This window comes from Nocardia sp. CA-128927, from assembly GCF_050955855.1.
Taxonomy (GTDB): Bacteria; Actinomycetota; Actinomycetes; order Mycobacteriales; family Mycobacteriaceae; genus Nocardia.
Genome location: NZ_CP192087.1, coordinates 3,373,045 through 3,830,117, shown reverse-complemented (window position 1 = coordinate 3,830,117; position 457,073 = coordinate 3,373,045). Strand labels below are relative to the sequence as shown.

At 66.9% G+C, this 457,073-nt stretch carries 422 protein-coding genes, 2 tRNA genes, 3 rRNA genes and 8 pseudogenes (2 of these 435 only partly in view); 164 read left to right on the top strand and 271 right to left on the bottom strand.

Features of this window, described 5'->3' with window-relative positions; translation table 11 throughout:
• From ACQPW1_RS18095 to ACQPW1_RS18070, 6 genes are all read right to left on the bottom strand, one after another.
• A protein-coding gene (locus ACQPW1_RS18095; RefSeq protein ID WP_433663848.1) for a type 1 glutamine amidotransferase domain-containing protein crosses the window boundary here: on the bottom strand, positions 1-552 show its 5' portion. It extends 201 nt beyond the left edge of the window; only the first 552 of its 753 coding nucleotides appear in the window; it begins with the start codon at positions 550-552; the stop codon falls past the left edge of the window.
• Positions 553-581: 29 nt separating this feature from the next.
• The gene (locus ACQPW1_RS18090; RefSeq protein WP_433663847.1) at positions 582-1,127 is read right to left on the bottom strand and encodes a hypothetical protein; all 546 of its coding nucleotides are present in this window, start codon (positions 1,125-1,127) and stop codon (positions 582-584) included.
• Complete coding sequence (locus ACQPW1_RS18085) at positions 1,124-2,278, bottom strand: hypothetical protein (RefSeq protein ID WP_433663846.1); 1,155 nt, start codon at positions 2,276-2,278, stop codon at positions 1,124-1,126. The genes ACQPW1_RS18090 and ACQPW1_RS18085 overlap by 4 nt, the downstream gene beginning before the upstream one ends.
• Positions 2,279-2,340: 62 nt before the next feature.
• On the bottom strand, positions 2,341-2,763 hold the full coding sequence (locus ACQPW1_RS18080; RefSeq protein WP_433663845.1) for a FixH family protein: 423 nt from the start codon (positions 2,761-2,763) through the stop codon (positions 2,341-2,343).
• Positions 2,760-4,370, bottom strand: a complete 1,611-nt coding sequence (locus ACQPW1_RS18075; RefSeq protein WP_433663844.1) for a hypothetical protein — start codon at positions 4,368-4,370, stop codon at positions 2,760-2,762. Before ACQPW1_RS18075 ends, ACQPW1_RS18080 begins: the two co-directional genes overlap by 4 nt.
• A gap of 111 nt (positions 4,371-4,481) precedes the next feature.
• Positions 4,482-5,372 (bottom strand): LysR family transcriptional regulator, encoded by an 891-nt coding sequence (locus ACQPW1_RS18070; protein ID WP_433663843.1) that lies wholly within the window; start codon positions 5,370-5,372, stop codon positions 4,482-4,484.
• Positions 5,373-5,453: 81 nt separating this feature from the next.
• On the opposite strand from ACQPW1_RS18070, the gene ACQPW1_RS18065 reads away from it, so the two are divergent.
• Positions 5,454-6,398: a Gfo/Idh/MocA family protein gene (locus ACQPW1_RS18065; protein WP_433663842.1), complete on the top strand. Its 945-nt coding sequence runs from the start codon at positions 5,454-5,456 to the stop codon at positions 6,396-6,398.
• Here ACQPW1_RS18065 and ACQPW1_RS18060 read toward each other — a convergent pair.
• The 6 genes from ACQPW1_RS18060 to ACQPW1_RS18035 all read right to left on the bottom strand — a co-directional run bounded on the left by ACQPW1_RS18060 (position 6,383) and on the right by ACQPW1_RS18035 (position 10,620).
• Positions 6,383-6,922, bottom strand: coding sequence for a hypothetical protein (locus ACQPW1_RS18060; protein WP_433663841.1), 540 nt, complete (start codon positions 6,920-6,922; stop codon positions 6,383-6,385). The genes ACQPW1_RS18065 and ACQPW1_RS18060 overlap by 16 nt on opposite strands.
• A gap of 37 nt (positions 6,923-6,959) precedes the next feature.
• Positions 6,960-7,625 carry a VC0807 family protein gene (locus ACQPW1_RS18055; protein ID WP_433663840.1) on the bottom strand — a complete coding sequence of 222 codons (666 nt, stop codon included), beginning with the start codon at positions 7,623-7,625 and terminating at the stop codon, positions 6,960-6,962.
• A gap of 13 nt (positions 7,626-7,638) precedes the next feature.
• Complete coding sequence (locus tag ACQPW1_RS18050; protein ID WP_433663839.1) at positions 7,639-8,268, bottom strand: TetR/AcrR family transcriptional regulator; 630 nt, start codon at positions 8,266-8,268, stop codon at positions 7,639-7,641.
• Positions 8,269-8,456: 188 nt separating this feature from the next.
• Entirely contained in the window at positions 8,457-9,224 is a 768-nt protein-coding gene (locus ACQPW1_RS18045) for a class I SAM-dependent methyltransferase (protein ID WP_433663838.1), read from the bottom strand.
• Positions 9,221-10,228 carry an alpha/beta hydrolase gene (locus ACQPW1_RS18040; protein WP_433663837.1) on the bottom strand — a complete coding sequence of 336 codons (1,008 nt, stop codon included), beginning with the start codon at positions 10,226-10,228 and terminating at the stop codon, positions 9,221-9,223. Before ACQPW1_RS18040 ends, ACQPW1_RS18045 begins: the two co-directional genes overlap by 4 nt.
• 152 nt (positions 10,229-10,380) lie before the next feature.
• Positions 10,381-10,620 carry a helix-turn-helix domain-containing protein gene (locus ACQPW1_RS18035; RefSeq protein ID WP_433663836.1) on the bottom strand — a complete coding sequence of 80 codons (240 nt, stop codon included), beginning with the start codon at positions 10,618-10,620 and terminating at the stop codon, positions 10,381-10,383.
• 722 nt (positions 10,621-11,342) lie between these two features.
• Between ACQPW1_RS18035 and ACQPW1_RS18030 the strand changes: the two genes are divergently transcribed.
• Both ACQPW1_RS18030 and ACQPW1_RS18025 read left to right on the top strand, forming a co-directional pair.
• Positions 11,343-12,005 carry a GntR family transcriptional regulator gene (locus tag ACQPW1_RS18030; protein ID WP_433665276.1) on the top strand — a complete coding sequence of 221 codons (663 nt, stop codon included), beginning with the start codon at positions 11,343-11,345 and terminating at the stop codon, positions 12,003-12,005.
• 42 nt (positions 12,006-12,047) lie between these two features.
• Positions 12,048-13,052 carry a 1-aminocyclopropane-1-carboxylate deaminase gene (locus tag ACQPW1_RS18025; RefSeq protein ID WP_433663835.1) on the top strand — a complete coding sequence of 335 codons (1,005 nt, stop codon included), beginning with the start codon at positions 12,048-12,050 and terminating at the stop codon, positions 13,050-13,052.
• A 23-nt stretch (positions 13,053-13,075) separates the two neighbouring features.
• Here ACQPW1_RS18025 and ACQPW1_RS18020 read toward each other — a convergent pair whose 3' ends face one another.
• The 4 genes from ACQPW1_RS18020 to ACQPW1_RS18005 form a co-directional block, all read right to left on the bottom strand.
• Positions 13,076-13,615, bottom strand: coding sequence for a DUF779 domain-containing protein (locus tag ACQPW1_RS18020; RefSeq protein WP_433663834.1), 540 nt, complete (start codon positions 13,613-13,615; stop codon positions 13,076-13,078).
• A 37-nt stretch (positions 13,616-13,652) separates the two neighbouring features.
• On the bottom strand, positions 13,653-15,176 hold the full coding sequence (gene adh, locus ACQPW1_RS18015) for an aldehyde dehydrogenase (protein ID WP_433663833.1): 1,524 nt from the start codon (positions 15,174-15,176) through the stop codon (positions 13,653-13,655).
• Between the two features lie 64 nt (positions 15,177-15,240).
• A complete protein-coding gene (locus tag ACQPW1_RS18010) occupies positions 15,241-16,536 on the bottom strand; it encodes a transcriptional regulator (protein WP_433663832.1) in 1,296 nt (431 codons plus the stop codon).
• 102 nt (positions 16,537-16,638) lie between these two features.
• Complete coding sequence (locus ACQPW1_RS18005; RefSeq protein ID WP_433663831.1) at positions 16,639-16,923, bottom strand: TerD family protein; 285 nt, start codon at positions 16,921-16,923, stop codon at positions 16,639-16,641.
• 66 nt (positions 16,924-16,989) lie between these two features.
• Between ACQPW1_RS18005 and ACQPW1_RS18000 the strand changes: the two genes are divergently transcribed.
• Positions 16,990-18,444 (top strand): NF041680 family putative transposase, encoded by a 1,455-nt coding sequence (locus ACQPW1_RS18000; RefSeq protein WP_433658095.1) that lies wholly within the window; start codon positions 16,990-16,992, stop codon positions 18,442-18,444.
• Here ACQPW1_RS18000 and ACQPW1_RS17995 read toward each other — a convergent pair.
• The 9 genes from ACQPW1_RS17995 to ACQPW1_RS17955 all read right to left on the bottom strand — a co-directional run bounded on the left by ACQPW1_RS17995 (position 18,441) and on the right by ACQPW1_RS17955 (position 27,274).
• On the bottom strand, positions 18,441-19,340 hold the full coding sequence (locus ACQPW1_RS17995; protein WP_433663830.1) for a TerD family protein: 900 nt from the start codon (positions 19,338-19,340) through the stop codon (positions 18,441-18,443). The two genes, ACQPW1_RS18000 and ACQPW1_RS17995, sit on opposite strands and share 4 nt — an antisense overlap.
• Positions 19,341-19,466: 126 nt before the next feature.
• Positions 19,467-20,432, bottom strand: a complete 966-nt coding sequence (locus ACQPW1_RS17990) for a hypothetical protein (RefSeq protein WP_433663829.1) — start codon at positions 20,430-20,432, stop codon at positions 19,467-19,469.
• On the bottom strand, positions 20,432-21,652 hold the full coding sequence (locus ACQPW1_RS17985) for a hypothetical protein (RefSeq protein ID WP_433663828.1): 1,221 nt from the start codon (positions 21,650-21,652) through the stop codon (positions 20,432-20,434). The genes ACQPW1_RS17990 and ACQPW1_RS17985 overlap by 1 nt, the downstream gene beginning before the upstream one ends.
• Positions 21,652-22,338 (bottom strand): hypothetical protein, encoded by a 687-nt coding sequence (locus ACQPW1_RS17980; protein ID WP_433663827.1) that lies wholly within the window; start codon positions 22,336-22,338, stop codon positions 21,652-21,654. Before ACQPW1_RS17980 ends, ACQPW1_RS17985 begins: the two co-directional genes overlap by 1 nt.
• Positions 22,335-23,537, bottom strand: coding sequence for an ATP-grasp domain-containing protein (locus ACQPW1_RS17975; protein ID WP_433663826.1), 1,203 nt, complete (start codon positions 23,535-23,537; stop codon positions 22,335-22,337). The genes ACQPW1_RS17980 and ACQPW1_RS17975 overlap by 4 nt, the downstream gene beginning before the upstream one ends.
• Positions 23,534-24,496 carry a glycosyltransferase family 2 protein gene (locus ACQPW1_RS17970; RefSeq protein ID WP_433663825.1) on the bottom strand — a complete coding sequence of 321 codons (963 nt, stop codon included), beginning with the start codon at positions 24,494-24,496 and terminating at the stop codon, positions 23,534-23,536. Before ACQPW1_RS17970 ends, ACQPW1_RS17975 begins: the two co-directional genes overlap by 4 nt.
• Complete coding sequence (locus ACQPW1_RS17965) at positions 24,493-25,131, bottom strand: NAD-dependent epimerase/dehydratase family protein (RefSeq protein WP_433663824.1); 639 nt, start codon at positions 25,129-25,131, stop codon at positions 24,493-24,495. Before ACQPW1_RS17965 ends, ACQPW1_RS17970 begins: the two co-directional genes overlap by 4 nt.
• A 12-nt stretch (positions 25,132-25,143) precedes the next feature.
• Complete coding sequence (locus tag ACQPW1_RS17960) at positions 25,144-25,446, bottom strand: NAD-dependent epimerase/dehydratase family protein (protein WP_433663823.1); 303 nt, start codon at positions 25,444-25,446, stop codon at positions 25,144-25,146.
• Between the two features lie 205 nt (positions 25,447-25,651).
• Positions 25,652-27,274, bottom strand: coding sequence for an acyl-CoA synthetase (locus ACQPW1_RS17955; protein WP_433663822.1), 1,623 nt, complete (start codon positions 27,272-27,274; stop codon positions 25,652-25,654).
• Between the two features lie 126 nt (positions 27,275-27,400).
• Here ACQPW1_RS17955 and ACQPW1_RS17950 point away from each other — a divergent pair, with 126 nt between their 5' ends.
• Positions 27,401-27,850 (top strand): nitroreductase family deazaflavin-dependent oxidoreductase, encoded by a 450-nt coding sequence (locus ACQPW1_RS17950; protein WP_433663821.1) that lies wholly within the window; start codon positions 27,401-27,403, stop codon positions 27,848-27,850.
• 10 nt (positions 27,851-27,860) lie between these two features.
• Here ACQPW1_RS17950 and ACQPW1_RS17945 read toward each other — a convergent pair whose 3' ends face one another.
• The gene (locus ACQPW1_RS17945) at positions 27,861-28,142 is read right to left on the bottom strand and encodes a hypothetical protein (protein WP_433663820.1); all 282 of its coding nucleotides are present in this window, start codon (positions 28,140-28,142) and stop codon (positions 27,861-27,863) included.
• 235 nt (positions 28,143-28,377) lie between these two features.
• On the opposite strand from ACQPW1_RS17945, the gene ACQPW1_RS17940 reads away from it, so the two are divergent.
• The 4 genes from ACQPW1_RS17940 (at position 28,378) to ACQPW1_RS17925 (ending at position 37,775) form a co-directional block, all read left to right on the top strand.
• A complete protein-coding gene (locus ACQPW1_RS17940) occupies positions 28,378-29,232 on the top strand; it encodes a tryptophan 2,3-dioxygenase (protein WP_433663819.1) in 855 nt (284 codons plus the stop codon).
• Between the two features lie 4 nt (positions 29,233-29,236).
• Positions 29,237-30,472 carry a kynureninase gene (locus ACQPW1_RS17935; RefSeq protein WP_433663818.1) on the top strand — a complete coding sequence of 412 codons (1,236 nt, stop codon included), beginning with the start codon at positions 29,237-29,239 and terminating at the stop codon, positions 30,470-30,472.
• Positions 30,453-31,322, top strand: coding sequence for a PaaX family transcriptional regulator (locus ACQPW1_RS17930; protein WP_433663817.1), 870 nt, complete (start codon positions 30,453-30,455; stop codon positions 31,320-31,322). The genes ACQPW1_RS17935 and ACQPW1_RS17930 overlap by 20 nt, the downstream gene beginning before the upstream one ends.
• A gap of 171 nt (positions 31,323-31,493) precedes the next feature.
• Positions 31,494-37,775 carry an amino acid adenylation domain-containing protein gene (locus tag ACQPW1_RS17925; protein ID WP_433663816.1) on the top strand — a complete coding sequence of 2,094 codons (6,282 nt, stop codon included), beginning with the start codon at positions 31,494-31,496 and terminating at the stop codon, positions 37,773-37,775.
• Here ACQPW1_RS17925 and ACQPW1_RS17920 read toward each other — a convergent pair.
• The 4 genes from ACQPW1_RS17920 to ACQPW1_RS17905 all read right to left on the bottom strand — a co-directional run bounded on the left by ACQPW1_RS17920 (position 37,706) and on the right by ACQPW1_RS17905 (position 42,054).
• Positions 37,706-39,031 carry a lipase family protein gene (locus tag ACQPW1_RS17920; RefSeq protein ID WP_433663815.1) on the bottom strand — a complete coding sequence of 442 codons (1,326 nt, stop codon included), beginning with the start codon at positions 39,029-39,031 and terminating at the stop codon, positions 37,706-37,708. The genes ACQPW1_RS17925 and ACQPW1_RS17920 overlap by 70 nt on opposite strands.
• 191 nt (positions 39,032-39,222) lie before the next feature.
• On the bottom strand, positions 39,223-40,110 hold the full coding sequence (locus tag ACQPW1_RS17915; RefSeq protein WP_433663814.1) for a biotin-dependent carboxyltransferase family protein: 888 nt from the start codon (positions 40,108-40,110) through the stop codon (positions 39,223-39,225).
• Positions 40,107-40,766, bottom strand: a complete 660-nt coding sequence (locus ACQPW1_RS17910) for a 5-oxoprolinase subunit B family protein (protein ID WP_433663813.1) — start codon at positions 40,764-40,766, stop codon at positions 40,107-40,109. Before ACQPW1_RS17910 ends, ACQPW1_RS17915 begins: the two co-directional genes overlap by 4 nt.
• A 10-nt stretch (positions 40,767-40,776) precedes the next feature.
• Complete coding sequence (locus ACQPW1_RS17905) at positions 40,777-42,054, bottom strand: MFS transporter (RefSeq protein ID WP_433663812.1); 1,278 nt, start codon at positions 42,052-42,054, stop codon at positions 40,777-40,779.
• Positions 42,055-42,210: 156 nt separating this feature from the next.
• On the opposite strand from ACQPW1_RS17905, the gene ACQPW1_RS17900 reads away from it, so the two are divergent.
• Complete coding sequence (locus ACQPW1_RS17900; protein ID WP_433663811.1) at positions 42,211-42,918, top strand: GntR family transcriptional regulator; 708 nt, start codon at positions 42,211-42,213, stop codon at positions 42,916-42,918.
• 124 nt (positions 42,919-43,042) lie between these two features.
• Positions 43,043-43,519, top strand: coding sequence for a GAF domain-containing protein (locus tag ACQPW1_RS17895; RefSeq protein WP_433663810.1), 477 nt, complete (start codon positions 43,043-43,045; stop codon positions 43,517-43,519).
• Positions 43,520-43,540: 21 nt separating this feature from the next.
• Here the strand turns inward: ACQPW1_RS17895 and ACQPW1_RS17890 are convergent, their stop codons facing one another.
• Positions 43,541-44,206, bottom strand: coding sequence for a maleylpyruvate isomerase family mycothiol-dependent enzyme (locus ACQPW1_RS17890; RefSeq protein WP_433663809.1), 666 nt, complete (start codon positions 44,204-44,206; stop codon positions 43,541-43,543).
• A gap of 67 nt (positions 44,207-44,273) precedes the next feature.
• On the opposite strand from ACQPW1_RS17890, the gene ACQPW1_RS17885 reads away from it, so the two are divergent.
• Entirely contained in the window at positions 44,274-45,188 is a 915-nt protein-coding gene (locus ACQPW1_RS17885) for a MerR family transcriptional regulator (protein ID WP_433663808.1), read from the top strand.
• A 26-nt stretch (positions 45,189-45,214) separates the two neighbouring features.
• Here the strand turns inward: ACQPW1_RS17885 and ACQPW1_RS17880 are convergent, their stop codons facing one another.
• The 8 genes from ACQPW1_RS17880 to ACQPW1_RS17845 form a co-directional block, all read right to left on the bottom strand.
• The gene (locus ACQPW1_RS17880) at positions 45,215-46,891 is read right to left on the bottom strand and encodes a hypothetical protein (protein ID WP_433663807.1); all 1,677 of its coding nucleotides are present in this window, start codon (positions 46,889-46,891) and stop codon (positions 45,215-45,217) included.
• Between the two features lie 249 nt (positions 46,892-47,140).
• Positions 47,141-48,379: an acetyl-CoA acetyltransferase gene (locus ACQPW1_RS17875; protein WP_433663806.1), complete on the bottom strand. Its 1,239-nt coding sequence runs from the start codon at positions 48,377-48,379 to the stop codon at positions 47,141-47,143.
• Positions 48,380-48,435: 56 nt separating this feature from the next.
• Positions 48,436-50,178, bottom strand: a complete 1,743-nt coding sequence (locus tag ACQPW1_RS17870) for a class I adenylate-forming enzyme family protein (RefSeq protein ID WP_433663805.1) — start codon at positions 50,176-50,178, stop codon at positions 48,436-48,438.
• Between the two features lie 10 nt (positions 50,179-50,188).
• Positions 50,189-51,373, bottom strand: coding sequence for a thiolase family protein (locus tag ACQPW1_RS17865; RefSeq protein ID WP_433663804.1), 1,185 nt, complete (start codon positions 51,371-51,373; stop codon positions 50,189-50,191).
• A complete protein-coding gene (locus ACQPW1_RS17860; RefSeq protein ID WP_433663803.1) occupies positions 51,366-52,355 on the bottom strand; it encodes an LLM class F420-dependent oxidoreductase in 990 nt (329 codons plus the stop codon). The genes ACQPW1_RS17865 and ACQPW1_RS17860 overlap by 8 nt, the downstream gene beginning before the upstream one ends.
• The gene (locus ACQPW1_RS17855; protein ID WP_433663802.1) at positions 52,352-53,812 is read right to left on the bottom strand and encodes a carotenoid oxygenase family protein; all 1,461 of its coding nucleotides are present in this window, start codon (positions 53,810-53,812) and stop codon (positions 52,352-52,354) included. Before ACQPW1_RS17855 ends, ACQPW1_RS17860 begins: the two co-directional genes overlap by 4 nt.
• Before the next feature lie 81 nt (positions 53,813-53,893).
• Entirely contained in the window at positions 53,894-54,841 is a 948-nt protein-coding gene (locus ACQPW1_RS17850) for a winged helix-turn-helix transcriptional regulator (RefSeq protein ID WP_433663801.1), read from the bottom strand.
• A 69-nt stretch (positions 54,842-54,910) separates the two neighbouring features.
• Positions 54,911-55,699: a glutamate racemase gene (locus tag ACQPW1_RS17845; RefSeq protein ID WP_433663800.1), complete on the bottom strand. Its 789-nt coding sequence runs from the start codon at positions 55,697-55,699 to the stop codon at positions 54,911-54,913.
• Positions 55,700-55,758: 59 nt separating this feature from the next.
• Here ACQPW1_RS17845 and ACQPW1_RS17840 point away from each other — a divergent pair, with 59 nt between their 5' ends.
• The 4 genes from ACQPW1_RS17840 (at position 55,759) to ACQPW1_RS17825 (ending at position 57,990) form a co-directional block, all read left to right on the top strand.
• The gene (locus ACQPW1_RS17840) at positions 55,759-56,421 is read left to right on the top strand and encodes a class I SAM-dependent methyltransferase (RefSeq protein WP_433663799.1); all 663 of its coding nucleotides are present in this window, start codon (positions 55,759-55,761) and stop codon (positions 56,419-56,421) included.
• Positions 56,422-56,452: 31 nt separating this feature from the next.
• A complete protein-coding gene (locus tag ACQPW1_RS17835; protein ID WP_433663798.1) occupies positions 56,453-57,085 on the top strand; it encodes a histone deacetylase in 633 nt (210 codons plus the stop codon).
• Between the two features lie 52 nt (positions 57,086-57,137).
• The gene (locus tag ACQPW1_RS17830; RefSeq protein WP_433663797.1) at positions 57,138-57,461 is read left to right on the top strand and encodes a FitA-like ribbon-helix-helix domain-containing protein; all 324 of its coding nucleotides are present in this window, start codon (positions 57,138-57,140) and stop codon (positions 57,459-57,461) included.
• Between the two features lie 193 nt (positions 57,462-57,654).
• Positions 57,655-57,990, top strand: coding sequence for a MazG nucleotide pyrophosphohydrolase domain-containing protein (locus tag ACQPW1_RS17825; protein ID WP_433663796.1), 336 nt, complete (start codon positions 57,655-57,657; stop codon positions 57,988-57,990).
• Between the two features lie 19 nt (positions 57,991-58,009).
• Here the strand turns inward: ACQPW1_RS17825 and ACQPW1_RS17820 are convergent, their stop codons facing one another.
• Positions 58,010-59,101 carry a serine hydrolase domain-containing protein gene (locus tag ACQPW1_RS17820; RefSeq protein WP_433663795.1) on the bottom strand — a complete coding sequence of 364 codons (1,092 nt, stop codon included), beginning with the start codon at positions 59,099-59,101 and terminating at the stop codon, positions 58,010-58,012.
• A gap of 252 nt (positions 59,102-59,353) precedes the next feature.
• Here ACQPW1_RS17820 and ACQPW1_RS17815 point away from each other — a divergent pair, with 252 nt between their 5' ends.
• A complete protein-coding gene (locus ACQPW1_RS17815; RefSeq protein ID WP_433663794.1) occupies positions 59,354-60,484 on the top strand; it encodes an FAD-dependent oxidoreductase in 1,131 nt (376 codons plus the stop codon).
• Positions 60,485-60,495: 11 nt separating this feature from the next.
• Here the strand turns inward: ACQPW1_RS17815 and ACQPW1_RS17810 are convergent, their stop codons facing one another.
• Positions 60,496-61,065 (bottom strand): TetR/AcrR family transcriptional regulator C-terminal domain-containing protein, encoded by a 570-nt coding sequence (locus tag ACQPW1_RS17810; protein ID WP_433663793.1) that lies wholly within the window; start codon positions 61,063-61,065, stop codon positions 60,496-60,498.
• Positions 61,066-61,135: 70 nt separating this feature from the next.
• On the opposite strand from ACQPW1_RS17810, the gene ACQPW1_RS17805 reads away from it, so the two are divergent.
• Complete coding sequence (locus tag ACQPW1_RS17805; protein ID WP_433663792.1) at positions 61,136-62,494, top strand: FAD-dependent monooxygenase; 1,359 nt, start codon at positions 61,136-61,138, stop codon at positions 62,492-62,494.
• Here the strand turns inward: ACQPW1_RS17805 and ACQPW1_RS17800 are convergent.
• A complete protein-coding gene (locus tag ACQPW1_RS17800) occupies positions 62,397-63,038 on the bottom strand; it encodes a TetR/AcrR family transcriptional regulator (protein ID WP_433663791.1) in 642 nt (213 codons plus the stop codon). The genes ACQPW1_RS17805 and ACQPW1_RS17800 overlap by 98 nt on opposite strands.
• An 82-nt stretch (positions 63,039-63,120) precedes the next feature.
• Between ACQPW1_RS17800 and ACQPW1_RS17795 the strand changes: the two genes are divergently transcribed.
• Positions 63,121-64,092 (top strand): zinc-binding dehydrogenase, encoded by a 972-nt coding sequence (locus ACQPW1_RS17795; protein ID WP_433663790.1) that lies wholly within the window; start codon positions 63,121-63,123, stop codon positions 64,090-64,092.
• 118 nt (positions 64,093-64,210) lie between these two features.
• Here ACQPW1_RS17795 and ACQPW1_RS17790 read toward each other — a convergent pair whose 3' ends face one another.
• Positions 64,211-64,963, bottom strand: coding sequence for a hypothetical protein (locus tag ACQPW1_RS17790; protein ID WP_433663789.1), 753 nt, complete (start codon positions 64,961-64,963; stop codon positions 64,211-64,213).
• Between the two features lie 295 nt (positions 64,964-65,258).
• Between ACQPW1_RS17790 and ACQPW1_RS17785 the strand changes: the two genes are divergently transcribed.
• Positions 65,259-69,125 (top strand): tetratricopeptide repeat protein, encoded by a 3,867-nt coding sequence (locus tag ACQPW1_RS17785; protein WP_433663788.1) that lies wholly within the window; start codon positions 65,259-65,261, stop codon positions 69,123-69,125.
• Between the two features lie 92 nt (positions 69,126-69,217).
• Here the strand turns inward: ACQPW1_RS17785 and ACQPW1_RS17780 are convergent, their stop codons facing one another.
• A complete protein-coding gene (locus ACQPW1_RS17780) occupies positions 69,218-71,797 on the bottom strand; it encodes an MFS transporter (protein ID WP_433663787.1) in 2,580 nt (859 codons plus the stop codon).
• Between the two features lie 525 nt (positions 71,798-72,322).
• Here ACQPW1_RS17780 and ACQPW1_RS17775 point away from each other — a divergent pair.
• From ACQPW1_RS17775 to ACQPW1_RS17765, 3 genes are read left to right on the top strand one after another with little or no spacing between them, the layout of a single operon-like run.
• On the top strand, positions 72,323-73,615 hold the full coding sequence (locus ACQPW1_RS17775) for a PP2C family protein-serine/threonine phosphatase (protein ID WP_433663786.1): 1,293 nt from the start codon (positions 72,323-72,325) through the stop codon (positions 73,613-73,615).
• Positions 73,612-75,291 carry a sensor histidine kinase gene (locus ACQPW1_RS17770; protein ID WP_433663785.1) on the top strand — a complete coding sequence of 560 codons (1,680 nt, stop codon included), beginning with the start codon at positions 73,612-73,614 and terminating at the stop codon, positions 75,289-75,291. Before ACQPW1_RS17775 ends, ACQPW1_RS17770 begins: the two co-directional genes overlap by 4 nt.
• Before the next feature lie 33 nt (positions 75,292-75,324).
• A complete protein-coding gene (locus ACQPW1_RS17765; RefSeq protein ID WP_433663784.1) occupies positions 75,325-75,768 on the top strand; it encodes a response regulator in 444 nt (147 codons plus the stop codon).
• A gap of 25 nt (positions 75,769-75,793) precedes the next feature.
• Here the strand turns inward: ACQPW1_RS17765 and ACQPW1_RS17760 are convergent, their stop codons facing one another.
• From ACQPW1_RS17760 to ACQPW1_RS17715, 10 genes are all read right to left on the bottom strand, one after another.
• Positions 75,794-76,162, bottom strand: coding sequence for an STAS domain-containing protein (locus tag ACQPW1_RS17760; RefSeq protein ID WP_433663783.1), 369 nt, complete (start codon positions 76,160-76,162; stop codon positions 75,794-75,796).
• 233 nt (positions 76,163-76,395) lie between these two features.
• The gene (locus tag ACQPW1_RS17755) at positions 76,396-76,971 is read right to left on the bottom strand and encodes an alkaline shock response membrane anchor protein AmaP (RefSeq protein ID WP_433663782.1); all 576 of its coding nucleotides are present in this window, start codon (positions 76,969-76,971) and stop codon (positions 76,396-76,398) included.
• A complete protein-coding gene (locus ACQPW1_RS17750; RefSeq protein ID WP_433663781.1) occupies positions 76,971-77,504 on the bottom strand; it encodes a DUF6286 domain-containing protein in 534 nt (177 codons plus the stop codon). Before ACQPW1_RS17750 ends, ACQPW1_RS17755 begins: the two co-directional genes overlap by 1 nt.
• Complete coding sequence (locus ACQPW1_RS17745) at positions 77,501-77,821, bottom strand: Asp23/Gls24 family envelope stress response protein (RefSeq protein ID WP_433663780.1); 321 nt, start codon at positions 77,819-77,821, stop codon at positions 77,501-77,503. The genes ACQPW1_RS17750 and ACQPW1_RS17745 overlap by 4 nt, the downstream gene beginning before the upstream one ends.
• A complete protein-coding gene (locus tag ACQPW1_RS17740; protein ID WP_433663779.1) occupies positions 77,818-78,006 on the bottom strand; it encodes a hypothetical protein in 189 nt (62 codons plus the stop codon). Before ACQPW1_RS17740 ends, ACQPW1_RS17745 begins: the two co-directional genes overlap by 4 nt.
• Entirely contained in the window at positions 78,007-78,507 is a 501-nt protein-coding gene (locus ACQPW1_RS17735; RefSeq protein ID WP_433663778.1) for an Asp23/Gls24 family envelope stress response protein, read from the bottom strand.
• Positions 78,508-78,602: 95 nt separating this feature from the next.
• Positions 78,603-78,920, bottom strand: coding sequence for a hypothetical protein (locus tag ACQPW1_RS17730; RefSeq protein WP_433663777.1), 318 nt, complete (start codon positions 78,918-78,920; stop codon positions 78,603-78,605).
• Positions 78,917-79,294, bottom strand: a complete 378-nt coding sequence (locus ACQPW1_RS17725) for an Asp23/Gls24 family envelope stress response protein (protein WP_433663776.1) — start codon at positions 79,292-79,294, stop codon at positions 78,917-78,919. The genes ACQPW1_RS17730 and ACQPW1_RS17725 overlap by 4 nt, the downstream gene beginning before the upstream one ends.
• Positions 79,291-79,893, bottom strand: coding sequence for an Asp23/Gls24 family envelope stress response protein (locus tag ACQPW1_RS17720; RefSeq protein WP_433663775.1), 603 nt, complete (start codon positions 79,891-79,893; stop codon positions 79,291-79,293). The genes ACQPW1_RS17725 and ACQPW1_RS17720 overlap by 4 nt, the downstream gene beginning before the upstream one ends.
• Positions 79,884-80,450 carry an RNA polymerase sigma factor gene (locus tag ACQPW1_RS17715; protein ID WP_433663774.1) on the bottom strand — a complete coding sequence of 189 codons (567 nt, stop codon included), beginning with the start codon at positions 80,448-80,450 and terminating at the stop codon, positions 79,884-79,886. The genes ACQPW1_RS17720 and ACQPW1_RS17715 overlap by 10 nt, the downstream gene beginning before the upstream one ends.
• 168 nt (positions 80,451-80,618) lie before the next feature.
• Between ACQPW1_RS17715 and ACQPW1_RS17710 the strand changes: the two genes are divergently transcribed.
• From ACQPW1_RS17710 to ACQPW1_RS17700, 3 genes are all read left to right on the top strand, one after another.
• Entirely contained in the window at positions 80,619-80,825 is a 207-nt protein-coding gene (locus ACQPW1_RS17710; RefSeq protein ID WP_107655425.1) for a CsbD family protein, read from the top strand.
• Positions 80,826-81,054: 229 nt separating this feature from the next.
• The gene (locus tag ACQPW1_RS17705) at positions 81,055-81,969 is read left to right on the top strand and encodes an IS982 family transposase (protein WP_433654482.1); all 915 of its coding nucleotides are present in this window, start codon (positions 81,055-81,057) and stop codon (positions 81,967-81,969) included.
• A gap of 22 nt (positions 81,970-81,991) precedes the next feature.
• Complete coding sequence (locus ACQPW1_RS17700; RefSeq protein WP_433663773.1) at positions 81,992-82,183, top strand: hypothetical protein; 192 nt, start codon at positions 81,992-81,994, stop codon at positions 82,181-82,183.
• Positions 82,184-82,222: 39 nt separating this feature from the next.
• Here ACQPW1_RS17700 and ACQPW1_RS17695 read toward each other — a convergent pair whose 3' ends face one another.
• Positions 82,223-83,044: a hypothetical protein gene (locus tag ACQPW1_RS17695; protein WP_433663772.1), complete on the bottom strand. Its 822-nt coding sequence runs from the start codon at positions 83,042-83,044 to the stop codon at positions 82,223-82,225.
• Positions 83,045-83,344: 300 nt separating this feature from the next.
• On the opposite strand from ACQPW1_RS17695, the gene ACQPW1_RS17690 reads away from it, so the two are divergent.
• Positions 83,345-84,094, top strand: coding sequence for an IclR family transcriptional regulator (locus tag ACQPW1_RS17690; protein WP_433663771.1), 750 nt, complete (start codon positions 83,345-83,347; stop codon positions 84,092-84,094).
• Positions 84,095-84,169: 75 nt separating this feature from the next.
• Here ACQPW1_RS17690 and ACQPW1_RS17685 read toward each other — a convergent pair whose 3' ends face one another.
• The 6 genes from ACQPW1_RS17685 to ACQPW1_RS17660 form a co-directional block, all read right to left on the bottom strand.
• On the bottom strand, positions 84,170-85,249 hold the full coding sequence (locus ACQPW1_RS17685; RefSeq protein WP_433663770.1) for an amidohydrolase family protein: 1,080 nt from the start codon (positions 85,247-85,249) through the stop codon (positions 84,170-84,172).
• A 150-nt stretch (positions 85,250-85,399) separates the two neighbouring features.
• On the bottom strand, positions 85,400-86,512 hold the full coding sequence (locus tag ACQPW1_RS17680; RefSeq protein ID WP_433663769.1) for an ABC transporter ATP-binding protein: 1,113 nt from the start codon (positions 86,510-86,512) through the stop codon (positions 85,400-85,402).
• A 9-nt stretch (positions 86,513-86,521) separates the two neighbouring features.
• Positions 86,522-87,382 (bottom strand): carbohydrate ABC transporter permease, encoded by an 861-nt coding sequence (locus tag ACQPW1_RS17675; RefSeq protein WP_433663768.1) that lies wholly within the window; start codon positions 87,380-87,382, stop codon positions 86,522-86,524.
• Complete coding sequence (locus ACQPW1_RS17670) at positions 87,379-88,347, bottom strand: carbohydrate ABC transporter permease (RefSeq protein ID WP_433663767.1); 969 nt, start codon at positions 88,345-88,347, stop codon at positions 87,379-87,381. The genes ACQPW1_RS17675 and ACQPW1_RS17670 overlap by 4 nt, the downstream gene beginning before the upstream one ends.
• Before the next feature lie 2 nt (positions 88,348-88,349).
• Positions 88,350-89,693, bottom strand: coding sequence for an ABC transporter substrate-binding protein (locus ACQPW1_RS17665; RefSeq protein ID WP_433663766.1), 1,344 nt, complete (start codon positions 89,691-89,693; stop codon positions 88,350-88,352).
• A gap of 4 nt (positions 89,694-89,697) precedes the next feature.
• Positions 89,698-90,705, bottom strand: coding sequence for a sugar-binding transcriptional regulator (locus ACQPW1_RS17660; RefSeq protein ID WP_433663765.1), 1,008 nt, complete (start codon positions 90,703-90,705; stop codon positions 89,698-89,700).
• A gap of 101 nt (positions 90,706-90,806) precedes the next feature.
• Here ACQPW1_RS17660 and ACQPW1_RS17655 point away from each other — a divergent pair, with 101 nt between their 5' ends.
• Positions 90,807-92,294 carry a mannitol dehydrogenase family protein gene (locus ACQPW1_RS17655; protein WP_433663764.1) on the top strand — a complete coding sequence of 496 codons (1,488 nt, stop codon included), beginning with the start codon at positions 90,807-90,809 and terminating at the stop codon, positions 92,292-92,294.
• Between the two features lie 37 nt (positions 92,295-92,331).
• Here ACQPW1_RS17655 and ACQPW1_RS17650 read toward each other — a convergent pair whose 3' ends face one another.
• The 13 genes from ACQPW1_RS17650 to steA all read right to left on the bottom strand — a co-directional run bounded on the left by ACQPW1_RS17650 (position 92,332) and on the right by steA (position 107,320).
• A complete protein-coding gene (locus ACQPW1_RS17650) occupies positions 92,332-93,090 on the bottom strand; it encodes an acyl-[acyl-carrier-protein] thioesterase (protein WP_433663763.1) in 759 nt (252 codons plus the stop codon).
• A 147-nt stretch (positions 93,091-93,237) separates the two neighbouring features.
• Positions 93,238-94,647 (bottom strand): ribosome biogenesis GTPase Der, encoded by a 1,410-nt coding sequence (der, locus tag ACQPW1_RS17645; RefSeq protein WP_433665275.1) that lies wholly within the window; start codon positions 94,645-94,647, stop codon positions 93,238-93,240.
• Between the two features lie 11 nt (positions 94,648-94,658).
• Positions 94,659-95,402, bottom strand: coding sequence for a (d)CMP kinase (cmk, locus tag ACQPW1_RS17640; protein WP_357389924.1), 744 nt, complete (start codon positions 95,400-95,402; stop codon positions 94,659-94,661).
• Positions 95,402-97,354: a pseudouridine synthase gene (locus tag ACQPW1_RS17635; protein WP_433663762.1), complete on the bottom strand. Its 1,953-nt coding sequence runs from the start codon at positions 97,352-97,354 to the stop codon at positions 95,402-95,404. The genes cmk and ACQPW1_RS17635 overlap by 1 nt, the downstream gene beginning before the upstream one ends.
• Positions 97,355-97,363: 9 nt before the next feature.
• On the bottom strand, positions 97,364-98,008 hold the full coding sequence (scpB, locus tag ACQPW1_RS17630) for an SMC-Scp complex subunit ScpB (protein WP_433665274.1): 645 nt from the start codon (positions 98,006-98,008) through the stop codon (positions 97,364-97,366).
• 544 nt (positions 98,009-98,552) lie between these two features.
• The gene (locus tag ACQPW1_RS17625; RefSeq protein ID WP_433665273.1) at positions 98,553-99,545 is read right to left on the bottom strand and encodes a segregation and condensation protein A; all 993 of its coding nucleotides are present in this window, start codon (positions 99,543-99,545) and stop codon (positions 98,553-98,555) included.
• Between the two features lie 188 nt (positions 99,546-99,733).
• Positions 99,734-100,678, bottom strand: a complete 945-nt coding sequence (locus tag ACQPW1_RS17620; RefSeq protein WP_379292109.1) for a ParA family protein — start codon at positions 100,676-100,678, stop codon at positions 99,734-99,736.
• Between the two features lie 224 nt (positions 100,679-100,902).
• A complete protein-coding gene (locus tag ACQPW1_RS17615) occupies positions 100,903-101,367 on the bottom strand; it encodes a cupin domain-containing protein (RefSeq protein WP_433663761.1) in 465 nt (154 codons plus the stop codon).
• Positions 101,368-101,549: 182 nt separating this feature from the next.
• Positions 101,550-102,503, bottom strand: coding sequence for a site-specific tyrosine recombinase XerD (gene xerD, locus ACQPW1_RS17610; RefSeq protein ID WP_433663760.1), 954 nt, complete (start codon positions 102,501-102,503; stop codon positions 101,550-101,552).
• Positions 102,504-102,515: 12 nt separating this feature from the next.
• The gene (locus ACQPW1_RS17605) at positions 102,516-103,178 is read right to left on the bottom strand and encodes an NUDIX domain-containing protein (RefSeq protein ID WP_433663759.1); all 663 of its coding nucleotides are present in this window, start codon (positions 103,176-103,178) and stop codon (positions 102,516-102,518) included.
• 4 nt (positions 103,179-103,182) lie between these two features.
• On the bottom strand, positions 103,183-104,904 hold the full coding sequence (locus tag ACQPW1_RS17600; protein ID WP_433663758.1) for a CTP synthase: 1,722 nt from the start codon (positions 104,902-104,904) through the stop codon (positions 103,183-103,185).
• A gap of 243 nt (positions 104,905-105,147) precedes the next feature.
• On the bottom strand, positions 105,148-106,092 hold the full coding sequence (locus ACQPW1_RS17595) for a copper transporter (RefSeq protein ID WP_433663757.1): 945 nt from the start codon (positions 106,090-106,092) through the stop codon (positions 105,148-105,150).
• Between the two features lie 13 nt (positions 106,093-106,105).
• Positions 106,106-107,320 carry a putative cytokinetic ring protein SteA gene (gene steA / locus ACQPW1_RS17590; protein ID WP_433663756.1) on the bottom strand — a complete coding sequence of 405 codons (1,215 nt, stop codon included), beginning with the start codon at positions 107,318-107,320 and terminating at the stop codon, positions 106,106-106,108.
• A gap of 814 nt (positions 107,321-108,134) precedes the next feature.
• On the opposite strand from steA, the gene ACQPW1_RS17585 reads away from it, so the two are divergent.
• Positions 108,135-108,941: a M23 family metallopeptidase gene (locus tag ACQPW1_RS17585; protein ID WP_433665272.1), complete on the top strand. Its 807-nt coding sequence runs from the start codon at positions 108,135-108,137 to the stop codon at positions 108,939-108,941.
• A gap of 443 nt (positions 108,942-109,384) precedes the next feature.
• Positions 109,385-109,804 (top strand): SRPBCC family protein, encoded by a 420-nt coding sequence (locus ACQPW1_RS17580; RefSeq protein WP_357389908.1) that lies wholly within the window; start codon positions 109,385-109,387, stop codon positions 109,802-109,804.
• Between the two features lie 436 nt (positions 109,805-110,240).
• On the opposite strand, the gene recN is transcribed toward ACQPW1_RS17580, so the two are convergent.
• The 12 genes and pseudogenes from recN to ACQPW1_RS17520 form a co-directional block, all read right to left on the bottom strand.
• Positions 110,241-112,016, bottom strand: a complete 1,776-nt coding sequence (gene recN / locus ACQPW1_RS17575; protein WP_433663755.1) for a DNA repair protein RecN — start codon at positions 112,014-112,016, stop codon at positions 110,241-110,243.
• The gene (locus ACQPW1_RS17570) at positions 111,994-112,953 is read right to left on the bottom strand and encodes an NAD kinase (protein ID WP_433663754.1); all 960 of its coding nucleotides are present in this window, start codon (positions 112,951-112,953) and stop codon (positions 111,994-111,996) included. Before ACQPW1_RS17570 ends, recN begins: the two co-directional genes overlap by 23 nt.
• Positions 112,950-113,771 (bottom strand): TlyA family RNA methyltransferase, encoded by an 822-nt coding sequence (locus ACQPW1_RS17565; RefSeq protein ID WP_433663753.1) that lies wholly within the window; start codon positions 113,769-113,771, stop codon positions 112,950-112,952. Before ACQPW1_RS17565 ends, ACQPW1_RS17570 begins: the two co-directional genes overlap by 4 nt.
• A 1-nt stretch (position 113,772) precedes the next feature.
• Complete coding sequence (locus ACQPW1_RS17560) at positions 113,773-114,081, bottom strand: hypothetical protein (RefSeq protein WP_433663752.1); 309 nt, start codon at positions 114,079-114,081, stop codon at positions 113,773-113,775.
• 13 nt (positions 114,082-114,094) lie between these two features.
• A complete protein-coding gene (locus ACQPW1_RS17555) occupies positions 114,095-115,003 on the bottom strand; it encodes an HAD-IIA family hydrolase (RefSeq protein ID WP_433665271.1) in 909 nt (302 codons plus the stop codon).
• A 451-nt stretch (positions 115,004-115,454) separates the two neighbouring features.
• Entirely contained in the window at positions 115,455-115,769 is a 315-nt protein-coding gene (locus ACQPW1_RS17550; protein WP_433663751.1) for a hypothetical protein, read from the bottom strand.
• Positions 115,770-116,709: 940 nt separating this feature from the next.
• A pseudogene (locus tag ACQPW1_RS17545) lies at positions 116,710-117,705 on the bottom strand (hypothetical protein); the annotation flags it as partial.
• A 1,228-nt stretch (positions 117,706-118,933) separates the two neighbouring features.
• Positions 118,934-119,050: ribosomal RNA gene (gene rrf, locus ACQPW1_RS17540) — 5S ribosomal RNA — on the bottom strand.
• 231 nt (positions 119,051-119,281) lie between these two features.
• A 23S ribosomal RNA gene (locus tag ACQPW1_RS17535) occupies positions 119,282-122,417 on the bottom strand.
• Positions 122,418-122,765: 348 nt separating this feature from the next.
• A 16S ribosomal RNA gene (locus tag ACQPW1_RS17530) occupies positions 122,766-124,282 on the bottom strand.
• Together the 16S, 23S and 5S rRNA genes form the textbook arrangement of a ribosomal RNA operon.
• A gap of 538 nt (positions 124,283-124,820) precedes the next feature.
• Positions 124,821-126,098, bottom strand: coding sequence for a tyrosine--tRNA ligase (gene tyrS, locus ACQPW1_RS17525; protein WP_433663750.1), 1,278 nt, complete (start codon positions 126,096-126,098; stop codon positions 124,821-124,823).
• A gap of 82 nt (positions 126,099-126,180) precedes the next feature.
• Positions 126,181-126,816 carry a TetR/AcrR family transcriptional regulator C-terminal domain-containing protein gene (locus ACQPW1_RS17520; RefSeq protein WP_433663749.1) on the bottom strand — a complete coding sequence of 212 codons (636 nt, stop codon included), beginning with the start codon at positions 126,814-126,816 and terminating at the stop codon, positions 126,181-126,183.
• 57 nt (positions 126,817-126,873) lie between these two features.
• Between ACQPW1_RS17520 and ACQPW1_RS17515 the strand changes: the two genes are divergently transcribed.
• On the top strand, positions 126,874-127,200 hold the full coding sequence (locus ACQPW1_RS17515; protein WP_433663748.1) for a hypothetical protein: 327 nt from the start codon (positions 126,874-126,876) through the stop codon (positions 127,198-127,200).
• A 63-nt stretch (positions 127,201-127,263) separates the two neighbouring features.
• Here ACQPW1_RS17515 and ACQPW1_RS17510 read toward each other — a convergent pair whose 3' ends face one another.
• From ACQPW1_RS17510 to ACQPW1_RS17485, 6 genes are all read right to left on the bottom strand, one after another.
• A complete protein-coding gene (locus ACQPW1_RS17510) occupies positions 127,264-127,683 on the bottom strand; it encodes a DoxX family protein (protein ID WP_433663747.1) in 420 nt (139 codons plus the stop codon).
• A 96-nt stretch (positions 127,684-127,779) separates the two neighbouring features.
• The gene (locus ACQPW1_RS17505; protein ID WP_433663746.1) at positions 127,780-128,406 is read right to left on the bottom strand and encodes a DNA-3-methyladenine glycosylase; all 627 of its coding nucleotides are present in this window, start codon (positions 128,404-128,406) and stop codon (positions 127,780-127,782) included.
• Between the two features lie 15 nt (positions 128,407-128,421).
• Positions 128,422-128,703: a DUF3761 domain-containing protein gene (locus ACQPW1_RS17500; RefSeq protein ID WP_433663745.1), complete on the bottom strand. Its 282-nt coding sequence runs from the start codon at positions 128,701-128,703 to the stop codon at positions 128,422-128,424.
• Between the two features lie 107 nt (positions 128,704-128,810).
• Positions 128,811-129,959: a low temperature requirement protein A gene (locus ACQPW1_RS17495; protein WP_433663744.1), complete on the bottom strand. Its 1,149-nt coding sequence runs from the start codon at positions 129,957-129,959 to the stop codon at positions 128,811-128,813.
• A 63-nt stretch (positions 129,960-130,022) separates the two neighbouring features.
• A complete protein-coding gene (locus tag ACQPW1_RS17490; RefSeq protein ID WP_433663743.1) occupies positions 130,023-130,907 on the bottom strand; it encodes an RNA polymerase sigma-70 factor in 885 nt (294 codons plus the stop codon).
• Between the two features lie 32 nt (positions 130,908-130,939).
• Positions 130,940-132,115, bottom strand: a complete 1,176-nt coding sequence (locus ACQPW1_RS17485; protein WP_433663742.1) for an NAD(P)/FAD-dependent oxidoreductase — start codon at positions 132,113-132,115, stop codon at positions 130,940-130,942.
• A 224-nt stretch (positions 132,116-132,339) separates the two neighbouring features.
• Here ACQPW1_RS17485 and ACQPW1_RS17480 point away from each other — a divergent pair, with 224 nt between their 5' ends.
• From ACQPW1_RS17480 to ACQPW1_RS17460, 5 genes are all read left to right on the top strand, one after another.
• Positions 132,340-132,756, top strand: a complete 417-nt coding sequence (locus ACQPW1_RS17480) for a MarR family winged helix-turn-helix transcriptional regulator (RefSeq protein ID WP_433663741.1) — start codon at positions 132,340-132,342, stop codon at positions 132,754-132,756.
• 86 nt (positions 132,757-132,842) lie between these two features.
• Positions 132,843-134,366: a multicopper oxidase family protein gene (locus tag ACQPW1_RS17475; RefSeq protein ID WP_433663740.1), complete on the top strand. Its 1,524-nt coding sequence runs from the start codon at positions 132,843-132,845 to the stop codon at positions 134,364-134,366.
• 262 nt (positions 134,367-134,628) lie between these two features.
• Positions 134,629-135,360, top strand: a complete 732-nt coding sequence (locus tag ACQPW1_RS17470; protein WP_433663739.1) for an ABC transporter ATP-binding protein — start codon at positions 134,629-134,631, stop codon at positions 135,358-135,360.
• 49 nt (positions 135,361-135,409) lie between these two features.
• Positions 135,410-136,204, top strand: a complete 795-nt coding sequence (locus ACQPW1_RS17465) for an ABC transporter permease (protein WP_433663738.1) — start codon at positions 135,410-135,412, stop codon at positions 136,202-136,204.
• Positions 136,201-136,842, top strand: coding sequence for a TetR family transcriptional regulator (locus tag ACQPW1_RS17460; RefSeq protein ID WP_433663737.1), 642 nt, complete (start codon positions 136,201-136,203; stop codon positions 136,840-136,842). The genes ACQPW1_RS17465 and ACQPW1_RS17460 overlap by 4 nt, the downstream gene beginning before the upstream one ends.
• 108 nt (positions 136,843-136,950) lie before the next feature.
• On the opposite strand, the gene ACQPW1_RS17455 is transcribed toward ACQPW1_RS17460, so the two are convergent.
• The 4 genes from ACQPW1_RS17455 to ACQPW1_RS17440 all read right to left on the bottom strand — a co-directional run bounded on the left by ACQPW1_RS17455 (position 136,951) and on the right by ACQPW1_RS17440 (position 142,476).
• Entirely contained in the window at positions 136,951-137,178 is a 228-nt protein-coding gene (locus ACQPW1_RS17455) for a Trm112 family protein (protein WP_433663736.1), read from the bottom strand.
• 9 nt (positions 137,179-137,187) lie between these two features.
• Positions 137,188-137,844: a GtrA family protein gene (locus ACQPW1_RS17450; protein WP_433663735.1), complete on the bottom strand. Its 657-nt coding sequence runs from the start codon at positions 137,842-137,844 to the stop codon at positions 137,188-137,190.
• 243 nt (positions 137,845-138,087) lie between these two features.
• Positions 138,088-140,334 (bottom strand): hypothetical protein, encoded by a 2,247-nt coding sequence (locus tag ACQPW1_RS17445; protein WP_433665270.1) that lies wholly within the window; start codon positions 140,332-140,334, stop codon positions 138,088-138,090.
• A 15-nt stretch (positions 140,335-140,349) separates the two neighbouring features.
• On the bottom strand, positions 140,350-142,476 hold the full coding sequence (locus tag ACQPW1_RS17440) for a hypothetical protein (RefSeq protein WP_433665269.1): 2,127 nt from the start codon (positions 142,474-142,476) through the stop codon (positions 140,350-140,352).
• A gap of 439 nt (positions 142,477-142,915) precedes the next feature.
• Between ACQPW1_RS17440 and ACQPW1_RS17435 the strand changes: the two genes are divergently transcribed.
• Together ACQPW1_RS17435 and rffA are read left to right on the top strand one after the other, a co-directional pair.
• Complete coding sequence (locus ACQPW1_RS17435) at positions 142,916-144,034, top strand: glycosyltransferase (protein ID WP_433663734.1); 1,119 nt, start codon at positions 142,916-142,918, stop codon at positions 144,032-144,034.
• Positions 144,024-145,163: a dTDP-4-amino-4,6-dideoxygalactose transaminase gene (rffA, locus tag ACQPW1_RS17430; protein ID WP_433663733.1), complete on the top strand. Its 1,140-nt coding sequence runs from the start codon at positions 144,024-144,026 to the stop codon at positions 145,161-145,163. The genes ACQPW1_RS17435 and rffA overlap by 11 nt, the downstream gene beginning before the upstream one ends.
• Before the next feature lie 432 nt (positions 145,164-145,595).
• Here rffA and ACQPW1_RS17425 read toward each other — a convergent pair whose 3' ends face one another.
• Positions 145,596-146,195, bottom strand: coding sequence for a methionine biosynthesis protein MetW (locus tag ACQPW1_RS17425; protein WP_433663732.1), 600 nt, complete (start codon positions 146,193-146,195; stop codon positions 145,596-145,598).
• Positions 146,196-146,319: 124 nt separating this feature from the next.
• On the bottom strand, positions 146,320-149,313 hold the full coding sequence (locus ACQPW1_RS17420) for an AMP-binding protein (protein ID WP_433663731.1): 2,994 nt from the start codon (positions 149,311-149,313) through the stop codon (positions 146,320-146,322).
• A gap of 615 nt (positions 149,314-149,928) precedes the next feature.
• On the opposite strand from ACQPW1_RS17420, the gene ACQPW1_RS17415 reads away from it, so the two are divergent.
• From ACQPW1_RS17415 to idi, 4 genes are all read left to right on the top strand, one after another.
• Positions 149,929-151,335 carry a family 2B encapsulin nanocompartment shell protein gene (locus tag ACQPW1_RS17415; RefSeq protein ID WP_433663730.1) on the top strand — a complete coding sequence of 469 codons (1,407 nt, stop codon included), beginning with the start codon at positions 149,929-149,931 and terminating at the stop codon, positions 151,333-151,335.
• A gap of 20 nt (positions 151,336-151,355) precedes the next feature.
• Positions 151,356-152,828 carry a family 2 encapsulin nanocompartment cargo protein terpene cyclase gene (locus ACQPW1_RS17410; protein ID WP_433665268.1) on the top strand — a complete coding sequence of 491 codons (1,473 nt, stop codon included), beginning with the start codon at positions 151,356-151,358 and terminating at the stop codon, positions 152,826-152,828.
• A 67-nt stretch (positions 152,829-152,895) separates the two neighbouring features.
• Entirely contained in the window at positions 152,896-153,768 is an 873-nt protein-coding gene (locus tag ACQPW1_RS17405) for a geranyl diphosphate 2-C-methyltransferase (protein WP_433663729.1), read from the top strand.
• Entirely contained in the window at positions 153,765-154,337 is a 573-nt protein-coding gene (gene idi, locus ACQPW1_RS17400; protein ID WP_433663728.1) for an isopentenyl-diphosphate Delta-isomerase, read from the top strand. The genes ACQPW1_RS17405 and idi overlap by 4 nt, the downstream gene beginning before the upstream one ends.
• On the opposite strand, the gene ACQPW1_RS17395 is transcribed toward idi, so the two are convergent.
• The gene (locus ACQPW1_RS17395; RefSeq protein WP_433663727.1) at positions 154,315-154,833 is read right to left on the bottom strand and encodes a hypothetical protein; all 519 of its coding nucleotides are present in this window, start codon (positions 154,831-154,833) and stop codon (positions 154,315-154,317) included. The genes idi and ACQPW1_RS17395 overlap by 23 nt on opposite strands.
• 301 nt (positions 154,834-155,134) lie before the next feature.
• Between ACQPW1_RS17395 and ACQPW1_RS17390 the strand changes: the two genes are divergently transcribed.
• Positions 155,135-155,485, top strand: a complete 351-nt coding sequence (locus tag ACQPW1_RS17390) for a hypothetical protein (RefSeq protein ID WP_433663726.1) — start codon at positions 155,135-155,137, stop codon at positions 155,483-155,485.
• Between the two features lie 26 nt (positions 155,486-155,511).
• On the opposite strand, the gene ACQPW1_RS17385 is transcribed toward ACQPW1_RS17390, so the two are convergent.
• The 3 genes from ACQPW1_RS17385 to ACQPW1_RS17375 all read right to left on the bottom strand — a co-directional run bounded on the left by ACQPW1_RS17385 (position 155,512) and on the right by ACQPW1_RS17375 (position 158,578).
• A complete protein-coding gene (locus ACQPW1_RS17385; protein WP_433663725.1) occupies positions 155,512-156,252 on the bottom strand; it encodes an aspartate/glutamate racemase family protein in 741 nt (246 codons plus the stop codon).
• Positions 156,252-157,766 carry an NCS1 family nucleobase:cation symporter-1 gene (locus ACQPW1_RS17380; RefSeq protein ID WP_433663724.1) on the bottom strand — a complete coding sequence of 505 codons (1,515 nt, stop codon included), beginning with the start codon at positions 157,764-157,766 and terminating at the stop codon, positions 156,252-156,254. The genes ACQPW1_RS17385 and ACQPW1_RS17380 overlap by 1 nt, the downstream gene beginning before the upstream one ends.
• 86 nt (positions 157,767-157,852) lie before the next feature.
• Positions 157,853-158,578 carry a GntR family transcriptional regulator gene (locus ACQPW1_RS17375; RefSeq protein ID WP_433663723.1) on the bottom strand — a complete coding sequence of 242 codons (726 nt, stop codon included), beginning with the start codon at positions 158,576-158,578 and terminating at the stop codon, positions 157,853-157,855.
• A gap of 159 nt (positions 158,579-158,737) precedes the next feature.
• Between ACQPW1_RS17375 and ACQPW1_RS17370 the strand changes: the two genes are divergently transcribed.
• Both ACQPW1_RS17370 and ilvA (ACQPW1_RS17365) read left to right on the top strand, forming a co-directional pair.
• Positions 158,738-159,907, top strand: coding sequence for a serine hydrolase domain-containing protein (locus ACQPW1_RS17370; protein WP_433663722.1), 1,170 nt, complete (start codon positions 158,738-158,740; stop codon positions 159,905-159,907).
• Between the two features lie 204 nt (positions 159,908-160,111).
• Positions 160,112-161,341 (top strand): threonine ammonia-lyase, encoded by a 1,230-nt coding sequence (gene ilvA / locus ACQPW1_RS17365; protein WP_433665267.1) that lies wholly within the window; start codon positions 160,112-160,114, stop codon positions 161,339-161,341.
• A 21-nt stretch (positions 161,342-161,362) separates the two neighbouring features.
• Here ilvA (ACQPW1_RS17365) and ACQPW1_RS17360 read toward each other — a convergent pair whose 3' ends face one another.
• The 4 genes from ACQPW1_RS17360 to ACQPW1_RS17345 form a co-directional block, all read right to left on the bottom strand.
• The gene (locus ACQPW1_RS17360) at positions 161,363-161,509 is read right to left on the bottom strand and encodes a hypothetical protein (RefSeq protein WP_433663721.1); all 147 of its coding nucleotides are present in this window, start codon (positions 161,507-161,509) and stop codon (positions 161,363-161,365) included.
• Between the two features lie 269 nt (positions 161,510-161,778).
• Positions 161,779-162,753, bottom strand: a complete 975-nt coding sequence (locus ACQPW1_RS17355; RefSeq protein ID WP_433663720.1) for an ABC transporter substrate-binding protein — start codon at positions 162,751-162,753, stop codon at positions 161,779-161,781.
• Positions 162,754-162,796: 43 nt separating this feature from the next.
• Positions 162,797-163,852 carry an ABC transporter permease gene (locus ACQPW1_RS17350; protein WP_433663719.1) on the bottom strand — a complete coding sequence of 352 codons (1,056 nt, stop codon included), beginning with the start codon at positions 163,850-163,852 and terminating at the stop codon, positions 162,797-162,799.
• Positions 163,853-163,901: 49 nt separating this feature from the next.
• Complete coding sequence (locus ACQPW1_RS17345; RefSeq protein ID WP_433663718.1) at positions 163,902-164,708, bottom strand: ATP-binding cassette domain-containing protein; 807 nt, start codon at positions 164,706-164,708, stop codon at positions 163,902-163,904.
• A gap of 414 nt (positions 164,709-165,122) precedes the next feature.
• On the opposite strand from ACQPW1_RS17345, the gene ACQPW1_RS17340 reads away from it, so the two are divergent.
• On the top strand, positions 165,123-165,680 hold the full coding sequence (locus ACQPW1_RS17340) for a Uma2 family endonuclease (RefSeq protein WP_433663717.1): 558 nt from the start codon (positions 165,123-165,125) through the stop codon (positions 165,678-165,680).
• Between the two features lie 58 nt (positions 165,681-165,738).
• Here ACQPW1_RS17340 and ACQPW1_RS17335 read toward each other — a convergent pair whose 3' ends face one another.
• The 4 genes from ACQPW1_RS17335 to ACQPW1_RS17320 all read right to left on the bottom strand — a co-directional run bounded on the left by ACQPW1_RS17335 (position 165,739) and on the right by ACQPW1_RS17320 (position 170,314).
• On the bottom strand, positions 165,739-166,062 hold the full coding sequence (locus ACQPW1_RS17335) for a DMT family transporter (RefSeq protein WP_433663716.1): 324 nt from the start codon (positions 166,060-166,062) through the stop codon (positions 165,739-165,741).
• Between the two features lie 544 nt (positions 166,063-166,606).
• Positions 166,607-168,028: an argininosuccinate lyase gene (gene argH / locus ACQPW1_RS17330; RefSeq protein ID WP_433663715.1), complete on the bottom strand. Its 1,422-nt coding sequence runs from the start codon at positions 168,026-168,028 to the stop codon at positions 166,607-166,609.
• A complete protein-coding gene (locus tag ACQPW1_RS17325) occupies positions 168,025-168,945 on the bottom strand; it encodes an SAM-dependent methyltransferase (RefSeq protein ID WP_433663714.1) in 921 nt (306 codons plus the stop codon). The genes argH and ACQPW1_RS17325 overlap by 4 nt, the downstream gene beginning before the upstream one ends.
• 166 nt (positions 168,946-169,111) lie before the next feature.
• Positions 169,112-170,314, bottom strand: coding sequence for an argininosuccinate synthase (locus ACQPW1_RS17320; protein ID WP_433663713.1), 1,203 nt, complete (start codon positions 170,312-170,314; stop codon positions 169,112-169,114).
• Between the two features lie 256 nt (positions 170,315-170,570).
• Between ACQPW1_RS17320 and ACQPW1_RS17315 the strand changes: the two genes are divergently transcribed.
• Entirely contained in the window at positions 170,571-170,726 is a 156-nt protein-coding gene (locus ACQPW1_RS17315; protein WP_433663712.1) for a hypothetical protein, read from the top strand.
• 7 nt (positions 170,727-170,733) lie between these two features.
• Here ACQPW1_RS17315 and ACQPW1_RS17310 read toward each other — a convergent pair whose 3' ends face one another.
• The 6 genes from ACQPW1_RS17310 to argC are packed head-to-tail and all read right to left on the bottom strand — an operon-like array spanning position 170,734 to position 176,670.
• The gene (locus tag ACQPW1_RS17310) at positions 170,734-171,249 is read right to left on the bottom strand and encodes an arginine repressor (protein WP_357391471.1); all 516 of its coding nucleotides are present in this window, start codon (positions 171,247-171,249) and stop codon (positions 170,734-170,736) included.
• 28 nt (positions 171,250-171,277) lie between these two features.
• Complete coding sequence (argF, locus tag ACQPW1_RS17305) at positions 171,278-172,234, bottom strand: ornithine carbamoyltransferase (RefSeq protein WP_433663711.1); 957 nt, start codon at positions 172,232-172,234, stop codon at positions 171,278-171,280.
• On the bottom strand, positions 172,231-173,454 hold the full coding sequence (locus ACQPW1_RS17300; protein WP_433663710.1) for an acetylornithine transaminase: 1,224 nt from the start codon (positions 173,452-173,454) through the stop codon (positions 172,231-172,233). Before ACQPW1_RS17300 ends, argF begins: the two co-directional genes overlap by 4 nt.
• Positions 173,451-174,383 (bottom strand): acetylglutamate kinase, encoded by a 933-nt coding sequence (gene argB, locus ACQPW1_RS17295; protein ID WP_433663709.1) that lies wholly within the window; start codon positions 174,381-174,383, stop codon positions 173,451-173,453. The genes ACQPW1_RS17300 and argB overlap by 4 nt, the downstream gene beginning before the upstream one ends.
• A complete protein-coding gene (gene argJ, locus ACQPW1_RS17290; protein WP_433663708.1) occupies positions 174,380-175,600 on the bottom strand; it encodes a bifunctional glutamate N-acetyltransferase/amino-acid acetyltransferase ArgJ in 1,221 nt (406 codons plus the stop codon). The genes argB and argJ overlap by 4 nt, the downstream gene beginning before the upstream one ends.
• On the bottom strand, positions 175,597-176,670 hold the full coding sequence (gene argC / locus ACQPW1_RS17285) for an N-acetyl-gamma-glutamyl-phosphate reductase (RefSeq protein WP_433663707.1): 1,074 nt from the start codon (positions 176,668-176,670) through the stop codon (positions 175,597-175,599). Before argC ends, argJ begins: the two co-directional genes overlap by 4 nt.
• Positions 176,671-177,402: 732 nt before the next feature.
• Between argC and ACQPW1_RS17280 the strand changes: the two genes are divergently transcribed.
• Positions 177,403-177,735 carry a hypothetical protein gene (locus ACQPW1_RS17280; protein WP_433663706.1) on the top strand — a complete coding sequence of 111 codons (333 nt, stop codon included), beginning with the start codon at positions 177,403-177,405 and terminating at the stop codon, positions 177,733-177,735.
• A 60-nt stretch (positions 177,736-177,795) separates the two neighbouring features.
• Here ACQPW1_RS17280 and ACQPW1_RS17275 read toward each other — a convergent pair whose 3' ends face one another.
• Together ACQPW1_RS17275 and ACQPW1_RS17270 are read right to left on the bottom strand one after the other, a co-directional pair.
• The gene (locus ACQPW1_RS17275) at positions 177,796-178,437 is read right to left on the bottom strand and encodes a hypothetical protein (RefSeq protein ID WP_433663705.1); all 642 of its coding nucleotides are present in this window, start codon (positions 178,435-178,437) and stop codon (positions 177,796-177,798) included.
• A 46-nt stretch (positions 178,438-178,483) separates the two neighbouring features.
• The gene (locus ACQPW1_RS17270) at positions 178,484-179,602 is read right to left on the bottom strand and encodes a serine hydrolase domain-containing protein (protein ID WP_433663704.1); all 1,119 of its coding nucleotides are present in this window, start codon (positions 179,600-179,602) and stop codon (positions 178,484-178,486) included.
• Between the two features lie 147 nt (positions 179,603-179,749).
• Between ACQPW1_RS17270 and ACQPW1_RS17265 the strand changes: the two genes are divergently transcribed.
• Positions 179,750-180,676: an ATP-binding cassette domain-containing protein gene (locus ACQPW1_RS17265; RefSeq protein WP_433663703.1), complete on the top strand. Its 927-nt coding sequence runs from the start codon at positions 179,750-179,752 to the stop codon at positions 180,674-180,676.
• Positions 180,677-180,718: 42 nt separating this feature from the next.
• Here ACQPW1_RS17265 and ACQPW1_RS17260 read toward each other — a convergent pair whose 3' ends face one another.
• Positions 180,719-183,886: a BTAD domain-containing putative transcriptional regulator gene (locus ACQPW1_RS17260; RefSeq protein ID WP_433663702.1), complete on the bottom strand. Its 3,168-nt coding sequence runs from the start codon at positions 183,884-183,886 to the stop codon at positions 180,719-180,721.
• Between the two features lie 137 nt (positions 183,887-184,023).
• Here ACQPW1_RS17260 and ACQPW1_RS17255 point away from each other — a divergent pair.
• From ACQPW1_RS17255 to ACQPW1_RS17225, 7 genes and pseudogenes are all read left to right on the top strand, one after another.
• Positions 184,024-185,235 (top strand): annotated as a pseudogene (locus tag ACQPW1_RS17255) (cytochrome P450).
• A 23-nt stretch (positions 185,236-185,258) separates the two neighbouring features.
• Positions 185,259-185,456: a ferredoxin gene (locus ACQPW1_RS17250; protein ID WP_433663701.1), complete on the top strand. Its 198-nt coding sequence runs from the start codon at positions 185,259-185,261 to the stop codon at positions 185,454-185,456.
• Between the two features lie 68 nt (positions 185,457-185,524).
• On the top strand, positions 185,525-185,854 hold the full coding sequence (locus ACQPW1_RS17245) for a PadR family transcriptional regulator (RefSeq protein WP_433663700.1): 330 nt from the start codon (positions 185,525-185,527) through the stop codon (positions 185,852-185,854).
• A pseudogene (locus ACQPW1_RS17240) lies at positions 185,851-186,126 on the top strand (DUF1048 domain-containing protein); the annotation flags it as partial. The gene ACQPW1_RS17245 and the pseudogene ACQPW1_RS17240, both read left to right, overlap by 4 nt.
• Positions 186,127-186,221: 95 nt before the next feature.
• On the top strand, positions 186,222-186,545 hold the full coding sequence (locus ACQPW1_RS17235) for a MerR family transcriptional regulator (protein ID WP_433663699.1): 324 nt from the start codon (positions 186,222-186,224) through the stop codon (positions 186,543-186,545).
• Positions 186,546-186,658: 113 nt separating this feature from the next.
• On the top strand, positions 186,659-187,921 hold the full coding sequence (locus tag ACQPW1_RS17230; RefSeq protein ID WP_433663698.1) for a serine hydrolase domain-containing protein: 1,263 nt from the start codon (positions 186,659-186,661) through the stop codon (positions 187,919-187,921).
• A gap of 51 nt (positions 187,922-187,972) precedes the next feature.
• A complete protein-coding gene (locus ACQPW1_RS17225; RefSeq protein ID WP_433663697.1) occupies positions 187,973-188,173 on the top strand; it encodes a hypothetical protein in 201 nt (66 codons plus the stop codon).
• On the opposite strand, the gene ACQPW1_RS17220 is transcribed toward ACQPW1_RS17225, so the two are convergent.
• Complete coding sequence (locus ACQPW1_RS17220; protein WP_433663696.1) at positions 188,124-188,885, bottom strand: ArsR/SmtB family transcription factor; 762 nt, start codon at positions 188,883-188,885, stop codon at positions 188,124-188,126. The two genes, ACQPW1_RS17225 and ACQPW1_RS17220, sit on opposite strands and share 50 nt — an antisense overlap.
• Before the next feature lie 64 nt (positions 188,886-188,949).
• Here ACQPW1_RS17220 and ACQPW1_RS17215 point away from each other — a divergent pair, with 64 nt between their 5' ends.
• The 6 genes from ACQPW1_RS17215 to ACQPW1_RS17190 all read left to right on the top strand — a co-directional run bounded on the left by ACQPW1_RS17215 (position 188,950) and on the right by ACQPW1_RS17190 (position 193,514).
• A complete protein-coding gene (locus ACQPW1_RS17215) occupies positions 188,950-189,639 on the top strand; it encodes a hypothetical protein (RefSeq protein ID WP_433663695.1) in 690 nt (229 codons plus the stop codon).
• On the top strand, positions 189,636-190,412 hold the full coding sequence (locus ACQPW1_RS17210; protein ID WP_433663694.1) for an isocitrate lyase/PEP mutase family protein: 777 nt from the start codon (positions 189,636-189,638) through the stop codon (positions 190,410-190,412). The genes ACQPW1_RS17215 and ACQPW1_RS17210 overlap by 4 nt, the downstream gene beginning before the upstream one ends.
• A 129-nt stretch (positions 190,413-190,541) precedes the next feature.
• The gene (locus tag ACQPW1_RS17205; RefSeq protein ID WP_433663693.1) at positions 190,542-191,117 is read left to right on the top strand and encodes a dihydrofolate reductase family protein; all 576 of its coding nucleotides are present in this window, start codon (positions 190,542-190,544) and stop codon (positions 191,115-191,117) included.
• Between the two features lie 13 nt (positions 191,118-191,130).
• Positions 191,131-191,472 carry a YciI family protein gene (locus tag ACQPW1_RS17200; protein ID WP_433663692.1) on the top strand — a complete coding sequence of 114 codons (342 nt, stop codon included), beginning with the start codon at positions 191,131-191,133 and terminating at the stop codon, positions 191,470-191,472.
• Positions 191,473-192,705: an RNA polymerase sigma factor gene (locus tag ACQPW1_RS17195; RefSeq protein ID WP_433663691.1), complete on the top strand. Its 1,233-nt coding sequence runs from the start codon at positions 191,473-191,475 to the stop codon at positions 192,703-192,705.
• Positions 192,706-192,827: 122 nt separating this feature from the next.
• The gene (locus tag ACQPW1_RS17190) at positions 192,828-193,514 is read left to right on the top strand and encodes a Clp protease N-terminal domain-containing protein (RefSeq protein ID WP_433663690.1); all 687 of its coding nucleotides are present in this window, start codon (positions 192,828-192,830) and stop codon (positions 193,512-193,514) included.
• A 121-nt stretch (positions 193,515-193,635) separates the two neighbouring features.
• Here ACQPW1_RS17190 and ACQPW1_RS17185 read toward each other — a convergent pair whose 3' ends face one another.
• The gene (locus ACQPW1_RS17185; protein ID WP_433663689.1) at positions 193,636-194,127 is read right to left on the bottom strand and encodes a pyridoxamine 5'-phosphate oxidase family protein; all 492 of its coding nucleotides are present in this window, start codon (positions 194,125-194,127) and stop codon (positions 193,636-193,638) included.
• Positions 194,128-194,189: 62 nt separating this feature from the next.
• Between ACQPW1_RS17185 and ACQPW1_RS17180 the strand changes: the two genes are divergently transcribed.
• Positions 194,190-195,158, top strand: coding sequence for a helix-turn-helix transcriptional regulator (locus ACQPW1_RS17180; RefSeq protein WP_433663688.1), 969 nt, complete (start codon positions 194,190-194,192; stop codon positions 195,156-195,158).
• A gap of 60 nt (positions 195,159-195,218) precedes the next feature.
• Here the strand turns inward: ACQPW1_RS17180 and ACQPW1_RS17175 are convergent, their stop codons facing one another.
• Both ACQPW1_RS17175 and ACQPW1_RS17170 read right to left on the bottom strand, forming a co-directional pair.
• Positions 195,219-196,319: an FAD-dependent monooxygenase gene (locus ACQPW1_RS17175; RefSeq protein WP_433663687.1), complete on the bottom strand. Its 1,101-nt coding sequence runs from the start codon at positions 196,317-196,319 to the stop codon at positions 195,219-195,221.
• Positions 196,320-196,460: 141 nt separating this feature from the next.
• A complete protein-coding gene (locus tag ACQPW1_RS17170) occupies positions 196,461-196,637 on the bottom strand; it encodes a hypothetical protein (protein WP_433663686.1) in 177 nt (58 codons plus the stop codon).
• 336 nt (positions 196,638-196,973) lie between these two features.
• On the opposite strand from ACQPW1_RS17170, the gene ACQPW1_RS17165 reads away from it, so the two are divergent.
• The 5 genes and pseudogenes from ACQPW1_RS17165 (at position 196,974) to ACQPW1_RS17145 (ending at position 200,300) form a co-directional block, all read left to right on the top strand.
• Positions 196,974-197,516 carry a DUF6879 family protein gene (locus ACQPW1_RS17165; protein WP_433663685.1) on the top strand — a complete coding sequence of 181 codons (543 nt, stop codon included), beginning with the start codon at positions 196,974-196,976 and terminating at the stop codon, positions 197,514-197,516.
• Positions 197,513-198,190: a helix-turn-helix domain-containing protein gene (locus ACQPW1_RS17160; protein WP_433663684.1), complete on the top strand. Its 678-nt coding sequence runs from the start codon at positions 197,513-197,515 to the stop codon at positions 198,188-198,190. The genes ACQPW1_RS17165 and ACQPW1_RS17160 overlap by 4 nt, the downstream gene beginning before the upstream one ends.
• A gap of 55 nt (positions 198,191-198,245) precedes the next feature.
• A pseudogene (locus ACQPW1_RS17155) lies at positions 198,246-198,497 on the top strand (transposase); the annotation flags it as partial.
• Positions 198,389-199,477 carry an IS3 family transposase gene (locus tag ACQPW1_RS17150; protein ID WP_433653973.1) on the top strand — a complete coding sequence of 363 codons (1,089 nt, stop codon included), beginning with the start codon at positions 198,389-198,391 and terminating at the stop codon, positions 199,475-199,477. The pseudogene ACQPW1_RS17155 and the gene ACQPW1_RS17150, both read left to right, overlap by 109 nt.
• Positions 199,478-199,736: 259 nt before the next feature.
• Complete coding sequence (locus ACQPW1_RS17145) at positions 199,737-200,300, top strand: DUF6879 family protein (protein ID WP_433663683.1); 564 nt, start codon at positions 199,737-199,739, stop codon at positions 200,298-200,300.
• Between the two features lie 119 nt (positions 200,301-200,419).
• Here the strand turns inward: ACQPW1_RS17145 and ACQPW1_RS17140 are convergent, their stop codons facing one another.
• From ACQPW1_RS17140 to ACQPW1_RS17125, 4 genes are read right to left on the bottom strand one after another with little or no spacing between them, the layout of a single operon-like run.
• Positions 200,420-201,886: a GntP family permease gene (locus tag ACQPW1_RS17140; RefSeq protein WP_433663682.1), complete on the bottom strand. Its 1,467-nt coding sequence runs from the start codon at positions 201,884-201,886 to the stop codon at positions 200,420-200,422.
• A gap of 10 nt (positions 201,887-201,896) precedes the next feature.
• Positions 201,897-202,505 (bottom strand): bifunctional 4-hydroxy-2-oxoglutarate aldolase/2-dehydro-3-deoxy-phosphogluconate aldolase, encoded by a 609-nt coding sequence (locus ACQPW1_RS17135; RefSeq protein ID WP_433665266.1) that lies wholly within the window; start codon positions 202,503-202,505, stop codon positions 201,897-201,899.
• A gap of 11 nt (positions 202,506-202,516) precedes the next feature.
• Complete coding sequence (locus ACQPW1_RS17130; protein ID WP_433663681.1) at positions 202,517-204,130, bottom strand: N-acyl-D-amino-acid deacylase family protein; 1,614 nt, start codon at positions 204,128-204,130, stop codon at positions 202,517-202,519.
• A gap of 13 nt (positions 204,131-204,143) precedes the next feature.
• On the bottom strand, positions 204,144-205,478 hold the full coding sequence (locus tag ACQPW1_RS17125) for an amino acid deaminase (protein ID WP_433663680.1): 1,335 nt from the start codon (positions 205,476-205,478) through the stop codon (positions 204,144-204,146).
• 105 nt (positions 205,479-205,583) lie between these two features.
• On the opposite strand from ACQPW1_RS17125, the gene ACQPW1_RS17120 reads away from it, so the two are divergent.
• From ACQPW1_RS17120 to ACQPW1_RS17110, 3 genes are all read left to right on the top strand, one after another.
• Positions 205,584-206,627: a sugar kinase gene (locus ACQPW1_RS17120; protein ID WP_433663679.1), complete on the top strand. Its 1,044-nt coding sequence runs from the start codon at positions 205,584-205,586 to the stop codon at positions 206,625-206,627.
• A 108-nt stretch (positions 206,628-206,735) separates the two neighbouring features.
• Positions 206,736-207,506 carry an IclR family transcriptional regulator gene (locus tag ACQPW1_RS17115; protein WP_433663678.1) on the top strand — a complete coding sequence of 257 codons (771 nt, stop codon included), beginning with the start codon at positions 206,736-206,738 and terminating at the stop codon, positions 207,504-207,506.
• 2 nt (positions 207,507-207,508) lie between these two features.
• Complete coding sequence (locus ACQPW1_RS17110) at positions 207,509-207,916, top strand: RidA family protein (RefSeq protein ID WP_396990069.1); 408 nt, start codon at positions 207,509-207,511, stop codon at positions 207,914-207,916.
• Positions 207,917-208,202: 286 nt separating this feature from the next.
• Here the strand turns inward: ACQPW1_RS17110 and ACQPW1_RS17105 are convergent.
• From ACQPW1_RS17105 to ACQPW1_RS17080, 6 genes and pseudogenes are all read right to left on the bottom strand, one after another.
• Positions 208,203-210,530, bottom strand: a pseudogene (locus tag ACQPW1_RS17105) (dipeptide ABC transporter ATP-binding protein); the annotation flags it as partial.
• 11 nt (positions 210,531-210,541) lie between these two features.
• The gene (locus ACQPW1_RS17100; RefSeq protein WP_433663677.1) at positions 210,542-211,456 is read right to left on the bottom strand and encodes an ABC transporter permease; all 915 of its coding nucleotides are present in this window, start codon (positions 211,454-211,456) and stop codon (positions 210,542-210,544) included.
• On the bottom strand, positions 211,453-212,409 hold the full coding sequence (locus tag ACQPW1_RS17095) for an ABC transporter permease (RefSeq protein ID WP_433663676.1): 957 nt from the start codon (positions 212,407-212,409) through the stop codon (positions 211,453-211,455). Before ACQPW1_RS17095 ends, ACQPW1_RS17100 begins: the two co-directional genes overlap by 4 nt.
• Before the next feature lie 6 nt (positions 212,410-212,415).
• The gene (locus ACQPW1_RS17090) at positions 212,416-214,047 is read right to left on the bottom strand and encodes an ABC transporter substrate-binding protein (protein ID WP_433663675.1); all 1,632 of its coding nucleotides are present in this window, start codon (positions 214,045-214,047) and stop codon (positions 212,416-212,418) included.
• A 183-nt stretch (positions 214,048-214,230) separates the two neighbouring features.
• Entirely contained in the window at positions 214,231-215,862 is a 1,632-nt protein-coding gene (locus tag ACQPW1_RS17085) for an ABC transporter substrate-binding protein (RefSeq protein WP_433663674.1), read from the bottom strand.
• Between the two features lie 162 nt (positions 215,863-216,024).
• On the bottom strand, positions 216,025-217,806 hold the full coding sequence (locus ACQPW1_RS17080) for a gamma-glutamyltransferase family protein (protein ID WP_433663673.1): 1,782 nt from the start codon (positions 217,804-217,806) through the stop codon (positions 216,025-216,027).
• Between the two features lie 71 nt (positions 217,807-217,877).
• On the opposite strand from ACQPW1_RS17080, the gene ACQPW1_RS17075 reads away from it, so the two are divergent.
• Positions 217,878-218,777: a LysR family transcriptional regulator gene (locus ACQPW1_RS17075; RefSeq protein WP_433663672.1), complete on the top strand. Its 900-nt coding sequence runs from the start codon at positions 217,878-217,880 to the stop codon at positions 218,775-218,777.
• Between the two features lie 241 nt (positions 218,778-219,018).
• Here the strand turns inward: ACQPW1_RS17075 and ppc are convergent, their stop codons facing one another.
• Positions 219,019-221,790 (bottom strand): phosphoenolpyruvate carboxylase, encoded by a 2,772-nt coding sequence (gene ppc / locus ACQPW1_RS17070; RefSeq protein WP_433663671.1) that lies wholly within the window; start codon positions 221,788-221,790, stop codon positions 219,019-219,021.
• A gap of 102 nt (positions 221,791-221,892) precedes the next feature.
• Between ppc and ACQPW1_RS17065 the strand changes: the two genes are divergently transcribed.
• Positions 221,893-222,390, top strand: a complete 498-nt coding sequence (locus tag ACQPW1_RS17065; RefSeq protein ID WP_433663670.1) for a nitroreductase/quinone reductase family protein — start codon at positions 221,893-221,895, stop codon at positions 222,388-222,390.
• Positions 222,391-222,450: 60 nt separating this feature from the next.
• On the opposite strand, the gene ACQPW1_RS17060 is transcribed toward ACQPW1_RS17065, so the two are convergent.
• The 10 genes from ACQPW1_RS17060 to ACQPW1_RS17015 all read right to left on the bottom strand — a co-directional run bounded on the left by ACQPW1_RS17060 (position 222,451) and on the right by ACQPW1_RS17015 (position 231,781).
• Entirely contained in the window at positions 222,451-223,590 is a 1,140-nt protein-coding gene (locus tag ACQPW1_RS17060; RefSeq protein ID WP_433663669.1) for an AAA family ATPase, read from the bottom strand.
• A 31-nt stretch (positions 223,591-223,621) separates the two neighbouring features.
• Complete coding sequence (locus ACQPW1_RS17055) at positions 223,622-224,179, bottom strand: sugar O-acetyltransferase (RefSeq protein WP_364737694.1); 558 nt, start codon at positions 224,177-224,179, stop codon at positions 223,622-223,624.
• 85 nt (positions 224,180-224,264) lie between these two features.
• A complete protein-coding gene (locus ACQPW1_RS17050) occupies positions 224,265-224,828 on the bottom strand; it encodes a GTP-binding protein (protein WP_433665265.1) in 564 nt (187 codons plus the stop codon).
• A 25-nt stretch (positions 224,829-224,853) separates the two neighbouring features.
• Positions 224,854-225,300 carry a DUF742 domain-containing protein gene (locus tag ACQPW1_RS17045; protein ID WP_150407629.1) on the bottom strand — a complete coding sequence of 149 codons (447 nt, stop codon included), beginning with the start codon at positions 225,298-225,300 and terminating at the stop codon, positions 224,854-224,856.
• Positions 225,297-225,725, bottom strand: a complete 429-nt coding sequence (locus ACQPW1_RS17040; protein WP_223885746.1) for a roadblock/LC7 domain-containing protein — start codon at positions 225,723-225,725, stop codon at positions 225,297-225,299. The genes ACQPW1_RS17045 and ACQPW1_RS17040 overlap by 4 nt, the downstream gene beginning before the upstream one ends.
• Positions 225,722-228,427: a nitrate- and nitrite sensing domain-containing protein gene (locus ACQPW1_RS17035; protein WP_433663668.1), complete on the bottom strand. Its 2,706-nt coding sequence runs from the start codon at positions 228,425-228,427 to the stop codon at positions 225,722-225,724. The genes ACQPW1_RS17040 and ACQPW1_RS17035 overlap by 4 nt, the downstream gene beginning before the upstream one ends.
• Positions 228,428-228,903: 476 nt before the next feature.
• Positions 228,904-229,926 (bottom strand): hypothetical protein, encoded by a 1,023-nt coding sequence (locus ACQPW1_RS17030; RefSeq protein WP_433663667.1) that lies wholly within the window; start codon positions 229,924-229,926, stop codon positions 228,904-228,906.
• 45 nt (positions 229,927-229,971) lie between these two features.
• Positions 229,972-230,490 (bottom strand): hypothetical protein, encoded by a 519-nt coding sequence (locus ACQPW1_RS17025; protein ID WP_433663666.1) that lies wholly within the window; start codon positions 230,488-230,490, stop codon positions 229,972-229,974.
• Positions 230,491-230,499: 9 nt separating this feature from the next.
• Positions 230,500-231,270, bottom strand: a complete 771-nt coding sequence (locus ACQPW1_RS17020) for an alpha/beta hydrolase (protein ID WP_433663665.1) — start codon at positions 231,268-231,270, stop codon at positions 230,500-230,502.
• A gap of 34 nt (positions 231,271-231,304) precedes the next feature.
• Positions 231,305-231,781, bottom strand: coding sequence for a MarR family winged helix-turn-helix transcriptional regulator (locus tag ACQPW1_RS17015; RefSeq protein ID WP_433663664.1), 477 nt, complete (start codon positions 231,779-231,781; stop codon positions 231,305-231,307).
• A 14-nt stretch (positions 231,782-231,795) separates the two neighbouring features.
• Here ACQPW1_RS17015 and ACQPW1_RS17010 point away from each other — a divergent pair, with 14 nt between their 5' ends.
• Positions 231,796-232,371, top strand: coding sequence for a hypothetical protein (locus ACQPW1_RS17010; RefSeq protein WP_433663663.1), 576 nt, complete (start codon positions 231,796-231,798; stop codon positions 232,369-232,371).
• A 138-nt stretch (positions 232,372-232,509) separates the two neighbouring features.
• The gene (locus tag ACQPW1_RS17005; RefSeq protein WP_433663662.1) at positions 232,510-232,881 is read left to right on the top strand and encodes a hypothetical protein; all 372 of its coding nucleotides are present in this window, start codon (positions 232,510-232,512) and stop codon (positions 232,879-232,881) included.
• 156 nt (positions 232,882-233,037) lie between these two features.
• Here ACQPW1_RS17005 and pheT read toward each other — a convergent pair whose 3' ends face one another.
• The 6 genes from pheT to infC all read right to left on the bottom strand — a co-directional run bounded on the left by pheT (position 233,038) and on the right by infC (position 239,155).
• A complete protein-coding gene (pheT, locus tag ACQPW1_RS17000; protein ID WP_433663661.1) occupies positions 233,038-235,542 on the bottom strand; it encodes a phenylalanine--tRNA ligase subunit beta in 2,505 nt (834 codons plus the stop codon).
• Between the two features lie 33 nt (positions 235,543-235,575).
• Complete coding sequence (gene pheS, locus ACQPW1_RS16995) at positions 235,576-236,637, bottom strand: phenylalanine--tRNA ligase subunit alpha (RefSeq protein WP_433663660.1); 1,062 nt, start codon at positions 236,635-236,637, stop codon at positions 235,576-235,578.
• A gap of 169 nt (positions 236,638-236,806) precedes the next feature.
• Positions 236,807-237,601: a TrmH family RNA methyltransferase gene (locus ACQPW1_RS16990; protein ID WP_433663659.1), complete on the bottom strand. Its 795-nt coding sequence runs from the start codon at positions 237,599-237,601 to the stop codon at positions 236,807-236,809.
• A 38-nt stretch (positions 237,602-237,639) separates the two neighbouring features.
• On the bottom strand, positions 237,640-238,020 hold the full coding sequence (rplT, locus tag ACQPW1_RS16985) for a 50S ribosomal protein L20 (protein WP_396990048.1): 381 nt from the start codon (positions 238,018-238,020) through the stop codon (positions 237,640-237,642).
• A gap of 168 nt (positions 238,021-238,188) precedes the next feature.
• Positions 238,189-238,383, bottom strand: a complete 195-nt coding sequence (gene rpmI / locus ACQPW1_RS16980; protein WP_135236040.1) for a 50S ribosomal protein L35 — start codon at positions 238,381-238,383, stop codon at positions 238,189-238,191.
• Between the two features lie 58 nt (positions 238,384-238,441).
• Entirely contained in the window at positions 238,442-239,155 is a 714-nt protein-coding gene (gene infC, locus ACQPW1_RS16975; protein WP_433663658.1) for a translation initiation factor IF-3, read from the bottom strand.
• Between the two features lie 368 nt (positions 239,156-239,523).
• Between infC and ACQPW1_RS16970 the strand changes: the two genes are divergently transcribed.
• The 3 genes from ACQPW1_RS16970 to ACQPW1_RS16960 all read left to right on the top strand — a co-directional run bounded on the left by ACQPW1_RS16970 (position 239,524) and on the right by ACQPW1_RS16960 (position 242,176).
• A complete protein-coding gene (locus ACQPW1_RS16970; RefSeq protein ID WP_433663657.1) occupies positions 239,524-239,865 on the top strand; it encodes a DUF1844 domain-containing protein in 342 nt (113 codons plus the stop codon).
• A gap of 95 nt (positions 239,866-239,960) precedes the next feature.
• Positions 239,961-240,575, top strand: a complete 615-nt coding sequence (locus ACQPW1_RS16965) for a TetR/AcrR family transcriptional regulator (protein WP_433663656.1) — start codon at positions 239,961-239,963, stop codon at positions 240,573-240,575.
• 56 nt (positions 240,576-240,631) lie between these two features.
• On the top strand, positions 240,632-242,176 hold the full coding sequence (locus ACQPW1_RS16960) for an FAD-dependent monooxygenase (RefSeq protein WP_433663655.1): 1,545 nt from the start codon (positions 240,632-240,634) through the stop codon (positions 242,174-242,176).
• Positions 242,177-243,080: 904 nt separating this feature from the next.
• Here the strand turns inward: ACQPW1_RS16960 and ACQPW1_RS16955 are convergent.
• Both ACQPW1_RS16955 and ACQPW1_RS16950 read right to left on the bottom strand, forming a co-directional pair.
• Positions 243,081-243,974 carry an alpha/beta fold hydrolase gene (locus tag ACQPW1_RS16955; RefSeq protein ID WP_433663654.1) on the bottom strand — a complete coding sequence of 298 codons (894 nt, stop codon included), beginning with the start codon at positions 243,972-243,974 and terminating at the stop codon, positions 243,081-243,083.
• The gene (locus ACQPW1_RS16950) at positions 243,971-244,381 is read right to left on the bottom strand and encodes a helix-turn-helix domain-containing protein (RefSeq protein WP_433663653.1); all 411 of its coding nucleotides are present in this window, start codon (positions 244,379-244,381) and stop codon (positions 243,971-243,973) included. The genes ACQPW1_RS16955 and ACQPW1_RS16950 overlap by 4 nt, the downstream gene beginning before the upstream one ends.
• Before the next feature lie 214 nt (positions 244,382-244,595).
• On the opposite strand from ACQPW1_RS16950, the gene ACQPW1_RS16945 reads away from it, so the two are divergent.
• A complete protein-coding gene (locus tag ACQPW1_RS16945) occupies positions 244,596-245,129 on the top strand; it encodes a ferredoxin (protein WP_433663652.1) in 534 nt (177 codons plus the stop codon).
• A 21-nt stretch (positions 245,130-245,150) separates the two neighbouring features.
• Here the strand turns inward: ACQPW1_RS16945 and ACQPW1_RS16940 are convergent, their stop codons facing one another.
• The 5 genes from ACQPW1_RS16940 to ACQPW1_RS16920 form a co-directional block, all read right to left on the bottom strand.
• Positions 245,151-245,552 carry a hypothetical protein gene (locus ACQPW1_RS16940; RefSeq protein WP_433663651.1) on the bottom strand — a complete coding sequence of 134 codons (402 nt, stop codon included), beginning with the start codon at positions 245,550-245,552 and terminating at the stop codon, positions 245,151-245,153.
• Between the two features lie 326 nt (positions 245,553-245,878).
• A complete protein-coding gene (locus tag ACQPW1_RS16935; RefSeq protein WP_433663650.1) occupies positions 245,879-246,448 on the bottom strand; it encodes a hypothetical protein in 570 nt (189 codons plus the stop codon).
• A 1,008-nt stretch (positions 246,449-247,456) separates the two neighbouring features.
• A complete protein-coding gene (uvrA, locus tag ACQPW1_RS16930; protein WP_433663649.1) occupies positions 247,457-250,495 on the bottom strand; it encodes an excinuclease ABC subunit UvrA in 3,039 nt (1,012 codons plus the stop codon).
• Positions 250,496-250,663: 168 nt separating this feature from the next.
• Positions 250,664-252,766 (bottom strand): amylo-alpha-1,6-glucosidase, encoded by a 2,103-nt coding sequence (locus ACQPW1_RS16925; protein WP_433663648.1) that lies wholly within the window; start codon positions 252,764-252,766, stop codon positions 250,664-250,666.
• Positions 252,767-252,794: 28 nt separating this feature from the next.
• Complete coding sequence (locus tag ACQPW1_RS16920; RefSeq protein ID WP_433663647.1) at positions 252,795-253,844, bottom strand: glycosyltransferase; 1,050 nt, start codon at positions 253,842-253,844, stop codon at positions 252,795-252,797.
• A 327-nt stretch (positions 253,845-254,171) separates the two neighbouring features.
• Here ACQPW1_RS16920 and ACQPW1_RS16915 point away from each other — a divergent pair, with 327 nt between their 5' ends.
• Both ACQPW1_RS16915 and ACQPW1_RS16910 read left to right on the top strand, forming a co-directional pair.
• On the top strand, positions 254,172-254,807 hold the full coding sequence (locus ACQPW1_RS16915; protein WP_040733746.1) for a response regulator: 636 nt from the start codon (positions 254,172-254,174) through the stop codon (positions 254,805-254,807).
• 8 nt (positions 254,808-254,815) lie between these two features.
• Entirely contained in the window at positions 254,816-256,015 is a 1,200-nt protein-coding gene (locus ACQPW1_RS16910) for a sensor histidine kinase (protein WP_433663646.1), read from the top strand.
• A gap of 9 nt (positions 256,016-256,024) precedes the next feature.
• Here the strand turns inward: ACQPW1_RS16910 and ACQPW1_RS16905 are convergent, their stop codons facing one another.
• Positions 256,025-256,798, bottom strand: a complete 774-nt coding sequence (locus tag ACQPW1_RS16905; RefSeq protein WP_433663645.1) for a sigma 54 modulation/S30EA ribosomal C-terminal domain-containing protein — start codon at positions 256,796-256,798, stop codon at positions 256,025-256,027.
• A 144-nt stretch (positions 256,799-256,942) separates the two neighbouring features.
• Here ACQPW1_RS16905 and ACQPW1_RS16900 point away from each other — a divergent pair, with 144 nt between their 5' ends.
• Positions 256,943-258,664, top strand: a complete 1,722-nt coding sequence (locus ACQPW1_RS16900; RefSeq protein WP_433663644.1) for a sensor histidine kinase — start codon at positions 256,943-256,945, stop codon at positions 258,662-258,664.
• 8 nt (positions 258,665-258,672) lie between these two features.
• Here ACQPW1_RS16900 and ACQPW1_RS16895 read toward each other — a convergent pair whose 3' ends face one another.
• The gene (locus tag ACQPW1_RS16895) at positions 258,673-259,863 is read right to left on the bottom strand and encodes a beta-ketoacyl synthase N-terminal-like domain-containing protein (RefSeq protein WP_433663643.1); all 1,191 of its coding nucleotides are present in this window, start codon (positions 259,861-259,863) and stop codon (positions 258,673-258,675) included.
• Between the two features lie 211 nt (positions 259,864-260,074).
• On the opposite strand from ACQPW1_RS16895, the gene ACQPW1_RS16890 reads away from it, so the two are divergent.
• Together ACQPW1_RS16890 and ACQPW1_RS16885 are read left to right on the top strand one after the other, a co-directional pair.
• Positions 260,075-261,421, top strand: coding sequence for a diguanylate cyclase domain-containing protein (locus ACQPW1_RS16890; RefSeq protein WP_433663642.1), 1,347 nt, complete (start codon positions 260,075-260,077; stop codon positions 261,419-261,421).
• Positions 261,422-261,836: 415 nt separating this feature from the next.
• On the top strand, positions 261,837-264,077 hold the full coding sequence (locus ACQPW1_RS16885) for a HelD family protein (protein WP_433665264.1): 2,241 nt from the start codon (positions 261,837-261,839) through the stop codon (positions 264,075-264,077).
• Positions 264,078-264,213: 136 nt separating this feature from the next.
• On the opposite strand, the gene ACQPW1_RS16880 is transcribed toward ACQPW1_RS16885, so the two are convergent.
• From ACQPW1_RS16880 to ACQPW1_RS16870, 3 genes are all read right to left on the bottom strand, one after another.
• Entirely contained in the window at positions 264,214-264,666 is a 453-nt protein-coding gene (locus ACQPW1_RS16880) for a universal stress protein (RefSeq protein WP_433663641.1), read from the bottom strand.
• A 483-nt stretch (positions 264,667-265,149) separates the two neighbouring features.
• Positions 265,150-265,563, bottom strand: a complete 414-nt coding sequence (locus tag ACQPW1_RS16875) for a DoxX family protein (RefSeq protein ID WP_433663640.1) — start codon at positions 265,561-265,563, stop codon at positions 265,150-265,152.
• Positions 265,564-265,671: 108 nt separating this feature from the next.
• Positions 265,672-266,562, bottom strand: coding sequence for a helix-turn-helix domain-containing protein (locus ACQPW1_RS16870; protein ID WP_433663639.1), 891 nt, complete (start codon positions 266,560-266,562; stop codon positions 265,672-265,674).
• Positions 266,563-266,623: 61 nt separating this feature from the next.
• Here ACQPW1_RS16870 and ACQPW1_RS16865 point away from each other — a divergent pair, with 61 nt between their 5' ends.
• The gene (locus tag ACQPW1_RS16865; protein ID WP_433665263.1) at positions 266,624-267,094 is read left to right on the top strand and encodes a VOC family protein; all 471 of its coding nucleotides are present in this window, start codon (positions 266,624-266,626) and stop codon (positions 267,092-267,094) included.
• Between the two features lie 164 nt (positions 267,095-267,258).
• On the opposite strand, the gene uvrB is transcribed toward ACQPW1_RS16865, so the two are convergent.
• Entirely contained in the window at positions 267,259-269,451 is a 2,193-nt protein-coding gene (gene uvrB, locus ACQPW1_RS16860; protein WP_433663638.1) for an excinuclease ABC subunit UvrB, read from the bottom strand.
• A 371-nt stretch (positions 269,452-269,822) separates the two neighbouring features.
• Here uvrB and ACQPW1_RS16855 point away from each other — a divergent pair, with 371 nt between their 5' ends.
• From ACQPW1_RS16855 to ACQPW1_RS16835, 5 genes are all read left to right on the top strand, one after another.
• Positions 269,823-270,467, top strand: coding sequence for a DUF402 domain-containing protein (locus ACQPW1_RS16855; protein WP_433663637.1), 645 nt, complete (start codon positions 269,823-269,825; stop codon positions 270,465-270,467).
• A gap of 47 nt (positions 270,468-270,514) precedes the next feature.
• Positions 270,515-271,039 carry a DUF402 domain-containing protein gene (locus ACQPW1_RS16850; protein ID WP_433663636.1) on the top strand — a complete coding sequence of 175 codons (525 nt, stop codon included), beginning with the start codon at positions 270,515-270,517 and terminating at the stop codon, positions 271,037-271,039.
• Between the two features lie 82 nt (positions 271,040-271,121).
• The gene (locus tag ACQPW1_RS16845) at positions 271,122-271,460 is read left to right on the top strand and encodes an ArsR/SmtB family transcription factor (RefSeq protein WP_433663635.1); all 339 of its coding nucleotides are present in this window, start codon (positions 271,122-271,124) and stop codon (positions 271,458-271,460) included.
• Complete coding sequence (locus ACQPW1_RS16840; protein ID WP_433663634.1) at positions 271,457-271,984, top strand: pyridoxamine 5'-phosphate oxidase family protein; 528 nt, start codon at positions 271,457-271,459, stop codon at positions 271,982-271,984. Before ACQPW1_RS16845 ends, ACQPW1_RS16840 begins: the two co-directional genes overlap by 4 nt.
• Positions 271,981-272,424, top strand: coding sequence for an SRPBCC family protein (locus ACQPW1_RS16835; RefSeq protein ID WP_433663633.1), 444 nt, complete (start codon positions 271,981-271,983; stop codon positions 272,422-272,424). The genes ACQPW1_RS16840 and ACQPW1_RS16835 overlap by 4 nt, the downstream gene beginning before the upstream one ends.
• On the opposite strand, the gene coaE is transcribed toward ACQPW1_RS16835, so the two are convergent.
• From coaE to ACQPW1_RS16815, 4 genes and pseudogenes are all read right to left on the bottom strand, one after another.
• Positions 272,421-273,623, bottom strand: coding sequence for a dephospho-CoA kinase (gene coaE, locus ACQPW1_RS16830; RefSeq protein WP_433663632.1), 1,203 nt, complete (start codon positions 273,621-273,623; stop codon positions 272,421-272,423). The genes ACQPW1_RS16835 and coaE overlap by 4 nt on opposite strands.
• A gap of 598 nt (positions 273,624-274,221) precedes the next feature.
• On the bottom strand, positions 274,222-275,766 hold the full coding sequence (locus tag ACQPW1_RS16825; protein WP_433663631.1) for a phospholipase C: 1,545 nt from the start codon (positions 275,764-275,766) through the stop codon (positions 274,222-274,224).
• A 213-nt stretch (positions 275,767-275,979) separates the two neighbouring features.
• Positions 275,980-277,083, bottom strand: coding sequence for an ABC transporter substrate-binding protein (locus ACQPW1_RS16820; RefSeq protein WP_433665262.1), 1,104 nt, complete (start codon positions 277,081-277,083; stop codon positions 275,980-275,982).
• Between the two features lie 101 nt (positions 277,084-277,184).
• Positions 277,185-277,691, bottom strand: a pseudogene (locus tag ACQPW1_RS16815) (ABC transporter substrate-binding protein); the annotation flags it as partial.
• A 105-nt stretch (positions 277,692-277,796) separates the two neighbouring features.
• Here ACQPW1_RS16815 and ACQPW1_RS16810 point away from each other — a divergent pair.
• Positions 277,797-278,921, top strand: a complete 1,125-nt coding sequence (locus ACQPW1_RS16810; protein ID WP_433663630.1) for a hypothetical protein — start codon at positions 277,797-277,799, stop codon at positions 278,919-278,921.
• A gap of 9 nt (positions 278,922-278,930) precedes the next feature.
• Here the strand turns inward: ACQPW1_RS16810 and ACQPW1_RS16805 are convergent, their stop codons facing one another.
• Together ACQPW1_RS16805 and ACQPW1_RS16800 are read right to left on the bottom strand one after the other, a co-directional pair.
• Entirely contained in the window at positions 278,931-279,881 is a 951-nt protein-coding gene (locus ACQPW1_RS16805; RefSeq protein WP_433663629.1) for an AEC family transporter, read from the bottom strand.
• 3 nt (positions 279,882-279,884) lie between these two features.
• Entirely contained in the window at positions 279,885-280,574 is a 690-nt protein-coding gene (locus ACQPW1_RS16800; RefSeq protein WP_433663628.1) for a TetR/AcrR family transcriptional regulator, read from the bottom strand.
• 99 nt (positions 280,575-280,673) lie between these two features.
• Here ACQPW1_RS16800 and ACQPW1_RS16795 point away from each other — a divergent pair, with 99 nt between their 5' ends.
• The 3 genes from ACQPW1_RS16795 (at position 280,674) to ACQPW1_RS16785 (ending at position 284,449) form a co-directional block, all read left to right on the top strand.
• A complete protein-coding gene (locus ACQPW1_RS16795) occupies positions 280,674-281,357 on the top strand; it encodes an NAD(P)-dependent oxidoreductase (protein ID WP_433663627.1) in 684 nt (227 codons plus the stop codon).
• A gap of 96 nt (positions 281,358-281,453) precedes the next feature.
• Positions 281,454-282,023 carry a hypothetical protein gene (locus ACQPW1_RS16790; protein WP_433663626.1) on the top strand — a complete coding sequence of 190 codons (570 nt, stop codon included), beginning with the start codon at positions 281,454-281,456 and terminating at the stop codon, positions 282,021-282,023.
• Between the two features lie 203 nt (positions 282,024-282,226).
• Entirely contained in the window at positions 282,227-284,449 is a 2,223-nt protein-coding gene (locus ACQPW1_RS16785; RefSeq protein ID WP_433663625.1) for an MMPL family transporter, read from the top strand.
• On the opposite strand, the gene ACQPW1_RS16780 is transcribed toward ACQPW1_RS16785, so the two are convergent.
• Both ACQPW1_RS16780 and rpsA read right to left on the bottom strand, forming a co-directional pair.
• Positions 284,436-285,068 carry a TetR/AcrR family transcriptional regulator gene (locus ACQPW1_RS16780; RefSeq protein ID WP_433663624.1) on the bottom strand — a complete coding sequence of 211 codons (633 nt, stop codon included), beginning with the start codon at positions 285,066-285,068 and terminating at the stop codon, positions 284,436-284,438. The genes ACQPW1_RS16785 and ACQPW1_RS16780 overlap by 14 nt on opposite strands.
• A gap of 105 nt (positions 285,069-285,173) precedes the next feature.
• On the bottom strand, positions 285,174-286,655 hold the full coding sequence (rpsA, locus tag ACQPW1_RS16775; RefSeq protein WP_379289446.1) for a 30S ribosomal protein S1: 1,482 nt from the start codon (positions 286,653-286,655) through the stop codon (positions 285,174-285,176).
• A 244-nt stretch (positions 286,656-286,899) separates the two neighbouring features.
• On the opposite strand from rpsA, the gene ACQPW1_RS16770 reads away from it, so the two are divergent.
• Positions 286,900-287,748 (top strand): class I SAM-dependent methyltransferase, encoded by an 849-nt coding sequence (locus ACQPW1_RS16770; protein ID WP_433663623.1) that lies wholly within the window; start codon positions 286,900-286,902, stop codon positions 287,746-287,748.
• Between the two features lie 89 nt (positions 287,749-287,837).
• Here the strand turns inward: ACQPW1_RS16770 and ACQPW1_RS16765 are convergent, their stop codons facing one another.
• The 4 genes from ACQPW1_RS16765 to ACQPW1_RS16750 form a co-directional block, all read right to left on the bottom strand.
• Positions 287,838-288,437 carry a hypothetical protein gene (locus ACQPW1_RS16765; RefSeq protein WP_433663622.1) on the bottom strand — a complete coding sequence of 200 codons (600 nt, stop codon included), beginning with the start codon at positions 288,435-288,437 and terminating at the stop codon, positions 287,838-287,840.
• An 86-nt stretch (positions 288,438-288,523) separates the two neighbouring features.
• A complete protein-coding gene (locus ACQPW1_RS16760; RefSeq protein ID WP_167769009.1) occupies positions 288,524-288,676 on the bottom strand; it encodes a hypothetical protein in 153 nt (50 codons plus the stop codon).
• 12 nt (positions 288,677-288,688) lie between these two features.
• Positions 288,689-289,573, bottom strand: coding sequence for an SPFH domain-containing protein (locus ACQPW1_RS16755; protein WP_433663621.1), 885 nt, complete (start codon positions 289,571-289,573; stop codon positions 288,689-288,691).
• 115 nt (positions 289,574-289,688) lie between these two features.
• Positions 289,689-291,050 carry an FAD-binding oxidoreductase gene (locus tag ACQPW1_RS16750; RefSeq protein ID WP_433663620.1) on the bottom strand — a complete coding sequence of 454 codons (1,362 nt, stop codon included), beginning with the start codon at positions 291,048-291,050 and terminating at the stop codon, positions 289,689-289,691.
• Between the two features lie 71 nt (positions 291,051-291,121).
• On the opposite strand from ACQPW1_RS16750, the gene ACQPW1_RS16745 reads away from it, so the two are divergent.
• Positions 291,122-292,036, top strand: coding sequence for a LysR family transcriptional regulator (locus ACQPW1_RS16745; protein ID WP_433663619.1), 915 nt, complete (start codon positions 291,122-291,124; stop codon positions 292,034-292,036).
• Between the two features lie 94 nt (positions 292,037-292,130).
• Here the strand turns inward: ACQPW1_RS16745 and ACQPW1_RS16740 are convergent, their stop codons facing one another.
• From ACQPW1_RS16740 to ACQPW1_RS16725, 4 genes are all read right to left on the bottom strand, one after another.
• Complete coding sequence (locus ACQPW1_RS16740; RefSeq protein WP_433665261.1) at positions 292,131-292,883, bottom strand: amino acid ABC transporter ATP-binding protein; 753 nt, start codon at positions 292,881-292,883, stop codon at positions 292,131-292,133.
• Between the two features lie 29 nt (positions 292,884-292,912).
• On the bottom strand, positions 292,913-293,854 hold the full coding sequence (locus ACQPW1_RS16735) for an amino acid ABC transporter permease (RefSeq protein ID WP_433665260.1): 942 nt from the start codon (positions 293,852-293,854) through the stop codon (positions 292,913-292,915).
• Between the two features lie 21 nt (positions 293,855-293,875).
• Positions 293,876-294,739, bottom strand: coding sequence for an ABC transporter substrate-binding protein (locus ACQPW1_RS16730; RefSeq protein WP_433665259.1), 864 nt, complete (start codon positions 294,737-294,739; stop codon positions 293,876-293,878).
• 182 nt (positions 294,740-294,921) lie between these two features.
• Positions 294,922-296,010, bottom strand: a complete 1,089-nt coding sequence (locus tag ACQPW1_RS16725) for an isocitrate/isopropylmalate dehydrogenase family protein (protein ID WP_433663618.1) — start codon at positions 296,008-296,010, stop codon at positions 294,922-294,924.
• 327 nt (positions 296,011-296,337) lie between these two features.
• Between ACQPW1_RS16725 and trxA the strand changes: the two genes are divergently transcribed.
• The gene (trxA, locus tag ACQPW1_RS16720) at positions 296,338-296,712 is read left to right on the top strand and encodes a thioredoxin (protein ID WP_433663617.1); all 375 of its coding nucleotides are present in this window, start codon (positions 296,338-296,340) and stop codon (positions 296,710-296,712) included.
• Positions 296,713-296,773: 61 nt separating this feature from the next.
• On the opposite strand, the gene ACQPW1_RS16715 is transcribed toward trxA, so the two are convergent.
• Together ACQPW1_RS16715 and ACQPW1_RS16710 are read right to left on the bottom strand one after the other, a co-directional pair.
• Entirely contained in the window at positions 296,774-297,208 is a 435-nt protein-coding gene (locus tag ACQPW1_RS16715) for a 2-keto-3-deoxygluconate kinase (protein ID WP_433663616.1), read from the bottom strand.
• A gap of 496 nt (positions 297,209-297,704) precedes the next feature.
• A complete protein-coding gene (locus ACQPW1_RS16710; protein WP_433663615.1) occupies positions 297,705-298,199 on the bottom strand; it encodes a beta-class carbonic anhydrase in 495 nt (164 codons plus the stop codon).
• A gap of 311 nt (positions 298,200-298,510) precedes the next feature.
• Between ACQPW1_RS16710 and ACQPW1_RS16705 the strand changes: the two genes are divergently transcribed.
• The 3 genes and pseudogenes from ACQPW1_RS16705 to ACQPW1_RS16695 all read left to right on the top strand — a co-directional run.
• Positions 298,511-298,930: a nuclear transport factor 2 family protein gene (locus ACQPW1_RS16705; RefSeq protein WP_433663614.1), complete on the top strand. Its 420-nt coding sequence runs from the start codon at positions 298,511-298,513 to the stop codon at positions 298,928-298,930.
• A gap of 492 nt (positions 298,931-299,422) precedes the next feature.
• Positions 299,423-300,037 carry a hypothetical protein gene (locus ACQPW1_RS16700; protein ID WP_433663613.1) on the top strand — a complete coding sequence of 205 codons (615 nt, stop codon included), beginning with the start codon at positions 299,423-299,425 and terminating at the stop codon, positions 300,035-300,037.
• A 384-nt stretch (positions 300,038-300,421) separates the two neighbouring features.
• Positions 300,422-300,841, top strand: a pseudogene (locus tag ACQPW1_RS16695) (M23 family metallopeptidase); the annotation flags it as partial.
• Between the two features lie 183 nt (positions 300,842-301,024).
• Here ACQPW1_RS16695 and ACQPW1_RS16690 read toward each other — a convergent pair.
• The 3 genes from ACQPW1_RS16690 to ACQPW1_RS16680 all read right to left on the bottom strand — a co-directional run bounded on the left by ACQPW1_RS16690 (position 301,025) and on the right by ACQPW1_RS16680 (position 304,484).
• Positions 301,025-301,444: a Dabb family protein gene (locus ACQPW1_RS16690; protein WP_433663612.1), complete on the bottom strand. Its 420-nt coding sequence runs from the start codon at positions 301,442-301,444 to the stop codon at positions 301,025-301,027.
• 69 nt (positions 301,445-301,513) lie between these two features.
• Positions 301,514-302,713 carry an MFS transporter gene (locus ACQPW1_RS16685; protein ID WP_433663611.1) on the bottom strand — a complete coding sequence of 400 codons (1,200 nt, stop codon included), beginning with the start codon at positions 302,711-302,713 and terminating at the stop codon, positions 301,514-301,516.
• 211 nt (positions 302,714-302,924) lie between these two features.
• Positions 302,925-304,484, bottom strand: a complete 1,560-nt coding sequence (locus ACQPW1_RS16680; RefSeq protein WP_433663610.1) for a nitrilase-related carbon-nitrogen hydrolase — start codon at positions 304,482-304,484, stop codon at positions 302,925-302,927.
• Positions 304,485-304,588: 104 nt separating this feature from the next.
• On the opposite strand from ACQPW1_RS16680, the gene ACQPW1_RS16675 reads away from it, so the two are divergent.
• The gene (locus ACQPW1_RS16675; RefSeq protein ID WP_433663609.1) at positions 304,589-305,059 is read left to right on the top strand and encodes a MarR family winged helix-turn-helix transcriptional regulator; all 471 of its coding nucleotides are present in this window, start codon (positions 304,589-304,591) and stop codon (positions 305,057-305,059) included.
• Positions 305,060-305,258: 199 nt separating this feature from the next.
• On the opposite strand, the gene ACQPW1_RS16670 is transcribed toward ACQPW1_RS16675, so the two are convergent.
• Positions 305,259-305,744: an alpha/beta fold hydrolase gene (locus ACQPW1_RS16670; RefSeq protein WP_433663608.1), complete on the bottom strand. Its 486-nt coding sequence runs from the start codon at positions 305,742-305,744 to the stop codon at positions 305,259-305,261.
• Between the two features lie 73 nt (positions 305,745-305,817).
• Complete coding sequence (gene polA / locus ACQPW1_RS16665) at positions 305,818-308,562, bottom strand: DNA polymerase I (protein ID WP_433663607.1); 2,745 nt, start codon at positions 308,560-308,562, stop codon at positions 305,818-305,820.
• Positions 308,563-308,728: 166 nt separating this feature from the next.
• Between polA and ACQPW1_RS16660 the strand changes: the two genes are divergently transcribed.
• Positions 308,729-309,373 (top strand): hypothetical protein, encoded by a 645-nt coding sequence (locus ACQPW1_RS16660; RefSeq protein WP_433663606.1) that lies wholly within the window; start codon positions 308,729-308,731, stop codon positions 309,371-309,373.
• A gap of 18 nt (positions 309,374-309,391) precedes the next feature.
• Here ACQPW1_RS16660 and ACQPW1_RS16655 read toward each other — a convergent pair whose 3' ends face one another.
• The 7 genes from ACQPW1_RS16655 to ACQPW1_RS16625 form a co-directional block, all read right to left on the bottom strand.
• The gene (locus ACQPW1_RS16655) at positions 309,392-311,071 is read right to left on the bottom strand and encodes a DUF885 domain-containing protein (RefSeq protein WP_433663605.1); all 1,680 of its coding nucleotides are present in this window, start codon (positions 311,069-311,071) and stop codon (positions 309,392-309,394) included.
• 54 nt (positions 311,072-311,125) lie between these two features.
• A complete protein-coding gene (locus tag ACQPW1_RS16650) occupies positions 311,126-311,902 on the bottom strand; it encodes an ABC transporter ATP-binding protein (protein ID WP_433663604.1) in 777 nt (258 codons plus the stop codon).
• Positions 311,903-311,910: 8 nt separating this feature from the next.
• On the bottom strand, positions 311,911-312,906 hold the full coding sequence (locus ACQPW1_RS16645) for an ABC transporter ATP-binding protein (protein ID WP_433663603.1): 996 nt from the start codon (positions 312,904-312,906) through the stop codon (positions 311,911-311,913).
• Positions 312,903-314,327 carry a branched-chain amino acid ABC transporter permease gene (locus ACQPW1_RS16640; protein ID WP_433663602.1) on the bottom strand — a complete coding sequence of 475 codons (1,425 nt, stop codon included), beginning with the start codon at positions 314,325-314,327 and terminating at the stop codon, positions 312,903-312,905. Before ACQPW1_RS16640 ends, ACQPW1_RS16645 begins: the two co-directional genes overlap by 4 nt.
• The gene (locus ACQPW1_RS16635) at positions 314,324-315,361 is read right to left on the bottom strand and encodes a branched-chain amino acid ABC transporter permease (RefSeq protein ID WP_150406674.1); all 1,038 of its coding nucleotides are present in this window, start codon (positions 315,359-315,361) and stop codon (positions 314,324-314,326) included. The genes ACQPW1_RS16640 and ACQPW1_RS16635 overlap by 4 nt, the downstream gene beginning before the upstream one ends.
• A gap of 113 nt (positions 315,362-315,474) precedes the next feature.
• Entirely contained in the window at positions 315,475-316,674 is a 1,200-nt protein-coding gene (locus tag ACQPW1_RS16630) for a branched-chain amino acid ABC transporter substrate-binding protein (protein ID WP_433663601.1), read from the bottom strand.
• Positions 316,675-316,971: 297 nt separating this feature from the next.
• On the bottom strand, positions 316,972-317,589 hold the full coding sequence (locus tag ACQPW1_RS16625) for an ANTAR domain-containing response regulator (RefSeq protein WP_150406672.1): 618 nt from the start codon (positions 317,587-317,589) through the stop codon (positions 316,972-316,974).
• A gap of 301 nt (positions 317,590-317,890) precedes the next feature.
• Between ACQPW1_RS16625 and ACQPW1_RS16620 the strand changes: the two genes are divergently transcribed.
• A tRNA-Leu gene (locus ACQPW1_RS16620) sits at positions 317,891-317,974 on the top strand.
• 825 nt (positions 317,975-318,799) lie between these two features.
• Here the strand turns inward: ACQPW1_RS16620 and ACQPW1_RS16615 are convergent.
• Positions 318,800-319,123: a hypothetical protein gene (locus ACQPW1_RS16615; protein ID WP_433663600.1), complete on the bottom strand. Its 324-nt coding sequence runs from the start codon at positions 319,121-319,123 to the stop codon at positions 318,800-318,802.
• Positions 319,124-319,566: 443 nt separating this feature from the next.
• On the opposite strand from ACQPW1_RS16615, the gene ACQPW1_RS16610 reads away from it, so the two are divergent.
• The 3 genes from ACQPW1_RS16610 (at position 319,567) to ACQPW1_RS16600 (ending at position 321,675) form a co-directional block, all read left to right on the top strand.
• Positions 319,567-319,884 (top strand): hypothetical protein, encoded by a 318-nt coding sequence (locus tag ACQPW1_RS16610; protein WP_433663599.1) that lies wholly within the window; start codon positions 319,567-319,569, stop codon positions 319,882-319,884.
• Positions 319,885-320,556: 672 nt separating this feature from the next.
• Positions 320,557-320,883 carry a hypothetical protein gene (locus ACQPW1_RS16605; protein ID WP_433663598.1) on the top strand — a complete coding sequence of 109 codons (327 nt, stop codon included), beginning with the start codon at positions 320,557-320,559 and terminating at the stop codon, positions 320,881-320,883.
• A 345-nt stretch (positions 320,884-321,228) separates the two neighbouring features.
• Complete coding sequence (locus tag ACQPW1_RS16600) at positions 321,229-321,675, top strand: hypothetical protein (protein WP_433663597.1); 447 nt, start codon at positions 321,229-321,231, stop codon at positions 321,673-321,675.
• 98 nt (positions 321,676-321,773) lie between these two features.
• On the opposite strand, the gene ACQPW1_RS16595 is transcribed toward ACQPW1_RS16600, so the two are convergent.
• Positions 321,774-322,244 carry a GNAT family N-acetyltransferase gene (locus ACQPW1_RS16595; RefSeq protein ID WP_433663596.1) on the bottom strand — a complete coding sequence of 157 codons (471 nt, stop codon included), beginning with the start codon at positions 322,242-322,244 and terminating at the stop codon, positions 321,774-321,776.
• Positions 322,245-322,436: 192 nt separating this feature from the next.
• On the opposite strand from ACQPW1_RS16595, the gene ACQPW1_RS16590 reads away from it, so the two are divergent.
• The 4 genes from ACQPW1_RS16590 to ACQPW1_RS16575 all read left to right on the top strand — a co-directional run bounded on the left by ACQPW1_RS16590 (position 322,437) and on the right by ACQPW1_RS16575 (position 325,329).
• Positions 322,437-323,234, top strand: a complete 798-nt coding sequence (locus ACQPW1_RS16590) for an SAM-dependent methyltransferase (RefSeq protein ID WP_433663595.1) — start codon at positions 322,437-322,439, stop codon at positions 323,232-323,234.
• 155 nt (positions 323,235-323,389) lie between these two features.
• Complete coding sequence (locus ACQPW1_RS16585; RefSeq protein WP_433663594.1) at positions 323,390-323,902, top strand: monooxygenase family protein; 513 nt, start codon at positions 323,390-323,392, stop codon at positions 323,900-323,902.
• A gap of 252 nt (positions 323,903-324,154) precedes the next feature.
• Complete coding sequence (locus ACQPW1_RS16580; RefSeq protein ID WP_433663593.1) at positions 324,155-324,775, top strand: low molecular weight phosphatase family protein; 621 nt, start codon at positions 324,155-324,157, stop codon at positions 324,773-324,775.
• Positions 324,776-324,909: 134 nt separating this feature from the next.
• Positions 324,910-325,329 (top strand): hypothetical protein, encoded by a 420-nt coding sequence (locus ACQPW1_RS16575; protein WP_433663592.1) that lies wholly within the window; start codon positions 324,910-324,912, stop codon positions 325,327-325,329.
• Between the two features lie 75 nt (positions 325,330-325,404).
• Here the strand turns inward: ACQPW1_RS16575 and ACQPW1_RS16570 are convergent, their stop codons facing one another.
• The 11 genes from ACQPW1_RS16570 to ACQPW1_RS16520 form a co-directional block, all read right to left on the bottom strand.
• Positions 325,405-326,238 (bottom strand): acyl-CoA thioesterase, encoded by an 834-nt coding sequence (locus ACQPW1_RS16570; RefSeq protein ID WP_433665258.1) that lies wholly within the window; start codon positions 326,236-326,238, stop codon positions 325,405-325,407.
• 95 nt (positions 326,239-326,333) lie between these two features.
• Positions 326,334-327,752: a pyruvate kinase gene (gene pyk / locus ACQPW1_RS16565; RefSeq protein WP_433663591.1), complete on the bottom strand. Its 1,419-nt coding sequence runs from the start codon at positions 327,750-327,752 to the stop codon at positions 326,334-326,336.
• 214 nt (positions 327,753-327,966) lie between these two features.
• Positions 327,967-328,635: an amino acid ABC transporter permease gene (locus ACQPW1_RS16560; RefSeq protein WP_433663590.1), complete on the bottom strand. Its 669-nt coding sequence runs from the start codon at positions 328,633-328,635 to the stop codon at positions 327,967-327,969.
• A 12-nt stretch (positions 328,636-328,647) separates the two neighbouring features.
• A complete protein-coding gene (locus ACQPW1_RS16555) occupies positions 328,648-329,376 on the bottom strand; it encodes an amino acid ABC transporter substrate-binding protein (protein ID WP_433665257.1) in 729 nt (242 codons plus the stop codon).
• Positions 329,377-329,651: 275 nt separating this feature from the next.
• Positions 329,652-330,164: an NINE protein gene (locus ACQPW1_RS16550; RefSeq protein WP_433663589.1), complete on the bottom strand. Its 513-nt coding sequence runs from the start codon at positions 330,162-330,164 to the stop codon at positions 329,652-329,654.
• 248 nt (positions 330,165-330,412) lie between these two features.
• Positions 330,413-331,579 carry a prolipoprotein diacylglyceryl transferase gene (gene lgt, locus ACQPW1_RS16545; protein ID WP_433663588.1) on the bottom strand — a complete coding sequence of 389 codons (1,167 nt, stop codon included), beginning with the start codon at positions 331,577-331,579 and terminating at the stop codon, positions 330,413-330,415.
• Between the two features lie 85 nt (positions 331,580-331,664).
• Positions 331,665-332,465 carry a tryptophan synthase subunit alpha gene (trpA, locus tag ACQPW1_RS16540; protein ID WP_433663587.1) on the bottom strand — a complete coding sequence of 267 codons (801 nt, stop codon included), beginning with the start codon at positions 332,463-332,465 and terminating at the stop codon, positions 331,665-331,667.
• Between the two features lie 73 nt (positions 332,466-332,538).
• Positions 332,539-333,801 (bottom strand): tryptophan synthase subunit beta, encoded by a 1,263-nt coding sequence (gene trpB, locus ACQPW1_RS16535; RefSeq protein WP_433663586.1) that lies wholly within the window; start codon positions 333,799-333,801, stop codon positions 332,539-332,541.
• Complete coding sequence (gene trpC / locus ACQPW1_RS16530; RefSeq protein WP_357391335.1) at positions 333,798-334,616, bottom strand: indole-3-glycerol phosphate synthase TrpC; 819 nt, start codon at positions 334,614-334,616, stop codon at positions 333,798-333,800. Before trpC ends, trpB begins: the two co-directional genes overlap by 4 nt.
• Positions 334,617-334,800: 184 nt before the next feature.
• On the bottom strand, positions 334,801-335,640 hold the full coding sequence (locus ACQPW1_RS16525; RefSeq protein WP_433663585.1) for a TIGR02234 family membrane protein: 840 nt from the start codon (positions 335,638-335,640) through the stop codon (positions 334,801-334,803).
• Positions 335,637-337,184: an anthranilate synthase component I gene (locus ACQPW1_RS16520; protein WP_433663584.1), complete on the bottom strand. Its 1,548-nt coding sequence runs from the start codon at positions 337,182-337,184 to the stop codon at positions 335,637-335,639. Before ACQPW1_RS16520 ends, ACQPW1_RS16525 begins: the two co-directional genes overlap by 4 nt.
• A gap of 238 nt (positions 337,185-337,422) precedes the next feature.
• Here ACQPW1_RS16520 and ACQPW1_RS16515 point away from each other — a divergent pair, with 238 nt between their 5' ends.
• From ACQPW1_RS16515 to ACQPW1_RS16500, 4 genes are all read left to right on the top strand, one after another.
• Positions 337,423-337,716 carry a hypothetical protein gene (locus ACQPW1_RS16515; RefSeq protein ID WP_433663583.1) on the top strand — a complete coding sequence of 98 codons (294 nt, stop codon included), beginning with the start codon at positions 337,423-337,425 and terminating at the stop codon, positions 337,714-337,716.
• Between the two features lie 110 nt (positions 337,717-337,826).
• Positions 337,827-338,288: a peroxiredoxin gene (locus tag ACQPW1_RS16510; protein WP_433663582.1), complete on the top strand. Its 462-nt coding sequence runs from the start codon at positions 337,827-337,829 to the stop codon at positions 338,286-338,288.
• Positions 338,289-338,373: 85 nt separating this feature from the next.
• Positions 338,374-338,955 carry a permease gene (locus ACQPW1_RS16505; RefSeq protein WP_433663581.1) on the top strand — a complete coding sequence of 194 codons (582 nt, stop codon included), beginning with the start codon at positions 338,374-338,376 and terminating at the stop codon, positions 338,953-338,955.
• Between the two features lie 201 nt (positions 338,956-339,156).
• Positions 339,157-339,600, top strand: coding sequence for a MarR family winged helix-turn-helix transcriptional regulator (locus tag ACQPW1_RS16500; protein ID WP_433663580.1), 444 nt, complete (start codon positions 339,157-339,159; stop codon positions 339,598-339,600).
• Here the strand turns inward: ACQPW1_RS16500 and hisI are convergent.
• Together hisI and ACQPW1_RS16490 are read right to left on the bottom strand one after the other, a co-directional pair.
• Positions 339,597-339,974, bottom strand: coding sequence for a phosphoribosyl-AMP cyclohydrolase (hisI, locus tag ACQPW1_RS16495; RefSeq protein WP_433663579.1), 378 nt, complete (start codon positions 339,972-339,974; stop codon positions 339,597-339,599). The genes ACQPW1_RS16500 and hisI overlap by 4 nt on opposite strands.
• 16 nt (positions 339,975-339,990) lie before the next feature.
• Entirely contained in the window at positions 339,991-340,407 is a 417-nt protein-coding gene (locus ACQPW1_RS16490; protein ID WP_433663578.1) for a MarR family winged helix-turn-helix transcriptional regulator, read from the bottom strand.
• Positions 340,408-340,481: 74 nt separating this feature from the next.
• Between ACQPW1_RS16490 and ACQPW1_RS16485 the strand changes: the two genes are divergently transcribed.
• Both ACQPW1_RS16485 and ACQPW1_RS16480 read left to right on the top strand, forming a co-directional pair.
• Entirely contained in the window at positions 340,482-340,832 is a 351-nt protein-coding gene (locus ACQPW1_RS16485) for a DMT family transporter (protein WP_433663577.1), read from the top strand.
• A gap of 35 nt (positions 340,833-340,867) precedes the next feature.
• Positions 340,868-341,188, top strand: a complete 321-nt coding sequence (locus tag ACQPW1_RS16480) for a DMT family transporter (RefSeq protein ID WP_433663576.1) — start codon at positions 340,868-340,870, stop codon at positions 341,186-341,188.
• Positions 341,189-341,264: 76 nt separating this feature from the next.
• Here the strand turns inward: ACQPW1_RS16480 and ACQPW1_RS16475 are convergent, their stop codons facing one another.
• The 6 genes from ACQPW1_RS16475 to ACQPW1_RS16450 form a co-directional block, all read right to left on the bottom strand.
• Positions 341,265-342,203 (bottom strand): TIGR03564 family F420-dependent LLM class oxidoreductase, encoded by a 939-nt coding sequence (locus tag ACQPW1_RS16475; RefSeq protein WP_433663575.1) that lies wholly within the window; start codon positions 342,201-342,203, stop codon positions 341,265-341,267.
• Positions 342,204-342,481: 278 nt separating this feature from the next.
• Positions 342,482-343,255, bottom strand: a complete 774-nt coding sequence (gene hisF / locus ACQPW1_RS16470) for an imidazole glycerol phosphate synthase subunit HisF (RefSeq protein ID WP_433663574.1) — start codon at positions 343,253-343,255, stop codon at positions 342,482-342,484.
• A 4-nt stretch (positions 343,256-343,259) separates the two neighbouring features.
• Positions 343,260-344,075: an inositol monophosphatase family protein gene (locus tag ACQPW1_RS16465; protein WP_433663573.1), complete on the bottom strand. Its 816-nt coding sequence runs from the start codon at positions 344,073-344,075 to the stop codon at positions 343,260-343,262.
• Positions 344,072-344,803 carry a bifunctional 1-(5-phosphoribosyl)-5-((5-phosphoribosylamino)methylideneamino)imidazole-4-carboxamide isomerase/phosphoribosylanthranilate isomerase PriA gene (gene priA / locus ACQPW1_RS16460; RefSeq protein ID WP_433663572.1) on the bottom strand — a complete coding sequence of 244 codons (732 nt, stop codon included), beginning with the start codon at positions 344,801-344,803 and terminating at the stop codon, positions 344,072-344,074. Before priA ends, ACQPW1_RS16465 begins: the two co-directional genes overlap by 4 nt.
• A gap of 139 nt (positions 344,804-344,942) precedes the next feature.
• Positions 344,943-345,383: a MarR family winged helix-turn-helix transcriptional regulator gene (locus tag ACQPW1_RS16455; RefSeq protein ID WP_433663571.1), complete on the bottom strand. Its 441-nt coding sequence runs from the start codon at positions 345,381-345,383 to the stop codon at positions 344,943-344,945.
• 153 nt (positions 345,384-345,536) lie between these two features.
• Positions 345,537-346,043 carry a hypothetical protein gene (locus tag ACQPW1_RS16450; RefSeq protein ID WP_433663570.1) on the bottom strand — a complete coding sequence of 169 codons (507 nt, stop codon included), beginning with the start codon at positions 346,041-346,043 and terminating at the stop codon, positions 345,537-345,539.
• A gap of 200 nt (positions 346,044-346,243) precedes the next feature.
• Here ACQPW1_RS16450 and ACQPW1_RS16445 point away from each other — a divergent pair, with 200 nt between their 5' ends.
• On the top strand, positions 346,244-346,705 hold the full coding sequence (locus ACQPW1_RS16445) for a hypothetical protein (protein ID WP_433663569.1): 462 nt from the start codon (positions 346,244-346,246) through the stop codon (positions 346,703-346,705).
• Positions 346,706-346,716: 11 nt separating this feature from the next.
• Here ACQPW1_RS16445 and hisH read toward each other — a convergent pair whose 3' ends face one another.
• From hisH to ACQPW1_RS16395, 10 genes are all read right to left on the bottom strand, one after another.
• Complete coding sequence (gene hisH, locus ACQPW1_RS16440; RefSeq protein WP_433663568.1) at positions 346,717-347,352, bottom strand: imidazole glycerol phosphate synthase subunit HisH; 636 nt, start codon at positions 347,350-347,352, stop codon at positions 346,717-346,719.
• The gene (gene hisB / locus ACQPW1_RS16435; RefSeq protein WP_433663567.1) at positions 347,349-347,963 is read right to left on the bottom strand and encodes an imidazoleglycerol-phosphate dehydratase HisB; all 615 of its coding nucleotides are present in this window, start codon (positions 347,961-347,963) and stop codon (positions 347,349-347,351) included. The genes hisH and hisB overlap by 4 nt, the downstream gene beginning before the upstream one ends.
• A 23-nt stretch (positions 347,964-347,986) precedes the next feature.
• Positions 347,987-349,120, bottom strand: coding sequence for a histidinol-phosphate transaminase (locus ACQPW1_RS16430; protein ID WP_433663566.1), 1,134 nt, complete (start codon positions 349,118-349,120; stop codon positions 347,987-347,989).
• The gene (hisD, locus tag ACQPW1_RS16425) at positions 349,117-350,454 is read right to left on the bottom strand and encodes a histidinol dehydrogenase (protein ID WP_433663565.1); all 1,338 of its coding nucleotides are present in this window, start codon (positions 350,452-350,454) and stop codon (positions 349,117-349,119) included. The genes ACQPW1_RS16430 and hisD overlap by 4 nt, the downstream gene beginning before the upstream one ends.
• A gap of 209 nt (positions 350,455-350,663) precedes the next feature.
• On the bottom strand, positions 350,664-352,244 hold the full coding sequence (locus ACQPW1_RS16420; protein WP_433663564.1) for a protein kinase domain-containing protein: 1,581 nt from the start codon (positions 352,242-352,244) through the stop codon (positions 350,664-350,666).
• Between the two features lie 156 nt (positions 352,245-352,400).
• Positions 352,401-354,149, bottom strand: a complete 1,749-nt coding sequence (locus ACQPW1_RS16415) for a penicillin-binding transpeptidase domain-containing protein (RefSeq protein ID WP_433663563.1) — start codon at positions 354,147-354,149, stop codon at positions 352,401-352,403.
• A gap of 61 nt (positions 354,150-354,210) precedes the next feature.
• Positions 354,211-355,077 (bottom strand): arylamine N-acetyltransferase family protein, encoded by an 867-nt coding sequence (locus ACQPW1_RS16410; RefSeq protein ID WP_433663562.1) that lies wholly within the window; start codon positions 355,075-355,077, stop codon positions 354,211-354,213.
• A gap of 541 nt (positions 355,078-355,618) precedes the next feature.
• The gene (locus tag ACQPW1_RS16405; RefSeq protein WP_433663561.1) at positions 355,619-356,518 is read right to left on the bottom strand and encodes an alpha/beta hydrolase family protein; all 900 of its coding nucleotides are present in this window, start codon (positions 356,516-356,518) and stop codon (positions 355,619-355,621) included.
• 722 nt (positions 356,519-357,240) lie between these two features.
• Positions 357,241-358,464 (bottom strand): IS110 family transposase, encoded by a 1,224-nt coding sequence (locus ACQPW1_RS16400; RefSeq protein WP_433653875.1) that lies wholly within the window; start codon positions 358,462-358,464, stop codon positions 357,241-357,243.
• A 396-nt stretch (positions 358,465-358,860) separates the two neighbouring features.
• Positions 358,861-359,157 (bottom strand): hypothetical protein, encoded by a 297-nt coding sequence (locus ACQPW1_RS16395; protein WP_433663560.1) that lies wholly within the window; start codon positions 359,155-359,157, stop codon positions 358,861-358,863.
• Positions 359,158-359,278: 121 nt separating this feature from the next.
• Between ACQPW1_RS16395 and ACQPW1_RS16390 the strand changes: the two genes are divergently transcribed.
• The gene (locus ACQPW1_RS16390) at positions 359,279-360,193 is read left to right on the top strand and encodes an IS982 family transposase (RefSeq protein WP_433654482.1); all 915 of its coding nucleotides are present in this window, start codon (positions 359,279-359,281) and stop codon (positions 360,191-360,193) included.
• Between the two features lie 199 nt (positions 360,194-360,392).
• Here ACQPW1_RS16390 and ACQPW1_RS16385 read toward each other — a convergent pair whose 3' ends face one another.
• Entirely contained in the window at positions 360,393-361,172 is a 780-nt protein-coding gene (locus ACQPW1_RS16385) for an MFS transporter (RefSeq protein ID WP_433663559.1), read from the bottom strand.
• 109 nt (positions 361,173-361,281) lie between these two features.
• Between ACQPW1_RS16385 and ACQPW1_RS16380 the strand changes: the two genes are divergently transcribed.
• The 3 genes from ACQPW1_RS16380 to ACQPW1_RS16370 all read left to right on the top strand — a co-directional run bounded on the left by ACQPW1_RS16380 (position 361,282) and on the right by ACQPW1_RS16370 (position 363,437).
• Positions 361,282-361,623 carry an ArsR/SmtB family transcription factor gene (locus ACQPW1_RS16380; protein WP_433663558.1) on the top strand — a complete coding sequence of 114 codons (342 nt, stop codon included), beginning with the start codon at positions 361,282-361,284 and terminating at the stop codon, positions 361,621-361,623.
• A 120-nt stretch (positions 361,624-361,743) separates the two neighbouring features.
• The gene (locus ACQPW1_RS16375) at positions 361,744-362,229 is read left to right on the top strand and encodes a tellurite resistance TerB family protein (protein WP_433663557.1); all 486 of its coding nucleotides are present in this window, start codon (positions 361,744-361,746) and stop codon (positions 362,227-362,229) included.
• A 29-nt stretch (positions 362,230-362,258) separates the two neighbouring features.
• A complete protein-coding gene (locus ACQPW1_RS16370; protein ID WP_433663556.1) occupies positions 362,259-363,437 on the top strand; it encodes a winged helix DNA-binding domain-containing protein in 1,179 nt (392 codons plus the stop codon).
• Here the strand turns inward: ACQPW1_RS16370 and ACQPW1_RS16365 are convergent, their stop codons facing one another.
• The 5 genes from ACQPW1_RS16365 to nadA all read right to left on the bottom strand — a co-directional run bounded on the left by ACQPW1_RS16365 (position 363,438) and on the right by nadA (position 369,684).
• Positions 363,438-364,439 carry an alpha/beta hydrolase family protein gene (locus ACQPW1_RS16365; RefSeq protein WP_433663555.1) on the bottom strand — a complete coding sequence of 334 codons (1,002 nt, stop codon included), beginning with the start codon at positions 364,437-364,439 and terminating at the stop codon, positions 363,438-363,440.
• A 394-nt stretch (positions 364,440-364,833) separates the two neighbouring features.
• Entirely contained in the window at positions 364,834-365,835 is a 1,002-nt protein-coding gene (locus ACQPW1_RS16360) for an alpha/beta hydrolase family protein (protein WP_433663554.1), read from the bottom strand.
• Between the two features lie 103 nt (positions 365,836-365,938).
• A complete protein-coding gene (gene nadC / locus ACQPW1_RS16355) occupies positions 365,939-366,799 on the bottom strand; it encodes a carboxylating nicotinate-nucleotide diphosphorylase (protein WP_433663553.1) in 861 nt (286 codons plus the stop codon).
• A gap of 118 nt (positions 366,800-366,917) precedes the next feature.
• Positions 366,918-368,555 carry an L-aspartate oxidase gene (locus ACQPW1_RS16350; RefSeq protein ID WP_433663552.1) on the bottom strand — a complete coding sequence of 546 codons (1,638 nt, stop codon included), beginning with the start codon at positions 368,553-368,555 and terminating at the stop codon, positions 366,918-366,920.
• 70 nt (positions 368,556-368,625) lie between these two features.
• On the bottom strand, positions 368,626-369,684 hold the full coding sequence (gene nadA, locus ACQPW1_RS16345) for a quinolinate synthase NadA (RefSeq protein ID WP_433663551.1): 1,059 nt from the start codon (positions 369,682-369,684) through the stop codon (positions 368,626-368,628).
• 76 nt (positions 369,685-369,760) lie between these two features.
• Here nadA and ACQPW1_RS16340 point away from each other — a divergent pair, with 76 nt between their 5' ends.
• On the top strand, positions 369,761-370,519 hold the full coding sequence (locus ACQPW1_RS16340) for an NUDIX hydrolase (protein ID WP_433663550.1): 759 nt from the start codon (positions 369,761-369,763) through the stop codon (positions 370,517-370,519).
• 9 nt (positions 370,520-370,528) lie between these two features.
• Here ACQPW1_RS16340 and ACQPW1_RS16335 read toward each other — a convergent pair whose 3' ends face one another.
• The 5 genes from ACQPW1_RS16335 to bioB form a co-directional block, all read right to left on the bottom strand.
• Positions 370,529-370,711, bottom strand: coding sequence for a hypothetical protein (locus ACQPW1_RS16335; protein ID WP_433663549.1), 183 nt, complete (start codon positions 370,709-370,711; stop codon positions 370,529-370,531).
• A gap of 99 nt (positions 370,712-370,810) precedes the next feature.
• Positions 370,811-371,344, bottom strand: coding sequence for a DUF1353 domain-containing protein (locus tag ACQPW1_RS16330; RefSeq protein WP_433663548.1), 534 nt, complete (start codon positions 371,342-371,344; stop codon positions 370,811-370,813).
• A gap of 94 nt (positions 371,345-371,438) precedes the next feature.
• Positions 371,439-372,107, bottom strand: a complete 669-nt coding sequence (locus ACQPW1_RS16325) for a DUF2567 domain-containing protein (protein WP_433663547.1) — start codon at positions 372,105-372,107, stop codon at positions 371,439-371,441.
• A complete protein-coding gene (locus tag ACQPW1_RS16320) occupies positions 372,107-372,334 on the bottom strand; it encodes a hypothetical protein (RefSeq protein ID WP_433663546.1) in 228 nt (75 codons plus the stop codon). The genes ACQPW1_RS16325 and ACQPW1_RS16320 overlap by 1 nt, the downstream gene beginning before the upstream one ends.
• Positions 372,335-372,342: 8 nt before the next feature.
• Positions 372,343-373,356, bottom strand: a complete 1,014-nt coding sequence (bioB, locus tag ACQPW1_RS16315) for a biotin synthase BioB (protein WP_433663545.1) — start codon at positions 373,354-373,356, stop codon at positions 372,343-372,345.
• Between the two features lie 195 nt (positions 373,357-373,551).
• On the opposite strand from bioB, the gene ACQPW1_RS16310 reads away from it, so the two are divergent.
• From ACQPW1_RS16310 to ACQPW1_RS16300, 3 genes and pseudogenes are all read left to right on the top strand, one after another.
• Positions 373,552-374,136, top strand: coding sequence for a TetR/AcrR family transcriptional regulator C-terminal domain-containing protein (locus ACQPW1_RS16310; protein ID WP_433663544.1), 585 nt, complete (start codon positions 373,552-373,554; stop codon positions 374,134-374,136).
• A gap of 273 nt (positions 374,137-374,409) precedes the next feature.
• A complete protein-coding gene (locus tag ACQPW1_RS16305) occupies positions 374,410-376,206 on the top strand; it encodes a transposase (RefSeq protein ID WP_433665256.1) in 1,797 nt (598 codons plus the stop codon).
• Between the two features lie 240 nt (positions 376,207-376,446).
• Positions 376,447-377,565: pseudogene (locus ACQPW1_RS16300) on the top strand (IS701 family transposase); the annotation flags it as partial.
• Positions 377,566-377,608: 43 nt separating this feature from the next.
• Here ACQPW1_RS16300 and ACQPW1_RS16295 read toward each other — a convergent pair.
• From ACQPW1_RS16295 to ACQPW1_RS16270, 6 genes are all read right to left on the bottom strand, one after another.
• Positions 377,609-378,934: an MFS transporter gene (locus ACQPW1_RS16295; protein WP_433663543.1), complete on the bottom strand. Its 1,326-nt coding sequence runs from the start codon at positions 378,932-378,934 to the stop codon at positions 377,609-377,611.
• A 46-nt stretch (positions 378,935-378,980) separates the two neighbouring features.
• On the bottom strand, positions 378,981-380,330 hold the full coding sequence (locus ACQPW1_RS16290; protein ID WP_433663542.1) for an LLM class flavin-dependent oxidoreductase: 1,350 nt from the start codon (positions 380,328-380,330) through the stop codon (positions 378,981-378,983).
• Positions 380,327-381,088 (bottom strand): ABC transporter ATP-binding protein, encoded by a 762-nt coding sequence (locus ACQPW1_RS16285; protein ID WP_433663541.1) that lies wholly within the window; start codon positions 381,086-381,088, stop codon positions 380,327-380,329. The genes ACQPW1_RS16290 and ACQPW1_RS16285 overlap by 4 nt, the downstream gene beginning before the upstream one ends.
• Positions 381,064-381,924 (bottom strand): ABC transporter permease, encoded by an 861-nt coding sequence (locus tag ACQPW1_RS16280; protein WP_433663540.1) that lies wholly within the window; start codon positions 381,922-381,924, stop codon positions 381,064-381,066. The genes ACQPW1_RS16285 and ACQPW1_RS16280 overlap by 25 nt, the downstream gene beginning before the upstream one ends.
• Positions 381,924-383,018 (bottom strand): ABC transporter substrate-binding protein, encoded by a 1,095-nt coding sequence (locus ACQPW1_RS16275; protein WP_433663539.1) that lies wholly within the window; start codon positions 383,016-383,018, stop codon positions 381,924-381,926. The genes ACQPW1_RS16280 and ACQPW1_RS16275 overlap by 1 nt, the downstream gene beginning before the upstream one ends.
• Positions 383,019-383,105: 87 nt before the next feature.
• Positions 383,106-384,275, bottom strand: a complete 1,170-nt coding sequence (locus ACQPW1_RS16270; protein ID WP_433663538.1) for an alpha/beta fold hydrolase — start codon at positions 384,273-384,275, stop codon at positions 383,106-383,108.
• Between the two features lie 228 nt (positions 384,276-384,503).
• Here ACQPW1_RS16270 and ACQPW1_RS16265 point away from each other — a divergent pair, with 228 nt between their 5' ends.
• From ACQPW1_RS16265 to ACQPW1_RS16255, 3 genes are read left to right on the top strand one after another with little or no spacing between them, the layout of a single operon-like run.
• A complete protein-coding gene (locus ACQPW1_RS16265) occupies positions 384,504-385,535 on the top strand; it encodes a FecCD family ABC transporter permease (RefSeq protein ID WP_433663537.1) in 1,032 nt (343 codons plus the stop codon).
• Positions 385,532-386,362, top strand: coding sequence for an ABC transporter ATP-binding protein (locus ACQPW1_RS16260; protein WP_433663536.1), 831 nt, complete (start codon positions 385,532-385,534; stop codon positions 386,360-386,362). The genes ACQPW1_RS16265 and ACQPW1_RS16260 overlap by 4 nt, the downstream gene beginning before the upstream one ends.
• Before the next feature lie 46 nt (positions 386,363-386,408).
• On the top strand, positions 386,409-387,434 hold the full coding sequence (locus tag ACQPW1_RS16255) for an ABC transporter substrate-binding protein (RefSeq protein WP_433663535.1): 1,026 nt from the start codon (positions 386,409-386,411) through the stop codon (positions 387,432-387,434).
• Positions 387,435-387,631: 197 nt separating this feature from the next.
• Here ACQPW1_RS16255 and bioD read toward each other — a convergent pair whose 3' ends face one another.
• From bioD to ACQPW1_RS16240, 3 genes are all read right to left on the bottom strand, one after another.
• Positions 387,632-388,306: a dethiobiotin synthase gene (gene bioD, locus ACQPW1_RS16250; protein WP_433663534.1), complete on the bottom strand. Its 675-nt coding sequence runs from the start codon at positions 388,304-388,306 to the stop codon at positions 387,632-387,634.
• A gap of 106 nt (positions 388,307-388,412) precedes the next feature.
• Entirely contained in the window at positions 388,413-389,567 is a 1,155-nt protein-coding gene (locus ACQPW1_RS16245) for an 8-amino-7-oxononanoate synthase (protein WP_433663533.1), read from the bottom strand.
• 54 nt (positions 389,568-389,621) lie between these two features.
• Positions 389,622-390,101: a MarR family winged helix-turn-helix transcriptional regulator gene (locus ACQPW1_RS16240; RefSeq protein WP_433663532.1), complete on the bottom strand. Its 480-nt coding sequence runs from the start codon at positions 390,099-390,101 to the stop codon at positions 389,622-389,624.
• 51 nt (positions 390,102-390,152) lie between these two features.
• On the opposite strand from ACQPW1_RS16240, the gene ACQPW1_RS16235 reads away from it, so the two are divergent.
• On the top strand, positions 390,153-390,536 hold the full coding sequence (locus tag ACQPW1_RS16235; protein ID WP_433663531.1) for a cupin domain-containing protein: 384 nt from the start codon (positions 390,153-390,155) through the stop codon (positions 390,534-390,536).
• Between the two features lies 1 nt (position 390,537).
• Here the strand turns inward: ACQPW1_RS16235 and ACQPW1_RS16230 are convergent, their stop codons facing one another.
• A complete protein-coding gene (locus ACQPW1_RS16230) occupies positions 390,538-391,824 on the bottom strand; it encodes an adenosylmethionine--8-amino-7-oxononanoate transaminase (protein WP_433663530.1) in 1,287 nt (428 codons plus the stop codon).
• A 172-nt stretch (positions 391,825-391,996) separates the two neighbouring features.
• On the opposite strand from ACQPW1_RS16230, the gene ACQPW1_RS16225 reads away from it, so the two are divergent.
• The 4 genes from ACQPW1_RS16225 to treY all read left to right on the top strand — a co-directional run bounded on the left by ACQPW1_RS16225 (position 391,997) and on the right by treY (position 397,795).
• Positions 391,997-392,944, top strand: a complete 948-nt coding sequence (locus ACQPW1_RS16225) for a bifunctional helix-turn-helix transcriptional regulator/GNAT family N-acetyltransferase (RefSeq protein ID WP_433663529.1) — start codon at positions 391,997-391,999, stop codon at positions 392,942-392,944.
• Between the two features lie 87 nt (positions 392,945-393,031).
• A complete protein-coding gene (locus ACQPW1_RS16220; RefSeq protein WP_433663528.1) occupies positions 393,032-393,157 on the top strand; it encodes a hypothetical protein in 126 nt (41 codons plus the stop codon).
• Positions 393,158-393,230: 73 nt separating this feature from the next.
• Positions 393,231-395,351: a glycogen debranching protein GlgX gene (gene glgX, locus ACQPW1_RS16215; RefSeq protein WP_433663527.1), complete on the top strand. Its 2,121-nt coding sequence runs from the start codon at positions 393,231-393,233 to the stop codon at positions 395,349-395,351.
• A gap of 11 nt (positions 395,352-395,362) precedes the next feature.
• Positions 395,363-397,795, top strand: a complete 2,433-nt coding sequence (treY, locus tag ACQPW1_RS16210) for a malto-oligosyltrehalose synthase (RefSeq protein WP_433663526.1) — start codon at positions 395,363-395,365, stop codon at positions 397,793-397,795.
• Here treY and ACQPW1_RS16205 read toward each other — a convergent pair.
• Entirely contained in the window at positions 397,715-398,926 is a 1,212-nt protein-coding gene (locus tag ACQPW1_RS16205; RefSeq protein WP_433663525.1) for a DUF2235 domain-containing protein, read from the bottom strand. The two genes, treY and ACQPW1_RS16205, sit on opposite strands and share 81 nt — an antisense overlap.
• A 139-nt stretch (positions 398,927-399,065) precedes the next feature.
• Entirely contained in the window at positions 399,066-399,677 is a 612-nt protein-coding gene (locus tag ACQPW1_RS16200; protein ID WP_433663524.1) for an MspA family porin, read from the bottom strand.
• A 21-nt stretch (positions 399,678-399,698) separates the two neighbouring features.
• Here ACQPW1_RS16200 and ACQPW1_RS16195 point away from each other — a divergent pair, with 21 nt between their 5' ends.
• Positions 399,699-402,485 carry an ATP-binding protein gene (locus ACQPW1_RS16195; protein WP_433663523.1) on the top strand — a complete coding sequence of 929 codons (2,787 nt, stop codon included), beginning with the start codon at positions 399,699-399,701 and terminating at the stop codon, positions 402,483-402,485.
• Here ACQPW1_RS16195 and ACQPW1_RS16190 read toward each other — a convergent pair.
• The gene (locus ACQPW1_RS16190) at positions 402,482-402,700 is read right to left on the bottom strand and encodes a hypothetical protein (RefSeq protein WP_433663522.1); all 219 of its coding nucleotides are present in this window, start codon (positions 402,698-402,700) and stop codon (positions 402,482-402,484) included. The two genes, ACQPW1_RS16195 and ACQPW1_RS16190, sit on opposite strands and share 4 nt — an antisense overlap.
• 88 nt (positions 402,701-402,788) lie before the next feature.
• Here ACQPW1_RS16190 and ACQPW1_RS16185 point away from each other — a divergent pair, with 88 nt between their 5' ends.
• Both ACQPW1_RS16185 and ilvA (ACQPW1_RS16180) read left to right on the top strand, forming a co-directional pair.
• Complete coding sequence (locus ACQPW1_RS16185; RefSeq protein WP_433663521.1) at positions 402,789-403,226, top strand: nitroreductase family deazaflavin-dependent oxidoreductase; 438 nt, start codon at positions 402,789-402,791, stop codon at positions 403,224-403,226.
• Between the two features lie 129 nt (positions 403,227-403,355).
• Entirely contained in the window at positions 403,356-404,711 is a 1,356-nt protein-coding gene (gene ilvA / locus ACQPW1_RS16180) for a threonine ammonia-lyase IlvA (RefSeq protein ID WP_433663520.1), read from the top strand.
• A gap of 1 nt (position 404,712) precedes the next feature.
• Here the strand turns inward: ilvA (ACQPW1_RS16180) and ACQPW1_RS16175 are convergent, their stop codons facing one another.
• The gene (locus ACQPW1_RS16175; RefSeq protein ID WP_433663519.1) at positions 404,713-405,960 is read right to left on the bottom strand and encodes a serine hydrolase domain-containing protein; all 1,248 of its coding nucleotides are present in this window, start codon (positions 405,958-405,960) and stop codon (positions 404,713-404,715) included.
• Positions 405,961-406,087: 127 nt separating this feature from the next.
• A complete protein-coding gene (gene treZ / locus ACQPW1_RS16170; RefSeq protein WP_433663518.1) occupies positions 406,088-407,812 on the bottom strand; it encodes a malto-oligosyltrehalose trehalohydrolase in 1,725 nt (574 codons plus the stop codon).
• A 202-nt stretch (positions 407,813-408,014) separates the two neighbouring features.
• Here treZ and ACQPW1_RS16165 point away from each other — a divergent pair, with 202 nt between their 5' ends.
• A complete protein-coding gene (locus tag ACQPW1_RS16165; RefSeq protein ID WP_433663517.1) occupies positions 408,015-408,878 on the top strand; it encodes a hypothetical protein in 864 nt (287 codons plus the stop codon).
• A 220-nt stretch (positions 408,879-409,098) separates the two neighbouring features.
• Complete coding sequence (locus ACQPW1_RS16160; protein ID WP_433663516.1) at positions 409,099-409,716, top strand: class I SAM-dependent methyltransferase; 618 nt, start codon at positions 409,099-409,101, stop codon at positions 409,714-409,716.
• A 164-nt stretch (positions 409,717-409,880) separates the two neighbouring features.
• Here the strand turns inward: ACQPW1_RS16160 and ACQPW1_RS16155 are convergent, their stop codons facing one another.
• Together ACQPW1_RS16155 and ACQPW1_RS16150 are read right to left on the bottom strand one after the other, a co-directional pair.
• Positions 409,881-410,204 carry a type II toxin-antitoxin system PemK/MazF family toxin gene (locus ACQPW1_RS16155; protein ID WP_433663515.1) on the bottom strand — a complete coding sequence of 108 codons (324 nt, stop codon included), beginning with the start codon at positions 410,202-410,204 and terminating at the stop codon, positions 409,881-409,883.
• Positions 410,204-410,518 (bottom strand): hypothetical protein, encoded by a 315-nt coding sequence (locus ACQPW1_RS16150; protein ID WP_433663514.1) that lies wholly within the window; start codon positions 410,516-410,518, stop codon positions 410,204-410,206. Before ACQPW1_RS16150 ends, ACQPW1_RS16155 begins: the two co-directional genes overlap by 1 nt.
• A gap of 113 nt (positions 410,519-410,631) precedes the next feature.
• Between ACQPW1_RS16150 and ACQPW1_RS16145 the strand changes: the two genes are divergently transcribed.
• The 3 genes from ACQPW1_RS16145 to ACQPW1_RS16135 all read left to right on the top strand — a co-directional run bounded on the left by ACQPW1_RS16145 (position 410,632) and on the right by ACQPW1_RS16135 (position 413,382).
• Positions 410,632-411,204, top strand: coding sequence for a TetR/AcrR family transcriptional regulator (locus ACQPW1_RS16145; protein WP_433663513.1), 573 nt, complete (start codon positions 410,632-410,634; stop codon positions 411,202-411,204).
• A gap of 86 nt (positions 411,205-411,290) precedes the next feature.
• Positions 411,291-412,481, top strand: coding sequence for a Cmx/CmrA family chloramphenicol efflux MFS transporter (locus tag ACQPW1_RS16140; RefSeq protein ID WP_433663512.1), 1,191 nt, complete (start codon positions 411,291-411,293; stop codon positions 412,479-412,481).
• A gap of 819 nt (positions 412,482-413,300) precedes the next feature.
• Positions 413,301-413,382: transfer RNA gene (locus ACQPW1_RS16135), tRNA-Ser, on the top strand.
• Positions 413,383-413,420: 38 nt separating this feature from the next.
• On the opposite strand, the gene dnaE is transcribed toward ACQPW1_RS16135, so the two are convergent.
• Positions 413,421-416,969, bottom strand: a complete 3,549-nt coding sequence (dnaE, locus tag ACQPW1_RS16130) for a DNA polymerase III subunit alpha (protein ID WP_433663511.1) — start codon at positions 416,967-416,969, stop codon at positions 413,421-413,423.
• A gap of 258 nt (positions 416,970-417,227) precedes the next feature.
• The gene (locus tag ACQPW1_RS16125) at positions 417,228-417,620 is read right to left on the bottom strand and encodes a DUF3052 domain-containing protein (RefSeq protein WP_433663510.1); all 393 of its coding nucleotides are present in this window, start codon (positions 417,618-417,620) and stop codon (positions 417,228-417,230) included.
• 89 nt (positions 417,621-417,709) lie between these two features.
• Here ACQPW1_RS16125 and ACQPW1_RS16120 point away from each other — a divergent pair, with 89 nt between their 5' ends.
• The 9 genes from ACQPW1_RS16120 (at position 417,710) to ACQPW1_RS16080 (ending at position 428,091) form a co-directional block, all read left to right on the top strand.
• On the top strand, positions 417,710-418,204 hold the full coding sequence (locus ACQPW1_RS16120; protein WP_433663509.1) for a hypothetical protein: 495 nt from the start codon (positions 417,710-417,712) through the stop codon (positions 418,202-418,204).
• A 161-nt stretch (positions 418,205-418,365) separates the two neighbouring features.
• A complete protein-coding gene (locus tag ACQPW1_RS16115) occupies positions 418,366-419,565 on the top strand; it encodes a sensor histidine kinase (RefSeq protein ID WP_433663508.1) in 1,200 nt (399 codons plus the stop codon).
• A 407-nt stretch (positions 419,566-419,972) separates the two neighbouring features.
• Positions 419,973-420,770 carry a LytR/AlgR family response regulator transcription factor gene (locus tag ACQPW1_RS16110; RefSeq protein ID WP_433663507.1) on the top strand — a complete coding sequence of 266 codons (798 nt, stop codon included), beginning with the start codon at positions 419,973-419,975 and terminating at the stop codon, positions 420,768-420,770.
• Positions 420,767-421,135 carry a hypothetical protein gene (locus ACQPW1_RS16105; protein ID WP_433663506.1) on the top strand — a complete coding sequence of 123 codons (369 nt, stop codon included), beginning with the start codon at positions 420,767-420,769 and terminating at the stop codon, positions 421,133-421,135. Before ACQPW1_RS16110 ends, ACQPW1_RS16105 begins: the two co-directional genes overlap by 4 nt.
• A gap of 1 nt (position 421,136) precedes the next feature.
• Entirely contained in the window at positions 421,137-422,891 is a 1,755-nt protein-coding gene (locus ACQPW1_RS16100; protein ID WP_433663505.1) for a cation acetate symporter, read from the top strand.
• A gap of 156 nt (positions 422,892-423,047) precedes the next feature.
• Positions 423,048-423,404 carry a DUF485 domain-containing protein gene (locus ACQPW1_RS16095; protein ID WP_433663504.1) on the top strand — a complete coding sequence of 119 codons (357 nt, stop codon included), beginning with the start codon at positions 423,048-423,050 and terminating at the stop codon, positions 423,402-423,404.
• Entirely contained in the window at positions 423,401-425,038 is a 1,638-nt protein-coding gene (locus ACQPW1_RS16090) for a solute symporter family protein (RefSeq protein WP_433663503.1), read from the top strand. The genes ACQPW1_RS16095 and ACQPW1_RS16090 overlap by 4 nt, the downstream gene beginning before the upstream one ends.
• 51 nt (positions 425,039-425,089) lie before the next feature.
• Positions 425,090-427,036 carry an acetate--CoA ligase gene (gene acs, locus ACQPW1_RS16085; RefSeq protein WP_433663502.1) on the top strand — a complete coding sequence of 649 codons (1,947 nt, stop codon included), beginning with the start codon at positions 425,090-425,092 and terminating at the stop codon, positions 427,034-427,036.
• Positions 427,037-427,146: 110 nt separating this feature from the next.
• Positions 427,147-428,091 (top strand): extracellular catalytic domain type 1 short-chain-length polyhydroxyalkanoate depolymerase, encoded by a 945-nt coding sequence (locus tag ACQPW1_RS16080; RefSeq protein ID WP_433663501.1) that lies wholly within the window; start codon positions 427,147-427,149, stop codon positions 428,089-428,091.
• A 132-nt stretch (positions 428,092-428,223) separates the two neighbouring features.
• On the opposite strand, the gene ACQPW1_RS16075 is transcribed toward ACQPW1_RS16080, so the two are convergent.
• From ACQPW1_RS16075 to ACQPW1_RS16060, 4 genes are read right to left on the bottom strand one after another with little or no spacing between them, the layout of a single operon-like run.
• Positions 428,224-428,616, bottom strand: a complete 393-nt coding sequence (locus ACQPW1_RS16075; protein WP_433663500.1) for a type II toxin-antitoxin system VapC family toxin — start codon at positions 428,614-428,616, stop codon at positions 428,224-428,226.
• Complete coding sequence (locus ACQPW1_RS16070) at positions 428,613-428,867, bottom strand: type II toxin-antitoxin system Phd/YefM family antitoxin (RefSeq protein WP_433663499.1); 255 nt, start codon at positions 428,865-428,867, stop codon at positions 428,613-428,615. Before ACQPW1_RS16070 ends, ACQPW1_RS16075 begins: the two co-directional genes overlap by 4 nt.
• Before the next feature lie 42 nt (positions 428,868-428,909).
• Entirely contained in the window at positions 428,910-429,494 is a 585-nt protein-coding gene (locus ACQPW1_RS16065) for an NADPH-dependent FMN reductase (RefSeq protein ID WP_433663498.1), read from the bottom strand.
• Positions 429,491-430,384 (bottom strand): alpha/beta fold hydrolase, encoded by an 894-nt coding sequence (locus tag ACQPW1_RS16060; RefSeq protein WP_433663497.1) that lies wholly within the window; start codon positions 430,382-430,384, stop codon positions 429,491-429,493. The genes ACQPW1_RS16065 and ACQPW1_RS16060 overlap by 4 nt, the downstream gene beginning before the upstream one ends.
• A 112-nt stretch (positions 430,385-430,496) precedes the next feature.
• On the opposite strand from ACQPW1_RS16060, the gene ACQPW1_RS16055 reads away from it, so the two are divergent.
• On the top strand, positions 430,497-433,502 hold the full coding sequence (locus ACQPW1_RS16055) for a BTAD domain-containing putative transcriptional regulator (RefSeq protein WP_433663496.1): 3,006 nt from the start codon (positions 430,497-430,499) through the stop codon (positions 433,500-433,502).
• Positions 433,503-433,772: 270 nt separating this feature from the next.
• On the opposite strand, the gene ACQPW1_RS16050 is transcribed toward ACQPW1_RS16055, so the two are convergent.
• Positions 433,773-434,462, bottom strand: coding sequence for a pyridoxine/pyridoxamine 5'-phosphate oxidase (locus ACQPW1_RS16050; protein WP_433663495.1), 690 nt, complete (start codon positions 434,460-434,462; stop codon positions 433,773-433,775).
• A gap of 195 nt (positions 434,463-434,657) precedes the next feature.
• Here ACQPW1_RS16050 and ACQPW1_RS16045 point away from each other — a divergent pair, with 195 nt between their 5' ends.
• The 4 genes from ACQPW1_RS16045 to ACQPW1_RS16030 all read left to right on the top strand — a co-directional run bounded on the left by ACQPW1_RS16045 (position 434,658) and on the right by ACQPW1_RS16030 (position 436,899).
• On the top strand, positions 434,658-435,014 hold the full coding sequence (locus ACQPW1_RS16045; RefSeq protein WP_433665255.1) for a methyltransferase: 357 nt from the start codon (positions 434,658-434,660) through the stop codon (positions 435,012-435,014).
• A 168-nt stretch (positions 435,015-435,182) separates the two neighbouring features.
• Positions 435,183-435,854: a hypothetical protein gene (locus ACQPW1_RS16040; RefSeq protein ID WP_433663494.1), complete on the top strand. Its 672-nt coding sequence runs from the start codon at positions 435,183-435,185 to the stop codon at positions 435,852-435,854.
• A gap of 16 nt (positions 435,855-435,870) precedes the next feature.
• Positions 435,871-436,422 (top strand): DUF6529 family protein, encoded by a 552-nt coding sequence (locus ACQPW1_RS16035; RefSeq protein ID WP_433665254.1) that lies wholly within the window; start codon positions 435,871-435,873, stop codon positions 436,420-436,422.
• A gap of 15 nt (positions 436,423-436,437) precedes the next feature.
• Entirely contained in the window at positions 436,438-436,899 is a 462-nt protein-coding gene (locus tag ACQPW1_RS16030; protein WP_433663493.1) for a ubiquinol-cytochrome c reductase iron-sulfur subunit, read from the top strand.
• Here ACQPW1_RS16030 and ACQPW1_RS16025 read toward each other — a convergent pair.
• The 3 genes from ACQPW1_RS16025 to ACQPW1_RS16015 form a co-directional block, all read right to left on the bottom strand.
• The gene (locus ACQPW1_RS16025; RefSeq protein WP_433663492.1) at positions 436,896-437,357 is read right to left on the bottom strand and encodes a VOC family protein; all 462 of its coding nucleotides are present in this window, start codon (positions 437,355-437,357) and stop codon (positions 436,896-436,898) included. The genes ACQPW1_RS16030 and ACQPW1_RS16025 overlap by 4 nt on opposite strands.
• Before the next feature lie 81 nt (positions 437,358-437,438).
• Positions 437,439-438,155 (bottom strand): hypothetical protein, encoded by a 717-nt coding sequence (locus tag ACQPW1_RS16020; protein ID WP_433663491.1) that lies wholly within the window; start codon positions 438,153-438,155, stop codon positions 437,439-437,441.
• The gene (locus ACQPW1_RS16015; protein WP_433663490.1) at positions 438,152-439,105 is read right to left on the bottom strand and encodes a hypothetical protein; all 954 of its coding nucleotides are present in this window, start codon (positions 439,103-439,105) and stop codon (positions 438,152-438,154) included. The genes ACQPW1_RS16020 and ACQPW1_RS16015 overlap by 4 nt, the downstream gene beginning before the upstream one ends.
• 76 nt (positions 439,106-439,181) lie before the next feature.
• Between ACQPW1_RS16015 and lspA the strand changes: the two genes are divergently transcribed.
• From lspA to ACQPW1_RS15990, 5 genes are all read left to right on the top strand, one after another.
• Entirely contained in the window at positions 439,182-439,820 is a 639-nt protein-coding gene (gene lspA / locus ACQPW1_RS16010) for a signal peptidase II (RefSeq protein WP_433663489.1), read from the top strand.
• On the top strand, positions 439,817-440,743 hold the full coding sequence (locus tag ACQPW1_RS16005; protein ID WP_433663488.1) for an RluA family pseudouridine synthase: 927 nt from the start codon (positions 439,817-439,819) through the stop codon (positions 440,741-440,743). Before lspA ends, ACQPW1_RS16005 begins: the two co-directional genes overlap by 4 nt.
• Positions 440,736-441,404, top strand: coding sequence for a hypothetical protein (locus ACQPW1_RS16000; RefSeq protein WP_433663487.1), 669 nt, complete (start codon positions 440,736-440,738; stop codon positions 441,402-441,404). The genes ACQPW1_RS16005 and ACQPW1_RS16000 overlap by 8 nt, the downstream gene beginning before the upstream one ends.
• A gap of 349 nt (positions 441,405-441,753) precedes the next feature.
• A complete protein-coding gene (locus ACQPW1_RS15995) occupies positions 441,754-441,876 on the top strand; it encodes a hypothetical protein (protein ID WP_433663486.1) in 123 nt (40 codons plus the stop codon).
• An 89-nt stretch (positions 441,877-441,965) separates the two neighbouring features.
• Positions 441,966-443,036, top strand: coding sequence for an MMPL family transporter (locus tag ACQPW1_RS15990; RefSeq protein WP_433663485.1), 1,071 nt, complete (start codon positions 441,966-441,968; stop codon positions 443,034-443,036).
• A gap of 197 nt (positions 443,037-443,233) precedes the next feature.
• Here the strand turns inward: ACQPW1_RS15990 and ACQPW1_RS15985 are convergent, their stop codons facing one another.
• Both ACQPW1_RS15985 and ACQPW1_RS15980 read right to left on the bottom strand, forming a co-directional pair.
• Complete coding sequence (locus ACQPW1_RS15985; RefSeq protein WP_433663484.1) at positions 443,234-444,052, bottom strand: PhzF family phenazine biosynthesis protein; 819 nt, start codon at positions 444,050-444,052, stop codon at positions 443,234-443,236.
• A gap of 93 nt (positions 444,053-444,145) precedes the next feature.
• Positions 444,146-446,557, bottom strand: coding sequence for an HAD-IC family P-type ATPase (locus ACQPW1_RS15980; RefSeq protein WP_433663483.1), 2,412 nt, complete (start codon positions 446,555-446,557; stop codon positions 444,146-444,148).
• 35 nt (positions 446,558-446,592) lie between these two features.
• Here ACQPW1_RS15980 and rarD point away from each other — a divergent pair, with 35 nt between their 5' ends.
• Positions 446,593-447,516: an EamA family transporter RarD gene (gene rarD / locus ACQPW1_RS15975; protein WP_433663482.1), complete on the top strand. Its 924-nt coding sequence runs from the start codon at positions 446,593-446,595 to the stop codon at positions 447,514-447,516.
• A gap of 33 nt (positions 447,517-447,549) precedes the next feature.
• Here rarD and ACQPW1_RS15970 read toward each other — a convergent pair whose 3' ends face one another.
• From ACQPW1_RS15970 to ACQPW1_RS15955, 4 genes are all read right to left on the bottom strand, one after another.
• The gene (locus ACQPW1_RS15970; RefSeq protein WP_433665253.1) at positions 447,550-450,765 is read right to left on the bottom strand and encodes an arabinosyltransferase domain-containing protein; all 3,216 of its coding nucleotides are present in this window, start codon (positions 450,763-450,765) and stop codon (positions 447,550-447,552) included.
• Between the two features lie 256 nt (positions 450,766-451,021).
• A complete protein-coding gene (locus ACQPW1_RS15965; RefSeq protein WP_433663481.1) occupies positions 451,022-451,561 on the bottom strand; it encodes a hypothetical protein in 540 nt (179 codons plus the stop codon).
• Positions 451,562-451,720: 159 nt separating this feature from the next.
• A complete protein-coding gene (locus ACQPW1_RS15960; RefSeq protein WP_433663480.1) occupies positions 451,721-453,115 on the bottom strand; it encodes a DNA polymerase IV in 1,395 nt (464 codons plus the stop codon).
• Complete coding sequence (locus tag ACQPW1_RS15955; RefSeq protein WP_433663479.1) at positions 453,112-453,453, bottom strand: TfoX/Sxy family protein; 342 nt, start codon at positions 453,451-453,453, stop codon at positions 453,112-453,114. Before ACQPW1_RS15955 ends, ACQPW1_RS15960 begins: the two co-directional genes overlap by 4 nt.
• 256 nt (positions 453,454-453,709) lie before the next feature.
• Between ACQPW1_RS15955 and ACQPW1_RS15950 the strand changes: the two genes are divergently transcribed.
• On the top strand, positions 453,710-454,594 hold the full coding sequence (locus ACQPW1_RS15950) for a UTP--glucose-1-phosphate uridylyltransferase (RefSeq protein ID WP_433663478.1): 885 nt from the start codon (positions 453,710-453,712) through the stop codon (positions 454,592-454,594).
• Positions 454,595-454,667: 73 nt separating this feature from the next.
• Here ACQPW1_RS15950 and ACQPW1_RS15945 read toward each other — a convergent pair whose 3' ends face one another.
• On the bottom strand, positions 454,668-455,171 hold the full coding sequence (locus ACQPW1_RS15945; RefSeq protein WP_433663477.1) for an NlpC/P60 family protein: 504 nt from the start codon (positions 455,169-455,171) through the stop codon (positions 454,668-454,670).
• Positions 455,172-455,571: 400 nt separating this feature from the next.
• Between ACQPW1_RS15945 and ACQPW1_RS15940 the strand changes: the two genes are divergently transcribed.
• Positions 455,572-455,937 carry a nuclear transport factor 2 family protein gene (locus ACQPW1_RS15940; RefSeq protein ID WP_433663476.1) on the top strand — a complete coding sequence of 122 codons (366 nt, stop codon included), beginning with the start codon at positions 455,572-455,574 and terminating at the stop codon, positions 455,935-455,937.
• A gap of 30 nt (positions 455,938-455,967) precedes the next feature.
• Here ACQPW1_RS15940 and ACQPW1_RS15935 read toward each other — a convergent pair whose 3' ends face one another.
• Complete coding sequence (locus tag ACQPW1_RS15935; protein ID WP_433663475.1) at positions 455,968-456,195, bottom strand: hypothetical protein; 228 nt, start codon at positions 456,193-456,195, stop codon at positions 455,968-455,970.
• A 47-nt stretch (positions 456,196-456,242) separates the two neighbouring features.
• Between ACQPW1_RS15935 and ACQPW1_RS15930 the strand changes: the two genes are divergently transcribed.
• Positions 456,243-456,659: an ester cyclase gene (locus ACQPW1_RS15930; protein ID WP_433663474.1), complete on the top strand. Its 417-nt coding sequence runs from the start codon at positions 456,243-456,245 to the stop codon at positions 456,657-456,659.
• A 229-nt stretch (positions 456,660-456,888) separates the two neighbouring features.
• Here ACQPW1_RS15930 and ileS read toward each other — a convergent pair whose 3' ends face one another.
• Positions 456,889-457,073: the end of an isoleucine--tRNA ligase gene (gene ileS / locus ACQPW1_RS15925; RefSeq protein WP_433663473.1), read on the bottom strand. Its footprint extends 2,986 nt past the window's final position; only the last 185 of its 3,171 coding nucleotides appear in the window; its start codon lies off the right edge, out of view; the stop codon is at positions 456,889-456,891.

Here is a 457,073-nt window from a genome sequence, read left to right as displayed (position 1 = left end):
GGTTTGTGGGTAGGTTCGGTAGTAGTTGCCGAGGCGCATTCGGGTCAGGTTCCAGGCCGAGAGTTCCAAAGTGGCTGTGACGGCGGTGGTTCGGCGGTCGTACAGTACCGAGCGCCCGGTCTCCGGATCCTTGGCGCGGGCGGCGAGTAGGACTCCGTGGCAGACGGCGGCGACCGGCTTCTCGGCTAGGAGCGCGCGGCCGAAAACATCTTGGGCGGTGGTTGATTCGAGCATCGACTTCATGCCGGGGGCGTGGCCGCCGGGCACGACGACGCCGGAGACTTCCGCGTCGATCACGTCGGAATAGGCCAGGGGTGACTGGAAGTCGGGGTCTTCGCGCATACGGTCGTAGTCGCGTAGCGCGTCCGAGCGGGTCATCAGGAGTGGGGAAAGGAACGAGAAGCCCTGTTCGACGAGACGGTCGTCGGCGAGGGCGACTCGACCTTCCGGTGTCGCGAAGCGGACGGGGATCCCGGCATCCCGCAGCGCGGCCCACGGCACCGCCGATTCGGTGGGGTCGTAGTCGTGGTCTGGCAGGAGGAACAGGATCATGTACGAAGAGTAGCCGTGAAGTTGCCCGTTTAGAGCGGCAATGGTTGGCGGGCGGGGCGGGTGCGGCGCCAGGAGACCGCGAGGAAGGCGATGAGGCCGAGCAGGGGCAGGGAGGCGATTGTCCAGCTCAGGGGCAGGGGTGGGCCCGGCTGGTCGAGCACATGGACGCCGTCCAGGGTGCCTTCGCCGTGTCCGAGCGGGCCGTCGAGGGTGAAGATGATGCTGTAGTTGCCTGGGTCGTTGATGGCGAGAATGTCCAGTCCCCAGGAGTCGCGTTTGCGTGGGTGACGCACGAGGGGTGCGCCGCGGCGCCAGTTGTCGAAGGCGGGCCCGGCCATCCGCAACGTCCCGGACTTGTCGGCGATCCCGCCGTCCGGCATGAAGGTGAAATCGAGTGACTTCATCGCGCGGATGGGCCAGGTGGAGAAGCCGACGGTCATGGCGTAGGGGCCGACCTGAACTCGCTCGGTGTGCACAACATCGACGGGGGCGTACGCGGAGGCGGGCGCGATCGCGACCAACGACAGCGTGATCGCGGCCAGCACGGTGAGGGCGAGCTTGCGCAGTGCGGTCATCGGACGGCCTCCGTCGCGGGCGCGGGCAGCATGCGGGCGAAGCGGCCGGCGAGGAAACCGGCCAGCAGGCCGAACGGTATCGCGACGAGCGTGGACAGCATGACCTGGTTGAAGCTGATCCGGGACAAGAAATGGACGAACTGCAACTGCAGCGGAAAGCTCACGCCGACAACGAGTCCGGTCACCAGCCCGGCCGCCACCACGATCTTGTTCGGATCGTAGCCGCGGCTGCGGGCCAGCCAGAACAACCCCTCCACGGCGACGGCCGCGATGATCAGGAACATCGGCATGATGGCGGGCAGTGACGGCGGCCGGGATCCGAGACCGTCGCGCAGCGGCAGTCCGATCGCCGTGGCGTAGGTCTCCGCGGCCCACGGCGAGAACCACCACAGGATCGCCTGCATGGCGCCCAGCGCGAGGGCGATGGCGATGGCGGCACCAGGACGGGCCAGCGCCGCGGCGCCGAGCACGAGCAGCAGCGGACCGAACAGCACGACGCCGAGGATGGTCGGATCAACGGGCGGTTCGAAGTTGTCCAGCACCTGGCTGAGGATCGGCGAGAAGGTGATCATGATGGGGATTGCCAGGACGATGCCGAACTGACCCCAGCGGTGGTCGCGGTGCGACGCGAAGACCATGATGCTGCCGATCATGGTGAGCGTGATGGACAGGAACAGCGCCACATGCGAGGGAGTGTTCAGCACCGCGTCGAAGCCGTAGATCGAATGCCACTGCAAATCGAGCAGGCCGTAGAGCAGGAACAGCGCGGCGCCCGCCCCGGCGACCATGTAACCGAGCGGAGCCGTGAGGTTGCTGCCGAACACCCGGATCGGAGTGCCGCCCATCGCGGGCACCGGCCGTCCGGCGCGTTGAGCGAAGGTGGCCACGAGCACCATGGCGAGGCTGGCGAATCCGGATATCGCGCTGCCGGAGTACAGGAACAGGTGCGGCAGCGTGAAGAAGGTGTCGGGGCCGACTTCGTTGTGCCACTGGATATCCCAGCTGAGGCCGATCAGGGTGATGGCGGTGCCGAGCAGCACGCCCCATGCCCCGGTGCGGGCCGCGGTGCTGTTGTCGGACGCCCCTTCGACGGTGTTCGCCGTCGGCGCGCCACCGCCTTCGATCGTGTCGGACGGTGCTGAGATGTTCATGACGAGCGGTCCCTCCTGTGTCGTGCTCCTGTGGTTCGAGCTGATGCGTGCATGCGGCTGACTCAGCCGCCGACCCAAAGTGGCAGGGTCACTTGGTCGATGCCGTTGTGCGCGTCGATGGACAAGCGCAGTTCCCATGGGCCGGTCATCATCAGCGACACCGCCGTGGCGTGAAAGCGACCGGAACCGTTGGCGGCGGCCGGAATTGCCGCTCCGGCATGGCCCATCAGCGGCTGGATCGCTTGAACCTGTACTGCCGCATGGTCGATCGGGGTACCGGCGCGGTCGGTGACGGTTACGTCGACGGCGGTGTCGCCGAGACGGAGACTGTCGATGGTGACGGTGACGAGGTGTTGGGGCGTGCCGGTTTTCAGCACGACCGGGGCGGTAGGACTCGGCCACACCAGCCATCCGATGACGGCAATCACGACCACAACGGCTAGAGCGGCGACAATACGGAACGGCCTACCGACGGATGCGCTCATCGATGCTCCCCCTGCGCGACTTCGAGCACTAGCGGAACTGTGAGCACGGTGTAGTTCCGCTCGACCTGAATCCACAGCCGGTACCGGCCCGAGACAGGGAACGTGAAGGTGAACGGAACGTCGGGTCCGTACGCGGCCACCGTTTCGTCGGGCGGACTCTCGCCATTGACGGGCGGCATGAGCATCACTCCGCGCCCAACGGCGGCACCCATCCCCTGCATATCATGCATACCGCTCATCCCCGCCATGTCATGCGCACCACTCATCCCCGGCATGGCTGTCGGCCCCATCGAGTGCGAGTGCCCCCAGACAGGCGAGTTCTGCACGGCCGCAGCGATATCCACGCCACCGTCCGGCACCGGCCCCGCCATGATCAGATGCCCGACCATGCCGAGCCACGGTTGCAGATCGGAGGTATCACCGACTTCTGCGGTGATGGTCGTCGGCTTGCCAACCACCGCTTCGGTTGTCCGGACGGTGATGGAATTGCCGTCGAGCACCGTCGACGCGGACTTGTCGCTGCCGCCGAGATGTAGTGGAGCACTGGATGCTTGGGGCGCAACACTCGCATCATTCGGCGCAGCATTGAACCCCGTTGCGGCACGCACCATTTGGACACCACCGCCGCGACGAGCCAACTCCGCCGACAGCGCATAGCGGCCAGGCTCCGGAGTCGTCAGATGAACCTGATACCGGCCGGGCCCGGTCCGGATCGGATGCAGGTGCGACAGTCCACCACTCGGGCCGACCACCAGCAGATGCACGAGCGCACTGTCGTGCACGAGCAGATCGTCCACGGACGCTCCGGTGGCCGCGTCGATCAGCACGAGGTCGAAATCGCCTGGCCGCCCGGCAGTTACCGAACCTTCGACGGTGAGCAGAACAGGCGGGCGGGAGAAGTCCGAAATCAACGGCTGGTTCAGCGAATACGGATCGGTGACGTTGTCCACGGTCGGATCCAGCTGACTGCCGGGTTGCGGCGGCAAGGGCAATGATGCCGAGAGCAGCGCGGCGGTTACCGAGACCGCAATCCCGGCCACCATCCCGCCCGCGGGAACCAACGCCCACGCACTGTGCCGGGCCCGCATCGCGATCAACACCGAAACAGGCAGCAGCACACCGGCTACCAAGAAACCCACGTAAACCAGCCGCTCCGGCGGCGAGGTGACCTGCTCGGGCACTACGAACGGGATCCGCGCCACCCGCGTCCCGTCACCGACCGCGAGTTCCCACGGCCCGGGTCGATCCATGTCGAGCGTGGCCGAGTACATCCCGGGTGTACCACCGAGTTCGACGACGGCCTCGGCGGTCGGCGCTCCCGGAGCGGGCAGGTCCGAATCGGCGCCCATCGGTATCACCGCAAGCGCGAGCTGCCCAGCGGCCGTACCCGTGTGCGTGACAATGTCCACCCGCAACGGCCCGGGCACACTGGTCACCCGGCGGAGCACGATCGTGAGTTCCCGGTCCCCCAGCGACTGCGCGACCGAAACGTCCGCGCCCGCAGAAGCAGAGTCGGCCGATGCGGGTGCCATCCCGACGGCGGCAAGCAGGATCCACAGCCCGGCGACGAGCAGGACGCGACAGCGAGCAGCGCGGGCAACAGACACGACCACCATACTAAGGAGATTGGTCCCATGAGTTCATCACCTCCAGAGGGGATCTCCGCTCCCCCATTGGAGTGATGCCACAGTGGGGGAAGTCCCGGAGAATGCCCGGCCTTACCCGCGCTCCTCGGCCGCTTGCCGGAGCAGATCCAGCAGAGTGGACAGCGGCGCCTGCGACTCGGTGCCTGCCTTGACGACCACAACGATCGTCCGTGTCGGAACGGGACCGACGACCGGGCGGCACACCACCGACGCGGTAGGAATCGCCCCGAGCGCAAGGCGTGGAACCAGTGTCACACCGAGTCCCGCGGCGACAAAGCCGACAGCGGCGGCATAGTCGTGCGCCTCCACCGCGAAGTCCGGGCTGAATCCGGCTGCGCCGCAAGCCTTCAACATCGTTTCTCGACAGAGCGTGCTCGGCCATTCGTTATCGATCCAGGGTTCCGACCGCAGCTGCCCCAACTCGATGACCTCCTGGGCGGCGAGTGGGTGGGCAGGCGGCAGCACCGCGAGGAAGGGATCGTCGAGCAGGTGCAAGACGCGTAGCCCGGCGGACACGCGCACGGTTTCATCGATCACCATGATCTCCGCGTCGGCGGTTTCGTTCTCGGACAAGCCCTTTCCCAACCGAAGGACAACCCGCACCTCGGGATGCAGGAGACCGAGCTCCGAGACGACGGGCGGGATGAGCACCGCCCCGGCGGTGGCGAAGTAGCGGATCGTCAGGCGCTGCGACTTCCCGGCCCGCAGATCGGCGAGCGCGGTCTCCGCGCGGGCGATCTCGTCCTGAATCCGGCGCGTGTGCGCGGCGAGCAGCAGCCCCGCCTCGGTGGGACGGATGCCGCGACCGTGCCGCTCCAGCAACGGCATTCCGGTTTCCCGTTGCAGTGCGGCGATGTGCTGGCTGATCGCGGAGGCCGTGTAGCCGAGCCGCGCGGCGGCTCCTTGGATCGAGCCGTTCTCCACGACTGAGCGCAGCACTGTCAATCGATGCACGTCGAGCATCACCGAATTCTACAGTGACACTTAATCGTCCTTAAGAAAACATCGCTTGTGCTGTCGAATGACGGAGGTCAGGCTGACGATATGAAGATTCAACTGGGCATCATCGGGCTCGGCGCGATGGGCACCGAGATGCTCGAAGTCGCCTACCGGCACCCGGAATTCGAGGTCGTTGCGGCGGCCGATCCGGATCCTGCTGCCGTCGAACGGATTCGCGCCCAGTATCCGGACATCTCCCTCGGACCAGTCCCCTCGGTGCTAGTCGAGGACGAACGGCTGGACGCCATCTACATCGCCTCGCCACCGGACACTCATGCGAGTTACGCGATACCGGCGATGCGGGCGGGCAAGGCGGTGCTCTCGGAAAAGCCACTCGGGGTGCGACTTACGGACGGCGTCGAGATGGTTCGCGTTGCCGCCGAGACCGGCGCGGTGAACGCGCTCAACTTCACGCTGTCCGATCGCGCGGCCGCAGTCGAGGTCGGACGAGCCGTGCGTGACGGCGAGGCCGGAGACGTTATCGGCGTCGACATGCGGTTCACGTTTCCGACTTGGCCGCGTATCTTCCAGCGCGATGCCCGCTGGGTCGCCGGTCGCGAACAAGGCGGCCTGCTCCGTGAAGTCGGTTCGCACTACCTGTTTCTCACCGACCGCCTGCTCGGTCCCCTCACCCCGTTGTCCACGCGGATCAGCTACGGCGCCGCGTCCGAAACCTCGGCCGTCGGCATCTTCACGGCAGGCGGTACTCCAATCACCGTCACCGGCAGAGTCGCTGCGGCACCCGAGACCTACGAGTGGACCCTCTACGGCACCAAGCGTTCGTATCGAATCACCGACTGGTCGCGACTCGACATCAGCGACGGAAGCCCTTGGGAGGCAGTCACTCTGAGCGGAAAAAGCGGCACCGAGCACACCCGGTTGAGCTCATTCGCTGACGCCATTCGCGGCCAACACTCGACACTCGCCGACTTCGCCGCAGGCTTACGCGTCCAGCAGGCGGTCGAGCACGTCCATCACGCGTCATCCTGAGCTCGGGAGTCCTGTCTCGAATCGCCTGTCGGCGAACCGAGTTCGTCCGGTGTCCATTCGAGTGTGCGATCGTGACGAGGGCGGTGCACGCGATCGACGAGCAGATACAAGCCGGTCACACAGACGATGAGATACATCGCCACGGTCAGCGTGACACTCAGCGGCCCGAAGATCACGGCGCCGACGCCTTCGCCGCGCACCCAGTAGCCGATGTCCTGTCCGATGTACACGATCGGCAACGCCGTCACACAGAGCAGGCCCAAAGCGCGTCGGTAGCCGGGGTACGTTTGTGGCCCGATGAGCACCCGGGCCCGGTCCACGTAACGAGTGCTCAGGACCTCGGGGGCGCCCAGTTCGGTGAGTGCGGCGTATTCGGCTCGATCGGGGGCCGCGCCACGGGTGACGCGAGTGTCGATGTTGTCGGCGATCGTCGCGCGCAGTTCTCGCTCGACATCATGACGATGCTTCTCGGACGCGTGCCGTGCGACGGCCGCAACGTATTGGTCGGTCAACGTGCTGGTCACGATTCTCATCCCCTCTTGTCGGCAGTTCGCCGGTGGCTCAGACCTTCAGCCCATTTCTCGTGACGTAGATGTTGTGGATGACGATGACGACAGCGAGGACGACCAGCCATTGCAAAGTGCTCACCAGCGGTATCGCATCGATCGGCAGGGTGTAGGCGAGCACTACTCGCACCAGGGCGTCGAGCACGAAGGCGATGCCCCACACTGCAGTCAATACCCGTAGCTGGCTGCGGAATCGAGAGTCGTTGTCCCAGCGGGCATCCCACTCGCGGTAGCCTTCCTCGCCGATCTTCGCCGTGACGATCGCGCGAGACGTTGTGCGGATGAACGGTCGCTGAGTGAGCAGGCTGGCCAGCACCCACAATCCGAGCACCCCGAAGATCCAGCTGTCGCGCACCATCAGCGTGCGCAGATCTCCAGTCACCAGCGTCATCACCGTGCCGACGACGATCATGCTGAGGGTGAACAGCGCGAACGCATCCACGCGACGCTCCCGAATCGCATGGTAGGCAACGAGTCCCACGATGAGCAGCGCGGGCGCGATCAGCGCCACCCACGGGTTCACCCCGGCCGCACGCAGGGCGTAGTAGCCGCCGAGCGGAAGTATCAACTCCGCGATCAGCTGACGCAAGAGGTGGCGGCGGACGGCGGCGCGTTTCTGTTCCGGCGTTCGTTCGGCGGTGAGTGTCTGCGGTGCGTTCATCTCGGCTCCGGTATCACGATTGCTTACGGGTGGCGCGTTCGAAGAGATCGGCCAATTCGCGGGCGCAGGCCGCAGCGTCGAAGTCGGGCTCGTCCCCCGCGCGGGCGACAGCCGCGTCGCGGGCGGCCCGAATGGCGAGCGACATGATCGCGGGGTCGAAGGCGCGAAACTCCCCCGCCTGCTGCCCTTTTCGGAGCCAGTCCTCCTGACCGCTGGCGATCTCGGCGACCTGCGCGATCAGACCCAACGTCTGCGGGTCGCCGGGCCGGGCATTGGCGACGATGCTGGCGAGCGCCCGCTGATGCATGGGGTATTCATCGAGCAAGGCCAGGTTGGTGGCGAAGAAGGCGCGCAACGTTGCCGCATAGCCGGCCTCGCGCTCGAGCTTGGACACGACGAAGTCGATGTTCACGCGAAAGATCTCGTCGGCTACGGCGCGAATCAGATCGTCCTTGCCGCGAAAGTGGTACGAGATCATGCCGGTGCTGCTCAGCCCCGCAGCCTGCGCGATCTTCGCGAACGAGGTGTTCGGCAAGCCATGCTCGGCGATGACGTCGATCGCGGCGTTCACGATCTGCGCCCGCCGCGCCTCCTCGGTGAACGTACGCCCCGATTGCTTATCCGAGCCAATCTTTGCTTGCATGAGCAAAACTGTAGCCTGTCTTGCTTACCTGAGCAAGAATTGATTCGGGTGAGCAACGGAGTGGTACGGACTCAGCCGCCACCATGTCCCGCTCGACGCGGAGCCGACCGGCGAGCGGACATGGTGGCGGGGTTACTCGAGCTTTCGCGCCACCACGTCCCGTTGGGTGCGAAGTGGATGGGTGTGGGTCAGGTCTTCTTGGTTGCCGTGACGAGTCTGGTGGGGAACCAGGGTGCACCCCACCACATGCGCCAACCGAGGTTGCGTCGCCCTACATCAGTCAACCCGAGTTCGCGCAGGTGGGCGCGATATCGATTGGTGGACAACAGGTCCGCGATCGCAAGGCGACCGCCGGGGCGCAGCACACGGACGGCTTCGTCGAGAGCGGCGCGTCGATCGGCGGCGGACGGAAGGTTGTGCAGCACCAGGTTGCTGATGATCAGGTCGAAGGTGTTGTCGGCGAACGGCAATCGGGTGATGTCGCCGGTTTGCACTTCAACCCGATCAGCCACACCTTCGCGTTCGGCGTTGCGCCGGGTGGCATCCGGGTTGTTGCCGGTCTGGTCGGCCTGCCACAGATCGATGCCGACCGCTCGCCCGCGGGGCAGCAGTTCGGCGGCCATCAGCAGCAGCGCGCCGCGACCACAGCCCAGGTCGAGGACCTGTTCGTCACCGCGCAGCCGGAGATCACCGAGAATCCGTGACCACACCTCGAACTTGCCGACTCGTGTCGTGCGCAGGTACGAGCCGACGAACAACACCAGCGCGATCGCGATCAAGCCGGTCAGCACAGCGCCGACGAGGGCGCCGACTACGAGGTTGCGCACTGTGAAAGCGATCAACCCGGCGACGATCGCAACAACGATCAAAGCCAGCCAGCGCGCTGAGATCACGCCGAAATCGCCGTCCACGCCGTAGTCACCCTGTCGGCGCAGGGCCGGTGAATGTGTGGTCATTGTGCTTGCGCTTTCGTCGACGCAGCTGAGTTCGCTCCAGCGAGGCGACCACGGAGGAAGTCGGCGATCTCGGCACGCGCGGCCTTGGCCTGCGACACCAACCCGGGCAGCGTGATGAATGCGTGCGGCGCTCCTGGATGTTCGGAAAGCTTTGCAGGCGTGCCGGATTCGCGCAGTCGCTCGGCGTAGCGGCGGCCGTGGTCGGCCACCGGGTCGAGGGTCGGCACTACCACGAGTGCCGGGGCCAGCCCACTGAGGTCGGCATACAGGGGCGACACCGCGCGGGGATCCGTTCCCGACGGCACGGCCAACCGCTGGAACAGCCGCAACTTCGGCACCGACGCCGTCGGCGTGTGCGCGTACCGGGACATCGAGGGGTAGTCGTACATCGTCTCGGTCAGATCGCAGGCGGGATTGATCAACACCTGCGCCCGCAGCTGCAGGCCAACGGCTTTGGCGCGGATCGCGGCCACCGCGACGATCAGCGCGCCGGTGCTCTCACCCGCGACCGCGGTCCGTGCCGGGTCGATTCCCCATTCCGCGGCGTGCTCGACTATGTGCCGCAGTACATCCCAGCCGTCGTCGACGGCGTCCGACAGCGGCGACCCAGGAGCGAGGAGACGGTGCTCGACCGAGACGACGACCGCGGGCAGCCGCGCGGCGAGATGACTGTTCGCCCAGTCGCACTGGGCGGCCGTGCCGACGAAACCGCCGCCGTGCACGTGCAGTACTAACGGTAGATCGGTGCCACCTACCGACGGTCTGTACACCCGTACCCGGAACACCCGATCAGGCAATGTCACCTCCTGCCAACGGATCTCGGCGCCGCGATCAGGAAACCCGGTGATCGGCCGGGTAAGACGGGAAGCCGCCACACGATTCGCCTTGTCGCGGTAGGCGATCAACTCCTCGGCCGTCATCGTCGACCAGTCCGGCTCCTTTTGCAGGCCGTACAGCAGTCGGATACCGAGCGACGGCCGTTCGATGCTTGTTGCGTCGGTCATGTCATTCCTCCTCGAGCACAACGCGGCTCATCCCGGCGCGTGTTGTCAGACCTGACTGCCAGCATCGCCAGCACGCCGCCGGATGTATTGGAAGAATCTTCCCGTTGCGGCGATCGGCACCACGAGAATGAGCACCTGCCGAGCACGTCGGGTCAGGCCCTGGACGCGTACTCCGGGGCGGCCCACGCGACGGGATCGACCGCGAGCCAGGGCGCAACCGCAACGGCCGTTGGCGTCACCCCGGCGAAGGCCATCGCTTCCCGATTGAGGTGGGACTGGTCGACGTAACCACTCTCCGCTGCCACCAGAGCAGCGCTGTGGCCCGCCGCGAGACGATGTGCTGCATAGTCGAATCGGACCAGCTGCGCGGCCCGCTTGGGCGTGATACCCACCTGGGACCGGAATCGCGACCACAGGCGCTTGTAACTCCAGCCAATTCGGCCGCCAGTCGATCGACTCGAATTCGCCCCCGGCTCAGCACGATTCGCCGCCAGGCGAAGGCGATCTCCGGATCGACCGCCCGGCCCGACTCCTGACGTCGAGCGAGCACGGCGTTCGCGATCGCGAATCTGTCGTCCCACGACTCGGCGGCGTGCAGTTTCTCCTGGATTCGCGCGGCGTCGCGTCCCCAGAGATCCTCGAGGCCAACCACCGTGCCGCCCAACTCCGCCGAGGCACCCAGCACCGCGTGCGCGACCACCGGCGACAGCCGTATCTGCAGCAGATCGACAACTCGCCCACACCCCCGCACGTGGACCGGGGCGAGGCCGACAACCCCGCTGCCGTGCTTGCGCTCACCATCGGCGTCATCGACGAACCACACATCGCCGTAATCGATGAACACCGTGAACGCCGGATACGGGACCATCTGCAACTCGATCGGCTCGTCCGCTCGACCGTGAAACCCGGCCATGCGCACCCCCGCCACACAGCTCGACCGGGCCGGGACCGCGATATCCATCACGGCCTCGGCGATCCGAACCGGCTCGACAGGCATACCGCCATGCTACGAGCCACTCGAGCAGTGAACAGTCCCGAATTTGGCGGCCTCACAACCGAGTTGAGCCGGGCTCGAGCCTTGACAACCACCCCACTGTGGCATGCAATATATTGCATGCCGGTACCGCAGAACGAAGGTCTCGTCGCCAGATCACTGCTTCGAGAGAACGCCTATCTCGCGATCCGGGACGCCATCGTCGACGGCACGCTCGCGCCCGGCGAACGCCTCAACGACAACGACCTGGTGAAATGGCTCGGCGTCAGCCGCACACCGGTTCGGGAGGCGCTGATGCGTCTGGAACAGGCGGGTCTGGTGCAGACCAAACCCGGCCGCTACACGATCGTCAGCCCGCTCGACGTCCGCGCGGTCCGAGCCGCCCAGTCCGTCACCACCGCCATGCACGAACTCGCCGTCCGCGAGGCGCTCCCCAACCTTTCTGCCGACGAACTAGCGGCCATGCGCGAGGCGAACACCCGATTCGCGGAGGCCTTGCGCCGCAACGATGTCGACGCCGCAATCGCCGCCGACGATGACTTCCACCGCATCCCGGTCACCGCCAGCGCCAACGACGCCATCCGCAGCGTCCTCGAACAGTTCACCCCGGTACTGCGCCGGGTGGAGCGTTTGCGGTTCTCTTCGCTGAGCGGTCGCAGCTCGGTGGCCCAGCACGACCGCATCATCGCGCTGTGCGAAGCCGGAGACGTCGAAGGAGCGGTGGCAGGAACCAGGGCGAACTGGCAGACGCTGGTGCCGCTGCTCGAAAACCTCACGCCCTGAACGCAATAACGTCACCCACCGGCTCCACCCCAAGGAATCACCATGTCTCTCGACACCTTCGAGCGCTATCCCCTACTGTTCGGACCGAGCCCGATCCACCCGCTGGACCGGCTCACTGACCACCTCGGCGGCGCCCGCCTCTGGGCCAAGCGCGAAGACTGCAACAGCGGTTTGGCCTTCGGCGGCAACAAGACTCGAAAGCTGGGGTACCTGGTGCACGACGCGCTGAGCAAAGGCGCGGACACTCTCGTCACCATCGGTGGCGTGCAGTCCAACCACACTCGGCAGGTGGCTGCGGTCGCCGCGAAGGCAGGGTTGAAAGCCGTTCTTGTCCAAGAGAGTTGGGTCGACTGGCCGGACCCCGTCAACGACAAGGTCGGCAACATCCTGCTGTCCCGCATCATGGGTGCGGATGTGCGCCTGGTCCAGGCCGGTTTCGGCATCGGATTCAAGGACAGCTGGCATCAGGCACTCGACGACGTCCACGCGGCTGGCGGCACCCCGTACGCGATCCCGGCAGGAGCCTCCGACCACCCGCTCGGCGGCCTCGGCTTCGCCAACTGGGCCTACGAGGTACAGCAGCAAGAACGCGAGCTCGGCGTCTTCTTCGACACCATCATCGTCTGCAGCGTCACCGGCAGCACCCAGGCGGGCATGATCGCGGGCTTCGCCGGACAGGATCGCCCTCGCCGCATACTCGGCATCGATGCCTCAGCGAAACTCGCCGAGACCCACGCGCAAGTGGCAAAGATCGCCCGCGGCACAGCCGAACTCATCGACCTAGGCCGCGACCTACGCGACGACGAGATCACCGTCCTGGACGGCTGGGCCGGTGACCGCTACGGCATCCCCGTCCAATCCACCATCGACGCCATCCGCCTCACCGGCACCCTCGAAGGCATGATCATCGACCCCGTCTACGAGGGCAAGTCCATGGCCGCCCTCATCGACCTCGTCCAAAACGGCGACATCCCAAGGGATTCCACCGTCCTCTACGCCCACCTCGGCGGCCAGCCCGCCCTCAACGCCTACAGCGGCGTCTTCTAGGACGGGCTGCCGCAGCAGTCAACTCACCGTGCGGTGGGTGGCGCGGGGACCGGGCACGCGTCCACTGCCTCCGCGACCACTTGCGCAGAATCGGGAACCGGTGGGCGGGTGCCGTCGGCGTACTCGGTGCCGACCAGAGGTGGTGTGGATTCGAGGGCTTCGTTCTCGACGGTGGTGAATGCTCTTGCCCTGCTGAGGAATCGCCATCCTTCGGGGGCTTCGAGGCTGAAGCCGCCGCCGCGCCCGGGGACCACGTCGATGACGAGTTGGGTGTGTTTCCAGGCTTGGAACTGGGATCCGGAGATCCACACCGGTACGGCGTCCAGGTCGGCGGACGGCAGGCTCGCCGGTACCTCGCCTACCGCGAGGCGGAGATCGAGGATGCCGAGCAGGATGTCACGATCGCCGACGATGAACTCCCCCAATGGATAACACATCGGGGACGACCCGTCGCAGCACCCGCCGGACTGGTGCATCATCAGCGCACCGTGCACGTCGCGGAGGCGGCGCAACAGCGCCGCCGCCCCCACGGTCGCGACCAAACGGGGCGGGGCGACACTCACCGTGCCGCCCGTTCCCGCTTCGCCATGTGGCTCGGCATCAGAAGAATCCCATGGCCTTCGGTGCGTAGCTGACCAACAGGTTCTTGGTCTGCTGGTAGTGGTCGAGCATCATCTTGTGGTTCTCCCGGCCGATACCGGACTGCTTGTATCCGCCGAACGCCGCGTGCGCCGGGTACTGGTGGTAGGTGTTGGTCCACACCCGCCCGGCCTGGATGTCACGGCCCGCGCGATACGCCGTGCCGCCGTCACGCGACCACACGCCGGCGCCGAGGCCGTAGAGGGTGTCGTTGGCGATCGAGATGGCGTCGTCGTAATCGGTGAACGAGGTCACCGAGACCACCGGACCGAAGATCTCCTCCTGGAAGATCCGCATCGCATTGCGGCCGGTGAAGATGGTCGGCTGCACGTAGTAGCCGCCGTTCAGGTCGCCGCCGAGCATCGCGCGCTCGCCGCCGGTCACCAGCTGTGCGCCCTCGCCCTTGCCGATCTCGATGTAGGACAACACCTTTTCGAGCTGATCGTTGGACGCCTGCGCGCCGATCATCGTCTCGGAATCGAGCGGATCACCTTGCCGCACCGCCTTTGTCCGCAATGCGGCCAGGTCGAGGAAGCGGTCGAAGATGTCGGCCTGGATCAGCGAGCGCGACGGGCAGGTGCACACCTCGCCCTGGTTGAGCGCGAACATGGTGAAGCCTTCGAGGGCCTTGTCCAGGAAGTCGTCGTCGGCGCTCATCACGTCGGAGAAGAAGACGTTCGGGCTCTTGCCGCCCAGTTCCAGGGTCACCGGGATCAGGTTCTGCGACGCGTACTGCATGATCAGCCGGCCGGTGGTCGTCTCACCGGTGAACGCGATCTTCGCGATGCGGTTGCTCGACGCCAGCGGCTTGCCCGCCTCGACCCCGAAACCGTTGACGATGTTGACCACACCGGGCGGCAGCAGGTCGCCGATGATGCTCCACAGGAACAGGATCGAGGCGGGTGTCTGCTCGGCGGGCTTCAGTATCACCGCGTTGCCCGCGGCCAGCGCGGGCGCCAGCTTCCAGGTCGCCATCAGGATCGGGAAGTTCCACGGAATGATCTGTCCGACAACGCCGAGCGGCTCGTGGAAGTGGTAGGCCACGGTGTCGTTGTCGATCTCCGACAGCGAACCCTCCTGCGCGCGAATGGCTCCGGCGAAGTAGCGGAAGTGGTCGATGGCGAGCGGAATGTCGGCGGCCAGCGCCTCTCGGATCGGCTTGCCGTTGTCCCACACCTCGGCGATGGCGATCGCCTCGAGGTTCTCCTCGATCCGGTCGGCGATCTTGTTCAGGATCACCGCGCGCTCGGCGGGTGAGGTCTTGCCCCAGGCCGGTGCCGCGGCGTGGGCGGCGTCGAGCGCGAGCTCGATGTCCTCGGCGGTGGAACGCGCTATCTCACAGAAGGTTTCACCGGTGATCGGGGTCGGGTTCTCGAAGTACTGGCCCTTGACCGGCGCAACCCACTGGCCGCCGATCCAGTTGTCGTAGCGTGGCTGGAAGCTCGTCGGGGACTCCGGCGAACCAGGACGTGCGTATACGGTCATCGAATCTCCTAGCGTTCACGGCGGTTTGCACTGTGACCTACGACACTAGGACGCCAACGTTGCATCAACGTTGGGAATGATCCAACCGGCCGCCGAGTTCCTGATCCAGCATGGCAATCTGCGCCGCCACTTGGGCATACAGCGACGAATCCCGGTCGAGCGAGGCCAGATAGGCCGACCACGCGCCACGGTCCTCACGCCCGTCGACGGACGAGATCCACCAGCCGAGGATCGCCGGCTCCCTGGAGGCGAGGACGGCCGCCCGCATCCGCGCCCGCAACGACTCCCGGATCCGGCCGACGCCGGGTGCCCGTGAGGCAGGCAGCAATTGGCCGCGGTAGCGCGCAACGGCCGCACCGATATCGCCGCGGCGCAGGCTGCGCCGCAACTCCCCCACATCCGAATCGAGTTCCGTCAGTAGCCGATAGGGACGCGAGCCCAGCGCGGTGCCGCCGAGAATCCTCCGCAGGCGCGAGATTTCGGCACGCACGGTGACCGCGTCGAGATCGCGCTCGTCCAGCAGCACCGCGATGTGCTCGGTCGCGAGTCCCTCCGGATGTTCCATCAGCAGCAGCAAGATCTCCGAGTGCCTGCGCGACAAGGTGATTCGTTCATTGCCGAACAGGAGCGCGGGCTGGGACCCCAGCAGCTCCACCCGCGGTGCGGTGCGGACAGACACCGGATGCGCGCGGAGTTCGGACTCCGCGACGGCCACGGTCGCCCGGATCAGCGAAAGCACTTCCGGCGCAGCGACGCGCGGACCGCCGGTGATGTCGATCGCGCCGATGATCCGGCCGGTCGCCGGATCGTGCACCGGCCCCGCCGCGCAACTCCAGGGATGGACCAGCCTGCTGTAATGCTCGGCACCGAAGATCTGCACGCAATGATCAAGTGCCAGCGCCGTTCCCGGCGCATTGGTGCCGACCGCGGCCTCACTCCAGTCCGCGCCGTCGACGAAGTTCATCCCCGCGGCGCGATCCTTGGCCGCCGAATCGCCCTCCACCCACAGCAATCGGCCGTGCGCATCGCTCAACGCGATCAACAGTCCGGTGTCCCTGGCGTCTTCGACCAGCAGGGTCTGCACGACCGGGCGAACCGACGACATCGGATGCGTGCGCCGATACCGATCCAATTCGATGCCGCTCAACGAGGTCCGGCCGATCTGCCGATCCGGATCGATGCCATTGCCACGACTGCGCACCCAGGAAGCCTCGACCACCCGCCGCACCGAGGTCGGCGCCTCACCCCGCTCGACAAACGATTCGTGCGCGGCCGACACATCCGTGCCCACCTGCTCCGCATCCTCGTCCGGACGCAGCGCTACCCAGGGATTCGCCCGAATATCCGCACCGCCGGCCACGTCTTCCATCCTCCTCGGCAAATCCGTCCCGATCAACGTGCCGACCGGTCCGGCCTTGACGTTACCGACCGACGGGCCCGCGCCTGCCGACTCGACGGATGTTCAGAGGTAGGGGGCGACCTGTTCGGCGGCTTCGACCGGGTGACCGGCTTGGATGGGGGCGCCGACGGCGTGGAACTTCCAGACGTCGGCTTCGCGCTGCACTTTCGCGACCACCATGCCGGTGTGCCTGCCGCCGACGCGGAGATTGCCGCCGGTGAGTTCGACGTCGGTGGTGCCGTCGACCAGGCGCCAGAATGCGTTTCGTACGCGTTCGAAGGTGTGTCCGGCATAAGCTTGTGATTTAACCAGTGCGAGCCGGTGGTGTGACCCCGGTTGATCATGCAAGCAGCCCTTGGCTGATGATTCCTGTTGCGACACAAGGAACTTCAGACAAGGGCTGCATTGATCAGTATGACCGATGGCGGGCGCGGCAGCGCGCTCGGGGAACTTGTAGCGTTCCGGCAGGGCTTTTATGACTGCCTGACCGCGCGGGCGGATGCGTTGTTCGAGCTGTGCGAGGCGGTGCTGTGCACCGACGGGCCGGTCCGGTCGCTGGTCGGGTTGTCCCTCGCGCCCGAACACCGCCGCGGACACGGTGCCCTCTACGACGCGGTGAACCACGGCAAGGTCGAAATCGAACGTCTCCGAACGGCTTTGGCCGGTGTGCGGTTGCCGAGGGCGGCCGGTGGGCGCCTGGTGATGGCCGTCGACGTCTCACCATGGTTGCGTCCGGATGGCGCGACGTGCCCGGATCGGTCTTTCTGCCACACCTACGGACGTGGCCGCAACGAGCATCAGATGATCCCCGGCTGGCCGTACTCGATCATCGCTGCCCTCGAAACCGGCCGCACCTCATGGACCGCGCCGCTGGATGCGCAGCGATTGGCACCCGGCGCCGACCTCGCCGCGGTGACCACCGCCCAGATCCGCGACCTCGCGCAGCGGCTTATCGCCGCCGGTCAGTGGCGCGAGGAGGACCCGCGCATGCTGTTCGTGCTCGACGCCGGCTACGACGCCCCGCGCATCGCCTACCTGCTGCGTGATCTGCCGGTGCAGATCCTGGCCCGCATGCGCTCAGACCGGGTGCTGCGCCGCGCGGCCGGAGAACACCGACACAACCCGGCCGGCGGACGCCCGCCCAAACACGGGGCTGAGTTCGTGTTCAAAGATCCCAGCACCTGGGGCGGTGAGGACGTCGTGACCAGCACCGACACCCGCCTCTACGGAACCGCGGCCGTCCAGGCGTGGGATCGTGTTCATCCGATGCTGACCCGCCGCTCGGCCTGGAGTACTCACGAGGGCGAACTGCCGATCATCGAAGGCACCGTGATCCGGCTACGGGTCGAGCATCTGCCCAGCGGCGGGGTGAACAAACCGGTGTGGCTGTGGTGGTCCGGGGTCGAGGCCACCGCCGACGATGTGGACCGATGCTGGCGAATGTTCTTGCGCCGCTTCGATATCGAGCACACATTCCGCATGTGGAAACAAACCCTCGGATGGACCCGCCCGCAGTTGCGCGACCCGCAAGCAGCCGACCGATGGACCTGGTTGACCTTGGTGGCCTACACCCAGCTACGGCTGACCCGGCCACTCGCCGAAGACCTACGACGCCCGTGGGAGAAACCCGCTGAGCCACAAAGACTTACACCAGCAAGAGTGCGGCGCGGGTTTCGCTACATCCGCACGAAGACCGGATCTCCCACGGCTGCACCGAAACTCACCCAGCCGGGTCCAGGACGCCCCACGGGCTCGAAAAACCGCCAGCGCGCCACCCGTCACGACGTCGGACTCATCCTGGCTACCGGCCAGGCGCACACCCGCCCCACCCACCACAAGAAGGGCACCAAGCCGAGGCGGGCAGGTTAAATCACAAGATAAGAGGTTACGACGAAAACCACCGTCGAGGCTTCGGCGGACAAGAGGGTGAGGTCGACGTCGATCATCTCGTTGTCGCCTTTGCCCGCGCCGGTGAGATTGTCGCCTTGATGCCGGACCGAGCCATCTTTGGACGACAGTTGTCCGTAAAAGGCGGCGTCCAGAAGTTCGCGGCCGGAAAATACCAATGCTGACGCGTCGAGGTCTATATCGGCTTCGCGTAGGCCGAATCGGCCTGGTTCACGGACCGGGTCCCAACCCAATGCCATTTTCACATGCGACAATTCGGCACCGCCGGGTTTACGCAGTGCCAATTCTTTGTTGGCGCCGAGTGGGCCCGCGGCATCCGGCTCGGACAGTGGTTGCCGCACCGGCGGTTTCGGGGTGCGCCCCACCGCGACGCCGTGCGCGGTGACCAGGGCGGCGAAACCGCTGTGGTAGCCGTGACTGAGGGGGCGGAGTTGCCAGTCGGGGCCGCGATCCAGGTCCATTGCGACGACTGTCGACTCCTCGGCCAGCTCGTCGATGACGTATTCGCACAATCGGTTTCCCGCGGCGTCATCGATCCGCAGCTCGGGGCCGGGGTATCCGCCCAGGCTGTCCTGCTGGTCGTCGAGTGCGACGACGACTCGGACGTGTTCGATGTCGGCGGGAATCGCGCGCAGATCTATCGCCAATGCACTCGGCCGACCGGCCTCCCCCGGCATCAATCGGACGCCCTCGCCGAGCGGCTGATTGTAGAAGACGAGATCGGCGTCCACCCGCACCATGCCGTCCGCGGTGAGCAGCAATGCGGAAAGGTCGACGGCCGCACTGTGTCGGACCGAAACAATGATGTGCTCGGCTTCGAGCACATTTACTTGCCCCCGAGCCAGTTGCACGGTCATTCACCACACCCTACAAAACCATTCCCGAAATGTCCGGAACGGCGCGCGTCAATTATGGCAGGCCGATATTGGCCGAGTTACCGGCGGGAATGGCCATTCGGCGCGGCAACGTCGAATTCAAGGTGTTTACCAGGCCACGGCGACGGCGTAGCGCGGCACCAATCGACAGCCGAGTCGTTCTTTGACGTCGGGTAACCCTTTGCCCCAGATGAGGCCGTGCTTCCCCTCGGACACCGCCCATCCGACGGTCCGCCGGAACGCGTCGAAGTACAGGTGCTTCCGGCCGCCCTCTTCTACCGGCAGTGCACCCCAGCGGTGCACCAGCGGCCAGGTCGGGTGATCGAGAATGGTAAACGCCGCCAACAGATTTCGATCGGCATCGTGGTAATGCATCGTCAGCACCTCGGGTCGAGACAGCAGCCGGTACAGCCATTCGTCGGGCATGCGCGGCGCCCGCCCCAGCCCGTCGTACTTCTCCTCGGTGCGGCGGAACAGGCCGATGAGTTGATCGGCATCGAGGGCGCTGACCGGTCCGCTACCTGCGATCAAGTCTTGGTCGCGAGACAACCACCGGGCCTCCGCGCGCAGGCTCCTGCGGCGATTCGACGACAGCGTGCTCAGCCACCCTGCCTCGTCCGGCCATTCGATCGGCAGCACGGCGGTCGGATTCACCTCCCTGGTGATCCGGATGCCGCCGAGGCCGTCGGCTTGGTCGCGGTCGAGTTCGCGCCACAGCGTGCCGAGCACCGCGTGCCGGAATCGGGCCCGCAGTCCGCGGGCGAGCACGCCGAACAGCTCGGTCTGCCGGGCCGGATCCGCCACCCACCAGCCTGGTTGTCCGGTGCTGCCCGGCGCGGCGACGTTCGCGACACCGAGGGACCAGCGCGCCGCCGCCAGCGCGACGATGGCATCCCCCTCGTGCACGACGGCTATGCCGAGTGGGCCTGCGACCGCCAGCACCTCCCAGGCCCACGTCGCGCGCAGTCCGGCCAACCGGCGCAACGCCTCCCACCACGGCGGTTCAGGGTCGCGGTGGGGGTCGAGGAGGTCGATGCGCCTGCGCATCGATGTGACCGCGCGAATGTCCGTCATCACGCCTTCTGTGTTGTACGAGAGTTGATCCCGAGCCGCGGCAACGTCGACGCCGCGAGCACGGCGTAGGACGCGACCAGCACCCAGAGCGCCGCGGGTGGTCCGTGCGCGGGCACCAGCAGCGCGGCGAGCACCACGACCGCACCGAATTGCGTTACGGCACTGACGGCCGCGACGTTCAGCTCACGGCGCCCCGAGTTCTCCAGGATGAACAACGCGAGACTGACCACCGCGTGGATGGGGATCTCGAAGCAAAGCAGCAGCACCACAAGCACACTCGCGGACAGCTGCCCGGCCACCGCGACAACGAGGCCGCAGCCGAGTGCCCCGGCGAGCAACGCCACGACCAACAGCCGACGGGCGATATCGATCCCGGCCTGTCCGCCCGCACCGCGCAGCCGCAACGAGGACACCGGCTGGTAGATCCGCAGCAGGTACAGCGTGCACGATCCGACGACACTCGAAACCAGCAGCGCCAGATAGAGAGTGGTGCTGCTGTCTCGCTGATCACTGAGGGCGAGCACCGCGTACAGCACGCCGACTGCCGCGCTGCCCAGCGGCTCGTACAGCCCGAGCTTCAGTTCGGAACGCACGATCGCGGCGGTGACTCCACGCCGCGGGCGAGTCCTTAGCGACGCGATGGGCGCCGCGCCCCTGGCCGACCAAGCGGCCATGGCAAGGGTGATAACAGCCAGAAATGCCAACTGTCCTTCAGGCGAAAGTCCGCCGACCGCAGCAACGACCACCGACGCCGCGAGCAGAACGGCGAGTAGCAGGAAACCTCGACTGTCCCGCGCGGGCCGCCCTGCGGCGCGGTGGACCGAGACGATGACCGTCATCAGACCGACTCCCGCGCTCCAGGCCGCCGCCAGCGGGTAGACCACTGCCGCCGATCCGACCGTCGCGACCACCATGAGCACGGCGATCACCAGCGGAACAGCCGACGTGAGCAACGCGGTTCGCACCACCGCCCCGGCCGTATGCGGTAGCCGCGGTACCAGTTTCAGCACCGCCTTCTCCGGCCCCGAGCTGAGCAGCGCGATCCAGGCCGTCGCGCCGACCGCGCTCGCATACACCGCGAAGACGTCGGCACCCCAAATCGCCAGCAGCGCAAGCGCTATGCCGTGATAGGCAATACGGAACCCGCCGCGACCGACGACGAGCGACACCACGCTTCGGACCGCGGGCAAGGTCGGCATCGCGGCGGGAGTCGACACCATCAGCGCGTCCGAGCAGCCGCCCGCTGCCGGACACTGACCGTTCGTTGCCGCACGGTCCCGGAACGTCGCCGGATACCACCACCGATCCGGTGCCAGAAACGATCCGGCAGGAACAGGATCAGCGCGGCCAACAGCAGATGCACGACGATGAACGCCAACGCCTCGTTCCGGCTGGCGACGTGACCTAGCCGCACCGTCATGTGATCGGCCCAATCCCAGCGGTCGGCGAGCGGCTTACCGCGCAACAACTGGAACGCGAGATCCTCGATACCCGAGAGCATTACGAGGATGCCCGCGTAACTGACCCGGCGCGTGGCGGCGGGTATCGCGCCGCCGAGCCGGAGCATCAGCGCCAGGCACAGGATCAGCAGCGGGACCAGTATCCGCATCCAGGAGTACAGCCGGTTGAAATCGTCGTCGAGGGCGGCGGCGAAGATCTTCGGCACCAGGAAGCAGAACACGACGAGAAACGCACCGAGCGCACAGATTTCGACGAGACGGCCACGCCGGAACCAGTACGGTTGCAGGCTCGCGATGGTCTCGGCGGCCAGGATGAACGGGATCAGCGAGGCCAGCAGCGTCCAGACATTCTCGATGCTGTGCTGGCGGCCGGAGACCCACCACACGATGCCCGCCGCGACGACCGCCAGGGTCGCCAGCACCGCGGTGCGGACCGCGGGCCTCATGCCGCACCACTCAGGTCGAAGCGCAGCGTGGCGCGTATTGCGTCGGCGGCAGCGGCGGCCTGGTCGGGCCGGTCGGCGACAACAACGAAGTGCCCCAGCTTGTTTGCCGCATTGTGGTACGGAAGTACTTCTTGTCCGGCGCTCGCGAACAGGATCAGCTCCACCAGTTCCGGGACCGTCGCGGCAACGTCGGCGCCGACCACCTCGGTGACCACGCCGGGCTGCTCGGTGTAGAGAACCTCGGATATCGCTGCCCGCAATCGAGTCGGGGTGACGTCGGCCGGGTCGCCGGTCGCTGCGGCGATCGATGCCGCGACCGTATCGACGCCGTACGCATACCGGACCAGTTCGCCGAGGCCGTTGCCGCCCACCCGAGCTCCCATCTCTATCAGGTGCATTCGGCCTGCGGGATCGATCAACAGGTCGATCGTCAGCGGGCCGCGTAGATAGCCCAGCTCGGCGACCACGCCATTCAGCAATTCGGTCAGCTCCAGTTCCTGTTCGGGGGCAAGGTCGGCGGGCACTCGATGCGCGGTGGTCACGAAGTAGGGCGCTGGGGTCATCGTCCGCGCGCTCACCCCGACGAAGGCGATCTGGCCGTGTTCGACGAACGCCTCTGCGCTGTAATGCTTTCCGACGAGCTGCTCTTCCACTATCACGCCTCCGTCGCTGGCGAATCGCGCCGCCTCCCGCGCCGCCACCGCGACCTCGGACGCATCGGCGCATACCTGGATTCCGCGGCTGCTCTGCGCATCCAGGGGTTTCACCAACACCGGAAACCGCAGTGCCACAGCGCGAAGTGCGAGTTCGCGGTCGGCGGAACCGGCGACATAGCCGTAGCCCGCGAAACCCAACCGGTGACACACCGCACGGAAGAACGACTTGTCCTGGGAAGCACGGACCGCCGACGCGGCGGGCGGATCGGGCAGCAGCCACCGCTGAGCCAGCCATCGTTGGGCAGGGAGCCCGGTGTCACTGGCAGGTGAAAGCACACCGGCGATATCGGTGCGCCCGTCGAGTTCCTTCGCGATGAGCTGCGGATCGCGAATGCTGGCGAGCACGAACTCGTCGACCAGCGGTCGCGCCACGGCATCACCACGCCGGTCGACACAGATTGTGCGATAGCCGAGTTCGCGGGCGCGGAGGTAGGTGGACGCCGAACCGTCCGCGCCGCCGAGGATCACCAAGGTGCCCGTCATCGCGCGCCTCCACCGACCGTGACCCGCTCCAGCTGAAGCCGGTCGGCATCATCGATCGTCAGATCGGATTCGCGCACGTAGTACAGCGCGCGACCGTCTCGGCTCGAAGCCATCACCGAATAGCGCAGCAGCAGCGCCATTGTCGGCAGCACCGCCAACTGCGTGAACAGCAGCGCCGTCACGCCCGCCGCAGTCCCGATCACGCCTAACAGCGCCACCGCCAGAATCGATACAATCACGCCTGCGCACAACAACAGCGCGGCTCCAGTCGCCAGCGCGGTCGAATGCCCGACGTACAGATCGAGTGCGTGCCGAGCCAGCCGGACAACCGTAAACTTGGACGATCCCGCCCGCCGCGCCTGATGCGCGGTCCGAACGGTGACGTATCGATCGGTCACCGCAGGCAGCGAGGCCATGAAATACGGTGCTGGACGGCGCAATTCGACGATCCGACGAGCAACTCCGGTACGCACCAGCCGGAACGTGGTAGCACCGGGCGGCAACTCGATACCGAGCGCCCGCCGCGCGATCAGGTCCGACATCGTCGATCCCCAACGCCGCAGCAGCGGGTCGTCGCGCTGATCACGCACCCCGAAGACCGCGTCCACTCGATCCGACGCCGCCGCGATCAACTTGTGCGCCTCGCTCGGATGGCCTTGCAGGTCCGCGTCCACATGCAGCACCCACGGTTTCGTCGCGTACTTGTAGCCCGCCGAGAAGGCCGCTTCGAAGCCGAAGTTCCGCGCGAACGAGATGTAGTGCACCCGTTCGTCCTTCGCGGCGATTCCGGTCACCAGCGACAGCGTCGAGTCGGTGCTTCCGTCATCGACGAACAGGACCTCGACGTCGTGCTCGCCGAGTTCACCGACGATCGCCTGATGCGCCGCAACAACATTGACTTCCTCGTCCCGACACGGGACGACAACGGTAACGCTGAACATCGCGAGCGATGCCGTCACGCCGTGGCCGTCTCGCACGGCTCCGGCGCGACCCAGTGGGTGCCGCGCGTTTCGATGAACCATTCGATCGTGCGGCGCATGCCGTCGTCGAGCGGCAGCAGCGATTCGGGGTCGATGCCGATGGCGGGCAACGTCATCGGATCGGCCCGCACCGTGGCTCCGGGGATCTCGCCGGGCCGCATCGGCAGGTCGACGATCGGCACCCGCTCGTAGCCGCGCGCGACGCACTGGTCGATGATCAGTTCGGCGACCGATCGGATCGATTGCGACTCGGCCGGACCCACCTCCATCACCGCATCCGGCACGACGCCCCCCTCGGCCGATTCCAAGGCCGAAACCAGCACGCGCGCAACGTCACCCACCCACACCATGTCGGAGAGCTGAACGCCGCCACCATAGCGTTCCACCGGAAGTCCGGACAGCGCGCGGCAGATCACCGCCGGAGTGAACTTGCGGACCTTGCCCTCGCCGAACGGCGCCGCCGCGGTCTGCCGAGGCCCATAGGCATTGACCACCCGGACATTGGTGACGCGCGTGCCGCGGTAGGCGTTGAACATGTGCACGAACCGCTCGACCGCGGTCTTCGAGATCGAGTAGCTGTTGTTCATCCAGTGATTGCCGACGCAGATGTACACGCCGGGCAGCTCCTACTGCGCCACCGCCTCCAAAAAGTTCAGTCCGCCAACGAGATTCGTCTCCGCTGCGGGGCGGGGCTGCCTGATCGTCTCCTGCGTGCCGAGTACGGCGGCGAGGTGGATTATCCCGTCGCAGTGCGCGGCGAGTTCGGTCATCGAGGTCGAGTCACGGATGTCGCCCAGCATGACCTCGTACGGCTGCGGGCGCGCGTGACGTCGATGGTCGAAGATCACCGGCTCGTGGTTGCGGCGCACCAGTTCCTCACAAACATAGGAGCCGATGAACCCGGACCCGCCCGTGACGCCAACCTTCATTCTGTTGTACCACCTTGCGCTATCTATCCGGCCAACCGCCGGTGGTGCCGACAGAATGGCCACGTGTGACCACATCGTCCGGATGTTGTCCCGATCCGCGCAGCCGCGGATACCCGCGCGCGGTGATGTGCGACACAGCCTAGAGAGCGCCGAAAGCCGCCGAAAGCCATAGTTTTCGGGGGCCGTCGGCTTCGACGAGAGGCGGTCAGCGCGGCGAGCGCACCTGCTCGGGATGCTCGGCGACGTGCTTCTTGGCCGCCGGATAGTTGGCCTTGCCGCTCGGCTGCCGCATCACTTCGTCGACGATCCAGTAGCCGCGCGGCGCTTTGTAGCCCGCGATCTTGGTGCGCACGTGCGCGTCGAGCTCGGCCAGATCGAGGCGAATTCCCTTGCGCGGCGCGATAATGGCGGCCACCGATGCGCCGAACCGCTCATCCTCGACGCCGATCACCAGCGCGTCGAACACCTCGGGAGACGACTTCAGCGCGCCCTCGACCTCCTCCGGATAGACCTTCTCGCCACCGGTATTGATGCACTCCGAGCCGCGACCGAGCAGCGTGACGGTGCCGTCCGCCTCGTAGCGGGCGTAGTCACCGGGCACCACGTAGCGGGTGCCGTCGATCTCGACGAAGATCGTCTTGGTCTTCTCCGGGTCCTTGTAATAACCGATCGGCACGTGACCGCGCCGCGCGATCCGGCCGACCGCGCCGGGCCTCGGCTCGATCAGTGCGCCGCCCTCATCGATCAGCGCGGCCTGGGCGTTGAACTTCACCCGTGGTCCCTGCGTGTGGTCGGAGTCCTTGGTGACAACCGCCAGGCCGGTGCCGCCGCTCTCCGAGGAGCCGATCACGTCGGTGATGAACAGATTCGGGAGCAGCTCGAGGTACTGCTGCTTGATCGAATGCGAGAACAGCGCCGCATTACTGCTCAACGCCCACATCGACGACACGTCGTACTGCTGCTCTCGGAAGGCGTCCAGCAATGGCCGCGCCATCGCGTCGCCGGCCACGGCGAGCACGTTGACCTTGTGCTTTTCCACCGCCCGCCACACCTCGTGCGCGTCGAACTTCGGCACGAAAACCACTGTGCCGCCGGAGTTCAGCGCGATGAACGCCGCCCACTGCGCCGCACCGTGGATCAGTGGCGACAGCGGTGCCATGACGATGCCGGCCGGCCCGGACTTCGCCCCTTCGGCCAATTCCCACTCGTCGGCGACATACTCGCCGGTGACGTGGTTGATGCCGCCGCCGAGGGTGCGCCACACGTCCTCGTGTCGCCACATCACGCCCTTCGGGAAACCGGTGGTGCCGCCGGTGTACAGCAGGTAGAGGTCGTCGGAGCTGCGCGGCGCGAAGTCGCGCACCGCCGCCTCGCCGGTCAGCGCCGTCTCGTATTCGGTGCCGCCGTAACGGTGAAAGTCCAGGTCGGAGCCGTCCTCTACGACGATGACGTCGGTGAGCAACGGGGTGTGCGGCAGCACCTCGGCGACCACGTCGGCGTAGGCGCGTTCGTGGATCAAGGCCTTCAAGTCCGCGTTGTCGGCGACGTAGCGGACCTCCTCGGCGACGTAGCGATAGTTCACACAGACCACCGCCGCACGCAGTTTGTAGGTCGCGAACATCGCCTCCAGCGCCTCGATGGAGTTACGCGAATACACCCCGACGTGATCGCCCTTCCCGATCCCCCGCGTGGCCAGGTGATGCGCCAGCCGGTTGGCGCGTTCGTCCAGCTCACGGTAGGTGACCTGACGGTCCCCGCAGATGATGGCGATGCGGTCGGGCACCGCGTCCACCGCGTGTTCGAGAAGGTCAGCGACGTTGAAAGCCATGACAGTAAAACTAGAACTGGTTCTAGTCTTGGACAATGGCACCGCCCCCGCACCGGCCGATGTTGGCAGCTTCCTGCCACGAACAGCCCGAATGCCGTACACCGCAACGCGATCTACGCTGGTGACATGTCGATTCAGAGTCAGCTCGAACGAATCTTTTTGGGCCTCAACGCATCCCTGTACCGGGTCAGCGGCGGCAAGCTCGGCGGCAAGATGGGGCAAGCGCCGATCCTGCTGCTCAACACCGTCGGGCGCAAGTCGGGTCAGCGGCGCACCTCGCCGCTGCTGTATCGGCAGGATGGTGACCGCTACCTGGTGGCGGGGTCGCATCGCGGTGCCGAGACGCACCCCGCCTGGGTACTGAACCTGCGCGCCAACCCCGATGCGGACGTCGAGATCGGCAAGACGACCATCGCGGTCACCGCCACCGAGATTCCGGCCGCCGAGCGGGACGCCGCGTGGGACGCCGCGTGGGACGCCGCGTGGGCCGAGCTCGACGCCATGTATGCCGGTTACGCCGATTACCGCACCAAGACCGATCGGACGATCCCCATCTTCGCGCTCACGCCGCGCTGAACCGCGCCTGTCACACGGGGGTCGGCATGATCCTGATCCGCGCCGATTCCGCGCCGGAGAGCATGCCGAGCTCGGCAGAGCGGACGCCGAGTTGGAAACGCGTCGCGACGCCGAGGCTGGCCATCGCCTCGGCGACGTATCTGCGGTAGGTGCGCAACGAGACCGAGAGTTTGCGGGCCGCGGCTTCATCCTTCAATCCCGCGTTCATCGCATTGACGACGGCGACCGTCAAAGCATCGAATTCGTGGTTGTCCCAGCGAACCGGATCCGAGACCTTCTGGCCGTCGAGCATGTCCCCTCCATGGCGTCGCGCTTCCCAAAGTATTGGGATACACCGACAACGTCGACCGTAGGCATGCAAATCCCACTGACCAGACATCTGGGGATCCCCATCCCGCTCGCACCGGGCAGCATCGCCCCAGCTGAGCCCGGTGTGACACTTGCTCATCTATGACACATATCTAGCGTGCGTCACGATATTGACATACCGTGTGGTCAAGGGCAGCACCCAACTGATGGGGACTCACATGACCGTCGAGCACAACACCCGCGCACTCGAAACCGACATCGTCACCGACTTCAGCTCACGTCTGAGCTACGGCGGCTACCTCGACCTGACCACCCTGCTCAGCGCGCAGCATCCGGTCAGCAGGCCCGAGCATCACGATGAGCTGCTGTTCATCATCCAGCACCAGACCACCGAGCTCTGGCTCAAACTGGTCCTGCACGAGACACGGGCGGCACGTGCGGCTTTCGAGGCCGACGACATCGGTGTCGCGCTCAAATGCATTGCGCGCGTGAAGCACATCCAGAAGACGCTCACCGAGCAGTGGTCGGTGCTCGCGACCCTGACGCCCACCGAGTACGCCCAGTTCCGCGAGGTGCTCGGCAACTCGTCGGGCTTCCAGTCGTATCAATACCGTGCCGTCGAATTCATTCTCGGCAACAAGAACGCCTCGATGCTGCGGGTCTTCGAAGCAGATCCGGTCGCGCACAAAGAGTTGGACACGCTGCTGCACGAACCCAGCCTGTACGACGCGTTCTGGCAGCATGCCGCGCGCGCCGGACTCGACGTGCCGCGTTCGACGCTGGATCGGGACGTAACGAAGTCCTACGTCCTCGATCCCGATCTACTTCCCCTCGTGAAGTCCATTTACGAAGCCCCGGAAGAGCATTGGTCGTTCTACGAGACCTTCGAAGAGCTGGTCGACCTCGAGGAGAACTTCCAGCTGTGGCGGTTCCGGCACATGCGCACGGTGCTGCGCACCATCGGCACGAAGCGCGGCACCGGCGGCTCCAGCGGCGTCGGCTTCCTGCAGCGCGCGCTCGACCTCACCTTCTTCCCTGAACTGTTCGCGGTACGCACCGAGATCGGACGCTGACGACATGACCACCGCACCGCTCGACTTCGCCACGCGCGCAAAGGCTCTCGACGAATCCGACCCGCTGCGCGACTATCCGAGCCGTTTCCTCGGCAGCGACGACCCGGAGATCGTCGCCTACCTCGACGGCAATTCGCTCGGCCGACCCACCCGCGCGACCGCCGAACGCCTCGCCGCCTTCGTCACCGACGCGTGGGGCGGCCGGCTCATCCGCGGCTGGGACGAACAGTGGTTCGACCTGCCGCTGACGATCGGCGACCGGATCGGCGCGTCGATCCTCGGCGCCGCCGCCGGGCAGACCACGGTCGGCGACTCGACCACCGTGCTGCTGTACAAGATCGCCCGCGGCGCCCTCGCGCTGCGGCCCGGTCGCACCGAGATCGTGCTGGACCGGGACAACTTCCCCACCGACCGCTACCTGCTGGAGTCGATCGCGCGTGAGCTCGGCCTGACGCTGCGGTGGATCGAGCCGGAGTTCACCGGTGGCGTCACCGCCCAGGACGTGGCCGACGCCGTCTCCGACCGCACCGCGCTGGTGGTGCTCAGCCACGTCGCCTACCGGTCCGGGTACCTGCTCGACGCTCCCGCCATCTGCGCCACCGCCCACGAGGCCGGTGCCATGCTGCTGCTCGACCTGTGCCATTCGGCGGGCGCGGTCGAGATCGAACTCGATTCCTGGGCAGTCGATTTCGCGGTCGGCTGCACCTACAAGTATCTGAACGGCGGCCCCGGTGCGCCCGCGTTCGGCTACGTCCGCGCCGAGCACCTCGGCGACTTCACGCAGCCGATCTGGGGCTGGATGGGTCGTGAGAGCCCGTTCGAGATGGCGCAGGGATACGTTCCGGCGCAGGGGATCCGGCGGGTGATCAGCGGCACGCCCGCGATCATCGGCATGCTGCCGATCCAGGACACCCTCGACCTGATCGAGGAGGTCGGCATGGCGGCCGTACGGGCGAAGTCGGTCGCACTCACCGAGTTCGCGCTCGAACTCGTGCGGACCTGGCTGCTGCCGCTCGGCGTTGCGGTATCGTCGCCCATCGCCCCGGCCCGCCGTGGTGGCCACGTGACGATCGACCACCCCCAGTTCAAGGAGATCACCGCGCGACTCTGGCAACGTGGCGTCATCCCCGATTTCCGCCCGCCCCATGGCATCCGGATCGGACTGAGCCCACTCAGCACCACCTACGCCGAGGTGCTGGCGGGGGTGGCGGCGATCCGCGATGAACTCACCGCGCGCTGACCTCGCGGGGGCCGTCCTCGACGATATCGATTCACGGCCGGGCAGCGCGACCTCGCTCGCCCGGACCGTGCTCGGCGCGTACGTCCGCGACCTGGGTGGCTGGATCGCCATCGCCGACTTCAGCGGATTGCTGGCCGGACTCGGCGTGCCGGAACAGAGCACCCGGACGGCGGTCACCCGACTGAAGAGCAAAGGCGTGCTCGACGCCGAATCCCGCGGCGGGCGCAGCGGATACCGCGTCACCGACGCCGCCGAGGCGATGTACTCGCGCGGCGACCCGCGCATCTTCGGCTTCCGGCAGATGACCGACGGCGATGCCTGGCATCTGATCTCGTTCGGCATTCCCGAATCCCAGCGCGCCGCCCGACATCAGCTGCGCCGCAGGCTGTCCTCGATCGGCTGCGGCACCGTCTCCGCGGGCCTGTGGATCTGCCCGGAGTATCTGGCGGCGGAGGCATCCGCGATCGTGTCGGCGCTGGAACTCGACGAGTACGTGACGTCCTTTCGCGCAACGGAACTCACGGTCCCCGGCTCCTGGCAGGAGGCGGCGGCGCAATGGTGGGATCTGCCCGCCCTCGCCGATCGGCACCGCGCGTTCCTCGATCACCACAGCGACATCCTCACGCTCGAAAACCTCACCGACCAACAGGCATTCGATCGCTTCGCCCCGTTGCTCGACGAGTGGCGCATCATCCCCTATCTCGATCCCGGTCTCCCCGAGGAGATGCTGCCTACCGACTGGCCGGGACTGGATAGTGTGCGTCTCTTCGCCGACGCGCAACGCCGTTGTCTGGAGCCGAGCCGCCGCTGGGCGCGGACCAGCGTCGGCACCGCGATAAACGTAGGATGATAATCCTCTGAATTCGAAATCTCTTGGCACTCAATGCCGTAAAGTGTGGCTCCGCGCCGGGCGACCGGGCTGAGCACGCGCGCGAACGACTGTCTTCGCATCGGTGGTGAACCCAATGGCGGCGTTGTACCATCAGGCCCCTTTGTCACTTCGTATGGGCGGGACCAGAGCTTGACCAGTGGTATTCAGCGGACCCCCTCGGCCGCTCGTCGTGCGCGTTCCCGCCGGACATCGGCGTCGCACTCACCGACCCTCGCCGCTCTGCTCGCCTCGGCGGTCGAACGCAATCCGGATGGGGTGGCGGCGGTTTGTGGCGACAGCTCGATCACCTATCGCGAACTCGACGCGCGCTCCGCACAATTGGCGCGGATCCTGCTCACCATGGGGGTCGGTCCGGAGACCATGGTCGCGGTGGCGCTGCCCCGGTCGATCGAGTCGGTGCTCGCGGTGTGGGCCGTCGCGAAGACGGGTGCGGCGTTCGTGCCGATCGATCCCGGGTTGCCGCGCAAGCGCATCCAGTTCCAGGTGACCGACTGCGCTGCCGAGATCGGGCTGACCAACAACGAATACGCACCTGCCCTGCCTGCCGACGTGCGCTGGCTCGCGATCGATGACCCGGAGTTCGCCGCGCGGACTTCAGCGGAGTCGGCCACTCCCATCTCATATCTCGATCGCCCTGCGCTGCTTCGCATTTCGAACGCGGCGTACCTGATCTACACCTCCGGCTCGACTGGTCGCCCGAAGGGTGTCGCGGTCACCCACGCCGGTATCGCCGCGTTCTGTGCCGAGCAGATCGCCAGGTACACACTCACTCCGGCCGCGCGCACTCTGCATTTCGCGTCGCCGAGCTTCGATGCGTCGGTGCTCGAGCTGCTGCTCGCCGTCGGTGCGTCCGCCACCATGGTGATCGCGCCGCCGACGGTCTACGGCGGCGCGGAGCTGGCGAGCGTGATCGCGCGACACGAGATCAGCCATGCCTTCCTGACGCCGTCGGCCCTGGCCTCGCTCGAGCCGACCGGGCTCGACCTGCTGCGCGTGGTCATCGTCGGCGGCGAAACCTGTCCTGCGCCACTGGTTCGCCGCTGGGCGGCGCCCGGTCGCCGATTCTTCAACGGTTACGGCCCGACCGAGACCACCATCATGGTGGCCATCAGTTCGCCGTTGTCACCGGATCTGCCGGTGACCATCGGCTCGGCGCTGTCGGGGATGAACTGTCGAGTGCTCGACAAGCGACTGCGTCCGGTCGGCGTCGGCACCGCGGGCGAGTTGTACGTCTCCGGTGCGGGACTGGCCCGTGGCTATCAAGCGCGTTCCGTCCTTACGGCACAGCGTTTTCTGGCCGACCCGCACGGTGCGCCGGGCACGCGGATGTATCGCACCGGTGACATCGTCCGGCGCGGCACCGATGGCGATCTCGAATACCTGGGTCGCACCGACGATCAGGTCAAGGTCCGTGGCTTCCGCATCGAGCTCGGTGAGATCGAATCGGTGCTGGCCCGGCAGGCGGGGGTGCGCTCGGCGGTCACCGTCGACCGCAAGACCGCGGCGGGTGAGACGGCACTGGCGGCCTACGTGCAGCCCGAACCGGGTTGGCTAATCGACGCGACCGAGCTGGCGAACGCGCTGGCCCGGCAGCTGCCGCAGTACATGCTGCCCACCTCGATCACCGTGGTCGACCGCATTCCACTGACGCCTACCGGCAAGGCGGATCGGGCGGCGCTGCGCGTCCGCGCGGTCGATCAGCTCGTGTGCCGGTCGCTGTCCGGGCCCGGCGAGGAGCTGGTCGCCGAGGTGTTCGCCCGGGTGCTGGGTCACGATCAGGTGGGGGCGGACTCCGATTTCTTTGCCTCGGGCGGTAATTCACTGCTCGCCACCCAGGTTGCGGCGCGGCTGAGCGAGACGTGGCAGGCGCAGATCCCGACCCGGCTGCTGTTCGATCATCCGACCGTCGCGGCGTTGGCGAAGGCCATTCAGGCGCAACGGTTCGACAAGGGCCGACCGGCGCTGCTGGCCAGGTCGCGGCCGGAACGGGTGCCGCTGTCTCCCGCCCAGCTGCGGTTCTGGCTGCGTAATCAGTTCGACCCGGAATCGTCGGTGGACAATATCGGCTTCGCCTTGAACATGGCCGGTGACCTCGATGTCACCGTGTTGCGCGCGGCCTTCACCGATACCGTTGCGCGCCACGAGATTCTGCGCACGCTGTATCCCGCCGACGCCACCGGTCCGCGACAGCAGGCGCTCGAAACAGCCACTGTCGTCGCCGATTTCGCCGTCGAAGAGATGCTGACGGCGACCTCCGACATGGTGGCCGAACGCATCCGGGCCATTCTCTGGCGCGGTTTCGACGTGTCGACCGAAGTGCCGCTGCGCGTTCGGCTGCTGCGGATGGCCGACCAATACGTGCTGGTGTGCGCGGTGCACCATATCTGTGCCGACGGCTCCTCGCTGGCACCGTTGGCCCGCGATATCGCCATCGCCTACACCGCACGCTCCGCGGGCACGGCCCCGACGTGGCGGCCGCTCGACATCCAGTACGCCGACTACGCGCTGTGGCAGCAGGAGCTGCTCGGCTCCCGCGACGACCCGGATTCGATGCTGGCCCAACAGCTTTCCTACTGGACCACAGAGCTGGCCGGACTGCCGGACGAGCTCGACCTGCCGACCGACCGCCCACGACCGAGCACCGCCTCGTTGCGCGGCGCGGCCACTCAGCGGCCGGTGCCCGCCAGCCTGCACCGCGAATTGCTCGCCGTCGCACGCGAACACAAGGCCACGCTGTTCATGGTGATGCGGTCGGCGTTGGCCGTCCTGCTGTCCCGGCTGTCCGGCAGCACCGACGTCGCCATCGGCGTGCCCATGACCAATCGCGCCGAAGCCGCCCTCGATGACCTCGTCGGCATGTTCGTCAATACGACGGTGTCGCGGACCCGGATCGACCTCGGCGAGAGCTTCGCCGGGCTGCTCGACCGGACCAGGGACCGGGATCTGGTGAACTTCGCCCACTCCGAGGTGCCGTTCGAGCACGTCGTCGACGCGGTCAATCCGGTGCGGTCGCCGGGGCGGCATCCGCTGTACCAGGTCGGTTTCGCGTTCCAGAACTTCGGCAAGGCCAGCCTGGAACTGCCCGGCCTGACCTTCTCCGGGCTCGACATCGACACGCGCACCGCGAAGACCGATCTGCATATCGCGGTGGTGGACGAGCATGCCGCCGACGGGACACCGGGCCAGATCATCATCCGGTTCAGTTATGCCACGGACCTTTTCGACGAGCCGACGGTGCTGCGGTTCCTCGATTCCTATATCCGTGTGCTGCATCAGGTGGCCGCCGATCCGGCCGGCGCCGTCGGTGACATCGATATGGTGCATCCGGACGAGCGGCGGCGGATCGAAGCCTGGTCGGCCGGAGCCGATCACGCGGTTGCGCCCGAAACGCTCGGCGCGGCCTTACAGCGCAATGCCGCGGCCACGCCGGATGCCGTCGCGTTGGTCTTCGGATCGGCCACGCTGACCTACGCGCAGTTGCAGGACAGGTGTAACCGGTTGGCGCGGTGGCTGATCGGGCAAGGCGTCGGCCCGGAGACCGTCGTGGCGGTGGCCATGCGCCGATCCATCGATCAGGTCGTCGCCCTGTGCGCGATCGCCGAGGCGGGCGGCGCGTGGGTGCCCATCGATCCGGACCACCCGGCCGAACGGATCGGCTACGTGCTGGATTCCGCAGTGCCGCAATGCGTGTTGACCACGACCGCCGACGCGTTCACGGTGACCGCGGCGCATGCCGTCGACACCCTGGATCTGACGCAACTGGACCCCGCACCCGTGCACCAGGACGAGCGGCGGATGCCGCTGCGCGGCGACCACCCCGCGTACGTCATCTACACCTCCGGATCGACCGGACGTCCGAAAGGTGTTGTGGTCAGCCACGAGGCGATCGTCAACCAGCTCGATTGGATGCAGCACCAGTACGGGGTCGATGCCGCGGACACCTATCTACAGAAGACTCCGGCGACCTTCGACGTGTCGCTGTGGGGGTACTTCCTGCCGCTGCGTGCGGGTGCGCGGATGGTGCTGGCCGGACCGGACGAGCATCGGGATCCGGCGGCGCTGTGCGGGTTGATCGCCACACACCGGGTCACCCTGACCGATTTCGTGCCCACCATGCTGACGACGTTCGCCGGTCACGCCACGGCTGCCGAAGTGTCCTCACTGCGAGCCGTTTTCGTCATCGGCGAGGCGCTCGCGCCGGAGACCGCACGGGCATTCGACGCGATCAGCCGCGCCGAGGTGCACAACCTGTACGGCCCGACCGAGGCCGCGGTCAGCATCACCGAGCACCGTTTCGACCCGGCCGATCCAGCCGCCACGATGCCGATCGGTGTGCCGGAATGGAATTCGCGAGCCTTCGTGCTCGACGCCCGGCTGCGGTCGGTGCCGGTGGGTGCGGTCGGTGAACTGTATTTGGCCGGAGTCCAACTCGCGCGTGGCTATCACGGCGCGTCCGGGCTCACCGCCGGACGCTTCGTCGCGAATCCGGCCGATCGCGGTGCGCGGATGTATCGGACCGGGGATCTGGTGCGCTGGAGCACGCGCGGGACCTTGGAATACCTCGGGCGCAGCGACTTCCAGGTGAAGGTACGCGGGCACCGCATCGAACTCGGCGATATCGAAACCGCACTGCTCGCCGATCCGGCGGTCGGGCAGGCGGCAGTCGCGGTGAAACCGTCCGATGGCGGCGACCGGCTGGTCGGCTACGTCGTCGCGGCTCCCGGCGCCGCGGTAGATCATAATGCGCTGCGTCAGTTGGTCTCTCATGCGTTGCCTGCGTACATGGTGCCGTCGGCGGTGTTGGTGCTCGATGCGCTGCCGGTCAACACCAGCGGCAAGCTCGACCGAGCGGCACTCCCCCAGCCGGTATTCGCCTCCCGAGGCGGCATCGCGCCGTCGACCGAGCTGGAGCAGGCGATCGCCGACGTATTCGCCGAAGTGCTCGGTGTATCCCCGATCGGGGTGACCGACGACTTCTTCGAGCTCGGCGGATCCTCCCTGATGGCTTTCACGCTGCATCAACGGCTTTCGGCCAAGCTCGAACTCGCCGTGCCGATGTCGGCGCTGCTCACCACGCCCACGGTGCGCGGGCTCGCGGCACACCTCACCGGGACCGCAGAGCAGACGCACGCTCCGACCCCGGCCGAGGATGCCGTGTTGGACCAAGACATCGATGGCCGCGGCTGCCGGCCCGCGTACTACGGGCCACGCCGGGAAGTGCTGCTGACCGGCGCGACCGGCTTCCTCGGCGCCCATCTGCTCCGAGAACTGTTGGACCGCACCGACGCACAGGTGGCGTGCCTGGTCCGCGCCGATACCGCGGCGCAGGGCGCCGATCGGATTCGGCAGGCGCTGCACCGCTACCGACTGTGGGACGACGCTACTGCGGCTCGGATCGTCGCTGTCCCAGGCGATCTCGCCGCACCACGACTAGGACTCTCCGACACCGACTACCACCACCTCGCCGACAACGTCGACGTGATCCTGCACAACGGTGCCCGCGTCAATCACATCGATCCGTACGAACGACTACGCGCGGCCAATGTCGAGGGAACCCGAGATGTGTTGCGGCTCGCGACAACACGGCGGCTCAAGCCGGTGCATTTCGTGTCCACCCTCGGCACCACCGTCTCCACCACGGCAGCACCGGGAGCCATCGAAGAGAACGCCCGTCTGCAAGCCGACGAGCTGACCGACAACGGCTACGTCACCTCCAAGTGGGCCGCCGAGGAACTGGTCCGGCAGGCGGGCGAACGCGGCGTCCCGATCGGCATCTACCGCCCCGGAACCATTTGCGGCGACCCGAAAGTCGGCGTGAACAGTGCCGACGATTCGTTCTGGAACATGATCCGCGCCGCCGCGATCCTCGGCCTGGCACCGGACGTCGGCGACGCCACCGTCTCCCTCGTCCCGGTGACCTACGTGGCCCGCGCCATCGTCGAACTCGCCACCCACCCCCGGCCGGAATCCGTGTACCACCTGGTCAACAAGACCACGGTGACGGTCGGCGACATCTTCACCTGCCTGCGCTATCACAGCCTCCCCGTGACCATCGCCTCGCTGGACACCGTCCGTGCCGCCCTCGCCGAGGAATCCCATCGCCGCAATGCCGCAGGCGACGATTCCCTCGTCCGCGCCGCCCTGCTGAGCACGAACTACCTCGGCATGGCAAACCTCGACTGGGGCGACGCACACACCCGCACCGCACTCGCCGACACCGGCATCGCCTGCCCGCCGATCACCGAAGCCGCACTCGACGCCTACATCCGGGAGTTCATCACCTCCGGCTTCCTGCCGTCCGGCCCCACTCCCGGGGCGGTACTACGCCCGGCGACGTGTGCTCAGCAGGTGGTCGGGCCGGGGTCGGCACCCGCCAAGACGGCGGTCAGCCACAGCAACGACGGTTCGTAGCCGATCAACTCGGCCGAAATATGTTCTGACGCAGGGACTCTGAAGAAGCGGAGGTTCGCACCCGCGGCGCAGTAGCGTTGCACGACAGGCTCGATGGCGGCGATGGGGATGATCGGATCGGTCATCGAGTGCCACATCGCCACCGGGATATCCGGGGTGCCGCCGTAGCCGAGACTGTCTCGGTGCAGGACGTTTTGGATGTCGGGGTCGAGGAACGCCTGCTTGTCCTTCAGGTAGTTCTTCAACGGCCGCCATGCGCCGGTGGCGGCCGCGGTGTAGAGGCATCGGTGTTCGATGTCGCCGACCATGGTCATGCCGTCCGGGGTGAGAAACTTGTCGAGGGGCAGCAGATCCGGGTATTCCCTGGACAATCCGATGAGCCAGATCCAGCCGACGAAATCGGCCTGCCCGGCGATACCGGGGCCGGCGTCCATGGCGAACATCGTCATCGCGTGTTTGTCGCCGGGGACGCCGCCCTGCGCGCTGCCCTTGATCGGCAGTTCCGGGGCGTAGGTCCGATGTAGTTCGGCCGCCCAGCCGGTGGCGCTGCCGCCGCCGGAGTATCCCCACAGCCCGACCGGCGAATCGGCCAAGCCCAGGTCGGCGCGCCGGGCCGCACGGACACCGTCGAGCACCATCCGCCCTTCGCTCGGCGCGAGTGTGGTGTCGGTCTTGCCGTTGAAGTCGGGGACCGAGACCGCCATGCCCTCGCCGAGGAACTGGAGCAGCAGCTGGGTTTCCTTCATCGTGCCCGCGCGCACGGTGTGCGATGGGTTGCACGCCGGGTCCAGACCGTCGATCGCCTCCTGATAGGAGATCACCGGGCGCGAGCTCGGACCGAGCCACGGAATACCCGGAATCATCACGGTGGTCGCGGTGACAGTCGGCCGGTCGCGACTGTCGGTGCTGCGGTACAGGATCTGCTCGGTGTGCACCGGCGGCCACGGCACCGCGAGCAGATAGCTGGTCACCACGCGCTTGCGGATCACGTCACCGTTGGCGTAGCGGTCCAGATCGGCCGGGTCGTCGTACCACCGGTCGTCGGCGGGCATGGGGACGGGGATGACCGAGTAGATATCCGTTTCGCGCGGTAGCGGCGGAAGTTGGTTCTCATCGGGCCGCACCGGCCAGGCGGGTTGGGTGCCGCCCTGGCCGGTGTGCGGCAAGTCCGGCCCGGCGGTCGCCGGTGCGGCGACGGCGAGCGAAACAGCGAGCGTGAAACCTACTGCGAATATGGCACGACAAACACGGATCACTACCGGGGTACCTCTCAGGCGGAGCTGATATCGAAGCCAGAAGTCGCTGGTCACAGCGACCGCCAACCGGGACACCATCGAGCGCCCGACGGACCGAAAGAGGTATCAGTTCACACGACGGCGCGCAGATGTGTCACTACGCAACCAACCAGGGTTCGCCCGCTACCACTGTGCAAACTGCACAAGATCGGTTACGTCGATGCCGGACGAAACCGCAGGTGCTGGCCCGGCCGCAACTGCGCGAGCAGGTCGACGTCGGCCGTGACGACGGTCCCGATCACCGGGTAGCCGCCGGTAATGGGGTGATCGGCGAGGAACACCACCGGTTCACCGCTCGGCTGCACCTGGATCGCACCGAGCGGCATTCCCTCGGTCGGCAGTTCCTTGTCGTTGATCCGGGTCAGCGGTGCCTCGTCGCCGACGCGGGCCAACCGGACGCCGACTCGATCGGCCCGGTCGGTCATCTCCCAGACACCGGCGAACAGCGATCGCGGATTGCTGAACCAGTCGTCCCGCGGACCGAGCAGCACTCGGACGGTGACAGAACCCGAATTCACCGAACGGACCGGCGCCACAGCGACATTCGGCCACGGGTACCCGTCCGCCGCGCCCGCGGTGAGCTCCGCCCCCTCGGTCAGTGGCTCCGGCCCGAGTCCGGCGAGGGTGTCCCTGCTGCGGGAGCCGAGCACCTCGTCGACGGCCAGGCCGCCGCGCACGCCGACGTACGCGCGCAGCCCGGCGGCGGCCATGCCGAGCTTCAATCGCTGCCCGGTGCGCAAGGCGAGAACCGATGCGTTGGCCTCGGCGACACCGTCCACGGTGATCGGCGCGTCGGCACCGGTCACCGCGAGCAGCACCGGCGCCTCGGCGACGAGTTCCAGTCCGCCGAGCAAGGTTTCGATGCCCGCGGCATCCTCGGGGTTACCGACCAATCGATTCGCCAGCTTCAGCGAACTTCGATCGGCCGCACCGGAGACGCCGACGCCGACCGAGAACCAGCCGGGTCTGCCGAGGTCCTGAATGGTGCTCAACGGGCCCGCATTCAGGACCCGCAACACCGCGCGTCGCGTCGCGCTCATCCCATCGCCTCCTCGGTGAATCGGACCCGGGTGCCCGGGCACAGCAGCGACGGCTCGGCGCGGTCGAGATCCCACATCGGCACATCGGTGGTGCCGATGAGCTGCCAGCCGCCGGGCGAACGTCGAGGATAGACGGCGCTGTATCCGTCGGCCAAGGCCACCGAGCCCGCGGGCACCGAGGTCCGTGACTCCGCGCGGCGCGGTACGGCCAACCCGTGCTCGGCGGTCTCGAGATAGCCGAAGCCCGGCGCGAATCCGATGAAGGAACACCGCCAGACCGCCCGGGTGTGCACGGCGATCAGCTCACGGACCGAGATACCCAACTGTGCCGCAACGCTTTCCAGATCCGGCCCGTCGTAACGGACCGGAATGGTGCGCACCGCGTCCGGTTCCGGCTGAGCCGATCCGGCGCCCTGCGTACTCCGAAACAGTTGCCGCAGTTGCTCTTCGACGGCCCGGCTGTCCGCGGCATCGGTCATGGTGACCAGGACTGTCTGCGCGGCGGGCAGCACATCGTGCACGCCTGCGGGCAATTCGCGCCGGAGCAGGTCGATGAACGCGACCAGGTCTTCGTGCTCGTCGGGTGCGACGAGCACCGACCGGTCCCCCGCGGGCAGTATTCGAAGCGGTGCCCTCGGCACGCTGATCGCGGACATCGACCCTCCTTCAGGCTAATTCGCGGCCGCGGGTCTCCGGCAGGCCGAACAGTGCGATCACGGCGAGGACATAGCCGAAGGCGCCGAACATCATGGCACCGGCCAGACCCAGCGTCGTGGAGGCCAGAAACCCGACGACAGTGGGGAATATCGCGCCGACGCCGCGGCCGAAGTTGTAGGTGAAGCCCTGTCCGGTACCGCGGGACGCGGTCGGGTACAGCTCGGAGAGGAAGGAGCCGAAGCTGGAGAAGATTGCCGCGGTACAGAATCCGAGCGGGAAGCCGAGGATCAGCACCGTGGTGTTCGCCCCCTCCGGAACCTGGATGTAGGCGACCATGAAGGCGACCGACAATACGGCGAAGAGTTGGATGGTGCGTTTGCGGCCGATCCGATCGGCGAGGATGCCGCCGGTGACGTACCCGAGGAACGCGCCACCGATCAAGAGGAACAGATATCCGCCGGTACCAACGACATTCAGGTGTCGGCTCTTCTTCAGATAGGTCGGCAGCCAGGTGGCGAGGGTGTAGTAACCGCCCTGCACACCGGTGGCCAGCAGCGAGGCGAACAGCGTCGTCCGAACCAGGTCCCGCCGGAAGATCGACGCGAACGAGCCCGCCCGCTTGCCCGCCGATTCACGCCGCTGGGTGACGGTCTCGGAGTCGGTCAGATTGCGGCGCACCCAGATGATCAGCAATGCGGGCAGCGCACCGGTCCAGAACAACACCCGCCAGGCCAGATCCTCGCTGACGAACTGGAAGACCAAGGTGTAGACCAGAACTGCCAAACCCCAGCCGACCGCCCAGGCGCTCTGCACATAGGCGACCGTTCGGCCTCGATACTTGGTCTGCGCGTACTCGGCGACCAGGATCGCGCCCGCCGCCCATTCACCGCCGAAGCCGAGACCCTGGAAGGCCCGGAAGACAAGCAGCGTCTCGAAATTGGGCGCGAAGCCGCACAGCACCGTGAACAGGGTGTAGGTCGCGACGGTGAGCTGGAGGGTGCGCACCCGGCCGATCTTGTCGGCGAGCACACCCGCCAGCGCGCCGCCGAGCGCGGACACCAGCAGCGTCACCGTGGTGAGCAGACCGGCCTTGCCCGAGCTGATCACGAAGTACGACGAAATGGCGCCCAGCGCCAGCGGTAGCACCTGGAAGTCGTAGGCGTCCAAGCCATATCCGCCGAACGCGCCGAGGAAGGCCTTCTTGCCTTTGGCGCTCAGCGTTCGGAACCAGTCGAACGGTGGTGATTTCTCGGCCGGATCCACCGGGAGGTCTGTGGAAAGGCTCATGGCTGCCTCGCAATGCTCGAGCTCAGGAGAGCGACGTACGTCACAGTAGAGTACGGATCGTTGAACGATTCTGCAATCCTAAAGTCGGATCGTCGGCTGGCAGTTCGATCCCTGAGTTATGCTCGAACGGCAAAGCCACTGGTCCGCGGAGGTTTGATGACAACACCGGTAGATCGGCCCGATCCCGTCTACACGGCACTTTCCGAACACAAGGGTCTGCTGGCCCGCTCCAGTCGCAGCTCGCAGACCGCCGACATCGTGCGCGCGAGCATCCTCGACGGCTCGCTGCTGCCCGGCACGCGGTTGTCCGAACCCGATATCTGTGCGGCGCTGGGTGTTTCGCGCAATACGCTGCGGGAAGCGTTCCGCTCGTTGATCGAGGAACGCCTGGTCACCCACGAGCTCAACCGCGGCGCGTTCGTACGCATCCCCACCTCCGACGATGTCACAGAGCTCTACCAGTGCCGCCGGGTCGTCGAGGGCGCGGCGGTGCACGGATTCGACCGGGCCGCGCAGCAACCGGCCGAGCTCGCCGCCGCCCTGGCGCGCGCCGATGCCTGTGCGGCGGAACAGGATTGGACCGGGGTCGGCACGGCCGACATCGACTTCCACAAGGCCATCGCCGCGCTCAATCGCAGCAGGCGGCTGGATCAGATGATGTCGAGCGTGTGGAACGAGTTGCGACTGGTCTTCCACGTAATGGCCGATCCGCTGACGTTCCACGAGCCCTACCTGACTCGCAACCACGAGATCTACGAGGCAATGGTCGACGGGCGCTCCACCGAGGCGGAGAAGATGCTCGCCGACTATCTGACCGACGCCGAGTCGCACATCCGCGCCGCGTATACCCAGATCGTCGCCTGAGGATTGCCGCGCCCGGCCGACCGCAGTGGTTTGTCGCAGCGTGAACGCAATCCTGGCGAGTAGCCGGTTCGCCGAGGAGAGTGGGACGACTTGTCCCGTGTGTCTCGTGCCGAGAGAGGTCGTCATGTCCGACAGCAGTGCGCAGTTCCGGCCGATCGAATCACTGCTCGCGCAGACGGCGGCCGATCTCGACGTGCGGTCGGTCCTGGTGATGCGGTCGACGCCGACTCATATGGCGGTCGAGGCGACGGCCGGTGCGGCGGAGGTGCACTACACGGTCGGTGCCGAGGGCAAGAAGGGTGCCGCCTTCGCGGACGCGCAGGAGCTGTACTGCGAGCGGGTCGTCGACAACGACGCCGAACTCTTCGTGCGTGACTCGCGCGCGGACCCGGATTTCGCGGGCAACGAGGACGAGGTGGAGTTCGGACTGGTCAACTACCTCGGGCTGGCGCTGCACAATCCGGACGGCAGCGTATACGGCACCGTCTGCGTGCTCGACGACCAGACGCGCGACTACACCCCCGAGGAGCGGGCGCGGCTCGCGGAGCTGCGTACGGCCGCCGAACAAGCTCTCGCCGCGGAGCACACACCGCGTCCCTGAACGATCCGGCATCGCCGCGATTCACGCCTGGTTCGCGATCAGGGTCGCGGCCAGTGTGGCCGCGCCTGGACCGGTCAGCTGCGAGGCCGCCGCGGAACGTCCGGTCGCGAGCAGCAGTAGCGCGCCCGCGGTTCCCTCGACGAGCAGGCCGTCGCCGGCCGACCAGTCGATGTCGGTCGCCACGAGGCGATAGCCCGCCAACCGCTCGTCGATGCCGAACTGTTCGCCCCTCGCCCATACCCGCCCCAGCGCCGATCGGGCAGGCACAGACGGCGTCTCGCGGACGATGCCGAGCGGTATCGCGATGTCCTGGACGTGTACGAGCATGTCCAGCAACCGGTCGGTGGGGACCGTGCCGATCGGGAAGAATCGTGAGGGCACGCTGGCGCGTAGCTCCGTGTGCAGCTGCCGAGTACTGACACGGTCGGCGTGCCGAATTGCGGTGTCCCGCAACGCGCCGTGCACGCTGCCGCCGGCCCGGATCAGGTTGACCAGTATCCAGCCGAGGTTCGCGCGCGTGCACAACACGACATGTGCGACCACATCACGGACTCGCCAATCCGCGCAGAGCGATTGGTGATTCCAGTCGGACTCGGCGTGGTCGGCGAGCAGGTCGGCCATGCTCTGGCGCTCGGCGGCGACCGCGCACCAGATCTCCTCGGTGGTCATGGATTCGATGTGGTTCATAGCTCGACCCTCTCGTTCGAAGTTCCATTACCGTAAGAACTCCACCCGAGTGGAGGTGCAAGCTGTTGTGACCGAGGACACACTTCATGTCGCGGTGAGCATCGGCGAGCTGGCGCGGCGCACCGGCGTGCCCGTCCGGACGATCCGGTTCTACTGCGACAGCGGGATTCTGGAGTATCACCGGACCGGCGGCCGACATCGGGTGTTCGCTGCCGACGCGGTCGAACGGCTGCTGCTGGTGCGCCGGTTGCGGGCCATGGGTTTGCCGCTGCCCGCGATCGTGCGCGTGCTGGACGGTAGCGAGTCGATCAGCGAGGCGGCCGCCGCCGAACGCGCCGCGCTCGATGCCGAACTCGACGCGCTGCACTGGCGGCGCGCGGCACTGTGCGCCATCGAGAGCGCGCCGGCCGAGGAGCGCGCCGGGCTGCTGGAACTGCTTGCCGCGGTGCATGATCGGAGCGCGGTGCTGGACAGTGTTGTCGCGTTCTGGCGGCCCATCCTGCTGCCGTTACCGCGGGAGGAGTTCGATTCGTTCATCGACATGAACGTGCCGCCACTGCCGAGCGAGCCCGCACCCGCGCAGGTCGTCGCCTGCGCCGAGCTCACCACCCTCACCAGCGACCCGCGCGTCAAAACGGCGATGACGCATCAGATTTGGCGATCGGATCGCGACCAGATCAGCGATCGTCTGCAGTTCGTGATGTCGGTCGCCGACGCGTTCGAGGGCGCGGCGCCGCTGGTGGCCGCCCACGAAAACCCCCATCCGGGAGCCGAACTCGACCGATACGTGCATGCCCACGCGGCGGCCAGGCACGAACGGGACACACCCGGTTTCCGGCGCGAGCTACTGACCACCGGCACGACGGATACCGATCCTCGGCTACGGCGCTTCTGGCGCCTCACCGCCGATATCACCGGCACGGAGACCACGGTGGGCGCCGTGCACTACTGGCTGTTGGACGCGCTGCGGCAGACGGTCTAGGTCCGCAGCAGGCTGAACCGGTTCGGTTAGCGGTCGCGTCCGGCGGCGGGGGTGGACGTCTTGCGGCTGGTCCGGGCGCGGCGCCGGGCCGCCTGCAGTTCGGCGAGTTCCTGTTCGAGGATCTCGGCGATGCGGAACTGGCCGGTGTCGTGGATCTCCGGGGTGGCCGGAGTTTCCTTGGCGGCCTTGGGATCGGTTGAGGTGGTCGCCTTTTCGTCGGCCGCGACGGGCTGCCGCTTGATGGCGGCGGTCGTGGCGCTTGCGGCGGCGCTCGCGGACGGCCGGTCTGCGGATGTCGCGGTGACCTTCTCCGAGGCGGGCTTGTTCGGCTTGGCCGGGGCGGGCTGCTGCGCGGCGACCTTGGTCGGCGTGGCCGGCTTCGGGGCCGCCGCGGCGACGACCGGCTTGGTGGCCGCCGGGGTGGCGGGCTTGGCCGGCGCGCTGGAGCCGTTCACCGCGGTGATCGGCTTGCTGTCTACCCCGTTGCGCTTTTCGCCGTTCACCGGAGTGCTCGACGTGCTCTTCGCGACCGGCTCGTCAGCTTGGACCGGCTTGGAAGTGCTGAGGGCGGAGCCGTTTTCGGACTTCGCCACCGGCCGGGTCTCGGCCGTGACGTCCGTGAGGTCGCTGCCGAGGGTCGCGGCGGCCACGACCTTCGCCGACGGCGCCGGGGCCGCCGAACGGAACGCGGACCGGGTCGGCGCCGGAGGCTCGGGGGCCGTGTCGTCCTCGTCCGCGATCAGGACGGTGGGTGCGTCCTCGATCTCGGGATCGACGATGCCGACCGGTGCCGCGTTCAATTCCGCGAGCGGGTCCGGCTCGGCCTCGACGGTTAGTTCGGCGAACGCGTTGGACGCCATCATCTCCGCGGCCGCCGGACGGCGCATCCGGTAGCTGGCGAGTGTGGGCAGGGTGCGCCGGATCTGCTCGGCCGGGTCGGGCAGATCCCGGACCTGGTCGGTGGCGCGGTGGATGGCGAGGCCGTAGCGCGCGCTGGCGGCGTCGTGGATGAGCAGCGAGACGCCGATCATCACCGGCGCGACGGCGTGCACGGCGGCGTCGTACCAATGCTCGGCGCGCAGGTACGGATACGTGTTGAGGGTGACGGTCAGTCCGAGCAGGGCGACCTCGGCGGCCACCACCTGCTTGCGGTTGTCTACGACACCCCACTCGGCCACCTTGTTGGTGCCGATCATGATGATGATCAGGCAGACGCTGATCATGCCTTCCAGCAGATAGCTGAACCAGTACAGCGGGTCACCGGGACCGCCGGGCGCGATGTTGTGCTGGACGTTGACCGCGGACCACAGCATGCCCGCTGCGACGACGCCGGCCAGCGCGCGCAGTGACCAGGCGCGGTGCCGATATAGGGAGGCCAGTTTGGCATGCGGGCTCGACTCACGGCGCTGGGCAGCAATTGCCTTGCGGGCCACCAGTAGATCTCGCATGTCGGCCTTCTCGATCGCTTCGGTGGTCTGCCTGGCGCGGTCGGCCGCTCCCGCGGCGGCTTGAGCCTCTTTCCAGCGCTGACCACGGTCTTGCCCGCGAATCTTCTCGGCAAGCTCACGTTCCGCTAGCAGCTCATCCTCGGAGAGCGCTTCGGTCAGCGCGGGATCGAATTGGTATGCCAGCCGGCCACGGGCCTTCTCGACCCGCCGCGCCAGCTGTGTGACCTCGTCCTCAATGGGATGCTGGATGGTCATTTCGGCTCCAAGAGGAGATTCGATGGCAGACAAGTGATCACGCGTGGGAAGGCTACATCGCATTCGCCGTCGACGCACCGTTGCCAGCGAAAACCGTCGATTTGCCAGGAGAATGCGGCGTGCCGCGACCGCGTTTCCTGGATGATCATAGAACAGGTAGGACGATCCGCAACCGCAAAGTAGCGGGCGGTCGCCGAGTGTCTTTGCACCGTGGGCGAATACGGCAAGATCAGGAACAACCCGACTTCACTATGACCGTTTCGTCTGACTCGCCACGATGAAACTCGCTGCGGTCGTGGCGCTCCCGCCCAGGTTGAGGGTGGCGAACCGGCGTGCGTCCGGCACTTGGTAAGCTCCTGCTTGTCCGGTGACCTGTTTGTAGGCATCGAGTACCATTCGTACACCAGTCGCACCAACAGGATGACCACCACCGATCAATCCGCCGCCGGGGTTGACCGGCAACCGGCCGTCGCGCGCTATATCGCCGCCCGCCACGGCTTTCCAGCTCTCGCCGGGACCGGTGATGCCGAGATGATCTATCGCCATGTACTCGGACATGGAGAAGCAATCGTGCACCTCGATGCCGTCTACCGCGTCGATGTCAGGTAGTCCGGCACGCGCCAGTGCGTCGAGCATCGTTTGGCGCACATGGGGAAACACGTACTGATCGTCGGCGGAGGCGCGCAACTTCTGCGCCATCGACAGGCCTACGGTGCGATGACCCCAGCCGCTGACCACCGCGTGCTCCTCTGGCCGTAAGTCGTTGCGCCGCGCCAAGAATCGATCCGACACCAGGATCACCGCGGCGGCGCCGTCGGTCATCGGACTGCAATCCTGACGGCGCAGGCGGCCGACCATCGGCGGGTTGGCGGTGTCGTCGTCGCCGAAGCTGTCCGGGGTGAACGTCCAATTCCGGGTCTGCGCAAGCGGGTTGGTGCGCGCGTTGGTGATGTTCAGCTCGCTGATCGCGCGCAGGTAGGTGTCGTCGAGCCCGTAGCGGCGGTCGTATTCGTCGGCGAGTTCGGCGAACATGGTGGGCCACACGAACTTCGTGTCCTGGGCCTCGTGGCCGACCCAGGCGGCGGAACCGAGATATCCGGCGGCCTCGTCGCCCGGGACGGTCTTCTCCAGCTCCGCGCCGATCACCAGCGCGCAGTCGTAGCGACCCGATTCCAGATCCGCCATCGCGGCGAGCAGCGCCATACTGCCGGAGGCACAGGCGGCTTCGTGCCTGCCGGACGGGATGCCCCAGAGTTCCGGGATGATCGTGGCGGGCATGCCGCCGAGTTGGGCTTGGCCGGTGAACAACTGGCCGAAGGCGTTGCCGACGTGGATCACGCCGATCTCATCCGACGCGATGTTGGCCGCGGCGAGGGTCGCACCCACTACCGCACCGACCAGTACGTCGAATCCCTTGCCTTCGCGGTGCCAGTTGACGGCGAAATCGGTTTGGCTGCCGCCGAGTAGGTGAATGGTGGTGGTGGACATGGGAACTCCTGTTGTCGTGGGTGGACGGCGTCAGCGCGTCGTGGGCCTGTTGTCGGTCACGATCGGTCGCCGGTCAGCGCCGCTCGAAGTTCGCGGCGGAGCAGCTTGCCGACGGGGTTGCGGGGCAGGGTTTCGACGACCTCCAGCCGCTCTGGCAATTTGAACGACGCCACCTCGCGGGCGCGCAGATGCTCGATGAGGCCGTCCAACGTGACAGTTGCGCCGGGCGCGGGAACAACGAAGGCACAACACTTTTCGCCGAGGACCAGGTCCGGGTAGCCGACCACCGCGACGTCGGCGACGCCGGGAGCGTCGGCGAGCAGTCCCTCGATCTCGGCCGGGGCGATGTTCATGCCGCCGCGGATGATGATCTCCTTGATCCGGTCGACGAAACGCAGATATCGGCCGTCCGCGCCGCACAGCTCGAATACGTCTCCGCTGCACAGGAACCCGTCCTCGTCGAACGGTTCGGCCGTCGCGGTGCCGGGCAGGTAGCCGCCGAACACGGCGGGACCCGCGAGCCGGAGTTCCCCTGCCCCAACGACTTCCGTGACCGTCGCGCCGGTGGTGACGTCGACGAGCTTGACCCGCGTGCTCTCGGCGAGCCTCGTGGCCCAGCGGACACCCGGCGCGCCGTAGCGCGGCAGATGCTGCGCACGGGTGATCGGATCGGGGATGTCGACGGGCGTACCCATCAGGCACACGCCTTCGTTGGAGCCGAAGAAGTTGAGCACTTCGATGCCGAGTTCGTCCTGCCAGCCGCGAACCACGCTGGGCGGCAACGGCGCACCACCGGAACCGACCCGTTGCAGCGAGGACAGGTCGACCGAGGTGCGCAGCTTCTCGTTGTGCAGCAGCATCGTCAGCAGCGCGGGCGGCATGCTGGTGTGTGTTACCCGATGCCGCGCGATCTGGCCGAGGAACACCGGCAGGTCCAGCGGTTGATGTTGCACCAGGTGGCCGCCGGTGAGCAGCCACGGGAGGAACGACGCCGCGAAGCCCGCCATGTTGACCATGGGAAAGGGGTTGAGCAGCACCGACTCCGGGGTGAGGTGCAGGCCGTCCTGCACGCCCCACGCCATGGCGAGCCAGTCGCCGTGGCATCGGGGAATCCCTTTGGGCGCGGCCTCGGTGCCGCTGGTCCAGCAGATGGTGACTCGGTCGTTCACCGAAATCGTCAGTCCGCGAACGTAGAAGCGCAGCCGCTCTCGGTCGGCGGTATCCGCCGGGGCGTCCAGGGCGATGGCATCGTCGGGCACATCGGGGCCGAAGGCGAAGACGGTGCGCGAGTCGCCGGCCACTTCCAGTGCCTCGCAGGCGAGTTCGCGTCCGGACAGTTCACCCGCGGTGATGATCGCGGTCGCGTCGGCGGCGGTGACGATGCCGGACAGCTCATGGCGGCGGTACGAGGCGGGCATGGGTGTGGCGACCGCGCCGAGCCGCCACAGCGCGAAGTAGGTGGCCGTCAACGCGATCGAGTTCGGGAGCAGGATCGCGACGGTGTCGCCTTGCCGGATTCCGTTGCGGTACAGCACTGCCGCAAGATCGGTAGCGCGCTCGTCGAGTTCGCGCCAGGACAGGGTCTGCGGCCCTGCTCCGGTCAGTGTGGCGAGGTTGGCGGGATCGGTGATGGCGGGTGCGTCCGGTGCCGCGTCGACTCGGCCCTGAAAGAGCTCTGGCAGCGTTTCCGGCTGCCACCACCCGCGATCGAGATACTCGCGCACCGTGTCCGCGGGGTGGCAGGTGCGTACGGACGTGTCGGTGGCGACATCGGCTGCGGTGATCGGCGACTCGGCCATGGGTTTTCCTTCAGTTCAGACGTCGCAGCACGACCGCGGCGCCCAGACCGAGGGCCGCGGGAATGGTGATCAGCGCGTGTTCGCCGCCCGTGCGGGTGAGTGCGTCGAGCGCTTGGACGATGAGGTTGCCGCCGGTCGCCCCGAGGGGATGGCCGACCGCGAGGGCGCCGCCGGACGGGTTGACCAGTTCTTGGTCGAGGCCCAGTTCCCTGGTGAGCAGAATCGGAGTGACAGCGAAGGATTCGTTGGCTTCCACCACATCCAGGTCGGCGGCGGTGATGCCCGCTCGGCTCAGTGCCAGCCGTGCCGCCGTGGCCGGGGCGGTCAGCAGCGGCGAGCGCACCGCGGTCTGCGCGGTGCCGACGATCCTGGCGATCGGCTCGCGGCCGAGCACCTTTGCCGCGCGGAGGCTGCCGATCACTACGGCAGAGGCGCCGTCGGCGAGTTGTGGTGCCGTGGCGATCGTGTGCAGGCCGTCTGCCGGGTGCGGTGACCCCGGTAGGCTGCGGGCGACGCGCTCCCATGCGGGATCGTCGCCGAACAGGGCGGGTAGCGCGGCGAAAGCGTCGCTGTTCGCGTCGGCGCGAGCCCCTTCATCGGCTTCGAGGAGCACCGTGCCGCCTTTGCGTACCGGCACCACGGAGTCGGAACTCGGTGCGGCGGTTGCTCTCTGGTGTGACCGCACGGCGTAGGCGTCGAGTTCGGCGCGGGTGATGCTGTAGGAGGCGGCGGTGAGGTCCGCGGATACGCCGATCGTCACGAACCCGGTGCGTTCGCCCAGGTCGGTGTCCGTGGCGATGGCGGGTCGATCCGACAGCATCGGCACCCGGGACATCGACTCCACTCCACCGGCGACGATCACGTCGGCATAGCCCGCGGCTACCCGGGCCGCGGCACCCTCGACCGCGTCGAGCCCGGAGCAGCACAACCGTGAGACCACGGCACCGGGCACCCCGTCCGGCCAGCCCGCCCACAACGCCGCCGCACGGGCCAGGTTTCCGCCCTGCTCCCCCACCGTCGTGCTGATGCCGACCAAGATGTCATCTACCGAATCCGCACTGAGCGACCGGCTTTCCAGCGCGATGAGCAACTGTCCGAACAGCTCGTAGGGTGGAATCTCGGCGAGAGTGCCGCCAGCTTTGCGGACCCGGGCGCGGGGTAGCCGGATCGCGTCGTAGATGTAGGCGTCAGTCATGGTCGATCCTCGCGAGGGTTTCGAGCGTGTGGTGGCCCGCCGGGTCGTCGGCCGAAGTGGCTGGTACGACAACGATCTCGTCGGCGCCCGCGCTGCGATACGCGTCGAGGCGGCGGATCAGGGTGGCGTCGTCACCGAACATGCCTACGGCAGCAGGCAATTCGTCGGGCACGGACGCCAATACGTCGCGTGGATGCGCGCCACTGTGGGCAAGATGCACGACCTCACCGAAGCCCGCCTCCTCGAACATGGCGTCGTAGCCCGGTGCACGCAGGTAGCCCACGACACCTCGGCGGACAGTCGCCAGCATCTCGGCTGTCGGATCCGCAGCGGCGGTAACCCACACCGAGATCGCGGGGCTCTGTACGCCTGCCTCATCGGCCGCCTTTCGAACTAGCTCGGCGCACCGCGAAACCTGTTCCGGAGTTACCAGATTCAGCACCACACGGTCAGCGGTGCGGGCAGCGGCGGCCAAGGCCCGCGTACCGAACGCAGCCACGGTGATGGACGAGTGCGGTGGCTCGAGCCGGAGCCGGTAGCCGCTGGTGTGCTCCACCTCCCCCGCGAAATCGACCTTGTCGCCCGCGAGCAGCCCCCGCAGGATCCGTGCCGAGTCTTCTAGATGCGCTGCGGTGCGACGCCTTTCGCGACCGTGCCAGCCGCTCACGACGACCGTGCTCGAGCTGCCGATGGCGACATCGACGGACCGGCCGGTGAGTGCGGCCACGCTCGCGACACCCATGGCGATGGTGGCGGGACTGCGGACATCGACGGCAAATGGTCCGAGACACAGCGGAATTCGACCAGGCGCCAGTCCGATCGCGGTCGCCACCGCGAAGGCGTCGAAGGTCGCCATCTCGCCGATCCACAGCCGGTGATAGCCCAGCTTCTCGGCGGCTTCGGCGACCGCGAGCGCCTCCAGCGGATCGCGATCCTGCCAATACGGCAGGCTCACGCTCAGCCGACGGTCGGCGCCGCTCACCCGACCGGATGCGCGGCCGCGCGCATCCGCTCACCGCTGACCCAGGTGGCATGGAAACCGAGGGGCACACGGGTCGGCAGGCCGAGGCGGCACGCCGGTCCGGCGGAAAGGTCCGCGGCGTCGTAGATCCACACCTCCGAGAGCTGGGTGTGGCTGTTGAACGCGAACATCGTCAGCCAGGCGTCGTCCTCGTCGCGTGCGTCCGGGCGTGGCACCACGGTGAGCTCGCTGCCGAAGAAGCCGTCGCCGAACGGTTGGGTCTGCTTGGCGCCGGTGCGCAGGTCGTACTTGATCACGGCGTCGAAAAGCATTGTGCTGTCGACGGACAGCCGCATTTGATAGGACCAGCGGCCGCGCTGTCCGGTGACGCCCTGATCGATGGCCGGGAACTCGGTGTTGACGTCGTCCATCGGCTCTTCGATGGTGGCGCCGGTGCGCAGGTTGAAGCGGTACTTGTGCAGTTTCGCCTCGGGGCGCAGGTAGGCCAGCAGCTGGGCGAGCGGATTCGCGCGGTCCGATACCGGGCTCGGCTTGGAGACACGGCAGACCACCATGACGATCTCGTCGCCGTCTTCCCACGAGTTGACCGTGTGATAGATGTAGCCGGGCGCGGCCTCGAACCAGCGCACCTGCGTACCGTCGCCGCGCCGGGGCAGCACCGCGAAACGGCTCGGCAGCGTGCGATCGAAGAACAGCTTGAACCGGCCCGCCACGGCGGCCCTCGGGTCGTTGTACAGCGGCAGATCCATCAGGATCGAGTAGTTCTCGGTGATCGCCATGTCGTGCGGCAACCGCGGGCCGGGCAGCTCGAGGCCGGTGTAATGGGTGACCGTGCCGGACGGGTCGGCGATGCCGTAGCGCAGGTACGGCGCGTGGATGCCGTAGTCGAAGAAGATGAATTCCTCGGTGCGCTCATCGACTTTGGCGTGCGCGGAGATCTCGCCGGGCAGCGTGCCGCCGAAGGTGTCGACGCCGCGGGTCTCCAGGCTGATCGGGTCCAGCGCATAGGGTTTGCCCGCGCGGTACCACAGCGACAGCAGGTTGCCGTGATGGAAGACGACGTCGGTGTTGGCGGAGTTGCGTTCCCGTCGGTCGCCCGCCGGGTTGTCGTCCCACGGCTCGATCACGCCGCGCCACAACGCGGTTCCCGCGGCACGCTCGGCCTCGAACTCGGTGGTGCGGATGTAGCGGTTGCGGTAGGTGGCCTTGCCGTTCTCGAAGTGCACCGCGTGCAGCATGCCGTCGCCGTCGAACCAGTGGTAACGGCCGATCGGCGCGAACTGGGGGTTGGGGCCGTTGCGGACGTAGACGCCGTCGAGGTCGGTGGGGAGCTCGCCGTGCAGGACGGTGAGGTCGGTCGCGGTGATCTCCTCGGCGGTGGGCGCGTACATGCCCTCCAGATACGGGTTGGTCAGCGCTTGCGCGGCCGGCGCGATGAGTTCTTCCTTGAGCGTCATGAGTTGCCTAACCCCTTCACTACAGTTAATGAAGTGATACGCGTCTCAATGAATGGTGTCAAGAGTGCCTGGTCGGCGGACTCAGGCGAGGCGGTCGAGCACGGCCTGTGACACGGGTTCGAACCGGACGTCGGCGCGGTCGAGCCTGGCGTCGCAGCCGCGGCAACGCAGTGCGGGCGCCAGGTCCGCGCCGCATTCGCGATGCCGGATGCGCAGGCCTGGTTCGGGGGCTCCGGGGTGGGCGAGATCCGACCAGGCGAGCAGGAAGGCGTAGATCGCGAACAGGGCCCGCCCACGCGGGGTCAGCCGGTATTCACGTCCGGAGCCCTCGCCGGAGCGGCGCAGGATCTCGGCGTCGCACAGGCGGGACAGTCGTTCGGTCAATGTGGTGGGCGACATGTTCATGGCCGTGCGGAACGCGCTGAAGCGCCGCATACCGGCCAGCGCGAGGCCGGTCACCGTGGCGCTCCACCGGTCGCCGATCGCCTCCATGACCTCGTCGAACTGCATATCGGTTCGAGCGGAGACGGGCGCGCGGGCGCGGCGCCTGCCACTGGAAGTGAAGCGCAACAACGCATCGTCGCCGAGATCGACATCGGTGTCGCGCGGGGTCACCGTGTGGCCGCAGCCTCGGCACATCAGCACCGGCGGGCCGCGGTGGCCGCATGCGTCGTGCACCAGGTCCGGGTGCAGCGCGCCTTCTGCGGTCCACTCGCGCTGCCAGCTCCAGACGGAGACGAGGATTTCCCAGGTCGCCAAGCCCAGATCGGTGAGCAGATAGTCGAAGCGGTCCGGTGCGGCCGCCTGCGGGGTGCGGACGAAGACGCCCGCGTCGACGAGGGCGGTGAGTCTGGCGGTGAGGACGGCGGGTGGGGCGCCGGTGCGTTCGATCCACTGGTTGAACCTGCGGGTGTGGTTGACGAACGCATGCCGCAGGATCGTCAGCGTCAGGCGGTCGCCGAGCAGGTCGAAGGTGGCCGCGACGGGGTGCGGGGCGGGTTGCCCGGGGTCGATCGGCTCATCGGTCATCCGCGCGTTCACCTCCCGATCCATGGCCGCCTAGTTGCACTTCATTAACTGTAGTCGAATCTGGGTTGATCAAGGGATGACGACGGACTCCAGCTCGAGGTCGATCTCGAGCCGGGCGAGCATCTCGCGGAACTCGCTCGCCGGGTAGTGCTCGTTCTCGGTGATCAGGCCGAGGACGGTGCCGCTGCCCGGTGCCGAGAGTGGGCGGAGTTGGTCGACCACGCCTTCGATGGGGTCGAACAGACGTAGCTCGGGGCGTGCGCGCTCGAAATAGCCACGCAGCCAAGGCAAGTGGGTGCTGGACAGGGTTACCGCGTCGATGCCGGAATGCGCCGCGAGCAGGGTGTTCAGGAAGTCGCCGACGACGGTCGCGGTGTGCTCGCGACGGAACAGGAAGTCGCCGCTCTCCACCAGTTCCACCAGCGACGAGGCGTTCACCGCATGCACCCGCGTGCTCGCCGAACCTGCTTCCGCGCGCAGAAAGTCAGTCAGCTCAACGCTTTCCACCAGCGACCGCACACCCAGCACGGCCACCTCATTGGCCACCGCCAGAGCTTCCCGCACCGGCGGCCGCACCCCGAAGATCGGGACCGGGCAGCGCAGATCATCGAGGATGGTCACCGAAGGGGCGTTGGAGGCCAACAGGATCGCGCTCGGTTCGAACTCCGCGAGGAACCGGACCGCGCGATCGACCACCGACAACAACTCGGTCCGATCCTTCGCGCCGTACGGAAAGCTGGCCCGGTCGGCCAGGTAGACGAGGTCCCGGTCGGGCAGGCGCCGATGCAACAGTTCCACCGCCGAGTAGCTGCCGAGGCCCGCGTCGAAGACCGCGATCGGTTGTCGTAGAGAGGTCACCGTCAGATCATGCCCGGTGTCACAGTGCGGTCGCCGAGGGCGCCTGACAGACTCGGCGAGTGACCGATTCTCGTGATGCCGATGCGACCCGGCTGGCTACCGATTCGCTGGCGCAAGGTGACCCGACTGGATGGTTCGAGCGACTGTATGTGGCGGCCGCCGATGGTGCGGCGGTGGTGCCGTGGGATGCGGCCGAGCCGAACGAGCTGCTGGTCGACTGGCTCGAGCGGCACGAGCGGACCGGCGGGATGCGGGCCATCGTGGTCGGCTGCGGGTTGGGGCGCGATACCGAGCACCTGGCCGAGCTCGGCTTCGAGACGACCGGGTTCGATATCGCGGAAACCGCGATATCGACTGCGCGCGAACGCTTTCCGGCCTCCTCGGTGAACTATGTCGTCGCCGATCTGCTCGATCCGCCCGCCGAGTGGGTGGGTGCGTTCGATCTGGTTGTCGAGTCGATCACCGTGCAGTCACTGCCGGTGTCGTTGCGCGCCGTGGCGACCGCGAACGTCGCGCGGATGGTGGCGCCGGGTGGCGATCTGCTCGTCATCGCGGGGATTCGAGAGGAAGGCGAGGAGGTGGACGGGCCGCCATGGCCGCTCACCCGCACCGAGATCGATGCGTTCGCGGTCGAAGATCTCCGGTCGACCCGCGTCGAGCAGGTATCCCCCGCCGGGCGGCCCGGCTTCACGCGCTGGCGTGCGGTGTTCAAGCGGGGCTGACGTCTCGAAACCTGGGCGGCAGGATGGTGGTGTGACCGAGAACGGCGATGCGGGCCTGGTCTGGTACGCGGCATACGGATCCAACATGCACCTCAGCCGCCTGCGCTGCTACCTCAACGGAGGCACGCCGGAGGGTGGGGCGCGAGCGGTGCCCGGCTGCCGCGATCCGGCCGAGCCCGCGCGCTCGGTGCCCATCATGCTGCCGGGCCTGCTGTATTTCGCCACCGAATCGTTGGTGTGGACCGGCGGGCGCGCGTTCTACGACCCGGACGGACCGGGCGAGACCGCCGCCCGCGCCTACCTGCTCACGGCCGCCCAGTTCTCCGATATCGCCGCCCAGGAGATGTACCGAACACCCGGCGCAGACCTGGATCTGACCGAAGCGATCACCAACGGCCGCGCCCCACTCGGCCCCGGACGATACGAAACCCTCTCGTACGCAGGAACATTCGAGAACCACCCCATCCTCACCTGCACCGCCCCCTGGCCGCACAACCACTTCCCCGGCAACCCACCCTCCGCCCCCTACCTACGCCATCTGGCCGCCGGTCTCATCGAATCCCACAGTTGGACAATCGAAACCACCGCCACCTACCTCGCCACCCGCCCCGGCGCTGACCTCGCCTGGACCCCCGAAACCCTCGCCGCCCTCCTCGCAACCTGACCGCAGTATGCGCGACCACCTGCGCGCGGACAAGCAACGAGGGCATAGCGCCATGATTGATGTCGTGGCAACGATCAAGACACCCAAGGTCGGCAAATCGGCGGCCAAGAAACCGGCCTCGAGCAACCTGATCGTGCGCAACCTCGATCCGGCGATCAAGGCAACCATCCAAAAGCGCGCCACCAGCAACGGCCGCTCCATGGAAGCAGAGGTGCGCGCCATTCTCGCGCGGGCCGTGGACGCTGACGAGAACCCGGTACCGGTGGTCAACCCGCTGTCGGGTGCGGCCCTGTTGGGGCGGCTCGCACAGTTGCGCGAAGCACTCGACGGTGACATTCCAGAAATTGTTGTGCGCCATGATGATTCATCGAAGTAATGCTGATCCTCGATACCAACGTCATCGCAGCCGCCATGACACCGGAGAAACATCCCGTTGTCGCTGCGTGGCTCGCCACCGTTCCCGCGTTCTGCTACGCAGATCTGATGCTGAAACGGCCGAAACCTTCCGTCGGTGAAGTGATGGACGCCCAGATAGCCGCGAGCGCCCAGCGCCCCGGTAGACACGTGGTGTGGACATTCACGAACTTCAAGCCCAGGCCATCACCATTCACGATCTCTACGACGAACTGAACCTCGCCGAACGCGGGCGAACGTGGACCCGAGCGGACTTCATGCTCGGATTCGTCGGGGACGTAGGCGATCTCGCGAAACTGGTCATGGCGGCCGAGGGCACCCGATCGATGCCTGGCGGCCGCCCCACGCTGGAACACGAACTCGCCGACTGTCTTTGGTCCGTGCTGATTCTGGCTCACCGGTACGGGGTGGACCTCGAAAGCGCGTTCACCACGACGATGGGCGAACTGGAGCAAACGATCTCGGCCCGACTGGCCGGCCGAGATGGTTGATCGGATTCGACGAGTCGGATCACTCGGCCGGCCCGAAGATCTCATCGACGAGGCGCTTCGACGCCGCCTGGAATGCCGCGGCCAGTGACAGGTCGGCGTCGTCGACGTAGTTCAGTGCGGCGGTCATGCTCTTGCTGCCGTCGGCGGTGCTGTACATCAGCGCCGCGTGGCCACCGTGACCGCCGTTGTGGGTGATCACCTTGCCGCTGCCGGTGTCCTGCACGAACACTCCGAGGCCGTAGCCGACTTTGGTTTCCGGCGTGAACATCTCGGCCAGCAGTTCGGCGGGCAGGAGCTTGCCGCCCACCAGCGCGGTGATGAAGGTCTGCAGGTCCTCGGGGGTCGAGATCATGTCACCGCCGTTGGAGATCCAGGACGGGTTCGAGCTGCTGACGTCGACCGTCTGCTCCTGGCCTGCGTCCTCGTACCGGTAGTAAGCGTGGGCGTGCGGCTCGGGGATTTCCGTCGAGGTGCCCGGCACCACGGTGCCCGACAGCCCGAGCGGGCCCAGGATCAGCCGCTCCGCCTCCTCGGCGAACGTGCGGCCGGTGACCTGCTCGATCACCAGCGTGGCCAGCGCGTAGTTGGTGTTGGCGTAGCTCCAGTCCGTGCCGGGCTCGAACCGCGCGGGCTTGGACAGTGCGAACCGCACCAGCTCCGCCGCCTCGTAGGTCTTGAAGCGGCCGTCCACCCACTCCTTGCCACCCCATGGAATTCCCGGCGCGATGGTCCCGTCCGGGTAGACCTCGCCGGTGAAGTTGAAGATGCCGCTGTTGTGCTGCAACATCATTCGCACCGTGATCCGCTCGTCCAGCCCGAACTCGGGCAGGTAGTCGGCCACCGGGGTGTCCAGCTCGATCTTGCCCTCGGCCACCAGTTGCAGGACGACGGTCGCGGTGAAGGTCTTGGTGTTGCTGCCGATCCGGACATGGCCGTTCGTCGGCGGCTTCGCGGTCTCGCCCAGCTTGCTCACCCCGGAGGTGCCGACCCAGTCGCCCTGTTCGTCGCGCACGCGCAGCGTCATTCCGAGCAAACCGGAATCGACGATCTCCTGGAGCGTCTGCTGGAGTTCCGGACGATCCTGGGCGGCTGTTGCGGATTGGATGTTCATGATTCTGCTTCTCTCTGTCTCGCTAGGTCCGTTGTTGTTCGCTCGACTACTGTCGCGAGCCCGCCTGACACCGACCTGACGTCGGCCTGACACAACCACTGACACGGTGTTCGGCCTGGTCAGGGCGGGTCTTCACGAGGTCCTTCGGTCGAGCAGATGTGCTGAGTCGCAGCGGATCTCCGCGGGCGAGACGCATGACGCTGCAAGACGGACGCAAGGGCGGTGCAATCAGCGGCCAGCAATCTCGTCACCATGACCCCTTCAGTAACGATCATCGGCGCCGGACTAGGCGGCCTGACCCTGGCCCGCGTCCTGCATGTCAACGGCATCCAGTCCACGGTCTATGAGGCGGAACCCTCCTCGACCGCACGCATGCAGGGCGGAATGCTCGACATCCACGACTACAACGGGCAGATCGGCATCAAAGCGGCCGAGCTGATGGACGGGTTCCGTGAACTTGGCCTGGACGGGCGCGAGGCGATCCGGGTCCTCGCCCCGGATGGCACCGTGCTACTCGACAAAGCCGACGACGGCACGGGCGGACGCCCCGAGGTGATGCGCGCCGAGCTGCGACAGCTGCTGCTCGACTCGCTCCCTGCCGACACCGTCCGGTGGGGTCACAAGGCCGACAGCGTTCGCGCCCTCGGCGACGGCCGGCATGAGGTGACGTTCACCAACGGCAGCACGGTAGTCACGAGCCTGCTGGTCGGCGCGGACGGCGCCTGGTCCCGCATTCGGCCGCTATTGTCTTCCGCCACACCGGAATACGCGGGCGAGTCGTTCGTCGAGACCTACCTGTTCGACGCCGATACCCGGCATGTTGCCAGCGCGAAAGCGGTCGGCAGCGGATCGCTGATGGCGCCTTCGAACAACGGGCAGATCCACGCGCACCAGGAAAAGGGCGACACCCTGCATACCTACGTGGTGCTGCCCAGGTCACTGGACTGGTTCGCCGCCATCGATTTTACCGATGCCGCCGCGACCGCCGCACGGGTCGCGCGCGAATTCGACGGCTGGGCGCCGGAACTCACCGCGTTGATCACCGACGCCGACACCGCGCCGGTCTGGCGACCGCACTACGCGCTGCCGCTCGGCCACCGGTGGGATCGGGTACCCGGCGTGACCCTGGTCGGCGACGCCGCCCACCTCTCGGCCCCCAACGGCGAGGGCGCCAATCTGGCAATACTCGACGGTGCCGAACTCGGCAAAGCCCTTGCCGCACACCGCGATGACGTCGACGCCGCGCTCACCGAGTACGAGCAGACCATGTTCGCCCGCAGTACCGCGATGGCCACCGAGGCCGTCACGTTCTTCGAGAACATCACCGGCGAAGACCCGGCCCGAACGCTGATGGACATGCTCACGGGGGACCAGACCTCTTGAGTTGAGGCCGCTTACGCGCGCTCGACGCGTTGTGCCAAGCCGTCCACGATGAGCGCCAGGCCCGCCTCGAATGCCGACTCGGGATCTATCTGCGGTAGGTCGGCCGTCGGGCTGTGCGTGCGGTCGGCGTCTGCTTGTTCTTCGAGCACGGCGCCGACCGTGTAGCGGCCTGCGGCCAGCATGGCCATCTGCGCGTCGTATTCGGGTACACCGGACGCGATCAGGAACGCCATCTTGTGGGCGAGTCGGTCGAGATCCGCGTCTCCGGGGCTGGTTCCGGCGTGCAGCCGGGCACCGTCGCGGCGCATCAATAACGTGCGCCGGAAGCTGCGCATGTTCTCGCGGAACCAGTCGTGCCAGTCGTCGGCGGGGGTCGGCAGCGGGGCCGTCGCGTGGGAAGTCATTGCCGCCTCGGCCATCGCGCTCAGCAGTTCTTCCTTCTTGCGGAAGTGGTAGTAGAGCGACGGTTGCTCGACGTTCAGTCGCTTCGCCAACTGCCTGGTACTGACGGCATCCAGACCGACTTCGTCCAGCAGATCGAGCGCCTCGGCGACGACGGTTTCGCGATTGAGCTTGGCCACATTGACAATCTATCAGTGATAGGTGAGCATGTAAAAGCAGAACCTATCACCGATAGAAAGGGTTGCTGACATGGCACACGAATCAGCAAAACGCTCCATGAAGATCCTCATCTGCGGCGGCGGGATCGCGGGGCAGGCGTTGGCGTATCGGCTCGGGCGAAGCGGTCACCGGGTCGTCGTTGTCGAACGTTTCTCGGCGCTACGGGCGACCGGTGCGCAGGTCGATCTGCGCGGCCAGGGCATCGACGCCGTCGAGCGGATGGGACTGCTCGATGTCGTCAAGAGCAAGCTCGTGGACGAACGCGGCGTCGCGCTGGTGAACGCTCAGGGCAAGGTACGGGCGACGATCATGGCCAACACGTCGGGCCAGGGCCGCCAGTCGCTGACGTCGGAGTACGAGATCATGCGCGGCGACCTGGTGCGCATCCTGCATGATGCGACGAAGGGTGACGTCAAGTACGTCTTCGGCGTCAGCGTGGAGCGCTTCGAGCAGGACGAAAACCGAGTCTTCGCCCACTTCTCCGACGGCTCCACCGGCGAATTCGACCTGCTCGTCGGAGCGGACGGGCAGGGATCACGTATCCGCCGAGCCATCCTGCCGTCCGGTTCGCCCGATCCGTACTGGCCGGTGGGCATCCACATGGCGTACTGGTTCATTCCGCGGATCGCCTCCGACGGCAACATCCGCGACACCTACAACGCGCCGGGCGGCCGAATGATCATGCGCCGCAGCCACAATCCGACCGAGACGCAGGTCTACTTCGTACTGCGGGAGAACTCCGCGGAAGCCTCGGCCGTGCACCGGGAACCCGTCGAACGTCAGAAGCAGTTCTGGACGCAGCGATTCCACGACGCGGGATGGCAGACCGAGCGCTTCCTCGACGGCATGACCACGACCGAGAGCTTCTACTCGCAAGAGGTCTTGCAGGTGCGTACCGATACCTGGTCCAAGGGGCGCGTGGTCTTGGTCGGCGATGCCGCGCACTGCGCCTCCCCCTACAGCGGCATGGGTGTCTCCGGCGCTCTGGTCGGCGCGTACGTCCTGGCGGGCGAGATCAACCGCAATCCGGATGACCTGCCCACGGCCCTGGCGAATTACGACAGCACCTTGCGGCCGTTCGTCGACGAGATTCAAGCCACCGTGAAACCGCGGCTACTCCGATTGGCCATGCCCACAAGCCAACTCGGCATCGACGCCCTGCACACCGCGGCGGCGGTGGCCTGCTCGCTGCACATCCCCGATCTCCTCGCGCGGTTCGCGAAAGAGGACCGCGGCGGTGCTTGGACGCTCCCGGATTACCCGGACCGCGCCGCCGAGACGACGGAACCGCTCACCGAGCCCCCGGCACCACAGGCGTCAATCGCGGCACTGGCGGCAGTGGCGGCAGTGGCGACGAGCCGGGCACGGAATGGAACGCCGCGATCATGAGTGCGGCGAAGCGGCGGGAAGCCGCGAGGCGTGCCGCCGGGGTGCTCGCCTGAATGCCGTTGTTGGCCATGATCAGCAGGATGAAGTCGTCCAGGACGACGTCGGAGCGCAGCTGGCCGGTGTCCTTGGCACGGCGAATCAGTTCGGCGGCGCCGGTCAGCGAGGAGGTGCGGATCGCAGCGAAGTCCATCGCGTGTGGGAAGGCGGACATGAAGGCCGCGGAGAAGCCGTGATCGCGAGCTTGTAGCTCACAGAGCTGCTCGACCGCGCGGCAGAAGCCGTGCCAGGGATCCGGGTCGGCGAGCCCGTCGTCCACGATGGACCGGCAGGCGAGCATCTGGTCGGTGAACGCCTCGGCGACCAGCAGCTCCTTGGTCGGGAAATGGCGGTAGAGGGTGGCGGGGCCGACCCCGGCGCGACGGGCGATCTCCCGCATCGGCACGTCGAGGCCGTCGGCGACGAACACCGCGCGCGCCGCCTCGAGGATGCGTTCGCGATTGTCCCGGGCATCGGAACGCTGGGTGTGAGGCAAACGAGTGGTCACCTCTCTCACTTTAGCTAAACGGACGGGGGCGTCCGTTACGTTCGAATGGTCAGTCTCGATCGAACAGAACACGGAGACACCAGTGAAAGCAGTGATGGTTCAAGAGTTCGGCGCTCCCGAGACCCTTGTAGTCGTCGATCTCCCCGACCCGACTCCGGCCGCCGGACACGTGCTGATCACCACCGAGGCGATCGGCGTCGGCGGTCTCGACGCGCTGATCCGCAGCGGGGCGCTGACCGCCTACGGATCCACACCCGGTGGCATCCTCGGCAGCGAGGTGGTCGGCACGGTGGCCGAAGTCGGTGAAGGTGTCGACGTCGCGTGGGTCGGTCAGCGCGTGTGGGGGTTCACCGGTGTGAGCGGCGGCTACACCGAGCGCGCGCTCGCCGCGGCCGAGACGCTCGTCCCCATCCCGACGGGCCTGTCGGCCGTCGACGCGGTGACGCTCGGCAGCTCCGCGATGGTGGCCCACTTCGCTTTGCGCCATGCGCATTTCGCTCGCGGTGAATCGGTGCTGGTGCGTGGCGCGGCCGGTGGCATCGGCGTCATGGCGGTCCAACTCGCGGCGCGCGGCGGCGCCGGCGCGGTCGCGGTCACCACCTCGTCGGCCGAACGTGGCGAGCGACTGCGCAAGCTCGGCGCGACGCATGTGCTGGACCGCAGCGGCCTAGGCGCGGAAAACGCTCCGGCGGGCTACAACGTCATCATCGACATCGTCGCCGGTGCGGACCTGCCTTCGTTCTTCGACAGGCTCGCGCCGAACGGCCGCATGGTGGCCGTCGGTGCGATGGCAGGCATGCCAAAAGCGGACTTCGCCGAACCAATGATCGCGGCCTTCCAGAAGTCCCTGTCATTCGCCACCTTCAGCGCCGACACCGTGCCCTTCTCCGAACGCCAGGCCGCGACTGCCGAGCTCTTCGCTGCCGCTAGCCGTGGCGAGCTGAAAGCTGTTGTGCACGAGGTACTTCCCCTCGACCAGGTTGTCCTGGCCCACCAGAAGATGGAATCCGGTGAGGTATTCGGCCGAATCGCGCTCACCTCATCGGGGAGTTAGCCGACGCCGTGGCTCGCAGTAGCACCACCACCCGCTCATTCGCCGATCGCGCGTTCTGCCGCGCATTGTCATGGTCCACAGCGGATCTCGCGAAGGCCTGCGGTGTCGCTGGGGCTGGTCAGGGGAGGTCGAAATCGGTGGGTTCGGCACGGAAAACGGTGATTTGGCTGTCCGGTGGCGAGTCGTCCGAGTCGTAGTCCATGAAACCGCCGTTCGACACGTCTGGTTGCCCGCTCCAGAAGTTCCGAGTGACGGACAGGGCTTCGTAGAGCGGTCCGGCGTCCCGCAATTCCCAGGTTGCGGCGTCGCCGCTGGTGATAGATACACCTGAGGCGGCGGCGATGGTGTCGAATCCGCCGGGTATTGCGATGCCGTCCAGGGAGATCCGGGCTGTGGTGCCGCGCTGTCTGGCGATGACGATCGTGCACGTGGTGAATCGTCGGACTGCGGTGACGAGTTGCCACGTGTCACGCCACACACCGGTGCTGGCCAGCATCAACAACGCGGCGCGGGTTTCGGCCAGCTGTCGGTACTCTTCGCTGCTCCCATCTTTCGCGGCGAAGACGAACGACGACTCCGAGGTGAAGGTCAGCTCCGCAGTGAGCCCGGGGACCCCGGCATTTGCCGTGTATTCGATGGTGGCGCCACGCTGGAGCGTCACGGCGTTCGGTCCGGTGCGCGTGACCGTCGCGAGTTTGGTGCCATTGAGCATGGCTTTGAGGGTGGTCTCGACGTTCAGGATGCCGGTTCGCGGTGCTCGGGACACGACGTCGCCGACACGGAGCGGGCGGTCAGGTAGCCAAGTTGCCAGCACACCCTGGTTCTCGAACAGCGTTCTGCCGTAGGTGGAACCGACCGCGGATCGTGCCATCGTCACTCCTGAATCGTCCGGGGTTCATCGGGACGTGCTCAGTTGACGACACTATGCCCCCGGATATCAAGCAGTGTGGGTTGTTCGAATGACTGTGCTGGGGGTTCGCCGTCTCTACGCTTGAGTTCCGGCGCGTTCTGCGTTTGCCGTTGGCGTAGCGAGTCGGTTCGGGCGGCGGACCGAGGTCGGGTGGGACCGTTTTGCTTCAGTAGGAGGTTGCGGTGGCTGGTCATTCGGTTGTTCGGTGGGTCGCGCCGGTGACGGTCGGGCATGCGGGCGGGCGGGGCGCGTGAGCATGTCTGCGGACACGGTGATCGAGCTGGTCGAGCGGGGCGCTGGGCCGGATGGGTCGTTCACGGTCCGAGTGGTCTACCCGGGCGAGGGTGTCGAGCACGACGTGACGGTGACCGATCCGGCGTCCCCGGAGGATGAAGCGTTGCTGGGGTGGTACTTCGAGCAGCATCTGCGATACCCGTTCCTGGATAGCGATCGACGCGCCGCTGCCGTAAAGGTATTACGTGAATACGGGATCGCGTTGTTCGAGCAGGTATTCGGAGGGCCGGCCGGGTCCGGGTATCGAAAGTTGCGATCACACGGATTCGACCGATGCCGCATCGAGATAGTCGGGACCGCTGGACTGCACCAACTGCATTGGGAGGCGTTGTTCGACCCGGAGTTGGATACCCCGTTGGCGGTGCGAGTACCAATCAGTCGACGAGTTCAGTTGCAGCCGAAGAAGTTCGAGATAGCCGGGCCTTGGCCAACGCTGAACATTCTGCTGGTGACCGCCCGCCCCCGCGGCGCCGCCGATGTCGGATACCGAACCATCTCACGCCCCCTGATCGAAGCAGTGCGACAGGCATCCCTGCCGGTACGAGTCGATGTCGTACGCCCAGGAACCTGGAAAGCGCTGAAAGCACATCTGGAGGCCACCCGGGAGGAGCACAAGTCGTCGGGGTGGTACCAGTTGGTGCACTTCGACGTACACGGCGCGTTCATCGAACACTCCGCGCTGACCGCAGGCACACGCGCGGGCCGATACCTGTTCGCTCCAGAAGATCGGACCGAATTCGTTGGCAAGCAAGGGTTTCTGTTCTTCGAGTCCGCCGAGGCGGGCAAGGCCGATCCACGGTCAGCTGGTGAAGTGGCGGGACTACTGGCGGAGCATCGGGTGCCGACGGCGGTCCTGAATGCATGTCAGTCGGCCAAGCAATCCGACAGCGAAGCCGCGCTAGCCCAGCAACTTGTGCAGGGCGGAGTACCGGTAGTCGTGGGGATGGCGTATTCGGTGACGGTGACCGCGGCGGCATTGGCGATGCCGGTCCTGTACGAACGGCTCGCCAAGGGCGCCGAACCCGAGGCCGCATTGCAGGTAATGCGCCGACAGTTGTTCGACGATCCAGATCGGCAAGGCTACTTCGATCAGATGCTGCCCCTTGCTGATTGGGTGTTGCCGGTGGTGTTTCGACAACGCGCGGTGAGCCTGGGGCTACGCCAGATGACGCTGAAGGAGACCGACGCGTTCAATACCCGTCAAGCCGCGGTGGGTGACGAACCGTCGCTGCGTTACGGGTTTGTAGGCCGGGATTTGGATGTCCAGGCGATCGAGCGAATGCTGCTCGTCGACCCTGCACGCAATCAGATCCTGGTGCGCGGTATGGCCGGCGCGGGCAAATCCACCCTGCTCGCACACCTGGCGTGGTGGTGGCAACACACCGGCCTGATCGAGGAAGTGTTCACCTTCAGTTACGAGCATCGAGCGTGGACACTGGATCAGATCGTGCGCACGATAGCGGCCCGCCTGTGGCCGGACAAAATAGAGTTCGCGACCTGGGGCTCACTGTCGGAGCCCGCCAAACGCGAACACGTCGCACGAGCGCTGCGCTCACAGCGGCATCTGTTGATCATCGACAACGCCGAATCGATCACCGCCGCACCTGCCGCCATCCCCCACGCCCTGTCCGACACCGAACAAGAAGCACTGCGAGCCTGGATGTCTCGGCTACGTGCGGGCCGGTCGTTAGTGGCTTGGGGATCACGGGAAGCCGAATCCTGGGTTGCCGCCGATAGTTTCGGAACCAACATCTACGAGCTGGGTGGGTTGGACCCGCAAGCGGCGTCGATGTTGGCCGACCGCATCCTGACTCACCACAACGCTACTGCCTACCTGCAAGACTCCGGCCAACGCGATGCCCTCACCGAACTCCTGAAACTACTCGGCGGGTACCCCCTGCCACTGGAAGTGGTGCTACCGAACCTGGCCACCACGCCTCCCCTCACAGTGCTCACGGAGTTGAATACCGGTGGCGCCACAGCGGATCCGGTCGGGTTGATCAGGTCAGCGATCGACTACAGCTACGGCAAACTCGACCCCACCCTGCAACGCTCGTTAGCACTGATGGCCCCGTTCACGGCCGTCATACCCGACGGGAAGATCCTCGCCATCTATCAACAACTGCTCGGCGCGACCGAACCAGCCGAGGATCCTTGGGGCACTCTAGATCTCCAGGCAGGGGTAGCCGCGGCGGTGGAGATCGGTTTGGCCACCGAGCACGAAACCCTGGCCGGGTGGGTACAGGTGGTACCGGTGCTGCCCTATTTCCTGCGCCAAGCCCTGCACGACCATCCCGCATGGTGGCCGATCGCCCTGCAAGCCCACTACCAACTCCACGCCCGCCTCGGCCCGACGCTTGACGCGATGATCACCAGCAACGACCCCGACCAACGATCACTCGGTCGGATGGTCACCTACGCCGACTATGCCAACCTGAGAACCGCGATCGACACCGCACTCGACCACGGCCACCTTGTCATGCCGGTGCTGTGGCCGATCGACGGACTACTCGACCAAACGCGTCAGCACGCCATCCGTGAACAGCTACTCCGCCGTGTCGTCACAGTCATCCAAACCCGTACCGAGCCGACCAGTCGCCGCGAACTACCCGCCCTGTTGCACCAGACCGGCATGGTGGCGCAGGAGCGACGACGGTTCGACCAAGCCGAGAACTACTACCAGCAATCCCTCGAGCTGAAGCTGGAGTCCGACAACCGGCGCGGTGCCGCGATCACCTACCACCAGTTGGGCAGGGTGGCCGAGGAGCAGCGACGGTTCAACCAAGCCGAGAACTACTACCAGCAATCCCTAGACTTGAAGCTGGAGTTCAACGACCGGCACGGTGCCGCCAGCACCTACCACCAGCTGGGTATGGTGGCGCAGGAACGGCGACTGTTCGACCAAGCCGAGAACTACTACCAGCAATCCCTCGAGCTGGAGCTGGAATTCGACAACCGGCGCGGTGCCGCGATCACCTACCACCAGTTGGGCAGGGTGGCCGAGGAGCAGCAGCGGTTCGACCAAGCCGAGAACTACTACCAGCAAGCCCTAGACTTGAAGTTGGAATTCGACGATCGGCACGGTGCCGCGGTCACCTACCACCAGCTGGGTATGGTGGCGCAGGAACGGCGACTGTTCGACCAAGCCGAGAACTACTACCGGCAAACCCTCGAGCTGCTGCTGGCGCTCGACGACCGGCACGGTGCCGCGCCCACCTACCACCAGCTGGGCATAGCGGCGCAGGAGCAGCAGCGGTTCGACCAAGCCGAGAACTACTACCAGCAAGCCCTAGACTTGGAGTTGGAATTCGACGACCGGCACGGTGCCGCGATCACCTACCACCAGTTGGGCAGGGTGGCCGAGGAGCAGCGACGGTTCAGCCAAGCCGAGAACTACTATCAGCAAGCCCTCGAGCTGTTGCTGGCGCTCGACGACCGGCACGGTGCTGCGGTCACGTACCACCAGCTGGGCATAGCGGCGCAGGAACAGCAGCGGTTTGACCAAGCCGAGAACTACTATCGGCGAGCCCAGCGGGGATTCCACGACACCGGCGATGAACGCAAAGCATCGAACACGGCGACCACGCTGGGCAGTCTCCTGGCTGATTCCGGCCGACACGGCGAAGCCTTTGCCGTGCTAATGGAGGCGGCAGTCAGCTGGTGGCGACTGACCGACAGCTTCGATCCCATTGACATTCGACTCCTGGCCAAGGAACGGCGGCAGCTCGATGAGAACATCGTCCACATAGCTCTGAGCTCGCTCGCCCCCGCGACCGCCACCGAACTCACACGACAGCTCGACGAGCACGACGAGCACGACGAACCATAGGCAGATACACAAAGGCCTGCCATCCATCGCCGGCACTGACCGAAACCTGATTGTCAGGGGTCCGAGCCCATTGGCGGCCGGCACCGGTCCGGTTATGAGCGGCTCGGTGAATCGTCAAGCTGGTAGCCGAGTTTCACGTCGTGGTTGACTTCGCCGCCCGCGACAGTCACTTGGCTGGTTGATGGGGGGTAGCCGCGGGCCACGACGGTGTACTGACCTTGAGGAAGGTCGGTTACCAGATAGCGGCCGTTGTCGTCGGTACGGGCAGTGGCGGTTACGTCGCCGGTGGTGTTCAAGACACTGATCTGGGCGTCGGGGACAGGCCGGCCGCCTTCGGCAACGGCGGAGCCGACGAGTACCGCCATCGGGTACATGTCGATGTCGTGCCGAAGCAGGCCTGCTTCGGGGACGCTGAGAGTGGTGGCGCTGGGGCGCATGTGTTCGGCTACGGCGACCAATGTGTATGTGCCGGAGACGATTCCGTGGCAGGTGTAGCGGCCGTCGGCGGTGGTGGTTGCGGCGCCGACTACCTCGCCGCGCAGGTCGGTCAGGGTGATGGTGGCGCCGTAGAGGGGGGTGCCGCGGGCGGCGGAGCGGACGGTGCCGGACAGCTCACCGGAGCCGAGGAGGGTGAGGTCGAGGTGTTGTGCGCGTTGGCCGACGGAGACCGTCACGGCGGCGGGTTGATGGCCGGTCGCCGAGATGATCAGTACGTAGTTGCCGCTCTCGGGTACGCCGATGACGTAGCTGCCTTCGGAGTCTCCGGTCGCCCGCGAAACCTGATGTCCCCGTTGGTCGATCAGGGTGAGTGCGGCGTCGGGCACCGGATGACCGTTTTCCCGGCGGATGCGCCCACCGATCGCGCCGTCACCGTAACCCGCGAACTCTTCCGACGTATCGAGCACGGTCACCGTGGAACCGGTTGCCGCCATGGCAAATTCGTGCGATCCGTTGCCGCGGTGCTCGGCGGGCGCGTGCCTGCCGACGGCCCCGGCCAGCACCGGTTCGGGTTCGGAGAGCACCTGCGCGGCACCTTCCCAGATCTGATCCTCATCCCAACTCGACGCCGCGACAGTCGGTTTCGCCCGCGCCGCGACGGGCACCGGATCATCCTGCAGCGGAATCTCTTTCATCAACATCAACACCAGGCAGGCGAGCAGCGCCACCCCTGCGGCAACGTAGAACACACCGTGCATGGAGTTGGTGAATCCGATCAGGATCGGAACCTTCAGCTCTTCCGGCAGTGCTTCGATGCCGCTGGTATTGCTCTGCATGTTGCTGAGCTGTTCGGCATCGAAGCCAGGCGGCAACGCGCCGCCGAACGCGTCGATGATCTTGTTCGGCAACAGGTTGAACAGGATCGTCAGGAACACCGCGACACCGAGGGTGCCGCCCATCTGCCGGAAGAAGCTCGCCGCCGCGGTGGAGACCCCCATATCCGAACGGGGACCGGCGTTTTGCGCCGCGATGACCAATGTCTGCATGCAGAAACCGAGGCCGAGCCCGATCACCGCGCTGTAGGCCAGCGGCTGCCACAGCGTGCTGTCGTAGTGCACCTGCGCATACAGCGCTGAGCCGACAGCGGTGATGAAAGTGCCTGCCACGGGCAGGATCTTGTAGCGGCCGGTCCACTTGGTGATCCGGCCGCCGAGCTGTGAGCCGACCGTGATACCGAGCACCAGCGGCACCATCAGCAGTCCGGCATTGGTCGGCGTGTAACCGCGCACCACTTGGAAATACTGCGGCACCATGGTGATCGCGCCGAACATGGCGACACCGACGATGAAGCCACCCACGATGGTGACACTGAACGTCGAACTCTTGAACAGCCGCAACGGAATCAACGCCGCGTCCTTCATGAGGAACTCGACGAGCAGGAACAGCAGCAGCCCGCCCGCGGCGACCCCGTAGCAGAGCAGCGACCGATGCGACTCCCAACCCCAGTGCCTGCCCTGCTCCGCGACAACCAGCAGCGGCACGGTGCATATCGTCAACGCCACCGCGCCGAACCAGTCGATGCGGTGATTCTGCCGCTGGTGCGGCACATTCAGCACCTTGGCGACCACCAGCCAGGCGAGCACGCCGACCGGCACGTTCACCAGAAACACCCAGCGCCACCCCGCGATGCCGCCGAGCGTGTCGAGGTCGGAGAAGAAACCGCCGAGCACCGGGCCGAGCACCGTGGCGCAACCGAAAACCATCATGAAATAGCCTTGGTAGCGCACCCGTTCGCGCGCGGGCACGATGTCGCCGACGATGGTGAACGCCAACGACATCAGGCCGCCGGCACCGAGACCCTGGAACGCGCGGAACCCGGCGAGCTCGTACATCGAGGTGGCGAAGGTGCAGGCCACCGAGCCGACGATGAAGAGCCCGATCGCGGTGAGATAGAACGGCTTACGCCCGTAGATGTCGGCCAGCTTGCCGTACAGCGGCGTGGTGATCGTCGCGGTGATCAGGTAAGCCGTTGTCGCCCAAGCTTGTTCATCGAATCCGTGCAGGCTGTTGGAGATCTTGACGATCGCCACGCTGACGATGTTCTGGTCGAGGGCGGCCAGGAACATACCGAGCAACAGACCGGACAGGATGGTCAAGATCTGCCGGTGTGACAGTGCGGTGCCCGCGCCCGCTTCCAGGCCCGGCGGCGTTGCCTGGGTGGTGGAATTCGTCATGTGCGCCCTAATTCTGGTCGGCTGCGTTGTCAGCGGTTTTCCTCGAACACGCGCATCCCCTCGCCGGTCGCCGCAAATACCCGTGCGCGGCCGTCGAACGGGGTCGGCTCAGCGCTCGGCCAAGCCTTGTGCCACAAGCGATCTGCTCTAACTACTGCTGGTAAAACTCTCAGCGGTGCAACAGCTCGGCGAGCTTACCGGTGCACTGCGGGCCGCCAATCGGCGTGGGCCCACCCCATTTTCACCAGCAGACCTACCAAAACTGCGCAACTAGTTGCTAACGCAAACAATACAGCCGCGGATCGGGCGGTCGCGACCGAGGTGGGGTTCACCCGAACCAGCGCCGCGCCCGGCGCGACACCCGCCGCAGCCGGTAAGGCTCGGCCGCGTCCGCGGAGACGGTAATGTTGGCACGTCGCGTGGTACAAGGCCCGGAGGGTGCGCCGCGCGAATGTGGGTATTCCGCGTTAGTCGTATTTGACGACGGCCGAACAGGTCGGCGCGGATGGAAGGAGACCGGAGTCGATGCTTTCCGGGCAGAGTGGGCAGTTGGGCCTCCTCGGCGACGGCAACGGCGAGGCCCGCACAACAGCACCGATTCCCGAGCGCCGACCAGACCGTGCCACTGTCTGGAGCTGGCCGGAGTTGTCGGTGTTGTTGGTCGAGGACGATCAGGCCGATGCCTTGCTGGTCGAGGAGTTGATCGCCGACGGCGCGCCGGGCCTGCCGATGCGGTGGGTACGGTCCGCGGCCGAGGCGCGTGCGCTGCTGGCCACGCAGCTACCCGACTGTGTGCTGTTGGATCTGCATCTACCCGACGCACAGGGGCTGGAGGCGCTGGCCACGGTGCGCGAGTACACCGACCAGGTCGCGGTCGTCGTGCTCACCGGGCTGGATCAGGAGCAGATCGGGCTGGCCGCGGTCGCCGCGGGCGCCCAGGACTACCTGGTCAAGGGCCGGGTCGAACCCGAATTGTTCGGTCGTGCACTGCGTTACGCCATCCAGCGTAAACAGGCCGAGCGTGCCGCGGCGGCGCTGCGCACCAGCCAGATGCGCGCGCAGGAGAACGCGCGACTCGAACGCGGCCTGCTGCCGACGCCACTGCTGCGCGGCGAACGCTCGGTCGACATCGTCGCGCGCTATCGCCCCGGCCGGGCCAACGCCCTGCTCGGCGGCGACTTCTACGACGTGGTGCAGCAGGCCGACGGCACCGTGCACGCACTGATCGGCGATGTCGCGGGCCACGGCCCCGACGAGGCCGCGACCGGCGTTGCGCTCCGTCTGGCCTGGCGCACCCTGGTGCTCAGCGACATCTTCGGCATCCGGCAGTTGCAACTGCTGGAGGAGGTACTGCTGGCCGAACGCACCGGCAAGCAGACCTTCGCCACCCTGACCAGCCTGGTCCTGCGTCCCTGCGATCATCGCGTCGTGGTCACCAGGGCCGGGCATCCGGGCATGCTGCTGCGCACCGGCTCGAACGTGGACTGGGTCGAGGTGCCCGGCGGTCCCGCCATCGGTTTCCTGCCGGGCCGGGCCGAATGGTCCGCCTACGAGATCACGCTGCCCGTCGGTTCCGGCCTGATGCTGTTCACCGACGGACTGTTCGAGGGACACACCGACGCGAGCCAGGACCGCCTCGGCGAGGAAGGCCTGCTCGAGCTCGCCCGAACGGTCACCGCCGCGGAACCCGCGGTCTTCGTCGACGAGCTGATCCGGCGGGCCGAGGAGCTCGCCGAGGCGCACGGCGGGTTGGAGGACGACGTAGCGGTTATGTACTTGCAGTGGAATCACCGAGACCTGAATCAGGACAATCGATGACGACTTCCCCCAGGGAGCAGTCCGTGGCCGGTCGATTTACCGTGCAGGGCTGGTTCATGCTCGTGCTGGCCCTGATGGTGATCCTGGTGATCATCGGCACGGCGGTCGGCGCCCAGCAACTCGCCAAGACCAACCGGGTCGCCGACCGGATCGTCGAGAGGGTGCAACCCGCCACCGCGGAGACCTACCGGCTGCAAGGCGCGCTGCTCAACCAGGAGACCGGCATCCGCGGCTACGCCATCGGTGCCGACGATCAGTTCCTCGCACCGTATTCCGACGGGGTGCGGGACGAGGAGCGGGCCGCGGCCGCGATCCGCGGGCTGCTGAGCGACCGTCCGCAGCTGCTCGCCGATCTCGACGCGGTGGAACGGGCGGCCGCCGACTGGCGCACCGGTTACGCCGAGCCGCTGATCGCCGCGGTAGCCGCCCGCGGCCCCGCCGCCTCGGATGAAGCGGCGGCCGCGCGCGGCAAGGCGACCTTCGACAACCTCCGCACCCTGTTCGCCACCCAGAACGCCGACCTGACCGCCGAGGTCGACCGGGATCAGGCCGATCTGAAAAACACTCGTGCGGTACGAGATGCCGTGCTGGCGGGCATGGTCGTCGCCTTCCTGTTGGCGGCGGTCGCGCTGACCATCCTGGTGCGCAAGCTGATTACTCGCCCGCTGGACTATCTGGAGGAAGCCTCCCGGCGCGTCGCCGACGGCGACTTCGACCACCACATCAGCGCGCACGGACCCGCCGACCTCGCCACCGTCGCGGAGGCGGTGGAAGGCATGCGCCGCAAGGTCGTCGCCGAGTTGGCGTCCTCCCGTGTCCAGGAGGCCGTGCTGGCCGCACAGACGGCCGAGCTGGATACCCAGACCAACGAGCTGCGCCGCTCCAATGCCGAGCTCGAGCAGTTCGCCTACGTCGCCTCGCACGATCTGCAAGAACCACTACGCAAGGTCGCCGCGTTCTGCCAGCTGCTGGAGAAACGCTACGGCGACCAACTCGACGAGCGCGCAACGCAATACATCGACTACGCGGTGGACGGCGCCAAGCGGATGCAGGTGCTGATCAACGATCTGCTGACCTTCTCCCGGGTCGGCCGCGTCATCGACGGCAATGTGCCGATCGGTCTCGACCAGACCCTGGACAAGGCGATGACCAACCTCTCGGTATCCGTGGAGGACACCGAGATGCGGCTGGAACGCCCGGACGAACTACCGAAGATCACCGGCGACCCGACGCTGCTGACCATGCTGTGGCAGAACCTGATCGGCAACGCGATCAAGTTCCGCGCGCCCGATCGGACACCGGTGGTGCAGTTGGCATGTGTGGCCGACGGTGACACCGACGGCTGGCTGTTCTCGGTGTCGGACAACGGGATCGGCATCCCGCCGGAGTTCGCGGAGAAGGTGTTCGTGATCTTCCAGCGGCTGCACAGCCGGGAGGAGTACACCGGCACCGGCATCGGGCTCGCGCTGTGCAAGAAGATCGTCGAGCACCACGGCGGCCGGATCTGGCTCGATACCGAATACACCGGTGGTACGCGCTTCTGGTTCACGTTGAACTCGCCTGTGTCGCCTGAGGAGACAGGCGAACTCGGTACGCCCGGGGAAACCGGCACACTAAGCGAGACCAGTCCAGCTGACCCGGCAGAACCATCCCCCGATAAGACCCTCTCTCAGTAAGCCTATTCCCCCGATAACTACAGGAGTTTCCTCTTGAGCAATCCCGGCCAGCCCATCGACATCCTCCTGGTGGAGGACGACCCCGGTGACGAATTGATGACTCGGGAAGCCTTCGAGGACAACAAGATAGGCAACACCCTGCACGTCGCGCACGACGGCCAGGAGGCCCTCGACTTCCTGTATCAGCAGGGCGAACACACGGGCGCCCCGCAACCGGATCTGATCCTGCTCGACCTGAATCTGCCGAGATACGACGGACGCCAGGTGCTCGAACGAATCAAGGCCGACCCGGAGCTGGCGCACATCCCGGTGGTCGTGCTGACCACCTCGGCGGCCGAGGAAGACATTCTGCGCAGCTACAAACTGCACGCCAACGCCTACGTGACGAAGCCGGTCGACTTGGACCAATTCGTCACGGCCATCAAGCACATCGACGACTTCTTCGTCCAGGTAGTCCGGCTGCCTCGGCAGCGCTGACGCACAGACGAGCGCTGCCCGGCACCTAGGCCGGGCGGCGCGGCTCCTGCACGGCGAGCGCCTCGGCCACGGTGTTGTGCACGCTGAGCAGCTTGTCCAACCCGGTCACCTCGATCGGCCTGCGCACCGGCGGCGAGGCGACCACCCGCAGCTGGCCGGACGGCAGTGCCTCCGCGGCGACGAGCAGCACGCTCAATCCGGCGGAGCCGAAGAATTCCACCTGAGACAGGTCCACGACCAGTGTGGTCGGCAGATCCCGGAGTACGTCATCCACCGCGGCCTGGAACTGTGGTGCGGATGCCATGTCGATTTCGCCGTTGAGCGACAGGATGCGCGCGGAATCGACCGAGCGCACGTCGAAGTCCAGGCTCTTGGCCTTCCCGTCCGCGCTCATCGAGCACACACCTGGACACCGATGCGGACGGCGCCATCGAGCGCCATTCGACCTCGGCTCGACCGAACTGAGCCCGCTACACCAAACCGGTTGCCTGGCATCGCCACTTCGCTACCTCCGACGCGTCGACCCTCCGCCCGCTCGAGCACGTGCGGAGATGATCCAACTGGCCAAACTACCGTAGGCCGACTCGGATTGCCGCGCCGCCTCGGCCCGCCGGGTTCCGGGAAATCTCAGCGCACCCGAGCGGGTCGCCGGTCCTCGGCGAAGTCGAGCTCGAGCGTCACGGGAATGACCTCGACCTCCAACGCTTCGCGCAGCCGCGTGACCGCGTGGCCCAGAATCTTGCGGCGCAGTTCGGCGATGTCGGCGGTCGGTTCCGCGGTCACCACCAGGTGCAATTCGGGTGCGGCGCGCCCGCCGGACAGCCAGGCCGAGGCGGACCGCACGCCCTCGTAGCTTTCGATGTCGGTGGCCACCGGAGCCGCCGCGATCGAGGACGCCAGCACCGTAGTCCCGGCTACTTCGGTGCCGCCGGTGCGCCAGGTGACCGACTTCGGCATCCGGAACACCTGCGCCACCAGCCAGCGCAGGCACAGCAGACCGAGCAGTACGGCGACGGCCACCGCGGCCCACAGCACCCAGGTGGGCGGCGCCGCGGTGCCGGGGACGAGGGTGTCGTCGGACCGGACCCAGCGCAGCCGCCCGTAGTGCGCGGCGACGGCCAGCAAGCCCGCGGCGAGCAACAGCACGCCGGTCAGCCCGAGCATGGTCCGGTTCAACGCGGCCGGACGGTTGGTGCGCGCCATCACGCCTCTCCTGTCTTCGGTCCGTGCAGCTTGGCTCGAACGCGACGCACCGGCGGTCCGATCTCCTGGACCCGGCGGGTGAGCGTCTCGCAGATCTCTTCGGGCAGCCCGTCGGCGCCGGTCCGATTGGTACGCGCCGACACCTTGACCGCTTTGCGGCGCAGCCGGATTCGTGCCGAGCTGACGCCGTCCACCGAGTCCGCGGTGCTGCGCAGTACCGTGCGCAAGCCGCCGCGGGTCACTCCGGCGGACATCCCGTCGTCGGTGGCGAGCGGCAGCACGGCGGCCCGGCCCGGCCACAGCGCCATCGCGAGCAGCACGAAGCCGAACACCATCGCCGCGACACCCACGGCGAGCACCGGCATGTCGTGCCAGGTCATGCCGTGCAGGTCAGTTGCGACGGTGTCGTAGGACAGATACTCGTGCGCGCCGACCAGACGCTGGATCAGCGACACCGCCACCGCGACACAGACGGCGAGCAGCAGCACCGCGACCACGATCGCCGGAATCACCCGGCGCGGCCTGCGTTTCACCGAACTCTCCTTCCGGCAACGGTTTCGGTGGTCAGCTCGGCCACCACGATGTCGATGCCGCTCACCGCGAGTCCGGTGAGCTCGCGCGTCCGGCGGGCCAGATGCGCGCGGCAGGCCTCGGTCACCCGGCCGATCGGCGACGGATACAGGATCGGTAGCCGGACATCGAGCGCGGTCCGGTTCGCGAAAACCCTTGCCTCGACCCGCACGTCGGCACCGACGCCCGCCACCTCGCGGGCGACCTGCGCGACGATCCGCTGGACCGCGCGCGGCGTCACCGTGGTGACGCCCGGATACTCGTCCGCGACGGCGGTCATCGCCTGCCCTTGCGCTGTGCCGATTGCAGCAGCCCGGTCAGGTCCAGCTCACCGTCGAGCCAGCGGCCGACCACCAGGCCGAGCACGGCGAACAGCAGCACGATGGTGAAGGCGCCGAATCCGCCGAACGCGCCGGCGAAGCCGAGCGCGAGACCGACCGCGAGGCAGATCGCTGTGGCGCTCATCTACTGCACCCGGCTGCTCGGCGCGGGCTCGTCGTCCTCGCCGGGGATGTACACGTCGTTGACGTTGATGTTGACCTCGACCACGTCGAGTCCGGTCATCTGCTCGATCGCGTTGATCACGTTGCGGCGCACCGCACGCGCCAATTCGGCGATGGCGACGCCGTATTCGACGACCAGCTCCAGGTCGACGGCGGCCTGGGTCTCCCCCACCTCGACCGAGACTCCTTGGCCGATACTGGCCGACGCGCCGGGGATGCGATCGCGGATGGCGCCGAACGCGCGGGCCGCGCCGCCGCCTAGGTCGTGCACGCCGCGCACCTCGCGCGCCGCGAGCCCGGCCACCTTCTGCACGACGATGTCGGCGATGGAGGTGGTGCCCTGGTCGCTGGCCAGCTTGCTGTCCTTCTCGGCGGGCGCGGCGGACGAAACCCGGTTCGCCGGCGCCTTGTCCGCGGGTGCCTTGGTGTCCGTGTTCTTGTCAGTCGTCGTGGTGGTGCTCATTGCTCCTCCTGATTTCCCTTGCGGTACAGCGGACATCGGCTTCATCTGGTTCGACACTCGTTCCGGCCGGATCGTCACGGTCCCGGCAGTGTGAGCTAGGTAACCCCCTGACTGCCGAAGGCTCCGGCGTCGAGCTCGGTCACCACCAGGCGCAGGCGCGCGTCGGACCACTCGGTCCCGGCCAACGCGGCGCGCACGGCGGCCGTGGTCTTCTCCAGCAGCGGCGCCAACGGCAGTTCGGCTGCGGCGACCCGCACGTCGATCCGGTCCGGCCCGACATCGACCGCGAATCCTCTTGCATCCCAGGGCCACCAGGCGGGGCCCTCCGCGCCGAGCGGTGTAGCGGGGCGAATACCGTCGATCGTGTCCAGCGCGCCCAGGATCACGGCGATGATGTCGCTGGTGGGGGTCACGGCCGCTCCGGCTCGATATCGAGAATGGCCACCGATACCTCGTCGACCGTCTGGCCCGTCTGTTCGAACACGACCCGCGAAACCTCCTGTTGCACGGCGTGACCGATCACCGCCGCCGCGCGGTCGGCCGAGATCACCACGTCCACTTGCACACTCAGCGCGCCCGAGGCGCTCCGGCGCACCCGCACACCCTGCGACGGCGCGGGGTCGGCACTGGTCAAGCGCTGCTTGCCGACTCGAACCAGCGACGAGACCAGGCCGCGCACACCGGGTTCCAGCCGGATCACGCCGGGCGTCGCGCACGCGGCCTGCGCGGCCACCGCGGCGACGACCGGTGCCTCGATCCGCACCTCGGAAAAAGCATCGGTCGTCATCGCCGCGCGCCCCCCGTTTCGTCTTCTTCGTAGATGTCGGCGACCACCAGATCCAGCGTCTCCAGCAGCAGTCCGACCTGGGCGGCGAGTGCCGCGGTGACCCGTTCGCGCACGAGCGGCAGCGCCTCGCCGACCGTGGTGTGCCCGAACCGGATGGCGACCGAGAGTTCGACGGCCACTCGGGTTTCCCCGTCCATCCCCATCCCGACCCGGCGCACCCGGCACTGCCTGGCGCGCACACCGGGCACCGAGTCGGCGGCGTAGCGCAGCACGGTGGCGACGGCTTGTTCGCTCACCTCGACCGTGCCCGGCGAGGGTGTCGGCAGGACCAGCGTCCGCCCACGCCGGGCCTCGGCGCGGACCGCGGACATGATGCGTCCGGTCAGATCGGGTGGCGCCGGATCCGGTTCGTCGATCAGTTCTTTGGTCGCCGCGCGCAGGGCCAGCAGGCTGTCCCTGGCGGCCCGGCAGTGCGGGCAGGTCGTCTCGTGTTCGTCGCCGAGACCGGCCTCGACCGCGTCGAGCCGATCCCAGACCTGTTCGATCTCGCGGCCGCAGGGCAGCCGGTAGTCCTGTTCTGTCGTTCCGTTCACCGCCATGGTTTCATCACCTCGGACAAGTGGGCTCGTGCTCGGGCTATCCGGCCGCGCACCGCCGTCGTGTTCACTTCGACGATGTCGCCGATCTCCTCGTAGGTCAGCCCGTGCACCTCGCGCAACAGCCAGCAGGCGCGCTGTTCGGGCGTGAGCAGCTGCAGCGCCGCGGTCAGCGCTTCCAGTTGGGTGCTCACCTGCACCGCGTGCTCGGGCTGGGTATCCGAGCGTGGTGATTCGGTGGTCTCGGGGTCCACCTCGACCGTGGGCCTGCGGGCCCGGATCACGTTCAGGCAGCGATTGGTCGTCATGCGATAGAGCCAGCCGACGAAGGCCGCGTCCTCGTTGAGCTGCGGTAGTCGGCGCCAGGCACCGAGAAAGACCTCCTGGACGACATCTTCGGCGTCGGATCGGTCGGCGAGCATCTTGACCGCGAGACGAAACATCTGGGCCTGATAGCGCAGTACTAACTGCTCATAGGCCCGCATATCGCCGTCGCGCGCCCTGCTCACCAGCGTCGCATCGTCGGGCGCGGTCTCGGCAACCGTCTCTGTCGTGGTCACAGCACCTCCTCCACCGCTCATCACTCAGACACCGGGGATTGGAAACCGTCACGGCCAGTATGACGTGATCGTTGTCTCATTGGTTGCTGCGTGCGCTTTGCGAAACGGCCGTGTCCTTACGACGTGTGCATCCAACCCGGATGTGCCGCGACACAGCGGAGGTTTCGAATGTCTCTGAGCGACAAGATCGGCAACAAGGTCGACGAGTTCGGTGGCAAGGCGAAGGAAGCCGCGGGCAACGCGACCGGCGACGACGATCTGCGCGCCGAAGGCAAGGCGGACCAGGTCGAATCCGCGGTCAAGGGCGCGGTCGAGAACGTCAAGGACGCCATCGGTGACGCGGTGGACAAGGCCAAGAACGCGCTGGGCAAGTAGCCCGGCCCGGGCGGTGTGCGGTCGCGAATACGGCCGCACACCGCCTGGCTCGAACAGGGGTATGACTAGATGATTGATTCCAAGGGGTGTGGTGCATGACGAGTCCACACACCTCCTGATGGATGATCACCCAGCCGCAGTGCTTGTTCCTCCGTGCTGAAGTGAAAGATTCTGCCCGACAGCAGCATTCGATGTGACGAAGTAGGCGAGGGCGCCGAAGATCAAGGTTGTGAGCAATGAAATCGACACCCTCGCCACTGCACTTTATGTCACGATCGACGACTTGGTGAAGACCCGCCCCGATCTGGCGCCTGCCCGCCCTCGGATCGGGTTCACCCCGCAGTTGACCGACGCCGAACTGGTGGCCCTGGCCGTGATGCAGGCCCTGCTGGGCTACCCCAACGAGCGCCGCTGGATGCGCTACGCCCGCAAACATCTACGGCATCTCTTCCGGTATCTGCCCCAGCAACCCGGCTACAACAAACGACTCCGCAAAGCCGCCGCCCTGATCACCGCCGCCATCCGGCACCTGGCCACCGACACAAGCCTGTGGACCGACGATGTATGGGTCGCCGATTCCACCCCGGTGGAATGCGGGCGCTCCCGCGAAACGGTGAAGCGCTCCGAACTGGCCGGATACGCCGAATACGGTTACTGCGCTTCGCATTCGCGCTTCTTCTGGGGCATGCGGCTGCACTTGATCGCCACCCTGGGTGGGCTGCCGATCGGTTTCGCTCTGACCGGCGCGAAAGCCGACGAACGCGAAACCCTGATGGGTATCCTGGCCGGTGACCCCGCCCTGGCCGCCCAACGACCGGGACAGACCCTGATCTGCGACAAGAACTATTTCGGTGCCGGGTTCGAGGCCGAGTTGGCCGCCACCGGGATCCAGCTGTTGCGGCCGGCTCGCAAGGGCGAAGCCGAACGACCTGGCGCCGCCCTGTTCAAACCATTACGGCAGGTCGTCGAGTCGATCAACCAGACGTTCAAAGCCCAACTCGATCTCGAACGCCACGGTGGACGCACCCTCAGCGGAGTCATAGTGCGTGTCCTGCAACGAATCCTGGCGATTACCGCCGCGATCTGGCACAACGACACCACCGGCGCACCGGTACACCGATCACTGACCGCCTACGACCACTGATCCCCTTGGAATCAATCATCTAGTGATTGATCAACGACCGACCAGAATCGCCGGTGTCGAACCGGGAACCGCAGTGCTGGCCGCGGCCACCTGCCTGGCGCTGACCATCGGCGTCGCCGCCATGACCGAGTCCGTGGTCGCGACTGTCGCCGCGTGCGTCAGCATCGTCGCCGGACTCGCGCTCGTGCTGATCATCCTGCCGCACAAGGTTTGACGCGACGGCCACGATGCCGGTCGGCATCGCGGCGCAACGTTACTTCCGCGGGCTGTCCAGCGCGTCCTCGACGGCCGCGAGGGCGTCGACCGGGGTGCGGTTCTGGCCCTTCTCGTTCTGGCCGAGCTGCGGCCAGCCGAAGCCCTGCGGGCCGAGCAGCTGGGTCCAGATCTCGCGGGTCTTGTCGAGCAGCTCGCGCTGCTCGAGCTCGTTCAATGCGGACATGAATTCCTCCTCTATTCCGACGCCGCAGGCCGCGGCGAAATCCTGGGGCGACATCTCGTAGGCGGCGTTCATGTCGCAATCGCCGAACGGCGGGCAGCCCTCGGGCAGGCCGCCGCCGAAGCCTTGGCCGTCGGTGTATTGGTGCGCGAGCTGGCCGGGCAGGTGCGGATTACGGCCGTAGCCCGCGCCGACCACACGCAATCCGTCCGGGCGGTCGGACCACATGCCGTAGAAATCGCCCTGGTTGGCATAGCCGATCACCCGCCGCCGGTCGCCGAGCCAGTCGGCGAGATTCCAGTACGCGGCGTTGATGCCGCCGGACTGGTCGCCGCCGGGATTGCCGCCCGCTTCGACGTCGATCATCGAGATCAGCCGCGGATGCGGACCACCCATCCGCGCTACCATCTCGCGGTGGGTTTCGACGGTCTCCAGCCAGTTCGGCCGCCAGTAGAAATACACGATGAAGCAGGCCAGCCGCCCCGAATCGACGGCCCGGCAAGCCCATTCGTAGTTCGCGCCGAAGTTCGGATCGCGGAAGTCGCCGTCGTTGGAGCGGAAGCTCAGGATTGCGTGCGGATAGGAATCGTCGACCGGCGATTGAAAATAGGACACGTCCGCGAAGAGACTGTCGACCATGTGATCTCCCTCGATTTCGTTTGCTCGAAATTCCCCCGAGTGGTCGTCGCACCGCACATCTCACCGATTCGACGCCGTGAGACGTCGATGAAACGTGGGTGAAGGGCGGGAACCGGAGACTCTTCCCTGTAGAGAAAGCGCCTGGTGTCCGTTCAGCGCGACGGACCAATGCTGTAGCTGGCCGGCCGTCCGGGGAAAGTCGTCGGTCTGGTCAGCGAACCAGGCGTTCCATTTGTTGGACCGGGAGCGATAAGCAGCACGTGCTCGGTTCGTTGCAGTATCTGCATGGGAGGACAGAGAGTGAGCGAAGCGACGATGGAGAAGGCGGCCATGGGGGGCCGCGGCGTGCTCGAGGGGGCATTTGCCCTGTTGGAGGCCCTCGCGCACGGCGACGAGCTGGGCTTGACCCAGCTGGCGTCGACTGCCGGACTACCGAAGGCCACGGCCTATCGGTTACTCAATCAATTGGTGGTGGAAGGAGCGGTACAACGCCGCAGCGGCCGGTATCAGATCGGGCCCCGGGTGTTCCGGCTCGGGCAGACCTGGCAACCGGCCCGAATGCTGCGGTCCGCCTCGGCCCGGCCGCTCGGGCAGCTGACGGCGGCGACGGATCGGGGCGGTTTCAGCCTGTCGGTGACCGATCGGGGGCACACGATGCTGATCGGCGGCATCGGGCGCGAGATCGATGAGATCTTTCCGCTGCGTGCCGGGGTGTTGCTGCCATCGGGCACCGCCGCCGAGCAGGTGCTGGCTATCGGGCATCCGAATCACCTACCACCCGAGGGTTTTTCGACCCGCGAGTGGAGTCGTCAGATCACCCTGACGCGGGAACGCGGACTGGCCTACGACACCGACCTGAGCCGGTTCGGGCTGGCCTGTGTCGCGGCGCCGGTGCGCGGGCCCGCCGGTGAGGTCGTCGCCGCGCTGGCGGGGACCGTCGGCGAGCTGAGTCGGCTGCCCGCGATGGCGGAGGCGGTGCTGCGGGCGGCGGGGCTGGTGAGTGCCAATCTCACCAGGCTGCTCCGATCACAGGGAGTCATGTCGCTCTGAAGGTGGAGAGCCGTCAGGGTGTCGCCCAGGCAGTTGGACGACACCCCGACGGCTCGCCTTGTGTCGGGCCACCGATCAAGCGTGTGAAATGCCGCCGCACCAGACTCGGGCGATGGCGCGGGTGGCGTGGATGTCGGCGAGCGGATCACCGTCGATGAGGACGAGATCGGCGCGCAGGCCGGGGGCGATGGTGCCACGGTCGGGCAGGCCGAAGTACTGGGCGGGCAGGGCGGTCGCGGAGCGCAGGGCTTCCGCCGGGGGTAGTCCGGCGGTGACGAGTAGCTCCAGTTCGCGGTGCAGCGAGTCGCCGTGCGGCGGCTGGTATGGGACGCCAGGCTCGCTGTTGGCGTCGCTGCCCGCGAGGATGGGCACACCGGCGGCGTGCAGGGTCGCGACGCTGGCCAGGCTGTCGGCGAAACCGAGGCGGCCCAATGCTTTTGCGATGCCCTGCATCATGACCAGGGTCGGCGCGGCGACTCGGCCTTCCGCCGCCATCCTGCGCACGTCCTCCGCCGGTAGCTGACCGTCCGACGGAATGTGCGTGATGATGTCGGCCCCCGCGTCCAATGCGAGAGTGTAGGCGCCTAACGACGCCGCGTGCGCGACGACTTGCAGATCCTTGGCATGTGCCGCCGCGACAACAGCTTTGGCGGCGGCCTCGTCGGGACCGCCCTCGCCCGGCGCTTCCAGCACGAGCTTGATGTAGTCCGACCCGGCCGCGGCGCGCTCGGCGACCATCGCCTCGGCCTCCTCCGGACCGTGGATGACCGCGTGCTCGGCCAGGCCGGGAATCCGGACGTGGGTGCCGCCCCCGCCGATGATCGGCGTTCCCGCACTGCGAATGTCGGTGGTACCCGGCCGGTTACGCAGGGCCGCGAGGCGCTCGGGCGGCCAGGTGGTCATGTCGAGTGCCGTGGTCACGCCGTGCGCGGCGAGCTGGTCGAGCGACTCCGTCCCGGCCAGATGGACGTGCGCGTCGATCAGGCCGGGCAGCAGGATCGCGCCGTGCCCGTCGACCCGGTCGGCGCCGTCGGCCTCGGTGCCGATCACCGCCCCGTCGATCACCACCGTGGTCGGCTCGGTCAGGCCGTGGCCATCGAAGACGCGAACGTTGTGCAGGGCGGTTTTACCGATCGCTGGGGAGTCGACGGTCACGCAAGCCTCCGGTGCGGGTAGTCCGTGCAGCGGCGGGGTGCGACCGCTCCGCTAGGGAACGTTAGTAGCCGACCGCGAGTTTGTCCGCACACGAAGTGATAACGCATTGTTCTTCTGAAGGCACTGTTCGATATCGGTCATGCGGTTCGGCTATTCGGCAATCCGCGCACCCGTTTCCGGATGGAAAAGGTGCACCGCGGCGGGGTCGGTGACCGTCAGGTTGACGGATTCGGCGAGCTTCGCGGGCGACCTGATTCCCGAGCGGGCCACGAACATGAACGACTCGCCGTCGAGGCCGGTGACCTTGGTGTCGGAAGGCCGGGCGTAGACATAGGATTCGCTGCCGAGCTCCTCGATCAGTTCCACGGTAACGGCGAAACCGCTTCCGTCCCGGTGCAGTTCGAGCTGTTCGGGGCGGATGCCGACGGTGACGGTTTCCAGGCCGTCCGCGCCCAGCCGGGCCATCCGGTCGCGCGGCAATTCCAGTGTGGCGCCCGCGATCTCGACGCCGCCGGGGACGATCGGCGCGGTGCACAGGTTCATCGACGGCGAGCCGATGAAGCCCGCGACGAACGCGGTGGCGGGGCGGTCGTAGAGCTCGGCGGGGGTGCTGAACTGTTGCAGTCGGCCGTCGCGCAGCACCGCGACGCGGTCACCCATGGTCATGGCCTCGACCTGGTCGTGCGTGACGTAGACGGTGGTGGTGCCGAGACGCCGTTGCAGGGCGGCGATTTGGGTGCGCGTCTGCACGCGCAGCTTGGCGTCGAGATTGCTCAGCGGCTCGTCCATGCAGAAGACGCGCGGCTCCCGGACGATCGCGCGGCCCATCGCGACCCGTTGACGTTGGCCGCCGGACAGTTTCGCCGGTTTGCGGTCCAGGTACGGGGTGAGGCCGAGCAGTTCGGCGGCCTCGGCGACGCGGCGTTTGCGTTCGGACAGCGGCACTTTGAGCATCTTGAGTGCGAAACCCATGTTCTCGCCGACGGTCTTGTTCGGGTAGAGCGCGTAGTTCTGGAAGACCATGGCGATGTCGCGGTCCTTGGACGGGACGCCGACCATGTCGGCGCCGTCGATGCGGATCGATCCGGCGTCGATCTCTTCCAGACCGGCGAGCATGCGCAGCGCGGTGGACTTGCCGGAGCCGGAAGGTCCGACCAGGACGATGAATTCGCCGTCGGCGATGTCCAGGTCGAGCGAGTCGACCGCGAGGGTGTCCGCGCCGGGATAGACGCAGGAAGCCGAGTCGTAACGAATGGTGGCCATGAGTTTTCCTTACTTGATGGCGCCGAACGAGAGACCGCGCACCAGCTTGTTCTGCGCGATCCAACCGGCCAGGACAACGGGCAGCGCGGTGAGCACCGCGGCGGCGGACAGCCGGGCCCAGTACAGGCCCTCCCCCGTGATGAAGCCGACCAGGAACACCGGAATCGTCTGGGCCTGAACGGCGGTCAGGTTCACCGCGAAGAAGAATTCGTTCCACGAGAAGATGACGCAGATCAGCGCGGTCGCGGCGATGCCTGGCGAGACCAGCGGCAGGATCACCTCGCGCACACCGGTCCAGGTGCTCGCGCCGTCCATGCTCGCGGCCTCGAGCAGCTCGCTGGGTACCTCGAGGAAGAACGAGCGCATCATCCAGACCGCGATCGGCAAGTTCATCGCGGTGTAGAGGATGACCAGGGCCCAGATGTTGTCCAGCAGACCGATATCGCCGACGATCACGTACAGCGGCACGATCGCCGCGACGACCGGCAGCATCTTGGTGCCGATGAAGAAGAACAGCGCGTCCTGGGTTCGGCGCACCGGGCGCAGCGACAGCGCGAACGCGGCGGGCAGGCCGAGGACGAGCACCAGGATCGTGGACATCGCGGTGGCGAAGGTGGAGTTCAGCAGCGTGGTGCCGATGCCGCTGTCCAGCACCGCGGAGAACTGGTCGAGGGTCGGGGTGAAGAACAGCTTCGGCGGGTCGGTGTAGGCGTCGCCCTCTTGCTTGAAGGCCGTCAGCACCATCCACAGCACCGGGAAGAAGAAGCCGATGCCGACCGCCCAGGCCAGCGCGCTCCAGAACATCCCCGCCTTGCTGCGGCGCCTGCGCACCTTGGTGGCGGGTTTCTCGTCGAGGGTAGGCGCAGTCATGCTGCTTCCTCTTTTCCGGTGAAGGACTTGAACAGCAGCCGCAACGCCAGGGTGGCGACCACGGTGGTGGCGATGACGGTGACGACACCCATCGCGGCCGCCTGGCCGATGTCGAAGCCGAGGAACGCGCGCTGGTAGATGTAGAACGGCAGGTTGGAGCTGGCGATGCCGGGACCGCCCGAGGTCATCATGTAGACCGCGTCGAAGGTGTTGACCAAGTAGATGGCGCCGAGCACCGCGCCCAGTTCGATGAACCGGCGCAGGTGCGGCAGCGTGAGTTCACGGAAGACGGCGAAGGAGTTGGCGCCGTCGACCTTCGCGGCCTCCACGATGTCGCGCGGCATGGACTGCAACCCGGCCAGGATGAGCAGCATCATGAACGGGGTCCACTGCCACACCAGATCCGCCATCACGGCGGGCAGCGGGTACTTGCTCACCCAGTCGACCTGGCCGACGCCGAAGGGTTTCAGTACGAAGTTGATCAGGCCGAAGACCGGGTCGAGCATGGTGGTCTTCCAAATGAGCGCGGCCGCAACGGGAGTCACCAGGAACGGGGTGATCAGCAGGGTGCGCACGACGCCGCGGCCGAAGAACGCGCGGTCGAGCAGCAGCGCGAGCAGCAGGCCGAGGATCACCGAGATGATGACGGTACCGACGATCATGATCACCGTGTTGAGCGCGACCTCCCGGAACTGGCTGTCCCGGAACACATCCGCGTAGTTCTGCAAGCCGTTGAAGTGCCGGGAGCCCGGGCGCACGAGGTTCCACGACTGGGTCGAGTAGTACAGCGTGAAGACGAACGGCACCTGGGTGACGACGAGCATGAAGATCAGCGCGGGCAGCAGCGGGCCGCGGCGGCGCCAACCCTCGGCGCGCGAGATGTGGTCGCGCCGGGAGACGAGCGGGGGTGGCGGGGCGGCGGGCGCCGCGCTGGATGCCGCTGGGGCGGTGGTGGTTTCGGACATGATTACTGGCTCTCTCGATACGACTTGCCGACCACCTCGGCGTACTGCTGAGCTTGGTCGAGGGCGTCGCGGACGCTGATCCGGCCGGCGATCGCGGCGCTGATCTGCTGGCTCACCCGGGTGCCCAGATCCTGGAATTCCGGGATGGTGATGAATTGGATGCCGGTGTAGGGAACCGGTTGCACGCCTGGGTGTTCCGGGTCGACACCTTCCATTGCCGACAAGGTGAGCGGCCCATAGGCTTTCGATGCTTCCCTGTACTCCGGAATCTGGTAGGTCGACAGGCGGCTGCCCGGTGGGACGTGCGACCAGCCGAGCTTCTCGCCGACCATCTTGATGTAGGGCTTGCTGGTCATCCAGGAGACGAATTTCCAGGCGGCGTCGGGCTTTTCGCTGGTCTTCGGAATGCCGAGGGACCAGGTGTAGAGCCACCCGGAGTTGGGCTTCTGCTGGACCGGGGCGAGCGCGTAGCCGATCTTGCCGACCACCTTGCTGGACGCGGGATCTTCCAGCACGCCGACGGCGGAGGTGGCGTCGTACCACATCGCGGTGTTGCCCTGGGAGAGTTGCGTTGCGCATTCGCCGAAGCCGCTGGTGGCCGCGCCCGGCTCACCGTGCTTGCGCACCAGGTCGATGTAGAACTGCACGGCGCGAACAACTTCGGGGCTGTTCAGCTGGGCGTGCCAGTTCTCGTCGAACCAGCGGCCGCCGAAGGTGTTGATCACGGTGTTGAGCGGGGCGAGCGTCTCACCCCAGCCGGGCTTGCCGCGCAGGCAGATACCGGAGCGACCGTGGTCGGGGTCGTCGAGTTTCGCTGCGGCGTCGGCGACCTGGTCCCAGGTCGGTTCGGCGGGCATGGTGAGCCCGGCCTGTTCGAACAGGTCCTTGCGGTACATCAGGAACGAGGACTCGCCGTAGAACGGCACCGAGTACATATCCCCCTGGTACGACAACGACTTCTGCAGCGACGGGATGAAGTCCTGCTCGTCGTAGCCGGGGGTGTTGCGGGCGTAGGTGGACAGGTCGGTCAGCCAGCCGTTGGCGGCCCACTGCGGGGTCTCGTAGTTGCTGATCATCACGACGTCGAATTCGCCGCCGTGCGTGGCGACCGACGCGGTGATCTTGGCGCGCGCCTCGTTCTCCGACAGCGATACGAATTTCAGCTTGATGCCCGGGTTTTCGCGTTCGAACTCGCCGGACAGCGCAATCGCGTCCTGCATCTGCGAGTTCGACACCATGGCGATGGTGACGGTGTCGCCGCCGCCGGAACTGAAGGATCCGGCGCCCGCGCAGCCTGCCGCGGCGAGGACGGCCGAAATGGCCAGTGCCAGTGCGTGTCTTCTCATCGTGCTATGCCTCGACCACGTCATCGGCCAGGGCCTCCTTCTGTTCCAGCAGCCACCGCGCGCATTCGATGTCGGTGACGAGGATCTTGGCCAGCCCGCCGCGCAGCACTGCGAGGGTGGCCTCATGTTTGACTTCCCCGCCCGCGATCAGCAAGGAGGAGTTGCAGGCGCGCACAGCATCGAGACTCACCGAAACTGTGCGTGCGGCAAGCGATCCCGCGACATCGCGGCCGTCGGCGCGGAAGAATCGGCCGCCGATCTCGCCGACGGCGCCGAGACCGCGCAGCTCGTCGAGGATGGCGGTGTCGAGGTAGCTGCCCTCGAACAGGGTGGTCGCGGTGGAGACGGTGCCGACGCCGAACATCATCACGTCGGCGTTGCGGCCGAGCGCCATGGGGTGGCCGAGCAGCGAATCCTGTTCCAGCGCGGTCACGGTCGCCGCGTCGGCATAGAGCGGCGCGTTCAGGCGGACGGGGGTGGCCTGTAGGACGGTGGCGCAGCGGCCGAGGGTGTAGTCGACGCCGGTTTGGTAGTCGACCGAGGTCATCGATCCGTCGAGTTGCACGACCGTGGCGCAGCGGGCGGACTTGGTGCGTAGTTCGCGGGCGACGGCGATTGTCTCTGGGCCCCAGGTGAATCCGAGGGTGGCCTGGGGTTGGAGCCGCCGGGCCAGCACGCTGACGGCGGCGCGGGCCAGTGGCAGCAGACCCGATGGGGAGCCGTCGGGTACGTCGCGGAGGACGACGGCCTCGGTGAGTCCGAATGCTCGCTCGAGATCGGTTTCGAGGTCGGTGTGTACCGAGTCGCGCATGTCGTCGGGGACGCTGATCTCGATGCGGACCAGGCCCTGCGCGCGGGCCCTGGCGATGAGCCTGCCCGCTGTCGGGCGCGAAACACCGAGTTTGGCGGCGATTTCGGCTTGGGTGGCGCCCTCGAGGTGGTAGAGCTGCGCGGCTCGTAGGGCGAGCCGGACGTCGTCGGGCGTACCCGGGCGGGAAGGGGCGGTGGCCACACGCCCTCCTCAATGAGCCTGAGCATATGCTCAGCATGTGAACTACTGCTCACAGAGGGTACCATCCGAAGTGTGACGTACACAACACTGGTGGGGTAGTTATGACTTGGGACACAGGAGTTCCGCTGCGTGCCGCGACCGTGCGGGACCTCGACTCCGGCATTGCGGTACCGACCTACGACCGGTCGGGAATCACCACCGGCATAGTGCATTTCGGTGTCGGTGGGTTTCATCGCGCGCATCAGGCGATGTATATCGATCGGCTGCTCGAACGCGGAGCGGCGCGCGAGTGGGGCATCTGCGGGGTGGGCGTGCTGCCCGCCGATCGGCGGATGCGCGATGCGCTGACCGAGCAGGACGGTCTGTACACGTTGTCGGTGCTGGGACCGGACGGCAGCTGGAATACGCGGGTGATCGGTTCGATCGTCGAGTACCTGTTCGCGCCGGACGATCCCGAGGCGGTGCTGGAGAAGCTGGCCGATCCGGCCACCCGCATCGTCTCGCTCACGGTCACCGAGGGCGGCTACCACTTCTCGGCGACCACCGGCGCGTTCGATGTCGACGATCCGGATATCCGGGCCGACCTCGCGCCGAATGCGTTGCCCGCCACCATCTTCGGGCTGATCACCGAGGGGCTGGCCAGGCGGCGGGCGCGCGGCATCGCGCCGTTCACGGTGATGTCGTGCGACAACATCGAGGGCAACGGGCATGTCGCGCACGACACGTTCAGTACGTTCGCCCGGCTACGCGACCGTGAGCTCGGCGAGTGGGTCGAGCGGGAGGTGCGGTTCCCGAACTCGATGGTGGATCGGATCACGCCGATGACACCGCCCGAGGCCGCGGCTCAGGTCGTGCGGCGATACGGGGTGGTGGATCGGTGGCCGGTGGTGACGGAGCCGTTCACACAGTGGGTGCTGGAGGATTCGTTCACGCTCGGGCGACCGGATTACGACGAGGTCGGCGTGCAACTGGTCGATGATGTCGCGCCGTACGAGTTGATGAAATTGCGGCTGCTGAATGCCAGTCATCAGGCGCTGGCGTACTTCGGGTATCTCAGCGGCTATCGGCTGGTGCACGACGCGGCGCAGGATCCGGTGTTTCGCCGATTCCTGTTGCGGTACATGGACATCGAGGCGACACCGACCTTGCGGCCGGTGCCCGGCGTCGATCTCGACCAGTACAAGCAGACGTTGATCGAGCGGTTCTCCAATCCGGCGATCGGCGACACCGTGGCGCGGCTGTGCGCGGAATCATCCGATCGGATACCGAAGTGGGTGCTGCCGGTGATTCGGCAGCGGCTCGCGGCGAACGGCGAGATCACCTGCGCGGCCGCGATTGTCGCCAGTTGGGCGCGGTACGCGGAGGGGATCGATGAACAGGACGAGCCGATCGACATCGTCGACCGGCTGCGCGATCGGCTGGTCCCGCTGGCTCGTCGGCAACGGGACGATCGCACCGCATTCCTCAGTGAGCGTTCGGTTTTCGGTAATCTGATCGACGAGCCGCGGTTCGTGAGTGCCTATGTCGCGGCGTTGGATTCGTTGTACGCCAAGGGGGCTCGCGCAACGGTCGCGGAGCTGGCGGGTTAGCCGGTTCCGACGTTGTGACAGAGACCGGACGAGCCGGTCAGATGGGCAGGATCCGGGTTACCGCGTGCGTCTCGTCGGCGACGGTGAACCAGATGTCGAGCGCCGAGCCTGCGCGGTGTGCGGCCAGGTCGACGTGGTCGCCGGACTTCAGCGGTTTCACGTATTCGATGATCGCGCGGTGCGGGCCCGACTTCAGGTCGTCGTGATCGGCGAGGACCTCTTCGACGCCGCTGAGGTAGACCGAGTTGTTGACGTGGTCCAGCATGTCGATATCGGTGATGCGCAGCGGGAAGGGGCGCAGCCGCACGCCGGGCGCGTCGGCCGTCGGCGCCGGGTCGGTGAGAGCGGCCTTCCAGCGCAGACGGTGTTCGGTGGTGGCGGCCAGCATCGGCTCCATGAAGCGGTCGCTCATCCGGGCCGGCACGCCGGTTTCGGTGCCGAAGTGGATCAGGAAGGCTTCGGTCTCGACCACGCCGCCGCGGTCGCCGGTGATCTGGACGCGCATGTTGCACCAGCGGGTGGACAGGCCGGAACACCAGCGGCGCAGGGTGACCCGTTCACCGAACTGGATCGGCTTGAGCACATCCATCACCGTCCGGCGCACCACCCAGCCACGATGGGAGTCACCGTCCTCGACGGCGTCGAGATGCTCGAACCCGATGTCCTGCAGATAGCGGGCGATGGCGTCGAGCCGAAGGCGTTGGTTGCCGTCGGTATCGGCAAGACGTACCGGCCACCCCGTTTCGAACGGGGTTCCGGCGGTCGGACGTTCCGGCAGCACGCTGGGAATGACCATGTTCGGATAATGCCAGGTCACCCTCCCCACCCGCGCGTCGGCACGGTCAGCGCGTCACGCATCTCACATAACAGTTCGGCCCGCGATAGCCGCATCCGCCCCTAGAGCCCCGGGACGCGGGCGTCTCGGGGCTCTAGGGGCTCTAGGTCAGCGCTTCTTGGAGGTGCGTTCGCGCTTTTCGCGGACGCGGACCGAGATGCGGACCGGGGAGCCGTCGAAGTTGAACTCTTCACGCAGTCGGCGCTCCAGGAAGCGGCGGTAGCCTGCCTCGAGGAAGCCGGTGGTGAACAGGACGAACGTCGGCGGACGGGTGGTCGCCTGGGTGGCGAACAGGATGCGAGGCAGGCGGCCGCCGCGCATCGGGGGTGGGGTGGCCGCGACGACTTCCTTGAGCCAGGTGTTCAGGCGGCCGGTGGAGATGCGCTTGTCCCACGACTCGAGCGCGGTTTCCATGGCGGGCACCAGCTTCTGCACCGAGCGGCCGGTGTGCGCGGAGATGTTGACCCGCTGGGCCCACGGCACGCGAACCAGGTCGCGGTCGACCTCGCGGTCGAGTTGCAGGCGGCGGTCCTCATCGACCAGGTCCCACTTGTTGAAGGCCAGCACGAGCGCGCGACCGGAGTCGGCGACCATGCTGATCACCCGCAGGTCCTGCTCGGTGATCGGGTCGGAGGCGTCGATCAACATGATCGCGACCTCGGAGGCCTCCAGCGCCGCCTTGGTGCGCAGCGACGCGTAGAACTCGGTGCCGTTGGCATGCGAGACCTTGCGGCGCAGGCCTGCGGTGTCGACGAACTTCCAGATCTTGCCGCCCAGGTCGACCAGCGAGTCGACCGGATCGACGGTGGTGCCCGCGACGTCGTGCACGACCGAGCGCTCGTCGTCGGCCAGCTTGTTCAACAGACTGGACTTGCCGACGTTGGGCTTGCCGACCAGCGCCACGCGACGCGGACCGGTGCCGCCGGTGCCTTCGCGCGGGGTTTCCGGCAGCACGGCGAGCACGTCGTCGAGCAGATCGCCGGTGCCGCGACCGTGCGCGGCGCTGACCATCCGCGGCTCGCCGAGACCGAGCGACCACAGCGCGGCGGCCTCGGATTCGACCTTCTGATCGTCGACCTTGTTGGCGACCAGGATGACCGGAATCTCGGAGCGGCGCAGCATCTTCACCGCGGCCTCGTCGGTGGCGGTGGCGCCCACGACGGCGTCGACCACGAGCAGGATCGCGTCGGCGGTCTTCATGGCGACCTCGGCTTGGCGGGCCACCGACTGCTGCAGGCCCTTGGCGTCGGGCTCCCAGCCACCGGTGTCCTGCACCAGGAAGCGACGCCCGGACCAGTTGGCCTCGTAGGAGATTCGGTCGCGGGTGACGCCGGGGATGTCCTCGACGACAGCTTCGCGGCGGCCGAGGATACGGTTCACCAGGGTCGACTTGCCGACATTCGGGCGGCCCACGACCGCCACCGTCGGCATCGCCAGTACTTCTTCACCGGCGAACTCGCCGTCGAGATCGGTGAGCTCCCAATCGGTTTCGTCACTCCAGATGCCGTCGCCGGCCATTACGTCTTCAGTCACTGCGGACCTCCCGTCCTGGTCGCCGAAATCTGCTGCGCGACAACGCGGTACAGCTCGTCGATGACCTCATCCATGTTCAGGTCGCTGGTGTCGACCAGCACTGCGTCGTCGGCCGGACGCAGTGGGGACACCTTGCGGGTGGAATCGAGGTTGTCGCGTCGCTGCACATCGGCGAGCACGGCCTCGTAGTCGTCGCCGCGGCCTTCGGCGATGTTCTGCTGGTTGCGCCGGTGCGCGCGGGCCTCGGCCGAGGCGGTCAGGTAGATCTTGGCGTCCGCGTCGGTCAGCACGACGGTGCCGATGTCGCGGCCCTCGACCACGATTCGCTGTGCGGCCGTGGCGATTTCGCGTTGCAGCGCGACGAGCAGATCACGGACCTCGGACACCGCCGAGACCGCGGAGACGGCCTTGGTGACCGCGTCGCCGCGGATCTCCGACGACACGTCCTCACCGTCGAGCTGGATCACCTCACGGCTCGGGTCGGTGCCGATGGACAGCGGCAGCTCCTTGACGGCCGCACCGATCGCGGCGGCGTCGGTCAGCTCGATGCCCGCGCGCAGCACGCGCAGCGTCGCGACCCGGTACATCGCGCCGGTGTCCAGGTAGCGGGCGCCGAGCCGGGTGGCGAGGCGACGCGAGACGCTGGATTTGCCGGTGCCGGACGGGCCGTCCATGGCGACGACGAGCGGACTGGTCCCCGACATCTGCCGGGGCGCCTCGACCGGAATCTCCACACCCATCACAACGACACCGCCTCGTAGAGTTTGCCGATTTCACCGCGACCGAGCACACGCAGCGTGCCCGGCCGTTGGTCGCCGAGCGCGACCGGACCGATATTGGTGCGCACCAGCCGGGACACCGGATGGCCGACCGCGTCGAGCAGCCTGCGCACGATGTGCTTGCGCCCTTCGTGCAACACCAGTTTCACGAGGGAACGTCCCTCGTTGATTTCGAGCACCTGGAAGCTGTCGACCTTCGCCGGGCCGTCCTCCAGCTCGATGCCGTCCCTGAGCTTCTTGCCGATCCCCTTGTGCACCTCGCCGTTCACCGTCGCGAGGTAGGTCTTGGAGACCTCGTAGGACGGGTGCATCAGGCGGTGTGCGAGGTCGCCGTCGTTGGTGAGCAGCAGCAGGCCCTCGGTGTCGGCGTCGAGGCGGCCGACGTGGAACAGCCGCTGACCGGCCGCGATGCGCTCGGCGACGATGTCACCGACGCAGGGGCGGCCGAGATCGTCGGACATGGTGGACTGCCAGCCCTTCGGCTTGTTCAGCACGATGTGCACCAGCTCGGAGCGCACCATCACGCGGGTGCCGTCGACCCGGACCACGGCGACTTCGGGGTCGATGCGCAGGCCCTGTTCGACCACGATGGCACCGTCGACCTCGACGCGGCCCTGGGCGATCATCTCCTCGGCGGCGCGACGCGAGGCGACACCGGCCTTGGCGAGGACCTTCTGCAAGCGTTCGCCCTCGCCCCAGGGCATTTTGGCGTGGCCCTCGGCGGCCGCGGGCTCGACGTACTGGCGCTTGGCGGGCTTGGCGTTGTTGAGAACTGGTGCGGAGTGCGTTTGCTTCTGCGGCTTGGGGTTCTTCTTCTTGCCGGTCGGCGCGGACTGGGTGGCGCGGCGCTGTGGGATACCGCCCTGCGTGGAGCCGCCTTGTGCAGCACCCCGGTAAGAGTTGCCGGACTGAGCATTGTCGTTCTGCCCGGAGTTGCCTTCGGTGCGGCCACGGTAGGCGTTGCCACCGGAGCCTGCCTCGCTGCGATCGCGATAGGTGTTGCCGCCCTGCGTGGAGCTGCTGTCGGTGCGGCCACGGTAGGCGTTGCCGCCGGAGCCTGCCTCGCTGCGGGCGCGGTAGGAGCTGCCGCCCTGCGACGAACCGCTGTCCGAGCGGTCGCGGTAGGAGTTGCCACCTTGTGCGTTGCCGTCTCGGGTGCCGCGATATCCGTTGCTGCCCTGCGAAGAGCCACCCTCGGAACGGCCGCGGTACGCGTTGCCACCTTCAGCGCGGTCACGGTAGCCACCCTGCGAAGAACCTTCGGAACGGCCGCGATATGCGTCGCCGCCCTTAGAACGGTCACCGTAGGAGCTGCCACCGTGCGAAGAGTTGCCGCGATAACCGCCGCCCTGAGAGTTGTTGTCCCGCGTACCTCGGTAGCCGCCCTGCGCGGAGCCGCCTTCGCTACGGCCGCGGTATGCGTTGCCGCTGTCGGAGCGGTCGCGGTAGGAACTGCCGCCCTCGGAGCGGTCACGGTAAGAGCTGCCACCGTGCGAAGAGTTGCCGCGATAACCGCCGCCCTGCGAGTTGTTGTCCCGCGTACCTCGGTAGCCGCCCTGCGCGGAGCCGCCTTCACTGCGGCCGCGATATGCGTTGCCGCTGTCGGAACGGTCGCGATGGGAGCTGCTGCCCTGCGCGGAGCCACGATCGGAACGGCCGCGCGAGCTGTTGCCTTCGGCGCGGTCCCGGTAGCCGCTGCCGCTCTGGGCTGCGCCGCCGCGATATGCGTTGCCGCCCTGCGCGTTTCCGCGCGAGCCACTCGTCGGCGCGGCGCCGCGGTAGCCGCCTTCGCCGCGCGATGCGCCGCGTTCGGTCCCCCTTCGAGCAGCGCCTGCGCCTCTTACGGGGCGTTGCTGCTCGTCATTGCGTTTCCTGCGATCCGGTGTGCCATCTCGGCGAGCGGAAGTATTCATTTTGTCCTGTCAATCCTCGCTGCCAAGGTCCAAGTCGGCCTCGGCGGGTTTCTTCAGCCTGGTGTAACGGGGGTCCGTATCCAGGCTCTCGTTGATCTCATCGATCAGGTCGACGCCCGGGAGCAGGGGCGCCAGTGGCGGCAAGTCGGTCAGCGACGCGAGTCCGATCCGCTCCAGGAACAGTTCGGTCGTGCAATACATCGTCCCGTTGGTTTCCGGGTCGACGCCTGCCTCGGCGAGCAGGCCCCTGGCCAGCAGCGTGCGCATCACCCCATCGACGTTCACGCCGCGCACCGCGCTGACCCTGGTCCGGGTCACCGGCTGACGGTATGCCACCACCGCCAGAGTTTCCAAAGCCGCCCGCGTCAGTTTGGTGCGGGCGCCATCGAGCAGCACCCTTTCAACATATGGCGCATACTCGCTGCGAGTATAGAAGCGCCAGCCGTCCCCGACGAAACGCAGATCTATCCCACTCCCCCGTGCGGACAGTTCCGCACGCATCTCACGCAACACCTCGTCCACCCGCTCGGTGGTGTCGTCCAGTGCCGCCGCCAGCTGCTCTACCGGGGCCGGAGCGTCGACAACGAGCAGCATCGCCTCCAACGCCGAGCGGAATTCGGCGTCATCGAGATGCTCGGGGGTGAACTCCGCCACTGTGTCCTTGGCGACGGTGTTGTCGGCGACTGGTGTCGCGTCGTGGGTGACCGGGTTCGAATCGTCAGCGTCCAGAGTCGCGTCATGGGAGTCCGGAATCGCGTCCTCGGTGTTCGACGTCGCGCCGTCAGCATCATCCGATGCCGGGTCGTCCGCGACCGGAGTTTCGGTGTCGGCGACGGACGTACCGGTGGACTCCGTCGCGGTTACAGCCGTCTCTTGCGAGGGTGCCGCGGCCTCGGCAGCCGGAGTCACCTCATCGGCGGCATCGCCCGGAGTCAGCTTGTCGTCCACGACCGGAGCCTCGGTGTCAGCGTCTCCGGCGGACTCCTTCGCAGTTGTAGCGGTCTCGCGCGAGGAGTCACCCGAGGCTGCCGCGTCGGCGTCGATGTTCCCGCTGACGCTCTCTGTCGCGTCGGCGTCCAGGTCCGTCGAGTCCGAAACCTCGGCGTCCACGGTGTCACTCACGACTCCACCTCGCTGACGCTCGGTTCCGTCGTTCGCGAAGGCGCGCTGTGTCCTCGGTTCGCTCGCTGGCGCTCGCTCACCCGTAGTCCTCCTCGAAAGTGATTTCCGGCTCCGCGTCCGGGACGTCGTCGCCGATCCAGCTGACCGAGAGTTGGCCGAGTGGGTCGGGCTGGTCGAACTCGATCGTTTTGCCTCGGTAGAGCTCGAGCAGGGCCAGGAAGCGGGCGACGATCTCGATCGGGACGTTGCAGTCGTCGACGAGTTCGCTGAAGGTGGTCCAGCCGCCTTTGCCGCGCAGTTTGAGCCGTTCGAGCACGAGCGCGGCCTGCTCGGCGACCGAGATGGCGTGCGCGTGCAGGTGGTCGAGGCCGACCCTGGGCACTGGGCGCGGGCGGAAGGCGGCGGCTGCGATCGCGGCGAACTCGTGCGCGTCTACTCCCAGCGTAACCTCGGGCAGCAGGTCGGCGAAGCAGTCCTCCAGGCCGACCGCGCGCGGATATCGCCGCAGCGCAACGGCCTCCAGCTCACCGAACAGCTCGGCCACCTGTTTGAACGCCCGGTATTGCAGCAGCCGCGCGAACAGCAGGTCGCGCGCCTCGAGCAGTTCGAGGTCCTCGGCGTCGGTCATCTCCCCCGACGGCAGCAACCGCGCCGCCTTGAGGTCGAGCAATGTGGCCGCGACAACCAGGAATTCGGTGGTCTGGTCCAGGATCTTGTCGGCCCGCAGTTTCATCGTGGAGTCGTCGGACAGCGCCGCGGTCAACGCCTTGGTGTAGGCGATGAACTCGTCGGTGACCTGGTGCAACGCCACCTCGGTGACATCCAGCTTCCGCGAGCTGATCAACGTCAGCAGCAGATCGAACGGCCCTTGAAAGTTGCTCAGCCGCAGATGGAATCCGGACTTCTTCTCCTCGGGTGCGGCGCCGTCGGCAGAGGTAGCACCGCCGTCCGCCGCAGAATCTGCGGGCACGGCCGCGTTGTCAACGGGTGCACTGCCCACGCGCTCGACAACATCGTCCGCAGCAATCGGCTCCGAATCGGAGTCGGCGGTGGATGGCTCGTCGGGCATGTCGACATCATCGAGCACAGCGGTGTCGGGTGATGCGGCCAGGTCTGGTGGCACATCCGGTTCGTCCGGATCGTCGGCGCGCGCCGAGGCTCGCTCCAAGAGGTCGCCCGACGGGTGGTCGTCGCTGTGCGCGACCCCTTGGCCGGTCGAGTGGGTGGTAGCGGGTCGCTCGGGGTCGGTGCCGCCGATCACCGGCCGGACCGGTGGATGACTTCCCGCGCCATCGCCCGATATGCCTCGGCTCCACCGGATTTCGGTGCCCACGTGGTGATCGGTTCGCCGGCCACGCTGGCGTCCGGGAAACGGACGGTGCGCGAGATCGCCGCGTCGTAGACCAGGTCGCCGAACACCTCGACGACTCGTGCCATCACCTGACGCGAGTGCAGTAGTCGGGCGTCGAACATGGTGACCACTATCCCGTACAGGCTCAGCCTCGGGTTCAGCCGGTCGCGCACCTTCTCCACCGTGTCGTTGAGCAAGGCGAGCCCGCGCAACGAGAAGTACTCGCATTCCATCGGAATGATCACGCCATCCGAACAAGCCAACGCATTGACGGTGAGTAAACCGAGCGAGGGCTGGCAGTCGATGATGATGTAGTCGTACTTGTCGCGAATGGGATGCAGGGCCCGGCCGAGGGAATGCTCGCGGCCGACTTCGTTGACCAGCTGGATTTCGGCCGCCGACAGATCGATATTGCTGGGCAGCAGATCCATGTTCTCGACCCGGGTCGGCATCAGCACATCGTCGATCGAACCCTTGGAGCCGACGAGCAGGTCGTGCACGGTCAGGTCGAGATCATGGTGGGCCACACCCAATCCCGCCGACAGCGCACCCTGCGGGTCCAGGTCGACCAGCAGCACCTTGCGCCCGTATTCGGCCAGCGAGGCGCCGAGGTTGATGGTGGAGGTCGTCTTGCCGACGCCGCCCTTCTGGTTGCACATGGCGACGATGAGGGCGTCGCCGTGCCGTTCCAGCGGTGGCGGGTCCGGCACGAGGCGCAGTGGACGCCCGGTCGGTCCGAGTGCCGCGTCCTCCGGGACTGGTTCGGCCCCGGTGCCCCACAGGGTTTCGGCCGCGGCCTCCGAGTACGGACCGGTGCGCTGACCCGTGCGCGGCTCCGCCCCAGCACCCATCGGCGGCTCTGCCGCTCCGGCTGATGTCACGTCCGCTGCTCCTTATACGTTCCTGCCCGTTGCCTCGCCGAGCGTAGCGAGGCCGATCAGGCCCGACCCTCGCTTTCGTACGGTCCGACTCTCGATAGACGCTACCGCGTACGAGCGGTCAAGTGCCGCGACGCGCGCGGCGTGTTCGCGGCACCACGCCGGGCCGCGAACAGCACGACGCTACCGCGTATCGCTCAGCGCCACTCCGGGTCACCGTCGAAATGCACGTCGAAGCGGTCGTGCAACTCGTCCATGCTGTCCCATTCCGCCTCCCCGCGGGCAATCCGGCCGAGCTGCCGGAAGTACTCGAAGCGGACGATACCCGGTGTCAGCACAGCGAGAAACTCCGCCGGTCCGTCCGCCGCGGCGCCGAAAGCGTGCACGGTGCCGGGCGGGACGACGACCAGTCCGCCCTTACGCACCGAGCTCAATTCGCCGTCGACGAGGAATTCCATGGTGCCGTCGAGGACGTAGAAGATCTCCGTCGATTGCGTGTGGTGATGTGGCCGAGTGCCATTCGCGCCCGCGGCGAGCACGAGGCGGTTCGCGCCGAACAGACCCTCGGAATTCCGACTGTCCTCCAGCAGCAGGAAGGATCCACCACCCGGCAGCGCTACGGCTTCGACATCGGATTCCTGGACGATGAAAGACTTTGGCATTCAACTCACCTCGCGTCGCTCACCGGGCGCACAGCGCGGACCCCGGCACGAGTGACCAACCGGACCACAGTCCAGTTTCTTCCGGGTGGGTAGTTAGCTGTCCTGAACCCGCTACTCGCACAACTGATTCGTACTGCTCGTCCGCTACAGAACGCTGCTAGACGCGGTCCGCGAAGTAGTGTTCAGCGGGCACGGGGGTGGGCGGTGGCCCAGACTTCGCGCAGCGTGTTGACGGTGACCAGGGTGTAGATCTGGGTGGTCGTCACCGACGCGTGGCCCAGAAGTTCTTGGACCACGCGGACATCCGCACCCCCATCGAGCAGGTGGGTGGCGAAGGAGTGACGCAGGGTGTGCGGGGAAACCGTGGCACCGATGCCCGCGCGTTCGGCGGCGGTTTGCAGGACCTGCCAGGCACTCTGTCGCGACAGCCGTCCACCACGTGCGTTGAGAAAAAGCGCCCCCGCGTTGCCTTTTCCGCTGGCAGCAAGCTTGGGTCTCCCCCGCACCAGGTACGCGTCGACCGAGGCCAGCGCGGGCCTCCCGATCGGCACCATGCGCTGCTTGCCGCCCTTGCCGTGCAGCATGACGGCGCGTTCGTCGGTGTCGATGTCGTCGACGTCGAGCCCGACCATCTCGGAAATCCGTGCGCCCGTGGAGTAGAGCAGTTCCAGCAGCGCACGATCGCGCAGACCGCGCGGCCCGCCGTCAGTGCCCGGCGCGGCATCGGAGTCGCTCACCGAACCACCGCCCGCAGCCTCAAGGAGCTTCAGCACTTGGTCGTAGGGCAGCGCCTTGGGCAGCCTGCGACCCGGTGCGGGCGGTTTCACCGCGTGCGCGACATCGGTGGTGGTCAACCCCTCCGCCGCGGCGAACCGGTGCAGCCCGCGCACCGCGATCAGCGCGCGGGCGACCGAACTCGCGGCCAGCGGCGGGAATTCGGTGCCGCCCGCGCGCAGCGCCATGGTGAACTCGGCGACATCGGCCTCGGCGACCTGATCGAGCGCGGCGATACCGCGCCCGGTCAGGAAGTCGAGATACCGGCCGAGGTCACGCCGGTAGGCGCCGAGGGTGTTGCGCGCGGCGCCGCGCTCGACCGCGAGATGGTCGAGGTAGGCGTCCAATTCCCGCGCGAGCACCGGCGGGCCCCGTCAGTCCGCGGACTTCGCGGCGGCCTTGCGGCGCAGGAACGCGGTGGGCTGCCCGGGCCACGGCGCGTCGGCGGGCCGTAGCTCGGTATTGCCCGCGCGGGCCGCGGCCAGCGCGAGGACACCGGCCACGGCGGTCGCGTTGACGATCTCCCCGGCCAGTGCAGCGCGCACGGCCTGATCGACCGGCATCCGCACGACTTTCAGGTCGGCTTCCTCGAATTCCGGCTCGGGCCGGTCGGTTTCGTACAGCCCGCGGGCGTAGTACACCCGCAGCGCCTCGTCGGTGAACCCCGGCGAGAGCGCCACGTCGACCAGCACGTGCCATTCCCGGGCGGCCAGCCCGGTCTCCTCGGCGAGCTCGCGCTGCGCGGCGACGAGCGGGTCCTCGCCGGGCAGGTCGAGCAGACCGGCGGGCAGCTCGAGCAGCCGCCTGCCGATCGGATGCCGGTACTGGTTGATCAGCACCACGTTGTCGTCGTCATCGATCGCCGCGACGGCGACCGCGCCGTGATGCTCGATCACTTCACGTTCGGCGACCTGCCCGCCAGGCATCCGCACCTGGTCGAGCCGCAGCGCCAGGATGGCGCCGCTGTAGATGGTCTTGCTGGATACGGTCTCGAAATCGTGGCTGCCTGGTTCGGCGCTGCCACCGTCCGCGGTCATCGTCTCAGGCCTGGTCCGCCGCGCTCGCGAATTCCTCGTCCGGGATGTCCACCGGAAGACGCTCGGCGAGCTTGTATTTCAGTGCCGCCGCGACGAGCGCCGCAAACAGCGGGTGCGGGCGGGTCGGGCGGCTCTTCAGCTCCGGGTGCGCCTGGGTGGCGACGAAGAACGGGTGCACGTCGGCGGGCAGCTCGACGAACTCCACCAGGTGCCCGTCCGGCGAGGTGCCGCTGAACCGCAGCCCGCTCTTGGCGATCCGGTCGCGGTAGGCGTTGTTCACCTCGTAGCGGTGCCGGTGCCGTTCGGAAACCTGCTCGCTGCCGTACGCCTGCGCGACGACGGAACCCTTCGCCAAGGTGGCCGGGTAGGCGCCGAGCCGCATGGTGCCACCGAGATCGGCCTCACCCGCGACGGCCTGTTCCTGATCGGCCATCGTGGAGATGACGGGATGCGGTGTGTCCGGCTCGAATTCGGCCGAGTTGGCCTCGACCAGACCGACCGAACGCGCCGCCTCGATGACCACGCACTGCAAACCGAGGCACAGCCCGAGCAGCGGAATGCCGCGAGCACGGGCGTAGCGGATGGCGCCGACCTTGCCCTCGATGCCGCGGATACCGAAGCCACCGGGGATCAGCACCGCGTCCACGTCACGCAGCGCGGACTGTGCACCGGCCGGGGTCTCGCATTCGTCCGAGGGCACCCAGCGGATGAGTACCTTGGCCCGCGAAGCGAATCCGCCCGCGCGCAACGCCTCGGTGACCGACAGGTAGGCGTCGGGCAGGTCGACGTACTTGCCGACCAACGCGACCTCGACCGTCTCGCGCGGCGAGTGCACCCGATCGAGCAGGTCGCCCCACACGGTCCAATCCACATCGCGGAACGGCAGCCCGAGCTTGCGCACCACGTAGGCGTCGAGGCCTTCGCGATGCAGCACGCGCGGGATGTCGTAGATCGACGGCGCGTCCGGGGTGGAGATGCAGGCGTCGACGTCGACGTCACACATCAGCGCGATCTTGCTCTTCAGCGCCTGCGGCACGTCACGATCGCAGCGCAGGATCAGCGCGTCCGGCTGAATGCCGATGTTGCGCAGCGCCGCCACCGAATGCTGGGTCGGCTTGGTCTTGAGCTCGCCGGAGGGAGCGAGGTAGGGCACTAACGAGACGTGCAGGAAGAAGACGTTGTCCCGGCCGACATCGTGACGGATCTGACGAGCCGCCTCGAGGAACGGCTGCGACTCGATGTCGCCGACGGTGCCGCCGATCTCGGTGATGACCACGTCGGGGGTCTGATCGTCGGCATCCGGCGCGCTCATGGCGAGCACCCGGCTCTTGATCTCGTCGGTGATGTGCGGGATCACCTGCACCGTGTCACCGAGGTACTCGCCGCGACGTTCCTTGGCGATGACTGTCGAATAGATTTGCCCGGTCGTGACATTCGCGTCCCGGGTCAGGTCCCTGTCGAGGAACCGCTCGTAGTGACCGACATCCAGATCGGTTTCGGCCCCGTCCTCCGTCACGAAAACCTCTCCATGCTGGAAGGGGTTCATGGTGCCGGGATCGACGTTCAAGTAAGGGTCGAGTTTCTGCATCGTGACGCGCAGTCCACGCGCCGTCAACAGCTGACCGAGGCTGGAGGCGGTAAGACCTTTACCCAATGAGGAGGCGACTCCACCGCTGACGAAGATGTGCTTCGTGGCCGTTCGCGCCTGATTCCGTGTATGACCCACGGGTCTTCACGGTAACACGGATCAGTCGTCCAGTTCTAACGCCACGCACGTTTGCTGTTAGTTGGCCGCGCGGGCGCGGCGTGTTCGCGGCCCCCTTAGTCTCGCGTCCGAGCGGCCGAGGCTAGCGCCTGCGGCGCATGCGCTTCGGCCACTCGGACGCGAGACGGGCCGCGAACGGCGCTCGCAGAACTCGCGCGTGGTGGTCGGGTGAGATTCGGGAGGCACTGCTTCGTGCCCATGCGTCTATCGCGGTGCGGATGCGAGTGTGAGGGAGGTCGCCTTCTCGCCGGTGCCGTATCGGCCGGTGCCGCCGTTCAGTTGCTCGCTCAGCGCGAGCACGGTGGTGACGCGGCCGATTTCCCGGTCGAGGTTGTCGACGGTGCTCACAGAGGTGGCCAGGGGTCCGTCGGAGCGGACGATCGCGAGTGGTCCCGGGTTCTCGGTCGCGCCGGAACGCCCCGCAAGCACGACGCCCGCGCAGCGACCGCGCAGCGCACCCGCGAAGCGCGCGATGTTGTTGCCCTGACTGTTCTCGCCGGACTTGGCGCCGTTGCCGGTGATCACGACCGCCGACTGGGCCGGGCGTACCTGGGTGTCGCCGTAGGCGAGGAAGCCGCCGCCGCGCAGTGTTTCCAGGACGAGGCCGAGTTCCTGTGGGGTGCCGCGGGTTTGCCCGTTGGCCGGATCGAGCAGCACGACCGCGCCGAGCAGGTCGCCGGCCATGCTGCCCTGATCTACTGCGCCGGTGCGCAATTGGATGCCGGCGGGGATGATGTTGGTGACCGCGGTGCGCATCCGGTCGCCCTCGGTGGCGTCGACGAACGCGTCGGTGAGCGAGATCCGGCCGGTGATGGTGGCGCCCGAGGTCTCCAGTGACTTGGTCACGCCCTCGATGTCGGCGGGATCGGCGTCGGGAGTGGTGAACACCGCGACGGTGCGGTCGGCCAGGGTGCCGCCGAGGATGCGTCCCGCGGATCCGGCGATGAAACGGTCGGCCGCGTTCAGCTGATCGGTGAGCTGGCGGTTGTGCTCGGACACCGTGTCGACCTGCTGACGCAGATCCGACTTGTCCGCGCGTAATCCCGATAGCAGATCCGCTGCCAGCGTCTGCGAGCCGAGCACCACGCCGATGGCGAGGGCCAGGAAGATCGCCACGATCGAGACGGCGTGCTGGCGTAACGAAATCATCGTTCTCCCTTGGTCATTTGTCGCCCGCGCCGACCAGGCCCTGCGCCCACAGCGCGAACCGGTCCCAGGTGTCGGCGGCCCAGGCGATGGCGTCGGTGCCGGTGTTGGAGGCGAGCAGCACCACGATCACCGCGATCAGGGCGGCGAGCACCACCAGCGCGATGCCGATGCCGGACACCCGGTTTCGGTACAGCGTGGCGACGGCCTTGGCGTCCATCAGCTTGGTGCCGAGCTTGAGGCGGGTGAGGAAGGTCGCCGGGTTGCTCTCGCGGCGGCTGCGGTCGAAGAAGTCGTCGAGGGTGGCGGCGGCGCCCGCGGTGACGATCAGCGACGCGCCGTGATGATGGGCCAGCAGCAGCGCCAGATCGGCGGGTGCGCCGGAGGACGGGAAGGTGGTCGCGCCGATGCCGAGGTCCTGGATGCGTTCCAGGCCCTTGGCGTGGCCGTCGGTGTCGGCGGGCAGGATCACCTCGGCGCCGCATTTCATGGTGCCGCTGGTGATCTCGTCCGGGTCGCCGACGATGAGGTCGGGACGATAGCCCTGCTTCATCAGGGTGTCCGCGCCGCGGCCGACGCCGACCATGATCGGCACGTACTCCTTGATGAACGGCTTGAGCCGCTTGAGGTCCTCGGCGTGATCGGGGCCGTCGGCTACCACGACCACGTGCCGGTGCTTCATCGATAGTTCCAGCTCCGGCACGCCGATGCCGTCGATCAACAACGCGCTCTCGGTGCGGATGAACTCGATGGTGTTGCCCGCGAACGCCTCCAGATGGTCGGCGAGGCCGTTGCGCGCCTCGATCATCCGTTCGGCGATATCGGAATCGGTCAGCTCGATGCCCTTGACCAGGACCTCGGGCTCCTTCTTGATCACCTTGTCGGCATAGACCACACCCTCGTCGATGCGGACCTTGATGCCGTCCTTGATCTTGCTGAACGCGTCCGAGCTCACCGTGTCCAGCAGCAGGATGTTGTTCGCCACCAGCACTTCCGGGCCCAGATTGGGATAGCGGCCGGAGATCGACGGCGAGGTGTTGATCACCGCGACCACCCCCGCCTCGACCAGCCGGTCGGCGGTGAGCCGATCCAGGTCCATCTCGTCGAGCACGACGACATCCCCCGGCCCCACCCGCTTCAGCAGACGCCGGGTGTTGCGATCCACCCGGGCTATCCCGGAGAGGCCGGGCAGCGTTTCGGTGTTCCTCGACAGCAACGCCAGCATCTTCATGGCCCCGATGCTGCCGGTAAACCCTCAACCTTTGGTGGAGGCGCGCCGTACCACCTACCACATACATCACTGTGACAACAGTGACACGACACACGACACGCGGAAGAACTCGTTGCAGCGAATGTCGGTGTGGTGCCCGTCACATGAGGGCGTTTACTTCGCGCGTCTAACGAGCAGGACCGCTATCGTTTCGTTACCGTCGACCAGCCCCGACGACATCTCGACGTGATGCGACAAAGGACGACAGCGTGATGTGCCTCGAAATAGCCACGAAGACCGGGCTTTTGCGCCGAAGACCAGACATTTCTCCGATATCTCCAGGTTCTGGACATTCCCGGCAAATGCGGTCGACGCGATGAGCCGGCACTGGCCGATCGATACCGGTCGACGATTTGCGGACGATCGAGGCGATTCGGACGATCGTCAGCAACGTTACAGCTACTCTCCCGGGCCTGTCGATTCGTGGTCGTCGTTGGATGAGTCGTGGTCGCCTGAGGAACAGTGGGCGGCCGAGGATCAGTGGGCGCCGGACGATCAGTGGGCGCGGCCTGCGGAGCCGTGGCCGGCGGCGGTGGATCAGCGGGCGCGTTCGGACGTTGGGTGGCCGTCCGCGGATCAACGGTCCCGATCAGGCAATTCGTGGCCGTCGGCGGATGAGCGGGCATGGCGGGACGATTCGTGGCCGTCGGCAGATCAGCGAACTCGGTCACGCGATTCGTGGCCGTCCGAGGATCAGCAGCCGCTGTCCGACGATTCGTGGCAGTCCGCGGAGTGGCAGCCCGAGGATCGCTGGGCGCAGTCGAGTGACGACTGGGTGCGGTCGACCGCTCCGCGACCGTTGGCAGATCAGCGACCGTTGGCAGATCCGCAGCCAACGCCGGTCACCGCGCCGCCGGTTCGACACAAGCGGGGCGGCGGCAGGCATCGCATGCCCGCACCGCCTGCCGCGCTGAAGGGCCGCGCCGCCATCGTCGCGGTTGCCGCGGGTGCGCTCGTCGCCGCGGGCCAGAATCTGATGACCAACACTGACAAGCCGCCGGTGGACACCGTGGCACCGATGGCGCTCGGCCAACCGCAGGCCATGCCCGCGGCACCGGCCGATGCCGAGCCGGGACTGCTCGACGAGGGGCCGGTCGACCTCGGCCAATTCAGCGACATCCTGAGCAACGGCAGCAAGGTCGCCGACGAGATGTCCGCCGAGGCGGCCGCGAAGCTGCGCCCGCTGTTCATGAAGTTCACCACCGGCACCTTCACCTCCGGCTACGGAATGCGCTGGGGCGCACTACATCCCGGCGTCGACATCGCCGCACCCATCGGCACCCCGATCGTCGCGGTGGAAGACGGCACCGTCATCAGCTCGGGACCGGCCGCCGGTTTCGGCATGTGGGTACGTCTGCTCGGCGACGACGGCACCATCACCGTGTACGGCCACATCAACACGTCACTGGTCAACGTCGGCCAGCGAGTAATGGCAGGCGACCAGATCGCCACTGTCGGCAACCGCGGCGAAGCCACCGGCCCACACTGCCACTTCGAGGTTTGGCTCAACGGCACCGACCGCATCGACCCCCTCCCCTGGCTCGCCACCCGCGGCATCGGACTCGGTCCGGAACGCGACTAACGCACGCCCAATCCCGGGCACGTCTAACACGCCTCGACCCTGACCGCGACTGACACGACTAACGCGCGCCCCAGTCGCGAGCACGACCAACGCGGCTCAGTCCTGAACGCGACTGACCCACGCCTCCGTCCCGTGCACGACCAATGCGCCTCGGTCTCTAACACATTCAATGCGGCTCAGTCCCGGCGCGACCGACGCGCTTCGGTCCTGAGCGCGACTGACGAGTTCAGAATTACCATTCCGCTGCACGTCGGCTGCGATAGGCGCGTTGAAGGCAGGGTTGTGAGCAGTATCAGGGCTCTATCTGCTCGAAGCCGGGCTCGTCGCTGGACAATCGATGATGCGTTGACCGAACTGTCTGTGACACCCGTTACACGGACGCACGGCTCTCCAAGGTGATACCTATATGCTGCCCGTCACAGATAACTCGAAGAGGAGACCCCATGGCCAGCACGACTGTCGACGCCGTCATCGCCGCCCCGCGTGATGTGGTGTATCGGCTCTTCGCCGACCGCGAGAGCATCAGCCCGTACCTTCCGATCCAGGTCAAGCTGACGAAGCCGGGTCTGACCGAGCGCGAAGGGGTCGGCGCGCAGCATCTGCTCGGCGTCGGTCCGGTGGGCGTCACCGAGGAGATCACCAAGCTGGTGCCCGGTGAGCGGATGGAATACAAGATCGTCAAGGGTGCCCCGGTGAAGCGGCACGTGGGCGTGGTGACCTTCACCGACGCAGACAACGGCACCCTCGTCTCCTACACGATGGAGTCCGAGCCGAGCCTCCCCGTGCCCGCCAAGGTCCTGGAGTTCGGCCTGAAGAACCTGATCACCCAGTTCATCAAGGCCGCCCAGAAGGCTGTGCGCTAGTCGTACGTCCGCTGCACCAACAGCCCGCACACCTTCTGACCTCCCGCACACCGACTCGCCGCACTAACACGCGTGCGGATGTCAAAAGGTGTGCGGCGAACGCAGACCGGTCGCACCGGACATCTCGGCGCGCAAGCTCCAGCAGTTCCGCTCATCGCGGCGGTACCAGAGGGTGCGCGGCAGCACCAGCCGCACACCTTCTGATCTCCCGCACACAGACTCGCCGCACTAACACGCGTGCGGATGTCAAAAGGTGTGCGGCGAACGCAGAACGGCCCCGCCGAACTTCTCGGAGCAAGCTCCAGCGGTTCCACTCATGACGGCGGCACCAGAGGGTGCGCGGCAGCACCAGCCGCACACCCTCTGATCTCCCGCACACAGACTCGCCGCCTTGACACGCATGCGGATGTCAGAAGGTGTGCGGCTGTGGGGCCAGCTAGACGGTCGCTCCCGACTTCTCGGTGCGGGCGAGGTCCAGGAGTTCCTCGGCGTGGGCGCGGCCGGTCTCGGTGTCGTCCAAACCGGCCAGCATGCGGGCCAATTCGATGACGCGCTCGTCCTTGGTCAGTGCGTGCACGCCGCTGTTGACCTTGCCCTTGCCGTCGTCGGACTTGTCGACCACCAGGTGGGTGTCGGCGAAGGCGGCGACCTGCGGCAGGTGGGTGACCACGATGACCTGGTGGGTGCGGGCGAGGCGGGCCAGCCTGCGGCCGATCTCCACCGCCGCCCGGCCGCCGACGCCCGCGTCGACCTCGTCGAACACCATGGTCGCGCCGTGATCGGAGCTGGCGAGCACCACTTCTAGGGCCAGCATCACCCGGGAGAGCTCACCGCCGGATGCGCTCTTGCTCAACGGAAGTGACTGCGCACCGGAGTGCGCGGACAACCGGAATTCCACCTCGTCGATGCCGGATGACCCGGCGTGCACGTCTTTTCCGTCGATGTTCAGCGGCGCGGAATCCTGCAACCCCGCGGGCATCGGACGAACCTCGACCTCGAGCCGCGCCTTACCCATTGCCAGACCGCCCAATTCGGCACTCACCGCCGACGCGAGCTTGCCCGCCGCCTTCTTGCGCGCGGCACTCAGTTTGCGCGCCGCCTCCCGGACCCGCTCGGCCGCGATATCGACCTCGGCCGCCAACGCCGCCAGGGTTTCCTCGGACACGTCGAGCGAGCCGAGCCTGCTGCGGGCATCGTCGGCCCAGGCGATCACGCCGTCGATATCGGGCGCGTACTTGCGGGTCAGCGACTTGAGTTCGGCCTGCCGGGTGAGCAGCGAGTCGAGAGCGCCGGGATCCGAGGGCAGATCCGACAGGTAACCGCTGAGTTCGGTGGTCAGATCCACCACCACCGCGATGGCCTCGCCGAGCCGGGGCCCGAGCGCGGTCAGCGCGGGATCGTCGGCCGAGTCGATGCGGGCGAGCGCGGCACCGAGCAATTCCAGTGCGCCGGAACCCTCTTCGGGCGAATCGACGGGACCGGCGAGCGCGTCGTGCGCGGTGGTCGCGCCCTCGCGCAGCGAATCGAGATCGCTGAGCCTGCGGACCTCGTCGACGATGCGCACGTCCTCGCCGGGTTCCGGTGCGATGGCGTCGATTTCGGACAGCGAGTGCTGCAGCCGGTCCGCCTCCTGCGCCAATTCCCTGCTGCGCGCGGTGCGTTCGAGCAGTTCGGTGCGAGCGTCCAGCCAGGAGCGGCGCTGCACACCGTATTTGCGCAACAGCGGCCCGACCGTCTCGGCCGCGAACTGGTCCAGCGCGGACAGCTGCTGATCGGGGCGCTGCAACCGCAGCTGATCGTTCTGGCCGTGCACCGTCAGCAGCGACGCGGTGAAATCGGCGAGCACCGAGGCGGGTACGCCGCGCCCACCCAGATGCGCGCGGGAGCGGCCGTCGCTGCCGACCGTGCGGATCGCGATGATGCTGCCGTCGTCATCCTGTTCGGCCGCAGCCGATTCCAGCACCTGCGCCACTTCCGCGCGGGCGGCGTCGTTCACATCATCGACAGTGAACCGACCCTCCACCACCGCGCGGGCGGCACCGAGCCGGACCCGGCCGGCGTCGGCCCGGGCACCGCTCAGCAGGTGCAGGCTGGTGACCACCATGGTCTTGCCCGCGCCGGTCTCGCCGGTGAGAACAGTGAGACCCTCGTGGAATTGCGCAGTGGCCGTGGATATAACGCCAAGGCCATCAATCCTGATCTCTGTCAGCACTTGTGCTCTCCGTCCGCCGTCGGCCACGCCAGCCTGTCACGGGCAATTGGAACTTGCGCACCATCCGGTCCGCGAACGGCGCGGAATCCAGCCGAACCCACTGCACCGGTTGGGCGCCGCGGACCGCCTCCAGCCGACCGCCGCGCGGCAGCTCGAGGGTGCGCCTGCCATCCAGGAAAACTATCGCATCGTGGCCGGTAGCCACGCATTCCACCGCGATCCGCGACGCCGGACTGGTCACCAGCGGCCGCGCGAACAGCGCGTGCGCATTGCTCGGAACCACCAGCAGCGCTTCGAGTTCCGGCCACACCACCGGGCCGCCCGCGGAGAACGCGTACGCGGTGGAACCGGTCGGGGTGGAGATCAGGATGCCGTCGCAGCCGAACGACGACACCGGCCGGCCGTCCACCTCGAGCACCAGCTCCAGCACGCCTGTCCGCGAGGCGTTTTCGATGCTGCCCTCGTTGAGTGCCCAGCCGGTCTGCACCACCTCGTCGTCCACCCGGACGGTGACGTCGATGGTCATCCGCTGTTCGATGCGGTAGTCGCCCCGAACCACGTGGGCCAGTGCGTCGTCCAGATTCTCGGCCTCGGCCTCGGTCAGAAAACCGATGCGGCCCAGGTTGATTCCCAGCACCGGCACACCGGCGGGACGGGCGAGTTCGGCGGCACGCAGGAACGTGCCGTCACCACCGAGCACCAGCACCATCTCGCAGCCGACCGCGGCCTCGGGGCCGTGCTCGACCACCCGCACCGGGTAGCCGCCCGGCCCGGCCTCGAACCGGGTGTCGACTGCCTCGTCGGCGAGTACCCGCAGGCAGATGCCCGCGTCCGCGAAGATCTTCGCCACCCGGTGGGCGGTTTCGATGATCTCCGCCCGGCCCGGGTGCGCCACCAGCAGGATCTCCCGGCCACCGGACCTGGTCGGCGCGTTCACTGTGGACCCTCCTCAACCGCACGCTCGACGAGAGCAGCGACTCGCTCACCGTCGTCCTCCGGCTGCCCGTCCTTGCGCAGCCATACGAAGTATTCGACATTGCCCGACGGGCCCGGCAACGGGCTCGCCACAACGGCCTTGGTGCGCAGGCCGAGCACCGCGGCCGCGGTGGCGACATCGCGAACCGCCTCCGCGCGCAACGCGGGATCACGCACCACGCCACCGGTGCCGACGCGGTCCTTGCCGACCTCGAACTGGGGTTTCACCATCGGCAGCAGGTCGCCGCCCGGTGCGGTGCACGCGGCGAGCGCGGGCAGCACCAGGCCGAGCGAGATGAACGACAGGTCGCCGACCACCAATTCGACTGTACCGCCGATGGTTTCGGTGGTGATGCTGCGCACGTTGGTGCGATCGACGACGCGTACCCGGTCGTCGTTCTGTAACCGCCAGATCAGCTGGCCGTAGCCGACGTCCACCGCGATCACCTCGCGGGCTTCGCGCGAGAGCAGCACGTCGGTGAAACCGCCGGTCGACGCGCCCGCGTCGAGGCAGCGTTTGCCCGCGATGGTGAGTCCGGCGGGCTCGAATGCCTCCAGGGCACCGAGCAGCTTGTGTGCGCCACGGGAGGCCCAGGACACCTCGTCGGGTTGCTCACGGACCAGCAGCGGCGTGCCCGCCTCGACGGCGGTCGCCGGTTTCACGGCGACCGTTCCAGCTATCAGGACGCGACCGGCGCCGATCAGCTCGACCGCGTGTTCCCGCGATCTCGCCAATCCGCGGCGAACCAGTTCGGCGTCCACGCGCGCGCGTCTGGCCACCTCAGATCTTGTCCACCGTGGCCAGTGCCTGCACGAGCACGTCGTGCGCCTGTTCCAGGATGCGGGCGCGGCGGGTGATGTCCGTGCCCGATTCGGCGCCCTCGGCCGCGGTGGGTGAGCCAGGCCAGGTGGTGCGCGTGGCGAGTTCGGTGAGCAGGCCGTCGATCTCGCTGCGGATGCGCTCCGGGTCGGCCGGCTCCGGGCGCCCTGGTGCGCCCGGCAGATGCTGGCCGGGCAGCGGGGCCCCCGGACGGGGGCCGTTCGCGCCGGGCATACCGGGGCCGGTGGGGCGGGGCATGGGAGTAGTCATCGTGGCGTCAACGCTATCGGATTTCCGAACCAGACGCGCGTACCGTCACGGCTCGTCCCGGGTTGCGCCGCAACCGGTCGGCCAGGTCCGCGGCGAGGTCACTCGGGTCGATGTCCGTTTCGGCCGGAATCGGCGGGTAGTTCAGTGCGTCCAGCGAGTCGGCGACGTAGGTGGGGATGAACTCGGCGGACGCGTCTTTCAGCTCGTCGAGGGTGCTGACGCCGGTGAGGACCAGCAGCGATTCGAGGCCGACGGTGTTCGCGCCTTCGATGTCGGTGTCGAGTCGGTCGCCCACCACCAGTGCGCTGCGGGTTCCGGCGCGCACGAGGGCGTCTTCCAGCAGGGGTGCGTAGGGTTTTCCCGCGACGATCGGTTCACGGTCCGATGCGGTGCGCAGGGCCGCAACCATCGAGCCGTTGCCCGGGGCGAGGCCGCGTTCGTTCGGCAGGGTCTTGTCGGTGTTGGCGGCGACCCACAGTGCGTCCGCGCGGATGGCGTATGCGGCTTCGGCGAGGTCGGCCCAGCAGGTCTGTGGTGAATGTCCTTGTACGACAGCGGCGGGCGGGGTGTCGTCGAAGCGGCGGATCGGGTGCAAGCCCACCGCGGTCACCTCGGCGGCCAGGTCGTCGGTGCCGACGACCAGTACTTCCGCGCCCGGCTCCAGTCGTTCGGCCAGCAGGCGCGCGGCCGCCTGCGCGCTCGTCACCACCTCATCGGTGGTCGCGCGGAAGCCGAGTTCGGTGAGGTGTGCGGCGACCGTCTCCGGTGACCTGCTGGCGTTGTTGGTGACGTACATGAGCCGCTGCGCGGACCCGTCGTCAGCCAATGCCGCCGGCGCACCCTCGATCACCACGGGCCCGCGATACAGGGTGCCGTCCAGATCCAGCAACAAGGCTTCGTAGCCATCTCGTAGCCGCTTCACACCACTCTCCGTGTCGATCGGCACCGTGCCGAACTTTGCATCCACCGCGCCACTTTGCATTCACCGCGCCGAGGCGTTGCCCTCGGCCGGTCCGAGACATCCGAACACTACGCCAGCAGTCCGACATGAAACGCATGGCACCGACGCCATGCACGGGCTCACATGCGCCGCGGCGGGCGACATCTGGTGGTCCACCACAGTCCAGGGTGGCTCACAACGACGAGCGGGACATGACTGCGGCTCCTCTCACGATTCGCCGTCGTCATGTCCCGCTCGGTGTACCTCATTCGTACCGCTCACGGCCTATATATGCCAACCGCCACAACTGATTTCGCTGACATATGGGTAACTCGCCGGGTACCGGCTAATCCCACCACCACGAAACCGGCAGCCGCCAACGCAAGCCTCCCCGCCCATCAGCCTGGCCTGAATACCCGGAGAGGCGGGACAGCTAGCCCGTTACGCAGTTGCCTTGGCCGTCGGCCTTACCTGCCTTGGGCGACATGATGCCGGGGATGGAGCAGTCCGCGTCCTTCGGCATCGGGACGAACTGCACGACGTCCTCACCGGCCCGGTGGCAGGTCGCCTTGGCGGACACGCCGCCCGGCAGGTTGATGCTCTCGGTGTATTCGAAACCCGCGTCGGCGCAAGCCTGCTTGGCCAGCTCCCCGTAGTTGGACGGCTCGGCATTGGCCGAAACGGCGCCCATCGCGGTCAACGCCGCGGCGGCCAAGCCGACGAATACAGTGGCCCGAAAACTACTCATCCTGCATCTCCTTGAAATCAGACAGTCCCGTGACGTATCGCCGACCCGCATCGCGTCGCCGGGCACACCAACCGAAGTCGGCACACCCGTGGCGATTTCGCGCCACGAGAACACTACGTGGTCACCCCCAGGCTAGTTGCGCATTCCGCAGAAGAGTTCAACGGGCACAACGAATCCCGGTGAGTGGCCGGCAATTCAGAAAACTGGTCAGCATGCTTTTAGGGGCTTGACGGACTTCACACAGGTAGTTGTGGCTGCAAATAGCGGTTGTTCAGCTGACGGGTATGCGTCGAACGGCGCTGATATGCGAAGTCGCCTAGTGGTTATGGCGATGTACGGCGTTAGTGGTACCGCGCGAAGGTGGCGCGTCAAGGCCGGTGGAGATGATGCTCGAGCCCGCGGATCTAGTGTCTTGCAACTCATCCGCAACGGCGGTGGACATCTCATACACGTGCGCAAACTGAATGAAACGTGCCGTGCGAAACGGACGACCGGCCTGCAAGTCACGGCAACCCGGGGGTCGGCAATGCATTTCATGCCGTCTGTTTCGCCCAGGTCATCAGCGGGTTGAACGCGCTAGGAGGTTGGCGCCGCCAGTTAGTTCCTATGGGCCGATTTCGCCATGGAGGACCGCCGAGCAGCATGCTGTCTAACCCCGTCGACACATAGGCGACCCACCAACCAGGCTCGCCCAGGTCATCGGCAGGCTGGGCTGCGCCAGGAGGTCGGTCGCGCCAGTTAGTTCGACGGCGTCGAATTCGCCATCAAGGTCCGCCTAGCAAGCCGATCATCCGTCGACCACATAGGCCGCTCACCAGTCAGGCTCAGCCATGTCCCACTCGACAACCCCACCAGTGCGGTGCAGTCGCCGACAGGGACATGGCGGCGGTGACACGCCGCGGCGGCCGCCGCTATGTCCCGTTCGATGATTCGAGTCGGGTTAGAGCTCGAGGTCGTCGGCGGGTTGAGGGCCGCCGGTTAGTTCTTCGGCGCGCTCTTCTGCGTCGGTTTCGCCGTCGAGGTCGGCGGAGGCCGCGTTGAGGAACCAGGTCAGGCCCTCGTCGGTGCGGCCCGCGGCGACCAGGGCGTCGGCGTAGGCGTAGAAGAGACGGGCGGCGGCGGAGCCGGTGCGGGAGGGGTCCAGCTCGGAGGTTTGCAGGGTTACGACGGCTTGGTCGTATTCGCCGAGGTCCATTCGGGCGCCAGCCACGACGATGCGCAGTTCGGTGGCTTCGTCGCCGGTCAGGGCGCGGGCCTCGTCGCTGCGGCCGAGTTCGATGGCGCGTTCGGGGCGGCCGAGGCCGCGCTCACAGTCGGCCATCACGGCGAGCAGGCCGGAGCCGCCGGACATGCGGCGGGCAGTGCGCAACTCGGAGAGGGCTTCGGCCCATTCACCCGCGTGATAGGCGGTGACGCCTGCGGTTTCGCGGACCACCGCGATGCGGCCCGCACGTTGCCGGGCGGCACGAGCGTGCGCGAGGGCGAGGCGCGGGTCGTCGTCGATCAGTTTGGCTGCCATCACAAGGTGACGGGCCACGGCTTCCGCGTTGGACTTGTCCAGGCTCAGCAGGTCGCGACGGACCGCGGGTTCCAGATCGGAGGGCTGCACGTCATCGGGAAGATCGGGTTCTTCGGGACGCGGCGGACGCCGATCCTGCGACCGATCGCCACCCGCATTGCTGCGGGCGCCTTCGCCACCACGACGCCGATCGTCAGGTCCGTTGCCCCGCGAATCATTGCCGCGATCGAACCCACCACGGCCGCCGGAATCGCCGCCACGCTTGAAGCCGCCGCGATCACCGGATCCACCACTGCGGTTGAAACCGCCACGATCACCCGAGGAACGCTGGCCGCCGGAGTCGCCACCACGATTGAATCCACCGCGGTCGCTCGAACCACCGCTGCGGTTAAAGCCGCCACGATCGCCCGAATCGCTCCCGCGATTGAAACCGCCACGGTCACTGGAACTTCCACGGCTGGAGTCACCACGCCCGGTCGAGTCACCACTGCGATTGAACCCACCGCGATCGCCTGCACCACCGTCACGGCTAGAGCCGCTGCGATCGCCAGAACCGCCGCTACGGTTGAAGCCTCCACGGCCGCCTGAGTCGCCACTGCGGTTGAAACCACCGCGGTCGCCTGAGGCACTGTCGCGGCTAGAACTACCGCGATCGCTGGAACCGCCGCTACGGTTGAACCCACTACGGCTGTCCGAATCGCCACCACGGTTGAACCCGCCACGGTCGCTGGAGCCGCTACTGCGGTTAAAGCCACCGCGATCGCCCGAATCACTGCCGCGGTTGAAACCGCCACGGTCGCTAGAACTTCCACGGCTGGAGTCACTGCGTCCGGTCGAGTCGCCGCTACGTTTGAAACCACCGCGATCGCCGGGGGCGCTGTCACGGCTAGAGCTGCCGCGCTCGCTGGAGTCGCCGCCGCGGCTACCGGAATCACTGCCGCGGTTGAAGCCGCCGCGTTCACCCGAGCCACCAGTGCGATTGAAGCCGCCGCGGTCGCTGGAACCACTGCTGCGGTTGAAGCCGCCGCGGTTGTCCGAGTCGCCGCCACGGTTGGAGTTGCCTGAGGCACCGGCGTCGCCGCGGCGATTGAAGCCGCCGGAATCGCCACGATTGTTGGAGCCGCCGCGGTCGCCTGCGCCGCCGCGCGAGGTCGAATCGCTGCCGCGGTTGAAGCCGCCTCGTTCGCCGGAGCTCTCGCGGCGCTGGTACCCACCGCGGTCGCTCGAGCCGGACCGGTCGTCTGAATTGCCGCGCTGGGCTGAGTCACCGCGCTGGCTGAATCCACTGCGTCCACCGGAATCACCGCGGCGGTCTGATGCGCTGCGGTCGCTGGAGTCGTTGCTTCGTTTGAATCCGCCGCGCTGGCCGCTTTCGCGGTCGGGGCGGTTCTTGGTGGCGTCGCCGTCGGCCCCACCGCTGCCCTGAGCTGGGCGATCGGATCCCTCGCCGCGCGGGGAGGACTTCCGGTCGTCGTTCTGTTCCGACACGGTGATCCCTTTCTGAGGTCCGCAAGAGTGGTAGGGGCCCCACGAATTCAATCACGTGTCTTGGTGGGGGCCTGACACGGCAACGTCGTTTCGGCACCACAAGGTGCTGAAACGACGATAGGGGACCCAGAATCTGGGTCCCCTATCGCGAAGGATGTTCCGGCGGTGTCCTACTCTCCCACACCCTGTCGAGTGCAGTACCATCGGCGCTGGCAGGCTTAGCTTCCGGGTTCGGAATGGGACCGGGCGTTTCCCTGCCGCTATGGCCGCCGTAACTCTATGAAACTGTCACACTCCGTGCCCCAGGTTCACCAGGGAGGAATCTTCAGGGGCCTGCGGCCCCTGAAACCCCACCAGCGAGACAGAACCTCCAGGAAGTAAACCCTGAAATCCTGCCAATCCGGTAAGTGTTCAAAGGCGCAAGCCTCTGAAACTCTCACTCCGAACCCGTGAACACGGATCGTGTGTTGTTTCAGATACTGCACAGTGGACGCGTAGCTTCTTTGTTGGTAAGTCCTCGGCCGATTAGTACCAGTCACCTACACCCGTTACCGAGCTTCCAGTTCTGGCCTATCAACCCCATGGTCTGTGGGGGGCCTTAACCACTCAAAGGTGGTGAGAAACCTCATCTTGGAACAGGCTTCCCGCTTAGATGCTTTCAGCGGTTATCCCTTCCGAACGTAGCTAACCAGCAGTGCTCCTGGCGGAACAACTGGCACACCAGAGGTTCGTCCGTCCCGGTCCTCTCGTACTAGGGACAGCCTTCCTCAAGTTTCTGACGCGCGCGGCGGATAGAGACCGAACTGTCTCACGACGTTCTAAACCCAGCTCGCGTGCCGCTTTAATGGGCGAACAGCCCAACCCTTGGGACCTACTCCAGCCCCAGGATGCGACGAGCCGACATCGAGGTGCCAAACCATCCCGTCGATATGGACTCTTGGGGAAGATCAGCCTGTTATCCCCGGGGTACCTTTTATCCGTTGAGCGACACCGCTTCCACTTGCCGGTGCCGGATCACTAGTCCCGACTTTCGTCCCTGCTCGAGCTGTCGCTCTCACAGTCAAGCTCCCTTGTGCACTTGCACTCAACACCTGATTGCCAACCAGGCTGAGGGAACCTTTGGGCGCCTCCGTTACATTTTAGGAGGCAACCGCCCCAGTTAAACTACCCACCAGGCACTGTCCCTGAACCAGATCATGGTCCGAGGTTAGAAGTCCAATACGATCAGAGTGGTATTTCAACGATGACTCCACAAACACTGGCGTGCCCGCTTCACAGTCTCCCACCTATCCTACACAAACCGTACCGAACACCAATACCAAGCTATAGTGAAGGTCCCGGGGTCTTTTCGTCCTGCCGCGCGTAACGAGCATCTTTACTCGTAATGCAATTTCGCCGAGTCTGTGGTTGAGACAGCTGAGAAGTCGTTACGCCATTCGTGCAGGTCGGAACTTACCCGACAAGGAATTTCGCTACCTTAGGATGGTTATAGTTACCACCGCCGTTTACCGGGGCTTAAATTCTCAGCTTCGCGCCGAAGCGCTAACCGGTCCTCTTAACCTTCCGGCACCGGGCAGGCGTCAGTCCGTATACATCGTCTTACGACTTCGCACGGACCTGTGTTTTTAGTAAACAGTCGCTTCTCACTGGTCTCTGCGACCTCGCCCAGCTCAGGAAGTAAATTCCGTCACCAAACCAGGTCCCCCTTCTCCCGAAGTTACGGGGGCATTTTGCCGAGTTCCTTAACCACAGTTCTCTCGATCGCCTTAGTATTCTCTACCTGACCACCTGTGTCGGTTTGGGGTACGGGCCGTGTACCAACTCACTAGAGGCTTTTCTCGGCAGCATAGGATCACTGAATTCGCCTCAATCGGCTACGCATCACCTCTCAGGCTACATGCGGTGCGGATTTGCCTACACCACGCCCTACAGGCTTACACCAGTACAACCACTGACTGGCCCAGCTACCTTCCTGCGTCACCCCATCGCTTGACTACTACCAGCCAGGGTCATGTGCATCCCTCCACTCGAGACCCGAAGGTCTTCTCGGAAGTTCAGGACACTTAGCACAACTGATTCATCATGGGCGCGGATACACGGGTACGGGAATATCAACCCGTTGTCCATCGACTACGCCTGTCGGCCTCGCCTTAGGTCCCGACTCACCCTGGGCGGATTAACCTGGCCCAGGAACCCTTGGTCATTCGGCGGACGAGTTTCTCACTCGTCTTTCGCTACTCATGCCTGCATTCTCACTCCCATAGCCTCCACAACTAGGTCACCCTGCTGCTTCCATGGCTATAGGACGCTCCCCTACCCATCCACACCGCTGCACACACCCCCGTAAGGATGTGCGGACGTATTGTGTGAATGCCGCGGCTTCGGCGGTGTACTTGAGCCCCGCTACATTGTCGGCGCAAAATCACTTGACCAGTGAGCTATTACGCACTCTTTCAAGGGTGGCTGCTTCTAAGCCAACCTCCTGGTTGTCTTCGCGACTTCACATCCTTTTCCACTTAGTACACGCTTAGGGGCCTTAGCCGGCGATCTGGGCTGTTTCCCTCTCGACTACGAAGCTTATCCCCCGCAGTCTCACTGCCACGCTCTCACACACCGGCATTCGGAGTTTGGCTGATTTCGGTAAGCTTGTAGGCCCCCTAGACCATCCAGTAGCTCTACCTCCGGCGTGAAACACGTGACGCTGCACCTAAATGCATTTCGGGGAGAACCAGCTATCACGGAGTTTGATTGGCCTTTCACCCCTACCCACAGCTCATCCCCTCAGTTTTCAACCTAAGTGGGTTCGGGCCTCCACGACGTCTTACCGTCGCTTCACCCTGGCCATGGGTAGATCACTCCGCTTCGGGTCTAGAACATGCGACTCTGGTCGCCCTATTCGGACTCGCTTTCGCTACGGCTACCCCACACGGGTTAACCTCGCCACATGCCACTAACTCGCAGGCTCATTCTTCAAAAGGCACGCCATCACCCACAGCCGACCAAACGACTCGCAGGCTTTGACGGATTGTAAGCGCACGGTTTCAGGTACTATTTCACTCCCCTCCCGGGGTACTTTTCACCTTTCCCTCACGGTACTAGTCCGCTATCGGTCACCAGGGAGTATTCAGGCTTACCGGGTGGTCCCGGCAGATTCACAGCAGATTTCACGGGCCCGCTGCTACTCGGGTACTCACTACAAGAGCCGCTGAGTTTTCGTCTACGGGATTCTCACCCTCTACGACAGGCCGTTCCAGACCACTTCGACTAACACAACGGTTTCTGACTCTCGCCAGGCTCGGCAGAACCTGGAAAGTGAGCCCCACTACCCCGTCTAGACAACCCCTGCCGGGTATCACATCTAAACGGTTTAGCCTCTTCCGCTTTCGCTCGCCACTACTCACGGAATCACTATTGTTTTCTCTTCCTGTGGGTACTGAGATGTTTCACTTCCCCACGTTCCCTCCACACACCCTATATATTCAGATGCGGGTAACACGACATCACTCGTGCTGGGTTTCCCCATTCGGAAATCCTCGGATCTCAGCTCGGTTGACAGCTCCCCGAGGCTTATCGCAGCCTCCTACGTCCTTCATCGGCTCCTGGTGCCAAGGCATCCACCGTACGCTCTTAAACACTTACTAACAAAGATGCTCGCGTCCACTGTGCAGTTCTCAAACAACACACAAAACCGAGCTTCGATCACCACCATGCCCACCAACCCCTCTCCGAAGAGAGAAGCCGATGCGGTCTGCGTGACCACTCGGTCTTGTCGTTATCTTCGCCTAGAGAGTCACTTGCGTGTTCTCTCAGGACCCAACAGTGTGTCGATATATCCCCCACGGGGCCAGTCACTGAGGACCGGCCACTATGTGAGAAAGCTTGTCAGCGTTCCACCCATGAGCGTCCGCAGTCCCACGAATGGGGACACAAACGGTCTCTGCCACAACCACATTCACCTACGTGAAGCGTCGTGGAGATGTGCTCCTTAGAAAGGAGGTGATCCAGCCGCACCTTCCGGTACGGCTACCTTGTTACGACTTCGTCCCAATCGCCAATCCCACCTTCGACGGCTCCCTCCCACAAGGGGTTAGGCCACCGGCTTCGGGTGTTACCGACTTTCATGACGTGACGGGCGGTGTGTACAAGGCCCGGGAACGTATTCACCGCAGCGTTGCTGATCTGCGATTACTAGCGACTCCAACTTCACGGGGTCGAGTTGCAGACCCCGATCCGAACTGAGACCAGCTTTAAGGGATTCGCTCCACCTCGCGGTCTCGCAGCCCTCTGTACTGGCCATTGTAGCATGTGTGAAGCCCTGGACATAAGGGGCATGATGACTTGACGTCGTCCCCACCTTCCTCCGAGTTGACCCCGGCAGTCTCTCACGAGTCCCCGCCATTACGCGCTGGCAACATAAGATAAGGGTTGCGCTCGTTGCGGGACTTAACCCAACATCTCACGACACGAGCTGACGACAGCCATGCACCACCTGTACACCGACCACAAGGGGGCCTACATCTCTGCAGGTTTCCGGTGTATGTCAAACCCAGGTAAGGTTCTTCGCGTTGCATCGAATTAATCCACATGCTCCGCCGCTTGTGCGGGCCCCCGTCAATTTCTTTGAGTTTTAGCCTTGCGGCCGTACTCCCCAGGCGGGGTACTTAATGCGTTAGCTACGGCACGGATCCCGTGGAAGGAAACCCACACCTAGTACCCACCGTTTACGGCATGGACTACCAGGGTATCTAATCCTGTTTGCTACCCATGCTTTCGCTTCTCAGCGTCAGTTACTTCCCAGAGACCCGCCTTCGCCACCGGTGTTCCTCCTGATATCTGCGCATTTCACCGCTACACCAGGAATTCCAGTCTCCCCTGAAGTACTCTAGTCTGCCCGTATCGCCTGCAAGCTTAAGGTTGAGCCCCAAGTTTTCACAGAAGACGCGACAGACCGCCTACAAGCTCTTTACGCCCAGTAATTCCGGACAACGCTCGCACCCTACGTATTACCGCGGCTGCTGGCACGTAGTTGGCCGGTGCTTCTTCTACAGGTACCGTCACTTGCGCTTCGTCCCTGTCGAAAGGAGTTTACAACCCGAAGGCCGTCATCCTCCACGCGGCGTCGCTGCATCAGGCTTTCGCCCATTGTGCAATATTCCCCACTGCTGCCTCCCGTAGGAGTCTGGGCCGTGTCTCAGTCCCAGTGTGGCCGGTCACCCTCTCAGGTCGGCTACCCGTCGTCGCCTTGGTGAGCCGTTACCTCACCAACAAGCTGATAGGCCGCGGGCCCATCTCGCACCGATAAATCTTTCCACCAACCAGCATGCACTGGAAGGTCATATCCGGTATTAGACCCAGTTTCCCAGGCTTATCCCGAAGTGCGAGGCAGATCACCCACGTGTTACTCACCCGTTCGCCGCTCGTGTACCCGAAGGCCTTACCGCTCGACTTGCATGTGTTAAGCACGCCGCCAGCGTTCGTCCTGAGCCAGAATCAAACTCTCCGTTGAAGACTCTTGACTTACCCCGAAGGGCTAATCAGAAGAATAACTAGAGTCCGAAAACCTAGCAAAACAAAACGCCAGCAAAAAGATTTGCTGACTAAATGTCCGACCTCGTCAACCGGGGGGTATGAGAGGCCGGAACCAATTAAATAATTGGCACTGACATTCATCGACACACTATTGAGTTCTCAAAGAACACACGCACACACTTCATCCCCGGTGTTAACCGGTTCGTCCGTGAGGCAACTGTTCCAGCCTAAACGGCTTCTCCCGCAGAGTCAAGTCCGCGTGATCACCTTAGACGTCTTACTGATGGCCAGGCGCTCTCGTACTACCTCGTTTCCCGGTCCATCCGCTCAGCGTTTCCGCTGAGCTTCTCGGCTCCGGGTCGGCGTCCGTGTCGCTCTGACTTGGAATAAGTTACGCGGCGGATAACGCAGAGTCAAATCCGCTGCTCGGGCCGGTGTTTCGCCAGGTCAGAGCCGTGGATCCGGACCGATCGGGGGCTTGAATCACATGGATGTGACTCAAGCCACCGCGATCTTCATACACCTGCCCGCAGTACCCCTGCGAGGTTCTTCTTTCCGCGCCGCAGGACCAGCCAGCGTCCGTGCAGGTAGTCGCTGTCGGCGGGGGTCCATTCCAGATCCGAGACCCGCTCGTTGTTGACCGAGGCCCCGCCTTCGTTCACCGCACGCCGGGCGGCGCCGCGACTTTCGCTCAACCCGGTGGCGACGAGCAGATCCACGATGGTGCTCGGCTCCCCCGCGGCCAGCTCGGCGACGGCGGCTTCGCGCAGCGCGGCCCCCAGCGTCGGCTCGTCCAATTCGCGCAGCTCGCCGCGACCGAACAACGCCTGACTCGCCAACTGCACCGCGCGGGTGTTCGCCTCACCGTGCACCAGGGTCGTCATCTCGGCCGCCAGCCTGCGCTGCGCCTCTCGCGCATGCGGCCGCTCCGCCGTGGCCACCTCGAGTTCGGCCAGTTCCTCCCGCGAGAGGAAGGTGAACCAGCGCAGGTTTCGGATCACATCGGAATCGGCCGTGTTCACGAAGTACTGGTACCAGGCGTACGGGCTGGTCATCTCCGGATCGAGCCACAGGCTGCCGCCGCCGGTCGACTTGCCGAACTTCTTGCCATCGGCCGAGGTCACCAGCGGAACCGTGAGCGCGTGCACCGAAGCGCCGTCGACGCGACGGTTCAGCTCGACGCCCGCGATGATGTTGCCCCACTGATCCGAGCCGCCGACCTGCAACGTGCAGTCGTAGGTACGACGCAGCTGCACGTAGTCGTTCGCCTGCAACAGCATGTAGCTGAACTCGGTGTAGGAGATGCCCTCACCGTCCAGCCGCCGCTTGATGGTGTCGCGCGTCAGCATGACGTTCACCGAGAAGTGCTTGCCGACATCGCGCAGGAAGTCGACGGTGGACAGCTGCCCGGTCCAGTCCATGTTGTTCGCGATCACCGCGCCGGTCGGCGAATCGTCGAGGTCGACGAACCGTTCCAGCTGTGAACGGATGCGTCCGGCCCACTCCTGCACGGTGTCGGTCGAGTTCATGGTGCGCTCGCCGACGTCGCGCGGGTCGCCGATGAGTCCGGTGGCGCCGCCGGCCAGCACGATCGGCCGATTGCCCGCGCGCTGGAAACGCTTCAGCGCGAGCAGTGGCACCAGGTGTCCGGCGTGCAGGCTGGGCCCGGTGGGATCGAAACCGGCATAGACGGTCAACCGTCCCGCGTCCAGGGCCGCACGCAGCGCGTCCAGGTCGGTGGATTGCGCGATCAGTCCGCGCCAGGTCAATTCGTCGATGATGTCGCCGCTCACGGTGTCCCATCTTTCCGCACGGGTAGTTGGTGGCTCGAGTGCACCTCAGTGTGTCGGCGTTATCCGCCGCAGGTCGAGCGAATTACGCGGCGTCGGCGAAGCCGCGGACGAGGATGTCCACGGTCAGCGCGAAGCGGGACGCGAAGTCGAGGCCCGCCCCCGTAGCTAGTGATTCGGCGAGCAGTGGATAGGCATCCGCGTCCGCCTCGGCCTGGGCCGTGTCGGCTTGCTCATGGCCGGGGGTTGTCCCGGGCTCGGCGAGGGTGTGGCCGATGACGAATGTCATCACGGCATTGACGATGTCCATCGCCCGGTCGAGCGGCACGCCCTGATCGCACATCACCGCCAGGCCCGATTCCAGAATCCGATAGGCGCCGGGCGAGTTGACCGGCCTGGTCGCCAGAATGCCCAGTGTCGCGGGATGGGCGAGCAGTGTCGCCCGCAACCCGTGCGCCATCGTGGTTACCGCTTCGGGCCACGGCAGGTCACCGGCGGGCAGCAACTCCGATTGTTCGAGCAGGCGCTCGACCATGCCGTCCAACAGGGCGGCCTTGCTCGGCACGTAGTGATAGAGACTCATGCCGTCTACCCCCATGGCCGCACCGAGCTTGCGGGTCGACAAGGCGGTGAGCCCGTGTTCGCCGACGAACGCGATCGCCGCGTCCAGGATCTTCTCCCTGGTGAGCCCGGCGCGCGGGCGGGACCTTCGATCAGCCACACGACCATCCTTCCAGGTTTTTCTTGCACTGCAAGATAACTGGAAAGGCCCTCGAAGATGCTGATCGCAGCCATGTCCCGCCGCCTCAACGACGGGGTCGATTACGCAACCTTCCGCAAGGCGTGGATCCCCGACGAAACCGTCCCCGGCGACCCACGCACCCGCGTACTCAGCGCGTTGAACATCGACGACCCTCGTGAGCTGTTCACCCTCGCCCTCATCGAGAACGCCGAGCCCGCGGACATTCCGGTGTGGATGGACCGCATCGCGCCGATCGAGAAACGCCGCTACGAACGCATCAAGCACCTGGTGGGCGAACCGACCTTGAACGCCGTGTACCAGGTGATCACGGAAGACGATCTCTCCCAACCGATTACGGAATGACCCGCAAAGCGGCACGACGATCGGCGGACCGAAGTCCGCCGATCGTCCGCATTGTCGAATTGTTCAGCGGGACAGCATTTCCCGCACCGCGACGATGCTGTCGCGCCGCTCGTAGGCGATCCAGGCGAACACCACGGCCAGCACCAGCGGGAAGGGCGCGAGGGCGGGCGCATCCAGCAGGAACGCCTGGGTGGCGGCGGCCAGCACCATGGTGATCGACAGGCCCGCGGCGGCCAGCCCGCTCAGGCGGGGCACCAGCAGGCCGATGCCGCCGGAGAGCTCGACGACGCCGGTGAGGTAGCGGAACCAGTCGCCCCAGCCGATGTCGTTGAAGGACTGCACGGCATCTTCCTGGCCGAACAGCTTCGGCAGCGCGGAGGCGATGATGAAGAACAGGCCGAGCAGGATCTGCAGGGTCCAGAGCACGCGGTTCAGCGTCTTGCCGGGGCGAGCGGTGGGGGCGGCGGCGGGAACGGCGGTCATGATGTCTTCCTTCAGGTCGGTCGCGCTGGGTGTTAGCGCGTTCACCTGATAGGACGTGGCCCCTGGAGAAAACTCATCGGTGGCCGCGAAGAAACTTCAGGAGGCCTCGGCGCGCGGTGCGCGGGGACTGCGACGGTAGGTAGAAACCGCGGGCGACGACGGTAGCCAGAACCGCCATGGCAGATCCGCCGCAGTGCTCACACCGACCCGCGGACCACTGGCGATCTGCTTCGCGGCAATGGCGTCGCCGAGTTCCAGCCGGATCGTCGAGGACGGCTCGAACAGCGGGGTTCCGTAGTCGCTCAACGTGATTCCCAGCGCACTGCCGAGATTGCCCGGCCCCCTTGCCAAGTCGGCATCGGAACGCGCGGTGCGCCGCCGCGCGCGGGCCTCGTCCAGCCCGGCCACCACCTCACCGGACCTGATCAGCGCGGCGCTGGCGATCCCGTCCGGCCCACTCGTCACATTGATGCAGGTGTGCATGCCGTAACTGAGGTAGACGTACAACACTCCGGCCGGGCCGAACATCACGGTGTTGCGTTTGGTCCGCCCGCGCCCGGAATGCGAGGCGGGATCCGGCCACGGCCCGGCGGGATCGCCCCCGTATGCCTCGACCTCGACGATCCGCACGCCGACCGCGCCGGACCAGAGGGTGGCCCCCAGCAATCGGCGGGCGGCGACGGGCGGTTCGACGGCTAGCTCATCGGCACACACAGCCGCCATTGTCCAAGACGGCGACTACGACAGTTGCACCAGCCACTCCGCGACGCCCTTGTGTCCGGAACAGGTGCCACTGCGGTGCTGACTCCAGCTATAGGTGCCGTCGTTGCAGTGCGCGGTTGCCCCCGATGGCGGGGTGGCGGCCTGTTGTGGCCGCGGCACGCACTTTTTGTCGACGTTCTCGTACTGACTCGCCGGACACGCGGTGTGCAGCGCCGGTGTCGCAGCTGCGGGCGGGGATACCAGGGCCGCGATGCCGACGACGGCGGCGAACAGCCCGAGCAGAGATTTCGTTCTCATTGCGAAAGTCCTTGCGACAGAATGACATTCGATGAGATACGTCAACGATCTCACCGGTCGCAACAACCTACCGCGCGCCGGCGGGGCTCCGGTATCGGTCAGACGATCTACAGATACGAGCTGTGCTGACCGCTCCGCAAGGTGATCAGGTCATCGGTGATGACGGCGGCATAGCCCACCGCGACCAGCGCCGCCAGCTGCCCCCACGACACCCACACCACCCCGATCGGGATGGTCGCGGTGACGGCGGCGGCCGCGATCAGCCGACTCCACGACCGCGGCAAACGCAGTGCCCGACGGAAGAAGAACTGGCCGAGGAAATACAGCGCGACTCCGCCGGACAACGCGGCGGCGGTCGGGACGGACGCGGGTTCGTTGCCGTGCGCGATGCTCATCGAGATGCCCGCCGCCGTCACGATGATGCCGATGAGCAGGACGTACAGCGAATACCCGTACGCCAGAACCGCAGGCCTGGACCGTTCATGATCGGGTACCGCGGCGAGCGCGTGTTCCCCACGCTCGTCATCGATGCCGAAATACGCCCACCACAGCACGTAGGCCAGGCACAGCCCGAGCGCCACGGTCGCGATGAGCGGCACCGTGATCTTCTCCCCCGCCAGCCCCACGCCGATGGCGACGATCGACTCGCCGATCGCGACGATGATCACCAGCCCGTGCCGCTCACAGAAATGACTGGCCCGAATCCGGAAGTCGCCGGTATCGACCAGATACGGGGTCAGCACCTGCACCGCGAGCGCCGCACCCCAGCAGGCGTACTGATGCCAGCCATGCACGAATCCGCCGGCCAGCACCAACCCGGCGGCGAGGGTATTGAGCGGCGCGATCCGCTTGATCGCGAGGACGGCGGACTCACCACCGTTGCTATAGAACAGCGCCGTGTGCACCGCGGTGATCACGAAGTAGCCGACGCCGAAGGCCACTCCGGTGCCGTGGAAGGCGTCCGGAATGGCCAGTGACACCACGAAGAACCCGAACATGCCGATCAGCAGCCAGGTGCGCCGGGCCGAGCTGTTCGGCGCGACCTCGTTGGTGAGGAAGACGAATCCGCTGTACATCCACCAGATCACGCCGAACAGCAGTGCGACCTGACCGAGCGCCTGCCACCCCGGATGGTGGGTGAACACGTGGGTGAGCTGGGTGATGGTGAAGACGAAGACTAGATCGAAGAAGAGCTCCAGCGTCGACGCCCGTAACTGGCCCCCGTCGGCGGACACTGTTGGGTTTTCATTGGTCACCGCAGGAGCCTAAATCGGACACGCCGCCGACGCCCACCGGACCAGCGGGCGCGTCGCCACGAGTTAGCCGAGGGGGTCGATGTACAGGCCCTTGAGTTTGCCCGGGTTCACCTGGAATCGCAGATTCTGGATTCGGCCGTCGACAATGTCGTAGGTGAAGGCGCCGCCCGGGTTTCCGCCCATGCAGGCGAGCGTGCCGAGTTCGCCGTTGATGTACGCGGATTGCAGCTCGAAGCCCGCGGAGACCGGCTTGGCGAACACGCCGAGCAGCCAGCGGGCCACGTGGTCCGGGCCGTAGAGCGGGCGTCGCGCCGCGGTCACCACGCCGCCGCCGTCCGACCACAGGGTGACGTCGGGGGCGAGCAGATCCATCAGTGCGTTGAGGTCGCCGCCGGAGCAGGCGGCCATGAATTGTGCGGTGATGTGGTCGCGTTCGGCCTTGTCGGTGTCGAAGCGCGGGCGCCGGGACTGCACGTGCGCGCGGGCGCGGTGGGCGATCTGGCGGATGGTCGGTTCGGGACGGTCCAGGGTGTCGGCGATCTCGGCGTGCGTGTAGCCGAACACCTCGCGCAGCAGGAAGACGGCGCGTTCGACCGGTGTCAGGGTTTCCAGCACCACCAGCATCGCGGTGGAGACGGTGTCGGCCAATTCGGTCTCCTCGGCGATGTTCGGCGTGGTGAGCAGGGGTTCGGGAAGCCAAGGGCCGACGTAGTTCTCGCGGGTGGCGCGGGCGGAGGTGAGCCGGTTGAGGGAGAGATTGGTGACGGTGCGCACCAGGTACGACTTGGGGTGGCGCACCGTCGCCTGATCGGTCTCGTGCCATTTGAGCCAGGTGTCCTGGAGGATGTCCTCCGCGTCGGTGACGGTGCCCAGCATTCGATACGCGGTGGCGAAGAGTAGCCGCCGGTGTTCGAGGAAGGGATCTTGCCGGGGTGTTGCGTCGACCATCTGGTCATGCTCCCAAATCCGCTCGGTGCAGGTCACGCGGGCTGGGTGGTGGCCGGGCGGCCTGCCTTCAGCTTGACCGGGACGTTCATCCGGCGGCTGAACCGGAAGAGCGGGACGGGGCTGGCGCTGACCGATTCCTTGTAGGCGGCGGCCAGTCGGCCGGTCAGGTAGCACCGTCCCGGTGTGTCGTCGGACCTGGTGAACTGGATGACGCCGTCGCGGCGGCCGAGGCTGACCGGCTGGTGGAAGTAGCCGAAGCGGAACGGCCGCACCGTCTTTCCGCGCAGCTGCCGGGCGATGGTGTCGGCGGTGTAGGCGGCGGTCGGCATGCCGCTCTGGCAGGTGCCGTGGATCTGGCCCCATGGCATGCGGACCGCGGCCGCGTCGCCAACGGCGTGGATGTTCGGGTGCGAGATCGAGCGCAGGGTCTGGTCGACGACGATCAGGCCGCGTGCGTCGGTTTCGATGCCTGCCTGTGTCGCCAACGGGGCTACCCGGGTGCCGGTGGTCCACAGCGTCATGTCGGCGGAAACGATTGTGCCGTTGGACAATTCGACCGCGTCGGGGAGCACCTTGGTGACGGCACTGCCGATTTCGCGGATGATGCCGAGGCGATCGAGGGTGCGGTTGAGGTAGCCGCGGGCCTTGTCGCCCATCATGGTGCCCGGCGCGCCGACGCTGATCAGCGTGACGCGCAATTCCGGGTGGCTGTCGGCGATCTCGGTTGCCGCCTCGATGCCGGTCAGTCCACCGCCACATACCGTCAACGTGCCGCCTTGGGCCGCAACAGCATTCAGCCGGTCGGCGAAATGGCGTGCGGTGCGCGGATTGTCGAGGGTCCAGGCGTGGTCGGCGGCGCCGGGGACGATGCTGGTGTCGGTGCTGCTACCGAGGGCGTACACCAGGTCGTCGTAGGGCAGGGTTCGATTTCGGTCGACCACAACGTGTCCGGCGGCCGGGTCGATGGAAGTGGCCCAGCCCTGGACGAATTGGATGCCGGTGCCGGTGAGGATGTCGTCGATGCGGTAGTCGGCCAGTTCCTGGCCCGCGGCGACCTGGTGCATGCGCAGGCGTTCGGTGAATCGTGGCGACGGGTTGACCAGGGTGATGCGAACGTGTTGTTTCCTGGTTCGCCGGGCCAATCGCACGGCGGCCAGCATGCCGGTGTAGCCGGCGCCGAGGATGACGATTCGATGTTCGGTGTTCATGGCGTTGCTCCGATGGTCAGGTCACCGGGGTTGGTGACGACCATGGGACAAACAGCTCGGGGCTGGCGTGACAAGGTGTGGCTGTGATCCGGGTCATATGATCTGTCAGCTCTTTCCCAGCGCCTCTGTGCGGATCAGCTGGAACAGGCTGGGGTTGTCGGTCGTCGTGACCACGCTGACGATCTTGCGCACGAAGGTGTCATCCTCGACCAAGCGGAGCAGGCTTGCGGCCAGGTCGACGCGGGCGGTGTAGCGCTTGTCCGCGTGGCCCTCGTGTAATCGGTTACGGCGCCGATTGGAACTGCCTCGATCTGGTGAACCGGCACGGTCCGATCAGTGCGGGCGCGCTGGCCAAGCTCGCCGGGTTGCATCCGGCGACGATGACGGGGGTGCTGGATCGGTTGCAGCGGGGCGGCTGGATCACCCGCGAGCGCGATCCGGCGGCCAGTGATCGGCGTGCGGTCACCATCCGGGCTACCCGTGAGCGCAATTCCGAGCTCTACCAAGTGCTTTCCGGGATGAACAATCGGATGGACGAGCTCTGTGATCGGTATACCGAGAGCGAACTCGAGTTGATCGCGGACTTTCTGCGGCGTACCGCCGCGGCTGGGCACGATTCGGCGGTCGAGCTCGGCGAGTGACCCTGGTGTGGCGGTACGGAAGTCAGGGGGCGAAATAGGGACGCTCCCGGATGTGCCGGGGCGGGGCTGATTTCTACCGTCAGCAGATGGTTTCGGTTTCTCGTCCGCGCAGGTGGCGGCGGTTGTTCATGGTTCTCGGCTCGCTCGTCGTGCTGTTGGCGCTTGCGATCGGCGGGGGCGTCACCCTGGTGTTCGTGAATGCGGCCGTATCCACTGTCGGCAGTACGGATTTCAGCAATGAGCTCGCCATTCCGCCGCTCGCGCCGTCGCAGGTGCGTCCGGACGGGACGCGGGAGTTCGAGCTCGATATGCGTTCGGGGCGAACGGAATTCCGGCCTGGGCAGGCGACGGCGACCTGGGGGTTCAACGGCAGTTACCTCGGTCCGACCTTGCGGGCTCGGCGTGGCGAGAAGGTCGCGGTCACCGTTCACAATCAGCTGCCCGAGGCGTCGACGGTGCACTGGCACGGGATGCATGTGCCTGCGGCGATGGATGGTGGGCCGCATCAGATGGTGCAGGCGGGCGCTATGTGGACTCCGCAGTGGACTGTGGATCAACCCGCCGCCACGCTTTGGTATCACCCTCATCCGCACGGTGTGACCGAGCAGCATGTGCGGCGTGGGCTTGCCGGGATGTTCCTGCTCGATGACGAGGTCTCCGAATCACTGCCGTTGCCGAAGAACTACGGTGTCGACGACTTGCCGGTCATCGTTCAGGACATGAAATTCCTTGGCGCCGAGCTCGATTCGTCGCATGGGATCTTCCGTGACGTCGGGTTTCTCGGCGATCAGACGATGGTCAACGGGACGCTGACGCCGTACCGCGACGTCGGCGACGAGCTGATCCGCCTGCGTCTGCTCAATGCCTCGACGGCGCGGATCTACACCTTCGGCTTCGCCGATGAGCGCGAATTCTCGCTCATCGCAACGGATGGCGGACTGACGGAACGCCCCGTCGTCCTTGATCGACTGCAACTATCGCCGGGTGAGCGCGCCGAGATCGTGGTGCGGGTGCGCCCCGGTGAGCGAACCGTGTTGCGCAGCAACAAACTCGACGCCGGACTCGACTTCTGGAACCAGCGCTTCGCCGGTGGTGACGACACCTTCGACATCCTCGAACTCCGTGCCGCCCAAACCCTGCGCCCCGCAACACAATTGCCCGCGGCCCTCGCCCACCCGTCCACCCCCGACGGCTCGGACTCGGTCCAGGAACGCCGCTTCGACATCAATCTCGCAGGCATCAACGGCAAGCCGATGGCAATGGACCGAATCGACCTCACCGTCACCCGCGGCAGCACCGAAACCTGGACCGTGCACAACAACGACGGCATGCCACACAACTTCCACATCCACGACGTGCAGTTCCGTGTGCTCGCCAGAAACGACGGTCCGCCGCCCGCCGAACTCACCGGCCCGAAGGACACCGTCTTCCTCCCTCCGAACGCCACCGTCGAGCTCGCCATGCGCTTCGACGGGCCCGCCGACCCCAACACTCCCTACATGTACCACTGCCACCTGCTCTGGCACGAGGACCAGGGAATGATGGGCCAATTCGTGGTGGTCGAACCGGGCGGATCAGCGGGCCCACCGCCCCAGCACCACGGACACTGAGCCGGGATCAGCCTGCCATCCATCGATCCCGCGCCCCTGCATGGCTACCAGGTCGTACAGACCGATCTAACAGCCCTGGCAACCGCCGTCCCACGATCTGATGCCGTTCGTCGCATGCCACGACTTGGCTGCGCAGCGACCACGCCACTCGGCGCGGATATCGCGGACACGCCGGGTTGAAGGCATCGGCCCTTGCCCTCGAGGCGTGCTCGCGCTAAATTCATCACACAGTGAATTCAACACTCGATGAATTGAGGCGACCATGTCGCAAAACACCTCATCACCTGCTGTCGAGGTGCAGAATCTGACGGTGCGGCGTGGCGGACGTGAGGTTCTGCACGACGTTTCGTTGACGATTCCGCGCGGGTCGATCACCGGATTGCTCGGTCCATCCGGCTGCGGCAAGACCACGTTGATGCGCAGCATTGTCGGTACGCAGATCGTGGAGTCCGGGGAGATTTCGGTGCTGGGGCGGCCCGCGGGGTCGGCGGAACTGCGGCGGCGGATCGGGTATGTCACGCAGGCACCGAGTATCTACTCCGATATCAGCGTGCATGAGAACGTCGCGTATTTCGCCGCGCTCTATGGGCGGGAGCGTGGTGCTACCGATGACGCGATCAATGCGGTCGGGTTGGCGGAGCATGCGTATCAGCGCGGCGATCAGTTGTCCGGTGGGCAGAAGACGCGGGCCTCGCTGGCTTGCGCGCTGGTCGCTCAGCCGGAGCTGTTGGTGCTCGACGAGCCGACCGTTGGGCTGGATCCGATACTGCGCGTGGATCTTTGGCAGCAGTTGCGTGAGTTGGCGTCCAATGGAACGACTTTGGTGGTGTCCAGCCATGTGATGGATGAGGCCGAGCATTGCGATCGGCTGCTGCTGATGCGTGACGGGCATCTGCTGGCGCAGCTGAGCCCGGACGAGTTGCGGGCCGAGACCGGCGAGCAGAACCTCGAACGTGCCTTCCTCACGCTGATTACGACGGGGCAAGCGGCATGAACACAGCACACAATCGCTGCGCGGCAGCGTCGAACACTAGGCAGGAACCATGACCGCCATACTCGAGCCCGCGACACGACGGACTCCCACCCTTCGCCCGTACATCGCGACGACCACCCGCATTCTGCGTCAGCTGCGCAACGATCACCGCACCGTCGCGATGATCGTGGTGGTCCCCGCACTGCTGATGACGTTGCTGTACTTCATCTATCGGGACACACCGACCAACCCGTTCAACCCGGTGTCACTGTTCGATCGGGTCGGCATCAGCATGCTCGGCATCCTGCCGTTCATCGTGATGTTCCTGATCACCGCCATCGCCATGCAGCGCGAACGCACCTCGGGCACGCTGGAGCGGCTGCTCACCACGCCGCTGGCGAAACTCGATCTGCTCGGCGGCTACGGCACCGCGTTCTCGCTGGCCGCGGCGGCGCAGGCGGTGGTGGCCTGTCTGGTGTCGTTCGGTCTGCTCGGTCTGGAATCGGTGGGCAGTCCCGGGTGGGTGGTGTTGATCGCGGTGGTCGACGCGGTCTGCGGGGTCGCGTTGGGTCTGCTGGCAAGTGCGTTCGCGCGCACCGAGTTTCAGGCGGTGCAGTTCATGCCGGTGGTGGTGGCGCCGCAGATCTTCCTGTGCGGCTTGCTCGTTCCGCGCGGGGAACTGCCCGGCTGGCTGGAGGCGATCAGCAATGTGCTGCCGTTGAGTTACGCCGTCGATGCGCTGCAACAGGTTTCGACACACTCGAATGCCACCGGAGCGATGTGGCGCGATCTCGCGGTGGTCGCCGGGTTCGCGGTGGTCGCCCTGTGCCTCGGCGCGGCGACGCTACGGCGGCGCACTCCGTGACGGCGAACGGATCCGATACCGGGGATCGCCCCGCCCGCTCCGGGCGCAGGCCCGGACAGTCCGGCGCGCGCGAGGCGATCCTGGCCGCGGCGCGCGTGCGGTTCTCCGAGGCGGGCTTCGACAAGACGTCCATCCGCGCGGTCGCCTCGGACGCGGGTGTCGATCCCGCGTTGGTGCACCACTACTTCGGCACCAAACAGCAGTTGTTCGGCGCGGTCGTCCAACTGCCGGTGAATCCCGAACTCACCCTCTCGGCCGTCGACGCCGCCCCGATCGATCGGCTCGGCGAAGCGATCCTGCGCGCGGTGCTCGGCGTCTGGGACTCCCCCGCCGGCCCCGGCATCGTCGCGATGGTCCGCAGCATCATCGGCGGCGGTGACAACTCGCTCGCGCGCGCATTCATCCTGGAGGTCGTCATGGAACGCGTCCGCCTCCGCATCGCCACCCCCGACGACGACGGCCGCCTACGAGTAGCCCTACTCGGCTCACAAATGATCGGCCTCCTGATGGCCCGCAAGGTCATCGGCATCGAGCCCATGGCGTCGGCCCCCGCCGAAGACCTCATCACCGCCATAGCCCCCACCCTCCAGCGCTACCTGACCGGCGAAATAGACACACCCCCAACCAAACCCAACTGAGTCGACGCTGGCCATCATGGCCCGTTCGGGGATGCCACAACCTGGCCGAGCGTTCGAGCGGGACTTGGTGGCGAGGGTCGAGTGTGTGCGTGGCCTGGTCCCGTTGGGTCAGGCTTCTACGGGCTGCTCGATGAAGTCGGTGTGTTCGGCGTCGGAGACGTCGCGGGCCTCATCGATCAGCAGCACGGGGATGCCGTTGTCGATGGGGTAGGCGCGGCGCAGGCGGGGGTTGTAGAGGACGGTGCCCTCGGTTGCGCGGACCAGCAGTAGTGGGCCCTTGTCCTGGGGGCAGGCCAGCAGGCTCAACAGCGTGGCGTCCAAGGTGTGCTCCGACATGAGCAAAACCTACCCGACGGGGCTGTCTGCTTCGACCGGCGGTCGGCGCCGGAACGAGATGTGGCGGTGGCCGAAGTAGCTGACGACGGCGACCAGGGCCATCACGACGACCGCTGCGGGTTTGTCGGGGAAGTGCCAGACCGAGACGGCCAGTTCGAGCAGCGCCATATTCAGCAGCAGCCCACCGGAATTCACCGCGACGAAGCGCAGGAAGTCGCGCAGCAGGTGCCCGCGCACCCGGAACACGAGCGTGCGATGCAGCACGAACGCGATGACGATGCTGACGGCGTAGGCGGCGGCCACCGCGACGGACGGCGGCACATTGTCGCCGAGCACCGCCAACCAGACAATGGTCAGCCCGATCCCCAGCGCGGTATTGAATCCGCCGACCGCGGCGAACGCGACCTCCTGCCGCTGCACGAGACGCAGCAGCGGACCGGGTTTCGCCTGCTCGGTACTGAGATCGTCCGATGGGTCGATCGATTCGGCCGCAGAGCTGAGCGCCAGGCCGGACACCGACGAACCGACTGCGCCGCTCATCGCATCGCCCCCACCCACAGCGTGCACATCCTGCCCATCGACCAACGAACCCGAGCCCCGCGTCACCGTCGGCGCGACCCCGTCGGCACCCGCGGACGCCGCACTTCGCTCACCGTTGAAATCCATCAGACGCCCACCTCCAGTCGCGCCAGGCACTCTATCGCCCCGACGCTCCGGCCGGGTCGACGGGCGCACCGATCGGCCCGCCAAGCCACACATCGGCGGCCACCTTCATGATCAAGGGGAACTGGTGCAGTTGGGCTCTCGGGCCGATACCAGCATCAGTTCCACCTGATCATGGTCCAGCTTCGGAAACGCCCAGAAGTACGCCAAAGGACCGGCTACGCCCCGCCGCGATGGGGTCCGACGTCAACGATTCGCGTCGACCAGGTCCGGTTGTGGGGTGGTCGGTTCGTCGGTGTCGGCGGGGTTTGCCGAATCGAGCCCGTCGTCGCGTCGCCGACTGCGCAGGAAGGCCCACTGCAGCACACCGACGCCGAGGAGGCCGAGGAGTGCTGACCCCGCGCCGATCTTCCAGCCGGGTGGGCGCCAGCCCAGGTCCAGGTCGCCGTTCTTGGTGCCTGCTGGGATATCCAGTGCGACAAAGGTTTTCGCGACTACCCGGATCGGGATGTCGTGGCCGTTGAGGGTTGCTCGGTAGCCGGGCCAGCCGAGGCGGGCGAAGATGACCTGGCCGCCGTTGTCCGAGTTCACTCGGACTCGGCTGGTCATGTCGGATTCTTCGACCGAGGTTGCGGTGACGCCGGTGGTGGCTGCGACTCTGCCGTTACGGGTGGAGATCAATCCGCCAACCCGTTCCAGCACGGAGATCTGCTGCTCGTGGCCGGGGTAGTCGACCCACTTCCAGCCGTCGGGTGCGGGTTGGTTGCGGGCGTCAGGGTACATCGAGCGCTGCAGTACGACCCGGTCGACCTTCATCAGGTCGACGATGGTGCGCCCGGTGGTCGGTTCGACCTCGAACGCCCGGCGGAACGCGTCGGGGCACACGCTGGTGTCCCATCGCATGCAGAGCATCTCGCCGAACCAGAAGTGCCCGTTGGGGGTGTAGCCGCTGACGTAGGTCAGCTCGAGATCCTTGGCGTAGTTGCCGAAGACGAGCGACCCGTAGGCGCCCTTCAGGTTCTTCTCCGCGGGCGGGATCGGTCCGCGATCGGCGAGTTGCAGTGTGGTGCCGGTGAAGTCGGGGAACGCGGCCTTCATCTCGGACCGGTTCTCCGGCAGGTTCCAGCTCATCGGCGTCGGCTGCGCGGCACGCACCTGGATGTAGGCGATCGGGAACACGGCAACGAGCGTCAGCACGCAGGCCGCGACCATCCCCCGGGTACGGCCGAGCCACACCACCGCCGCACCGAGCGCGGCCACCGAAAGTGCCGCGACCACATGCCAGCCCAGCTCGTCCGGCGCCGCGGAGAACGAGCGCACGAACAACAGCCCGATCAGCACACCCGCCGCGACACCACGCCGCCGCCAACCATCGAAGGTGGCGAACCGACCGAGCAGCACACACACCAGCACCAGCAGCCCGAGCGCGACCATCGGCAACACCCGCGCAGGCCAACGCAACGGCCCGATGGTGCCCGGCCCCGCCGTCCACATCAACGCCATGATCGCGACCAACGCGATCGCGGTGAACTCCCGCCAGTTCTCCTTCGCCTTACGCCAATCGATGAACGCCAACCCCGGAATCAGGAACCACGCGATGTAAACCACCGGCATCGGCTGCACATAACCCCACCAGGAGCTGTACGCAGGCAACGTGCTCGGCAGGCTCGCATTGAGCGACTCCGACCACGGCACGGTCAGGAACTGATCGTTGTTGATCTGCGCGGTGCCACGCCAAGTCACCTTCGCCGACAACATGCTCGGCAGGTAGGTCGCCAGCCCGGCCAACGCCGCGCACGCCGACGCCGCGAGCAACCGCAGCGACGGCACCCACTTGCGTTGGTAGACAACCTCACCCACCGCCACAGCGCCGATCATCAGGCCGGCCTCGACCGCGGGGAAGATGTACTGCACCGAAATCGCCAGATACAGGAAGACGAAGGTAGGAATCGGCCCACTACGCCCGCGCGCATAGCGAACACCCGACGCCCACGCATGCACCAACCACGCGGTCCCGACAAACGCGGTGTACCAACTGGCCTCGTCGAAGAACAACAGCCACCCGGTGAACGGAATCGAGATCCCCGCGACCGAAGCCCACGGCGCACTGGCCCCGTACTCCAAACACACCCGGTACACACCGAGCCCGAGCACGATCGCGAAGATCAGCTTGACGATCGTGGCGTAGAGCGCGACGTTGTCCACCGAGGGCGCGATCAGATCGATCAGCAGCTGCGGCGGATTCAGCAGCCCCGCCTCTTCGATGGCGTAGTTACCGGCCATCCAGTGCTCGGGGATCATCGCCGGGAACTGCCCGTCCCGCAGGCGATTCCCGAGCATCACCCACAGCGGGGCGTACTGCGACTCGGTGTCGTCGGTGTAGAAATGCCGGACATTGGCCAGCAGAACGGCACCGTATCCGGCCAGCACACCGAGTGCGGTAATCAAGCCCCACTTGTACACGTCCCGCCGGGCGAGGGCGCTGCTTTCCACCACGAGTCCCAGACCCTACATTGCGGCGGGCTGTGCCTTCGCACGCCGCCGCGACCGCACGTACAGCCATTGCAGTACACCGGTGCCGACCACGCCGGCGGCCAGGGCGGCGATGCCGATCTTCCAGCCCGGCGGCCGCCAGGTCAGCACCAGTTCGGCGTTCTGCGTGCCAGCGGGAATGTCAACGGCGACAAACGATTTCGCCACGGTGGTGATCGGAATCTGTTTGCCGTCGATGGTGACGCGATAGCCGGGCCAGCCGAGCCGGGAGAACACCACGCGACCGCCGTTCGGCGAGCTGACCCGCACCCGGCTGGTGGTGTCGGTCTCGGAGATCGACGCCGCTGTCACGTTCTTGTTGGCCGCGACCCGCCCGTTCACCGTCGAGATCGGCCCGTCCACTCGTTCCAGCACCGAGATGAACTTCTCGTGACCGGGATAGTCGACCCACTTCCAGCCGTCCGGCGCGGGCTGGTTGCGGGCGTCCGGGAACAGCGCGCGCTGCAGCACCACCCGATCCAGCTTCATCAGATCGGCGAGGTCGCGTCCGGTAGTCGGCTCCGGGGTGAACATGCGCCGGAACGCGTCCGGGCAGACGCTGCTGTCCCAGCGCATGCACAGCAGCTCACCGAAGTAGAAGTGACCCGTCGGGGTGTAGCCGTTGACGTAGCTCAGCTCCAGCGACTTTGCGTAGTTGCCGAAAACCAAGGAGCCGTAGGCACCGTCGAGCGACTTGTCCTCCGGTTGCACCAGCCCGCGCTCGGCGAGCTGCAACGTGTTGCCCGGGAAATCCGGGAACGCGGCCTTGGCCTCGGAACGATTGGTCGGCAGATTCCACGTCATCGGGGTCGGCTGTGCGGCCTGCACCTGGAAGAACGCGATCGGGAACATCGCGACGATCACCAGCACACACGCCGCGGCAATGCCCTTGATCCGATCCAGCCACAGCACCGCGACACCGAGCGCGACGATCGCCACGGCCGCGAGCACATGCCAGATCACGTCGTGCGGATCGGCGGAGAACGACCGCACCCACAGCAGCAGGATCAGCACCCCCGCGGCGATCCCGCGATTCTTCAGATCCCGTGTGGTGCCATAGCGCGCGAGCAACACACACACCAGCACCAGCAGCCCGATGGCGAGCATCGGCAACACCCGAACCGGCCAGCGCAGCGGACCGATCGAACCCGGCCCCGCCGCCCACATCAGCATCATCACCGCGAAGAACGCGACCCCGAACAGCTCGCGCCAGCTCTCCTTGGCCCGCCGCCAATCGATGAACGCGAGCGCCGGAATCAGGAACCACGCGATGTAGGTGACCGGCATCGGCTGCACGTATCCCCACCAGGACGTGAACGCGGGCATCGAGCTCGGCAGGCTGGCATTCAACGATTCCGACCACGGCACCGTCAGGAACTGATCGTTCTTGATCTCCATGGTGCCGCGCCAGGTCACCTTCGCCGACAGCATGCTCGGCAGGAAGGTCAGCAGCCCCGCCAGCCCGGCGCAGCCACCGACCACCGCCAGCCGCGCCACCGGCCACCATTTGCGTCGGTAGACGATCTCGCCCACCGCGACCGCGAGCAGCATCAGCGCCGCCTCGACCGCCGGGAAGATGTACTGAGTCGAGATGGTCAGATAGAGATAGACGAAGACCGGAATCGGGCCGCCCTGGCCGCGCGTGTAGCGCACCGACGACGCCCACGCATGCACCAGCCACGCGGTGCCGGTGAGCGCCGTCATCCAGCTGGCCTCGTCGAAGAACAGGAAGAACCCGGACAGCGGGAACGCGACACCGGCAACCGCCGACCACGCGGGCCGACCGCCGTACGCGAGGCAGATCCGGTAGACGCCCAGCGCGGCGATGATCGCGAAGATCAGTTTGACGACGGTCGCGTACAGCGCCATGTTGTCGACGGACGGCGCGATCAGATCGATCAGCAGCTGCGGCGGGTTGAACAGGCCCGCATCGTCCATCGTGTTGTTGCCCGACATCCACCGCTCGGGCACCAGCACCGGGAAGGTGCCGTCGCGCAGGGCGTGGCCGAGGCCGACCCACAATCCGGTGTACTGGGATTCGGTGTCGTCGGTGTAGAAGTGCCTGGCGTTGGCGAGCAGGACGGCAACGTAGCCGAGGACCACGCCGACGGCGGTGATCAGTCCCCAGCGGTAGACGTCGCGACGAGAGGCGGGATCGTCCGGGCCCGCGGTGGCGGCAGCACCGGTCGCCCCGGCGGTTCCGGCCGGAACTTCTGCCTCGACCGGGTCACCCCCGTTGACCTCGGCGGACCCTGGGCGCGTCACCCTCGACACTGCACTATCCGTCACGAGTTCCAAACCCTACACAGCAGTGTGGCGCTTGGCATCCGGCTGCCGACGCGTCGATGATGGTGGGCATGCACACGGCGGTAGCGGAAGGCCCGGAGGCGGCAGCTCGCGTAACCACGGAGGGACCCGCGGACGCCGCATGGATTCGGCCCCCGATCCGAAACCCGCACCATGCTAGAGTTCTGGGCGGCTCGGGCCCTGCTGTCCAGCGGGGAACACCGGCACGCACCGTCATCGAAAGTCGATCCAGCTGATGCCGATTCCCTCCCGCACGCCCCGCCCCGCCGCGGTCACCCCGAACGGCAGGCCGTCCCGGCCGCACGCCGTGTCCGTGGTCGTCCCGATCTATCGTGGCGAGGACACCATCGGCGGCTTGGTCGCCGAACTGCACGAGCTCGCTCGTCCCACCCAGACGCCCGGCGGCACCACCTTCCAGGTCGACGAGATCATCCTGGTGCACGATCGCGGTCCGGACCGTTCCGACGTGGTGCTGCAGGAACTCGAGCAGGCCTACCCCGAGGTGCGCACCATCTGGCTGAGCCGCAACTTCGGCCAAGACGCCGCGACCATCGCGGGCATGTCCGCGGCCGGCGGCGACTGGATCGTCACCATGGACGAGGACGGCCAGCACGATCCGCAATTCATCGGCGCCTTCCTCGATGCCGCGCTGAACGAACGCGCCGAGCTGGTCTACTCCAAGCCGAGCAACACGCGCCCGCACGGTTTCCTGCGCAATCTCACCTCGCGCGGCGCGAAGCTGGTGCTCGCGACGCTGTTCGCGTTCCCCGACTCCACCCGGTTCGAGAGTTACCGGCTCATCCGTGGCGCCATCGGGCGTCAGCTGGCCGAGGTCGCGTCCAACGGTGTGTATCTCGACGTCGCGCTGACCTGGGTGGTCGGCACCGTCGCGCAGGTACCGGTGGTGCTGCGCGCCGAGGGCCGCGAAGACTCCGGCTACAACTACCGCCGCTTGTTCTCGCTGTTCTGGAAGATGGTGCTGTGCAGCGGAACTCGCGGCCTGCGCCTGGTCAGCCTGCTCGGCGTGAGCCTCGGGCTCGGCGGCGGCGTGATGGCGGGCATCATCGTGTACGAGGCACTCACCACCGACAACTGGGCGCCCGAAGGCTGGGCATCGATGATCGTGGTGCTGCTGCTGGTTTCGGGTGCGATCTTGTTCTCGCTCGGCCTCATCGCCGAATACCTCGGGGTGGCATTGCATATCCTCGTGGGTAAGCCGCTCTATCTGACCGTCGATTCACCGACGCCGCGCCCGGTAGCAGCGGCGGACCCGGACGCCGCCGACTACCCGGCCGGCGCCAGGGAACTGACCACGACCACCGCGAACAAGGGGAACGACCGGGTTGAGCACTGACCGCATCATCTTCAGCCGCCCGTTTCGAGCGAGCCGCGAACTGGCCAACCTCGGGACCGTGCTCGGCTCCGACCACAGCCACGGCGACGGGCCGTTCACTGCGGCGGCGACCGAGAAGCTGAAGGTCATCACGGGGGCGCCGCACGCGCTGCTGACCACCTCGTGCACCTCCGCGCTGGAGATGGCGGGCCTGCTGCTGGAACTGGGTCCCGAAGATGAAGTGATCGTCCCGAGCTTCGCGTTCACCTCCACCGCGACCGCCATGGCGTTGCGCGGGGCCACCTGTGTGTTCGCGGATATCGATCTCGAGACCGGCAACCTGGACCCGGCGTCGGTGGCGGCCGCGGTCACCGAGCGGACCAAGGCCGTGGTGGTCATCCACTACGGCGGCGTCGGCGCCGACATGGAAGGGCTGCTCGCCCTGGCCAATACGCACGGCTTCGCCATCGTGGAGGACAACGCGCACGGCCTCGGCGGCCGGTGGCGCGGGCGCCCGCTCGGCACCCTCGGCAGCCTGGGCACGCTGAGCTTCCACGACACCAAGAACGTGCACTGCGGCGAGGGCGGCGCGCTGCTGCTCACCGACGAGATCCTGATGGCGCGCGCGGAGATCATCCGGGAGAAGGGCACCGACCGGGCCCGGTTCCTGCGCGGCGCGGTGGACAAGTACTCCTGGCAGGACATCGGCTCCAGCTACCTGCCCAGCGAACTGAACGCCGCGGTACTCGACGCGCAGCTCGACGAATTCGACACCATCCAGGCCGGACGGCACCGGGTGTGGGACGCCTACGCCGCCGCGCTCCCGGAATGGGCCGCCCGCAACGACGTTCGGCTGATGACCGTGCCCGGCGACCGCGAGCACACCGCGCACCTCTACTACCTCCGCACACCCACCGAGGAACGCCGCGACGACCTGATCGCCCACCTCCGTGTGCGCGGCATCGTCGCCCCGTTCCACTACGTGCCGCTGGATTCCAGCCCCGCCGGACTCAAGCTGGGCCGCACCCCGCAGCCCTGCGTGCGCAGCGCCGAGTTCTCCGGAACCGTTGTGCGCCTGCCGCTCTGGCCGGACCTGACCGACGAGCAGGTCGGCCGCGTCATCGAAGCCGTAACCGACTTCACCGTCTGACGCCCGCGCCCGTCCCATCGTTCAGCCGCACGCTTTCTGACAAACGCACGCGTGTCAGCACGGCAAGTCCGTGTGCGGGAAATCAGGAGGCGTGCGGCTATCAGCCACCGGCGGCGAGCACGTACAACTTCTCCGGCCCCGCGACCAACTCCCACCACACCACCCGCGACCGAGTGACGTCGCAGCCGCACACCTTCTGACAAACGCACGCGTTTCAGCGCGGCAAGTCTGGGTGCGGGACATCAGAAAGCGTGCGGCTGTCAGCCATCGGCGGCAAGCACGTACAGCTTCACCGGCCACCCGCAACCAACTCCTCCACACCACCCGCGACCGAGTGGCGACGCAGCCGCACACCCTCTGATAAACGCACGCGTGTCAGCGCGGCAAGTCTGGGTGCGGGAAATCAGGAGGCGTGCGGCTATGGCACCCACGTCAGGCGTTGAGGACGTACAGCTTCTCTCGGCCGCCCGCGATCAGCTCCTGCCGGACCACGCGTGACTCGTACGGATGGAAGAACTCGTCCAACGTGGTCTCGGTGAACCGGTGCGCCTGAACCCCGTCGCCCGCGTTGGTGAACCGCTGACCGACGGCCGCCAGCACGCGATTGTCACTGCTGGCCATGTTGCGCACCGGTTCGGCGATGATCACCTGTTTGTGTGCGGCGGCCAGCATTCGGTCGAGCACGGGCTCGGCGGCGGGCAGGAAGTGGTAGAGGCTGGCCTGCATCAGGACGTAGTCGGCCTCGGGCAGCGGGGCGTCGGAGCTCAGGTTCCAGACCTTGCCCTGTCCGCCGGCTTTGGTGAGCTTGGCGACGAATCGGTCGTTGCGGTCGAGACCGGTGTAGTCGACCGACTTCTGCCGCAGATAGCGGGTGTACAAGGTCGCGGGTCCGCAGCACAGATCGACCACGCTCGCGCCATCCGGCACGAGCCCCTCGACCGCGCGATACCGAGCCGTGTAGTACCGGCCGTACAGCGCACGGATCAGCAGCTCGTAGACGGTGGCGTTGCGGTAGATAAGGCTCGTACTCACCAAGTACTCCTGACAAATCGGGCTGCAACGTCCGCGTGGGATGGTACGGCGCGAGCCACCCGCACGCGCGACCGGGTCGAGCCGCCGAACTGGTGAATCCGGCGGCTCGACAACTCGATTCGGGTCAGCTGTCGCCGAGGATCTTCGGCGCGTCGTCCTCGGTGAGGATCTCGTAGGCGTCGGAAGCCCGGTTGTACCACCAGGTGTCGGGCCCGGGCGTCGGACGTCCCGCCGCCTGCACCGCGCGGGTGGACGGCCGGTACGAGGAACTGCGCGGGATCTCGTCGACCACGTAGACCAGATCCGGACGCTTGTCGGGTTCGAGCGCGCGCAGCGCCTCGGTCACGTCCTTCGGATCCAGCCGTAGGCCATCGCGCACACTGACCGCGGCGACGGCGATGCAGTGCTTACCCACCCCGCCGACTCCGTCGGCTGCCGTCCCCCGGTGATCACCGACCTCCAGGCCGTAGGCGACCTCCATGTCGACCGAGGTGATGTCGTTGAGGACATCGACGATCGGCTGCCCGTACACCGGCCCGCGCGGGGTGTGGATCACCGTGTCCTTGCGGTCGATCAGCCAGTAGTCGCCGTCGCTGTCGCGGCGGAACAGATTCTCCGTCGGCATCCAGGAGTCGCCGGGCGCGAACACGCCGCGCAGCCCGCCCGCGGAGATGTCCACCCCGTCGGAGGCCTTGCCGAGCATCAACCCGACCTCGTTGTCCACGCACCGCCGGGCATAGCCCGAGCCGTCGACGAGGATCTCCTCGGCGATCGGGTCGTAGGCGACCAGTTCCACCTTGGCGGTGCCGGGCACCGGCCTGCCCTTGCAGCCGCGCTTCACGCCCTTCACATTGGCCAGCACCACGTCCCCCTCGATGGAGGCGTAGAACTCCAGCACCCGCGCCGGGTCGAACTGCTCGGTGGTGCGCCGCCACAGACCCGCGGGCATGCCGGAGCCGATGAACAGTCGAATCGGGTGCCGATGCCCGGCCGGGAAGACCTCGGCGTCGAGGATGTCGCGCAGCATCGTCCAGGTGTAGGTGACCACGGTGACGCCGTAGCGGTGCACCTCCTCGGCGAACTGCGCCGGATCCAGCGAACGCGCCAGCGCGATCCGGCTGCCGCCCGCGATCGCGCCGCCGAGGCTGACTAGTAGCCCCGACGAATGATGCAGCGGCGCAAGGCAATACACCGTGTCCCGGCGGTCAAGATCGGCCGTGGTCGCGGTGCCGAAGGCGGACAGCGCCCAGCGGTGGTTGCTGATGAACTTGGTCTCCAGCCGGTCACCGGTGCCGGTGACGAGCACGAACGCCAGCTCGCGTGCCAACCCGGGATCGGCCCGATACCACCCGGGCAACTTTACCTGGGCCGGATCGATCTGTTCGAGATCGATCACCTTGTCGCTCAACGGAATATCGAGCTGACGGGAGTCGCCGCCACCGAGCACCAGCACCCGCCCGCCGGTACTGGCCGCGTGCCGCAGGTTCTCCGGATCCGTGACAACCGTGTCGACGCCGGTGATTTCGAGGGCGCGGGCCAGCTCACTGCCCGGGGCGAGCAGCACCGCCACCGCGCCGAGCCGGGACAACGCCGCGACCGTCGCCAGCGCGCTGGGCCGGGTCTCCATGATCACGCCGACCCGCATCGCCGGGCGAATGCCGACCGAGACCAGGCCACGCACCACATTGTCGATCCGGACGTTCACCGCCGCATTGGTGTGCACCCGATCCTCGAACAGGAACAGATCCTTCAACGGCGCGCGCCTGCCCTGCTCGGCGATCAGCCGCCCGAGCGAGATGCGGGTATGCGGCTGGATCATGCCGAGCCTGGTCAACCGCGGCAACGCCCGTGCGGCCTCACCGGCCAGCTCGACCGACCCGCGAACCGTGTTGCTGGCGATGCCCTCCAGGGCCTTGCCGACGCCCGCACCGGCCTCCGCCAGCGTCGCGGCGGTGTGCACCGCCCGGGTGGCTGCCGAGCGCGGCCGGTTGCTGTCGACGTGCTCGGCCATCCGGTGGATCTCCGGCGGCAGCACCTTGTCGCGTTCGAGCCAGTCGATCCACTGCCGCACCATCGGCCAGGTGTGGTTGGTCGCCGTGCTGCCCGCGACCAGGCCGAAGTGCCCGGCGACCAGGTTGGCCTCGTATACCTCCGCGTTCGGCGCGGCCCGCACGATGCCGCGCACCGCCGCGGGCTGGCCGATGTCGTCGACCTCGCCGACGAACGCCAGGATCGGGCACTTCAGCTCGGCCAGCGAGACCGGCTGATCGCGAATCACGAAGCCGCCCAGCATCAATCGGTTGTGCGCGACGAACTGCTTGAGCAGATCCGCGGCGGCCGGACCGGCGTAACCTACCCAGCCGTCGCTGTTCAAGAACCGGCGCTGACGCTCCTTGGGCAGCAGCGCCTCCCGGTCGTGCAGCTGCCGCAGGAAGTCGAGCCTGGCCTTGGCCGTCTTCATCGGGTCGAGCAACTGGAAGCCGATGCGCACCATGGAATCGGTGATCGGCAGCCGGGTGACCACGTGATCGGCCAGGAAGTCGGCGACGTCGGACACCATCCCGTAGGGCAGGCCGAACGGCATGCCCGCGACCACGTCGACGGGACTGCCGAACGTCACGATGCTCTGCACGCCCTTGCCGTACCGGTAGGCGGCGACCTGGTAGGCGAACATGCCGCCCTGCGAGTAGCCCATCAGGTGCACGGCGCTGCCGGTCGCCTCGGTCACCGCGTCGATCGCGCTGCTGACCGCGAGGACGTGGTCGGCGAGGTCACGCTGCCAGCCGCCCTCTTCACTGGCGGGTGAGCCGAAATCGACCACCCAGCAGTCGATTCCGCCGCGTTGCAGGATGCCGACGGCGCCGTCCTCGACGTTCACGTCCCAGATGTCGGCGTTCACCATGAGCGGCGGTACGAGCAGCGCGACGGGTCGGCCCGGGGTGGTGTCGTCGGGGAAGTAGTGCCGCAGCCGGTACATCCGCCTTCTCTCGACCACCTCGAACGGGGACGACTCGACATCGTGGGTCAACCCGCCGAAGCGGATGACCTCCAGGCCGTTCTGCGCGGTTGCCATCAACCGCTGCACCGATCCGACCAAATCCTTCGCACTGAACTTCAAGATCGCTCCTGGCCCTACCCTAGAACGTAAACCTCATCATCCGCATCCGCGTACACCACCGAAGGGATACCCTTCGGCCCCCGAGAAGTGCGCTGCGATGTGTTCAGACGAGCTTCCCATACCGTGTGTCCATTATGTGTCCGCTGTGACACGATCCATGCACGTTATGCGGGGTCAGTGGCCGATTACTGACAGATCGACGCGCGACGGAAGGCCTCGACCGGTCACCCCGAGAACGAACCCGAACGCCACGTCGGGACGATTCCGGCGTTACCCCCGGCGTCGAGGCCGCATACGGTAGCCATCCGACCGCGATCTGTCCGCGGTTCCCCCATCCCGCCACCGGAAGTTATGCCCCGGCTATCCGATCGGCAGCGTGTCGTAACCATCCGCGACGGCATCCGTCGTTTCGCTGCGTGCCACCCGACGCCCGGCCTACGATCGATGCCGTCTGGAACGCACTGTCGCGTAAGCCATTTCGCTTGAGTAACTGATTTCCCGGGCCGTCTCGCCCGCCTGTTTGCTGTGCCGAAATAGCCGTCTCCGCAACAACCATCGACTCGTTTCGCGCGCCGATCCTGTCGGGGCGATCACCTGTCGAGGTGAGGACAACGCATGACCATCGAGCTGCCGGTCCACACGGAAAACAACGTACGCAAGAGCCTCAGCACCTCCGCCGCGGCCAAGCTGGCGCACACCACCAAATCCGAACCCCAGATGCAGGGCATCAGCTCCCGCTGGCTCACCCGCATGCTGCCGTGGACCCAGGTCAAAGGCGGTGTCTACCGGGTGAACCGACGGCTCACGCACACCGTCGGCAATGGCGAGGTGGAGTTCGACATCGACGGCGGGCAGGCCCGCGTCATTCCGACGGACTTGCGGGAACTGCCCGCGTTGCGCGATTTCGACGACGAGGAAGTGCTGCAGGCCCTCGCCCAGCGGTTCCAGCAGCGGGACCTGGAGCCCGGCAGCGTGGTCGCCGAATTCGGCAATCCGATGCATCAGGTCGTGCTGGTCGTGCACGGCAAGCTGAGCAAGCTCGGCGCCGGTGAATACGACGAACAGACCATGCTCGGCATTCTGGCGGGCGGCAACTACTTCGGCGATCAGGCGCTCACCGACCGGGAAGCCATCTGGCCGGTCACCGTCAAAACCGTCACCAAGACAACCCTTCTCGTACTCCCCCGCCAGGCGCTCGACGAGCTGCTCGGGAACGCCCCGCAGCTGCGCGAGCAACTGTCCAGGCTGGCGGAAGCGCCGACGCAACCGCAGAACACCAAGGGCGAGGCCGCGATCGAGATCGCCTCCGGTCATGCCGGTGAGCCGCTGCTGACCGGCACGTTCGTCGACTATGACGCCGCGCCACGGGAATACGAGCTCAGCCTCGCGCAGAGCGTGCTGCGGGTGCATACGCGTGTCGCCGACCTGTTCAACGACCCGATGGATCAGGTCGAACAGCAGCTGCGCCTCACCGTCGAGGCGCTCTACGAGCGGCGCGAGCACGACCTGGTCAACAGTCCCGACTTCGGGCTGCTGCACAACTGCGACCTGAAGCAGCGCATCTCCACCGAGTCCGGTCCACCGACCCCCGACGACATGGACGAGCTGCTCAGCATGCGGCGCAGCACCAAACTCTTTCTGGCACATCCGAAAGCGATCGCCGCGTTCGGTCGCGAATGCAGCAAACGCGGGCTGTATCCGGATCCGGTCGACGTGGACGGCCACCGGGTGCCCGCCTGGCGCGGCGTGCCGATCTTCCCGTGCGGCAAGCTCGCGGTCAGTCCGACGCAGACCACCACGATCCTCGCCATGCGCACCGGCGAGAAGGATCAGGGTGTGGTCGGCCTGCACCAGACCGGCATACCGGACGAGTACGAGCCGAGTCTCAACGTCCGCTTCAAGGGCATCGATGATCAGTCGATCATCTCCTACCTGGTCAGCTGCTATTACTCGGCCGCCGTGCTGGTGCCGGATGCGCTCGGCGCGCTCGACAATGTCCTGGTCGCTCGGCAAACAGACTGACGAGGTGATGAGCCGTGTCGATGCTGTCTCGCACCCTCGCCCTGCCCGCAACCCACGAGGTCGCCGCCTCCGTCGCCGCACTACTGTCCGACCTCGGCGGCGGCGCCCCATCAGTACTGGTGCACAAGGATTCACACACACCGGACGTACCCGATGCACCTACACCGGACCCACCCGCCAGGCCGCGCTTACTAGGCCCGAGCGGACTCGGCGCGGCGACGCTGCTGATCACACCGCCGGACGGCACCTCCGGATCGGCTGTGCTGCCGGTCATCTCGTCGACGGGGTCGGCACCACCGCGTGTGACGGCCATCGCCCCCGTTCAGCAGAAGGTAGCGCCGACTGAATCGCTCACTGCGGCAACGCTGTCCGGCCCGACCGGACTGACCATGTCGCCCGGCCTCACCGCCGCTCCGTGGGTCGACGAGTCGGCCACGCCGACCAACCGCCGCATCCCCACCGGCCCAACCGGACTGGGCACCGCATCGACTCGGCGCAGCGGCGGCACCGAAACCACGATCCCCCCGCTCTACTGCCCGCCACCGATGCGCGACGACCCGGCGCTGGCCGCCGTCGTCAACGAGCGAATCATCGCCTGGGCCAGCGCAATCGGCCTGTACGAAGGCCGATTGGACGACCTGCGCGACGCGGGCTTCGGCCGGTTGATCATGCTCGCCCACCCGGACTGCAACGACCCGGACCGACTGCTCGCCGCCGCGAAGTGCGCGGTCGCCGAGTGGGCGGTGGACGACTACTACTGCGACCCCGGAGCCGACGACACCGCACCCGACGGCACACCGTCGAGCGCCCAGGCAGAACTGGGACCGAAGCTCGAACTCGCCGCCGCCGCAATAGATCCCGTCCACCTACCCGCGCGCTATGCCGCTCGGGTCGAACAAGCGATGCAGGCCGACCCGATCCTGCGCGCGTTTCGCGGCGGCTTCGTGCACCTGGCCGAGTTCGCCACGCCCACGCAACTGGCCCGGCTGCGCACCGAGATCGCGGGCTGGTTCATCGCGCTCGGCGCCGAAGCGGGATGGCGGCAATCCGGCCGCACACCGCAGGCCTGGGAGTACCTCACCAACCGGCAGCCGCACAGCTTCCTGCCGTGTATGGCACCGATCGACATCGTCGGCGGCTACGAACTCCAGGCCGCCGAGTACACCGATCCCCGGGTACGCCGGGTGATCACCACGGCCGCGCTGGCCAGTCAGCTGGTCAACGACCTGTACTCGATGGCCCGCGAAGACCGTTCCGACGGTACGGAATTCAATCTGCCGACGGTCCTCGTCGCCGAGGAAGGTTGCACCCGGCGCGAGGCCGTGCTGCGCACCGCCGAGCTGCACGACGAACTGATGCACCGCTTCGAACTCGAGGCCGCCCCGTTGGCCGCCCTCGGTTCCGCCGAGCTACGCCGGTACCTCACCGGTGTGTGGGCGTGGCTGGGCGGCAGCCGCGCCTGGCACGCGGACAGCAGGCGCTACTCCGACTGACACCGCCGGGCTGGTGCACACCGCCAGGGGAAATAGACAGTGCTGCAACGAGAGAGGGTGAATTGGCGTGACGATTCTCAATCCGGATACCGATGCCGTGCTCCAAACCAGCTACCAGAAGGCCGTTGCCGCGTACTGGAACAACAACCCCAACGACGACCGGGTCAACACGAAACTCGGTGAGGTGGACGGGCTTTACCACCACCACTACGGCATCGGCGCACCCGATCTCTCGGTACTGAGCGGACCGGAGGACACCCGTCAGGAGCGAATCGTCAGGGAACTGCACCGCTTGGAGACCGCGCAGGCCCAGCTGTTACTGGACCACCTCGGCACGGTGCACCCGGACCAGCGCCTGATGGACGGCGGATCCGGCCGGGGCGGAACGAGTTTCATGGCCAACGAGCGATTCGGCTGCCAGGTCGACGGCGTCACCATCTCCGAATACCAGGTGCGCTTCGCCAACGAGCAGGCCACCCAGCGCGGGTTGAACGACAAGGTGCGGTTCCATTTCCGGAACATGCTGGAGACCGGCTTCGAACCGTGGTCGATGCGCGGCATCTGGACCAACGAGACCACCATGTACGTCGACCTGTTCGAGCTGTTCCACGAGTTCTCCCGGCTGCTCGAGCCCGGCGGCCGCTACGTGTGCATCACCGGCTGCTCCAACGACATCACCGGCGGCCGCTCGTCCTCGGTCAGCTGGATCGACGCGCACTACGGCTGCATGATCCATCCGCGCAGCGAATACTTCCGCGCGATGGCCGAGAACAACCTGGTCCCGATCGACGTGACCGACCTCACCGCGGCCACCATCCCCTACTGGGAGCTGCGCACGAAATCCGAGCTCGCGACGGGTGTCGAGCAGCCGTTCCTGCAGGCGTACCGGGAGGGCAGCTTCCAATACCTGCTGATCGCCGCCGATAAGGTGGGCAGGTGACCGAGACCTTCGCCCAGCCGATCACCGACCGCGAGGCCCTGCCCGTCGAGCTCGTCGACGACGCGGGTCACGCGATCGGGGCGTGCCCGGTGTCGCAGGCTCATCAGGCGCCGGGACAGCTGCATCGGGCGTTCTCGGTGCTGTTGTTCGACGACGAGGGACGGGTGCTGCTGCAACAGCGGGCCGCAGTGAAAACCCGCTTCCCGTCGCAGTGGGCCAACACCTGCTGCGGCCATCCCGCGCCGGGCGAGCCCGTCGCGGCGGCGGCCGCAGTGCGCCTCGCCGAGGAGATGGGCCTGGCCACGTCGTTCACCGAGGTGGGCGTCTACCGCTACCACGCCGAGGACTCGACGACCGGCCGTGTCGAATTCGAGTGGGACCACGTCCTGGTCGGCAGGCTCACCGTCGGTGCCCCGCGCCCCGATCCGGCCGAGGTCGCCGACTACGCCTGGATCGAGCCTGCCGCGCTACGGGACGCGATGGCCGCCGATCCGGCCGCCTACACGCCGTGGCTGGCCGGTGTGCTCGACCTCGCCGAGCGGGCCGTCACTGAAATGTGGCCGCGCTGAGCCGTCCGACACCGGTGCGCACGCCTGGGCCGAGGCAACCGCCGACCATGGCCGGCGTCATCATCTCGTAGTCGGCGGTGATCCGGACCCGGCTGCCCTGGCCGAGCCCGTCGACGACATCCAGGGTGCCGATGGTCGGCTGCTGCATGGTCACCGGCCATGGGCCCCACAGCTTGCTCGTTTCGCCGTTCGACCAGAGCACGTCGACGGTGATCGGGCCGTCCGCCGGGCGCATGCAATCCGAGGTGGCGATGTGCGTGCCGGTGAAGGTGCCGCCGGTGATGCCCTCGGAGCCGCCGGTGCAGTCGCGCAGCACGCCGACCGAGGTGAAGGTGAGCGCGTGCGGGGTCATATCGATCGCGCCGTCCGCCGCCGTCCAGCGGAAGTCGCCGTTCGCGCGGCTGCCCGCGGGCGGTAACGCTGATGCGACGGGGATATCGAACGGGACGAGCAATACCGCGGCAACGGCAGCTGTGGTGGCGAGTTTCCCGAGCATCGACAACCTCTTCTCGCGGGCTGGCTGTTTCGAGCGACCTGCAAGCAGTCGCTAGCGAGGGGACCTGCAGAAACGGGTAAGCACGAGCACGGTGAGAATCCCATACCGTCCATGCTGTTTTGAGTCCGACACACTCGGGATCGACCTTGGATAGGTTCTGGCAACCACATCGATAAATGCGCATATCTAAGTAATGCAATGTCACAAACCCTGAGAGAAATCATAGGAACGGCACAGGCTATGACCAGGTCGGCCCGGCACTGTGGGATGCGTAGGAGTTGTCGGCGAAGTGAGGTGCGTGATGGTCGAAATCGAGGTCACGGGTACGACCGTGACGGTTCAAGTGGTCGGTGGGCATCAGGTGCTCGCCCTGCGTGAGCACATCACCTTCGATTTAGCGAACATCACCGCGGTGGTCAGGGCCGAAGTGGACCTGCGCCCGCCGTGGGTGCGCGCGCCAGGCACCTTCTTCCCCGGCGTGATCGCGGCCGGAACCTTCCGCGGCAAGGGCCGTAAAGAGTTCTGGGACACCAGGTTCGACGGCCGCGCGGTCCGCATCGAACTCGACGGCGCCCCGTTCACCCGCCTCGTCGTCGACGTCGACGACCCGGACCTCACCCTGCACGCCCTCCGGACCGCCGTCGCCGCCTGACCAGCACAGCCGCACGCCTTTCGATTTCAGGAATGGTGCGGCGAACCGAAGGTATGGAGCAGGCCGGTGTACGGCTTAGGTGGCGGCGCGGCGAACTCTCCCCTACCCGACTTGCGCAGTCCGAGGGTGATCAGCGACTGCACGGTCAGCGTCGCCGCCGCCACGCCATCGATCACCGGTACTCCGATCTCGTCGCGGATGTGCGCGCACAGATCCGCCATCCCTGCGCAACCGAGCACGATTGCGTCGGAGCCGTCGGCGTCCACCGCCCCTCGACAGGCCTCGGTGACGATCTTGCGGGCGTCCGGGTCCGTGTCCAGCGCGAGCACCGGTAGCTCGCAGGCGTGGATGCCGAGGCAAAACCGTTGCCGCCCATATCGTTCCACCAGATCGGCGGTGCGTCCGATGGTTCGACCCAATGTCGTGACGACGCTGAACCCGCGGCCGAGATGACTGGCCGTCTGCATCGCCGCCTCGGCAATGCCGATCACCGGTCCGCTCGCCAACTCGCGTGCGGCATCCAATCCCGGATCGCCGAAGCAGGCGATCACGTAGCCGTCGACGCCTTCTTCCTCGCCGCGCCGAATGGCGGCGAGAACCCCTGGGACACTGAGGGCTTCGTCGTAATGACTCTCGATCGACGCGGGCCCCATCTCGGCGGTCACCGCGTCGAGCAGTGTGCCGGGGCCGGCGACGGCCCTGGCACACTGCTCGATCGTGTCGGTCATCGCCCGCGTCGTGTTGGGGTTGACCACACGGATTCGCATCAGGCAGGTACTCCCTTCACCGCCAACCTCGTTCGGGTGGCCAGTACGTAGTAGACGGCGAAGCCGAGGCCGCAGCCGATGAACCAGCTGTACTGCGCCGCGGTGTACATGCCGGTGATGTCCTTGGCCAGCACCGGGATCACCGCGATCAGCGCGCCGATCGCGGTCGCGATGACGGCGGCCGGGTTGTATCCCTTGCTATACCAATAGCTTCCGGTCTTCGACATGGTGAACAGGTCGTCCACCACCACGTGCTGCTTGCGCACCAGGTAGTAGTCGGCGATGAGCACGCCGAACAGCGGGCCGATGAACGCGCCGAGCACCTCGAGGGTGTAGTGGATGACCTCGGGGTTGTTGTACAGGTTCCACGGGGTGATCAGCACCGAGCCGACCGCGGCGATCATCCCGCCCGCGCGCCAGCTGATCCGCTGCGGATTCACATGCGAGAAGTCGAAGGCAGGCGAGATGAAGTTCGCGACGATGTTGATGCCGACGGTGGCGACCGTAAAGGTCAACGCGCCCAACACGATCGCGAAGGTGCTGTCGATGCGGGCGACCGTCGCGACCGGGTCGGTGATCAGTTCGCCGTACACCGGGACCGTCAGCGAGGCCGTGATCACCACCAGCAGCGAGAACAGCAGGAAGTTGACCGGCAGACCGAGCAGGTTGCCGCGACGCACGGCGGCGAAAGTCTTTCCGTAGCGGGAGAAGTCACCGAAGTTCAGCATCGGCCCGGAGAAGTAGGACACCACCAGCGCGATGGCGCCGAGCATCACCGGCAGCGAGTCCCAGCCGGTGTACTTCACGTCGCCGAGGTTCAGATCGATGGCGCTCCAACCGGCTTTGGCGATCAGGTATCCGCAGAGCAGGAACATCACCACGTAGACCGCGGGCCCGCAGAAGTCGATGAACTTGCGGATGGATTCCATGCCGCGCCAGAACACGCACGCCTGCACCACCCACAGCGTCAGGTAACTTCCCCAGCCGAGCAGCGAAAGACCCAGGAAGCCATAGTCATCGGCCACCGCATAGGGTGCCAGGCCCGGAAAGAGTTTCACCAGAACGACATCCAGCGCCGCCGAGGCCAGGAATGTCTGAATGCCGTACCAGGCCACCGCGATGAGGCCGCGAATGATGGCGGGGATGTTGGCGCCGATCACTCCAAAGGCGCTGCGGCACATGACTGGATATGGCACGCCGGTCACCTGGCTCGGCTTCGCGACCAGGTTGCAGAAGAAGTAGACGATGGTGATGCCGATCAACAGCGCCGCGAGCACCTGCCAGCTGGCCAGGCCGAGCGCGAACAGGCTGCCCGCGGTGACGTAGCCGCCGACGCTGTGCACGTCCGACATCCAGAAGGCGAAGATGTTGTAGGAACCCCAGCTCTGCTTTTGCAATGGCGCGAGGTCCGCATTGGTGAGCCGTGGGTGGTACTCGGAACTCGGCGGCGCGGTGTCGGGAATTGCGGCGTGCGTTGGTGCTGCGAGGCTCGGTGCCGCGATGGTTTCGGTCATGATTCTTCCCATCCGGGAGGTGAAACTGTGATCGAAACGACGGTAGGGATTCGCCATTGCCCGCCCGTTGCGCCGTTATTGCCCGGCTATTGCGCGGCAGATATATCTTCTTCCGGCGCGAGCAGTCCCGTATCCGTCGGCAGAGTCGCGATGACCGTCTCTAACCTGCGGTGATGACGTTCGGCGATGAGCAGCAGGCAATCCACGTCGCGGGCGAGGAAGGCGTCCATCATCAACGCATGGTCGGTGTGCAGGCGCACGCGATCGCCACGGCTGATGTGCACCATCGACTGAACCGGCTCGGTGACGTTCCACGCCGATTCGAGCATGTGCAGCAGCCGGAACATGCGCGACGGCTTGGTCAGCGCGACGTGGAAGTTGCGGGATTCGCGGTGATAGGCGGCCGGATCGTCGTCGCGGATCGCCTGTTCCAACAGCGCGTTCACCTCGATCAACTTCGCACGATCGGCGCCGCTCGCGTTCAGCGCGGCCGCGGCCAGCGAGGCGTTCTCCAGGGTCTCCCGCACGATGTACATCTCGCGCAGCTCGGCCGCGGTCAGCTGGGCAACCGCGTAGCCGCCGTGCGGCTCGTGGGTGACCAGGCCCTCCCCGATCAGCGTCTTGAGCGCCTCGCGGACCGGGATGTGACTCACCCCGAACAGCTCCGCCACCTCGCGCAGCGGGATGACGGTGAGCGGCGGCACCGCGCCGTCCAGGATCACCCGGCGGAGTTCGCCGAGAATCACTTGCGGTCGGCCGGGTGCGTCGATGACCAACCTCGCGAGCAGCGCCGAACGTCGTCTCGGGGGCATGCGAAACACGCTAGGCCAGGCGTGTTGCGATTTCGGTCAGCTGTGTGACGCTCAGGAAACGTATTCGGACAGAACCAACCGGTCCCGTGGCAGGGCATTTACGCCGGTTTGTCACGTCCGTGTAATTCTGTTCGGACACGTGACTACAGAGAGTTTCCGATGACGGTTTCGGCAGCACAGTTCGTAGATCGCCGGTTCGCGACCCTGGTCGCCGAGTTCGACCGGCTGTTCCGGCGACCCATCGACGGCGGTGGCGCGCTCGCGGTCTATTTGCACGGCGAGCCGGTGGTGGATGTGTGGGCGGGGTACGCGCGGCCGGAGGTGCCGTGGGCTCGTGACACCGTGGCCATGGCGTATTCGACCGGTAAGGGCGTGGCCAGCACGGTGCTGCATCGGCTCGCCGAGCGCGGTCAGGTCGGATACGACGAGCCCGTCGCGACGTACTGGCCCGAGTTCGGCGCCGCGGGCAAGGAGCGCATCACGGTTCGCGAATTGCTCAGCCACCGGGCGGGTTTGCATCGGCTGCGCGGTCTGCTGCCCGGTTCGTTCGATCGGTTCTTCGATGATGCGGCGGTGACGGCGGCACTGGCCGCGGCGTCGCCGGATCCGCGTCGGCTGGTCACCAGCGGGTATCACGGAATCACGTTCGGGCACTTGGTCGCCGAGCTCGTGCGTCAGGTGACCGGCACGGAGTTCACCGAGGTGGTGCGCACCGAGATTGCCGAACCGCTTGCCGCCGAGGAACTCTGGTTCCGGGTGCCGGAGAACCAGCGCGACCGCATCGCGACCAACTTTCCCCGGCTGACGGTCGCCGGAATGAGTTGGGAGAACAGCTCCCGGCTACTCGGCCGCACCAGGTTCTCGGCCGCCATGGACACCACCCCGAAGGGCTTCGCCGACCTGGTTTCCGATCCGCGCCTACATGATTCGGTGATGCCCGGCCTCAACGGCGTCTTCTCCGCCCGCTCCCTCGCCCGCCTCTACGGCGCGCTGGCCAACGGCGGCGAACTCGACGGATTTCAGCTGCTGCGTCCCGAAACCATCGAGCTCATCACTCAGCGCCAGGTCTTCACTCCCGATTATGTTCTCGCCCTGCGTATCCCGTGGGCCCTCGGCTACCACGCCGTCCCCATGAAGCCCTCCAAGGCCGACCCGATCTCCGCCTTCGGCCACTTCGGACTCGGCGGCTCGGGCGCCTTCGCCGACCCCGCCACCGGCATGTCCCTCGGCTTCGTGACCAACCGCCTCGGCGGCCGCCTCACTCCCCTGGGCGACGCCCGCCTGGCCCGCCTCGGCACCCTCGCCCACAACCTCGCAAAAACGGCCTAGGTCCGGCGCGAGGGGAAACTGGGTGCAGGTCGGCTCTCGACCGTTGCCGACACCAGTTCCTCCTGATCACCGGTCCAGGCGTCCGCGCGTCGGGCTGACCGGCGGAGACGGCACTTGCGGTCAGCGGCCGCCTTATTGCCCGCCGAATTGGGGGCGGGGCGTCCGGCGGGCAATCGTGGGACGTATTGGGTCCGGGATGGCAGCATGTGCGGCATGGAGTTGGTCGGTATGGAACGGATCATGGCTGCTGCGGAGTTGCTGGCGCCGGTGATTCGGAAGACGCCCATCGTCGCGTCCCGGGTGCTGTCCGAGCGCGCCGGCAGCGAGGTATGGCTGAAATGCGAGAACCTGCAGCGGACCGGGTCGTTCAAGCCGCGCGGGGCCTATAACCGGATTGCTAATCTGCCCGCCGCGGATCGGGCTCGCGGGGTGGTTGCCGCGAGTGCCGGTAACCACGCGCAGGGGGTGGCCTGGGCGGCTACCTCGCTCGGCATCACCTCGACGGTTTTCATGCCGGTCGGCGCCTCGCTGCCGAAGCTGGCGGCGACCAAGGCGTACGGCGCCGAGGTGCGGCAGGTGGGCGAGACCATCGAGGACGCGTTGGACGCGGCCAAGGAGCTCGCCGAGCGCACGGGTGCGACGCTGATCCATCCGTTCGACCACCCGGACATCGTGGCCGGGCAGGCGACGGTGGCGCTGGAAATCCTGGAGCAGATCCCCGATGTCGGCACGGTGCTCGTGCCGACCGGCGGTGGCGGGCTGCTGGCCGGTATCGCGGTGGCGCTGCATCAGCTGGTCCCGCAGGTGCGGGTGATCGGGGTGCAGGCGAAGGAGGCGGCGGCCTGGCCGGGCTCGCTGGCGGCGGGCAAGCCGGTGCGGGTCGGGCGGATGTCGACGATGGCCGATGGTATTGCCGTCGGCCTGCCGGGGCAGGTGCCGTTCGTGCATGTGGCCGAGCATGTCTCGACGATGTTGACGGTGGACGAGGATTCGCTGTCCAAGGCGCTGCTGCTGTGCCTGGAGCGCGCGAAGCTGATCGTCGAGCCTGCGGGCGCGGCGGCGGTCGCGGCGCTGATGAGTTGCGCCGCAGCGGATCTCGATCTGAAGGGGCCGGTGTGCGCGGTGCTCTCCGGCGGCAACATCGACCCGCTGTTGCTCACCCGGCTGATCGGCCACGGACTGAGTGCCGCGGGCCGCTATCTCGCTGTCCGCGTGACGATTTCGGACCGGCCGGGCGGGCTGAGCGCGCTGCTCGCGGTGGTCGGCAAGACCGGTGCCAGCGTGGTCGACGTATCGCACGCCCGCACCGGCACCCGCCTCGCACTCGACGAGGTCGAGGTTTCGCTCACCTTGGAAACCCGCGGCGCCAACCACCGAGACGACGTCCTCACCGCCCTCGCCAACGCGGAATACTCTGTCCGAGTGGAGGATTGACGACGCCCGGGACTAGGTGCGCTAGCTGCCGAAGAACAAGAATGGGCTCATGACGGCGCCGAGCGGGATCAGCGCGAGGTCCATGATGGAGCCGCCGATCGGAATGGCGATCGCCAGGAAGACGGCGGTGGCCATTGTCAGGAAGTTACCCACGATGGATCCGATCATTTCCTCTTCTCCTTCTGTTCGTTACTTCCGGTAGCTGTCGAGCTTCACGAAGACTCGAAGTGCCATAAAGCAGTGAACCGGGTAGAGGCCACCGCGCCCTGGGGGCGAGGTGCTCGGACGCTCATCGGACGGGCGCCGCGAATCATGATCGGTCATGCGTGGTCCGTTATGGGTGTTTCTGGAGATTTGCTGATGACCCACGCCGGGGTCGGGAACACCCGTGCCGACCGGACGCGGTGGCGTCCGGTCGGCCCCTCATCGGGTGGCTGTCAGCACTTGCGCTTGTAGAAGAACTTCGAGTTGGCGTCCATGTCCGCCTGGGTGATCGCGATCATGTCGGTCTGGATGTTGCGGGTGACCGGCTTGCCTTCGATGGCCGCGGCCGCCTGGTCGACGCCCTTGGCGCCGATGCCCGCCGGGTCCTGGGCGATAAGTGCTTGCACGGTACCGGCTTTCAAGTCCTCGACCTGCTTGGGGCTCGCGTCGAAGCCGACCAGTTTGACCTGACCGAGCTTGTTCGCGTTGCGCAGGCCGGTGGCCGCGCCCTCGGCGGAGCTCAGGTTGGTGGCGAAGATGCCCGCGAGGTCCGGGTGCGCGGCCAGCGTCGCGGTGACGATCGAAGCCGCCTGTGCCGCTTCATTGTTGTTGTACTGCACGCCGAGTGAGGTGATGCCGGGGAAGCTCTTGACCGCTTCCTCGAAGCCCTGTGCCCGCGCGTCGGTGGTGGACGTACCGGCCTTGGTGTTGATCACCAGCACCGGACCCTTGTCCCCCACCAGCTTCGCCAGGGTCTGCGCCGCGAGCGCGCCACCCTTCTTGTTGTCCGACGAAATCGACGACAGCGCAACGGAAGTGTCGTCGAGCGCGGTGTCCACCTCGACGATCTTGATGCCCGCGTCCTTGGCCTGCTTGATCGGATTGGCCATGGCGGTGGCGTGTGTCGGCGCGATCAGGATGCCGCCGGGCTTGTTCGCCACCACGCCGGTGAGCACCGGCGTCTGGGACCCGGCGTCGAACTTGGTCGGCGCCTGCGTGTCCAGCTTGTAGCCCAGCTTCGTGGCCTCGTCCTGTGCGCCGCACTGCATCGAGATGTAGAACGGCTCGTCGGCGACGCCGGGAATCAGCACCAGCTTCTTGCTGTCACCGCCGCCCGAATTGCTCACCGTCCCACTACAGGACACCAGCAGCGCGCCGACCGACACGATCGCGCCGATCACCACCGCTGTCCGCTTGGCCACCCTCATTTGGCTTACCTCCGCCGTATTGTGTTGTTGCACTATCGAATTCCTATTTCCGGTCGCGGGCCCGGCGGCGGAGCTGGTCGAACCAGACCGCCGCGACGAGGACCACGCTCACCGCGATCGGCTGCCAGAACACCGGCACCTGCGCGATGACGAACCCCTTCTTCAGCACCGACGGGATGAACACGCCGATCACGGTGCCGACGATCGAGCCGACACCGCCGAACAGGCTGGTGCCGCCGATCACCACGCCCGCGATGGCATCCAGGTTGTCGGTGGTGTGCCCGCCGATGGTGGTGGTGCCGAAGTAGGCCAGGTTCATGAAGCCGGCCAGCCCGGCGAGCACGCCGGTGAGCAGATACACCGTCACCAGATGCCGGGTGACCGCGATGCCGGAACGCCGGGCGGCCTCCTCGTTGGAGCCGATGGCGTAGGTATAGCGGCCGAAGCGGGTGGTGTGCAGGACCCAGGCGGCGAGCACCGTCACCACGGTGGCGACCAGCACCAGGTTGGGGATGCCGCCGAGCGTGGTGCCGAAACCGAGTGTGTTGCGCAGCTTTTCGGGCACCGTCCGGGTATCGACACCGCCGGTGATCAACTGGGCGGCGCCGAGTGCGGCGCCGAAGGAACCGAGCGTGACGATCAGCGGCGGAATCTTGGCCTTGGCCACCAGCAATCCGTTGATCAGGCCCCAGACGCCGCCGCCGACAATGGACAGCAGGAAGCCGATGCCGATGATGCCCCAGCCCGCGTTCGTCGCGTCCTGGTCCGGGCTCAGTGCTTCCATCGATTTGGCGCCGATCACACCGGCGAAGATCAGCACCATGCCGACCGAGAGGTCGATGCCGGAGGTGATGATCACGAACGTCATCCCGACCGAAAGCACCAGCAGCACAGAGGTTTCGATGAGCAACGTCTGGAGGGTGAACCGGGTCGGGAACGCGTCGGGGCGGATCACACTGAACACGATGCACAGCGCGACCAGGACGACGCCGATCCATACCGTGCTCGCGCCGAGGAGTCGTTGCAGGACAGTGCGTTCCGGTATCTCGGTGCCGCCGTTGCCGTTCTCGTCGACGCTGACGGACTTGACCTCACTCATGCCTGCACCTCGCTGGAATTCAACGCCGTGAGCACTACGCGATGGTGTCTCACGCCGCCCCCTCCTGTGACAGCGCGCCGGTCATGGCGCCTACCAGTTGTTCGAGCGTGGCCTCGGCCGCGGTGAACCGCGCCACCCGTCGCCCGAGCCGGAGCACTTCGATGCGGTCGGCGACCGCCAAGACCTCCGGCATGTTGTGGCTGATCAGCACCACCGCGATGCCCTCGCCGGCGACCCGGCGGATCACGTCGAGCACCCGCTCGCGCTGCACCACGCCGAGCGCGGCGGTCGGCTCGTCCATGAACACGACCTTGCTCGCCCACATCACCGCCCTGGCCACCGCGACGCTCTGCCGCTGGCCGCCGGACAGCGAGCCGATCGGCACGTCCGCGCTCTGCAGGGTGACCCCGAGACGCCGGAAGTGTTCGACCGCTTGGGCTCTCATGGCGGTCCGGTCCAGCATGCCGAGCCGACCCGCCAGGCCCTTGCGCACCAGCTCGCGGCCGAGGAACAGGTTCGCGGCCGGGTCCAGATCGGGGGCCACCGCGAGGTCCTGATACACGGTCTCCACGCCGAGTTTCCGCGCGGCCGTCGGCGTATTCAGCACCACCTGCTTGCCGTCCAGCAAAATCCGCCCGGAATCAGGCTGCTCGGCGCCGGAAAGGCATTTCACGAGAGTCGATTTACCCGCGCCGTTGTCGCCGATCAAGGCAACGACTTCACCGGCACTCACCTGAAAGTTGGCGCCACGTAACGCCTCGACCCCGCCATAGCGCTTCACCAGCCCATCGGCCTGCAGCGCAACGGCGGAATCGCCCGCGGTATCGGCCTGTTTCGCCGCATCGTCCGAGGTCATCGGCCACATCCGTGCGCGCACAGCTGAGCAAACGTCCAGTCCATCGCCCGATGCTACGTTCGGCCCATCATCTCGTGGGACGTATTCGGCAAAATACGGACAGCGCAACGGAACTCGGTTTCAGAGTGAGAAAACAATGTACTGAACGCCCACGTTGGCAGGTTCCTCGGGTAGGGCTCGCCAAATGCTCCAGTTTCAGCTCTGAAAGTCGTCTGGATTTGAGGGAACTAACCGGCTCCGTCGCACGTCAAAGAAAATGCACAACCGTCCCGTCGTCGAGTAGAGGGAGTTGCCAATGGACCGTAGACGCCCACGACCGGACCTGGGCCTCGAATGAGTCCGCCCACCGCAGCACGACACCTGTTGGAGGACGACCAGCAGACTGAACCGGCGCCACCCAGTTACCCTGGGGATATGAGCAGCATGGACGCCGATGTGACCCTCGCGGAGTTCGAGGTGTTGGAGCGCGCATCGTCCGAGGAAGTCGACGTCGAGCTGATCAATGGAAGGATCTACGTGGTTCCGGTCCCGGATGGTGAGCATGCTGAGTTCACAAGCATCATCGGCGATCAGATTCGGGACCACTGCCCGGAGTGGCGGCTATATGCCGAAGTCGGTGCCCGTATCCCGGCCTATCGCGAAAGCCGTGCCAGAGTGGATGGTGCGGTTGCGCCACGTGGCTATTTCCGGGATCAGCCATCATGGGCCGACCCGTCCGGGGTGCTGATGATCGTGGAGATCACCTCGGGCCGCGAACGCGACGCGGAGGTCGATCGCATCGAGAAGCGCGATGCCTATGCGCAGGCTCACATCCCCGCCTACCTGCTGATCGATCGGCATCGCGCCGAAATGAGGATCTACTGGGAGCCGATGAACGGAGAGTATCGGCACACGGCCACCGCCAAGTTCGGTGCGTCGCTCCGGCTGCCGAAACCTTTCGAGTTCGACCTGGAGACCGGCGAGTTCCTCTGATCTATACAGCGTTCGGGTGTGCCGATAGTTCTCGATGACGATCGGCACACTCGCTCGCTCAGTGCTGGCCGCCGAGTTCCAGTGCGAGCACGCCGATGATCACCAGGGCGATGCCGCCGACTTGAATCAACGTCAGCCGTTCGTCCAGGAACAGCACACCGATGATGGCGATCGCGGCTACGCCGACGGCAGACCAGATGCCGTAGGCGACGCCGATCTGCATGCCGCGCTTCAGGGCCTGGGAGAGGAACCAGAAGGCGCTGCCGTAGCCGAGCACCACGATGATCGACGGGATGACCTTGCTGAATCCGTCGGAGAGCTTCAGCGAAACGGTGGCGGTCACCTCGGACGCGATGGCAATGGCCAGCAGCAACAGGGTCATGGCGGCAGCGTATCGAGTGCCGGACAATAGTGGGGCGGCGCGCTGCCAGATGTGCAGTGGGCGGGGCGAACTGGCGAGGTGGGGATCGGATGGATTCGGTCGTGCTGCTAATCGGCGTGGGCGTGGCGCTCGTGGTTGTCCTGCTGATTGTCCTTGTCTCGCTGGCGATTCACCTCGAGCGGCGACGCCTGAGTGGCCTACGGGCGTGGGCGACAGCCAACGGATGGAGCTTCACGGAGCATGCCCGTGCGGACTGGACAGCCCGACTGCCCGGCCGCAACAAGCGTGGTCTCGGGGTGATGCTGACCGGGCAGTTGAGCGGCCGGTGGGTGGCCATGGCGGACTATCACTACGAGACGAGGTCCACTGACTTCTCGTCACACCTACCGCGAAGGCCAACTCCAGAATCCCCACGCGATCCCCGCCCTCGCAGCGCCGCTACTTCACGTAGCCGACCTACTCCCCCACTGAGCATGCATTCAGTGGCACACCATGGCGGGGACTACTCGACGTTTGCCGCCATCATGTGCCACTGAATGCGGGTTCAGCCCAGCCAGGTGCGGAGTTGGGCTGTGGTGGTGGCGATTTCGTTCAGCTGGATGGTTACCTGGGTGCCTGCGGTGCCGCCGCGGGCGTTGCGGGAGGCGATGGAGCCTTGAACAGTCAGGACCTCGCGGACCTTGGGGGTGAGGGCGGGGTCGATGGTGGCGAACTCTTCGTCGGTGAGTTCGTCGAGGCCGACGCCGCGGGATTCGGCCGCGCGGACGCAGGCGCCCGCCGCCTCGTGTGCGACGCGGAACGGAACACCCTGGCGGACCAGCCATTCGGCGATATCGGTGGCGAGGGTGAAACCGGCGGGGGCGAGTTCGGCCATCCGGTCGGTATGGAAGGTGAGGGTGGAGACCAGACCCGCGATGGCGGGGAGCAGAAGTTCCAGCTGTGCGACCGAGTCGAACAGGGGCTCCTTGTCCTCCTGCAGGTCTCGGTTGTAGGCCAGCGGCTGCGCCTTCAGGGTGGCCAGCAGGCCGGTGAGGTTACCGATGAGCCTGCCCGCCTTGCCGCGGGTGAGTTCGGAGACGTCCGGGTTCTTCTTCTGCGGCATGATCGAGGACCCGGTGGACCAGGCGTCGGCGAGCGTGATGTAGCCGAATTCCGGTGTGCTCCAGAGGATCACCTCTTCGGCCATCCGGCTGAGGTCGACGCCGATCATGGCGAGCACGAAGGCGGCCTCGGCGGCGAAGTCACGCGAGGAGGTGGCGTCGATCGAGTTGGCGGCGGACCCGTCGAAATCCAGTTCGGCGGCGATCGCCTCGGGATCGAGCCCAAGCGACGAACCGGCCAGCGCGCCGGAACCGTACGGCGACACCGCCGCTCGCTTGTCGAAGTCCCGCAGCCGATCGATATCGCGCAGCAGCGGATGCGCGTGCGCCAGCAGATGGTGCGCGAGCAGCACGGGCTGCGCCGCCTGCAGGTGCGTCTTGCCCGGCATCACCGCGCCGGGATGCGCGGCCGCCTGCCCGACCAGCGCGTCGACCACGTCGAGCACACCGACCGCGACCCGGCGCACACCGTCACGCAGCCACATCCGAAACAGCGTGGCCACCTGGTCATTCCGCGACCGACCGGCCCGCAACCGACCACCGAGTTCGGTGCCGACCCGATCGATCAGTCCGCGCTCCAGCGCGCCGTGCACGTCCTCGTCGGAGGCGGCGGGGGCGAACGCGCCCGAATCCACGTCCGCGGCAAGCTGATCCAGCCCGGTCAGCATGCCGGCGAGGTCGCTCTCGGAGAGCAGCCCGGCCTTGTGCAGCACCCGAGCGTGTGCCTTGGACGCGCGAATGTCGTAGGGCGCCAGGACCCAGTCGAAATGCGTCGACTTGCTCAGCGCCGCCATCGCCTCGGCCGGGCCGGACGCGAAACGCCCGCCCCACAGCGCACCGGTGTTCGTGCTGCCGCTCTGCGTCATGGTGTGCTGTCTCCTCCGGGTCGGGTTGCGGTCATCAGTAGGTGGGAATGCATCTGCTCGGCGACCTCGTCGGGCACCGCGCGGCCGCGGTCGGTCAGCACAGTGACCGGGTCGGCGCGCGTCGTGGTCCAGCCGTGTTCGGCGAACCAGTCGGCCGGATCGCTGCGACCTTCGGCCGGGTACCACAGCGCGTCGACGTCCAGATCGATGTCGAGCGCGGCGAGCATGCGGTTCCGGTTGTCTTCCTGCTCTTGCCTGTTCGGCGTCAGTTCACTCTGCGTCGTCATGTTGATCGCGACCCGGCTTCCCGGCGCGCTCAGCGCTACGAGGTGCGTCAAGAGGCGATCCTGCGCGTCCGCGGGGAGGTAGCGCAGCAACCCCTCGACCAGCCACGCAGTCGGCACGGCCGGGTCGAAACCCTTGTCGCGCAATGCCGCAGGCCAATCGTTGCGCAGGTCCACCGGGACCTCACGGCGGTCGGCGGCAGGCTGGCATTCGGCGAGCGCGGATGCCTTGAACTGCAACACCTTCGGCTGGTCCAGCTCGAATACCGTGGTGCCCGCTGGCCATTCGAGCCGATAGGCCCTGGCGTCGAGCCCGGCGGCCACGATCACGATCTGCCGGATGCCCGCGGTGGCCGCCGCCGCGAGATAGTCGTCGAAGTAGCAGGTCCGAGCCACCAGCAGATCGCCGAACGGCCCGTAGGAACGCACCGTGGACTGGTCGATACCGCCGACGTTGCCCTGACTCAGCCGGGTCCAGGAGGGCGAACCGACCGCACTCACCAGCAGCTCGGCGTACGGATCATGGAACAACGCGTCGGTCCGCCGGGTCTCGACCGCACGCAGCGCCGCGACGCCGAGCGCCGTCGCGCCGACACTGCTCACGATGTCCCAGCTGTCGTCATCGGTCCGCATCGTCGCTCCCTTCGAGTCGAGCCGATTCCTCGGCCGCCCCCGAGACTACGACCGCTTCCTGAGTGCCACGCTCGCCCACGCTCATCGACCGACCTGGAGACCGCGACCGCTGCCTCGAGCAACCGACTCGCCCACGCTCGACGACCGACCGTGGACGAGGTCGCGACTACTTCTGGTTCAGGTCCCGACGCGCGGCGACCTTGGAGGACAGCCCGTGGATCTGCACGAAGCCCTTGGCCAGCGACTGGTCGAAGGTGTCGCCCTCGTCGTAGGTGGCCAGGTTGAAGTCGTAGAGCGACTGCTCCGAGCGCCGGCCGTTGACGACCGCGTTGCCGCCGTGCAGCACCATCCGGATCTCGCCGGAGACGTGCTCCTGGGTTTCGCCGACGAACGCGTCCAGCGCGCGCTTGAGCGGGGAGAACCACAGGCCGTCGTAGACCAGCTCGCCCCAGCGCTGCTCGACCTGCCGCTTGTACCGGCCCAGCTCGCGCTCGACCGTAACGGCCTCGAGCTCCTGGTGTGCGGTGATCAGCGCGATGGCGCCAGGCGCCTCGTAGATCTCCCGGCTCTTGATGCCGACGAGCCGGTCCTCGACCATGTCGAGGCGGCCGACGCCCTGGCGACCAGCCCGGTGGTTCAGCTCGACGATGGCCTCGAGCACGCTGACCGGGCGGCCGTCGATGGCGACCGGGATGCCCTTCTCGAAGGTGATGATGAGCTCGTCGGGCGCCTCGAAGTTGACCGTGGCGTCGGCAGTGTAGTCGTAGACGTCCTTGGTCGGCGCGTTCCAGAGGTCCTCCAGGAAGCCGGTTTCCACCGCGCGACCCCACACGTTCTGGTCGATGGAGAACGGGGACTTCTTGGTGACGTTGATCGGCAGCGCGTTCTCCTCGGCGAAGGCGATGGCCTTCTCCCGGGTCCACGCGTAGTCCCGGACCGGGGCGATCACGTTCAGGTCCGGCGCGAGCGCGCCGATGCCGACCTCGAAGCGCACCTGGTCGTTGCCCTTGCCGGTGCAGCCGTGCGCGACGGTGCTGGCGCCGTGGAACTTGGCGGCCTCGACGAGGTGCTTGACGATGAGCGGGCGGCTGATCGCGGACACCAGCGGGTAGCGGCCCATGTACATGGCGTTCGCCTGGATGGTCGGCAGGCAGTAGTCGTTGGCGAACTCGTCGCGCGCCTCCACCACGATGGCCTCGACCGCGCCGCAGTCCAGCGCTCGCTGGCGCACCACGTTCATGTCCTCGCCGCCCTGGCCGAGGTCGATGGCCACGGCCACCACCTCGGAACCGGTCTCCTTGGCAATCCAGCTGATCGCCACGGAGGTGTCCAGCCCACCTGAGTAGGCGAGTACGACGCGTTCGGACATGGTCTGTGTGCTCCTCGGTTTCGATGCTTGTCTTCGTAAGTAGGGACCGGCTTCCCGCCCCAGCGGCCCGCACGTCCTACAAATGATTATGCACGATGATGCAAGCCCATTCACAGCGGGGGTCCGGTGCGCACCTCCACGAGCTCGGGTCGTTCGCGAAAGTCACTGCCCATCAAGCGAATTACACCCTTGGCGAGCCATCTCCGGTGTGCGACCCTGAGAACGGAATCTTCGGGCGGGTAGAAGGACGGACGCAATGCTGCACCTCATCGCGCAAGAATTCAGCACCCTCGGCAACGATGTCCTCAACGTCGGACGGGCCGTCGTGGACCTCATCCAGGACATCATCAACGTGGGCACACCAGGCAACAAGCCAGGTGGCGGCGGTAACGGCCAGTACCCGTTCTCCTGACCCGAGGTCAGGCGATCTCCTCGATCTTCGCGGCGAGTTCGGCGCCGGTCAGTGGCTCACGGGCGATGACGGCGATGGTGTCGTCGCCCGCGATGGTGCCGACGATGTAGGGCAGTGCGGCGCGGTCCAGTGCGCTGGCCAGGTAGTGCGCGGCGCCCGGCGGCGTGCGCAGGACGGCGATATTGCCACTGTGGTCGGTGGAGACCAACAGGTCGCCGAGGAGCTTGGCGAGACGATCGGTGCCGCCGATGACGCCGCGAATGGGATTGCCGTCCTCGGGGACCACGTAGACGCCCGCACCACCGTCGGCAGCGCGGAGTTTCACCGCGCCGAGCTCGTCGAGATCACGCGAAAGGGTCGCCTGGGTGGTCTCGATGCCCTCGGCGGACAGCAGCGCGGCCAGCTCGGTCTGGCTGCGAACCGCGTGCGCGGTGAGCAGTTCGACGATGCGGGACTGCCGACCGGCGCGGGTGCGCGCGATCTCCGGGCCCGCCTTGCCCGGTTCCGGATGGGTGACGCTCACGACCAGGCCTCACATCGACAGGGCTCCGTCACACCGCACCACCATTTCGCTTGGCCAGCAACCACACCAGCAGCGCCTTCTGCGCGTGTAACCGATTCTCCGCCTCGTCCCACACAACGCTGTGCGGACCGTCCAGGACCTCGTCGGTGACCTCCTCGCCGCGATGCGCCGGTAGGCAGTGCAGCACAACGGCATCCGGCTGCGCCTGCGCGAGCAGGTGGCTGTTGACCTGGAACGGGCGGAACGGGCCGACGCGGTCGAGGCCGTCGTTCTCCTGACCCATCGATGTCCAGGTGTCGGTCACCAGCGCGTCCGCACCGTCGGCCGCGGCGATCGGGTCGCCGGTCAGCGTGATGGTGGCACCGGTGTCGGCCGCGCGTTTGCGGGCGGCCTCCAAGATCCACGGCAGCGGCTCGAAACCCGCTGGCGAGGCGATAGTTACGTTCAAACCTGCCGTGACGCCACCTAGCAGCAACGAGTGCGCCATGTTGTTCGCACCGTCACCGAAGAAGGTCAGATTGCGGCCCGCCAGGCTGCCCTTGCGCTCGGCGAGCGTCTGCAGATCGGCGAGCACCTGGCAGGGGTGGAACTCGTTGGACAGCGCGTTCACCACGGGAACCGTTGCGGTCAAAGACATTTCGTCGAGCCGGGACTGTTCGAAGGTGCGCCACACGATCGCGTCGACGTAGCGGGACAGCACCGTTCCGGTGTCACCGAGGGTCTCCTCGCGGCCGAGCTGGGTGTCGCGCCCGTCCACCACTACCGCGTGCCCGCCGAGCTGGGCGATACCCACCTCGAAGGAGAACCGGGTGCGGGTGGAGTTCTTCTCGAAGATCACCCCGACGCCGCGCGGGCCTTCCAGGGGGCGCTGGGAGAACGGCGCCTGCTTGAGTTCGGCCGCGAGGGTGAGGATTTCGGCCTGTTCGGCCGGGCTCACGTCGTCGTCGCGGAGGAAGTGCCGTACCGCGTGCTGTGCTGAAGTCATTGCGCCGCAGCCTCCTTCGCATCTTGGGTCGCCGCGTCCAGAATTTCCGGCAGATCGGCGACGAAGTTGTCGGCCTGGGTTTCGGTGAGGATCAGCGGTGGTGCGAGCCGAATCACGTTGGGCTTGGCCGGATTGACCAGATACCCGGCCGCCCGGGCGCGCGCCTCGACATGGGCGGAAGCATCGTCGGTGAGCACGATGCCGAGCAGCAGACCGGCCCCACGCACGTGCTCGATCAGCGGATGCTCCAGCAGTTCGATGCCGTCGGCGAGCCGCTTGCCGACCGACTCCACGTGCGCGAGCAGGTCCCGCTCGTCGATAGTGCGCAGCACCGCGAGCGCGGCCGCCGCGCAGACCGGGTTGCCGCCGAAGGTGGTGCCGTGCAGGCCGGGGGTGAGCAGTTCGGCGGCCCGGCCGGTGGCCAGCACCGCGCCGATCGGCAGCCCGCCGCCGAGGCCCTTGGCCAGGGTGATCACGTCGGGCACGATGCCGACGGCCTGGTGCGCGTAGAACTTTCCGGTCCGGCCGATGCCGGTCTGCACCTCGTCGAGGATCAGCAGCGCGCCATGCCTACTAGTGATCTCGCGGGCCTTGACCAGGTAGTCGATCGGCGGCACGACGACGCCGCTCTCCCCCATCATCGGCTCCAGGAATACCGCGGCAGTGTCTTCGTCGACGACGGCTTCCAGTGCCGCGGCGTCACCGTAGGGCACGTGCACGACACCGGCGGGCATCGGCTCGAACGGCGTCCGCTTGGCCGCCTGTCCGGTGAGCGCGAGGGCTCCCATGGTCCGGCCGTGGAACGCCTCTTCGCAGGCGATGATCTTGCGCCGCCCGGTCAGCCGCGCGATCTTGAACGCGGCCTCGTTGGCCTCGGTGCCGGAGTTGCAGAAGAAGGCGCGGCCGCTGTGGCCCGCCTCCGACGATCCGTCGCCGAAGTGCGCGAGCAGCCGCTCGGCCAGTTCGACAGTCGGTTGGTTGATGTAGAGATTCGAGGTGTGCCCGAGCGTGCCGAGCTGTTCGGTGACTGCGGCCAGGATGGCCGGGTGCGCGTGGCCGAGGCTGTTGACCGCGATGCCGCCGAGGAAGTCGACGTAGCGGTTGCCGTCCGCGTCGTAGACGACCGCGCCGGCCCCGCGCACCAGCGCGAGCTTCGGGGTGCCGTAGTTGTTCATCATCGCGGCGGTCCACCGCGTCTGGAGGTCTTGGTCTGTACTCATTGTTTCGTTCCGTCCAGCGAGCCAACCCCATTCGAGGACAGGGCGGGCGTCACCATCGTTCCGATTCCTTCTCCGGTGAACAGTTCCAGCAGCATGGCGTGTGGGACGCGACCGTCGATGACGTGAGCGGTCGGCACCCCGCCCTGCACAGCGCGCAGGCAGGCCTCCATCTTGGGGACCATGCCCGCATCCAGGCGCGGCAGCAACTCCGCGAGCGCTCCAGTATCGATGCGGGTGATCAGCGAGGACCGGTCCGGCCAGTCGGTGTAGAGGCCCTCGACGTCGGTCAGCACCACCAGCTTCTCGGCGCCGATGCCCTCGGCGAGCGCGGCGGCGGCGGTGTCGGCGTTGATGTTGTGCACCACGCCGTCCACGTCCGGGGCGATGGTGGAAACCACCGGGATGCGGCCCGCGTCGATCAGGTCGAGCACGGCGTCCGGGTTGACCGAGGTGACGTCGCCGACCAGGCCGATATCGGTCGGCTTGCCGTCCACCTCGACGGTGCGGCGGGTCGCGGTGAACAGGCCCGCGTCCTCACCGGAGATGCCGACCGCGTACGGGCCGTGCGCGTTGATCAGGCCGACCAGCTCGCGGCCGACCTGCCCGAACAGCACCATCCGCACGACATCCATCACCTCCGGTGTGGTTACCCGGAAACCGCCGCGGAACTCGCCCTCGAGGCCGAGCTTCTTCAGCATGGCGCTGATCTGCGGGCCGCCGCCGTGCACCACCACCGGGTGCACGCCGACGGTGCGCAGGAAGGCCACGTCGGCGGCGAAGGCCCGCTCGAGTTCCGGGTCGACCATGGCGTTGCCGCCGAACTTCACGACGACGATCTTGTCCCGGAACTTCTGCAGCCAAGGCAGCGCGTCGGCGAGGATGTGCGCCTTGTCCAGCGCCGAAAGGTCCTCGTGCAGTTGGCCTGTCATGAGCTGTAGGCCGAATTCTCTTCGACGTAGCCGTGTGAGAGGTCGGTGGTGCGGATGGTGGCTTGCGCGGCACCGACATTCAGATCGATGCGGACCTCGATGTCCATTCCGGACAGATCGACGTCGCGGGCGCCGGGCGCGCCGACACCGTCGATACAGACCGGATTTCCGTTGAACGACACCGAGATCCGATTCGGGTCGAGGGCGATCGGCGCCATGCCGACCGCGGCGAGCACCCGGCCCCAGTTCGGGTCGGAGCCGAAAAGCGCTGTCTTGACCAGACTGTCGCGGGCGACGGTGCGGGCGGCGGCGACCGCCTCTTCTTCGCTGACCGCGCTCGCGACGGTGACCAGCACCCGCTTGGTGACGCCCTCGGCGTCGCCCATCAGCTGGGCGGCCAGGTCGTCGCAGACCGCGAGGACAGCGGCGTCGAGGTCGGCCTGGCTCGGGGTGACCTCGCTGGCGCCGTTGGCGAGCAGCAGCACCGTGTCGTTGGTGGAGCAGGAGCCGTCGACGTCGAGGCGGTCGAAGGTGCGCTTGGTCGCGTTGCGCAGCGCCTGATCCAGCTGGTCGGCGGTGGCGACGGCGTCGGTGGTCAGCACCACGAGCATGGTGGCCAGCGAGGGCGCGAGCATGCCCGCGCCCTTGGCCATGCCGCCGACGTTCCACTTGTCGCGGTGGTGGAAGGCGGCTTCCTTCGGCACCGTGTCGGTGGTCATGATGGCGTGCGCCGCGTCCAGTCCGCCGGAGAGGCCGCCGCCCATTTCATGCACGATCTCGGTGATCGCGGGCACCAGCTTGTCCATCGGCAGCCGGTCGCCGATCAAGCCGGTGGAGCAGACGGCGATCTCACCGGCACCGGTCTCGGAGCCCCAATTACTCAGTGCGGCAGCGAGTTCCTCGGCGGTCTTGTGCGTATCCTGGAAGCCGCCCGGGCCGGTGCACGCGTTGGCGCCACCGGAATTGAGGATCACCGCGCGCAGGCGGCCGCCGGACAGCACCTGCTGCGACCACAGCACCGGGGCGGCCTTCACCTGATTGCGGGTGAAGACGCCCGCGGCCGCATATTCCGGGCCTTCGTTGAAAACCAGTGCCAAGTCCGGCTTTCCGCTCGCCTTGATGCCTGCTGCGATGCCTGCCGCACGGAAGCCGAGCGGGCCGGTCACGCCCTGGTTCCGCACCAGCTTGCCGGTTTCGATCGATGCGGATGTCGTCACGGTGCCACTCCTACGGTGGAAAGTCCTGCGGTCTCGTCGAATCCGACGGCCAGGTTCATGGATTGCACCGCGGCGCCCGCGGTGCCCTTGGTCAAGTTGTCGATCGCGCCGATCACCACGAGCAAGCCCGCGTCGGCATCCACCGCCACCTGCAGGGTGACGGCGTTGGAACCGAGCACCGCACCGGTTTGCGGCAGTACGCCTTCCGGTAGCAGGTGCACGAAAGGTTCTTCGGCGTAAGCCTTTTCGTAGACCGCGCGAGCCTGTGCGGCATCCACGGTGGTCGGTGCCGTGCAGGTCGCCAGGATGCCGCGCGGCATCGGCGCGAGCACCGGGGTGAACGACACGGCGACGTCGATACCGCCTGCCGCGGAAAGGTTCTGGGTGATCTCCGGGGTGTGCCGGTGCGCGCCCGCGATGCCGTACGCCCGCGCCGAACCCATCACCTCGGAGCCGAGCAGCCCGACATCGAGCTTGCGTCCGGCACCCGAGGTTCCGCTCACCGCAACGACATTCACCCGCGGCTCGATGATCCCCGCCGCGATGGCGGGGGCGAGCGCGAGGCTGGCCACCGTCGGATAGCAGCCGGGCACCGCGATCCGGCTCGCGCCGCGCAGCTTCTCCCGGCCGCCGGGCAGCTCCGGCAGTCCGTACGGCCAGCTGCCCGCGTGCGCGCTGCCGTAGTACTTCTCCCAGGCCTGCGCGTCGGTCAGGCGGAAGTCGGCGCCGCAATCGATGATCACCGTCGACTCGGGCAGCTGCTTCGCGTACGCCGCGGACTGCCCGTGCGGCAGCCCGAGGAACACCACATCGTGCCCGGCCAGTTCCTCGACGGTCGTCGGCGCGAGCACTCGGTCCGCCAGCGGCAGCAAATGCGGCTGCAACTCCCCGAGGACGCTGCCCGCGTTCGCACCGGCCGTCAGCGCCCCGATCCCGAGGCGCCCCGCTCGATACGCCGGGTGCCCCAGCAGCAGACGCAGCACTTCCCCACCCGCGTACCCACTCGCCCCGGCCACCGCAACCCGCAACGCGGGCCCGCCTGGCTCCGGCGCGTGCACCGAATCAACCATGTGATGATTATGCACGACTATGCAATCTCATTCACAGGGTGGGCCCCGAGCCAGCCCTCGACGGTCGCCCGGGCCAGGCAGCGCATCCGCTCACCATATGCCGGATACCCGTCACCGACGTAGCCACCGGAGCCGTCACCGAGCTCGTGAACGCTCAGTGCGAAGCCGCCCGGGAAGGCCGATCGCGGCAACGCCGCACCACACTCACACGCCCCGGCCACCACCTGTGTCACGTTTCGAGATTAGCCAAGCCGACGAGCTCGTAGTTGCCGTCCGGCTGCCCCAGCGGCCTTCGTCACACGCCGCTCGGAAGACGCGCGCCCGCCGACGACTGGGGAACCCTCGGGGGCGCAAGTTGTTAGCATGATCGACGGGAGTAATCCCATTGGACCAGTGGGCATTTCGGACCCCTATGCGGGCGGGCCCACAGCGTAGGAACGACCCCGCCGCTCGGCGTGGAGAGCTACTTCATGATCGGCTCCGTTGCCGCGCGTCAGCTCCTGATTCGACGCCCCCTGAGGCTCCCGCGCGTCCATATGACGTTGCTCGCCTATCTACGTATTCCATTGTGGTACAACAGTTTTCATCGATTTCCGCAGTGTGATTCTTGATACGCTCGATGTCGTCGACGTCGACTGGCCAGGCCGAGACAAACCCCGGCGGCCCACAAGGTGGCCGGGATCGACCACGTTTCACGAGATACGTGGGTGCAGGCTCTACGAAAGGCAGATCATGAAGCACATCGGAGGCGCGCTCGCCGCGGCCGGCGCGATTCTCGCATTGGCTCTCGGCGGAGCAACCACGGCGCATGCCGAGCCCGACCTGGGAAACCTGGAGGCGAAAGGCACCTTCATCTACACCCACCACGGCGATCGGCAGCGCCTCGAAGATCCCAAGAACAACCGCTGCTACCGCATCGAAGGCAAAGGGTTCGCCGAGAACAAGACCAACCGCGTGGCGGAGCTCTTCCGCGGTGACGACTGCAACGGCAAGGTCGTGAACGCGATGGCCCCCGGCGAGCGTGAGCGCAACGTCGAATTCCGCTCGGTGAAGTTCAGCAAGTAACCCGGCAATACCAGTCCACCTCCTCCACCGGTGCGGTGGAGGAGGTGGACGACTGCGGCATCAGGCGGCGGTGTTGTGGATGATGATGTTGCCGAACGAGTTTCGCGCGTACACCTGGACGGTTTCGACGTTGTCCGCCGATCCGTCGAACGGTGCCATCAGGTTCTGCACCGTGCCGGACAGGGCGTTGGTTTCCAGTCGCGCCGCGCTGCCCGGGCGGATGCCGACCTCCAGCTCACCGACGGATGTCTCCAGCCGGAGCACGCCGCGCGCGGCTTCGCTGACGCGGATGTTGCCCTTGGCGGTTTTCGCGGTCACCGAACCGTGCGGCCGCTCGACCGCGATGTCGCCTGCGGACACCTCGAGGTCGCAGTCACCGAGTTCGCCGGTAACCAGCAATCGGCCAAGTGCCGCAGTTGCTTTCAGCGCGGAGCCGTTGGGCACCTCGATGGTCACCTCGATCGACGGGGTGCCACCCAGCGGGCCGTAGGACCGCCAGTCTTTCGGTGTCTGCACGGTCAGTGTGCCTGCGGCGAAATCGATTTGGGCTTGCTCGGCGGCGCGCACGTCGGCCTTCTTGGCTGGATTGGTCGGCAGGATCTCGACGACGGTGTCGGTCCGGTCCGAGGCGATCACCTGAACGTTGCCGGAGGGCACGTCGACGGCGACGGAGATGGGTTCCGGGGTCTGGAAAGTAGGCATGGCTGTACTCCTCTTGTGTGTGAAATGTGTTGGATGTGAAGTGGATTCAGGACTGGTCGCCGAACACCTGGTTGACGAGGCGGCTCTTCACCTCCAGGAACGCCGCGGACATGGCGGCGAAGTCGAGCTTGTCGTCCCCGGTGGTCAGCGAGGCGGTCATGGTTTTGCTGCCGTCGGCCGTGCTGTACATCAGTGCCGCCCAGCCGAAGAAGCCGCCGTTGTGGGTGAAGACGATGTCGCCGCTGTCCGTCTCCTCCATGAACAGCCCCAGGCCGTACTCGTTCTTCGGCAGCCCGGTCGCACGCGGCGTCCGCATCTCCGCCAGCAGCGACGGCGGGAGGAGCTTTCCGCTCATCAGCGCGGAAATGAACGTGTGCAGGTCGGCGGTGGTCGAGATCATGTCGCCGCCCGCGGAGATCCAGGAGGGATTCATGCTGGAGGTGTCGACCAGCTTCCACTCGTCGCCGTCCTGGTACGCGTAGTAGCCGTGCGCGTGCGGCTCGGGGATCTCCGTCTGGAAGTCCGGCACCACGGTGCCCGTCAATCCGAGCGGACCGAGGATCAGCCGCTGCATCTCCGCCGCCAACGAGCTACCGGTGACGCTCTCGATCAGCAGCCTGGCCAGCACGTAGTTGGTGTTGGAGTAGCTCCAGTCCGTACCGGGCTCGAACCGGGCGGGCTTGGACAACGCAAGCCGCACCAGTTCCTCCGGCTGGTAGCTGTGGAACAGGTTGTCCACCCACTCCTGGCCCTGCCACGGAATTCCCGGCACGATCGTCCCGTCGGGGAAGTACTCGCCGGTGAAGTTGAACACTCCGCTTGTGTGCTGCAACAGCATTCGCACCGAGATCCGCGAGTCCAGCTCGAACTGGGGCAGGTAGTCGGCCGCCGGGTTATCCAGCTCGACCTTGCCCTCGGCCACCAGTTGCAGGACAACGGTCGCGACGAAGGTCTTGGTGTTGCTGCCGATCCGGAATCGACCGTCGATCGGCGGCTTCTCGGTCTCGCCCAGCTTGCGCACCCCGGCGCTGCCGACCCACTCACCCTGCTCGTCGTGCACTCGCAGCTGCACCCCGGCGTACCCGGAATCGACGATCTCCTGGATGAGCTTCTGCAACTCCGGGCGATCCGCCGTCGTGATCGCCGGTGCGGTTTCGGTATTCATGACCCCTCGTCTCTGCTGTGCCGTCCGATGTGAACAACGATCGCCCGCTGTCCTGACACCCGACCGCCACGGTGCTGACGCGATCTCTGACACGACCGCGACGGTGCATGACAGGTGCGTGTCAGGCCGCGTGCCGATGGTTGTCCCATGAGTGATTCAGCGATCGCGGTGTCCGGGCTGCGGAAGACGTACGGGGACAAGGTGGTGCTCGACGGCATCGATCTGGATGTTCGTGCGGGCACGATCTTTGCCCTGCTCGGCCCGAACGGGGCGGGCAAGACGACGACGGTGAACGTGCTGAGCACGGTGCTGAAGGCTGACGGCGGATCGGTGCGCGTCGCGGGCCATGACGTCGCGACCGAGGCCGAGGCGGTGCGCGCGGCGATCGGCGTCACCGGTCAGGTGGACGAGCTACTGACGGGACAGGAGAACCTGCAACTGGTGGTGGACCGGCACGGCATCCCCGCCGAAGACGGCAAGCTCGCCATCGCCGGGCTGCTGGAACGCCTCGAACTGGTGGCGCACAAGCCCGTGTCGACCTACTCCAGCGGCATGCGCCGCAAGCTCGACCTCGCGATGACCCTCGTCGGCAACCCGGAGATCATCTTCCTGGACGAGCCGACCACCGGACTCGACCCGCGCAGCCGCCGCACGATGTGGTCGATCATCCGCGACCTGGTCGCCGACGGCGTGACGATCTTCCTCACCACCCAGTACCTAGAGGAGGCCGATCAGCTCGCCGACCGGATCGCGGTGCTCGACCAGGGCCGCCTGGTCGCCCAGGGCACTCCCGACGAGCTCAAACGCCAACTCCCCGGAACGCACGTCCGACTCCGGTTCACCAACATCTCCCGACTCGACGCGGCCGCACGCCTCTTCCCCGGTTCCACACCGGACAGGGCGGCACTGATCTTGCGGGTGCCGAGCGACGGCGGGACGAAATCCCTTCGGGCACTGCTGGACACGCTCGACGAGTACGCCATCAGTGCCGACGAGTTCTCCGTGCACACACCCGATCTCGACGATGTCTTGCTCGCCCTGACGGGCCACACCACGGAGGCCCTCCCGAAATGAGCGACACCTGGTGCGTCAGGTAGGTGTAGGCGTCCGCCACGTTCACAAAGCGAGCGTGACCGAAACCAGCTCGCTCCAGTCCGTTTCCGTGCCCTGCCGCGCCGCCTCCGCGAACCCCTTGTCGCCGAGGTGATTTCGCGCGGCCTGCTCGATCCGGGCCACATCCGGATGGGAACGATCCGGCAGACCGCGCGCCCCCGCGCTCGCCGCGAGCAGCCGCGCGGCCTGCTCATACTGTTGCCCGCGCAGCGCCTGATCCGCGATCCCGACGAGCACCTGCGCGATCAGCAGCGGATGCCCCGCCTCGGACACCGCTTCGAAGGCCGCGAGACGGTGTTTCCTGGCCTCGTCGAGATCCTCGGCAAGGTGGCCGAGCAGGTCCTGAATCATCACGCGAACGATCGCCCGTTCAGAGTCCGCGCCGAGCAGCGTTGCCGCGACGCCGAGTTGCCGGTGCGCCTGTTCGGCATCGCCGCTCCAACGCGCGAGCTCCGCCTTCGTCAGCGCCAGCTCGGCCAGCGCACTCGGCCAGGCGACCCGTTCCGCCGACCGCTGCGCCTCGGCCATCGCGGCCGCGCTCGACTCCAGATCGCCCAGCAGCCAATACAACTGGGCCTGCCGCGACCGCATCGGCGCGATGTCCTCGATGGCGCCGACCTCGGTGACGACCGCGATCGCCTGTTCGTAGTACTCGCACGCGGCGGCGAACTCGCCGCGCATGGCGATCCGATTCGCCAGCTCGGTCAGGGCGAACGAAATCCCGAACCGTTCACCGATCGCCCGGAACTCGGTGAGCGCCAACTCGAGATAGGTGTCCGCGTCCCGGCCACCCTGGCCGAGCTGGATCCGCATCTTGCCGAGCTGTAGCCGGGCCAGCGCGCGGACCCAGGGATCGTTGTCGTCCAGCAGCGGTTCCCACGCGGACAACACCGTGCCCGGCTCCGTCAACATGCGTTCGAGCGGGGCGACCAAGCCCAGCGCCGGGTGCTGGTTCGGCGACCGCTGGCTGATTTCGTAAGCCCGGTGGATCCACTCCGCCGCCCGGGCCCCGTCACTCTGCTGGCCGGCCGAAACGAACTGCACGACAAGCGCGTACACCCAGGCCCGGGTCTCGTCGGCCACTTCGCCGGGCAGGGCGACGGCGGCCATGATCAGCTCGTTGCCCTCCACCTTGTGCCCGCCGAGCCACCAGTACCAACCGGCACCGGCGGCCAGCCGCATCGCCTGGGACGCTTCGCGTGCCGCGAGCGCACCGCGCATCGCCGCGGCGATGTTGTCGTGCTCGGCCTCGAGCGTGGCGAGCCATTCCAGTTGCTCGGCACGGCGCAGATGCGGTTCCGCGGTCTCGGTGAGTTCGGTGAAGTAGGCGAGATGCGCGTGGCGCGCCAGGTCCGACTCCCCCGCCTCCGCTAGTCGCTGCTCGGCGTACTCCTTGATCGTGCCGAGCATCCGGTAGCGCGGTGCGTCGTCGCCCACGACGACCAGCAGCGACTTCTCGACGAGCGCGGTGAGCAACTCGTGCACCTCGTCCTGCTCGACTTCGTCTCCCACGCAAACCCGCTCGGCCGCTTCGAGACTCGCCCCGCCCGAGAACACCGCGAGCCTGCGCAACACCATCCGTTCGGCGTCGGTGAGCAACTCCCAACTCCAGTCGACCACCGCACGCAACGTCTTGTGCCGCGGCAACGCGGTACGGCTGCCGCCGGTCAGCAGGCGGAACCGGTCATCGAGGCGGTGCGCGAGCTGATCGAGCGACATAGTGCGCAATCGGGCCGCGGCGAGCTCGATGGCCAACGGCATCCCGTCCAGCGCCCGGCAGACGCGCACCATCGTCGACAAGGTGCTGGCATCGGTCCCGAGGTCCTTGCGGACCGCGCTCGCTCGGTCCCGCAGCAGCCGGACCGCGGGGGCGGCCTCGATCTCGGCCGGGTCGGCATCTTCCGCTGGGAGGACCAAAGGCAGGACCGGCCATAGCGCCTCACCGGTGATGCCGAGAGGTTCCCGGCTCGTGGCGAGGATTCGCAGCCGCCTGCACTCGCCGAGCACCCGATGGGCGAAGGTCGCCGCGGACTCGATCACGTGCTCGCAGTTGTCCAGGATCAGCAGCATCGAACGCTCGCGGAGCGCGGCGATCACCCGATCCGTCGGCTCCGCGTCCGCCGACTCGCCGAGCAGCGCATCCCGCAGTTTGAGCGCGGCGAGCGTCGCCTGCGCCACGTTGTTTGCGCCGCCTTCGACAACCTTGTCGCCGTCCGCGCCGATGGCCGCGAGTTCGACCACCCAGACGCCGTCCGGCAGGTCGCCGAGCATGGTGCGCGCGGTCTCCGTGGAAAGCCTGGTCTTCCCCGAACCGCCCGGCCCGATCAGGGTGGTGAGCCGATGTTCGGCGATGAGTTCGCGGACCGCGGCGACATCGGCGTCCTTGCCGACGTAGCTGGCCAGCTCGGCCCGCAGGTTGGTCGTCCGGTTCTCCTCCCGGCGGCCCAGCTCGCCCCGCAGCAGCGCGACGTGCAAGGCGGACAGTTCCGGTGAGGGGTCGACGCCCAGCTCGTCGGCGAGGGTTTCGCGCATGCGCTCGTACGCCAGCAGCGCCTCGGTGTCACGACCCGTCGCGACGAGGGCACGGATCAGCGCGGCGACCAGCCGTTCACGCACCGGATGCGCGGCCACCAGGTCGGATAGCTCGGTGACCAGCTCCGCACCGTGGCCGAGGCCGATCTCCGCGTCGAACCGATCCTCCATGGCGGTCAGGCGCAGTCCCTCGAGCCGGGCGACCGCCGTGTCGAACGCCGCGCTGTCCTGCAGGCCGATGTCCTGCATGGCCGCGCCACGCCACAGTGCCAGGGCCTCACGCAGCCGCCGCACCCCCTGCGGATCCTCGTCATTGCGGGCCTGCGCGACGAGGCGTTCGAACCGCACGGCATCGACAGCATCGGGTTCCACCCGCAACCGGTAGCCGTCCGTCTGCCCCTCGACCACCCCGGCCGGTAGCACCTTGCGCAGCCGGGAAGCCAAGCGTTGCAAGGCATTCGCCGCGTCGGCGGGCGGATTCTCGCCCCAGATCCAGTCGATGAGCGTCGCCTTCGGGACCGCGTGACCAGGTTCGAGCGCGAGGGCGATCAGCAGCCCGCGCAACCGCGCGCCCGGCACGTCGGCCAAAGCGCCGTCGTCCGTGCGAATTTCGAATGGTCCAAGGATCCCGATCTGCACCCGACTGATCCTGCCATGGGCGATCGGCGGGCCGTCGACTGCTGAGGCGGCGCGGCAGATCGGTGGTGTCAGGGCCGTGACAGACGGGTGTCAGGTCTCCCGACGACTGTTGTCGCAACAGCCCGAAAGGAAATCCCATGACGCAAACAGTTCCCGTCCCGCACGGCCTGCCCACCGAGCGCGACGCGAGCCCGTTCGACCCGCCGAGCCAGATCACCCGGCTGCGCGCGGCCCGCCCGGTCAGCCCGATCGTCTTCCCCGACGGTCACGAGGGCTGGCTCGTCACGGGCTACGACGCGGTCCGCCAGCTGATGGCCGACACCCGATTCAGCTCCCGTCAGGACATCGGCATCCTGCACACCCTGGAGGACATTCCCGACATGCCCGTGCCGACCTAGCCGTCCCCGCAGATCCCCGGCTTGTTCATCGCCATGGACCCGCCGGACCACACCCGGCTGCGGCGCCTGCTCACCGGCACCTTCACCGTCCGGCGGATGCGGCAGCTCGAGGAGCACATCATCGAGATCACCGAACGCCAGCTGGACGAGATGGCGCGACTGGCCCCGCCGGTCGACCTGGTCAAGGAGTTCGCGCTGCCGGTGCCCTCGCTGGTGATCTGCGAAATGCTCGGCGTCCCTTACGAAGACCGGGCGACCTTCCAGGTCAACTCCGCCAAGTTCCTGATCAAGGAGCAGCCGATCGAGGAGAAGATGGCCGCGTACGGCGCGATGACCAGCTACCTCGCCGAACTGGTCATCGGCAAACGCGCCGAGCCCGGCGACGACATCCTGTCCGACCTGGCCCGCAATGAAGACCTCAGCATCGAGGAACTCGTCGGCATGGCCTTCCTGCTGTTGCTCGCGGGCCACGAGACCACCGCGAACATGCTGGCACTGGGCACTTTCGCGCTCCTGGAGCACCCCGAGCAGCTGGCCGAACTGCGTACCGATCCGGGGCTGGTGCCCGACGCCGTCGAGGAACTCCTGCGCTATCTGTCCGTCGCCGACATCTTCTATCGGTACGCCACCGAGGACATCGAACTCGGCGGCGAGACCATCGGCAAGGGATCGACCGTCGTCGTCTCGCTGCTGGCCGCCAACCACGACCCGCAACGCTTCGACAACCCCGACACCCTGGACCTGCACCGCAAGGCCCGCGGTCACCTGTCCTTCGGCCACGGCATCCACACCTGCCTCGGCCAGCAGCTGGCCCGGATCGAGATGCGGGCCGGTTTCGCCGGACTGGTGCAGCGGTTCCCGACCCTTCGGCTCGCCGTCCCCGCCGACGAGGTGCGGCTGCGGACCGACATGAACATCTACGGCGTGCACGAACTGCCCGTCAGCTGGTGAAGACCGCGAAAGGAGGTGACGAGATGCGAATCTCGGTCGATCGGGAGCGCTGTATCGGCTCGGGCATGTGCGCGCTGCTCGCGCCGGAGGCCTTCGATCAGGACGAGAACGACGGCAGGGTGCGGTTGCTCGACGCGCGACCGCGCAGTAGCTCGGCAGTGCGGGAGGCCCTGGATGCCTGCCCGTCCGGGGCACTCCACATCGACGAATCCGGGGACTAGCGCCGACGCTATTCAGTGTTACTATCTACTGGTACTCGGTATCAATGAGTAGCACTAGGAGGTAGGCCGTGGGCAAACAGATCACGGAGATACTCAAGGGCACGCTCGAGGGCATCGTCCTCGCGATCCTGGCCGTGCGGTCCGCGTACGGCTACGAGATCACGGCGTGGCTGCGGGAACAGGGCTTCGCCGATATCGCCGAGGGCACCGTCTACGCCCTGCTGGTCCGGGTCGAGAAGCGAGGCCTGGTCGACGTCGAGAAGATCCCGTCGGAGAAGGGACCGCCGCGCAAGGTGTACTCCCTCAACGCGCAGGGCCAGGAATACCTCGACGAGTTCTGGAGGACGTGGAGCTTCCTCTCCGAACGACTCGAACAGCTCCACGAAGGAGGCAGATGACCATGGACATCTCGAAGCTCACCTCGAAGGTGATCGGCGACATGGGCGACAAGCGGCGATGGTGGAAGTACAAGGCGCGCAAGGAAGAACTGCCCGCGAGCTATCGCACGGCGGTCGACGCGCTCGAGCACTACCTGATGATTCTCGGACCCGGCGGTGGCACCGCGATCTTCGAGGACCTCATCGATCTGTTCGAGCAGAGCGCCGCGGCCGGAACCCCGGTCCGCGAGATCGTCGGCGAGGACCCGGTGGAGTTCATCGAGGCGTTCGCGCGGAACTACCAAGAGGATTCGTGGAAGAACCGGGAACGCAAACGGCTGACCGATGCCATCGATCGCGCCGCACGCGAAGGAAGTTAGGGCGTTCGATGACGACACCGCCCGCTCCGGCGATCCCCGCGCCGAGTCCGGAGAAGTCTTGCGCGACAACACATGCCGCGCGGGACGGGTTCACGATCGGCCAGGCGGCCGCATTCGCCGGCGTCACAGTGACGACAGTGCGGCACTATCACGAGTGCGGACTGCTCGACGAACCGCGATGTGACAGCTCCGGTTGTCGCCGGTATCGATCGGCCGAATTGCTACGGCTGGTACAGGTTCGGGCGCTGGCCGGGGCGGGCGTGCCGCTGGCCGAAATCGGGGATCTGCTCGGCTATCTCGCGCAAGTCGAGCACGTCCTCGACTCGCCGTAAGCCATCTCGCGTCAGACGGCCGCGACCCCGAAATCCCCAGCGGCGACGCATGTTCGACACTATACGTATACATATACTTGTAAGTAGTTGTTCTCCAGCAAAGGATTACCGCGATGACAAGCACGACATCAGGGCAGGGACACTCCGGACGCGAGAGTGGTGTCGAGGACGGCTGGGGCAAGGTCGCCGACGCGTTCCGCGCGAACTTCGACACCCCGGGCGAAACCGGCGCGGCCTGCAGCGTTTACGCGGACGGCCGCCTGGTCGTCGACCTGTGGGACGGCCTCGCCGACCGCACGACGAACCGGCCGTGGCACACAGACACCATCGTCCAGGTCGCTTCCACGACCAAAGGCATGACCGCGATCTGCGCCCATCTGCTCGCACAGCGCGGCGAGCTGGATCTGGACGCTCCGGTGGCCCAGTACTGGCCGGAGTTCGGCGCCAACGGCAAGGACCGAATTCCGGTGCGCTGGTTGCTTTCCCACCAGGCCGGTCTGCCGGTCGTCGACGGACCGCTGACCTTCGAGCAGGCGTGCGCCTGGGATCCGGTCATCCGCGCACTCGAGGCGCAGCCGCCGCTGTGGCAGCCCGGCACCGAGCACATGTATCACGCCGTCACGTTCGGCTTCCTGGTCGGTGAGGTGGTGCGCCGGATCTCCGGCAAGTCGCTCGGCACGTTCTTCGCCGACGAGATCGCCACCCCACTCGGACTGAGCGCCTGGATCGGGCTACCCGAGGAAGCGGAAGACCGAGTGGCCCGCATCGAGTACACAGCTCCGTTCACCCTGGAGGAGTTGCTCGCCGGAATGGCCGAGGCGACTGGCCTCGACAAGGACACGGTCACCGCATGGGTCACCTCTTCCTGGGGTCCGGACTCGGTCCAAATGCGCGCCGGTTCGCTCGGCGGTGCGTTGGACAACGGGGCCGACCCCGCGACCGCGTACTACACGACGCGCGCCTGGCGCGCGGCGGAGTTCCCGGCCGCGAACGGGATCGCGGACGCGCAATCGCTGGCCCGGATGTACGCGGCCACGGTGAGCGAGGTCGACGGCGTGCGCCTACTCGACCCGGCCACCATCGAACGAGCAACGCCCGTCCAAACCGACAAGACCCGGATGCACGGACTACCACCGGAACTGAACATCCCGGCCGACAGCTCCTTCAACATGTCCCTCGGATTCTGGCGAGCCTGCCGAGCACTACCGATGACCGGCCCGAGCGCATTCGGCCACCCCGGCTCCGGCGGATCGATCGCCTTCGCCGACCCCGATTCCGGCATCGGCTTCAGCTACGTCACCAACCTCTGGAACTTCCGCCCCGACGACCCCCGCATGCCGAACCTGGCCAAGGCCGTCCAATCCTGCGTCGCCTGACCTGATCGACGCGGCCCACCCTTGGCCGAACGGATGCGCTATCATTAGAACATGCGTTCGAACGAAGTCTTCGAGGAGCAGGTCAGCGCGCTGGAGCGTGCGGTGGCCGGGCTGCGGGGGCTCGACGTTTCGCGGGCTACCGAGGATGAGTTGGTCGAGCTGTTGGAGCGGTTGGAGTCGGGGGCTCGGATGTTGGCGGGGATCATCTCGCGGGTTGCGTATCGGCTCCGGCAGTTGCGGGATCCGGCCTAGCGCTGAGTTCGAGTGTCGATGGTTCGATGCCGAGCAGGGTGTGTAGGCCGGACTCGCCTTTCGGGGTAACGCGGATGGCGCGGCCGGTGCCGACGCGGGTGATCCAGTCGAGTTCGTGCAGGCGGTGACAGAGCTGAGCACCGGCTGCGCCGCCGAGGTGGGTGCGGCGCTCGGTCCAGTCGAGGCACGGGCGGGCGAGGGGACGGCGGGTGGCTTTCAATGCGGCGGGCTGGACTCCGAGCAGTCCGGTCAGCCAGGCCAGGCCTGCCTCGGTGAGTGCGAAACCGCCGTCCTGGTCCAGCAAGGCCCGGGTGGTCATCGCGTCGGTGATGGCCACGCCGAGGCGACCCGCCAGGTGGTCGTAGCAGGTGCGGCCGCGCGCCAAAGCCGCTGCGACGGTGGCGGTTCGGAGGCTGGTCACGGCCGGGCGGGGCGGGTCGACGTGGGTGACCATGGACTCCAGCAAGTCGGCCACCTGCGGGCCCGCGAGCTGGACGTAGCGGTGCCGCCCCTGCCGACGTTCGATGAGCAGCCCACCGTCGAGGAGGCGATTGAGGTGTTCGGTGGCGGTCGACGCGGCCACGCCGGTGTGGCGGGCGAGTTCGCCCGCCGTCCAGGCGCGGCCGTCGACCAGTGCGAGGCACATGTCGGCGCGGGTGCGGTCGGCGAGCAACGCGGCCAGACCTGCTAGTTCGGCTCCTCTGGAAGACACACCCCCATGATGGTGCGCGAACGTTTCGGCGGCCACCGAAACGACCCGGGGATACGGTCACGGCATGAATCGGACAGTTCCGCTGATCACCGACCCTGATCAGGTGCGCGCCACATTGATCAACGCACCGGTGCCCGCCGTGCCCGCGGTGGACGCACCGGTCGGCATCGGGTGGCTGCGCGCCCATGTGCCGCGCTTCAGCACGGGATCCGAGCATCAGCGGCTACGGGCGTTGGTCACCGCGGAACTCGACCGGCTCTCTCCCGCCGACCTGCGCGAGCGGGCACGTGCAGAAGACGGACCACTCCCCCACGTCCGAGTACTGGCGGAAGCTCTTGGACTGCAAGAGATTTCCATCGAAGCGGTGGCATTGGTCGCCGCGCACTATCAGCCATACGAGCCCGACAACCCCGCAGCCGACGAGGCCGTCGTGGCATTGGTCGCAGCCTGCGGCGGTGTCGCCGACGACGCCACCGCAGCGCGAATCTGCCTGCTGGTTCAGGCTTGTGCAGCGACCAGCGCGCTGGTCGCCAACGCGCAGCAGCTGAATTCGGCAGGCACCGCCGAGCAGATCATCGCGCGAACCATGGACGAGAACCCGCCGCTGCGCTCGACCAGACGAGTCGTCGACGGCGAGGTGGTCGAACTCGACATGCGGCACCCTGGACTGGGTTTCGGTGCGGGCCCGCACGCCTGCCCCGGCCGAGCACACGCCATCGCCATCGCCGCCGGAATCATCGAAGGATCCGAATGAACAAGACGAGGCTCTTCCACGAACTACATCACGGCGATCAGCCACTGGTCCTGCCGAACGCCTGGGACTACGGCTCCGCGGCAGTCCTTGCGGCCGAAGGGTTTCCGGCGATCGGCACCACCAGCCTCGGCGTCGCCGTCGCGGCGGGACTGCCGGACGGCACCGGCGTGACCGGCGACGCGACCATGGCGCTGGCCCGGCTACTCGCCCGGCTACCGGTGCCGGTGACCGTCGACATCGAGGGCGGCTTCAGCGAAAACCCCACCGCGGTCGGTGAATACGCCGCACAGCTGACCGAATTGGGTATCGCCGGAATCAATCTGGAGGACGGCCGCGCGGAAAGCACACTGGCCGAACCGGATCATCAAGCCGAGCTGATCGCCGCGATCAAGGATCGGGTGCCGGAGCTGTTCATCAACGCCAGGGTCGATACGTACTGGGTGAAGGACGACATCGACCGCACGCTGGCCCGCGCCGAGCGATACACCGCCGCGGGGGCGGACGGCATCTTCGTGCCCGGCCTGACCGATCCCGACGGCATCGCGCGGATCGTCGCCGCGATTCCGTTGCCCGTCAACATCCTGTACTCGCCGACCGGCCCGTCCATCGCAGATCTCGGCGCCCTCGGCGTCCGGCGGGTCAGCACCGGCTCGCTGCTGTATCGCACGGCACTGGCCGTCGCCATCGACACTGCCCGCGCGGTCCGCGACGACACCTCCGTCCCCTTCGCCGCCCCGCCGTACACCGAAATCCAGGCCCTCACCGAGGGCTGAACGGGAGATGATGGCGGCAAACGTCGAGCATCATGTCCCGTTCGACGATTGGCCGATGTCGATTCGATGAGTACTCGTTCGTGTAGTCGGTGAAGCCGACAACGGGTCGGCCTTTCCGAAGGAGCAGACATGGGCAGGATCACCGCGGTCGAGCACGTGACGTTGGACGGCGTCATGCAGGCGCCCGGCCGGGCCGACGAGGACACCAGGGACGGGTTCCGGCTGGGCGGCTGGGCGCACCGGTTCGACGATCCCGTGCAGGCCAGGGTGATGGGCGAGCACATGGCCACCCATCACGACGCGCTGCTGTTCGGACGCCGCACCTACGAGGACTTCGCCGGTTTCTGGCCGTATCAGACCGACAACCCGTTCACCGAGGTGCTCGACAAGACGCAGAAGTACGTCGCCTCACGCACTCTCACCGAACCGCTGCCATGGCAGAACTCCACGTTGCTCCCCGGCGACGCCGTGGCCGCGATCGGAGAGCTGCGCCAAGACCTCGATCTGGTACTGCTCGGCAGCGGCGATCTGCTGCAATCGTTGATGCGACACGATCTCATCGACGAGTATCTGCTGCTGATCCACCCGATCGTCGTCGGCACCGGCCGCCGCCTGTTCGACGGTGTCGAGCTAGGCGCTCTGCGGCTCGGCACGAGCACGCCGACCAGCACCGGTGTCATCATCGCCAGCTACCAGCGCGGATGAAGAGGACCAAACGATGAAGCAATACCTGCTCAGCATCTACCAGCCCGACGGCGAGGGCGTGCCCGACAACATCGACGAGATCATCCGCGATCTCGACGCCGTCAACGCCGATCTGCGGGCCGCGGGCGCGTGGGTGTTCGCCGCCGGGCTGCACGCCCCGAGCACCGCGACCGTGTTGCACGTCAAGGGCGATGACGTCCTCGTCACCGACGGCCCGTACGTCGAGGGCAAGGAACACATCGGCGGATTCACCGTCATCCAGGCCGCCGACCTCGACGAGGCCCTGGCGTGGGGTCGCCGGTTGGCCGCGGCGATCACGCTGCCGATCGAGGTCCGCCCGCTACGGGACAGCTAGATGGCCGCACCCGTGACCACCGCGGTGATCGAAGGGGTGTTCACCGAACACTACGGTCGCGCGGTGGCGAGCCTGATCCGCGTCTTCGGCGACATCGGCGTCGCCGAAGACGCGGTGCAGGATGCCTTTACGGCCGCGGTGCAGCGCTGGCCGTCGGGCGGGCTGCCACCGAGCCCGCCCGGCTGGATCATCACCACCGCACGCAACCGGGCCATCGATCGGCTCCGTCGCGAAGCCTCCCGCGCCGACCGCTACGCGCAGGCCGCGTTGCTGCACGCCGACGACGAACCGGCCGAGGAGGAGGGTGCGGTGCACGACGACCGCCTGCGGCTGATCTTCACCTGCTGCCATCCCGCACTGGCCCGCACCGCGCAGGTGGCGCTGACCTTACGACTGCTCGGCGGACTGACCACGCCCGAAATCGCCCGCGCCTTCCTGACCGCGGAATCGACGATGGCGCAACGGATTGTCCGCGCCAAGGGCAAGATCCGCGACGCCCGCATCCCCTACCGGGTGCCCGCCGACGCCGACCTCCCGGCCAGGCTGCACGCCGTCCTCGCGGTCATCTATCTGATCTTCACCGAAGGGCACACGGCGACCTCCGGTGACCGGCTCGTCCGCGCCGACCTGTGCGCCGAAGCGATCCGGCTCGGTCGGCTGCTCACCGAACTCATGCCCGATGAGCCGGAAGCCGCCGGGCTGCTCGCCCTGATGCTGTTGACCGAGGCGCGCCGCGCGGCCCGCACCGCCGCGGACGGATCCCTGGTGCCGCTGCCGGAGCAGGACCGCGGCCGGTGGGATCGCGAGCGCATCGCGGAGGGTCACGCCATCGTGCGAGAGTGTTTGCGCCGCAACCAACCTGGGCCGTATCAGATCCAGGCCGCGATCAACGCCGTGCACACGGACGCCCCGATTTCGGCGGCCACCGACTGGCCGCAGATCGTGCAACTCTACGACCAGTTGGCGGCACTGACACCGAGTCCGATCGTGGCGCTCAACCGTGCGGTCGCGGTGGCCGAGGTCGACGGACCGGCGGTTGCGCTCGCGTTGCTCGATGATCTCGACTTCGGAAAGTACTACCTGTATCACGCGATTCGGGCCGATCTACTCGAACGCCTCAGCCGCACAACGGAAGCCGTGGCGGCCTTCGACGCGGCAATCGCCCGCACCGAGAATGCCGCCGAGCAAACCTTTCTCACCCGCCGCCGCGAAGCATTGGCCGACCGCGGCTGAATGGGCCGCTACCATCCGTTGCCCCTGTACCCAGCCCCTCGCAACACCGCGCATATCGACCAGCCGCTCCACATTGTTGACTACCATCGAGATGAGCGGCCGATGGCCGAAAGGGGGTCGCTATGTTCGAGAGATTCTCCGATCAAGCCCGCCGGGTAATCGTGCTGACCCAAGAAGAGGCGCGCGAGCGCGGCCACGACTACATCGGCGCCGAGCACATGTTGCTCGCGGTCCTGCGCGCATGCGAGATCGGTTCCGCGGCCACCACCGCGCGCGCACTGGCCGAGCTGGGGATCGATCCGGCGACGGCCCGGGCGCAGATCGCGCTGACCCCGGGGGCAGCCGACCACGGCAAGTCGGGCCACATCCCCTTCACCAAGCAGGCCAGAAAGGCGCTGGAGAACAGCCTGCGGGAAGCACAGGCGCTCAACCACGTGCACATCGAACCGAGCGACCTGCTGCTCGCGCTGACCAGCACCGCCGACGACGATCCCGAGACACCCGTCGGCACCGCCGTCACCACGCTGGGACTCACCCACGAGAAACTGCGGCGGGCCCTGCTCGCCGGCGCGAGGTATCAGACCCCCGCCACGGTCACGCCGCACTTCACCATGCAAGCGCAGAAGGCGTTGGTGCGCGCCGAAATCGAAGCGCGTAAGTCCAACAAGACCAGTGTCGATACCGAGCACCTGATGCTCGGGGTCCTCGCGCAGGAGAACGAGGTCGTGCACGCCGCGTTGCAAGCGCTCGGCGTCGATCCCCAGCAACTCAGCACCGAAGTACTCAACCGCCTACCACGCGACGAGTAACCGCGCCGCGCGCTGATCGGGCTGCGGCGCACAGGTTCGCCCACCGCGCCCGAATCAGCTGGCGATTTCGTACGCAGCGACAGAGAACGTGCGCGGTGCGCGCCGAGCCGGACCTACCGCGTCAGTGCTTACGCACTACACGTTCACCCTGACCCGGCTTCCAGATGGTGATGTCGAGGTGGTCATCGCTGACCTCGACAGTGGAGGCGCTGCTCAGATCCGCGACGTAGAAGTGGCCGAACTCTTGGCCGCGGATATCGAACCCGGTGTCGTCGAACAGTTTCTGCGCGAAGCGGACGTGGACTTCCTTGTCGGGGAGATCGACGACAGTGCCGAACAGTTTGGCGTCGCCGTCGCTCACCTTCGTGTCGATGGTGGCGGTGTGCAGGCAGAAGCGTGGATCGCGAGCCAGATCGCGGAACTTGGTGGTGTCGGGCATGCCCGAGATCACCAGCATGTCCTCGAAGATTCGCGGCTCCACCGGGCTGATCCGGGGAAACCCGTCCGAACGGAGGGTGCCGAGCATGCACAGGTTGCCGGTAGCGGTGTACCTGCGCACGAAGAGCTCGGCGATGTGCGGCGCTTCTGCGGTGAATTCGCTCCAAGTGGTCATGTTCTCGACAGTACGATCAATCCTTGACATCTTCTGTCAGGTTTTCTGGCTAATCTCGACGCATGCGAGCGAGTCGACTGTTGCAGCTGTTGCTGATCCTGCAAACACGCGGCCGATCCACCGCGGGCGAGCTCGCCGAGGAGCTCGAGGTGTCGGTGCGCACCGTGTATCGGGACGTCGAGGCGCTGTCCGCGGCGGGCGTGCCGGTCTACAGCGAGCCGGGCCGCGCGGGCGGTGTCCAGCTCGTTGACGGCTACCGGACCCGTTTGACCGGCCTGACCACGGACGAGGCCGACGCCGTCCTGCTCGCCGGATCCCCGGGCGCGGCAGCTGATCTCGGCCTCGGCACCGTCCTCGCCACCGCACAACTCAAGGTCCTCGCCGCACTGCCACCCGAATTACGCGGCCGCGCAACCCGAATCGCCGAACGGGTACACATCGACGCACCAGGCTGGTTCCACCGACCCGACGAGACGCCCACCCTGAACACCGTCGCCGACGCCCTCTGGCACGACCGCAGACTGCAAGTCCGATACGGCCGCAAGGACAAGGTCGTCGACCGCACCCTCGACCCACTCGGCCTGGTAATGAAGGCAGGCACCTGGTATCTGGTCGCACGAGACAGCACGGCGATCCGCTCCTACCGCGTCAGCAGGATCATCTCCGCCGACCTGACCAGCGAATCCTTCACCCGCCCTACAGATTTCGACCTGTCATCCCATTGGTCAACGGCAGCAGACGATTTCGCACAATCGATGCTCCGCGTACGCGCCCGCTGCCGAATCGCCACCACCCACCTGCGAATGCTGCGACTGATGAACGAACCGGCCGCGGTCGCCGAAGCGCTCGCCACCGCGACCGAACCCGACACCGAAGGCTGGGTCGAACTGACCCTCCCCTCGGAGTCATACGAGGTCCTCGCCCACGGCCTCATGCCCCTCGGCGAATACGTCGAGATCCTCGATCCTCCTGAACTACGCGCACGAATGGCGGAAACCGCAGCCCGCATGCACGCGCTGTACCACGACTAGCGGCAACTCAGGACGTTCCTAAGCATCTGCATTCTGAATGGCCACGACGTCCGTGCTTGTTCAACAGGTCCAGTCGAGCACTGGCGCAAGGGAATTGGCCTGGGCCGATGCGGGGATCAGACGCAATGCCGTGTTTCGGAGGGCGACGACCGGAGGTGACGACAGCTGGGCGATGGTGCCGATGCGACGGGAGCGGGTGACGAGCATTTGCGTGCGGGGCCTGCGCTCCTGGTCATACCTGGTCAGGTCGGCGTCTTCGGTGGCGACTCGGGCGAGGATGACGGCGTCTTCGAGGGATTGGCAGGCGCCCTGACCCAGATTGGGGGTCATGGCGTGTGCGGCGTCGCCGAGGAGGGCGATGCGGTCGGCGACATAGGTTTTCCGGGCGGGGAGGTCGTAGAGGTCATGTTTGAGGACGGCGGATTCCTCCGCGGCGGCGAGTAGGGCCGAGATCGGATCGTGCCAGGTGCCGAAGCGGCGGCGTAGCTCGGCCAGGCCACCGCCCGGGGTGCCCGCGGGCATGTTGGCGCAGGCGAAGCAGTAGACGCGACCGTCCGATAGCGGGGCGAAGCCGAAACGTTCACCACGACCCCAGGATTCGCCGAGCTCGGTGATCGGCTCCGCAGGAGTGACCACCAGCCGCCAAGCGGTGTAGCCGCTGTAGCGAGGCTCGATATCGCCGCTGACCGCGCGCCGCACCACGCTGCGAAGGCCGTCGGCGCCGACAACCAGGTCGCCCTTCGCTGTGCCCGCAGAGTGAGTGACAGTGCCGTCGGTCCGCGCCGCCGTCACCGAAATGCCAGTGCGCAGCACCTCTTCCGGGAGTGCCGCGTGCAAGATGTCCAGCAGATCGGCGCGATGCAGCACGATCGGACTGCCGAATCGCGTACGGATCGCTTCGCTGTCGACGCGAGAGATCCACCGCCCCTTGCTATCCCGAATGCCCGCCGATCCCTCCTCGATCGCCCGCGCCCGCACCTGATCACCGAGACCGAGCGCATCCAGTGCCCGAAGCGCATTCGACCACAACGAAATCCCCGCCCCGACCTCGGCGATACTGCCCGCCCGCTCCAGCACCTCCACCTCCCACCCACGCCCGATCAATGCGACAGCCGCGGCCAGCCCACCGATACCCCCGCCGACGATGATCGCCTTGGACATCTCGCAACCCCTCCCGCTCGGATAGTCACGAGCGTAAGCCGCAACGCGGTTCGCGAGTATGACGCTCGTCTCGCGGATCCGTTGATCTCACCCAACACCTCATCTAGGTCGAACCGACGTATCGTCCGACAGGTTTCGGCCTCATCCCGCCCGCCCTCTCGGCGATGATCGGCCGGTACCCGGCCACTTGTCGGGCTCATTGCCGTTAGACCCGATCACCGGTATGTCATGGTCGTCGGCGCTCGCCTCGTCGTCCATGTAGTCGAAGAACTCGATGAACCCACCTTCGAACGCCTGAATTCGTGAGAGCCACACCATGTTCCGCCCCTTCGCTCGGTCTCTGGTAGTCGGCAGGTCAAAACCAGGATTGCTCCGGTTCCGGACCAGCCCTGAGCGCCTGCCCACCGACGCTATGAAGCCCGGAACAGCACGTCTACAGGTTTGATAGAACTTGCCGAGCTGCAGCCATCAGGGCACGAAACCCATTGGGTGGCGGGATCATGATGAACAGCATGGAAAACCGTGCACACTGTTCGATAGGGGCAAGATCATGCATTTGAAGTTCCTCGGCAAAGGCGGGTCCGGCAATAACGACTGCCCAACCCTGTACGCCACCGATCATGGCTATCTCGCGCAAGGGTGGCGGACCAGCACATGCAACTACTGACCGGCAATCCGTGGCCTGACCTGTTCGGGCAGTGCCAGCGGGAAGCGTTCCACTTGGAGGTCAGAGACACCTATGCGGTGCCGAACGAGTCGGAACCCTTGCGGCGCTTCCTCGACGGCGAACCCGACGACAACGCCTGGTTCCAGCCATGGGGACGGCTCGTGCAGGAGACGACGAGGCGGGGTGTGCGGGTGACTCGCGTCCGCGTCGTCACTGTCCCACACGTCGACTATCAACGGTGGCTCCTCGCACTGACGGCGTTGAACGCTGAAGCCGGCGAAGACATCCGCTACATACCTAGGCATCAGGTCAGCGCCGACCAGGTGCCAGCGGATGACTTCTGGCTGCTCGATGATCGTCGGGTGGTGTTCAACCTCGTCGACATCAACGGTCGGGCGGCAGGGGTATCTGCACTCACCACAGACCCCCGGGTTGCCGACTTCTGTTCGACCGTGAAGCAAAGCCTTTGGCCGCTGGCGATCCCGTACCGAAACTATGTTGCCCGGCGTGCGGTAGATATGCAGCAGTGACCAACAGTGTTCCTGACGCGCGGGAAGCTCTCGGGGCGCAGCTTCGCGAGATTCGCCGCAGAGCCGGAATAAGCGGGCGTGAACTCGCACGCCGATCCGGGTGGCATGAATCCAAAGTATCGAAAATCGAATACGGCAGAGTTAAACCCTCCGATGCTGACGTTCGCGCCTACTGCGAGAGTGCGGGTGCGAATGATCAGCTCCCAGACCTGCTGGCGACCGTCCACAACATTGACACCGCATACATGGAGTACCGGCGCCAGCACGCCGCAGGACTCAGGCAAGGTCAACGAAAGTCCGTCAAGCTTGCCGAACAATCGAAGCAGATGCGAATCTATCAACCGACGATCATTCCCGGCATACTTCAAACCGCAGAGTACGCCGAGGGCGTACTTACCCACTCTGTCGCCTTCTATCGACTCCCTGACGACGTCGACGAGGCAGTCTCCAGGCGTATCGAGCGGCAACAGTTCCGCTATAAGGGCGACAGACGTTTTCATATCCTTATAGCTGAGCAAGCGTTGTCGACCCCGGTTGGCAGCGTTCAAGTGATGACCGGGCAGTTGGACCGACTCCTTGCCGTCACTGGGTTGCCTCGGGTTCAGTTGGGGATCATTCCGGCTGACGCCGAGCCGCCCATGCAGGCAACCAACTTCGTGTTGTTCGACAATTGAGGCTCCCCCCAAGCAGTGGACACCGATTTAGCGGGATCGCGGTCCTGCTGGAAGGATGTCCAGTATGTCATCGTCTCGGAAGCGCCGGTCGTTCACGGCCGAGTACCGGGTCGAGGCCGCGCATCGGGTGATCGATTCCGGTCGCACGATCGCCGCGGTGGCTGGCGAGTTGGGTTTGCATGAAAGCCTTCTCGCTAAATGGGTCCAAGACGAACGCCGCCGGATAGCGGCGGCCGAGGTACACGGCGAGCAGCCGTTGAGCCCGGCCGAGCGGGCAGAGTTGCTCCGGTTACGCAAGCAGGTCAGCGAGCTGGAGAAAGACGTCAGTTTCCTAAAAAAAGCGAGCGCGTACTTCGCGGCGATGCAGCAGAACCGGCCCGGTTCGAGCTGATGGCAGCGCAGTGCGCCGCCACCGAAATCAACGGCAGCACAGCCGATATCACGCGCATGGCGCGGTTGTTGAGTGTATCGACCTCAGGGTTCTACGCGTACCTGAAGCGGAAGACGGCCCCTGTGTTGACCGATCGGCAGCAGCGGCGCGCCGACTTGACGGTGAAGATCCTTGCCGTCCATAAAGACTCCGATGGGACCTACGGGGCTCCGCGGATCACCGCCGAGCTGCGCGATCGCGGTGATCGGGTGTCGGAGAAGACGGTCGCGGCGATCATGGCCGAGATCGGGCTGGCCGGGATCAGCCCGCGCACCTTCAAGGTGCGGACCACGATCGTGGACCCGACCGCGTCGTTCCCGGACGACCTGGTGCAACGTCTTTTCGACCAGGGCCGTGTAGACGCAGTCTGGGTTTCCGACATCACCTATCTGACTTGCGGTGAAGGCGATATGTACCTGTGCGCGATCAAGGACGAGCATTCCAAGAAGGTGCTCGGCTGGACCGTGGCCGATCACATGCGGACCGAGATGGTCACCGACGCCGTGGACCGGGCGGTAGCGGCGCGTGGCGGGTCGTGTGCGGGCACGGTTCTGCATTCGGACCGAGGTAGCCAGTACACCGCCAACGACATGGCTGCCGCCTGCGATCGGCACGGTCTGCGCCGATCCATGGGATCGACCGGAATATGCTGGGACAATGCCGGCGCGGAAAGCCTGTGGTCGACATTCAAACACGAATACTACTATCGACACACCTTCGCCACCAAAGCGGAACTCGTTGCAGCAGTTGACAAATGGATGAATTTCTACAACAGTAGAAGACGCCACTCCACGATCGGGATGCTCAGCCCCGACAATTATGAGCGGTCACTCCTCGCGGCCACTTCGGCCGCATAACCCCCCGTCCACCATTTGGGGGGAACCTCAAATCGCTTGGCCACAGTCGAGGCAGTCACCGCAGAGCTGACAATCACACAGCCACGCGAGATCGCAATCTACGGTCGTTTGTTCGACATGCTGGCGTCACGGTCAGTTACCGGAGGCGCGGCTCGTACCTTGATTGCTGCGGCCCTCGCGCGGCTTCGAGCGCGAGAATAGCTCAGATACCACTGAACGCGTCTCCAGCTAAGCCTATCGCCGATGAACCCCCATCGAAATGCCAAGGACGGAAAGGGCTTCCACCGTGCAGTACCGGCCTACTGACGAGCCCAACCTGTGGCCAAGGCTGTTCTCCGAGGCACAGCTCTACGCCTTCCACCTCGAACAGCGCGACTCGTACGCCGAGCCCGCCGAGGCTGAACGAATCAAGCGCTATCTCGCCGGTGAGGCGCCCCCTGCCAGCACTAACCGTGAATGGCCGGACCTCATTCACGACGCCACCGGGCGAGGCGTAACCGTTTCCCGAATCCGTGTGGTCACAGTGCCCCACACCGACTACCACCGCTGGCTACTGTCCGTGACGAAGGTCCGGGTAGACGATGGTGAAGATATCCGCTATCTGCCACGTCACCTCACCAGCGAGATTCCGCCCGATGATTGGTGGTTGTTCGACGGAGCCAAGGTCGCCTACAACCTGGCGAACGAAACCGGCGGTCCAGCTGGGCTGGCGATAACCACCGATCCCCAGATAGCCGAGTACTGCACTGACGTGAAAGATCGCCTACAGGAGCTCGCCATTCCGTACACGGAGTACGTGAAAAGCGATTTCGCGCGGAAGTGACGAAAGATCCCCGCCGACGTCTGAGACGCCGATGCGGGGCTGGACTTGGTGGAGCAGCTCGTCCGAGTTGACGGGCGTGCGCTCCACCAGTTGTCCAGCCCCGCACGGGACTTCGGGGGTCAGCTGACGATGGCGAACAGGATTGCTGCTACCGCGAAGCTGACTACGGAGAGGATGGTTTCCAGGACGGTCCAGGTTTGCAGGGTTTGTTTCACGGTCATGTTGAAGAACTTCGCGATGATCCAGAAGCCGCCGTCGTTGACGTGGCTGAGGATGATCGAGCCCGCGGCGATGGCCATGGCGATCAGGGCGATCGACATCTGCGAGTAGTCGTGGCCGGTGACCAGGGGTGCGACGATGCCGCCGGTGGTGACGATGGCGACGGTGGCCGAGCCCTGGGCGATGCGCAGACCGCAGCTGATGATGTAGGCGAGGACGATCACGGGGAGCCCGGCCGCGGACATGGTGTCGGCGAGGGCGGTGCCGATTCCGGTGGCGGAGATGACCTTTCCGAAGAAGGCGCCCGCACCGACGACCAGCAGCAGCATGCCGACCGGTCGCAGCGACTCGGCGGTGAGCTCGCTGAGTTCCTGCACGGTGGATCCGCGGCGCACGCCGAGCACGTAGAAGGCGATGAGCACCGCGATGAGCAGGGCCACGGCGGGTGTGCCGAAGAAGGTCAGCACCTGGAGCAGCTGAGAGTCCTTGTCCAGCAGCTGGGTACCGAAGGTCGCGCCCAGGATCAGCACCAGCGGAATGGCGATGATCGCGCCGATCAGCCCGACCGACGGCGGAGTGGTCGTGACGGGCCGCTTCGTGGCGACGCCGCCGGAACCGTCGGAGACCCGCTCCCCCTCATCGGGAGCGGTCTCCGTCTCCTCGTCCTTGCGCACGAGGAACTCGTCGGGCACCTCGACCTGGATGCGCTTGCCGATGTAGCTACCCCACACGATGCCCGCGGCGATGAATCCCGGTATGCCGCAGACGAATCCCATCAGGATCAGCCAGCCGAGGCTGACTCCGAGCAGACCACCCAGCGCGACCGGACCGGGGTGCGGCGGCAGGAACGCGTGCGTCATGGACAACCCGGCCAGCATCGGCATGGCGTACAACACCAGCGAACGCCCACCGCGCTTGGCGGCCACGTAGATCAGCGGCGCGAGCACGAAGATGCCGATGTCGAAGAACACCGGGATACCGAAGATGAGCCCGAGCAGGCCCATGGCGACCGGAGCACCCTTCTCGCCGAACAGGTTCAGCAGCTTGCCGGTCAAAACGTCGGCGCCACCGGACCGTTCGAGGATCGCGCCGAGCACCGTGCCTAGGCCGATGATCACCGCGATGTGCCCGAGGATGCCACCGAACCCGGTCTCCAGGATGGAATCACCGGCCTTGATCGCCGTGCCGACGATCTTCGACACCGGTAGGCCGGCGGCGAGCGCCAATGCCAAGCCGGTCAGCAGCAGCGCGATGAACGGCTCCAGCTTGACCTTGATAATGGCGAACAGCAACACGGCGATCGCGAGCCCACAGAGCACAAGCAGCCCCGGGGTGGTAGTGCGCAACCAATCTACGGTGGCACCCATGGTGGACCTCTCAATTCATGGATCGAACGAACGATGCCGCACGCGAAGCGATTTCGGACCAGCGGCCCGCTGCGACATCGGAAGGGGCAACAACGTCGGTTCCGGCCGTGACGGCAACTGCGCCCGCGGCCAGGAATTCGGCGGCATTACCCGCGTTGACGCCACCCGAAGGGATGAGCGCCACGTCAGGGAACGGACCACGCAGGTCCTTCAGATAGCCGGGGCCAAGAGCCCTGGCGGGGAAGATCTTCACCGCGGCCGCACCGAGATCGAGTGCGGTGAGCACCTCACTCGGCGTGAAAGCGCCCATCACGACGGGGATGTCGTGCTGCGCGGCAACCTCGGCTACATCCACGCGTAGACCCGGCGTGACCAGGAACTGCGCACCGCTGTCGATGGCGGCCTTGGCTTGTTCACCGGTGAGCACCGTGCCGACACCGAGCACGGCGCCCTCGGCCGCTCTCGCCGCAGCGAGGTAGCCGAGCACGCCCGGGGTGGTGAAGGTGAGCTCCAACGCCCGAATCCCGGACGAGGCAAGCGCTTCGGCGAGCGCCACCGGATCGGGGATCTCGGGTGCGCGAACCACGCTGAGCACGCGGTCAGCGCGGATGACCTCCATGGCCGAGGTACTCAATATGTCTCCTTCCGCGAAGCGTCCATGCGCAGCGCACGTCCGGCGAGAGTCCCGGTGGGCGCGCCGTTTTCGATGGCGAACGCACCGTTGACGAGCACATGCCGGATACCACGCGCCTGCTGTTTCGGATTGTCGAAGGTAGCGGTGTCCTCGATCGTGGCCGGATCGAACACCACCAAATCGGCGGCGTACCCGGTGAATACGAGCCCACGATCCCGCAGCCGCAACCGATCGGCGGGCCGACCGGTCAGGTGGTGCACACAATCCTCGAGTTCGAGCACGCCCAGTTCGCGAACGTAGTGTCCGAGGTAGCGCGGGAAGGTGCCCCACGCGCGCGGATGCGGCCGCGCCGGTGCGAGCAGTGCGTCACTGCCGCCCATATGCCCGGGGTGCACCATGATCGCGCGCACGTTCTCCTCGTGCCCGACGTGCTGCAAGATGCTGGTCGCGAACTGGTCGCGCCGCAGCAGATCGAAGAACACCTCGACCGGCGCCATGCCACGCTCGTCCGCGATCTCGTCCACCCGCTTGCCGACATACGCGTCGAGCTCCGCGTTGGCGACACCGCTGATCTGAATGGTCTCCCATTCGACGGTCACACCGTGGCAGCCGTCGGACCCGTTCACGTTCACATCCACGGCGATTCGCGCCCGCGTCTCGGCGTCGTCGAGCCGGGCCAGCGCCGCATCCGGGCCACCGGACATCGCCCAGCTCGGCAGCAGCGCCGAAAGCGTGGTCGCACCAGGCAGATACGGGTACGTGTCCAGGGTGATGTCGCAGCCCTCGGCCCGCGCGGCATCGATCAGCGCCAGGAATTCCGGTGCGCGCCCGCGGTTCACGTGGAAGTTCATCGTGGCGTGAGTGAGGTGCAGCGAGCACCCGGTGGTGCGGGCCAGGCCGATCATCTCGGCGTAGGCCTCCAGCGCGCCCGCGCCGTACGAGCGGGTATGCGGTGCGTAGAAGCCGCCGAACTCGGCGACCACCTTGCACAGTGCCGCCAATTCCCCGGTGTCGGCATACATTCCGGGCGTATAGGTGAGCCCGCTGGACATGCCGACCGCGCCCTCGCGCAACCCCTGCGCGAGCAACTCCTGCATCTGACCGATCTCGGCCGCCGTCGCCGGGCGCTGTTCCGCGCCGACCACGAGCAACCGCAGCGTGCCCTGCGGCACGAGATAGGCCGCGTTCGGCGTGATCCCGCGATCGAGCCGATCCAGGTACTCACCGACGGTGCGCCAGGAGAAGTCGAGATCGCTGGGATTGCCGTTCCACCCGGCGATCTGCCGCCGCACCACCGCGAGGGTGGCGTCATCGATCGGCGCGTAGGACAGCCCGTCCTGCCCGATCAGTTCGGTGGTGATGCCCTGGCTGACCTTCGGGAAGTGCCCCGGTTCGGTGAGCAGATGCAGATCCGAGTGGGCATGCATGTCGATGAAGCCCGGGCACAGCACCGCGCCCGGCCCCGCGTCGATGATCCGATCGGCTCTGGCGATGCTGCCCGGATCGGCGATGCGCGCGATGCGCCCCCGGTCGATGAGCACGTCGCCGCGGAAACGGGATGCGCCGGTGCCATCGATGATGTCGATGTCGCGAAAGAGTAGGTCCGTCATGGTCTTCGGCTCGTCAGAAGAACGTATGGAGGAGGTCGACAACCCGCGGCGACGGCGCGTCGGCGTCATCGATCACCGGGATGAGCCGCCACTTGTCGAAGGCGGTACACGGGTGCGACAGGCCCAGCCGCACCACCGCACCCACCGGCAGGTCGGTGCCCGCGGGCAGCCGCAGGAAGGTGTGCTGGTCGTTGAGCGCGGATACCGTCGCGGCCGGATCCAGTGCCGAAGCTTCTTTTCCCGCAACGTATTGCGGCACCGGCAGCCCCTCGTCGTAAGGCAGATCGCGCTTACCCGCATCCAGCAGCGCCAATTCCGGCTCCGGACGGGAGACGGCACGCGCCCAGCCGTGCATGGCCGACCGCAGCGGCGTATCACTGCGGGACGCGGTGAACGGGGAGATGCCCGCGTAGAAGCCGTCGTCGTGAATGATGTACGCCCCGGAGCGCAACACGATCGAGGTCGGAACACCCTCTGCGCCTTGCTCATCGGCGAGACCGGCCAGTCGTTCGACGACCAGGTCGGGGTAGGCACTGCCGCCCGCAGTCACGATCGCGCCGTCCGGATACTGTCCGCCGGCCGCGATTTCACGATGCAGGCGGGCGAGTTCGTCGAGGTAATGCCGCACCGTATCGGTGGCCTCGGACGTGCGGTCATGCGCGAGCGCGCCCTCGTAACCGCCGACTCCGGCCAGCGTCAACCGCTGCGCGTCCGTCACCGCCGCGGCAACAGCGTGCGCCTGTTCCACGGTGCGGGCGCCGGTACGACCATGTGGCCCACCGAGTTCCACGAGCACTCGAACGCGCGCGGTACCCGACGCGGACCGCAGGTGCTCATCCATCAGCTCGACCGTCTCGACGCTGTCCGCCCAGCAGACGAACTCGAAGGTCGAATCCTTCGCCAATTCCGCGGCCACCCAGTGCAATCCGACCGGATCGACCAGCGCGTTGGCCAGTAGCACCCGGCCGACGCCAAAGGAACGCGCCACCTGCACCTGCCAGATGGTGGCCAGCGTGATCCCCCAGCAGCCCGCAGCCAGCTGCTGCGCCCACAGCTGCGGCGACATGGTGGTCTTGCCGTGCGGCGCGAGTTGCACCCCTGCGGCACCGACCCATTCGGCCATCACGGCGATGTTCGCCTCGACGGCCGACCGGTCGATGGTCAGCAGCGGCGTCTCGAACTGATCGAGACTCGGTGCGGTGGCGAGGAATTCGCGCACGGTGCGACCCCAGGCAGCGGGCGGCAGCCCTTTGTGCTCGGGACCGAGAGTCCGGTCTCCGAGTCCTGCTACGACATCGTCGTCGATCGCCACGGCATTCCTTCCCAGCGAATTCGCATCATTATGCATAGCCTCTTGCTATTGCACATTTTGCAATGCTTGTTGCGCATCGTGTTTCGTGTGGTTATTCTGCACGGGATGGCCGGTGGCCGCAAGCACAGGAAGGAGATCGGTGTGACGTGGCCTACGTCGACCCGCTCACGAGCGGTAACTGTCGGCGAGGGACTCGCGGTGCTGGTGGCGCAGCCGGGACCGCTGGAGGAGTCGGAGATCTTCGAACGGACCGCGGGCGGCGCGGAGGCGAACGTGGCCACCGTGCTGCTGCAGCTGGGTGTCGACACCGCTTGGCTGTCCAGGGTGGGCGACGACGGTTTCGGCCGATATCTCGTCGCGCACCTCGCGGCGCGCGGGGTCGATGTGTCGGCGGTCGTCACCGATCCCACCCGACCGACCGCGGTGTACGTCAAGGAGCGCGGTAGTGGCTCGGGCAAGGCCACCGATCTGGCCGACCGGGCCAGCCGCATGCTCTACTACCGGACCGGCTCCGCGGCCAGCGCGCTCTCCCCCGCCGATCTGGCGGCGACCGCGGCGGCCCGGCTGCTCGAACACTGCGACCTGGTCCACTTCACCGGGATCACCACCGCGCTGTCGGCGTCGGCGACCGGGCTCACCGAGGCACTGCTCGCGCTCCCCCGCGACGGCAGGCTGGTCAGTTTCGACCTGAACTTCCGGCCCGCACTCTGGGCTGGCCGCGTCGAACTGGCCGCCGAGGTGCTCGCGCGCCACGTGCGCGGCTGCGATGTGGTGTTCCTCGGCGCCGACGAGGCCGGTGCGGTCTTCGGCACCGACGACGCCGACGAGCTGCGCGCGCTGTTCCCCGAACCCGCGCAGCTGATCGTCAAGAACGACGCGCACACGGTCACCGGATTCGCCGGCACCCAGCGCGTCGAGGTGCCCGCGCTCGGGCTGGAGGTCACCGAACGGATCGGCGCGGGCGACGCGTTCGCCGGCGGCTACCTCGCCGCGCTGCTGCACGGACGCCCGCTGGTGCAGCGGCTACGCTTCGGACACCTCTGTGCCGCAGCGGCATTGACCGGCACCGGCGATGGCGCCGAGCTGCCCGCGCCCGCGATACTGGAACGACTGGCCACGGTGGACGAAAACGCCTGGGCCGAGCTGCATTACAACGACAGCGTCATTCAGAATGTGGCCTCATGAACGAGCGTCAGCGAGTGAATCAAACACACAGCGTGCCGTGGCGCATGACGGAGTCGAGCGTTAGCGAGGCGGAGTCATGAGTCACCTTAGAGTCAGTGAGTCGCAGTCATGAGTCAGAGTTTGTCGCGTGCATTGATCATTCTTGTTGCGCTCGGCGAGGATTCGCGATCGTTGGACCAGTTGGCGACCCAGCTCGGCGTGCACAAGTCGACGGTGCTGCGGCTGCTGCAGACGATGGAGGCCCAGCGCTTCGTCACCCACGACAGCCAGCACCGGTATGTGCTCGGGTCGCGGCTGTTCGAACTGGCCAACCGCACCCTGGAGCAGCGCGACGTGCGCACCCTCGCGCGGCCGCACCTGAGCGCCTTGAACGCCGACACCAAGCAGACGATCCACCTCGCCACCTACGAGTCCGGCGATGTCATCTACATCGACAAGCTCGACGCCACCCAGAGCGTGCGGATGTACTCGCGGGTCGGCCGCCCGGCGCCGCTGCACTGCACCGCCGTCGGCAAGGTGCTCATCTCGGCGCTGCCCCGCTCGGAATGGCGGATCATCGCCGAGAAGATCGACTTCCACCCGTTCACCGAACGGACCATCCGCACCCCCGAGCGCTACCTGATCGAGCTGGAAAAGGTTGCCGCCCTTGGGTATGCGGAGGACCACGAGGAACACGAGAGCTTCGTCAACTGCATCGGTGTCCCGGTGCGCAACGGCACCGGCGCGGTGGTCGCCGCCGTCTCCATGTCGGTGCCGGACATGCTGCTCGACCACGATCAGGTACTGGCCGAACTGCCGCGGGTTCGCGCGGCGGCCGACGCCATCTCCGCCGAGCTCGGCTGGATCCCCGGCCGCGCAACCACCGCCACGAAAGGCTGACCATGAGTGAGAAGATTGCCGTCCGCACCACCGACGCCCCCGCGCCCGCACACACGTTCTCCCAGGGCGTGCGCAAGGGACCGTTCGTGCAGGTCTCTGGGCAGGGTCCGGTGGACCCGGTGACCAACGAGTACCTGTACCCGGGCGACGTTGCGGCGCAGACCATCCGCACGCTGCAGAATGTGAAGGCGATCGTCGACGCGAGCGGGGCGACGTTCGACGATGTGGTGATGCTGCGCGTCTACCTGACCACCCGCGACGACTTCGGCGCGATGAACGAGGCCTACGGCGAGTTCGTCGACGCCAACACCACCGGTGACGTATTGCCCAGCCGCACCACCGTTTTCACCGGGCTGCCGCGCGCAGAAATGCTCGTCGAGATCGACGCCGTCGCGATCGTCTCCGAGTAGCAATCGAACGGCGCCCGCTCCGAATCATCCCGCGCACGAACTCGCGGCGCGCGCACGTAATTGCCAGCAATTACGTGCGCGGGCAGAGAATACGTGCGCGGCGGGCGACAACCGAGCAGCCGCCCCGGCCCACGGATGGGTCGGGGCGGCTGGGCCGCGTAGTCAGCCGCGACGCGGGGTCTTGGTTCGGTTGCGGCCCTTAGACTTTCGCAGCCAGTTCACTATCGACGGAGGCCGCGACATCGTCGTCGGCATCCTTGTCATCGTCCGACGAGCCACCGCCGACGACACCCGCGCCGGGGATCGCGTCCAGCAGTTGCCGCGTGTACGGATCGGCGGGCGCGGTGAGGACTTCCTCGACCGGACCCTGTTCCACCACCCGGCCATCACGCATCACGACGACCTCGTGGGCTAGCGCGCGAACGACCGCGAGGTCGTGCGAGATGAACAGGTAGCTGACGCCGAGCCGCTCCTGCAGCGACGCGAGCAGCGTCAGAATCTGGTCCTGCACAAGCACATCCAGCGCCGACACCGCCTCGTCGCACACCACCAGCTGCGGCTCGATGGCCAGTGCCCTGGCGATCGCGACGCGCTGGCGCTGGCCACCGGACAGCTCGTTCGGGTACCGGTGCGCCATCGCCGCGGGCAGCGCGACCTGCTCCAGCAGTTCGGACACCCGCTTACCGCGCGCCGCGCGATCACCGATACCGAAGGCGCGCAACGGTTCCGCTATCAGCCGCTCGACCGTCCACATCGGGTCCAGCGAGGCGTACGGGTCCTGGAACACCGGCTGCATCGACAGCCGCGCCGCGCGCAACGGCGCACCACGCAGCCCGACCATGTCGACACCGTTCAACTTGATGGTGCCGGAGGTGGCGGGCACCAGGCCGAGCACCATCCGCGCGGTCGTAGTCTTGCCCGAGCCGGACTCGCCGACGATCGCCGTCGTGCGGCCACGGGTGATCGTGAACGACACGTTGTCGACCGCGCGCAGCAGCCCGCCGCGACCGCGGATCCGGTACTCCTTGCTGATGCCGGAGACCTCGAGGATCGGAGAATCCTTGGCGGGCACGACATTTACGGGTTCTGCCGCAGCAGCCTCGTCGACGGACACCGTCGTGTCAGCAGCCTTCTCGACGACAACCTTGTCGTCAGCAACGTCCGCATCGGCGGCCTTGTCGTCAGCGGCCTCCGTGTCTGCGGCCACTGGGGCGGTGGCCTTCTCGTCAGCCGCCGTCTCGGCAGCCGCAACTTCGCCGACCTCGTCGCCTGCAGCCTTGTCGGCGACCTTCTCGACGGCAACCTCGCCGTCACCGGCGTCCGTGTCCTCGGCCACGGCGGCAGCAGCCGTCTCATCGGTGGCCTTCTCGTCAGCCGCCTCTTCGTCGGCAGCCGCAACTTCGGCGACCTCGTCGCCAGCAGCCTTGTCGGTCGCCTTCGCGTCAGCGACTTCCGCATCGGCGGTCTTGTCGTTAACAGCCTTGCCGTCAGCGACCGTGCCGTCGGCAGCCTTGACCTCGTCGCCGACGACCGCCTCGTCGGCAGCCTTTCCATTGGCAGACTTGCCCTTGGCGGCCTTCTTGACAGCGCCATTCGTAGCTGCGACCTCGGCGTCGACAGCCTTGTCGTCAGTGGCCTTGTCCTTGTCGGCCGCCTTCTCCTCGACAGGCTTCTCGTCGACAACCTTCTCGTCGACAACCGCCTCCTCGGCAGCCTTGCCATCGGCAACCGTCTCCGCAGTCACCTCGCCATCCGCAGCCGCGCCCGCAACCCCGCCGACCGCAGCCTTCTCCTCCAGAACCTCATCCACCACAACCGGATCGGCCCGCCGCGGCGCGATCAACGCGGGCGCCGCCGCGACCAACCGCCGCGTGTACTCCTCCTGCGGATCCGTCAGTACCTGCCGCGCGGGCCCGGACTCGACGATCCGCCCGTCCGACATCACCACCACCCGGTCCGCCCGCTCAGCGGCCAGCCCGAGATCGTGGGTAACCAGCAGCAGTGCCGTGCCGAGCTCCTGCGTCAGCTTCTCCAGATGATCCAGAATCTGGCGCTGCACAGTCACATCCAGCGCCGAGGTCGGCTCGTCGGCGATCAGCAGATCCGGCCGGCAGGCCAGGCCGATGGCGATCAGCGCACGCTGGCGCATACCGCCGGAGAACTCGTGCGGGTACTGCCGCGCCCGCCGTGCGGGCTCGGGCAGACCAGCCTGTCCGAGCAGCTCGATGGCGCGCTCTTTCGCCTCGCTACGGCTGCAAACCTTGTGCGCCAGCAGGGTTTCCGACACCTGACGACCGACCCGGGATACCGGGTTCAGGTTCGACATCGGATCCTGCGGTACCAGCCCGATCTCTTTGCCGCGCAACGCGCGCAGCCGCTTCTCCTCGGCGTGCGTGATGTCCTCGCCGCGCCACCGAATGCTGCCGCCGGTCACCCGGCCGGAGCCGGGCAGCAGGCCCATGATCGCGTGTGCCAGTGTCGATTTGCCGGATCCGGAGGCGCCGACCACCGCGACCCGCTCCCCCGGCTGGACGACCAGGTCCGCGCCGTGCACGGCGGTCACCTCGCCGAAGGACACCCGCAGATCGCTGATCTCCAAGAGTGGTTCTGTCATTGCGGGCTCCTTCAGCGCCGTGTCTTCGGGTCGAGCGCGTCCCGCAGGGCGTCGCCGAAGAGGTTGAATCCCAAGCAGATGATCGCGAGCGCCACACCGGGGAAGATGCCCGGCCACGGCGTGCGGAGCAGGTACTGCTGTGCGTCGGACAGCATGATGCCGAGGCTGGGCGCGGGCGGCTTGATGCCGAGCCCGAGGAACGACAGGATCGCCTCGCTGATCACCGCGGTCGGCATGATCACCGTGGCCTGCACGATGATCGGCGCCAGCGAGTTGGGCAGAATGTGTTCAACGAGGATGCGCCAGGGCGGCACGTCCATCGTGTTCGCGGCGACAACGAAGTCGGTTTCCTTGAGCCGCAACGTTTCCGCGCGCACCACCCGCATCATGATCGGCACCTGGGCGATGCCGATCGCGATCGCCGCGTCGGCGAGCCCACCGCCGTTGATCGCGGTCAGCCCGACCGCGAGGATGATGAAGGGGAACGCGAGCAGCACGTCGGACAGCCGCGACAGGATCAGGTCCAGCGTCCGCCAGTACCCGGCCAGCAGGCCGAGCGGCACGCCGATCAGCACCGCGCACAGCACCGACAGCACGCCGACCTCGAGCGAGGCACGCGTGCCATACAGCACCCTCGACAGAATGTCGCGGCCCAGATCGTCTGTGCCCAAGGCGAATCCGACGGTACCCGGGTGCTGGAACGGGGTCGAGAAGTGCACCTCGCTCGGCAAGTACGGGGCGAGCAGCGGCGCGAACACACCGACGAAGATCACGATCAGCAGCAGCACCGCGCCGACCATGCCGAGCGGGTTGCGCCACAGCTGCCGCAGCACGCGGCCGCGCACCGCGGCCAGCGGCGGGGTCTCCAGGGGCTTGTTCTCGACGCCGGGAGTTGTTTCGACGGCAGGGATTTCGATAATGGTCACTGCGCCCTCCCGGACACTCGCACGCGGGGGTCGATCACCGTGTACAGCACATCGACCAGCAGGTTGATCACGATGTAGGACGTGGCGATCACCAAGATGACCGCCTGGATCACCGGGTAGTCGCGGGTGAACACCGAGTCGAGGGTCAGCTTGCCCATGCCGGGCAGGCTGAAGATGCGCTCGGTGACCACCGCGCCGGCGATGAGCCCGCCGAGCTGGAGACCAACGATCGTGGTGACCACGATCAGGCTGTTGCGCAGGCCGAACCGGAAGATCACCGCGCCGCGGCTGAGGCCCTTGGCCCGCGCCGTGCGCACGAAGTCGGCGGTCAGCGTCTCCACCATCGACGACCTGGTCTGGCGCTGCACCACGGCGGCGTGCGCGAGGCCGAGGATGATCGCGGGCAGCGTGAGGAAGTAGATGCCGCGCAGCGGATGCTCGAACGGCGACACGTACCCGGAGGCGGGGAACCAGTTCAGCTGCACCGACAGATACAGCACCGCGAGGATGCCGACCCAGAAGGTGGGCACCGACAGGGCGGCCAGCGAGAACCCGTTGGCGACCCACTCCGGCCAGCGACCGCGATACACCGCCGCGATCACACCGCCGATAACACCGGCCAGCACCGCCACGATCATCGCGTAGACCGCGAGCTGGACGGTCACCGGCAACGTGGTGCCGATCATGTCGACCACCGGCGTGCCGGTGCGGATGGACCGCCCGAAGTCACCGGTCAGCGCGTGCCAGACGAATTCGAAGTACTGCACCGGCAGCGACCGGTCCAGCCCGAGATCGGCGCGCACCGCGGCCAGCGCCGCGGGGTCGGCCTGCTCGCCCGCCATCACCGTGGCGGGATCACCCGGGAGTGCGCGCACCCCGATGAAGATCACGATCGAGGCGAGCACCAACGTGACAGCGGACTGCCACAGACGGTGAAACACATACTGCAACATGGATTTTCAGCCCTTCCGATCCGCGACGAACGCGGCCTTGCCGAGCCGCACAGCGCCGTCGGCGTAAACCTCGATGCCCGTCACCCATGTCGAGTGCACGGTCAAGTTACGCAGACGGTAGGTGTAGATAAACGGGTTCTCCCGCGCGATAAACCGCACCGCCTGCTCATAAAGCGCACCGCGTTGCGCGGCGCTCGTACTGTGTGCGGCCCAGCCGAGGAGGTCGTCCAGGACCGGTGAGTTGTATCCGCTGTAGTTACCGCTCGAGCCGGTGGTCATGAACCGGGCGGTGTTGCCGTCCGGGTCGATCCGGCCCGACCAGCCGAGCAACAGGGCCTCATAGGTGCCGCGCTTCTGCGCGTCCAACATGGCCGCGTATTCGGTCGGCACGATCCGCAAATCGAACCCGCCCTGCGCGACGCTGTCCCGCAGCGCCTCCGCGTACTGGAGGTAGTCCTGGGTGTTGGTGACCTGCATCGTGACCGGATACGGCAGTTGCACTCCCGCCTCCTGCAGCAGCTCCTTGGATCGCTCCGGATCGAAGAGCGGGCAGGCGGTACTGGCTCGCGTCGCGTAGGAGGTACGTGGCGCTATCGGCGTGCAGGCGGTGTCGTACCAGTTGTTGAACACCTTCTTGACCAGCGTCTCCCGGTCCGTGGCCAGCGAGAACGCCAGCCGGACCCGGGCATCCTTCGCGATCGGGGTATTGATCGGCTTCACCGGTTTGCCCGCGCCGTCGACATTGCCGATATTGAGATACAGACCCTGGAAGCCGAATGATCCCGATTGCAGCACGTGTAGTTGCGGCAGCTTGGCCAGCCCGTCGATCTCCATCGGTGAGATCGTGTCGGCGACCTGGATGTCACCGGAGCGCAGGTTCGCCGCCCGGGTCTTCGCATCGGAGATGATCCGATAGGTGATCGAATCGAAGTGCACGTTCTTCGCGTCGTAGTACAGCGGGTCGCGGGCGACGACGATCGAGGTATTCGGGACCCGCTTGACGAACTTGAACGGCCCGACACACACCGGGTGATCGCCGAAGTTCTTGTCCGACTCCTTCACCGCGGCCGGCGACATGATCATCCCGGCGCGGTCCGCGAGCGCTGCGGTCAGCGGCGCGAACGGCTCCTTGTACTTGATCACCACGTGGGTGGAGTCGGCGGCCTCGATCTCGTCGATCGGCCCCATCTCGCCGGTGCGCTGGGAGCCTTCCATCTTCCAGTGCCGTTGCAAGCTGCTCTCGACCGCGTCGGCGTTGAACTGGGTGCCGTCGGCGAACTGGATCCCGCTGCGGACGGGAATGGTGACGGTGAGCCCGTCCGACGAGATGTCGGGCAGCGCGGTGGCCAGCTGTGGCACCAGGTTTCCGGACGCGTCGTTGTCGTAGAGCTTCTCGCAGATCGTGCTCATCACATAGCGCATGTAGAGCGAGCTGGAAGTGGTCGGATCGAGCTTGTCGGGTTCGTTCGACAGGCCCATCACCAGATCACCGCCCTCACGGACCGGTTGCGTGCCTATGGGTGTGCCGTAATCGTCGACGTGCGTTGCGGTCTCGGTGGCGTGCTGCGTCGGTGCGCAGGCAGCGAGGACGGCGGCGACGACACCGAGGACCGCCAGCCGAGTGGAGCGAACGAGCATGGGCTACAACATACTTCAACACGCTGCATTTTTCGCCACCACCGTTTCTTTTTGTACATTGTTCTCTTAGCCGCCACTGGACGAAATGAAGCGGAGCTCAAATCGATACGGAAAATAGCGGTCCGGCGAATCCGGACCGCTATTCCTGTTCGATGTTCGACTATTGCGCCTCGGCGCGCTTTTTCAGTTCTTCTGATCCGCGTAGGCGGCCTTACCGAGCCGAACTACGCCGTCGGCATAGCCCTCGATGCCGGTCACCTTCGCCGAGTGCACGGTCAACAAACGCTTCCGATAGGTGTAGAGGTACGGGTTGTCCTCTTGGATGATCTTTGTCGCCTGACCGTACAACTCGGCGCGCTGCGCGGTGTCGCTGGTGCGTGCGGCCTTGGCCAGCAGCTCGTCGAGCTTGGGTGAGCTGTAACCGCCGTAGTTACCGCCCGAGCCGGTGGTCATGAATCGGGTGATATTGGCGTCCGGGTCGAGCCGGCCCGACCAGCCGAGCATCAAGGCCTCGTAGGTGCCACGCTTCTGCACGTCCAACAGGGTCGAGTATTCGGTGGGCACGATCTTCAGATCGAATCCGCCCTCCGCGACGTTGGCCTGCAACGCCTGCGCGTACCGCAGTTCGTCCTGGGTATTGGAGACCTGCATGGTAATCGGGTACGGCAGCTGCACACCGGCTTCGGCGAGCAATTGCTTCGAGTGCGCCGGATCGTAGGTGGGGCAGGCGATTCCGGCGGGCGTGGCGTAGGTGCTCTTCGGCACGATGCCCGAGCACGCCGCCTCGAACCAGTTGTTGAAGACGGTATCGACCAGCGACTGCCGATTGATGCTCTGCGAGAACGCCAGCCGGACGCGCGGATCCTTCGCGATCGGGGTATCGATCGGCTTGGCCGGTTTACCGACGCCGTCGACGTTGCCGATGTTGAGGTAAATGCCTTGGTAGCCGAGCGATCCCGACTGCAGCAGGTGCAGGTCCGGATCCTTGGCCAGCGCGTCGACATCCTGCGGGGAGATCGTGTCGGCGACCTGGATATCACCGGAGCGCAGGTTCGACGCGCGAATGTTGGCGTCGATCATGATCCGGTAGGTGACCTTGTCGAGGTGCACGTTCTTCGCGTCGTAGTACAGCGGATCGCGCTCGACGATGATCGAGGTCTGCGGGATGCGCTTGACGAACTTGAACGGGCCGACGCAGGTGGGGTGGTCGCCGAAGTTCTTGCCCTCGTCCTTCGCGAGTTCGACCGGGGACATGATCATCCCGGCCCGGTCGGCGAGCGCGGCGGTGATCGGCGCGAAGGGCTTTTTGTAGCGAATCACAACGTGCGACGGATCGGCCGTCTCGATGGACGCGATCGGACCCATTTCACTGGTCCGCTGCGAGGTCTTCATGGTGAGGTGGCGCTGCAGGCTGGTCTGCACCGCGGTGGCGTCGAACGGGGCGCCGTCGGCGAACTTGATGCCGTTGCGGACCGGAATGGTGACGGTGAGCCCGTCCTCGGAGACGTCGGGCAGCGCGGTTGCCAACTGCGGCACCAGGTTTCCGGACGCGTCGTTGTCGTAGAGCTTCTCGCAGATCGAGTTCATCACGTAACGCGTGTACAGCGAGCTGGAGGTGGTCGGGTCGAGCTTGTCGGGTTCGGCGGAAAGGCCCATCACCAGGTCGCCGCCTTCACGTACCGGCTGCGATCCCACGGGTGTGCCGTAATCATCTGTGTGCGTCGCGGTTCCAGCGGGGTGCTGTACCGGTGCGCAGGAAGCGATGGCGACGGCGGTTACGCCGAGCACCAGCATCCGTGTGAAGCGAGCGAGCATGCGCTACAAGATACTTCAACGTTTCGCACTTTTCTCGCCGGGTATTCCTTTTCGTAGAATGTTCTTGTTCACGCCATCACACGAATCGGCGCGCACCTCGAAATGACACGACAAATAGCGGTCCGGCGTATCCGGACCGCTATTCTCCATTTAACTGTTCAGTTATCGTCCCGCGGCGTAGCCCTGCATGCCCCGGGGATTGGCTCCAGCTGAAAGTACACCGTTCTCACGGTCCCGAGCTACCGCGCACAACCGGCCTTCCGACCACGGTGGGCCCACCGTCACGCGGTGTCCGCGTCGTTCCAGGTCGGAGATCACCTCGGTGCCGATGCGCGACTCCACGATCACCGAACCCGGGCTCATCGCCCGCGGATAGAACGAGCCGGGGAAGCTTTCCTGATGCCAGTTCGGTGCGTCGATGGCGCCTTGCAGATCGAGACCGCCGCGCACTTTCTCGCGCATCGCGACCGCGAGGAAGAAATGCAGGCTCCACTGATCCTGTTGATCGCCACCCGGCGTACCGAACGCCATCACCGCCTCGCCGTCGCGCAACGCCAGCGACGGGCTGAGCGTGGTGCGCGGGCGGCGGCCCGGTGTGAGCGAGTTGGGTAGGCCCGGTTCCAGCCAGGCCATCTGTAGTCGGGTGCCGAGCGGGAAACCGAGTTCGGGCACCACCGGATTGGATTGCAGCCAGCCACCACTCGGTGTCGCCGCGATCATATTGCCCCAGCGGTCCACGATGTCGAGCTGACAGGTGTCGCCGCGGGTAGCGCCGGAGGTGGCCACCGTCGGCTCGCCCGCACCGAGCGGAACATCGACGGCGTCAACGGAACTGGTCTGCACGTAGCCGCTCAGGCGCGGACGCTGGCCGTCCGGGCTGCCCGGGCGCAGTTCGAAGGAGGCCTGCGGTCCGATCAGCGCGCTGCGCTGCGCGTTGTACCAGGGGGAAAGCAGCGTCGCGAGCGAAACCTGAGTGCTGTCGCCGTACCACGCCTCGCGGTCCGCCATCGCGAGCTTCGAGCCCTCGATCAGCGTGTGGTAGTACTCCGGCGTGCCGTACTCCAGCCGCTCCGGCAGCAGTGCGAGCTGTTGCAGCATGACCGGGCCCTGGCTCCACAGGCCCGGCTTCGCGACGGTCCAGCCGTTCCAGCTGTAGGTGACCGGATTCTCGTACGACGCACTGAAATTCGCGAGATCGTCGCCGGTCAACGTACCGACGTGCCGCTCACCGGAGGTATCCATGGTCGGCCGCGCGGCGGCGGCGACCAGTGCGTCGGCGATGAAACCCTCGCGCCAGACGCGGCGCGCGGCCTCGATCTGGGCTTCCCGATCGCTGCTCGCGGCCTCAGCCTCGGCGATGAGGCGGCGCCAGGTCGCGGCGAGTGCCGGATTCCGCAGCAATGCGCCTGCGGCGGGGGCCTTTCCGTCGCGCAGGTAGACCTCGGCGGAGCTGGTCCACTCGTTCTCGAACAGCTCGGTGACCGTCTCGACGGTCTCGCCGATCCGCTCGACCGCGGGATGGCCGCGCTCGGCATTGCTGATCGCGTACGACAGCACCTCGGCGAGCCGCTTGGTGCCGTGATCGCGCAGCAGCACCATCCAGGCGTCGAACGCGCCCGGCACCGCGGCGGCGAGCGGGCCGGTGCCGGGCACCAGGTCCAGGCCGAGCGCGTTGTAGCGAGCGATGGTGGCCCCGGCCGGCGCCGGACCCTGGCCGCACAGCACACGGGGGGGCAGCCCCGCGGGCGCCAGGATGATCGGCACTTCGCCGGCCGGGCCGTTCAGGTGTGGCTCCACAACGTGTAACACGAACCCCGCGGCGACCGCCGCGTCGAACGCATTACCGTCGTCCTCGAGGACCGCCATCGCGGCGGCCGAGGCGAGCCAGTGGGTTGACGACACCATCCCGAAGGTGCCCTGCAAGGTAGGACGCGTGGTGAACACCTGCCGAGTATCTCCTTATAACGGTACGTACGTCCAAGACATCTATGGCACCAAACCGATAGCCTATGGTTATGGAACGCAGGCAGCTCGAGTACTTCGTCGCCATCGTGGAGCACGGCGGGTTCACCCACGCTGCGCGGGCTTTACGGGTAGCCCAGCCGTCGCTGTCGCGGGCGATCGGCAAGCTCGAGCGGGAGCTGGGGGTGGCGCTGTTCCATCGGGTCGGCCGCAATGCCGTGCTGAGCAATGCCGGGGAATTCATGGCCGACCGCGCGCGCCAGGTGCTGCGTGATCTCGATGCGCTGCGGGCCGCCGCGCAAGCCGTAGGTGAGGGCGTTGTCGGGCGGGTCGATGTCGCGGCCACTTCGTCCTCGACGCTGGAGCCGGTGATCAGCACCATCGCCGAACTGCGTGAGCATCACCCCGGCCTGACGGTCGGCACCTGGTCGGCGCTGTCGGCGGCCGAGGTGGTCGCCATGGTGTTGCGTGGACGCTGTGAGGCGGGGGTCTGCGGCAGTGCGGAGCGCCCCGCGGGCCGCGGTTTGGTGGCCCATCACCTGCGCGACGAACAGTTCCTGCTCGTCGCGCCGCCGGGCACCGAGATCGGCACCGATGGCACAGTTACGCCAGAAGACCTGCGCGGCATGAGCTTTGTCATCACCCAGCCCGCCACCGCGGTCCGGGCCCGCTTCGACCGGCTCGCCGCCACCGTCGGCGATCTGCACATCGCCGCCGAGGTCGGCGACCGCAGCGTGGTGCTGCCGATGGTGCTGCGCGGCATCGGCGCGGGCCTCATGCCCGACGGCTGGCACGATCTGGCCGTCCGCGCCGGGGCGGCGGTCTATCGGTTCGATCCGCCGGAGAAACTGCCGCAGTGGTTAGTACACCGCGGCGGACCGCTGACCGCCGCCGCGCAAGCCTTCGTCGACACCACGCTCACCCAGGCCGAACGCGCGCGCTCCGCAGCCTGAGCCGCACGGCGTCAACCCTGAGGCCGAGCCTGGCTCACGCAGCCGCACACCATTTGACATACGCACGCGTGTTGGCGCGGCGAGTCGGTGCGCGGGGCATCAGAACGCGTGCGGCTTTGCAGCGGGGTCCTCGTACGTAGCGCACGATCGAATTGGCTCCCGCCGCAGCCGCACCCCTTCTGACACACGCACGCGTGTCAGCGCGGCAAGTCGGTGTGCGCGACGTCTGAAGGTGTGCGGCTTAGCCGGAGTTGCGTAGTGCGGTGGCGAGGCCGTTCATCGTCAGCAGGATGCCGCGCTTGACGAGCTCCGAGTCATCGCCCGCGCGCAGTCTGCGCAGCAGCTCGACCTGCATCTGGTTCAGCGGCTCCAGGTACGGGAAGCGGTTGTGGATCGACTCGGCCAGGGACGGGTTGTCGGCGAGCAGGTGGTCGTTGCCGGTGATCGCGGCGTGCATCCGGATGGTCCTGGCGTGCTCGTCGCGGATCATCCCGAAGATCTGCTCCCGCAGTGCCGCGTCCTCGACCAGCTCGGCGTAGCGGGCGGCGATGTCGAGGTCGCTCTTGGCCATCACCTGCGCCAGGTTCGACAGCACGGTGCGCAGGAACGGCCAGCGCTGATACAGATCGGTCAGTGTCGCAAGGCGTTCGGGGTCGCCGCCGATCCATTCCTCCAGCGCGGTGCCGGTGCCGTACCAGCCGGGCAGCATCACCCTGGCCTGACTCCAGGACATCACCCACGGGATGGCGCGCAGGTCCGACACCGAGTTCGTCGGTTTGCGGGAGGCGGGCCTGCTGCCGATGTTCAGATCGCCGACCTCGGCCACCGGAGTGGACTGGCGGAAATACTCGACGAATCCCGGTATTTCGTGCACCAGCCGTGAGTACGCCGCGCGGGCCCGGTCGGCGAGCTCGTCCATCAGCTCGTAGGACGGCTCCGCGTCCACACCGAGGCCCTCCACGTCGAGCAACGTCGACTCCAGCGTGCCCGCGATGAGCGATTCCAGATTGCGGTGGGCCGCACCGGGTTCCGCGTACTTGGCGGCGATCACCTCGCCCTGCTCGGTCAGCCGCAGCGAGCCGCGCACGGCACCCGCAGGCTGGGCCAAGATGGCGTCGTAGCTGCGGCCACCGCCGCGACCGACGGTGCCGCCGCGACCGTGGAAGAGCCGCAATCGAATTCCGGACTTGCGCGCGACCTCCACGAGATCGAGTTCGGCCCGGTAGAGCGCCCAGTTCGCGGCCAGGTACCCGCCGTCCTTGTTCGAATCCGAGTAGCCGAGCATCACTTCTTGACGCATCCCGCGCGCCACGACCAGGTCTCGATACACCGGAACATCCAGTGCGGCAGCCAGTGTCGCCGCGCCCGCGCCGAGGTCCTCGATCGTCTCGAACAGCGGAACGATGCCCACCGAGCAGTGCGGTGGCCCGTCCGGCTCGCCGGGATCGAGCAGCCCACCCTCCTTCAGCAGCAGCGCCGCCTCCAGCATGTCGCTGACCGAGGTGCACATGCTGATGATGTAGTTGGGTACCGCTTCGGTGCCGAAAGTGTCCACGACATCGCTTGCAGCACAGACGATGTCGACCTCTTTACGGGCCAGCTCGCTCAGTTTGGCGTGCGGGCCGAGCAGCGGGCGCCGGGTGCGCAGTTCCTCGGCGAGCAGCTCGACGCGCTCGTGTTCGGACAGGCTCGCGTAGTCCGAATGCACACCGGCCCAGGCCAGTAGCTCGGCGACGACCTGTTCGTGGATCTCCGAGTTCTGCCGCATGTCCAGGCCCTGCAGGTGGAAGCCGAAGGTCTCGATCGCGTGCCGCAGGGCGGCGAGGCGGTCGTCGGCGAGCAGGTCGTCGCCGCTGGCACGCAGCGAGGCGTCCACCGCGTCGAGGTCGTCGAGCACCGCCTGCGGTGTCGGGTACGGTTCCGCGCCGACATCGAGTCCGTCGGGCGGGATTTCACCGAGCGCCCGTTGCGCGGTTGCGGTCAGTCTGCCTCGAATGGTGTGCAGCGCACGGCGATACGGTTCGTCGGCGTGGGTGGCCGGATCGGGGTATCCGGCGGCGGCGAGGGTGGCGACCTCGGGTGTCACTTGAACGAGCCGCGCCGAAAGGGCCAGCGCCTTTTCCAATTCCACGAGTTCGCGCAGATACCGGGAGAAGGCGACGGTCGCCGCCTGATGTCCGGCCTGGCGCACCACATCCGCTGTCACGTAAGGGTTTCCGTCGCGGTCGCCGCCGATCCAGGAGCCGGGCCGCAGGATCGGGCGCGGCAGCAGTTCGGCGCCGGGCCAGCGCGAGCGCAACGCCGCGCGCACCTCGGCATTGATCGCCGGGATCACGTCGAACAGGGTGATCTCGTAGTAGCGCAGGCCCACCGAGATCTCGTCCTGGATCCGCAAGCGCTGCAACCGGATCAGCGCGGTACGCCACAGGCCGAGCACCTGCCGACGGATCTGCTGCTCGAATTCGGTGCGCTCCCGCTCGGTTTCGGTGAAACGCTGCCGCAGCCGCATCAGCTCGGTGATCCGGGTCTGCCCGTCGAAGACGGTACGGCGGCGGGTCTCGGTCGGGTGGGCGGTGATCACCGGCGACACCAGCGCGTCGGCCAGCAGGTCGGCGACCTCGGCGCCGTTCAGCGCCGCCGCGTCGAGCTTGCGATAGGTGGCGGCCAGCGACGAATCCTGCGGCGGCTCACCGGCCGCCTCGTGCGCCTTGCGGCGCCGATCGCGCTGGATGTCCTCGGCCAGGTTGGCCAGCAGCACGAAGTAGCTGAACGCGCGGATCAGCGGCAGCGCCACCGCGATGTCGACGCCGTCCAGCATCTCGGCGACCGCGCTGCGGTCGACCTCGGCCCGACGCACCCGGAAGGCCTCGATGCGCACCCGCTCGATGAGGTCGAACACCTCGGGACCCTCGTGATCACGGATGGTGTCGCCGAGGACACCGCCGAGAAATCGGATGTCGTCGCGTAGCGGCCGGATGGCGTCGTGTTGCGTTTCGCTCGTCGATTCACCCATGATCAGACAGTATTGCCGTCCGGCCCCCGTTGGTATGCGACGCCGCCCACACCGTGTCGCCGCGGGCCATCGAACCGCGCCGCATCGCAGATGAGGACGACCATGGTCGAGAACTCACCCGACAACCCGGGCTCGCTCACGCTCAGCGGCCGATTCGCGCATTTCGGCAGCACTCGGCTGACCACGATCAGTCGCTGGCAGAGCCGCCTGCACAACGCGGTGTATCAACGATTCAACGGCACGGTGCTCGGAAAGTTCATGGGCCGCCCGGTATTCCAGCTGACCGTGCCCGGACGCAAGTCGGGCGAGCCGCGCCCGGTGATCTTGATGCTGGTTCGCGACGGCGACGATCTACTGGTCACCGGGTCGTACGGCGGCAACCCGAAACCACCGGCCTGGTGGGGCAATCTGGTGGCCGCCGGCGGCGGGCAGGCGCGGATCGGCCGGGAAAGCTGGCCGGTGATCGCACGGGTGATCACCGATCCCGCCGAGTACACCGGCTACTGGCGCAAGCTGGTAGCCCAGTACCCGGATTTCCAGACCTACCAGGCACTCACGTCACGCAAGCTGCCGATCGCGGTGTTGACCCGCACCAGTTGACCCCTGAGAAGTCCAGGGGGTCAACGAGTTTCGAGTGACTCAGCCGAGTAGCTCGGCTTTCTAGCGTTTCGGCCAATACCAGGGCGGTTGGTCGAGCCTGCCCTGCCCCGCGATCGTGGTCGCGCCGTTCTCCTTGACCAGCTCGATGGTGTGCAGTTCCGCCGCGCTCGCCGTCAGCGCGGTGACCAGGGGTTGCGCGTGGGTCACGACCACGACCTGGGTGTTCTCGGAGACGGTGGCGATGAGTTCGGCGAGCGGGGCGAGCAGTTCGGGATGCAGGCTGGTTTCGGGCTCGTTGAGGACCAGGAGTTCGGGTGGGCGCGGGGTCAGCAGGGCGGCCACCAGGAGCAGGTAGCGCAGGGTGCCGTCGGACAGTTCGGCGCCGCCCAGCGGACGCACCAGGCCGCGCTGGTAGAGCGCGAGCTCGAATCTGCCGTCGCGGTCGATGATTTCGACCTCGCTGCCGGGGAACGCACGGTCGACCGCTTGGGCGAGGATGTGCGCGTCGCCGATCTCGCGGATGGTTTGCAGGGCCGCGGCCAGGTCCGCGCCGTCGTGTCCGAGGACCGTCGTGCGGGTGCCTACCTGTGGCGATCGGGCGGGTGCGTCGGCGTCGGTGCGGAGATGGTCGTAGAACCGCCAGGAGCGGATGCGTTCGCGCAGGACCAGTAGATCCGGCGCGCTCTGCGGGTCGGCCAGTTCGCTGAGCATGCTGTCGAACGGTTGCAGGGTGTGCGGCACCATCGCCCAGCCGCCGTCGTCGTCGCGTAGTCGCACCACCGGGCCGCCGCGTTCCGCCAGCAAGGTGGAAGGGCGCAGCACCGGCCCGGCCCAGACCGCCTCGGCTTTGATCACCGGATCGAGGTTGAACATCGAGGTGGCATCGGGCACCGGCATGCCCAGCTCGGCGGCGTAACCGAAGTCTTCCCCGGCGAACCCGACCCGCACGCCAAGCGAGTCACCCTTGGACGTTCCGTCGCCCATGCCGCCTTGACCCGCCCACAACGCGGACGCAACCCCGCCTTCGCGGGCCAACGCGGCGATGGCTCCGTTGCGGGAGAAGTCCGCCAGCAGCCGCAGCGTCCGATACAGGCTGGACTTGCCGCTGCCATTGGCCCCGGTCACCACGTTGAGCTGCCCCAGCGGCATCGCCAGCTGCCGCAACGACCGGTAGTTCTCGATAGCCAGAGTCCGCAACATGCCCCCAGGCTAACTATCGGCTATGACACGGCTACAGCTCGCGGATCACCCGTGCCGGATTTCCCGCCGCGAACACCTTCGGTGGCAGGTCTCGGGTGACCACACTCCCCGCGCCGACCACCGTGTCGTCGCCGACGGTAACGCCGGGGCACACGATCACGCCTCCCCCGAACCACACGTTGTTCCCGATCCGGATCGGCGCGGCCGTTTCCCAGCGCTGTCTGCGCAGCTCGTGGTCTTCCATCGGGTGCAGTGCGGTCAGCAACTGGCAGCGCGGGCCGATCGACACGTCGTTGCCGATGCTGATCGGCGCGCAATCCAGCAGGATGGCATCGAAATTCAGGAAGCTGTTCGTCCCGATTTCGATCAGATACCCGTAGTCGCACTGGAACCGTGGCCTGATCCACGATCCCTCCCCGAACTTCCCGAGCAACTCCCGCAGTGTCGCTTCGCGCCCCGCACGATCCGCGGCCTCGCTGCGATTGAACTCGTCGCACAGTCGCTGCGCCCGTTCCCGCTCGGCCTCCAACTCGGGATCATTGTCCCGATACAACTCCCCGCGGAGCATCCGCTCCTTCTGCTCACCCACCCCCGCCACCCTAGACGCCGAACGGGACCTGACCCCGGCCCGCTCTCGGCGGCTGCCGTCATCAAGTCCCGTTCGATGGAGCTCGTCAGGCAGGCAGACCCTGCACCGATAGCCGGTGGAACAGCACCTGCTCCAGGAGGGCGACGAGGACGTCCTTGACCGATTCACGGTCGCGCGCATCGCATTCCAGGACCGGGATCCAGTCGTCCAGCTCCAGTGCCTCGCGCACCTCACCGAGGTCGAAGTGCATGCCGTTGTCGAAGCGGTTGACCACCACCACGAATGGCGTCTGCTTCTCCTCGAAGTAGTCCAGTACCGGGTAGCAGTCGCCGATCCGGCTGGTGTCCACCATGATCACCGCGCCGAGCGCGCCGTCGACCAGGTCGTCCCACAGGAAGACGAACCGGTCCTGGCCAGGCGTGCCGAACAGGTACAGAATCAGCGAGCGGTCCAACGTGATTCGGCCGAAGTCGAGCGCGACCGTGGTCTGCGTCTTCTCCGCGCGCCGGCCCGGATCGTCGATGCCGATCGCCACCTCGGTCATCGCCGCCTCGGTGACCAGCGGCTCGATCTCGGAGATCGCGCCGATGAAAGTTGTTTTACCGACACCGAATCCGCCGCTGATCACGATCTTCACCGAGGACGGCATCGTCGGTGGTGGCGGAGTGTTCACGTCAGAGTGCCCGTACAAGGTCCCTGATCCTCTCGATGGCAGCTGTGGACAGTTGATCGGCCTCGCGCACCGTCGCGTAGCCCCCGGCGACGAGGTCGCTCACGACGACCTTCGCGACACCGACCGGAACGCGCAGCGCGGTACCGATTTCGGCGATGGAATGCGGCTGCTGGCACAGCTGCACCACGGTGCGCTGCTCGAATTGCAGCGGTGCCGAGAGCGCCGAAGGCGGTGCCTGCACCAGTGTTTCGATGCGCAAACCGTCCATCAACGGCGTAGTGCGCCCCGCGGTGACGACAAAGGGACGCACAAACTGTTCATCACTGTCGACAAGTTCTTCGGCCGGTGGTTGTTGTTGGCCGGGGCGGTCCGGATCGAACCACCCGAACATCTGATTCATCGGGATCATCCGCGGGTCCGGCAGCCTCGGCCGGTCAGGATCTCTCATCTTCGCAACGTCTCTCGCAACTCGGAAATCAACGTCGGATCAAGGAGCGATCCGGCGCGTTCGGCCAGCACGGCCATTTCGTAGCCGACAAGGCCGACATCGCAACTGCCATCGGCGATTACGCCGAGGCAGCTGCCGTCACCCATAGCCGAGACGAGCAGGAAGCCCCGCTTCATCTCGATCATGATCAGTTTGAGTCCGTCGAACGAGTAACTGCGCGACGCACTCTTGGCGAGGCTGGCCAGACCGGACACCATGGCGGAAAGCCGGTCGGCGGAAGTGCGGTCCAGACCATCCGACATCGCGATGAGCAGTCCGTCCGAGGAGACCGCCACGGTGTCGCGGACTCCGTCGGTTTCCCGGACGAAGTTGGCGAGCATCCAGTTGAACGTGTGCGGGTCGGCGCTCGGCAAGTGAGTGGTCACCGGTTCTCCTCTGCGATGGTCTGAGCCTGATCGTCGGTGCGGATGTCGTGGTCGCGGGCACCGACATAGGGACGGGTGGTCGACGGCGGCGGCGGGGCGCCGCGCTCGTGTCCGGCCCGGAACGACGAAAGCATGCTACGGGTTTCGTCCGGCGAGCGTTCCGGAATCGGCGCCCGATCCGGACGTTCCGTAGCGCCGTTCGTGTCACGTCGCGGCTCGGTGCCCGGCGCTGTGCCCGCGGTGCGAGACTTCTTGTTGCGCTTGACAAGTCCGTTACGCGTGGTGCGCGGTGCCGATCCAGTCGACGCCGATCCGTTGCCGCTGTAAAGGCTTTCGGCCACGCCGTAGTGGCCGTCCGGGGAATCCGGCAGCCGCCACGTACCGGTATCGGTCAACCGACTCGACGTGTTGTCCGGCGGCGGTGGGGCCGCCGGAGGCGTGGAAACCGTTGGCGGGGACACGAACTGGGAGTACGCGGAGGGCGCGGGGGCGCTCGACGCGGCATGCTGCGGACCGGTGTACTGATCGTTGCGCGGTACCGCCCGCTGCCCCGCCGTCCATGGACCCTCGGCTTGACGGCCCGCACCATTGTGCTCGCCCTGTGGTGCCGCGTGCGCGGGACCGCGCGGGCTCGGCGGGATCGCCTCCGGCGGGGTGTTGCCGCGGATCACGGCGGGAGAAGTCATGGCGCCGTTGGCGTTCGGCGCCGGCTCCAGTTCGGGCACGCTGTTCGACTCCGAGTCGGCGCCCCAGGACCGCTCCAGCCCGGTACCGGAGATCTTGGCCTGCACCGCGGCGGGTCGTCGATCCTGTTCCTGCACAAGGATTTCCAGCGGCAGTGACATCCGCGCGACGATGCCGCTGACCGGCGAGACGTTCAGCTCGACGTCGATGCCGAGCCGCTCGGCCAGCCGACCGACCACGTAGTGGCCGAGGTAGCGGGTCGGCGCGACGATGAAGTCCTGTTCACCGCGCAGCCTGGCGTTGGACTGGGCCAGCTGGTCCATCGGCATGCCGACACCGTGGTCGACGACGGCCAGCAGGTAGCCGTGCGGCACCCGGCGTCCGTAGATCTCGACCTCGAGATCCGGTGGGGAGAAGGCGAGTCCGTTCTCGATCAGCTCGGCCAGCATGTGCGCGAGCTCGCTGACCACCGCGCCGGTGATCATCACATCGTCCACCCGGCGCAGCACCACCCGGCGGTAGTCGTCGACCTCGGACAGACCGGCGCGGATCACGTCGCTCAACGCGATCGGCTGAGCCCATCGACGCGGGCTCGCCTCACCGACGAGCACCAGCAAGCTTTCGGCGTTGCGGCGCATGCGGGTGGCCAGGTGGTCGAGCTCGAACAGGTTGGACAGACCCTTGGGATCGAGTTCCTCGCGTTCGAACTCACTGATCAGGCCGAGCTGGCGGCGCACCAGGTTCTGGTTGCGCCTGGCCAGGTTGGCCATCGACTCAGTGGTGTTGCGGCGCACCAGCGCCTGCTGCGAGGCGAGCTCGAAGGCGGTGGTCTGCACGCGGTCCAGCGCGCCTGCCACAGCGGCGATTTCGGTACTCGCACCCGCGGGCGCCAGCACCGGCATCGGCGCCTCGGGTCGGCTGTCGTCCGCCCGCGACCAGGCCTCGATGACCTGAGGCAGGCGGCGGGTGGCCACGTCGTCGGCCTCGCCGGCCAACGCGGCCAGCGGGCGCACGATGGCGCGCACCGAGGTGATCACCAGCACGATCATGGCGGCAATGGCGATGGCCGAGACGACGAGGAAGGCGATCAGCTTGGTCGCGGCGGCAGCGCGGAGGCTGTCCGCGCGGGCCTGCACGTCGTCGCCGACGGCCTGCTGCACGGTGCGCTGTTCGTCGAGGACGCTGGACATCTGCGTCCACCAGGTCATCGGGTCGACCTCGCGCACCATCGGTCCATCGCTGGAAGCGATCGCGATGGTCTCCGACTGGTCCGCCTTGGTGGCGTTGTCGCTCAACATCGCGGCGTCCAGCTTGGCCTGCTGGCTCTTGGTCGCGTACCGGGAGAACGCGGTGAAGCCCGCGAGCTTGGTGGAGCGAATCTCCATGAACTGCACGTACTCACCGCCGTTGAAGCGGCCCGCGGTGAAGACGCCGTTGAGGAAGCCTCGCTCCTTGTCGACCTCCTCCTTGGCCGCGCCGAGCGCGTACAAGGCCTGCAGACCACGCTGGATCTGCGGGTCGCGCGCCTGGTCGAGGCCGAGCGCGAGGCGGTTCAGCGCGGTGACGCCGTCGGTGTAGAACTGGAAAACGACCTGCCTGCTGACGCGGCGCGAGTCGATCTGCGTTCGCGTGTTCGCCAGCAGATTCAGCTGGCCGAGCGCGGACCGCACCTGATCGGCGCCGGGCGCGTCACCGGCGGCGGCGCTGGTGATCGCGGCGAGCGCCGCGTCGACCTTGCCGCGCTGGTCGAGCAGTGGCTGCTGCAGGCGGTTGTCGCCGCCGAGCAGGCCGTTGCTCAGACCGAGCTCACGCTGGATCTGGTTGGTGAGGTCCTGCACATTCAGCGCCAGCGACACGGACTTCACCGTGTCGTTGGACTCTCGGTAGTCCGAAAGTTCGCGGAAGACAGTGACTCCCAGCAACCCGAGCACCAAAATCAGCGCGAGCGCCAGAATTCGGGTCAGCTGACCACCGATGGTGCGCGGCCGGACGATGGCCGAAATTCTCCCACTGGGCAACGCCGGAGGAACCGCTATAACGAGATCCGGTGTGTCCCCGGGCTTTGGTTGCCGTAGACGTGAACGCACCAACCTGCTACTCCTCCGAAAAGCCGGCCGTGACAGCTCCACGACGAGCGCACGGAAAGTCTCCGAGCAAAATCCCATATGCCCGGTCCGGCGTCAACTCGAGAACCCCATATAGGGAACTTTGTTCATACTTTTCAAGCTGCGCTGCAACCTGTTGCTACCAACTGTCCAGTTTGGGACAGAAAGGTGGTTCAAGGTTGTAGGAGAACTCATAACCCCAGCGGGGTCGGGTGAAACATCGCAGACGATCAGTCGGCATCCGGGCGCCGGCCCGAAATGCCTTCGGATCGTAGCCGAGTCGTTGCCCTCCGCGCACCTCGAGCGACGGCCGCTCCCCCGGCGCGACGGCACCGTGCACGCCGGGGGCTGCCGATGGTCGGCAACCGCCCAGCAAGCGTCGGAACAGGCTACTCGCCGCCGAGAATCGCGAGTACCTTCTCGGAGGTGTAGAACGGCTCCAGCCGCTCCCGAATCAACTTGGCCAGCACGCCGTTTCGCTTCGCGCCCTCGATGACCGCGGGGCCGTAGCGCAGGATCTCGGTGGCGATGTCATCGGCGGACAGACCGAGCTCCGGCAGCATGGCCGCCAGGGTGTAATCGCCGTACTTCGTGAAGAACACCTCGACACATTCGTCGACGAGCAGACCGAAGTATTCCTTCTCCCGAGTGGTGACCGCGATTTCGTAGCAGATCAAGACCAACTCGTTCAGGTCCTTCTGCGACAGATAATCGCGCAGGCCGCTGACCGGCTCGTCGGCGTGCAGATCCCAGAATTCCATGGCGGCGTCGTGCACCGGTGCGTCGCGCAGCATTTCGCGGATCGCGTTGTTGGTGCGCTTGAGCGCGAAAACCGCACCCTTGCCTGCCATGTCGCCGATGAAGGTGCTCTCGGTCGCCTTCTTCGCGGTCTTGGCCGCGGACTGCCCCATGGAGATCAGCGAGGAGACACCGGGGATCTTGCCGGCGATTTGCTTGTTCGCCTCCATGAAGTCGGAGATCAACTTGTCGACGAACTTCGACGCGACAGTGGCGACCAGCGGGCTCTCGGTGAGCCGGTCCAGGATGCGCTCCTGCGCCTGGTGCATGCCGAAGATCTTCTCCAGCAGCGCCTCGACCGGTTCGCGGTCGACCACCTGGCCGAGGGTGTGGTCGTTGTTGTTCGCGATGTGGTCGTAGATCGAATCGGCGAAAACACCCACCATGTCGGCGATGACCGGGCTGCCGCCGATCAGGTCGATGATGGTCGCGACGGCCTGCTTGGCCTGATCGATCTCGACGATGTCGCGGAAGATCAAGGTGTCCGCGACACCCAGCACCGACTCGACATCGCGGGCGACCACCTCCGCGAACCGGTCGCCGGTGACCTCGGCGAGCACGAATTCCACTTGGGCATCGAGTAGCCGTTCAGCAATCTCGCGCGGCTCCGTCATCGTGTTTCCACCCATCACAGTCGTAGTACGGTGCGCCCGGCCAGATTACGGCCCCTGTGTTTCGGAATCGTTGCCGCGCAACGACTTCCGTATCTGATCCAGGCGTTCACGCGCCGCCTTCTCACGCGCGTCCCATTGCTCGTCAGCGCTGCGGCCCGCCGGGGTCTGCTGATCGAGCTCGCCCATCCCCTGTGCGGTGCCGAAGCGCTGCTCGACCTTATCGCGAACTGACCCCCAAGTAGGGACACCGGAAGTTGAATATCCACCTGTCTCAGTCGGTGCCGGGATACCGGTCGGCGGTACCGGTACCGCGGGTACCGCAGAGGTGCCCCCGACCTGGCCGGATACGTCGTGCAGCGGCGGCGCGTCATGCACCGACGTGGGCATCGTGGTAGGAGTCACACCGCCGACCGTGGTCGCATTACCGGTTTCGAGGAGCCCTAGCAGGGCGGCGTGCACGACCTCGAATCCGGGGCGCTCGGCGGTGGCGACCAGCAGCACGCCGACCAATTCACCGTCCGGCAGCGCCGCCAAACGGGCCGCGATCTCGCTGTTTTCAGTCATATCACCAGGCTACGCAGGCCCGACGATGGCACCGGCCCAGTCACGCACCAGCTCGAACCACGTCGAGCCGCCCACCATGATCAGATCGTTGTGGCCCGCGCCCGGGAAAACCTTCAGCTGTTTCGGTTCGCGGGCGGCGGCATACAGGCGTTCGGCGTGCCGTAGCGGCAGGAGTTCGTCCTGGTCGCCGTGCATGATCAGCACCGGGGCGCGCAGGCTGCGGATCCGCTTTTCGCTCGGGTACGCGTCGGGGACGAAGGGCCGCGGCAGGAACGGATAGACGGATCTGGCGGCGTCGCGCAGGCCGGAGAAGGTCGACATCAGCATCAGTCCGGCGGGCGGATGCGCGAGAGCGAGTTCGAGCATGACGCCGCCGCCCAGCGACTTCCCCAGGTAGAGAACCCGATTCGGATCGACACCGGATTGTTCGAGCAGCACGCGCCGGGCCGCCCGCGCGTCCAGGTAGGTGCCGTGCTCGGTGGGTCGCCCGGTGCTCTGCCCGTAGCCGCGATAGTCGAACGCGAGCACATCGAACCCGGCCTCGACGAGCAGCGCGAACAAGGCGACCCGATCGCCGATATTGCCCGCGTTGCCGTGCGCGAACAGAATGTGCCCGATCGACTTCGGCGCCTGCACCCACCAGCCGTGCAGTGTCTCCCCGTCTGCCGTGCTGATCGACAGATCGGTGTATCGCATGCCGAGGATGGCGGGCGTCTGCAGGATCTGCCGATCCGGCAGATAGGTCAACGCGTTCAGTATCGGACTGGCCGGGTGTCGCATGATGTCGTTCTTACCCCTCCCCGGGCCCTTTTGGTCACTCGACCCGCATGACTCTCGCGCGCTGCGCTTCGGTTGCGTAGCTGGAGCCCGCGCCGCCGATTATGCCCAGCAGCGCGCCGCGCAGCCGGGCCACCTCGTCCGCGCCGACAACCTTGTCCAGGTGTCGATCGAAACGCTCGACCACCGCGACGCCCGCGTCGACGACGGCCCAGCCGCGCGTGGTCAGGCGGACAAGCTTGGCCCGTCGATCGGCCGGATCGACGTCGACCTCCACGTAACCGCGCCCTTCGAGGTGGCGCACCAGCTCGCCCATCGCCTGCTTGGTCATTCCGGCTCGCTCGGCGAGGGCGGTCAGCCGGGTGCCGTCCGGTTCGATCAGCTGGAAGACCGGGGCGTGTGCCGCGCGCACGTCATCGAATCCGGCCGCGGCGATGCCCGCGTCCAGTTCGGCCGCCAAGGTCCGCGCCGCTGCGGACAGCAGGTTTCCCAGTGGCGCCGGTCGATCGACCAACGGATTAGTAAGGCGTGGGTTTTGCCTGCGCCGCACTGATCACCGAACTGGGCTGGCTGCTGTTCTTCGACGGATCGCTCGGCTGGATCACCGCGACCGCCGTCGCGATCGTGGCGATTCACGCTGTGACGCTCGGCCGCTTCCACGTGATGCGCATCGTCGTGCGAGTCGTGCTCGGACTGCTGCTGCTCGGATCGGTGGCCGACCGCTTCGGGCTCGTCGGCGCACCTGGCGACGCAGGTGTCTCCTGGGGATCGTTCGACGCCTTCGTCGACTACACGCGAACGTTGTTGCCCACGTTCGTCAGCGAACTCGCCTCCCCCGTCGCGATCGTGGCGACGATTCTCGAACTCGTGCTCGGCGCGGCGCTCGTTGTCGGAGTGGTCCCCCGAATCACGGCTGCGTACACCACGGGACTGCTCTTGATATTCATGCTGGCGATGTGGACTTCGCTGGGGTTCGCCGCGATGTCCGGATACGCGGTTCCGGTCCTCGCGGCGGGTGCCGCGATGGTCGCTACCGCCACCAAGAAACCTGCGGTCGAGCGCACGTCGGTGGCCGATCAGCGGGTGCTCCCCGAACCTGCCTGACCGAATTGCACGACCGTCCTGCTCCGCGACTCGCCGGAAAACGGGCCGCTTCGGGCGCTGTCGGAACGGGTATACAGGGCGGGGATTGTCAACCGACGAAAGGGAACTTCTTCTATGCGGACAACGATTCTCGCGACTGTGACTCTCGTGGCGGCGCTCGCCGGCTTCACCGCCGCCGCTGGACCCGCAGGTGCCGTCAGCGATGCGGACACGTGTGCGTCCGTCAGCGCGGCGGCGAACGAGCTGACCGCCGGGATCAACGCGTCCAACGCCAGCGGTGCCGGAGCGGCGACCGAGGTGAAGGCTGCGTTCGGCACCGCCGCCGGGAAGTTGGACGCCGCCGCTGCCAATGCCGATGAGGGCGCGGTGAAGACCGCGATCTCGGGCGCCGTGCCCTACATGAACAAGGCGGCCTCGGCACCGGACGCGGAACTCGGTGGCGTGCTCAACGACCAGGAGCTGCAGAACGCCATGTCGGCCCTCGACGAGGCGTGCAAGAAGACGAGCTAACCAACCCGCTACCTGAATCAGGCCCGGAAGCCTCCGCTTCCGGGCCTGATGCCGTGTAGGCCACACCCCACCTCCTGCCGCGCACGTCCCATGCTGCCGCGCACGAAATCGCCTATAATTTCGTGCGCGGCAGACTAATTCGTGCGCGGCGGGCGATTATCCGCGCAGGACCGCGCCTACCGCATCCGCTGCGGCGGCTACTGCGGCGTCGCGGGCGGCGCTCGCTTCGTCCTCGGTGAGTGTGCGGTCGGTGGCGCGGAAGCGCAGGGCGTAGGTGAGGGACTTGCGGCCCTCGCCTGCCTGGGTGCCCTCGTAGACGTCGAACAGGGCGATGTCTTCGAGGAGCTCGCCGCCGCCGGTGCGCAGGGCCGATTCCACGGAGGCTGCGGGGATGGTCTTCTCGACGCTGACCGAGACGTCCTGCAGCACCGCCGGGAACGGGGAAATCGTTGGGGCTGGGTAGGATTCGAGCAGCGGCAGGGCGTCGAGGTCGAGTTCGACGGCGCAGGTGCGCGGGGGCAAGCCGGAACGTTCCAGCACGGCGGGGTGCAGTTCGCCCGCGTAGCCGACAACGTTGCCGTCAACCACCAGTTCGGCGCAGCGACCCGGATGCCACGGCAGGTGGGCGGCGGGGCGGCGTTCGAGCGTCACGCCCGCCGCGTCGGCCACCGCGTCGGCCAGCGCGAACGCGTCGGCGGCCTCGGCCTGGCGGCCCGGCCCCCACGGCCCACGCGGTTCGCGGCGGCCGGTGAGGACGGCCGCGACGTGCACGGGCTGGGCGGGCAGCGAATCGAGCAGATCGGCGATCTGGTCGTCGGTGGGCCGACGGTCGACCGGCAGTGCGTCGACCGGGTGGACGTTGTCGCCGGGCAGCACCACCTGCGCGATGCCGTAGATGGTGAGGTCGCGGGCGCCGCGAGAGATGTTGCGGGCGGCCACTTCCAGCAGTGCGGGCAGCAGAGTGGTGGCCAGCTCTGCGCGCTCGGCGTCCAGGGGGTTCAGCACCCGGGTGGTGTTCCGGCGCGGGTCGTCGGCGTCCAGGCCCCAAGTGTCGAAGACGTTGCCGGACATGAAGATCGACGCGGGCACCTCGACGGCACCGGCCAGCGCCAGCGCCCGGCCGACCGCGCGGCGACGCCGCTGAGTGGCGGTGAGACCACGCCCGGCGGGCGCGGTGGGCAGCACGGACGGGATCTGCTCGAGCCCCTCCAGCCGCAGTACCTCTTCGACCAGGTCCGCGGGCTGCGCGAGGTCCGGCCGCCAGCTCGGCGGGGTGACCGCGAGCTGACCGTGCCCGGTGGTCTCGTCGACGGCGACCTCGACGGTGCAGCCGATCTGGGCCAAGCGGCGCGCGGAGGTGCCGGTCGGGTAGACGACACCTGCGACCCGGTCGGCTCGGTCGATATCCATCCGGATCGGCGGCGCGGACGGCACCGGGACGCGGACATCGGTGAGCGCGGGTTCGACAGTGCCACCGGCGATCTCGGCGAGCAGGGTGGCGGCGCGGTCGAGCGCGATCACGTTGATCTCCGGGTCGACCACCCGCTCGTACCGCTTGCCCGCCTCGGAGACCAGCTTGTGCCTGCGCGAGGTCCGGTAGACGAGCAGCGGGTTCCAGGTGGCGGCTTCCAGCAGGATGTCGGTCGAGTCGGCGCCGACCTCGGTGGTCGCGCCGCCCATCACGCCGGCCAGCGAGACGACGCCGGAGTCGTCGGCGATCACCACGTCGTCGGCGTCGAGGGTGCGCTCGACCTCGTCGAGGGTGCGCAGCGTCTCGCCCTTATCGGCGGTGCGCACGACCAGGTCGCCGTTCACCTTGGCGGCGTCGAAGGCGTGCAGCGGCTGGCCCAGTTCGAGCATGACGTAGTTGGTGACGTCGACGGCCGGGGAGATCGGGCGCACGCCGGCGAGCAGCAGCCTGCGCTGTAACCACCAGGGGCTCACCGCGTTCGGATCAAGGCCGGTGACTCGGCGCGCGGCGAAGCGGGTGCACTTGGCGTCGGGTTCGAGGCGGATCGACCAGGCGTCCTGCTCGTCGTCCGGCAGGGTGCGCACGGCGGGATCGGCGTAGTCCAGGTCGAACCCGCAGCACAGTTCACGGGCCAGGCCGCGCATCGAGAAGCAGTAGCCGCGGTCCGGGGTGATGCTCAGCTCGATGATCGTATCGTCCAGGCCGAGCAGCTCGTTCGCGTCCGCGCCCGGCTCGGCGGTGCCCGGCTCCAGCACCAGGATGCCCGCGTGATCCTTGCCGATGCCGAGTTCGGCGACCGAGCAGATCATGCCGTTGGAGACGTGCCCGTAGGTCTTGCGCGAGGAGATGGCGAATCCACCGGGCAGCACGCCGCCGGGCAGCACCACGACGACGAGATCGCCGACGGCGAAGTTCGTTGCGCCGCAGACAATTTCCTGAAGATCAGGATTGCCGACGTCGACTTTGCAGAACCGGATCGGCTTCTTGAACTCGGTCAGCTCGGTGATCTCGGCGACGCGGCCGACGACCAGCGGCTTGTCGATGTCGCCGGAGATCCGCTCGAGCTTGTCGACCTCTTCGACTTCCAGTCCGACCCGGACGAAGCCCGCGTCGAGTTCCTCCGGCGTCACCGACCAGTCGGGGTTGGTGCGCTGGATGATGTCGGTCAGCCAGGACTGCGCTACTCGCACTTGACGTTTCGCTCTCTCGATCGAAGGGTGGGGTCAGGACCGGATGCCGAAGGGCAGCGTGAAACGCACATCGCCCTCGACGATGTCCCGCATGTCCGGGATGCCGTTGCGGAACTGCAGCGTCCGCTCCAGGCCCATGCCGAACGCGAACCCGCTGTACACCTCGGGATCGATCCCGCTGGCGATCAGCACCTTCGGGTTCACCATGCCGCAGCCGCCCCACTCGACCCAGCCCGCGCCGCCCTTCTTGTCCGCGAACCAGACGTCGACCTCGGCGGAGGGTTCGGTGAACGGAAAGTAGTTGGGGCGCATCCTGGTTCGCGTCTCGGGACCGAACAGCGCCCGCGCGAACGCGTCCAGGGTGCCGCGCAGGTGCGCCATGGTCAGGCCCTTGTCCACGGCCAGCCCCTCCACCTGGGAGAACACCGGGGTGTGCGTGGCGTCGAGCTCGTCGGTGCGGAAGGTGCGGCCGGGGCAGACCACGTAGATCGGCAGCTCGCGGGACAGCAGCGAGCGCACCTGCACCGGGGAGGTGTGCGTGCGCAGCACCTGGCGCGAGCCTTCGGGCGCGATGTGGAAGGTGTCCTGCATGGTGCGGGCCGGGTGGTCGGGCAGGAAGTTGAGCGCGTCGAAGTTGAAGTGTTCGGTCTCCACCTCGGGACCCTCGGCGACCTCCCAGCCCATCCCCACGAACACGTCGGCGACCTGCTCGGAGATGACGGTGATCGGATGCCGGGCGCCGAACGGGTGCCTGCAGGCGGGCAGCGTCACGTCGATCGTCTCGGCGACCAGTACCGCCGCGTCACGCTCGGCGAGCAGCGCCGCGCGGCGGGCGTCGAACGCCTCGGACACCCGGGCGCGCGCGACATTGACCCGCTTACCGGCGTCGGCCTTCTCCGTCTTGGGGATGCTGCCCAGTGCGCGCTGGGCCAGCGCGAGCGCGGCCTTGCCGCCGAGGTGCTCGGTTTTCGCGACCGCGAGCGCATCCAGGTCGGCGGCAGCGGCGAACGCCTTCTCGGCGGCCGCCGCGGCGGCGGCCAGTGCCTCCTCGGTCAGCGTCGCGTTCTGCTCGACTGCGTCGTTGTCGTCGGCCACGATGGTTCGACTCTCCCCTGGGGATCGGTTCGCGGGTACGGCTCGTTCCCTACCCACATTGCTGCTGGTGGAATCCTATTGGATGCGTCTTATCCGATTCACGCGGATTCCCGGTCTACGGGTGGCAACCCGATTGCGCTGGATATCGATGGTGCCGGTGCGACGCCGGTCACGCGTAGCGCACGCGCGAATTCGCGTACAGGCAGATGGCTGCCGCGGTGGCCAGGTTCAGGCTTTCCGCGCGGCCGCGGATCGGGATGCGGATGCGGTGGTCGGCGCGCTGCGCGACTGCGGGATCCAGGCCGTGCGCCTCGTTGCCGAACAGCCAGGCGACCGGTCCGGCGAAGAGTTCGTCGGCGTCGTCGAGGTCGATTTCGCCGTTCGCGGCGGTCGCCAGGATGGTGATGCCAGCCGCCGCGAGGGCGTCCAGTGTTTCGCCGACGTCGCGGTGCCGGGCGATCGGGACGTGGAACAGGCTGCCCGCGCTGGCACGCACGCATTTGCCGTTGTGCGGGTCGACCGAGTCACCGGCCAGCACCACCCCGTCGACACCGACCGAATCGGCGACGCGGATCAAGGTTCCGGCGTTGCCGGGCTCGGCCATCTCGACCGGTACGGCGAGCATCCGCGGCTGCGCGGCGAGCACGTCGGCCAACGGCACGTCGATCAGTTCGCACACCGCGACAAGCCCCGGCGCGGTGACGGTTTCACCGAGCTGCTGAGCGGCGCGGTCGCTGACGAGCGTGGTGCGCACGCCCATCCCGGCGGCGCCTGCGACCAGCTCGTGCTCGCGGGCCGCGGCACCGGCGGAGTAGAACAGCTCCTGCACCCGCCCGGTATCCAGCGCGGCGGCAACGGAATTGGCGCCTTCGGCGAGGAACAGCCCGGTCTTCCGGCGCTGTGCACCGCGCTGCAGCTTGACAGCGGAAACGACCCGTGGATTGCGCTCCGAGAGCGCTTCCACGGGTCGTTCCGAAAGATATTCGCTTGTCACCCGGTGACTTACGCGGCAGGCGCGTTGACGTCCTGCGGCAGGGCGGCCTTGGCGATCGCGACGAGACCGGCGAACGCATCGGCGTCGGAGACGGCGAGCTCGGCGAGGATCTTGCGATCCACCTCGACACCCGCGGCCTTCAGGCCCTGGATGAAACGGTTGTAGGTGATGTCGTTCAGACGCGCCGCGGCGTTGATGCGGGCGATCCACAGCTTGCGGAAGTCACCCTTGCGCGCCCGGCGGTCCCGGTACGCGTAGGTGAGCGAGTGCAGCTGCTGTTCCTTGGCCTTGCGGTACAGGCGCGAACGCTGGCCGCGGTAGCCCTTGGAGGCCTCGAGGATGGAACGACGCTTCTTCTGAGCGTTGACGGCCCTTTTGACGCGTGCCATGGGTCAGTCCTTTGTCGATCTAGGGGGCGCATGCGGGCACCCGGAGTTTGTCAGTTGGTCGGCGTCCGGAATCCGGAACGCGGTTTGCTTACGGGCTCTTTCGAGCGACCGGCAAGCAATCGCTGGCCCTTTCGAGCGATCTGCAAGCAATCGCTACGGGTAGGTCTCTCAGAGACCGAGCAGCCTCTTCACGCGCGGGACGTCGACGGACGCGACGGCCTCCGTGCCATCCAGACGACGAGTCCGGCGGGACGACTTGTGCTCGAGCAGGTGGCGACGGTTCGCCTGCTGGCGAAGCAGCTTGCCTCGGCCCGACACCTTGAATCGCTTCGAGGCGCCGCTGTGGCTCTTCATCTTCGGCATGGATTCCTCTATCTGTCTCGTCCCGGCGGCCCTTGCGGACCGCCGGCTCTTATCGGTATTACTGCGGCGGGTCGGCCTGCTCGGCCGGAGCCGCGGCGGGCGTGCTGTCTGCGGCGACGGCCTCAGCGGGCGCGGGGCTCGGCTGCGCAGCGGGCTGCTGCTGCCGCGGAGCTGCGGACTCCTGCTGTGCCTTCACACGCGTCTTCGCACCCTTGTGGGGCGCGAGGACCATGGTCATGTTGCGACCGTCCTGCTTGGCCGAGGTTTCGACGAACCCCAAGTCAGCCACGTCCGCCGCGAGACGCTGCAGCAGTCGGTAGCCCAGTTCGGGCCTGGACTGCTCACGTCCACGGAACATGATGGTGACCTTGACCTTCGACCCGGCCTCGAGGAAGCGCATGACATGGCCCCTCTTGGTCGCGTAGTCGTGGTCGTCGATCTTCGGGCGGAGCTTCTGCTCCTTGATCACGGTCTGCACCTGGTTCTTCCGAGACTCGCGCGCCTTCTGCGCCGTCTCGTACTTGAACTTGCCGTAGTCCATGATCTTGCAGACCGGCGGACGTGCATCCGGAGCGACCTCGACGAGATCGAGATCTGCCTCCATGGCGACGCGTAGTGCATCTTCAACACGCACGATCCCAACCTGCTCGCCGCTGGGTCCGATGAGCCGGACCTCGGGAACACGGATGCGATCGTTGATGCGGGTCTCAGTGCTGATGGGGCCTCCTAGGTCAAGCGGTGTCGTCAGGACGACCGCACGCAATAACTGCAACCCCTTTTCAACACGAAAGCCCCGGAGCGGTATTCCGCTTCGGGGCCCGAGTCGACCGATCAGCGCATGCCAAAGCCTGGCGTGCGATCTTGTGCGTGGCTCTCGCGAGAGAACCCCGGCACAAGAAACCCGCCTTCGAGAAGGCGGGTGACCGGACCGTTTGACCTGACGATCGCTCGTCGGCAACGGTGGGAGTCGGGCTCCACTTATCAGCCCCAGGCTCGAAATCTTGGAAGAAGACACAACCAGGGGCGGTCGTCAGCGAAAAGTCTAACATTGCGTTCGGCTATCGCCGAATCGGCCCGGCGACCGCGCGTCGAACTCGGCCGACTCCAGTGGCCGGAGGTCGCGTCGCTAGCCTGATGAGCATGACAGAAGAGCTCGACAACTCCGTGCGCGAACTGGCCGACATCCCCGCGGTCGAGGTGATCAGCCGGGCCGCGGTGATGCTGATGAGTTCGGCGGCGGAGAAGCTCGGGCTCGCGGACGAGGATCCGGAGACCAGCACGCGGCGCGATCTGGACGAGGCGCGCCGAGTGATCACCGCGCTGGCCGGGCTGGTCACGGCTTCCGTCGAGTACCTCGGGCCGCACGCGGGGCCGATTCGGGAGGGGTTGCAGTCGTTGCAGCGCGCGTTCCGGGAGTCGTCGGCGCATCCGGATGAACCGGGCAAGGGGCCGGGCGAGAAGTACACCGGTCCGGTCTTCTGATTCATTTTCGGCGCTGACCTCGCCCTGCACTGTTCCGAATCTTGCCCGGTGGGAAAACTTGCCCACCGGGCACGTTTTTTCGGTAGTCTTTGGTCATGCCGGATGAAGAAGTGCTCGGACTGCGCGAACGCAAGAAGCTCGACACCCGCATGGCGTTGAGCACCGCGGCGCTGGAACTCGCCTTCGAGCGTGGCATGGAGAACGTCACCCGCGAGGACATCGCGGCGCGCGCCGGGGTATCGGTGCGCACGTTCAACAACTACTTCACCGGCAAGCACGACGCGATCGTCTACCGGCAGTCAATGCGCATCCGGCGCAGTCTCGCGATATTCCGGGATCGTCCGGCCGATGAACCGCTCTGGACCGCGCTCACCGCCGCGATGCTCGAGCCGCTGGAGGACGATGGCACCCAGTTCACCCTGCCGAGTCCGCAGCAACTGGCCGAGATCCGGAAGCTGTTCAACGCGCCGGAGCTGCGGCACGCCATGTCCAAAGAGATCTCCGACGATTGGCTCGAGCTGATCGCCGAACGCACCGGCACCGACCCGCTGCGCGATATCTATCCGCGCCTGGTCACCGGCACGATCGCCACCATCGCCGAAGCGGTCATGGTGGCGTACGCCAATGCCGATCCGCCGGTCCACATCACCACCCTGTTCCGTCGCGCCCTCGCCGAAGTGGCCGCGGGGCTACCCGAACCTCCGCGCTGACTCAGCGCCGCTCACACCGCACCAAAACCCACCATCGAACAAGAGGTGTATTCGCCGTGCCTGAAAACTCTGTCGACGTAGTCATTTCCGGTGCCGGACCGAACGGGCTGATGCTCGCCGGCGAACTCGCACTGGCCGGGGTCCACGCCATCGTGGTGGACGAACTACCCGCGCCCAGCACTCAGCCGAAGGCGAACGGCCTTGTCGGCCAGGTGGTTCGGCTGCTGGACATGCGCGGGCTCTACCACGAGTTCGGCGGTGCGTCCGGCGCGCCGCAGCCGCTGCCCGCCTACTTCTTCAGCGGGCTGACGCTGTCGCTCGCCGAGCTGGCCGACAATCCGATGGCCTTGCTCGGCATTCCGCAGCCGAAACTCGTTCGGCTGCTGGAGAAGTGGACGGTCGGGTTAGGGGTAGACATTCGATGGGGGCACCGCCTCACCGGGCTGCGCCAGCAGGACGACGGCGTCGAGATCACCGTGGCCGGACCCGACGGCGACTACCGCCTCGGCGCGCGGTATCTGATCGGCGCCGACGGCGGCAAGAGCTTCGTGCGCAAACAGGTCGGCATCGAATTCCCCGGCTACACCGCGACCGACAGCATCGGGCGAATGGGGCACGTCTGGCTACCCGACGAGCTGCGGACCGGCGACGGCGGTATCGAGATTCCAGGATTCGGGCGACTTCCGTTCGGGCACAACCGACTAGAGCGCGGCGGGTTCGTTTTCGCCGAGATGGATCCGGGTCGGCCACTCATCGCGAGCGTGGAGTTCGGTGGCGAACCAGTGCCCGAGGGGACACCGATGACCATCGAGGAACTGCGTATGAGCGTGCGGCGGGTGCTTGGCGTCGACCTGCCGATGGAGGCTCCGCGCGGTCCGGGCCCACATGCGCTGCGCCGCATCGACAATCAGAACACTCGACAGGCGGAGCGTTATCGGGAGGGCAATGTGTTCCTCGTCGGCGATGCCGCGCACGTGCATTCCGGGATGGGTGGGCCGGGACTCAATCTCGGGCTGCAAGACGCGGCGAACCTGGGCTGGAAGCTCGCCGCGGCGATAAACGGTTGGGCCCCAGCGGGATTGCTGGACACCTATCACGCAGAACGCCATCCGGTCGGCGTTCGCGTGATGATGAGTTCACTCGCCCAAACCGCCCTCTTCGCCCCCGGCCCCGAGGTCACCGCGATGCGCACGCTGCTCGGCGAACTGCTGGAGCAGCCGGAGAACACCGCGTACATCGCACGATTGATGTCCGGGTCCGACACTCGCTACGAAACTGGCGACCCGCACCCGCTCGCCGGGCGTATGGTCCCCGATCTCACTCTCGAAACCTCGGACGGGACAAAGCGAGTCGCCGAGTTGCTGCGCAAGGCGCGGCCGGTACTGCTCACGCTTGCCGACGACGCGACGTACACCGAGATCGCGGCAGGTTGGCGCGATCGAGTCGACACCGTCCCAGCAACCAGCGCCGACGCACCTGCCGCGGCGCTGCTGATCAGGCCGGACGGGTACGTCGCGTGGGCGTCCGACGGAGTCGACCCAGCCGACTCGGATCGCCTGCGAGACGCGCTGACCCGCTGGTTCGGCTCACCGCTGAACTGACCCGCCCATCCGATAGCGATAGCGCGGCTGCCACCCTCCCATCGAGCGAGTGGCAGCTGCGCTGGCCGGGCTGCCGCGCATCCATCGACCCGTCTGCACCATCCGTCTGCGCACGAGTAAGCCTGCCGCGCAACTCACGCCAGCAGGCTTACTGCGCACCCTGCGCCCACCGTCCGCCCGCGCACGAGTTAGCCTGCCGCGCACTGAGTTACCAGCTGCTTCATGCGCATCTGAGCAAACCGTGCGCGGCGTGCGATTACGCGACGGCCGCCATGTCGACCGACTGCCGCGCACGCGAATGCTTTACCGCGTGCTGGGTTACCAGGTACTTCACGCGCATCTGGCCACGCCGCGCGCGGCGTGCGATTACGCGACGGCCGCTATCTCGACCGACTGCCGCGCACGCGAATGCTTTACCGCGTGCTGGTTTCGAGCGAACCCATCCGCGACCAGACACCCGTGCACGCACTGCACGGCGCGAGCGATTACCAAGTCAGTCGTGGGACCACATCAGCGGCTCACTCACCGTGCAGAACTGCGGCACGCTGTCAGCGTGCCCAAGAATCGCAGGCGTGACCTCGAGCACCACGTGCACCAACCGCGCACGAATTGGCCCGCCGCGCAACGAATTGCCAGCCATTTCATGCGCAGCCGGACAATCCGCGCGCGGCGTGCGATTACGCGATGGCCACCGTGTCGGCCGACTGCCGTGCGCGAATTCCTGACCGGCGTAATGGTTTCCAACGAACCATGCGCAGACGGACAACCGCGCACAGCGCCGCACCGTCACATGACAGCGGGACGGCCTCGGTCAACTGCTGCGCACGAACTATCTTGCCGCGCAAGGGCTCGCCGATGAATCCCTGTGTCGGATGATGATTCGTGCGCAGCGCTGCCTGGTCGGCTAGCGGGTGGGCTGCCCGTCGCGGAGGAAGATCAACACCGGGTCGGATTGGCCGAGGATCGCGTGGCCGACGTCGGGCAGTACGTGCACCGTGGCGTTCGGGACGCACCCGCGGACGCGCTCGGCGGTCGCCGCGGAGTCGAGCATGACGTCGCGGGCGCCGACGATCACCAGCATCGGCATGGTCAGTCCGCGCAACGCATCGCCGGAGAATACGGGCAGTCGCTCGGTGCGCGGCTTGTATTGCGTGAAGGTCAGAACCACATCATCGAGAACTGGCGCAGCCAACGGCATGTCGAGGCCGGTCACCAAGCGCGCGGTGTGCCGCACGCCGCGATGTCCGAACAGACGCAGGAACAAGGCTTTCGGCAGGAAGCCGAACTTCTGCGCACCGATACCGGCGGGGCACAGCAGCGCGAGCCGCGTTATCCGCCCCGACCTGCGGATGGCGTAGTCCAGCGCCACCCAGCCACCGAGCGACGCCGCCGCGACCGAAATGGTGCTGAGGCCAAGACCTTCCAGCACATCGTCGAACCACAGTGCGATCCGATCGGAGTCCAGCGGCGGACGCGACGGCGCGCTGGCGCCCGGCTCGCCGATGATGTCGACGGCGTAGACACGGAAATGCGTTGCCCAGGAAGCGACCTCGCCGCGCCACATCGACGTCTTCGCGCCCGAACCGTGCAGCAACACCAGGGGCGGTGCGCCTTTCGGGCCGGAGGCGACCACGAACGTCTCCCCTTCCCGAGTCGGCACGCGCAGGTGTTCAGCGGGTACGGGCCATTCCGCCAGCAGCTCCTCGTACCGTCGGCGGACCTTTGCCGCACCGCTTTCGGACTTGTAAATCGTGGTCAGGTCGCCACCTCCCCCACGCACAGTGTCTTGCTCACTCATGACGCGAGCACCCCTTCCAGGTAATCGAACAGCCGAGCCGTATCGGCAAGGCCGCCAAGGACAATGACCTTCATGCGGGCCCGCTCCGGGTCGTACATCGTCTCGACGCGCAGCGGCTCATCCGCCGCCGAGCGGGTGTTGGCCGCGCCCATCAGCAGGCTGGTCACGCGGTCGGCCATCTCGGCACTGATCGCCTCCACCTGAACGATGCTCGACACCTCCGTGTGCCGCCGCCGCCCGACCGCTTCGCGCACCGGTGCGGGCACCGGGCGTCCGGTGAACGCCTCCAGATCCTCGTGCGCGATCCGGTACTGCTTACCGATCCGGACAGCGTTGAGCCGCCCATCCCGCACGTAATTACGGATCGTGCGGACATGCAGGCCGAGCCGTTCGGCGACCTGCTCCACTGAATACAGGCGATCAGTCACTAAACGACTCTAAACTTCCCTATAAAACATCGCAATAGGGTAGTTTAAAGAACCTGAGCGACACCAGCTCACGTACCTGAGAACCCCGCGTACCCGGGACTGCTCCGACCAGCAGTGCCGCCTGGGCCGCTACGGTAAGGCCGTGTACTGGGATCCACTGCCAACTGTCCGAACCTCGGCAACGCTGACGAACGTGGGCTTCGATGACGGCAGACTGCTCGGTCCCCCGGATGACTACCTCCGCGGCACCTGGGAGAACCGGGATTGGCGCAACGTGCCAGGTCCGATCTACGGCGCCGAGACCGACAACTGCTGGGCGGGCCGCTCGGTCGCGCCGGACCACATCGTTTACCAAGACGACTTCGGCAGCGAGGTGGTATTCCGTCAACCACAGAACGCATCCCAGGTGCAGTCGGTGTTGTCCGCGGCGTGGACCGACCCCTTCCGCGGTTACGCCTGCGACGGCGACAACCACTGGAACCTGGAACTGATCCGCACCTGGTGGGCCGACCGCGCCCGCCTCACCGAGTGGATCGACAAAGCTCACCGCACCTGGTCATCCAGCAACAACGGAGCCGAACGCGAAGCCGCCCAAGGCCTCCGCACCTACCGCCACTACCTGAACACCGGCCTCGAAACCTACCTGCAGGACTACGGATTCTGGCTGGACAACCACCGCCCCGCCCTGCCGCAGGAAACCCTGCCAGACCTAGGCCACCACAACTGAGGCTCCGCGTAACTACCAGTTCTACATGGCGGCCCGGAGCAGCGGCTCAGGGTCGGCATCGTGCAGTTTCGCCGCCAAAGCGATGCGCAGCAGTGACGCGGCCTGGTTGAAAACCGGGCTCGCAGAATTCACCATGTCGAACCCGGCCCGGTCGACGCGCAACACACCGGGCGGCAGCGCGGCACCAGATTCGATTGCCAGCCCCTGCACCACCGCGTCCGCAAGATCGACGGGCAGTCCCACAGTGAACGGACGCTTCCACAGGCGACTCCGGCACTGCGGCTGATCATCACCGTCGAGCATCTCGAACCCCGAAACCCCCACTTCGACAAGCGTCGTCTGCCCTTCTCCCACAACGAATTCGGCCCCGAGCAGCGCCCGCGGCGCAACCCCACCAAACCGACGCTGCACCTCGACCAACACCCGAACACCGCGCCCCACACCGACTCGAGACGCCGAAGTCACAGTCGCAGTATGCACCTGCACCGCCGCGTACCCAGCCCCCTGCTCGTCCACATCGACCGCGGCGATCCCGCGACCCTCGACATCGATCGTCATCATCTCGGCGGTAGTCCATTCATGTTGCGCCACCAGGGACCGAGCTCACTCACCCACCGTCGGCTTGTGTCGTAACTTCCGGCGTCTGTCTACAATTCATGATCAACGGGACATGGCGGGCCGCTCTCGGCCGATGCCGCCACTATGTCCCGTTGATCATGACTACCCAATCTTCGAACGGTCGGCAGGGGTTATGCCGCGCTTCGGGGGGTGTTCACGGTGACGGTGTCGATGTGGCAGCGCCTGCCGTCCGTGGTGGTGGGCTGGGTGATGGTGCCGCCGGTTCCGGTGTAGGTGAGTTCCGGGGTGAGGCAGCTTTGCCTGGCTTCGTCCTGGAAGGTGATTGTGGTGTCGGAGAAGACCAGGCGGTTGGGGATCGTCGCGTTGTCCCAGGGTTCGATCGCGAAGAGGGCCATGTTCTGAGCCTGCTTGCGCATGTTGATGGAGTAACGCACCGAACCTGATTGTCCGGCAATGGTTTGCGTCCACACGCCGGTGGCCTGGTCCAGGGCTATGTCTATGTCGAGGACCTCACCGACCTTCAAGGACATTGCCCGGCCTGAGTGGCAGTCGGCGTAGCGGGGGTCTCGGGAGTAGACGTTGACGTACTGGCCGGAAATCCACCAGGTGGAGTAGGTGGGGGGCTGCTGGACGGGGGCGCAGGCGTCGCCCCAGGTGAGCACGGGCTGTAGGACGCCGAGGCCGATCGGGTAGTAGTTTCGGCCGCCTTCGCGAGGTTCGAGGCCGGGCCACAGAAACATTGTTCCGACCCTTGGCGGCTTCGGCGGAACGGTGAAATGTGTCTGCAGCCGGATCATTTCGTTGGCGGCGGGAATCTTGAAATACACCCGGGACTGCTGGTCCGGTTGAAGGGGTATCGGTTGCGTTCTCGGCGCCATGGATGGGCTGGTCGAGTCCGGGGGTGCCGGGCTGGTCGGTGGCTCCGCGAGCGAACTAGGTATGACGGCGAAACCCGCTGCCAATATTGCGATTACGACCGTGACGAAGCGGCGAGCCGTGGCTCTACGAATGAGATTCATACTTGCACATGGAATCACACGGAATTGCTCCAGCGGACGAGATCAACTGGGGACAACAAAGGTGCAGCCCAGCCTTCCCCAATTCCCGCCCACTGAAAGGAATTACCGGGTACAAAACAATTCAACCAATTCCCTGCCCACCCGACTCCCATCCAAAGCGCTTGTGACGCAACCGCAGCCAGATGACCACGCTGGAACTCCCACGTAGCGCACCTGACTGATAACTAAAGCCGGGTACCCCACCTGACGTGCCCAGCACTACTCACGGGAAACCTGGGTAGGTCTTCAGCTCTCCGCACTGGTCTCGCGAGGAGTTCTTCGAAGTGCATATCTAGTATGTGCACTTTTCCAAAGGTCTCTAGGTGCACTGATCCGGTATTGCGTGCCGAGAGAACTCCGATGGTGTGCTGCCCCAGGGTTTTCGACGATTCGTGGGATACCCGGATTAGTGCTGGGCACGTGAGGTGGGGTTCCCGACCTTCTCTATCGCAGCTTGGTGATAGGAGGTGGCGGTTTTCGAGGGGAGGACTGGCTGTGGTGCTGTTCTCGAGCGTCTTTCAGGGGGTAAAGGTGTTGGTCTGGTGGGAGTTTCATGATCAACGGCACATGGCTGTGGCATCGGCCGAGTAACCCCCTCCACCATGTGCCATTGATCATGAACGACAATCGCGCCCCGACTGTGTGCCGGGGCGCGATTGATCGTCGATCGCAAGGCAATTCGCTGCGTGATCAGCGCAGGGCGGCGGCCTTTCGGGCCAAGCGCTTGGTGGCGGTTTTCGCCGCCGCTTGCGCCTCGGTCGGCTTATCGGCGGCCGCCTTGGTGGCCTTCTTCGCGGCAGCCTTCTTGGCTGGAACCTTGGCGGCCGACGCCTTCTTCGCAGGCGCCTTCTTCGCAGTAGCCTTCGCTGCGCCCGCCTGTTCCAGCGCATCCCGGAGGAACTGTCCGGTATAGCTTTCGGCTACGGCGGCAATGTCTTCCGGGGTTCCTTCGGCGACGACCATGCCGCCGCCAGAGCCACCTTCGGGGCCCATGTCGATGACCCAGTCGGAGGTCTTGATGACGTCGAGGTTGTGTTCGATGACGATGACCGTGTTGCCCTTGTCGACGAGGCCGTTGATGACCTTGAGGAGCTTGCGGATGTCTTCGAAGTGCAGGCCGGTGGTGGGTTCGTCGAGGATGTAGACGGTGCGGCCGGTGGAGCGCTTCTGGAGTTCGGCGGACAGTTTGACGCGCTGGGCTTCGCCGCCGGACAGGGTGGGGGCGCTCTGGCCGAGGCGGACGTAGCCGAGGCCGACGTCGACGAGGGTCTCGAGGTAGCGGTGGATCGAGCTGATCGGCTGGAAGAACTCGGCGCCCTCCTCGATGGACATGTCGAGGACCTCGGCGATGGTCTTGCCCTTGTAGTGCACCTCGAGGGTTTCCCGGTTGTAGCGGGCACCGTGGCAGACCTCGCACGGGACGTACACGTCCGGCAGGAAGTTCATCTCGATCTTCAGCGTGCCGTCGCCGGAGCACGCCTCGCAGCGACCGCCCTTGACGTTGAACGAGAATCGGCCCGGCTGGTAGCCGCGCACCTTCGCCTCGGTGGTCGACGCGAACAACGTGCGGATCTTGTCGAACACACCGGTGTAGGTGGCCGGGTTGGAGCGCGGGGTGCGGCCGATCGGCGACTGATCCACCTGGACCAGCTTGTCCAGGTCGTCGAGCCCCTTGATCCGGGTGTGCCTACCGGGCACCTGTCGCGCACCGTTGAGCTTGTTCGCCAACACCGTCGCGAGGATGTCGTTGACCAGCGTCGACTTGCCGGAACCGGAGACGCCGGTGACCGCGGTGAGCACACCGAGTGGGAAGTCGACGTCGATGCCGCGCAGGTTGTGTTCGGTCGCGCCGACCACGGTGAGCAGACGCTTCTTGTTGATCGGCCGCCGCACCAACGGCAACTCGATCCGCTCACGGCCGGAAAGGTAAGCGCCGGTGAGTGATTCGGGTTCGGTGAGCAGCTCCTGGTACGGACCGCTGTGCACCACCCGACCGCCGTGCTCGCCGGCCAGCGGGCCGATGTCCACCACCCAGTCCGAGGCGCGGATGGTGTCCTCGTCGTGTTCGACGACGATCAGCGTGTTGCCGAGATTGCGCAGCCGGGTGAGGGTTTCGATGAGCCGCCGGTTGTCCCGCTGATGCAGACCGATGGACGGTTCGTCGAGCACATACAAGACGCCGACCAACCCGGAACCGATCTGCGTCGCGAGCCGGATGCGCTGCGCCTCACCGCCGGACAGCGTCGCCGCCGCCCGCGAGAGCGACAGGTATTCCAGGCCGACGTCGAGCAGGAAGCCGAGCCGGGCCTGCACCTCCTTGAGCACCTGCCCCGCGATCGCGGCCTCGCGCTCCCCCAGCGTCAGTGAGTTCAGGAACTTGGAGCACTCCCCGATGGACAGGTCGCTGACCTCGGCGATGGACTTGTTGTCGCCGCCCGCGTTGATGGTGACCGCGAGGATCTCCGGGCGCAGCCGGGCACCGTTGCAGACGGGGCACGGCACGTCGCGCATGTATCCGTCGTAGTGCTCCTTCATCTGCTCGGACTCGGTGCTCTCCATGCGCCGCTGCAGGAACGGCATCACGCCCTCGAAATCGGCGTAGTACGAACGCTTCCGGCCGTACCGGTTGGTGTAGGAGACGTGCACCTGATCGGAGCTGCCCTCGAGCACGGCCTTGCGCGCCTTGAGCGGCAGGTCTTCCCACGGCGTCTTCATCGAGAAGCCGACGGCCTCGGCGAGCCCGGACAGCAGTCGGGTGAAGTACTCCGCGGTCTGCCCGCGCGACCACGGCGCGATGGCACCGTCGTTCAGGCTGAGTGCCGGATCGGGCACCACCAGGTCCGGGTCGACTTCCTTGCGGATGCCGAGACCGGAGCAGTCCGGGCAGGCGCCGTAGGGCGAGTTGAACGAGAAGGACCGGGGTTCCAGGTCTTCGATGTCGAGCGGGTGCCCGTTCGGGCAGGCCAGCCGTTCGGAGAAGCGGCGCTCCCGATCGTGTGCGTTCTCGTCGCGGTCGACGAAGTCCAGCACCACGATGCCGTCGGCCAACCGCAGCGCGGTCTCGATCGAATCGGTAAGGCGCTGTTTCGAGTTGGTCTTGACGGACAGGCGGTCGACGACCACCTCGACGTCGTGCTTCTCCTGCTTCTTCAGCTTCGGCGGATCGGTCAGCGGATACACCACGCCGTCGACCCGGACCCGGGAGTAGCCCTGGGTGTTCAATTGATCGAAGAGGTCGACGAATTCGCCCTTCCGGGTGCGCACCACCGGCGCGAGCACCTGGAACTTGAGGCCCTCTTCCATGTCGAGCACCTGGTCGACGATCTGCTGCGGCGTCTGCTTCTGGATCAGCTCGCCACACACCGGACAGTGCGGGGTGCCCGCCCGCGCGTAGAGCAGGCGCAGGTAGTCGTACACCTCGGTGATGGTGCCGACGGTCGACCGCGGGTTGCGGTTGGTCGACTTCTGGTCGATCGACACCGCGGGCGAGAGGCCCTCGATGAAATCGACGTCGGGCTTGTCCATCTGCCCGAGGAACTGCCGCGCGTACGCCGACAGCGACTCCACGTATCGCCGCTGTCCCTCGGCGAAGATCGTGTCGAACGCCAGGCTCGACTTGCCGGAGCCGGACAATCCGGTGAACACGATGAGACTGTCGCGGGGCAGGTCGAGGTCGACCCCCTTCAGGTTGTGTTCCCGAGCTCCGCGCACAGTGAGGCGTTCCGCCACCAGGTGAGTCCCTTCTCGATCGTGTTCGGGTGAACCGATAAACGGGTCCAGACGTATCCGGCCGTCATGCTAAACACACCCACCGACAAGTTTCGCTCGTCCGGGGCGTACCAGCTACAACAGCGCTCGCATCGGCGATATTGCGGTGCGTTCGGCCAGCGGTCGACGCTAGGTCCGCCGCAGGTCACCGGACAAACCGCGGACTTGCCAGCCCTCCGGGTCGACGGTGACCGACAGCACGTCCGAGCCGACGCGCAACCCGCCGACTCGCAGCGGCAGGTAGCGAGCGGGGACCACCGGCGCGACCGACAGCACCCCCTCCGGAACACTCGGTTCCAGTCTCAACAGCGTACGCAAAAACAGCAGCGGCGCGGCAGCGGCCCAGGCCTGCGGCGAGCAGGACGTCGGATAGGGCACGGGGATGTCGAATTCGGCACGGTCGAAACCGCAGAAGAGCTCGGGCAGCCGGTAGCCGAAGCGGGTGGAGGCGTCGAGCACGGCGGAGACCACGGTGTTCGCGTGGTCGGTGAAGCCGTAGCGCATCAGGCCCGCGGCGCAGATCGCGTTGTCGTGTGGCCAGACCGAGCCGTTGTGATAGCTGACCGGGTTGTAGGCGCCCATCGAGGTGGCCAGCGTGCGGATCCCCCAGCCGCTGAACATCTCCGGCGAGAGCAGATGATCGGCGACGCGCTCGGCCTTGTCCTCGTCGATGATGCCGGTCCACAGGCAGTGCCCGATATTGGAGGTGAGCGCGTCGATCGGGCGCTTGTTCCGATCCAGGCCGATCGCGAACCAGCCACGATCGGGCAGCCAGAACGCCTCGTTGAACGCGGTTTTCAGCTGGGCGGCCTTGGTACGCCAGCGTTCCGCGGCCGAGTGGTCGCCGGTGCCCGCGGCGAGCGTGGCCCGCGCGAGATACGCCGCGTAGACGTAGCCCTGCACCTCGGCCAACGCGATCGGCGCCTCGGGCAGCGTGCCGTCGGCGAAGTTCACCCCGTCCCAGGAGTCCTTCCAGCCCTGATTGGCCAGCCCGTGCTCGGCGGCGCATTGGTATTCGACGAACCCGTCGCCGTCCAGGTCGCCGTAGCGTTCGATCCAACCCAGCGCGCGATCCGCGTGCGGCAGCAGTTCGTCGCGAATTCGCGCGTCCAGTCCCCAGCGATACAACTCACCGAGCAGCATCACGAAGAGCGGGGTGGCGTCGGCGGTGCCGTAATAGGCGGTGCCACCGCCGAGCAGTAGGGTCGCCGCCCGCCCGAATCGCACCTCGTGCGGGATCCGGCCCGGCTGTTCTTCGGTCGCCGCGTGCACTTTCGTGCCCTGTAGGTCGGCCAAGCTTTGCAGCGTGCCGACGGCCAGCCGACGGTCCAGCGGCAACACCATCCAGGAGGTGAGCAGCGAGTCCCGGCCGAACAGCGCCATGAACCACGGCGCGCCCGCGGCGACCACCGCGCGCTCCGGGTGGTCGGGGTCGAAGATGCGCAACGCACCGAGATCGGTGAGTGTGCGTTGCAGCACCGCTGCAAGGGTTTCGTCCTCGGTCTGCACGGTCGGTGAGTTCGCGTACCACTCGCGCAGTCGTTGGGCGGGCGTGCTGCGGTTGACCGGTGTGCCGCACGGGTAACGCGGTGGTGCGGGCTCGGCGTCGAGCGCGGGCAGGTACTCGATACATGCGGACCATTCCCCGCGACCGGGAAGTGTTACCTCCCAGCATAATTCGCGATCCGAAGCGCTGGCTCCGGTGCCGCTGACGGTCACCGCGACACCCAGTTCCGCACGGCTGATCTCGATGGCGCCGTCCATCGCACGCGCCGCGGTGAGCTCGGGCTCGTGGCCGGTGCGCCCCTCCTTGATCTCGAAGAGGTCGGCGAAATCGGCGTCGACTTCCAGCCGGATCGCACATTCGAAGGGTGCGCCGGACAGGTTGCGCACCACCAGATCCTCGCGCATACCGTCACCGACGTGCCGCCCGATGATCACCAGCGCGGTGCTGTCGGCGGTGCCCGCCCGCGGCGCGGTGCGGGCCAGCAGCGTCACGCTGTAGGGCTCGTCGTAGCGCACGGTCAGCGGCTCCGGCTCGATGCCGTCGACGGTCAGTCGCCAGTGCGACAGCACCCTGGTGTCGCGAACGAACAAGCCCGCCGGGCGATTCGGGCTGATCGCGCCGCTGACCTCACTGATGCAGAAGGTCGAGCCCTCGACGAGCGTGACCCCGGCGTTGATCGCCGTCGGCGCTTCCGTGTCCGAGCCGTCGCCCCACGGATGTGTCACGACGGTGCCCCGGGGGCGCTCGGCAAACTCACGCCACCGTGGTGGGCACCATGACCCGGGTCGTCCGATCCGCCAGGATACGGCGATACAGCCGCTCGTGATCGCGCGCCATGCGCAGCCTGCCGAACCGCTGCTCGGCGGCCGCGCGGCAGTCCCGGCGATCGAGGGTGTGCACCTGATCGAGCGCGTCCACCATCTCGTCGACGTCGCGGCAGAGGAATCCGGTCTTGCCGTGCTCCACGATCTCCGGTGCCGCGCCGTTGGGGAACGCGAGAACCGGTGTGCCGCAAGCCAATGCCTCGGCCATCACCAGGCCGAACGGTTCGGGCCATTCGATCGGATTGATCAACGCGTCGGCGTGGCGCACCAGTTCGACCCGGCGCGCGGTCGGTTCCTCACGCGGCTCGGGATCGTCGGGGCCCATCAGTGGACGCACCCGCTCAGTGTAGTAGCGGCGCTCCTCTGGTTCGCGCATCTTGGTGATCATGATCAGCTTGCGCCGGGCGAGCCGGGCGATCTGCACCGCGCGGTGCACGCCCTTCGTTTCGTTCATCCGGCCGACGAAAACCACGTAACCGCCGCCGCCCGGGCCGTATCGGTGGGCGTCGAGGTCGATGCCGTGATGGATCACCTCGGCGATCGGCACGCTGCCCGCCATCTGCCGTTGCGCCTCGGAGATCGCGACGATGCTGGCGTGGCGCGCCATCGAACGGAACAGTTCCTGGCGCATTTCCGAGAAAGGTCCGTGGTTGGTGACCACGACCGGTGGTCCGTTCTGAATGGCGCCGACGAACGGGCCTAGCGAGGTGTGGTCGTGAATGATGTCGACGTCGGCGAGCGTCTCGTAGGCCGCGAGCACGTGCATCAGCTCGGCCTCACCGACGCCGATCTGCGTGGTCGGATGCTCGTACAGCGAGTATCGGCGCACCGGGCAGGTGGAGTCGCCCACCGTGAACAGGTGCACGTCGTGGCCGAGCTGGTCGAGGCCGACCGAGAGATTGCCGACCACCGCTTCGGTGCCGCCGTAGGCGGGCGGTGGTACCGGGACCCATGGCGGGACTATCTGCCCGATTCTCATGGGAGCCTGCGTCCTTCGACGCCACGCCCTTTCTCGGCGGGGCCCCAGTGCGCGCCGCAGCCGCCGCAGCGCGTCAGGACATCGGGTAGTTCATCGAAGAGGTCCGATCCGCAGGACGGACAGGCACGCGGCGATCCGAAGATCGCGCTGAAATCTAGTGTCGCTGAATATGTCATCGCTCGAGTTCCCACGCACATATGAGCCTTATGGCTCCGCTGCCCACGGCCCCTCTGGTTGACTTCATTGCAAGCTTACCCGGAACGTCGTTATCTACTCGTGGCTTTCGGGGGCTGCTTTCGTCCGGTTGACGACGACGGGGAGGCCGACGTGCTCGAGGTATTTCTGGTCGACGATCACGAAATCGTCCGGCGCGGTCTGATCGATCTGCTGGAGGGTGATCCCGAGCTGACGGTGATCGGCGAGGCAGGCGATGTCGCGCAGGCGATGGCCCGAATTCCGGTGCTACGCCCCGATGTCGCGGTGCTCGATGTCCGGCTGCCCGACGGCAACGGCATCGAACTGTGCCGCGACCTGCTCGCCGAGGTCGAGGGGTTGCGCTGCCTGATTCTCACCTCGTATACCGACGAGCAGGCGATGCTCGACGCGATCCTGGCCGGAGCCAGCGGATACGTCGTGAAGAACATCAAGGGCATGGAACTGGCCGCCGCGATCAAGGCGGTCGGCGCGGGCCGTTCGCTGCTGGACAACCGGGCGGCGGCCGCGTTGCGGGCGCGGCTGCGCGACGGCGCTCCCGACGACGACGGGCCGCTGGCCGGGCTCACCGAGCAGGAGCGCAGGCTGCTCGCCCTGCTCGGTGAGGGACTGACCAACCGGCAGATCGCGGCGCGAATGTTCCTGGCGGAGAAGACGGTGAAGAACTACGTGTCGAGGCTGCTTGCCAAGCTCGGCATGGAGCGACGCACCCAGGCGGCGGTGCTGGCCAGCAAACTCGGCGAGCGCTGACCCACGACATGACCGACGCCGTGCCGCACTCCGTGTTCGACACGTTGCGCACCATCGTGGACACCGCGACCAGGATCGCCGTGGACAACGCCAGGCTGGTCGAGTGGGCACGCACCCGGCAGGCGTGGATCGAGGCGAACCGGGATATCGCCACCGAGTTCCTGGCGGGCACCGAACCGGATCGGGTGCTCGCGCAGGTGGTCGAGCACGCGCGCACGTTGACCAGATCGGAGCAGGCGATCCTCGCGGTGGTCGAGCCGGGCATTCCGCCCGAGGAGGCCACGGAACTCGTTGTGGCGCAATGGTCCCGGACGGCCGCGCCGGTCGAGGGGCACACCGTACGGCTCACCGACACCGCCGCGGGCAAGGCCTTCGCGGAGCGCTCGTCCGTGCAGCTGGCCGACGCGCGAGGCATCGATATCGGGGCTCCGGTCGACGCGGCCGGACCCACGCTGATCCTGCCGTTGCAGACCGCCGGGGTGGTGCTCGGCGTGCTGATCGTCGTACGCGCGCCCGACTCCGAGCCGTACTCCGACGAACTCGGCAGGCTCGCCGCGGCGTTCACCGATCAGGCCGCGCTGGCCATGCAGCTGGCCGAGGCGCAGCGCCGGGCGCGCGAGCTGGACGTGCTCGCCGATCGCGACCGGATCGCGCGCGACCTGCACGACCACGTCATCCAGCGGGTCTTCGCGGTCGGCCTCGGCCTGCAGGGCGTGGCCGCGCGGGTCGACGATCCGCAAGTCCAGCAACGACTTTCGGACGAGATCGACCGGCTGCAGGAGATCGTGCACGAGATCCGCACGACGATCTTCGATCTGCACGGCGGCGCGGGCACCTCGCTGCGACGCCGCCTGGAAGACGCGGTGCGGCAGCAGACCGCGGCGACCCCGATCCGGGCGCGACTGCGCGTCGACGGGCCGCTGTCGGTGGTCGGGCCCGCGCTGGCCGATCACGCGGAAGCCGTTGTGCGCGAATCGGTCAGCAATGCGGTGCGGCACTCCGGCGGCGACGCGGTGACGATCGAGATCACCGTCGCCGACGAGTTGACGATCCTGGTGCAGGACAACGGATCCGGCGTGCCGGACGACGTAATCGCCAGCGGCCTGGCCAATCTCGCGCAGCGGGCGGCCGAATCGGAGGGCCGGTGCAGCATCGAGCACGCCGCGACCGGTGGGACCCGGGTGCTCTGGTCGGTCCCGCTGAGTTGAGTTCTTCGGCTAGGCCGGTTCGATGAGGCTGAGATCTCCGTCGTAGCGGCGGTACAGCAGGCGGCCGCGACCGTCGGCCGGGTCGGTGAAGAACAGGAACGGCAGCCCGTGATGGCACAGCACGTGCGCGGCCCGGTCCTCGTCGAGGACGGGTGCGGGTTCCGAATCCACTGTCAGCGGCAGCAGATTCACCGTCGGCGGGCTGCTCACCGCCACATTCTGGCGGAACAGGCGGACGCCGAGCGGATCGCTCCAGGCCACCACGGCCTCCGTGCCGGACTCGCCGTCGGTGAACAGGTACGCGTCGTAGTCCATCGCGTCCATCACCGCGGTTGCCTCGGCGGGGGTGCCGGTGAGCAGTTCGCATTGCTTGCGGCGCACGATCGGGCGCGGCGCGGTGACCTCGGCCAGCGGCGGGCGGGCCGGATCGGGCCAGTCACGGGACTGGGTGGTCGCCAGTCGGGCCAACTGCCGGTCCAGCCGTTCGGCGGCGAAGGTTACCGCGAACCCGCCGGGCCCGGTGACCTGCACGCGGGTGGCGATGTCGCGGCAGCGAATGTTGGCCTGCACCACGGTCGCCTCGCCGGCGTCGGCGGGCGCGGTCACGCGCACCCTGGTCGCTGCGTCGAGGTGGTGGCGGCGCAGCACCCGGCCGATCGCCCGGACGGCTCGTGTCACGTCCACGTCCGGTACCGCGCCGAACGTGGTCACTGCTAGATCGAGATCACTTGCGGTCAGCCAGTGTTGTGGTGACGACATATGCAACAGCCCCGACGACTTCATGTGACACGCCCTGCCTTCGATATTCGATCCCGTAGCCCCATGTCACCATCGCAGTGCCGTGGCGAACAGGGCCGAAAGTCCCCGAAGGTCGAACTAGACTGGGACAAGGCGCAGTTCGCGCGCCCACCACAAGGGGAAGCCGATATGAGCGACGATCGCGGCAACGACCCCTATTCCGTGCGCGATACCCTGTCGCAACTGCGGTTGCGTGAGTTGCTCAGCGAGGTCAAGGAGCGGGTCGAGCTCATTCTCGATTCGCGCGACCGAATGGACGGTTTGGTCGAGGCGATGCTGGCCGTCACCTCCGGCCTGGACCTGGACGAGACCCTGCGCACCATCGTGCGCACCGCGATCAGCCTGGTCGACGCCCGCTACGGCGCGCTCGCCGTGCGCGGCCACGATCAGCAGGTGGTGCAGTTCATCGATGAGGGGTTCGACGACGAAACCCGCAGTGCCATCGGACGATTGCCCGAAGGGCACGGCGTGCTCGGCGTGGTGTTCCACCAGTCGAAACCGCTGCGACTCGACGAGCTTACCAATCACCCTGCCTCCGTTGGCCTTCCACCACATCACCCGCCGATGCACACCTTCCTCGGGGTGCCGGTGCGGATCCGCGGCGAGGTGTTCGGCAGCCTCTACCTGACCGAGAAGGCGGGCGGGCAGCCGTTCACCGACGATGACGACGTGCTGGTGCAGGCGCTCGCGGCCGCGGCGGGCATCGCGGTGGACAACGCCAGGCTCTACGAATCGGCGCGCACGAGGCAGGCATGGATCGCGGCGACCAGGGACATCGCCACCGAACTGCTGGCGGGCAACCAGTCCGCCAGCGTGCTCGCGCACGTGGTCGAGCATGCGCGCACGTTGACCGGCTCGCACCAGTCGTTCCTGGCGGGGCCCGACGACACCGGCGATGCCACCGAGCTCTCCGTCACCCAATGGTGCGGTCCCGGTGCGGGATACGAGGGCAAGACCCTGCACACCGAGGGCACCGCGCTCGGCGAGGCGTTCACCCGCCGCACCCCGCTGCGCTTCGACGACGCGGGCACGGTCAGCCTCGGCCTCGCACTGCCCGACGCCGGACCGCTGCTGATCCTGCCGCTGTGCACCCCCGACACCACACTGGGCGTGCTGACCACGGTGCGCCCGGTCGGCGCGGCACCGTACTCCGACGAACTGGTCGAGCTGACCGCCGCGTTCACCGACCAGGCGGCGCTGGCCATGCAACTGGCCGACGCGCAGCAGCGGATGCGCGACATGGACATCCTGGCCGATCGCGATCGGATCGCGCGCGACCTGCACGACCACGTCATCCAGCGCCTGTTCGCGGTCGGCATAACGCTGCAGGGCGCGGTCGCCAGGGCTACTGTTCCCGAAGTGCGACAACGCCTTTCGACCGTGGTCAACGATCTGCAGGAGGTCGTGCAGGAGATCCGCACCTCGATCTTCGACCTGCACGGCGGCCACGGCAACCCGCTGCAGCAGCGGATCGAGCACGCGATCCGCCAGCAGACCGCCGAAACCACAGTGCGGTCGACGTTTTCGGTGGCCGGCCCGCTGTCGGTCCTGGAGGCCGAGCTGGCCGATCACGCGGAAGCCGTAGTGCGCGAAGCGGTCAGCAATGCGGTCCGGCACTCGGGGGCGGATACTGTCGCGGTGGAGATCAGCGTCGACGACGATCTGACCATTGTGGTGACCGACAACGGCTGGGGCATCCCGAATCACGTGGTGCGCAGCGGACTACGGAATCTGGAGCAGCGCGCGGAGAAGGCGGACGGACAGTTCATCATCGGCACGGCCGGGAACACGACGGAAGACGGCGACGCGATGCCGGGTACCCGGCTGTGCTGGTCGGTGCCGCTGCCGTGAGAGCGGATTCAGTCGACCGGCCCCAGCAGCACCATGGAGTTGTTGCCGCCCATGCCCAGCGACAACTTCGCGGTGATGCCCCCCTCGAACGGCTGCGGCCCGTCCAGCAGGCGCGGATGCGGCGACGCGACGATCGGCGCGGCGGGCATGATGCCGCGCTCGTAGCCCAGCGCGGCCGCGGCCACCTCGACACCGGCGGACGCGCCCTGGCAGTGACCCGCCATCTGCTTGAGCGCATAGACGTGCGGCTGGTCGCCGAACATGCCTGCCAGCAGATCCTGTTCCGCCATGTCGCATTGCCGGGTGCCGGAGCCGTGCGCGTTGAGATAGCGCACGTCCGCGGCGGACACCCCGGCGTTGTCCAGGGCGCGCCGGGCGCACTCGAAGATCCGCTCGTGGCTGGGATCAACCGACACCACGTGATAGGCGTCGTTGCTCATGCCGCCGCCGAGCACCGCGGCGTACGGCTGCCGCACCGTGCGGCTCAGCACGACGGCCACCGACGCCTCGCCAAAGCAGAAGCCGCGGCTGCCCTCCTGGAACGGCCGGCAGCCGTCCAACGGTTCGGTATCGGTCACCGCGGCGCCGATGCCCGCGAAGTGTTCGACCATGTCCGGGGTGCCGGACATGTCGGTGGCGACGCACACCACGTCGTCGGCGATGCCCGCGTCCAGCCAGAGTTGCGCGGTGATCAGCGCCGCGTTGGCCGAGCTGCACGTCGCGGACACGTTCATGGCCGGGCCGTGGAAGCCGAACTCCTGCATCAGTACCGAGATGGGGGTGGACGGGATCAGCGGCAGGTAGTCGCGGGACCGGCGATGGCCGTGATCGACGAGATAGAAGTCGCGCCAGTTGGCCACGTCGCCGAGCACGATCGCGTGCAGCAGACCGACCGTGCGGCCCGGTTGCCAGCCGCGTGCCAGCGCGTCGGTGATCGCTTCCCTGGCCGACTCATGCATGGCCCGGCCGTATCGGCTCGGGCTGACCGCGGGATCGCCGCCGTCGGGCACCAGCGCCACCCAGGCATCCTCGTCGCGACCGGGTCCGTAGCCCGACTGCACCGAGGCCGCCGACTTCCCGCTGAGCAGTCCGTCCCACAGTGCCTCGCGACCCCAGCCGTACGCGGTGACGGCACCGATTCCGGCCAGCGTCATATGATCTTGATGCTGTTGTCGGTTGCTCGGGGTACCACCCGGCATCGCATCGCTCCTTCACCGCTTCCGCAGCCTAGCTGCGGTCGACCAGATAATTCCTGGAGAACAGGTTCTGTAATGATCACCAGACAGTGCCCGATTAAGTGCCCGAACTGTGATCGAAGCAATAGCGTCGACGCTGTGATGTTGTGCACGCCGATACCAGAATAATCCCATGTTCCAATGGCCATAATCGGGTCGACGATCGGGGGTTCGAGTGGGTGAGGACAAAGTGGCCGCCGCGGTCGACGCTGCCGAGCAGCTAGCTGAGCGCTACCGGTCGCTGGTCGAGCACTCCCCCGATGGCATCTGCGTGCACGAGCGCGGCGTCCTCGTCTACGCCAACCCCGCCACTGTGCGTTTGCTGGCCGCCGAGAGCGCCGACGAGGTGATCGGCAAACCACTCACCCAGTTCGTCCATCCCAGCTCGGTTCCGGGGATGCTGGAGCGGATCAGCCACCTCACCACCAAGGGCGCCGCGTCCAATCCGACCGAGATGCTGCTGATCCGGCTGGACGGCGTTCCGGTGCCGGTGGCGACCGTGTCGGTGCTCACCGCCTGGCACGACCACCTCGCCTACCAGGTCGTCATCCACGACCTCACCGCCCAGCGACACGCCGAGGCCGCGCAGCACTTGGCCGAGCAGCACTTCACCACGGTCGTCTCGCAGTTGGAGGAGGGCGTGGTGGTGATCGATCCGGACGGCCGCATCGAGTCCGCCAACCCGGCGGCCATGCGCATCTTCGGCAGCGATGAATCCGACGACGCGCTCGTCGGCAAAACCATCCAGTCGCTGCCGTTGACCCTGCTCGACGCGAACGCGCAGCCGCTGGCCCCGACCCGCCACCCGATCGCCCGCACCCTGGCCACCGGCGAGACCATCACCGGCTACGTCTTCGGCGTCGACCGGGCCGAAGGGCAGCGACGCTGGCTGTCGGGCAGCAGCCGCCTGCTCAATCCCGGCGATCGGCGCTCGTCCGCGGTCTCCTCGTTCGCCGACATCACCGAATTCCGGGCCAGCAGGCGGCAATTGGAGTACCAGGCCACGCACGACTCGCTGACCGGGCTGGCGAATCGTTCACTGATCCTGTCCCAACTGGCCGGCGCGCTGGCCACCAGCGAGAACCTGCCGGTGTCCACGGTGCTCTTCATCGACCTGGACGGGTTCAAGGCGATCAACGACACGCTCGGGCACGCCATCGGCGACACGGTGCTGCAGATCGTCGCGCAGCGGTTGCAGCGCGCGCTGCGCGGCGACGACATCGTCGGCAGGCTCGGCGGCGACGAATTCCTGGTACTGCTCTCCGGTGGCACCCGACGGGTGGACATCGACGCGCTGGTGGCCCGGCTGCGCTCGACGATGGCCGAGCCGATCATCGCGCGCGGGCACCGGATCGAGGTGAACGCCTCGATCGGCGTCACCCCGCTCACCGTCGGCGACCGCCGCACCCCCGAGGCCGTGCTGCACGATGCGGACCTGGCGATGTACCGAGCCAAGCCGTCCGGGCATCGCGAAGGCGCGGCCAGCTTGGGGCGCAGGCCGAACAGCACCCACGCTTCCTGACGGGTCCGATCCATGGTTCTCGAAGATTTCCGCGAGTCGCCGGAATACCCGCGGTGGTCGGAACTGTTGGATCACTTCTATGACCCGTTCCCGGTGGTCGAACACGCAACACCAGTAACCGTCGCGCACAACGGCGGCTCGTGGACGACGCGACACCGGGTACACCTGCGGATACGGCGACCACGCCGCAATCGCAGTAGACTCGACAACCTTGTTTTCCGAACGTTCGCGTGCGTATTGCCATGCGTGTGTACCGTTCGCTCGGCTCATCGCGGTGAAGGAGTTCAGTTTGCCCGACCTCACTCAGGACCGTGCCACTCACGGCGGTGCCGAGCTGGCGCTCGGCTCCGCCGTTCCTGAAGGACGCGGTGCCGATGGCTCACTCGCTGCGCTCGCTCACGACGGCGCGCCCGAGCTGACCCGCGAGACCGAACAGGAACAGAAATACCTGTCGGTGCTGTACGACCGGCTCGACGAGATGCGCGACTACGCCCGCAACCGGTTGCGCACCGTGCTACTGGAATCCGGTGGCACCCCGCAGGCCCGCAGCGAACGCGAGTCGTTCAGCCAGCTCTACAACGAGGACCTCGCCAAATACGATGCGGCAGAACACGGTCTGTGTTTCGGCCGGATCGATCTGGCCGACGAATACCGCTACATCGGCAGGCTCGGCATCCTCGACGAGAAGGACGATTACGAGACCCTGCTGCTGGATTGGCGCGCCCCGCTGGCCCGCCCGTTCTACCTGGCCACCACCGCGGCACCGGACGGCGTGACCCGGCGCAGGCACATCCGCTCGCGCAACCGCAATGTCACCGCGATCAACGACGAATACCTCGATCTCGATGCCGCACGACAGGCAGGCGCGGCCGACGGCGACGCCGGGGTCGGCGCCGAAAGCGCGCTACTCGCCGCGCTCAACGCCGCCCGCACCGGCCACATGAACGACATCGTCGAGACCATCCAGCACGAGCAGGACGCGATCATCCGCTCGGAGCACAAGAGCGTGCTGGTGGTGCAGGGCGGGCCGGGCACCGGCAAGACGGCCGTCGCGCTGCACCGTGCCGCCTACCTGCTCTACACCTACCGTCAGCAGCTGGCCAAGAGCGGCGTGCTGATCATCGGGCCGAACGCCACCTTCCTGGACTACATCGGCCAGGTGCTCCCCTCGCTCGGTGAGACCGGTGTGCTGCTGTCCACCATCGGCGACCTCTATCCGGGCGTGAAGGCGACCCGTGAGGACTCGTTGCGGGCGGGCGAGATCAAGGGCTCGCTGGACATCCTGGAGGTGCTCAAGCAGGCGACGCGCGACCGGCAGGAGGTGCCGTCCGAACCGGTCCGGCTCAGCTTCGACGGCTACCAGGTGACCCTGGATCGCAAGATCGCCACCCGGGCTCGCGGCCGAGCCCGTTCGTCGCGGCGCCCGCACAATCTGGCCAAGCCGATCTTCACGAGCGCCGTGATCGACGCGCTCACCGAGCAGCTCGCCGAGACCATGGGTGCCGACCTGTCCGGCGGCCCGAGCCTGCTCAGCCGCACCGACATTGCCGAGATCCGGGACGAGATGCGGGCCGACCCGGAGATCCAGCAGGCCATCGGCAAGCTGTGGCCGCTGCTGTCCCCGCAGGACGTGCTCGCCGATCTGCTCGCCGACCCGAAGCGACTCGACCGCGCGGCAAGCACGCTGTCCGCCGAGGATCGGGCCGAACTGGTGCGACCGGACAACGGCGAGTTCAGCGCCGCCGACGCACCGCTGCTCGACGAGCTGGCCGAGCTGCTCGGCGTGGACGACACCGAGGAACGCGAACGCTCCCGGCGCCGCTGGCGGGCCCAGCTCGCCGAGGCGCAGGACGCGCTGGACATCCTGACCGGTTCGGCGCCACAGGATCTCGAAGACGAGCTCGACCCGGAAATCCTGATGGCCTACGACCTGATCGACGCGAGCCAGCTCGCCGAACGCCAGGACGTGCGCGCCAGGCAGACCACCGCCGAGCGCGCCGCGGGCGACCGCACCTGGACCTACGGGCACGTCATCGTGGACGAGGCGCAGGAGCTGTCGGAGATGGCCTGGCGAATGGTGATGCGGCGCATCCCGAATCGCTGGATCACCGTGGTCGGCGATGTCGCGCAGACCGGTGATCCAGCGGGCGCGTCGTCGTGGCAGCGGGTGCTGGAACCGTATGTGGCCAAACGGTGGAAGCTCACCGAGCTGACCGTGAACTACCGGACCCCGGCCGAGATCATGGACGTGGCCGCGGACGTGCTGGCCGCGATCGACCCCGAAGCGACCGCGCCACGCTCGGTGCGCGACAGCGGCAACCCGCCGCGCGGGTACCGGGTGGCCGCGAACGAGGTGCGCGACCAGGTCGCGAAGCTGGTCGCCGAGGAGACCGGCCCCGGCACGACCGCCGTAATCGCGCCGCACCCGCTGATCGAGGAGCTGTCCGAACTTGCGGATGAGTCGGTGCGGGTGCTGACCGTGCACGACGTGAAGGGTCTGGAGTTCGACGCGGTGTATCTGGTGGAGCCGCAAGCGATCCTGGACGAATCACCGCGCGGGCTCAACGACCTGTACGTGGCGCTGACCCGCGCGACGCAGCGGCTCGGTGTAATCCACAGCGAGGACCTCCCCGAGGTGCTGAGCGCCCTGGCCTGACTCCCCCCGCCCCCGACCGAAGGCCCCCTTCAGTCGTCCATACAGACCAAAGGCGCCCTTCGGTCGAGACTCTTACTCGGCTGAAGGGCACCTTTGGTCGGTCTGCCGTACCGAAGGGGGCCTTCGGTCGGGGGAGCTACCGCACCGTGTGGACGATCAGCACGTCCGAGCGGGACTTGCGGGCGACGTCGGACGGCACGGAGCCGAGCAGGCGACCCGTCAGGGTGTTGAGGCCGCGGTTACCGACGACGAGCAGGTCGGCTTCCACTTCCTTGATCAGCGTGAGCAGCGACTCGACGGGCTCGCCGACCACGGCGCGCTCGACGATGTCCGTCGCGCCCGCGGCGGCGGCCTTGTCCCGCGCGGTGCGCAGGATCTCGTTGGTGGGGGCGGACCCGCGCACCTGGTAGGCCTCGTCCTTGAGCACATCCGCGGCGGCGGCCACGTCGCGATCGTCGGTCGGGTAGTAAGCACACGCGATGACCAGGGTCGCGGCGGACACTCCAGCCAGCGCGGCGGCCTTCTCGACGGCGACGTACGACGAGTCCGAGCCATCAGTACCGACAACAATGGTTCGGTAGGCGGTCATTCTCTCCTCCAACTATGCGGTGGTCAGGGTGCCTAAGTCCGGGTGCACACCAAGACCTGCCCCGGCGCAGCGACTTGCGTCGACCCTAGCGGCAAACGGAGCGGAAATATCAGAAATCGCAGCACATCACATTGATGGTGTCCTGGTATTGGCGCCACACGTTCGCCAAGAAATGCGGGAAGGGCATGAGCAACCTGGGCGGACACAATTGCCAGGTCCCGAAACTGTGATCAAGCACAACAGCACTGAACGGTCTTGTCCCCGTGGGATATTCGTCACACACCAGCGACGATCGGACAGACATCGGCCCGCCTCGGCGCGCAAATCACGCACCGGGACGGGCCGCTGGAGCCTGGGACTAGCGTGCCATTAAGGCCACTGCTGGTAGTTCGCCCAGAATAAGCCGAGAATCGCTCCGATGATGTCCATGCCTTCCTCTCCCTGCAGTAAAAAGGACGCGCAATATTAGCGCGGCAAGCGGGGTCAGAGGTCGAAAAGCGGTCCGGTGATGGTCAATCCGAGGTCATCGACATGGGCGAAGAAGGCAAACAGCATCAACGCGGCACCGGCGAGTGCCAGATTCTTGTTGAAGTTGACCATTTCGCCCTGCTTGGCCTGCGGATCCGTTTCCTTCCAGAACTGGTGCATCAGCACCGCGGTCACCACCAGCAGGGCCGCGAGCAGCAGCGACCCGAGATCGGCCCACACGCCGAGCAACACGCTCAGCCCGCCGAGACCGAACAACGCACCCGAACCGAGGACCGACAGCTTGGCCATCGGCACACCCTTGCTCGCCGCATAGCCCGCCATCTGTTCGGCCTGCATGAAGTGCCCGAGCGCGGAGCTCAGGAACAACACCGAGAACAACACCCGTCCGATCAACACCACGACATCCATGTCCAGCTCCTTTTTTGGCTGACAGTAGGTAGTGCAACATTCAACTAAGCAACCCGGGAGCTATCCCCCGGGCGGTGGTCGAATGGTCGAATACGGTCGGCCCAGCAACTATGTCCTGGTCGGGATGACCTTTGCTGTGACCTCGTTGCGCGAGCGTAGCGAATTCTTGGCGTATTCCAGTGGAGCCATTCCGACTTCCGCAGTGAACTCGCGCGAGAAGTGCGCCTGATCGAAGTATCCCAGTTCCGCGGCCAGTGTGGCGAGATCTTCGGTACGACCGCGCGCGAGTAGTTCGGCGCCGTCCTGCAGGCGGTAGCGGCGCAGCACCCATTTCGGGCCGGCGCCGACGTAGCGACGGAACATCCGCTGCAGCGTGCGGGTCGGGATGTCGAAGCGGTCGGTGATCTGATCGACCCTGGTCAGGTCCTGGTCCTGCGCCATCGCGTCGATGATGCGCAGCACCAGGCGGTAGGTCGGATCGTCGGCGGCGGGGCGGGCGGCGAGGAAGTCTTCGAGGACGGCGCGGCGCTGTTCGTCGGTGGGCGCGTCGAGGACACGGTCGGCCAGGCCGCGCGCGTCGGGCATGACGTCGGTGAGTTCGACGGAGGTGTCGCGGAACGAACCGACGTCGAGTCCGGTGCAGGCGCCGAAGCCGCCCGCGCGGAACCGCGCGCCGAACACCTCACCCGCGCCGCTGAGTTCCCGGATGAACTTCGTCGTGCACACACCGTTGACGAAACCGCCTGTGCGGGAGTCGGATCGCTCGAAGGTGACGTTCACGCTCGGATAGGACAGCACCTCGGCCCGGTACGGCGGCCTGCCGCGCAGATCCCAGCGCACCGTCCAGTACCACTCGACGAACCGGTCCACGGCCGGGCCGGCGGGCAGCCGGGCCAGCGAGCGGTACTTGGCCTGTTCGTCCGGGTGCAGGATGCCGGTGGTGTCGGCGGGGGCCGCCGGGTTCCGCGGCAGCGGCTCGGAATCAGTAGTGCCGGGCAAGGTTTCCACCGTGTCGCTTTCTTACAAGACCATCGGCACGCCGCCGACCAGGATTGATGTCATGACCAACACCGTGAATCCCATTGCCGAGGGCTACCACTCCATCACCTGTTTCCTGGCGGTCGCCGATGGCAACAAGGCCATCGACTTCTACTCCGCCGTCTTCGGGGCCGAGGTGATCACCCGCAACGACCTGCCCGACGGTCAGCCCGCGCACGCCGAGCTGAAGATCGGCGACTCCACGCTGCAACTGGGCATGCCCATCCCGGACAACAACGTGCTCGCCCCGAACGGCGAGTGGGTGCACACCTCGATCGTGCACTACTGCCCCGATGTCGACGCGGTCATCAAGCTCGCCGTCGAAAACGGCGCCCGCAGTGCCGAAGAGCCCCAAACCTTCGTCACCGGAGACCGTTTCGGCGTGGTGATCGACCCCTTCGGTCACCGCTGGGCCGTGATCACCAAGGTCGAGGACGTCTCCGTCGAGGAGGCCAAGCGCCGCGTCGACGAGTGGATGGCCACGCAGAGCTGACGCTCGAGAGGGCTCAGCGTTCCCGCACATCTTCTTGCGCCAGGCACGGTGTGTCACACGGCAAGTCGAGGTGCGGGAACGCAAAGGGTGTGCGGGAGCACAGCAGGTGTGCGGCTCGCCCCTTTGCCCGCCTGGCCTGGGCGGCGCGGCCGCACCTGCCGCGCTCAACTCAATCCGGCGGCGTCCATGCCGCGCAGTTCCTTCTTGAGATCGGCGATCTCGTCGCGCAGTCGGCCTGCGAGCTCGAACTGCAGCTCGCGGGCCGCGTTCATCATCTGCGCGGTGAGTTCCTTGACCAGGTCGGCGAGTTCGGCGCGCGGCATCGACTTGATGTCGCGGCCCTCGTAGACGCCCGCGCTGACCGCACGGCCGGGCTCGCCCTGGGCGCGGCGACCGCGGCTGGAGTTGCGGCCGGAGCCGCCGACCTCGACCTCGGTGTCGTTTGCCTCCAGATACACCTGGTCCAGAATGTCGGCGATCTTCTTGCGCAACGGTTGTGGGTCGATGCCCTTCTCCGTGTTGTAGGCGACCTGCTTGGCCCGGCGGCGATCGGTCTCGTCGATGGCGTGCCGCATCGAGTCGGTGATCTTGTCGGCGTACATGTGCACCTCGCCGGACACGTTGCGCGCCGCGCGGCCGATGGTCTGGATCAGGCTGGTGCTGCTGCGCAGGAAGCCTTCCTTGTCCGCGTCGAGGATCGCGACCAGCGACACCTCGGGCAGGTCGAGACCCTCACGCAACAGGTTGATGCCGACCAGCACGTCGTACTCGCCGAGCCGCAGCTGCCGCAGCAGTTCGACGCGGCGCAGCGTGTCGATCTCCGAGTGCAGATACCGCACCCGCACACCGAGCCCGAGCAGATAGTCGGTGAGATCCTCCGACATCTTCTTGGTAAGCGTGGTGACCAGTACTCGCTCGTCCTTCTCGGTGCGCAGCCGGATCTCGTGCACCAGGTCGTCGATCTGGCCCTTGGTCGGCTTGACCACGACCTGCGGATCGACCAGGCCGGTCGGGCGGATGACCTGCTCGACCACCTCGCCACCGACCTGGCCCAGCTCGTAGGGACCGGGGGTGGCGGACAGGTACACCGCCTGGCCGATCCGGTCGGCGAACTCTTCCCACGTAAGCGGCCGGTTGTCCACCGCGGACGGCAGCCGGAACCCGAACTCGACCAGGTTGCGCTTGCGCGACATGTCGCCCTCGTACATGCCGCCGATCTGCGGCACCGTCACGTGCGACTCGTCGATGACGAGCAGGAAGTCGTCGGGGAAGTAGTCGAGCAGCGTCGCGGGCGCCGACCCGGCCGGGCGGCCGTCGATGTGCCGCGAGTAGTTCTCGATGCCGGAGCAGAACCCGACCTGCCGGATCATCTCCAGGTCGTACTGGGTGCGCATGCGCAGCCGCTGGGCTTCGAGCAGCTTGCCCTGTCGTTCCAGCTCGGCCAGCCGCACTTCCAGCTCGGCCTCGATGTCACGCACCGCGCGCTCCATCCGTTCCGGGCCCGCGACGTAGTGGGTGGCCGGGAAGATGCGCAGCATGTCGACCTGGCGAACGACGTCGCCGGTGAGCGGGTGCAGGTAATACAGTGCCTCGATCTCGTCACCGAAGAACTCGATGCGGACCGCGAGCTCCTCGTAGGACGGGATGATCTCGACGGTGTCGCCGCGCACCCGGAACGAGCCACGGGTGAACGCCATGTCGTTGCGGGTGTACTGCACGTCGACCAGTAGCCGCAGCAGCGCGTCGCGGTCGACCTCGCCGCCGACCTCGAGCTGCACCGACCGGTCCATGTAGGACTGCGGAGTGCCGAGGCCGTAGATGCACGACACCGACGCGACCACCACGACATCGCGGCGGGACAGCAGGCTCGAGGTCGCCGAGTGCCGCAGCCGCTCGACGTCGTCGTTGATCGAGCTGTCCTTCTCGATGTAGGTGTCGGTCTGCGCGATGTACGCCTCGGGTTGGTAGTAGTCGTAGTACGAGACGAAGTACTCGACGGCGTTGTTCGGCAGCATCTCTCGCAGCTCGTTGGCCAGCTGCGCGGCGAGGGTCTTGTTCGGCGCCATCACCAGTGTCGGGCGCTGCAGCCGCTCGATGAGCCAGGCGGTGGTCGCCGACTTGCCGGTGCCGGTGGCGCCGAGCAGCACGACGTCGCGCTCCCCCGCCTTGATCCGCCGTTCGAGCTCCTCGATGGCGGCGGGCTGGTCGCCGGCGGGCACGTGCTCACTGACCACTTGGAAACGCGCGTCGCTGCGCTCGATCTCGCCGACGGGCCGATGCTCGGAGTGTGCCAGCGGGGTCTCGCCCGCGACCCTCTCCTCGTAGCCTTCCGTCGGAATCTCGGTTGCGAATGCCATGCTCACCAGCCTAAGCCCAGCCACCGACAGATTTCTCTGGTCGCCGGGGCGGTGGCCATCGTCGACCCGGGCGAGTGGGTTTCGACCGGCCTGGTCCGCCGGGTCCCGAGTGCTGAAACCTCGGGCGCCTCTCCCCCATTCCCCGGTGCGATAAACCTGCCGCGGGTAAGTTTTACCGGACCAATACCCGGCTTTACCGGCACAATACCGTTTCACTCTCAGGCACCGTTATGTGTCCGAAATGTCCCTTGCGCCAACACAATTCGTATCCAAAAACATATCGCGTCAATCCGCCCGATCACCATTTCCCGGGTGTACTCTGGCTTGGTTGTTCGGACAACAAAGTTCGGATGTGGCGAAGGACTAGAGCCATGAGAGGTCTGATTCCATTGCTCAATACCGTGCCGACCACCGGCTTCGCAGGCAGTATCGCTCGACACATCCGTGCCGCGGTACCCGGCCTGAATCACAATGCCGCCGCCCCGCCGAACACCGCGTTACCGCCCGGCCACCCGCCGCATCGGCCGCACGTCGAGTTCTTCAATCTCGCGGAACTCACCAGCACCGACAGCAAGGGCTTCGTCCGCCAGGTCGAGCGCTACCACCACGAACCGTGGGGCGTATACATGGCGCGCATCGTGCCCGTCCCGCACCACCACTACCTGGAGTCGTGGCTGCTGCCGCAGCTCTCGCTGCGGGTGACGTGCGCGCGCCGGAACCCGGCGCACCACGTGGACCACGACTTCCACCTCGATATCGGCGAGTTCACCCAGGTCGCGCCGAAACGCTGGAAGGCCGTCGACCACTACCTCGACATCGAGGTGCACCGCGGCCGGCACGTCGAACTACTCGGCGTCGACGACCTGCTGGCCGCCCACGCGGCCGGATTGGTGGACACCGCGCAGGCACATCGAGCCTTCGAGTGCGCCACGGCGGCACTGGACGGACTCGCCGCCAACGACCACTGCGTCGAGGACTGGCTGGCCACCCAGGGCATCACGCTCACCTGGATGTAACCGCCAAGCCACTCGACTCGGACATCGCGGCGGTAGATTCTGAATGCATGACGCAGGCACCTTCCGTTGACGTCCATCGGCCCAAGGTCGAGTACTTCGACCTCGCGGACCTGACGAACACGGATCCGAAGGGATTCGTGCGGCCGGTCGAGCAGTACCACGTGGAGCCGTGGGGCCTGTACATGGCGCGAACCTCCGACCATGCACAGTTCCACTACATCGAATCGTGGTTACTGCCCGACTTGGCGCTGCGCGCGTCGATCTTCCACTACTACCCCGAGCACCGGCGAGACCAGGACTTCTACCTCGACCTCGGCGAGTTCGGTCAGGTAGCGCCCGAACAGTGGAAATCGGTGGACCACTACCTGGACATCCTCGTGCGCACCGGCCGCGACACCGAGCTGCTCGACGTCGACGAGCTGCTCGCCGCGCACGCGGCCGGGTTGCTCACCGCCACTCAGGCTCAGGCCGCCATCGAGACGGCCACCAGGACCATCGATGGCATCGCTGCCCATGACTACAGCCTCGAGCGCTGGCTCGAGGCGAGCGGCATCACCCTGACCTGGAAGTAGTTTTGGCATCCCCTTGACACGGTGTCGTCGCAGGGCCAGTATTTAACCAACAAGTTAATTAGCTAGGTGGTTTAATACGACCATGACGGACGACGAACTGAGCAGAACCTTTGCGGCACTCGCCGATCCGACCCGACGCGCGATCCTCGCCCGCCTGGCCGACGGCGAGGCCACCGTCACCGAACTCGCGGAACCGTTCGCCATGAGCCTGCCCGCGATCTCCAAGCATCTGAAGGTGCTCGAACGGGCCGGGCTCATCACTCGAGGCCGGGACGCACAGTGGCGCCCCTGCCGATTGGATGCCGCACCGCTCGGCCAGGCCACCGACTGGCTGGACCGCTACCGGAAGTTCTGGGACGCCCGATTCGACCGGCTCGACGAACACCTGCAACGGATACAGAAGAAGGACACCTCCGCATGACCGACCCGATCAACCTGCCGCAGGGCGACGTGCGCCTGCTCGGCACCGACCTCGCCCGGCGCCTGCTCGCCGCGAATATCCCGGCCCGCCTTGCCTTTACCGCCGCCGACCGCACCCCGCGGGCGCTGCCGATCAACTTCTGGTGGAACGGCAGCGAGGTCGTCATGACCGGCTTCGCGACCTCGAAGAAGGCCAGGATGATGCGGGCCAACCCGGAGGTCGCGATCACCATCGACACGAATGACGCACCGCCGGAGGTACTTCTGATCCGCGGCCGCGCCGAGATCAGCGAATCCGACGGCCTGTTACCGGAATACGCGGCCGCCATGCGGAAGGGCGGCGCAGCAGAGGTCGCCGAGTATCTCGACTTCCTTGCCTTGAAGGCACCGCGCATGGAACGAATCACGGTGCGCCCCACCTGGGTCGGCCTGATGGACTTCCGATCCCGTTACCCCGAAGGAGCTCCCGAATGGATGAAGGGCCCGTCGGAGACCACCACCCAAGAGGAGACAACTCGATCATGAGCGACCGCGAATTCACCATCACCCGCGTCTTCGACGCGCCACGTCAACTGGTGTTCCAGGCCTGGACGGACCCCGAGCAGATCGCCGAATGGGCTGGGCCACAGGGCTTCTCGACGCCACGCGACAGCATTGTCGTCGAACCGCACGCGGGTGGGCGTTACGAATCGCTCATGGTCTCCGACACCGACGGCAGCACCTTTCCGAGCGCCGGGGTGTTCCGCGAGATCGTCGAACCCGAGCGCATCGTCTTCACCTGGGGCGACCCGACCGAAGACAGCGACTCGGAGTCCGTAGTCACGGTGACCTTCGATACCACCGAGGACGACAAGACGACCATGACCTTCCACCTGCTCGCACCCGGACCACTCAGCCCGGACGACGGCGCCGAAGCAGGCTGGGGCCAGGGCTTGGACAAACTGGCAAAGCTGTTGGGCCGCTAGCGATCCCGCCAGGCGAGCATGCGCGGATAGGCGGCGGCGAACCAGGGTTCCTTGACATCCAGGTACGCGAGCGTCGCCTCCGTGCCGGTCAGCCCGGACGCCTTGGCCTCCGCCGCGCGCTTCACCTCGAGGTACTCGGCGCGGGCCTCGGCGTCGGCGCGCAGCCAATCCCGGAACAGCAGGGCGTATTCCTGCCCAGGCGTTCCGTCCACGCGCACATGCACATTGGCGAGGCGGCCGGGGTCGGCGTTCTGGTGATACCGCTTGGTCCACAACGAGACGTCCGTCCCCGCCGGATCCTGGGGGGTCGGTCGCGGGCTGTCCTGAGTCTCCTCCGGCCGAACCGGAAAACCCGCCGCGCCCAACGCATCCCGCAGTCCGTCCGCGGCGGCCAGGTCGGCGACAGTGATCTGTAGATCGATCACATCCTTGGCAGGCAGGTCCGGCACCGAGGTCGACCCGATGTGGTCGATCCGCGACGCGGCCGCCCCGCACGCCACCCACAGCCGCGCGATGAGCCGTTGCGCCTGCGCCGCCCATTCCGGGTTCGCGGGCACGACCCGTATCTCTTTCTTGCGCGCGGGCGTCCCAGTGCGCAAGTTGTGCTCGAACGGCACCAGCCGCTCCTGCCACAGCTGCCGCACCGCACCCTCGATCGCGTCGGGCGCGCCGGTGTTGTCGAGCAACACATCGGCGACGGCCCGCCGCTGCTCGTCGGTCGCCTGCGCGGCAATACGCGCCCGCGCATCGGATTCGGCGACACCACGGAATTCGACGAGTCGATGCAGCCGAGTTTCCGCGTCGACATCGACGACAATAACCAAATTCATCAATGGCGCGAGACCATTCTCGACCAGCAATGGAATATCTTGCACCACAATGGCGTCGCCCGGTGCCGCGGAAATGAGTTCGGTGGTGCGCTTGCCGACTAATGGATGGGTAATCGAATTCAAGGTCGCGCGCGATTCGTCGTCGGCAAATGCCTTGGCCGCCAGGGCGGGTCGATCCAGGCTGCCGTTGGCGGCCAGGATCTCGCTGCCGAACGCGTCGACGAGGGCCGCGAGGCCCTCGGTACCTGGTGCGACGACCTCCCTGGCGATCAGGTCGGAATCGATGATCACCGCACCGAGGTCGGCGAGAATCCGCGCCACCGTCGACTTGCCCGCTCCCATGCCTCCGGTGAGGCCGATCCGCAACATTCGACCAGTCTCGCATCCCGCGGCCGACGGCGGGCTCGCCACCCGCCTGCCCACACTGTCACTCGTCGTGCCGCGATGACCGACGTTCGACTACGGCGACACAATCAGCCCGATTGCCCATCCGGGCCGCGGTTTCCACCTGCCGCCGCCGTAATTGCCCGATCCGTGACGAGGCCGAGACCAATTCGCAACAATTCCGGCCGGACCGGGTACACCGGCGACAACTTTCCGACACGCCGGGGCAATTACTTGCGCAAAATACTCTGCGTGGCACTTTCGTTCGGCTAATCTTCGCCCTGGCGATCGAGGCGCCAGCACCAGCAAGCAAAGGAACACCATTGGGCACCAGAATGAACCAGACGGCTCGCCACCGCCTGGGTATGGCGGGCGGAGTGCACTGCATCCACATCCCCGCCGTCGCGGCCGCGTTAGCCGAACACCGCCGCACATGGTTCACCGCGTTGATCAGCCCAGCCCGGCACAGCTTCGCAGCTATGCGAAAACGCTCCGTCGTGCCGTCCGTCCGGTGGGTGCCCGCCACCGCAAGCTGACCCATACTTCGAGAAGTGGCCCAGCCCCCGCCAGGGCTGGGCCACTCTCATGCCCGAACCAACCCGCTCGGCCTGCGCCGGGTACCGGGTTGTTGTGTCGGCATCGAATTCGGCGGCACCGGATAGGGAATCCCGGTTGTCGCCGTACCCAACGCGATATTCGGGCCGCATTGGGCGACCGCGGCATCCATTTTCGGTTTCGGATCGGGCAGCACCGGTTTCGCGATATTCGGGGCCGAGCCGAAATCGAAGGTAGAGGTCATATCGCCGGTGACCCCGCGTCGCCACGCGGTCACATTCGGCACCTCCACTCCGAACCTGGTTTCCAGCAGTCGCAGCTGTGAGGTGTGGTCGAAGGTCTCCGAGGCGACCAGCCCGCCCCGGGTGTACGGCGAAATCACCAGCGCGGGAACGCGATAGCCAAGTCCTATCGGCCCGGCGATGCCCTTCGCGGCGGACACCCGGTCCAGCGGCACGGTGAGGAACTCGCCGGGGGTGCCCGGTGGCGGGGTCGGCGGGGTGACGTGGTCGAAGAAGCCGCCGTTCTCGTCGTAGCTGATGATCAGCGCGGTCTTCTCCCACACCTTCGGGTTCGAGGTGAGGATGTCGAGCAGCTGCACGATGCCGAACGCGCCGAATGCCGCTGGCAGCGCGGGATGTTCGCAGTTCAGCAGCGACGGGATCACCCAGGAGACGGCGGGCAGCGTGTCACTGGCGACATCGGCCTGAAAGTCGTTGGGGTACACCGGGGCCAGGCCGCGGCGCGCCAATTCCGAGTTGGGGTCGGCGGATTGGGTGAAGCAGCCGAGCATGCCGTCGAGGATCACCGAGGACAGCGGGCCGACGTCGCGGTTGTTGTAGACCTTCCAGCTGACACCGGCTTCCGACAGGTTCTCCGGGTACGTGCGCCAGCTGTAGACGTGCTGCGGGATCAACTTGGGAGTTTCCACCAGCGGGCCGCCCGCGTTGCCGTCCGGGTCGATGGTTCCGCTGATCCAGTACAACCGATTCGGGTCGGTGGGGCCGAGCACCGAGCAGTGGTAGTTGTCGCACAGCGTGAAGGCGTCGGCGAGCGCGCTGTGGATCGGAATGTCTTCCGGCAGGTAGTAACCCATCGCCGCGGGCGCGTTGGCCGGGCCGACGCTTGCCACCGACATCGGCATCCACTGGTCGTTGCGCCCGCCGTTCCAGGCGTGGTGCATGCCCGCCCAGGAGTGGTCCGGGTCGTTGATGCATTCGCCGTCGAGCGTGGCGCCGCGGGTGGTGTCGAGGCGGAACGGATTCACGAAGCCGTCGGGGCCGGGGCCCGCCCCTGGTGTCCAGCCGTACTGTTGCCAGGCCGTCGACGGGTCGTTGAACCCGCGGACGCCGGACAGCGTGCCGAAGTAGTGGTCGAAGGAGCGGTTCTCCTGCATCAGCAGCACGAAGTGCTCGATGTCGCCGAGGCCGCCCAGGCCGGCCGGGTCGGCGGCATAGGCCCGTTCGATGATCGGGTTGGCCCACGAGGCCAACGCGCCCACCGCACCGGCCGCTGCCGCCTTCGCTAGGAATTGTCTGCGATTGAGCCCACTGAACGGCCCCGCTGCGCACATATCTTCGGACGACCTTTCCGCCAGGGCTGTCGAGCAGAGTTTCGCGATCCGCGCCGACCATACCCGACGTGCTGCGACGCCGCAGAGAAAGATCGTTTAGCCGAGTCGCGAAGTGATCCGAACCACGGTGTGGGAGGGCGATTCCTGCGTGGTTGCCGGGCAGCTGCCCGAATTGCCGCGCCGTTCTGAGTGTTTCACCCGTTTTGCCCGCTTTCACCCGATCGCGGACACGGATTCCCGCGTGGGCGTGGCCAAGTCGGCGATACCTCGAAGTAACCTGCGCCAGACCAGGAACGCGGTAGCGGTGAAGCCCAGGCACAGGCCGAGCCAAATGCCGGGCGCTTGCCAACCGAGACCGAACCCGAAAACGACCATGGCGGGGACGCCGATCGCGAAGTAGCCGATCAGCGTGCTCTGCATCCCCGCCTTGGTGTTTCCGATGCCACGCAGCAGTCCGATGGACAGCTCGGTCCGCCGCTGCGGATTCGCTTCCCCGCGTGCGGCATCCAGCAGCTGGTCGATCTTCGGGTTCACATAGTCCGAGGCGTTGTCCCACTTGGATCCGACGCCCGGTGCGGCATAGCGGGAGTGGAGCTTGGTGTAGAGCTGACTGTCCACCGTGTACCGCTGGCCGCCGCCACCGAGCAGGAACGCGGTCTGCGCCAGGTACTCCGGCGTCATCCGCTTCTTGTCCACGGCCACCGGGGTGATCTCGATGCCCACCTTCTTCGCATCGGACACCACCGCCATCGTCAGGTCCCGGCGCAGCACTTCCGTTGGGTAGTAGGCGATCTCGAAGCTCGCCCGGCGACCGTCACGCTCCCGGATGCCGTCCGTGCCCACGCGCCAACCCGCCGCGTCGAGCACTCGCGCGGCCTCGGCCCGGTCGTAGCCGAAATCCTGGGCCGGATCGTAGGTCTCGCCGTACACCTGGCCGACCAGAGTGGACATCGGAGCGCCGTGACCGCCCATGATGTGGTCGACCATCCCCTGCCGGTCCACGGCGAAGTTCAAGGCCTTGCGGACCGCCGGATCCCCGGCCACCGGGTTTCCGGACGGCAAAGTGATTGCGCGCCAGTCATTCGCCACCGCGGGCACGACCCGGTAGCCATCCTTGGCCGCGGCCTGCGCCAGCTCCGGCGGCAGCACTGTCCCGTCGGCGCCGTCGCGCAACTGAGTCGCCCTGGCGTTGTCGTCATCGGTGCGGCGAATAACAAACTTCCGCACGCGCGCTCGTTCGCCCCAGTAGTCGTCCCGCGCGGTGAGCACCACCTGATCCGGCCGGGATTCGGTGAGCGCATACGGTCCGGTCCCGATCGGATGCCGATTGAGTTCGGCCCGGTCGGCGGGCCCCGGTGGGCGAACGCCTCCGCGGGCACGATCGCCAGGAACAGTCGATGATCGAAATCGGCATACGCGCCGGTCAATTCGAATTCGACGGTGTTCGGCCCGGTCTGCTTGGCCGCGCGCAGGAAGTCGTAGTCCGCGGCGATCGGGGCGGCGAACGCCGGATCGATGAGCGAGTTATACGTCGCCACAACATCTTCCGGTCCGAACGAGCTGCCGTCCGAAAAGGTCACGCCGGTCCGGGTATGCACCCGCCACCGCGACAGATCCCCGTCCACCGGCTCCGGCGGCCCGGCCGCGAGCACCGGCACCGCCTCCGGTATCCGGTCGGTTACCCCTTCCGCCACCCGATACAGGCTCTCGAAGATCTTCGATTCTCCGTTTTTCCCTGCCCGAGCAGCGGGCTGAAGTCGCCCAGCTCCTCGGTATCGATCACCACGAACTGCTCGGGATCCCCCGATGTCTGCCCCGGCGCCGAGCAGGCCGTCAGCCCGACTACGAATGCCGTTGCGGCAGCGCACATCCCGATCCGAAAGAAAGCCATGCCAGCATCGTAGACTACTGGTAATGATTTCCATTAGCATTATCAGTGAAATCGGACACATGCACCGAGCCGGGCGCGACATACCCACCGACGAGGTGGATACCGAGCCGATGGCTAACCTCGAGCTACTCTCCTGGCTGTGCCGATCAGGGAACGCTTGGTGCCGAAGTGGAAGCTGCTGCTGTGGCTCGCCGCCATCGCCGTGTCTCTGATGCTCGCCGCAGGCACCGTGTACTCCTGGACGCACGCCGGAAGCCGGCACGCTCCAATCGCGGAGATCGGTACCACGGTGTCGACCTACGCCGAGGCCGAAGCGGTTGTGACGCCGCATCTCCCGCAGGATCAGGTCGTGCCCCGGCTGTCCACCGGCGTGCTGGTGAACTCGCTGCAGTTCGTCAACGCCCACAACGTCAAGGCCACCGGGCACATCTGGCAGCACATACCGCCCGGCTTCCCCGAGGACGTCCAGCTCGGCGTCCAGCTACTCGAGGCCGAGGACCCGCACTGCCCGAAGAAGGTCTTCGAGTACCCGCTCGGCGAGAACCGCGTGGTGGTCTGGTCGTTCTCGACGATCATCCGGCAGCAGTTCAACTACGAGGACTATCCGCTGGATCACCAGGACATCTGGCTGCGCATGCGCCCGGTCGACATGATCCGTCAGGTCCAGCTGGTGCCCTCGTTCGAATCGTTTCCGCCGTGGGACGCGCGTGCGCTCAACGGCTTGGACCCCGGCCTCGTGTTCGGCGACTGGGAACCCGATTACACGGTGTGGAGCCTGAATCAGCAGAAGTACAGCATGCTGGCCCATCCCGGCCTGGCCAATACCGACGAGCTGTACTTCAACGTCGGGGTCAGTCGCGGACTGCTCGGACCGCTGCTCGGGCGGATCGTGCCGGTGCTGCTGCTCGCCGTGCTGATGTTCCTGTCGCTGTTCGTGATCACCACCGACCCGGACCGGCGCCCGATCTCCGGCTTCACCGCCTTCGCGATCATCACCTTCTCCGTGTCCACCGTGCTCGTCGTCGCGGTCAACGACAACGCGGCCAGATCGGAGATCGGTTCCGCGGGCATCTCCTACATCGAGTACTGGTACTTCACCCTGTATGTGATGACACTGCTCGTCGCGCTCAACGCCACGATGCTGCTGCACGGCACCTTCCGCAAGGTCGTCTCCTGGCGGGACAACCTGTTGCCGAAGATCCTGTTCTGGCCACTGTTCACCGGCATCATGTTCGCGGCCACCGTGAGCTACCTCGGGCTCTGAGCTACCCGGTCACCGGGCGACCAGCAACCACACAGGCAACAGCAGCAGCGCCACCAGCGAGGTCTTGGCGACGACCGACGCGGCGAGGTCCACGTCGGTGTCGTAGCGCTGGGCGAAGATGAACAGGTTCTGCGGCGCGGGCATCGCGGCGATCAGCACCAGATACGTCAGCCAGATGCCGTGGATACCGAAGAGGTACTTGCAGATCAGCAGTGCCAGCAGCGGGAACGCCAGGCATTTGAACGCGATCAGCGCGTATTCGTCGCGCAGCGTGCCGCGCAATCGCAGTCCCGTTCCGCCCAGGTGCAGGCCGAGCGCGAACAAGGCCACGGGCGCGGCGGCGTTACCGGCGAACGACAGCGCGTCCAGCAGCCAGCGCGGCACCGGCACCCGAGCGACGTTCGCAGCGATCCCTAGATAGCAGGCCACGACGATCGGCGTCGCCAATGCCGCCAGCACCCCGCGCGCCACCGAACTGCTCGCGGGTTTGTCCGGATCATCTTGTCCGGCACCGAATTCCATCACCGCGATGACGACGACGGTGAGCACACAGACCTGCAACAGAATGATCGGGAAGATCGGGCCGACATCGCCGAAGAGCAGCACGAACACCGGAATCGCGAAGTAGGTCGTATTGACCTGCACACCAGCCATGATCCGCAACGCGACACCGCGCGCATCGGCCCCGGTCACCCGCCGCGACCAGAACCCGACGGCCACCATGCCGAGCAGCGCGGTCACCAGATACGCGGCAATGGCCCGCGGATCGAACAGCCGCCCCAGGTCACTCGAGTAGAGCGAGCCGACCAGGTAGCACGGAATCGCGAACAGAAAAGCGAACTCGGAGAACGCCTTCGACGCCTCCGCCCCGATCACCTTGCGCCGTGCGAAGACCACTCCGGCACCGAACACCAGCGCCACCGGGGCCAGTTTCCCGGCGGTAGTAACGAGATCGCTCACAGGCTACAACCCGAGCGAACGGACCAGGTCCAGCATCTCCGTGTGGTAAAGCTTTGCGGGATCACGGGATTGGGGCACCAGGTGGCCGTAGACCTCGAGCGCGATCAGTCCGTGCATGCGGCCCCACATGCGCAGCGCGAGTTGCAGTGCCGCGGGCGGTAGTTCGGGAAAGTCTGCGCGGACGTGCTCGACGAGGCCCTCGTCGAACTCGGACCACGTTGTGTCACCGATGGTTTGACGCTTCTCCGCATGTGGCCACGCGGCGGCGGTCAGGCCGACCAGGCCGGTGCAGGCACGCAGTTCGGCGGCGACAGCAGGCCCGCCGGGTGGCGGCTGGTAGCCGGAGACCGGGTCGCCGTAGATGAGCCGGAACTCGGCGGGATGCGCGATCGCCCAGTCGCGCACGGCCTCGCCCCACGCCACGATGCGCCCGGCCGGATCGTCGGCGGGGATCGCGTCGCGCGCCGCCTCGACCCGATCGAGCAGGGCGGTATAGACGTCGGCGATCAGGGTGGTGATCAGCTCGTCGCGGGTGGCGTAGTAGCCGTAGATGGCGCCGGCGGTCATGCCCATATCGCGGGCGATGGCGCGCAGGGAGACCGCGTCGGGACCGCTCTCGGCCAATAACCGCAGGGCAATGGCCTTGATTTCACCGGACGCCTGCGCACGCATGCGCTCTCTGCGACTCCGCACGACCTCCACCACGGTTGACACTCTACAGCGTTTGGCTAATATCTCCCGTGTCATTACTAAACGGCGTGTAGTAACTGAACATCGTTGAGGGAGTGGATCGTGGATATCGGGATTTTCGGCGCAACAGGTGTCATCGGAAGCCGCGCCGTCGCCGAGGCAACACAGCGCGGACATCGGGTGACCGCGTTCACCCGGGACGCCGATCGGTTTCCCGCCGAGCGCGGCAGCGTGAACTGGCAGGTCGCCGACTGGCTAGACGCCGACAGCATCGCCGGGGCCATCACCGGTCTCGATGTGGTGATCAGCGCGGTGAACGCCGGACACGGTATCGACGACACCATCGCCAACGCAGACAACTTCGTGATCGGGGCAGAGGAGATGGTCAGCGCGCTCGAGCGTCATCCGCGGACTCGGGTGATCTCCGTCGGCGGCGCGGGCAGCCTGGAGATCGCGCCCGGACTGCAGTTAGTCGATACCGGTGCGGCGTTCACCCGCACCCTCACCGAGGACCTCGAGGTACCCGCCGAGTACGCCGAAGTGGTGCGAGCCCTGTGCTCGGCCTTGAACGTCTACCGGCTGTCCAATCGCAATTGGACCTACCTCAGCCCGTCGTCGGGCCGGATCAACCCGGGTGCTCGCACGGGTCGGTTCCGTGTGGGCGGTGACCAACTGCTCGTCGCTGGGGACGGCGGCGATCTCTCCGCCGAGGATCTCGCCGTCGCCCTGCTCGACGAGGTCGAACAGCCGCGCTTCATCCAACGCCGGTTCACCGTCGGCTACTGACGAAACCTGTCGTACCCCTCTGCCACAATAGAAACCAGGTCGGACGTCGATCGAGTTGTTGCCCAACGTAATTGGCAACTCGACCGAGGAGGCGCAATGCCTGACGTCCCAGCTTCGATGCCCGACCCGCGTGACCCGATGCACATCGACGTCGACCGGCTGGTTGAGCTGGCGGCTGAGATCGAACGGCATCGGCACCTGCTGCGCTCCGCCGCCGATGGATATCGGTGGCGGGTCGCGCGGCGGGTGGAATACCTGGACCCGCCGGATCGAGACATGCGGCTCGCGCATGCCGAACGGCTGATCGAGGCCTTGATGATCGATCCGGTTCGGCACACCGACCTGGACCTCGACGCCTATCGTGCGGTGCGCGATGGCGCGCCGATCGAGTTCGACACCGAGCGCAGAACCTATGCGCTACGCAGGCCCGGACGGGAACCCCTGCCGATTCGGCCAGGCCTGCCGGAACATCGCCTCGGTGTGATCGCCCGCCTCGCCGGACTCGGCCTGCGCTTGGAGCAAATCCAGGTCGTCGCCCTGACCACGGCCCAGGGCGTCGCCCCGCCCAAGCCACCGGCAGCCCCGCCACAGGTGAACCGCGGAACGACCAAACCCTCCCGCCGCCTCCGCCAGACTGGCCAGCGGGAGCACCACGCCGAGAACTAACTTCGGCAGCCCGGTGCTACGCCACAGACGCACACCTTCTGACATCCGCACGCGTGTCAGCGCGGCAAGTCGTGGTGCGGGAAATCAGAAGGTGTGCGGCTGACATAGGTATCTGACAGTCCCTTGCTAACTTTCCCTCTGTATTCGTATGCTTGCCGACAGCACCTGATAGTGACTGTCAGATAGCAAACCTTGGAGGGGCCATGGCACAACCCACCATCCTCGAGCGGCCGGAACCGCCGACACCGGCACCGCGGTGGGGTGCGGCCGGGCGGTGGGGTGTCGCGATGGCCAGGCATCGCAAGGTCGTGCTGGGGGTCTGGCTGCTGCTCGTGGTGGTGTGCGGCGCGGCCTACCCCGCGCTGCACGCACGACTCGGCACACCCGACTACTCCGTGCCGGGCTCCGATTCGGTCGCGGTCGATCAGCTTGTCGCGGAACACTTCTCCCGGTTCGGCATCGAACAGGATCTGATCGTCTTCCACTCGGACAAGGACACCGTCGACGCCCCGGCGTACCGCGCGACGATCGATCGCGCCGTCGGCATCGCCCGGCAGACCTCGGGCATCGCCGGGGCGATCGGCCCGTTCGACGGCAATGCCGCGCAGATATCCGCCGACCGGCACACCGCCTTCGGCATCGTCGGCATCGACGGTGACATCACGGCACGAGTGCGGATCGTGCAGGGCTTGCGGACGGCCATCGAGACCGGTTCCGGCGACGACACCCAGGTCATGCTCACCGGTTACGCCCCGATCCAGGCCGAGATGATGCAGATCGAGACGACCGACCTGCAACGCGCCGAAACCCTCGGCATCCCGGTGGCGACGGTACTGCTGGTGCTCGCGCTGGGCGCGTTGACCGCCGCGCTGCTGCCGATCACCGTCACCGCGGCGGGCATCGCGGTGGCCGTCGGCGCGCTCTTCGGCCTGACGACCTTCCTCGCCTTCGATTCCCTCGTGCTCTCGGTGGCGACGATGATCGCCACCGGCACCGCGATCGACTACGCGATGTTCATCGTCAGCCGCTTCAACGAGGAGCTGACCCGCCGCGGCGTCCGAAACCGCCGGGACCGCAACGCCATTCATCAGGCCGTCGGCGCGGCGATGGACACCACCGGACGGACGGTCCTCGCGTCCGGACTCATCGTGATGATCTCGCTGTGCTCGCTGGCCGTGGTCGGGTTGCCGATGTTGAACGGGATCGCCATCGGAGTGGTCACGGCCGTGATCGCGACAATGGCGGGCGCGTTCACCCTGCTGCCCGCGCTGCTTGCGACGCTGGGCCCGGCGGTGAATCGCGGCGCCTTGCCCGCGCGGATGCGTCCCGCAGAGGTTCGATCGACGACGGGCTCCAGCGCCTGGGCGCGGTGGGCGCACATCGTGATGGCGCGACCGGTGCTGTTCGGCACGATCGGTGTAGCGCTCTTACTCGTGGCGGCGGCCCCGCTCACCGGCCTGCGCTACGGCGTCGACGTCGGCACCGAGGCACTCGTCGACCGCCCCCCCGGGCAGGCAATCGCCTTGGTGGAGAAGAACTTCACCCCGGGCCTGCTCGCACCGATCGAAGTGGTTGCGACGGGTACGGATTCGTCGCCGATGACCAGCGGCGCACGTGACGAAGCCGACCGGTTCATCAACGAACTCTCGCACGATCCACGGATCGCGACAGTGCTGCCGCAGTACGCGGACGGCAGGATGTTCGCGGCCGTCGTCCCGCACGCGGCGTTCGGCTCCACGGACGCCACCGATCTGGTCTCCGATATCCGTTCCCGCGCAGCGTCGCTCAACGACGCCGAGGTCCGCATCGGCGGCACGACGGCGTTGTTCGTCGATGTGTCCCAACGGATTACCGGCCGCTTCCCCTGGGTGATCGCCCTCGTGCTGGCCGTCTCGCTCGCCTTCTTGATCGTCGCGTTCCGCAGCATCGTGCTCGCGGTCAAGGCGATCCTGCTGAATCTGCTGGCCACCGGTGCGGCACTTGGCATTACGGTCGCGGTCTTCCAGCACGGCATCGGCGAATCCGCGCTCGGGTTCCACAGCAGCGGGTTCCTGCAGATCTATCTGCCGATGCTGGTGTTCGCCGTGTTGTTCGGTCTGTCGATGGATTACGAGGTGTTCCTCATCCGCCGGATGAAGGAACACTGGGACACCCATCACGACAACGCGGCGGCGGTCGCCGACGGATTGCAGCGCACGGCCAGGCCGATCACCGCGGCGGCCGCGATCATGGTGGCCGTCTTCGCCAGCTTCGTCACGGCGAATGTGTTGGAGCTCAAGCAGATCGGTTTCGCGTTGGCCGTCGCCATCGCGATCGACGCGATGCTCGTTCGGCTGGTGCTGGTGCCCGCCTTCATGCGACTGTTCGGCCGCTGGAATTGGTGGCTGCCGAAGCTGCGGGCGGAGCGCGCGACTAGCGGAACATGATCTCGATCTGATCGATGATCGATCCGACGGCCTCGGTATAGACGTCCTTGAGCCGTCCGGCGAAATCCCTTGCGGCCCAATGGTCCAGGGCCGCCACGCAACCCCAGACCGCGGTGGCCGCGGCCATCCGGACGCGTAAGTCGTTGGCATCGAAGCCGGTTCGTTCGGCGAACAGCGCCCGGAACTGATCCTCGAGGTCGCGCATCTGCTTGATCTGGCCGACCTTGATCTCGGGGATGGCCGCCGTGTATTGCAGTCGCTGGCGGATCCGGTGCTCCGATTCCTCGGTCAGCAGCGATTCGATCAGCAGCGGGACGAGCATCCGTGCGACGGCGATCAGGTCCGCGGGTTCGACGGTGGTGTCCCCACCCGCGGTGCGCACCGCGTCGAGGACTTTCGGATCCGCCTCGTCGTAGAGGACGAGCATTTCCTTGGTGCCGAAGTATCGGTAGACCGAGCTGGGCGATACGCCCGCCTCGGCGGCGACCCGTTCGATCGTCACATTCCGGTACCCGTGCTCGTCGAAGAGATCCAGCGCGACCCGCTGGATCCGGCTCATCGCCTCGATCTTCCTGCGCTCCCAGGAAGTGGACGGAAGCTCTACCGCGGCATCGGACATCATCGTTCAGAATACCGGGAGCGGGCCGGCGGAAATGGCCAACACGGCCCCGAAATGGGCGAAGGCCCCGGTCCAGTGGACCGGGGCCTTCGTCACACGTACCTATCAGGCGTTGCCGGAGAGCTTCTCCCGCAGAGCCGCCAGCTGCGCGTCGCTGGCCAGCGAACCGCCGGCCGACTCGGACGAGCTGGAGGAGGAGGAAGACGACGCTGCCTGCGAACCACTCTCGGAGGAGTAGTTCGACGAGCCGCCACCGTTCGCGGCCTCGGCCGCGGCGTCGGCCGCCATCTTCTCCATCTGAGCGGTGTGCATCTTGTGGCGACGCTCGGCCTCGGCGTACCGGCCTTCCCACTCTTCGCGCTGCTTGTCGAAGCCCTCGAGCCACTCGTTGGTGTCGGGATCGAAGCCCTCGGGGAAGATGTAGTTCCCCTGGTCGTCGTAGCTGTCGGCCATGCCGTACTTCGACGGGTCGAACTCGGCGTGGTAGTCCTCGTTCGCCTGCTTCAGCGAGAGCGAGATCCGGCGACGCTCGAGGTCGATGTCGATGACCTTGACCATCGCGTCGTCGCCGACGGCGACAACCTGGTCCGGCACCTCCACGTGGCGCTCGGCCAGCTCGGAGATGTGCACGAGGCCCTCGATGCCCTCCTCGACGCGCACGAACGCACCGAACGGAACCAGCTTGGTGACCTTTCCGGGCACGATCTGGCCGATCGCGTGGGTCCGGGCGAACTGACGCCACGGGTCTTCCTGAGTCGCCTTGAGCGACAGCGAAACCCGCTCGCGATCCAGATCGACGTCGAGCACCTCGACGGTGACCTCGGTGCCTACCTCGACAACCTCGGACGGGTGGTCGATGTGCTTCCAGGACAGCTCGGAGACGTGCACCAGGCCGTCGACGCCACCAAGGTCCACGAAGGCACCGAAGTTGACGATCGAGGAGACCACACCCTTGCGGACCTGGCCCTTCTGCAGCTGGTGCAGGAACTCGCTGCGGACCTCGGACTGGGTCTGCTCGAGCCATGCGCGGCGGGAAAGAACCACGTTGTTGCGGTTCTTGTCCAGCTCGATGATCTTGGCCTCGATCTCCTTGCCGACGTACGGCTGGAGGTCGCGGACACGACGCATCTCGACGAGCGAGGCAGGCAGGAAGCCGCGGAGACCGATGTCGAGGATCAGGCCGCCCTTGACGACCTCGATGACGGTGCCCTTGACGGCCTCGTCCTTCTCCTTGAGCTCCTCGATCGTGCCCCACGCGCGCTCGTACTGAGCCCGCTTCTTCGACAGGATCAGGCGGCCTTCCTTGTCCTCCTTGGTGAGAACAAGAGCCTCGACCTCATCACCCACGGAAACGACCTCATTCGGGTCGACATCGTGCTTGATGGAGAGTTCGCGGGAAGGGATGACGCCTTCGGTCTTGTAACCGATGTCGAGCAGGACCTCGTCGCGGTCGACCTTGACGATGGTTCCTTCGACGATGTCGCCGTCATTGAAGTACTTGATCGTGGCGTCGATGGCGGCGAGGAAATCCTCGGCGGAGCCGATGTCATTGACGGCTACCTGCGGCGAGGTGACGGTGGTGGGCATATGTCGGTTTGCTCCGGACGGATTGTGGTCGGTTGCGGACATTGGAACTTTCGGTACGCTGGCGAATTCACCGCGCTGGGTGTGAAGACGGACACTAGGAACGTACCGCACGTAACGCACATGAAACTCAGCGGGTGATTGACTCCGGTACGGCTGTACTTAAGGCACTCGCGCGTTCAGCGTACGCGACCTTGGTCCGGCCGGGCAAACCGGTCCGCCCGCCACGCCGGGATACTCTGACGGCGTGTCGGAAGATCGCCATGCATATGCAAACACGGTGCTCGGGACCGCGGGAACCGCGCGCTCCCGAATCGGCTCCGCCGCTAGTCAACAGGCCAGCCGTCGCTGGTGGGATGCCGACGCGGGCCAGTACCACGAGACGCACGCCGACTTCCTCGGCGTCGATTCCCCAGACGGCGAGTTCGTCTGGTGCCCGGAAGGCCTGCACGAGGGCGACATGCGTTTCCTCGGCGACGTCGCGGGCAAGCGAATCCTGGAGATCGGCTGCGGCTCGGCGCCGTGCGCGCGCTGGCTCGCCGGACAGGGAGCGCAGCCGGTCGGACTCGACCTATCGATGGGGATGCTGGAGCGTGGCCGGGCCGCGATGGAGCGGGGCGGGCCGCAGGTGCCGCTGATCCAGGCGGGCGCGGAGACGCTGCCCTTCGCCGACGAATCCTTCGACCTGGCCTGCTCGGCGTTCGGCGCGATCCCGTTCGTCGCCGATTCCGCACAGGTGATGCGCGAGGTCGCCCGCGTGCTGCGGCCCGGTGGTCGGTGGGTGTTCTCGGTGAACCATCCGATGCGCTGGATCTTCCCCGACGATCCCGGCCCGGCCGGGCTCACCGCCGCGATCCCCTACTTCGACCGCACGCCTTATGTAGAGGTCGACGCCGAAGGCGAGCCGACGTACGTCGAACACCACCGCACCGTCGGCGACCGGGTCCGCGAGATCGTGGGCGCCGGGCTGCTGGTGGTGGACATCGTCGAACCGGACTGGCCGGAGTGGCTCGACCGCGAATGGGGCCAGTGGAGCCCGCTGCGCGGCGAGATCTTCCCCGGCACCGCTATTTTCGTCACCGAGAAGCCCGCCTGACCGAACAGACGCACACCTCTTGATTTCCCGCACAGCAACTCGCCGCACTGACACGCGTGCGGATGTCAAAAGGTGTGCGGCGGAGCAGGTCAGGTTCGCAGCGGGCCGGTGAACGGGGGTAGCGCGGCGAAGCCGAGGGCCAGGCGAGCGGTGGGGACGGTGCGCGCCACCCAACGGCGGGCGCGAGTGAGCGGATGGTCGGGAAACTGGTCGTCCCAGCGCATGTCGTCGGCGGCGTTGTAGGGCAGGCGGCCGCTGAGGCCCGGCGCATAGGGATGCGGCGGGAACATGTTTTCGTAACCGAGCTGGGTCATCAGGACGGCCTCGCGGACACCGGTGGTCCCGGTCTCCGGGCAGAGGATCTGGAATGCCGCGCTGCACCGGTCCTTCGGCACCACGATCGACGCGGCGAACACCAGCCCGTGCTGCTGGTTCGGCATCGGCAACTTCTCCACCCGCAGCAACGCGGGCACGGCGTCCACCCAGATGATGAAAGCCTCGATCAGACAACCCGATTCGGCGGACCGCTCGGCCAGCCCGCGCCGCAGCAAGTCCACCTCTTCGAGCGGCGCAGGCAGATCGGGTACCAGGTCGAAGTAGTTCATCGTGACGATATCGCCGGTACTCGGATCCCCCCACGAGTTGCTGTCGACCTGCTGTAGCCCGCTGGTATCGAACGAGATTGGCACGCACTCACGGTAGCCGCCGTACATGATCATGGGGAACCGGTGTCGGGCGATGCCTGCACCAGTTCCCCAGGATCATGAGAGATCGGCTATTTCGGTTTGCGGCCTGCCTGTTCGAGCGCGAGGCGGAGGGCGAATTCGATTTGGGCGTTGATGCTGCGCAGGTCGTCGGCCGCCCACTTGGCGATGGCTTCGTGGACGGCCGGGTCGAGCCGTAGCAGGAGCTTCTTGCGCTCAGCCATGGGCGTCGGCGCTCAGTTGTAGAGGGAGCCGGTGTTGACGACGGGCTGGATGGCTCGATCGCCGCAGAGCACCACCAGCAGGTTCGACACCATGGTGGCGCGGCGCTCCTCGTCCAGTTCCACCACGCCCTGCTCGGTGAGCTTGTCGAGCGCGAGGCCGACCATGCCGACCGCGCCCTCGACGATCTGGGTGCGGGCGGCGACCACCTGGGCGGCCTGCTGGCGGACCAGCATGGCCTGGGCGATCTCCGGCGCGTAGGCGAGGTGGGTGATGCGAGCCTCGAGGACCTCGATGCCCGCGAGCAGGGTGCGGTCGCGCAGTTCGACGGTGAGTTCCTCGGCCACCTCGGCGCCGTCGCGCAGGCTGGTGCGGCTGTCGTCGTGCGAGTCGTACGGATGCGTGGTGGCCAGGTGGCGAACGGCGGCCTCGGACTGGGTCTGCACGTACTCCTCGTAATCGTCGACGGCGAAGGCGGCCTTGAAGCTGTCGACCACGCGGTAGACCACGACGGCGGCGATCTCGACCGGGTTGCCGTCGGCGTCGTTGACCTTCAGCTTCTGCGTCTCGAAGTTACGCACGCGCAACGAGATTCGCTTGCGGTCGGTCAGCGGCAGCACGGAGTAGAAACCCGGCTCGCTCACCGATCCGATGTACCGGCCGAAGAACTGGACGACCTGAGCCTCGTTCGGGTTCACCACGATCAGGCCGGTCGCCGAGAGCAGCAGCACGAGCACGAAGAAGCTCGCGACGATCGCCCCGACCAACGCGGGCACATTGTGGTGCTGCGCCATCGCGACGTAGCCGAGCGCCGCCGCGCCGCCGAACAAGAGGGTGAGCACCAGCCACGCCACCAGCACCAAGAAGCCGTTGACGTGCAATGCGGGCCGAAGCTTCATGACATCCTCCAGGTATCAAAGTGATATCACGAAGATAGCAGATTCCGGACCGCTCCGGCACTGCCGAAAACCCCGGGAATCTCTGGAGCAGAGGTTCCCGGGGCACGGCGGTGGATCAGTTCGTGGCGGGGTGGATGTTGCGGTTGAAGCGGAACATGTTGTGCGGGTCGTACTTTGCCTTCAGGTTCGCGAGGTCTGCGTAGGTGTCGGCGGCGTATCCGGCCCGGGTTTGCGCCTCGTCGGCGTCGTTACCCGCGCCGTAGAGGAAGTTCAGGCTGTGGCCGACAGTCCACGGTGCGAGTGCGGTGCGGATCTTGTCCTTGGCCGCGGTGTCGTCGTCGGGATCGGTGATGACGCGGACGATGTAGGCGGCGTCGCGATGGCCGACGACGGTGCCGGTCTCGCTCGGGTTGCTCAGTGCGCCGCCGAGGTGGCGGATGTCGACTACCGCGTCGGCGCCGGAGTCCGGGCCCGCCGCGGACAGCAACGCGGACAACGTTTCTCCGGTGAGTTCGCTGAGCAGTGCGTTGGTGGCGGCGTAGGCGTGCGGGTGGTCGGGGTCGCTGTGGATGGTGTGCGATTCGGTGTAGGGCATCGTGCGCAGGTCGTCCTTCAGGCGGTCGCCCACCGCGCGCAGCGGGGCGACCAGCCGCTCGCCCTCCTCGACGGAACCGTTGAAGGCGATGCGGAACGAGGCCACGTAGCGGCCGCGCAGCGGGGCGGGGACCTGCGGGATGTCGGGGAAGGTCAGCATGGCGACGGTGGAGGTCAGCTCGTCGGGAACCGTTGCGGTCCATTGCTTCCAGGCTTCCAGGGCTTGCTCGACCAGCGGGGTGTCGAACATGAGCTGGCCGCCGTACACCTCGGTGACGGGCAGCAGGCTCAGCTCGATCGCGGTCACCACGCCGAAGTTGCCGCCGCTGCCGAGGACGGCGCCGAACAGCTCGTCGCCGGGGACCAGCCTGCGCACCCGGCCGTCGGCGGTGACCAGCTCGATGGCGCGCACATGTTCGGCGGCGTAGCCGAATTCCCTTGCCAGCAGGCCGATTCCGCCGCCGAGGAGGTAGCCGACCACGCCGACCGACGGGGAGGAACCGTTCAGTGGCGCGAGCCCGTGCGCCGCGGCCGCCTCGACCAGGGCTCCGGCGCGTACTCCGGCACCGACGCGGGCGGTCCGGGTCGCGGGGTCGATCTCGAGGGTGGTCATCCGGCGGGTGCTGATCAGCACTCCCCCGTCGGCTGCGACGGACAGTCCGTGCCCGGTAGACTGCACCGCGACCGGAAGACCTTGCCGCGCGGCGTATTCCACCGCGGCGCGGACATCCTCGGCGTGCACGGCGGCGACGACGAGTGCAGGCCGGTGCGCGTAAGCGGTCTGGAAGCCGGCGATCTCCTCGTCGTATCCGGTGTCACCCGGGCGGAAGACCGGGCCGGTGAAGGAGTCGAGGTCGATGGTGTGCGCTGCGTTGTTTCCCATGAGTTCGACGATGCTCGCCCCGGAGCGAGAAGTACAACAGATAGATCTTATCGAAGCTAGAATCATTAGTTATGGAACTGCGTCAGCTCCGCTACTTCGTCACCGTGGTGGAGGAAGCGAACTTCACCCGCGCCGCCGCCCGCCTGCACCTGGCGCAACCCGGGCTGAGCGCGCAGATCCGTCAGCTCGAACGCGAGCTCGGCCAGCAACTGCTCGACCGTGGCAGCCGCACGGTGACGCCGACCGAGATCGGGACCGCGGTGCTGAAGCACGCCCGCGCCGCGCTGGCCGCGACCGAACGCATCACCGAGACGGTGGACGAATTTGCCGGTCTGCTGCGCGGCCACGTGCGCGTCGGCCTGATCTCCGGCGCGGCCACCGAGGAGCTGAACGTCGCCGGCGTGCTGGCGGACTTCCACGACGACCACCCGGAGGTCGGCATCAGCCTCACCGAGGACACCTCGGAACGCATGCTCGCCGCGCTCGGCCGGGGCGATCTGGACGTGGCGCTGATCGGAATGACCGGCGCGTCAATGGATTCCGGCATCGGAGTGGACGTGGTGCTGGAGACCTCGATCGTCGCCGCAGTAGCCGCCGACGACCGCACACACGGCGCCGACATCCCACTCATCGACCTACGCGATCACCCACTGATCTGCCTGCCGCGCGGCACCGGCCTGCGCGGCGTTTTCGAACGCTCCTGCGCGGCAGCGGGATTCGAGCCGAACGTCGCCTTCGAAGCCGCCGCTCCCCCACTGCTGCTCCAACTCGCCGCCCACGGGCTCGGCATCGCGGTCGTCCCGGGGTTGACCCCCGAGGAGGCAACAGCTTTCGGCGTCCGCACGGTCCGCATCACCCAACCGGAACTACGCGGCCGACTCGCCCTGGTATGGCGCACCGATCGCCCCGCAAGCCCCGCCGCCAAAGTGCTACTGGGCCAACTGCGCATCGCACTCGGCGGCAAAGCGACACCGGTACGCCCTTGAGACGCACAGAGCGTCCATACGGTTCACAAGGGCGGAACGCCCTGTGGGCCGTATGGACGCTCTGTGGGAGGTACAGGACCCCGGAAGGGGCGGTCTAGAGCAGCCGGGACAGGAACGCTTGGGTGCGTTCGTGTTTCGGGTTGGCCAGCAGCTCGCGCGGAGCGCCCGCCTCGACGATGACGCCGCCGTCCATGAAGACCAGCTTGTCGGCCACCTCGCGGGCGAAGCCCATCTCGTGGGTCACCACGACCATGGTCATGCCGGACTGCGCCAGCTCACGCATGACGGCGAGCACCTCGCCGACCAGCTCCGGGTCCAGCGCGGAGGTGGGCTCGTCGAACAGCATCAGCTTCGGATCCATGGCCAGCGCGCGAGCGATCGCCACCCGCTGCTGCTGCCCGCCGGACAGCTGCGCCGGATAGGCATTCGCCTTCTCCGCCAAGCCGACTCGGTCGAGCAGCTCCTTGGCCTTGGCCAACGCTTCGGCCTTGGGGACCTTCTTGACCTGGGTCGGCGCCTCGATCACGTTCTCCAGCACCGTGCGATGCGGGAACAGATTGAAATGCTGGAACACCATGCCGATTTCGCGCCGCTGCCGCGCCGCCTCGCGCGGATGCAGCTCGTAGAGCTTGCCGTTCTTCTCCTCGTAGCCGACGAGCTCGCCGTCCACGTAGAGCCGACCCGCGTTCACCTCTTCGAGGTGGTTGATGCAGCGCAGGAAGGTGGATTTGCCCGAGCCGGAGGGCCCGATCACACACAGCACCTCGCCGCGGCCGATCTCCAGGGAGACACCCTTGAGCACCTGCAACGCGCCGAAGTTCTTGCATACCCGGTCGGCGAGGATCATCGGCTGGGCGTCTTTGATTGTGTCCGTACTCATTTCGCCCTCACGATCGTCTGGGCGTCGGCGAGATCTTGCAGCTGCTTACCGGTCAACTGCCGGGACAGGCCGCGCGAGTAGTAGCGCTCCAGGTAGAACTGCCCGACCATCAGCACGCTGGTGACGATGAGATACCAAGTCGCGGCGACCAGCAGCAGCGGCACCGGCTGGAAATTGACGCCGTAGATATCGCGGGCCCGGCCGAAGAGGTCGGTGCTCAGCGGCAGCGCGGTGACCAGCGAGGTGGTCTTCAGCATGCCGATGAGCTCGTTGCCGGTCGGCGGGATGATCACCCGCATGGCCTGCGGCAACACCGTTCGGCGCATGGTCATGCTCCAGGACATGCCGAGCGCGGTCGACGCCTCACGCTGCCCTTCGCCGACGGAATTGATTCCGGCACGGACGATTTCGGCCATGTACGCGGCCTCGTTCAGGCCGAGGCCGATCACCGCGAAGAGGAACGCCGCCTGCAGGCTCTGCACATCCAGGTCGATGAAATGCGGTCCCCACGGGATGCCGAGCACGATGTGCTTGTACAGCGACGGGAACAGGCCCCAGAACACCAACTGCACGAAAACCGGTGTGCCACGGAAGATCCAGAGATACACCCAGGACGCGCTGCGCAGCACCGGATTCGGCGACAGTCGCATGACCGCGAGCAGCGTGCCCAGCGAGACGGCGATCGCCATGGCGAGCACGGTCAGTTCGAGGGTGACCACCACACCGGACAGGATCCTGCTGTCGAACAGGTACTTACCGTAGGTGTTCCACTTGTACGCCTCGTTCGTCGCGGCGCCGTAGATGAAGAGTCCGACGAGTACCAGGATGACCGCGGCGGCGATCCACCGGCCGGGCCTGCGCAGCGGAACCGCTTTGATCGGTTCCGGCTCCTGGGATGGGTCTGCCGCACCGGGCCCGGGGTCGCCGGGCGCCGGCATGGTTTCGTTCGACGTCATCGATCAGCTCGCGGCGCCGTTGATAACCGACTTGGTGATCGCGCCTTCCTCGACGCCCCAGGCCTTCGCGATTTCCAGATACTTACCGTTGTCGATCAGGTTCTGCACGGCCTTCTGCAGCACGGCGGCCAGCGGCGAGCTCTTCGGCACGGCCCAGCCGTACGGCGCGGAATCGAAAGCGGCACCGGCCTTTTCGATCTTGCCGTCGCTCTGCTTGATCGCGTACGCGGTCACCGGGGAGTCGGCCGACATCGCGTCGACCTGGCCGAGCACCAGGGCGTTGGTCGCGGCGCTCTGCTCATCGAAGGCCTTGATGTCGATGGCGGGCTTGCCGTCGGCGACGCACTTCGCGCTCTTTGCGGGCACCTCGTCGGTGTGCTCCACGGTGGTGGCCTGCACGGCGACCTTCTTGCCGCAGGCGTTGTCCGGGTCGACCGGCTTGCCCTTCTGCTGCGCCCACTGGATACCGGCGCTGAAGTAGGTGGTGAAGTCGACCTGCTGCTCGCGTTCCTTGGAGTCGGTGATCGAGGACATACCGACGTCGTAGGTGCCGGCCTGAATGGTCGGGATGATCTTCTCGAACGCGGACTCGAGGTACTCCGCCTTGACGCCGAGGGTGGCGGCGACGGCGTCCATCAGGTCGACATCGAAGCCGACGATCTTGCCGCTCGGGTCCTTGTACTCGTTGGGCTGGTAGGGAATGTTCACGCCGACGACCAGCTTGCCGGACTGCTTGATCTTGTCGGGGAGCTGCGCGGCGATGGAGTCGACCTTCTCGATTCCACCCACCTTCTGTACCGCGGGTCCGGAGTCTTCGGAATTACTACAGCCCGTCAGGACAAGTGCGCCGCCAGCGACGACACACATCGCCTGCAGGGCGCGCCTGCCAAGAACCGATCGAACAGACACAGCAGCCCTCCACATTTCGGATTCAAGAAACCCGGGTGTCACCACCCGTTGGCAATCTAAGCGACCGAGACGCTTCGTGCTGGACAGTAACGGAAGATTCATCCGTTCCTTGCTGAACACTCCGGGCTACCACACTCTGACTACCGGCGGTGGACCCTAGCACAAACTTGTTCGGTGAACTCGCTGGTCGACGCCAGTCCGCCCAGGTCCGCAGTGGCGATGCCCGCCTCGAAGGTGGCCGCGACACCCCGTTCGACGCGCTCCGCGGCGTGCAACAGCGTGCTGCGGCTGTCTCGAGTCCCCAACCAACGCAACAACATTGCGGCGGACAGTTGCAACGCGGCGGGGTTCGCACGGTTGTGCCCCGCGATCGTCGGGGCCGCGCCGTGCACGGCCTGTGCCATGGCGTGGGTGGCCGAGCAGTTGAGGGAGGCGGCCAGACCGAGTGAGCCGCTCAGTTCACCCGCGAGGTCGGAGAGGATATCGCCGAAGAGGTTCTCGGTGACCAGGACGTCGTAGTCGGCGGCGGCGCGGACGAGGTGTGCGGCGGTCGCGTCGACGTGTTCGTCGGTGACCTCGACGCCGGGGTAAGCGTGGGCAACTTCATAGCAGACGTCGCGGAACAGGCCCATGGTCATCGGCAGCACGTTGGCCTTGTGCACAATGGTCAGCCGCTTGCGGCGCGTGCCGGCCAGTCGAAACGCCTCGTGCGCGATTCGCTCGCAGGCCTGCCTGGTCACCACGCCGACCATCATGGCGACGTCCTCGGTCGGCCGGAACTCCCCCGATCCGGCGAACATATTGCGGTCGGCGTAGAAGCCTTCGCTGTTCTCCCGGACGATCACCAGGTCGATCTTCGGCGCTGTCGCCCGGACCCCGGCGAACGCGCGGGCCGGGCGGATGTTGGCGTACAGCCCGAACCGCTTGCGAATGGCACCGCCCGGCGCGACCGCGGTGCGGTGTTCCGCCGGGTAGGAGGCGTTGTCGTGCGGGCCGAGGATCCAGGCGTCGACGCTGTCCAGCGCGGTCAGGGTCTGTTCCGGCAGCGGGTTGCCGTGTTCCTCGATGGCGCGATGGCCCATCAGCAGCGGCACCCACTCGATCGGCGCGGCGCCGGCGGCCGATACCGCCTCGTCGACGACCTGCCGGGCCGCGCGCACCACTTCCGGGCCGATGCCGTCGCCATCGATCAGGCCGAGCCGCAGCGTGGGATCGGTCGCCGCGCTCACGACAGTTCCCCGAGGACGCTCGTCGCTGTCTGGATAGGTCGCTCGCTCACGAGATCATCCTCGCGCCGCGCCCCGCAAGTCGACGAACCGACCCACCGTCCGCTCGGCAACCGCTATTTTCTGGGGATCACGCGGTTGGTGGAATCACTGGGTGTCAGGCCACCGCTGCCGGGGAAGAACCCTACTGAGGACAACTCGGCGGGACGCGACCGATACCGAGCCGGTCGCCTACCGCGGGTGCGCAGCAGCAGCGGACCGCGATTCGTCCATGGAAGATATAGACAACTGTCGGCGTTGTAGCTGGCACACCGAATACGAGAGGACGTCATGGCCACCCAGACGCTGACCCAGCAGAATTTTGATGAGGTAGTCACCGGAAACGACGTGGTACTCGTCGATTTCTGGGCTGAGTGGTGCGGCCCGTGCAAGAGCTTCGCGCCGACCTTCGAGGCCTCTTCGGAGAAGCACGGCGATGTCGTGCACGGCAAGGTCGACACCGAGTCCGAGCAGGGGCTCGCGGCCGCCGCCAACATCCGCTCCATCCCGACCATCATGGCCTTCCGCGAGGGCGTGCTGGTGTTCGCGCAGCCCGGCGCACTGCCGCCCGCCGCGCTGGAGGACCTGGTCACCCAGATCAAGGAGCTGGACATGGACGAGGTGCGCAAGCAGCTCGCCGAGCAGCAGGCCGGCACCGAGCAGTAACTCCGCCGAACCACAAAGGGCCGTCCCTCTCACCCGAGAGGAACGGCCCTTTTGCGGTTGGTCAGCGACCGAGCAGGTTCACACCGGCAATCATCGCGCGAACCGTTGATTCGGAGCTGTCGTCGGCCAGGGCGGCACCCCAGCCGCGCCTGCCGTTGCACTCACACTGCACGAAGGTCGCGGTGCCTTCGCCGGTGCGGCGCTGGTGGAACTGCAGGATCTCCACGTGATAGCCCTCTTCGTAGAGGGCCGTGGTCATCGCCGCGACGAGGCTGCCGGAGGCGACGACCGTGCGGAGATGGTCGGTGAATTCCAACGTCACCGCGAAATCGGCGCTGCGGCTACCCGCGGGCGACCATTCGCCGAGCCGGATCGGCCCGGTGTTTTCGCAGTAGCGATCGTGGAATTGCGCCGGGGTGAGGTCGGCGCTTTCGTGGCGCAGGCCCTTGGGCGCGGCGGCATGGAACGTCTGGGTATCGAGAGTGAGGATTGTCATTTGAAAGTAGGTCTTCCCGAGGAATGTCGTGGCTCAGTTGACAGAGGGGACCAGCACTAACAAGTCGTTCAGCCCGCAGCGAGGGGGCCGGTCCGAATCAGACCCCGCTACGGCGGGTTACTACGAGGAGAATTCGCCGGGGCGCCACCATCGCGGTAAGCGGAATTAGCGCAGCACTGTCGCGGTCTGCGACGTTGAGCGCTGCGCTGTGGCGGTCGGCGGGATTCGGCACGCGCTTGAGGATAGGGACATCTCGGCGCAATAGCAACCATATTCGATGCCCGATTTGTCTACTGGCCGGTAGCGTTCGCGCAGCTCAGGGGCGCTCGGCGGCAGTTCGGCCGATCACGGGCGTGCCGCGCGGCACATGTTCAGCTGCGCGTCATGTAGGTGACATCTCAGGGCCGGTGTGTCGGGTCGGGCGCGGCGGCCGGGAAACGACGAGATCCGGGCCCGTGGACCCGGATCTCGTGCAGTGCGCGACGCTGGCGTCGGTTCAGTCGGCGAGGACCTCGTTGAGCTTGCCGGTGGCCACGTCGAAGATGAAGCCGCGGATGGAGTCCTTGTGCGGCACGAACGGGCTGGCGACGATGCGGGCAATGGATTGGCGCACATCGGTTTCCAGGTCGCTGAACGCCTCGGCCGCCCACTCCGGCTTGATGCCGACGTCCTGCTGGATCGACGACTTGAAGTCGTCGTCGGTGAAGGTGAGCATGCCGCAGTCGGTGTGGTGGATCAGGATGATCTCGCGGGTGCCGAGCAGGCGCTGACTGATCGCGAGCGACCGGATCTCGTCCGCGGTGATCACGCCGCCCGCGTTGCGGATGACGTGCGACTCCCCCTCGTTGATACCCAGCGCGCCATAGACATTCAGCCTGGCGTCCATGCACGCGACCACCGCGACATGCTTGGCGGGCGGCAACGGCAGCGGTCCGGTGAAGGTGCTCGCGTAGGTGGCGTTGTTCTGCAGGTACTCGTCGGTCACGGTCATGGGTGGTCCCCTGCGGTCGGTATGCGTGGATACGTATGCGCTTATGTGTGGCGTGGCTCACCTTAGAAGCGCGCACCGCGTAGAACACCGGTCCCACTCACCGTGATTCGTTTACTGGCGTGCCGAGAGCGACACAGGCTCACCTCACATAACTCCGCGACTCGGTCGACCGCGCGACTGGCGCTCCCGTCGAGGCAAGCCGCCCTGGCCGCACCCGCCAGTCCCTTACCTCTGAGGTAATCGACGCCGCCTCGGCCTCCTGGGAATGTCGTGCGTGTCAACATCATTCGATACGCGCGCAGGAGAGCCACATGACCGGCACCGTCACCGCCGACGCCACCCGCACCACTGTCAATGCTTTCTTCGCCGCCCGTGCCGCCGGCGACACCGCGGCAATCACGGCATTGTTCGCCGATGAGGTCGACTGGCTGCTCGCGGCGAACCCCGTGGTTCCGTGGATCAGGCCGCGGCGCACCGCCGCTGAATGTGCCGCGCAGTTCGATGAGTTGATGGCGCACGTCGTCGCGGCGGATGCGCACGCCAGTATCGACACCTTTCTCGTCGATGGTTCGGATGCTGTTGTGTTCGGACAGCTCTCCGGCACGGTGCGGGCCACCGGAAAGCCCTTCGAGGGGCCGTTCGCGCTGCGCCTGACCGTCGAGGACGGCCACATCACCCGGCATCACCTGTACGAGAACAGTTTGTCGATCGCGCAGGCGTGCACTCCGTGATCAGTCGACGCGAATGACGATCGCAGTGGCGTTGTCGTTTCCGCCTGCTCTGTCACAGGTCGCCAGCAGGTCGGCGACGATCGCCCGATACGCCGATTTGCTGCCACCTGCGAGCGTCGGGCCATGCGGCAGATCAACACGCCTACGGAGTTGCGGTACGTCGCAGGCCGGGCGGGTAGCCGGAGAATCAATGCCATCCGGAAACTTCGTGGTGACGAATAGGCCATCAGACCGGTAGCGCTGTTGCTCGGCATCGGTTATCCGACTACAAGGAGGTTCGTCATTCGTACTACCTGCTTCTGGACCGCCGACTCATACCGGTCACCTGTCATGGCAAGGGTCGTTACGCCGGTACTGGTCCTGACTGCCGTGGCCTCGATACCCCTGTGGCTTTCCCCGTCGGCAGCTGCCGCGGACAAGACCTGTGAATCGAAAACCATCAGCTCCCGCAGTGGCACCACCACCTGCGTGGTCCCAGACGGTATGACGCACATGGACACGATTGTGTCGGGCGGGACCGGCGGCGGTGGCGCTGGCGGTGGCTGGAACGGAAACGGCGGTGGCAATGGCGGCAATGGTGACGCTGGCGGTGGCGCCGCCGCTGCTGTCTGTACGGTGACCGTCACTCCGGGGCAAGTCGTGACAATGACTGTGGGCAAGGGCGGCCGCGGCGGAAAGCGCGGCTCGGGCGGCAACAGTGCGTCGAACGGCGGCAATGGTGATGACGGCCAACGGTCCGCAGTCGCCGTCGATGGGCAAGAAGTGGCCGCGGCCGAGGGTGGGTTCGGCGGGGAAGGTGGAACTGCCGGTGCGGGCGACGCTGCCGGCACAAGTGGAGCCGGTGGAATCGGCGGCCCCAAGGAGGCTTCCTACTGCACCGGTGACTCCTCGAACGTGACCGGCGGCGAGGCCGGCGGATCCAGTACTATCGGCGGCTCCATGGGTGGGAAGTCGGGCGCAGGCGGATGCACGGGGCGCGGCGGTATGGGCGCTGTGGGCGGCAGCGCCCCACAGCGCGCGACCAATTACAGCAGCTCGACAGGTTCGGATGGCGGACAGGGCGAGACTGGCGACACTGGTTGCGTAGTGCTGAATTTCAAGGCCTGACGCGCCATTCGACCAGACCGACGCGAGCGGCACGTCTGCGTCGTTGACGCAGACGAGTCCCCGGGGCCCGTCACGGTCTTCGATGGTGTTTGGTTTGCGGTACCCCTTTGAGCTGCAACGCCTTACGGAGGCTGTTGCAGGCATGCGTGGTAGACGCTGACACCCAGCTACCGACCGTTTCGAGTGATGGAGATCCATGCTGTGACTTCGCCCAACGACGACGAACCGAACGCGGTCCGCACGGATGAGACGTCGCCGGAGCTGAGTGCACCACCGGCGGCCACGAAGAAGTCACCGTGGCGGATCGACCGCCGTGTTCTCTACCTACTGCTCGGGTTGGTCATCATCGTGCCGGGTGCCGGCCTGTTGATCGCGCGGACCACTGATTCGGCGCCCCCGCGGCCGCAGTACAGCAAGTTCGCCGAGGGAACCTTTACTAGCGGGTTCGGTGCCCACTGGGGTGTACAGCACTTCGGTGTCGATATCGCAGGCCCGGTCGGCACGCCCGTTGTCGCGGTTGCCGACGGCACGGTGCTCGAAGCAGGCCTGACCTACGGATTCGGTATGTGGGTGCGACTGCTGCACAACGACGGCACCATCACAATCTACGGTCATATCGACACCGCAACGGTAGTGCAGGGGGACCAGGTGTTGGCCGGCGATCAGATCGCGACCATGGGCAATAGGGGGTTCTCCGCCGGCCCGCATTGCCATTTCGAGGTTTGGCTCAATGGCACGGACAAGGTAGACCCGCTGCCGTGGCTGACCGCCCGCGGCATCGACCTCGGTCCGCAGGCCCCCTGACCACCCCACCGGACAGACCCTGGCGAATCCAACATTCACTGGCACATGGTGGCGGCAAAACGCGAGAAGGGTCCGCCATGGTGTGCCACTGAATGTGGATTCGGCTCCCACCAGAGCCGGGAACGACGCGAAACCCCCTGTCGGACAGGCTGTCCGGCGGGGGGTTCGGGTTCGATCGGGTAACTACTTCTCGCCGTGCGGGCCCGGGGCGGCGCTACCGCTGTACTCGCCGAGATCGGAGACGAGCTTGGTCAGCTCCGGGTCGCTGTCGTAGCGACGCTGGTGCAGCTCGGCGATCTTCTCGGCCATCGCCGGATCCAGGTCGTCGGTGATGTCGAAGGAGGCGAACTTGTCGACCAGGGGCAGACCGACGCGGTCGGTGTTGCGGTGGGCCGGGTGAATCAGGTACTCCCAGTAGCCTGCCAGGTCTTCGATGACGAACACCGCGCCCCACTGGTATTCGCCGCCGAAGTCGGGGCCGACCACGAAGGACTTCACCGAGGGGATAGTCCGTCCCTGGTTACGCAGGCTCTCGAGGGCTTCTTCGATCGCTTCGGGGGTGGCGTCGGCGCGGAGGGTGAAGCGGTTGCCGTGGTAGATCATTTCTTTCATCCTTCATTCGGGTGAGCCGCGGGTTTGCGGACTCGATGGTTGGTGGTGAATTCGTTGGTGTTACTTGGCATTACGGAGCAGGGGCAGCGCGATCACCGCACCTACGGTCATGGCGATCCCGGTCCAGAGGAACGCGCCGCCGATGCTGGTGAGCTGGATCAGGGGCTGGACGATCAGCGGAGATACGAACTGGCCGAGGAAGATTCCGGTGACCAGGCCGCTGAGGATCCGGCCGCGAGTGGCGGCAGGTGCGAGGTCGCTCAATCGCAGGTTCAGGTTCGGGACGGCGAGGCCGACGCCGAAGCCACCCACGAGCAGTCCGGCCACCACCTGCACCACCGAGCTCGCGGTGCCGACCAGCACCCACCCGATGCCGAGCAGTGCGATGCTGGCGGCCGTCAGGACACTCGGCGACCAGCGGCCCCGCAGCGACGGAAAGGCAAGGGCGCCACCGACACTGCTGAGCGTCGTCGCGGCGATCACCGCACCGACCAGGGCCGGACCGATATGCAGTTCCGCCAGCAGGAAGGGCAATTGGGTGGGGGCCATGTAGAAAGCGAGCGTCACCAGGAAGGCGAGCAGGTAGAGCCCGGCGATCGGCCGGAAGATCCCCGACCGCGAAGCCGCGGCGTCCACACCAGCCGGTCCGGATACCTTGTCGCGCCGCTGTTCTCGCAGCGCAAACAGCGCGAACGGCAGGATCACGACGGAGGCACCATAGATCCAGAACGGCAACTTCCAGTTCGACGCGGCCAGCAGACCGGCCAGCGGCAAGAAGACGACACCGCCGATGCTGGCGAAAGCCTGTTGCAGCCCAAGGAAAGTCGCCCGCTTCGGCCCCTCGAACCAGTCGGTGATGATGGCGCTGACCGCCGTCATGATGCCGCCGACCGCGACACCCACCAGCGCTCTGGTCCCCAGCAGGACACCGATACTGTCGACGAAGAACCCGGCCGTCCCCGCCACGGCGTACAGCGCAAGACTACCCACCAGCAGCGGTTTACGCCCGATCCGGTCGGCCGCCATGCCCGCCAGCGGCGCGCTGAGGCCGATCGCCAGCGACGTGACGGTCAGCACCAGCCGCACCAGCACATCCGCGCCCGCCACCGCCGAGAACGCCTCGCGCATCGCGGGCAGGCTCGGCGCGATGACGGCCGGACCCATCACGGTCAGCGTCGCGGCGGCCAGCACTGTGGCGCGGGCGATCCGCGCCGGCGTGGCCAGCTCTCGCTCCACCGCCTCGTAAGGTGCCGCGCTCATGGTGTTCCTCCTCGTGTCCCGGCAAGTCGTGCTCGCTTGCTGACATGAAGATTTCCATCCGGGCACCGGCATTCGCGTCGGTGATTTTCACCTAGATACGTAGTCGAGTCGGCGATTAGGTAGGTAGGTGGTTTTCGGAGCGGGGACTGCCACGTAGTGCTGCTGAGCCTGCTCCGACCCACCGATCAGGCTCAGCCCTCGGCATGCGGTATCAGCGCCGAGTTGCCGACCGTCGCGGGATCACTGCGATACCGATCAGCACGAGCGTGCCTACCAGGCATAGCCAGGCGAAGAGGTCACCGGTGAGTCGATAGAGCGTGGTGGTGCCGTGCGTCGGGACGTCCACGATCCACGGGTCGTGATCGACGGTGGTGTCCTGGGTTGAGATGGGTTGTCCGTGCCGGTTGTAGGCGGCCGACCAGCCGTTGAAGTCCTGCCGGACCAGTGCGTAACCGTTCTCGATCGCGCGCAGGCTCGACATCTGGGTGTGCAGTCGGCCGAACTGCGGCCAGTCGCCGCCCGGCACCAGCATGATGTCGGCATCGGCGTGCATCATGGCGGGGAAGTCGGCGTCGTAGCAGATCACGTTCGCGATTCGACCGTACGGCGTGCTCACCACGGGCACCTTGCCGTCGCCGGGGGTGTAGGTCTCCAGGCCCGGAATCGGATGGGCCTTCTGGTAGGTCCATGTCAGCGCCCCGTCCGGGCCGATGAAATGCGTCTCGTCGCGAGCGTAGGGAGCGGTCGGCAGGTAGACGTTGACGGCGACGTCCAGATACACCTGCTCCTCTCGGGCGACGGCCTGCGCGGCGGCGAGGAACGCCGGTTCGTCCGAGACCGAGATCCTGGCCGCATTCTCCGACCAGACAACGATTTTCGCGCCGGCTCGAGCGGAACGCCGGGTGTCGTCGAACAGGCCGTCGATCACCGCCTTCGATTCCAGCGGCACCGTGGCCGGGTCGAATCGGGGTATGGCCATCGGGTCGAATCCGGGTTGGCCGAGTGCCTTCATTTCCGCGTCCAAGGCCGCCGTGCTCGGGTTGATACCGGCGATGCGTACGGTCTGCGCAGTGGCTACCGAGAAGAACGCCAAACGTGCACTGCCACCAACGATCACGACACCGAGCACGGCCGTATAGACGACGAGTACGCGGGCGGTGCGCCAAGACATCGGGCGCTCCCACAAGTAGTTCACCACGGTGGCGAGGGCACCGATGAGGAACCCGATGGAATACGGTCCGGCCAGCAAGATCAGTTGCAGCAGAGCAGGATTGGTGTATTGCGTGTCGGCGAGCAGGCCGTAGGCCGTGCCGAACGGACCGAACACTCCCAGTACGAACTCGCACGCGGCCAGCGCCATCGGGAACAAGAGCAGGCTTGCGACCGTGCCGAGCCGCGGCGCGAGCAAGCGGTCCACCAGGTAGGGCAGGGCGAGCACGGTACCGAACGCCAGGCCGCCCAGTGCCGTCATGCCCGTCAACGGAACGGCAACGTGCCACAGAAAGAACATCGCGGCCCCGACACTGACCAGCCAGACCAGGCCGATGCCGACGGCCACCCGGCTGGTCCGGGAAAAACGCAGCAACAGAATCATGAAAAGCCATGCGACCAAAGGGATATCCCATCTGCCGTTGATCGCGAAGAGCGACAGACCCGCACCGGCGCCCAGCCACAGATAACGCCACCGATCCGGTGGTCGCCCAATGCTGGACGGCGAGCTGGTGCCAATGTCGACGGGGTCGAATCGCAGATTGCTTGTGCCCGTGGTCATTCGGGATCTCCTGAGTCAAACACTTGGAGTGTCAAAGTGTTTGCAGTCTCTCATGCAGACACTTGGAGTTGTCAAGTGTTTGAGTATCCAACTATTATGGAGCTATGGCAGAGCATGCGGACACGGAGCAATCACTGGTCTATGACGTGCTGGACTTGGTTTTCGCCGTGGCCGAGCAGACCAATGCGCTGCTCGCCGACACCGTCGGCGACTTGGGTCTGACCGCTGTCATGGCCAACACCCTGTGGAAGATCGAGCCGTCCGCTACCCCGTCGATGCGGCAACTCGCCGCCGAGCTGGGCTGCGACCCGTCCACGGTGACCTTCCTCGCCGACCGCCTCCAGGACAAGGGCCTGATCACCCGAGAGGTCGATCCGGCGAACCGGCGGGTCAAGATCGTGACCCTCACCGAGCGCGGCCTCGAAGTACGGCGACAACTCGCAACGGCAATGCGCACCCGGTCATCCATTGCCCACCTCAGCCCGACAGAGCTGCGCCAACTCAGCCGACTACTGACCAAGGCCGCACGAGCGAAACCGGAATCCGGCGCAGACCAAAGCCGCCGTACTCGATGAGCCGGTCGACTCGGCCTGGAGTTCAGCGACGCCGGCTACCGCCCGACGGCAGGAGCGGATACCAATCAGCCGCAACGAATCTCGTTCACTGATCGTGCGCTCCGCGGCGCGGGGCTTCGGCCGCCTGCGCCAGATGCCCTGTCGGCCAACCGATCTGGAGCTCGTTCGGGCGCGCGGGGTACGCGGCCCGCACCGATCCTCAGGTGTCGAGTTCGACCAGGAAATCGACCAGTGCGGTGGAGAACGCGGGATCGTTGAGCGCGCCCATGTGGTCGCCGGAAACCTGCACCAACCGTGCGGTCGGGATCGCGGCGGCCAGCCGTTCCGGCTCCGCGGCGAACGGATCGTTGTCGCCGGCCAGCACCAGAGTGGGCACGGCGATGGTGTCCAGACCCGTCACCTTCGTGTGCCCCGCGGACAGTACCGCGGCCATCGCGAGCCGATCCACACCCAGCGTGTCCGCGAACTGACGGAATCGCGCCGCCGGTCCGGCCGGGAGCGTGGCCGGGTCGTCGGCCAGCAGTGACTCGACGATCGCGTCGTCATTGCCGACCCTGGTGTCCACGGTGCCGAGGTCGACCACGCCCGACCCGACGCCGCCGACGCACAGCGATCGGACCCGGCCGTGGCCCCTGCCGTCCAGCCCGATGACCGTGAACCCGGCCGCACCCAACGCGGCCACCACGCCGGTGCGTTCGGTCGCTCCGCGGGATGCCTATGCCGCGCGCCGACGAGGCTGGCGCGCGGCATCGGGATCGTCAGTGGGCAGCGTTGTCCCAGCTGCGGCCGGTGCCGACAGAGACGTCCAAGGGCACCGAGAGGTGGATGGCGGCGGCCATCTGTTCCTTGGCGAGGGCTTCCAGGGTTTCCTTTTCTCCCTCGGCCACCTCGAACAGCAATTCGTCGTGGATTTGCAGGAGCATGCGGGAGCGCAAGCCTGCTTCCTGGATTGCCTTGTGCACGTTGATCATTGCCACCTTGATGATGTCGGCGGCGGTGCCTTGGATGGGGGCGTTGAGGGCCATGCGTTCGGCAGCCTCGCGGCGTTGGCGGTTGCTGGAGTCGAGGTCGGGGAGGTAGCGGCGGCGGCCGAAGAGGGTGGAGGTGTAGCCGACCTTGCGGGCCTGCTCGACCACCTCGTAGAGGTAGTCGCGGATGCCGCCGAAGCGGTCGAAGTAGACGTCCATCTGTTCTTTGGCTTCGGTGGTGCTGATCTTCAGCTGGGCGGCGAGGCCGTAGGAGCTGAGACCGTAGGCCAGGCCGTAGGACATTGCCTTGATGCGGCGGCGCAGTTCCGGGGTTACCTCGGCGATCGGGATGTCGAAGGCCTTGGACGCCACGAAGGTGTGCAGGTCTTCGCCGGAGTTGAAGGCCTCGATGAGGGCCTCGTCCTCGGAAAGGTGCGCCATGATGCGCATTTCGATCTGGCTGTAGTCGGCGGTCATCAGCGACTGGTAACCGGCGCCCACGACGAAGGTGTCGCGGATCTGCCTGCCGGTGTCGGTGCGGATCGGGATGTTCTGCAGGTTCGGCTCGGTGGACGAGAGGCGGCCGGTCGCGGCGATGGTCTGGTTGAAGGTGGTGTGGATGCGGCCGTCGTCGGCGACGCACTTCAGCAGGCCGTCGACCGTCACTTTCAGGCGGGTCGCGTCGCGGTGTTCGAGCAGGTGTTGCAGGAAGGGGTGCTCGGTCTTCTCGAACAGCGATTCCAGCGCATCGGCGTCGGTGGTGTAGCCGGTCTTGGTGCGCTTGGTCTTCGGCATGTCGAGCTCTTCGAACAGCACGACCTGCAGCTGCTTGGGTGAGCCGAGGTTGATCTGCTTGCCGATCACCTCGTACGCCGCATTGGCCGCCTCGGACACCTTGTCGGCGAACTGGCGTTGCAGCGTCTCCAGCTGGTCGGTGTCGACCGCGATGCCCGCGTCCTCCAGGTTGGCGAGCACGCTGAGCAGCGGCAGTTCCATATCCTCCAGCAGCGGAACGGATTCGATCTGCTGGAGTTCGGTGTCGAGCGCGTCGGCGAGATCCGAGACGGCCCTGGCGCGCAGCATTTCGGTCTGTGCGAGTTCGGCGTCGACGGTGTCCTCGTCGTCGAGCAGCGACAGCTGCGGGGTCTCGTCGGTCTCGGCGCGCAGCTCGCGGCGCAGGTAGCGCAGCGAGAGGTCGTCGAGGTTGAAGCTGCGCTGGCCGGGACGGACCAGGTAGGCGGCCAGTGCGGTGTCGCTGGTGAGCCCGCCGAGGGTCCAGCCGCGGCCGCGCAGCGCGTGCATGGCGGCCTTCGCCTCGTGCAACGCCTTCGGCACGGCCGGGTCGGCGAGCCAAGCGCCAAGGGCGGCTTCGTCTTCCGGGGTGAGGATCGAGACGTCGATGTAGCCGCTCTCGCCGTCGGCGGCCGCGATGGCGAGCGCGCGCACGTCACCGTTGGCCGGGGTGCCCGTGCCGACGATGGAGACGCCCTGTCGGACACCGGCTTTCGCGTGCTCGGTGAGCCAGTCGGCGACCGCGCCGACTTCCAGCGCGCCGCCGCTGATCTCGAAGCCTGCCTCGGCCTCGGGCTCTTTGGGGGCCAGGGTCTCGAACAGGCGGTCCCGCAGTACGCGGAACTCCAGGTCGTCGAAGAGCTGGTGAATCTTGTTGCGGTCCCACGGGGCCTGCGCCAGCTGGTCCGGGGTGTAGGGCAGCGGCACGTCGCGCACCATCTCGGTGAGCTGACGGTTGAGCACCACGCTGCTCAGGTTGGCGCGCAGTGCGTCGCCGACCTTGCCCTTCACCTCGTCCACCTTGTCGACGAGGCTGTTCAGGTCGCCGTATTCGCGGATCCACTTGGCCGCGGTCTTCTCCCCCACGCCGGGGATGCCGGGCAGGTTGTCGCTCGGGTCGCCGCGCAGCGCAGCGTAATCCGGGTACTGGGCCGGGGTGAGGCCGTACTTGGCGAACACCTCGTCGGGGGTGAACCTGGTGAGATCGGAGACGCCCTTCTTCGGGTACAGCAGCGTCACGTTGTCGTTGACCAGCTGGATGGCATCGCGGTCACCGGAGACGATCAGCACCCGGAAGCCCTGCTCCACCGCCTGCGTGGTGAGGGTGGCGATGAGGTCGTCGGCCTCGAAGCCGTCGATCGCCATCACCGGGATGCCCATCGCGCCGAGCACGTCCTTGGTGAGTTCGACCTGCCCGCGGAACTCGTCCGGCGTCTGCGAACGGTTCGCCTTGTACTCCGGGTACGCCTCGGTGCGGAACGTCTTCCTCGACACGTCGAATGCCGTGGCGATATGCGTCGGCTTCTCGTCGCGCAGCAGGTTGATCAGCATCGCGGTGAACCCGTACACCGCGTTGGTGGTCTGCCCCGTCACCGTCTTGAAGTTCTCCGCCGGTAGCGCGAAGAACGCGCGATAGGCAATCGAATGCCCGTCCAACAACAGCAGAGTCGGCCGATCACCCGGCGCGGAATCGCCGGAGCCGGACGCGGTGGCAGGACGCTGAGCAGTCGTGGGTGAACTCACGCCCCAGAGTCTAGGGACCAGCACCGACAAGGTGATACGCCGACACCCGCCTCATCCGCGTCGGCTGCGAACCGCTCGTATTCGACACACCGGCGCTCGACCGCGCTACGGCATACGATTCCGCTGCCGTACCGGCCGCAGTGTCACGAGGAGTACGAAGTATCCGATGGTCCGTTCTGCCGAAGCCAGGCACACGTACCTGATCGACCAGGTCAACCTCATGCTGCGCCGCCTGGATATGTTCGGCGGAGAACCTGCCCTGTGGACGGTCTTCGATCACCTGTTCTTCCTGGAAGACGCGGACAACGGAATAGCGGACCTGCACGAATCCTGGCGTGCGCGCAACGCTTTCACCCCCACCGGCGTCAAGGGCGCTCTGCAGCGCCACGTCCCCGCTTGCCTCCGCTCAGCTCTGCCGTCGATGTATGCCGAGGCCGCTCGCCAACGCGGCTGGCTCACCGTGGACCGGACACTGACCAGCGACGAACTCACCACCTTGCGTGCCTCGATCGAAACGTTCGTCGCGGAGAACCGGACCTGGCGCGATGTGCTCGAGGCGTTCGGTCAACCCAGTGTGCTCTTCGGCGGCGACAATCCCCGGTGCGAGAAAACGCTCGCCTACGCGACCGAGGACAGATCAGACCCGATGGTCTTCTTCCATCTCTGGAACGGTACCGATCCAGGCGCCGAGACACCGCGGTCAACCGAGCCGATCCTGCTCGCGGTGCGCTACGGCACCGGCCCGTTCGCGGCGTCCTTCTACTTCACCCCCGAGGGCATCCAACGCCGCCCGCCCGAGAACGAAATCTGAGGCAGGCGGCGCAGCGGATCACAGCAAGGACGTGACGAGTTCCCTCAGTACCGGGAGGCTGACCGAACCGGAGCCGAGGACCTTGTCGTGGAAGGTCTTGATGTCGAAGGCGCTGCCGAGGCGTTCGGTGGCGGTGAGGCGTTGGCGGCGGATTTCCAGTTGGCCGACTTTGTAGGCGACGGCTTGGCCTGGCATGCCGATGTAGCGGTCTACTTCGGTGGTGATTTCGGCGATGCCCGCGGGGGCGTTGGCGACCATGAAGTCGATGGCCTGTTGCCTGGTCCAGCCTTTGGCGTGCAGGCCGGTGTCGACGACGAGGCGGCAGGAGCGCAGGGAGTCGCCGGACAGCATGCCGAGGCGGCCCAGATCGTCCTCGTACAAACCCATTTCCTCGGCGAGCCGCTCGGTGTAGAGCGCCCAGCCTTCGACGAACGCGGTGTTCGCGTAGGACTGGCGTTGGAAGCGGGGCAGGTGGTCGAGTTCGTTGGCGATGGTGAGTTGCAGGTGGTGGCCGGGGATGGCTTCGTGGAAGGCCACCGCGGCCGTCTCGAAGCGGCCGCGACCGGTGGGGTGGTAGGTGTTGACGAAGTAGCTGCCGGGGCGGGAACCATCGGCGGCGGGCGGAAAGTAGTACGCCGCAGGCGCATCCGCGGCGAGGAAGTCCGGCATCGGGACGATCTCGCAGGATTCCTTGGGCAGCCTGCCGAACCAGTTGCCCATTTCCGCGTTCGCCGCGGTGAGTGCGTGGCGCGCGTCGAACATGATCTGGTCGCCGTCGACGTAACACAGCGTGGGATCGTCGCGCAGTCTGGCGAAGATCTCGCCGAGGTCGGCGGTGCCGAACAGCCGCTCGCCGACGGTCGCGTATTCCTCGCGCAGCGCCTCGAGTTCGCTCAGCCCGAGTTCGTGGATCTCGTCGGCGCCGAGATCGGGCAGGGTGGTGTGGTAGCGCAGCTGGCGGCGGTAGATGTCCTCGCCGTCCGCACCGAGCCAGCACAGACCGGCCTTGTCGTCGGGACGGCTCGCGGGCAGCAGCTCGTCGAACAGCACCTCGCGATAGCTCTGGAACGCCGGGCGAACGATATCCCTTGCCACGTCGGTCAATTCGGCCCGCCAGAACGCTTCGCCGTCCCAGTCCGGCGGACCGGCGATGGTGACGAACGGATCTTCCGACAGCTCCGAGGACAGATATCCGTCGAGCTGGTTCAGCGACCGTTCCAGGGTGATCCGGGCCGGGATACGACCCGCGGCGAGGCCGTCGCGGAACCGTTCGACCGCCTGCCCGAGCATGTCGCCGTACTGCCGGAACCGCAGGACCAGCGCCCGCGCACTGCCCGGCGTCGGCGCGTTGGTCTGCGGCGCCATCGTCAACGCGTTGGCGTGCACACCCTCCATCTGATCGGAGGCCAGTTCCAGTGGCCGCCATTCGAGCCGCTCGATCTCCCCGGTCAATTCGGTGCGCAGCAGACTGCGGGTAACCCGATCGGTCTCGTCGAGCTGCCCGGTGTCGAGCGCGTCGACCTGCCCCTGCAGTTCGCGCCAGGTCGCCAGCAGGCGCTCATCGGCCGCGGCGGACAAGTCCTCGATGCGGTCGTCGAACCGCCGATCGCCGAGCAACGTCGCGTCGCTCGGTTTGGCCTCCAGGAAGGTGTCCCAGTACCGCTCGGCCAGACCTGTCAGCTCATCATGACCATTCATGGTCACGATCATGCCTCGAGGTCGGCCTTGCGGCACTGGGGTTTTACACCGTGACTATCCGACGCCGAGGTAGGCCGACTTCACCGACGGATCGGTGAGCAGGTCCCGGCCGGAGCCGGTCTTGGTGACCTCGCCGGTCTCCATGATGTAGGCGCGATCGCTGCGCGAGAGCGCCTGCTGGGCGTTCTGCTCCACCAGCAGCACCGTGGTGCCCTGCTGGTTGATCTCCGAGATGATCCGGAAGATCTGCTGAATGATCATGGGCGCCAAGCCCATCGACGGTTCATCCAGTAGCAGCAGCCGCGGCCGCGCCATCAGCGCACGACCGATGGCGAGCATCTGCTGCTCACCACCGGACAGCGTGCCGCCGACTTGCTTGCGCCGCTCCGACATTCGCGGGAACAACTCGAACACCCAGTCGAGCGTCTTGTTGTATTCCGCCTTCTGCTTGAAAGGCCTTCCGTAGCAACCCATGTCGAGGTTTTCCTGCACCGTCATGCCGGGGAAGACACCCCGGCCCTCAGGTGCCTGGATCAGCCCCTCACCCACCCGTTCGTGCGCCTTCATGTGGGTGATGTCGCGACCCTCGAACATGATTCGGCCGCGGGTCAGCGGCAGCAGGCCGGACAGCGCCCGCATGGTGGTGGTCTTGCCCGCGCCGTTCGCGCCGAGCAGGGTAACCAGCTCGCCCGCCGCCACCTGCAGCGAAATCCCGTGCAGCGCCTGGATTCTGCCGTAGTTGACGACCATGTCGGTGACCTCGAGCAGCACGTCAGAGCTGCTCTTGGTCACGTCGACGGTCTGCTGATCCGGTTCTCTGTGCGATGCCATCGCTGCTCCTACCCGTCCGTCCCGTGCGCGCTTGCCGTCCCCGACTCGGTGCCGTCATCGGGCACACCGAGGTAGGCGGCGATCACCGCGGGGTCCTCCCGGATATCGGCGGGCAGCCCGTCCGCGATCTTGCGGCCGAACTCCAGCACCACGATCCGGTCGGTCACGCCCATCACCAGGCGCATGTCGTGCTCGATCAGCAGCACGGTGAACCCGTCGTCGCGGATCTTGCGGATCAGATCCATCAGCGCGGACTTCTCGCTCGGATTGAACCCGGCGGCGGGCTCGTCCAGGCAGAGCAACTTCGGCTCGGTGGCCAGCGCCCTGGCGATCTCCAGCCGGCGCTGATCGCCGTAGGACAGGTTGCGTGCCTTCTCCACCGCTTTCGGTGCGATACCGACGAATTCGAGCAGCGCCATGCCCCGCTCGATCGCGTCGTGCTCCTCGCGCCGATGCCGGGTGGTGCGGAAGATGGCGCCGGGCACCGAGGTCTTGTGCCTGGCGTCGGTGCCGACCACCACGTTCTCCAGCGCCGTCATCTCGCCGAAGAGCCGGATGTTCTGGAAGGTGCGCGCGATGCCGAGTCGAGTGATGGCATTGCGCTTGGTCTTCGTCAGCGGTGCGCCGTCGAAGTACACCGTGCCCGACGCGGGCCGGTAGACACCGGTGATCGCGTTGAAGCAGGTGGTCTTTCCGGCACCGTTGGGCCCGATGAGCCCGAGGATCTCGCCGCGGCGGATCTCGAAACTCACCGCGTCCAACGCGGTCAGACCGCCGAACTTCACGGTCAGGTCCTCGGTGCGCAACAGCGGTGCACCGACGGCGGTCTCGATCTCCCGGCTGGAGGCGACGACCTCCGCGACCGTCTCGGCATCGGCCAGGTCCGGAATCACCGCGGTCAGATCGACCACACCGGCACTGGGCGCTGCCTCGGGTTCGGCCACGTAGCCCGCGGCCATGTCCTCGTTGTCGAACAGTGCGCCACCCGCGCCCGGCCCGGTCATCGGGTCGCCCCGATGGCCTCGTCGCCGAACGGTTTACGCACTGCCTGGTACACCTGACGCCCGTAGGCGAGCAGCTTCTGCCGGACCGGGAGCAGGCCCTGCGGTTTGAAGATCATGACCACCATCAGCGTGATACCGAAGAACAGATACTTGTAGTCGCCGAGCGACTGGGCGCCCGGTTCGTGGAACTTCAGCACATTGCTGAGCACGATGAGCAACACCACCATCGCCACGATCGACCCGGCCAGATAACCCAGTCGAGTCGGTCGTTCCTGATCACGAGCCCACCTGCGCCACACCACGATCAGCGCGATCAAGACGGCCACGGTGAACACGATCAGCAACCAGCCGACCGCGGTCTGCCCGACGGCCTGCACCGAGAGCAACCGGTTCGGCAGGTACACGATGATGAACGCGCCGACGATCACGCCGAGCTTGTTGCCCTGCCCGCCGATGACCACCGCGCACAGGAACAGCATCGAGTTGATGATGTTGAACCCGGTCGGGTTGATGAACTGCACCTGCCCCGCGTACAGCGCGCCGGAGAGCCCGCCGACCGCGGCGCCGATCATGAACGCCCACAGCTTGAACTTGAACGTCGGCACGCCCATGATCTCGGCCGCGTCCTCGTCCTCACGAATCGCGACCCAGGCCCGGCCGACTCGGCTGCGCTCCAGGTTGCCGACGATCAGCAGGACGATGATCACCAGGATCATGCCGACCCAGAACCACCAGGTGCCTGCGTTGGCCTTGTCGAAGATGTTGGAGGTCTCGGAGTTTCCGACGTTGCCGGAGGAGAACACCCCGTTCTGCTTGTGCTCGGACTCGCCGATGTGCGGGTAGGCGATGCCGGACAGGCCGAGGCTGCCGTTGGTCACGTCGCCGAGGTTGTCGGCGAGCAGCCGGACGATCTCACCGAAGCCGAGCGTCACGATGGCCAGGTAGTCGCCGCGCAAGCGCAGCGTCGGGGTGCCGAGGATCAGACCCGAGATCGCGGTGACCGCTGCCGCCAAGGGTAGGCAGGCCAGCCAGGCCCAGTCCTCGCTCAGCCAGCCGCCGTCCGTCTGATTCCACGGACTGTTGGGACTGGTGAGCAGGCCGACGGTGTACGCACCGACGGCATAGAAGCCGACATAACCGAGGTCGAGCAGACCCGCCTGTCCGACAACGACATTCAGGCCGACAGCGAGCAGCGCGTACATGGCGAACTGCGCCATCACGCCGCCGAAGCTGGTGCCCGGGGTGTCGAGGAACGGTGGCGGGAACAACGGAAGCAACGCCAGCAAGATGATGGCTGGTACGCCGACAGCCCACTGGGCCGGGCGGGACAGCCCACTCCACCAGGAACGCAGGCCGTCACCGATGCCGTGCATCGGCCGCTCCGGCTTGGTCGGCGGAGTGGCGGTTTTGGTGTCACTCATGCTCGCGCCTTCCCGAGGCTCTCACCGAGAATGCCGGTCGGCCGGATCATCAGCACCAGCACGAGCACCACGAACGCGACCACGTCACGCCATTCGGTGCCGAACAGGATCTGGCCGTAGTTCTCTGCCAGCCCGAGCAGCAGGCCGCCGAGCAGCGCGCCACGCAGGTTGCCGATGCCGCCGAGCACCGCGGCGCTGAACGCCTTGATGCCGAGGATGAATCCGCCCGAGTAGATGATCCCGTTCGGGATCTTGAGCGCGTACAGCAGCGCGGCCGCACCGGCGAGCACGCCGCCGATGAGGAAGGTGAGCATGATGATCCGCTCCCGCGAGACGCCCATCAGCGTCGCGGTATCGGGATCCTGCGCAACGGCCCGGATGCCGCGGCCGAACTTGGTCTGGTTGATGAGCAGTTCGGTGGCGATCGCCAGAATCACGGCGGCGCCGATGATCACGAGCGTCACGTTGGTGATGTCCGCGCCACCGATGTTGAACTGCTTGGTCGGTTCCACCAGCATGATCGGCTTCTGGGCATTGGTGCCGCCCAGGCTCGGCCAGATCTTCGGCAGCACGAAGTGCACTACCTCCTGGATCACGAACGAGGCGCCGATAGCGGTGATGAGAAAGATCAGGGGTTTGGCGCCGCGTCTGCGCAGGGGCCGATAGGCGACGCGCTCCAATCCGACCGCGGCGGCACCCGAGACCGCCATGCCGAAGATCATCGCCAACGCCAGATAGGTAATGGTGAGGATGATGCCCTGGGAGTAGACATCACCACTGGGCGAGAACCCGAGCAACATCAGCCCGACATACTGGCCGAACAAGCCGAGCATGAAGATTTCCGAATGGGCAAAATTGATCAGCCGCAAAACGCCGTAGACCAGGGTGTAGCCCACGGCAACCAGCGCGTAGATCGCGCCGTAGGACAATCCGTCGACGGTCAGTCGCCAGAAATCGTGGATCACTCCCTCATAGTTGAAGTCGATTGATCCGCCGGCGAGTTGTACAGCGCCGGTTAATGCCGTTGAAGTCATTCGCTAATTCGCCCTCATTGATTCGCCCTCATAGATTCGCCCGAACGACACAGCAGCACGTACTGGGATTCGCGCGAACCCCGGTACGTGCTGCGCGATCTCGTGGGAGTGGGTTACTTGACCGTGTAGATCCAGATCAGCGCGTTGCTGAGTTCGCCGTTGGCGTTCCACTTGTACTGACGCGCGAGACCTGCACCGTTGTAGGACTTCACGTACTCGAGCAGGTCGGGACGACTGACCTTGCCACCGTCGATGCCCTTGGACAGGATCGTGGCCAGGTCGTAGGCCTCCACCGAGTACACACCGGACGGCTGGCCGTTGAAGGCCTGGTAGTCCTTCGCGAACTGGTCCGGCGCCGGACCACACGGGCAGGTCAGCGTCGCGCCCTTGGCCGCGCTGCCCGCCTGGGACAGGAACTGCGGGTCGTTGACGCCGTCGGGGCCGACGAAGACACCCTTGAAGCCACCGGACTTCAGCTGCTGGGCCAGCGGCGCGCCCTCGGCGTAGTAACCGGCGTAGAAGACGGCGTCGGCGTTGGCCGAGGCGATCTTGGTGACGGTCGCGGAGAAGTCCTTGTCACCGGTCTTGATGCTGGACGAGCAGTTGGCGTCGGCAGCGGCACCGAGACCATCGGTGATGCTCTTGGCCAGGCCGGTGCCGTAGTCGCTGTTGTCCTGGACGACGCAGACCTTCTTGTAGCCCGCGGTGCCGGTCAGGTACTTCGCGACGGACGGACCCTGCACGTCATCGTTGGCCAGACCGCGGAAGAAGGTGGTCCAGCCGTTCTGGGTGAGCGTGGCGTTGGTGGCCGAGGAGGTCACCGAGACCAGGCCCGCGTCGCTCAGGATCTTGCCGGTCGCCTTGGTCTCACCGGAGAACGCCGGGCCGATCAAGCCGATGATCGACTTGTCGTTGACGACCTGCGGGATGACCTGGGTTGCCTTCTGCGGGTCGCCCTCGGTGTCGAACGACTTCAGTTCGATCTTGCAGCCCGCGTTGGCCTTGTTGTGCTGGTCGAGCGCCAGCTTGGCGCCCATTTGGATGTTGATCCCGAGCGCGGCGTTCGGGCCCGTCAACGCGCCGGCGAAGGCGATCGTGGTACCGGCCGGGCAGGTCGCCTTGCCGTCACCGGCGGGATCGGCGGCCTTGGCCGGGTCGGTCTTCGGGACCTCTTTGCCGTTGATGTCTACCTGCGCCACCGGGACGATGGACAGCCCGGCTGCGCCGCTGGTGCCGGACGAGTCCGTACCGGTGCTGGTCGATTTGTCGCTACATCCGGTCAGCACCAGCGCGGCGGCAGCGCCGATAGCCAAAACACCTCGCGTCGTACGACTGTGCCATGTCGAACTAAGCACGTTTCACCTCTAAGTCCTGTGCTCCCCCGGGATCACCGAGGAGGCTGACCACGTCAGCCCGGTCAGAACTTAGCGTTCATACGTTAGTTCCGCATCACATTCGGATCATGAACGCGACATCGTGTCGAATTTTTGTTCACGATTGCGTTTCACGCGCGTAATATTCACACGTAATCAGCCCAGACGGACGCAGTCCTTCAGCGCGCCGTGCCCCGTCACCCGCGGCGGCTACGGTCCACTCAGCGGACCCGGCCCTCACTTGGGAGCCAAGTTCTCCAACACGACCTCGGCGACCGCCTTCATAGTAGTCCGGCGGTCCATCGCGGTCCGCTGAATCCACTTGAAAGCCTGCGGCTCGGAAAGACCCTGCGTCTGCATCAGCACGCCCTTGGCCCGTTCCACCAGCTTGCGGGTCTCCAGCCGGTCGGACAGGTTCGCGACCTCGCCCTCCAGCGCGGTGATCTCATGGAAGCGGCTGGCCGCCAGCTCGATCGCGGGCACCAGATCCGACTTGGTGAACGGCTTCACCAGATACGCCATCGCGCCGGCATCGCGCGCCCGCTCGACCAGATCACGCTGGCTGAACGCGGTCAGAATCACCACCGGCGCAACACGTTTCGACGCGATCTCGGCCGCCGCATCGATACCGTCCCGGCGTGGCATCTTCACATCCATGATGACCAGGTCCGGGCGATGCTCCACCGCCAGATCCACCGCCTGCTGGCCGTCACCGGCCTCACCGACCACCAGATAGCCCTCTTCGGTCAGCATCTCGACCAGGTCCATGCGGATGAGCGCTTCATCCTCTGCGACGACAACCCGCTTCGCCCCCGCGTCGCGCTTGGTACTTGCGCCCCCTGCTGCTGTGCTCATGCCTGCACCTCGCTGACGCTCGGTTTCGGCATGCGCACGGCGCGCTGGCACATGATTCGCTCGCTGCGCTCACTCATAGGTAGACCCCTCTGGTTCAGATGCCTGTCCCGACACGCGGAAGGGTGGACGTTGGTCCAACTAGCCGACCATCGACCTCACCACCGCGCTATCGAGTGATGTAAAGAGTACCTTTCACTTCGGCATAGAACGCATATACCCAGGGCAAACCCCCTGCGCGCGCCGCCCGCCACAACCAGTTAGGTCCCAGCCCACCCCACCCGCTATCATTTCCTCCCGGTGCGCCGGGTTGGCGGAACTGGCAGACGCGACGGTCTCAAAAACCGTTGTCCGAAAGGACGTGTGGGTTCGAGTCCCACACTCGGCACTCGACGACGGGCGATCCCTGTTCGCGGAAGGCGCGAACCGGGGTCGTCTCGTCATTACACCGGGAGTGCGACCCTCAGACCCCGCTCGGCGGGGCTTCGCCCCCGAACCCCCTTGTTGTGGTTGCGTTTGTGGTCGAAGTTGGGGTCGCTTGTATGCCGCTTCGTAATGAATTCGGCGAGCTCCGTTATCCAACTGGGGATGCAAATCCAGCCCCCACTTCGCGAGTGTCGCCGCCAGACCCTCCCCCGCGTGGTCGCACATCCCGTCCGCGACGATGTCCCTCCTTTCCACATCTGCTGCGAGCGACTAACAACGATTACGGTCTCGTACCGCCACCTCTACAGGTCGCTACCGGCGACGCTCCCACATTGTTCCGTGGCCGAGCACGCTCAACTCGGTGTCGATCTGCTTCTACAAGGCCCTGATCCACTGAAAGCCGTCCTGACCAAGACAGTTTCGGAATCCGGCTGCTCTGTGGCCAACTCGAGTTCTTCGACCCTCAGCAACCGGAACTTCTCAATCGAGTTTGATACTGGCCCTTCAGGCCACCCCCAACCAATCGGCCCAATTTCCGTACTCGCGGGTCTCGTCGACAAGCGTCTCCCAACGTCGAACGTTACTGCGCCAATCACGATTTCCCACCCTAGCGCGCGGGCCCGGCGTGCCCACCTCCGTCGCTAGCGGCCATTCGGATGCATGGCCAGACAACCGCTGCGCAGTCCAACACCCGGTTCGACCAACCGCCTATAAGCGGGCCTTACCAGCGGTCAGCCAGGGCAAGCGAGCGCATTTGGAACATCCCATAATGCCAGGTGACGGCGATTCATATATCCTCGGAAGACAGCACCCAGGTCAGGAGCACCTGCCCGGGCAACTCCGACTTATAGGCCTCGGGCCGTAAACTCCAGAGTTTCGTTCCGGCGTCAAGCGCACCGGCGACCGTGTCGAAGAACGCGGTTAGGGTTGGGCCGCAAAGCGTTCCGTCGATGTCACCCGAACCGATGCCCATTTCGTAGACGTGGCCGTAGGTCGGCCCTGGCCGGTGGTCGACGAACAGGACACCGGCGTCGATGGAACGGGCGATCGGAACCCATTGATGAGCATGACCGATAAAGCTGTCTTCATCCCATCCAGCCGCGATGTTCACGGCACCGAACGAACCATCGGTGATCCGAGGCAATCTTGGTGACGTCCAGGAGCTGATACTTCAGCGGCAGGAATGCACCCGGCTCCTCGATGAACTCGCCATGCCTGGTCTCCGCGGTGCCGCCTTGTTCACCCTTCTCGGTGCTTTCGGTTCCACACTGGGGATGCTGGCCGGGTGTGCGCTGTGGAAGGCTTCCAACCTCTCTCTGGACGTCGAGATATACCGCCCCGACGGGGAGTACATTCAAGTGTCTCCTCCAGGCACAGTGGCGGAATTGCACGGACTACCCGGCCCGTGGACTCTGCTGCTGCTGGCAGTTGCAATCGGAGCCATCAGCGGGCTGGTGATCGCGTGGGTCTTGTCACGAACAGGCTGGCGGCTGGTACGTACGCCAGCGGCTACCGCCCCGCTCCACGACGAGTCACCAAGTGGAAGCAGCAGTGATGAGTGAAACAGGTACGGTCCGCGAATGGCACGCCGAGGAAGGCTGGGGCGTGATCGACGCCGCGTCGGTCCCCGGTGGATGCTGGGCGTGGTTCGCTGCGCTGAAGACCGGGCGCAGGCATCTGGTCGCCGGTGAGCAGGTGGAGTTCGAATGGGAGCCCGCCGAGCCGGACGGGTTCGAGTTCCGGGCACTGCGCCTGTGGCCCGCGGGAGCAAGTCCTGTCGAGCCACCTCTTGATCGCGACGCGGGAGTCACCACGATGGCCGCATGGGACATCGACCCCGAAACCTTGCAGCGCCATCGAGTAGACGAATAGACGATCTCAGTCGTCGGAATGTGCATCCCCACAGCGCATCGCCGACTTGGCGGCCCCGGACGCGTGCGCCGGGACCAAACACAAACTAGCTAGTAGGTGGTGCGCGGCAAGCTGAAGACGGCCCGCCGGGCACTGTTTCGGATACAGCCGGTGCTGGCAAGCGGGTGCAACACGAGCCGCATCCTGCTCGCCAGGACCGGACCGATGTCCACCGGCAACCACACCCTGTGCATGCGTGCCAGCCCAACCAACGAAGCCGTGTCCACGACCGCCCACACGTGCCGTTTTCGAGCGATTCAGTTGGATCATCCCGCATCCTGACTACAGTCAGAATGAGTGAGCTGTAACTAGCCGCTGGGCGCGCGGCTTGGATACGTTCGCCACCCCTTCTCCTCGGCTAGCGCCGAAGCTCGAGTGGCACCATGGACTCCGGTCGATGCGTTGCGACGATCGCGATGACTCGCTCGGATGTTTGGCTACGAGCAGTCGTAACGGTAGGTGTACGGGTAATACAGTTCGACGCTCACTGCCGCTGATGATCTTCAATGGGTCGGGCGGGTCGCTGAGGCTGAGCTGGGCACAGCGGGAAGGTCCGGGAACCCTACGCCCGGGAACAGAAGGTTCGGGGATCGAGCCCCTGATGGTGGAGGAGATCAGTCAGAGGAGGCGCATATGCTCTCCTCCATAGAGATGCCTTACGCGGCACTAGCTTCGGCGTGTCTTCGAACAAATGTCCGACGCTCGGCGCACATCGATGCCATGAGCGAAACCCGAACTGGTCGCGAGGACATCTTCGTCCCGCTGCGACTGGCTAACGACCGCAACGCAATCCGTGCCTTGATTACGAAGGCAATGGAGAACAGGCTGGCGAAGACGGACGAGTGGCCCGTAGAGATCGACGACCGGTCTGCCGGTGTCGCCGTCCGTGATGACCCTACTGTCATGAAGTACTCCGTCGGCTTCGGGACGGGACCATTCGGTGATCGCGTCTGGTTGTAGCGCCGCCGTCCACACCGCCTTCCGGCCCAGGCCGTGAGAGGTCGTGGAGCAGCCGGTATTGCCGAGAACAATGAAGAACCTTCGCGCAGGTCATCGGATATTTTCGCGAGCTTCTCCCAGGACAACGCATCCCGGCCGCAAGATCCTCGACACCTTCGAAGCTCGGGACCCGGCGGCATAACCACGACCGGCCTTCACTGTCACGACAATTGTCACAAGTACCGCGAACGCAGTCGGACAGACTCAAACACAGCCGGATGGAATCGCCAGGAAGCCAGACAACAACGACCGACCGGCGACCCTGAAACCGACCTGAGTCTGCCTCCGGAGCAGAAGACCGCCGCGATGCGTGAACATCCCAACCAACATGAATCACATTGGGAGCTTCAAGATATGGCTGCACAGCTCATCACTCTGGCTGGCGTGATCGTCGGAGCGCTCGCCACGTTTCTGAGTACGAGCTTGGCCGACCGGTCCAGGTTCCGGCGGGTGCTCGAGACTCGGTGGGACGAGCGGAAGCTCGACGTGTACGCGGAGTATGTGTCGTGTGTGAAGGCAGAGACTCGGATCGCTCGCAAGCACTCCGAGCCTGACATCGCTCGAGGCGAGTCGCTCACGATGAGTGACCTCGATGCGGCCGAGGCGCTGCGATCACATCTTTTCGAGAAACTCGTGCTTCTGGCCGATCCTCGTGTCACTGAGGCCGCGCACGTGGTCAATCGCGAGGTGTGGGACCTGCTGCGGATCGCGACGCACACCTCCACAGCCGACGAATCGAAACAAAGCTGGTGACAAGATCGTCGCTGCGCTCAATGACCTACACATCGCGGCCCGACGAGACCTCGGCATGCGAAACCTGCCCGCGCTCAGGACATGACACAGGCTGGATCTCAGTTGAGCTTCTTGCTCATCTTTATCGAGGTTGTCTCGTAGCCGAGGGACTTGTAGAGGTGTTGGGCGCCGGTGTTGAAACCGAAGACGCTGAGGCCGAGGGTTTGGGCGCCCTGGGATCGGGCGTATTCCTCGCCTAGGAGCATGGCCTTTCGGCCGAAGCCCTGGCCTCGTTTGTCTTCGTCGATGGTGATGTCCCAGATCCACCAGGCGTCGGGGTTGTCGCTGGTGTCCGGGCCGATCCAGAGGTAACCGACGTTGGCTCCGGTCTCATCGAGCACGTCGAAGACCGTGTGTCGTGGGCGTGGCGTGCCGGAGGGGAAGGAGCTGGCGAGGCTTTCGTCGGCATGGCGGTAGGCATCCTCGAGGGTCTGTCCTACGGCGACAAAATCTTTGGCGTACTCGTCCCGACTGTGCTCGAGCCAGGTAGGGAGGCGTCGGGGGTCCATGGGGCACAGGGCTACAGCCATCGAGCCAGCCTTCCACACCCTGGGCACCGCCAGCGTTCCGATTGGCTATCGAAAGTGGGGTGGGGTGGCCGATTTCCTTCGGGGTTGAAGGTTGAATCTTATACTGCGGCAAGCAGGTCGGACGGGACTGGTCGACAGGGCCGAGCTGCCGGGTAGTGCCGCTGGATCACTTTCGATGAGGAGTCAAACACCATGTCCGAGGAACGCACCCCGACGATCCGGACCGATATCCCGCATTCTGCCCGCATCTGGAATTACTGGATGGGGGGTAAGGACAACTATGAGATCGACCGGATCGTGGGGGACGCGAGTCTCGAGGTCGATCCGGACATCTCCACGATGGCGGTGCAGTCCCGCCAGTTCTTGATCCGCGCGGTGACGCACCTGGCCCGGGAGGCCGGTGTTCGCCAGTTCCTCGATATCGGCACTGGCCTGCCCACCATGCAGAACACGCACGAGGTCGCGCAGGCCGTGGCGCCGGACGCGAAAATCGTTTACGTGGATAACGATCCGTTGGTGCTGACGCACGCCAGGGCGTTGCTCAACAGCACCACCAACGAAGGTGTCACCACCTACATCGACTCGGACTACCACGAACCCGAGCAGATCATCTCCGACGCACGCAACGTGCTGAACTTCGACGAACCGATCGCGGTCATGTTCATGGGCGTGCTCGGCCACGCCAAGAGCTACGAGGAGATGCTGCGCATCGTGCGCACCGTGATGGGTGAGGTGCGGTCGGGCAGCTACCTGGTGCTGTGGGACGGCACCGACGACAGCAAGGCCTACGTCGCGCTGTGCGAGAACTACACCAACAGCGGCGGTGTGCCTTACGTTCCCCGCACGCAGGACCAGATCCGCGCCGCGTTCGACGGCCTCGAGCTGATCGAGCCCGGGTTCGTCTCGATCACCCAGTGGCGGCCCGCGGACACCGAAGTAGGCGAGGCCCAGCCGATCTCCGCCTACTGCGCGGTCGCCCGCAAACCCTGATCCGACGGCCGGATCGCCCGAGCCCCTGTTCGCGGATAGCGCGAACGGGGGCTCTCTCGTTATCGGACCTGGTTGCGGCATCGAACCGTTTCGTCGTCCGGCTCGTATTCACGCGTAGGGTGGGCAACAGGACGCCCAAATCAGCGGAGGTTGCGATGCGGGTGAACAGGACCACGGTGGATCTGGATGAGTATCCGGATCTTGTCGTCATCTATCTCGGCATGCGGGTACGCAAGCCGCGCGGCATGCTGCGGCTGCTCGGTCTCGGGCCGAAACTCTATAGCTCGCACCAGGATCGGCCGGACGGGCTGCTGTCGCACGAGGACGTGATCTGGTCGCTGTTCCCGCCACACTGGGGCGCTCGGCAGTACTGGCGCGATCTGGACAGCCTGGAGCAGTGGACGCGCTCGGCGCCGCACCGGGATTGGTGGCAGAAGTTCCTGCAGGACTCCGGCGGGACCGGGTTCTGGCATGAGGCGTACTTCATGCGCGGCGGCATCGACGCGATGTACGACGACATGGACGTCTCGACCGGCATGACGCGGTTCGCTCCGGTGATCTCCGCGCGCGGGCGGATGTTCTCCACCCGGGGCCGGGTGCAGCACGAGCCGGCCAAGGTCGCCCCGGTGGTGGACGAAAAGACTTACTACAGTGGCGAACTCGATTAGTTACCAAGACGAACAGTTTTTAGCTACGCTGGCGTATCACGGCGCAATCACAACACGGTGTTTCAGAGCGGGACCCCCCGGGGTAAGTGCACAGGGACACAGTCGAACATGATCGTTTATAAATGCGACGCACACCTCATGTGCGCCGCACCTCGTGTACGGCACTTGACCTGTAGATGAATATTGCTCCAGACAGCGTGTTTCGGAGGTTTTCGGACATCGGCAGCGTTATCGAACGTTTACCGTATTCCTATGCACGTCCTGTTCGTCTGCAACGGCAATGTTTGTCGTTCGGTGATAGCCGAGCGCCTCACCCGCGCGCTCGCGGTCGAACACGCCCTGCCGAACCTCACCGCGGAGAGCGCGGGAACCCGTGCCCTGGTGGGCTTCCCGGCCGAACCGCTCGCCGCGCAGGCCATCGAGGGCCTCGGCGCGGACGCGAGCAACTTCAAGGCCAGGCGGCTGAAGGACGAGATGGTCGACAACGCCGATCTGGTACTGACCATGACCCAGCAGATCCGCGACACCGTGAGCGAGATGGGCTTCGGCGTCGCGTCGCGCACCTTCGCCCTGCTGGAAGCGCACCGGATCGCGCACGTGACCGGGGCGCGCTCGATCGCCGAGCTGCACCGGGCCCGCAACGACCTGTCGATCGTCGGCCGGGAGAACATCACCGACCCGGTCGGGCTGTCCGAGCAGGCCTACTGCGAGGTGGGCGACCGGATCGCCGAGGCCCTGGTGCCGCTGCTGCTCGCGCTGGCCCCGCATGAGCAGACCCGACCGGTCGCGGACGAGCGTCCCGGCCTGGTGATCGAGCCCGGCGAGGGCGCCCCGCCGCTGGCGTCTTTTCTGGCGGCGCACCGCATCAGGTAGTCTTCCGACACAGCAAATACCACGCTCCGACACAGCAATGCAGAGCTGCTATGTCCATTTCCCCGCCGGACGTATTACACTCCCGCGGACACCAACTTCCACCGTTGCTGGTTCGACACACGACAGGAATAGACATGCCGAAACGCATTTCGGATGTTTCGCTCCATGTGTATGTGACACCGGAAACCCTCGAACGAGTCGTCGAGACCGTGCGCGAGGTTGTGGACGACCACCTGCAGGACCGCGAGGTGTTCGCGTGGCGCTTCACGCTGCCGGTGGACACCGACGATCCGATCCACCTGACCCTCGAAACCCAGTGGCGGATGGAGCATCCCGACGCCGAGCCGGGCGACCGGGGCACCTACGAGATCGCGCTCAGCCTGGTCGGCGCGCCCACCGAACTCACCGACGCGGATATAGCCGGGCTGGAACAGCAACTGCTGCACGGGATCTACGGCAGCGCACGCACCGAGCCGGGCCAGAACATCCCGTTCTCGATCAAGGCCAGGCAGCGCGCCGACGTGGACCTCGATATCGAGCGCGAGCGGATCTGACCCGCCGAAACGACTGCGCCGCACCGCTTCCCGGTAGTTCCTCCGGGAAGCGGTGCGGCGAACTTCAGCGAGCGGTTACCGCTGTTGCGCGGACGGCTTGGCCCGCGCCGGGAAGTGCCGAATCAGCCCCTCCTGCACGGTGGTCGCCAGCAGCTCCCCGTCGCGAGAGAAGAAGCGACCGGTAGCCAGGCCACGCGAACCCGAAGCGACCGGGGATTCGGTGGCGTAGAGCGCCCACTCGTCGAAGCGGAACGGCCGGTGGAACCAGATCGAATGGTTCACCGTCGCCGCCACGATCCGGTCAAGTCCCCAGGAAAGTCCGTGCGTGGTGATGACCGAATCCAGCAGCGTGGTGTCGGACGAATAACCCAATGCCGCGACATGCAGCAGCGGATCGTCGGGCAACCGCCCGTCCGTGCGCATCCACACCCGATTGTGGTTGAGCCGCTTCCCCGTGCCCTTCATGATCCAGGCAGGATCGTTGGCATAGCGCATGTCGATCGGGTGCGGCGCTTGGATGAACATCGCCAGCTTGTCTTCCAAACCTTCGAAGCTCTCCTCGACGCGCGACAGCGTCTCCGGGTCCGGCACGTCGGGCAACGGTTGCCCGTGCTCGAGGCCCTCGTTCCAGTCCTGGAACGCCGCGAGCATCACGAATAGCTCTTGATCGTCTTGCAGGGCGGTGACTGTGCGGTTGGCGAACGTGCGGCCGTCGCGGTGCCGGTCCACCCGGTACTCGATCGGCTTCGTCGTATCGCCGCCGCGCACGAAATGCGCGTTGATCGCGTGCACCGGACGGTCACCGACCGTGCGACCCGCCGCGATGATCGCCTGCGCGACGAGCTGGCCGCCGAACGTGCGGATCCACACCTTCTCCGGATGTTGCCCGACGAACACGTCCTCGTCCATCTGCTCCAGATCGAGCAGACCGAGTAAAACGTCCAGATCAGACTTCCCAGCCGCCGACGAATCGACGACCGACCCTCCAAGAGAGCTATTCACGTTTAATGATCCTCCTCACCGATGCGATGCACGTGGATCAGGTTGGTGGAACCGACCGTACCCGGCGGAGAGCCGGCCACGATTACCACGAGGTCACCCTTTTGGTATCGCTCCATGGACAGCAGTGCTACATCGACCTGGTGGATCATAGCGTCGGTGGTGTCCACCATCGGCACGATGAAGGTCTCGGTACCCCAGGTCATTGCGAGCTGGCTGCGCACCTCCGGCAGCGGGGTGAACGCCAGCAGCGGCAGCGGGGTGTGCAGCCGGGCCAGGCGACGCACCGTGTCACCGGACTGGGTGAATGCGACCAGTGCCTTCGCGTTGAGCCGCTCGCCGATGTCGCGGGCGGCGTAGGAGATGACACCGCGCTTGGTGCGCGGCACGTGGGTCAGCGGTGGCACCCTGGTCGATTCGGTTTCCACCGCGTGCACGATGCGCGCCATGGTGCGCACCGTCTCGATCGGCCAGGCGCCGACCGAGGTCTCGCCGGAGAGCATCACCGCGTCGGCGCCGTCGAGCACCGCGTTCGCGACGTCGGAGGCCTCGGCCCTGGTGGGGCGCGAGTTCTCGATCATCGACTCCAGCATCTGGGTCGCCACGATCACCGGCTTGGCGTTCTCGCGGGCCATCTGGATGGCCCGCTTCTGCACGAGCGGCACCTGCTCCAGCGGCAGCTCGACGCCGAGGTCACCGCGGGCGACCATGACCGCGTCGAACGCGAGCACGATGGCTTCCAGGTTGTCGATTGCCTCCGGCTTCTCCAGCTTGGCGATCACCGGCACCCGGCGGTTGACCCGATCCATGATGTCGTGCACGAGCTCGATATCGGACGGGGACCGCACGAACGACAGCGCGATGAAGTCGACGCCGAGGTTCAGCGCGAATTCCAGGTCCTCGATGTCCTTTTCGGACAGTGCGGGCACCGAGACATCCATGCCCGGCAGCGAAACGCCCTTGTTGTTGGAGACCGGTCCACCCTCGGTGACCCGACAGACGACGTCGTTGCCGTCCACCCGAATGACCGTCAGACCGACCTTGCCGTCGTCGACGAGCAGTCGGTCGCCCGCCTTCGCGTCCTGCGCGAGTTCCTTGTATGTAGTCGAAACACGGTCGTGGGTGCCGTCGACCTCGTCGACGGTGATCCGGACCTCTTCACCCGTCGCCCAGACGGTCTTGCCCTCGATGAATCGGCCGAGCCGGATCTTCGGTCCCTGGAGGTCGGCGAGAATGCCGACCGCTCTGCCGAGGTGATCGGAGGCCGCCCGCACCTTCTTGTAGTTCTCTGCGTGATCCGCGTGTTCGCCGTGACTGAAGTTCAGTCGAGCCACGTCCATGCCGCTCTCGACGAGTTCGCGGATACGGTCCTCGGTGGCAGTAGCCGGGCCGAGCGTGCACACAATCTTCGTCCGTCGCATCACGGGTAGAGCCTAGTCCCGACTGGTACCCGAGGCCGCCTGTGCCCCAGGTGAAAGCTGAGTGAAAAAATGAACCGCGACTTGGTGAAACCTACGAAACGTTACGCATTATGCAACGCCCCTGGCCAGCGTCGTATAAGAGAAACAACGGCACTCAAATGTTACTCGGTAGTAGTTATTTCCGGTGCCGAATCGGGGGAAATCCGGCACCGGTCGGTCAGGTTGCCACGTGCCGGGCGAGGCGCGTTTCCAGCCTGGTCTGACCGAAGCCGAGGATCAGGCAGATGACCCAGTAGTAGATCGCCGCGACGCCGTACAGCGCGAAGAAATCGAAGGTCGGTGCGGCGGCCAGCTGTGCGACGCGCAGCAGTTCGGTCACCAGGATCGTCGAGGCGAGCGAGGTGTCCTTGACCAACGAGATCAACGTGTTGGACAGCGGCGGGACCGCGATGCGGGAGGCCTGCGGCAGAATGATCAACCGCATCATCTGCCAATACGTCAGGCCCATCGCCTGCGAGGCCTCCCACTGCCCCTTCGCGACGCTGAGAATCGACGCGCGCACGATCTCGGCCGCGTAGCCGCCGACATTGAGGCTGAACGCGATCACCGCCGCCGGGAACGGATCGATCACGAGGCCGAACTGCGGCAGCGCATAGAACACGATGAACAGCTGCACCAGCAGCGGCGTGCCCCGGATGACCGAGATGTAGAACCGGGCAGCCGCCGACAGCGGCCACATCGGTGACATCCGGGCCAACGCCACGAACAGCGCGATCGCCAAGCCGATGACGAAGCTGACCGCGGTGAGCGGCAGCGTCATCTTGAGAGTGGCCTGCAGCATCGGCCACAGGTTGTGCCAGATCAGTTCCCGGGTAGCGGCATCCATGGAGGGTGTCGGCTACTTGCTGACGTCGGTGCCGAAGTACTTGTCCGAGAGCTTGGCCAGGGTGCCGTCGGCGCGCAGCTCCGTCAGCGCCTTGTCCACGTCCTTGATCAGCGCGTCGTCCTTGCGGGCGGCGAAGGCCTGCTGACTGGTCTCGCCGGTCTTGCCGGAGACCTTCACGCCGGTGTCGCCGGTCTTCTTGGTGTACTCGGCGACGGCGAGGGTGTCGTTGACGGTGGCGTCGACGCGGCCGTTCTTCAGCAGCTGGATGGCCTGCACGAAGCCCTCCACCGCCTCGACCTTCGCGCCCGCGCCGGAGGCGACCTTGCCCCAGTTGCTGGTCGCGGACTGGGCGCAGGTCTTGCCCTTCAGGTCAGCGAGGGTGGTGATGGCGTTGTTGTCGCTACGGGTGACGATCACGCCGTCGGAGGTGGTGTACGGGGCGGACAGCGCGTACTTGTTCTTGCGCTCGTCGTTGATCGTCACCTGGTTGGCGACCAGGTCGAAGCGCTTGGACTCGAGCCCGGCGAAGATGGCGTCCCACGGGGTCTGCACGAATTCGACCTTCTTGCCGAGCTTCTCGCCGACCGCCTGGATCACCTCGATGTCGTAGCCGGTGATCTTGCCGTCGGCACCCTGGAAGCTGAACGGGGAGTAGGTGCCTTCGGTGCCGACCTTCAACACGTTCGGATCGCTGCTGCTACCGCAGGCGGTGAGCCCGGTGGCGGCGACGATGGCGAGCATGGCGGCGGCGAACAGCTTGCGACGCACGGGTTCCCTCTCTTCGGTGTACGGGACAACCCGCACACAACACGCAAATCCGGCTCATGCTACGCCGGGTGTTATGCGAAGGACCCTATATCGATCATGGTGCGCGAAAGGGTTGTACTCGCCGAATTCGAGGGCGCGTCGCGGGGCCGTGCCCCTATTTCTCGGGGCTCTGACCTGCGTCGACCGCGCTCGGGAACGCCGAACGGGCACCGCCGGATCGGCGATGCCCGTTGTCTTTCGGCGGTGACTCAGTCGCGCAGCGGGCGACCGTCGCTGTCGGGCACCTTGCCGACCAGCATCATGATGCCGTCGACCAGCGGCCAGATGCCGCCGATGCCACAGGTCAACCAGGTAACCGCGATCTGGGCGATGGCGATGCCGGTGTGGCCGGTGTAGAAACGGCCGACGCCGAACGCGCCGAGGAAGATCTGCAGCAGGCCCGCGATCAGCTTCTGCTTGTCCGAGAACGGAACACCGAACTGGTCCCGCCCCCACGGCGCTTCCAGGTCGTTCGGGTTGTAGCCCTGCGGGCCGTACTGCCCGGCCGGCGGGTAGCCGCCCGGCTGCTGGCCATACGGGGCCTGCTGGCCGTACTGCGGCTGCGCGTACGGGTCGGCCGGGGGCTGCTGCGCGTACGGCTGCGAGTCGTACTGCGGCAGCGCCGACGTGTCCTGCGGCTTGTTCAGATCCGGCCCCGTACCGGGCGGACCGTACTGGGGCCCGCCGAATCCTGGGTTGTTCTGCTGGTAGGGGTCGGTCACCAATGTCCTCCTCATTCGTGCTGGGCACCCTCTGCCCGGCATCGATCGATCCGCCGAGCGGGAAGCTGCTCGCGACGATCACGAGACATTCTGGTCGGACCGGTGCGATTTGTCGCCCCGTAACCCTCGGCACTCCCCCGGGTTATCGCAGGTGATGCGCCATTGTTATCGGCGACGGGAAATTCGGAGCAACCTCGGAGGCGGATACGGCCGGTGCCGCCGCGTAATCGGCGGCGGCACCGTCGTATTCAGGACTTGTCGGAGTCCGTGGCCTGCTTCGAGGCGGTCTTCAGCGAGACCGTGCTCTCGGTGGACTCGGCGACCTTGTCCACGTCGGTGCTGGTTGCGGCATCGTCGGACGCGTCATCGGCATCCTTGTCGAGAACAACCGTGTCGCTCGACTCGTCGGCCTCGATGTTGTCGGTGGCCGTCGCGTCGTCGGTGGCCGCGGCCGAATCCTTTTCCAGCTCAACCCGGTCCGCGGCGAGCGCTGCCTCGGATGCGGCGCTTGCCGCGCGCACCTTGCCGATCTGCCACGGCCACGGTCGCCGTTCCGCCGACGGCTGTAACTGCTCGGCGGTCTCGCGACCCTTGGTCGCGAACACGAAATAGGCGATGGCCGCGAGGAATACGACCGCGGAGGTGAACGAGTTGATGCGGATGCCCGCGATCTTGGTGGCCTCGTCGTCGCGCATCAGCTCGACGAAGAAGCGGCCGAAGCTGTAGCCCGCGACGTACAGCGCGAACAGTCGGCCGTGGCCGATCCGGTAGCGCTTGTCCAGCTGCACCAGCGCGATCACGATCAGCACGTTCCAGATCAGCTCGTACAGGAACGTCGGGTGCACGACCTTGTCGACGACGCCGTTGGAGACGCCGTTCATCGCGTCCGGCTTCAGGTTGTCGTTGTAGCGGAAGTAGATCTCCAGGCCCCACGGCAGCTCGGTCTTGCGGCCGTACAGCTCCTGGTTGAAGTAGTTGCCGAGGCGGCCGATGGCCTGGGCCAGCAGGATCGGCGGGGCGATCGCATCACCCAACGCGGGCAACGGGATTCGATACACCCGGCAGCCGATCCAGGCGCCGACGCCGCCGAGCAGCACCGCGCCCCAGATGCCGAGGCCGCCGTTCCAGATCTCCAGCGCGGCCTTGGGGTCGCCGTCGGGGCCGAAGTACTTCTGCCAGTCGGTGGCGACGTGATAGAGCCTGCCGCCGACCAGACCGAACGGCACCGCGAACATCGCGACGTCCAGGATCGCGCCCTGTTGTCCGCCGCGGTCGCGCCAGCGCCGCTCGCCCCACCAGATGGCGACGATGATGCCGATGATGATGCACAGCGCGTAGGCCCGCAGCGGGAATGGGCCGATGTGCCACACGCCCTGCGGGGGGCTGGGTATGTACGCCAGGACTCGTAAGGTCACGGGGCCACCGTAGCGGAGAACGTCACCGGCACTGGAACCACCGCACCGTCGCGGGCTTCCCCAGACTCGGGAGCGTCGAGCTGCCCTAGGAGGTGACGGTCGCCGAACGCACGCCCTCGGCCAGCTCGGCGGTCAGCGCGCGAACCGCGTCGAGGCTCTCACCGGCCGCACTCACCAGCGCCGAACCCACGATGACTCCGTCTGCGTAGGAAGCGATTTCGGCCGCCTGCGCACCCGAGCGGACGCCGAGGCCGACGCCGATCGGGATGTCGGAATGGGCCCGGATCCGCGCGCACAGCGCGGGCGCGGCGGAAGACACCGCGTCCCGGGCGCCGGTGACACCCATGGTCGAGGCCGCGTACACGAAGCCACGCGACGCCTCCAGGGTCTTCACCAGACGCTCCTCGGTGGAGGACGGCGCGACCAGGAAGATGCGGTCCAGGTTGTGCGTGGACGAGGCGATGAACCAGTCGTCGGCCTCTTCCGGAATGAGGTTCGGCGTGATGATGCCCGCGCCGCCCGCACCGGCGAGGTCACGCGCGAAACGGTCAACGCCGTAGGCCAGCACCGGGTTCCAGTAACTCATCACCACGGCCTGGCCGCCCGCCGAGGTGATCGCCTCGACAACGGAGAACACGTCGCGCACCCGCACACCACCGCGCAATGCCTGCTCGGCGGCGGCCTGGATGGTCGGGCCGTCCATCACCGGATCGGAGTAGGCGACGCCGACTTCGATGATGTCGCAACCGGATTCGACCATGGCGCGGCAGACCTCGATGGAACCGGCCAGGTCGGGATAGCCCGCGGGCAGGTAGCCGATCAGCGCCGCACGGCCCTCACTGCGCGTCGCGGCAAAGGTGTTCGCAAGACGGGACTGCTGGCTCACGACTGCACCTCGCTAGCGCTCGGCTCCGTCGACGCCACAGGCGCTGTATCCATGGTTCGCTCGCTACGCTCCCTCACGACTGCACTGCTCCTTCATCGAACAGCCCGAACCAGCGCGCCGCCGTATCCATGTCCTTGTCACCGCGGCCGGACAGGTTCACCAGGATGATCGCGCCGGGGCCGAGTTCCTTACCCAGTTGCAGCGCGCCCGCTACCGCGTGGGCCGACTCGATCGCGGGGATGATGCCCTCGCGGCGGCTCAGCAGCAGCAGCGCGTCCATCGCCTCGGTGTCGGTGATCGGGCGGTATTCCGCGCGGCCGATGTCCTTGAGCAGCGCGTGCTCGGGGCCGACGCCCGGGTAGTCCAGACCGGCCGAGATGGAGTGCGACTCGATGGTCTGGCCGTCCTCGTCCTGCAGCAGGTACGAGTAGGCGCCCTGGAACGCGCCGGGCGTGCCGCCGGTGAAAGTGGCGGCGTGCCTGCCGGTTTCGACGCCGTCACCGGCCGCTTCGTAGCCGATCAGCCGGACGTCGGGGTCGTCGAGGAAGGCGTGGAAGATGCCGATGGCGTTGGAACCGCCGCCGACGCAGGCCACGACGGCGTCGGGCAGCTTGCCGGTCGATTCCTGCACCTGCACCCGGGCTTCCAGGCCGATGACGCGCTGGAAGTCGCGCACCAGCATGGGGAACGGGTGCGGGCCCGCGGCGGTGCCGAAGCAGTAGTAGGTGTCGTCGGCGTTGCTGACCCAGTCGCGCAGCGCTTCGTTGATCGCGTCCTTGAGCGTCTGCGAGCCGGTGGTCACCGAGATCACCTCGGCGCCGAGCAGCCGCATCCTGGCCACGTTGAGTGCCTGGCGCGCGGTGTCGACGGCGCCCATGTAGATGACACAGTCCAGGCCGAGCAGCGCGCACGCGGTGGCGGTGGCGACGCCGTGCTGTCCGGCGCCGGTCTCCGCGATGACTCGGGTCTTGCCCATGCGCTTGGCGAGCAGGGCCTGGCCGAGCACGTTGTTGATCTTGTGAGAACCGGTGTGGTTCAGGTCTTCTCGCTTGAGCAGGATGCGCGCGCCACCCGCGTGCTCGGCGATCCTGGTGCATTCGAACACCGGCGACGGACGCCCGGTGTAGTCACGCTGCAGTCGGTCGAGCTCGTTGAGGAAGTCCGGGTCGAGCCGGGACTTCTCGTACATCGCGGTGACGTCTTCGATGACCGCCATCAGCGCTTCCGGCACGTGCCTGCCGCCGTAGACGCCGAAGTGGCCGCCGGTGTCCGGCTCGTGCTTGCTGCGGTGCGCGACGCCTTCGCTGGCCTTGGGTAGTTCCGTCACTCCGGTCACCGGCCCCGTCGCGCCGGCTTCGGGCAGGACGGGTGGGTTCCTGCGGTGACCAGCTCGGACACGGCCGCGCGCGGATCACCACTGGTGACCAGACCCTCGCCGACGAGCACGGCGTCCGCGCCCGCGCCGGCATAGGCCAGCAGGTCGGCGGTACCGCGGATGCCGGATTCGGCGATCCGGATGACCTCGGTGGGCAGGCCGGGCGCGATCCGGGCGAACACGTCCCGATCGACCTCGAGAGTCTTGAGGTTGCGGGCGTTCACGCCGATCACCGAGGCGCCTGCCTCGAGCGCGCGGTCGGCCTCTTCCTCGGTGTGCACCTCGACGAGCGCGGTCATGCCGAGCGATTCGGTGCGGTCGATCAGCGAGGACAGCACGTCCTGCTCCAGCGCCGCGACGATCAGCAGGATCACGTCGGCGCCGTGCGCGCGGGCCTCGTGGATCTGGTACGGCCCGACGACGAAGTCCTTGCGCAGGATCGGGATACTCACGGTGGCGCGGACCGCGTCCAGGTCTTCTAACGACCCGTGGAAGCGGCGGCCTTCGGTCAGCACGCTGATGATCCGGGCGCCGCCGTCCTCGTACGACTTGGCCAGACTGGCCGGGTCGGGGATGTCGGCGAGTTCGCCCTTGGAGGGGCTGGCCCGCTTCACCTCGGCGATGACGCCGATGCCGTCTTCGAGGAGGGCCGCACGCGCGTCGAGCGGGCTGTTGGCCGCCGCGGCGGCCGCCTTGATCGCCTGGAAATCGAGGAGGGCTTCCCGCGCGGCCACATCCGCGCGGACCCCGTCGAGAATCGAGTCGAGTACCGTCATCTGGCTCGAATCCTTTCTGGGGAGACGGACTTGCTGCCTGAGAATCTCCCCAGGCGCTGTCTCACCGATGCTGACAAAGAATAAATGGCCGTACCGGCCGCGTTTGCGCCGGGGCATGTTGTGGACCAGGCAACCAGTCCGTGCGCAAGGTGTGCACCGCCACAGTCACCCATGCGCGGATCACTCAGCGGACGCGTCCGCCCGCCTCGTCGGCGTCCGGATCGTTGGGTCGCCCACCGGAGTTCACGGCGTCCTCGGTCGGGTCGGTGCCCGCGTCCAACGCGTCCCACAGCACGCGTTCGGAGAGCTGGGTCGAGCCCGGCTCTGCGGACTCGTTGCGCTGCTGGGTCACCTGCTCGGTGGCGGCGGCGCGGCGGGACACCGGGTTGTCGTACTTGCCGGACATGCGGGCGGTGTCCTGCGGCATCCGTGCGAGCAATCCGCCCGCCGCGAACGCCGCGAGTGCGCCGAGTAGGGCGAGTACGGCTGGGAACACCGATGTCGTCGCCTCCCCCACCTGTGCCCGGAGGGGTAGCTCGGCCAGCTTCGCGGCGCGTTCGGCGATCTTGCCGGAGTTGGTGAGCAGGGCGAAGGCCGGTACCGCGGCTACGGCGGCGACCAGGGCAAGGAGCACGCCGAGGGTGCGGCGTAACCAGCCTCGGGTGGCCAGCACGGCCGCGATGGACGCGAGCAGCACCAGGGCCAGCGGGGTCAGCGCGCCGAACCAGACGCCGCCGTTGAGGTGGTCGGTACGTGGTTCCGTGAGGCCGTCGGAGGAGGTGACCGTCACCCAGGTCATCCGCGAGGAGCCCCACAGCGCTGCGGCCGCGATGGCCAGCAGGACGAGGGCGCCTACCGGGGACTTGCGCCGCGGTGCAGCGGATTCAGCTGTCTCGGTGGGCGCGGTCTCCGGAGTGACGAGGTCGGGATCGGGAACCGCCCCGGCATTCCGGCCGACGCCGGAATCCGACGTGTCTCCCGACTCGGTCCCGGCGTCGGCGCCGTCGCTGGACCTTGCCGTCATGCGTCGTCGCCATTCGCCGCGCCGTACGCGCGCACCGTCTTCGCCGCCGCGATCGCCTTGAGCACCGCCATCGCCTTGTTGCGGGCTTCGACGTCTTCGTACTCGGCTTCCGAGTCGGCGACGATGCCCGCGCCCGCCTGGACGTAGGCGGTGCCGTCTTTCAGCAACGCGGTGCGGATGGCGATCGCGGTGTCCGCGTCACCGGCGAAGTCGAGATAACCGACGACGCCGCCATAGACGCCGCGGCGGGTGGGCTCGAGTTCCTCGATGAGCTCCATCGCGCGCACCTTCGGCGCACCCGACAGTGTGCCCGCCGGGAAACAGGCACGAACCGCGTCGAGCGCGATCTTGCCCGCGGCGAGCCGACCCGACACCGTCGAAACCAGGTGCATCACATGGCTGTAGCGCTCGATGTGCCGGTACTCGGTGACCCGCACCGTGCCCGGCTGACAGACCCGCCCGATGTCGTTGCGGCCGAGGTCGACGAGCATCAGGTGCTCGGCGTTTTCCTTCTCGTCGGCGAGCAGATCCTTCTCCAGCAGCAGGTCGTCCTCTTCGGTGGCGCCGCGCCAGCGGGTGCCCGCGATCGGATGTGTCGTCGCCACCCCGTCTTTCACGGTGACCAGCGATTCCGGGCTCGAGCCGACGATGGAGAACGCGGTGCCGCCGTCGCCGTCGGGGACGTGCAGCAGGTACATGTACGGGCTCGGGTTCGACGCGCGCAACATCCGATACAGGTCCAGCGGCGCGCCGTCGTAGTCCATTTCGAAGCGCTGCGAGAGCACCACCTGGAACGCCTCGCCCGCCTCGATCTCCTTGACCAGGCGGCGCACCCCGGCGCCGAACTCCTCGGTGGTGCGGCGACGCACGAATTCCGGCTCGGGCCGATCGAAGACCGACACCGTGGACGCGGCGGGGGCGGCGAGCGCCTCGGTCATCCGGTCCAGCCGGGCGACCGCGTCGTCGTACGCCTCGTCGACCCGGTCGGCGGTGCCGTTCCAGTTGACGGCGTTGGCGATCAACGTGATCGCGCCCTCGTGGTGGTCGAACGCGGCGAGGTCGGTGGCCAGCAGCAGCACCATCTCGGGCAGTTGCAGATCGTCGAGTGCCAGGTTGGGCAGTCGTTCGATCCGGCGCACCGCGTCGTAGCCGAGGTAGCCGACCATGCCGCCGGTGAGCGGCGGCAGGCCGGGCAGTCGCTCGGTCTTCAGCAGTTCGAGGGTTTCGCGCAGCGCGAGCAGCGGATCACCGCCCGAGGGGGCATCGACCGGAATGTTGCCCAACCAGGCCGCTTCGCCGTCGACCACCGTCAACGCCGACGGACTGCCCGCGCCGATGAACGACCACCGCGACCACGATCGTCCGTTCTCCGCCGACTCGAACAGGAACGTTCCCGCTCGGTCATCGGCCAGCTTGCGGTAGGCGGAGAGCGGAGTTTCGGAGTCCGCCAACACCTTTCGGATCACCGGTACTACTCGATGTTCCGCGGCCAGCTGATGGAACTGTGCACGGGTCGTGGTGGTGGGGGTCGACGCGCCTTGCATGGTCACATCCTCCCAGGTCTGTCCGACAACCTCGTCGGCGCACCCTGAAGGCATCTCACGCGTCGATCATGCTCGACCACCACAGTGCGAGTTCTGCGAGCGCCGTTCGCGGCCAAGTAACACCAGCCACAAACACGACCGCCCGGTTCTCATGCCCTCGCCAGGCCTGTGACGGGCGTCTCTACACTCGCTCCGTTCCATCTCGCACGCGGTATCCATGATCGAGAGGAGACAACTGATGTACCCCTCGCAACCGGAGGGCAGGCACGCTGCCCCGGGCAGTGCGCCGAGCCAGGCTCCACGGATGGTCGGTCTGCAGTCGAAGGCAGGCCAACAGGGTGCCCCGAACGCACTAGCCACCTTCGTCACCTACGCGAAGGCACTCGAATCCCTGGACAAGAGCCACTTCCCGGACGAATACGCCACGCACGCCGACCGCATCAAGGAACTCAAGCCGTTCCTGCGCGCGCACGGCATTCTCGACGTCATGCAGATCAAGAACCCCGAAGTCGCGGCACTGATCGGCATATAGGACGTAGCCGCGTAGTCCGCCTGCAGGCTCGACCCGGCAGGCGGATGTTCGCCATTAGGCCGGAACGGACCGGTACCGGGTGCGACATGTGCCCGGTACTGTCCCTTTCTATGCAGACAGGACAGCTCGCTCCCCAGTTCGAGCTCCCCGACCAAACCGGCACGCCCCGTTCGCTCGACGCGTTGCTCGCGAACGGTCCGCTGGTCCTCTTCTTCTATCCCGGCGCGAACACCCCGGTGTGCACGGCGGAGGCCTGCCACTTCCGTGACCTGGCCGCCGACTTCGCCGCGGTCGGCGCCTCCTGCGTCGGCATCAGCGCCGACGGCGTCGACACCCAAGCCGGTTTCGCCGACAAGCAGGGACTCGGTTATCCGCTGCTCTCCGACCGCGACGGCACCGTCGCCGCGCAGTTCGGCGTCAAGCGCGGGCTGCTCGGCAAGCTGGCGCCGGTCAAGCGACAGACCTTCGTCATCAACCAGGACCGCACCGTCAGCAAGATCATCACCGGCGAGTTGCGTGCCAACGTGCACGCGGACGAGGCGCTGAAGTTCCTGCGCGAGCGCGCGAAGTAGTTCCGGGCCGGACCCGAGACGGCCGTACCGGAAACGCCGGGGCGATCACCACGTTTCCGCCGCACACCCGGCTTACCCTGGGCTCATGACTGCGACTGACGGACAGCTGGAGCAGAAATCGACCAGGCTCGCCTGGAAGACCTGGATCATCGGCGGGCTGGCGGTGCTTGCCCTGCTGTTCATCGCCTACTTCATTCTGTCCGCGTTCATCCCACGCTGGTGGGCGCAGCGGATCGCGGAGATGGTCAACGGCAGCTTCGCCAAGGGCATCGGCTGGGGTCTGGTCTTCGGCGGCGTGTGCACGGTGATCCCGTTGTTCCTGCTGCTGTTCGCGTTGCGGGTGTGGCGGCGCCGGGGCGGCCGGTTCATGGCCGGCGCTGCGGTCGTCATCGCCGTGCTGGTCGCGATTCCCAATCTGATGACGCTGACCATCGTGCTCGGCGGCAGCAATGCCGCCCATGCCGGAGAGCGGATCCTCGATGTCGACGCACCCGCCTTCCGCGGCGCCACAATGGTCGGCGCGATCGTCGCCGCCGCGATCTGGCTCGCGGCGCTGGCGCTGGTCGTCGTGCGGTGGTGGCGGCGCAGGCATCCGAAGCAGCGCAGCACGCAAACTCCGCCCGCTGCCACCACGGATGCAGCCATGACCCGCCCAGACGGTTTGTGAGTGAACTCACGCTACTGAACAACTGCATGACGAGCGAGCGAAGTCGTGGCAAACTCAGAGTCACGGGTGACAGTGAACATGCTTTTCAATAATCGGTAGGCTACCTAACAAAACCACGTCACTTGGCTTGAAAGAAGGCACACAGTGACGAAGTGGCTCGACCCCGTAGAACAACGAGCTTGGCGCGCGATTGTCGCGTTGATGACCCGCCTACCAGGCGCTTTGGATACCCAGCTACAGCGCGAATCCGGGGTCACCCATTTCGAGTATTGGGTTTTAACCCTTCTTTCCGAAGAACCGGGTCACCGATTGCAGATGAGTGACCTCGCCCACAAGGCAAATGCATCGCTATCACGGCTTTCGCACGTCGTGTCGAAGCTGGAGCGGATGGGCTGGGCGGAGCGCTCGGCTACCGCCGGGCGGCGTGGCGTCCAAGCCGTACTGACAGACGACGGCTACCACAAAGTCATCGAGGCGGCCCCCGGATACCTGGATGCGGTGCGCCGCTTGGTATTCGACGGATTGGAGCCCGAGCAGACAGCCCAACTGGCGGAGCTGAGCGAGCTCCTCGCCGACCATCTCACCGACGCGTTGAGTCGAACCAGTGGGACAGATCAGGAAGATCGGCCCTCTTCCGAGGCCTAGGCGATACCGCCCGACGGCACAATCCGCTCAGGGCTATCGGCCAGCAGGACATCCGAGTCGAAACAGGTATGCGTGCCGGTGTGGCAGGCCGCGCCCTCTTGATCGACGACCAGCAGGATGGTGTCGCCGTCGCAGTCGAGGCGGACCTCGTGCACGTACTGCGTGTGACCGGAGGTCTCCCCCTTCACCCAGTACTGCTGACGCGAACGCGAAAAGTACGTCGCCTTACGCGTTTCCAGCGTGCGGGCCAGTGCCTCGTCATCCATCCACGCGACCATCAACACGTCGCCGGTGCCGCGTTCCTGCGCGACGGCGGCGACCAGACCGGCATCGTTGCGCTTGAGCCGGGAGGCGATGGCGGGGTCGAGAGTCATAGCACCGTTATAACAGTCAGACATGGGCGCGACGCAGGGCGGCCACGGTGTCGTCGTCGGATTCGTCGAGTGCGGCGGCGAGTGCGTCGCGGTAGGAGTCACTGGCGGCGCGGTGTCGCTCGCGGCCCTTGTCGGTGATCACCGTGTAGACGCCGCGCCGATCATCGGGACACAGATCACGGTAGGCCAGGCCTGCCGCGTCGAGCCTGCCGACCAGCCTGGTCACCGAGCTCTGATTCAGACCGAGCCGTGCGGACAGGTCCTGCATCCGCAGCTCGCCGTCGGGCGCCTCGGCCAGGAAGCCGAGCGCCCGGAACTCGGAGAGGCCGAGGCCGTACCCGCGCTGTACCGCCGCCGCCAATCGACCCTCCACCTGGGCGTGCAGGGCGATCAACCGGTTCCACATCTGCTCGTCATGCACACTGTTTGACATCGTTTATTTGTACATGCATACTTCTCCACACGCAAGATAGTTGCATATACATACAACTAAAGGAGCTGTACATCATGGCCTGGATCTACCTGATGATCGCGGCGGTTTTCGAAGTGGTCTTCGCGCTCGCGACCAACGCCACGCACGGATTCACCGTGCTCGGCCCGTCACTGCTGACCGCGGCCGCCGCGGCGGGCGGCATCTTCTTCCTCAGCCTGGCACTGCGCACCCTCGACGTCGGGGTGGGCTACACGGTGTGGACCGGCATCGGCTCGGTCGGCACCGTCACCCTCGGCACGGTGATCTTCCACGAGACGCTCAACGTCTGGAAGGTGCTCGCGTTCGTGCTGATCATCGGCGGCGTACTCGGGCTCAAGCTGGCCGACACGCTCGCGAACCACGCGGCGACACCGGTCGCCGCCTGATCCCCCACTTCACCACTTGAACAGGAGTTTTCGTCATGGCCTGGTTCTTCCTCGGCATCGCCATCGTCTTCGAGATCGCGTTCGCGCTCGGCACCAACGCGACCAACGGCTTCACCAAACTGTGGCCGTCCGTCTTCACCCTGCTCGCCGCCGCGGGTGGCATCTTCACCCTGAGCCTGGCGCTGCGCACCCTGGATGTCGGTGTCGGATACACCATTTGGACCGGTGTCGGGGCCATCGGCACCGTCATCCTCGGCGCCCTCGTCTACCACGAGAAGATCACCCTGCCCAAGATCGCGTCGTTCGCCGCGATCATCGCGGGCGCGATACTGCTGAAGGTGGCCGCAGGGGCCTGAAACACGGCCGCCCGACGCACTTTCCGCACGCGACGACTCGCTCGGCCGAATGGCCGAGCGGGTCGTTTTCGTATTGCTAAGCGGCGCGGTTGAGTTCGCCGAGTAGTTGCCAGGTGCGCAGTTCGTCGGCGGGGGTCGTCAGATCGGTTTGGGCGAAGACGACATCGGTGGCGCCCGCGTCGAAGTACTCGGCGACGCGGGCGGCGATGGTTTGCTCATCGCCGATGACGACCAGGTCGGCGGCGCGAGATGCGCCGGAGAGCTCGATGATTCGCTGATAGGAGGGGATGTCGTTGTAGAAGGCGGTCGACTGCTCGGCCGCCGCGCGAGCGCCATCGATATCGGCCGTGACGACACCGGGGACCATCGCGACGATGCGCGGCGCCGGACGGCCCGCTCGCTCAGCGGCTTTGGTGATGGGCGCCACGATCGTTTCGGCCAGCGCCTTCGGGCCGACCAGGAAAGGCAGTGTGCCGTCGGCGAATTCGCCGGTGACGCGCAGTGCCTGCGGGCCCATCGCGGCGACCAGGATCGGCACCGCGGGCTTCGCACCCGCGACCGCGGCGGTCAGCGGTGCGACCGCGGTGAGCGTCTCGCCGTGGAAATCGACGGTGCCGGTATCGAATACCTCGTGCAGCGCGGTCAAGAACTCACGCAGCCGAGCGATCGGCCGATCGAACGAGACGCCGTAGACCGGCTCGGTGAACGCCTCGGTACCGAGCGCGAGGCCCAGCGTGAACCGGCCTTGCGTCGCCGCCTGCGCGGTCTGCGCCTGACTGGCGATCAACAGCGGATGTCGCGCCGAGATCGGTATCGCCGAGGTCCCCAACTCCAGCTCGGGCACCTCCCGCCCGACCACCGCGGACAACACGATGCTGTCCTGGCTGAACGTCTGCCCGAACCACAGCGAGCTCAACCCCGCCGCAGCAACCTGCTTCCCCACGGCAACAGCGGCATCCACCGCGTTGTCGGTCGTGTCGAGAGTGAACGGAGACAGCGCAATACCGATGCTCATTCCCGCTGCAACACCGATCCGCGCGAGTCGGATTCCGCCACGGCCGATTCCCGCCGAGCCAGCCGGCCGCGCAGACTTCCTCGGGCCGCGCACCAAATCGCTGGCGAATCCGTGCGCGGCGAGCGAACTGATGCGCGGCGAGCGAACTGATGCGCGGCAGACCACGATGTGCGCGGCGTGGCGATCGCGGCGGACAATCCACGCCGCGCGCACATTCTCGGGCCGCGCACGAAACTGTTGGCGAATTCGTGCGCGGCGGGCGAACTGATGCGCGGGGACTAGCGGACGACGATGTGCTCGGCGCGCATCGAGTCTTTCACCTGGCCGATGGTGAGGTCGCCGAAGTGGAAGACGCTGGCGGCCAGGACCGCGTCGGCGCCTGCCTGCACGGCGGGGGCGAAGTGTTCGACGGCGCCCGCTCCACCGCTGGCGATGACCGGGACCGAGACGGCCGCGCGGACGGCGCGGATCATCCGGAGGTCGAAGCCCGCCTTGGTGCCGTCGGCGTCCATCGAGTTGAGCAAGATCTCGCCGACGCCCAATTCGGCTCCGCGCGTTGCCCATTCGACGGCGTCGAGGCCGGTGCCGCGTTTGCCGCCGTGCGTGGTGACCTCCCAGCCGGAGGGCGTGGCAGGCTGACCGGCGGGAACGGTGCGCGCGTCCACCGACAGCACGATGCACTGCGAGCCGAACCGCTCCGACATCTCGCGCAGCACCTCGGGCCGCGCGATGGCGGCGGTGTTGACCGAGACCTTGTCGGCGCCCGCGCGCAGCAGCCGGTCGACGTCCTCGACGGTGCGCACCCCGCCGCCAACGGTGAGCGGGATGAAGATCTGCTCGGCGGTGCGGGTGACCACGTCGATCATGGTGCCGCGATCACCGGTGGAGGCGGTGACATCCAGGAAGGTCAGCTCGTCGGCGCCCTGCGCGTCGTAGGTCGCCGCCAGTTCGACGGGATCGCCTGCGTCACGCAGGTTTTCGAAGTTCACGCCCTTGACCACCCGGCCCGCGTCGACATCCAGACACGGAATAACGCGTACCGCCAACGTCATTGCCTCACCCTTCGTCCGCGGTCGCCGGATCGGCCACCGTGCAGATCATTTCGAGCAGTTCCTCGTGCACGCCCGGCGCGGCGGCCAGCACCGAGCCCGAGGTGATGGTCCACGGCGCGCCGGCCAGGTCGGTGACCACGCCGCCCGCGGCGCGGATCAGCGCAACGCCCGCGGCGTTGTCCCAGGGATGGTGGCCGAACACGATGGCCCCGCCGAGCACTCCGGACGCGGTGAACGCCAGGTCGATACCGGTGGATCCGTGCATCCGCACGCGGGAGGAGAGCCTGCTGAGCGGGCCGAGCAGATCGAAGCGGAACTGCCCGGGGATCCGTCCCTGCGCGTCGACGTTGAACGCGCCGAACCCGATCATCGCCTCGGCTAGCTTCCCGTGCGGCAACGGCGGCAGCGGTTGGCCGTTCAGCAGGACGGGCCCACCCTCGATCGCGGCGTACCGCTGCCCGAGCAGCGGCAGCCAGGTCAGGCCGAGCACCGGCTCGCCCTCGTGCACCAGCGCGAGCAGCATGCCCGAAAGCGGGTGTCCGGACGAGTAATTGAAGGTTCCGTCGATCGGATCGAGCACCCAAGCGGTACCCGAGACGAGCTGCGGTCCGCCGAATTCCTCACCGTGCACCTTGATTCCGGTGCGCTGCTCCAACTGGGCGGAGATGGTGCGCTCCAGCTCCAGGTCCAGCTCGGTGGCGAAGTCGTTGCGGCCCTTGGTCACCGCGCTGGGCGCACCGACCCCCTCGATGAAGCGCGAGGTGACCGAATCCAGGATCTCGCGGGCGGCCGCGAGCAGAGCCGTTAGGTCCGGGCTCATCTCACCGCGGCCAGCGCCTCGGGCAGCGTGAACCGGCCCGCGTAGAGCGCCTTGCCGACGATCGAACCCTCGACACCGTCCGGCACCAGCTCGGCGATCGCGACCAGGTCCGCGATGGTGGAGACGCCGCCGGAGGCGATCACCGGCGCGTCGGTGGCGTTGCTCACCTCGCGCAGCAGGTCCAGGTTGGGACCGGTCAGCGTGCCGTCCTTGGTCACGTCGGTGACCACGTAGCGGGAGCAGCCGTCGCGCTCGAGACGCTCCAGCACCTCCCAGAGATCGCCGCCGTCGCTGACCCAGCCACGGCCGCGCAGCCGGTATTCGCCGTCGATGATGCGCACGTCCAGGCCGACCGCGACGCGTTCGCCGTACTTGGCGAGCGCCTTGGCGCACCACACCGGATCCTCCAGCGCGGCGGTGCCGAGGTTCACCCGGGCGCAGCCGGTGGCCAGTGCGGCCTCCAGGGTCTCGTCGTCGCGGATGCCGCCGGACAGCTCCACCTTGACGTCGAGCTCGCCGACAACCCCGGCCAGCAGTTCACGATTCGAGCCACGACCGAACGCCGCGTCGAGATCGACCAGATGCACCCACTCCGCGCCCGCGCGCTGCCATTCCAGGGCGGCGTCGCGCGGCGAGCCGTAGTTGGTTTCGCTACCGGCCTCCCCCTGCACGAGGCGCACGGCCTCTCCATTGGCAACATCGACGGCGGGTAGCAGCACAAGACTCACGACTGCGCCTCGCTGGCGCTCGGCTCCGTCGTCGTCTTTGACGCTGTGTTGATGGTTCGTTCGCTGCGCTCACTCACGCGACCACCCTAGTTGTTAGCTCCACTCCCCCAGTCTCCGGCCTGCGCATATAGGAGCTGGATCACCGATCGAGGATGCGCGTGAGTAGTCGGACGAGCTCAGCACGTTCCGCGGCGTTGAGACCGGCCAGCAGCTCGTCCTGGGCACCGGCCAGTCGCTCGTCCAGCTCGGCGAGATGTGCCGAGCCCGCATCGGTGATGGTGACGATCTTGCGCCTGCGGTCAGTGGGGTCCGGACTGCGCTCGACGAAACCGCGGTCGGCCAGCTCGTTGACGGTGGCGACGATGTCGCTGCGGTCGATGCGGGTGCGCCGACCCAGGTCGGCCTGGCTGATCGAACCGAACTCGCCGAGCGCGGCGAGCAGCGCGTAGTGGTAGCGGCGCGAGCCGGTGGCGTTCAACGCCCGCTCGGTCGCCCGATTGGCGACGAGGGCAACTTGATTGACCAGCCGGGTGGGCAGCGCCCGCAGCCTGGCGGGAGCACCCTCGTGCGAGATCTCCATGGCAGCAATCTAACTCTTGTTGGTCGCACCCACAATATGTTGACGTTGGCGCTACCAACGTTGCACGGCCAAGATCCCGGCGGCCGGGCAGAGGCGACTGCCCCGGGTCGAGACCATCCTGATCTGGTCCACCGGCACCCGCCCCGGACCGCTTCAGGACAGCGTCGCCAGCACCCTGCGGCGGTAGCAGGCCACCGCGGCGGCCACCGCGAACAGTGCGGTCAGCGCCGCCGCCAGGATTCGGAACCCCTCCCCTATCTGGAATTCCGTTGCGGCACGCTGGATCTCGGCGAGGGTGTGCTTGTCGCGATCGTCGAACAGGATCGTGGCCCGCGGCCACTCGTAGAGGATCGACAGCAGGAACTGCCCGCTCACCAACGACAGCAGCGACAGCCCCATCCAGCGCAGCCCGACGCGATAGCGCACCGACACCGCGGCCGCGATCAGCGCGCATAGCGTCAGCACACCACCGAGCGGACGCATCACATCACCGACGGCGACCGCACTCATGAACCGCTCGGTCAGCTCCAGCGACTCCGGAATGTCCCGAAAGATGTTGGGATACAACAGCAATGTCTCCGCCGCGGCCGTGCCGAACACGAAGAACGCGACCACGGCGTACCCGGACAACACGACCAACGGGATTGTGACGCTCCTCATAGCGGCCTCCTGGATCGACCGTAGATCCGAGCGGCCGCAAGCGAATCCGGTGACGGCCCCCATATCCGGCGCGCACAGGTCAGGGTCTACCCGGATACCGGCAAGTCCGCGGGCCGCCCCGCGACCGGGGAATCGCCGGTAGTGTCTCGCCTCGGCGATCACTCCGCTCGCCGACTCCGCACTCTCCCTAGGGATCTCGTATGTCGCGTTCGACCCTGCCTGCCGTGCTCCTGATTTCGGCCGCCACCTGCACCGCGGTGCTCGCCACCGCGCAGCCGGCCGCGGCCGCGCCGCCCGAGGAGGCGCGGCTGGCGGGGTGCGATTTCGGCAATGTCGCGGGGACTTACGATTACGCGCGCTTCGACGAGCACGTCGGCAAGATGCTCGACATCACGACCGGGATGTTCCGGGCGGAGTTCGAGGAGGCCCGGCCGACCATCCAGGCGAACGCCGCCGCGAGTCACACCCGCGCGACGGTCGATTCGGTGGATTGCCGGATCGTCTCCGGCGACGAGGCCCGCGCGGATGTCACCGTCGACGTGGTGCGGACGACGACCAGCGACGACACCGGCGGCATGCCGAAGACCAACAAGATGTCGCTGCTGATCACCGTCGAGAACGTGAACGGCCGCTGGCTGGTCAACCGGGCCGAAACCAGGTAGGGCCGTTCGGGTTACAGCGCCTGCACCCAGTTGAGCAGCAGCTGAGCCCCGGCGTCGCCGGACTTCTCCGGGTGGAACTGGGTCGCCGACAGCGCCCCGTTCTCCACCGCGGCGAGGAACGGCACGCCGTGCTCGGCCCAGGTCAGCTTCGGGCTGGCGAAATGCTCACCCGGCGGCAGATCCCAGGTCTGCGCGGCGTAGGAGTGCACGAAGTAGAAGCGCGTGTCCTTGTCCATGCCCGCGAACAGCACGCTGTCGCGCGGCGCGGACACGGTGTTCCACCCCATGTGCGGCAGCACCGGAGCGGACAGGCGTTCCACGACGCCGGGCCATTCCGCGCAGCCGTCGGTCTCTACGCCGAATTCCACGCCGCGCTCGAACAGGATCTGCATGCCGACGCAGATGCCGAGCACCGGGCGACCACCGGCCAGGCGCTGGCCGATCATCCGCTCGCCCCGCACCTTTCGCAGGCCAGCCATGCAGGCGGCATAGGCGCCGACGCCGGGCACGACCAGTCCGTCGGCGGCCAATGCGATCGCCGGATCGGCGGTCACCTCGACCTTCGCGCCCGCCCGCACCAGTGCGCGCTCGGCCGAGTGCAGATTGCCTGAGCCGTAATCGAGCAGGGCAACAGACTTCAAAGTCACAGCGTCCCCTTCGTCGAGGGAACACCCTGCACTCGGGGGTCGAGTTCGACCGCGGCACGCAAAGCCCGTGCCACCGCTTTGAATTCGGCCTCGGTGACGTGGTGCTGATCGCGGCCGTAGAGCACGCGCACGTGCAGCGCGATGCGCGCGTTCAACGCGATCGACTCGAAGACGTGGCGGTTGAGCACCGTGGAATACGGTGCGCCAGGACCGGATCCGGGGATCACGGCGTGCAGCAGGTGCTCCGGTTCGCCGGTGTGCACGCAGTAGGGCCGACCGGACACGTCGACCGCGGCGTGCGCCAGGGTCTCGTCCATCGGGATGTAGGCGTCACCGAACCGGCGGATACCGACCTTGTCGCCCAACGCCTTTCCCAGCGCCTGGCCGAACACGATCGCGGTGTCCTCGACGGTGTGGTGCGCCTCGATCTCGATGTCGCCCTCGGCCCGCACGGTCAGGTCGAAGCTGGCGTGCGCGCCGAGCGCGGTCAGCATGTGATCGTAGAACGGGACGCCCGTGGCGATCTCGGTCTTGCCGGTGCCGTCCAGGTCCAGCTCGACCACGATGCTGGATTCCTTGGTGACGCGCTCCACCCGCGCGGTTCGATTCATGTTTGCTTCCTCCACAGGCGGATTCATCGGGGCGTCAGGTCGGTGTGCACCAGGACTCGGCTGACCTTCAGGAGCTCGTCGTTCTCCGCGGCCAGGCCGATGGTGGTGCGCAGGTAGCCAGGGATGCCGACGTCGCGAATCAGCACACCGTGGTCCAGGTAGCGCTGCCAGCTGCCGGGGGCGTCGGTGAACCGGCCGAACAGCAGGAAGTTCGCGTCGCTGGGGATCACGTCGAAGCCGATCTCGGCCAGCGCCGCCGCGACCCGATCGCGCTGCGCGGCGAGTTCGGCCACACTGCCGAGGGTTTCGTCGGCGTGCCGCAGCGCCGCGCGCGCGGCCGCCTGGGTGACCACCGACAGGTGGTACGGCAGCCGCACCAGCAGCATCGCGTCGATCACCGCGGGCGCGGCGACCAGGTAGCCGAGGCGGCCACCCGCGAAGGCGAACGCCTTGCTCATGGTCCTGGTCACCACCAGCTTGGTGGGGAACCGGTCGATCAGCGCGATGGCACTCGGCTGTGCGGAGAACTCACCGTAGGCCTCGTCGACCACCACGATGCCGGGCGCGGCCTCCAGGATCCGCGCCAGGTCATTCTGCGGAATGCTGTGTCCGGTCGGGTTATTGGGGCTGGTCACGAACACCACGTTCGGCGAACGCTCCGCGATGGCGGCCACCGCGTAGTCGACGTCGAGGGAGAAGTCCGCGTTGCGCTTGGCTTCGATCCACTCGGTGTCGATGCCCTCGGAGATGATCGGGTGCATCGAGTACGACGGCACGAAACCCAGTGCGCTGCGGCCGGGTCCGCCGAAGGCCTGCAGCAGCTGCTGCAGGATCTCGTTGGAACCGTTTGCCGCCCAGACATTGTCGGTGTCCACCGCGACACCCGTTTGCCTGGTGAGGTATTCGGCCAGGTCGGTGCGCAGCGCCACCGCGTCCCGGTCCGGGTAGCGGTGCAGGTCGGCGGCGGCGATCCGAATGGATTCGGCGACGTCGTCGATCAGCGCCTTGCTCGGCGGGTGTGGGTTCTCGTTGGTGTTCAGCTGCACCGGCACCGTCAATTGCGGTGCGCCGTAAGGCTTCTTGCCGCGCAGGTTGTCCCGCAGCGGTAGGTCGTCCAGGCTGATGTCCGCGCCGGGCACGGTGGCCTGCCTGCTCATGACAGCGCCCCGAAGCGCGCCTGTACGGCCTGGCCGTGTGCGGGCAGGTCCTCGGCGTTGGCCAGCGCGACCACGTGACCGGCGACATCCTTCAACGCCGCCTCGGTGTAGTCGACAACATGGATGCCGCGCAGGAACGTCTGCACGCTCAAACCCGAGGAGTGCCTGGCACATCCGGCCGTCGGCAGCACGTGATTGGAACCCGCGCAGTAGTCGCCGAGGCTCACCGGTGCGTACGCGCCGACGAAAATCGCTCCGGCACTGCGTACTCGGGCGGCCACCGCGGCGGCTTCGACGGTCTGGATCTCCAGGTGCTCGGCCGCGTAGGCGTTCACCACGCGCAGGCCCTGCGCGATGTCGTCGACGAGGACGGTCCCGGACTGCTTGCCGCGCAACGCTTCCGTCACCCGGTCGGCGTGCTTCACCACGGTCATCTGCCGGGTCAGCGCCGCGTCCACCGCGTCGGCCAATTCGACGCTGTCGGTGACGAGCACGCTGGCCGCGAGCACGTCGTGCTCGGCCTGGCTGATCAGGTCCGCCGCCACATGCACCGGGTCGGCGGTCGCGTCGGCCAGGATCGCGATCTCGGTCGGCCCCGCCTCGGCGTCGATGCCGACCAGGCCGCGGCACAGCCGCTTGGCGGCGGTCACGTAGATGTTGCCGGGCCCGGTGATCAGGTCGACCGGCTCCAGCTGGGCGCCGTCCGTGTCGACGCCGCCGTAGGACAGCAGCGCGACGCCCTGCGCGCCGCCGACCGCCCACACCTCGTCGACGCCGAGCAACTGCGCGGCGGCCAAGATCGTCGGGTGCGGCAGACCGCCGAATTGCGCCTGCGGCGGCGAGGCGACCACCAGCGAGCCGACGCCTGCGGTCTGCGCGGGCACCACGTTCATCACCACGCTGGACGGGTAGACGGCGTTGCCGCCGGGCACGTACAGCCCGACCCGCTCGACCGGTACCCATCGCTCGGTCACGGTGCCGCCGGGCACCACCTCGGTGGTCTTGTCGGTGCGCCGCTGATCGGCATGCACCTTCCTGGCCCGGGCGATGGACTCCTCCAGCGCCGCGCGCACGGCGGGATCCAGCTCGGTCAGCGCCTTTTCCAGCTCGGCGGCGGGCACTCGCACCGTCACCGGGGTCACCCCGTCGAACTGCTGGCTGTACTCCTGCGCGGCCGCGACGCCACGATCCCGGATCGCCTCGACGACCGGCCGTACCTGATGCAGCACCGAGTCCACGTCGACTCCTCCGCGCGGCAGCGCGGCGCGCAGCTCGGCAACGGAAGGAGTGCGACCGCGCAGATCAACGCGGGCGAGCTCGATGCGGGTAGTCATGTGGTGTCGATCCTTGTCTTCAGCCGAATCCGCAACAGGAAAGTTGCAGCTACCAGCCTATCTGGCCGACACCACCGGTTATCCTCGCGGGCCGCTCAGCTGAGCCGCACGTCGCATCCGGGGCGTTGGCGCAGCTCAGCGGCATAATCACCCGCCAGCTCAGCTCCTGCGACCAACGATCAAGATCGCGTCCGCTGGCCGCAGCCCGTTCAGGAAAGGTTGGGGAAGCGGGTATCGCTGTCGAGGAGGAGCTTTCCACCGGAGCTGATCACTCGCAGGGTCACCGGCTGGTCCTGGCCGTCGACGATGAGGCTGGCCAGCTTGATATCGAGCGAGCCGTCCGGGTTGTTGGGGCCTGCCGCCCGGATGCTGGCGAAGGTATCGACAGTGTGCTGATCCCAGTACTGCCGGAACGCCGTCTCAGTGCCGTAGATCTTCTGTGCGGCCGGCGACAGGATGGACCACGATCCGCTTGCGTCGTCGTAGAACTTCTTCACGAGCGCACCCGCAGGTTGCTCGGTGACCTTGCTGCCATCGCTGGTGGTCTTGCCCGGCGTGCCGGACGGAGCGACGGGGCTCGTGCTGGCCGTCGACGAGCTCGTCGATGGCGGACCCGCCTGCACGGTCGGCGAATTCGAGTCCTTCTGACTCAACGCGCCGATGAGAATCGCGGCCACCGCGACGACCGCACCGATCGCGGCGCCGATCATGATGGCCTTGCTCTTGCCACCGGACTTACGCGGCACCGGTCGCGGCTGGGCCTGGGTGCGCGGGTGGGTGGCCGTGTTCGACTGCGCGGGCCGTCGCGGCGCGTGCTGCGGGCGCGGTGCGGGCTTCTGCGGGCGCGGCTGGCGCTCGGTCGGCTGATGCACCGGCGCGGATACCGCCGACGGACGCAGCGCACGGGTCGCCGATTCCGGCGCACCGTTGCGGCGACGCACGAAAGCCTCACTGGCGGGCACGAATCCGGCGGCCACCGGCGCGGGGCCGGAGTCGGCGAACGCGGCCAGATGGTCGAGCGCCGCGCGCATGGTCGGCCGGTCCTGCGGTTCCGGGCTGAGCAGGTCGAGCAGGAAATCCGTTGCGGGACCGGCGTTTCGCGGCTCGCTGACCTGGCCGTTGGCGGCGGCGTACAGCACCGCGAGCGGGTTGGCGTTCGCGCCGTACGGCGGCTCGCCCTCCAGCGCGTGGAAAAGGGTTGCGCCCAAGGCGAATACGTCCGAGGCCGGGGTCGGATCGGCGCCGCGCGCCATCTCCGGCGCGAGATAGGCGGCGGTGCCGCAGATCAGGCCGGTTTCGGTGAGCGTGACGTCGCCCGCGGCGCGGGAGATGCCGAAGTCGGTGATCTTCACGGTGCCGTGGTCGTCGAGCAGGATGTTGCCCGGCTTCACGTCCCGGTGCACGATGCCCGCGTCGTGCGCGGCGATCAGCGCCGAGGCGACCTGCTCACCGATCCGCGCGACCTGCGTCAACGGCAACGGGCCCTGCGCGGAGAGCACGCCGGCCAGGCTGTTGGACTTCAGGTACTCCATCACCAGGCAGGGATCACCCTGATGCTCGGTGATGTCGAACACGACGATGGCGTTCGGATGCTGGAATCGGGCGGCATTGCGCGCCTCCCGAATGGCGCGCTGGCGCACCACATCACGCTCGGCCTCGGGGAGGCTCGGCTTGATATGGATCTGCTTGACGGCCACCGAGCGTTGCAGACGCTCGTCGATGGCACGCCAAACAACACCTGTGCCGCCGCTACCAATCCGCTCGACCAGGCGGTAATGCTCCGCGATCAACTGACCGGTATCGATGGCGCCTACTCCGAACCTTCTCGAAATCGTGACATCCCGCTTATTGCTTACAGACGCGGTCCGGGGACGAGTGTAGCTGGCCGCGAGACTTCGGTCCGCGCCAGCACGGGCATATTCTCCGCCCACATCGGCGCGGCGGAACTAGCGCGCCGCCCGCAACATCCGTCCGGCCGCGTCCACCGCGGGCCCAGAGCTGTTCGCGTCGTTGACGAATACGGCAAATGCCAGGTCATCGGCGATGCCGACGAACCAGCCGTGCGCGTGCGTGTCGTCGATGAATTCGGCGGTGCCGGTCTTGCCCAGCAAACCGGGAATATCGCGCAACTGAGTGGCGGTACCGGCGGTGATCGTCTCCCGCATCATGGCCTTGACCTGGTCGGCAACGCTCGCGGGCAGCGCGGCCGGGGTCTTGTCCGGCGTGCCGGGCTGACCCTTGACGATCGTCGGCGCGGGCACCGAACCATGCGCAATGGACGCCGCGACCAGTGCCATACCGAACGGTGTCGCGGTCACCTTGCCCTGACCGATCGCGGATTCGACCCGCAGGGCGGGGGTGTCCGCGGGCGGCACCTTGCCGGTCACGGTGGTCAGGCCGGGTGTGACGTAGTCGATGCCGAGACCGAGTTGTGCGGCCGCATTCGTCAGCGCGTCGGCGGGCAGTTTCACGCCGAGCTCGCCCATCGTGGTGTTGCAGGAACGGGCGAACGCGGTGTGCAGCGGGACCTGGCCGAGGTCGAAATTGTTGTCGTTGGGGATCTTGCGGCCCTCGATGTTCGCGACGCCGGGGCAGGGCAGCACCGTATCCGGGGTGACCGTGCCCGCCTGCAACGCGGCCGAGACGGTCACCGTCTTGAAGGTCGAACCCGGCGGGTAGAGGCCGGTGAGCGCGATCGATCCCTCCGCGTCGGCGGCGTTGTTCTGGGCGACCGCGACGACGTTACCGGTGGACGGTTGCAGCGCGACGATCGCCGCGGGCTGGGTGATCGGCGTCAGCGCCGCCTCGGCCGCCTGCTGCAGGTCGATGTTCAGGGTCGATGCGATATCGACGGTCGGCTTAGGGTCCTGGCCACCGACGCGCTGGGTGCCGTCGCCGGTCTGTGCGCGCACCGCCCAGCCCGCGTTGTCGTCGGCGTTCTTCTGCCACAGCTCGGCCAGCCCGGACAGGGTCGGCGAGGCGAGGGACTTGTCGTTGGTGAGCAGGCGGGTCTGCGGCGCGAGCGTGACGCCGGGCAGGGCGGACAACTGCGCCTGGATCGGCGCGAGATCGGCGTCACGCAGGCCGATCGCGTTGACCGGTTTGCCCTGCGCCGCAGCGAGATCCGCCTGCAGCGACTGCGCGGTGATGCTGGGCAGGATCGGGCTGAGCAACGCGGCCAGCGCGGCGGTGTCGGCGCCGGGGCTCACGTTCACCAGCGTGACCACCTGCTGGGTCATCAGCTCGCCGCCGGTGGAATCGAGGATGCGGGCCGGTTTCGGGTAGACCGGGCTGTAGCTCAGCGGGCCTGCGGCCAGACCAGGGGCGACCGTGTCGGGGTTCCACTTGATCTTCCAGCCGTTGTCGTCGGCCGCGGTGCCGGTGGTGGTGTAGGTCCACTCGGACTTGCCGTCCTTGCCGAGCTTCCAGGTGGCGGCCAGCGTGAAGGTGTTCTTGTCGATCGAGCGGACGTCGAAGCGCACCTCCTTGCCGAGGCCGTCGTAGAGCTTGCCGAGAGCGTCGGCGGCCTTCGTCGGATCGTCGGTGAGCTTGGCCGCGGCCGCGACGTCGTCGCGGTTCAGCGCGTCGGCGAACTGGCCCGCGACGGTGTCGGGCTGGTCCGGGCCGGACGAGCAGGCGGCCAGGACGAGCGCGGGTGCGGCGAACAGGACGAGGTAATTCCGACGGGTACGCACCCCGCCGACTGTATCTGCCGACTCCGGCGGGGTGGGAGAGGCTGTGCCGGGGTTCCTGGGGTCAGGGGGTGCGCCACGAACCCGCCACCAGGGCGGCGGCGTCGGCGTCGGTGAGGTCGATGTCGAACTCTTCGGACAGGATCTTCGGCAGTTCGGTCGCCTCGATCAGGCGGGTTTCGCTGGTTCCGTCCGGGCGTTCGGTGATCAGGGTGGTGCCGTCGATGGTGAGGTGCAGGTCGGGGCCGAAGCGCTGCGCGTAGGGGCGGGTGGTGAACGGCGAACGCGGTGAGGTCGAGACGAAGTGGTTGCCGACCGCGAAGTCGATGCGGTACTGCGGGGCCATCGGGAAGGTGTAGCGGTCGATCCAGCCGTCCTTGCCGAACTGGTGCAGCAGCCACAGGTCGCTGTCCAGCTCGCCGCAGGTGTGCTCCAGCCGGAACTGCCAGTCGCCCGCCGTGAATTCGCCTGTTTCCGTGGACAACTCGAACGGCTCGAGCGGGCCGGAGCCGAATCCGACATCGCACAACCACACTCGGTCGTCGTCACTGGTCGTCACGCGCAGCAGGGCGTGCGTCGCGGGGCGCAGGCCCTCCGGCGCACCCATCGTGACGCGGGCGCTCAGGCCGGTGATGCCGAACCCGAGCCGTTCCAGCGCGGCCGCGAACAAGCCGACATGCTCATAGCAGTAGCCGCCGCGGCGTTGCCGAATCATCTTGTTCTGCAACGACTCCAGATCGAGCAGAATGGGGCGGCCGAGCAGGATCTCCAGGTTCTCGAACGGAATGGAGGTGGTGTGCCCGTAAACCAGCTTCCGCAACGTCTCCACCGTCGGCGCGAGCTCGCCGTCGAACCCGATGCGCGTCAGATACCCGTCGAGGTCCAGATCCGCGCCGTTCCAGTGGTACGCCGGGTCCATCGGCTTACTCATCTCACCCTCACTTCATCATCGATGTCGTCAACGTCAACCGCTTGTGGCCGCGATCCTGTTCCCGTCGGCGCGGTCGGCGTGTGTGGTCCACGATGGCGGCACGTGTCGGCGGGCCGATCGGCAACGAGGCGATTCTTCGTGGTGATGACGCCATTGGCCAGCTGATTTCACGCGGTGCTGTGCGATCGTCCGGTCAGGCGGCGCGGTGCCGTTCCGACCCTAAGGCGACGCCCGATATGCCACTCGGACGATCACGCAGCGCGTGTCGTTCGGACCGAGCAGGCGACACTGTGCGGTCGGTCTGGTCAGGCAATGCCGTACCAGTCCGACCAACCGGACGATCACGGAGCGCAGTGCCGCTCGGACGATCACGCGGCACTGCGCCATTCGGACCGAGCAGGCGACACCGTGCGGTCGGTCTGGTCGGGTAGCGCTGTTCCAGTCCGACCAACCGGACGATCACGGAGCGCAGTACCGTTCGGACGATCACACGGCACTGCTCCATTCGGACCCAGCAGGCGACACCGTGCGGTCAGTCCGATCAGGCGGCGCACTTGGCGTTCGGCGGAGTGGCGGGGCCGGTGGCGATGCCGTGTGCGACGTCCACCAGGTAGTCGCGGTCCGGACCGTCGGTGGGTTCGGTGCCAAGGAGCAGCCGTTCGACTACGCAACCGCCCTCGAAGAACGCGGGGCCGACGCTGTGGTCGCCGGGGACCACGGCGCCGTTTAGGTCGTGGCCGGTGACGATGGTGTACATCGAGGTGGGTTTGCCCGCGGCGAGCAACCCGGCCCGCATCTCCAGCGTCGCGGGATACGGCACCACGTCGTCACCGGTGCCGTGGATCAGGAACGCGCGCCGCACGTCCATTCGGCCGGCCACCAGTGCAGGCGAGCGCTCGACGTATGCCTGCGGGCAGACAACCGGCGGGCAGCCGCCCGCGTCACGTTCGATCTGCGCGGGCAACGCGGGATCGACCGACGCCGAAGCCAGCCACATCGTGAAATCGTCTGCCGGACCGTAATTGTCGACCCGGTAGTCGAACAGCCCGCGCGGCCCGTGCGCCGCCACGATGTCCCGCCAGCCCGCCCACAGGTTCCAGTCACCGGTGCGCCACACACTGTCCGCCGAACGCGCATCCATCGAAAGAACCGGCGTGCCGGTACGCCGAGAGATCGACGTCAGGTACCCCGCGTAGTCAGCGGACGACCCATCATGCCCATGCACCGCAACAACCAGATCCGTCGGCTCGAAATCACCCCCGCCACACCGACTCGGCTCATAAACCCGTCCGGTAGCAGCCTCCCCATCAACGGTCAACGTCACCGCCCGCACCGCCACCTGCGCCGCACACTCCGGCTCAGCCGAAACCGCCGGTGCAACAACGCTGACCATCGCAGCCAACAGCGCACCCGCCACCACCAGTACGTATCCGCGCCTCATCCTCGAATGATGGCACGCCACTGCACCCGACCGAAGCCATCGAGGCGAGTCGAATGGTCGCTAACTGATCTCCAACAGCAACCATTCGACTCGCCTCGATTGCGCTCAACCACCATTTGACTCGTCTCGATTTCCCAAGCTCCCGCAACGGGACCACAGCCAGTCCGCACGCTGGAACCCGAACGCTGCCCATCCCAAGCCGCAGAAGAGAAAGCCGGGTACGGCAGGCGACGTGCTCAGCACTACTCGATCATTCCCCGGATCAGTACACCTACCGGGTGAGTACAGCTAAGGACGACCCAACGCGACCAGCCCAGAAAACTGAAGACCTACCCAGGTTTTCCCGTGAGTAGTGTGGGCGCGTCATGTGCCGTACCCGGCCTTAGGCGCACGTCAGGCGCACCATGTCGCGTTCCCGAGGTGGTCATCTGGCTGTGGTGACGTCACAAACGCTTTGGACAAGAAGTGGGTGGTCGAGCGGCGGTTGGGCGGCCGATCAGACCCGCCGAGCGAACCCGGCTCGGATTGCCCAACATCTCCACTCTCTCTCGGGATCCGCACTGGAAATAGGGCCCTAAAGCCGGTGCGGATCCCGAGAAAGAGTGCGAATTCTGCTGTCAGCGTGGCGAGTTGAGGGGTGCACAACCTTAGTCTGAGCCGCACACCCAGTACACGTATACCGGGTGTGCGACCTCCACAAAGACATCCCAGGAGCTTGAATGTCAAGCAGCGGACTGCTGAGCTGGGTCGGGCCAGGCTGTGGTCTCGTTGTAGAGGGTTCCGGTTTTGAGGCAGCCGTGCAGGATCCCGACGAGTCGGTTGGCGAGCTGGCGTAGCGCGGCGTAGTGACCGACACCGCGGGCTCGCTGACGGTCGTAGTAGTCGCGGGCGCCCCGGGACCACATCAGCGCGGATTGCGCCTGGGTGGTGAGGGCGTCGATGAGCCGGTCGTTGTGTACGAACCGGGCCAGGGCGACCTTCTTCTTGCCCGACGCGCGGGTGATCGGGGAGGTGCCCGCGTAGTTCTTGCGGGCTTTGGCGCTGCGGTAGCGGTCGGGGTCGTCACCGAACTCTGCGAGCACCCGGGCACCGAGGACCTGTCCCAAACCGGGCTGGGACGCGATGATCTCAGCGGCCGGGTGCTGCCCAAAATGCGCCTCGACCTGCCCCTGCAACGTCTTGATCTGGGTGTTGAGGACAGTCAGGACCGCCAGCAGCGCCTGGACCGAGGCTGCGTAGGCCTGCGCCACGACCTCGGGCTGGCCGAGCTGCTCGCTGCGCAGTGCGGCCGCAATAGCGGTGGCTTTGTCGGCGACGTTGCGGCGGCGCGCCCGCTTCAACGCGGCACTGATCTGGGGGATCGTGAGCCGGGCCGCCGCAGCTGGGGTGGGTGCTTTGGCGAGCAGTTCCAGGGTGTCGGCGGCGTCGAGGTCGTCGAACGCGGCCAGCGCGGCGGGGAAGTAGTCACGCAGAGCGTGACGCAACCGCTGGGTGTGGCGAGTTCGGTCCCAGATCATCGTCTTGTGAGCACGGGCCACCACCTTCACGGCCTCGGCTCGCGCGGAATCCCCAGCGACAGGTCGCAATTCGTGGGAATGGGTGCGGACCATATCCGCCAGCACGTGAGCGTCACCAGCGTCGCTTTTGGCACCCGAGACTCCCAGCCGGTCCCGAAACCTGGCCGCCTGCAATGGATTCACCGCCAGTACCGTGTATCCGGCGGCGACCAGCGCCCCGACCCAGGGACCGCGGTCGGTCTCGATCCCGACCAGGACCTCGACCTCGTCGGCGTCGTCGACCAGGCCGCCGAGGATCGCGTGCAGTCTCGCCATTCCGGCGACGCCCTCGGGCACGCGCGCTTTGGCCAGGCGGCGCCCGGCGGTGTCCATCACCTCCACGTCGTGGTGGTCTTCAGCCCAGTCATCTCCTACGAACAGTCGCAACAATCCTCCAATTGCTAATGCCGATCACCGTCGAGCAGCCAGCAGGAGAACCATCAGCGACCTAATCAAGCAGTGCTCACGCCCATTCGGGCGGGCACGACATCCCAGCAGCGATCAACTCTCCCGGCCTACCGGCAGGGGCACGGTCTTTCTCCAGGACTCGAAGTCCAGGGTGCGAAAGTGCTCACCTACCGGCCGGCTACTACCAGGAGTGTGCCGGATAGCTCACTCCCAGAACTGATTAGGGTGTGCAGTTCCGGCGTGATCAGCTGGCACGGCCGCGGCCAGGCCTCTTCGCATACTTGCTGCTTCTTCCACATACCTCGTGGCGGGCCGAGGAGTGTGCGAAGTCAGAAGCAGGTGTGCGGAGTCGGCCTATCTGTCGCTTGGTCAGTGGGGCTACCTCGTGGCAGTGGTCTTCGTGGCGGGTAACCGAGGAGCGACCAGGAGGCCGCCTGCTACGGCGGCGGTGGTCACCACGATTGCGAACACCGTTGCGCCGCCGGTCAGACCGATTGCGTCACTGAGGAATCCGGCGGTCAGCGGGAGGATGGCGGCGGGGAGGTAGCCGCCGACGTTCTGGGCGGCGTTTGCCTCGGCTAGGCGGGCGGCGGGGACGGTGGCGCTGATTGCGGTGAGGCCGCCGAATTGGCCTAGATGATTGATTCCAAGGGGTGTGGTGCATGACGAGTCCACACACCTCCTGATGGATGATCACCCAGCCGCAGTGCTTGTTCCTCCGTGCTGAAGTGAAAGATTCTGCCCGACAGCAGCATTCGATGTGACGAAGTAGGCGAGGGCGCCGAAGATCAAGGTTGTGAGCAATGAAATCGACACCCTCGCCACTGCACTTTATGTCACGATCGACGACTTGGTGAAGACCCGCCCCGATCTGGCGCCTGCCCGCCCTCGGATCGGGTTCACCCCGCAGTTGACCGACGCCGAACTGGTGGCCCTGGCCGTGATGCAGGCCCTGCTGGGCTACCCCAACGAGCGCCGCTGGATGCGCTACGCCCGCAAACATCTACGGCATCTCTTCCGGTATCTGCCCCAGCAACCCGGCTACAACAAACGACTCCGCAAAGCCGCCGCCCTGATCACCGCCGCCATCCGGCACCTGGCCACCGACACAAGCCTGTGGACCGACGATGTATGGGTCGCCGATTCCACCCCGGTGGAATGCGGGCGCTCCCGCGAAACGGTGAAGCGCTCCGAACTGGCCGGATACGCCGAATACGGTTACTGCGCTTCGCATTCGCGCTTCTTCTGGGGCATGCGGCTGCACTTGATCGCCACCCTGGGTGGGCTGCCGATCGGTTTCGCTCTGACCGGCGCGAAAGCCGACGAACGCGAAACCCTGATGGGTATCCTGGCCGGTGACCCCGCCCTGGCCGCCCAACGACCGGGACAGACCCTGATCTGCGACAAGAACTATTTCGGTGCCGGGTTCGAGGCCGAGTTGGCCGCCACCGGGATCCAGCTGTTGCGGCCGGCTCGCAAGGGCGAAGCCGAACGACCTGGCGCCGCCCTGTTCAAACCATTACGGCAGGTCGTCGAGTCGATCAACCAGACGTTCAAAGCCCAACTCGATCTCGAACGCCACGGTGGACGCACCCTCAGCGGAGTCATAGTGCGTGTCCTGCAACGAATCCTGGCGATTACCGCCGCGATCTGGCACAACGACACCACCGGCGCACCGGTACACCGATCACTGACCGCCTACGACCACTGATCCCCTTGGAATCAATCATCTAGGCCCTGGCCGATTCCGGCGAGTATGGCGGCTGTTGCGAACAAGGTGAGTGAGGACAGTTGGAGGGACAGGATCAGGGTCAGCATGCTTGCTGTGGTTGCGAGCACGCCGCCTAGCAGGATCGTGCGCACTCGTAGTCGGCGCGCGGCGAACTGGATTGCGTTGGCGCCCAGGAACATTACGAAGGCGAGCGCGCCCGCGACCACTCGGTTGGTGGCGCCGAGCAGGTGCGTGAGCAGTGACGGGCCGAGCGACAGCACGAACGAGGTCGAGGTGATCCCCGGCGCGAACACCGCGATGCCGAGCAGCACCGCTGTGCGCCCACCCGGCGCCACCGCGGGAATCCGAATCCACGGGCCGCGCCCGCCCGCACCCTTCGGCAGATCCAGCCGTGCGACCACCACGAAAGCCGAGGCGAGCAGCACGATTTCGCAACGAAGACGGTCACCGTCGGCCCGGGCACGGTCTCCGACAGCACCCCGGACAACAGCGGCCCGAACCCGGCGCCCAGCACCATCGCCGACGAAGCGGCCAGTGCCGCAAGCCGTTTGCGCCCCGGCCCGCCCACATCGGTCACCGCCGCCATCCCCGCTGACACCGCCGCACCCACCGCGATTCCGGTGAGCAGCCGCGCAACGGCAAGCACCGCAACCGAACTCGCGGTGGCGAACAGCACGCAGGCCACCATAGCCAGCGCGATCGCGGGCAACAGCACCGGCTTGCGGCCGACCCGATCCGACACCACCCCGGCCACCAGCAGCGCACCGAGCAAGCCGACGATGTAGCTGGCGAATATCGCCGTCAACGTCCCGGACGAGAAGCCGAGCTCGCGCTGCCACACCACGTACAGCGGCGTCGCCGCGTTGGACAGCACGAACACCGCGAGCACCGGCCACGCCGCCAGCCACACGAAGCCGTTCTCAGGCACCGACTCCCGGCGCTCCGTCAGCGTCACCATCCCAACCTCCACTAGTTCGACTTTTCTCGTACCGATACGATCGGAGTCGAACTTAGCATCTAGTACGATAAAACACGTACAGGGCACCCACACCCTCAGGAGACCCGCGATGCCATCGGTCACCGATGTCCCCGACACCCGACTCCCCGAGCCGGACCGCGCCGACCTACGCCTCGACCACGTGCTCGCCGCACTCAGTGATCCCCTGCGGCTGAACATGATTCAGAAACTGCTGACCGAATCCCCCGACACCGACCGCTCCTGCGGCTGGTTCGACATCGATCGGCCGAAATCGACGCTCACCCACCACTTCCGGGTGCTGCGCGAGGGGGGCGTCACCAGGCAGCAGCGGTACGGACTCGAACGCCGCAGCAAGGTCCGCATCGATGACCTCGATGCCCGCTTCCCCGGCCTGCTCGACCTGGTCCGCGCCTGGAAACCCGAGCACTGACGGCCGAATCGTTTGCGGCCGAGACTGATCGGCGAAGGTCTGCTACGGTCCCGATATTCATTCCGAGTTCGGGCGCCGCACGGGTCTGCCTGCCCGAACCTCTGCACCGGGGAGTCGGTCATGGCCTTCTTGAATCGCCTGATGTCCAACGCGAGCTTGATCAGCAAGCTGATGGACAACGCGCCGAAATGGCAGGCACAGCTGCTGGCCAAGAAGAACGATCTGCGCGGCGGCTCCTTCCGCGACGCCAGCATGGGCATCTGTGCCCTGGTCGCGGCGGCCGACGGCACCATCGACCCGGCCGAGCGGATGAAGGTGGCCAACCTCATCGCCGCCGATCAGGTGCTGCAGAACTTCCCGATCGACGACTTGCGCGCCCTGTTCGAGGACAACTGCAACCGGTTGACCAGCGACCCCGCCTTCGGACGCGCGCACGTGCTGCAGCAGATCGGCAAGGCGGCGGGCAAGCCGACCGAGGCGAACGCGGTAATCCAGATCGGCATCATGATCGGCAACGCGGACGGCAACTTCGACCAGTCCGAGATCGCCGCCGTCCGCGAGGCCTGCCAGACGCTGCGGTTGAACCCGCAGGACTTCGGCATCTGAGCCGACCCGTCGAACGCTAGGATTCGCCTATGCGTTCGATTGATGTGGCCGAGCGGCGGGCTCGGCTGGGGGTACGGCACCGGCTCGCGGCAGCGAGCCGCTCCGATCGGGTGACCGAGATCGCCCGGTCGCTGGTGGTGCTGCACGCGACCGACCCTGCGACGGTGTTCCTGTCCGTCGGGGCGCGCAGCCACACCGTCACCCCGGCGCACGTGGAGCAGGCGCTCTACGACGATCGCACGTTGCTCCGTTTGCTGGCGATGCGGCGCACCATGTTCGTCGCGCCGATCGAGTTGCTCCCGGTGTTGCAGGCGTCGTGCGCGGATGCGTTGGCGCACAAGCAGCGTCGCACCTACGGCAAGTACATCGAGCAGTCCGGGGCCGTCGAGGGCGACGTGCAGAGTTGGCTCGCCGAGGTCGAAGCGGAAACGCACGACGCGCTGCTCACCAGGGGCGCGGCCACCGGCATCCAGCTGAGCAAGGACGTGCCCCGGCTGCGCACGCAGGTGAATACCGCTCCGGAGAAGGCGTATTCGAAGCCGACCAACATCACCACCTGGGTGCTGGTGACCCTCGGCTGCGAAGGGCGGATCGTCCGCGGCCGCCCGAACGGCAGCTGGACCAGCAGCCAGTACACCTGGGAACCCATCGAATCCTGGCTGCCCGACGGCGTTCCCGCGATGCCCGCCGAACAGGCCCGCGCCGAACTGCTCCGGCAGTGGTTGCGCGCCTTCGGCCCCGCGCCGATCACCGACCTCAAGTGGTGGACCGGCTGGGGCGTCGGCGAAGTCCGCAAGGCGCTCACCGATCTCGATGTGGTCGAGGTCGACTTGGACGGCACTACCGGCCTGCTGCTCGCCGACGACGTGGAACCCGTTGCGGCGCCGGAACCTTGGACCGCACTGCTGCCCGCGCTCGACCCCACCCCGATGGGCTGGCAGTCCCGCGACTGGTACCTCGGCCCGCACGCCCCCGCCCTGTTCGACACCAACGGCAATGTCGGACCGACCATTTGGTGGAACGGCCGCATCGTCGGCGGTTGGGCGCAGCGCGCCGACGGCGAAATCGTCTATCGCCTACTGGAAGACGTGGGTGCCGACGCCGTCGCGATGATCGAAGCCGAAGCCGCGCGGACCACCGAGTGGTTCGGTGACGTGCGCGCTATCCCCCGCTTCCGCACCCCGCTCCAACGAGAACTGACCGCCTGATCAGGCTGCGCAGGGGCCGCCCGGCGGTGGCGGAGGCGCGGTGTTGACGCCGGCGAGCACGTCGGTGACGTAATCGCGCGCCACACCATCCAACGGCTCCAGCCCCTCGGCCACCCGCTCGACCACACAGATCCCCTGGTCCCAGGTCGGACCGACATCGTGCACGCCGGGCTGGATGCTGCCGTCGGGACCGCGGTCGGTGACCACCGTGTACATCGAGTACGGCTTGCCTGCCGCCGCCAACGCGTTCTTCAGATCGACCGAATGTTGGTATGGCACATCCACATCGAAGACCCCGTGGATCAGGAAGCTTCGCTGGACGTTCAGCTTCGGCGCGATGGCGACCAAGGAGCGGTCGGTATACGCCTGCGGACACACCTGGGGCGTGCAACCACCCGCGTCCCGCTCGATCTGCGCCTTCTGCGCCGGGAAGAACGCGCTGCTGAGATTCCAGTAGTCGAGGACATTCGTCGGCGCGAAGGCGTCGACCCAGTAGTCGAACAGCCCGGCAGGTCCGTACGCCAGCGCGAGCCCCGCCGTCAGGCCGCCCTGGCTCCAACCCCACAGCACCGTCTTGCCGATCGACGGATGCTCGGCTTTGTACTGCTGGGTGATGGCCACCGCGTCCTGCCAACCGGCCCACGGGTTGAACTCGCCGGGTTTCCACACGCTGCCCTCGGCACGCTGATCCAACGTCAGGAGCGCCGCGCCGGTGCGACGAGCCATTCCGGCCATCACGTCGGGATAGGAGGCGGCCGTCTCGCTGTAACCATGCACCGCGACGATCAGGCCCTTCGGAGCGAGATCACCGGGACTGCACCGGTACGGCTCATAGACCCGCCCGGTCGCCAGCTCTCCGTCGACGGTCGCGGCGAGAGACCGCACGGCCACATCCCCGGCGCAAGCGGGCTCGGCGGACACCGACGGCGCGGCGAGCCACGACGCAGCCAGCATTGTCACGATCGACAACAACCACGCAAGTGAGCGACGGCCACCAGTCATCGCCGCATCGTACCTATCCATGGCAACTACTCGGCTAACAGCGCGAGGCGATGACGGTCCGCCAGGAGTCAGCCAGATCACTCCGCACGAGGAATCAGCCCGAATTCAGCACCGCCCGCCCAACAGCCCAGTTGGACGAATGATCATGGGAAACTGGTGTCAGCAACGGCCGAGAGCCGCCCAGCACCAGTTCCCCCTCGATTGGGGTGTCGTGGGCCGATCACTGAGGAGAACGCCGCGCAAGTCGTACCCGGCGGTGATTCAGGCGGTGTCGTCGCCCGTCAGCAGGTCGGTGACGAATTCGCGGAGCGCTTCAGCCAAGGGCTCCGGCCCGTGACAGCCCGCCCCATCGCACCGAGTGCGCGGGCAGCGCTATGCGCGCCGCGGCAACAGCTCACGCCCCGCAAGTCGCGCCCGGAGGCGATGGCGGCGCGGTGTCGATGCCCGCCAGTACGTCGGTGACGTATTCGCGGGCAGGTCCGTCCACCGGCTCCAGATCGGTGAGGACCCGCTCCACCACACAGGCACCTTGGAACCAGACCGGGCCGATCCAGTGCGTGCCGGGCACGATGGTTCCGTCGGAGCCCCGGCCGCTGACCACCGTGTACATCGAGTACGGCTTACCTGCCGCCGCGAGCGCGGCTTTCAGATCGAGCGAATGCTGGTACGGGACAATCGGATCCGCGGTGCCGTGCACCAGAAAGACCCGCTGCGCGGTCATCTTCGCCGCGAGCGCCGCCGTGGACCGATCCGCGTACGCCTGCGGGCAGACCGCAGGCGTGCAATCACCGGCGTCCCGCTCGATCTGCGAGACCTGCGGCAGGCCAAGCGAATTGCCCGCATTCCAGTAGTCGACGGTGTTGGACGGACCCGCCGTATCGACCCAGTAGTCGAACAGCCCGGCAGGCCCGTACGCCAACGCCAGCCCACTCGTCATGCCACCTTGGCTCCACCCCCACAGCACCGTCCTATCGACCGATGGATGCTCGCCCTTGTACCACCGCGCCGTGGCCACCACGTCATGCCAACCGGCCCAGGGATTCCACTCCCCCGTTTTCCACACACTGTCCCCGCCGCGCTGATCGAGCGTCAGCAGCGTTGCGCCGGACCGCCGCGCGATCGCGGACATGACGTCCGGATAGTCGGCGGACTTCTCGTTGAACCCGTGCACCGCGATGATCAGTCGCCGCTGCGCCAGATCCCCGGGAGCGCATTGGTATGGCTCGTAAGCCCACCCGTTCGACTGTTCTCCGTCGACGGCAACAGCGATCGGTTGTATCGCCACGTCCCCGGCGCAGTCGGATTCAGCCATCGCGGACGGCGCACCGAGCCACGACAACGCAAGCATTGTCACGATCGACAGCAACAAGGAAGCCAGGCGATACCCGCCGTTCATCCCCGCATCGTGGCACCCGCTTACGCGATTGCGCTGTGTATCAACGGGAAAGCGATAAAGACGAGACAACACGTCCTTTTGATCGGCACCCGAGATCGTTCCGCTACATGTCCAAGCCCAGGTCCAGCACGCGGACCGAGTGGGTGAGGGCGCCGACGGCGAGGTAGTCGACGCCGGTCCCCGAGTACTCGGCAGCAACGTCGAGGCTGAGGCCGCCGGAGGATTCCAGCTTCGTATTCGGTGCCGCCGCGTTGCGACGTTGCACGGCGGCCTGGGTCTGCCACAGCGGGAAGTTGTCGAGCAGCACGAGTTCCACGTTTTCGGCGAGGACGGCATCCAACTGTTCGAGGCTGTCGACCTCGACCTCGCAGGCGATGTCGGGGGCCAGCGCACGAACGGCCCGCAGCGCTTCGACCACCGAGCCCGCTGCAACTACGTGGTTGTCCTTGATCAGCGCGGCATCGCCGAGACCCATCCGGTGGTTCACTCCGCCGCCGACCCGGACCGCGTACTTCTGCAGCGCGCGCAGGCCGGGCAATGTCTTGCGGCTGTCCCGGATCTTGCAGTCGGTGCCCGCGACCGCGTCGACCCAGGCGGCGGTGGCGGTGGCGATGCCGGAGAGGTGGCAGACCAGGTTGAGCATGGTGCGTTCGGCGGTCAGCAGGCCGCGGGTGGGAGCCACCACGGTGAGCACGGATTGTCCTGGGGTGACCCGGGTTCCGTCGGCGACACGTCCGGTGACTTCGTAGTTCCCCGCGCCGATCACCTCGTCCAGCACCAGCAAACCGACATCGAGCCCGGCAACGGTCCCCGGCTGCCGCGGCACCACGGACGCCTTCACTACCGCGTCGGCAGGCACCGTCGCCGCGGTCGTGATGTCCGGGCCGTAGCGCAAGTCCTCATCGAGTGCGGTCCGGATGAGGGCAACCACCCCGTCTCGATCCAACCCACTATCCAGAGCCATCAACCACTCCTCTATCTACTCGTCTCAGTTCCGACCGCGGAGTCGAGTGGCACACCATGGCGGGGGCTTCTCGCTGTTTGCCGCCCCCATGTGCCACTCGCCGACACCGGTCGGGTGTTCATTGGTCGAGCCGGGGACGGCCGTCCTCGTCCAGCACCACGAACATGCTGTGCCGGAGCCGGTCGTCGGGCTCGGGGTGGTCGGAACGGGTGTGGCAGCCCCGACTTTCGGTGCGAGCGGAGGCGGCGAGCAGCAGCGAGCGCGCCGTGAGAGTTAGCGCGACATCCTCGATTCCTGCGATGCGCTCGGCGAGCTCCGCGCCGGGTGTCGCGTGCGTCCTGTCGGTCGGCGCGCCACCGCCGTCGTACGGGGCCGACTCGACCGATCCCGCAGCGAGCACCGTTTCGCGTTGCGTCACGGCGTCTTTCATGCGCTTGATCGCCTCGTCCAGGCCCGCGCGGTCACGCACGACCGAGGCGTGGTCGGTCATCAGTTGTTGCAACACAACACGATCCGCGCGTTCGGTGACACGAGTAGGCACATCGGTGACGCGCACGTGCTCGCCGAGCCGTTCCGCCGCCGCCACGCCGACGCGTTCGCCGACGACGAGACCTTCGAGCAAGCTGTTGGACGCCAGTCGATTAGCACCGTGCAGACCGGTGCGTGCGACTTCGCCCGCGGCATAGAGGCCAGCGACAGCCGTGCGGCCATGCGGATCGGTCACCACCCCTCCGCATTGATAGTGCGCCGCCGGGGCAACCGGGATCAGGTCGGTACTCGGATCGATCCCAGCGGCACGGCAAGACGCGGTGATCGTCGGAAACCGTTGCGGGAAACCGTCGATGGTGCGCGCGTCGAGATAGACATGATCGGTACCGAGGGCGCGCATACGAGCCGCGATGGCACGTGACACCACATCGCGCGGTGCCAGGTCCCCGCGCGGATGAACCCCGGCGGTCACCGAATCCCCTTCGGAATCCACCAGAATGCCCCCCTCGCCGCGCACCGCCTCGCTGATCAGCGGCCGACGTCCGAGCCCACCCGGCGTGTACAGCACCGTCGGATGGAACTGCAAGAACTCGAGATCCGCCACCGCGGCCCCCGCCCACAGCGCGAGCGCGACACCGTCGGCGGTCGCACCGGGCGGGTTGGTGCTGAGCGCGTAGAGCTGGCCGAGGCCACCCGTCGCCAGCAGCACCGCCGGTGCGTGCACCACACCGAATCCCTTGTCGGACACCGCAAGAACACCCTGCACGCCGCTGGGACCGGTCAGGATCTCGCAGGCCGCCGCGCCGAACAGCACCGGCAACCCGGCCGCGTTCAACGCGCGCTGCACCTCCGCGCCGGTGGCATCGCCGCCCGCGTGGATGATGCGCCGGGTGCTGTGCCCACCCTCGCGGGTCCGCGAAATCTGCCCGTCCCGACCCAGATCGAACACCGCGCCGAGGTCGGTCAGCGCCGCGACCGCCGCCTGCCCACCCTCGACAATGGATCGCACGGCATCGACATCGCACAACCCGGCACCGGCCTCCACCGTGTCGTGCACATGCGATTCCACCGAATCACCGTGCGGCGCAACTACAGCGATCCCGCCCTGGGCATACTGCGTCGACGTATCGGTGGCACCACCTTTGCTGAGAGTGAGCACTCGCAGGCCTCGCAGCGACGCGGTGCGCGCCGCCGTGAGCCCGGCGACGCCGCCGCCGATCACCACCAGATCGGCTTCGGTCTCCCAGTCGATCGACACTGGAGTCATTCGCCCGTGCCTCTCTGTGCGTTTCGCGGGAACCGCTGTCCGACCACCGCCACACGGGCAGGGGTCGGGGTCATTCACCACCGCCCGGCGTACCGATCTCGATCATCCGCTGGACCGAATTACGTCCGCGCGCAGCAGTTTCCAGATCGACGTGCACCTCGTCACGGCCCTCGACCAGGCAGCGGAGCAGCGCGGCCGGGGTGATCATCTTCATGTACTTGCACGAGGCCCGGTCGTTCACGGCCTGGAAGTCGACGCCGGGGGCAGCCTTTCGCAGCTGGTGCAGCATGCCGATCTCGGTGGCGACCAGCACCTGGGTCGCGTTGCCGCGTTGCTGCTGCACCTGCTTGGCGGCGTCGATCATGCCGCCGGTGGACAGGATGTGCACCCGCTCGGACGGGAACGCGCCCTCGCCCGCCAGGTACAACGCCGAAGTGGCGCAACCGCATTCGGGGTGCACGAACAGATCCGCGTCCGGGTGGGTGCGCGCCTGCTCGGTCAGCTCGTCGCCGTTGATGCCCGCGTGCACGTGGCATTCGCCGGCCCAGATGTGCATGTTCTCCCGGCCGGTGACCCGCTTGACGTGCGCGCCGAGGAACTGATCCGGCAGGAACAGCACCTCGCGGTCCGGGTCGATCGAGGCGACCACATCGACCGCGTTGGACGAGGTGCAGCAGATGTCGGTGAGCGCCTTCACTTCCGCGGTGGTGTTCACGTACGACACCACCACCGCGTTCGGGAATTCGGCCTTCCAGGAACGCAAGTCGTCCGCGGTGATGGAATCCGCGAGCGAGCAGCCTGCCCGCTGATCGGGAATCAGGACGGTCTTGGCGGGGCTGAGGATCTTCGCGGTCTCGGCCATGAAGTGCACGCCACAGAACACGATCGTGTCCTCCGGCGCCTCGGCCGCGATCCGGGACAGCGCCAGCGAGTCGCCGACGTGATCGGCCACGTCCTGGATCTCCGGCAACTGATAGTTATGCGCCAGGATCGTGGCGTTTCGTTCGCGGGCCAGTCGCTTGATCTCCTGCGCCCACTCGGGGCTTGCTTCGACACCACTGAACCCCGACGGCCCGTCGAACACCTGCCCCATCAGCGGAGGCGCCAGTTTCGCACCCATCGTCGCCATGATGGCTCCCTTCGTCGTGCGAGTGGCTACTCCGCCGATTCGCACCAAACCAGGTTTTCGACTTACAATCGAAAACGTGGCCCATAGTAGCACTATCCACGAATCGCTCACCGCGGTGTTCCAGGTTCGCCGCTTCCCTGAGAACATCGCCGCAGGTCCCAGCCCTGTCGATGACAGAAACGAGGTAATCGGTCGCTGCCCACCTGGGCAGCGGACCGAATTGGCGGTACTGCTGTGGGAGCGCGCCCTCGACCCCCAGAAGGGCACCTGGTCGCTTCCTGGCGGCCGTTTGCGCGACGACGAGGACCTCGACACCTCGGCTGGTCGTCAGCTCGCCGAGAAGGTCGATGTGCGCGAACTGGCCCATCTCGAGCAGCTGTCGGTCTTCAGCGCCCCGGACCGCGTCCCGGCGCCGCGCCGGATCGCCTCGGCCTACCTGGGCCTGGTCCCGCTGACAGCAGACCCGCAGCTACCCGACGACACCGCCTGGCATCCGCTCTCCGCGCTGCCGCCGATGTCCTTCGACCACGGCACCGTCGTCGATCATGCCCGCACCCGCCTGGCCGCCAAGCTCTCCTACACGAATATCGCGTTCGCGCTCGCGCCCGCCGACTTCACCATGTCGACGCTGCGCGAAATCTACTGCGCTGCACTCGGTTACGACGTGGACACGACGAACCTGCAACGAGTCCTCACCCGCCGCAAGGTAATTACCCCCACCGGCAAGACCCGAGCCCCCGGCCGCGCGGGCGGCCGCCCCGCCGCCGTCTATCGCTACACCGACTCGGGCATCCGCGTCACCGACGAATTCGCCGCTCTGCGCCCCCCGACCTGAGCGGGTGACTCAAGATTCGGCGATCGCCTTCCGATGCTTACTCCCCCGCCGATACCGCCGCTTGTTCGCCACGGGCTGCGCGGCACTGCTGCGCCGCAACGCATCTCGCCGCCGCCAAGCCGCCAGATCGGCCCGCTCACGCACCTGCTCGGCAGGCAGATCCACGGCAGCCGTCCGCTCGTTCTCGGGCATCGCCGGACCTCCCTTCCATAAGCCGACCAAGCCAACCGGGCAACGCTACCTCCACCCCCGGCATCGCCTCCACCCATTTTCCGCGCGGCGGTAGAGCAGTCAGGCGGTCTTCATCTGCGGCTGCGGCGGCGGGGTCGTGGTGCGGGTGAACAGCCGGTTGATCCCCCAGAAGACCAACTCCACCAACCAGAAGATCACCAGGAAGACCTGCACGACGATCGCCGGAATCGCCAGGAACGCAATGGATGGCACGGCGATCAGCACCCAGGTGGCCACGTCGCCGGCACTCGCGCCGCGCAGACCGCTGGCCAATCGCACTGCCGCCCACATCATCCAGCGGCGCGGCACCGCGACACCCAGTTCGCGCAGGCAGCGCCGGAAGATCCCGTCCGCGTCCGCGATGCTCACCGCCTGCGAGCTGCGCAGGTAGTCGTGCAGGATGGCGGCGCGAGTGTAGGCGCCGTAGCGGGGCACGAGCCAGACCAGGGCGCGGGGCACCGATGCGAAGTCGGTCCGGAACCCGGCGGGGATCACGAATTCCTCGGAGCTACCTTGATAGACGAGCGGTTCGACCACTCGCCAGAACTTGGCGTCGAGTTCCTCGACGATGGGCCCGCTACCGACGAACGCCACGACTCGTTCCTCTCTGAACGCACAGCGTGTCCCGTAATTCTAGGCTCTTTTGGTACGCCTGTGCCGTCCCGCGGGCAACGGTTCGGACAACGCCTCAGCGGTGGGGACGAGTCTCCGGCAACGAACCGGAACCGGCCTCCCTGGCCGGTTCGTAACTACCGTAAGGGAGCGGGCCGGTGCCCGCCGGGTACGACGCGGCGCCGTACGGGCCGAATGCCGCTGCCGGGTCGAACGATCCGTCCTCGACGGCAGTGCCCGCGCCCAGGTCTTCCGACGAATTCAACGCCGCGAAGAACAGCACCAGCAGCGACGCGAGCAGCGGCTGCGCCAGCAGCACGAGCCAGGTGCCGACCTCCGTCGGCAGCTCGACGAGCTGTCCGACCGGCGGATCGTGCGGCCGCGGGTGATACCACTGCGCGACCTGCTCCCCCAGCCGCGCCATCACGAAGGCGCCGAGGAGCGAGCCGACCAGCAACCCGATCTGCAGCAGCGGCCCGCGCGCGCCGCGCCACCGCCACGCGGCGACCGCGCTCAGCACACCGATCACCGCGCCGAAGCACAGGAACATCGCCACCGCGTCGAACTGGTGCACGCTCTCCCCGGTCAGCACCGCGCCACGGCCCGGCTCGACCACGAACAGCTGCTCGGTCGGCGCGAGCAGACCCCACCCGACACCGCCGAGCGCACTCACCAGGATCACGGCCACCGCGATCACCGCGGCGGCCCGTGCCTCGCCGCGCAGCCCACGCCGCGACGCCTGCATCAGCGCAGTTCCAGACTGGCCGCGTCGATCACGCCGTGCCGGGAGCACTTGGCCCACCAGCCGTCGGGGCTCACCTGCACGATCATCCGGCGACCGCAGTGCTCGCAGAAGCGCGGCGGCTCCAGGCCGAGCGCGGCGGCCGCGGGCACGGCATCCTCGAGGCCGGGCACGATCCGTTTGCCGGTGAACGGGTTGTAGCGCTCGTCCATGTCCATGACATTACTCATGGGTCTACTCAGAGTGTTTCGTTGAGCGCCTTGATCGGCATCTTCAACTCGCCGAGCAGATCGAGATCCGCCTCGGCGGGCCTGCCGAGGGTGGTCAGGTAGTTGCCGACGATGACGGCGTTGATGCCGCCGAGGATGCCCTGCTTGGCGCCGAGGTCGCCGAGGGTGATCTCGCGACCGCCCGCGAAGCGAAGGATGGTGCGCGGCAACGCGAGCCGGAACGCGGCGACCGCGCGCAACGCGTCCGCGGCGGGCAGCACCTCGAGGTCGCCGAACGGGGTTCCCGGGCGCGGGTTGAGGAAGTTCAGCGGCACCTCGTCGGGCTCGAGCTCGGCCAGGTTCGCCGCGAATTCCGCACGCTGCTCCAGGGTTTCGCCCATGCCGAGGATGCCGCCGCAGCAGACCTCCATGCCCGCCTCGCGGACCATCCGCAGCGTGTCCCAGCGCTCTTCCCAGCTGTGCGTGGTGACCACGTTCGGGAAGTGCGAGCGCGAGGTCTCCAGGTTGTGGTTGTAGCGGTGGACGCCCATCGCAGCGAGCTGGTCGACCTGCTCCTGGGTGAGCATGCCGAGCGAGCAGGCGACCTGGATGTCGACCTCGTTGCGAATGGCCTCGACACCGGCCGCGACCTGCGCCATCAGCCGCTCGTCCGGGCCGCGCACGGCGGCGACGATGCAGAACTCGGTGGCCCCGGTCTTCGCGGTCTGCTTGGCCGCCTCGACGAGGCTGGGGATGTCGAGCCAGGCCGCGCGCACCGGCGACTGGAACAGGCCGGACTGCGAGCAGAAGTGGCAGTCCTCGGGGCAGCCGCCGGTCTTGAGGCTGATGATGCCCTCGACCTCGACCTCCGGGCCGCACCACTTCATCCGCACGTCGTGCGCCAGGGCCAGCAGTTCTTCGAGGTGGTCGTCGCCGAGGCGGAGCACCTCGAAAGTCTGCTCCTGGGTCAGTCCTTCGCCGCGATCGAGCACCTGTTCGCGGGCGAGCTGCAAAATGGAGATGTCGACGGAAGCCTGGGTCACTGCACGAATCCCTTCGGTCGGCCGAGGTGGCCGGGCAACTTGAACGGTGTTCAGGCTAGGGTAGACGAGACAGTGAGTCAAAACACTGCGAGCCAGATACACGACCGCAACGAGGGCGACACGGGCCCTCGCCGGTAACCTGCGTAACCACGAAGGCGGCCGCGAGCGCCGCCATCGGACAGGGAAGGAATTCGGGTGCAACTGCACAGAGCGGACGTGGTCGACGGTGCCGTCGCGATCCTCGACCAGTACGGCCTCGCCGACCTGACCATGCGCAGGCTGGCCGGCTCGCTCCAGGTGCAGCCCGGCGCGCTGTACTGGCACTTCCCCAACAAACAGGCCCTGCTCGGCGCGGTCGCGGACAAGATCTTGCTGCCGATGGAGGATCCGATCGTCGCGACCGAATGGTCCGGCCAGATCAGCGAATTGGCGCACCGGCTGCGCGACTGCCTGCTCGCCTACCGCGACGGCGCCGAATTGGTCTCGGCCACTTACGCATCCAGGCTCACCACCAGCAAGGGCCGGGAACGCATGGTGAGCGCCGCCATTCGCGCGGGCATGCCACGCCCCGAAGCCGAGCTCTCCTCGTTCACGCTGCTGTACTACGTCCTCGGCCAGACCGTCGACGAACAGTCCAGGATGCAAATGGATTCCGCGGGCGCCCTCCCTGAAGACGAAACCCCCCTCGACGAAACCCCCGACCCCACCGCCCGTTTCGACTTCGGCCTGCAACTGTTCATCGCAGGCGTCCGCCACCTCCTGGGCACCCGCGTCCGCTGAGCCGCACACCTCCTGATCAGGCGCACATGGAATCGCATGCAATTCCATGTGCGGGACATCAGAAACTGTGCGGCAGTTCCAGCTCCGCGCGCGGCAGGACCACCGAGACCAGTTGGTGGCGGACCCCGATTCAAGCTCGCTAACCGCACACCTTCTGACCCGACGCGCATGCGGGCTGTTGCGAAATGGTGGGTGGGTGTTGTCCGGCCGCGTAGCGGCCGGACAACAGGATTTGTGGGTTGTTGGGTGTGTCGAGGGTTGGTGATCGATGATGTGTTGGTGGCCAAGGGTTATCGCTGGGTGGATCGTGATCAGCAGTTTTTGATGCCGCCGGATATGCGTGAGTGGTTGAGTGATTCCGATCCGGTGTGGCTGGTGATCGAGGCGGTGGCGGGGTTGGACACTTCGCGGTTGCATGCCAAACGCCGCACTGGTGGTGTGGGGCGTGCGGGGTATGACCCGGATATGTTGCTGACGTTGTTGATTTGGGCGTGGGCCCAAGGCCAGCGGTCCTCGCGCAAGATCGAGTGGTTGTGCTCGCGTGATGTCACCTTCCGGGTGATCTGTGCCGGGGATGTGCCTGATCATGTGACCATTGCCCGGTTCCGTGGCGAGCTGGCTGATGTGGTGGAGGAGTTGTTCACCCAGGTCCTGGTGTTGTGCGCGCGTCTGGGTATGGGCCGGTTGGGGGTGGTGGCGATGGATTCGGTGAAGATCGCCTCGAACGCGTCGTTGAGCGCGAACCGCACCGAGGAGGGGTTGCGGGCGGCTGCTGGCGAGCAAGCCGTCGCTGATGCGGCGCGGGCGGCCGCGCGGGCGGCGGCGGCCGAGCATGCGGCCACCGATGCCGCCGAGGACGAGCAGTTCGGGCCCGATGAGCGTGGTGGGGGCATGTCCACGGAGTTGGTCGAGCCCTCGGCTCGGGCGGCGCGGATCGCTGCGGCGTTGGCGGAGTTGGAGGCTGAAAACGCCGCTCGCGCCGAGGCGCGTGAGGGGGCCGGGGCCCGTCGGCGCGAGCGTGAGCAGGCCAGGCAGGTCGCTCGTGATGCGATGGTCGCTGACTATCAGCGCCGTCGTGACGAGCGGGGGCCCCGGGTCGGGTTGCCCCCGGCCGAGATCCGGGTGCAGGTGCTGACCCGCAACTGGGAACAGGCCCGCGCCGCGCAGCAAGCCAAGATCGAGCGCTGGCTGGCGGCGGGCGGGCGCGGGCGCCGGCCCGCCCCGGTGGATGAGGAGTACGCGGTCAAACGCGTGCGCCGGGCATTGGATCGTGCGGTCGCCGCGCAGGCGGTAACCGCGCAGGCCGAGGCGGTGACCCGGGCTGGGGCGGCCCGCAAGGCCGCCGAGCGGGCCGGCAACGATAAAGACGCCCAGCGCAATATCACCGACCCCGAGTCTCGCCCGATGCCGCTGCGCGGCGGGGGATGGTTGCAGGGATTCAACTGTCAGGCCGTCACCTGCGGCGACGGACTGATCATCGCTACCGGGGTCGCCAACAATCCCAGCGACTGTCCCGCCTTCGCCGAGATGATGGGCAAGGCCGCTACCGCCGCCGACCTCATCACCGCCCACCATCCCGTAGACACACACGAAAACCCTTCTATCGCAACACTTCTCAACGACTACACGGCCGCGGTAACAGCCCCGGCCGGTCCCGACACCACTGGTGAAACCTCACCCGCCCCGATCGGAATGCTGCTCGCCGACGCCGGCTACCTGAGCACCGATAACCTCACCGCCGCCGGGCCCGCCCGGCTCATCGCCATCGGCAAACGCCGTGACCTGGCCACCGCCGCCCGCACCCGGCCCACCACCGGCCCCCCGCCCACCGACGCGCCGGTGATCGAGCAAATGGATCACCGGCTGCGCACACCAGAAGGCGCCGCCCTCTACAAACAACGCAGCCACATCGCCGAAACCCCCTTCGGCCACGCCAAACACAACCTCGGCTTCCGACGCTTCACCAGCCGCGGAACCAGCCGGGCCGCAGCAGAATTCAGCTTCCACGCCCTCGTTCACAACCTGTTCAAAGCCATCGGAACCCGCCACCTCACCCTGGCACCCTGCTGACAAGCAGGACCGGGAGGATCTACCAACCCCGTGTTGCCGGCCACTACGCGGCCCGCAACACCAGCACCCATTTCGCAACAGCCCGCATCGAATCGCATGCGATTGCGTGTGCGGGAAACCAGAAGGTTTGCGGCTGTTCTAGTTTCGTTCGGGGAGCGGGGTCGCGGTGAGTGGTTGGGGGCGGTGCTCGGTTAGTACTGCAACGACACTCAGTTGAGTAGTTGCTGGTAGTTCTGTTGTGTGGTGTTGGATCGTGTTGTGGCGGAGTTTGATTCGTTGATGAGCAGGATCGGGGCCCGGTTCACGCGGTCTGAGCCGCGTGCTCGGGCGGGTGAATATGTGTCGGGGCTGGTCGCGGGTCTGGAACGCAAGAACGGGTGGACCGTGGCCGAGCATGCCGGGGAGGCAGGCCCACAGGGGATGCAGCGGTTGTTGCGGAAGGCGGACTGGGATGTCGAGGGTGTGCGCGACGACGTGCGTGATTACGTCATCGAACATCTCGGTGATCCGGAGGCGGTGCTGGCAGCCGATGAGACCGGGTTCCTGAAGAAGGGTGTGAAATCGGCTGGGGTGCAACGGCAGTACTCGGGAACGGCCGGACGCACCGAGAACTGCCAGATCGGAGTGTTTCTGGCGTATGCGTCCACGCACGGGCACGCGTTGATCGATCGGGAACTGTATCTGCCCCAGTCGTGGACCGGTGACCGTGACCGCTGCCGGGGCGCGGGCATCCCTGACGAGGTCGAGTTCGCCACCAAACCGCGGCAGGTGATCGCCATGCTGGAGCGGATACTCGCCGCCGGGGTGCCGTTTCGATGGTTCACCGCCGACGAAGCCTACGGCCAGGCTGGTTACCTGCGTGACTGGCTCGAAGAACGTGACGTGTTCTATGTGATGGCCACCCGATGCGATCAGCAGATCACCACCCGCGCCGACCGCAGTGCCCGCGCTGACGCCCTGGTCGCCGAGTTCAAGGCTTCGACGTGGCAGCGGCTCTCGGTCGGTGCCGGCGCGCACGGGCCCCGGGAATTCGACTGGGCGCGCCGCCAGATCGAGGGCACCTGGGCAGGTGGGCGCGGGCACTGGCTGCTGGCGCGGCGCAGCATCAGCAACCCGACCGAGATCGCCTACTACCTCTGCTACGGCCCAGCCTCGGCGCGGCTGGTCGATCTGGCCTTCACGACCGGGTCTCGCTGGCACATCGAGGAAGCGTTCCAACAAGCCAAGGGCGAGGCCGGACTCGACCACTACCAGGTCCGATCCTGGCGGGCCTGGTACGCCCACATCACCCTGTCGATGCTCGCCCTGGCCTGGCTGGCCGCGTCCAAAGCCATTGCCGCAAAGGGGACTCGTCGACCACGACGAAGGCATGATCGCGCTGACACTACCGGAGATCCGCCGACTACTCGTCGCACTCGTCCTCACCCGCCACCATGACACCGATCACACCTGGGCCTGGTCGAGATGGCGACGCCGCCGCCAATACCAAGCCCGCCTCTCCCACTACCGACGCCGCGGACACCCCCTCAACTGAGTGTCGTTGCAGTATTAGGCCGGGGAACCAGCGGTAGGTTGCGACGGCACCCGCCGCCGCTGCCGCCGCCAGTGCGAGCGCCGAGATACTCAGCAGCGCAACGGCGCTGATCGCTCCGGCGACGATCGGGCCCGCGAACATGCCGATGTCATGCGTCAACCGCCAGGCGCCGAGGAATTCGGCGCGGCGGCCGTCCGGTGCGACGTCGGCGCCGACGGTCATGATCACGCCGTTGCTGATGCCGTTGGCCAGGCCGAGGAGCACGGCGACCACGCCCATACCGAGCATCGACGACGTGCACGGCAGCACGCCGAATCCGGTGGCGAACAACACCATTGCCGGAACGCCGGTGGCGCGGCTGCCTCGCCGGTCCAGCCAGATGCCCGCCGGATAAGACATCAACACGTCCACCGCACCCGCGATACCGAACACCAGACTCGTGGCCGACGCACTCATTCCGATATGCGCGGCCCACAGCGGAAGCAGCGCGACCCTGGATGCCCGCACGGCACCCATCAACAGCGCCGCCGTCCCCAAAGTGCCGAGCACCCCGATGTTTTCGACCACTACCGAACGCAAGGTGTGCTCGCCCTTGCCCGCGTCGTCGCCCTCCGGCGACGGGATGGCGACCATCGCGACACCGGACAGCACCGTGGTGGCGAGCTGTAACCACAGCGCACCACTCGGCCCCATGCTGTGCACCAGCGCGGCGCCCAGAAACGGCCCGCAGAAGAAGCCGAGCCGATGCGATCCCGCCAGCGTCGACATCGCCCGGCCCCGCTCCGTGGCGGGCATGACCGCCACGATGTACGTCTGGCGAGCCAGCCCCCACACCGCGGCGGACGCACCGTTGAGCAGTAGTCCGACCGCCAGCACCCAGACGTTCGGCGCGACGACCGCGCACAGCACTCCGATCACGCCGAGCACCGAACCGACCGCGATGGCACCCCGCTCCCCGATCCGAGCCACCACCCGACCGGCAGGCAGATCGGCCACGACCATGCCGAGCCCGCTCAGCGCGACCAGCACCCCGGCCAGCCCGATCGAGGCCCCGAGATCCAGCGCGCGCAGCGCATACATCGGCGACGCGGCGCCTGCTCCGGTGCCGTAGAGCGCCATCGGCACGAACACGGTCCAGGTGAGCGAGCGCAGCCGAACGGGTTGTGCAGTAGTGGTATCGACTCCAGTGCTCACCGCGCCGGAGCCGAGCGGTGCATCAGAGCGAGACAGTCACTTTCGCTCACTGGGCCAGGGCCGGTTGGCGGGCAGTCCGGCCCGCCGGACGCGGCAGGCCGAAGTGATCACGCAGCGTCGTACCGCTGTACTCGGTACGGAACAGGCCGCGCTCTTGCAGGATCGGAACGACGGTCTCGGCGAACACCTCCAGCCCGCCCGGGTAGTACGGCGGCATCACATTGAAACCGTCTGCCGCACCGCTGCGGAACCACTCCTCGATCGTGTCGGCGACCTGCTCGGGAGTCCCGGCGAACACCCGGTGCCCGCGCGCTCCGGCCAGCTTGTGCAGCAACCCACGCACGGTCGGCCGCTCACGCTGCACGATGCCCGCGACGACCTGGAGGCGACTACGGGCGTTGTCGGTGACATCACCCGCATCGTCGAACAGATCCACCGGGACCGCCTCGTCGAGCGGAAGGTGACGCAGGCTCTTGCCGACGATGTTCTCCAGTTGCGTCAGACCGTATTCCGGCACGGTGAGCTCGTTGAACTCGCGTTCCAGCGCCTTGGCCGCGGCCTCGGTGTCGCCGATGAACGGGCTGATGCCGGGCAAGATCTTGACGTGATCCGGGTTCCGGCCGAAACCCTGTGCCTGCGCCTTGATGTCGGCGTAGAACTTCTGCGCGTCCTCGAGGCGCTGATGCGCGGTGAAGATCGCCTCGGCGTACTTGCCCGCGAACGAGCGGCCCTCGTTGGACGCGCCCGCCTGCACCAGCACCGGATAGCCCTGCGGCGTGCGCGGCGCATTGAAAGGTCCACGCACCCGCAGATGTTCGCCGACGAAGTCGATCGGGTGGATCTTGTCCGGGTCGGCGTAGATCCCGCCCGCCTGGTCCAGCTGGATGGCGTCGTCCTCCCAGCTGTCCCACAGCGCGACCACGGCGTCCACGAATTCCCTTGCCCGCGCATAACGTTCGGCGTGGTCGGGGTGCTTGTCGAGACCGAAGTTGGCGGCGGCCAGGTCGGTTCCGGTAGTGACGATGTTCCAGCCCGCCCGGCCACGGGAGATGTGGTCCAGCGTGGAGAACAGCCGCGCCAGGTTGTAGGGCTCGTAGTAGGTGGTCGACGCGGTGGCGATCAGCCCGAGATGCGTTGTCGCCGTGGCGATGGCGGTGAGCAGAGTAATCGGCTCCAGGCCGGAACCCGCGTTGTGCTTGACATTGGTGCGCAGCGCGGGCCCGTCGGCGAAGAACACCGCGTCGAGTTTCGCGGCCTCGGCGGTGCGGCCGATCTCCTGGTAGTAGTCGACGTCATAGATCCGGCCGGGCTGGCTGTCGGGATGCCGCCAGGCGGCCTCGTGGTGACCGGATGGGTAGATGAACGCGTTGAGGCTGAGCTGACGCGGAGTACTCATGAGGCTTGCTTCTCTTCTTCGTGGTGGCTCGGCAGGTCGTTGGACGCGACGCCGAGGCTGGCGAGCAGCAGGGACCGGTGCCGGATGAAGGCCGGATCACTGTGCCTGCGTGGACGTTCCAGGTCGATGCGCTGGTCGACGGCGATACGGCCTTCGTCGAGCACGAGGACGCGATCAGCGAGCAGCACCGCCTCGTCGACGTCGTGGGTGACGAGCAGGACGGCGGGCCGGTGCTTGGCGCACAGGTCTTGCAGCAGCGCGTGCATCTTGATCCGGGTGAGCGCGTCGAGCGCCCCGAACGGTTCGTCGGCCAGCAGCAGCTCCGGCTCCCGTACCAGCGAACGCGCCAGCGCGACGCGTTGCTGCTCACCACCGGAAAGCTGCCTGGGCCAGGACTTTTCGCGACCGGCCAGGCCGACCTCGGCGAGTGCGGCGCGACCGCGCTCGGCGGCGCCTTGCCCGCTCAAGCCGAGAGTCACATTGTCGAGCACCCGGATCCACGGCAGCAGCCGCGAATCCTGGAACACCACGGCACGTTCGGCGGGCACCGTCAGCTCGCCCGAACCCGGCACGTCGTAGTCCAGCTCCGCGAGCGCCCGAAGCAGCGTGCTCTTGCCCGAGCCGCTACGCCCCAGCAGGGCAACGAATTCCCCGCGCGCGATGTCGAGATCGATGTCGCGCAGCACGACCCGTTCACCGAAGCCGCGTCGCAGATCGCGGGTGCGGACGACGTTCAGTCCCCCAATGTCTGTCGCCATGACAGCGCCTTCCTTTCCACCGCGCGCACGGCGAGATCACCGAAAAGCCCGAGCAGCCCGTAGATCACGAGCCCGACCACGATCACGTCGATCTGCCCGTAGGTGCGGGCCTGCGTCATCAGGTAGCCGATGCCGCTGGTGGCGTTGACCTGTTCCACCACGACCAGGGCCAGCCAGGCGATGGTGACCGCGAGCCGCAGCCCGGTGAAGAACCCGGGCAGCGAGCCGGGCAGCGCGATCCGGCGGATGAAGCCCCAGCGCGAAAGACCAACCGTCTGTGCGAGTTCCACATACCGGGAGTCGACGCTGCGCAGGTAGGCGTGCGTGTTCAGATAGATCGGGATCGCCACGCTCGTCGTGATGACGAGCAGCTTCATCTCCTCGCCGATGCCGAACCAGACGATGAACAGCGGGATCAACGCAAGGGTCGGAATGGCGCGCTTGATCTGAATCGGGCCGTCCACCAACGCTTCACCGATCCGGCTCAAGCCCGCGACGAGCGCGAGAACCAAGCCGACGGCGACACCGATCACCAGGCCGATACCGGCCCGCTGCACCGAGGTGAGCAGATTGGATTGCAGCCTGCCGTCGGAAATCAGCTCACCGGCGGTCGCGGCGACCGTCCACGGCGCAGGCAAGGTCTCCGGATCCAATGTGCCGGAAGCGGATCCGAGCACCCAGGCGGCGATCAACAACGTCGGCCCGATGGCGGCGCCGAACGGAATCGGTCGTCCCGGCCCGAGCCGGGGCCGAGCGGGCTTGCGCTTGGCCAGCTCGCGCGCCGGTGCGGCGTTGCGGCCGAGCCTGTTCCATACTCCGGCATCCAACGTTGCCATCAGCGTGCCTTCGGCTCGAACGACGCACCGCTCGCGGTGACCGCCTCGGTGATCGCGGCGTCGTAGCGCAGGTCGAAGCCCTTGGCCGCCTGCACTTTCTTCGGCAGCTCACCGGCCTTGGCGATGGCGTCGATGGTGGCCTGCTGCCGGTCGACGAGCTGCTGATCCAGGTGCGGGAAGGTGAAGGTGCCGAGCGATTCGACGATGCGCTTGGCGTCGTCCGCGCTGACCTTCTGGTTCTCCACGTAGTACTTGCGCGCCCACTCCTCCTGGTGGGTGTTGACCCACTGGTTGGCCCGCACGAAGGCGGCGACCAGGGCACGGGTCGCGGCGGCCTTGGCCGGATCCTGCGTCACCGCGCGCCGGGCATACAGGTAGCCGAGGCCGCCGTAGATGCCCTCGGTCTGTGAGTCCGGGATCAGCGACGCACCCGGAGTCCGCAGCAGCCGTGTGACATTCGGCTCGATCAGCGGGGCGACGTCGACCTGCGCGGTGCGCACGGCGTCGAGGAACTCGGCCAGCTGCAGTCGGATCAGTTGCACGTCACCGGGTTTCAGCCCGGCCCTGTCCAACGCGCGCAGCACTGCCGCCTGCTGGGCGGTGCCCTCGGCGTAGGCGATCTTCTTGCCCTTCAAATCGGCCAGCGTGGTGATCGATTTACCCGGCGCCACCGCGAGTTTCAAAGCGGTGGTGCTGGTTTGATAGGCGGCCACGATCGGCACGTCCTGCCCGGCGATCAGCGCGTGGATCGGCGGGACATCGCCCACCTGCGCGACGTCGGCGGCCTCCGCGCGGAAGGCTTCTAGAATGGCCGGGCCGCCGGTGAAGTTGGCGAACTCGACCTTGAACGGCAACTTGTCCAGTTCGCCGGACACCCGGAGCGCCTGCTGCAGGCGCTCGGACTGGTCGGCGACAACGAGTTTGGTTCCAGCTGGAACTTCAACGGGTAGTGGCGTGTCCGCGGCGACGGGACCGACCGGCTTGTCGTTGTTCGTGCAGCCGGTGAGTCCGAGGGTCGCAACGGTTGCCACGGCGAGCAATGCGGCGGTGGTGCGGCCATGGCGGCCGAACAAAAACGTGCGTGGTCGGTACATACACGGATTCAAACAAGACAAAACCGGCCCGAACACCGTTTGTCTCAGGCTGGTTCGAACTGCTCAGCGCGGTGTCGCTCGAACTACTCAGCGCGGTGCCGCCGCGATCGGCGTCCCCCGGACCTGCGCCTGGTAGCTCTGGATGAACGGCAGGATCTGCTGTTCGATGAACGTGTTGTACTCGCGCGGCCGCTGCATCGGGTTGGCGTGGCCGGTGTTTCGCGCGAGCACCACCGACAGCGTGCCATCCACGCCGCCGGACTGCTCGATCAGCACCCGATGCGAGTACTCGACATCGACCACCCGGTCCCGGCTCGGATCGCGCGGGCGGATGAAAACGATGGCGGGGCGCGGCTTTCCGTCCACCGGCGCGGCCAGCGCCCGCAGATCGTTCGTCGCGCCGCCGGCCACGATCGCGGTGAACTGCGCCTCGATCAGGCCGTTGCTCGCCGCGTTGCGGGAGAAGATCTTCTCCCGCAACACCTCACGGAGCACCTCACCCAGCTTGGCGAAGCGGATCCCCGGCGGTACGCCACCGCCGCCGTCGGAGACGAAACGATCCCGGCGCGCATATGTTTCCACCGCAAGCCGCAACAGCCTGCTCTCCCGCGCGCCGGGCAGCCAGCGCATCCACCGCACCATGTCCTCGCCCGCGCCGCGGCTCTCCGGACGGACCGCGTTCAGGTCCACCGGCGTGCAGTCGAGAATCACGCCGACCAGGCGGCGGTCGCTGTCGAGGTGGACGTGCTTGGCGACCTCCAGCGCGATCACGCCGCCCATGCTGTGCCCGACCAGCACGATGTTCTTCAGCCCGGACAGCTCGGCGGCGCGCACGATCAGGTCGGCGATCACCTTGGTGTCGATACCTTCGTTGTCGTAGCGGATGGCCCACACCACGCCCATGCCGCGCAGCGAGGGCAGGGCGGCGGCGGTCGAGCTGGCGTCCAGGCCGCCGAGACCGACCATGTCCACTACGACGGTGTCCCAGTTCTTGGGGTCGGTCGGCGCCGCGACGGGCAGGATCGCGGGTTCGGTGCGCGCGAGTCGTGCTTGTTCGGGTTCGACGTCGAAGGTCAGGTACTGGGCGAAGACGACCAGGACGGCGGCGAGCAGTACAACCACCCGTAGGACTGCCGACCTGGTCCGGCGCAACGTCTTCCACTCGTGCCACAGGTTGGTGTCCCGTAGCCGGGCTTTGCGTCGCGCGTCGTCCCAGTCCGTGACAGTGGACGGGTGCCGGTCTTCGAACGGCGACATCTATCCCACTGTAGGTAAGGGTGTGGAAGGCTGCCATGTCACTCGCCACCCGGCAACGAGCGTTAACCCGACCGACCGGTAGAGTTCTGCCGTCATCCCTGGCGGGTGCGAGAATCCGGTGCAATCCCGGAACGGTCGCGCCACTGTGATCGCCCTCACCGGCGAGAGTCAGACCTCCCCTGCCAGACAACTCTGGAGAGGCCGCGACTTGCCTGTGGAGCACTACCGATGAACCGTGTCCGCGCGGCGCTCATCTTCCCTGTCCTCGGGGCGCTGCTGGTCTGCGCGATGATCCTCGCGACCGGGTTCGGCGCGGAAACGCTGCCGGTCTCTTCGGTGTTGGAGGTGCTGCGGCACCGGGTTACCGGGCAGGCGCCCACCGACTTCGGCCTCGACACCATCGTGTGGCAGCTCCGGGTGCCGCGCACGGTGCTGGCCGCGATCGTCGGCGCGGGGCTGGCGTTGGCCGGGGCGGCCATGCAGACCCTGGTGCGTAATCCGCTCGCCGATCCGTATCTGCTCGGGGTGTCCTCGGGTGCGGGTGTCGGCGCGGCGGCGGTCATCACCTCCGGGCTGTTCGCCGGTGCCGGGGTGTGGGCGTTGTCCGGTGGGGCACTGGTCGGGGCGCTGATCGCCGCGTCGCTGGTGTTCCTGATCGCGGTCGCGCAGGGCGGGCTGACGCCGCTGCGGCTGGTGCTCACCGGCACCGTGCTCGGCTCCGCGTTCGCCGCGTTGAGCAGCTATCTCATCTTTCGCCATCCCAACCCCGGCGCGGCACAGTCGGTGTTGTTCTGGCTGCTCGGCAGTCTGGCGGGGGCCGACTGGACGCGAATCGCGTTGCCGCTGAGCGTGGTCGCGCTCGCCGGTATCGCGCTGCTCATCGCGGGCGGCTGGCTCGACGCGCTGACTGTCGGAGCCGATACCGCCGCCTCGCTCGGGGTTCCCGTCAAGGAACTCCGCATCGCCCTGTTCTTGTTGCTCGCGGTGCTGGTTGGAGTACTTGTCGCGGTGTCCGGGGGCATCGGGTTCGTCGGTCTGGTCGTGCCGCACGCCGCCCGCCTGCTGGTCGGCCCGCGCCATCGCAGCCTGCTGCCTGCCTGCGCGCTCTGCGGTGCGCTGTTTCTCGTCGTCGCCGACGCCGCCACTCGAATCCTGGTCCGCCCCACCGAAGTTCCCGTCGGTGTGCTGACCGGGCTGATCGGTGCTCCCGCGTTTCTGATCCTGATGGGGCGACGGCGCTATCGGTTCGGTGAATCATGAACGGTCGCAGCGATATAGCCGCCGAGTCCGCGAACGGCCGTGCCGGTGCTGCGGCGCTGGAGGTGCATGGGCTCGCGTGCGCCGCCGGGCGACGGACCGTGGTCGCCGAGGTGACTTTCGCGATCCAGGCCGGGGAGACGATCGGGATCGTCGGGCCGAACGGCACCGGGAAGACGACGCTGCTACACACCCTTGCCGGGGTGCGGCGGCCGTTGCACGGTCAGGTGATCGTGGACGGCCAAGTGCTGCACGAGATGTCGTCGCGGCGGCGGGCGCGAACGGTGGCCATGGTGGCGCAGGACGAGCGGCCGCCCGCCGACCTGCGCGCGGGCGAGGTGGTGGCGCTGGGGCTTACGCCGTACCTGCCGCCGTGGGGTGCCGGTTCGCCGCACGAACAACAGGTTGTCGAGGACGCGCTGGCCACGGTGGACCTGGCCGGATTCGCCGATCGTCCGGTCCATCGGCTCTCCGGCGGCGAACGTCAACGGGTGCTGCTGGCCCGCGCACTCGTGCAGAACACCCCGGTCCTGCTGCTCGACGAGCCGACCAATCACCTGGACATCACCCACCGTCTGGAGCTCCTCGCCCTGGCCCGCACCCTGAACCGCACGGTTGTCATGGCGCTGCACGACCTGGCCCTGGCCGACCGCTACTGCGACCGAATCCTGGTGCTAAACAACGGCACCGCACACCCCCTCGCCGCACCCGCCACTGCCCTGGCCCCCGAGGTGGTCGACCGCGTCTTCGGCGTCCGCGCCCTCCGCGTCCCCCACCCCGAAACCGGCGACCCCCACCTCCTGATCACCCCGCGCGAGTCCACCCGATGACCGCGGATCAGTACTCGACTTGTTGGACACCTTGAGAGGCGAATTCATGAAACATACTCTGCGAGTGTTGGTGGCGGTCGCGCTGGCCGCGGCGGTGGCCGGGTGTAGTGCCGAGAAGACGGCCGCCGGTGATCTGACGATCCGGAATTGCGATGTGGACGTGCGGTTTCCGGCGCCCGCGAAGCGGTTGTTCGTCAATGACGGAAACTTGATCTCGATGGCACTTGCGCTCGGCGCGCAGGATCAGGTGGTTGCCGTGTCGAGCGTGCAGCGCGACGCGGACACGCTGCGCAGGCACTACGGGCCGACCGTCGATCAGCTGAAGTCCGTTGCGCCGGAATACCCTTCGCGTGAGACCGTGCTGGCGCAGGGACCCGACGTGATGGTCGCGGGATGGAGTTACGGGTACGACGAGGCCAAGAACCTGACCCCGGACTCGTTGAGCAAGGCCGGAATCGCGGCCTACACGCTCACCGAGAGCTGCCGTCAGCACGATGGCGAACGCGCGCGCGGCATCGTCGAACCGTGGACGGCGCTGCGCACCGACCTCACCAATCTCGGCGCCATCACCGGCCATACCGACCGCGCCACCGAGGTCAACGCGGACCTGGATCGGCGGCTCGCGGCGCTGGGCAGCGCACCGCAGGCCGAGCGCAAGCCGACCATCTTCCTGTTCGACAGCGCCACCGACTCCCTGATGTCCAGCGGCAGTTTCGGTGCGCCGCAGGCGATCCTGGATGCCGCGGGCGGCCGCAACGTGCTCAGCGACGTGCCCGACACCTGGACCAGGGTGTCCTGGGAGCGCCTGGCCGCCGCCGACCCCGACGCCATCATGTTCGTCGACTACCCGCCGCAGACCTTCGCCCAGAAGGTCGAGGCGCTGCGCGCGAAGCCGGGTATCAACCAGCTCCGCGCCGTCACCGCGGGCCGCTTCCTGAATCTCCCCTACGCCATGTGGACTAGCGGGCCGCTCAACATCGACGCCGCCGAGCAGATCCGCAAGCAACTCGAACGCTGGAACCTCGCCCCCGCCTCCACCATCGAGCCCCGCGCCGACGACACCATCCGCTGAGTCGCGCGCGCCGCTTGTCATGCTGCGCACCGATTCTCCGGCCGCGCACGGAATTGCCGCCAATTCCGTGCGCGTGGGACGAAACTGGGCGCGGCAGCGCTGATGCAGCGGGCACGGTGCCGCGCACCGGTCGCACGGCTGCGCACCGATTCGCTAGCTAATACGTGCGCGCGGGGCGAAACTGTGCGCCGCAGCGGTTAAGCGAACGGCGACCAAGTGGGGGTGAACCAGCCGGGGGCTGCGGCGGTGAAGCGTTCGCGGTCCCAGGAGCCGGTGCCCGCGGGGATGGTGCCGACGATGTCGACGCCGGTGACGCGGGGTAGGTCGACGCGGTTGCATTCGGCGGCGAGGTCGGGTTCGGCGGGCCACGAGCCGATTACCAGGCCCGCGCATCGGACGCCCGCCGATTGCAGTGCTCGAGTGGTCAATTCGGTGTGGTTGAGGGTGCCGAGACCGGCGGCGGTCACCAAAAGCACCGGTGCGCCGAGCTTTTGGGCGAGGTCGAGCAGGGTGAAATCACCGAGTCGGACCAGCAGTCCGCCCGCACCCTCCACCAGGGTGAGATCGGCGTCGGCGAGTGCGTCTATCCCCGCAACGGTTTCGGCCAGTGTCAGCTCGGGCAATCCCGCGCGACGGGCGGCGGTATCGGGTGCCAGCGGGTCCGGGTAGCGCGCGAGTTCGACGGTCCGAGTGACACCGGTGAGGCGCTCGATCTCAGCCAGGTCGCCGGGTTCGCCTGGGGCAACACCGGTTTGACCCGGCTTACACACCGCCACCGACTTACCTTCGGCCAACGCCATCGCGGTGACAGCCGCAGTGACCACCGTCTTGCCCACTTCCGTGGAAGTTCCAGTGACCAACAGAACGCTCATACGGACACCACCCTCGTAATCGCCACGATCAGAAACAGATTCACGGGTCCGATCCCGCCCGGACACCCGCGCAGCCGACGCGTTCCGCCTGCCGCTCCTTCGATGCTCAAGCGCGCACCGCATCCAGCCCGCGCGCCTGGGCCAGCACCTCGCCGAGAACCGTTGCGATGGTGTCGAGTTCGCCGGGAGTGAGGTTGGCGCGAGCGGTCAACCGCAGCCGCGACGTACCCTCCGGCACCGACGGCGGCCGGAAGCAACCGACATCGAGCCCGTGCGCCCGGCAAGCCTGCGCCGCGTCATAGGCGACCTGTGCCTTCCCGAGCACGACCGACACCACCGCCGAATCCGGCACGGGTACATCGGCAATCCGCGCGATATCGGCGGCACGCTCCAACACGCGCCCCGCCAGCTCGGGCTCACGACGCAGCACTCCCAGTGCCGCGCGCGCCGCGCCGACAGCGGCAGGCGCGAGTCCGGTATCGAAGATGAAGGTCCGCGCGGCATCGATCAGATGCGCCCGCACCCGTTCGCTGGCCAGCACCACCCCACCTTGCGCGGCAAGGGATTTCGACAACGTAGCGGTGATCACCAGGTCCGGCTCCCCGGCCAGCCCGACCTCGTGCACCAGCCCGCGCCCGCCGTCCCCACGCACCCCGAGCCCGTGCGCCTCGTCCACGATCAACACCGCACCCCGCGCACGAGTGACCCGGTGCAGCTCGACAAGCGGCGCGAGATCCCCGTCGGCACTGAACACCGAATCGGTGAGCACCAGCGCCCGCTCCTCGGTCCGCGCGGCAAGCAGGCGATCGACCGCGTCGACGTCACAGTGCGCGGCGACCTCCACTCGAGCCCGCGAAAGCCTGCACGCGTCGACCAGCGACGCGTGACTGCCCGCGTCGGAGACCACCAAGGCCCCGCGCCCCGCCAATGCGGTGACCGCGCCGAGGTTGGCGGCATACCCGGAAGCGAACACGAGTCCTGCTTCAGCGCCGACGAATTCGGCGAGTTCGGTCTCCAGCAACTCGTGCTCGACGGTGGTCCCGGTGACGAGCCGGGAACCGGTCGACCCGGCACCCCAGCGCCGCACCGCCTCGATCGCGCCGTCGATCACCTCGCGGTGGCGAACCAGGCCGAGGTAGTCGTTGGAGGCGAGGTCGATCGACGGCGACCGCGCCGCACGGGGACGTAGTTCACGGCGCAGCCCCGCGGCCACTCGCGCGGACGCGCGCTCGTCCAACCAACTCAACGGATCGGTAGTCACAGCTCCGCAGCATACTTGAACGCCGTTCAAGATGGCCCGCCCCGAGCTGTTCGGTCACCCGGCGAACCAGTTCGGCGTATCGAAACGGAACACCTCACCGGGGGTCACCGTGCGCAGATCCTGTTCGAGTTGCGCCAGCCGGTCCGCGCCGAGCTGACGCGCCCAGCGCTCATGAATCCGGTCGAAGATCCGCGCGGACCGGTCCAGCATGTCGACGGCACGTTCGGTCAGCGTGTAGACCTTGCGCCGCGCATCGGTCGGATCGTGCCCCTGCCGCAGATAGCCCAGCCGCTCGAGCGCCTCGATGTGCTTGCCCGCGGCCTGCTTCGAGATGCCGAGGGCGCGACCGAGATCCGCGGCGGTGCACCCATACGGTCCACCGACGCGACCGACCGCCTGAAAGAGAAAGCCGTGCATCGGCCGCAGCTCGGCATGCCCGTGCTCGGCCAACTCGGCATGCACCTCGTCGATGACGGCACGAAAACCGAGCAGCATCCGCAGCGGCAGCTCGTATCCGCCGGAGTCACTTGACATATTGGACAACCTCGTTGACTATATGGACAACTTCATTGTCTATCTTACGGAGTGACCACGCATGACCGTCATCCAACACACCGAAACCCGTCGCACCGAAACCCCCGGTGGCGTGATGACCACCCTCGCCTCCCCACTCAGGGCGGCACGGCGCTCGCACTCTGGCGGGTCGAGGTGCCCGCCGACCGGACGGGCCCGGTCCACTTCATCGACACCGAGCAGATCTGGACCATCGTCGCGGGCCGCCTCACCATCGACCTCGACGGCACGAAACTCACTGCCGCCGAAGGCGATACGGTGATCCTGCCCGCCGATGTGCTGCGCCAGGTAAGCACCGACGACGCGGGTTTTACCGCCATCGTCGCGGCGCAGGCGGGCGCCAAGGCAGGCGTGCCGGGCAGCGACACCATGGTCGTGCCGCCCTGGATCGCCTGAGCTACTCGGCAATTCGTGATTGCGCCGCGACGGCCGCGCGTATTCCGGCCGTGATCGCCGCGACGTCCGCGTCGGTGCTGATGAACGGCGGCATGGTGTACACCAGATTCCGGAACGGCCGCAGCCACACCCCGGCATCGATGGCGGCATCCGTCGCGGTGCGCATATCCACCGGGCGATCGAGTTCGACCACACCGATCGCGCCGAGCACCCGCGCCTCGACGACGCCGGGCAGGGCACGCAACGGCGCGAGTCCCGCCTCGAGCCCGGATTCGATCCGCGCGACGTCACCGCGCCAATCCCCGGCCGTCAGCAGTTCGAGCGAGGCCACGGCCACTGCGCAGGCCAGCGGGTTGCCCATGAAGGTCGGCCCGTGCATCAAGCCGCCGTGCCCCGCGCTGATCGTCTCGGCGATCGACGCGGTGCACAGCGTGGCGGCCAGGGTGAGGTACCCGCCGGTCAATGCCTTGCCGACGCACATGACGTCCGGGCTGACGCCGACCTGGTCGGCCGCGAAAAACGTTCCGGTGCGGCCGAATCCGGTCGCGATCTCATCGAAGACCAGCAACACCCCGTGCTCGTCGCACAGCCTGCGCAGATCGGTCAGATAGCGCGGGTGATGCCAGCGCATCCCGCCCGCGCCCTGCACGACGGGTTCCACGATGACCGCCGCGACCTCATCGGCGTTGGTGCTGATCATCCGCTCGAGCTCCGCCACATACTCCGGCCGATAGTCGGCTGGCGGCATCGGCGCGAAGACCTGATCGACCAGCACATCGGTCCACAGCGAGTGCATGCCGCCCGTCGGATCGCACACACTCATCGGCGTGAACGTGTCCCCGTGATAACCCCCACGCCAGGTCAGCAGCCGCCGCTTCTCGGGCCGCCCGAACGCGCGCCAGTACTGCAGGCACATCTTCACCGCGACCTCGACCGACACCGATCCGGAGTCGCACAGGAACACCTTGTCCAGGCCGCCCGGCGTGAGCTCGACGAGCAACTCGGCCAGCCGCGCGGCGGGTTCATGGGTGAGGCCACCGAACATCACATGGCTCATCCGCTGCGACTGCGCCACCAACGCGGCATCGAGCACCGGGTGTCGATAGCCGTGAATGGCGGCCCACCAGGAACTCATCCCGTCGATCACCACGCGTCCGTCGGCCAGCGTCAGCCGCGTCCCGGAGGCCTCGGCGACGACCAGCGGTTCGGTCGTCGCGGGGAAACCGCCATACGGATGCCAGACGTGCTTGGCATCGATGGCGGTGATCTCGTCAAGGGTCAGTGCCACAGGAATCCTCGCGGTCTAGCGACGGCCCCGACCCGGAAGGGCGGGCTTGAACGCCGTTCAAGTTACCACTGGAGCTGGGTCGGAAACTCATCCGCGGCAATTTCGGTCGCCTGACGGCCGGACAGGGTTATTCTTTGACTGAGTCAACGATCACCGCACGAATGGAGCCGTCGTGACCACCGTCGCCGCCACGGATATCGCCGCAGTCCGCGAGTTCAACCGCCGCTACACCCGGGTCATCGGCGTGCTCCGCGAAGGACTGCTGGACAGCGAGTACTCGCTCACCGAGGCGCGAATCCTGTTCGAGCTGGCCAACTCCGGGACCGTCGAGGTGGTAACCCTGCGCCAGACACTGGATCTCGACGCCGGTTACCTGAGCCGCATCCTGGCCAGCTTCGAGAACGCGGGCCTGGTGCAGCGCAACCGCTCCGACAGCGACGGCCGCCGCCAACAGGTGCGACTCACCGCCCGGGGCAAGGAGATAGCCGCGGTCCTCGACCAGCGCTCCAGCGACGAAATCGGCTACCTGCTCAACGCCAAACCCCCGGCCGCCCGGGCCCGGCTGGTCACCGCGATGCAGACCATCCAGCAGATCCTGGACCACCCCGCCAATGCGGCAGCCGCGCCCCCTTTCGTCATCAGGGAGCCGAAGGCAGGAGACTACGGGTGGGTCATCGAGCGGCACGCCCGGCTCTACACGAACGAATACGGTTGGGACGGAACGTATGAGGAGCTGATCGTGCAGATCGTCGCCGACTACCTCGCGTCGCACGACGAGCAGCGCGAACGCGCCTGGATCGCCGAATCCGGCGGCGAACCGGTGGGCAGCATCTTCTGCGTCGCCGAGAACGACACCACCGCGCGGCTGCGCCTGCTGCTGGTCGAGCCGACCGCCCGCGGCCTCGGCGTCGGCGCCGCACTGGTCGAGGAATGCCTGCGCTTCGCCACCGCGGCGGGCTACCAGGAGATAGTGCTGTGGACCAACGACGTCCTCACCGCGGCCCGGCACATCTACAAGCGCGCCGGTTTCGAACTGGCCGAGGAGAGCCCGCACCACAGCTGGGGCGCCGACCTGATCGGCCAGACCTGGCGACGCTCACTCACCTCACCCGAGGCCTGAACTCCCGCGCGCCGAACGCCGCATTACTCACAACCTGGATATGGCGGGCAAGACCCCTCGGACCCGAGTACCTCGCGACCGCTCGCATTGCTGTGGGATTACCAGGACGGTTACCTCGCCTGGATTCCGTCGCGGCCGCAACGCGTCGTGCTGGGCGGATTGGCCCGCCTGGCCGTCCGGCTGGGCTACTCGCGGCGCTGGCTGGACACCTGACCAGGCCCGCGCTGACCCGCCTGTCGCAACCACCCGCGCCGAGTAATAGGCCGCTGCCGCTAATGTCGTTGCTATGGCTCAGCCCGACGCAGCGTCCGGTGACGCGACACCACTCGGTGTGTGGCCCGGCACCGCTTACCCGCTCGGCGCGACCTACGACGGGGCGGGCACCAACTTCTCGGTGTTCTCCGAGGTTGCCGACGCCGTCGAGTTGTGCCTGATCGACCGGGACGGCAACGAATCCCGGGTGCCCCTGGACGAGGTCGACGGGTACGTGTGGCATGCCTATCTACCAGCGGTCGGACCGGGTCAGCGCTACGGATTCCGGGTGCACGGTCCCTATGACCCCGAGCACGGATTACGTTGCGACCCGAGCAAACTACTGCTCGACCCGTACGGCAAGGCGTTCGACGGCGAATTCGACAACGACCCGTCGCTGTACACGCACGGCCTGGACTCGCTCGGCCACACCATGGCCGGCGTGGTGATCAACCCGTACTTCGACTGGGGCACCGACCGCGCGCCGAACCGGCCGTACCACGAGACGGTGATCTACGAGGCGCACGTCAAGGGCATGACCGCCACCCACCCCGACGTCCCGGAAGAGTTGCGCGGCACCTACTCCGGCATCGCGCATCCGGCGATCATCGAGCACCTGAAAGGCTTGGGCGTCACCGCGATCGAGCTGATGCCGGTGCACCAGTTCCTGCACGACAGCGTGCTGCTCGATCAGGGCCTGCGAAACTACTGGGGCTACAACAGCTTCGGCTACCTCGCCCCGCACAACGAGTACGCCGCCATCAAACGCGCCGACTCGGCGGTCACCGAGTTCAAGGCGATGGTGCGCGCGCTGCACGCCGAGGACATCGAGGTGATCCTCGACGTGGTCTACAACCACACCGCCGAGGGCAACCATCGCGGGCCGACCATCGGCTTCCGCGGCATCGACAACGCCGCCTACTACCGCGTCCTCGACGACGACCCTTCGCATTACATGGATTACACCGGCACCGGCAACAGCCTGAACGTGCGGCACCCGCACACGCTGCAGCTGATCATGGACTCGCTGCGCTACTGGGTGCTGGACATGCACGTCGACGGCTTCCGCTTCGACCTGGCCGCCACGCTCGCCCGCGAGCTGCACGACGTGGACCGGCTGTCCACGTTCTTCGATCTGGTGCAACAGGATCCGGTGGTCAGTCAGGTGAAGCTGATCGCGGAGCCGTGGGACGTCGGCGAGGGCGGCTATCAGGTCGGCAACTTCCCCGGCCTGTGGACCGAGTGGAACGGCAAGTTCCGCGACACCGTGCGCGACTACTGGCGGGGCGAGCCCGCGACGTTGGGCGAGTTCGCTTCTCGGCTCACCGGCTCCTCGGACCTGTACGAGGCCACCGGCCGCAGGCCGAGCGCGAGCATCAACTTCATCACCGCGCACGACGGGTTCACCCTGCGGGACCTGGTGTCCTACAACGAGAAACACAACGAGGCGAACGGCGAGGACAACCGCGACGGGGAGAGCTGGAATCGATCGTGGAACTGCGGTGTCGAGGGCGACACCGACGACCCGCACATTCTCGCGTTGCGCGCCAGGCAGAGTCGCAACCTGCTGGCCACGCTGGTGCTCAGCCAGGGCGTGCCGATGCTCGCGCACGGCGACGAGATGGGCCGAACCCAGCACGGCAACAACAACGTGTACTGCCAGGATTCCCCGCTGGCCTGGATGGATTGGTCACTGATGCAACAGAATTCGGACCTGCTCGAATTCACCCGCAACGTGATCGCGTTGCGCACCGAGCACCCCATCTTCCGGCGCCGTCGCTTCCTGGACGGCAGGCCGGTGCGGTCGAAGGATCGCGCGCGCGACATCGCCTGGCTCACTCCCGAAGGCGCGGAAATGACCACCGCGGACTGGGACAGCGGCTTCGGTAAGTCGCTGACGGTATTCCTCAACGGCAAGGGCATTCACGAACCCGACCCGCGCGGCGAACGGATCACCGACGACTCGTTCCTGCTGTGCTTCAACGCTCACGACGAGGCCATGGACTTCACACTCCCCAACTCCGACTACGGAACCCAGTGGTCGGTCGCACTGGACTGCGCGACGCCGACCGGCCGGACCGACGCGAGCTACCCCGCGGCGGCCACCATCCCGATCGAATCCCGTTGCCTGCTGGTCCTGCGCCACGCCGGATGACCGGAACACCCATGACCACACCGGAACCCACCGAAACACACGTGACCGATCCGCTCTCGCTGCGCCGCACCCCGGCCCGGCCGACGACGATCCGCAGCACCTACCGACTCCAGCTGCGCCCGGACGCGCTGACCTTCAGCGATGCCCGCACGATCGCGGAATACCTACAGCAGCTGGGCATTTCGCACCTGTACCTGTCGCCGATCCTGACCGCGGCGCACGGTTCGACGCACGGCTACGACGTCACCGACCCCACCACGGTGTCGGCGGCGCTGGGCGGGCCCGCCGGGCTCAAGGCCCTGTCCGACGAAGTACGTAGCCGCGGTATGGGTTTGATCGTCGACATGGTGCCCAACCACGTCGGGGTGGCCGATCCGCGGCAGAACAAGTGGTGGTGGGACGTGCTGCGCAACGGCCGCGAATCCGCCTTCGCGCACTACTTCGACATCGACTGGAGCGCGGCCAATGGCGCGGGCGGCCGCTTGGCGCTCCCGGTATTGCAGAGCGAGAACGACCCGGCGGCGCTCACCGTCGACCGCTCCGGCTCGGAACCGATGCTGGCCCTGCATGATCTGCGCTTCCCCATCGCGCAGGGCACCGACGGCGACAACGCGCTGCGCATCCACGACAAGCAGCACTACCGGCTGGTCAGCTGGAAGGCGGGCGTGTGCACCTACCGCCGGTTCTTCGCGGTCAGCAGCCTCGCCGCGGTCCGCCAGGAGGACAAGGAGGTCTTCGAGGCCACCCACCGCGAGCTCGCCGCCTGGTGCGAGCACGACCTCATCGACGGCGTGCGGATCGACCACCCGGACGGATTGTCCTATCCCGCCGCCTATCTCGCGCGGGTGCGCAGGCTGATCGGCCCGAACCGGCTGCTGCTGGTGGAGAAGATCCTGGCCAACCGGGAGCCGCTGGATTCGACCCTGCCGGTCGACGGCACCACCGGCTACGACGCGCTGGCCGACCTCGGCGGCGTGCTCATCGACCCGGACGGCGAGCAGGCGCTGACCGAGCTGTCCAAGAAGGTCGCCGGGCACGGCAGCGACCGCTCCTGGATCGGCGAGACCGAACACCGGATCAAGCGGGCGGTCGCGGAAAGCATTCTGGCGCCGGAGGTTCGGCGCCTCGTCGCGGCGATCAAGCGGGACGCGGGCGCGGAGAGTTTCGACACCATGGCGATGACCAACGCCACCATCGAGGTGCTCGCGTTCATGCCGGTGTACCGGGCCGACTACGCGCCGCTGGCGGGCATGATCGCCGCCGTCATCGCCGAGGTGGAGAAGCGCAACAGCGAACTCACCGCGCCGCTCGCGGTGCTGGTCACCGCGCTCGCCTCGGATGGTGAAGCGGCGGTGCGGTTCAGCCAGGTCTGCGGCGCGGTCACCGCGAAAGCGGTCGAGGACACCATGTTCTATCAGGCCGCCCGGCTGGTCTCGCTGCAAGAGGTCGGCGGCAATCCGGCCCGATTCGCCCACTCGCTCAACGAGTTCCACCTCTCCAACAGCGAACGCGCGCAGCGCTGGCCCGCCACCATGACGACGCTGTCCACGCACGACACCAAGCGCGGCGAGGACGTGCGCGCCCGCATCGGCGTGCTCTCCCAAGCCGCCGACACGTGGGCGGAAAGCGTCGAGTCCTGGGAGGAGACGGCACCCGGCCCGGACGGCGCGACCACACTGTTCTTGTTGCAGAACATGTTCGGGGTGTGGCCCGCCGACGGCCGCCCCGCCGCCTCGGTCCCCGGCCTGCGCGAGCGGCTGCACAAGTTCGCCGAGAAGTCGATTCGCGAGGCGGGCACCAAATCCTCCTGGGAGGAACCGGATGCCGAGTTCGAGACCGCGGTGCACACCTGGATCGACACGGTGATCGACGGCCCGGTCGGCTCCGAGCTCGGCGACCTGGTGCACGAGCTGGCACCGCACGCATGGTCGGATGCGTTGTCGCAGAAGCTGCTCCAGCTCTGCGGCCCCGGCATCCCGGACATCTACCAGGGCTGCGAGTTATGGGAGGACACCCTCGTCGACCCGGACAACCGCCGCCCGGTGGACTTCTCGGTCCGCACCGGCATGCTGCAATCACTCACCGGCACACCGGCGCTGGACACCACCGGGGCGGCCAAGATGTGGATCGTCGCGTACGCGCTGTGGCTGCGCCGGGAACGCCCCGACTGCTTCGTCGGCGGCACCTACCTGCCGCTGTTCGCCATCGGCGAGCAGGCGAGCAGGTTGGTGTCCTACGCCAGGGGCCGCCTCGGTGCGGCCCCCGAGGTGATCGTCGCGACCACCAGGCACAGTCTCGACCTCGCCGAAACCGGTTGGGGAGATACGACTCTCGATCTCCCCCAGGGCACCTGGACGGACCGGCTAACCGGCCACACATTCCAGGGCCGGGCCCGGCTCGAGAAGCTCTTCGGCAGGCTGCCCGTCGCCCTGCTGGTGCGCTGACACCGGGCTGACCTTCTCCAGCAGCTCCTCGGGGAACATCCCGCCCAGCCGCGCGCGCCAACGGCGCAGGTTGGGCGGGCGGTACTCGTGGTCCTCGTCGACGATCGAGGCCAGCCGGATGCCCTGCTCGTGGCCGTTGGCCAGCTGACGCCAGGAGTCCAGGTAGAACCGCGTGCTGCGCGGATGACGCAGGGTGCGTACGACATTCAGGATGCGGTAGCCGAGACCGAGCGATGGGTGCGGCTGCATGTGCTCCACCGCGTCGGCGGCCCGGCAGGTGTTGGACAACTCCTCGAGCCGGTCGCGATCGAACGCGAGCCCGACCGACTCGGCCTCGCGCACCATCCAGCGCAGCGTGATGTCGGAGAGGCCGCATTCCTTGTAGCCGCCGCCGATATCGCTGTGCACGCCCTCGAACCACACCTGCTTCACCCGCTGGAATCCCCTGCGGTACTTCACCTTCGTCTCGACCGGCACCTCCCAGAGGCACGGCTCGAAGTTGCGCCGCCGCTCGTCGATGGCCAGCGCCTGCCGGGCACAGTGCACGGTCGCGGCGAGCTTGACGTCGTGGAACTTGTACCGCAGCGAGGTGAGACCCGGCACGCCGAGCGCGCCGACGGTGTCGAAGACGCCGAGGAAGTTGATCTTCGGGGAGACCTTGTGGCAGTTGGCCTTACGGAAGTCCACCCACTCCTGGGGGATCGTGCCGTCTTTCGGTGGCACCTGCTGATGGATCTTCAGCGCGTCCGGGTACCTGCCGTTGATCATGGCTTCGGGCGTCAAGATCCCGATGCGGTCGATCAGACCGGACAGGCTACGCGCGGTGAACGCGCCGCGGCTGAACCCGAAGATGTAGATCTCGTCGCCCGGCTGCCAGTTCAGCGCCAGGTGCCAGTACGCGGACGACAGGTTCGCTTCCAGCCCGAGCCCGAACGCGCCACCCATCAGCCGATCGGACAGGAAACCGCGAGCACCGGGGCCCGATACGTAGGTGACCCACTGCTGGATCTTGTCCCCCCGCGGACCGGGCGCGTCGTACCGGATCGTCTGCGCGATCTTGATGATGTTCGATACCGTGCTGCTCGACTCCGCTTTCCAGGTGCCGTCACAACATACGACCAGGCGTTTCATGGACCAAATCCTCCCGCCGGAATCCTGATGAAACCCGCGTACTCGACTACTCGAATCATCGAGCGCGCGGTGAACAGCGTTAATGAACAACGCTTGTTTCAAACAGGTAAGGCTACGGCAGGCAGGGTAATTCAGCCGCTCAGAGCCAGGTGGGATCGCCGAACACGGCCCCGGAATCGTCGACCTCGGGGGACTTGTAATCGACGTAGGCGTACTGCCGGAGCGTGACCGGACCGGTGCACGAATTCACCTTGATGTGGAAGTCGCGGAAGCTGAGCTGGATCAGCTTGCCGGGGATCATGTCCTTCTCGGCGATCGCGACCTCACCGACCTCGCCCGGGGCGAGGTTCAGAGTGGCGACCGGGTTCGGGTTGACGCTCGGTGACTGGCCGATGACGAGGTCGGGCGTCGCGCCCAGGGTGCCCGCGCCGATGGTCACCGCGCAGCCGACGTGGTAACCGATCCGCAGCTTGCCCGCCGTGGCGCCCTCGACCTGGCCGTAGCCGATCGAACTGACCAGCGCCTCCCGGGTGGTCCCCATGAAGTTCAACGGCGGGATCCGGTAGATGTACTCCTCCCGGCTGCCGATCGTGAACTTCTTCGCGCCGTCTCCCGGTGGGACGAACGACTTCTCGTGCGGGGGCATGCTGATGACCTCGGCCTCCACCGCCGGCGCCAGCGCAGCCACGGACGCACAGGCCACGGCGGCGCCCGCCAGTGTCTGGACCGCCCTTTTTACATTCGACGCCATAGCCCCAGACCTTAGTAGCCGATGGCTATGTTTTCGGCGTACGACACGGCGGAATCGCGCGCCGACCGCCGCCTCGACCGGCGGCTGATCGCTTGTCCAGCAGAGCGCTACGGTGGGCAGATGCTCCAGGGACGACAAGCCGAACAAGCACAGATCGATCGGCTTCTCGCGGCGGCACAGGACGGCCGGAGCAGCGCGCTGGTCGTGCGCGGCGAACCCGGGATCGGCAAGACCGCGCTGCTGGATTACGCCGCTGCCCAAGGCCTTCCGACGGTGCGCAGCGCGGGCATCGAATCCGAGGCCGAATTGCCCTTCGCCGCACTGCATCTGCTGGTGCGTCCCGGCATCGCGCTGCTGGACACCCTGCCCGACCGGCAACGTGACGCGTTGCGCGGCGCTTTCGGTCTGGCACAGCAGGATCCGGGCGACCGCATGTTGATCGGGCTCGCGGTGTTGTCGTTGCTGGCCGAGGAGGCGACCGACGGGCCGTTGCTCTGCCTGATCGATGACGCGCACTGGCTCGACCGCGCGACCGCGGAGGCCCTGCTGTTCGCGGCGCGACGGCTCGATGCGGAGGGCGTGGTGATGATCTTCGCGACCCGTCAGGGCGCGGACGTCTTCCCCGCGCCTGGTCTGCCCGAGCTGATCGTGACGGGTCTGCCGCAGGAGGCTGCCGCCGCACTCGTGGACAGCCGCGACCCCGACCTGTCACCGGTGCTGCGTTATCGGCTGCTCAGCGAGGCGGGCGGCAATCCGCTGGCCTTGCGTGAGCTGCCCGCCGTGCTCGCGGCGGAATCGCCTGGCGCAGGGCCGAATCCGCTGCCGTTGACCCAGCGACTGCAGGTCGCCTTCCACGGTCAGGTGAACAGGCTGCCCGCCCGCACGCGGTTGTTGCTGCTGGTCGCGGCCGCCGCGAGCAACGCCGAACTCGCCACGATCCTGCGCGCGGGTGCCGCGCTCGACGCGCAGTTGGCCGATCTCGCGCCCGCCGAGGACGCCGGACTCGTGCACAGCGACGGCCGGACGCTGACCTTTCGCCATCCGCTGCTGCGCTCGGCGGTCTATCAGGGCGCGCCGCTGACCCAGCGCCTCGCCGTGCACCGCGCACTCGCCGAGGCACTCACCGCGACCGAGGACGCCGATCTGCGGGCCTGGCATCTGGCGTCGGCGGCGACCGGTCCGGAGGAAACCACCGCGGCGGCACTGGAACAGACCGCGGACCGGGCGCGCGAACGCAGTGGTTATCACGGCGCCGTGGCGGCATACGAGCGCGCGGCCGGCCTGAGCACCGTCCCGGCGGATCGGGTGCGCAGGTTGGTGCTCGCCGCCGAGACCGCGGGTGAAACGGGTCTGCCTGATCTGGCCAGGCAGCTCGCCGAACGAGCGGCCGCGCAGACGACCGATCGATTGGTGCTCGCGCGTCTCGATCTCGTTCGCGGCGTCGCGGAATTCGGTGCGGGTAAGCCACTTTCGGCGCATCGGCTGTTGCTCGGCGCGGCAGCGGCGGTGCACGAGTCCGAACCACCGCGAGCGGCTCGCATCCTCGCTCAGGCGTTGCACACGGCCTGGTATCTCGGCGCATCGGAGCTGGCGGAGGTGGTCGATTCCCTGACGACCCTCGCGCTGCCGGACACTGAACCGTTGTCGCCCATCGCGCGGTACATGGTCGCGGCGATCAACGGTCGGTTCACCGTCGATCTGCGCGCCGCGGCGAGCGCTGCCAGGGATGCGGGCGCGGATAGTCCGCGGGACCTGGTGCAGATGTGTGGGATGGGTCTGGTGGTCGGTCAAGACGATCACGTCACCGAGTTGGCGGGCGAGCTCATCGCCGAATGTCGCGAGCAGGGGCGGATCGCGCTGCTGCCGACGCTGCTGTTCTTCCGTGCCGAGGCCGAGGCATTCCTCGGCAGGCCGGGTGAGGGCCGGGTTGCCGCGACCGAAGGGTTGCGGATCGCGACCGATCTCGGGCACGGGCAGTGGATCAGTCAGCTGTCGGCGTATCTGGCGTACCTGGCCGCGTTGGAAGGCCGGGCGGAGGAATGCCGGGAGTTGGTCGACCGGGCGCTTGCCGAGGAGTTCGGCGGAGGTAGCGCGCCTGGTGCGCCGTGGACCCAGCTCGCGCTCGGTCTGCTGGAACTGGGACTCGGCAAGGTGGACAGTGCGTTTGCCCGGCTCGAGCTGCTGACCATCGAGCCCGCGCGTCATCACGTGGCCGGGCGGCGTGCGCTGCCGGATCTGATCGAGGCGGCGGTTCGGCTGGGTGCCCCGGCCCGCGCGGGCCACGCGCTGGACCGGCTGACGGACTGGGCAACGGTCTCGGGTCAGGACTGGGTAGAAGCGCTGGCATATCGCTGCCGCGCCCTGATCGATGACGCGAATGCCGAGCAGCACTATCTCGCGGCGCTGCGGCTCGGCGGTCGACCGTTCGAGCAGGCCAGAACTCAACTGCTGTACGGCGAATGGTTGCGACGCACTCGCCGCAAGGCCGATGCGCGGACCCAGCTGCAACCCGCGCTGGAAACCTTCGAGCGGCTCGACGCCGGTCCGTGGGCGGAGCGAACGCGGACCGAACTCGGGGCGCTCGGTGTCGGCACGGCTGCCCGGCCCACGCATGGCGTGCTGGCCGCGCTGACGCCGCAGGAGCTACAGATCGTGCGATTGGCGGCGCAGGGTATGTCCAACCGGGACATCGCGGCGCAGTTGTTCCTCAGTCCGCGCACGGTCGGCCATCACCTGTACAAGGCGTATCCGAAGCTGGGCGTGCTGTCGCGAGGTGAACTCGCGGATCTCCCGCTCGACGCGGGTTAGTCGACCGAGCGACGCGCGACGGCCAGCCCGACCAGCCAGCGGCCCGCGCCGACCGCGGCGGCGATCAGCACCGCTACCTGGGGCGAACCGATGATCAACGCAAGGATCAGGCAGGTCACCAGCGCGGCGGCCAGCGCCTCGAGCTTATATACCGGCCACGCGCTCCCCGCGATCTCGATCGTCGCGGAGCGGGCCGATGGGTGAACAACTGCCATCTAGTAAGGATATACGGACTGTGAAGTTCGGTCTACCGAACTTTGTGTTGCCGGGAACACAGTCGATCCCGGATTCGTTCCCTCAGGCATGCCACTGACAGGAGAATACGAACCGAGTACATCCGACTGGGCCCGTGAGCAGGCGGAGAAGTACGAGAACTCCGGCGGCGCCACGGACACGACGCTGCAGGGCAAGCCCGTCATCCTGCTCACCACCAAGGGCGCGAAGTCGGGCAAGCTGCGCAAGACCCCGCTGATGCGGGTCGAGCACAACGGTGAATACGCGTTGGTCGCCTCGCTGGGCGGCGCACCGAAGAACCCCGTCTGGTACTACAACATCAAGGCCGAGCCGCACGTCGAACTGCGCGACGGCACCGTGAACAAGGACTACACCGCGCGCGAGGTCTTCGATGACGAGCGCCAGCTGTGGTGGGACCGGGCCGCCGAGGTCTGGCCGGACTACATCGAATACACGAAGAAGACGGACCGGGTCATCCCCGTCTTCGTGCTGACGCCGCAGGACTGATTCAGCAAGCCGCCACGAAGCGCATGCGTGCGTTCGCACGTCGGATCATCCGACGTGACGGCAGCTAATTCCGCGCAGCACCGCCACCCGCCGCAGCAGCCCGGCGCGGCGGGTGGCAGCATATTTCTGGTGTCCAATCCGCTTGATGTCATCGACGCACTGTCCACTTCTCGTCCCGCGCTGAGCGCGGACGAGATCGACGCTGCCGCCAAGCGAATTGCCGACATTATCGAGCCGACTCCGCTGCAGCGCAGCGAGCGGCTCTCGCGGCTCACCGGAGCGAACGTCTACCTCAAGCGCGAGGACCTGTCCGCGGTCCGCTCGTACAAGCTGCGCGGTGCGTACAACCTGGTGATGCAGCTGACCGAGAGCGAACGCGCCGCGGGTGTGGTCGCGGCGAGCGCGGGCAATCACGCGCAGGGTGTGGCGTTCGCCTGTCACGCGATGGGCATAAAGTGCCGCATCTACGTGCCGACCACCACCCCCAAGCAGAAGCGCGACCGGATCCGGGTGCACGGCGGCGAGTTCGTGCAGCTGATCGCGGTCGGCGAAACCTACGACGCCGCCGCCTCGGCCGCCGCCGACGATGTCGAGCGCACCGGCGCGACCATGGTGCCGCCGTTCGACGACGTACGCACCGCGGCCGGGCAGGGCACCATCGCGCCGGAAATCCTGGAGCAACTCGGCACCTCACCCGATCTGGTGGTGGTGCCGGTGGGCGGCGGTGGCTGCCTGGCCGGTGTCGGCACCTACCTGCGGGACCGGTCGCCGCACACCTCGATCCTCGGCGTGGAACCGTCGGGGGCGGCCTCGATGACCGCGGCGCTGGTCGCGGGTGGACCGGTGACGCTGCCGGAGATCGACCCGTTCGTCGACGGTGCTGCGGTGCGCCGGATCGGCAAGGTGCCGTTCGCGGCGATCGCCGGATTCGGCGGCCGGGTGGTCTCGCATGCCTCGCTGCCGTTACTGACCACCACCGAATCGCCAAGCGGTACCAGCTCTTTCCGGATGATGCAGGTCGACGAGGGTGCGATCTGCACGACCATGCTCGACCTGTACCAGAACGAGGGCATCATCGCCGAACCCGCTGGCGCGCTGGCGGTTACGGCACTCTACGAGCTCGCGGTGGAGCCTGGCTCGACCGTGGTGTGCCTGGTCTCCGGCGGCAACAACGACGTGTCGCGCTACGGCGAGATCATCGAACGCTCGCTGGTGCACCGCGGCCTGAAACACTATTTCCTGGTGGACTTTCCGCAGGAGCCGGGCGCGCTGCGGCGTTTCCTGGACGAGGTGCTCGGGCCGGACGACGACATCACCATGTTCGAGTACGTCAAGCGGAACAACCGCGAAACCGGTTCGGCGCTGGTCGGTATCGAGCTCGGCGCCCCAGATGCGTTGGGCGCGTTGCTGGAACGGATGGCCGAGTCGCCAATCCAGTGCGAGCGGCTGGAACCGGGCTCGCCCGCGTACCGCTACCTGACCTGAGCTAAGCCGCCGCCTCGCGTGTCTCCGCCATCGGGATGCGCCGGGTGGCGCGCAGGCAGTTCAGCAGCAGCGGCAGCAGCCAGAAGGCCGCGGACTGGTCGTAGGACAGTTGGCCCGCGGACAGCCGGTTATGCACGAAGCCGACCGAAAGGCCGAGGCGCGGTTCGGCCCAGCCGAAGGAACCGCCGAGGCCGATGTGGCCGAATCCGGCGCGGGCGCCCGGCATCGGCAGCGAGTGGTAGCCGAGACGCCAGAGCATCGGTGCGTAGAACAGGGCGTGGTCGAGCCGATAGGTCTGAATCCGCCTGATCGCCTTGATGGTTCGCGGGCTGATGTACTGGTGACCGTCTGCCACACCGTCATTGGCGAGCGCGCCGTACATGGTGGCGAGCGCGGGCGCGGTGCACACACCGTTGCCCGCGCCGAGCTCGGTGTTCAGGATCGGCGGCTGCGCACCGGTCAGGATGGATTCCAGGCCGGGCAGGAACAGGCAGCGGGTGGCGGCGCCCAAGGCGCCGGGGATGCGGTGACTGCGACCCAACACCATTGCGCTGACCGGTTTTCCGATCAGACTCAGCTGGGAACCCGACAGCGGCGCGTAGGTCGTCGGCGCGTTCGCCGGCGGTGCGCCCAGGTGGATGCCGTCGATGCCGAGCGGGTCGGCGACCTCGGAGCGGAACAACTCCGCCATCGGACGGCCGGTGATCGCGCGGGCCAGGCCGGCCATCAGCCAGCCGAAGGTGAGCGCGTGATACGCCGGAACACCCAGCAGGTGATCGGGTTTCGCGGCGGCGAGGCGCTGTTCCATCAGTTCGTGGTCGAGCACGTCGTCGAGGCCGGTGGCGATCGGGGCGAGCGCGGACAGGCCCGCACTGTGCGTCATTGCTTGCCGCACAGTGATCTTGCCCTTGCCGTTGGTGCCGAATTCGGGCCAGTACTCGGCCATCGGCGCGGCGTAGTCGAGCAATCCCCGGTCGGCGAGCCGGTGGATGACGGTGGCGGTGACGCCCTTCGTCGCGGAGAAGATGATCGACCCGGTGTCCTGGGTCCACGGGCCGGTGCCGCCGGATCCGGTCCAGATGTCGAGCAGTGGCTCGCCGTGCAGGTGCACCGCCAGCGCGCCGCCCGCGCCGCGGCGGTGTCCGAAGGTCCTGGCGAAAGCGCGCACCAGTGGGGCGAATTCGGCGGTGGCGCTGCCACCCGTCCCGGTCGGGATCGGCGCTAGATCCCCGGAAGCGTCGTTGCTCATCTTTCTACGGTAATGGCGTCGGTCACACCCGGCAATGGATCTGTCTCGGACAGTGCTCTATCGTGACTTTCCCGCAACTGGATTCGGGTGCGAATGTGGGGTTGTCAACGGCTGTTCGTCGGACCTCTTATCGGTCCGCGAGGATCGCGAACGAGTGCGCGGGAATCGTTGTCGCCGAGGGGCCTTCGGTCGGCGGTTCCCACGACAGCAGCGAAAACCCGGTGACCGGGACGGTGACCTGGTCCTCAGACAGATTGCACACCAACTTCAGGGTGCCGCGATGCACGACGATCCAGCGTGCGTTTTCGTCGTAGTCGACCGAGATGTGCGTCAGCCATGGGTCGGTGAGTTCCGGCCGCTCCCTGCGCAGGGCGAGCAGCTTTCGGTAGCAGGAAAGTAGCCGAATGTGTCGAGATTCTTCGAGCTCGGCCCAGTTCAGCTTCGAGCGCAGGAACGTCGACGGGTCCTGCGGATCGGGGACCTCGTCGGCGCTCCAGCCGTGTTCGGCGAATTCGGCCTTGCGGCCGGCCGCGGTGGCGGCGCCGATCACCGGGTCGGTGTGCGAGGTGAAGAACTGGAATGGGGTGTGCGCGCCCCACTCCTCCCCCATGAACAGCATCGGCGTGTACGGCGAGCACAGCACCAGCGCCGCTTTGATCGCCAGTTGGCCGTCGTTGAGGTAGGCGCTCGGGCGGTCGCCGATGGCGCGGTTGCCGATCTGATCGTGGTTGCAGGTGTAGGCGAGCAGGGCACTACCCGGGATCACCGTGGTGTCGATCGGGCGACCGTGGGTGCGGCCGCGGAAGCTGGAAAACGTTGCGGCGTGGAAGAATCCGTGCGTCAACGTGTGGGCCAGGCAGCGTAGTGAGCCGAAATCGGCGTAGTAGCCCTGTCGTTCACCGGAGACCGCGGTGTGGATCGCGTGGTGCAGGTCGTCGTTCCACTGCCCCGTCAGTCCGTAACCACCCGCGGCGCGCGGGGTGATGAGCGTCGGGTCGTTGAGATCGCTTTCCGCGATCAGGGTGAGCGGCCTACGTACGTGTGCCGCGAGACGCGCTGTCTCGGTGGCGAGTTCGGCGAGGACATGGGTGGCGGTCCGATCGACCAGCGCGTGTACCGCATCCAACCGCAGTGCGTCGATGTGGAAATCGCGCAGCCAGCGCAACGCGTTGCCGATGATGTGCCCGCGCACCTCGTCCGACTCGGGTCCATCCAGGTTCAGGCTCTGCCCCCACGTATTGCGTCCGTCGGTGAGATAGGGCCCGAACCGCGGCAGATAGTTTCCGGACGGCCCGAGATGGTTGTAGACGACATCGAGTGCAACCGCCAAACTCCTAGCGTGGCAGGCATTCACAAACCGCTGCAATCCATCGGGCCCGCCGTAGGGTTCGTGCACCGCGTACCAGAGCACCCCGTCGTAACCCCAGTTGTGCGTCCCGTCGAAGGCATTGACCGGCATCAACTCGACAACGGTAATCCCGAGCTCGACCAGATGGTCGAGCCGCTCGATCGCCGAGTCGAATGTCCCTTCCGGCGTGAATGTTCCGACGTGCATCTCGTAGAACACCGCGCCCGCCAACGGCCGCCCGGTCCACCCCGCGTCCGTCCACACCGATCGGTCGAGGCTGTGCACCGCCGACCGGCCGTGCACCCCGTCCGGCTGCCGAGCCGATCGCGGGTCCGGGATGACCGTCGGATCGTCATCGAGCAGATACCCGTACCGCGCCCCGGTTGCCGCGGGCGCCTCTGCCTGCCACCAGCCTCCGCCGGACCGGCTCATCGGGTGAATCGCACCATCCAGGTCCAACCGTATCCGCTCCGGCAACGGGGCCCACACCTCGAACAAGGTCACCTCGCCAGCATTCCACGCACCCTGTTCCGCCGCGTGGCAACCCGACCCCGCACGTCGCCGGGACCATTGCGCGCGTATCCAGCCGACGACGCGTGCTGGTAATTACAGTCGACGAATACAGGCTCGGCTTCTGATCGATGATCCTGGTCCACCACGGTGTCGGCGCTCGATGCCATGACGAGGGGGTTCTACGGTGCGGTCGGTGACGAAGCATTCGATGACGGTGATGCGGGCGGTGCTGGGGCTGTCGCTGGCCGTGGCGCTCAGCGGATGTGGCGCCGACAGTTCGAACGATGGTGCCCCCGCCAGTTCCGCACCGCAGCGCCCGAGTGCCTCGGTGACAACGACCGGCGGTGCTTCGACAGCCCCGTCGACCGGAGCCGAACCTGCGGATCCGACCTCTCTCCAGTCCGCCGGGTCGACCTACACGGTCCGAAAGGTGGAGGTGCCCAACGGTGTCGGCATCTCCGGCGTTGCGTCATCGTTGGAGCTGTCCGGCGGCGATGCGCGAGTGGCCGAGGTCTTCAATCGCGGTGTGCGAACGTACATCCAGGAGCAAGTGGACATCACCAACCGCAGCGACGACCCCCGCCCGCACTACGTCCAATCCACCGGCCGGATCTTCTTCACCGACACCACCATCAGCGAGGTCCTGTCCGGCCTCATCAGCTACCAGGGTGAGGCGCACCCGTTCAAGATCCTCGCCACCATCACCACCAACAGCCGCGCGGCCGCCCCCGTCCTGATCGGCGACCTGTTCACCGACCGCCAGGCCGGAATCACCGAGCTGGCCGCGGCCACCACCGAAGCAACAAAGCAGGTCCACCCGCAAATAGCCGACAATCCCACCATCACGAACGCGCTACAGCCAGTAGAAAAGAACTTCGCGAACTGGGTACCAACGCCGTCCGGCGTGCAGATCTACATCGACACCGGCCTCTACGTATACGGCTACCCCTGCGTCAAAGTGCCCTGGTCCCGCCTGCGCCCAGCCCTCGGCCCAACCATGCGGACGGTAGCCGAAAAGGCCCCCGACGCACCCCCGTCAACCTGCGACGGACAGTAGGCCCCGAGTCGGCCGTGGGCGACCGTTGAGCTTGGCAGGGCAACCCTTGCCACCGTTTCGAGTTCAGGCGCCCGATCAGCACGGTCCGCGCCGCGGCGATTCGCGAAGAATCCGCGCACACTCGACGCCATGATCGTCCTGGCCACCGTCTGCCGCAGGTCGGGATCGGGGAACGCTGCGCGCGGTGGCGCGGTTGGGCGGGTGCTGGGAGAGTGGGCTGGTGGGCTTTTATGGAGATCGGGTTGTGCCGCGGATCGTCGATGTCGCGTGTGGGATGCGGTTCAATGAGCCGCTGCGGGAGCGGGTTTGCGGTGGGTTGCGGGGGCGGGTTGTGGAGATCGGGTTCGGGTCGGGGCTGAATGTGCCGTTCTATCCAGGGACGGTGGACGCGGTCAGTGCGGTCGAGCCGGTCGATCTGGGGTGGAAGCTGGCGAGCAAGCGGGTTGCCGAGTCGAAGGTGCCGGTTGAGCGGGCCGGGCTGGATGGGCAGTCCCTCCCCTTCGCCGACAACACCTTCGATTCCGCGGTATCCACCTGGACCCTGTGCACCATCCCGGATGTCGCCACCGCGCTCACCGAAGTCCGCCGAGTGCTCACCCCCGGCGGCACCCTGCATTTCGTCGAGCACGGCCTCGCTCCGGATCACAAGGTCCAGGTCTGGCAGAACCGCCTGAATCCGCTACAAAAGACCTTCTGCGGCGGCTGCAACCTGAACCGAGACATCCGCGGCCTGCTGACGACCGCCGGCTTCGAAATCCAAGACATCGACGTTTTCTACGCCGAAGACGCCCCCCGTTTCCTCGCCGCCCAATCCCTCGGCGTCGCAGTCTCCCCCTAGCTACACACTGCGGTCCCTACACTCGATGCCGTGCACGGCATCGCCAACCGGCTACTCGCCCCTCGGTTCGAGAAGTAAGCGGACGGTCGACCGCGTCGTCCACGGCGAACTCCTAAGAGTCGACACGCAATTCGAAGGTCCGCTGCACACCATGGAACTGCGCGTCACGGAATTGCCAGCACCAGCTTCAATGCTGTGTTGACCGCCATTATGGTGGCCGGGCTTACTGCTCCGAGAAACGCTGTGAGCCCGTCTCGAGGCAATTGCTGCAAGTCGTCGGTAACGATGTAACCGACGAGTGGATCGGCGGTCGACAACGGAACCATCGTCGGCAAGCTCGCATACTTGTCCGTCGTCGTAATTCGCACCGCCACTACGCGAGATAGCTGCCGATTTCGGCGGTTGTTGGAGACGATCAACCACGGTTTGGGCCCGTGGCCGTAGTCGGCGCGGTAGATCTGGCCACGAGTCGGAGCGGCGAGTGTCATCAGGGCATCACCCGATCCACTTCCTCCGCGTACCTGCGCCTCAGCGTCTGAGCTTCGGCTTCGTCGTGGATCTCCGGCCAAATCTCGGCGAGCTGTTCGTACCCCTCATCCAGCGCTTGGTCGATCAGCACCTGCGCGCCGATCGCCATCAGCACTCGGATCACGGTCGCTTCGGAAGCGTCGGGGGTGAGGGAGTAACCGAGGTGGGCGGCGATGGATTCGAAGAGCACCCACTCGGCTCCCTTGCGGTCACTGAGCGTCGCCAGGGTGCGTTCCTCCCGCTCGGTCAGTGTCAGGGTGGTTCGTCTGGTCATGCATCAGATCTTACATCGATATCGATGCGCTATCCAGCATCACTTTGCGATGCATCTATCTGCATCACCTACTTTTGAAATGATCAGTTCAAAACTGTGCTAGCGTCTTTCACATGGCGCGACCGAGGCAGTTCGACGAGGAGCGGGCAGTGGATGCCGCGATGCGGGCGTTCTGGACCGCGGGCTACGAGGCGACCTCGACTCAGGATCTGTGCGACGCGACCGGACTGGGCCGCAGCAGCATCTACAACACCTTCACGAGCAAGCATGACCTGTTTGAGCGGGCGTTGCGGCGATACATGACGACGAAGAACACTGCCACCTTCGCGATGCTCGACGGCGACGAATCACCGAAGGGGAAGATGCAGACACTACTGCAGCAGGTCGTGGACGCCCCGGAGGACGATCCACTGGGCTGCCTGGTCGTCAATTCGATGATCGAGCTCGCGCCGCGCGATCCGGAAGTGGCGGCGGCATTGCGCGACGATCAGAAGCTGCGACTCACCGCGCTGACGCAAGTACTCGAAAGCGGCAGGCGCGCAGGGGAAATCGATAAGGCCAAGGACGCCCGCGAGCTGGCACACTTCATCAACGCCACCATTGCGGGGATGCGCGTGGCGGCCCGCGGCGGTGTCGGACGCGACGCACTGCAAGCCATCGCCGCCACCGCACTGAACGCCCTCTGAGCCAGTCCCCCAAGACATCACGAGACATCAGTCTCTTCCCATGTGCCAGTTTTGAACTGAATGATCTAAAACCAGAGAGGTACCCGATGCCGTTCGCTGTCTACATCCTGGGCTTGTCCATTTTCGCCCAGGGCACCTCGGAGATGATGCTCTCCGGCCTGCTCACCGAGCTCTCTACTGACCTCGGTGTCACCATTCCGCAAGCGGGGCTGCTGATTTCGGCGTTCGCACTCGGCATGCTGGTCGGCGCACCGGTGCTCGCCGTCGCGACACTGCGGCTGCCGCGACGCAGCGCGTTGCTCGCATTCCTCGCGGTGTTCGTCGGCGCTCACGTCGTCGCCGCCCTGACCTCGGACTACTGGGTGCTGTTCGCGACAAGGGCGGTCGGCGCGTTCGTCTACGCCGGATTCTGGTCGGTCGCGGCCACCACCGCGATCGGCCTGGTGCCCGCGAACGCGCGCGGCAAGGCGATGAGCATCGTCGCGGGCGGTCTCACCATCGCCACCGTCATCGGCCTGCCCGCGGGCACCGTGATCGGCCAGCACCTCGGCTGGCGCGCGGCGTTCTGGGCGGTCGCGATCATGTCCACGCTGGCCATGATCGGCGTGCTCGCCAAGATCCCGGCCGGTCGCGCGGAAACCCAGCCGGACCTCCGAAAAGAACTGCGCAGCATGGTCAATCCCCGCCTGTGGCTGTCCTACAGCACCACCGCGCTCTCCATCTCGGCGCTGATGGTCACCTTCGCCTACCTCGGCGCACTGCTGTCCAAGGCGACCGGCCTGACCGACAGCTGGATCCCGATCGTGCTGGTGGTGTACGGCATCGGCAGCTTCCTCGGCATCGTCATCGGCGGCCGCACCGCCGACGCCCACCCGATCCGCACGCTGTACGTCGGCATCGCCGGCCTGATCATCACCTCGGTCCTGCTCGCCCTCACCACCGAGCACCCCGTCCCCGTCGTCGCCCTCACCTTCCTGCTCGGCGCCTTCGGTTTCGGCACCAACCCCACCCTCAACAGCCGAGTCTTCAACCTCGCCCCCAACGGACCGACCCTCGCCCCCGCCTTCAACGTCGCCTCGTTCAACGTCGGCATCACCGTCGGCCCCTGGCTCGGCGGCCTAGCCATCGGCGCCGGCCTCGGCTACGCCTCGATCGCCTGGATCGGCGCCGCAATCGGCATAGCCGCCCTAGGCACGGTCACCTGGGAACAACTCCTCACCCGCCGCCCCGCCACCGCCACCCCGTCCCCCGACAAGCAACCCGAACTAGTCCACTGACCGCCGCACCCTTCCTCAGGATCCGCACCCTCTCTGGGCCCCATGCAAGGCGCCAATCCCGAGAGAGTGCGGATCCTACTGATCACCAACGCGATTCATGATCATGAGGAACTGGTGCAGGCATCGCGCGAGAGGCCACCGGCACCAGTTCCCCATGATCTTGAACGGGCGTAGTGCCGCCAACAGCCGCACCCTATCTCGGGATCTGCATCCCTCTAGGGCCCTATTGCGAGTGCGGATCCCGAGACAAGGTGCGGATCCTGGGCAACAACGTCCGAAACTTGATCCGGCAACCCAGATCTCCGCTCACCCCGCACCGCCGGACCTCGCCTACCGATCCACAGAGCGCCCATACCTTTCACAGGGCGCCAACGGAACGCCCTGTGAAAGGTACGCACCCTCTGTGAATCCCCCTCCACACCACCAGGTTCCACCACACTGGAGCTCTCCGAACGCGGCCCGACGGGCCACAGCGGAAACCGCACACACCCCCTGTGTGAGCCGCACACCCCTTATACCGGGTGTGCGGCTGACACAAAGGGTGTGCACCCAACAGTTTCTCAGCGCTGGAACCAGAGATCCGCTGGAATCGACCTCTCGGAACGCCACCACAGCCAGATGACCACGCCGGAACCCCAACGTCGCGCACCTGACTGATAGAGAAGGCCGGGTACGGCACACGAACGCGCCCAGCACTACCAGAAAATCACCTGGGTAGGCACACCTAGCCGGACATCTTTGCGTCAACCACCCCGACCACCGCATGTTCCACGAAGCGCCCCGCCCACACTTCACCCGCTCGCATACTGACCTGACCGAGGAGGTGTGCCCGAGTGGCCTAAGGGAGCCAGCTTGAAGCTGGTGGGCTCTGCCCTCGCAGGTTCGAATCCTGCCGCCTTCGCCGAAAGTGCGCTGGACCTGACGTCCAGCGCACTGTGCTCAGACCGCCAGGCAGCCGGGTCCGAGTAGCGCTTTCAGGTCACCCATCAACGCCGACGACGGCGTAACCCGCAGGCTGTCATCGAGTTTCAGCAACGTCGTCTTCTCCCGCGCGCCCACGTGCCGGATGTGCACGTCGGCGGTGCCGGGGTGCCGGGACAGGATGCGCTTGAACTCGCCGATCTTGTCGGGGGTGCACATCCGGGTGGACATGACCACCGCGAGTGGCTTGGCGACACCGATGGACGACAGGTCGGGCACGGCAAGATCGTTGGCGATCAACGAGATCCGGTCGTCGCGCACCGATACGCGCGCCTTCACCAGCACCACCGCGTCCTCGACCACGTCGTGCCCGAACACCGAGTACGACTGCGGGAAGAACAGCACCTCGATGCCACCGGCGAGGTCTTCCAGCTGCGCCGACGCCCACGCGAGGCCGTTCTTGTTGATCCGCCGGTTCACCGAGGCGAGAATGCCGCCGACGGTCACCTGGGTGCCGTCCTTGATGTCACCTTCGAGGATCCCCGGAATCTGCGTATCCGATTGCGCCGCAAGGACATGCTCGACGCCGTTGAGCGGATGCCCGGACACGTACAGGCCGAGCATCTCGCGCTCGAGCGCCAGCTTGTGCTTGGACTCCCACTCGTCGTCGGGCACCTTCACGTTGAACACCGACGAAACCGACTCGTCCGCGTCCACCCCGCCGAACAGGTCGAACTGCCCGATCGCCTCAGCCTTCTTGGTGGACATCACCGCGTCGATGGCGTCGGAGTGGATCAGCAGCAGCCCCTTGCGCGGGTGCTCCAGCGAGTCGAATCCGCCCGCCTTGATGAGGGATTCGGTGACCTTCTTGGTGCAGGCGACCGCGTCGATCTTGTTCAGGTAATCGGAGAAGTCGGTGAACTTCGACTTCTCCTTGCGCGCGGCAATAATCGAGGACACCACGTTCGCGCCGACGTTGCGCACCGCGCCGAGCCCGAACCGGATGTCCTTGCCGACGGAGGCGAAGTTCAGCTCGGATTCGTTGACGTCCGGCGGCAGCACGGTGATGCCCAGGCGGCGGCAGTCCGACAGGTAGACCGCGGCCTTGTCCTTGTCGTCACCGACCGAGGTGAGCAGTCCGGCCATGTATTCGCCCGGATAGTTGGCCTTGAGGTAGGCGGTCCAGAACGAGACGAGACCGTAGCCGGCGGCGTGCGACTTGTTGAACGCGTAACCGGCGAACGGAAGGATGGTGTCCCACAGGGCTTTCACCGCGGCCTCGGAGAACCCGTTGGCGGTCATACCCGCGTGGAAGCCCTTGTACTCGGCTTCCAGCACCTCGAGCTTCTTCTTACCCATGGCCTTACGCAGCGCGTCGGCCTTACCCATGGAGTAGGAGGCGACCTTCTGCGCGATGAACATGATCTGCTCTTGGTAGACGATCAGGCCGTAGGTCTCCGAGAGGATGTCCTTGAGCGGTTCCTCGAGCTCCGGATGGATCGGCGAGATCGGCTGCCGGTTGTTCTTGCGGTCGGCGTAGTCGTTGTGCGCGTTCATGCCCATCGGGCCGGGCCGGTACAGCGCGAGCACCGCGACGATGTCGTTGAAGCCGGTCGGCTGCATGCGGCGCAGCAGGTCGCGCATGGGGCCACCGTCGAGCTGGAAGACGCCGAGAGTGTCACCGCGGGACAGCAATTCGTAGGTGGCCGGGTCGTCCAGCGGCAGCGTGTCCAGGTCGAGATCGACGCCGCGGTTGGCGCTGATGTTCTCCATCGCGTCACCGATGACGGTGAGGTTGCGCAGGCCGAGGAAGTCCATCTTCAGCAGGCCGATGGCCTCACACGACGGGTAGTCCCAGCCGGTGATGATGGCGCCGTCCTGGGCCCGCTTCCAGACCGGGATGGTGTCGGTGAGCGGCTCGGAGGACATGATCACCGCGCAGGCGTGCACGCCGGCGTTGCGGATCAGGCCTTCGAGGCCACGGGCGGTCTCGTAGATCTTCGCGACATCCGGGTTGTTGCCGATGAGTTCGCGGACCTCGGCGGCTTCCTTGTACCGCTCGTGGTCCGGGTCGGTGATACCCGCCACCGAGATGTCCTTGGCCATGATCGGCGGCGGCAGCGCCTTCGAGATCTGGTCGGCGATGGCGAAACCGGGCTGACCGAACAGGACGCGCGCCGAGTCCTTGATCGCCGCCTTCGTCTTGATGGTGCCGAAGGTGATCACCTGGGCGACCCGGTCGCTGCCCCACTTCTCGGTCGCGTAGCGGACCATTTCACCGCGGCGGCGATCGTCGAAGTCGATATCGATATCGGGCGCGGACGGGCGTTCCGGGTTCAGGAACCGCTCGAACAGCAGGCCGTGCGGGATCGGGTCGATGTTGGTGATGCCGAGCGCGTAGGCGACCAGCGAACCGGCCGCCGAACCACGGCCGGGGCCGACCCGGATGCCGACCTCTTTCGCGTGCGTGACGAGGTCACCGACGACGAGGAAGTAAGCGGGGAAACCCTTTTGCTTGATGACGTCGAGCTCGAAGTAGGCGCGGGTGTAGTAGTCCTCGGGCACGCCGTCCGGGAACCGGCGCGCGAGCCCGCGGTCGACCTCCTTGCGCAGGAACGAGTTCTGGTCGTCGCCCTCGGGCACCGGGAACACCGGCATCCGGTCCTTGAACGCCCACACGTCGTCGTAGGACTGCACGCGCTCGCCGATGGCCACGGTGTTGTCGCAGGCGCCAGGCACCTCCGCGTCCCACAGCGCGCGCATCTCCTCGGCGGACTTCAGGTAGTAGCCGTCACCGTCGAACTTGAATCGGGTGGGGTCACTGAGCGTCTTGCCGGTCTGAATGCACAGCAGCGCTTCGTGATTGGTCGACTGGTCCTTGGTAACGTAGTGGCAGTCGTTGGTCGCGATCGGCGGAATGCCGAGCTTCTGCCCGATGTCGATGAGACCCTCGCGGACCCGGCGTTCGATGGACAGCCCGTGGTCCATGATCTCCAGGAAGAAGTTGTCCTTCCCGAAGATCTCCTGCCACTTGGCCGCGGCCTCCAGCGCCTCGCGGTCGTGGCCCAGGCGCAATCGCGTCTGCACCTCGCCCGACGGGCAGCCGGTGGTGGCGATGATGCCCTCGGCGTACTGAGCGATGATCTCTTCGTCCATGCGCGCCCACTTGCCGAGCTGACCCTCCAGCGATGCCAGCGAGGACAGCTTGAACAGGTTGCGCAGACCGGTCGCGTTCTCGGCGACCATGGTCATGTGCGTGTAGGCGCCGGAGCCGGAGACGTCGTCGCCCTTCTGGCTCGGATCGCCCCACTGGATGCGCTTGGTGTCGAACCGGGAGGCGGGCGCGATGTAGGCCTCGATGCCGATGATCGGCTTGATGCCTGCCTTCTTGGCCGAGTTGTAGAACTCGGACGCGCCGTACATGTTGCCGTGGTCGGTCATCCCCACCGCGTTCATCCCCAGCCGATTCGCCTCCGCGAACAGAGGCGATATTTTGGCCGCACCGTCGAGCATGGAGTACTCGGTGTGGTTGTGCAGGTGAACGAACGATCCGGACGAGGCGGCCAAGACGGTCCTTCCTCCCAAGGTCTCGACGGGGGTTGGCCTAGCGATTCTAGGCACGTCGGTATGACATTTTTTCCGAGGCGCGCGGCGCGCATCGAGACGTCCCAGGAGGGCCCGGCGTGTCGGTGGCGAAGATCACCGGCGCGTCTGGCGAGTCGCCCTGGAGCTGTCTGATTTCCGCGAGTGACGTCTAGCGCGGACCGGTTGACCCTACTCTGGCGTACTCGAGCCACGCGCAGGAGTCGCCAACGACACACACGGTCAAGTTCGCTTCCGCCAGACGAATTTCAAACCGGACCAATCATTGTCGAGCGCGGCGACCTTCACGTCGACGACGCCGACCGGCAGTAGCAGCTCGCGCAGATCGTTCTCGGCGATGTCGCTGACGTGTCCGCCTGCCTTGCGCGGCCAGGCGATCCACAGCCCGCTGCCGCGCGGTAGATGTGCCGCCAGGTTCGGCGCTTCGTCGGCCAGGTCCGCATGCGTGCGATAGAAGGCGAGCATCACGTCGGGGGTTCCGGCGCTGACGATCTCGACATCGGCGGGGAGATCGGGAATCTGCCACCCCGGCGGCCGGTGTCGCAGCACAACCCGGTGACCTGGCTTGATGCCCAGCTTCTTGGCCAATGGCGTTCCGGAGTAACCGGCTGTCATAGCTCGACTGTAGGTCCGGGTGCCCCTGAAATCGAGGGCATCAAATCGGGGATATCAGCCGGCGGAAGGCGCATAGTCGAGGAGATCGAGTGTTTCCCAAACCTGCCGAGGTGTTGATGAATTCGCTCAGAGCACTCTTCGCTATTCCCGCCGTACCCGCCGTCGCCGTGGCCGCCATGGTCGCCACCTCAGCGCCCGCCGCCGCCCAGATCGTCGACCAGTTCGACAGTTTCTACTCGCTCACCGACGGCCTCTGCGTCGCCCAGGTCAGCTCCGCCGTGACGAGCAACGCCTATCCGGAGCACGCGGCGTTCAGCGTGGCGACCAACATGTTCGGCGTGGGCAGCTGCCACCTGTCGCTCACCCTGAACTGGCGCAATGTCGAAACCGGTGAGACCGGCGACTTCACGGTGACCGCGAACGGGCCCGGATACTGGGGCAACAGCGGCTACTCCGCCCTGTTCCACCCCGGCCTCGGCCGCTTCACCGCCACTATGACCGTCGGCGCGGCTCACATCCCTGAGCCCGGCTCGGTCGAATTCCGAGTCGACCCGTACCAGGGCGCGCCACCTGCCAGGCGGTAGTTCTGACTTGACGTACGTTGCGTGCTCTTTACGTGTGCCGCAGCATGCGTCAAGAGGGTGCAACGTACGTCAAGTCGGTTGGCGCGCCTGTAGGTGGCTCGCGGTGGACGCGATAATCGGCGCATGAACGCACTGCTGGTTTGCCGGTTTGCGGGGCTGCGATGACGACCACTGTTGTCGCGCTGCTCGTCTCGGCGGCGTTGATTGCCGGGGCACTGGTGATCTGGCCGCGGACTCGGCGGGTGGTGACCACGCCTGCCGAGCGGGCGGTGCACTCGGCGCTGCATACGGCGTCGTTGGCGGCGATTCCGTTGCGGCGCGGGCTTACCGCGCAGTCGGCGCAGGAGTCCGCTCCCCATCTGCGGGTGCTGACCGGGGCGGAGGCGCTCGGCGTGGCCGACCCGGACGGGACGCTGCTCGCGTGGGACGGGCCGCATGCCGAGCTCGCGGAGCACTTCACCGAGGCGGCCAAGCGGGCCGTCGCCGGGGAGCGGCCGGTGCTGGTTGCCGGGCCCGGTAGTGGTGAGCACGCGGGGCGCACGCTCATCGCGCAGCCGCTGTTGATCGACAGCACCGGGGTGGCGGGGGCGATCGGCGTGGTGACTACCGGTCAGCCGGGGCCGGGGTGGCTGGGGGCGGTGGCCGAGGTGGCCCGGTATGCCTGCGGGCAGCTCGAATTGGCCGAGCTGGATGCCTCGCGGGCCCGGCTCGACCGCGCCGAGGTGCGCGCGTTGCGTGCCCAGATCAGTCCGCACTTCATCTACAACGCGCTCAACACCATCGCCTCGTTCGTGCGCACCGACCCGGACCGGGCCCGCGAACTGATCCTCGAATTCGCCGACTTCACTCGCTACTCATTCCGCGCCGCGGGCGAATTCACCGTGCTGGCCGACGAATTGCGCAATATCGAGCGCTACCTCGCCCTCGAACGCGCCCGCTTCGGCGACGCACTCGACGTGCGCCTGCAGATCGCGCCGGAGGTCCTCGGCGTAGTGCTGCCCTTCCTCGCGCTGCAACCCCTGGTGGAAAACGCGGTCCGGCACGGTCTCGCGGGCGCCACCCGGGGCGGCACCGTGAGCATCACCGCCACCGACGCGGGCACCGACTGCCTGATCAGCGTCGAAGACGACGGCGTCGGCATGGACCCCGAACTGCTCCGCTCCGGCGCACTCGACGCCATCGAAACCGGCAGCGGCCCGGCCGGTTCCGGCGAATCGGCGCACGTCGGCCTCGCCAACGTCGACGACCGCCTGCGCGCCGCCTTCGGCAACGACTACGGCCTCATCGTCGAAACCGCCCCCGGCGCGGGCACCAAGGTCTCCCTCCGCGTCCCGAAGTTCCGCGCGGGCATCCAGGCGTGAGCGAACGACGGCAGTGAACCGCAGGAACATCGCGCCATTGCGCAAGACCAAGCTTTGGGTCGCGCACCCACGCCGGGGTGGCCTCGATCGCCGCAGCCAGTCGCGCGTCATCCGGTCGCGCACGCTCGAATGCGGCAGCACGTGCTCGGCACACGCCGCCGCCAGCGATGGAACCTCGCGCCCATTGCGCACGACCAAGCGTTGGCCAGTGAAGTGGAATCGTGAATGACTGAACCGTCGGCCAGCGCGCTGCTTTCCCGATGGAACCGCGAGGGGGTCGTGAGTGGCACATGGCTGCGGCAAACGCCGAGAGGACCTCTCCATCATGTGCCACTCGACGCGGTTAACCGGGGTGCGTCGGGGATCGGGGTCGGGAGTGGGGGTCGGGTGTTTACGATGGAGCGGTTGTGACGCGGACCACCGATAATGCGGCCGGGACCTTGCGGGTGCTGGCTGTCGACGATGAGAAGCCTGCTCTGGATGAGCTGGTGTATCTGTTGCGCGCGCAGCCGGGGGTCGGCGAGATCCATGATGCGGCCGACGCGACCACCGCGCTGCGGGTGTTGCGTGCGCATCCGGTCGACGCGGTGTTTCTGGATATCAACATGCCGGGACTGGACGGGATGGAGCTGGCGGGCATCCTGTCGGAGTTCGCGAACCCGCCCGCGGTGGTTTTCGTGACGGCGCACGATGATCGGGCGGTGGCGGCCTTCGATCTCGGCGCGGTCGACTACTTGCTGAAGCCGTTGCGTGAGGCGCGACTGGCTGAGGCGGTGCGCCGGATCGTCGCCACTCGCGCCACACCGGCTCCTATTGTCGATGAGCCACGGGCCGATCCGAGTGAGGTCATTCCCGTCGAGCTCGGTGGGGTGACCACGCTGGTGCCGCGGTCGAGTGTCAGCTGGGTGGAGGCGGACGGCGACTACGCACGACTGCATACCAGCGGCGGATCCCACCTGGTGCGGATTCCGTTGTCCGCGTTGGAGTCCCGGTGGCAGGACGCGGGATTCCTCCGTGTGCACCGTTCTTACCTGGTCGCGCTGCGGCTGGTGACCGGCCTGCGCACTGTCGGCACCGGAACGGTGGTGTGCCTGCGCGCCGACGGCAATACCGCGGCGGTGGAGCTGCCGGTCAGTCGGAGACAGGTGCGCGAGCTGAAACAGCGTCTGGTGCACGGACCGCGGCAACAGTGGACCGGCCAATGACCGGACCACAGCACCGTCCGGCCCGGCAACGCGTCGTGCTGTCCGAACGGCGTGGCGCGCGGCGAGTGCGCACACGAATGGAAGTAGCCGAGCAAACCGAGATCGGCGAAGCACTGATCGGTGGCCTGATCCGCGCCCAACTCGGTCTCGCGCTACGACTGGGCTTGGTCACCGTCGTCGTACTCTGCTCGCTGCCAGTCTTTTTCGGCATCGGCACGGTCGGTTCGACTGTCGTACTCGGCGTCCGACTACCCTGGCTGCTGCTCGGCGTCGCGGTGTATCCGCTCCTGTACCTCGTCGGGCGCTTGTACGTCCGCCTGGCCGAACGCAACGAGCAGGATTTCCTCGACCTGGCCGAGGATTGAGATGACCGCGGGGTCGGTGCCGTTGCTGACGGTGTTCGCGTTGCTGTTCGCCGCGCTGGCCACTGTCGCGATCGGTGCCTACGGAGTTCGCTTGGCACGCACTACATCTGACTTCCTCGTGGCCTCGCGCAGTGTCAGGTCCGGATGGAACGCTGCCGCGATATCCGGTGAATACCTTTCGGCTGCTTCCTTTCTCGGTGTTGCCGGGTTGATCGCGAAGTACGGTGCGGACGCGCTGTGGTATCCGGTGGGGTTCACAGCGGGATACCTTTCGCTGTTGCTTTTCGTCGCGGCGCCGCTACGACGATCGGGCGCCTACACGGTCCCCGACTTCGCCGAATTCCGTTTGGGCTCGGTGCGATTGCGCAGGCTGGCCGCGACGGTGGTGGTGCTTGTGTGTGCGGTGTATCTGATTCCGCAGTTCCAAGGGGCCGGGTTGACGTTGCACACGCTGCTCGGCGTGCCCGATTGGGTGGGTGCGGCGGCGGTGGGGGCCATCGTGATCGCGAATGTGGCGGGCGGTGGGATGCGGTCGATCACGCTGGTGCAGGCATTCCAGTACTGGCTGAAGTTGACGGCGGTGGCGATTCCGGCGCTGGTGCTGCTCGGGCATTTCCTGGCCGAGGACCAGCAACTCGGCGCGCCTGCTCCCCCGGTGGTCACCGAGCGCACGGTGGTGGATGTACGAACCGATGTGGTGGTGCAGGTCGCTGCGACACAACAGGTTTCGATCACCGGGAAGCTCGACGACCGCGAGGTGAACGGTCAGGTGCTGCTGCCGCCGGGCACGCACGAACTATCGGCAGGCACCGAGCTGGTACTGGAGGCAGGAGCCGCCGTGCCAGTGGTGGCCGGTGCGCCCGCGGACGGCGCGGGATGGCTGGAGCCCGGTGGCGGCTTCGGCGGCACACACCCTACGTACCAGGTGTATTCGCTGATCATCGCGACGTTCCTCGGCACCATGGGCCTGCCGCATGTACTGGTGCGCTTCTACACGAATCCGGACGGCCGAGCCGCGCGAGCGACCGCGGTGGCGGTGATCGGACTCGTCGGACTGTTCTACCTATTCCCTGTGCTGCTAGGAGCTTTCGCGCGTTTGTACGTGCCACAGCTGTTGATCACCGGAACCTCCGATGCCGCGGTAGTGCTGCTGCCCGGCTCGGTAGTCGGTGGACTGCCGGGGCAACTGCTGGCCGCGCTGGTGGCGGCGGGCGCGATCGCGGCATTCCTGTCCACGTCATCGGGACTGCTGGTGAGCATCGCGGGCGTGCTCAGTACCGACATGCTGCGCGGGCGAATTCGCGACTTCCGGGCGGCGGCCTTGGTGGCAGGCATTGTGCCGCTTACCCTTTCGCTTACAGTGGCCTCGCTGGACCTGTCGCGCACCGTCGGTCTCGCATTCGCGGTGGCCGCCTCGACCCTGTGCCCACTGCTCGTACTCGGCATCTGGTGGCGCGGACTCACCGCGGCGGGCGCGGCGGCAGGCCTCATCGCGGGCGGGCTGGCAGCGGGTGGCGCGACGGTCGTGTCGGTAACCGGCGGCCTGTCCGATGAAGTAGCAGCCGGGTGGCCCGCCGCACTGCTCAGCTATCCGGCGGCAATCAGCGTCCCACTGGCATTCGCGGCAATGGTGCTGGTCAGCAAGGTGACTCGAGGCCCGGGCGCCCGACGGGTCGGCCGCATCTTCGTCCGCATGCACGCCCCCGAACGCCTGGGCATGGGCGCCGACCGCGAACGCAGCCTGCGCTCGAACTGAGTCGCCGAACGAACCGCGACCGCTCGTCGTGTCACACCGACCGTTCACCGCACAATCGGCCGCCTTCCCGGAGTGACCCACGCCACATCATCGTTTCCTCATGCGCGTCTCGCTACGGTGCTGAGCAAGTAAGCCATGTCACAAGCTAGGACGACCATGACTAGTACAGAACTCGACGGCACCGCGCCGCGGCGCACGCCGAGTGCAGACGAATTCATCGATGTGCAGGCCAGCCCGGACTTTCAAGAGTTACGAACCCGACTGCGCCGCTTTGCGTTTCCGATGACCGCCCTGTTCCTGCTGTGGTACCTCAGCTATGTGCTGCTCGGCGCCTACGCGCACGACTTCATGGCGCACAAGGTCTTCGGCAACATCAACCTCGGATTGTTGCTCGGCCTCGGCCAGTTCGTCTCCACCTTCGCCATCACCGCGCTCTACGTCCGGTTCGCCAACCGGGAACTGGATCCGCGCGCGGCGGCCATCCGCAACCAGCTCGAGGGAGGCCACGCGTGAACCACGTCAGCACCTATGCCGCCGCCGCGACCGTCGGCAACCCGACGGCCAACATCGCAATCTTCGCGGTATTCGTGGCGATCACCATGGTCGTGGTCATCCGGGCCAGCCGCAACAACGCCACCGCCGCCGACTTCTTCACCGGCGGCCGCGGCTTCTCCGGCCCGCAGAACGGCATCGCCATCGCGGGCGACTACCTCTCTGCCGCAAGCTTTCTCGGTATCGCGGGTGCGATCGCGGTGTATGGCTACGACGGGTTCCTGTACTCCATCGGGTTCCTGGTCGCCTGGCTCGTCGCGCTGCTGCTGGTAGCCGAAATGCTCAGGAACACCGGCAAATTCACCATGGCCGACGTGCTGAGCTTCCGGCTCAAGCAAGGCCCGGTGCGCACCGCCGCGGCGTTGACCACCCTCGCGGTGTCGCTGTTCTACCTGCTCGCCCAGATGGCCGGCGCCGGTGGCCTGGTCGCGCTGCTGCTCGACATCTCCGACAAGACCGGGCAGTCCATCGTGATCGCCGTGGTCGGCGTGCTGATGATCGTGTATGTGCTGGTCGGCGGCATGAACGGCACCACGTGGGTGCAGATCATCAAGGCCGTGCTGCTGATCGCGGGCGCCGCGCTGATGACGGTCATGGTGTTCGCCAAGTTCGGTTTCAACCTGTCCGACATTCTCGGTTCGGCCCAGGAGCATGTGACCGGGTCGAAGACCAAGGGCGTGGCCGCCCGTGACGTGCTCGCGCCTGGTGCGCAGTACGGCGGCAGCGCCACCTCGAAAGTGAACTTCGTGTCCCTCGGTTTGGCGCTGGTGCTCGGCACCGCGGGTCTCCCGCACGTGCTGATGCGCTTCTACACCGTGCCGACCGCGAAGGAGGCGCGCCGATCAGTCGTGTGGGCGATCGGGCTGATCGGCGCGTTCTACCTGTTCACCCTGGTGCTCGGCTACGGTGCCGCCGCGATCGTCGGACCGGACCGGATTCTGGCCGCCGCGGGCGGACAGAATTCCGCGGCGCCACTGCTCGCCTTCGAGCTCGGCGGCGTGGTCCTGCTCGGCGTCATCTCCGCGGTCGCGTTCGCCACCATCCTCGCGGTGGTCGCCGGGCTCACCATCACCGCGGCGACCTCGTTCGCGCACGACATCTACGCCGGAGTCATCAAGCGCGGCAAGGTCGATGACGCCAAGCAGGTGCGGGTGTCCCGGATCACCGCGGTGGTGATCGGCGCGATCGCGATCGGCCTCGGCATCCTCGCCAACGGGCAGAACATTGCGTTCCTGGTCGCGCTGGCGTTCGCGGTGGCGGCGGCGGCGAACCTGCCGACGATCCTGTACTCGCTGTTCTGGAAGCGGTTCAACACCACCGGCGCGCTGTTCAGCATGTACGGCGGGTTGATCTCGACCATCGTGCTGATCGTGTTCTCCCCCGCCGTGTCGGGCACCGCGACCTCGATGCTGCCGGGTTCGGATTTCGACTGGTTCCCGCTGTCCAACCCCGGAATCGTGTCCATTCCACTGGCTTTCGTGCTCGGCATCGTCGGGACGTTCCTCGGCAAGGCCGACGAGAACCCGGCCAAGGCCGCCGAGATGGAGGTCCGTTCGCTGACCGGTGTCGGCGCCGAGAAGGCGGTGGTGCACTGATCTCTGCCCGTAAGTCGTTGTCCCCCTTGTTCTCTTGTTAGGAGATATCGCGTGACCAGCGCAACCACCGATCCCCGCGACCACACCGCACCGGTGTCCTACCCGCCCGGCGAGGCCTTCGCCGCGACGGCGAATGCCGATGCGGGACTGTCCGACCTGGCGGCGGCGGATCGACTGGAGTTCTGGGCCGAACAGGCGCGCAGGCTGTACTGGGAACAGCCCTGGTCGCAGGTTCTGGACTGGAGTGGCGCGCCGGTCGCGCAGTGGTTCGTCGGCGGCAAGCTCAACGTCGCTTACAACTGCGTCGACCGGCACGTGCTGGACGGGCACGGTGACCAGATCGCCATCCACTGGGAGGGCGAGCCCGGCGACTCACGCGATATCACCTATGGCGAACTTCGTGACGAAGTGTCAAGGGCGGCAAACTATCTGACCGAGCTGGGGTTGCGGGCGGGTGATCGGGTCGCCATCTACATGCCGATGGTGCCCGAGGCCATCGTGTCGATGCTCGCCTGCGCCCGGCTCGGGCTCACCCACTCGGTGGTGTTCGCGGGCTTCTCCCCGACCGCGCTCCGCCAGCGGGTGGACGACGCGGGGGCACGGCTGGTGATCACCACCGACGGGCAGTGGCGGCGCGGGACGGCGGCGCCACTCAAGGCGGCCGTCGACGAGGCGCTGGGCGGCGTGCATCCGACCGTCGAGCACGTGCTCGTGGTGCGCCGCACCAACATCGACGTGCCGTGGACCGAGGGCCGCGATCTGTGGTGGCACGACACGGTCACCGATGCGTCGCCCGAGCACGAGGCGCAGGCGTTCGATGCCGAGCATCCGCTGTTCATCCTCTACACCTCCGGCACCACTGGGAAGCCCAAGGGCATCCTGCACACCTCCGGCGGATACCTGACGCAGGCCGCCTATACGCACCACAACGTCTTCGATCACAAAGCGGGACAGGACGTTTACTGGTGCACCGCCGATATCGGCTGGGTCACCGGGCACAGTTACATCGTCTACGGGCCGCTCGCCAATCGGGCCACCCAGGTGGTCTACGAGGGCACGCCCAACTCGCCGGACGAGCACCGGCATTTCCAGATCATCGAGAAGTACGGCGTCAGCGTCTATTACACGGCGCCGACGCTGGTGCGCACCTTCATGAAGTGGGGCCGTGAGATCCCCGACGCCCACGATCTGTCCTCGCTGCGGCTGCTCGGTTCGGTGGGCGAGCCGATCAATCCGGAGGCGTGGCGCTGGTACCGAGAAGTCATCGGCGGCAACCGCACTCCGATCGTGGACACCTGGTGGCAGACCGAGACCGGCGCGATCATGATCTCGCCGTTGCCCGGTGTCACCGCGACCAAGCCCGGCGCGGCGATGGCGGCGCTGCCGGGCATCTCGGCGAAGGTGGTCGACGACGACGGTGCCGAACTCGACCACGGCGCGGCCGGATTGCTGGTGCTGGATCAGCCGTGGCCGTCGATGCTGCGCGGGATCTGGGGTGACCCGCAGCGCTTCCGGGAGACCTACTGGGACCGATTCGCCGCCTCCGGTTGGTATTTCGCCGGTGACGGCGCCAAGCTCGACGACGATGGTGACCTCTGGGTGCTGGGTCGGGTGGACGACGTGATGAACGTGTCCGGCCACCGAATCTCCACGGCCGAAGTCGAATCCGCGCTCGTCGGGCATGTCGCGGTCGCCGAGGCCGCGGTCGTTGGCGCAAGCGACGACACCACCGGACAAGCCATCGTCGCCTTCGTCATCCTCACCGCAGGCGCGACCAACACAGGTGATCTGCTCATCAAGGAACTGAAATCGGCGGTGTCGCACGAGATCAGCCCCATTGCCCGTCCACGTGAAATCCATCTCGTCCCGGAGCTGCCGAAGACGCGCAGCGGCAAGATCATGCGCCGCCTGCTCCGGGACATCGCCGAAGGGCGCGAGCTGGGCGATACCTCTACCTTGGTCGATCCCAAGGTGTTCGAGGCCATCGCCCGCGGGTAGCCCCCGCCCCGCGACGGACCCGGCCACCCGTAATGGCGATGAGGGGACGGGTCCGTCGCCCAGGGAATCGAGGGCGTGTGCGGAGATCCGCGCGCGGATAAACTTGTGGTGTGCGAGTCATCGTGCTTCGCCTCTTCGCCGTCCTCGGCTCCTTCCTGCTGATCGCCGCCTGCCTACTGTCCGGCGCGCCGGGGGCGCAAGCCCAGATCGACAAGCGCTGCTTCACAAATGGCGCGGGCACCCGCTGCTACTACCTGCATGTGCCGCCCGGCGCGGCCGCGGGTAAACCGCTGATGGTGTACCTGCACGGCTGTGACGATCCGATCGCGCACCCGCAGCCCAGCGGCTTCTCGCTCACTCGTGTCGCCGACGAGATGGGTTTCGTGCTCGCCTATCCCATACAGGATCGGGCGGCGGACAAGAATCTGTGCTGGAACTGGGACAAGGCCGCGCATCAGCAACGCGGTCAGGGCGAGCCGTCCATCATCGCGGGCATCACCACCGCGCTGATCGACGAGTTCCAGCTCGGTCGCTCCCGCGTCTACCTGGGCGGATACTCCGCGGGCGGCGCGATGACCACCAATCTCGGCGCCACCTACCCCGACCTGTACGCGGCGATCGCCCCGATGGCGGGCGCACCGTATCGCACCAAACCCGAGGGCCAGGTGATCATCGACGCGATGGGCCCACGGGCCCGCCCGATGCCGACCTACTTCCTGCAGACCCTCTTCGACGAGATCAGCAACATCGTCATCGGCCGAAGCAATCTGGCCCAGTGGCTCGCGGCCGACAATCTCGCCGACCCGGGTTCGGTGCCCACACTGCCCACCGACGTGCAGATTCTCGCTCTCGGCCCGGGCCTACCGATCCCACTCACCGTCGAGCACTACGCCAGTCCCCGAGGATGCGAACTCGCACAGTTCACCCTCCCTGTGCTCGCCGAGCACGCAATCGGCGCGGGCCTCCTGCAACAGGATCACGGCATCGAAATCCAACGAAACCTGATGCGCTTCCTCCTCGCACATCACCTCCCCACACCACACCAAACCTGCTGAATCCCACAGTCCCCCAACCCCACCCTGACCGATCCCGATGTTTCCGAAGCGATCGCCAGGGGGTAACCCCACAGCGGCAGACCCGGCTACCACGGTGTTGAGGGGGGCCGGGTCTGCCGCCACCCTGCTGCGTCAGAGCTTGATGATCCGTAGGTCCGGCATCGCGTCGTAGTCGCCGTCCTGCGTCACGATCGGGATGTTGTGAGCGATGGCCGTCGCCGCGATCCAGCTGTCGTTGATCGGTATCTTGCGTCCGGCCGACCGCAAACGCGAGACGAGCAGCGCCCAATGTTCGGCGACCTCCTCGTCTACCTCCAACGGCTGGAATCGTTGTGCGAGTTGGTATGTCGACAGTCGTCGCGCCGCCGATTCCGGATCGGTCGCATGGAGCACGCCGAGGCGCAGTTCGCCCAGCGTGATCACCGAGACGCCCCACTCGTAACCTTCGATCTGTGCCGGATCGAAGCGCCCCGCATCCAGCCCGATGAATACCGAGGTATCAGCCAGCGCCTGCTCAGCGTTCACCACGGCAGCTCATCCGTCGTCTGACTCAAGGTCTCTCGCAACTCTTCGCGCAAACCGGTGGTATCTGGTCCCAGCCGGGTCAGTTCCTTGACTATCTCCGACGCGGGAATCCACTGCCGCCGCCGAGGTAGCGGGATGATCTTCGCGACCGGACGGTTGTCCTTCAGGATTTCGATCTCTTCACCGGCTTCGACGCGTCGCAAGATCTCTGCGGTGTGATTGCGCAGATCACGTGCGGGCAGTGCTGTCATGCTACGACTGTAGCGCTTCGCTACGGGCGTAGCAATGGCTCGTTAGGGCACGAAGGGGGTGGTGGTGCGGGCCTCTCTTAGGGCCGTTGCCCACCACAGGAGTTGGTCGAGTAGGACGGTGGCGGTGGCTTCCAGGTCGGGGTCGGGGCGGGGCCAGGTGCCGTTGGCGGCGAAGCGTTGCCAGGCTTTGGTGATGGTCAGGGTGCGGCGGATGGGGACGGCGTTGAGTTCGGCGAATACCTGGCGTAGGTGGGCGGCGGCGTGGCCGCCTTCGGTGTCGCTGCCGTAGCCGATGACGGTGACGGGTTTGGCGGCCCATTCGGTGTCGAACCAGTCGATGGCGTTCTTCAGGGCTGCGGGGAAGCTGCGGTTGTATTCGGGGGTGACGACGACGAAGGCGTCGGCGGCGGCGAGGCGGGTGCCGAGTTCTTGCACGGTGGGCGGGGTTGGTTCGTCGTGGCCGGTGAGTTGGTCGGGGAGGTTCGCGGTGGCGAGGTCGATGCGGTCCAGGTCTAGATCGCGGCGGCGCAGGCGCGTGGCGAACCAGTCGGCGACGGTCGGGCCGAATCGTCCGGTGCGGGTGCTGCCGATGATCAGCGCCACCCGCAACCGGTCGTGGTCGGTCATCGGGCGTCCTTGGCGGGGGCGTCGAGGAAGGCCGGGATGATCGGCAGAAGCAGTTCGGGGCGGTGCACCAGGGTGATGTGCGAGGTGCCGGGCAGGATGGCCAGCTGTGCGTTCGGCAGACCTGCGGGGGTGTCGCCCATGACGCCGCCGCCGAACAGGCGGAACATCTCGACCGCGTGCTCGGGTCGGATGATGTCGGAATCGCCGATCACCGTGACGGTGGGTGCTTTGATCTGGCGCACCGCGTCGGACGGGAACACGGGGCTGGCGTTCTGATCGTGTTCGGTCACCTTGGCGACCAAACGCGGAAAGTCCTCGGGGCGAGGGGCGTTCGTCAGGTAGTCGTTGTGGAACGGTGAGCCGTGCAGCTGTTCGGGTTTCAGTTCGGCGAGGCCGTCGAGCAGACCTGGGTGCATCGCGCCGGCGTCGAGACCGCCCGCGGCCAGGATCTGCTTGCGCACCAGTTCCGGGTGGGTGAGCGAAATCTGCAGGGCGACACCGGCACCCATGCTGTAGCCGAGGATGTCGGCGCGCTGCACGCCGAGTTGGTGCAGCAGTGCCACGGTGTCCTCGGCCATCTGCGGGGTGCGCAGTGGGCGGTCGATGTCGGCGGTGCGGCCGTGCGCCTGCTGTTCGACGGCGATGATCTGGCGGGTCTTGGACAGTTCCGGGATGAGCTGACCGAAGTCGGTGCCGATGCCGGACAGGGCGCCGTGCAGCAGGACCAGCGGCGGCTGATCGGTCGGGGTGCCGTGCACCTCGTAGTACATGTGCAGGCCGTTCACGTCGGCGTAGGCGCCGGGCTGCTTTGCCTCGTCGGTGGATCCGCAGCCAGTCAGCAGGGCGGTCGCGGCGAGGGCGGCAGCGGTAAGGACGGTGGTGAGTTTCATGTCGGGCTCTTTCGGTGGGTTGGTTCCGCGTTGTCACCAACTCTCGCCGGGGCACCTTCCGGTTTGTTTACGGTGCGTTTCCGCTGGACAGGGCCGTCGCTAAGCTGCCGGTATGCGTTTCGGTGTGCTCGGTCCGTTGGCGGTCTGGACGGATTCCGGTACATCCGTACCGATCCCTGGTACCAAGGTGCGCGCGTTTCTGGCGGACCTGCTGGTCAACGCCGGGCAACCGGTGTCGGGCGATCGGCTGATCGACGACATCTGGGCCGATGATCCGCCCGGCAATCCGACGGGCACCCTGGCTGCCAAGGCGTCTCAGCTGCGCCGGGCGCTGGAAGACGCCGAGCCTGGTGGACGCGATCTGGTGGTCTCGCCGCCGCCCGGTTACCGGCTTGCCTGCACCAATGTCGACGCACTCCGGTTTCGCGCGCTGGTGGCGGCCGCGCGTGAGACGACCGAGCCGAAGGATCGAGCCCGGGTGCTGAGCGAGGCGCTCGGACTGTGGAGCGGCCCTGCGTTCGCGGACTTCCGCGATGCCGCCTTCGCGCAACCGGCTATCGCGCAGTTGACGGAGCAGCGGCTCGTCGCGGTGGAGGAGCTGGCCGAGGCGCGCCTGTCGCTGGGCGAATACCGCGACGTCGCCAGTGAACTCGCCACCATCGTCACCGAACATCCACTGCGCGAACGACTTCGCGCCGCCCAGCTGCGGGCGCTGTATGGCGCGGGGCGTCAGGCCGAAGCGCTGGACAGCTACGCGGATCTGCGCAGGCAACTGGCCGATGAGCTCGGGCTCGACCCGAGTCCCGAACTGGTTGCGCTGCACCGGTCGATCCTCGGTCAGGAGCTGGAACTCGCCGCGCCGCGGCCGGAAACCGTACTGCGGCGGCGCAGTACCAACATTCCCGCGCAACGCACCGAACTCATCGGGCGCGCTACGGATCTCGCCGAGCTGGGTCGCGCTGTCGGTGATGCCCGGCTCGTCACGCTGACCGGTCCCGGCGGGGTCGGCAAGACCCGGCTCGCATTGGCCGCCGCGGCCGCGCTGACCGACCGATTCCCGCATGGCACTTGGCTGGTCGAGTTGGCGCCGCTGCAACCGACCGCGGCCGACGGTGGGACCTTCCTCGTCGACGCGGTGTCGCAGGTGCTCGGCGTTCGCGCCGCCGACGGTGCCGATCCGACCGAGCTGCTGTGCGAGGTGCTCGCCGAGCAGGAACTGCTGCTGGTGCTGGACAACTGCGAACACGTCGTCGAACACGCGGCCGATCTCGCCGAACTGCTCCTCGGCGCGGCACCGAACCTGCACATCTTGGCGACCAGTCGCGAACAGCTGCGGCTGCCCGGTGAGGACGTCGTCACGGTGGAGCCGCTCGCGGTACCCGCGCCGAACACGGACGCCGCCGATCTCGAACAATCCAGCGCGGTACAGCTTTTCGTTACCCGCGCTCGGGCAAGCGCCCGCGACTTCGTCCTCGATGCCGACACTGCCGAGCCGGTCGCGACGCTGTGCCGCAGGCTGGACGGCATCCCGCTCGCGTTGGAACTGGCAGCGACTCGGGTGCGCGCGCTCGGTGTGCACGAGATGGTCGCTCGTCTCGACGACCGGTTCCGGCTGCTCGCCACCGGTCACCGTGGTGCGCCGCCGCGACAGCAGACGCTCACCGCGATGATCGACTGGAGTTGGGAGCTGCTCGACGAGACTGAGCAGGCGGTGTTGCGGCGGTTGGCTGTGCACGCGGGCGGGTGCACCCTCCATGCTGCCGAAGTCGTTTGCGCCGCAGATGGGTTCGACGATATCGGTGCGGGTTCGCTCACTCGATCTGCTCTCGGCAGCTCATTGCGTCTCGACAAGTCCACGATCGCCGATGTTGTGGCGCGGCTGGTGGATCGGTCGCTGGTGCAGGCTGCGGGGCGGCGGTATCGGCTGCTGGAGTCGGTTGCGGCGTTCAGTTTGGATCGGCTGGCGGAGGCGGGTGAGTTCGATGGGGTGCATCGTGCGCATCATCGGTACTACCTGACGCTGGCGGAGCGGGCGGCGCCGGAGTTGCACGGGGCGGATCAGCAGCGGTGGTTGCGGCGGCTGGATGCGGAGGCGGCGAATCTGCGTGTGGCGCTGGATGGATTCGTGCGGGCGGGGGCCGCGGACGAGGCATTGCGGCTGGTCAATGCGCTTGCCTGGTACTGGCTGCTGCGTGGACGGTTGACCGAGGCGCGGCGCTGGTTCGACGCCGCGCTGGCGCTGGGCGGGTCGGCACAGCTGCGGGCACCTGCGCTCGCCTGGCGGGTTGGATTCACGTTCCAGCAGGGTGAATTCACCGACGGCGCGACCAGACGGAGCGAAATCGCGGCCGTGTACGACACAGTCGACGACCCGGCCGGGCGCGCCCGTGCGGAGCTGTTCCTTGCCTTCTCCGCACTGGAGTCGGGCGACGTATCCGAGCTGGAAACTCTTGTACACAAGGCACTTCCAGTTTGCGAACGGCTCGGTGACCGCTGGGGCATCGCACTCGGCCACGTCGCTTTGGCGCAGGCCTCGCACAGCCGGGTCGATCTGACCGCCCTCGAACTCCACGCCCGCGCCGCCGCCCGGCTGTTCGCCGAAATCGATGACCGCTGGGGCAGGCTGCAAGCCGCCGAATGGCTCGGCGGTCTCGCCGAACTCACCGGCGATCTATCCGGGGCCACCGACATCCACACGGAGGCATTGGGTTTGGCTCAGGAGCTGGAGCTCTGGGGTCAGGTGTGCACCCACCTGTGCTGGCTCGGCTGGATTGCCATGCAGCACACTGAATTCGACCGCGCCCAAACCCTCGCCGAACAGGCCATGCGTGTCGTCGCCGAACACGGCTACAGTTCCGGCCGCATCTTTGCCTCGATCGTCCTAGCGTTCACGGCCCGCCGCACCGGCAAACCCGAAGTCGCCGAACAAATCCTGCACGAACTACTGGTGTTCGCCCCCGCCGACGGCGAGGAAACGCCACTGTTCATCCCGATGCTCCAGGTCGAACTCGGCTATATCCTCGAACAACGCGACCCCGCCGCCGCCCTCGCCATCTCGCTGACCGCCCTCGACGGCGCCCAACGCATCGAAGCCCCCGCGACACCACCTTCGCCCTAGCCGCCCTCGCCTCGGCCGCCGCATCCCTCGGCGACTTCGACACCGCCGCCCAACTCCTCGGCGCAGCCCAAACCGTCCGCGAAACAAACGGCATCCCGCTACTCCCCGCCGAGCGCCCTGACATCGACCGCCCAACCACCATCATCCGAGCAGCACTAGGCGAACCCGCCTTCACCGCCGCCCACACCGCAGGCTCGAAACTGACTGTCCCCGAAGCCCGCACGCTAGCCGCCACCTCAACGCCCAGCTAAGTTGCCACGAACGAAACGGTCAGGGCCACAAGCGGGTCCGCGACCAGGAGTCACCAGCGGCCGAGTAACGGAGACGTTGGTGGCGGCGTTGCGGATCCCCTTGCCAGAACTCGACCTCATCCGGGCGGACCGCATACGATTGCCACTCGTCCGGCACGAGATCCGGTGCCGACTCCAGTTCCTGGCGAGCAAGTTCCAGCGCCTCGTCCAACTCTCCGAGACGATCGAAGGGCTGACTCTGCCGACGAGTCAATGCCATCTGCCTCGAACCATCAGGCCGCGCAAGGAAATCCGCTGCGGCCACCGCAGGCGCATCCGCCACCACCGGCCCGCTGACCCGCACCTGACGCACCAGCTCCGGCCAGTAGAACGTCAGCGCGGCGAAGGGGTGGGCGGCAAGCTCGCTCCCCTTCCGACTGAGCGTGCTGATCGCGAAATGCCAACCCGCGCTGTCGACATCCTTCAGAATCAGCACCCGCGCCGACGGTCGTCCGTCCGCGTCGACCGTCGACAAGGTCATCGCATGCGGCTCGGTCACCCCGGACCGGACCGCCAGCATGAACCATTCGCTGAACAACTCCATCGGACTCTCCGGCGCATCCGCCGGATCGAACTCCGGCGCCGCCCCCTTCAGCACCGAAAGCTTCCGCAATTCATCCCGCAGCCCGTCGACCGAAACCGCCCGCTCCGCCACCCGAAGACCTCCCACATCGCCACCATCGAACGCGCCGAGCCTATCCGAGTCCCCTCGCCTCGAACGGTGACAAAGCACAGCACTCACCACCCGACGCACGAGCCGGATCCGAATCAGCGAGCTGCTGAACGGATCTCGGGCAAAGTGGGCAGCGCCGCAGTCTCGCCGGTGAGATCGACGAGTATTGCCCACAGTTCGTCGAAGCGTTGACTGCCGAGACGCTGCTCCCAGGACTCGAGAACGTCGGCGATCGCGGTCCCGACCGCCGACGCCTATCTGATCAAGAGCTGCCTGCACAACTTCACCGACGCACAGGTGGTGGACGCGCTCTCGGTAATCCGACAGGCCGATGCCCCCTTGCTGATCGCGGAAACAGTGGTCCCGGCGGGCAATCAACCGCACTACGCCAAATTCGACGATATCGAGATGATGGTGCTCGCCGGCGGCGCGGATCGCGCCGAAAGCCAATGGGCCGAACTGCTCGCGGCGGCGGATTTCACGCTGGCGCGAACCATTGCCTGTGACGAGCGGTTCTCCCTGTTGGAAGCAATGCCGCGCGGGCAATAGACATTCCGACACATTCGATCGACACGCCGATATTTGGTTGCCATGAATGTCCGTTTGAACCGCCGGGTGCCCTGCCCCGTTGACAATGCGAAGAGCGATACCAGCACAGCCTGAAGTTCGGGGATCGCTTCGGCCGGTCTACCGACGGCCGTACATCGAGGAGATCCTATGAAACGTCTCGGGCCGTGGATAACCCTGGCGGCGGTTGCCGTGCTGGGCATTGTCCTGCTCGTCGTCAATATGTCCAAAGAGACCGAACCGACGGCGGCGAAACCGAATACGCCGGCGGTAGTGACCAGCACCGCTGCCGCACCGCCGACTACCACTGTCGCACCGACGAGTGCCGCGCCCGCTCCGGTGCAGTTCCCGCCGAAAGCGGACTACGTCGGCAATATCCCGCTGGCGACCGGTGCTCCGATCACCCTGTCGATCACCGTCCAGGGCGACAAGGCGATCGCCTACGCCTGTGACGGAAAGTCTGTCGAGTCGTGGCTGCAGGGCAGCGCAGCCGCCGGCGCACTACAGCTGACCGGGAAGAACGACGCCAAACTGGACGGCCGCTACGACGGCAAGGTGGTCACCGGCACGCTGTGGCTCGGCCCGAAGAAGTGGGAATTCACCACCGCGCCGGTGCAATCGCCCGCCGGGCTCTACGTCTACACCGAGGGCGGCGCCCGGCAGAGCTGGATCGTCGATGCCAACGGCAACGTCACCGGCGTCCAGCGCGCCGCCGACGGCGCGACCTCCCCGGCCCCCGGTCTGACACCCGACGCGACGGCAATCGTCAACGGCAAGAAGATAACTGCGAACAAGGTAAGTGGTGGTGACAGTGTCGGCTGATCGAGAGACGGCGCCCATCGGGCGGCCGCAGCCCAGCGCGACGACGGTCGCGGCCATCGCGATCCCGCTGCTCGTCGGCGCCGCGGTGTCGGTGCTACTCGGCGTCTACGCCAAAACCCATGAGCCATCGGCCTTTTCCGTCAACATCGCGGGCTTCTCCGGCCCGCAGGCGGTCAAGGCGTGGCTGGCCACCGTCGCCTTCCTGCTCGCGCTGTTCCAATTCGTTTCCGCGCTGGCGATGTACGGCAAGCTGCCGGTCAACGCGCCGTCCTGGATCAGCACCGCGCACGTCTGGTCGGGCAGGCTGGCCGTGCTGGTGAGTGTCCCGGTCGCGGTGCACTGCCTGTACGCCTTGGGTTTTCAGCAGTACGACACCCGAGTGCTGCTGCATTCGCTGCTCGGCTGCTTCTTCTATGGCGCGTTCGTCGCCAAGATGCTGCTGCTCACCCGAAAAGGGTTGCCCGGCTGGGTGATCCCGGTCGCGGGCGGCCTGGTCCTGGCCGCACTGACCGGGCTCTGGCTCACCTCGTCGCTCTGGTTCTTCCAGAACAACGGCCTCACCTTCTGATCGGAGATCGACCACATGACCAACGACGAATCGGTCTTCACCCGCCGCAGCATGGTCGCGGCGAGCGCGGGCGCCGTTGTCGCGGCGGCGGCACTGAGCGCGTGCACCACCTACGGCAAGGAAAACGCCACTCCCGCACCGAATCCCGCAACGAATCCGGCGCCGAACGGCACACCGGCCGGACCGGATCAGCCCGCCGGAAACGCGCTCGCCAAGACCGCCGACGTCCCCGTCGGCGGCGGGGTGATCGTCGGCGACACCGTGGTGACCCAGCCGAGCGCGGGCACCTTCGTAGGCCTGTCCTCGACCTGCACGCATGCCGGTTGCACGGTCGCCTCGGTGTCGAACGGCACCATCAACTGCCCGTGCCACGGCAGCAAGTACCGCCTGGACGGCTCGGTCGCCAACGGCCCGGCCAGCAAGCCGCTGGCCGCGAAAACCGTTCGGGTCGTCGGCGATTCGGTGGTGCCCGGCTAGCCGAGGTGTTCGGCCATCCGCCGGTCCATCTCGTCCGGCGGAACATCTTCGACGTGGGTCGCCACCGTCCAGTGGTGACCCCACGGGTCTTCGAAGGAGCCGCTGCGGTCACCGTAGAACTGGGTGGTCATCGGGGTGAGTTCCGTGGCGCCCGCGGCCAGTGCCGCGCCGAAGGCGGCATCCGAGTCCTCGACGAACACGAGCAGGTTGATAGGGGTGCCGCCGACCTGCTTCGGATCGCGGAAGGACATCTCCTCGGACGGGTCGCCGACCATGACGAGCGAATTGCCGAACATCAGCTCGCAGTGCGCGACCTTGCCGTCCGGCCCGGGCATGCGCATCCGCTCCGATGCGCCGAATACGTGCTTGTAGAAATCGATCGCGGCCGCGGCGCCGTCGATCGCGAGTCCCGGCGACACCACCGGGTAGCCGTCGGGGATGGGCTTGACATCAGACATGAGAAACCTCCATCGAGGCGATGTGTCGGACGCTGTGAGCCTAGCCCCGGAGTACGCCGCCGTACGGCGAATCCGCCCTGATCAAGGCCCCGAAACACCCTGCAGCCGACGCACCTGCGCGGCGGTCAGATCGCTGAGCACCCCGGCCTCGACCGGTTCCGGCGCGGTCACCGCCACCTGCGCCAGCGTGCTGCCGACCTGCACGATCGCGACCGAGGAATGTAACGTCAGCCCGTCACTGGTGGTGCGCACCTGGAAGGCGGTGGCCGCGTCACCGGCTTGCGGCTGGGTTAGTCCGCCGACTCGGTAGTCGACCGCGATATCGGTGGCGTCGGCACCGGCGTAATGGGTGCAGCGGCGCAAGGTCGCCTGTACGTCCGAAAACGCGGACGCCACCGCATCATTCGAATAGCTCGCCGCATCGATATCGATGCTGGAGAAGTTCGGGCCCGCGTACTGCGTGGACGCCTTGGCCAGCGCGCCTGGCCGCTGCTCACCCAGCGGGGTCAAGACTTTCGAGCATTCGGCCGGATCGGTCGGCGAGCCCTGCGCACCGGCGGGCACCTCCGCACGCGTCGGCAATGCGGTGAAGTTCGGTGGCAGATTCGTACTGGTCAACAGCTGGTCGTGCAATCGGTCGGCGTTCGTGATGGGCGCGCTGGTCACCGGCGCGGCGGCCGCGACCGGACCGAGCGGCGGCAATTCCGGCGACTGTGGGGCCGCCGATTTCGACGATCCGCACGCCGCGACGAGCGCGGTGGTCGCGGCGGCCAGCACCAGGCCAAGCCCGCGGCTCACTCCGTCCACGAAACCTGCGTGTCGATCGTCTGCTGCAGCACACTCGCGCTACGCGGATCGCGGTAGCCCTGATGACCGCCGACCGTGATGGACCCGGAAACCGGCAGCGGCAACCCGAGATCGACGGTGATGGTGCCGTTGCCCTGCATGACGTAGTCCTGGATGTCGAGCTTGCCCGCGTTGTTGGGCAGGTTCCACACCGCGGACTTGGGCTGCTGGGTGACATCGAGCTCGATGGTCAACCGGTCGCCGTCGCGCTTGGTCAGCGTCGCCGTGGTGACCTGTTCGAGGGTGACGCCGCCGCCGATCTCCTGCACCACCGTCCAGACCGCGCCCTCGCCGACCGGCTGATCGGGGAACGCGATGGATCGGTAGACCGCCTGATAGAAGGCCTGTTCCAGCGCGGCGCGGGCCGGGTTGGAGGTGTCCGGCGACGGCTCGAGCCGCAGCGCGGTGATCGCGCCGAGGTCGCTCAGGTCGAAGCCGGCGTGCGAGCCGCCGGTCTTGGTGAGCGCCTTGGCCAGCGACGGATCCGGCGTGGTGACGGTGCCCAGCGTCAGATCGATGCCGTCGGCGTCGGTCTGCGCGGTCATCGGGATGGACAGGGCGGGCGCGGAGAAGTCCCGCGCGGGCTGATCGTTGATCTGCTGCGCGATGCGATGCGAGGTATGCAGCGTCACCCGCTGCACGGTGCCCGCCGGGTAGTCGCGGCGCAGCAGCGAGCGCGGCTCGTCGCCGGGCGAGAGGACGGTGGTGATCGCGGCCGGGATCGGCACGGTCACTTCCTTGCCGATGCCGAGCGGCTCGGTGCTGTCGGGTTCCGAGCGCGACTCGGCGCCACCGCTGCAGCCGGTTCCGAACGCGGTCAGGCCGACCGCGAGCACTATCAGCAGCACACCCGACCGCGCGAACCGGGGGATGTGGGGGGAAGACAACACCGTCACGAGCATCAGGGTACGACCGGTTCCTGAGTGTCAGCTGGGACTTGCGGGTGACCACCGCACAACGTGTCGGATAGCTCGAGAGATGATGGTGCGTGTGAGTGATGAGCCGCCGTCCGAGGAGAACCCAGCAAACCCCGCCGAGGAGGCGACACCAGCGACTCCGCCCCAGCGGCTGCGGACCCTACTAGTCATCGCCGGAGTGCTGCTCGGCCTGGACTTGCTCACCAAATGCATCGTCGTGGCGAATCTGCATCCGGGCGAGCCGGTATCGATCATCGGCGACTTCGCGCGGTTCAGTCTGGTGCGCAATCCCGGCGCGGCCTTCTCGATGGCGACCGGCATGACCTGGCTGCTGACCTTGGTCGCCGCGGCCGTGGTGGTCGGCGTGGTGCGCATCGGTCGCACACTGCGGTCGCTGTGGTGGGCCATCGGGCTCGGCATGGTGCTCGGCGGCGCGCTCGGCAATCTGGTGGACCGGCTGTTCCGGGCGCCGGGACCGTTGCAGGGGCATGTGGTCGACTTCATCGCGATCGGCTGGTGGCCGGTGTTCAACGTGGCGGACTCGTCGATCGTCTGCGGCGCGATCCTGCTGGTGGTGCTGACCGTGTTCGGCTTCGAGCCGAACGGGACGCGCACCGGGCGCGGCGAGCCCGACGAGGCCGACGACGCGGCGACCGAGACCACCGCGAACAAGACCACCAGCGAAGGGAACACTGCATGAGGGAAACACGAACCATGCCCGTTCCCGACGGGCTCGACGGCATGCGGGTGGACGCGGGCCTGTCCCGGCTGCTCGGCCTGTCCCGCACCGCCGTCGCCGCGCTCGCCGAGGAAGGCTCCGTGCAGCTCGACGGCATCGCGGCGGGCAAATCCGACCGCCTCGCCGCGGGCGCCTGGCTCGAGGTGATCTTCCCGGAACCCAAGCGGGAGCTCTCGATCGAGGTCGCGCCGGTGGAGGGCATGCGGATCCTCTACGCCGACGACGACATCGTCGCGGTGGACAAGCCGGTCGGCGTCGCGGCGCACACCGGCGTCGGCTGGACCGGGCCGACGGTGATCGGCGGGCTGGCCGCGGCGGGTTACCGCATCTCCACCTCCGGCGCGCACGAGCGCCAGGGCATCGTGCACCGGCTCGATGTGGGCACCTCCGGGGTGATGGTGGTCGCGCAGTCCGAGCACGCGTACACGGTGCTCAAGCGCGCGTTCAAGCAGCGCACCGTGGCCAAGCGGTATCACGCACTGGTGCAGGGACATCCGGATCCGAGCAGCGGCACCATCGACGCCCCGATCGGGCGGGCCCGCGGCAACGACTGGAAGTTCGCGGTCACCGCCGACGGACGCCCGAGCATCACGCACTACGACACCGTCGAGGCGTTCCAGGCGGCCAGCCTGCTCGACATCCACCTGGAAACCGGTCGCACCCACCAGATCCGGGTGCACTTCTCCGCGATCCGGCACCCATGCTGCGGCGATCTCACCTACGGTGCGGACCCGCGCCTGGCTCAGCGCCTCGGCTTGGAAAGGCAGTGGCTGCATGCCCGTTCGCTCGGCTTCAACCATCCGGCGGACGGCCGCTGGCTGGAGATCACCAGCGAGTACCCCGACGATCTGAAGCACGCGCTGGACGTCCTGCGCAATGCCTGACCGGCGGACGCTGCCCCTCGGTCGAATCGCCCTGGGGGTGGCGGCCGCCGCGCTGGTTGTGTTCATTGTGTTGCTCGGGGTGCTGAACCCGCCGCGTAAGGCGGGGGTGTTCACCGATCGGCTCGGGCCGGAGCAGGGTGAGCAGGTCGCGGATTATCTTGCGCGGGCCCGTGATTCACTCAGTGGTACGGATACCGCCGATCACTGGGCTCTGGTGTCGTTCACTGAACCCTTAGTCCCGGAACAGATCCCGCCGAACAGCGGTGGACTGCGGATAGCGCAAGTGCTGTACCAGGTTCCGGTCCCCCGGGTCCAAACGCCTTTGGTCGCAGTCCCGGTCCCCGAAGGCGATGCGGCAGCGATCTCTTCCGCGGAGTCGGCCGCCTGGCTACTCCCCCGAACCTCACCCGACGAACGCGCCACTCGAATCACCGCACTGGCCGCGGCGCGACTCCGTTCCGGCTGCGCCTGCACCGTCGGCCTCGTCCTCCGCGGCCCCCTCAACGGCCTCCGAAACCTGGCCTCCCAAAACGGAATCCGCGCGGTAGAGGCACTACCCGCCGATGCCGTAGCCGGTCGATTCGGCGTGGTGCCGCTACTCCCCGACCAACTCGACGTTGCCCTCCCCGGACCGAACGACGGCCCGGTGCCGGACCAGTGAGGCCCGCAGCGCCGACGCCGCGCACCAACTGTCTTGCCGCGCACCAAATCGCTAGCTGATTCGTGCGCAGCCGTACAAAAGATGCGCAGCGCGAGGCATCCACTGACACCACCGGAGCGCCGACGCCGCGCACCAGTTCCCCTGCCGCGCACCGGCTGTCCTGCTGCGCACGAATTTGCTAGCTGATTCGTGCGCGGGAGGACAAAGGATGCGCGGGAGCCAACGGCGAGCGGTCCGGTTGTCAGTGCTGTGCTAGCCAGTCGGCAATGTCGGCGATCACGGCCCGGTCTACGTGTTGCGGAGTTTGGTAGTCGGCCGGGGTGACGGGTCCGGCGCCGGAGAAGAATAGGTGGTCGGCCTGCTCGTAGATGCGGAACGTAGTGTCGGGGTGGTCGGCGAGGCCTGCCTGCCAACCGGCGAGGTCGTCGGCGACGGTGACCTGATAGTCGCGGGCGCCCTGAAGGATCAGTAGCGGCTTGGTGAGGGCGGCGGCGGTCGAGACAGGCTGGTGCGCTGCTCGTGCTGTGCGGGCGGTGGGTCTTCTGGCCGCGGATTCCGCGCATGGACGCCGCCGACACCGTCCAGCGAGCCGGATGGTGGGAACGACTGGGCGCGGGCATCTCTCGGCGTCCCGCCGTCGCCGCCGCGGCGGCCACCGGTGTGCTCGCCGTCCTGACGCTCGGCCTGCTCGGCGACACCGATTCGCTGGCCCAAACCGACCGCTTCATCACCACACCGGAGTCGGTTGCCGGACAACAACTCATCGCCGAGCACTTCCCCGAACGCGGCGGCCTTGCGCTGACCGTATTGGCGCGCAGCGAATTCCGGGCCGAAGTGCTGCGGGCGGTACGTGCCGACCCCGGCATCGGCTTCGCCGAGGAAGGGCGCGTCGGGCCGGAATACGCGGAGATCTCGGCGATCCCGGTGGACGCGCCGGACTCGGCGGCCGAATACGCGACCATCGAACGGTTGCGCGGCACGTTGCCCGGCGTCGGGCCCGGCACCCTGATCGGCGGGGCGAGCGCCGCCAACCTCGATGTCGACCATGCCGCCGAACGCGATCACTGGATGGTCTTGCCGCTGGTACTGGTCGCGGTGACCGCGATCCTCGGCTTGCTGCTGCGGTCCATCGTCGCGCCACTCGGTTTGGTGCTCACCGTGGTGTTGTCGTTCGGATCAGCGCTAGGGGCAAGCGTTTTCGTGTTCGAGCACGTCTTCGGCTTTCACGGCCTCGATTCGTCGCTGATCACGATGACGTTCCTGTTCCTGGTCGCGCTCGGCGTGGACTACAACATCTTCCTGATGAGCCGGGCCCGCGAGGAAGCATCCCGATACGGCACCAGAGACGGGATGCTGCGCAGCCTGTCGGTGACCGGCGGGGTGATCACCTCGGCGGGCGTGGTGCTCGCCGCGACCTTCGCCGTGCTGATGACGCTGCCGCTGGTCGCGATGGTGCAGGTCGGCTTCACAGTGGCGTTCGGTGTGCTGCTCGACACGCTGCTGGTGCGGTCGGTACTGGTGCCCGCGCTGACGCTGCTGGCGGGCGATCGCGTCTGGTGGCCGTCGAAACCAGCACGGCCCGAGCGGGATTCGGTGCCGGTCGAACTCGAACAGGAGCCGTCGCGGGCGTGACATTGTGGGACAGACCTCCGCCGGGATGCTTCATCCCCGCTTCATCCCGGCGGAGGCCCGCAATCACCACGCCGCGTCAATGGATCGGCGCGCCGTGGTGACAGAGCACGACTCGATTGCGGCGCAACCACATTCCGGCTACGCCGAGTCAGCGTGCGAGTCTTGGTGACAGCACGCGCGAGTCGCGGAGGCTTGCCTCAGTCCGGCAGCTGCACAACGCCATCCAGGTACCGGCGGCACCGGCCGACGAGCAGTACCCGGTCGCCGGCTAGCTCGCAGCGCAGGCTGCCGCCGCGGCGGGAGAGCTGGCGGGCGGTGAGTTCGGTGCGGCCGAGTTCGCGCGCCCACAGCGGAACCAGTTGGGCGTGTGCGGATCCGGTGACCGGGTCCTCCAGTACGCCGACGCCCGGTGCGAAGAAGCGGGAGACGAAGTCGGTGTGCTCGCCGCGCGCGGTGACGATCGCGCCGCGCGGTAACGGCGGGAACGCGGTGAAGATCGGTTCGGCGTCGCGGACTTCCTGTTCGGTGGCCACCACGATGACCTCGTCGGTGCCGGTGAAGGCACGCACGGCGCTGACGCCCAGCGCAGCGACCAGCACCAGATCGGGTTCCACTTCGGTGGCGGGTACGGCGGGCAGATCGAGCACGAATTCGTCGTCGTCGGTGCGGTCCACGTGCAGCCAACCGCTGCGTGTGAAGAAGCTCACCCGGTCGGCGCCGGGGTGCATGTCCTCCAGAATCTGTGCGGCACTTGCCACTGTGGCGTGCCCGCACATGTCCACCTCGACCGCCGGGGTGAACCAGCGCAGGTGGAACGCGGGCCAGTCGCCGGGCGGCGCACCGGCCTCCGGCGGTAATTCCGCGGTGTAGAAGGCGGTTTCGGCGAGGTTGTTCTCCTCGGCCAGGTGTTGCAGCAACGAATCCGGGAGCCACGACGAGAGCGGCATCACCGCGGCTGGGTTGCCCGAGAACGGTGCGTCGGCGAACGCGTCGATCTGGTGCAGCAGTACCTCCATATTCGGAGAAGGTACTCCAACACTGAATGGTCGCCTCGCACAAGGCTTCTCGCGGCGCGCCGGGTCAGATGTCCAGTTTGTCAGGAAACGCCGTTATTCGGGGGTCGGGAAGAGTTTCCCCTTCTCGCCGAGCAGCGTCGCGCTCACCCACCACGCGACCTCGACGAGCACGATTCCGACAGCGCCGCAAATGAATGCGGCCGTGGTGAGCCCGACATCGGACGGATCCAGCTTGAAGAAGTGCCGGGTGAACGGGACGGTGAACAGGAAGATGTAAGCGGCCACCGAGGCCGCGATGAGCACCACCTTCCACCACACGTACGGCCTGGCCACGATGGCGAGCACCCACACCGCGATCATGATCAGGGTGATCAGCGCGGTGGTGCCCGCCTGTTCCTTCTGCTGCGCGGTGGCGTCCGGACCGGCGTAGGCGATCAGGTAGGCGACGAAGGTGGCGACGCCGATCACCACACCGGACGGGATCGCCAATCGCATGACGCGCCGGACGAATCCGCTGCGCGCGCGCTCGTTGTTGGGCGCGAGCGAGAGGATGAACGCCGGGATGCCGATGGTGAACCAGGCGGCGATCGTGACGTGCCGCGGCAGGAACGGATAGCCGATCGGGTCGTAGCCGAAGATCTGCGAGCCGACGCCCGCGATGCCGATGAGGAAGGCGAGCAGCACCGAGTAGACGGTCTTGGTGAGGAACAGATTCGAGACCCGCTCGATGTTGCCGATCACCCGGCGGCCCTCGCCGACCACGTACGGCAGGGTCGCGAACTTGTTGTCCAGCAACACGATCTGCGCGACCGCGCGGGTGGCCGGGCTGCCCGCGCCCATCGCGACGCCGATGTCGGCGTCCTTGAGCGCGAGCACGTCGTTCACGCCGTCGCCGGTCATCGCGACGGTGTGCCCGCGCGACTGCAGGGCGGCCACCATGGCGCGCTTCTGGTCCGGGCGGACCCGGCCGAAGGTGGTCTCGCGGTCGAGCACGTCGGCGAGTTGTTCGCGGTCCTCGGGCAATTGGCGCGCGTCGACCGCGTGGTCGCCGCCGGTGAGGTCGAGCGAGGCGGCCACCGCGCCGACCGAGACGGCGTTGTCGCCGGAGATCACCTTGATCGAAACATTCTGGCTGGCAAAGTATTCGAGGGTTTCCTTGGCGTCCGGCCGGACCCGCTGTTCGAGCACGACCAGCGCGGCGGGGCGCACGGTGCCGGGCGCGTCTGCCGCGTCGACCGGGCGATCGCTGCGGGCCAGCAGCAGGATGCGCAGCCCCGAGGAGCCGAGTTCCTCTGCGACCCTGGCATCTTCGGAGTTCGGGTCGAGCAGCACGTCGGGCGCGCCGAGCAGCCAGTCGCCGTGCTCGCCGTAGGAGCAGCCGCTCCACTTCTTGGCCGAGGAGAACGGCGCGACGGCGGTGCGCTGCCAGCCGGGGTTGTCCGGCAGCGCCTCGCCGATGGCCTGCACGCTCGCGTTCGGGCGCGGATCGTCGGCCGCCAGCGCGGCCAGGGCCTGCCGAACGTCGTTGTCCTCGAAGGAATCCAGGGTCTTGATGTCGGACAGCCGCATGCCGTTCTCGGTGAGCGTCCCGGTCTTGTCCGCGCACACCACGTCCACCCGAGCCAGGCCCTCGATGGCGGGCAGCTCCTGCACCAGGCACTGGCGGCGGCCGAGCCGCACCACGCCGACCGCGAACGCGACCGAGGTCATCAGCACCAGGCCCTCGGGCACCATCGGCACCAGCGCCGCGACCATGCCGCTCACCGCGGGCCGCCACGACTCCTTACTGGAGAACAGCTGGTTGTAGATGCTGAGCAGGCCCGCCGGGATCAGCAGGTAGGTGATCACCTTCAGGATGGTGTCGATGCCGCTACGCAGCTCCGATTTCACCAGGGTGAACTTGCTGGCCTCGTCGGCCAGCTTGGCGGCGTAGGCGTCCTTGCCGACCTTGGTCGCGCGGTAGCAGCCGCTGCCGGAGACCACGAAGCTGCCCGACATCACCTCCGCGCCGACCTGCTTGTCCATCGGGTCGGCCTCGCCGGTGAGCAGCGACTCGTCGATCTCGAGCTGCGCGGCCTCGGCGACCTCGCCGTCGACCACGATCTGGTCGCCGGGGCCGAGCTCGATCAAGTCGTCGAGCACCACCTCGCGCGGCGCCACCTCGACGGCCTTGCCGTCGCGACGCACGGTCGGCTTGGTCTGGCTGACGATGGCCAGCTTGTCCAGGGTGCGCTTGGCGCGGACCTCCTGGATGATGCCGATCGCGCTGTTCGCGATGATCAGCAGACCGAACATGCCGTCGATGATCGAACCGGTGGCCAGCACCAGGATGAACAGCACGCCGAGCAGGGCGTTGATCCTGGTGAAGACGTTCGCCTTGACGATGTCGCGGACCGAGCGGCTGGCTCGGTCCGGCACATCGTTGGTGAGCCCGTCGCGGCGACGTTGCTCGACCTCCGCCGCGGTGAGTCCGGTGGCGCGCGAAGCCTGCACGGTTGTCGACATGACCGCAAGGCTACGTGAGAAGTAGCGTCGGAAGCGTGCAGCGGAGCAGGTCTATCCCGGGTGTTGCGTTCGGTACGAGCGCGTTTTTCCTCTGGGGTTTGTTCCCCGCGTTCTTCGGGTTGCTGGCGTTCGCCAGCGCGGCCGAGGTGGTCGCGCAGCGGATCCTGTGGACGTTGCTGGTGGTGCTCGCGGTGCTGATGGTGTCCGGGCGGCTGCGCGAGCTGCGCGGCATCGGCGCGCGGATCTGGCGGCTGGCGGCGGTGGCGTCGGCGGCGATCGCGATCAACTGGGGTGTGTACGTGTACGGCGTCACGTCGGGGCACGTGGTGGAGTGCGCGCTGGGGTACTTCATCAACCCGCTCGTCACCGTCGCGTTCGGCGTGCTGATCTTCCGTGAGCGACTGGCGAAAGCGCAGTGGGCGGCGCTCGGGCTCGGTGCGGCGGCGGTGGCGGTGCTGACCGTCGACTACGGCAGGCCGCCGGCCATCGCGTTGGTGCTTGCCGGCTCGTTCGCGACGTACGGACTGGTGAAGAAGGTGATCCCGCTGGACGCACTGCGCGGTATCGCCGCCGAAGGGGTGGTCGCCGCGCCGTTCGCGCTGGTCTTCGTCATCGTGCTCGCGGTCACCGGGCGCAGCGAATTCGGTTCCAGCGCAGGGCATGCCGCGCTGATGCTGGCGACCGGGCCGGTCACGCTGGTTCCACTGTTGTTGTTCGCTGTTGCGGCCCAACGGGTTCCGTTGTCCACCATGGGGCTGTTGCAGTACCTCACTCCGGCCCTCCAGATGGCTTGGGGAGTCGCGGTTGCCCACGAACCCATGCCTGCCTCCCGGTGGGCAGGCTTTGCCCTCATCTGGACGGCGCTGGCCATCTTTACCGCGCACGCCCTGTTGCGTGCGCGGCGTACCCATCGCGATGCTCGAAGCACCGCATCCGCCGCCGGGTCGGAGCGCGTATAGCTTTGCGCGCCAACCTGTATGGCCGAGAGCTCGCTACCAGTCGGTGTTGATGTGACCGGGGGTCCAGGTACCCCAGCGCTGGGTTTGATCGATGGTGACCTTCGCCGTCTGTGCATTGGGGTCGAGCGGCAGATACTGCTCGATCGATCCCCAGTCCCGATCCCAGTCATCCTTCAGATACGCGGGCAGCGCGCGGGCGGTGAACAGCAGCTGGGTCCAGCCGAGCGGACCGCCGCCATCGTGCGCCTGCCAGAGGTTGGTGATGGTTGCACCGTTGCGATCCGGCAGGATTCGGTAGCCGGGCAGTTCAGCGACGCCGGCGTGGGTGGGAGCCAGGTTCTGGCAGGGGTAGGTCATCGCGACCTCCCAGTCCAGCAGGACCGGCGTGCGCGAACCGACCACATCGTTGAGGGTCTTCGTCTGTGGCACGCGCGGCGGGGTTACCGCGAGCCACTGATCCTTGCCGAGATCCTTGTCGCTCGCGACGATTCGGACGACGTCCGCGTCACCGGGCAGCTGGTCGAACGGAACCCGCACGTTGCGCCACGTCGGTGACGGCCCGATGTCGATCGGGTCCACACTGCCGAGCGCGACGGCGGTGCCGTCGACCGCGGCGCGGCCGTACTCGAGGTGCAGGTCCTGTCCGGGGTGGACGATGCCGTCGCTGTCGACGTGCCGGATCCGGCCGGCGACCGCGATCGAGATGATCGGGCCACGACTTCCGTTGCTGTCCTTGGGAAGTCGGTACCACCCGGTCGTCAGCTCGGCAGGCTCCTGGGTGCCTTCCCGATAGCTGCCGAGCACCGGGATGGTCGCCGGATCCAAGCCGAAGGGCAACGGGACGCTGCTGCCGTTGATCCCCGCACCCGTCGACGTGCCGGTCTCCGAACCGGGCGATTTCGAACCGGCCTTCGGATCCGCGGGCTCGCCGGAATCGGAGCTGGTGACGGAATTCGCCTTGCCGGTGGTGGATTCGATCTCGTCGGAGGTCAGGTCGGTGGCCACCCCGTTCGGGGTGAAACCGGTCGAGCCGGTACCGGCCAGCGCCGTCGCCGGATCACCGGTCAGCGGGCTCAGCACCGAGGCGTTCGGATCGGTCTCGACCAGCACCTGATCCGCGAGTCCGCAGCCGCCGGAAACGGCCGCGGACAGGTTCGATTGGGCGTTCGAATACGACGGATACTGTGCCACCGCCGCTTTCGCCATCGACAGCACTTCGAACAACACCATGACGGCCGCGACGACGGCGAGCACGGGGGTGCCCGCTATCCGGCCCGGCACCGAGTCGGGACGCGGCTGGGTCTCCGGGCGAATATGGAACCAGGCCGCGACGGCCAGCGCGAGCGCCGAGAGACCGACCGCGAAGGTCGACAGCCCGAAGCCGGCGAGCATCGGCGCCTTGTCCCAGAACGGGACACCCCAGGCCGACACCCACCAATAGCCGTTGGCGCCAACGAAAGTCAGCGCCAGCCCGAAGAAGACCGCCGCGGCGAACAGCGCACGGTTGCGCAGCGGGCGCGTGACGCGAGGGCTGATCGCGACGGCGGTGAGCGCCGCGACACAGGCGGCCAGCCCGGCGAAGACGCCGAACTGATGGATCCACTTCGTCGGGGAGAACATCATCAGCACCATCGCGGCGACGGTGATACCGATGAGACGTCGCGACGGGCCGGCGGCGGTCCCCGGCACGTGCCCACCACGGCGCAGCATGGTGACCACGCAGACCACCAGGCCGAGCAGCATCATGAACATGCCGAACCGCCGGGTCAGCCAGCCGTCGCCGCTGGGCTGCAGCAGATACTGATAGCGCAGGAACTCGAGGAACCACGAGGCGCCGTCGCCGGGCCCGATCCTGTTGTGCACGTAGCTGAATTCGAGCACACCGGCCAAGGTTCGATCCGCGAAGATCACTGTCAGCACTACGACCCCGGCGGCAAGCACGGGCAAAAGCAGCGCGAGATAACCGGAGGTCTTCGCCCGCCGCACGAGCACCGAGATCATGGTTCGGGCGCCCGCGGCAAGCGCGCCGACACAGATCAGGCCCGAGGGCGCGCAGGTCAAGGTGAACGCGGCGATGACGATCGCCAGCGCATAGGGCAGCAGCCGCCGCGTTGCGATGGCCCGTTCGACCGAGGCCCAGGTAAGGATTACGCCGAGCGCCACAAAGGGTTCGGCGCGCAGGCCGTTGTTGTAGGGCAGCCAGAACGCGAGGAACACCAGTCCGCTGGTCCACATCACGACCGCGTTGTCACGCAGGGCAGCGCCGAGCCGGGGTAGGAGTTCGCGGCTGATCACCCACCAGGCGATGACACTGACTATCAAGGTGGGCAACCGAACCCACGGACTCACCGATGACACATGGGTCAGCAACCCGATCATGTCGGTGTAGGGCGTGTAGAACGGCCCCTCGTCGACGCTGAACCACCGGTAGTAGTTCGACATGAATCCGGAACTGCGCTCGGCCCGAGCCATCCCGAGGATGTAGCCGTCGTCGGAGGTGTTGGCGCCGATGAAGTGCCACACCAGCAGCGTCGCGAACACCACATAGTCCGCCGGGCGCAACCGCCACCAGCGAGTCGGCAGGAACCGCCGGGACTTTCGGCCGTCGAGGTTGTCCAAGCGGTACAGCGCCACCAACGCAACAAGCGTGGCCAACACGGCCAGCACCATCGCGACCAGCTTGAGCGCTGTCGGTGACGACGAAAAACGGGAATCGACTTGGACATTCACGTTCAACCCGGACGGGGCCGCGCCGGTCAGATCGCTGAAGACACCGACAACCTGCGGGCGGATGTCGGACGAGACCACCTTGTCCGAGTCCGTGAAACCCGGTGCCGACACCGTGGTCTGCTGTGTTCCCATCTCGATACCGACCGTGCAGGACCGATCGCGGACCGCACTCAGCGGCGCGGACCACAGCAGCATGTTGCGCGACACCACGTCGACCCGGCCCGGGCGATCCACCGTGTCGGGGACGACCTTGACGACGAAGCCGTAGTGCTCCATGTCGGGTGACTGGCGCGGAATCGTGGACACCACAACGCCGCCCGAATCCGCGAGCGCGGCGAACGCGGCGCACGGAATCTGCGCCGAGAGATTCAGCGGCGCGTAGGTGATCAGCGGCGACGTCACCGACGTCACTGCGGCCGCCTGCGGCCACGCCACACTGGATTGGTCCTGGCGGACCGGCAAGAACGGGATCGACACCGCGGTGAGGATCGCGAGGATCCCACTGACGATCGCCAGCATCCGGATTCGACGAGCCGCGGCGTGGCGCGCACTCGGATCCTGCTGGTCCCCCCGCTGTGCCGACGGTTGGGCGGATTCGCGCACAGCGTCACTGACAGTCACGACGCTGGATGCTAGCGCGAAATCATCGGATGACACAGAGTCCCAGCTATCGAAGCTTGAATCACTCACTCGGCCTGCATATTCGGGACCGTGCGATACCGGACAAACAGGCCGTTGCCGCGGCCGACCCGGGGGTCGGCCGCGACGAAACGAGCTAGCCGCAGGCCGTCGAGGTCTGGCCGAGGTTGGTCAGCATGGCGCAGGCCCAGGACTTCTGGATCTTCCACTTGCCGTTGTCGGCGACGAAGGGAACGTCGACGATGTTCTCCTGGCCGTTGACGATGAACTTGGCCTTGGCGTTGACGCTGTCGCCGAAGTTGGAGACGTCGGTGACCTCGATCTTCACGTCGGCGCCCTTGGCCGCCTGGGAGAGACGGTCCGGCAGGGTCGGGTCGGCGTCGGCGCCCTGGACGCCGTCCAGCTTCTCCGACGCCGGGACCGCCGGGTCCAGCGCGCGGGCCAGTGCGGTGTTCAGCTCCGCGACAGTCGGGATCGGCGGCAGGTTCGCGGTGTTGGTCGACGCCGACGCGCTGGCACTGGTCGACGTCTTGGCGGCGGGCTTGCTGTCCTTGTTGTCGCTGCTGCATGCGGTCATGCCCAGCGCGGCAACGACGGCGAGGCCGGCGATCGCGATGCGTCCAGTCTTACGAAGCTTCAACTGCTCGTCCTTTGCGTTCGAGTAGGTCCGTGTCATGTCCACCAATGGCAGCCTCCACCCGACCGGCGGCGCTGCACGAGCTCCCAGGCTACCGGCACAGAGGACTACCGCGTGGACCCACACGGGACGGACTGATGTCGTCGGCAGCGAACGTACGCGGTGGGCTCGGCGATGTCGAGCCGTTCGCTGGCCCGGTCACCGCAGACTGTGCAGCGGATCGGCTCTGGTCAGGCTCGGATCGTCGGCGGCGAAGGTGCGGGCCGGGCCGGGGCCGGTCGAGCGGGTCTCGAATCGCACGGTCACGACGCCGTAGCCGCCGCCCTGCACCCAGCCGTGGCCGTGCTCGGAGTGTTCGACGTCCATGCCGGGGTGCCAGAGCGGGCTGGACAGCGCGGTGGCGACCGGCGCGGGCTCCACGGCCGCGACCGGTTCGGGGGTCACGCTCTGCTCCCAGTCGCCGTCCACGGCGACGGGCACCTGATCGAGTTCGGGGAACAAGGATTCCTGCCGCACGGTGGACAGTCCGCCGTAGCCGACGCCGACCAGCCTGATCGGGCCGAGCTCGGCCGGGTCGATCGCGGAGCGCTGGGCGGCGGTGGTCAGCGTGACCAGGTCCTCGGTCGCGTACGGCAGGGTGAACGAGCGCGTCACGATGCTCATGTCGGATTTGCGCAGCTTGAGGACCACGGTGCGGGCGGCGCGCCCGTCCTTGATCAGGCGGCGATGCGCGGCCGCCGCCTGCGATTCGATGGCGGGACGTAGTTGGGCGAGGTTGACGATGTCGGTCTCGAAGGTGGTTTCGGCACTGATCTGTTTGGCCTCGTTGCGTTCGGCGACCGGCCGGTCATCGATGCCGCGCGCCAGCCGGTGCAGCGCCGCGCCGACGGCGCCGCCGAGGATCGACATGGCCTCGGATTCCGGCAGCGCGGCGAACGCACCGACCGTCTCGATGCCGAGCGAGCGCAGCTTGTGCTCGGCCACCGGGCCGATGCCGCCCAGCTTCCGGACCGGCAGGGCGGCCAGCATCTCTGGTTGCTCGACGGCCGAAACCACCCGTATCCCATCGGGTTTGGCGAGCGCGGAGGCGATCTTGGCGAGCTGCTTGCCGGTGCCCGCGCCCACCGAGGCGGTCAGTCCGGTGCGTTCGCGCACCACCGCCCGCAGCTCCTCGCAGAACTCCTGCACTCCCGCCACCGTCGCGCCGGCCAGTTCGGCGGGTTCGCCGAACGCCTCGTCGAACGACAGCGTTTCCAGCACCGGGATGCGGCTGCGCAGCGCGTCGAACACCTGCCCGCTGAGCGTGCCGTAGACGATGCCGCGCGGCGGCACCACCACCGCGGTGACGCCGACCAGCCTGCGCGCCATGTGCATCGGCATCGCCGAGCGCGCGCCGTACACCCGCGCCTCGTAGCTCGCGCCCGCGACGACACCGCGGCCGCCGGTGCCGCCGACGAGCACCGGGCGCCCGCGCAGGGTCGGCCGGGTCAGTTGTTCGGCGGAGGCGTAGAAGGCATCCATATCGATGTGCAGCACCCAGCGCCGAGCGGTGCTCTGCGCGTCGGCGCGCGTCGATGGATGCTGTTCGCTCACCGTGGCTTCGCCGAGGGTTTCCTGGACTTGGGCACCCGCACCGGCAGCACCTCGGCGGTGCGCTGCACGAACTCCCCCAACCAGGCCGAATCCGCCAGCCGCGGCGCAGGCACCCGGTAGTAATCCTTGGCACCGGGATACGGTGCCGCCAGCCAGGATTCCTCGGCATAGTCGGCGGCCACCGCCGTCGGCTTCACGAACAGGTGATCGTCGGCGATCAAGGCGACCAGCTTGTCGTCGCAGTACAGGCCGTACTCCCCGAACATGGCCCTGGCCCGCACATCCAGCGGTTCGAGCTGCTCGAGGATCTCGGCGACGGTCGCCTTATCAGTGCTCACGTCAGGGAAATCTACGCCGAACCACCGACAGATCCAGGCAGGTCCCGACGCTGGGCGATCACTGCGCACTTGCTGTTGGTTTCCTGTAGAGATCTACGGCTCCCGAGCACCGGCGGCGATCCCACCTTGAACGGACAACCAGCCCACGACCTGGGCGGATATCACCCGCGTCGGCGCACTACACGGTTTCGGTAAACAGTTGACGAAGCACGGGGACCGCCCTTGCGGCCCAGCTTCATGTGTGATGATCGGACCCATGAAGATCCGCAAGGCCGTGATCCCGGCCGCCGGTATCGGTTCCCGGCTCCTCCCGCTGACGAAGGCGATCCCGAAGGAGATGCTGCCGGTCGGCGACAAGCCGGTCATCGAACATACGGTCCGCGAGCTGGTCGCGTCGGGCATCACCGACATCACCATCGTGGTCAGCAGCGGAAAATCGTTGATCCAGGACCACTTCCGGCCCAACCCGGCCCTGGTGGCGCAGCTACGCGCGGACGGCAAGACCGCATACGCCGACGCGGTCGAAGAGGTCGGCGAACTGTCCCGGCTCGGCCACATCACCTACCTCGACCAGCACGGCCCCTACGGCAACGGCACCCCCGTCCTGAACGCGGCCCGCAATCTGGGCGACGAGCCGATGCTGGTGCTGTGGCCGGACGACGTGTTCGTCGCCGAGGTGCCGCGCGCCCAGCAGCTGATCGACGCCTACGAGGCCACCGGCGCCCCGGTGCTCGCGCTGATGCCGATGGACCCGGCCGAGTCGCAGCGCTACGGCGTGCCGGTCGTCGCCGACGACCAGGGCAACGGGCTGCTGCGCATCACCGGCCTGCGGGAGAAGCCCAAGCCCGAGGACGCGCCGTCGGACTTCGCCGCGATCGGCGGCTACGTGGTCACCCCCGGCATCATCGACGAGCTGCGCACGCAGACCAAGGCCTGGTACGAGCACCACTCCGGCGAGGTCTACCTGACCGACGCGATCAACGTGCACGCCGCCGACAACCCGGTCTTCGGCCAGGTGATCCAGGGCCGCTGGTACGACACCGGCAACCCGGCCGACTACCTGGTCGCCCAGTTCGCCTCGGCGCTGGCCAACCCGCAGTACGCCCCGCTGCTGCGCAGCCTCGTCGAAGACACCCACTGAGCCGCACACATTCTGATGTCCCGCAGATCGATTCGCATGCGATTCGATCTGCGGGAAATCAACGGGTGTGCGGCTAGAAGCGGCGGATGGCGTAGATGTCGAACTGGCGCAGCGGGCTGAGGCCGACGGGGACGCCCCAGTCGTAGGCGTTGAAGATCTGGCCGAGGCCCGCGTAGATGCCGACGTGCGAGCCGTCCGTGTTCAGCACCACCACGTCGCCGGGTGAGAGCGCGAAGAACGGGACGGGCGCGCCGGCTCTGGCCTGCTCCCAGGTTGTTCGGGGAATGTTGACGCCGACCTGCCGGAACGCCCACTGGACCAGGCCGGAGCAGTCCCAGGCGAACGGGCCGGTGCCGCCCCACTCATAGGGCTTTCCGGTCTGCGATACGGCCGCCGCCAGCGCACCTACCCCGTGCGAGCTGGGCAGCGGGATCGCGGCCGCACCGGAGGCGGACAGGGATTCGGCGCTGCCGGTACCGCTACCGGGGTCCGACCACCCTGGTCCCGCCAGGATCAGCGTCGCGGCCGTCGCTAGTAGGAGTCCGAAAGCGATGCGACGCAAGGGTTTTCTGTTCACGTGCTCGTCCCTTCCGGCGGCCCGGCGTGCGGGTCACCATCCGGCGGTCCCGGCTGACGCCTGGGTCGAGCAGCGTCATCCATAAGGAGCCGCAGCCGCCGCATCCGGCGTGGCAACGCCGGACACAACGCGTATCAGGTAGGACAATCCACGAACTCACTGCTGCCCCAGAAGTCGATATCTGCAACAACAGCACCATCTCCGATTCTGCCGCGCGGCTCGGACCTGCAACAACAGTTCAGCTAATTTCTGGCATGTGATCTACATCACATTCATGATTCGATACTTCCAGCCCGCCCCTATCCGAAAAACCGATTGCAAAGTGCAATCAGTTTGCTCTACAGTCGATAGCGCCTGCGGGAAGCACGCAGCGCGACGGGCGAGCATGAGGAGAACCATCGTGTCGGCGAACAAGCAAACGGTCGAGCGGTACATCGACGGCTTCAACAAGACGGATCACGAGCAAATCCTGTCCTGCCTGACCGACGACATCGAATGGACCGTCTTCGGCTGGTTCCAGCTGAGCGGAAAAGAGGCCTACGACAAGGAGATCGAGAACCCCGGCTTCACCGGCCGCCCGCGGCTGACCATCCACCGCATGGTCGAGGAAGACGATGTGGTGATGGCCGAAGTGGGCATCGAAGCGACGACGGTCGACGGCGAGCTGGTTCGGATGGTGGCGGGCGAGGTCTTCGTGATGCGCGACGCGCTGATCGAGGAGCGGCGCGCCTACCTGATCCAGCTCAAAGAAAACGACTACAAGTAGCCGAAAGTCGTTGTCGCGGTGCGGCCTTCGTCAGGCCGCACTCGATTCGGCGATCGCGGCGCGAACCAACGCACGCGCCGCCCAGCTCATCGTCTCGGTGGCCGCTTCGGGATCCAGCCCACAGGTGTCGCGGGTGGAGACCAGCGCCTCGACCCCGAACACCAGCGTCACGGCATGCACCAACCGCTCCAGCCGCTCGGCCGAGAGCGTGTCACGCAGCGGCGCCAACGCGACCCGCGCCATCTCCAGCCGGGTCACCCCGCGCACCGGAACCCGTTCCGCCTCAGCATTCCGGAGGGCGTGTGATGACCAGAGAAGAGATGGACGAGCTGTTCGAGCGGCACTGTGCGGCCGAGGCGGCCAACGATGTCGACGCGATCATGGACACCTTGGCCGAGGACGTCGAGCACGACGCGGTCGGCGATCCGCAGGGCACGCTGCGCGACCCGGCCGCGATCGCGCAGCGCTACCGCGACCTGTTCGACGCGATCAGCGAGGACAAGATGGAGTCCGTGCACCGGTACTACGGCGCGGACTTCTTCGTCGACGAATCCCAGTGGCACGGCCGGGCAACCGGCATGTTCCTCGGCATCCCCGGCGACAACCGGCCGATCAGCTTCCGGATACTGCACGTCTGCGAGGTCCGCGACAACAAGATCAGCCGGGAGAACGTCTGGCTGGACACCGCCGCGATCATGCAGCAGCTGATGGCGCCGGCCTGATGGGTGCCTACAAGGCGGCCAAGCGCGGAGTCGCGGTGCAGCAGCAGGAGCGACGTGATCGGCGCTGGGACAGCGTGGTCGCACACTGGGCGCCGCCGCTCGGGAGTTGCGCGCGACCGGGTCAGCCCGGACCCGGTCGAGCGAACGGCTAGTGCCGAAACAGCAGGGCTAGTGCCGAAACAGCGCGGGCGGGACCGACTTCGGCCCCGCCCGCGCAGTGTTCGAACCGTCAGGCCTTGGTGACCTGCGCCCGCACTCCCCCGACCAGGTCGGCGGCGTCGGCACCCGCTTCACCGAAAGTGAGGGTGGTGGCGAGGATCTCGCCCGCGATCAGGTCCCGGTGGGTCGCGGCCCACTCGGCCCGATCCTCGGGTACCGCGAGCACCACCGTGATCCGGTCGGAGACGTCCAGCC

What these genes read in the sequence shown, in the direction of transcription:
- ACQPW1_RS18090 (WP_433663847.1), bottom strand. Translation starts at nt 1,127, where the DNA reads ATGACCGCACTGCGCAAGCTCGCCCTCACCGTGCTGGCCGCGATCACG.
- ACQPW1_RS18085 (WP_433663846.1), bottom strand. Translation starts at nt 2,278, where the DNA reads ATGAACATCTCAGCACCGTCCGACACGATCGAAGGCGGTGGCGCGCCG.
- ACQPW1_RS18080 (WP_433663845.1), bottom strand. Translation starts at nt 2,763, where the DNA reads ATGAGCGCATCCGTCGGTAGGCCGTTCCGTATTGTCGCCGCTCTAGCC.
- ACQPW1_RS18070 (WP_433663843.1), bottom strand. Translation starts at nt 5,372, where the DNA reads ATGCTCGACGTGCATCGATTGACAGTGCTGCGCTCAGTCGTGGAGAAC.
- ACQPW1_RS18065 (WP_433663842.1), top strand. Translation starts at nt 5,454, where the DNA reads ATGAAGATTCAACTGGGCATCATCGGGCTCGGCGCGATGGGCACCGAG.
- ACQPW1_RS18055 (WP_433663840.1), bottom strand. Translation starts at nt 7,625, where the DNA reads ATGAACGCACCGCAGACACTCACCGCCGAACGAACGCCGGAACAGAAA.
- ACQPW1_RS18050 (WP_433663839.1), bottom strand. Translation starts at nt 8,268, where the DNA reads ATGCAAGCAAAGATTGGCTCGGATAAGCAATCGGGGCGTACGTTCACC.
- ACQPW1_RS18045 (WP_433663838.1), bottom strand. Translation starts at nt 9,224, where the DNA reads ATGACCACACATTCACCGGCCCTGCGCCGACAGGGTGACTACGGCGTG.
- ACQPW1_RS18040 (WP_433663837.1), bottom strand. Translation starts at nt 10,228, where the DNA reads ATGACCGACGCAACAAGCATCGAACGGCCGTCGCTCGGTATCCGACTG.
- ACQPW1_RS18030 (WP_433665276.1), top strand. Translation starts at nt 11,343, where the DNA reads ATGCCGGTACCGCAGAACGAAGGTCTCGTCGCCAGATCACTGCTTCGA.
- ACQPW1_RS18025 (WP_433663835.1), top strand. Translation starts at nt 12,048, where the DNA reads ATGTCTCTCGACACCTTCGAGCGCTATCCCCTACTGTTCGGACCGAGC.
- adh (WP_433663833.1), bottom strand. Translation starts at nt 15,176, where the DNA reads ATGACCGTATACGCACGTCCTGGTTCGCCGGAGTCCCCGACGAGCTTC.
- ACQPW1_RS18000 (WP_433658095.1), top strand. Translation starts at nt 16,990, where the DNA reads ATGACCGATGGCGGGCGCGGCAGCGCGCTCGGGGAACTTGTAGCGTTC.
- ACQPW1_RS17995 (WP_433663830.1), bottom strand. Translation starts at nt 19,340, where the DNA reads ATGACCGTGCAACTGGCTCGGGGGCAAGTAAATGTGCTCGAAGCCGAG.
- ACQPW1_RS17990 (WP_433663829.1), bottom strand. Translation starts at nt 20,432, where the DNA reads ATGACGGACATTCGCGCGGTCACATCGATGCGCAGGCGCATCGACCTC.
- ACQPW1_RS17985 (WP_433663828.1), bottom strand. Translation starts at nt 21,652, where the DNA reads ATGGTGTCGACTCCCGCCGCGATGCCGACCTTGCCCGCGGTCCGAAGC.
- ACQPW1_RS17980 (WP_433663827.1), bottom strand. Translation starts at nt 22,338, where the DNA reads ATGAGGCCCGCGGTCCGCACCGCGGTGCTGGCGACCCTGGCGGTCGTC.
- ACQPW1_RS17975 (WP_433663826.1), bottom strand. Translation starts at nt 23,537, where the DNA reads ATGACGGGCACCTTGGTGATCCTCGGCGGCGCGGACGGTTCGGCGTCC.
- ACQPW1_RS17960 (WP_433663823.1), bottom strand. Translation starts at nt 25,446, where the DNA reads ATGAAGGTTGGCGTCACGGGCGGGTCCGGGTTCATCGGCTCCTATGTT.
- ACQPW1_RS17955 (WP_433663822.1), bottom strand. Translation starts at nt 27,274, where the DNA reads ATGGCTTTCAACGTCGCTGACCTTCTCGAACACGCGGTGGACGCGGTG.
- ACQPW1_RS17950 (WP_433663821.1), top strand. Translation starts at nt 27,401, where the DNA reads ATGTCGATTCAGAGTCAGCTCGAACGAATCTTTTTGGGCCTCAACGCA.
- ACQPW1_RS17945 (WP_433663820.1), bottom strand. Translation starts at nt 28,142, where the DNA reads ATGCTCGACGGCCAGAAGGTCTCGGATCCGGTTCGCTGGGACAACCAC.
- ACQPW1_RS17940 (WP_433663819.1), top strand. Translation starts at nt 28,378, where the DNA reads ATGACCGTCGAGCACAACACCCGCGCACTCGAAACCGACATCGTCACC.
- ACQPW1_RS17935 (WP_433663818.1), top strand. Translation starts at nt 29,237, where the DNA reads ATGACCACCGCACCGCTCGACTTCGCCACGCGCGCAAAGGCTCTCGAC.
- ACQPW1_RS17930 (WP_433663817.1), top strand. Translation starts at nt 30,453, where the DNA reads ATGAACTCACCGCGCGCTGACCTCGCGGGGGCCGTCCTCGACGATATC.
- ACQPW1_RS17915 (WP_433663814.1), bottom strand. Translation starts at nt 40,110, where the DNA reads ATGAGCGCGACGCGACGCGCGGTGTTGCGGGTCCTGAATGCGGGCCCG.
- ACQPW1_RS17910 (WP_433663813.1), bottom strand. Translation starts at nt 40,766, where the DNA reads ATGTCCGCGATCAGCGTGCCGAGGGCACCGCTTCGAATACTGCCCGCG.
- ACQPW1_RS17905 (WP_433663812.1), bottom strand. Translation starts at nt 42,054, where the DNA reads ATGAGCCTTTCCACAGACCTCCCGGTGGATCCGGCCGAGAAATCACCA.
- ACQPW1_RS17900 (WP_433663811.1), top strand. Translation starts at nt 42,211, where the DNA reads ATGACAACACCGGTAGATCGGCCCGATCCCGTCTACACGGCACTTTCC.
- ACQPW1_RS17895 (WP_433663810.1), top strand. Translation starts at nt 43,043, where the DNA reads ATGTCCGACAGCAGTGCGCAGTTCCGGCCGATCGAATCACTGCTCGCG.
- ACQPW1_RS17890 (WP_433663809.1), bottom strand. Translation starts at nt 44,206, where the DNA reads ATGAACCACATCGAATCCATGACCACCGAGGAGATCTGGTGCGCGGTC.
- ACQPW1_RS17880 (WP_433663807.1), bottom strand. Translation starts at nt 46,891, where the DNA reads ATGACCATCCAGCATCCCATTGAGGACGAGGTCACACAGCTGGCGCGG.
- ACQPW1_RS17875 (WP_433663806.1), bottom strand. Translation starts at nt 48,379, where the DNA reads ATGTCCACCACCACCATTCACCTACTCGGCGGCAGCCAAACCGATTTC.
- ACQPW1_RS17870 (WP_433663805.1), bottom strand. Translation starts at nt 50,178, where the DNA reads ATGGCCGAGTCGCCGATCACCGCAGCCGATGTCGCCACCGACACGTCC.
- ACQPW1_RS17865 (WP_433663804.1), bottom strand. Translation starts at nt 51,373, where the DNA reads ATGACTGACGCCTACATCTACGACGCGATCCGGCTACCCCGCGCCCGG.
- ACQPW1_RS17855 (WP_433663802.1), bottom strand. Translation starts at nt 53,812, where the DNA reads ATGACGCTCAAGGAAGAACTCATCGCGCCGGCCGCGCAAGCGCTGACC.
- ACQPW1_RS17850 (WP_433663801.1), bottom strand. Translation starts at nt 54,841, where the DNA reads ATGACCGATGAGCCGATCGACCCCGGGCAACCCGCCCCGCACCCCGTC.
- ACQPW1_RS17830 (WP_433663797.1), top strand. Translation starts at nt 57,138, where the DNA reads ATGATTGATGTCGTGGCAACGATCAAGACACCCAAGGTCGGCAAATCG.
- ACQPW1_RS17820 (WP_433663795.1), bottom strand. Translation starts at nt 59,101, where the DNA reads ATGAACATCCAATCCGCAACAGCCGCCCAGGATCGTCCGGAACTCCAG.
- ACQPW1_RS17815 (WP_433663794.1), top strand. Translation starts at nt 59,354, where the DNA reads ATGACCCCTTCAGTAACGATCATCGGCGCCGGACTAGGCGGCCTGACC.
- ACQPW1_RS17805 (WP_433663792.1), top strand. Translation starts at nt 61,136, where the DNA reads ATGGCACACGAATCAGCAAAACGCTCCATGAAGATCCTCATCTGCGGC.
- ACQPW1_RS17790 (WP_433663789.1), bottom strand. Translation starts at nt 64,963, where the DNA reads ATGGCACGATCCGCGGTCGGTTCCACCTACGGCAGAACGCTGTTCGAG.
- ACQPW1_RS17785 (WP_433663788.1), top strand. Translation starts at nt 65,259, where the DNA reads ATGTCTGCGGACACGGTGATCGAGCTGGTCGAGCGGGGCGCTGGGCCG.
- ACQPW1_RS17780 (WP_433663787.1), bottom strand. Translation starts at nt 71,797, where the DNA reads ATGACGAATTCCACCACCCAGGCAACGCCGCCGGGCCTGGAAGCGGGC.
- ACQPW1_RS17775 (WP_433663786.1), top strand. Translation starts at nt 72,323, where the DNA reads ATGCTTTCCGGGCAGAGTGGGCAGTTGGGCCTCCTCGGCGACGGCAAC.
- ACQPW1_RS17770 (WP_433663785.1), top strand. Translation starts at nt 73,612, where the DNA reads ATGACGACTTCCCCCAGGGAGCAGTCCGTGGCCGGTCGATTTACCGTG.
- ACQPW1_RS17760 (WP_433663783.1), bottom strand. Translation starts at nt 76,162, where the DNA reads ATGAGCGCGGACGGGAAGGCCAAGAGCCTGGACTTCGACGTGCGCTCG.
- ACQPW1_RS17755 (WP_433663782.1), bottom strand. Translation starts at nt 76,971, where the DNA reads ATGGCGCGCACCAACCGTCCGGCCGCGTTGAACCGGACCATGCTCGGG.
- ACQPW1_RS17745 (WP_433663780.1), bottom strand. Translation starts at nt 77,821, where the DNA reads ATGACCGCCGTCGCGGACGAGTATCCGGGCGTCACCACGGTGACGCCG.
- ACQPW1_RS17740 (WP_433663779.1), bottom strand. Translation starts at nt 78,006, where the DNA reads ATGAGCGCCACAGCGATCTGCCTCGCGGTCGGTCTCGCGCTCGGCTTC.
- ACQPW1_RS17735 (WP_433663778.1), bottom strand. Translation starts at nt 78,507, where the DNA reads ATGAGCACCACCACGACGACTGACAAGAACACGGACACCAAGGCACCC.
- ACQPW1_RS17725 (WP_433663776.1), bottom strand. Translation starts at nt 79,294, where the DNA reads ATGACGACCGATGCTTTTTCCGAGGTGCGGATCGAGGCACCGGTCGTC.
- ACQPW1_RS17720 (WP_433663775.1), bottom strand. Translation starts at nt 79,893, where the DNA reads ATGGCGGTGAACGGAACGACAGAACAGGACTACCGGCTGCCCTGCGGC.
- ACQPW1_RS17710 (WP_107655425.1), top strand. Translation starts at nt 80,619, where the DNA reads ATGTCTCTGAGCGACAAGATCGGCAACAAGGTCGACGAGTTCGGTGGC.
- ACQPW1_RS17695 (WP_433663772.1), bottom strand. Translation starts at nt 83,044, where the DNA reads ATGGTCGACAGTCTCTTCGCGGACGTGTCCTATTTTCAATCGCCGGTC.
- ACQPW1_RS17680 (WP_433663769.1), bottom strand. Translation starts at nt 86,512, where the DNA reads ATGGCCACCATTCGTTACGACTCGGCTTCCTGCGTCTATCCCGGCGCG.
- ACQPW1_RS17675 (WP_433663768.1), bottom strand. Translation starts at nt 87,382, where the DNA reads ATGACTGCGCCTACCCTCGACGAGAAACCCGCCACCAAGGTGCGCAGG.
- ACQPW1_RS17670 (WP_433663767.1), bottom strand. Translation starts at nt 88,347, where the DNA reads ATGTCCGAAACCACCACCGCCCCAGCGGCATCCAGCGCGGCGCCCGCC.
- ACQPW1_RS17665 (WP_433663766.1), bottom strand. Translation starts at nt 89,693, where the DNA reads ATGAGAAGACACGCACTGGCACTGGCCATTTCGGCCGTCCTCGCCGCG.
- ACQPW1_RS17655 (WP_433663764.1), top strand. Translation starts at nt 90,807, where the DNA reads ATGACTTGGGACACAGGAGTTCCGCTGCGTGCCGCGACCGTGCGGGAC.
- ACQPW1_RS17650 (WP_433663763.1), bottom strand. Translation starts at nt 93,090, where the DNA reads ATGGTCATTCCCAGCGTGCTGCCGGAACGTCCGACCGCCGGAACCCCG.
- der (WP_433665275.1), bottom strand. Translation starts at nt 94,647, where the DNA reads ATGGCCGGCGACGGCATCTGGAGTGACGAAACCGATTGGGAGCTCACC.
- cmk (WP_357389924.1), bottom strand. Translation starts at nt 95,402, where the DNA reads ATGGGTGTGGAGATTCCGGTCGAGGCGCCCCGGCAGATGTCGGGGACC.
- ACQPW1_RS17635 (WP_433663762.1), bottom strand. Translation starts at nt 97,354, where the DNA reads ATGAATACTTCCGCTCGCCGAGATGGCACACCGGATCGCAGGAAACGC.
- ACQPW1_RS17625 (WP_433665273.1), bottom strand. Translation starts at nt 99,545, where the DNA reads ATGCCCGACGAGCCATCCACCGCCGACTCCGATTCGGAGCCGATTGCT.
- ACQPW1_RS17620 (WP_379292109.1), bottom strand. Translation starts at nt 100,678, where the DNA reads ATGGGTGCTGGGGCGGAGCCGCGCACGGGTCAGCGCACCGGTCCGTAC.
- ACQPW1_RS17615 (WP_433663761.1), bottom strand. Translation starts at nt 101,367, where the DNA reads ATGCCAAAGTCTTTCATCGTCCAGGAATCCGATGTCGAAGCCGTAGCG.
- ACQPW1_RS17605 (WP_433663759.1), bottom strand. Translation starts at nt 103,178, where the DNA reads ATGACCGCGGACGGTGGCAGCGCCGAACCAGGCAGCCACGATTTCGAG.
- ACQPW1_RS17595 (WP_433663757.1), bottom strand. Translation starts at nt 106,092, where the DNA reads ATGATTTCGTTACGCCAGCACGCCGTCTCGATCGTGGCGATCTTCCTG.
- steA (WP_433663756.1), bottom strand. Translation starts at nt 107,320, where the DNA reads ATGAAGATGCTGGCGTTGCTGTCGAGGAACACCGAAACGCTGCCCGGC.
- ACQPW1_RS17580 (WP_357389908.1), top strand. Translation starts at nt 109,385, where the DNA reads ATGGCCAGCACGACTGTCGACGCCGTCATCGCCGCCCCGCGTGATGTG.
- ACQPW1_RS17560 (WP_433663752.1), bottom strand. Translation starts at nt 114,081, where the DNA reads ATGACTACTCCCATGCCCCGCCCCACCGGCCCCGGTATGCCCGGCGCG.
- ACQPW1_RS17550 (WP_433663751.1), bottom strand. Translation starts at nt 115,769, where the DNA reads ATGAGTAGTTTTCGGGCCACTGTATTCGTCGGCTTGGCCGCCGCGGCG.
- ACQPW1_RS17515 (WP_433663748.1), top strand. Translation starts at nt 126,874, where the DNA reads ATGCTGATCGCAGCCATGTCCCGCCGCCTCAACGACGGGGTCGATTAC.
- ACQPW1_RS17510 (WP_433663747.1), bottom strand. Translation starts at nt 127,683, where the DNA reads ATGACCGCCGTTCCCGCCGCCGCCCCCACCGCTCGCCCCGGCAAGACG.
- ACQPW1_RS17505 (WP_433663746.1), bottom strand. Translation starts at nt 128,406, where the DNA reads ATGGCGGCTGTGTGTGCCGATGAGCTAGCCGTCGAACCGCCCGTCGCC.
- ACQPW1_RS17500 (WP_433663745.1), bottom strand. Translation starts at nt 128,703, where the DNA reads ATGAGAACGAAATCTCTGCTCGGGCTGTTCGCCGCCGTCGTCGGCATC.
- ACQPW1_RS17490 (WP_433663743.1), bottom strand. Translation starts at nt 130,907, where the DNA reads ATGGTCGACGCAACACCCCGGCAAGATCCCTTCCTCGAACACCGGCGG.
- ACQPW1_RS17485 (WP_433663742.1), bottom strand. Translation starts at nt 132,115, where the DNA reads ATGAACACCGAACATCGAATCGTCATCCTCGGCGCCGGCTACACCGGC.
- ACQPW1_RS17475 (WP_433663740.1), top strand. Translation starts at nt 132,843, where the DNA reads ATGGTTTCGGTTTCTCGTCCGCGCAGGTGGCGGCGGTTGTTCATGGTT.
- ACQPW1_RS17470 (WP_433663739.1), top strand. Translation starts at nt 134,629, where the DNA reads ATGTCGCAAAACACCTCATCACCTGCTGTCGAGGTGCAGAATCTGACG.
- ACQPW1_RS17465 (WP_433663738.1), top strand. Translation starts at nt 135,410, where the DNA reads ATGACCGCCATACTCGAGCCCGCGACACGACGGACTCCCACCCTTCGC.
- ACQPW1_RS17455 (WP_433663736.1), bottom strand. Translation starts at nt 137,178, where the DNA reads ATGTCGGAGCACACCTTGGACGCCACGCTGTTGAGCCTGCTGGCCTGC.
- ACQPW1_RS17450 (WP_433663735.1), bottom strand. Translation starts at nt 137,844, where the DNA reads ATGGATTTCAACGGTGAGCGAAGTGCGGCGTCCGCGGGTGCCGACGGG.
- ACQPW1_RS17435 (WP_433663734.1), top strand. Translation starts at nt 142,916, where the DNA reads ATGCCGATTCCCTCCCGCACGCCCCGCCCCGCCGCGGTCACCCCGAAC.
- ACQPW1_RS17415 (WP_433663730.1), top strand. Translation starts at nt 149,929, where the DNA reads ATGACCATCGAGCTGCCGGTCCACACGGAAAACAACGTACGCAAGAGC.
- ACQPW1_RS17410 (WP_433665268.1), top strand. Translation starts at nt 151,356, where the DNA reads ATGCTGTCTCGCACCCTCGCCCTGCCCGCAACCCACGAGGTCGCCGCC.
- ACQPW1_RS17395 (WP_433663727.1), bottom strand. Translation starts at nt 154,833, where the DNA reads ATGCTCGGGAAACTCGCCACCACAGCTGCCGTTGCCGCGGTATTGCTC.
- ACQPW1_RS17390 (WP_433663726.1), top strand. Translation starts at nt 155,135, where the DNA reads ATGGTCGAAATCGAGGTCACGGGTACGACCGTGACGGTTCAAGTGGTC.
- ACQPW1_RS17385 (WP_433663725.1), bottom strand. Translation starts at nt 156,252, where the DNA reads ATGCGAATCCGTGTGGTCAACCCCAACACGACGCGGGCGATGACCGAC.
- ACQPW1_RS17380 (WP_433663724.1), bottom strand. Translation starts at nt 157,766, where the DNA reads ATGACCGAAACCATCGCGGCACCGAGCCTCGCAGCACCAACGCACGCC.
- ACQPW1_RS17375 (WP_433663723.1), bottom strand. Translation starts at nt 158,578, where the DNA reads ATGCCCCCGAGACGACGTTCGGCGCTGCTCGCGAGGTTGGTCATCGAC.
- ACQPW1_RS17370 (WP_433663722.1), top strand. Translation starts at nt 158,738, where the DNA reads ATGACGGTTTCGGCAGCACAGTTCGTAGATCGCCGGTTCGCGACCCTG.
- ilvA (WP_433665267.1), top strand. Translation starts at nt 160,112, where the DNA reads ATGTGCGGCATGGAGTTGGTCGGTATGGAACGGATCATGGCTGCTGCG.
- ACQPW1_RS17360 (WP_433663721.1), bottom strand. Translation starts at nt 161,509, where the DNA reads ATGATCGGATCCATCGTGGGTAACTTCCTGACAATGGCCACCGCCGTC.
- ACQPW1_RS17355 (WP_433663720.1), bottom strand. Translation starts at nt 162,753, where the DNA reads ATGAGGGTGGCCAAGCGGACAGCGGTGGTGATCGGCGCGATCGTGTCG.
- ACQPW1_RS17350 (WP_433663719.1), bottom strand. Translation starts at nt 163,852, where the DNA reads ATGAGTGAGGTCAAGTCCGTCAGCGTCGACGAGAACGGCAACGGCGGC.
- ACQPW1_RS17345 (WP_433663718.1), bottom strand. Translation starts at nt 164,708, where the DNA reads ATGACCTCGGACGATGCGGCGAAACAGGCCGATACCGCGGGCGATTCC.
- ACQPW1_RS17340 (WP_433663717.1), top strand. Translation starts at nt 165,123, where the DNA reads ATGAGCAGCATGGACGCCGATGTGACCCTCGCGGAGTTCGAGGTGTTG.
- ACQPW1_RS17335 (WP_433663716.1), bottom strand. Translation starts at nt 166,062, where the DNA reads ATGACCCTGTTGCTGCTGGCCATTGCCATCGCGTCCGAGGTGACCGCC.
- argH (WP_433663715.1), bottom strand. Translation starts at nt 168,028, where the DNA reads ATGACGCAGAGCGGCAGCACGAACACCGGTGCGCTGTGGGGCGGGCGT.
- ACQPW1_RS17325 (WP_433663714.1), bottom strand. Translation starts at nt 168,945, where the DNA reads ATGCGGACCGATGACGACAGCTGGGACATCGTGAGCAGTGTCGGCGCG.
- ACQPW1_RS17320 (WP_433663713.1), bottom strand. Translation starts at nt 170,314, where the DNA reads ATGTCCGAACGCGTCGTACTCGCCTACTCAGGTGGGCTGGACACCTCC.
- ACQPW1_RS17315 (WP_433663712.1), top strand. Translation starts at nt 170,571, where the DNA reads ATGCTGCACCTCATCGCGCAAGAATTCAGCACCCTCGGCAACGATGTC.
- argF (WP_433663711.1), bottom strand. Translation starts at nt 172,234, where the DNA reads ATGACTTCAGCACAGCACGCGGTACGGCACTTCCTCCGCGACGACGAC.
- ACQPW1_RS17300 (WP_433663710.1), bottom strand. Translation starts at nt 173,454, where the DNA reads ATGAGTACAGACCAAGACCTCCAGACGCGGTGGACCGCCGCGATGATG.
- argB (WP_433663709.1), bottom strand. Translation starts at nt 174,383, where the DNA reads ATGACAGGCCAACTGCACGAGGACCTTTCGGCGCTGGACAAGGCGCAC.
- argC (WP_433663707.1), bottom strand. Translation starts at nt 176,670, where the DNA reads ATGGTTGATTCGGTGCACGCGCCGGAGCCAGGCGGGCCCGCGTTGCGG.
- ACQPW1_RS17280 (WP_433663706.1), top strand. Translation starts at nt 177,403, where the DNA reads ATGAAGCACATCGGAGGCGCGCTCGCCGCGGCCGGCGCGATTCTCGCA.
- ACQPW1_RS17275 (WP_433663705.1), bottom strand. Translation starts at nt 178,437, where the DNA reads ATGCCTACTTTCCAGACCCCGGAACCCATCTCCGTCGCCGTCGACGTG.
- ACQPW1_RS17270 (WP_433663704.1), bottom strand. Translation starts at nt 179,602, where the DNA reads ATGAATACCGAAACCGCACCGGCGATCACGACGGCGGATCGCCCGGAG.
- ACQPW1_RS17265 (WP_433663703.1), top strand. Translation starts at nt 179,750, where the DNA reads ATGAGTGATTCAGCGATCGCGGTGTCCGGGCTGCGGAAGACGTACGGG.
- ACQPW1_RS17250 (WP_433663701.1), top strand. Translation starts at nt 185,259, where the DNA reads ATGCGAATCTCGGTCGATCGGGAGCGCTGTATCGGCTCGGGCATGTGC.
- ACQPW1_RS17235 (WP_433663699.1), top strand. Translation starts at nt 186,222, where the DNA reads ATGACGACACCGCCCGCTCCGGCGATCCCCGCGCCGAGTCCGGAGAAG.
- ACQPW1_RS17230 (WP_433663698.1), top strand. Translation starts at nt 186,659, where the DNA reads ATGACAAGCACGACATCAGGGCAGGGACACTCCGGACGCGAGAGTGGT.
- ACQPW1_RS17225 (WP_433663697.1), top strand. Translation starts at nt 187,973, where the DNA reads ATGCGTTCGAACGAAGTCTTCGAGGAGCAGGTCAGCGCGCTGGAGCGT.
- ACQPW1_RS17215 (WP_433663695.1), top strand. Translation starts at nt 188,950, where the DNA reads ATGAATCGGACAGTTCCGCTGATCACCGACCCTGATCAGGTGCGCGCC.
- ACQPW1_RS17210 (WP_433663694.1), top strand. Translation starts at nt 189,636, where the DNA reads ATGAACAAGACGAGGCTCTTCCACGAACTACATCACGGCGATCAGCCA.
- ACQPW1_RS17205 (WP_433663693.1), top strand. Translation starts at nt 190,542, where the DNA reads ATGGGCAGGATCACCGCGGTCGAGCACGTGACGTTGGACGGCGTCATG.
- ACQPW1_RS17200 (WP_433663692.1), top strand. Translation starts at nt 191,131, where the DNA reads ATGAAGCAATACCTGCTCAGCATCTACCAGCCCGACGGCGAGGGCGTG.
- ACQPW1_RS17195 (WP_433663691.1), top strand. Translation starts at nt 191,473, where the DNA reads ATGGCCGCACCCGTGACCACCGCGGTGATCGAAGGGGTGTTCACCGAA.
- ACQPW1_RS17190 (WP_433663690.1), top strand. Translation starts at nt 192,828, where the DNA reads ATGTTCGAGAGATTCTCCGATCAAGCCCGCCGGGTAATCGTGCTGACC.
- ACQPW1_RS17185 (WP_433663689.1), bottom strand. Translation starts at nt 194,127, where the DNA reads ATGACCACTTGGAGCGAATTCACCGCAGAAGCGCCGCACATCGCCGAG.
- ACQPW1_RS17180 (WP_433663688.1), top strand. Translation starts at nt 194,190, where the DNA reads ATGCGAGCGAGTCGACTGTTGCAGCTGTTGCTGATCCTGCAAACACGC.
- ACQPW1_RS17175 (WP_433663687.1), bottom strand. Translation starts at nt 196,319, where the DNA reads ATGTCCAAGGCGATCATCGTCGGCGGGGGTATCGGTGGGCTGGCCGCG.
- ACQPW1_RS17170 (WP_433663686.1), bottom strand. Translation starts at nt 196,637, where the DNA reads ATGGTGTGGCTCTCACGAATTCAGGCGTTCGAAGGTGGGTTCATCGAG.
- ACQPW1_RS17165 (WP_433663685.1), top strand. Translation starts at nt 196,974, where the DNA reads ATGCAACTACTGACCGGCAATCCGTGGCCTGACCTGTTCGGGCAGTGC.
- ACQPW1_RS17150 (WP_433653973.1), top strand. Translation starts at nt 198,389, where the DNA reads ATGGGTCCAAGACGAACGCCGCCGGATAGCGGCGGCCGAGGTACACGG.
- ACQPW1_RS17145 (WP_433663683.1), top strand. Translation starts at nt 199,737, where the DNA reads ATGCCAAGGACGGAAAGGGCTTCCACCGTGCAGTACCGGCCTACTGAC.
- ACQPW1_RS17140 (WP_433663682.1), bottom strand. Translation starts at nt 201,886, where the DNA reads ATGGGTGCCACCGTAGATTGGTTGCGCACTACCACCCCGGGGCTGCTT.
- ACQPW1_RS17135 (WP_433665266.1), bottom strand. Translation starts at nt 202,505, where the DNA reads ATGGAGGTCATCCGCGCTGACCGCGTGCTCAGCGTGGTTCGCGCACCC.
- ACQPW1_RS17130 (WP_433663681.1), bottom strand. Translation starts at nt 204,130, where the DNA reads ATGACGGACCTACTCTTTCGCGACATCGACATCATCGATGGCACCGGC.
- ACQPW1_RS17125 (WP_433663680.1), bottom strand. Translation starts at nt 205,478, where the DNA reads ATGCATAATGATGCGAATTCGCTGGGAAGGAATGCCGTGGCGATCGAC.
- ACQPW1_RS17115 (WP_433663678.1), top strand. Translation starts at nt 206,736, where the DNA reads ATGAGTCAGAGTTTGTCGCGTGCATTGATCATTCTTGTTGCGCTCGGC.
- ACQPW1_RS17110 (WP_396990069.1), top strand. Translation starts at nt 207,509, where the DNA reads ATGAGTGAGAAGATTGCCGTCCGCACCACCGACGCCCCCGCGCCCGCA.
- ACQPW1_RS17095 (WP_433663676.1), bottom strand. Translation starts at nt 212,409, where the DNA reads ATGTTGCAGTATGTGTTTCACCGTCTGTGGCAGTCCGCTGTCACGTTG.
- ACQPW1_RS17090 (WP_433663675.1), bottom strand. Translation starts at nt 214,047, where the DNA reads ATGCTCGTTCGCTCCACTCGGCTGGCGGTCCTCGGTGTCGTCGCCGCC.
- ACQPW1_RS17085 (WP_433663674.1), bottom strand. Translation starts at nt 215,862, where the DNA reads ATGCTCGCTCGCTTCACACGGATGCTGGTGCTCGGCGTAACCGCCGTC.
- ACQPW1_RS17075 (WP_433663672.1), top strand. Translation starts at nt 217,878, where the DNA reads ATGGAACGCAGGCAGCTCGAGTACTTCGTCGCCATCGTGGAGCACGGC.
- ppc (WP_433663671.1), bottom strand. Translation starts at nt 221,790, where the DNA reads ATGGGTGAATCGACGAGCGAAACGCAACACGACGCCATCCGGCCGCTA.
- ACQPW1_RS17065 (WP_433663670.1), top strand. Translation starts at nt 221,893, where the DNA reads ATGGTCGAGAACTCACCCGACAACCCGGGCTCGCTCACGCTCAGCGGC.
- ACQPW1_RS17060 (WP_433663669.1), bottom strand. Translation starts at nt 223,590, where the DNA reads ATGTTGCGGACTCTGGCTATCGAGAACTACCGGTCGTTGCGGCAGCTG.
- ACQPW1_RS17050 (WP_433665265.1), bottom strand. Translation starts at nt 224,828, where the DNA reads ATGCCGTCCTCGGTGAAGATCGTGATCAGCGGCGGATTCGGTGTCGGT.
- ACQPW1_RS17045 (WP_150407629.1), bottom strand. Translation starts at nt 225,300, where the DNA reads ATGAGAGATCCTGACCGGCCGAGGCTGCCGGACCCGCGGATGATCCCG.
- ACQPW1_RS17030 (WP_433663667.1), bottom strand. Translation starts at nt 229,926, where the DNA reads ATGACGGAGCCGCGCGAGATTGCTGAACGGCTACTCGATGCCCAAGTG.
- ACQPW1_RS17025 (WP_433663666.1), bottom strand. Translation starts at nt 230,490, where the DNA reads ATGACTGAAAACAGCGAGATCGCGGCCCGTTTGGCGGCGCTGCCGGAC.
- ACQPW1_RS17020 (WP_433663665.1), bottom strand. Translation starts at nt 231,270, where the DNA reads ATGCGACACCCGGCCAGTCCGATACTGAACGCGTTGACCTATCTGCCG.
- rplT (WP_396990048.1), bottom strand. Translation starts at nt 238,020, where the DNA reads ATGGCACGCGTCAAAAGGGCCGTCAACGCTCAGAAGAAGCGTCGTTCC.
- rpmI (WP_135236040.1), bottom strand. Translation starts at nt 238,383, where the DNA reads ATGCCGAAGATGAAGAGCCACAGCGGCGCCTCGAAGCGATTCAAGGTG.
- ACQPW1_RS16970 (WP_433663657.1), top strand. Translation starts at nt 239,524, where the DNA reads ATGACAGAAGAGCTCGACAACTCCGTGCGCGAACTGGCCGACATCCCC.
- ACQPW1_RS16965 (WP_433663656.1), top strand. Translation starts at nt 239,961, where the DNA reads ATGCCGGATGAAGAAGTGCTCGGACTGCGCGAACGCAAGAAGCTCGAC.
- ACQPW1_RS16955 (WP_433663654.1), bottom strand. Translation starts at nt 243,974, where the DNA reads ATGAGTGAGCAAGACACTGTGCGTGGGGGAGGTGGCGACCTGACCACG.
- ACQPW1_RS16935 (WP_433663650.1), bottom strand. Translation starts at nt 246,448, where the DNA reads ATGTTTCTGTGGCCCGGCCTCGAACCTCGCGAAGGCGGCCGAAACTAC.
- ACQPW1_RS16920 (WP_433663647.1), bottom strand. Translation starts at nt 253,844, where the DNA reads ATGAGAATCGGGCAGATAGTCCCGCCATGGGTCCCGGTACCACCGCCC.
- ACQPW1_RS16910 (WP_433663646.1), top strand. Translation starts at nt 254,816, where the DNA reads ATGACCGACGCCGTGCCGCACTCCGTGTTCGACACGTTGCGCACCATC.
- ACQPW1_RS16905 (WP_433663645.1), bottom strand. Translation starts at nt 256,798, where the DNA reads ATGAAGTCGTCGGGGCTGTTGCATATGTCGTCACCACAACACTGGCTG.
- ACQPW1_RS16900 (WP_433663644.1), top strand. Translation starts at nt 256,943, where the DNA reads ATGAGCGACGATCGCGGCAACGACCCCTATTCCGTGCGCGATACCCTG.
- ACQPW1_RS16895 (WP_433663643.1), bottom strand. Translation starts at nt 259,863, where the DNA reads ATGCCGGGTGGTACCCCGAGCAACCGACAACAGCATCAAGATCATATG.
- ACQPW1_RS16880 (WP_433663641.1), bottom strand. Translation starts at nt 264,666, where the DNA reads ATGACCGCCTACCGAACCATTGTTGTCGGTACTGATGGCTCGGACTCG.
- ACQPW1_RS16875 (WP_433663640.1), bottom strand. Translation starts at nt 265,563, where the DNA reads ATGGATGTCGTGGTGTTGATCGGACGGGTGTTGTTCTCGGTGTTGTTC.
- ACQPW1_RS16865 (WP_433665263.1), top strand. Translation starts at nt 266,624, where the DNA reads ATGACCAACACCGTGAATCCCATTGCCGAGGGCTACCACTCCATCACC.
- uvrB (WP_433663638.1), bottom strand. Translation starts at nt 269,451, where the DNA reads ATGGCATTCGCAACCGAGATTCCGACGGAAGGCTACGAGGAGAGGGTC.
- ACQPW1_RS16855 (WP_433663637.1), top strand. Translation starts at nt 269,823, where the DNA reads ATGAGAGGTCTGATTCCATTGCTCAATACCGTGCCGACCACCGGCTTC.
- ACQPW1_RS16850 (WP_433663636.1), top strand. Translation starts at nt 270,515, where the DNA reads ATGACGCAGGCACCTTCCGTTGACGTCCATCGGCCCAAGGTCGAGTAC.
- ACQPW1_RS16845 (WP_433663635.1), top strand. Translation starts at nt 271,122, where the DNA reads ATGACGGACGACGAACTGAGCAGAACCTTTGCGGCACTCGCCGATCCG.
- ACQPW1_RS16840 (WP_433663634.1), top strand. Translation starts at nt 271,457, where the DNA reads ATGACCGACCCGATCAACCTGCCGCAGGGCGACGTGCGCCTGCTCGGC.
- ACQPW1_RS16835 (WP_433663633.1), top strand. Translation starts at nt 271,981, where the DNA reads ATGAGCGACCGCGAATTCACCATCACCCGCGTCTTCGACGCGCCACGT.
- coaE (WP_433663632.1), bottom strand. Translation starts at nt 273,623, where the DNA reads ATGTTGCGGATCGGCCTCACCGGAGGCATGGGAGCGGGCAAGTCGACG.
- ACQPW1_RS16825 (WP_433663631.1), bottom strand. Translation starts at nt 275,766, where the DNA reads ATGTGCGCAGCGGGGCCGTTCAGTGGGCTCAATCGCAGACAATTCCTA.
- ACQPW1_RS16790 (WP_433663626.1), top strand. Translation starts at nt 281,454, where the DNA reads ATGCCTGACGTCCCAGCTTCGATGCCCGACCCGCGTGACCCGATGCAC.
- ACQPW1_RS16785 (WP_433663625.1), top strand. Translation starts at nt 282,227, where the DNA reads ATGGCACAACCCACCATCCTCGAGCGGCCGGAACCGCCGACACCGGCA.
- ACQPW1_RS16780 (WP_433663624.1), bottom strand. Translation starts at nt 285,068, where the DNA reads ATGTCCGATGCCGCGGTAGAGCTTCCGTCCACTTCCTGGGAGCGCAGG.
- rpsA (WP_379289446.1), bottom strand. Translation starts at nt 286,655, where the DNA reads ATGCCCACCACCGTCACCTCGCCGCAGGTAGCCGTCAATGACATCGGC.
- ACQPW1_RS16760 (WP_167769009.1), bottom strand. Translation starts at nt 288,676, where the DNA reads ATGGCTGAGCGCAAGAAGCTCCTGCTACGGCTCGACCCGGCCGTCCAC.
- ACQPW1_RS16755 (WP_433663621.1), bottom strand. Translation starts at nt 289,573, where the DNA reads ATGAAGCTTCGGCCCGCATTGCACGTCAACGGCTTCTTGGTGCTGGTG.
- ACQPW1_RS16750 (WP_433663620.1), bottom strand. Translation starts at nt 291,050, where the DNA reads ATGGGAAACAACGCAGCGCACACCATCGACCTCGACTCCTTCACCGGC.
- ACQPW1_RS16745 (WP_433663619.1), top strand. Translation starts at nt 291,122, where the DNA reads ATGGAACTGCGTCAGCTCCGCTACTTCGTCACCGTGGTGGAGGAAGCG.
- ACQPW1_RS16740 (WP_433665261.1), bottom strand. Translation starts at nt 292,883, where the DNA reads ATGATCCTCGCCGACCGGGTATGCAAGAACTTCGGCGCGTTGCAGGTG.
- ACQPW1_RS16735 (WP_433665260.1), bottom strand. Translation starts at nt 293,854, where the DNA reads ATGCCGGCGCCCGGCGACCCCGGGCCCGGTGCGGCAGACCCATCCCAG.
- ACQPW1_RS16730 (WP_433665259.1), bottom strand. Translation starts at nt 294,739, where the DNA reads ATGTGTGTCGTCGCTGGCGGCGCACTTGTCCTGACGGGCTGTAGTAAT.
- trxA (WP_433663617.1), top strand. Translation starts at nt 296,338, where the DNA reads ATGGCCACCCAGACGCTGACCCAGCAGAATTTTGATGAGGTAGTCACC.
- ACQPW1_RS16715 (WP_433663616.1), bottom strand. Translation starts at nt 297,208, where the DNA reads ATGACAATCCTCACTCTCGATACCCAGACGTTCCATGCCGCCGCGCCC.
- ACQPW1_RS16710 (WP_433663615.1), bottom strand. Translation starts at nt 298,199, where the DNA reads ATGACCGTGACCGACGAGTACCTGCAGAACAACGCCACCTACGCGAGC.
- ACQPW1_RS16705 (WP_433663614.1), top strand. Translation starts at nt 298,511, where the DNA reads ATGACCGGCACCGTCACCGCCGACGCCACCCGCACCACTGTCAATGCT.
- ACQPW1_RS16700 (WP_433663613.1), top strand. Translation starts at nt 299,423, where the DNA reads ATGGACACGATTGTGTCGGGCGGGACCGGCGGCGGTGGCGCTGGCGGT.
- ACQPW1_RS16690 (WP_433663612.1), bottom strand. Translation starts at nt 301,444, where the DNA reads ATGATCTACCACGGCAACCGCTTCACCCTCCGCGCCGACGCCACCCCC.
- ACQPW1_RS16685 (WP_433663611.1), bottom strand. Translation starts at nt 302,713, where the DNA reads ATGAGCGCGGCACCTTACGAGGCGGTGGAGCGAGAGCTGGCCACGCCG.
- ACQPW1_RS16680 (WP_433663610.1), bottom strand. Translation starts at nt 304,484, where the DNA reads ATGACCACGGGCACAAGCAATCTGCGATTCGACCCCGTCGACATTGGC.
- ACQPW1_RS16675 (WP_433663609.1), top strand. Translation starts at nt 304,589, where the DNA reads ATGGCAGAGCATGCGGACACGGAGCAATCACTGGTCTATGACGTGCTG.
- ACQPW1_RS16660 (WP_433663606.1), top strand. Translation starts at nt 308,729, where the DNA reads ATGGTCCGTTCTGCCGAAGCCAGGCACACGTACCTGATCGACCAGGTC.
- ACQPW1_RS16655 (WP_433663605.1), bottom strand. Translation starts at nt 311,071, where the DNA reads ATGAATGGTCATGATGAGCTGACAGGTCTGGCCGAGCGGTACTGGGAC.
- ACQPW1_RS16650 (WP_433663604.1), bottom strand. Translation starts at nt 311,902, where the DNA reads ATGGCATCGCACAGAGAACCGGATCAGCAGACCGTCGACGTGACCAAG.
- ACQPW1_RS16645 (WP_433663603.1), bottom strand. Translation starts at nt 312,906, where the DNA reads ATGACCGGGCCGGGCGCGGGTGGCGCACTGTTCGACAACGAGGACATG.
- ACQPW1_RS16640 (WP_433663602.1), bottom strand. Translation starts at nt 314,327, where the DNA reads ATGAGTGACACCAAAACCGCCACTCCGCCGACCAAGCCGGAGCGGCCG.
- ACQPW1_RS16635 (WP_150406674.1), bottom strand. Translation starts at nt 315,361, where the DNA reads ATGACTTCAACGGCATTAACCGGCGCTGTACAACTCGCCGGCGGATCA.
- ACQPW1_RS16625 (WP_150406672.1), bottom strand. Translation starts at nt 317,589, where the DNA reads ATGAGCACAGCAGCAGGGGGCGCAAGTACCAAGCGCGACGCGGGGGCG.
- ACQPW1_RS16610 (WP_433663599.1), top strand. Translation starts at nt 319,567, where the DNA reads ATGAGTGAAACAGGTACGGTCCGCGAATGGCACGCCGAGGAAGGCTGG.
- ACQPW1_RS16605 (WP_433663598.1), top strand. Translation starts at nt 320,557, where the DNA reads ATGCTCTCCTCCATAGAGATGCCTTACGCGGCACTAGCTTCGGCGTGT.
- ACQPW1_RS16600 (WP_433663597.1), top strand. Translation starts at nt 321,229, where the DNA reads ATGCGTGAACATCCCAACCAACATGAATCACATTGGGAGCTTCAAGAT.
- ACQPW1_RS16595 (WP_433663596.1), bottom strand. Translation starts at nt 322,244, where the DNA reads ATGGCTGTAGCCCTGTGCCCCATGGACCCCCGACGCCTCCCTACCTGG.
- ACQPW1_RS16590 (WP_433663595.1), top strand. Translation starts at nt 322,437, where the DNA reads ATGTCCGAGGAACGCACCCCGACGATCCGGACCGATATCCCGCATTCT.
- ACQPW1_RS16585 (WP_433663594.1), top strand. Translation starts at nt 323,390, where the DNA reads ATGCGGGTGAACAGGACCACGGTGGATCTGGATGAGTATCCGGATCTT.
- ACQPW1_RS16580 (WP_433663593.1), top strand. Translation starts at nt 324,155, where the DNA reads ATGCACGTCCTGTTCGTCTGCAACGGCAATGTTTGTCGTTCGGTGATA.
- ACQPW1_RS16575 (WP_433663592.1), top strand. Translation starts at nt 324,910, where the DNA reads ATGCCGAAACGCATTTCGGATGTTTCGCTCCATGTGTATGTGACACCG.
- ACQPW1_RS16570 (WP_433665258.1), bottom strand. Translation starts at nt 326,238, where the DNA reads ATGGACGAGGACGTGTTCGTCGGGCAACATCCGGAGAAGGTGTGGATC.
- ACQPW1_RS16560 (WP_433663590.1), bottom strand. Translation starts at nt 328,635, where the DNA reads ATGGATGCCGCTACCCGGGAACTGATCTGGCACAACCTGTGGCCGATG.
- ACQPW1_RS16555 (WP_433665257.1), bottom strand. Translation starts at nt 329,376, where the DNA reads ATGCTCGCCATCGTCGCCGCCACCGGGCTCACCGCCTGCGGTAGCAGC.
- trpC (WP_357391335.1), bottom strand. Translation starts at nt 334,616, where the DNA reads ATGACGGTACTCGACTCGATTCTCGACGGGGTCCGCGCGGATGTGGCC.
- ACQPW1_RS16525 (WP_433663585.1), bottom strand. Translation starts at nt 335,640, where the DNA reads ATGACGGCAAGGTCCAGCGACGGCGCCGACGCCGGGACCGAGTCGGGA.
- ACQPW1_RS16520 (WP_433663584.1), bottom strand. Translation starts at nt 337,184, where the DNA reads ATGCAAGGCGCGTCGACCCCCACCACCACGACCCGTGCACAGTTCCAT.
- ACQPW1_RS16515 (WP_433663583.1), top strand. Translation starts at nt 337,423, where the DNA reads ATGTACCCCTCGCAACCGGAGGGCAGGCACGCTGCCCCGGGCAGTGCG.
- ACQPW1_RS16510 (WP_433663582.1), top strand. Translation starts at nt 337,827, where the DNA reads ATGCAGACAGGACAGCTCGCTCCCCAGTTCGAGCTCCCCGACCAAACC.
- ACQPW1_RS16505 (WP_433663581.1), top strand. Translation starts at nt 338,374, where the DNA reads ATGACTGCGACTGACGGACAGCTGGAGCAGAAATCGACCAGGCTCGCC.
- ACQPW1_RS16500 (WP_433663580.1), top strand. Translation starts at nt 339,157, where the DNA reads ATGACCCGCCTACCAGGCGCTTTGGATACCCAGCTACAGCGCGAATCC.
- hisI (WP_433663579.1), bottom strand. Translation starts at nt 339,974, where the DNA reads ATGACTCTCGACCCCGCCATCGCCTCCCGGCTCAAGCGCAACGATGCC.
- ACQPW1_RS16490 (WP_433663578.1), bottom strand. Translation starts at nt 340,407, where the DNA reads ATGTCAAACAGTGTGCATGACGAGCAGATGTGGAACCGGTTGATCGCC.
- ACQPW1_RS16485 (WP_433663577.1), top strand. Translation starts at nt 340,482, where the DNA reads ATGGCCTGGATCTACCTGATGATCGCGGCGGTTTTCGAAGTGGTCTTC.
- ACQPW1_RS16480 (WP_433663576.1), top strand. Translation starts at nt 340,868, where the DNA reads ATGGCCTGGTTCTTCCTCGGCATCGCCATCGTCTTCGAGATCGCGTTC.
- ACQPW1_RS16475 (WP_433663575.1), bottom strand. Translation starts at nt 342,203, where the DNA reads ATGAGCATCGGTATTGCGCTGTCTCCGTTCACTCTCGACACGACCGAC.
- hisF (WP_433663574.1), bottom strand. Translation starts at nt 343,255, where the DNA reads ATGACGTTGGCGGTACGCGTTATTCCGTGTCTGGATGTCGACGCGGGC.
- ACQPW1_RS16465 (WP_433663573.1), bottom strand. Translation starts at nt 344,075, where the DNA reads ATGAGCCCGGACCTAACGGCTCTGCTCGCGGCCGCCCGCGAGATCCTG.
- ACQPW1_RS16455 (WP_433663571.1), bottom strand. Translation starts at nt 345,383, where the DNA reads ATGGAGATCTCGCACGAGGGTGCTCCCGCCAGGCTGCGGGCGCTGCCC.
- ACQPW1_RS16450 (WP_433663570.1), bottom strand. Translation starts at nt 346,043, where the DNA reads ATGAGGAGCGTCACAATCCCGTTGGTCGTGTTGTCCGGGTACGCCGTG.
- ACQPW1_RS16445 (WP_433663569.1), top strand. Translation starts at nt 346,244, where the DNA reads ATGTCGCGTTCGACCCTGCCTGCCGTGCTCCTGATTTCGGCCGCCACC.
- hisB (WP_433663567.1), bottom strand. Translation starts at nt 347,963, where the DNA reads ATGAATCGAACCGCGCGGGTGGAGCGCGTCACCAAGGAATCCAGCATC.
- ACQPW1_RS16430 (WP_433663566.1), bottom strand. Translation starts at nt 349,120, where the DNA reads ATGAGCAGGCAGGCCACCGTGCCCGGCGCGGACATCAGCCTGGACGAC.
- hisD (WP_433663565.1), bottom strand. Translation starts at nt 350,454, where the DNA reads ATGACTACCCGCATCGAGCTCGCCCGCGTTGATCTGCGCGGTCGCACT.
- ACQPW1_RS16410 (WP_433663562.1), bottom strand. Translation starts at nt 355,077, where the DNA reads ATGAGTAAGCCGATGGACCCGGCGTACCACTGGAACGGCGCGGATCTG.
- ACQPW1_RS16405 (WP_433663561.1), bottom strand. Translation starts at nt 356,518, where the DNA reads ATGAGGCGCGGATACGTACTGGTGGTGGCGGGTGCGCTGTTGGCTGCG.
- ACQPW1_RS16385 (WP_433663559.1), bottom strand. Translation starts at nt 361,172, where the DNA reads ATGGTGACGCTGACGGAGCGCCGGGAGTCGGTGCCTGAGAACGGCTTC.
- ACQPW1_RS16380 (WP_433663558.1), top strand. Translation starts at nt 361,282, where the DNA reads ATGCCATCGGTCACCGATGTCCCCGACACCCGACTCCCCGAGCCGGAC.
- ACQPW1_RS16375 (WP_433663557.1), top strand. Translation starts at nt 361,744, where the DNA reads ATGGCCTTCTTGAATCGCCTGATGTCCAACGCGAGCTTGATCAGCAAG.
- ACQPW1_RS16370 (WP_433663556.1), top strand. Translation starts at nt 362,259, where the DNA reads ATGCGTTCGATTGATGTGGCCGAGCGGCGGGCTCGGCTGGGGGTACGG.
- ACQPW1_RS16365 (WP_433663555.1), bottom strand. Translation starts at nt 364,439, where the DNA reads ATGACTGGTGGCCGTCGCTCACTTGCGTGGTTGTTGTCGATCGTGACA.
- ACQPW1_RS16360 (WP_433663554.1), bottom strand. Translation starts at nt 365,835, where the DNA reads ATGAACGGCGGGTATCGCCTGGCTTCCTTGTTGCTGTCGATCGTGACA.
- nadC (WP_433663553.1), bottom strand. Translation starts at nt 366,799, where the DNA reads ATGGCTCTGGATAGTGGGTTGGATCGAGACGGGGTGGTTGCCCTCATC.
- ACQPW1_RS16350 (WP_433663552.1), bottom strand. Translation starts at nt 368,555, where the DNA reads ATGACTCCAGTGTCGATCGACTGGGAGACCGAAGCCGATCTGGTGGTG.
- nadA (WP_433663551.1), bottom strand. Translation starts at nt 369,684, where the DNA reads ATGGCGACGATGGGTGCGAAACTGGCGCCTCCGCTGATGGGGCAGGTG.
- ACQPW1_RS16335 (WP_433663549.1), bottom strand. Translation starts at nt 370,711, where the DNA reads ATGCCCGAGAACGAGCGGACGGCTGCCGTGGATCTGCCTGCCGAGCAG.
- ACQPW1_RS16325 (WP_433663547.1), bottom strand. Translation starts at nt 372,107, where the DNA reads ATGCAGGCGTCGCGGCGTGGGCTGCGCGGCGAGGCACGGGCCGCCGCG.
- ACQPW1_RS16320 (WP_433663546.1), bottom strand. Translation starts at nt 372,334, where the DNA reads ATGAGTAATGTCATGGACATGGACGAGCGCTACAACCCGTTCACCGGC.
- ACQPW1_RS16290 (WP_433663542.1), bottom strand. Translation starts at nt 380,330, where the DNA reads ATGAGTACTCCGCGTCAGCTCAGCCTCAACGCGTTCATCTACCCATCC.
- ACQPW1_RS16285 (WP_433663541.1), bottom strand. Translation starts at nt 381,088, where the DNA reads ATGGCGACAGACATTGGGGGACTGAACGTCGTCCGCACCCGCGATCTG.
- ACQPW1_RS16280 (WP_433663540.1), bottom strand. Translation starts at nt 381,924, where the DNA reads ATGGCAACGTTGGATGCCGGAGTATGGAACAGGCTCGGCCGCAACGCC.
- ACQPW1_RS16275 (WP_433663539.1), bottom strand. Translation starts at nt 383,018, where the DNA reads ATGTACCGACCACGCACGTTTTTGTTCGGCCGCCATGGCCGCACCACC.
- ACQPW1_RS16270 (WP_433663538.1), bottom strand. Translation starts at nt 384,275, where the DNA reads ATGTCGCCGTTCGAAGACCGGCACCCGTCCACTGTCACGGACTGGGAC.
- ACQPW1_RS16265 (WP_433663537.1), top strand. Translation starts at nt 384,504, where the DNA reads ATGAACCGTGTCCGCGCGGCGCTCATCTTCCCTGTCCTCGGGGCGCTG.
- ACQPW1_RS16260 (WP_433663536.1), top strand. Translation starts at nt 385,532, where the DNA reads ATGAACGGTCGCAGCGATATAGCCGCCGAGTCCGCGAACGGCCGTGCC.
- ACQPW1_RS16255 (WP_433663535.1), top strand. Translation starts at nt 386,409, where the DNA reads ATGAAACATACTCTGCGAGTGTTGGTGGCGGTCGCGCTGGCCGCGGCG.
- bioD (WP_433663534.1), bottom strand. Translation starts at nt 388,306, where the DNA reads ATGAGCGTTCTGTTGGTCACTGGAACTTCCACGGAAGTGGGCAAGACG.
- ACQPW1_RS16240 (WP_433663532.1), bottom strand. Translation starts at nt 390,101, where the DNA reads ATGTCAAGTGACTCCGGCGGATACGAGCTGCCGCTGCGGATGCTGCTC.
- glgX (WP_433663527.1), top strand. Translation starts at nt 393,231, where the DNA reads ATGGCTCAGCCCGACGCAGCGTCCGGTGACGCGACACCACTCGGTGTG.
- treY (WP_433663526.1), top strand. Translation starts at nt 395,363, where the DNA reads ATGACCACACCGGAACCCACCGAAACACACGTGACCGATCCGCTCTCG.
- ACQPW1_RS16205 (WP_433663525.1), bottom strand. Translation starts at nt 398,926, where the DNA reads ATGAAACGCCTGGTCGTATGTTGTGACGGCACCTGGAAAGCGGAGTCG.
- ACQPW1_RS16200 (WP_433663524.1), bottom strand. Translation starts at nt 399,677, where the DNA reads ATGGCGTCGAATGTAAAAAGGGCGGTCCAGACACTGGCGGGCGCCGCC.
- ACQPW1_RS16195 (WP_433663523.1), top strand. Translation starts at nt 399,699, where the DNA reads ATGGCTATGTTTTCGGCGTACGACACGGCGGAATCGCGCGCCGACCGC.
- ACQPW1_RS16190 (WP_433663522.1), bottom strand. Translation starts at nt 402,700, where the DNA reads ATGGCAGTTGTTCACCCATCGGCCCGCTCCGCGACGATCGAGATCGCG.
- ACQPW1_RS16185 (WP_433663521.1), top strand. Translation starts at nt 402,789, where the DNA reads ATGCCACTGACAGGAGAATACGAACCGAGTACATCCGACTGGGCCCGT.
- ACQPW1_RS16175 (WP_433663519.1), bottom strand. Translation starts at nt 405,960, where the DNA reads ATGAGCAACGACGCTTCCGGGGATCTAGCGCCGATCCCGACCGGGACG.
- ACQPW1_RS16155 (WP_433663515.1), bottom strand. Translation starts at nt 410,204, where the DNA reads ATGACACTCGCCGCTCCGACTCGTGGCCAGATCTACCGCGCCGACTAC.
- ACQPW1_RS16150 (WP_433663514.1), bottom strand. Translation starts at nt 410,518, where the DNA reads ATGACCAGACGAACCACCCTGACACTGACCGAGCGGGAGGAACGCACC.
- ACQPW1_RS16145 (WP_433663513.1), top strand. Translation starts at nt 410,632, where the DNA reads ATGGCGCGACCGAGGCAGTTCGACGAGGAGCGGGCAGTGGATGCCGCG.
- ACQPW1_RS16140 (WP_433663512.1), top strand. Translation starts at nt 411,291, where the DNA reads ATGCCGTTCGCTGTCTACATCCTGGGCTTGTCCATTTTCGCCCAGGGC.
- ACQPW1_RS16125 (WP_433663510.1), bottom strand. Translation starts at nt 417,620, where the DNA reads ATGACAGCCGGTTACTCCGGAACGCCATTGGCCAAGAAGCTGGGCATC.
- ACQPW1_RS16115 (WP_433663508.1), top strand. Translation starts at nt 418,366, where the DNA reads ATGACGACCACTGTTGTCGCGCTGCTCGTCTCGGCGGCGTTGATTGCC.
- ACQPW1_RS16105 (WP_433663506.1), top strand. Translation starts at nt 420,767, where the DNA reads ATGACCGGACCACAGCACCGTCCGGCCCGGCAACGCGTCGTGCTGTCC.
- ACQPW1_RS16100 (WP_433663505.1), top strand. Translation starts at nt 421,137, where the DNA reads ATGACCGCGGGGTCGGTGCCGTTGCTGACGGTGTTCGCGTTGCTGTTC.
- ACQPW1_RS16095 (WP_433663504.1), top strand. Translation starts at nt 423,048, where the DNA reads ATGACTAGTACAGAACTCGACGGCACCGCGCCGCGGCGCACGCCGAGT.
- ACQPW1_RS16070 (WP_433663499.1), bottom strand. Translation starts at nt 428,867, where the DNA reads ATGACAGCACTGCCCGCACGTGATCTGCGCAATCACACCGCAGAGATC.
- ACQPW1_RS16065 (WP_433663498.1), bottom strand. Translation starts at nt 429,494, where the DNA reads ATGACCGACCACGACCGGTTGCGGGTGGCGCTGATCATCGGCAGCACC.
- ACQPW1_RS16060 (WP_433663497.1), bottom strand. Translation starts at nt 430,384, where the DNA reads ATGAAACTCACCACCGTCCTTACCGCTGCCGCCCTCGCCGCGACCGCC.
- ACQPW1_RS16055 (WP_433663496.1), top strand. Translation starts at nt 430,497, where the DNA reads ATGCGTTTCGGTGTGCTCGGTCCGTTGGCGGTCTGGACGGATTCCGGT.
- ACQPW1_RS16040 (WP_433663494.1), top strand. Translation starts at nt 435,183, where the DNA reads ATGAAACGTCTCGGGCCGTGGATAACCCTGGCGGCGGTTGCCGTGCTG.
- ACQPW1_RS16030 (WP_433663493.1), top strand. Translation starts at nt 436,438, where the DNA reads ATGACCAACGACGAATCGGTCTTCACCCGCCGCAGCATGGTCGCGGCG.
- ACQPW1_RS16025 (WP_433663492.1), bottom strand. Translation starts at nt 437,357, where the DNA reads ATGTCTGATGTCAAGCCCATCCCCGACGGCTACCCGGTGGTGTCGCCG.
- ACQPW1_RS16015 (WP_433663490.1), bottom strand. Translation starts at nt 439,105, where the DNA reads ATGCTCGTGACGGTGTTGTCTTCCCCCCACATCCCCCGGTTCGCGCGG.
- lspA (WP_433663489.1), top strand. Translation starts at nt 439,182, where the DNA reads ATGATGGTGCGTGTGAGTGATGAGCCGCCGTCCGAGGAGAACCCAGCA.
- ACQPW1_RS16005 (WP_433663488.1), top strand. Translation starts at nt 439,817, where the DNA reads ATGAGGGAAACACGAACCATGCCCGTTCCCGACGGGCTCGACGGCATG.
- ACQPW1_RS16000 (WP_433663487.1), top strand. Translation starts at nt 440,736, where the DNA reads ATGCCTGACCGGCGGACGCTGCCCCTCGGTCGAATCGCCCTGGGGGTG.
- ACQPW1_RS15990 (WP_433663485.1), top strand. Translation starts at nt 441,966, where the DNA reads ATGGACGCCGCCGACACCGTCCAGCGAGCCGGATGGTGGGAACGACTG.
- ACQPW1_RS15985 (WP_433663484.1), bottom strand. Translation starts at nt 444,052, where the DNA reads ATGGAGGTACTGCTGCACCAGATCGACGCGTTCGCCGACGCACCGTTC.
- ACQPW1_RS15980 (WP_433663483.1), bottom strand. Translation starts at nt 446,557, where the DNA reads ATGTCGACAACCGTGCAGGCTTCGCGCGCCACCGGACTCACCGCGGCG.
- ACQPW1_RS15970 (WP_433665253.1), bottom strand. Translation starts at nt 450,765, where the DNA reads ATGCTGGCGATCGTCAGTGGGATCCTCGCGATCCTCACCGCGGTGTCG.
- ACQPW1_RS15965 (WP_433663481.1), bottom strand. Translation starts at nt 451,561, where the DNA reads ATGACACGGACCTACTCGAACGCAAAGGACGAGCAGTTGAAGCTTCGT.
- ACQPW1_RS15950 (WP_433663478.1), top strand. Translation starts at nt 453,710, where the DNA reads ATGAAGATCCGCAAGGCCGTGATCCCGGCCGCCGGTATCGGTTCCCGG.
- ACQPW1_RS15930 (WP_433663474.1), top strand. Translation starts at nt 456,243, where the DNA reads ATGACCAGAGAAGAGATGGACGAGCTGTTCGAGCGGCACTGTGCGGCC.